Source organism: Pseudomonas capeferrum, from assembly GCF_000731675.1.
Classification (GTDB): Bacteria; Pseudomonadota; Gammaproteobacteria; order Pseudomonadales; family Pseudomonadaceae; genus Aquipseudomonas; species Aquipseudomonas capeferrum.
This window is the reverse complement of sequence record NZ_JMIT01000002.1, coordinates 55956-508787: the sequence shown is the minus strand read 5'-3', so window position 1 is coordinate 508787 and position 452832 is coordinate 55956. Positions and strand designations below refer to the sequence as shown.

The 452832-nt window shown below is 62.8% G+C and carries 390 protein-coding genes, 20 tRNA genes and 7 pseudogenes (2 of these 417 running past the window's edge); 238 read left to right on the top strand and 179 right to left on the bottom strand.

Annotated features, from left to right (window positions below):
* From PC358_RS14795 to PC358_RS14755, 10 genes are all read left to right on the top strand, one after another.
* Nucleotides 1–994, top strand: partial view of a cobyric acid synthase gene (locus tag PC358_RS14795; protein ID WP_033700797.1) — the 3' portion only. It extends 461 nt beyond the left edge of the window; 994 of the gene's 1455 nt are visible here — the last part of the coding sequence; its start codon lies off the left edge, out of view; the stop codon is at nucleotides 992–994.
* A gap of 1 nt (nucleotide 995) precedes the next feature.
* Nucleotides 996–1517 (top strand): bifunctional adenosylcobinamide kinase/adenosylcobinamide-phosphate guanylyltransferase, encoded by a 522-nt coding sequence (gene cobU, locus PC358_RS14790; RefSeq protein ID WP_033700796.1) that lies wholly within the window; start codon nucleotides 996–998, stop codon nucleotides 1515–1517.
* Nucleotides 1514–2569: a nicotinate-nucleotide--dimethylbenzimidazole phosphoribosyltransferase gene (gene cobT, locus PC358_RS14785; protein WP_033700795.1), complete on the top strand. Its 1056-nt coding sequence runs from the start codon at nucleotides 1514–1516 to the stop codon at nucleotides 2567–2569. Before cobU ends, cobT begins: the two co-directional genes overlap by 4 nt.
* The gene (locus PC358_RS14780) at nucleotides 2566–3132 is read left to right on the top strand and encodes a histidine phosphatase family protein (RefSeq protein ID WP_033700794.1); all 567 of its coding nucleotides are present in this window, start codon (nucleotides 2566–2568) and stop codon (nucleotides 3130–3132) included. Before cobT ends, PC358_RS14780 begins: the two co-directional genes overlap by 4 nt.
* Before the next feature lies 1 nt (nucleotide 3133).
* A complete protein-coding gene (locus PC358_RS14775) occupies nucleotides 3134–3868 on the top strand; it encodes an adenosylcobinamide-GDP ribazoletransferase (protein ID WP_033700793.1) in 735 nt (244 codons plus the stop codon).
* Nucleotides 3869–3976: 108 nt separating this feature from the next.
* A complete protein-coding gene (locus PC358_RS14770) occupies nucleotides 3977–5158 on the top strand; it encodes a glycoside hydrolase family 5 protein (RefSeq protein WP_050506129.1) in 1182 nt (393 codons plus the stop codon).
* A gap of 60 nt (nucleotides 5159–5218) precedes the next feature.
* Entirely contained in the window at nucleotides 5219–5623 is a 405-nt protein-coding gene (locus PC358_RS14765; protein WP_033700792.1) for a MarR family winged helix-turn-helix transcriptional regulator, read from the top strand.
* Nucleotides 5624–5685: 62 nt separating this feature from the next.
* Nucleotides 5686–6888, top strand: a complete 1203-nt coding sequence (locus tag PC358_RS14760; protein ID WP_033700791.1) for an MFS transporter — start codon at nucleotides 5686–5688, stop codon at nucleotides 6886–6888.
* Nucleotides 6885–7007 carry a hypothetical protein gene (locus tag PC358_RS28285; RefSeq protein WP_077068591.1) on the top strand — a complete coding sequence of 41 codons (123 nt, stop codon included), beginning with the start codon at nucleotides 6885–6887 and terminating at the stop codon, nucleotides 7005–7007. The genes PC358_RS14760 and PC358_RS28285 overlap by 4 nt, the downstream gene beginning before the upstream one ends.
* A gap of 46 nt (nucleotides 7008–7053) precedes the next feature.
* Entirely contained in the window at nucleotides 7054–7605 is a 552-nt protein-coding gene (locus PC358_RS14755; RefSeq protein WP_033700789.1) for a glutathione peroxidase, read from the top strand.
* A 15-nt stretch (nucleotides 7606–7620) separates the two neighbouring features.
* Here PC358_RS14755 and PC358_RS14750 read toward each other — a convergent pair whose 3' ends face one another.
* Nucleotides 7621–7881 carry a DUF2798 domain-containing protein gene (locus PC358_RS14750; RefSeq protein ID WP_033700788.1) on the bottom strand — a complete coding sequence of 87 codons (261 nt, stop codon included), beginning with the start codon at nucleotides 7879–7881 and terminating at the stop codon, nucleotides 7621–7623.
* A 115-nt stretch (nucleotides 7882–7996) separates the two neighbouring features.
* Here PC358_RS14750 and PC358_RS14745 point away from each other — a divergent pair, with 115 nt between their 5' ends.
* Nucleotides 7997–8926 carry a LysR family transcriptional regulator gene (locus tag PC358_RS14745; protein WP_033700787.1) on the top strand — a complete coding sequence of 310 codons (930 nt, stop codon included), beginning with the start codon at nucleotides 7997–7999 and terminating at the stop codon, nucleotides 8924–8926.
* A 41-nt stretch (nucleotides 8927–8967) separates the two neighbouring features.
* Here PC358_RS14745 and PC358_RS14740 read toward each other — a convergent pair whose 3' ends face one another.
* From PC358_RS14740 to PC358_RS14730, 3 genes are all read right to left on the bottom strand, one after another.
* Complete coding sequence (locus PC358_RS14740; RefSeq protein ID WP_033700786.1) at nucleotides 8968–10233, bottom strand: OmpP1/FadL family transporter; 1266 nt, start codon at nucleotides 10231–10233, stop codon at nucleotides 8968–8970.
* Nucleotides 10234–10379: 146 nt separating this feature from the next.
* Nucleotides 10380–10862, bottom strand: a complete 483-nt coding sequence (locus PC358_RS14735; RefSeq protein ID WP_033700785.1) for a hypothetical protein — start codon at nucleotides 10860–10862, stop codon at nucleotides 10380–10382.
* A 249-nt stretch (nucleotides 10863–11111) separates the two neighbouring features.
* Nucleotides 11112–11336 carry a hypothetical protein gene (locus PC358_RS14730; protein ID WP_033700783.1) on the bottom strand — a complete coding sequence of 75 codons (225 nt, stop codon included), beginning with the start codon at nucleotides 11334–11336 and terminating at the stop codon, nucleotides 11112–11114.
* A gap of 952 nt (nucleotides 11337–12288) precedes the next feature.
* Here PC358_RS14730 and PC358_RS14725 point away from each other — a divergent pair.
* Entirely contained in the window at nucleotides 12289–12708 is a 420-nt protein-coding gene (locus PC358_RS14725; RefSeq protein WP_033701508.1) for a tetratricopeptide repeat protein, read from the top strand.
* A gap of 213 nt (nucleotides 12709–12921) precedes the next feature.
* Nucleotides 12922–14295 (top strand): DNA recombination protein RmuC, encoded by a 1374-nt coding sequence (locus tag PC358_RS14720; RefSeq protein WP_162181154.1) that lies wholly within the window; start codon nucleotides 12922–12924, stop codon nucleotides 14293–14295.
* On the opposite strand, the gene PC358_RS14715 is transcribed toward PC358_RS14720, so the two are convergent.
* Both PC358_RS14715 and PC358_RS27775 read right to left on the bottom strand, forming a co-directional pair.
* A complete protein-coding gene (locus tag PC358_RS14715) occupies nucleotides 14267–17743 on the bottom strand; it encodes a hybrid sensor histidine kinase/response regulator (RefSeq protein ID WP_033700781.1) in 3477 nt (1158 codons plus the stop codon). The genes PC358_RS14720 and PC358_RS14715 overlap by 29 nt on opposite strands.
* A 67-nt stretch (nucleotides 17744–17810) precedes the next feature.
* The gene (locus PC358_RS27775) at nucleotides 17811–17963 is read right to left on the bottom strand and encodes a hypothetical protein (protein WP_156056792.1); all 153 of its coding nucleotides are present in this window, start codon (nucleotides 17961–17963) and stop codon (nucleotides 17811–17813) included.
* A gap of 143 nt (nucleotides 17964–18106) precedes the next feature.
* On the opposite strand from PC358_RS27775, the gene PC358_RS14710 reads away from it, so the two are divergent.
* Complete coding sequence (locus tag PC358_RS14710) at nucleotides 18107–19984, top strand: MFS transporter (RefSeq protein WP_033700780.1); 1878 nt, start codon at nucleotides 18107–18109, stop codon at nucleotides 19982–19984.
* 10 nt (nucleotides 19985–19994) lie between these two features.
* On the opposite strand, the gene sugE is transcribed toward PC358_RS14710, so the two are convergent.
* The 3 genes from sugE to rdgC form a co-directional block, all read right to left on the bottom strand.
* Entirely contained in the window at nucleotides 19995–20312 is a 318-nt protein-coding gene (sugE, locus tag PC358_RS14705) for a quaternary ammonium compound efflux SMR transporter SugE (RefSeq protein ID WP_033700779.1), read from the bottom strand.
* 114 nt (nucleotides 20313–20426) lie between these two features.
* Nucleotides 20427–21392, bottom strand: coding sequence for a bile acid:sodium symporter family protein (locus tag PC358_RS14700; protein WP_033700778.1), 966 nt, complete (start codon nucleotides 21390–21392; stop codon nucleotides 20427–20429).
* A gap of 184 nt (nucleotides 21393–21576) precedes the next feature.
* A complete protein-coding gene (gene rdgC, locus PC358_RS14695) occupies nucleotides 21577–22497 on the bottom strand; it encodes a recombination-associated protein RdgC (RefSeq protein ID WP_033700777.1) in 921 nt (306 codons plus the stop codon).
* Between the two features lie 217 nt (nucleotides 22498–22714).
* Between rdgC and PC358_RS14690 the strand changes: the two genes are divergently transcribed.
* Nucleotides 22715–22790: transfer RNA gene (locus PC358_RS14690), tRNA-Val, on the top strand.
* Between the two features lie 13 nt (nucleotides 22791–22803).
* Nucleotides 22804–22880, top strand: a tRNA-Asp gene (locus PC358_RS14685).
* A 147-nt stretch (nucleotides 22881–23027) separates the two neighbouring features.
* Here PC358_RS14685 and map read toward each other — a convergent pair.
* Nucleotides 23028–23804, bottom strand: coding sequence for a type I methionyl aminopeptidase (gene map, locus PC358_RS14680; RefSeq protein ID WP_033700776.1), 777 nt, complete (start codon nucleotides 23802–23804; stop codon nucleotides 23028–23030).
* 277 nt (nucleotides 23805–24081) lie between these two features.
* Between map and PC358_RS14675 the strand changes: the two genes are divergently transcribed.
* From PC358_RS14675 to pcaQ, 4 genes are all read left to right on the top strand, one after another.
* On the top strand, nucleotides 24082–28113 hold the full coding sequence (locus PC358_RS14675; protein ID WP_033700774.1) for a bifunctional nitrate reductase/sulfite reductase flavoprotein subunit alpha: 4032 nt from the start codon (nucleotides 24082–24084) through the stop codon (nucleotides 28111–28113).
* Between the two features lie 241 nt (nucleotides 28114–28354).
* Nucleotides 28355–30907 (top strand): nitrite reductase large subunit NirB, encoded by a 2553-nt coding sequence (gene nirB / locus PC358_RS14670; protein ID WP_033700772.1) that lies wholly within the window; start codon nucleotides 28355–28357, stop codon nucleotides 30905–30907.
* Nucleotides 30907–31269, top strand: a complete 363-nt coding sequence (gene nirD, locus PC358_RS14665; protein ID WP_033700771.1) for a nitrite reductase small subunit NirD — start codon at nucleotides 30907–30909, stop codon at nucleotides 31267–31269. Before nirB ends, nirD begins: the two co-directional genes overlap by 1 nt.
* A 379-nt stretch (nucleotides 31270–31648) precedes the next feature.
* Complete coding sequence (gene pcaQ / locus PC358_RS14660; protein WP_033700770.1) at nucleotides 31649–32581, top strand: pca operon transcription factor PcaQ; 933 nt, start codon at nucleotides 31649–31651, stop codon at nucleotides 32579–32581.
* On the opposite strand, the gene PC358_RS14655 is transcribed toward pcaQ, so the two are convergent.
* The 11 genes from PC358_RS14655 to PC358_RS14605 form a co-directional block, all read right to left on the bottom strand.
* The gene (locus PC358_RS14655; protein WP_033700769.1) at nucleotides 32572–33918 is read right to left on the bottom strand and encodes a TolC family outer membrane protein; all 1347 of its coding nucleotides are present in this window, start codon (nucleotides 33916–33918) and stop codon (nucleotides 32572–32574) included. The genes pcaQ and PC358_RS14655 overlap by 10 nt on opposite strands.
* Nucleotides 33888–35459, bottom strand: a complete 1572-nt coding sequence (locus tag PC358_RS14650; RefSeq protein WP_033700768.1) for a DHA2 family efflux MFS transporter permease subunit — start codon at nucleotides 35457–35459, stop codon at nucleotides 33888–33890. Before PC358_RS14650 ends, PC358_RS14655 begins: the two co-directional genes overlap by 31 nt.
* On the bottom strand, nucleotides 35456–36520 hold the full coding sequence (locus tag PC358_RS14645; RefSeq protein ID WP_033700766.1) for an HlyD family secretion protein: 1065 nt from the start codon (nucleotides 36518–36520) through the stop codon (nucleotides 35456–35458). The genes PC358_RS14650 and PC358_RS14645 overlap by 4 nt, the downstream gene beginning before the upstream one ends.
* Nucleotides 36521–36593: 73 nt before the next feature.
* On the bottom strand, nucleotides 36594–37394 hold the full coding sequence (locus PC358_RS14640) for a DUF3050 domain-containing protein (RefSeq protein ID WP_033700765.1): 801 nt from the start codon (nucleotides 37392–37394) through the stop codon (nucleotides 36594–36596).
* A gap of 41 nt (nucleotides 37395–37435) precedes the next feature.
* Nucleotides 37436–38407, bottom strand: coding sequence for a fatty acid desaturase (locus PC358_RS14635; RefSeq protein WP_033700764.1), 972 nt, complete (start codon nucleotides 38405–38407; stop codon nucleotides 37436–37438).
* 10 nt (nucleotides 38408–38417) lie between these two features.
* A complete protein-coding gene (locus PC358_RS14630) occupies nucleotides 38418–39245 on the bottom strand; it encodes an SDR family NAD(P)-dependent oxidoreductase (protein WP_033700762.1) in 828 nt (275 codons plus the stop codon).
* Nucleotides 39242–40387: an acyl-CoA dehydrogenase family protein gene (locus tag PC358_RS14625; RefSeq protein ID WP_033700760.1), complete on the bottom strand. Its 1146-nt coding sequence runs from the start codon at nucleotides 40385–40387 to the stop codon at nucleotides 39242–39244. The genes PC358_RS14630 and PC358_RS14625 overlap by 4 nt, the downstream gene beginning before the upstream one ends.
* Nucleotides 40388–40391: 4 nt before the next feature.
* The gene (locus PC358_RS14620) at nucleotides 40392–40835 is read right to left on the bottom strand and encodes a type II toxin-antitoxin system RatA family toxin (protein ID WP_033700759.1); all 444 of its coding nucleotides are present in this window, start codon (nucleotides 40833–40835) and stop codon (nucleotides 40392–40394) included.
* Between the two features lie 9 nt (nucleotides 40836–40844).
* Nucleotides 40845–42101, bottom strand: a complete 1257-nt coding sequence (locus PC358_RS14615; RefSeq protein WP_033700758.1) for an aspartate aminotransferase family protein — start codon at nucleotides 42099–42101, stop codon at nucleotides 40845–40847.
* 3 nt (nucleotides 42102–42104) lie between these two features.
* Entirely contained in the window at nucleotides 42105–43178 is a 1074-nt protein-coding gene (locus PC358_RS14610; protein WP_033700757.1) for an SDR family oxidoreductase, read from the bottom strand.
* Nucleotides 43179–43367: 189 nt separating this feature from the next.
* Nucleotides 43368–44105, bottom strand: a complete 738-nt coding sequence (locus tag PC358_RS14605) for an AraC family transcriptional regulator (RefSeq protein ID WP_033700755.1) — start codon at nucleotides 44103–44105, stop codon at nucleotides 43368–43370.
* 269 nt (nucleotides 44106–44374) lie between these two features.
* Between PC358_RS14605 and PC358_RS14600 the strand changes: the two genes are divergently transcribed.
* The 4 genes from PC358_RS14600 (at nucleotide 44375) to PC358_RS14585 (ending at nucleotide 46676) form a co-directional block, all read left to right on the top strand.
* On the top strand, nucleotides 44375–45151 hold the full coding sequence (locus PC358_RS14600) for a BamJ family beta-barrel-assembly machinery protein (protein WP_033700754.1): 777 nt from the start codon (nucleotides 44375–44377) through the stop codon (nucleotides 45149–45151).
* A 280-nt stretch (nucleotides 45152–45431) separates the two neighbouring features.
* Nucleotides 45432–45872 (top strand): YkvA family protein, encoded by a 441-nt coding sequence (locus PC358_RS14595; protein WP_033700753.1) that lies wholly within the window; start codon nucleotides 45432–45434, stop codon nucleotides 45870–45872.
* Nucleotides 45873–45972: 100 nt separating this feature from the next.
* Nucleotides 45973–46311 (top strand): helix-turn-helix domain-containing protein, encoded by a 339-nt coding sequence (locus PC358_RS14590; RefSeq protein ID WP_033700751.1) that lies wholly within the window; start codon nucleotides 45973–45975, stop codon nucleotides 46309–46311.
* Nucleotides 46308–46676: a hypothetical protein gene (locus PC358_RS14585; RefSeq protein WP_033700749.1), complete on the top strand. Its 369-nt coding sequence runs from the start codon at nucleotides 46308–46310 to the stop codon at nucleotides 46674–46676. The genes PC358_RS14590 and PC358_RS14585 overlap by 4 nt, the downstream gene beginning before the upstream one ends.
* A 69-nt stretch (nucleotides 46677–46745) precedes the next feature.
* Here the strand turns inward: PC358_RS14585 and PC358_RS14580 are convergent, their stop codons facing one another.
* Nucleotides 46746–48827 (bottom strand): carboxy terminal-processing peptidase, encoded by a 2082-nt coding sequence (locus tag PC358_RS14580; RefSeq protein WP_162181152.1) that lies wholly within the window; start codon nucleotides 48825–48827, stop codon nucleotides 46746–46748.
* A 139-nt stretch (nucleotides 48828–48966) separates the two neighbouring features.
* On the opposite strand from PC358_RS14580, the gene PC358_RS14575 reads away from it, so the two are divergent.
* Nucleotides 48967–49929, top strand: coding sequence for an NAD(P)H-quinone oxidoreductase (locus PC358_RS14575; protein WP_033700747.1), 963 nt, complete (start codon nucleotides 48967–48969; stop codon nucleotides 49927–49929).
* A 35-nt stretch (nucleotides 49930–49964) separates the two neighbouring features.
* On the opposite strand, the gene PC358_RS14570 is transcribed toward PC358_RS14575, so the two are convergent.
* The 6 genes from PC358_RS14570 to PC358_RS14545 all read right to left on the bottom strand — a co-directional run bounded on the left by PC358_RS14570 (nucleotide 49965) and on the right by PC358_RS14545 (nucleotide 55254).
* Nucleotides 49965–50618, bottom strand: coding sequence for an HAD family hydrolase (locus PC358_RS14570; RefSeq protein WP_033700745.1), 654 nt, complete (start codon nucleotides 50616–50618; stop codon nucleotides 49965–49967).
* A gap of 12 nt (nucleotides 50619–50630) precedes the next feature.
* Nucleotides 50631–51620, bottom strand: a complete 990-nt coding sequence (locus tag PC358_RS14565; protein WP_033700744.1) for an ABC transporter ATP-binding protein — start codon at nucleotides 51618–51620, stop codon at nucleotides 50631–50633.
* A gap of 1 nt (nucleotide 51621) precedes the next feature.
* Nucleotides 51622–52413 carry an ABC transporter permease gene (locus PC358_RS14560; protein WP_033700743.1) on the bottom strand — a complete coding sequence of 264 codons (792 nt, stop codon included), beginning with the start codon at nucleotides 52411–52413 and terminating at the stop codon, nucleotides 51622–51624.
* Nucleotides 52403–53242 carry an ABC transporter permease gene (locus PC358_RS14555; RefSeq protein WP_033700742.1) on the bottom strand — a complete coding sequence of 280 codons (840 nt, stop codon included), beginning with the start codon at nucleotides 53240–53242 and terminating at the stop codon, nucleotides 52403–52405. Before PC358_RS14555 ends, PC358_RS14560 begins: the two co-directional genes overlap by 11 nt.
* Complete coding sequence (locus PC358_RS14550; RefSeq protein WP_033700741.1) at nucleotides 53239–54045, bottom strand: alkaline phosphatase family protein; 807 nt, start codon at nucleotides 54043–54045, stop codon at nucleotides 53239–53241. The genes PC358_RS14555 and PC358_RS14550 overlap by 4 nt, the downstream gene beginning before the upstream one ends.
* Before the next feature lie 144 nt (nucleotides 54046–54189).
* The gene (locus tag PC358_RS14545) at nucleotides 54190–55254 is read right to left on the bottom strand and encodes an ABC transporter substrate-binding protein (protein WP_033700740.1); all 1065 of its coding nucleotides are present in this window, start codon (nucleotides 55252–55254) and stop codon (nucleotides 54190–54192) included.
* 328 nt (nucleotides 55255–55582) lie between these two features.
* On the opposite strand from PC358_RS14545, the gene PC358_RS14540 reads away from it, so the two are divergent.
* Entirely contained in the window at nucleotides 55583–56296 is a 714-nt protein-coding gene (locus tag PC358_RS14540) for a UTRA domain-containing protein (RefSeq protein ID WP_033700738.1), read from the top strand.
* A gap of 9 nt (nucleotides 56297–56305) precedes the next feature.
* Here PC358_RS14540 and PC358_RS14535 read toward each other — a convergent pair whose 3' ends face one another.
* From PC358_RS14535 to minC, 7 genes are all read right to left on the bottom strand, one after another.
* A complete protein-coding gene (locus PC358_RS14535; protein ID WP_033700737.1) occupies nucleotides 56306–58459 on the bottom strand; it encodes a mechanosensitive ion channel family protein in 2154 nt (717 codons plus the stop codon).
* 44 nt (nucleotides 58460–58503) lie between these two features.
* Complete coding sequence (locus tag PC358_RS27925; protein ID WP_167334464.1) at nucleotides 58504–58671, bottom strand: hypothetical protein; 168 nt, start codon at nucleotides 58669–58671, stop codon at nucleotides 58504–58506.
* A 144-nt stretch (nucleotides 58672–58815) separates the two neighbouring features.
* On the bottom strand, nucleotides 58816–60105 hold the full coding sequence (locus PC358_RS14530; RefSeq protein WP_033700736.1) for a M18 family aminopeptidase: 1290 nt from the start codon (nucleotides 60103–60105) through the stop codon (nucleotides 58816–58818).
* Nucleotides 60106–60193: 88 nt separating this feature from the next.
* Nucleotides 60194–60829, bottom strand: coding sequence for an RluA family pseudouridine synthase (locus tag PC358_RS14525; protein ID WP_033700735.1), 636 nt, complete (start codon nucleotides 60827–60829; stop codon nucleotides 60194–60196).
* A gap of 151 nt (nucleotides 60830–60980) precedes the next feature.
* The gene (minE, locus tag PC358_RS14520; RefSeq protein WP_003252572.1) at nucleotides 60981–61235 is read right to left on the bottom strand and encodes a cell division topological specificity factor MinE; all 255 of its coding nucleotides are present in this window, start codon (nucleotides 61233–61235) and stop codon (nucleotides 60981–60983) included.
* Between the two features lie 3 nt (nucleotides 61236–61238).
* A complete protein-coding gene (minD, locus tag PC358_RS14515; RefSeq protein WP_033700734.1) occupies nucleotides 61239–62051 on the bottom strand; it encodes a septum site-determining protein MinD in 813 nt (270 codons plus the stop codon).
* Between the two features lie 99 nt (nucleotides 62052–62150).
* Nucleotides 62151–62909 (bottom strand): septum site-determining protein MinC, encoded by a 759-nt coding sequence (gene minC / locus PC358_RS14510; protein WP_033700733.1) that lies wholly within the window; start codon nucleotides 62907–62909, stop codon nucleotides 62151–62153.
* A gap of 111 nt (nucleotides 62910–63020) precedes the next feature.
* Between minC and PC358_RS14505 the strand changes: the two genes are divergently transcribed.
* Nucleotides 63021–63956 (top strand): lipid A biosynthesis lauroyl acyltransferase, encoded by a 936-nt coding sequence (locus PC358_RS14505; protein WP_033700732.1) that lies wholly within the window; start codon nucleotides 63021–63023, stop codon nucleotides 63954–63956.
* Between the two features lie 25 nt (nucleotides 63957–63981).
* Nucleotides 63982–65124 carry a patatin-like phospholipase family protein gene (locus PC358_RS14500; protein WP_033700731.1) on the top strand — a complete coding sequence of 381 codons (1143 nt, stop codon included), beginning with the start codon at nucleotides 63982–63984 and terminating at the stop codon, nucleotides 65122–65124.
* Nucleotides 65125–65241: 117 nt separating this feature from the next.
* On the opposite strand, the gene PC358_RS14495 is transcribed toward PC358_RS14500, so the two are convergent.
* The gene (locus PC358_RS14495; RefSeq protein ID WP_050506139.1) at nucleotides 65242–65985 is read right to left on the bottom strand and encodes an MlaA family lipoprotein; all 744 of its coding nucleotides are present in this window, start codon (nucleotides 65983–65985) and stop codon (nucleotides 65242–65244) included.
* 73 nt (nucleotides 65986–66058) lie between these two features.
* Nucleotides 66059–67357, bottom strand: coding sequence for a serine/threonine protein kinase (locus PC358_RS14490; RefSeq protein ID WP_033700729.1), 1299 nt, complete (start codon nucleotides 67355–67357; stop codon nucleotides 66059–66061).
* 190 nt (nucleotides 67358–67547) lie between these two features.
* On the opposite strand from PC358_RS14490, the gene PC358_RS14485 reads away from it, so the two are divergent.
* Nucleotides 67548–67910, top strand: a complete 363-nt coding sequence (locus PC358_RS14485; RefSeq protein ID WP_033700728.1) for a hypothetical protein — start codon at nucleotides 67548–67550, stop codon at nucleotides 67908–67910.
* 13 nt (nucleotides 67911–67923) lie between these two features.
* Here the strand turns inward: PC358_RS14485 and PC358_RS14480 are convergent, their stop codons facing one another.
* Nucleotides 67924–69492, bottom strand: a complete 1569-nt coding sequence (locus PC358_RS14480) for a glycoside hydrolase family 17 protein (protein ID WP_033700727.1) — start codon at nucleotides 69490–69492, stop codon at nucleotides 67924–67926.
* 197 nt (nucleotides 69493–69689) lie between these two features.
* Between PC358_RS14480 and PC358_RS14475 the strand changes: the two genes are divergently transcribed.
* The 3 genes from PC358_RS14475 to PC358_RS14465 all read left to right on the top strand — a co-directional run bounded on the left by PC358_RS14475 (nucleotide 69690) and on the right by PC358_RS14465 (nucleotide 72685).
* Nucleotides 69690–70550, top strand: a complete 861-nt coding sequence (locus PC358_RS14475; protein ID WP_033700726.1) for a glycine betaine ABC transporter substrate-binding protein — start codon at nucleotides 69690–69692, stop codon at nucleotides 70548–70550.
* Nucleotides 70551–70712: 162 nt separating this feature from the next.
* Entirely contained in the window at nucleotides 70713–71024 is a 312-nt protein-coding gene (locus PC358_RS14470; protein ID WP_033700725.1) for a DUF485 domain-containing protein, read from the top strand.
* Entirely contained in the window at nucleotides 71021–72685 is a 1665-nt protein-coding gene (locus tag PC358_RS14465) for a cation acetate symporter (RefSeq protein ID WP_033700724.1), read from the top strand. Before PC358_RS14470 ends, PC358_RS14465 begins: the two co-directional genes overlap by 4 nt.
* A 67-nt stretch (nucleotides 72686–72752) precedes the next feature.
* On the opposite strand, the gene PC358_RS27220 is transcribed toward PC358_RS14465, so the two are convergent.
* On the bottom strand, nucleotides 72753–72905 hold the full coding sequence (locus PC358_RS27220) for a DUF3309 family protein (protein ID WP_012271016.1): 153 nt from the start codon (nucleotides 72903–72905) through the stop codon (nucleotides 72753–72755).
* Between the two features lie 206 nt (nucleotides 72906–73111).
* Between PC358_RS27220 and PC358_RS14455 the strand changes: the two genes are divergently transcribed.
* Both PC358_RS14455 and csrA read left to right on the top strand, forming a co-directional pair.
* Nucleotides 73112–73921, top strand: a complete 810-nt coding sequence (locus tag PC358_RS14455; protein ID WP_033700723.1) for an SDR family oxidoreductase — start codon at nucleotides 73112–73114, stop codon at nucleotides 73919–73921.
* 120 nt (nucleotides 73922–74041) lie between these two features.
* The gene (gene csrA, locus PC358_RS14450; protein WP_033700722.1) at nucleotides 74042–74230 is read left to right on the top strand and encodes a carbon storage regulator CsrA; all 189 of its coding nucleotides are present in this window, start codon (nucleotides 74042–74044) and stop codon (nucleotides 74228–74230) included.
* 3 nt (nucleotides 74231–74233) lie between these two features.
* Here csrA and PC358_RS14445 read toward each other — a convergent pair whose 3' ends face one another.
* The 5 genes from PC358_RS14445 to mnmC form a co-directional block, all read right to left on the bottom strand.
* Nucleotides 74234–74461 (bottom strand): YheU family protein, encoded by a 228-nt coding sequence (locus PC358_RS14445; RefSeq protein ID WP_016501031.1) that lies wholly within the window; start codon nucleotides 74459–74461, stop codon nucleotides 74234–74236.
* Nucleotides 74462–74548: 87 nt separating this feature from the next.
* Nucleotides 74549–75736 carry an osmoprotectant NAGGN system M42 family peptidase gene (locus PC358_RS14440; protein WP_033700721.1) on the bottom strand — a complete coding sequence of 396 codons (1188 nt, stop codon included), beginning with the start codon at nucleotides 75734–75736 and terminating at the stop codon, nucleotides 74549–74551.
* Nucleotides 75737–75822: 86 nt separating this feature from the next.
* Nucleotides 75823–77568 carry an N-acetylglutaminylglutamine synthetase gene (gene ngg, locus PC358_RS14435; protein ID WP_033700719.1) on the bottom strand — a complete coding sequence of 582 codons (1746 nt, stop codon included), beginning with the start codon at nucleotides 77566–77568 and terminating at the stop codon, nucleotides 75823–75825.
* Nucleotides 77569–77571: 3 nt separating this feature from the next.
* A complete protein-coding gene (locus PC358_RS14430; protein ID WP_033700718.1) occupies nucleotides 77572–79359 on the bottom strand; it encodes an N-acetylglutaminylglutamine amidotransferase in 1788 nt (595 codons plus the stop codon).
* A gap of 438 nt (nucleotides 79360–79797) precedes the next feature.
* Entirely contained in the window at nucleotides 79798–81765 is a 1968-nt protein-coding gene (mnmC, locus tag PC358_RS14425) for a bifunctional tRNA (5-methylaminomethyl-2-thiouridine)(34)-methyltransferase MnmC2/FAD-dependent 5-carboxymethylaminomethyl-2-thiouridine(34) oxidoreductase MnmC1 (protein WP_033700717.1), read from the bottom strand.
* 121 nt (nucleotides 81766–81886) lie between these two features.
* Here mnmC and pap point away from each other — a divergent pair, with 121 nt between their 5' ends.
* A complete protein-coding gene (pap, locus tag PC358_RS14420; RefSeq protein ID WP_033700715.1) occupies nucleotides 81887–83386 on the top strand; it encodes a polyphosphate:AMP phosphotransferase in 1500 nt (499 codons plus the stop codon).
* Nucleotides 83387–83516: 130 nt separating this feature from the next.
* Nucleotides 83517–84482, top strand: coding sequence for a DMT family transporter (locus PC358_RS14415; RefSeq protein WP_033700714.1), 966 nt, complete (start codon nucleotides 83517–83519; stop codon nucleotides 84480–84482).
* 37 nt (nucleotides 84483–84519) lie between these two features.
* On the opposite strand, the gene PC358_RS14410 is transcribed toward PC358_RS14415, so the two are convergent.
* On the bottom strand, nucleotides 84520–85914 hold the full coding sequence (locus tag PC358_RS14410) for a class II fumarate hydratase (RefSeq protein ID WP_033700713.1): 1395 nt from the start codon (nucleotides 85912–85914) through the stop codon (nucleotides 84520–84522).
* Between the two features lie 154 nt (nucleotides 85915–86068).
* Between PC358_RS14410 and PC358_RS14405 the strand changes: the two genes are divergently transcribed.
* The 7 genes from PC358_RS14405 (at nucleotide 86069) to PC358_RS14375 (ending at nucleotide 93840) form a co-directional block, all read left to right on the top strand.
* Nucleotides 86069–86593: a DUF2059 domain-containing protein gene (locus PC358_RS14405; protein WP_033700711.1), complete on the top strand. Its 525-nt coding sequence runs from the start codon at nucleotides 86069–86071 to the stop codon at nucleotides 86591–86593.
* Between the two features lie 10 nt (nucleotides 86594–86603).
* Entirely contained in the window at nucleotides 86604–86900 is a 297-nt protein-coding gene (locus tag PC358_RS14400; RefSeq protein ID WP_033700710.1) for a BolA family protein, read from the top strand.
* A 116-nt stretch (nucleotides 86901–87016) separates the two neighbouring features.
* Nucleotides 87017–87949, top strand: a complete 933-nt coding sequence (trhO, locus tag PC358_RS14395) for an oxygen-dependent tRNA uridine(34) hydroxylase TrhO (protein ID WP_033700709.1) — start codon at nucleotides 87017–87019, stop codon at nucleotides 87947–87949.
* A gap of 3 nt (nucleotides 87950–87952) precedes the next feature.
* A complete protein-coding gene (locus tag PC358_RS14390) occupies nucleotides 87953–88585 on the top strand; it encodes a DsbA family protein (RefSeq protein WP_033700707.1) in 633 nt (210 codons plus the stop codon).
* The gene (locus PC358_RS14385) at nucleotides 88578–90410 is read left to right on the top strand and encodes an ABC transporter ATP-binding protein (RefSeq protein WP_033700706.1); all 1833 of its coding nucleotides are present in this window, start codon (nucleotides 88578–88580) and stop codon (nucleotides 90408–90410) included. Before PC358_RS14390 ends, PC358_RS14385 begins: the two co-directional genes overlap by 8 nt.
* A 125-nt stretch (nucleotides 90411–90535) precedes the next feature.
* Nucleotides 90536–92992, top strand: coding sequence for an EAL domain-containing protein (locus PC358_RS14380; protein ID WP_033700705.1), 2457 nt, complete (start codon nucleotides 90536–90538; stop codon nucleotides 92990–92992).
* 62 nt (nucleotides 92993–93054) lie between these two features.
* The gene (locus PC358_RS14375; protein ID WP_033700704.1) at nucleotides 93055–93840 is read left to right on the top strand and encodes an iron-containing redox enzyme family protein; all 786 of its coding nucleotides are present in this window, start codon (nucleotides 93055–93057) and stop codon (nucleotides 93838–93840) included.
* Nucleotides 93841–93906: 66 nt separating this feature from the next.
* Here PC358_RS14375 and PC358_RS14370 read toward each other — a convergent pair whose 3' ends face one another.
* The 3 genes from PC358_RS14370 to ubiG are packed head-to-tail and all read right to left on the bottom strand — an operon-like array spanning nucleotide 93907 to nucleotide 96062.
* Nucleotides 93907–94647 (bottom strand): YciK family oxidoreductase, encoded by a 741-nt coding sequence (locus tag PC358_RS14370; protein WP_033700703.1) that lies wholly within the window; start codon nucleotides 94645–94647, stop codon nucleotides 93907–93909.
* 42 nt (nucleotides 94648–94689) lie between these two features.
* The gene (gene mupP / locus PC358_RS14365; protein WP_033700702.1) at nucleotides 94690–95361 is read right to left on the bottom strand and encodes an N-acetylmuramic acid 6-phosphate phosphatase MupP; all 672 of its coding nucleotides are present in this window, start codon (nucleotides 95359–95361) and stop codon (nucleotides 94690–94692) included.
* A gap of 2 nt (nucleotides 95362–95363) precedes the next feature.
* Nucleotides 95364–96062, bottom strand: a complete 699-nt coding sequence (ubiG, locus tag PC358_RS14360; protein WP_033700701.1) for a bifunctional 2-polyprenyl-6-hydroxyphenol methylase/3-demethylubiquinol 3-O-methyltransferase UbiG — start codon at nucleotides 96060–96062, stop codon at nucleotides 95364–95366.
* 110 nt (nucleotides 96063–96172) lie between these two features.
* Between ubiG and mtnA the strand changes: the two genes are divergently transcribed.
* The 16 genes from mtnA (at nucleotide 96173) to PC358_RS14280 (ending at nucleotide 116792) form a co-directional block, all read left to right on the top strand.
* Entirely contained in the window at nucleotides 96173–97249 is a 1077-nt protein-coding gene (mtnA, locus tag PC358_RS14355; RefSeq protein WP_033700699.1) for an S-methyl-5-thioribose-1-phosphate isomerase, read from the top strand.
* A 245-nt stretch (nucleotides 97250–97494) separates the two neighbouring features.
* Nucleotides 97495–100257, top strand: coding sequence for a DNA gyrase subunit A (gene gyrA / locus PC358_RS14350; RefSeq protein WP_033700698.1), 2763 nt, complete (start codon nucleotides 97495–97497; stop codon nucleotides 100255–100257).
* 124 nt (nucleotides 100258–100381) lie between these two features.
* Entirely contained in the window at nucleotides 100382–101467 is a 1086-nt protein-coding gene (gene serC, locus PC358_RS14345) for a 3-phosphoserine/phosphohydroxythreonine transaminase (protein ID WP_033701507.1), read from the top strand.
* On the top strand, nucleotides 101467–102561 hold the full coding sequence (gene pheA / locus PC358_RS14340; RefSeq protein ID WP_033700696.1) for a prephenate dehydratase: 1095 nt from the start codon (nucleotides 101467–101469) through the stop codon (nucleotides 102559–102561). Before serC ends, pheA begins: the two co-directional genes overlap by 1 nt.
* Before the next feature lie 108 nt (nucleotides 102562–102669).
* Complete coding sequence (locus PC358_RS14335) at nucleotides 102670–104877, top strand: bifunctional prephenate dehydrogenase/3-phosphoshikimate 1-carboxyvinyltransferase (protein WP_033701506.1); 2208 nt, start codon at nucleotides 102670–102672, stop codon at nucleotides 104875–104877.
* On the top strand, nucleotides 104874–105560 hold the full coding sequence (gene cmk, locus PC358_RS14330; RefSeq protein ID WP_033700694.1) for a (d)CMP kinase: 687 nt from the start codon (nucleotides 104874–104876) through the stop codon (nucleotides 105558–105560). The genes PC358_RS14335 and cmk overlap by 4 nt, the downstream gene beginning before the upstream one ends.
* A gap of 124 nt (nucleotides 105561–105684) precedes the next feature.
* On the top strand, nucleotides 105685–107361 hold the full coding sequence (rpsA, locus tag PC358_RS14325; protein ID WP_003252673.1) for a 30S ribosomal protein S1: 1677 nt from the start codon (nucleotides 105685–105687) through the stop codon (nucleotides 107359–107361).
* A gap of 287 nt (nucleotides 107362–107648) precedes the next feature.
* Complete coding sequence (gene ihfB / locus PC358_RS14320; RefSeq protein WP_003252675.1) at nucleotides 107649–107945, top strand: integration host factor subunit beta; 297 nt, start codon at nucleotides 107649–107651, stop codon at nucleotides 107943–107945.
* A gap of 19 nt (nucleotides 107946–107964) precedes the next feature.
* A complete protein-coding gene (locus PC358_RS14315; RefSeq protein WP_033700693.1) occupies nucleotides 107965–108228 on the top strand; it encodes a lipopolysaccharide assembly protein LapA domain-containing protein in 264 nt (87 codons plus the stop codon).
* A 102-nt stretch (nucleotides 108229–108330) separates the two neighbouring features.
* Nucleotides 108331–109758: an MBL fold metallo-hydrolase RNA specificity domain-containing protein gene (locus PC358_RS14310; protein ID WP_033700692.1), complete on the top strand. Its 1428-nt coding sequence runs from the start codon at nucleotides 108331–108333 to the stop codon at nucleotides 109756–109758.
* 516 nt (nucleotides 109759–110274) lie between these two features.
* On the top strand, nucleotides 110275–111534 hold the full coding sequence (locus PC358_RS14305) for a glycosyltransferase family 4 protein (RefSeq protein WP_236643890.1): 1260 nt from the start codon (nucleotides 110275–110277) through the stop codon (nucleotides 111532–111534).
* The gene (locus PC358_RS14300) at nucleotides 111531–112391 is read left to right on the top strand and encodes a dTDP-4-dehydrorhamnose reductase family protein (RefSeq protein ID WP_033700691.1); all 861 of its coding nucleotides are present in this window, start codon (nucleotides 111531–111533) and stop codon (nucleotides 112389–112391) included. The genes PC358_RS14305 and PC358_RS14300 overlap by 4 nt, the downstream gene beginning before the upstream one ends.
* A 21-nt stretch (nucleotides 112392–112412) precedes the next feature.
* A complete protein-coding gene (locus PC358_RS14295) occupies nucleotides 112413–113423 on the top strand; it encodes a polysaccharide biosynthesis protein (protein WP_033700690.1) in 1011 nt (336 codons plus the stop codon).
* Nucleotides 113416–114540: a non-hydrolyzing UDP-N-acetylglucosamine 2-epimerase gene (wecB, locus tag PC358_RS14290; RefSeq protein WP_033700689.1), complete on the top strand. Its 1125-nt coding sequence runs from the start codon at nucleotides 113416–113418 to the stop codon at nucleotides 114538–114540. Before PC358_RS14295 ends, wecB (PC358_RS14290) begins: the two co-directional genes overlap by 8 nt.
* 195 nt (nucleotides 114541–114735) lie before the next feature.
* A complete protein-coding gene (locus PC358_RS14285) occupies nucleotides 114736–115662 on the top strand; it encodes an NAD-dependent epimerase/dehydratase family protein (protein ID WP_033700687.1) in 927 nt (308 codons plus the stop codon).
* On the top strand, nucleotides 115659–116792 hold the full coding sequence (locus PC358_RS14280; protein ID WP_033700686.1) for a glycosyltransferase: 1134 nt from the start codon (nucleotides 115659–115661) through the stop codon (nucleotides 116790–116792). Before PC358_RS14285 ends, PC358_RS14280 begins: the two co-directional genes overlap by 4 nt.
* 48 nt (nucleotides 116793–116840) lie before the next feature.
* On the opposite strand, the gene PC358_RS14275 is transcribed toward PC358_RS14280, so the two are convergent.
* The 4 genes from PC358_RS14275 to PC358_RS14260 all read right to left on the bottom strand — a co-directional run bounded on the left by PC358_RS14275 (nucleotide 116841) and on the right by PC358_RS14260 (nucleotide 122344).
* On the bottom strand, nucleotides 116841–118145 hold the full coding sequence (locus PC358_RS14275; protein WP_152604573.1) for a hypothetical protein: 1305 nt from the start codon (nucleotides 118143–118145) through the stop codon (nucleotides 116841–116843).
* Between the two features lie 250 nt (nucleotides 118146–118395).
* The gene (locus PC358_RS14270) at nucleotides 118396–120015 is read right to left on the bottom strand and encodes a hypothetical protein (RefSeq protein WP_033700684.1); all 1620 of its coding nucleotides are present in this window, start codon (nucleotides 120013–120015) and stop codon (nucleotides 118396–118398) included.
* A gap of 60 nt (nucleotides 120016–120075) precedes the next feature.
* Nucleotides 120076–120981, bottom strand: a complete 906-nt coding sequence (locus tag PC358_RS14265) for a glycosyltransferase (protein ID WP_033700682.1) — start codon at nucleotides 120979–120981, stop codon at nucleotides 120076–120078.
* Nucleotides 120968–122344: a lipopolysaccharide biosynthesis protein gene (locus tag PC358_RS14260; RefSeq protein ID WP_033700681.1), complete on the bottom strand. Its 1377-nt coding sequence runs from the start codon at nucleotides 122342–122344 to the stop codon at nucleotides 120968–120970. The genes PC358_RS14265 and PC358_RS14260 overlap by 14 nt, the downstream gene beginning before the upstream one ends.
* A 300-nt stretch (nucleotides 122345–122644) precedes the next feature.
* Between PC358_RS14260 and PC358_RS14255 the strand changes: the two are divergent.
* The 3 genes and pseudogenes from PC358_RS14255 (at nucleotide 122645) to PC358_RS14245 (ending at nucleotide 126661) form a co-directional block, all read left to right on the top strand.
* Nucleotides 122645–123593: pseudogene (locus PC358_RS14255) on the top strand (NAD-dependent epimerase/dehydratase family protein).
* Nucleotides 123590–124603 carry an MraY family glycosyltransferase gene (locus tag PC358_RS14250; protein WP_033700680.1) on the top strand — a complete coding sequence of 338 codons (1014 nt, stop codon included), beginning with the start codon at nucleotides 123590–123592 and terminating at the stop codon, nucleotides 124601–124603. The pseudogene PC358_RS14255 and the gene PC358_RS14250 overlap by 4 nt, the downstream one beginning before the upstream one ends.
* 60 nt (nucleotides 124604–124663) lie before the next feature.
* The gene (locus PC358_RS14245) at nucleotides 124664–126661 is read left to right on the top strand and encodes a polysaccharide biosynthesis protein (protein WP_033700679.1); all 1998 of its coding nucleotides are present in this window, start codon (nucleotides 124664–124666) and stop codon (nucleotides 126659–126661) included.
* 139 nt (nucleotides 126662–126800) lie between these two features.
* On the opposite strand, the gene PC358_RS14240 is transcribed toward PC358_RS14245, so the two are convergent.
* The 11 genes from PC358_RS14240 to wecB (PC358_RS14190) all read right to left on the bottom strand — a co-directional run bounded on the left by PC358_RS14240 (nucleotide 126801) and on the right by wecB (PC358_RS14190) (nucleotide 145996).
* Complete coding sequence (locus tag PC358_RS14240) at nucleotides 126801–127880, bottom strand: DUF6270 domain-containing protein (RefSeq protein WP_033700678.1); 1080 nt, start codon at nucleotides 127878–127880, stop codon at nucleotides 126801–126803.
* Nucleotides 127881–128476: 596 nt separating this feature from the next.
* Nucleotides 128477–129451, bottom strand: coding sequence for a hypothetical protein (locus PC358_RS14235; protein WP_033700677.1), 975 nt, complete (start codon nucleotides 129449–129451; stop codon nucleotides 128477–128479).
* A 355-nt stretch (nucleotides 129452–129806) separates the two neighbouring features.
* Complete coding sequence (locus PC358_RS14230) at nucleotides 129807–130190, bottom strand: hypothetical protein (RefSeq protein ID WP_033700676.1); 384 nt, start codon at nucleotides 130188–130190, stop codon at nucleotides 129807–129809.
* 72 nt (nucleotides 130191–130262) lie between these two features.
* Nucleotides 130263–131489 carry a glycosyltransferase family 4 protein gene (locus tag PC358_RS14225; RefSeq protein ID WP_033700675.1) on the bottom strand — a complete coding sequence of 409 codons (1227 nt, stop codon included), beginning with the start codon at nucleotides 131487–131489 and terminating at the stop codon, nucleotides 130263–130265.
* A gap of 7 nt (nucleotides 131490–131496) precedes the next feature.
* Entirely contained in the window at nucleotides 131497–132732 is a 1236-nt protein-coding gene (locus tag PC358_RS14220; RefSeq protein WP_033700673.1) for a glycosyltransferase family 4 protein, read from the bottom strand.
* The gene (locus PC358_RS14215; protein WP_033700672.1) at nucleotides 132729–134504 is read right to left on the bottom strand and encodes a hypothetical protein; all 1776 of its coding nucleotides are present in this window, start codon (nucleotides 134502–134504) and stop codon (nucleotides 132729–132731) included. The genes PC358_RS14220 and PC358_RS14215 overlap by 4 nt, the downstream gene beginning before the upstream one ends.
* 3 nt (nucleotides 134505–134507) lie before the next feature.
* On the bottom strand, nucleotides 134508–134921 hold the full coding sequence (locus PC358_RS14210) for a hypothetical protein (protein ID WP_050506128.1): 414 nt from the start codon (nucleotides 134919–134921) through the stop codon (nucleotides 134508–134510).
* Nucleotides 134922–134933: 12 nt separating this feature from the next.
* Nucleotides 134934–136733, bottom strand: a complete 1800-nt coding sequence (locus tag PC358_RS14205; RefSeq protein WP_077068582.1) for a glycosyltransferase — start codon at nucleotides 136731–136733, stop codon at nucleotides 134934–134936.
* Nucleotides 136734–136741: 8 nt separating this feature from the next.
* A complete protein-coding gene (locus PC358_RS14200) occupies nucleotides 136742–143581 on the bottom strand; it encodes a methyltransferase domain-containing protein (protein WP_050506127.1) in 6840 nt (2279 codons plus the stop codon).
* Nucleotides 143582–143594: 13 nt separating this feature from the next.
* Nucleotides 143595–144857 carry a UDP-N-acetyl-D-mannosamine dehydrogenase gene (gene wecC, locus PC358_RS14195; protein ID WP_033700671.1) on the bottom strand — a complete coding sequence of 421 codons (1263 nt, stop codon included), beginning with the start codon at nucleotides 144855–144857 and terminating at the stop codon, nucleotides 143595–143597.
* A complete protein-coding gene (wecB, locus tag PC358_RS14190; protein WP_033700669.1) occupies nucleotides 144854–145996 on the bottom strand; it encodes a non-hydrolyzing UDP-N-acetylglucosamine 2-epimerase in 1143 nt (380 codons plus the stop codon). Before wecB (PC358_RS14190) ends, wecC begins: the two co-directional genes overlap by 4 nt.
* A gap of 687 nt (nucleotides 145997–146683) precedes the next feature.
* On the opposite strand from wecB (PC358_RS14190), the gene PC358_RS14185 reads away from it, so the two are divergent.
* On the top strand, nucleotides 146684–147016 hold the full coding sequence (locus tag PC358_RS14185; RefSeq protein ID WP_033701499.1) for a ComEA family DNA-binding protein: 333 nt from the start codon (nucleotides 146684–146686) through the stop codon (nucleotides 147014–147016).
* Between the two features lie 80 nt (nucleotides 147017–147096).
* Here PC358_RS14185 and PC358_RS27210 read toward each other — a convergent pair whose 3' ends face one another.
* Nucleotides 147097–147264, bottom strand: coding sequence for a DUF2897 family protein (locus PC358_RS27210; RefSeq protein ID WP_077068581.1), 168 nt, complete (start codon nucleotides 147262–147264; stop codon nucleotides 147097–147099).
* 182 nt (nucleotides 147265–147446) lie between these two features.
* Here PC358_RS27210 and pyrF point away from each other — a divergent pair, with 182 nt between their 5' ends.
* Complete coding sequence (gene pyrF, locus PC358_RS14180; RefSeq protein WP_033700668.1) at nucleotides 147447–148148, top strand: orotidine-5'-phosphate decarboxylase; 702 nt, start codon at nucleotides 147447–147449, stop codon at nucleotides 148146–148148.
* 135 nt (nucleotides 148149–148283) lie between these two features.
* On the opposite strand, the gene PC358_RS14175 is transcribed toward pyrF, so the two are convergent.
* Entirely contained in the window at nucleotides 148284–149285 is a 1002-nt protein-coding gene (locus PC358_RS14175) for an NADP-dependent oxidoreductase (protein WP_033700667.1), read from the bottom strand.
* A gap of 183 nt (nucleotides 149286–149468) precedes the next feature.
* On the opposite strand from PC358_RS14175, the gene PC358_RS14170 reads away from it, so the two are divergent.
* Entirely contained in the window at nucleotides 149469–150230 is a 762-nt protein-coding gene (locus PC358_RS14170; RefSeq protein ID WP_033700666.1) for an SDR family oxidoreductase, read from the top strand.
* 135 nt (nucleotides 150231–150365) lie between these two features.
* On the opposite strand, the gene PC358_RS14165 is transcribed toward PC358_RS14170, so the two are convergent.
* Nucleotides 150366–151535, bottom strand: a complete 1170-nt coding sequence (locus PC358_RS14165; RefSeq protein WP_033700665.1) for an MFS transporter — start codon at nucleotides 151533–151535, stop codon at nucleotides 150366–150368.
* A gap of 136 nt (nucleotides 151536–151671) precedes the next feature.
* Between PC358_RS14165 and PC358_RS14160 the strand changes: the two genes are divergently transcribed.
* The 3 genes and pseudogenes from PC358_RS14160 to PC358_RS28440 all read left to right on the top strand — a co-directional run bounded on the left by PC358_RS14160 (nucleotide 151672) and on the right by PC358_RS28440 (nucleotide 155126).
* The gene (locus tag PC358_RS14160) at nucleotides 151672–153069 is read left to right on the top strand and encodes an aminotransferase-like domain-containing protein (RefSeq protein WP_033700663.1); all 1398 of its coding nucleotides are present in this window, start codon (nucleotides 151672–151674) and stop codon (nucleotides 153067–153069) included.
* A gap of 116 nt (nucleotides 153070–153185) precedes the next feature.
* Nucleotides 153186–154265 (top strand): annotated as a pseudogene (locus PC358_RS28445) (HAMP domain-containing protein); the annotation flags it as partial.
* A complete protein-coding gene (locus tag PC358_RS28440) occupies nucleotides 154254–155126 on the top strand; it encodes a methyl-accepting chemotaxis protein (RefSeq protein WP_410011035.1) in 873 nt (290 codons plus the stop codon). The pseudogene PC358_RS28445 and the gene PC358_RS28440, both read left to right, overlap by 12 nt.
* Nucleotides 155127–155268: 142 nt before the next feature.
* On the opposite strand, the gene PC358_RS14150 is transcribed toward PC358_RS28440, so the two are convergent.
* On the bottom strand, nucleotides 155269–156459 hold the full coding sequence (locus PC358_RS14150) for a benzoate/H(+) symporter BenE family transporter (RefSeq protein WP_033700661.1): 1191 nt from the start codon (nucleotides 156457–156459) through the stop codon (nucleotides 155269–155271).
* Nucleotides 156460–156603: 144 nt separating this feature from the next.
* Between PC358_RS14150 and PC358_RS14145 the strand changes: the two genes are divergently transcribed.
* The gene (locus PC358_RS14145; RefSeq protein ID WP_033700660.1) at nucleotides 156604–157206 is read left to right on the top strand and encodes a glutathione S-transferase family protein; all 603 of its coding nucleotides are present in this window, start codon (nucleotides 156604–156606) and stop codon (nucleotides 157204–157206) included.
* Between the two features lie 19 nt (nucleotides 157207–157225).
* Here the strand turns inward: PC358_RS14145 and PC358_RS14140 are convergent, their stop codons facing one another.
* The 5 genes from PC358_RS14140 to PC358_RS14120 form a co-directional block, all read right to left on the bottom strand.
* Nucleotides 157226–157591 carry a glutaredoxin gene (locus tag PC358_RS14140; RefSeq protein WP_033700658.1) on the bottom strand — a complete coding sequence of 122 codons (366 nt, stop codon included), beginning with the start codon at nucleotides 157589–157591 and terminating at the stop codon, nucleotides 157226–157228.
* Between the two features lie 59 nt (nucleotides 157592–157650).
* On the bottom strand, nucleotides 157651–158196 hold the full coding sequence (folE, locus tag PC358_RS14135; protein ID WP_033700657.1) for a GTP cyclohydrolase I FolE: 546 nt from the start codon (nucleotides 158194–158196) through the stop codon (nucleotides 157651–157653).
* A gap of 69 nt (nucleotides 158197–158265) precedes the next feature.
* Nucleotides 158266–158826 (bottom strand): Smr/MutS family protein, encoded by a 561-nt coding sequence (locus PC358_RS14130; RefSeq protein ID WP_033700655.1) that lies wholly within the window; start codon nucleotides 158824–158826, stop codon nucleotides 158266–158268.
* A gap of 96 nt (nucleotides 158827–158922) precedes the next feature.
* Nucleotides 158923–159243: a hypothetical protein gene (locus PC358_RS14125; protein WP_033700654.1), complete on the bottom strand. Its 321-nt coding sequence runs from the start codon at nucleotides 159241–159243 to the stop codon at nucleotides 158923–158925.
* A 90-nt stretch (nucleotides 159244–159333) separates the two neighbouring features.
* Nucleotides 159334–159924, bottom strand: coding sequence for a cysteine hydrolase family protein (locus tag PC358_RS14120; protein WP_033700653.1), 591 nt, complete (start codon nucleotides 159922–159924; stop codon nucleotides 159334–159336).
* A gap of 179 nt (nucleotides 159925–160103) precedes the next feature.
* Between PC358_RS14120 and prmB the strand changes: the two genes are divergently transcribed.
* Nucleotides 160104–161012, top strand: coding sequence for a 50S ribosomal protein L3 N(5)-glutamine methyltransferase (prmB, locus tag PC358_RS14115; RefSeq protein ID WP_033700652.1), 909 nt, complete (start codon nucleotides 160104–160106; stop codon nucleotides 161010–161012).
* Between the two features lie 21 nt (nucleotides 161013–161033).
* Here the strand turns inward: prmB and PC358_RS14110 are convergent, their stop codons facing one another.
* Together PC358_RS14110 and PC358_RS14105 are read right to left on the bottom strand one after the other, a co-directional pair.
* On the bottom strand, nucleotides 161034–161822 hold the full coding sequence (locus tag PC358_RS14110) for a hypothetical protein (protein WP_033700651.1): 789 nt from the start codon (nucleotides 161820–161822) through the stop codon (nucleotides 161034–161036).
* A gap of 191 nt (nucleotides 161823–162013) precedes the next feature.
* Nucleotides 162014–162976: an alpha/beta hydrolase gene (locus PC358_RS14105; RefSeq protein WP_033700650.1), complete on the bottom strand. Its 963-nt coding sequence runs from the start codon at nucleotides 162974–162976 to the stop codon at nucleotides 162014–162016.
* A gap of 140 nt (nucleotides 162977–163116) precedes the next feature.
* Here PC358_RS14105 and aroC point away from each other — a divergent pair, with 140 nt between their 5' ends.
* From aroC to PC358_RS14090, 3 genes are all read left to right on the top strand, one after another.
* Nucleotides 163117–164208, top strand: a complete 1092-nt coding sequence (gene aroC / locus PC358_RS14100; RefSeq protein WP_033700649.1) for a chorismate synthase — start codon at nucleotides 163117–163119, stop codon at nucleotides 164206–164208.
* Nucleotides 164209–164285: 77 nt separating this feature from the next.
* Entirely contained in the window at nucleotides 164286–165440 is a 1155-nt protein-coding gene (locus tag PC358_RS14095) for an MFS transporter (RefSeq protein ID WP_033700648.1), read from the top strand.
* Entirely contained in the window at nucleotides 165440–165976 is a 537-nt protein-coding gene (locus PC358_RS14090) for an oxidase (RefSeq protein ID WP_033700647.1), read from the top strand. The genes PC358_RS14095 and PC358_RS14090 overlap by 1 nt, the downstream gene beginning before the upstream one ends.
* A 58-nt stretch (nucleotides 165977–166034) precedes the next feature.
* On the opposite strand, the gene PC358_RS14085 is transcribed toward PC358_RS14090, so the two are convergent.
* A complete protein-coding gene (locus tag PC358_RS14085) occupies nucleotides 166035–166307 on the bottom strand; it encodes a DUF3509 domain-containing protein (RefSeq protein WP_033700646.1) in 273 nt (90 codons plus the stop codon).
* A 266-nt stretch (nucleotides 166308–166573) separates the two neighbouring features.
* Here PC358_RS14085 and PC358_RS14080 point away from each other — a divergent pair, with 266 nt between their 5' ends.
* Nucleotides 166574–167098: an ankyrin repeat domain-containing protein gene (locus PC358_RS14080; RefSeq protein ID WP_033700645.1), complete on the top strand. Its 525-nt coding sequence runs from the start codon at nucleotides 166574–166576 to the stop codon at nucleotides 167096–167098.
* Between the two features lie 59 nt (nucleotides 167099–167157).
* The gene (locus PC358_RS14075; protein ID WP_033700644.1) at nucleotides 167158–167688 is read left to right on the top strand and encodes a hypothetical protein; all 531 of its coding nucleotides are present in this window, start codon (nucleotides 167158–167160) and stop codon (nucleotides 167686–167688) included.
* Between the two features lie 123 nt (nucleotides 167689–167811).
* Here PC358_RS14075 and PC358_RS14070 read toward each other — a convergent pair whose 3' ends face one another.
* Complete coding sequence (locus PC358_RS14070; RefSeq protein WP_033700643.1) at nucleotides 167812–168750, bottom strand: ZIP family metal transporter; 939 nt, start codon at nucleotides 168748–168750, stop codon at nucleotides 167812–167814.
* Nucleotides 168751–168877: 127 nt separating this feature from the next.
* On the opposite strand from PC358_RS14070, the gene PC358_RS14065 reads away from it, so the two are divergent.
* From PC358_RS14065 to PC358_RS14050, 4 genes are all read left to right on the top strand, one after another.
* Nucleotides 168878–169069, top strand: a complete 192-nt coding sequence (locus tag PC358_RS14065; protein WP_033700642.1) for a PLDc N-terminal domain-containing protein — start codon at nucleotides 168878–168880, stop codon at nucleotides 169067–169069.
* 276 nt (nucleotides 169070–169345) lie between these two features.
* Nucleotides 169346–171418: an LTA synthase family protein gene (locus tag PC358_RS14060; RefSeq protein WP_033700640.1), complete on the top strand. Its 2073-nt coding sequence runs from the start codon at nucleotides 169346–169348 to the stop codon at nucleotides 171416–171418.
* A 158-nt stretch (nucleotides 171419–171576) separates the two neighbouring features.
* Complete coding sequence (locus tag PC358_RS14055; RefSeq protein ID WP_033700639.1) at nucleotides 171577–171813, top strand: hypothetical protein; 237 nt, start codon at nucleotides 171577–171579, stop codon at nucleotides 171811–171813.
* Nucleotides 171814–171995: 182 nt separating this feature from the next.
* Nucleotides 171996–172328 carry a ribonuclease E inhibitor RraB gene (locus PC358_RS14050; protein WP_033700638.1) on the top strand — a complete coding sequence of 111 codons (333 nt, stop codon included), beginning with the start codon at nucleotides 171996–171998 and terminating at the stop codon, nucleotides 172326–172328.
* Nucleotides 172329–172366: 38 nt separating this feature from the next.
* Here the strand turns inward: PC358_RS14050 and PC358_RS14045 are convergent, their stop codons facing one another.
* Entirely contained in the window at nucleotides 172367–173167 is an 801-nt protein-coding gene (locus PC358_RS14045; protein WP_033700637.1) for a c-type cytochrome, read from the bottom strand.
* A gap of 528 nt (nucleotides 173168–173695) precedes the next feature.
* On the opposite strand from PC358_RS14045, the gene PC358_RS14040 reads away from it, so the two are divergent.
* The gene (locus tag PC358_RS14040) at nucleotides 173696–174427 is read left to right on the top strand and encodes an amidotransferase (protein ID WP_033700636.1); all 732 of its coding nucleotides are present in this window, start codon (nucleotides 173696–173698) and stop codon (nucleotides 174425–174427) included.
* Between the two features lie 33 nt (nucleotides 174428–174460).
* Here the strand turns inward: PC358_RS14040 and PC358_RS14035 are convergent, their stop codons facing one another.
* The 3 genes from PC358_RS14035 to PC358_RS14025 form a co-directional block, all read right to left on the bottom strand.
* Nucleotides 174461–175432, bottom strand: coding sequence for a magnesium and cobalt transport protein CorA (locus PC358_RS14035; protein WP_033700634.1), 972 nt, complete (start codon nucleotides 175430–175432; stop codon nucleotides 174461–174463).
* 63 nt (nucleotides 175433–175495) lie between these two features.
* Complete coding sequence (locus PC358_RS14030) at nucleotides 175496–176215, bottom strand: lysophospholipid acyltransferase family protein (RefSeq protein ID WP_033700632.1); 720 nt, start codon at nucleotides 176213–176215, stop codon at nucleotides 175496–175498.
* An 80-nt stretch (nucleotides 176216–176295) separates the two neighbouring features.
* Nucleotides 176296–176985 carry a crotonase/enoyl-CoA hydratase family protein gene (locus PC358_RS14025; RefSeq protein ID WP_033700631.1) on the bottom strand — a complete coding sequence of 230 codons (690 nt, stop codon included), beginning with the start codon at nucleotides 176983–176985 and terminating at the stop codon, nucleotides 176296–176298.
* Between the two features lie 289 nt (nucleotides 176986–177274).
* On the opposite strand from PC358_RS14025, the gene PC358_RS14020 reads away from it, so the two are divergent.
* Nucleotides 177275–177364 (top strand) — tRNA-Ser (locus tag PC358_RS14020).
* Nucleotides 177365–177490: 126 nt separating this feature from the next.
* Here PC358_RS14020 and PC358_RS14015 read toward each other — a convergent pair.
* The 4 genes from PC358_RS14015 to PC358_RS14000 all read right to left on the bottom strand — a co-directional run bounded on the left by PC358_RS14015 (nucleotide 177491) and on the right by PC358_RS14000 (nucleotide 182216).
* Nucleotides 177491–179632: a TonB-dependent siderophore receptor gene (locus tag PC358_RS14015; protein WP_033700630.1), complete on the bottom strand. Its 2142-nt coding sequence runs from the start codon at nucleotides 179630–179632 to the stop codon at nucleotides 177491–177493.
* Between the two features lie 89 nt (nucleotides 179633–179721).
* Nucleotides 179722–180102, bottom strand: coding sequence for a hypothetical protein (locus tag PC358_RS14010; RefSeq protein WP_033700629.1), 381 nt, complete (start codon nucleotides 180100–180102; stop codon nucleotides 179722–179724).
* Between the two features lie 61 nt (nucleotides 180103–180163).
* The gene (locus PC358_RS14005) at nucleotides 180164–181375 is read right to left on the bottom strand and encodes an MFS transporter (protein WP_033700628.1); all 1212 of its coding nucleotides are present in this window, start codon (nucleotides 181373–181375) and stop codon (nucleotides 180164–180166) included.
* Nucleotides 181376–181466: 91 nt separating this feature from the next.
* Nucleotides 181467–182216: a 3-oxoacyl-ACP reductase family protein gene (locus PC358_RS14000; RefSeq protein ID WP_033700627.1), complete on the bottom strand. Its 750-nt coding sequence runs from the start codon at nucleotides 182214–182216 to the stop codon at nucleotides 181467–181469.
* A 118-nt stretch (nucleotides 182217–182334) separates the two neighbouring features.
* On the opposite strand from PC358_RS14000, the gene PC358_RS13995 reads away from it, so the two are divergent.
* Nucleotides 182335–183273: a LysR family transcriptional regulator gene (locus PC358_RS13995; protein WP_033700626.1), complete on the top strand. Its 939-nt coding sequence runs from the start codon at nucleotides 182335–182337 to the stop codon at nucleotides 183271–183273.
* Between the two features lie 120 nt (nucleotides 183274–183393).
* Here PC358_RS13995 and PC358_RS13990 read toward each other — a convergent pair whose 3' ends face one another.
* Together PC358_RS13990 and PC358_RS13985 are read right to left on the bottom strand one after the other, a co-directional pair.
* Nucleotides 183394–183864: a GreA/GreB family elongation factor gene (locus PC358_RS13990; RefSeq protein ID WP_033700625.1), complete on the bottom strand. Its 471-nt coding sequence runs from the start codon at nucleotides 183862–183864 to the stop codon at nucleotides 183394–183396.
* Between the two features lie 2 nt (nucleotides 183865–183866).
* A complete protein-coding gene (locus PC358_RS13985; protein ID WP_033700624.1) occupies nucleotides 183867–184250 on the bottom strand; it encodes a hypothetical protein in 384 nt (127 codons plus the stop codon).
* Between the two features lie 131 nt (nucleotides 184251–184381).
* On the opposite strand from PC358_RS13985, the gene earP reads away from it, so the two are divergent.
* The gene (gene earP, locus PC358_RS13980) at nucleotides 184382–185515 is read left to right on the top strand and encodes an elongation factor P maturation arginine rhamnosyltransferase EarP (protein WP_033700623.1); all 1134 of its coding nucleotides are present in this window, start codon (nucleotides 184382–184384) and stop codon (nucleotides 185513–185515) included.
* Nucleotides 185516–185563: 48 nt separating this feature from the next.
* A complete protein-coding gene (locus tag PC358_RS13975) occupies nucleotides 185564–186136 on the top strand; it encodes an elongation factor P (RefSeq protein WP_033700622.1) in 573 nt (190 codons plus the stop codon).
* A 57-nt stretch (nucleotides 186137–186193) separates the two neighbouring features.
* On the opposite strand, the gene PC358_RS13970 is transcribed toward PC358_RS13975, so the two are convergent.
* The 3 genes from PC358_RS13970 to PC358_RS13960 form a co-directional block, all read right to left on the bottom strand.
* Nucleotides 186194–186622 (bottom strand): organic hydroperoxide resistance protein, encoded by a 429-nt coding sequence (locus PC358_RS13970; protein ID WP_033700621.1) that lies wholly within the window; start codon nucleotides 186620–186622, stop codon nucleotides 186194–186196.
* 141 nt (nucleotides 186623–186763) lie between these two features.
* Complete coding sequence (locus PC358_RS13965; protein ID WP_033700620.1) at nucleotides 186764–187219, bottom strand: MarR family winged helix-turn-helix transcriptional regulator; 456 nt, start codon at nucleotides 187217–187219, stop codon at nucleotides 186764–186766.
* Nucleotides 187220–187273: 54 nt separating this feature from the next.
* Nucleotides 187274–188230, bottom strand: coding sequence for a LysR family transcriptional regulator (locus tag PC358_RS13960; protein ID WP_033700619.1), 957 nt, complete (start codon nucleotides 188228–188230; stop codon nucleotides 187274–187276).
* A 113-nt stretch (nucleotides 188231–188343) separates the two neighbouring features.
* Between PC358_RS13960 and PC358_RS13955 the strand changes: the two genes are divergently transcribed.
* Nucleotides 188344–189093 (top strand): sulfite exporter TauE/SafE family protein, encoded by a 750-nt coding sequence (locus tag PC358_RS13955; RefSeq protein WP_033700618.1) that lies wholly within the window; start codon nucleotides 188344–188346, stop codon nucleotides 189091–189093.
* Between the two features lie 45 nt (nucleotides 189094–189138).
* Here the strand turns inward: PC358_RS13955 and PC358_RS13950 are convergent, their stop codons facing one another.
* Nucleotides 189139–189990, bottom strand: coding sequence for a LysR substrate-binding domain-containing protein (locus PC358_RS13950; protein ID WP_033701497.1), 852 nt, complete (start codon nucleotides 189988–189990; stop codon nucleotides 189139–189141).
* Between the two features lie 96 nt (nucleotides 189991–190086).
* Between PC358_RS13950 and PC358_RS13945 the strand changes: the two genes are divergently transcribed.
* The gene (locus PC358_RS13945; protein ID WP_033700617.1) at nucleotides 190087–190305 is read left to right on the top strand and encodes a DUF1127 domain-containing protein; all 219 of its coding nucleotides are present in this window, start codon (nucleotides 190087–190089) and stop codon (nucleotides 190303–190305) included.
* Nucleotides 190306–190318: 13 nt separating this feature from the next.
* On the opposite strand, the gene PC358_RS13940 is transcribed toward PC358_RS13945, so the two are convergent.
* Nucleotides 190319–191665, bottom strand: a complete 1347-nt coding sequence (locus PC358_RS13940; protein WP_033700615.1) for a class II 3-deoxy-7-phosphoheptulonate synthase — start codon at nucleotides 191663–191665, stop codon at nucleotides 190319–190321.
* Between the two features lie 116 nt (nucleotides 191666–191781).
* On the opposite strand from PC358_RS13940, the gene PC358_RS13935 reads away from it, so the two are divergent.
* Both PC358_RS13935 and PC358_RS13930 read left to right on the top strand, forming a co-directional pair.
* Nucleotides 191782–192537: a spermidine synthase gene (locus tag PC358_RS13935; protein ID WP_033700614.1), complete on the top strand. Its 756-nt coding sequence runs from the start codon at nucleotides 191782–191784 to the stop codon at nucleotides 192535–192537.
* Between the two features lie 332 nt (nucleotides 192538–192869).
* Nucleotides 192870–194552, top strand: a complete 1683-nt coding sequence (locus PC358_RS13930; RefSeq protein ID WP_033700613.1) for a DEAD/DEAH box helicase — start codon at nucleotides 192870–192872, stop codon at nucleotides 194550–194552.
* A 153-nt stretch (nucleotides 194553–194705) separates the two neighbouring features.
* On the opposite strand, the gene PC358_RS13925 is transcribed toward PC358_RS13930, so the two are convergent.
* On the bottom strand, nucleotides 194706–195473 hold the full coding sequence (locus tag PC358_RS13925) for a DODA-type extradiol aromatic ring-opening family dioxygenase (protein ID WP_033700611.1): 768 nt from the start codon (nucleotides 195471–195473) through the stop codon (nucleotides 194706–194708).
* A 111-nt stretch (nucleotides 195474–195584) separates the two neighbouring features.
* On the opposite strand from PC358_RS13925, the gene PC358_RS13920 reads away from it, so the two are divergent.
* Nucleotides 195585–196235: a thiopurine S-methyltransferase gene (locus PC358_RS13920; RefSeq protein ID WP_033700609.1), complete on the top strand. Its 651-nt coding sequence runs from the start codon at nucleotides 195585–195587 to the stop codon at nucleotides 196233–196235.
* Between the two features lie 58 nt (nucleotides 196236–196293).
* On the opposite strand, the gene htpX is transcribed toward PC358_RS13920, so the two are convergent.
* Both htpX and PC358_RS13910 read right to left on the bottom strand, forming a co-directional pair.
* A complete protein-coding gene (gene htpX, locus PC358_RS13915) occupies nucleotides 196294–197181 on the bottom strand; it encodes a protease HtpX (RefSeq protein ID WP_016715101.1) in 888 nt (295 codons plus the stop codon).
* 308 nt (nucleotides 197182–197489) lie between these two features.
* Nucleotides 197490–198701, bottom strand: a complete 1212-nt coding sequence (locus tag PC358_RS13910) for a pyridoxal phosphate-dependent aminotransferase (RefSeq protein WP_033700608.1) — start codon at nucleotides 198699–198701, stop codon at nucleotides 197490–197492.
* Between the two features lie 167 nt (nucleotides 198702–198868).
* Here PC358_RS13910 and msrB point away from each other — a divergent pair, with 167 nt between their 5' ends.
* On the top strand, nucleotides 198869–199264 hold the full coding sequence (gene msrB / locus PC358_RS13905; protein ID WP_033700607.1) for a peptide-methionine (R)-S-oxide reductase MsrB: 396 nt from the start codon (nucleotides 198869–198871) through the stop codon (nucleotides 199262–199264).
* Nucleotides 199265–199277: 13 nt separating this feature from the next.
* A complete protein-coding gene (locus PC358_RS13900) occupies nucleotides 199278–199766 on the top strand; it encodes a glutathione peroxidase (protein WP_033700606.1) in 489 nt (162 codons plus the stop codon).
* Here PC358_RS13900 and PC358_RS13895 read toward each other — a convergent pair.
* Nucleotides 199756–202113: a hybrid sensor histidine kinase/response regulator gene (locus PC358_RS13895; protein ID WP_033700605.1), complete on the bottom strand. Its 2358-nt coding sequence runs from the start codon at nucleotides 202111–202113 to the stop codon at nucleotides 199756–199758. The two genes, PC358_RS13900 and PC358_RS13895, sit on opposite strands and share 11 nt — an antisense overlap.
* A 63-nt stretch (nucleotides 202114–202176) precedes the next feature.
* Between PC358_RS13895 and PC358_RS13890 the strand changes: the two genes are divergently transcribed.
* Entirely contained in the window at nucleotides 202177–203064 is an 888-nt protein-coding gene (locus PC358_RS13890) for an ATP-binding protein (RefSeq protein ID WP_033700604.1), read from the top strand.
* Nucleotides 203065–203547: a GAF domain-containing protein gene (locus tag PC358_RS13885; RefSeq protein WP_033700602.1), complete on the top strand. Its 483-nt coding sequence runs from the start codon at nucleotides 203065–203067 to the stop codon at nucleotides 203545–203547. It abuts the gene before it with no gap.
* A gap of 49 nt (nucleotides 203548–203596) precedes the next feature.
* On the opposite strand, the gene PC358_RS13880 is transcribed toward PC358_RS13885, so the two are convergent.
* Complete coding sequence (locus PC358_RS13880) at nucleotides 203597–204364, bottom strand: hypothetical protein (protein WP_033700600.1); 768 nt, start codon at nucleotides 204362–204364, stop codon at nucleotides 203597–203599.
* Between the two features lie 354 nt (nucleotides 204365–204718).
* Here PC358_RS13880 and PC358_RS13875 point away from each other — a divergent pair.
* The 5 genes from PC358_RS13875 (at nucleotide 204719) to PC358_RS13855 (ending at nucleotide 205280) form a co-directional block, all read left to right on the top strand.
* Nucleotides 204719–204794: transfer RNA gene (locus tag PC358_RS13875), tRNA-Glu, on the top strand.
* A gap of 3 nt (nucleotides 204795–204797) precedes the next feature.
* A tRNA-Gly gene (locus PC358_RS13870) sits at nucleotides 204798–204873 on the top strand.
* Between the two features lie 92 nt (nucleotides 204874–204965).
* A tRNA-Glu gene (locus PC358_RS13865) sits at nucleotides 204966–205041 on the top strand.
* Between the two features lie 3 nt (nucleotides 205042–205044).
* Nucleotides 205045–205120: transfer RNA gene (locus tag PC358_RS13860), tRNA-Gly, on the top strand.
* An 84-nt stretch (nucleotides 205121–205204) separates the two neighbouring features.
* A tRNA-Gly gene (locus PC358_RS13855) sits at nucleotides 205205–205280 on the top strand.
* 103 nt (nucleotides 205281–205383) lie between these two features.
* Here the strand turns inward: PC358_RS13855 and PC358_RS13850 are convergent.
* The 4 genes from PC358_RS13850 to PC358_RS13835 form a co-directional block, all read right to left on the bottom strand.
* Complete coding sequence (locus tag PC358_RS13850; protein ID WP_033700598.1) at nucleotides 205384–206469, bottom strand: fimbrial protein; 1086 nt, start codon at nucleotides 206467–206469, stop codon at nucleotides 205384–205386.
* 28 nt (nucleotides 206470–206497) lie between these two features.
* Nucleotides 206498–209014 (bottom strand): fimbria/pilus outer membrane usher protein, encoded by a 2517-nt coding sequence (locus tag PC358_RS13845; RefSeq protein ID WP_033700597.1) that lies wholly within the window; start codon nucleotides 209012–209014, stop codon nucleotides 206498–206500.
* Between the two features lie 210 nt (nucleotides 209015–209224).
* Nucleotides 209225–214297, bottom strand: coding sequence for an RHS repeat-associated core domain-containing protein (locus PC358_RS28025; RefSeq protein WP_050506125.1), 5073 nt, complete (start codon nucleotides 214295–214297; stop codon nucleotides 209225–209227).
* A gap of 28 nt (nucleotides 214298–214325) precedes the next feature.
* Nucleotides 214326–214778 (bottom strand): hypothetical protein, encoded by a 453-nt coding sequence (locus PC358_RS13835; protein WP_152604623.1) that lies wholly within the window; start codon nucleotides 214776–214778, stop codon nucleotides 214326–214328.
* A 241-nt stretch (nucleotides 214779–215019) separates the two neighbouring features.
* Between PC358_RS13835 and PC358_RS13830 the strand changes: the two genes are divergently transcribed.
* The 3 genes and pseudogenes from PC358_RS13830 to PC358_RS28435 all read left to right on the top strand — a co-directional run bounded on the left by PC358_RS13830 (nucleotide 215020) and on the right by PC358_RS28435 (nucleotide 224874).
* Nucleotides 215020–216885, top strand: coding sequence for a hypothetical protein (locus PC358_RS13830; RefSeq protein WP_033700594.1), 1866 nt, complete (start codon nucleotides 215020–215022; stop codon nucleotides 216883–216885).
* A gap of 166 nt (nucleotides 216886–217051) precedes the next feature.
* Nucleotides 217052–223780 carry an RHS repeat domain-containing protein gene (locus tag PC358_RS28145; protein ID WP_244884619.1) on the top strand — a complete coding sequence of 2243 codons (6729 nt, stop codon included), beginning with the start codon at nucleotides 217052–217054 and terminating at the stop codon, nucleotides 223778–223780.
* A gap of 151 nt (nucleotides 223781–223931) precedes the next feature.
* A pseudogene (locus PC358_RS28435) lies at nucleotides 223932–224874 on the top strand (autotransporter outer membrane beta-barrel domain-containing protein).
* A 9-nt stretch (nucleotides 224875–224883) separates the two neighbouring features.
* Here the strand turns inward: PC358_RS28435 and PC358_RS13815 are convergent.
* The 4 genes from PC358_RS13815 to PC358_RS13800 all read right to left on the bottom strand — a co-directional run bounded on the left by PC358_RS13815 (nucleotide 224884) and on the right by PC358_RS13800 (nucleotide 229346).
* A complete protein-coding gene (locus tag PC358_RS13815) occupies nucleotides 224884–225609 on the bottom strand; it encodes a fimbrial biogenesis chaperone (protein ID WP_033700592.1) in 726 nt (241 codons plus the stop codon).
* A 66-nt stretch (nucleotides 225610–225675) separates the two neighbouring features.
* Nucleotides 225676–226263 (bottom strand): fimbrial protein, encoded by a 588-nt coding sequence (locus tag PC358_RS13810; protein ID WP_162181151.1) that lies wholly within the window; start codon nucleotides 226261–226263, stop codon nucleotides 225676–225678.
* A 156-nt stretch (nucleotides 226264–226419) separates the two neighbouring features.
* Entirely contained in the window at nucleotides 226420–226830 is a 411-nt protein-coding gene (locus PC358_RS13805) for a PA2817 family protein (protein ID WP_033700591.1), read from the bottom strand.
* Nucleotides 226831–226898: 68 nt separating this feature from the next.
* Entirely contained in the window at nucleotides 226899–229346 is a 2448-nt protein-coding gene (locus tag PC358_RS13800) for an acyl-CoA dehydrogenase (protein ID WP_033700590.1), read from the bottom strand.
* A gap of 188 nt (nucleotides 229347–229534) precedes the next feature.
* On the opposite strand from PC358_RS13800, the gene PC358_RS13795 reads away from it, so the two are divergent.
* From PC358_RS13795 to PC358_RS13785, 3 genes are all read left to right on the top strand, one after another.
* A complete protein-coding gene (locus PC358_RS13795) occupies nucleotides 229535–230158 on the top strand; it encodes a glutathione S-transferase (RefSeq protein WP_033700589.1) in 624 nt (207 codons plus the stop codon).
* A gap of 132 nt (nucleotides 230159–230290) precedes the next feature.
* A complete protein-coding gene (locus tag PC358_RS13790) occupies nucleotides 230291–231223 on the top strand; it encodes an ABC transporter ATP-binding protein (RefSeq protein ID WP_033700587.1) in 933 nt (310 codons plus the stop codon).
* The gene (locus PC358_RS13785) at nucleotides 231220–231999 is read left to right on the top strand and encodes an ABC transporter permease (protein WP_033700586.1); all 780 of its coding nucleotides are present in this window, start codon (nucleotides 231220–231222) and stop codon (nucleotides 231997–231999) included. The genes PC358_RS13790 and PC358_RS13785 overlap by 4 nt, the downstream gene beginning before the upstream one ends.
* A gap of 12 nt (nucleotides 232000–232011) precedes the next feature.
* Here the strand turns inward: PC358_RS13785 and PC358_RS27195 are convergent.
* Nucleotides 232012–232509, bottom strand: a pseudogene (locus PC358_RS27195) (DUF2062 domain-containing protein); the annotation flags it as partial.
* A 142-nt stretch (nucleotides 232510–232651) separates the two neighbouring features.
* Here PC358_RS27195 and PC358_RS13780 point away from each other — a divergent pair.
* From PC358_RS13780 to murB, 8 genes are all read left to right on the top strand, one after another.
* A complete protein-coding gene (locus PC358_RS13780) occupies nucleotides 232652–234862 on the top strand; it encodes a DNA internalization-related competence protein ComEC/Rec2 (RefSeq protein WP_033701492.1) in 2211 nt (736 codons plus the stop codon).
* Between the two features lie 113 nt (nucleotides 234863–234975).
* Complete coding sequence (locus PC358_RS13775; protein WP_033700585.1) at nucleotides 234976–235611, top strand: MotA/TolQ/ExbB proton channel family protein; 636 nt, start codon at nucleotides 234976–234978, stop codon at nucleotides 235609–235611.
* The gene (locus PC358_RS13770) at nucleotides 235608–236042 is read left to right on the top strand and encodes an ExbD/TolR family protein (protein ID WP_033700584.1); all 435 of its coding nucleotides are present in this window, start codon (nucleotides 235608–235610) and stop codon (nucleotides 236040–236042) included. Before PC358_RS13775 ends, PC358_RS13770 begins: the two co-directional genes overlap by 4 nt.
* Complete coding sequence (gene lpxK, locus PC358_RS13765) at nucleotides 236042–237052, top strand: tetraacyldisaccharide 4'-kinase (RefSeq protein ID WP_033700583.1); 1011 nt, start codon at nucleotides 236042–236044, stop codon at nucleotides 237050–237052. Before PC358_RS13770 ends, lpxK begins: the two co-directional genes overlap by 1 nt.
* A 43-nt stretch (nucleotides 237053–237095) precedes the next feature.
* Nucleotides 237096–237281, top strand: a complete 186-nt coding sequence (locus PC358_RS13760) for a Trm112 family protein (RefSeq protein WP_003247142.1) — start codon at nucleotides 237096–237098, stop codon at nucleotides 237279–237281.
* The gene (gene kdsB / locus PC358_RS13755; RefSeq protein WP_033700582.1) at nucleotides 237278–238042 is read left to right on the top strand and encodes a 3-deoxy-manno-octulosonate cytidylyltransferase; all 765 of its coding nucleotides are present in this window, start codon (nucleotides 237278–237280) and stop codon (nucleotides 238040–238042) included. Before PC358_RS13760 ends, kdsB begins: the two co-directional genes overlap by 4 nt.
* Nucleotides 238042–238506 (top strand): low molecular weight protein-tyrosine-phosphatase, encoded by a 465-nt coding sequence (locus PC358_RS13750; RefSeq protein WP_033700581.1) that lies wholly within the window; start codon nucleotides 238042–238044, stop codon nucleotides 238504–238506. The genes kdsB and PC358_RS13750 overlap by 1 nt, the downstream gene beginning before the upstream one ends.
* Nucleotides 238503–239522 (top strand): UDP-N-acetylmuramate dehydrogenase, encoded by a 1020-nt coding sequence (gene murB, locus PC358_RS13745; RefSeq protein ID WP_033700580.1) that lies wholly within the window; start codon nucleotides 238503–238505, stop codon nucleotides 239520–239522. The genes PC358_RS13750 and murB overlap by 4 nt, the downstream gene beginning before the upstream one ends.
* Nucleotides 239523–239628: 106 nt before the next feature.
* On the opposite strand, the gene rne is transcribed toward murB, so the two are convergent.
* Nucleotides 239629–242817: a ribonuclease E gene (gene rne, locus PC358_RS13740; RefSeq protein WP_033700579.1), complete on the bottom strand. Its 3189-nt coding sequence runs from the start codon at nucleotides 242815–242817 to the stop codon at nucleotides 239629–239631.
* Between the two features lie 799 nt (nucleotides 242818–243616).
* Here rne and rluC point away from each other — a divergent pair.
* From rluC to PC358_RS13725, 3 genes are read left to right on the top strand one after another with little or no spacing between them, the layout of a single operon-like run.
* A complete protein-coding gene (rluC, locus tag PC358_RS13735) occupies nucleotides 243617–244573 on the top strand; it encodes a 23S rRNA pseudouridine(955/2504/2580) synthase RluC (protein ID WP_033700578.1) in 957 nt (318 codons plus the stop codon).
* A 3-nt stretch (nucleotides 244574–244576) separates the two neighbouring features.
* Nucleotides 244577–245236 (top strand): HAD family hydrolase, encoded by a 660-nt coding sequence (locus PC358_RS13730; RefSeq protein WP_033700577.1) that lies wholly within the window; start codon nucleotides 244577–244579, stop codon nucleotides 245234–245236.
* A 23-nt stretch (nucleotides 245237–245259) separates the two neighbouring features.
* The gene (locus PC358_RS13725; protein WP_033700575.1) at nucleotides 245260–246249 is read left to right on the top strand and encodes a S49 family peptidase; all 990 of its coding nucleotides are present in this window, start codon (nucleotides 245260–245262) and stop codon (nucleotides 246247–246249) included.
* Between the two features lie 93 nt (nucleotides 246250–246342).
* Here the strand turns inward: PC358_RS13725 and PC358_RS13720 are convergent, their stop codons facing one another.
* Nucleotides 246343–246921 carry a Maf family protein gene (locus PC358_RS13720; protein ID WP_033700574.1) on the bottom strand — a complete coding sequence of 193 codons (579 nt, stop codon included), beginning with the start codon at nucleotides 246919–246921 and terminating at the stop codon, nucleotides 246343–246345.
* Between the two features lie 95 nt (nucleotides 246922–247016).
* On the opposite strand from PC358_RS13720, the gene PC358_RS27185 reads away from it, so the two are divergent.
* From PC358_RS27185 to PC358_RS13660, 12 genes are all read left to right on the top strand, one after another.
* Nucleotides 247017–247544, top strand: coding sequence for a YceD family protein (locus PC358_RS27185; RefSeq protein ID WP_077068576.1), 528 nt, complete (start codon nucleotides 247017–247019; stop codon nucleotides 247542–247544).
* Nucleotides 247545–247557: 13 nt separating this feature from the next.
* Entirely contained in the window at nucleotides 247558–247740 is a 183-nt protein-coding gene (gene rpmF, locus PC358_RS13710; protein WP_016485486.1) for a 50S ribosomal protein L32, read from the top strand.
* Between the two features lie 3 nt (nucleotides 247741–247743).
* Nucleotides 247744–248754 (top strand): phosphate acyltransferase PlsX, encoded by a 1011-nt coding sequence (gene plsX, locus PC358_RS13705; protein ID WP_077068575.1) that lies wholly within the window; start codon nucleotides 247744–247746, stop codon nucleotides 248752–248754.
* 126 nt (nucleotides 248755–248880) lie between these two features.
* The gene (gene fabD, locus PC358_RS13700) at nucleotides 248881–249819 is read left to right on the top strand and encodes an ACP S-malonyltransferase (protein WP_033700573.1); all 939 of its coding nucleotides are present in this window, start codon (nucleotides 248881–248883) and stop codon (nucleotides 249817–249819) included.
* 15 nt (nucleotides 249820–249834) lie between these two features.
* Complete coding sequence (fabG, locus tag PC358_RS13695) at nucleotides 249835–250575, top strand: 3-oxoacyl-ACP reductase FabG (RefSeq protein WP_033700572.1); 741 nt, start codon at nucleotides 249835–249837, stop codon at nucleotides 250573–250575.
* A 203-nt stretch (nucleotides 250576–250778) separates the two neighbouring features.
* A complete protein-coding gene (gene acpP / locus PC358_RS13690) occupies nucleotides 250779–251015 on the top strand; it encodes an acyl carrier protein (protein WP_008096410.1) in 237 nt (78 codons plus the stop codon).
* Nucleotides 251016–251199: 184 nt separating this feature from the next.
* Nucleotides 251200–252444 carry a beta-ketoacyl-ACP synthase II gene (gene fabF / locus PC358_RS13685; protein WP_033700571.1) on the top strand — a complete coding sequence of 415 codons (1245 nt, stop codon included), beginning with the start codon at nucleotides 251200–251202 and terminating at the stop codon, nucleotides 252442–252444.
* On the top strand, nucleotides 252444–253259 hold the full coding sequence (pabC, locus tag PC358_RS13680; RefSeq protein ID WP_033700570.1) for an aminodeoxychorismate lyase: 816 nt from the start codon (nucleotides 252444–252446) through the stop codon (nucleotides 253257–253259). Before fabF ends, pabC begins: the two co-directional genes overlap by 1 nt.
* A 4-nt stretch (nucleotides 253260–253263) precedes the next feature.
* Nucleotides 253264–254454 carry an endolytic transglycosylase MltG gene (gene mltG / locus PC358_RS13675; protein WP_033700569.1) on the top strand — a complete coding sequence of 397 codons (1191 nt, stop codon included), beginning with the start codon at nucleotides 253264–253266 and terminating at the stop codon, nucleotides 254452–254454.
* A gap of 9 nt (nucleotides 254455–254463) precedes the next feature.
* Entirely contained in the window at nucleotides 254464–255096 is a 633-nt protein-coding gene (gene tmk, locus PC358_RS13670; RefSeq protein ID WP_033700568.1) for a dTMP kinase, read from the top strand.
* On the top strand, nucleotides 255089–256075 hold the full coding sequence (locus PC358_RS13665) for a DNA polymerase III subunit delta' (protein ID WP_033700567.1): 987 nt from the start codon (nucleotides 255089–255091) through the stop codon (nucleotides 256073–256075). The genes tmk and PC358_RS13665 overlap by 8 nt, the downstream gene beginning before the upstream one ends.
* Before the next feature lie 32 nt (nucleotides 256076–256107).
* Complete coding sequence (locus tag PC358_RS13660) at nucleotides 256108–256890, top strand: TatD family hydrolase (protein WP_033700566.1); 783 nt, start codon at nucleotides 256108–256110, stop codon at nucleotides 256888–256890.
* 232 nt (nucleotides 256891–257122) lie between these two features.
* On the opposite strand, the gene PC358_RS13655 is transcribed toward PC358_RS13660, so the two are convergent.
* Nucleotides 257123–258256: an aminotransferase class V-fold PLP-dependent enzyme gene (locus PC358_RS13655; RefSeq protein ID WP_033700565.1), complete on the bottom strand. Its 1134-nt coding sequence runs from the start codon at nucleotides 258254–258256 to the stop codon at nucleotides 257123–257125.
* Between the two features lie 72 nt (nucleotides 258257–258328).
* On the opposite strand from PC358_RS13655, the gene PC358_RS13650 reads away from it, so the two are divergent.
* The 5 genes from PC358_RS13650 (at nucleotide 258329) to PC358_RS13630 (ending at nucleotide 261810) form a co-directional block, all read left to right on the top strand.
* Complete coding sequence (locus PC358_RS13650) at nucleotides 258329–258964, top strand: TetR/AcrR family transcriptional regulator (protein ID WP_019473685.1); 636 nt, start codon at nucleotides 258329–258331, stop codon at nucleotides 258962–258964.
* A gap of 117 nt (nucleotides 258965–259081) precedes the next feature.
* The gene (locus PC358_RS13645) at nucleotides 259082–260050 is read left to right on the top strand and encodes a GTP 3',8-cyclase MoaA (protein WP_033700564.1); all 969 of its coding nucleotides are present in this window, start codon (nucleotides 259082–259084) and stop codon (nucleotides 260048–260050) included.
* A gap of 66 nt (nucleotides 260051–260116) precedes the next feature.
* Complete coding sequence (locus PC358_RS13640) at nucleotides 260117–260722, top strand: DUF4823 domain-containing protein (protein ID WP_033700563.1); 606 nt, start codon at nucleotides 260117–260119, stop codon at nucleotides 260720–260722.
* Between the two features lie 10 nt (nucleotides 260723–260732).
* Nucleotides 260733–261290, top strand: coding sequence for a DUF1285 domain-containing protein (locus PC358_RS13635; RefSeq protein WP_033700562.1), 558 nt, complete (start codon nucleotides 260733–260735; stop codon nucleotides 261288–261290).
* Nucleotides 261291–261393: 103 nt separating this feature from the next.
* Complete coding sequence (locus PC358_RS13630; RefSeq protein WP_033700561.1) at nucleotides 261394–261810, top strand: cupin domain-containing protein; 417 nt, start codon at nucleotides 261394–261396, stop codon at nucleotides 261808–261810.
* Between the two features lie 56 nt (nucleotides 261811–261866).
* On the opposite strand, the gene PC358_RS13625 is transcribed toward PC358_RS13630, so the two are convergent.
* A tRNA-Asn gene (locus PC358_RS13625) sits at nucleotides 261867–261942 on the bottom strand.
* Nucleotides 261943–262015: 73 nt separating this feature from the next.
* Complete coding sequence (locus PC358_RS13620; RefSeq protein WP_033700560.1) at nucleotides 262016–263212, bottom strand: amino acid aminotransferase; 1197 nt, start codon at nucleotides 263210–263212, stop codon at nucleotides 262016–262018.
* A gap of 288 nt (nucleotides 263213–263500) precedes the next feature.
* On the opposite strand from PC358_RS13620, the gene uvrB reads away from it, so the two are divergent.
* On the top strand, nucleotides 263501–265516 hold the full coding sequence (gene uvrB / locus PC358_RS13615) for an excinuclease ABC subunit UvrB (RefSeq protein WP_033700558.1): 2016 nt from the start codon (nucleotides 263501–263503) through the stop codon (nucleotides 265514–265516).
* Nucleotides 265517–265584: 68 nt separating this feature from the next.
* Here the strand turns inward: uvrB and PC358_RS13610 are convergent, their stop codons facing one another.
* Nucleotides 265585–267135 carry an MDR family MFS transporter gene (locus PC358_RS13610; protein WP_033700557.1) on the bottom strand — a complete coding sequence of 517 codons (1551 nt, stop codon included), beginning with the start codon at nucleotides 267133–267135 and terminating at the stop codon, nucleotides 265585–265587.
* Complete coding sequence (locus tag PC358_RS13605) at nucleotides 267125–268180, bottom strand: HlyD family secretion protein (RefSeq protein WP_033700556.1); 1056 nt, start codon at nucleotides 268178–268180, stop codon at nucleotides 267125–267127. The genes PC358_RS13610 and PC358_RS13605 overlap by 11 nt, the downstream gene beginning before the upstream one ends.
* Nucleotides 268181–268322: 142 nt before the next feature.
* On the opposite strand from PC358_RS13605, the gene gltX reads away from it, so the two are divergent.
* The 12 genes from gltX (at nucleotide 268323) to PC358_RS13545 (ending at nucleotide 274467) form a co-directional block, all read left to right on the top strand.
* Complete coding sequence (gene gltX / locus PC358_RS13600) at nucleotides 268323–269804, top strand: glutamate--tRNA ligase (RefSeq protein WP_033700555.1); 1482 nt, start codon at nucleotides 268323–268325, stop codon at nucleotides 269802–269804.
* Between the two features lie 245 nt (nucleotides 269805–270049).
* A tRNA-Ala gene (locus tag PC358_RS13595) sits at nucleotides 270050–270125 on the top strand.
* Nucleotides 270126–270197: 72 nt separating this feature from the next.
* Nucleotides 270198–270273: transfer RNA gene (locus PC358_RS13590), tRNA-Glu, on the top strand.
* 53 nt (nucleotides 270274–270326) lie between these two features.
* A tRNA-Ala gene (locus tag PC358_RS13585) sits at nucleotides 270327–270402 on the top strand.
* A gap of 42 nt (nucleotides 270403–270444) precedes the next feature.
* Nucleotides 270445–270520, top strand: a tRNA-Glu gene (locus PC358_RS13580).
* 65 nt (nucleotides 270521–270585) lie between these two features.
* A tRNA-Ala gene (locus PC358_RS13575) sits at nucleotides 270586–270661 on the top strand.
* Nucleotides 270662–270703: 42 nt separating this feature from the next.
* Nucleotides 270704–270779 (top strand) — tRNA-Glu (locus PC358_RS13570).
* Nucleotides 270780–270942: 163 nt separating this feature from the next.
* Nucleotides 270943–271482, top strand: coding sequence for a TetR/AcrR family transcriptional regulator (locus tag PC358_RS13565; RefSeq protein ID WP_033700554.1), 540 nt, complete (start codon nucleotides 270943–270945; stop codon nucleotides 271480–271482).
* A gap of 25 nt (nucleotides 271483–271507) precedes the next feature.
* Nucleotides 271508–272341 (top strand): alpha/beta hydrolase, encoded by an 834-nt coding sequence (locus PC358_RS13560; protein WP_033700552.1) that lies wholly within the window; start codon nucleotides 271508–271510, stop codon nucleotides 272339–272341.
* A 76-nt stretch (nucleotides 272342–272417) separates the two neighbouring features.
* Entirely contained in the window at nucleotides 272418–272852 is a 435-nt protein-coding gene (locus PC358_RS13555; protein ID WP_033700551.1) for an acyl-CoA thioesterase, read from the top strand.
* Between the two features lie 51 nt (nucleotides 272853–272903).
* Nucleotides 272904–273875: a tRNA dihydrouridine synthase gene (locus tag PC358_RS13550; RefSeq protein WP_033700550.1), complete on the top strand. Its 972-nt coding sequence runs from the start codon at nucleotides 272904–272906 to the stop codon at nucleotides 273873–273875.
* 148 nt (nucleotides 273876–274023) lie between these two features.
* Complete coding sequence (locus PC358_RS13545) at nucleotides 274024–274467, top strand: Hsp20 family protein (RefSeq protein WP_033700549.1); 444 nt, start codon at nucleotides 274024–274026, stop codon at nucleotides 274465–274467.
* A gap of 58 nt (nucleotides 274468–274525) precedes the next feature.
* Here PC358_RS13545 and PC358_RS13540 read toward each other — a convergent pair whose 3' ends face one another.
* Nucleotides 274526–277822 (bottom strand): bifunctional diguanylate cyclase/phosphodiesterase, encoded by a 3297-nt coding sequence (locus PC358_RS13540; RefSeq protein ID WP_033700548.1) that lies wholly within the window; start codon nucleotides 277820–277822, stop codon nucleotides 274526–274528.
* Nucleotides 277823–277883: 61 nt separating this feature from the next.
* Entirely contained in the window at nucleotides 277884–278762 is an 879-nt protein-coding gene (locus PC358_RS13535; RefSeq protein ID WP_033700546.1) for a LysR family transcriptional regulator, read from the bottom strand.
* A 130-nt stretch (nucleotides 278763–278892) separates the two neighbouring features.
* On the opposite strand from PC358_RS13535, the gene leuC reads away from it, so the two are divergent.
* The 21 genes from leuC to PC358_RS13430 all read left to right on the top strand — a co-directional run bounded on the left by leuC (nucleotide 278893) and on the right by PC358_RS13430 (nucleotide 298958).
* Entirely contained in the window at nucleotides 278893–280326 is a 1434-nt protein-coding gene (gene leuC, locus PC358_RS13530; RefSeq protein WP_033700545.1) for a 3-isopropylmalate dehydratase large subunit, read from the top strand.
* The gene (leuD, locus tag PC358_RS13525; protein ID WP_033700544.1) at nucleotides 280323–280967 is read left to right on the top strand and encodes a 3-isopropylmalate dehydratase small subunit; all 645 of its coding nucleotides are present in this window, start codon (nucleotides 280323–280325) and stop codon (nucleotides 280965–280967) included. Before leuC ends, leuD begins: the two co-directional genes overlap by 4 nt.
* Nucleotides 280968–281060: 93 nt before the next feature.
* Entirely contained in the window at nucleotides 281061–281825 is a 765-nt protein-coding gene (locus PC358_RS13520) for a class I SAM-dependent methyltransferase (protein ID WP_033700543.1), read from the top strand.
* A gap of 54 nt (nucleotides 281826–281879) precedes the next feature.
* Nucleotides 281880–282962: a 3-isopropylmalate dehydrogenase gene (leuB, locus tag PC358_RS13515; protein WP_033700541.1), complete on the top strand. Its 1083-nt coding sequence runs from the start codon at nucleotides 281880–281882 to the stop codon at nucleotides 282960–282962.
* 63 nt (nucleotides 282963–283025) lie between these two features.
* Complete coding sequence (gene asd / locus PC358_RS13510) at nucleotides 283026–284138, top strand: aspartate-semialdehyde dehydrogenase (RefSeq protein ID WP_033700540.1); 1113 nt, start codon at nucleotides 283026–283028, stop codon at nucleotides 284136–284138.
* 151 nt (nucleotides 284139–284289) lie between these two features.
* Nucleotides 284290–285294, top strand: coding sequence for an aspartate-semialdehyde dehydrogenase (locus PC358_RS13505; protein WP_033700539.1), 1005 nt, complete (start codon nucleotides 284290–284292; stop codon nucleotides 285292–285294).
* Nucleotides 285295–285364: 70 nt separating this feature from the next.
* A complete protein-coding gene (locus tag PC358_RS13500) occupies nucleotides 285365–288130 on the top strand; it encodes a FimV/HubP family polar landmark protein (RefSeq protein ID WP_033700538.1) in 2766 nt (921 codons plus the stop codon).
* 128 nt (nucleotides 288131–288258) lie between these two features.
* Entirely contained in the window at nucleotides 288259–289116 is an 858-nt protein-coding gene (gene truA, locus PC358_RS13495) for a tRNA pseudouridine(38-40) synthase TruA (protein WP_033700536.1), read from the top strand.
* Between the two features lie 60 nt (nucleotides 289117–289176).
* A complete protein-coding gene (locus tag PC358_RS13490) occupies nucleotides 289177–289797 on the top strand; it encodes a phosphoribosylanthranilate isomerase (protein ID WP_033700535.1) in 621 nt (206 codons plus the stop codon).
* Nucleotides 289798–290015: 218 nt separating this feature from the next.
* A complete protein-coding gene (gene accD / locus PC358_RS13485; RefSeq protein WP_033700534.1) occupies nucleotides 290016–290909 on the top strand; it encodes an acetyl-CoA carboxylase, carboxyltransferase subunit beta in 894 nt (297 codons plus the stop codon).
* Nucleotides 290909–292195, top strand: coding sequence for a bifunctional tetrahydrofolate synthase/dihydrofolate synthase (gene folC / locus PC358_RS13480; RefSeq protein ID WP_033700532.1), 1287 nt, complete (start codon nucleotides 290909–290911; stop codon nucleotides 292193–292195). The genes accD and folC overlap by 1 nt, the downstream gene beginning before the upstream one ends.
* A gap of 4 nt (nucleotides 292196–292199) precedes the next feature.
* Nucleotides 292200–292859 (top strand): SPOR domain-containing protein, encoded by a 660-nt coding sequence (locus PC358_RS13475; protein ID WP_033700531.1) that lies wholly within the window; start codon nucleotides 292200–292202, stop codon nucleotides 292857–292859.
* Nucleotides 292860–292980: 121 nt separating this feature from the next.
* Nucleotides 292981–293538 carry a CvpA family protein gene (locus PC358_RS13470; RefSeq protein WP_033700530.1) on the top strand — a complete coding sequence of 186 codons (558 nt, stop codon included), beginning with the start codon at nucleotides 292981–292983 and terminating at the stop codon, nucleotides 293536–293538.
* A 42-nt stretch (nucleotides 293539–293580) separates the two neighbouring features.
* Nucleotides 293581–295086 (top strand): amidophosphoribosyltransferase, encoded by a 1506-nt coding sequence (gene purF / locus PC358_RS13465; RefSeq protein WP_033700529.1) that lies wholly within the window; start codon nucleotides 293581–293583, stop codon nucleotides 295084–295086.
* A gap of 15 nt (nucleotides 295087–295101) precedes the next feature.
* Nucleotides 295102–296313, top strand: coding sequence for an O-succinylhomoserine sulfhydrylase (locus PC358_RS13460; protein ID WP_033700528.1), 1212 nt, complete (start codon nucleotides 295102–295104; stop codon nucleotides 296311–296313).
* The gene (locus tag PC358_RS13455; RefSeq protein WP_033700527.1) at nucleotides 296310–297083 is read left to right on the top strand and encodes an SDR family oxidoreductase; all 774 of its coding nucleotides are present in this window, start codon (nucleotides 296310–296312) and stop codon (nucleotides 297081–297083) included. The genes PC358_RS13460 and PC358_RS13455 overlap by 4 nt, the downstream gene beginning before the upstream one ends.
* Nucleotides 297084–297344: 261 nt before the next feature.
* Nucleotides 297345–297420 (top strand) — tRNA-Val (locus PC358_RS13450).
* A gap of 80 nt (nucleotides 297421–297500) precedes the next feature.
* Nucleotides 297501–297577 (top strand) — tRNA-Asp (locus tag PC358_RS13445).
* Between the two features lie 101 nt (nucleotides 297578–297678).
* A tRNA-Asp gene (locus PC358_RS13440) sits at nucleotides 297679–297755 on the top strand.
* A gap of 141 nt (nucleotides 297756–297896) precedes the next feature.
* Nucleotides 297897–297973 (top strand) — tRNA-Asp (locus PC358_RS13435).
* Nucleotides 297974–298160: 187 nt separating this feature from the next.
* Complete coding sequence (locus PC358_RS13430) at nucleotides 298161–298958, top strand: DUF2242 domain-containing protein (protein WP_033700526.1); 798 nt, start codon at nucleotides 298161–298163, stop codon at nucleotides 298956–298958.
* A gap of 266 nt (nucleotides 298959–299224) precedes the next feature.
* Here PC358_RS13430 and PC358_RS13425 read toward each other — a convergent pair whose 3' ends face one another.
* Nucleotides 299225–300265 carry an AraC family transcriptional regulator gene (locus PC358_RS13425; protein ID WP_033700525.1) on the bottom strand — a complete coding sequence of 347 codons (1041 nt, stop codon included), beginning with the start codon at nucleotides 300263–300265 and terminating at the stop codon, nucleotides 299225–299227.
* Nucleotides 300266–300269: 4 nt separating this feature from the next.
* Nucleotides 300270–301388: a nitrilase-related carbon-nitrogen hydrolase gene (locus tag PC358_RS13420; protein WP_033700524.1), complete on the bottom strand. Its 1119-nt coding sequence runs from the start codon at nucleotides 301386–301388 to the stop codon at nucleotides 300270–300272.
* A gap of 189 nt (nucleotides 301389–301577) precedes the next feature.
* Here PC358_RS13420 and PC358_RS13415 point away from each other — a divergent pair, with 189 nt between their 5' ends.
* A complete protein-coding gene (locus PC358_RS13415) occupies nucleotides 301578–303614 on the top strand; it encodes an NADPH-dependent 2,4-dienoyl-CoA reductase (RefSeq protein ID WP_033700523.1) in 2037 nt (678 codons plus the stop codon).
* A gap of 74 nt (nucleotides 303615–303688) precedes the next feature.
* Nucleotides 303689–304588, top strand: coding sequence for a 1-aminocyclopropane-1-carboxylate deaminase/D-cysteine desulfhydrase (locus tag PC358_RS13410; RefSeq protein WP_033700522.1), 900 nt, complete (start codon nucleotides 303689–303691; stop codon nucleotides 304586–304588).
* Here the strand turns inward: PC358_RS13410 and PC358_RS13405 are convergent.
* Both PC358_RS13405 and PC358_RS13400 read right to left on the bottom strand, forming a co-directional pair.
* Entirely contained in the window at nucleotides 304579–305124 is a 546-nt protein-coding gene (locus tag PC358_RS13405) for a cytochrome b (RefSeq protein ID WP_033700521.1), read from the bottom strand. The two genes, PC358_RS13410 and PC358_RS13405, sit on opposite strands and share 10 nt — an antisense overlap.
* A 218-nt stretch (nucleotides 305125–305342) precedes the next feature.
* Nucleotides 305343–306320 carry a DUF1853 family protein gene (locus PC358_RS13400; RefSeq protein WP_077068645.1) on the bottom strand — a complete coding sequence of 326 codons (978 nt, stop codon included), beginning with the start codon at nucleotides 306318–306320 and terminating at the stop codon, nucleotides 305343–305345.
* Between the two features lie 43 nt (nucleotides 306321–306363).
* On the opposite strand from PC358_RS13400, the gene PC358_RS13395 reads away from it, so the two are divergent.
* From PC358_RS13395 to PC358_RS13345, 11 genes are all read left to right on the top strand, one after another.
* On the top strand, nucleotides 306364–307254 hold the full coding sequence (locus tag PC358_RS13395) for an NAD(+) kinase (protein ID WP_033700519.1): 891 nt from the start codon (nucleotides 306364–306366) through the stop codon (nucleotides 307252–307254).
* Nucleotides 307254–308225, top strand: coding sequence for a metallophosphoesterase (locus PC358_RS13390; RefSeq protein ID WP_033700518.1), 972 nt, complete (start codon nucleotides 307254–307256; stop codon nucleotides 308223–308225). The genes PC358_RS13395 and PC358_RS13390 overlap by 1 nt, the downstream gene beginning before the upstream one ends.
* On the top strand, nucleotides 308222–309109 hold the full coding sequence (locus PC358_RS13385; protein WP_033700517.1) for a rhomboid family intramembrane serine protease: 888 nt from the start codon (nucleotides 308222–308224) through the stop codon (nucleotides 309107–309109). Before PC358_RS13390 ends, PC358_RS13385 begins: the two co-directional genes overlap by 4 nt.
* Nucleotides 309110–309122: 13 nt before the next feature.
* Nucleotides 309123–309383: a YeaC family protein gene (locus PC358_RS13380; RefSeq protein WP_033700516.1), complete on the top strand. Its 261-nt coding sequence runs from the start codon at nucleotides 309123–309125 to the stop codon at nucleotides 309381–309383.
* Entirely contained in the window at nucleotides 309380–310210 is an 831-nt protein-coding gene (locus tag PC358_RS13375) for a DUF2797 domain-containing protein (protein ID WP_033700515.1), read from the top strand. Before PC358_RS13380 ends, PC358_RS13375 begins: the two co-directional genes overlap by 4 nt.
* A gap of 13 nt (nucleotides 310211–310223) precedes the next feature.
* On the top strand, nucleotides 310224–312881 hold the full coding sequence (gene pepN, locus PC358_RS13370; RefSeq protein WP_033700514.1) for an aminopeptidase N: 2658 nt from the start codon (nucleotides 310224–310226) through the stop codon (nucleotides 312879–312881).
* A 186-nt stretch (nucleotides 312882–313067) separates the two neighbouring features.
* A complete protein-coding gene (locus PC358_RS13365; protein ID WP_033700513.1) occupies nucleotides 313068–314108 on the top strand; it encodes a WD40/YVTN/BNR-like repeat-containing protein in 1041 nt (346 codons plus the stop codon).
* Between the two features lie 20 nt (nucleotides 314109–314128).
* Entirely contained in the window at nucleotides 314129–316504 is a 2376-nt protein-coding gene (locus PC358_RS13360; protein ID WP_033701489.1) for an efflux RND transporter permease subunit, read from the top strand.
* 69 nt (nucleotides 316505–316573) lie between these two features.
* Nucleotides 316574–316864: a DUF5629 family protein gene (locus tag PC358_RS13355; RefSeq protein ID WP_033700512.1), complete on the top strand. Its 291-nt coding sequence runs from the start codon at nucleotides 316574–316576 to the stop codon at nucleotides 316862–316864.
* The gene (locus tag PC358_RS13350; protein ID WP_077068570.1) at nucleotides 316830–317960 is read left to right on the top strand and encodes a lactonase family protein; all 1131 of its coding nucleotides are present in this window, start codon (nucleotides 316830–316832) and stop codon (nucleotides 317958–317960) included. Before PC358_RS13355 ends, PC358_RS13350 begins: the two co-directional genes overlap by 35 nt.
* Nucleotides 317961–318083: 123 nt before the next feature.
* Nucleotides 318084–318263 (top strand): hypothetical protein, encoded by a 180-nt coding sequence (locus PC358_RS13345; RefSeq protein ID WP_033700510.1) that lies wholly within the window; start codon nucleotides 318084–318086, stop codon nucleotides 318261–318263.
* Between the two features lie 101 nt (nucleotides 318264–318364).
* Here PC358_RS13345 and PC358_RS13340 read toward each other — a convergent pair whose 3' ends face one another.
* The 9 genes from PC358_RS13340 to PC358_RS13300 form a co-directional block, all read right to left on the bottom strand.
* The gene (locus tag PC358_RS13340) at nucleotides 318365–318958 is read right to left on the bottom strand and encodes a glutathione S-transferase (protein WP_033700509.1); all 594 of its coding nucleotides are present in this window, start codon (nucleotides 318956–318958) and stop codon (nucleotides 318365–318367) included.
* Complete coding sequence (locus PC358_RS13335) at nucleotides 318955–322599, bottom strand: AAA family ATPase (protein WP_033700508.1); 3645 nt, start codon at nucleotides 322597–322599, stop codon at nucleotides 318955–318957. Before PC358_RS13335 ends, PC358_RS13340 begins: the two co-directional genes overlap by 4 nt.
* Nucleotides 322596–323834 carry an exonuclease SbcCD subunit D C-terminal domain-containing protein gene (locus PC358_RS13330; RefSeq protein WP_033700507.1) on the bottom strand — a complete coding sequence of 413 codons (1239 nt, stop codon included), beginning with the start codon at nucleotides 323832–323834 and terminating at the stop codon, nucleotides 322596–322598. Before PC358_RS13330 ends, PC358_RS13335 begins: the two co-directional genes overlap by 4 nt.
* A 446-nt stretch (nucleotides 323835–324280) precedes the next feature.
* Nucleotides 324281–325915, bottom strand: a complete 1635-nt coding sequence (locus tag PC358_RS13325) for a BatD family protein (protein ID WP_033700506.1) — start codon at nucleotides 325913–325915, stop codon at nucleotides 324281–324283.
* Nucleotides 325912–327630 carry a tetratricopeptide repeat protein gene (locus tag PC358_RS13320; protein WP_033700505.1) on the bottom strand — a complete coding sequence of 573 codons (1719 nt, stop codon included), beginning with the start codon at nucleotides 327628–327630 and terminating at the stop codon, nucleotides 325912–325914. The genes PC358_RS13325 and PC358_RS13320 overlap by 4 nt, the downstream gene beginning before the upstream one ends.
* Complete coding sequence (locus tag PC358_RS13315; protein WP_033700503.1) at nucleotides 327627–328703, bottom strand: vWA domain-containing protein; 1077 nt, start codon at nucleotides 328701–328703, stop codon at nucleotides 327627–327629. The genes PC358_RS13320 and PC358_RS13315 overlap by 4 nt, the downstream gene beginning before the upstream one ends.
* Entirely contained in the window at nucleotides 328696–329190 is a 495-nt protein-coding gene (locus PC358_RS13310; RefSeq protein ID WP_033700502.1) for a DUF4381 domain-containing protein, read from the bottom strand. The genes PC358_RS13315 and PC358_RS13310 overlap by 8 nt, the downstream gene beginning before the upstream one ends.
* A complete protein-coding gene (locus PC358_RS13305) occupies nucleotides 329187–330131 on the bottom strand; it encodes a DUF58 domain-containing protein (protein WP_033700501.1) in 945 nt (314 codons plus the stop codon). The genes PC358_RS13310 and PC358_RS13305 overlap by 4 nt, the downstream gene beginning before the upstream one ends.
* A gap of 4 nt (nucleotides 330132–330135) precedes the next feature.
* Nucleotides 330136–331095, bottom strand: coding sequence for an AAA family ATPase (locus tag PC358_RS13300; RefSeq protein ID WP_033700499.1), 960 nt, complete (start codon nucleotides 331093–331095; stop codon nucleotides 330136–330138).
* 232 nt (nucleotides 331096–331327) lie between these two features.
* Here PC358_RS13300 and PC358_RS13295 point away from each other — a divergent pair.
* Nucleotides 331328–331672, top strand: a pseudogene (locus tag PC358_RS13295) (T6SS phospholipase effector Tle1-like catalytic domain-containing protein); the annotation flags it as partial.
* Nucleotides 331673–331800: 128 nt separating this feature from the next.
* On the opposite strand, the gene PC358_RS13290 reads toward PC358_RS13295, so the two are convergent.
* From PC358_RS13290 to PC358_RS13265, 6 genes are all read right to left on the bottom strand, one after another.
* Nucleotides 331801–332691, bottom strand: coding sequence for a dihydrodipicolinate synthase family protein (locus PC358_RS13290; RefSeq protein WP_033700497.1), 891 nt, complete (start codon nucleotides 332689–332691; stop codon nucleotides 331801–331803).
* Nucleotides 332692–332735: 44 nt separating this feature from the next.
* Complete coding sequence (locus tag PC358_RS13285; protein WP_033701487.1) at nucleotides 332736–333518, bottom strand: aldolase; 783 nt, start codon at nucleotides 333516–333518, stop codon at nucleotides 332736–332738.
* Between the two features lie 156 nt (nucleotides 333519–333674).
* Nucleotides 333675–334121: a redox-sensitive transcriptional activator SoxR gene (soxR, locus tag PC358_RS13280; protein WP_081874759.1), complete on the bottom strand. Its 447-nt coding sequence runs from the start codon at nucleotides 334119–334121 to the stop codon at nucleotides 333675–333677.
* 62 nt (nucleotides 334122–334183) lie between these two features.
* Nucleotides 334184–334654, bottom strand: coding sequence for an NUDIX hydrolase (locus PC358_RS13275; RefSeq protein WP_033701486.1), 471 nt, complete (start codon nucleotides 334652–334654; stop codon nucleotides 334184–334186).
* A gap of 92 nt (nucleotides 334655–334746) precedes the next feature.
* Nucleotides 334747–335835 (bottom strand): polyamine ABC transporter substrate-binding protein, encoded by a 1089-nt coding sequence (locus PC358_RS13270; RefSeq protein ID WP_050506122.1) that lies wholly within the window; start codon nucleotides 335833–335835, stop codon nucleotides 334747–334749.
* A gap of 43 nt (nucleotides 335836–335878) precedes the next feature.
* Entirely contained in the window at nucleotides 335879–337177 is a 1299-nt protein-coding gene (locus PC358_RS13265) for an NAD(P)/FAD-dependent oxidoreductase (RefSeq protein ID WP_033701483.1), read from the bottom strand.
* Nucleotides 337178–337310: 133 nt separating this feature from the next.
* Here PC358_RS13265 and PC358_RS13260 point away from each other — a divergent pair, with 133 nt between their 5' ends.
* Nucleotides 337311–338258 carry a LysR substrate-binding domain-containing protein gene (locus tag PC358_RS13260; RefSeq protein WP_050506121.1) on the top strand — a complete coding sequence of 316 codons (948 nt, stop codon included), beginning with the start codon at nucleotides 337311–337313 and terminating at the stop codon, nucleotides 338256–338258.
* A 52-nt stretch (nucleotides 338259–338310) separates the two neighbouring features.
* Here PC358_RS13260 and PC358_RS13255 read toward each other — a convergent pair whose 3' ends face one another.
* Nucleotides 338311–338664 (bottom strand): hypothetical protein, encoded by a 354-nt coding sequence (locus PC358_RS13255; protein ID WP_033700495.1) that lies wholly within the window; start codon nucleotides 338662–338664, stop codon nucleotides 338311–338313.
* 273 nt (nucleotides 338665–338937) lie between these two features.
* Between PC358_RS13255 and PC358_RS13250 the strand changes: the two genes are divergently transcribed.
* Nucleotides 338938–343803, top strand: coding sequence for an NAD-glutamate dehydrogenase (locus PC358_RS13250; protein ID WP_033700493.1), 4866 nt, complete (start codon nucleotides 338938–338940; stop codon nucleotides 343801–343803).
* Nucleotides 343804–343938: 135 nt separating this feature from the next.
* Here PC358_RS13250 and ppsR read toward each other — a convergent pair whose 3' ends face one another.
* Nucleotides 343939–344757, bottom strand: a complete 819-nt coding sequence (gene ppsR, locus PC358_RS13245; RefSeq protein ID WP_033700492.1) for a posphoenolpyruvate synthetase regulatory kinase/phosphorylase PpsR — start codon at nucleotides 344755–344757, stop codon at nucleotides 343939–343941.
* 177 nt (nucleotides 344758–344934) lie between these two features.
* Between ppsR and ppsA the strand changes: the two genes are divergently transcribed.
* The 8 genes from ppsA to PC358_RS13205 all read left to right on the top strand — a co-directional run bounded on the left by ppsA (nucleotide 344935) and on the right by PC358_RS13205 (nucleotide 353179).
* A complete protein-coding gene (gene ppsA / locus PC358_RS13240; protein WP_033700491.1) occupies nucleotides 344935–347310 on the top strand; it encodes a phosphoenolpyruvate synthase in 2376 nt (791 codons plus the stop codon).
* Nucleotides 347311–347414: 104 nt separating this feature from the next.
* Nucleotides 347415–348407: an alpha/beta fold hydrolase gene (locus PC358_RS13235; protein ID WP_077068566.1), complete on the top strand. Its 993-nt coding sequence runs from the start codon at nucleotides 347415–347417 to the stop codon at nucleotides 348405–348407.
* Nucleotides 348408–348627: 220 nt separating this feature from the next.
* Nucleotides 348628–349119, top strand: a complete 492-nt coding sequence (gene rraA, locus PC358_RS13230) for a ribonuclease E activity regulator RraA (protein WP_033700488.1) — start codon at nucleotides 348628–348630, stop codon at nucleotides 349117–349119.
* Between the two features lie 27 nt (nucleotides 349120–349146).
* Entirely contained in the window at nucleotides 349147–350142 is a 996-nt protein-coding gene (locus PC358_RS13225) for a zinc transporter ZntB (RefSeq protein WP_033700487.1), read from the top strand.
* A 121-nt stretch (nucleotides 350143–350263) separates the two neighbouring features.
* On the top strand, nucleotides 350264–350527 hold the full coding sequence (locus PC358_RS13220; protein WP_033700486.1) for a hypothetical protein: 264 nt from the start codon (nucleotides 350264–350266) through the stop codon (nucleotides 350525–350527).
* Nucleotides 350528–350529: 2 nt separating this feature from the next.
* Nucleotides 350530–351354 (top strand): mechanosensitive ion channel family protein, encoded by an 825-nt coding sequence (locus PC358_RS13215; RefSeq protein WP_033700485.1) that lies wholly within the window; start codon nucleotides 350530–350532, stop codon nucleotides 351352–351354.
* A 112-nt stretch (nucleotides 351355–351466) separates the two neighbouring features.
* A complete protein-coding gene (gene sigX, locus PC358_RS13210; protein WP_033700483.1) occupies nucleotides 351467–352033 on the top strand; it encodes an RNA polymerase sigma factor SigX in 567 nt (188 codons plus the stop codon).
* Nucleotides 352034–352144: 111 nt separating this feature from the next.
* Nucleotides 352145–353179 (top strand): OmpA family protein, encoded by a 1035-nt coding sequence (locus PC358_RS13205; RefSeq protein WP_033700482.1) that lies wholly within the window; start codon nucleotides 352145–352147, stop codon nucleotides 353177–353179.
* A gap of 87 nt (nucleotides 353180–353266) precedes the next feature.
* Here PC358_RS13205 and cobA read toward each other — a convergent pair whose 3' ends face one another.
* The 5 genes from cobA to PC358_RS13180 form a co-directional block, all read right to left on the bottom strand.
* Nucleotides 353267–354010, bottom strand: coding sequence for a uroporphyrinogen-III C-methyltransferase (gene cobA / locus PC358_RS13200; RefSeq protein WP_033700480.1), 744 nt, complete (start codon nucleotides 354008–354010; stop codon nucleotides 353267–353269).
* A 27-nt stretch (nucleotides 354011–354037) separates the two neighbouring features.
* Nucleotides 354038–355708, bottom strand: a complete 1671-nt coding sequence (locus tag PC358_RS13195; protein WP_033700479.1) for a bifunctional protein-serine/threonine kinase/phosphatase — start codon at nucleotides 355706–355708, stop codon at nucleotides 354038–354040.
* Nucleotides 355709–355717: 9 nt separating this feature from the next.
* On the bottom strand, nucleotides 355718–356929 hold the full coding sequence (locus tag PC358_RS13190) for a nitrate/nitrite transporter (protein WP_033700478.1): 1212 nt from the start codon (nucleotides 356927–356929) through the stop codon (nucleotides 355718–355720).
* Nucleotides 356930–357094: 165 nt separating this feature from the next.
* The gene (locus tag PC358_RS13185; RefSeq protein ID WP_033701481.1) at nucleotides 357095–357670 is read right to left on the bottom strand and encodes an ANTAR domain-containing response regulator; all 576 of its coding nucleotides are present in this window, start codon (nucleotides 357668–357670) and stop codon (nucleotides 357095–357097) included.
* A gap of 11 nt (nucleotides 357671–357681) precedes the next feature.
* Nucleotides 357682–358896: a CmpA/NrtA family ABC transporter substrate-binding protein gene (locus PC358_RS13180; RefSeq protein WP_033700477.1), complete on the bottom strand. Its 1215-nt coding sequence runs from the start codon at nucleotides 358894–358896 to the stop codon at nucleotides 357682–357684.
* 136 nt (nucleotides 358897–359032) lie between these two features.
* On the opposite strand from PC358_RS13180, the gene PC358_RS13175 reads away from it, so the two are divergent.
* A complete protein-coding gene (locus PC358_RS13175) occupies nucleotides 359033–360070 on the top strand; it encodes a quinone-dependent dihydroorotate dehydrogenase (RefSeq protein WP_033700476.1) in 1038 nt (345 codons plus the stop codon).
* Between the two features lie 93 nt (nucleotides 360071–360163).
* Here PC358_RS13175 and rmf read toward each other — a convergent pair whose 3' ends face one another.
* Complete coding sequence (gene rmf / locus PC358_RS27180) at nucleotides 360164–360379, bottom strand: ribosome modulation factor (protein ID WP_003248687.1); 216 nt, start codon at nucleotides 360377–360379, stop codon at nucleotides 360164–360166.
* A 559-nt stretch (nucleotides 360380–360938) separates the two neighbouring features.
* On the opposite strand from rmf, the gene rlmKL reads away from it, so the two are divergent.
* Both rlmKL and PC358_RS13165 read left to right on the top strand, forming a co-directional pair.
* Entirely contained in the window at nucleotides 360939–363131 is a 2193-nt protein-coding gene (rlmKL, locus tag PC358_RS13170; protein WP_033700475.1) for a bifunctional 23S rRNA (guanine(2069)-N(7))-methyltransferase RlmK/23S rRNA (guanine(2445)-N(2))-methyltransferase RlmL, read from the top strand.
* Nucleotides 363132–363225: 94 nt separating this feature from the next.
* Nucleotides 363226–365631: a sensor domain-containing diguanylate cyclase gene (locus tag PC358_RS13165; RefSeq protein ID WP_033700474.1), complete on the top strand. Its 2406-nt coding sequence runs from the start codon at nucleotides 363226–363228 to the stop codon at nucleotides 365629–365631.
* Between the two features lie 78 nt (nucleotides 365632–365709).
* On the opposite strand, the gene dacB is transcribed toward PC358_RS13165, so the two are convergent.
* The 8 genes from dacB to PC358_RS13125 form a co-directional block, all read right to left on the bottom strand.
* Nucleotides 365710–367167, bottom strand: a complete 1458-nt coding sequence (gene dacB, locus PC358_RS13160; protein WP_033700473.1) for a D-alanyl-D-alanine carboxypeptidase/D-alanyl-D-alanine endopeptidase — start codon at nucleotides 367165–367167, stop codon at nucleotides 365710–365712.
* 196 nt (nucleotides 367168–367363) lie between these two features.
* On the bottom strand, nucleotides 367364–367708 hold the full coding sequence (locus PC358_RS13155; protein WP_033700471.1) for a YggL family protein: 345 nt from the start codon (nucleotides 367706–367708) through the stop codon (nucleotides 367364–367366).
* Nucleotides 367709–367771: 63 nt separating this feature from the next.
* Nucleotides 367772–371380 (bottom strand): transporter substrate-binding domain-containing protein, encoded by a 3609-nt coding sequence (locus PC358_RS13150; RefSeq protein WP_033700470.1) that lies wholly within the window; start codon nucleotides 371378–371380, stop codon nucleotides 367772–367774.
* A gap of 8 nt (nucleotides 371381–371388) precedes the next feature.
* Entirely contained in the window at nucleotides 371389–372006 is a 618-nt protein-coding gene (locus PC358_RS13145) for a response regulator transcription factor (protein WP_033700468.1), read from the bottom strand.
* A 282-nt stretch (nucleotides 372007–372288) separates the two neighbouring features.
* A complete protein-coding gene (locus PC358_RS13140) occupies nucleotides 372289–373620 on the bottom strand; it encodes a deoxyguanosinetriphosphate triphosphohydrolase (RefSeq protein WP_033700467.1) in 1332 nt (443 codons plus the stop codon).
* Nucleotides 373621–373737: 117 nt separating this feature from the next.
* Nucleotides 373738–374067, bottom strand: coding sequence for a hypothetical protein (locus PC358_RS13135; protein WP_033700465.1), 330 nt, complete (start codon nucleotides 374065–374067; stop codon nucleotides 373738–373740).
* Nucleotides 374064–374438, bottom strand: a complete 375-nt coding sequence (locus PC358_RS13130; protein WP_033700463.1) for a phage holin family protein — start codon at nucleotides 374436–374438, stop codon at nucleotides 374064–374066. The genes PC358_RS13135 and PC358_RS13130 overlap by 4 nt, the downstream gene beginning before the upstream one ends.
* A 9-nt stretch (nucleotides 374439–374447) precedes the next feature.
* Complete coding sequence (locus PC358_RS13125; RefSeq protein ID WP_033700462.1) at nucleotides 374448–374762, bottom strand: ElaB/YgaM/YqjD family protein; 315 nt, start codon at nucleotides 374760–374762, stop codon at nucleotides 374448–374450.
* A gap of 323 nt (nucleotides 374763–375085) precedes the next feature.
* Here PC358_RS13125 and PC358_RS13120 point away from each other — a divergent pair, with 323 nt between their 5' ends.
* The 5 genes from PC358_RS13120 (at nucleotide 375086) to PC358_RS13100 (ending at nucleotide 378463) form a co-directional block, all read left to right on the top strand.
* Nucleotides 375086–376294, top strand: coding sequence for an ammonium transporter (locus PC358_RS13120; RefSeq protein ID WP_033700459.1), 1209 nt, complete (start codon nucleotides 375086–375088; stop codon nucleotides 376292–376294).
* 72 nt (nucleotides 376295–376366) lie between these two features.
* A complete protein-coding gene (locus tag PC358_RS13115; RefSeq protein ID WP_033700458.1) occupies nucleotides 376367–376606 on the top strand; it encodes a glutaredoxin family protein in 240 nt (79 codons plus the stop codon).
* Between the two features lie 107 nt (nucleotides 376607–376713).
* The gene (locus PC358_RS13110; protein ID WP_033700455.1) at nucleotides 376714–377145 is read left to right on the top strand and encodes a D-Ala-D-Ala carboxypeptidase family metallohydrolase; all 432 of its coding nucleotides are present in this window, start codon (nucleotides 376714–376716) and stop codon (nucleotides 377143–377145) included.
* A 73-nt stretch (nucleotides 377146–377218) separates the two neighbouring features.
* The gene (locus PC358_RS13105; protein ID WP_033701480.1) at nucleotides 377219–377527 is read left to right on the top strand and encodes a hypothetical protein; all 309 of its coding nucleotides are present in this window, start codon (nucleotides 377219–377221) and stop codon (nucleotides 377525–377527) included.
* Between the two features lie 51 nt (nucleotides 377528–377578).
* Complete coding sequence (locus tag PC358_RS13100) at nucleotides 377579–378463, top strand: pseudouridine synthase (RefSeq protein WP_033700454.1); 885 nt, start codon at nucleotides 377579–377581, stop codon at nucleotides 378461–378463.
* A 46-nt stretch (nucleotides 378464–378509) separates the two neighbouring features.
* Here PC358_RS13100 and PC358_RS13095 read toward each other — a convergent pair whose 3' ends face one another.
* Nucleotides 378510–380075 (bottom strand): methyl-accepting chemotaxis protein, encoded by a 1566-nt coding sequence (locus PC358_RS13095; RefSeq protein WP_033700452.1) that lies wholly within the window; start codon nucleotides 380073–380075, stop codon nucleotides 378510–378512.
* Nucleotides 380076–380401: 326 nt separating this feature from the next.
* Nucleotides 380402–383143: an aconitate hydratase AcnA gene (gene acnA / locus PC358_RS13090; RefSeq protein WP_033700451.1), complete on the bottom strand. Its 2742-nt coding sequence runs from the start codon at nucleotides 383141–383143 to the stop codon at nucleotides 380402–380404.
* A 223-nt stretch (nucleotides 383144–383366) separates the two neighbouring features.
* Between acnA and rlmM the strand changes: the two genes are divergently transcribed.
* The 3 genes from rlmM (at nucleotide 383367) to pdxB (ending at nucleotide 385950) form a co-directional block, all read left to right on the top strand.
* Nucleotides 383367–384431, top strand: a complete 1065-nt coding sequence (rlmM, locus tag PC358_RS13085) for a 23S rRNA (cytidine(2498)-2'-O)-methyltransferase RlmM (protein ID WP_033700450.1) — start codon at nucleotides 383367–383369, stop codon at nucleotides 384429–384431.
* Nucleotides 384432–384504: 73 nt separating this feature from the next.
* Nucleotides 384505–384747, top strand: coding sequence for a sulfurtransferase TusA (gene tusA / locus PC358_RS13080; protein WP_033700449.1), 243 nt, complete (start codon nucleotides 384505–384507; stop codon nucleotides 384745–384747).
* A 60-nt stretch (nucleotides 384748–384807) separates the two neighbouring features.
* Nucleotides 384808–385950, top strand: coding sequence for a 4-phosphoerythronate dehydrogenase PdxB (gene pdxB / locus PC358_RS13075; RefSeq protein WP_033700447.1), 1143 nt, complete (start codon nucleotides 384808–384810; stop codon nucleotides 385948–385950).
* A gap of 81 nt (nucleotides 385951–386031) precedes the next feature.
* Here the strand turns inward: pdxB and PC358_RS27915 are convergent, their stop codons facing one another.
* Nucleotides 386032–386205, bottom strand: coding sequence for a PA1571 family protein (locus PC358_RS27915; RefSeq protein WP_167334463.1), 174 nt, complete (start codon nucleotides 386203–386205; stop codon nucleotides 386032–386034).
* A gap of 212 nt (nucleotides 386206–386417) precedes the next feature.
* Between PC358_RS27915 and PC358_RS13070 the strand changes: the two genes are divergently transcribed.
* The 4 genes and pseudogenes from PC358_RS13070 (at nucleotide 386418) to mqo (ending at nucleotide 391727) form a co-directional block, all read left to right on the top strand.
* Nucleotides 386418–388181 carry an ABC transporter transmembrane domain-containing protein gene (locus PC358_RS13070; protein ID WP_033700445.1) on the top strand — a complete coding sequence of 588 codons (1764 nt, stop codon included), beginning with the start codon at nucleotides 386418–386420 and terminating at the stop codon, nucleotides 388179–388181.
* A gap of 129 nt (nucleotides 388182–388310) precedes the next feature.
* Nucleotides 388311–389057 (top strand): annotated as a pseudogene (locus PC358_RS28430) (methyl-accepting chemotaxis protein); the annotation flags it as partial.
* A gap of 165 nt (nucleotides 389058–389222) precedes the next feature.
* Entirely contained in the window at nucleotides 389223–389990 is a 768-nt protein-coding gene (locus PC358_RS28425) for a methyl-accepting chemotaxis protein (RefSeq protein WP_371925427.1), read from the top strand.
* Nucleotides 389991–390158: 168 nt separating this feature from the next.
* Nucleotides 390159–391727 carry a malate dehydrogenase (quinone) gene (mqo, locus tag PC358_RS13060; RefSeq protein WP_033700443.1) on the top strand — a complete coding sequence of 523 codons (1569 nt, stop codon included), beginning with the start codon at nucleotides 390159–390161 and terminating at the stop codon, nucleotides 391725–391727.
* Between the two features lie 87 nt (nucleotides 391728–391814).
* On the opposite strand, the gene PC358_RS13055 is transcribed toward mqo, so the two are convergent.
* A tRNA-Pro gene (locus PC358_RS13055) sits at nucleotides 391815–391891 on the bottom strand.
* 81 nt (nucleotides 391892–391972) lie between these two features.
* Nucleotides 391973–392194 (bottom strand): YgdI/YgdR family lipoprotein, encoded by a 222-nt coding sequence (locus tag PC358_RS13050; RefSeq protein WP_027596642.1) that lies wholly within the window; start codon nucleotides 392192–392194, stop codon nucleotides 391973–391975.
* A 194-nt stretch (nucleotides 392195–392388) separates the two neighbouring features.
* On the opposite strand from PC358_RS13050, the gene moaB reads away from it, so the two are divergent.
* Both moaB and PC358_RS13040 read left to right on the top strand, forming a co-directional pair.
* Nucleotides 392389–392928, top strand: coding sequence for a molybdenum cofactor biosynthesis protein B (moaB, locus tag PC358_RS13045; RefSeq protein ID WP_033700442.1), 540 nt, complete (start codon nucleotides 392389–392391; stop codon nucleotides 392926–392928).
* Nucleotides 392912–394138, top strand: a complete 1227-nt coding sequence (locus PC358_RS13040) for a molybdopterin molybdotransferase MoeA (RefSeq protein ID WP_077068561.1) — start codon at nucleotides 392912–392914, stop codon at nucleotides 394136–394138. The genes moaB and PC358_RS13040 overlap by 17 nt, the downstream gene beginning before the upstream one ends.
* On the opposite strand, the gene PC358_RS13035 is transcribed toward PC358_RS13040, so the two are convergent.
* Nucleotides 394127–395374 carry a glycosyltransferase family 4 protein gene (locus PC358_RS13035; protein WP_033700441.1) on the bottom strand — a complete coding sequence of 416 codons (1248 nt, stop codon included), beginning with the start codon at nucleotides 395372–395374 and terminating at the stop codon, nucleotides 394127–394129. The two genes, PC358_RS13040 and PC358_RS13035, sit on opposite strands and share 12 nt — an antisense overlap.
* Before the next feature lie 314 nt (nucleotides 395375–395688).
* Here PC358_RS13035 and yegS point away from each other — a divergent pair, with 314 nt between their 5' ends.
* Nucleotides 395689–396576 (top strand): lipid kinase YegS, encoded by an 888-nt coding sequence (gene yegS, locus PC358_RS13030; RefSeq protein WP_033700440.1) that lies wholly within the window; start codon nucleotides 395689–395691, stop codon nucleotides 396574–396576.
* On the opposite strand, the gene PC358_RS13025 is transcribed toward yegS, so the two are convergent.
* The 3 genes from PC358_RS13025 to PC358_RS13015 all read right to left on the bottom strand — a co-directional run bounded on the left by PC358_RS13025 (nucleotide 396560) and on the right by PC358_RS13015 (nucleotide 398992).
* Entirely contained in the window at nucleotides 396560–397219 is a 660-nt protein-coding gene (locus PC358_RS13025; RefSeq protein ID WP_033700438.1) for a response regulator, read from the bottom strand. The two genes, yegS and PC358_RS13025, sit on opposite strands and share 17 nt — an antisense overlap.
* Nucleotides 397209–398105, bottom strand: a complete 897-nt coding sequence (locus tag PC358_RS13020) for a sensor histidine kinase (protein WP_033700437.1) — start codon at nucleotides 398103–398105, stop codon at nucleotides 397209–397211. Before PC358_RS13020 ends, PC358_RS13025 begins: the two co-directional genes overlap by 11 nt.
* 386 nt (nucleotides 398106–398491) lie before the next feature.
* On the bottom strand, nucleotides 398492–398992 hold the full coding sequence (locus tag PC358_RS13015) for a hypothetical protein (protein ID WP_033700436.1): 501 nt from the start codon (nucleotides 398990–398992) through the stop codon (nucleotides 398492–398494).
* Between the two features lie 349 nt (nucleotides 398993–399341).
* On the opposite strand from PC358_RS13015, the gene PC358_RS13010 reads away from it, so the two are divergent.
* Together PC358_RS13010 and PC358_RS13005 are read left to right on the top strand one after the other, a co-directional pair.
* Nucleotides 399342–400277 carry a chemotaxis protein CheV gene (locus PC358_RS13010; RefSeq protein WP_033700434.1) on the top strand — a complete coding sequence of 312 codons (936 nt, stop codon included), beginning with the start codon at nucleotides 399342–399344 and terminating at the stop codon, nucleotides 400275–400277.
* A gap of 55 nt (nucleotides 400278–400332) precedes the next feature.
* A complete protein-coding gene (locus PC358_RS13005; protein WP_033700433.1) occupies nucleotides 400333–401133 on the top strand; it encodes an MOSC domain-containing protein in 801 nt (266 codons plus the stop codon).
* A 57-nt stretch (nucleotides 401134–401190) separates the two neighbouring features.
* Here the strand turns inward: PC358_RS13005 and PC358_RS13000 are convergent, their stop codons facing one another.
* The gene (locus PC358_RS13000; protein ID WP_033700431.1) at nucleotides 401191–403119 is read right to left on the bottom strand and encodes a transglycosylase SLT domain-containing protein; all 1929 of its coding nucleotides are present in this window, start codon (nucleotides 403117–403119) and stop codon (nucleotides 401191–401193) included.
* Nucleotides 403120–403340: 221 nt separating this feature from the next.
* On the opposite strand from PC358_RS13000, the gene PC358_RS12995 reads away from it, so the two are divergent.
* On the top strand, nucleotides 403341–405269 hold the full coding sequence (locus PC358_RS12995; protein ID WP_033700430.1) for an ATP-binding cassette domain-containing protein: 1929 nt from the start codon (nucleotides 403341–403343) through the stop codon (nucleotides 405267–405269).
* A gap of 64 nt (nucleotides 405270–405333) precedes the next feature.
* Here the strand turns inward: PC358_RS12995 and PC358_RS12990 are convergent, their stop codons facing one another.
* On the bottom strand, nucleotides 405334–405774 hold the full coding sequence (locus tag PC358_RS12990) for a universal stress protein (RefSeq protein ID WP_033700428.1): 441 nt from the start codon (nucleotides 405772–405774) through the stop codon (nucleotides 405334–405336).
* 110 nt (nucleotides 405775–405884) lie between these two features.
* Here PC358_RS12990 and PC358_RS12985 point away from each other — a divergent pair, with 110 nt between their 5' ends.
* From PC358_RS12985 to PC358_RS12955, 7 genes are all read left to right on the top strand, one after another.
* A complete protein-coding gene (locus PC358_RS12985; RefSeq protein WP_033700427.1) occupies nucleotides 405885–406322 on the top strand; it encodes a hypothetical protein in 438 nt (145 codons plus the stop codon).
* Nucleotides 406323–406818: 496 nt separating this feature from the next.
* Nucleotides 406819–408966: a fatty acid oxidation complex subunit alpha FadB gene (gene fadB / locus PC358_RS12980; RefSeq protein ID WP_033700426.1), complete on the top strand. Its 2148-nt coding sequence runs from the start codon at nucleotides 406819–406821 to the stop codon at nucleotides 408964–408966.
* Between the two features lie 34 nt (nucleotides 408967–409000).
* On the top strand, nucleotides 409001–410176 hold the full coding sequence (gene fadA, locus PC358_RS12975; protein ID WP_033700424.1) for an acetyl-CoA C-acyltransferase FadA: 1176 nt from the start codon (nucleotides 409001–409003) through the stop codon (nucleotides 410174–410176).
* A 78-nt stretch (nucleotides 410177–410254) separates the two neighbouring features.
* Nucleotides 410255–410506: a DUF1653 domain-containing protein gene (locus tag PC358_RS12970; protein ID WP_033700421.1), complete on the top strand. Its 252-nt coding sequence runs from the start codon at nucleotides 410255–410257 to the stop codon at nucleotides 410504–410506.
* Nucleotides 410507–410607: 101 nt separating this feature from the next.
* The gene (gene topA, locus PC358_RS12965; RefSeq protein ID WP_033700418.1) at nucleotides 410608–413217 is read left to right on the top strand and encodes a type I DNA topoisomerase; all 2610 of its coding nucleotides are present in this window, start codon (nucleotides 410608–410610) and stop codon (nucleotides 413215–413217) included.
* 123 nt (nucleotides 413218–413340) lie between these two features.
* Entirely contained in the window at nucleotides 413341–413856 is a 516-nt protein-coding gene (locus PC358_RS12960) for a DUF6586 family protein (RefSeq protein WP_033700416.1), read from the top strand.
* 50 nt (nucleotides 413857–413906) lie between these two features.
* Nucleotides 413907–414140, top strand: coding sequence for a hypothetical protein (locus tag PC358_RS12955; protein WP_028632474.1), 234 nt, complete (start codon nucleotides 413907–413909; stop codon nucleotides 414138–414140).
* A 50-nt stretch (nucleotides 414141–414190) separates the two neighbouring features.
* Here the strand turns inward: PC358_RS12955 and sulA are convergent, their stop codons facing one another.
* A complete protein-coding gene (gene sulA, locus PC358_RS12950) occupies nucleotides 414191–414667 on the bottom strand; it encodes an SOS-induced cell division inhibitor SulA (RefSeq protein ID WP_033700413.1) in 477 nt (158 codons plus the stop codon).
* A 13-nt stretch (nucleotides 414668–414680) separates the two neighbouring features.
* On the bottom strand, nucleotides 414681–415289 hold the full coding sequence (gene lexA, locus PC358_RS12945) for a transcriptional repressor LexA (RefSeq protein ID WP_033700412.1): 609 nt from the start codon (nucleotides 415287–415289) through the stop codon (nucleotides 414681–414683).
* 217 nt (nucleotides 415290–415506) lie between these two features.
* Here lexA and PC358_RS12940 point away from each other — a divergent pair, with 217 nt between their 5' ends.
* The 3 genes from PC358_RS12940 to nagZ are packed head-to-tail and all read left to right on the top strand — an operon-like array spanning nucleotide 415507 to nucleotide 417806.
* Nucleotides 415507–416220, top strand: coding sequence for a TetR/AcrR family transcriptional regulator (locus tag PC358_RS12940; RefSeq protein WP_033700410.1), 714 nt, complete (start codon nucleotides 415507–415509; stop codon nucleotides 416218–416220).
* 40 nt (nucleotides 416221–416260) lie between these two features.
* On the top strand, nucleotides 416261–416785 hold the full coding sequence (locus tag PC358_RS12935) for a L,D-transpeptidase (RefSeq protein ID WP_033700407.1): 525 nt from the start codon (nucleotides 416261–416263) through the stop codon (nucleotides 416783–416785).
* Between the two features lie 22 nt (nucleotides 416786–416807).
* Nucleotides 416808–417806, top strand: coding sequence for a beta-N-acetylhexosaminidase (gene nagZ, locus PC358_RS12930; protein WP_177326498.1), 999 nt, complete (start codon nucleotides 416808–416810; stop codon nucleotides 417804–417806).
* A 111-nt stretch (nucleotides 417807–417917) separates the two neighbouring features.
* Here the strand turns inward: nagZ and PC358_RS27170 are convergent, their stop codons facing one another.
* From PC358_RS27170 to mfd, 3 genes are read right to left on the bottom strand one after another with little or no spacing between them, the layout of a single operon-like run.
* On the bottom strand, nucleotides 417918–421265 hold the full coding sequence (locus PC358_RS27170) for a DEAD/DEAH box helicase (protein WP_077068557.1): 3348 nt from the start codon (nucleotides 421263–421265) through the stop codon (nucleotides 417918–417920).
* A gap of 1 nt (nucleotide 421266) precedes the next feature.
* Nucleotides 421267–421839 (bottom strand): CsiV family protein, encoded by a 573-nt coding sequence (locus tag PC358_RS12920; protein WP_033700403.1) that lies wholly within the window; start codon nucleotides 421837–421839, stop codon nucleotides 421267–421269.
* Between the two features lie 9 nt (nucleotides 421840–421848).
* Entirely contained in the window at nucleotides 421849–425298 is a 3450-nt protein-coding gene (mfd, locus tag PC358_RS12915) for a transcription-repair coupling factor (RefSeq protein WP_033700401.1), read from the bottom strand.
* Between the two features lie 167 nt (nucleotides 425299–425465).
* On the opposite strand from mfd, the gene PC358_RS12910 reads away from it, so the two are divergent.
* From PC358_RS12910 to sthA, 3 genes are all read left to right on the top strand, one after another.
* Nucleotides 425466–426929 carry a glyceraldehyde-3-phosphate dehydrogenase gene (locus PC358_RS12910; protein ID WP_033700399.1) on the top strand — a complete coding sequence of 488 codons (1464 nt, stop codon included), beginning with the start codon at nucleotides 425466–425468 and terminating at the stop codon, nucleotides 426927–426929.
* 197 nt (nucleotides 426930–427126) lie between these two features.
* The gene (locus PC358_RS12905) at nucleotides 427127–428125 is read left to right on the top strand and encodes an FAD:protein FMN transferase (protein ID WP_033700398.1); all 999 of its coding nucleotides are present in this window, start codon (nucleotides 427127–427129) and stop codon (nucleotides 428123–428125) included.
* Nucleotides 428126–428326: 201 nt separating this feature from the next.
* A complete protein-coding gene (gene sthA, locus PC358_RS12900; protein WP_033700396.1) occupies nucleotides 428327–429721 on the top strand; it encodes a Si-specific NAD(P)(+) transhydrogenase in 1395 nt (464 codons plus the stop codon).
* 48 nt (nucleotides 429722–429769) lie between these two features.
* Here sthA and PC358_RS12895 read toward each other — a convergent pair whose 3' ends face one another.
* Entirely contained in the window at nucleotides 429770–430486 is a 717-nt protein-coding gene (locus PC358_RS12895; RefSeq protein WP_033700395.1) for a glycerophosphodiester phosphodiesterase, read from the bottom strand.
* 29 nt (nucleotides 430487–430515) lie between these two features.
* On the bottom strand, nucleotides 430516–431100 hold the full coding sequence (locus PC358_RS12890; protein ID WP_033700393.1) for a PilZ domain-containing protein: 585 nt from the start codon (nucleotides 431098–431100) through the stop codon (nucleotides 430516–430518).
* A gap of 93 nt (nucleotides 431101–431193) precedes the next feature.
* Between PC358_RS12890 and PC358_RS12885 the strand changes: the two genes are divergently transcribed.
* The 3 genes from PC358_RS12885 to PC358_RS12875 are packed head-to-tail and all read left to right on the top strand — an operon-like array spanning nucleotide 431194 to nucleotide 434433.
* Nucleotides 431194–432444 (top strand): lipoprotein-releasing ABC transporter permease subunit, encoded by a 1251-nt coding sequence (locus tag PC358_RS12885; RefSeq protein WP_033700392.1) that lies wholly within the window; start codon nucleotides 431194–431196, stop codon nucleotides 432442–432444.
* A 7-nt stretch (nucleotides 432445–432451) separates the two neighbouring features.
* Complete coding sequence (lolD, locus tag PC358_RS12880) at nucleotides 432452–433135, top strand: lipoprotein-releasing ABC transporter ATP-binding protein LolD (protein WP_177326495.1); 684 nt, start codon at nucleotides 432452–432454, stop codon at nucleotides 433133–433135.
* 56 nt (nucleotides 433136–433191) lie between these two features.
* Nucleotides 433192–434433: a lipoprotein-releasing ABC transporter permease subunit gene (locus PC358_RS12875; RefSeq protein WP_033700388.1), complete on the top strand. Its 1242-nt coding sequence runs from the start codon at nucleotides 433192–433194 to the stop codon at nucleotides 434431–434433.
* Nucleotides 434434–434471: 38 nt separating this feature from the next.
* Here the strand turns inward: PC358_RS12875 and PC358_RS12870 are convergent, their stop codons facing one another.
* A complete protein-coding gene (locus PC358_RS12870) occupies nucleotides 434472–435824 on the bottom strand; it encodes a heavy metal sensor histidine kinase (RefSeq protein ID WP_033700387.1) in 1353 nt (450 codons plus the stop codon).
* Nucleotides 435821–436501, bottom strand: a complete 681-nt coding sequence (gene cinR, locus PC358_RS12865; protein ID WP_033700385.1) for a two-component system response regulator CinR — start codon at nucleotides 436499–436501, stop codon at nucleotides 435821–435823. The genes PC358_RS12870 and cinR overlap by 4 nt, the downstream gene beginning before the upstream one ends.
* 184 nt (nucleotides 436502–436685) lie before the next feature.
* Here cinR and PC358_RS12860 point away from each other — a divergent pair, with 184 nt between their 5' ends.
* Together PC358_RS12860 and queF are read left to right on the top strand one after the other, a co-directional pair.
* Complete coding sequence (locus tag PC358_RS12860; RefSeq protein WP_033700384.1) at nucleotides 436686–437189, top strand: cupredoxin domain-containing protein; 504 nt, start codon at nucleotides 436686–436688, stop codon at nucleotides 437187–437189.
* Nucleotides 437190–437256: 67 nt separating this feature from the next.
* Nucleotides 437257–438087, top strand: a complete 831-nt coding sequence (gene queF, locus PC358_RS12855; protein WP_033700383.1) for an NADPH-dependent 7-cyano-7-deazaguanine reductase QueF — start codon at nucleotides 437257–437259, stop codon at nucleotides 438085–438087.
* 142 nt (nucleotides 438088–438229) lie between these two features.
* Here the strand turns inward: queF and PC358_RS12850 are convergent, their stop codons facing one another.
* Together PC358_RS12850 and PC358_RS12845 are read right to left on the bottom strand one after the other, a co-directional pair.
* Nucleotides 438230–438493 (bottom strand): DUF4404 family protein, encoded by a 264-nt coding sequence (locus PC358_RS12850; protein WP_003248815.1) that lies wholly within the window; start codon nucleotides 438491–438493, stop codon nucleotides 438230–438232.
* 122 nt (nucleotides 438494–438615) lie between these two features.
* A complete protein-coding gene (locus PC358_RS12845) occupies nucleotides 438616–439179 on the bottom strand; it encodes an HAD superfamily inactivated hydrolase PcrP (protein WP_033700381.1) in 564 nt (187 codons plus the stop codon).
* Between the two features lie 191 nt (nucleotides 439180–439370).
* Here PC358_RS12845 and PC358_RS12840 point away from each other — a divergent pair, with 191 nt between their 5' ends.
* Nucleotides 439371–440078 carry an MlaA family lipoprotein gene (locus PC358_RS12840; protein WP_033700380.1) on the top strand — a complete coding sequence of 236 codons (708 nt, stop codon included), beginning with the start codon at nucleotides 439371–439373 and terminating at the stop codon, nucleotides 440076–440078.
* Nucleotides 440079–440112: 34 nt separating this feature from the next.
* Here the strand turns inward: PC358_RS12840 and PC358_RS12835 are convergent, their stop codons facing one another.
* Nucleotides 440113–440412, bottom strand: a complete 300-nt coding sequence (locus PC358_RS12835; protein ID WP_033700379.1) for a PilZ domain-containing protein — start codon at nucleotides 440410–440412, stop codon at nucleotides 440113–440115.
* A 270-nt stretch (nucleotides 440413–440682) separates the two neighbouring features.
* Here PC358_RS12835 and rssB point away from each other — a divergent pair, with 270 nt between their 5' ends.
* Nucleotides 440683–441867, top strand: a complete 1185-nt coding sequence (gene rssB, locus PC358_RS12830; protein WP_027596602.1) for a two-component system response regulator RssB — start codon at nucleotides 440683–440685, stop codon at nucleotides 441865–441867.
* Nucleotides 441864–442346, top strand: coding sequence for an anti-sigma factor antagonist RssC (rssC, locus tag PC358_RS12825; protein WP_016500715.1), 483 nt, complete (start codon nucleotides 441864–441866; stop codon nucleotides 442344–442346). Before rssB ends, rssC begins: the two co-directional genes overlap by 4 nt.
* 71 nt (nucleotides 442347–442417) lie before the next feature.
* Here rssC and PC358_RS12820 read toward each other — a convergent pair whose 3' ends face one another.
* The 4 genes from PC358_RS12820 to dusA form a co-directional block, all read right to left on the bottom strand.
* A complete protein-coding gene (locus PC358_RS12820; protein WP_033700378.1) occupies nucleotides 442418–444283 on the bottom strand; it encodes an alkaline phosphatase D family protein in 1866 nt (621 codons plus the stop codon).
* Between the two features lie 189 nt (nucleotides 444284–444472).
* Nucleotides 444473–445399 carry a transaldolase gene (gene tal / locus PC358_RS12815; protein ID WP_033700376.1) on the bottom strand — a complete coding sequence of 309 codons (927 nt, stop codon included), beginning with the start codon at nucleotides 445397–445399 and terminating at the stop codon, nucleotides 444473–444475.
* 176 nt (nucleotides 445400–445575) lie between these two features.
* A complete protein-coding gene (locus PC358_RS12810; RefSeq protein ID WP_227696913.1) occupies nucleotides 445576–445797 on the bottom strand; it encodes a hypothetical protein in 222 nt (73 codons plus the stop codon).
* 32 nt (nucleotides 445798–445829) lie between these two features.
* Nucleotides 445830–446840, bottom strand: coding sequence for a tRNA dihydrouridine(20/20a) synthase DusA (gene dusA, locus PC358_RS12805; RefSeq protein WP_050506119.1), 1011 nt, complete (start codon nucleotides 446838–446840; stop codon nucleotides 445830–445832).
* A 95-nt stretch (nucleotides 446841–446935) separates the two neighbouring features.
* Between dusA and PC358_RS12800 the strand changes: the two genes are divergently transcribed.
* Nucleotides 446936–447136 (top strand): hypothetical protein, encoded by a 201-nt coding sequence (locus PC358_RS12800; protein ID WP_033700373.1) that lies wholly within the window; start codon nucleotides 446936–446938, stop codon nucleotides 447134–447136.
* Nucleotides 447137–447215: 79 nt separating this feature from the next.
* On the opposite strand, the gene PC358_RS12795 is transcribed toward PC358_RS12800, so the two are convergent.
* From PC358_RS12795 to PC358_RS28420, 3 genes and pseudogenes are all read right to left on the bottom strand, one after another.
* On the bottom strand, nucleotides 447216–449123 hold the full coding sequence (locus PC358_RS12795) for an acyltransferase family protein (RefSeq protein ID WP_077068556.1): 1908 nt from the start codon (nucleotides 449121–449123) through the stop codon (nucleotides 447216–447218).
* A gap of 160 nt (nucleotides 449124–449283) precedes the next feature.
* On the bottom strand, nucleotides 449284–449721 hold the full coding sequence (locus PC358_RS12790; RefSeq protein WP_033700370.1) for an acetyltransferase: 438 nt from the start codon (nucleotides 449719–449721) through the stop codon (nucleotides 449284–449286).
* 279 nt (nucleotides 449722–450000) lie between these two features.
* A pseudogene (locus PC358_RS28420) lies at nucleotides 450001–450126 on the bottom strand (arsenical resistance protein ArsH); the annotation flags it as partial.
* 345 nt (nucleotides 450127–450471) lie between these two features.
* On the opposite strand from PC358_RS28420, the gene PC358_RS12780 reads away from it, so the two are divergent.
* The 5 genes from PC358_RS12780 to PC358_RS12760 all read left to right on the top strand — a co-directional run.
* Nucleotides 450472–450729 carry a hypothetical protein gene (locus PC358_RS12780; RefSeq protein WP_033700369.1) on the top strand — a complete coding sequence of 86 codons (258 nt, stop codon included), beginning with the start codon at nucleotides 450472–450474 and terminating at the stop codon, nucleotides 450727–450729.
* A gap of 113 nt (nucleotides 450730–450842) precedes the next feature.
* On the top strand, nucleotides 450843–451130 hold the full coding sequence (locus tag PC358_RS12775) for a DUF3077 domain-containing protein (RefSeq protein WP_033700367.1): 288 nt from the start codon (nucleotides 450843–450845) through the stop codon (nucleotides 451128–451130).
* Nucleotides 451131–451259: 129 nt separating this feature from the next.
* Entirely contained in the window at nucleotides 451260–451859 is a 600-nt protein-coding gene (locus PC358_RS12770) for a DUF2491 family protein (RefSeq protein WP_050506117.1), read from the top strand.
* Between the two features lie 12 nt (nucleotides 451860–451871).
* A complete protein-coding gene (locus PC358_RS12765; protein WP_033700365.1) occupies nucleotides 451872–452297 on the top strand; it encodes a DUF350 domain-containing protein in 426 nt (141 codons plus the stop codon).
* 28 nt (nucleotides 452298–452325) lie between these two features.
* On the top strand, nucleotides 452326–452832 hold the 5' portion of the coding sequence (locus tag PC358_RS12760) for a DUF1190 domain-containing protein (protein ID WP_033700364.1). The gene runs 213 nt beyond the window's last position; only the first 507 of its 720 coding nucleotides appear in the window; its start codon is at nucleotides 452326–452328; its stop codon lies beyond the right edge, outside the window.

Sequence of the window (452832 nt, the reverse complement as noted above, 5' to 3'; positions counted from 1 at the left end):
GGTGGACTGCCCAGTGATTCTGGTGGCCGATATCAATCGGGGCGGGGTCTTCGCGCACCTTGTCGGCACTCTAGAATTGCTGTCGCCGAGTGAGCAGGCACGGGTCAAGGGCTTTGTCATCAACCGCTTTCGCGGTGATATCGCCCTGCTTCAGCCGGGCCTGGACTGGCTGGAAGCGCGCACCGGCAAGCCGGTGCTGGGCGTGTTGCCGTATGTCACCGACCTGCACTTGGAGGCCGAGGACGGCATAGATGTACGCCAGGCAGCCAAGCATGAGCGTGTATTGAAGGTGATCGTGCCGGTGTTGCCGCGCATCAGCAACCACACCGACTTCGACCCGCTGCGCCTGCACCCACAGGTCGACCTGCAATTCATCGGGCCAGGCCAACCGATACCGCCTGCGGACCTGATCATCCTGCCCGGCTCGAAAAGCGTGCGTGGCGACCTGGCGCAACTGCGCGAGCGCGGCTGGGATACCGCCATTGCCCGCCACTTGCGCTACGGCGGCAAGCTGATTGGTATCTGCGGCGGTTTGCAGATGCTCGGGACGCAGGTGCACGACCCGCTGGGGCTGGAAGGGCCGGCGGGCTCCAGCCCAGGGCTGGGGCTGCTCGAATACGCCACGGTGCTGGAGGCCGACAAGCAACTGCGCAACGTCACCGGTACCTTGAACCTGGAACAGGCGCCGGTGTCCGGCTACGAAATCCATGCCGGCGTTACCCAAGGCGCGGCCTTGGAACAGCCTGCCGTGCAGCTTGATGAGGGGCGCTGCGACGGTGCCATCAGTGCCGACGGGCAGGTCCTCGCCACGTACCTGCATGGCCTGTTCGAAGGCAGCGAGTCGTGCGCCGCGCTGTTGCGCTGGGCCGGGCTGGCGGACGCACAGACCATCGACTACCAGGCCCTGCGCGAACGTGATATCGAGCGCCTGGCGGACCTGGTGGAAAAGCACCTGGACACCGCGCACCTGCGCACACTGTGTGGAGTCGCCTGAAATGCGCAACCTGATCCTTGGTGGCGCGCGCTCCGGCAAGAGCCGCCTGGCCGAACAGTTGGCCAGCGACAGCGGCCTGCCGGTGACCTACATCGCCACCAGCGAGCCGCTGGACGGCGAAATGAACGAACGCGTGCGCCTGCATCGCCAGCGCCGGCCTGCCGACTGGGGGCTGATTGAAGAGCCCCTGGCGCTGGCTGCCGTGCTGCGCCGCGAAGCAGCCGCAGGGCGTTGCCTGCTGGTGGATTGCCTGACCCTGTGGCTGACCAACCTGCTGATGCTCGACGACGACCAGCGCCTGGCCGAGGAGCGTGATGCGCTGCTCGACTGCCTTGAGCAGTTGCCGGGTACCCTCATTCTGGTCAGCAACGAAACCGGCCTGGGTGTGGTGCCCATGGGCGAACTGACCCGGCGCTATGTCGACCAGGCCGGCTGGTTGCACCAGGCCGTTGCCGAGCGCTGTCAGCGCGTGGTACTGACCGTGGCTGGCCTGCCCCTTATGCTCAAAGGACCTGCACTATGACTCAAGCCTGGTGGCGTGACGCCTGCCAACCCCTCGACAACGCCGCCATGGACCAGGCCCGCGCCCGTCAGCAGCAGCTGACCAAGCCTGCCGGTTCGCTCGGCCAGCTGGAAGGCTTGGCTGTGCACCTGGCGGGCCTGCAAGGCCGTGAGCGGCCCGCACTGGACCAGCTGGCCATCACCATTTTCGCCGGTGACCACGGCGTGGTCGAGGAAGGCATTTCAGCCTACCCGCAAGCGGTGACCGGGCAGATGCTGCGCAACTTCGTCGGCGGTGGCGCGGCGATCAGCGTGCTGGCCCGCCAGCTGCACGCCAGCCTGGACGTGGTCGACCTCGGTACCATCGACCCTACGCTGGAGCTGCCCGGCGTGAGGCATTTGCGCCTGGGCGCCGGCACCGCCAACTTCGCCCGCCAGCCCGCGATGACCGAGCGCCAGTTGCATGCCGCGCTTGAGGCGGGCCGTGACAGCGCCCTGCGGGCGGCCGAACAGGGTGCGCAGTTGTTCATCGGCGGCGAAATGGGCATCGGCAACACCACCGCCGCCGCCGCCCTGGCCAGCAACCTGCTGGGTTGCCCGGCCAGTGAGCTGAGCGGCCCAGGCACTGGCTTGGACACCGCCGGTGTGCGGCACAAGGCCGAAGTCATCGAGCGTGCGCTGATCCTGCATGGTCTGCGCGCTGACGACCCGCTGCAGGCGCTGGCATGCGTTGGCGGTTTCGAGATCGCCGCCTTGGCCGGCGCCTACATCGCCTGCGCGCAAGAGGGTATCGCGGTGCTGGTGGACGGCTTCATCTGCAGTGTCGCCGCATTGGTGGCGGTGCGCCTCAACCCGCAGTGCCGGGCATGGCTGCTGTTTGCCCACCAAGGCGCGGAGCCAGGGCACAAGGCCCTGCTCGAAGCACTGCAGGCCGAACCGCTGCTGGCGCTGGGCCTGCGCCTGGGTGAGGGCAGCGGTGCCGCCCTGGCGGTGCCTTTGTTGCGCCTGGCCTGCGCACTGCACGGGCAGATGGCGACGTTTGCCGAGGCCGCCGTGGCGGACCGCCCGGCATGATCCTCGACCTGCTGCGCCACGGCGAAACGGAGCAAGGTGGCCTGCGTGGCAGCCTTGACGATGCCCTGACCGAAAAGGGCTGGGCGCAGATGCGTGACGCCGTCGCCGAGGCTGGCCCATGGCAAGTGCTGGTCAGCTCGCCCTTGCAGCGTTGTGCACGGTTTGCCGACGAGTTGGGGGCACGGCTACACCTGCCGGTACAGCGCGAGGCGGGTCTGCAGGAGCTGCATTTCGGTGATTGGGAAGGGCGCAGCGCGGCGCAGATCATGGAAGACCAGGCCGACGCCCTGGGGCGTTTCTGGTCCGACCCTTACGCGTGTACGCCGCCCAACGGTGAGCCGGTCGAGGCGTTTGCCGAGCGCGTTCTGGCTGGCGTCGAGCGCCTGGGCCAGCAGCATGCCGGCAAGCGTGTGCTGCTGGTCACCCACGGCGGCGTGATGCGCCTTTTGCTGGCCCGGGCGCGTGGCATGCCCAGGGAGCACTTGCTGCAGGTGGAAGTTGCCCACGGCGCATTGGTCCGCCTGGTGCTGCGTGACGACGGCCAATGGGCCGAGGCGCACTGACATGCTGGCGTTCTGGATTGCCTTGCAGTTCCTCAGCAGCCTGCCGGTGCGCTTGCCCGGTATGCCCGAGCCACGCCAGGTGGGCCGCTCGCTGTTGTGCTACCCCCTGGTAGGGTTGCTGTTCGGCCTGCTGCTGTGGCTGGCCAGCGATCTTCTGCACGGCGCGCCCACGGCCCTGCAGGCAGCGCTGCTGCTGACGCTCTGGGTGTTGCTCAGTGGCGCACTGCACCTGGACGGCTTGGCCGACAGCGCCGATGCTTGGCTCGGTGGTTTCGGTGACCGTGAACGCACGCTGCAGATCATGAAGGACCCCCGCAGCGGACCGATTGCCGTGGTGACCCTGGTGCTGGTGCTGCTGTTGAAATTCTGCGCCTTGTGGGCATTGGTCGAGCATGGGGTGGGGGTGGACCTGATCCTGGCGCCGGTGGTTGGCCGGGCGGCGATGCTTGGCTTGTTCCTCTGCACGCCTTACGTAAGGCCCGGGGGGTTGGGGCAGGCGCTGGCCGAGCATTTGCGACGTGCTGCTGCCGGGTGGGTCTTGTTGGGTAGCGCCGTCTTGTGCCTTGCCGTTGGTGGTTGGCCCGTGATCTGGGTACTGGTGGCGGTGCTGGGCGTGTTCGCCTGGCTGCGGCACGTCATGTGCCGGCGTCTGGGTGGCACGACCGGCGATACCGCCGGGGCGATGCTGGAGTTGCTGGAGCTGACCGTGGTGGTGGGGCTGGCACTCGCTCTCTGAGCGACTGCAGCAGGGCGAAGAAACTTCCAGCAACGTAACCGCAGCCACGCCCATCATGGACTTGGGCTTATCATCGGCCTCCCATTCACGCGGCCAGGGAGGCCCCTTATGCGCCACTGGATCTTTGCCAGCCTGTTTGCTTTTCTCGCCTTGCCCGTCACCGCTGCTGATCTGATCAGCTTCTGGAATACGCCCCGCCACGGCGGCAACAGTTTCAATCGGCTGGCTCCCGACCAAGCCTACTTCAATGCCTTGCGTGCCTATGGCGCTACCTGGGTTCGGCTGTCTTATGACAAGTGGCAGCCGGCGCAGCGCGACTTCCTGCTGGGTAGCGCTGATGACTATCAAGGCCTGGCCGCAACCGATCTGGTGCAGCTGCGGGCTGTGCTCGACCGTGCTCATCGGGCCGGGCTCAAGGTCGTCATTGCCCCCCTTTCCCTGCCTGGCATGCGTTGGTCGCAGAACAACCAGGGCCAGTTCGACGACCGCCTCTGGCAAGACAAACGCTACTGGTCGCAGGCCGCTGCGTTCTGGCGGGACCTGGCGCGTGAATTGAAGGACCATCCCGCCATCGCGGCCTACAACCTGATCAATGAACCTGCGCCTGAAAAACAGGGCGGTCTGGCCGAACATGCTGCCCCTGAGCAGATGAAGCGCTGGTATGCACAAGCGCAGGGTAGCGCCCGCGACTTGCCAGCGCTGTATGAGCAATTGGTGGCGGCCATCCGTGAGCAGGACCCAGACACACCGATCATGGTCGATGCAGGCTGGTATGCCGCCGCCGATGCTTTTGGTTACTGGCCCGCGCCGCTGACAGACAGCCGGGTGCTGTACAGCGTACACATGTACGAACCCTATTCCGCCACCAGTGCGCCGAACATGACGCGCAAGCAACCCTTTGCCTACCCCGGCCCTGTACCGTTCGCCGGGCTGACGCAGCAGTGGGATGGCCAGCGTGTGCAGCAATACCTGCAACAACCGCTGGCCTGGAGCGAAGCGATGCACGTGCCACGCTCACGCCTGGTGGTGGGGGAGTTCGGTTGCATGCGCCGGTTGCCAGGCTGCCAGCGCTACCTGGAAGACGTGCTCACGGTGCTGGATAGCAACAAGTTGCATTGGGCGTTCTACAGCTTCCGTGAAGACAGTTGGGATGGCATGGACTACGAGCTGGGCAGTGCCAAGGTGCCGTGGCGCTACTGGCAAGCCATTGATCAGGGCGCGCGGGACCCTCTGGCACGCAAGGCTACGGCGGAATTCGAGCCGATCAGCAAACGCCTGAAGCCTGAATGACCTTTCGCTGATAGTTGAAATTTCTTGCAACACTCATGACGCGGGTATATACACGTATCCATGTTGACCAGTGAATGCATCTGCACCCATTTACGTCGAGCCGCCCGTGGGGTGAGCCGGCATTATGACGAGGCCCTTGCCGGCTTCGGCGTCAATGTCGCCCAGTTTTCCCTGTTGCGCCACTTGCAGCGCCTCGACCGCCCCAGCATTACCAGCTTGGCCGAGGCCATGGGCCTTGAGCGCAGCACCTTGGGGCGCAACCTGCGCGTGCTGGAAGCCGATGGCCTGGTGGCCTTGGCAGGCGGCGACGACCAGCGCAACCGTGTGGTGCTGCTGACCGAGCCAGGCAAGGCGCTGTTGCAGGCGGCTTACCCGGCCTGGGAGCAGGCTCAGGAGCTGCTGGTCCAGCGCCTGGGTGTTGGGCAGCGCGATGAGTTGGTACGTTTGCTGGAACAGCTGGCCTGAAGTGATACGACTATAAACGGGTATATACCCGTAAACCTTGCGATGTGCTGGAGATAACGACAATGACTTCGGTGTGGCGAACCAGCGGGTGGGTACTGATGGGGGCAGCGCTGATTCTGGCGCTGTCCTTGGGTGTGCGACACGGTTTTGGCCTGTTTCTGGGGCCGATGAGCGCCGACTTTGGCTGGGGGCGTGGGGTGTTCGCCTTCGCCATCGCCTTGCAGAACCTGGTGTGGGGGTTGGCGCAGCCGTTCGCCGGTGCCTTGGCCGACCGCCTGGGTGCGGCGCGGGTGGTGATCATCGGCGGCATCCTGTACGCCGTCGGGTTGATCCTGATGGGCATGGCCGATTCGCCCTGGTCGTTGTCGTTGAGTGCCGGGCTGCTGATCGGCATCGGCCTTTCCGGCACCTCATTCTCGGTCATCCTGGGTGTGGTCGGGCGCGCCGTGCCTGCCGAGAAACGCAGCATGGCGATGGGGATTGCCAGTGCTGCCGGTTCATTCGGCCAGTTCGCCATGTTGCCAGGCACGCTTGGCCTGATTGAGTGGCTGGGCTGGTCCACTGCGCTGCTGGTGTTGGGCCTGCTGGTGGCATTGATCGTGCCGCTGGTCGGCATGTTGCGCGACCGCCCGTTGCCTAGCCATGGCGCTGAGCAGACCCTGGGCCAGGCCTTGCGTGAGGCCTGCTCGCATTCGGGGTTCTGGTTGCTGGCGCTGGGTTTCTTCGTTTGCGGCTTCCAGGTGGTGTTCATCGGGGTGCACCTGCCGGCCTACCTGGTCGATCAGCACCTGGCAGCCACCACGGGCACAACGGTGCTGGCACTGGTTGGCTTGTTCAACATCGTCGGCACCTTCACCGCCGGCTGGCTGGGTGGGCGCATGTCCAAGCCGCGCTTGCTCACTGGGTTGTATCTGCTGCGCGCGGTGGTGATCGTGTTGTTCCTCTGGGCGCCCGTGACCCAGGTCAGTGCCTACCTGTTCGGCATCGCCATGGGCTTGCTCTGGTTGTCTACCGTACCGCTGACCAATGGCACGGTGGCGACGTTGTTCGGCGTGCGCAACCTGTCGATGCTGGGCGGTATCGTGTTCCTGTTCCACCAGTTGGGCGCCTTCCTGGGTGGCTGGCTGGGCGGGGTGGTGTATGACCGCACGGGCAACTACGACCTGGTCTGGCAGATTTCGGTACTGCTCAGCCTGCTGGCTGCGGCGCTCAGCTGGCCAGTACGTGAGCGCCCGGTCGCCCGCCTGCAGGCCCAGGCCGCATGAACCGCTACCTGGCCCAGGGGCTGCTGGCCGCTGCCGCTGTCGCTCTGCTGGCGCTGGTAGGGTGGGGCTGGCACAAGGGTGGGTTGGCGTTGATGCAACTGGGCATGAGCGTTTGTTAAGCGCTACCCTGCAAGTTCATGGATTGTCTTGCCGGAGAAACGAACGATGCGTGCACATTGGTTGATGGTGCCTGTGCTGGGCCTGCTTGCCGCCACGTCGAGCTGGGCTGCGGATTGCCCCGCCTTGTTGCAGGGCAGCCTGCCGGAGTTGCGTGGCAAGGGGCAGGTCGACCTGTGTCAGCGCTTTGCCGGCAAGCCGCTGGTGGTGGTCAATACGGCCAGCTATTGCGGGTTCGCGCCGCAGTTCGAGGGGTTGGAGGCAACGTACAAGGCGTACCACGAGCAGGGGCTGGAGATGCTCGGTGTACCCTCCAATGACTTCAAGCAGGAAGACCCCGATAGCGAAAAAATTGCCAACGTCTGCTACGCCAATTATGGCGTGACCTTCACCATGACCAAGGCCCAGGCGGTACGCGGCAAGGATGCGATACCGCTGTTCAGCGAGCTGGCAAACCAGAGCAGTGCGCCGAAGTGGAACTTCTACAAGTATGTGGTGGACCGCAAGGGCAAGGTGATCGGCAATTTTTCCAGCCTGACCAAGCCGGATGACCCCGCCTTCAGGGCTGCGATCGAGAAGGCCATCGCATCGCAGCCGTAGTGCTTTTCCTTCGATTCAATGAGGGTGAACAGTGATCGCCACCAGCCGCACCACCAGCGGCCTGACCATCAACACGCAGACAAACGCCACCGGCATGGCCAGTTGGTAAGCCTTCAGCACATTGCCCAGGTACTGCGGATTCACCCCAGCATTGGCGGCCGTGATCACAAAGCACATCAACAGCGCCATGATCGATGACATGTAGAACGCGAAAACGTAGGGTGTGGCGCTGGGGCGCAGTTTGCGCCGGCTGCGTGTCGGGGACAGGTCGTTCATGCGAACTCCAGAACAGTAAGTGAGGGCGCAGGTTAGCAATCACCTCTGCAGGGCTTGTAGACCACCGTGGTTGAGTTCTTTATAAAGAGATTCTTACGAATCCAAAGGGCGCAACATGGACCTGCTTAATGCCATTCGCAGCTTCATCAAGGTGGTCGAAGCCGGTAGCATCGCTGCAGGTGCACGCAACCTGGGGCTAAGCCCGGCGGCAGTGAGCCAGAACCTGGCACGGCTTGAAGCGCATCTGCAGGTACGCTTGCTCAGCCGTACCACGCGCAGCATGGCGCTGACGCCGGCGGGTACGCTCTATTACGAGCGGGTCAGGCAGGTAGAGCGTGATCTGGCCCAGGCCGAGCTGGCCGTCACCACGCCCGACAGTGAGCCCCAGGGCCGGCTGTGCATTGCGTCGACCTCGGCCTTCGGTCGCCATGTGCTGGCGCCGTTGATCCCGGCATTCAGCGCCCGTTATCCGCAGCTTTCGATAGAGTTGGTAACGACTGATCGGCGGGTCAACCATGCGCGCGAAGATGTGGATGTCAGCCTGCGCATCGCCCCGCAATTGGAAGACCAACTGCTGGCCAGGCACATCGCGCGTATCCCCTTCATTTGCTGCGCCTCGCCCGGTTACTTGGCCAGCGCCGGGGTACCTGCCACGCCCGAAGCCCTGCGCGAGCACCGCTGCCTGGTGTTCCGTTACCCGGTGGATGGCCGCTTCCTGCGGTGGGGCTTCATGCGCGACGGCATGCGTTTCGAGGCGGAGTTTGGCACCGTGCTGATCAGCGACGATATCGATGCCCTGACCCAGATGGCGCTTCACGACGGCGGGATCACCCGGCTGGCAGCCTTCATCGTTCAGCCTTACCTGGCCACGGGCGAACTGGTGCCTTTGTTCGAATACAGCGACAGCGGCCAGGCCTATGCCCAGACCGAGCCGATGGATATCTACCTGTGCCTGGCTGATCGTTTCGCCATGACCGCCAAGGTACGTGCCTTCACGGACTACCTGCGCGAATGCCTGGGTGACAGCTGGCAGGTCCAGGCATGAAAAAACCGCCACAAGGGCGGTTTCTCCATGCGCGGGATGACTCAGAAGCGGTAGGTAAGGGAGGCACCGACGCCGTGAGCGCTGTTCTCGTACTTGGCCTGGTAGCTGCCTTTGGTCGCGCTGACCTGGTTGACCTTGGTGTCTTCCTCCCACAGGTAGGAGTAGGCCACGTCGATGGTCATGTCTTCGTTCGGGCTCCAACCCGCACCCAGGCTGAACACCTTGCGATCGCCAGTCGGGATGCGCGGTGAACGGTCGTGGTTGTTGGTTGGCGACTGGTCGACGGTGAAGCCGGTACGCAGCACCCACTCCTTGTTGACCTTGTAGGACGCGCCGATGGCGTGTGCCCAGGTGTCGTGCCAGTTCTGCTCTTCGGTGATGGTCTGGAACGCGGAACCGGCCAGCGGCGCTGGCACATCGTTTTGCACGGTGATGTCTTTCAGGCGGCTCCAGCGGGTCCAGGTGCTGCCTGCGTACAGGGTCCACTGGTCGTCGAGTTCGTGGGTGACCGAAAGGTCGACGGACTCTGGCGTCTTGATCTTCAGGGTGGCGTCGAACTTGTTACCGTTGAACGGCCCGATCAGCGGGGTGCTGACGCGGGTCTTGCCTTCGAGCTTGTAGTCGACCATCGAGTGGTAGGTCAGGCCGATGCGGGTGCTGTCGGTGGCCTGGACCAGGATACCGATGTTGTAACCCACGGCGGTGTCGTCGCCCTTGATCTTCACTTCACCATCGTTGCGGCCAGGGGTGAACGGGTTGATCAGGCTCGAACCCAGTTCACCCTTGATGCGGTTGATGGTTGGGCCGAAACCGATCGAGACCTTGTCGTTGAAGGCGTAGCTGATGGTTGGCTGGAAGGTCACGACCTCGACGTGGCTCTTTTTGCCCCAGTAGCGGGCGGCATCGTCGCTGCCGTAGTCGGTCACCAGGCCGAAGGGCACGTACACGCCGAAACCGACGCTCCAGTGATCATCGATCGGCTTGACGTAGTACCCCATCGGTACGCCGACCAGCGGCACCATGTCACCGTCGGTTTCCCCCCCGAGGTTACTGCCACGGCCCGAGATATCGGACTTGGCGATGACGGCGGCGCCGCCCACGGTGATCTGTTCGCGTTTGAGGCGGGACATGCCGGCCGGGTTGCCAAACACGGTGCTGGCATCATCGGCAGAAGAAGAACGTCCCGCGAAACCTGTCCCCATGCTGCTGATGCTCTGTTCGTTCAGGGCAAAGCCGCTGGCGAGCAGTTGGCTGGAAGCAAGCGCAACGGCTACGCCGAGGGAGGTTTTGAGCATTACTTTTTTCATTATTAGAAACTCCTTGGGATCTCCGGGGCGAAAAGCTACCAACAAATCGCGCGCCGCGCTATAGCCTCAATCACAGGAGATAGAGCGGTTTTGTAGGACAATCCGACCAAAATTCCATTTTTTCCAGTAATGCTGTAGGGCGTTTCCTAAGATGCCTGAGGCAATCTCTGATCTATGCAGGTGTGCCAGGCTTGAGTGAAGTCGCGCAGGCGACCCTGGGGGTGGAAAACCTGCCGCCAGATACGCGCCAGGCCCAGCAGGTCGTCAGCCGCCGGCAGCGCCGTGGCTTGGGCTTCGACAAGCATCCAGGCAATGGCGGTGGAGTAGCGCAGGTTTACCGTGAGTTCCAGGTGGGGGCCGCCGAGAAAGGCGTGTTGGCTGGCCAGGCCACGGACCAGGCTGGCGAGTTCCGGATCGCGGGCGAGATACTCGTCCCAGAGCGCCTGGTGGCGGGTTTCGCCGATGCGGTAGAGGCCATGGCCACGTCGGTCGTGCAAGGCTGAGCCGAGTGCCGACTGGCTGGCGGCAATGCCCAGCAACAACGCTTCGGCGCTAGGGCAGTGACGGTTCAGGTAGACCAAGGTTGGCCGGATCACATACAGACACAATTCATTCGCAGCGATACCCATAATGCCCTCGAGCAAGTAAGGGCCGGACGGGCGCTGGAGCTTGGCAGCTGGTGAATGATCAGGCCCGCCGGAAGCGGTTAGCACCGCTCGAGTTGAAGTGTAGTGTGATAATCGTGGTGTAAAGAGCTGTTTTTAAATCGATTGCTGCCTGACGTCCTTGGCTATATGCCGTGCGGCAATTACGCCAAGAACGATCGGGCAGGGTGTCGAAACAGCGATTCAGCGCTTGAATACCGAGGTATTCGCCGCTCACGCAGTGAGCGACTGACGCGTCCGGGCGATTACCGCCTGCAGGGGTTCCTTGCGGCTGTACTGATCGGCGTACAGGCGTTCGGTGTGGCAGGCGACGCCGTGTTCGTCCACCAGGGTAAAGCTGAAGCTGCCCTTGCGAGGGGCAACGATAAGGCACTTCAACGGCGAGAAGGCCTGGGAGAGGGTGCCAATGGCAGCCTGAATGTGCGGATGAGTTTGCATATTATTGGAGGTTCCTGCTTTAAACACGGAGGATATGATCCGTGCATGATAGAAACGTTCCAGTGACGCCTTTATTAAGGGACGAACGAACCTGACTGGAACAAAGCAGCCAGAGGGAGCGCAATCAAATAGTGGGCGCTTGGGCTGACTGGTAGGTACTTCAGAGGGCAGGCAGCACACCGGGGCCAAGGTTCTAGGCCATCGGGGTGGGATCCTGATCAATCTGCTAGGTGATTCGAGCTTGGGCAGCGTATGGCTGGCGAAGGAATCATCGAGTGGGCCGGTCCTGGTTTCAGCAGGCTTCGCTGTTGGGGGAGCGATTCTGCAAGGACGCTTAAGGCCAATTGACTTTCAGCTTGGTACTAACGAGGCACACCTTACCGAGAATAGAACGGTTTGGCAAATGTTTCTGCAAGGGTGCAGGCTAGCCGAGCAGTATGGCGCTTCTTTCGCAGGCTGGGAAGAGGGGCAAATGGCTGGCATTGCCGTGGATGTACTCATTTTGTGCACTCGAATGAGGGCTTGTGGTGCACTTGTGCACATTTGGCGCGCAAGCTGTAACACGGCGGCAACAGGCGCCGAGAGCCTCGCCAATGACTTGACTGGGGGGCTAAGTCAATGAAAAAAAACACTAATTTTTGCTGGTGAAAAAATCGTCAGTTTGACTGGAGCCCCCAATTCACGGGGGTTTTGGGGCCACCGAAGGGGGTTGTCCACCGAGTTATCCACAGGAACTGTGGATTGTCCCGAGCGCTTGCTCTAGGACGGGCGTGCCAGCAAACCAGGGAACTGTCTGACAATCTTCGGGCGCCCGTAGACCGGTTGGTCATCCACTTGAAAACGTCAAGAAAAGATCATCGAAATTATTTTTCAATCCTCCATAAATCGACAGGCCACGCCAGGAAAAATGGAGTAGAGTGGCGCGCCTTTCGAGTTACCTTTCCTGTTGCTCATGAAGTTTCGCAGTAAACACCTCGCCAACCCGGCTGATGCGTCGTCAGTGCCCCCACCCAAACGCTTTTCCCTGAAAGTGGCCCTGTGGCTGCTCGACAGCCCGCGCCTGGGTGACAAGCCTCAGGTCAAGCACCTGGCTGGTCGCCTGCTGAAACAGCCGGCCCGCCAAGGCGTGGTGGTGGCCCAGAGCCGGTTGGGGCAGATGCTGTGCCGTGATTGTGGCAACGCCCGGGACCGGCGCATCGGCCACGAACTGCTGCGCCAGGCTGCCCGTGCCGGTGATCGGCGGGCGCAGCTGGAGTATGCAAGGTTATGCCAGGCCAACGCGCCTGAGCAGGCCCGCTACTGGCTGGAACTGGCGGCCGCGCAGGGCTCGCAGGAAGCGCGGCGGCTGCTGGGGCAGTGGTTTTCAGGCTGAGCGCTGCTTGGCTACTAGCGGCCCTTATGCGGGCGCAGGCAACCTGCCTCCCAGGCTGATAAGCTGCGCAGCATTCATCAAGGTTCGATCGGGGTAACCATGACAGTGGATCTGGCCAGCATTCTGCTGGGCTTGGTGGTGGGTGCAGTGCCCTGCCTGGGTTGGCTCATGCAGGTGCAGCGTCGCCAGGGGGCCCGGCAGGGTGAACAGGCCCTGCTCGAAGAGCGCCTCAACGCCGCCCAACTGTCCCTGGCCGGGCTGCAGGCGCAACTGGAGGCCGGTCGCGACGAGATCAGCGACCTCAGCGAAGCCAACACCGTCAAGCAAGCCCAGCTGGCAGCCCAGGGCCGTGAACTGGAACTGTTGCAGATCGACCGCGACAACGCCCGCGATGCCGCCCACGCCTGGAGCCTTGAACGCGCCAACCGTGAAGCCGAGCTACGGCGCCTGGAAGCCCAGACCGCACGGCTGGACGCCGAACTGCGCGAGCAGCAGGAGAGCCACCAACAGCGTCTCGAAGACCTGCAAGAGGCCCGCGACACCCTGCGCGCGCAGTTCTCCGACCTGGCCACGAAAATCTTCGACGAGCGCGAGCAACGCTTTGCCCAGACCAGCCAGCAGCACCTGGGGCAAATGCTCGACCCGCTCAAGGAGCGTATCCAGGCCTTTGAGAAGCGCGTCGAGGAAAGCTACCAGCAGGAAGCACGCGAGCGTTTCTCGCTGGGCAAAGAGTTGGAGCGCTTGCAGCAGCTCAACCAGCGCCTGTCCGATGAAGCCACCAACCTCACCCAGGCCCTGAAAGGCCAGAAAACCCAGGGCAACTGGGGCGAGATGATCCTTGAGCGGGTACTGGAGCACGCCGGCCTTGAGAAGGGCCGCGAATACCAGACCCAGGTCAGCCTCAAGAGCGCCGATGGCGAACGTTTTCAGCCCGATGTGCTGATCATGTTGCCTGGCGACAAGCAGGTGGTGGTGGACGCCAAGGTCAGCCTCACGGCGTACCAGCAGTTCGTCGGCAGCAATGACGAGGCCGCGCTCAAGCAGCACGTGCAGTCGTTGCGCAGCCACGTCAAAGGCCTTTCGAGCAAGGACTATAGCCGCCTCGAAGGCTTGCACAGCCTGGATTTCGTGCTGCTGTTCGTGCCCATTGAGGCCGCCTTCTCGGCAGCCCTGCAGGCCGAGCCCAACCTGTTCCAGGAAGCCTTCGACCGGCACATCGTGATTGTCAGCCCGACCACGCTGCTTGCCACCCTGCGGGTGATCGACAGCCTGTGGAAGCAGGAACGCCAAGGCCAGAACGCCCGCGAGATTGCCGAGCGCGCCGGTTGGCTGTACGACAAGTTCGTGCTGTTCATCCAGGACCTGGACGAACTGGGCAGCCGCTTGCAGCAGGTAGACAAGGCCTATGCCGCAGCGCGCAACAAACTGTGCGAGGGGCGTGGCAACCTGGTCAGCCGCTCCGAGCAGCTGAAGTTGCTTGGCGCCCGTGCCAGCAAGAGCCTGCCGGCAGACCTGCTGGAACGGGCGCTGTCTGATGAAACCCCGGCGGGCGAAGCGCTTACTGAACCAGGCTCAGATGCCGATTGAGCAGGGCGCGCAAGGCGGCCGGCTTGACCGGCTTGGCCAGGTAATCCAGGCCTGACGCATGCACCAGGGCGATGGTCTCTTTACTGCCGTCGGCGCTGATCACCACCCCAGGCACCGGCTCGCCCAGCCGTGCGCGTAGCCAGCCCATCAGTTCGGTGCCGGTCTCGCCGTCGTCCAGGTGGTAGTCCACCAGGGCCAGGTGCGGGCGCATGCCCTTGGTCAGCAAAGCCTCGCATTCGGCGCGGTTGCGCGCGGTCCAGACCTGGCAGCCCCAACGGCTGAGCAGGCTGTTCATGCCGATCAGGATGCTGTCTTCATTGTCGATGCACAGCACGTTCAGCCCGGCCAGCGGCTGGCCAGACTGTTCCACCGGCGCACTCGGTGCGGGTGCAGCCTGGCGGGCAATCGGCACGCTGACGCGGAACACCGTGCCTTTGCCGGGCCACGAGCGCACTTCGAGCGAATGGCCGAGCACCCGGCACAGGCCATCGGCGATCGCCAGGCCCAGGCCCAGGCCTTTCTCGGCGCGGGTCTGGTGGCTGTCCAGGCGTTTGAATTCCTGGAAAATCTCCTGCAGCTTGTTGTCGGCGATGCCGGGGCCACGATCCCAGACTTCCAGCCACAGGCGCTCACCCTGGCGACGGGCACCGAGCAGAATCGGGCTTTTGCCATAGCGCAGGGCGTTGGTCAGGAAGTTCTGCAGCACCCGGCGCAGCAGTTTGATGTCGCTGTCGACCCGCAGGCGGCTGCCGCGCAGGCGGAACTCCAACCCTTTTTCGGCGGCCAGTACCTTGAACTCGGCGCCCAGGGTGTCGAACAGCTCATTGAGGGCGAACGGCTTGGCGTCCGGGGTGATCTTGCCGTTCTCCAGGCGCGAGATGTCCAGCAGGTCACTGATCAGTTCTTCGGCCGAGCGTAGCGAGCTGTCCATGTGCTGCACCAGTTGCTGGGCCTCGTCATTCATGCCTTCGGCCTGCTGCGACAGGGCGGCCGAGAACAGCCGCGCGGCGTTCAGCGGTTGCATCAGGTCGTGGCTGACCGCGGCCAGGAAGCGGGTCTTGGACTTGCTCACGGCTTCGGCCTGGCTCTTGGCTTCGGACAACGCCTGGTTGAGCTGCGACAGCTCATGGGTGCGTTCCGCCACCCGTTGCTCCAGGCCCTCGTTGGCATCGCGAAGCGCCTGTTCGGCTTCGCGGAACGGGGTGATGTCGGTGAAGCTCATGACAAAGCCGCCGCCGGGCATCGGGTTGCCGATCAGTTCGATGACCCGGCCGTTGGGGAACAACCGCTCGGAAGAATGCGCGCGACCCTGGCGCATCCAGTGCAGGCGCCGGGCCACGTGCACCTGCGCCTCGCCTGGGCCGCACAGGCCGCGCTCGGCGTTGTAGCGGATGATGTCGGCAATCGGCCGGCCCACGCTGATCAGCCCGTCAGGGTAGTTGAACAGTTCCAGGTAACGGCGGTTCCAGGCCACCAAGTGCAGGTTCTGGTCGACCACGCTGATGCCCTGGTTGATGTTTTCGATAGCGCCTTGCAGCAGCGCGCGGTTGAACTGCAGCACCTCGCTGGCTTCGTCGGCGATGCGCACCACGTCTTCGAGCTGCATGTCGCGGCCTTCGATGGCGGCCTTGACCACGGCGCGGGTCGACGAGGTGCCAAGCACGCCGGCGAGCAGGCGTTCGGTGTGTTCGATCCAGTCGCCGTCGGCGTTCTGGTTGGGGTTGAAGCCTTTGCCCTGGCGGTAGGCGAAGCGGATGAAGCTCTGCCGGGCACGTTCTTCGCCGACGAAGCGCGAGGCCAGGGTCAGCAAGTCGTCGATCTGCACGGCCAGCAGCGGTTTGCTGCTGGGCCGGGCGCTGGTCTGCTGGCCGATGAAGCGCCCGGCCTGCCAGTGTTCCGACACCCGCGTGCGCGACAGCACCGAAACCCAGGCGAACAGCGTGAAGTTACCCGCCAGCGACAGCACCACGCCCTGGGTCAGCGGGCTGATCGGCAGGTTCAGCGGGTTGCCATGCAGCCACGCCAGGCCCGGGAACAGCGCCAGCGACCAGCCCACGCTGTGGGCGGCAATGGGCAGCACCAGGGTGTAGAACCACAGGAAGATGCCGGCGGCCAGGCCTGCGAACACGCCGCGCCGGTTGGCCTGCTTCCAGTACAGCGCGCCGAGCATGGCCGGGGTGAGCTGGGTCACCGCGGCGAAGGCGATCTGGCCGATGGTCGCCAGGCTTGCGGTGGAGCCCAGCAGGCGGTAGCTGACATACGCCAGCAGCAGGATGACCACGATGGTCACCCGGCGTACCGAGAGCATCCAGTGGCGGAAGGCTTCGAATGGCCGCTCGGCATTATTGCGGCGCAGCAGCCAGGGCAGCAGCATGTCGTTGGAAACCATGGTCGACAGGGCCACGGCCTCGACGATGACCATGCCGGTGGCGGCCGAGGCACCGCCGATGAAGGCCAGCAGGGCCAGGCTCGGGTGGGCTTCGGCCAGGGGCAGGCTGATCACGAACGAGTCGGACATCACCGTACCGGGCAACAGCATCTGCCCGGCCAGGGCGATCGGCACCACGAACAGCGCGGCCAGGGCCAGGTACATCGGGAACACCCAGCGGGCCAGGCGCATGTCCTGCGGTTCGATGTTCTCCACCACGGTGACATGGAACTGCCGCGGCAGGCAGATGATCGCCATCATGGCCACTGCGGTCTGCACCACCATCGAGGGCCAGTTGATGGTCTCCTGCCAATAGCTTTCCAGCTGGATCGACTGGCGTGCCTGGCTGAACAGGTCGTCGAAGCCGTCGTACAGGTTGAACACCACGAAGATGCCCACGGCGAGAAAGGCCAGCAGCTTGATCAGCGACTCGAAGGCGATCGCCAGCACCATGCCGCGGTGGTGCTCGGTCACATCCAGGCTGCGCGTGCCGAACACGATGGCGAACAGCGCCAGCACCAGCGACACCACCAGTGCGGTGTCTTGCACCCGGGTGCCGGTGGCATCGGCATTGGCACCGATCAGCAGGTTGACGCCCAGCACGATGCCTTTGAGCTGCAAGGCGATATAGGGCAGCACGCCGACCAGGCAGATCAGCGCCACCACCACCGCCAGGGTCTGCGATTTGCCGTAGCGCGCGGCGATGAAGTCGGCGATCGAGGTGATGTTCTGCTGCTTGCTGATCAGCACCATCTTCTGCAGTACCCAGGGTGCGAAGATCATCAGCAGCACTGGGCCCAGGTAGATCGGCAGAAATGCCCAAAGCTGTTCGGCGGCCTGGCCGACCGCGCCAAAGAAGGTCCAGCTGGTGCAGTACACGGCCAGCGACAGGCTGTACACCCAGGCACGCAGCTTCGGCGGCAACGGTGTGCTGCGGCGGTCGCCGTAAAAGGCGATGGCGAACATGATGGCCATATAGGCCAGGGCGACCACGGCGATCAGCCCGCTGGACAACGACATGAAAACTCCGGAGCAAAAAAGATAACGCGGTCCCGATCAACCAGTCTGGCACGCAGGCGGCGGTTCGTCAGCGCAGACGATGGTCGCAGTGGCGAGTCGTCGCAGGGCGTTGCTCAAGCGGCAGCGCCAACATCAATGCCTGCGGGTGCCCATCCAGTAGAACACTGCCGCCAGTATCACGGCGTACGGCCGCTGGGTAGTGCTTGACGGCGGCGAGCATTGCCATCTCCTTGTCGTGCGGGTTTGCCGGGTATCAGCATAAGGCAGCAGAGGGCTTGCCAGCAGCAGCTTTTACCCTGCAGATTTGTGGCTTTCCGCGCCCGGCGCGCCTCCAACGCTAAAAGCCCCTCAGGAACAAGGACGATGAGTCATCCCTCGCAATTCACCTTGCTCGGCAAGCGGCGCTTCTTGCCGTTTTTCATCACCCAGTCGCTGGGTGCGTTCAACGACAACCTGTTCAAGCAGTCGCTGATCCTGGCGATCCTGTTCAAGCTCAGCCTGGGCGACGGTGACCGTTCGATCTGGGTCAACCTGTGCGCCTTGCTGTTCATCCTGCCGTTCTTTCTGTTCTCGGCACTGGGTGGGCAGTTTGGCGAGAAGTTCGCCAAGGACGCGCTGATCCGTGCGATCAAGCTGGCCGAGATCGGCATCATGGCCATTGGCGCGCTGGGTTTTATCACCAACCACCTGGCGCTGATGCTGGTAGCCCTGTTTGGCATGGGCACCCATTCGGCGCTGTTCGGGCCGGTGAAGTACTCGATCTTGCCCCAGGCCCTGCGTGAAGAAGAGCTGGTGGGTGGCAACGGGCTGGTGGAGATGGGCACCTTCCTGGCCATCCTGGCCGGCACCATCGGCGCGGGTGTGATGATGTCGTCGGGCAGCTATGCCACGGTGGTGGCGGGTGGCGTGGTCGGCACGGCCGTGCTGGGCTACCTGGCCAGCCGCTGGATCCCACGGGCCGCCGCCGTGTCGCCGCAGATGCAACTGGACTGGAACATCTTCAAGCAGTCTTGGGTGATCCTGCGCATGGGCCTGGGGCAGACGCCTGCGGTGTCGCGCTCGATCGTCGGCAACTCCTGGTTCTGGTTCGTCGGCGCCATCTACCTGACCCAGATCCCGGCGTATGCCAAGGACTGGCTGCACGGCGACGGCACGGTGGTCACTCTGGTGCTGACCCTGTTCTCGGTGGGCATTGCTCTGGGTTCGCTGCTGTGCGAGCGGCTGAGCGGGCGCAAGGTGGAGATCGGCCTGGTGCCGTTCGGCTCGTTTGGCCTGACCCTGTTCGGCCTGCTCTGGTGGTGGCATTCCGGCGATGTGCCGGCTGCGCCTGTGCCGCACGACTGGCTGGCGCTGCTGGGCATGAGCCAGGCCTGGTGGATTCTGTTGTCGATCGTGGGGCTCGGGGTGTTCGGCGGCTTCTACATCGTGCCGCTGTATGCGCTGATCCAGGCGCGCACGGCCGAGGACCAGCGGGCCCGGGTAATCGCTGCCAACAACATCCTCAATGCCTTGTTCATGGTGGTGTCGGCGGTGCTCACCATCGTGCTGCTGGGGCTGGCCGAGCTGAGCATCCCGCAGCTGTTCCTGGTGGTGTCGTTGCTCAATATCGCGGTCAACGCCTACATCTTCAGCATCGTGCCCGAGTTCACCATGCGCTTTTTGATCTGGCTGCTCAGCCACTCGATGTACCGCGTGGAGCACCGCGACCTCGAACGCATCCCCGACGAAGGTGCGGCGCTGCTGGTGTGCAACCATGTCTCGTTCGTCGACGCCCTGCTGCTCGGCGGCGCGATCCGCCGGCCGATCCGCTTCGTCATGTACTACAAAATCTACAACCTGCCGGTGCTCAACTTCGTGTTTCGCACCGCAGGCGCCATCCCGATTGCCGGGCGCAGCGAGGATGAGGGCACGTACGAGCGCGCCTTTGCGCGCATCGCCGAATACCTGGCGGCGGGTGAGCTGGTGTGCATCTTCCCGGAGGGCAAGTTGACCGGCGACGGCGAGATCGATGCGTTCAAGGGTGGGGTCAGCCGGATTCTCGGTGAAACCCCGGTGCCGGTGATTCCCCTGGCGTTGCAGGGGCTGTGGGGCAGCTTTTTCAGCCGTGATCCGGGCAAGGGGTTTTTCAAGCGCTTGTGGTCGCGGGTGACCATCGTGGCCGGCGCTGCGGTTCCGGTGGAGGCTGCGCAGCCTGAGTTGTTGCGCGAGCAGGTCAGCCGCTTGCGCGGCGACCTGCGTTAAGCGGGCATGGTCAGCTGGCGCTGACTTTCAGGCCGATCAGGCCACAGATGATCAGCGCCACACTGACCAGCCGTACCAGGGCCATGGACTCGCCGAACAGGATGATCCCGGCGATCACCGTGCCCACGGCGCCAACGCCGGTCCAGATGGCGTAGGCGGTACCCAGCGGCAGTTCTTTCATGGCCAGGCCCAGCAAGCCCAGGCTGATGACCATGGCGCCGACGGTAAGCACGGTGGGGAGCGGGCGGCTGAAGCCGTCGGTGTACTTCAGGCCTACCGCCCAGCCGACTTCGAACAGGCCGGCGAAAAACAGGATGATCCAGGACATAGGTGCCTCCATTGTTGCCAACGATGGGGCCGTCCCCGGAATGGTCACGCGGTGCGTCGTGAGGCCGTCCCCACAGTGGGCAATAGGGTGCACATTTTCTGATGGCTGGGCAAGTCAGTGCCTGGCAGGTTCGCCACGTTCATCTACCGGCAAAGGCGCTTCCATACGGCGGAACCAGGTCGACAGCAGCGCCCCCGAAATATTGTGCCAAACGCTGAACAGCGCGCTCGGCACCGCCGCCAATGGCGAGAAATGCGCCGCCGCCAAGGCTGCCCCCAACCCTGAGTTCTGCATGCCCACCTCCAATGCCAGCGACTTGCGCTGGGCCAGTGGCAGTTTGCAGAGCTTGCCGGTGAGGTAACCCAGCAGGTAGCCGAAGCTGTTGTGCAGCATCACCACGGCCATGATCAGCAGGCCCGACTCGGCGATTTTCGCCTGGCTGGCCGCCACCACCGCACAGACGATCATGACGATGCTCACCACCGACACCAGTGGCAACACCTGCACCGCCGCCTGCACCCGCGCGCCCAGCAGGCGCTGGGCCAGCACGCCGAGCACGATCGGCAGCATGACCAGCTGCAGGATCGACCAGAACATGTCCATGAACGAGACCGGCAGCCAGGCCGAGGCCAGGAACCAGATCAACGCCGGGGTCAGCAGCGGGGCGAGCAGGGTGGTGACGGCGGCAATCGCCACCGCCAGCGCCAGGTCGCCCTTGGACAGCCAGACCATCACGTTCGAAGCCGTGCCGCTAGGGCAGCAGCCGACCAGGATCACGCCCACGGCAATCTCGGGCGGCAGGTGGAACAGCTGGCACAGTAGCCAGGCCATGCCTGGCATGATCACGAAGTGCGCCACCACCCCCAGCATCACCCGCCAGGGCTGGCGGGCGAGGGCGGCGAAGTCATCGAGCTTGAGGGTCAGGCCCATGCCGAACATCACCAGGCCCAGCAACGGTACGATGGCCACTTTCAGGGCGATGAACCATTGCGGTTGCAGGAAGGCCAGCACGGCGAATACCAGCACCCAGAGGGCAAAGGTATTGCCGACGAAGCGGCTGAGGGCGGCGAGGGCACGCATGGGCAGGTCCTTGTACTTATAGAGATGCAGTTTTCGAGGGCCTCTTCGCGGGGCGAGCCCGCTCCCACAGGTACCCCGATGAGCTTGAGATCAAGCGGGGTACCTGTGGGAGCGGGCTCGCCCCGCGAAGAGGCCGGTACTGGCTGAGAATACGTCCCAGCCCAGCCCCGACATTTCATGCCACTCAGACCCCTTGCGGAATCTCCTCCCCACCCAATGCCTCGAACAGCACCGGCAGGAATTCGGTAAAGGTCATCATCATCAGCAGGAAGCTGGCATCGAACTGCTGCTGGGCTTCATCGCCGCCATCCTGTTCTGCCTGCTCTTGCAGCAGCTCCTCGAACTTCAGGCGCTTGATGACCATCTTGTCGTCCAGCACGAACGACAGTTTGTCCTGCCAGGCCAGGGCCAGCTGGGTGACCACCTTGCCGGTGCTCAGGTGCAGCTGGATTTCTTCGCTGGTCAGGTCCTGGCGCTTGCAGCGCACGATGCCACCATCTTCGGCAGTGTCGCGCAGCTCACACTCGTCCAGTACATAGAAGCCTTCGGCGGCTTGCTGCGACTTGACCCAGTCGGTCATGGTGGCAACGGGTGCGATCTTCACGGTTGCCGGGCGTACCGGCAGCGAGCCCATCACTTCACGCAGGGTCGACAGCAGGTCTTCGGCACGCTTGGCGCTGGCCGAGTTGACCAGGATCATGCCCAGGCGCGGCGCGATGGCGGCGAAGATCATCGAGCGCCGAATGAAGGCACGCGGCAGGAAGGCCTGGATGATCTCGTCCTTGATCTGGTCGCGTTCCTTCTTGTAGACCTTGCGCATCTGCTCGGTCTCGATCTCTTCGACCTTTTCCTTGACGGCGTCATTGACCACGCTGCTTGGAAGGATACGTTCTTCCTTGCGCGCGGCGATCAGCAGGAACTCGCCGCTGACGTGCACCAGGGGAGCGTCTTCGCCCTTGCCGAACGGCGCGACGAAGCCATAGGTGTTCAGCTCCTGGCTGGCGCAGGGACGGGCCGGCTTGCTGGCCAGGGCGGTTTCCAGCGCTTCGGCGTCGAATGGAACATCCTGGGTCAGGCGGTAGGTCAGCAGGTTCTTGAACCACATGAGGGGCAATCTCTCCTTAATGCATAAGGCGGGCATTATTCTCCGAGCAGTGGTTCCCGTCCAACCCTGTCAGAGGGCCAGCACCTATATATAGAAGAAGAAAAGACCAGCGTTGCTAGGTCTTTGAAAGGCTTCGAAAAATTTTTTAAAAAAGTCGAAAAAAGTGCTTGCCAGGGTGGGGGCTCATCCGTAGAATGCGCGCCACACCGAGACGAAAGGGTGATTAGCTCAGCCGGGAGAGCATCTGCCTTACAAGCAGAGGGTCGGCGGTTCGATCCCGTCATCACCCACCACTCGATGTATAGCGCAGCGGTAGTTCAGTCGGTTAGAATACCGGCCTGTCACGCCGGGGGTCGCGGGTTCGAGTCCCGTCCGCTGCGCCATATTCAACTTCCAGGGCCCACTGAACACCCGGAAGTTACAGGAAAAGCGACCTTAGGGTCGCTTTTTTTGTTTCTGCTTTTTGAGGCGTTCTGCGGTTCAGCACGGCCCCTGTGGTAGCGGGCCGGCGTTGGTGGTGCAAGGCCGCATCAACGCATGCGTTCTTCCTTGCGCAACGTCAGCACTTCAACCCCTGCTTCGGTCACCGCCACCGTATGTTCCCACTGCGCCGACAGCGCATGGTCGCGGGTAATCACCGTCCAGCCATCCTTCAAGGTCCGAGTGCCACGCCCGCCCTGGTTGATCATCGGTTCGATGGTAAACACCATCCCGGGCTTGAGCTTCATGCCCATGCCGCGCTGGCCAAAATGCAGCACCTCGGGCCCTTCGTGCATCTGCTGGCCAATGCCATGGCCGCAATACTCGCGCACCACGCTAAAGCCGGCTGCCTCGGCATGTACCTGGATGGCATGGCCAATGTCGCCAAGCGTCGCCCCGGGGCGCACTTGCTCGATGCCTTTCCATAGCGCGTCGTAGGTCGTTTCGACCAACCGACGCGCCTCGTCGTTGATCGGGCCAATGCAGTACATCTTCGACGAATCGGCGATGTAGCCGCCTTGTTCAAGGGTGATGTCGACATTGATGATCGACCCCTCGTTGAGCACCTCATCCGCCTTCGGCATGCCGTGGCACACCACGTGGTCCACCGAGGTATTCAGGGCGTAAGGGAAACCGTACTGGCCCTTGCTTGCCGGCCGAGCCTTGAGCGTTTCGACGATATAGCGTTCGGCGTGGTCGTTGATCTGCATCGTGGTCACGCCGGGGCGTATGAAGCCATCGAGTTCAGCGAACACTTGGGCCAGCAACCGGCCGGCGTTGCGCATCAGGTCGAGTTGGGCGGGAGTTTTGAGGATCACCTGGGACATGGGGAGAAGGCAGTAACTCTGGCAAAAATGTGCCCCAGCATAGCGCCATGGGCCTTCGCGGTGCCACCGCATGGTGCGGCAAACCGGCCCCGCACGGGCGCGCGGGCCGCCAGCGAAGAGGCCCGCACAGCTGGCCCGCTAATTGCTGACTGACCCCTACCCAGGGCAATCAATGCCGATTGCCCGCACCTCTTCACGACAAAGGCGCCGTGTTGCCCCGCTTGCCATGCAAGCGGGGGCAGCCGGCGCCTTTTGCGTTTCCCAAGGAGACCGGCCCATGAGCAGCAGCGAAGTACGCAGTGTCTGCCCGTATTGCGGCGTCGGCTGTGGCATCGTCATGCGCGTTGCCGATGGCAAGGTCAGCAAGATCAGCGGCGACAAGCAGCACCCCAGCAACTTTGGCCGCTTGTGCACCAAGGGCCTGACCGCGCACGTGCCGCTGACCGCCGCCGGGCGCATGGAGGATGCCTACCTGCGTCAGCAGCGCAGCCAGCCGCCGGTGCGCGCCAGCATGGATCAGGCCATTGCGGCCACCGCCGCACGCCTGCGCGGCATCGTTGACCAGCACGGCCCGGATGCCGTGGCGCTGTATGTGTCCGGGCAGATGTCGCTGGAGGCCCAGTACCTGGCCAACAAACTGGCCAAGGGCTTTATCCGCAGCCGCCATATCGAGTCCAACTCGCGCCTGTGCATGGCCAGCGCCGGCAGTGGCTACAAACTGTCGCTCGGTGCCGATGGCCCACCTGGCAGTTACCAGGACTTCGAGCATGCCGACGTATTCCTGGTAATCGGCGCCAACATGGCCGACTGCCACCCGATTTTGTTCCTGCGTCTGCTGGACCGGGTCAAGGCCGGCGCCAAGCTGATCGTCGTCGACCCGCGGCGCAGCGCCACCGCCGACAAGGCCGACCTGTTCCTGCAGGTACGCCCCGGCAGCGACATGGCCTTGCTCAACGGCCTGTTGCATCTGCTACACCGCAACGGCCACACCCACCCCGACTTCATCGCTCGCCACACCGACGGCTGGGACGAACTGCCAGCCTTTCTCGACGACTACAGCCCCGAGCGCGTGGCCGCCATCACCGGGCTGGCCGAGGCCGACATCATCAAGGCCGCCGAATGGATCGGCCGTGCCAACAACTGGATGAGCTGCTGGACCATGGGCCTGAACCAGAGCATCCACGGTACTTGGCACTGTAACGCCCTGTGCAACCTGCACCTGGCCACCGGCGCTATCTGCCGCCCCGGTAGCGGGCCTTTCTCGCTGACCGGCCAACCCAACGCCATGGGCGGCCGCGAGATGGGCTACATGGGGCCCGGCCTGCCAGGCCAGCGCTCGGCGCTGGTGGAAGGCGACCGCGCGTTCGTCGAACAGCAGTGGCAACTGCCACCAGGTACCCTGCGCAGCGAAGGCGGCGAGGGTACGGTGGCGCTGTTCGAACAGCTGAAAGCAGGGGACGTGAAAGCCTGCTGGATCATCTGCAGCAACCCGGTGGCCAGCGTCGCCAACCGCCAGCAGGTGATCGACGGCCTGCGCCGGGCCGAGCTGGTGATCTCCCAGGATGCGTTTCTCGACACCGAGACCAACCGCTATGCCGATATCCTCCTGCCTGCGGCACTGTGGGCCGAAGGTGAGGGCGTGATGATCAACAGCGAGCGCAACCTCACCTTGATGCCACGCGCCGTGGCGCCTCCTGGCCAGAGCCTGCCGGACTGGCAGATCATCGCCCGGGTGGCCTGCGCGATGGGCTATGCCGATGCGTTCGATTACGCTGATGCCGAAGCGGTGTACGACGAGATTCGCCGCTTCCATAACCCCGCTACCGGCTACGACCTGCGCGGCATCGGCTACACCGACCTGCGTGCGCAGCCGCGCCAGTGGCCATGCGCACCAGGGCGTGACAGCGACCGCAGCCCATTGCGCTACCTGAACGATGGCAGCAGCCAGACGCTGCTGCACGACGCCCAGGGCCAGCGCCCGGCGCTGGCGTTCCCCACCGCCAGCGGCAAGGCCCGCTTTTTCGCTCGGCCCTGGTTGCCGGCAGCGGAGTTGCCGGATGACGCCTACCCCCTGGTGCTCAACACAGGCCGCGTGCAGCACCAGTGGCACACCCTGACCAAGACCGGCAAGGTGCCGGCGCTGAACAAGCTGGAGCCTGGCCCTTTCATCGAAATCCATCCCGAGGACGCCGCACGGCTTGGCATCGCCGAAAAGGACCAGGTGGCCATTCGCTCTCGCCGTGGTCAGGCCGTGCTGCCGGCGCGCATCAGCGACCGGGTCATGCCAGGTAACTGCTTCGCGCCGTTTCACTGGAACGACCTGATCGGCGAGCAGTTGGCCATCAATGCCGTCACCTGTGATGCGGTCGACCCACTGTCGCTGCAGCCCGCCTTCAAACACTGCGCCGTGGCCCTTGAGCGGGTTGCCGGCGAACGTATCGACGCCCTCGACCTGAGCGGCGCCACTGCCCACCCGGAGTCTGCCCACATGCCGACCGCCACCCTGTTTCGTCTGCTTGGCCTGGACAACCTGCCGGCCCCGGCGCTGGCCGAGCAAGAGCGCCATTACCTGCAGGGCTTCTTGCTTGGCCTGGAGCAGGCCCGCGCCGAGGGTGTGCCAAGCCTGCCGGCTAGCGCGCCACTGGCCGCTAACCGACGGTGGTTCGTTGATGGCCTGCTGGCGGGCGTGTTCGCGCAGCCTTCGGCGCTGCCCAGCCGGGTGCTGGAGGCGCCGCAGCACCAGGTGCTGTGGGCCTCGCAGACCGGTAACGGCGAGGCGCTGGCCGAGCGCTGTGCCGAGCGCCTGCGTGACGCCGGCTTGGCGGTGCGCCTGAATTGCATGGATACACTCAGCCCGCAGCAGTTGCGCGGTGCTGCCAGTGTGGTGCTGATCGCCAGTACCTTCGGCGATGGCGACGCGCCCGACAGTGCGGCGCTGTTCTGGCAGGCACTGCAAGGCGAGGAGGGCGGCCACTGCGCCGATGTGCCCTATGCCGTATTGGCCCTGGGCGATTCCAGTTACGGCCAGTTCTGCGGGTTTGGCCGCAAGCTCGATCAGCGCCTGGCCGAGCTGGGTGGGCGGCGACTGCTGCAACGGGTGGATTGCGAGCCGGATTACGATGAGGCATTCGCCACCTGGCTCGACGCCTTGTTGGCGCAGTTGGCTGACGCCGCCGCGCCCCAGGCCAGTGGCGCGCCTTCGCCTGAGCAGGCCTGCAGCAAGCAGCAGCCATGGTCGGCCACCTTGCTGGAGAACCGCGTGCTCAATGCCCCGGGTGCCAGCAAGGAGACGCGCCAGTTGGTGTTCGACCTGGCTGGCAGCACCTTCAGCTACCAGGCGGGCGACGCCTTGGGCGTATGGCCGCGCAACTGCCCGGCGCTGGTCGAAGAGCTGCTGGCGCTGATGCGGCTCGATGGCCAGACCCTGGTCGAGGTCAAAGGCCAGGCCTCACTGCCGCTGGCCGATGCCATGGAGGCGCACCTGGAAATCGCCAAGGTCACCCCGGCGCAGTTGCAGGTGTTCAGCCAGAGCGCCGAGGCCCTGCGCCGGTTGCTCCAGCCCGAGCACAAGGCCGAGCTGCAAAACTGGTTGTGGGGGCGGCAGTTGGCGGATGTGCTGCGCGAGTTCCCCCAGGACCTGCCCTTGGCCACCTGGCTCGACCTGTTAAAACCCTTGCAGCCACGCCTGTACTCGATCAGCTCCAGCCCGTTGGCGCACCCTGGCCAAGTTCACCTGACCGTCTCGACCGTGCGTTACGGGCAGCGCAAGGGCGCTTGCTCGACCTTCCTCGCCGACCGCGCGCACGGCATCAAGGTGGCGATCTTCCCGCAGGCCTCGAAGCATTTTCGCCTGCCCGAGGACGATAACGTGCCGGTGATCATGGTTGGGCCGGGCACCGGCATCGCGCCGTTTCGGGCGTTTCTCGAAGAACGAGAAGCGCGTGGGGCACGCGGGGGCAATTGGCTGTTTTTCGGCGAGCAGTATGCGGCCAGCGACTTCTATTACCAGGCACAGTTGCAGGCATGGCAAGCGACAGGCCACTTGCGTCTGGATACCGCGTTCTCCCGCGACCAGGTCGAGAAAATCTATGTGCAGCAGCGCCTGCACGAGCAAGGCGCCGACCTTTGGCGCTGGCTGGAGGCGGGTGCCTACTTTTATGTGTGCGGTGATGCCCAGCGCATGGCCAAGGATGTGGACAGCGCGCTGCGCAGGGTCGTCGCCGAGCACGGTGGCATGAGCGAGGCCGCGGCGGATGCGTATGTTGAAGGGTTAAGCAAGGCCAAGCGTTATCGGCGCGATGTGTATTGAGTGCACCGGGATGGGGATGGGTGCACCTTGGCTGTGCGGTTTTTTCTGGAATGTCCGATGACTTTTCTGGCCCTGTCGCGTTTGAACAGGCGATACAGCATTTGGCACATTCCCTGCTTTATCACGTTCACAACACGCCCCACTGATCAACGGCGATCAACCAGGGGCACACCCTGATGAGTACAGGCAAAGGCGCCTGGAGCTTCCGCTCCAGGCGTTTTTTTTTGATCGAGGATCGGCTATGACGGCAACAGCGAACGGCAGGCAACGAGAGCAACTGGTGATTGTCGGCAACGGCATGGTCGGCCACCACTGCGTCGAGCAATTGATCGAGCGTGGCGCCTTGCAGCATTTCGAGGTGCGGGTGTTCGGTGAAGAGCGCCAGCGTGCTTACGACCGTGTGCACCTCTCCGAATACTTCGGCGGCAGCTGCGCCGAGACCCTGGCGATGTGCGAGCAGGGTTTCTACCCCAGCCAAGGCGTGCACCTGCACCTGGGCGAAGCGGTGGTGGAGATCGACCGCACGCGCCGCGAGGTGGTTACCCCCCAAGGCCGCTACGCGTACGACCAGTTGATACTGGCCACCGGCTCCTACCCGTTCGTCCCGCCGATCGAAGGGGCCAGCGGCAACGCCCGCCTGGTCTACCGCACCCTCGACGACCTCGATGCAATCCGCGCCGCCGCCAGCAATGCCCAGCGTGGCGTGGTGGTGGGTGGCGGCCTGCTGGGCCTGGAGGCGGCCAATGCACTCAAGTCCCTGGGCCTGGAAGCGCATGTGGTGGAGTTCGCCCCACGCTTGATGCCCGTGCAGCTGGACAGCGAGGGCGGTGCGGCGCTCAAGGCACAGATCGAGGCCCTGGGCGTGGGCGTGCACCTGTCCCGCGCCACCCAGTCGATCAGTGCCGGTGAGGGCTATCGCTACCGCATGAACTTCGACGGCGGCGAACACCTGGAAACCGACCTGATCGTGTTCTCCGCCGGCATCCGCCCGCAGGACGCCCTGGCCCGCGCATGCGGGTTGGACACTGCCGCGCGGGGCGGGGTGGTGGTCGACAACCACTGTCGCACCAGCGATGCGCGCATCTTCGCCATCGGCGAGTGCGCGTCGTGGAACGGCAGCGTGTTCGGCCTGGTTGCGCCGGGCTACAGCATGGCCCGTAACCTGGCGGCGCTGCTGGTGGGGGATGCCGCGGTTGCCTTCACCGGTGCCGACATGTCGACCAAGCTCAAGCTGCTGGGCGTGGATGTCGGCTCGATCGGCGATGCCCATGGCGCCACGCCAGGCTCGCGCAGCTACCGCTTCATCGACGAAGCCAACGCCGCCTACCGCCGGCTGGTGGTGGATGCCAGCGGCAAGCATGTGCTGGGCGCGGTGCTGGTGGGTGACAACAGCTACTACGACACCCTGTTGCAGTACGCGCAGAACGGTATAGCCCTGCCTGCCGACCCGGCCGCGTTGATCCTGCCACAAACGGGCGGCGCTCCGGCCCTGGGTGCCGATGCCCTGCCCGACAGCGCGACCATCTGCTCGTGCCACAACGTCAGCAAGGGCGCGGTCTGCGCCGCCATCGACAGCGGCTGCAGCGACCTTGCCTCGGTCAAGGGCTGCACCAAGGCGGCCAGCGGTTGCGGCGGCTGCGCGGCCTTGCTCAAGCAGGTGTTCGAGCACGAACTCACGGCCCGCGGCGTGACGGTCGACAAGAGCCTGTGCGAACACTTTGCCTACACCCGCCAGGAGCTTTACGGGCTGGTACGAGTTGGCGGTATCCGCACTTTCCATGACCTGCTCGTGCGCCATGGCAAAGGCCATGTCGGCTGCGCTATCTGCAAGCCGGCGGTGGGCAATATCCTTGCTTCGTGCTGGAACCAGCCGATCATGGACCCGGCGCTGGTACCGCTGCAGGACACCAACGACACGTTCATGGCCAACATGCAGAAAAACGGCACTTACTCGGTGGTGCCGCGCATACCGGGCGGTGAAATCACCCCCGACAAGCTCATCGTCATTGGCCAGGTGGCCAAGAAGTACGACTTGTACACCAAGATCACCGGCGGCCAGCGCATCGACCTGTTTGGGGCCCAGTTGCACGAACTGCCGCTGATCTGGGGCGAGTTGATCGAGGCCGGCTTCGAGACGGGCCATGCCTACGGCAAGTCGACCCGCACGGTGAAGTCATGCGTGGGCAGCACCTGGTGCCGTTATGGCGTGCAGGACAGCGTGGCCATGGCCCTGCGCCTGGAGGACCGCTACAAGGGCCTGCGCAGCCCGCACAAGCTCAAGTTCGCGGTATCCGGCTGCACCCGCGAATGCGCCGAAGCGCAGAGCAAGGACATCGGCGTGATCGCCACCGACAAGGGCTGGAATCTCTACGTCTGCGGCAACGGCGGCATGCGCCCGCGCCACGCCGAGCTGTTCGCCACCGACCTGGACGACGACACCTTGGTACGCCTGATCGACCGCGTGCTGATGTTCTACATCCGCACCGCCGACAAGCTGCAACGCACCTCGGTATGGCGTGAAAACCTGGAGGGGGGGTTGGCCTACCTCAAGCAGGTGATCCTCGACGACAGCCTGGGCCTGGCAACCGAGCTGGAAGCACAGATGCAGCATGTGGTCGATCACTATGAATGCGAATGGGCCAACGCCCTCAACGACCCGGAAAAGCTCAAGCGCTTCCGCACCTTCGTCAACGACCACCGCGCCGACCCGGACGTGCACTTCGTCCGCGAGCGCGAACAACGCCGCCCTGCTGCAGCGTTGCACCTGATTCCCACTGTCGAGGAGGCTGTCTGATGAACCTGTCAAATACTGCTGTAGCGCACCAACCCAACTGGCAAACGGTCTGCCAGGCCCGCGACCTGGTTGCCGATTCCGGCGTGGTGGTGTGGCACGAGGGGGCCCAGGTGGCGCTGTTCTATCTGCCAGGGCAGGAGCAGGCGTTGTATGCGTTGGACAACCGTGACCCGCGCTCGGGGGCCAACATCATCGGCCGTGGGCTGGTGGGGAGTGTGCAGGGCCAGCTGGTGGTGGCGGCGCCGCTCTACAAGCAGCATTTCAGCCTGCACAGCGGGCATTGCCTGGAGGATGCCGCGCAGCGGCTGCGGGTGTGGCCGGTGCGGATCAATGGTGAAGCGGTGGAGCTGGCGGTGGCGTGATGAATTGTTGAAGCCCCGGACGCTGTTTGCCGTTGGATTTTCGCCGTATTGGAGATCGAGCGCCGCCCGCGCGGCGCTTCGCGGGGCAAGTCGGATCGCCGCACCGCCGCTCCCACATCTGTTTCGGGCCAGTGAGGCCTGTGGCATTTGCGCGCGACCGCCTTGTTTGTACGACGCGATATCGAGACAGGCACCAAGGGGCCGCGCGCAAATGGCACAGGCCTCACTGGCCCGAAACAGATGTGGGAGCGGCGGTGCGGCGATCCGACTTGCCCCGCGAAGCGCCGCGCGGGCGGCGCTCGATCTCCCAGGCGACAAAAACGCTGCGGCGAGCACTATAAAAGCTGCCCACTCCCCCCAATGCGGTAAGCTTCAGGCCATGAACCTCGACACCCGCATCAAGTACCGCCACCTGCTGTGCTTCCTGGAAATCGCCCGGCAGGGCAGCCTGGCCAGGGCTGCCGATAGCCTCGCCATCAGCCAGCCAGCGATTTCCAAGACCCTCAAGGAACTCGAAGAGCTGCTGGAAGCACGCCTGTTCGAACGCAGCCGGCACGGCGTCGAACTGACCCCGGCCGGCACCCGCTTCATGCGCTACGCCGGGCCCAGCGTACAGGCCCTGCGCGATGGCGTGAGCAGCCTGCGCGGCGAAGCACGGGCGCCGTCGCAAGTGCGCATTGGCGTGCTCTCTACCGTCGAGGGCTTGTTGATGCCCGAAGTGCTGTGCCGCCTGCATCAGCGTCATGAGGCGTTGCTGATCAGCGTGGTGACGGGGGCCAGTGCGCAGTTGCTCGGGCAGTTGCGCCTGGGTGAGCTGGAGCTGGTGGTCGGGCGCATGACCGATAGCCCGCAGATTCAAGGCCTGTCGTTCGAGCACCTGTACAGCGAGTCGATGAGCCTGGTCGTGCGGCCGGGGCACCCGCTGCTGGCCACCACGCCAGTGGAACGGGCGCAGGTGGGGCGCTATCCGCTGGTCTTGCCACCCCCTGGCACCACCATTCGCCAGCACGCCGACAGCCTGTTCGTTCAATGTGGTGTGCAGCTGCCGGCGCAGCGCTTGGAGACCTTGTCGTTGGCCTTGAGCCGCCGCTATCTGCTGGGCAGTGATGCCGTGTGGGTGGCACCGCGCGACGCCGTGCTGATCGACCTTGGCCGTGGCGAACTGGTCGAACTCGACCTGGGCGTGCGCGAGCCGGGCGGCTCGGTCGGCATCTGTCGCAATGCCGCCTTGCCGCAGAGCCTGCCGGGGCAGTGGGTGTGCGAGGTGCTGCGCGAGGTGGCGGGGCAGTACCGCGAGGGTAGCTACCCCTGAACCCGTGCTGTCAGCAGGGCACTGAGCGCCTTGAGGTTGTCATCGCTCAGGCTGCCGCTGGCCGCCATCAGGCGTAGCTGCGCCTGCAAGATGGCATAGCGCTGGCGGGCCAGTTGCAGGCGGGTGCGGGTTAGCTGCTGCTCGGCATCCAGCACGTCGCTGCTGATGCGCGCGCCTGCCTCGAAGGCGTGCGTGGTGATCCGCAGGTCACTCTGGCTGGAGCGCATGGCCTGTTGCAGGGCCTGGTACTGACTGATGCCGCCCGTCAGGTTGAGGTAGGCCTGGCGCGCCATGAAATCAGCTTCGCGCCGTGCATCTTCCAGCTCATCTTCGGCCGCGCCCTGCAGGGCACGCGCCTCGCGGGTACGGCTCTGAGTACCGCCACCGGCATACAGCGGCACGCTCAGTTGCACGCCAACCACCGTCTGGGTGTATTTCTCCTCGGGTACGGTGACGTCGTAAAGGCTGCCACCGACCGAGGCAAAACGGCCATGCGCGGCCACCAGGTCGAGGGTTGGCAGGTGGCCGGCTCGTTGTTTTTCCACTTCCTGCTCGGCGATCAGTTGGCGCACCTCGGCGGCCTGCACCTTCAGGTTGTGCTGGCGTGCCTGGTCGGTCCAGGCATCCAGCCGGGCCGGTTGCGGGCCACTGAACGCCACCTCGTCATCGAGCCTGGCCAACTCGCCCGGCGTGCTGCCGGTCAGCCTCGCCAATGCCTGCTGGTTGAGGCGCAAGGCATTGCCGGCGGCAATCTGTTCGGCCTGCGCCAGGTCGTAGCGGGCCTGGATGCGCTGCACTTCGTTTTCGGTCCCCGAGCCCTCGCGCCGAAAGCGCTGTGCCTTGTCCAGCTGCTGGCCAAGGGTCTGCATTTGCTGGCGGCTGGTGCCCAGTTGGTCTTCGGCAAGCAACAGCTCGAAGTAGGCGTCGGCCACGCGCAGTATCAGGTCCTGGCGCGCGGCCAGCAGGTCGATTTCGCCCGCCGTTGCCAGGGCCTTGCCCTGTTCATGGCCGATGACGTTCTGCCAGCGCAGCAGGGGCTGGATCAATACCAGCGCGTAGGCATTGGAGTTGTCGCGGTTGCGGCTGGCCGCCCCGCTGTGCTCGCGGTCGACCCAGGCTGCGCCGCTTTCCAGGGACAGGTGCGGCAGCAACGTGGCGAGCCCCTGCGGGGCCTTTTGCGCGGCCGCCAGCTGGCGTTGCTGGGCGGCGGCATAGGCCATGTCATGCCCCAGGGCCTGCTGGTAGGTCTGGTACAGGTCGCGGGCCTGTACGGGGCTGGCGCAGACCAGCGCCAGTATCAGCACCGCTAGGCGGATTCGTGTGCATTGTCCGAGCACGTCGCGGACTCCTTTGCAAGTGAGGGCTTGTGTTGGCGGGGGTTGCGCATCAGTAGCACCATCGGGACGCCGATCAGCATCACCGCACCGAGCAGGCCGAAGAGCATGCTGAAACCGAGCATCTGCGCCTGCTCCCGGGCCTGGACGAAGGCCAGCAGGGCGTTGGCCTGGTCAGCGCCGAGCAGCTCGGTGGAGAGCCGCCGCGGGTCGAGGCTGGCCAGGTCCCAGCCGCTGGTGACCAGGCGGTTTTCGTCGACATGCTCGGCGAGCTGCCGGTAGCGCGCCCAGGAAAAACGCGTGAGCAGGGTGGCGGCGATGGCGATACCGACGCTGCCTCCGAGCTGGCGCATCAGGTTGAGCACGCCCGAACCTACCGAGATCAGCTGTACCGGCAGTTGGCGCATGGCCAGGTTGGTCAGCGGCACGAAGATCATGCCCAGGCCGAACCCCCGGATGATCAGCGGCCAGTACAGTGTGTCGGGGTTGCTCTGCAGGGTGAACTGGGTATGCAGGTACATGGCGTAGCCGTAGACCAGGATGCCCACGCAGATGAAGTAGCGCTCATCGATGCGGTTTTCCTGCGACAGCTTGCCGATCACCAAGGTGCTGACCGCGCTGGCCAGGGCCCCAGGGAAGATCACCAGGCCGCTCTGGTAGGCACTTTGTTCGAGCAGCGTCTGTAGCAGCAGGGGCACCATGAACAGCGTGCTGTACAGGCCGAAACCGACGCAGAAGGCGCACACCGAACCCAGCAGGAACTCGCGGTTGTTGAACAGCGCCAGGTTGACGATCGGGTTGCTCACCCGCCGCTCCCAGTAGCAGAAGCCCACCAGGCCAAGCAGCGCCAGGGCCAGGCACAGCAGGCTGAGGTCCGACTCCAGCCAGTCCCAGTGCTCGCCGCGCTCCAGCAGGATCTGCAAGCTGCCGACACCGACGGCAAGCAACAGGAAGCCCAGGTAGTCGATGCTCTGCGGGCGCCGCTCGTTGGGCGAGTCGCCCACGCACAGCCAGGCCAGCAGCAGGGCCAGCGCACCAATGGGCAGGTTGATCAGGAAGATCCAGTGCCAGGAGAACTCATCGATCAGGTAGCCCCCCACCGACGGGCCGAGGGTCGGCCCCATCATCACCCCGACGCCATACAAGGCCATGCCTGAGCTGACCTTCTCCTTGGGGAACACGTCATAGATGATCGCCTGCGAGATGCCCAGCAGGCCGCCCCCGGCCAGGCCTTGTATCACGCGCCACAGCACCAGCTGCCAGAGCTCCTGGGACACGGCGCAACCGAGTGACGCCAGCACGAACAGCGCCGATGACACCAGGTAGTAGCGGCGCCGGCCAAACCAGGCAGACAGCCAGCCGCTGGCTGGCAGGATCACCACATTGGCCACGATGTAACCGGTAGAGATCCAGGAGATTTCGTCCACCGACGCGCCAAAGCTGCCCATCAGGCTTGGAATGGCGACGTTGACGATGGTCACGTCGAGCAGCTCCATCATCGAGATCAAGGTAACCGTCACGGCCACCAGCCAGGGCGACTTCATAGTGCCTGCCCGCTGTCGCGGGTATCGACCTCGACGAACACGCTCATGCCTTGGCTAAGTGCCTGTTGCATGGTCGTGGGCAGTTGCCGGAACTCGATCCGTGCCTGGATGCGCTGCACCACCTTGGTGAAGTTGCCGGTGGCGTTCTCCTGCGGCAGCAGCGAGAACCGCGCACCGGTGGCCGGTACCAGGCTGTGCACCACACCCTCGAACTGCTGCCCGGGAAAGGCGTCGACGCTGATGCGTGCCGGTTGGCCGACCCGTACTCGGCCGATCTGGGTTTCCTTGAAGTTGGCCACCACCCACATGCGCTCGGTGCTGACCAGGCTCAGCAGCTTTTGCCCGGCCACCACGAATTGCCCAGGCTGCACATCCTTGTGCACGATGACCCCGGCCCGTGGCGAGGCCTGCCGGGTATCCTGCAGCTCGATACGGGCCAGGGCCAAGGCCGATTCGGCTGCCTTGATCCGGTACTCTTCCACCTTCAGTGCCGCCTGGTTGGCCAAGGTGCCTTCACGGGCGGCAGTGGAGTTGTCCCGGGCAGCCTGCAATTGATGGTTCAGGGCATCGAAGCGGGCGCGCGCGGCTTCCAGGTCCTGGGTGCTGACCACACCCTGCTCGGCCAGCCGTTGCGTGCGCCGATAGTCGCTGCGGGCCTGCTCGGCGTTGGCCACCAGTTGTCCGATGGTGGCCTGTGCTGCCTGGCTGCGTGCGGCGGCACTGCGCACCTGGCTGTCCATCAGGCCAGGCATGCCGCCCTGGCCTGTGGCGACCAGCGCGCCCAGATAATTGGCTCGGGCCTGTTCGAGCCGCTGCTGGTATTCGTCCTCACGCACCTGGAACAGCAGGTCTCCCTGGTTCACCCGGGTGTTCTCGTGCACTGGCACTTGTACCACCACGCCGCTCAGCCTGGCCCGAATAGGGATGATCACGCCTTCCACTTCGGCGTTGTCGGTGCTGACGTACTGCTTTGCGTATTGCCAGCGTTGCAGCCCCAGTACGGCCAGGCCTGCGATGACCAGCACCGATACTGCCAACTTGGTGTACTTGCCTTTCACCATGTCACACGCTCTCGTCCTTGTCGTTTAAGGCCATTGCCCCTTGCCTGCGGCCTGCGCAGGCAAGGGGCAATGCTCAGCTGGCTGCCGCCACGCAAGTGGCTTGCGCAGTCGCGGTGGCGCGCTGGTTGAGCAGTTCGAACACGCCGTCCCACAGCACGGTACGGGCTACCAGCGCATCGGCTGCACTCTTGGCCAGCGCCTGTTGCTGTGCGGGTTCGCTGACGATCTCGGCGATGATGCGTTTGGCCGCCGGGCCGTGATCGTCACCGTCCATCTCGATGTGGCGCTTGAGGTAGTAGGTCAGCATCGGCACGCTGGCTTCCTCGATCGCCCAGCGCTGCAGCAGGCCGCCGAACATGTCGGGGATGATGTCCTCGCGGCCGAAGAAGAAGTACGCCAGTACCTGCTCGGTCGAGCCATGCAGGGCAACGTCGAGGGTCTTGCTGACGAATACCTTGGCCGGCAGCGGGATGTCGACGTTGGTCAACGCCTGGGCCAGTGGCACGCCTGCTTGCAGCAGGGCCTGGAATTGACGGAACGGGCCAGTGTCGGCGCCAATCTCGTCCATGGCGCTGAGGTACAGGTCCAGGTGGCTGATGAAGCCGCCGCCAGGGTGCTCGTCGGTTTCTTCGCCGGTGACGATCTCGTTGATCAGCCGCGCGGCAATGATGTGCCGCGGCGGCAGCCAGGGCAGGGTGACGCAGGTCAGGTCGCGCTGGATACGCTTGAGCAGCGTCATGAAATCCCACACGGCGAACACGTGGTTCTCCATCAGCAGGCGCACGTCATCCAGCGAGCTGATCCTGGCGAACAGGGGGTGTGCCAGCAGGGTGCGGCGTTCATTCTCGATCATTGCATCAACATCAAAAGACATACTCGGCTCCTTGAGTGTGGGGGCGGTGTACCGGGCGCTGGTTACTGCCCGGGGCGGCCTGGCGGTGGCATTGCTTGCCAGGCGCCGGCATAGGGGAAACGTGCCTTGCAGTAGCGCAAGGCGCCGAAGAAACGCGGTTCGAGCAGCGCCTGGCGGCCTTCGTACCAACCGCTGGCGAGCAATTGGCGGTGCAGCCGTGGCAGGCGCCAGCACGGCACCCGCGGGTACAGGTGGTGCTCCAGGTGATAGTTGGAGCCCAGGTGCAGCAGGGTGCTCAGCCAGGCGGTGCGCGAGCGTGCCACCGGCCGGTCGACGCAGGCCTCGAAGGCATGCTCCTGATAGGCGTTGAGCGCGGAAATCAACAAGGCCAGCAACAGGCACCCAGCCATCGCCGGCAGCAGCACCGGCCACTTCGTCGCCAGCGCCAGCCACAGCGCCGGCCACAGCAGTTGGCAGGCCAGATTGACCCTGGCCAGCAAGCGGATCTGCTTGTCCGGAAGCGGCAGCGTGCCTTCGACCTTGGCGCCGGGCAGGGCCAGGCGCACGGTCTGCAGCAGGTACCAGGCGGTGGCATGCAGGCGTGACACCAGCAGCCGGGTCACGGCCAGGCGATAGCGCCGCAGCAGGCGCCAGTCCGGGTCCTTGGGGCTGCCGTTATGGCGATGGTGCTGCCAGTGGTCGACGAAGTAGCCGGTGACGCAGAAGCCGGTCAGCATCGAGCTCAGCAACACCGCCAGCATGCAGCTGTACAGGCGGTTTTCGCTAAGGTTGAAGTGGAAGCCCTCGTGACCCAGGATGCCCTGCAGAAACAGGCCGTAACCCGCCGGCAGCAGCAGTGGAAGGGCCAGCGGCCATGCCTGCGGCAGCTGGCTGAGGGTCTCCACCAGTACTGCCAACGGGACGGCGAACAGCAGCAACGCATAGCCGACCACCCAGGTGGTTTCCAGCGCCGACGGCTTGAGCAGGCTGCGGTCCGGGCGTAGCGTGGGCTTGTCCAGTGCCAGTTGCGTCATCGGCCTGCCCTCAGTCGATCAGTTCGGGCTTGAGCGACAGCTGCCCGGCGTTGCTCAAGCGGCGCAGGCGCAGGCTGATGAACGCGTCGACCACGCTCGGCAGCCAGCGGGCGGTGTACATGGCCACGCTGCCGAGGAAGGTCAGGCCACGGTTGCGCAGGCCACGCTGGGTGCAGGCACGTACCAGGCCATTGCTGGCGTCATCGAGTTTTTCTTCCAGCGACAGCAGCACGCGCTCGCCGCGCTTGAAGCTGACCAGGCGCTTGACCGACAGGCCGACCCGTTCGGCCGGGTCGTGAATGGCCGTGTCGATGAACCCAGGGAACACCGTTACCACGTCCAGTTGCCCGGGGTACTGCATACGCAGTACATCCGAATAGGCACTCATGGCCCGTTTGCTGGTGGCATAGGCGGCGACGTAGGGCGCGTTCACCAGGGCAAACAGCGAAGACACGTTGACCACCTTGCCCTGCGTGCGCAGCAGCGCCGGCAAGAACCGCGAGGTCAACTGCCAGGGGGCCAGCAGGTTGATTTCCAGGGCGCGGCGCACGTCGTCGTTAACCCCCGTCTCGCCGCGCTCCAAGGTCAGCACCCCGGCATTGTTGACCAGGATGTCGATGTCGCCGAAGCGCTCCAGGATCGAGGCGGCGGCTTCGTCCAGGCGCTCGCGGTCGCACAGGTCGAGCAGGTAGTAGGCATCGAAGTTGAGGGCCGTGTGCGGTTCGAGCCGGTCGATGCCGATCACGGTTGCACCTTGCTGCTTGAGCTTGCGCGCGGTTTCCAGGCCTAGGCCGCGTGCCGCGCCGGTGATGACGACGATCTTGTTGAGCAGTTTCACAGGGTGACTCCATTGGCAATGCTGAAGGTGGCGCCATGCAGGTAGCGGTCGAGGTTGGCCGTCATGCTGAAACGCCCGGGAGGGTGGAACTGCAGGCCACGGGTGCTGGCCAGCCAGTCGCAACTCAGGTTCGAGCGGATGAAGGCCAGGCCACCGAGCATCTGGTGGGCCAGGTCGGAGGCGCTGGCCAGTTGCTGCTCGATGCCGTAGCGGGTCAGCAGCAGGCGCGCGAGCAAGTCATCGGCGTCGCCTTGCAGCTGATCGACCTCATGCGCCAAGCCCTCCAGGGCGCTCAGGCACAATTGCAGTTGGCAGGCCAGTTGCACCCGTTGCTGGTCGCTCCAGCGGCGCTCGTCGATCGCCCGCTCCACCAGGCCCATGCAGGCCCCCAGGTAACTGGCGCTGATCAGCAGCTCGAACCAGATGAAACCGATGGTCTGTACATCGCCCAGCTGCGACTTCAACCCGGCGGAGAAGATCATCTTCTCGCTGACGTACACATCCTCCAGGCGCAGTTCCAGGCTCTGTGCACCGGCCAGAGCGCTGTTGCCCCAGAACGGGTGGTGGCTGATGCCCGGTGCGGACGCGGGGATGAGGGCGATCATCAGCTCTTCGCCGTGCTCGCTGGCCCGGCTGAAGCTGGCAGTCAGCAGGTCCATCGAGCGGGTCAGGCTGCACGGTTGCTTGCTGCCGCTCAGGCGTACGCCGTCGGCCAGTTGCAAGGCTTCCATGCCGGCATCGAGGATGCCGCCACCGGGCACGCCCTCAGCGAAGCCGGACGCCAGCAGCAGGCGCTGCCGGGCGATGGCTGACAACAGCAGGCCTTCGGCGCCTGTGCCCTTGGCGGCAACCGCGACCAGGCTGGCCACGGAAAACTGATGCATGGTGCTGGCCACAGCCAGCGAGGGCGACAAGGCGCCGAGGGCAAGCTGCACATGCAGCGCTTGGCGCGCGCTGGCCCCCAGGCCACCGCCAGCCCCGGGCACCAGCAAGGCAACCGGCCCGTTCTGCTTGAACCAGTCCACCACCGGGCTGCCTGCCGCCTCGCGCTGCTCGAATGGCAGTTCTGTCAGCAGGTCGGCGAAGCCTGGGGCAAAGCGGTTCAGGGTTTGCCTGGCGTTTTGCAGGAGTGGCAACGGCATGGCATCAATCCTTGATCTGGCTGTTCGGGAACAGGCCACTGATGATGGCGCTGATGTTGTCGTGGATGGCTTGCCGCGCTACCGGGTCGAGCATGTCGGCAAGCATCGGCAGGCCCAGGTCGAAGCACGAGCGGAAGGCAATTCTGGCGCCCTCGGCGGTTTCGCTGACTTGCCAGGAGCCGGAGAAGTGGTCGATGTCGCCTGCGGTCTGGCGGAAGTGGATATGCAGGTTGTCGGGGTCGAAGACATCGCGTTCCTGCCACTTGAGAATGCCGCTGTGGAAGTTCACCTCCCAGTTGCTCAGCACCTCGTGCTCATGGATCGATTCGATCTCGATGTTGCGCACCGATTCGCACAGCTGGGGGTAGAGGCTGAAGTTGCTGATGGCGGCGTAGACCTGTTCGGCACTCTGGCTGGGAACATGGGCGGTCAGGCTGACTTCTTTCATTTCGGTGTCCTATTCGAAGGTGCGGGCAAGGGCGCGGGCGAAACCGCCAAGCAGCCATTCAACGTCGCTGTCGCTGTACAGGGCTGGCGGTGTCAGGCGGATTACCCGGTGATCGTTGAGCGAATGGTTGACCACGATGCGTTGGTCGATCAGGTGCATGACCATGTTTGCCGCCAGCCCGGCGTCGACGAACTCGAGGCCGAGCAGCAGGCCGGCGCAACGCAACTGCACCTGTGCGCCGCGCGGGTGTTGCCGCAGCACGCTCTGCAGGCCCAGCTGCAGGCGTTGGCCCAGGGCTGCGGCGCGCTCCACCAGCTGTTCGCGCTGCATCACGTCGAGGGTCGCCATCACTGCGGCCATGGCCAGCGGGTTGGCGCCGAAGGTGGAGGTGTGCATCAACGGGTTGCGATTGAGCGGCGCCTGCATGTCGGCGTTGCAGACCATGGCGCTGACCGGCACGCAGCCACCGGACAGGCTCTTGCCGACCAGCAGGATGTCGGGCACCACTGCCTCGTGGTCGCAGGCCCACCAGCGACCGGTGCGGCCCAGGCCAGACTGGATTTCATCGGCAATCAGGATTGCGCCGTACTGGTCGCACAGTTTGCGCACCTGCTGCAGGTAGCCGGCCGCAGGCACGATCACCCCGGCTTCGGCCTGTACCGGCTCAAGGATCACGCAGGTGCGTTCGGGTTGTGCCTGCAATTGCAGGCGTAGCGCCTCGGCATCGCCAAAGGGCACGAAATGGCTGTCGCCCAGGCGGTCGGCGAACGGTGTGCGATACAGAGCCCTGCCGGTGACCGCCAGTGCGCCAAGGGTCTTGCCGTGGTAACCACCCTGGGTAGAGATCACGTGCTGGCAGCCATTGAGCCAGGCCAGCTTGAGCGCCGCCTCGGTGGCTTCGGTGCCGGAGTTGCAGAAGTACACATACTGCAGCGGGTCTGGGCATACCGCAGCCAGGGCCGCAGCGGCCTGGGCCTGGAACGGGTTGAGCATCAGCTTGCTGGCCATCGGGTGGCTGTGCAGCTGGCGGCTGACCTGCTCGACGACCTGCGGGTGCGAATGCCCGAGCAGGAACACGCCATAGCCACCGGCATCCAGGTAGCGATTGCCGTCCATGTCGTACAGATAGACGCCTTCGGCACCCACCTCGATGGGCAGGTTCATCATCGAGGCCAGGCGGGCATAACCCGCATTGACATGGTCACGGTACTGCGCGCGCACGCGCTCGGCATCAAGCCCTTCGGGCAGGGGGGTGAAGCTGTTCATCGTTCAGGCCTCCATGGCCAGTTCGCCACGGCGCTCGCCCGCTGCCGGAATCTTCAGCATGCGTTGCATGGCCGAAAGCTTGGGCGCCAGGCATGCCAAGGTAAGCGCCAACTCCTGGCGCGGTGAGCGCTGGGCCAGGCGCTGGGCCGGCAACAGTTGCTCCAGGGAGCTGGGCAGCGGCTGCAGCAGGCTGGCGTAGCGGCACAGTTGGGTCGCCCGGCCGAGGGCTGCGCGGATGTTCTCTTCGAGGGCCGGCAGGAACACCGGGCGTACCAGGCGTTCGTAGATGTCCGGGTTCATGCAGCGCGGGCGCTGGAAGGGTGTGCTCTGGTCTTGCATTTGTTCGCACATGAGGTCGAGCAGGGTGCGGATATCCAGCGCCTGTGGGCCGTTGGTGAGGAAGTAGTCGTCACCGATCAGGCGCTGATCCAGCGCACTGGCGATGCCGGCAGCTGCCACGTCGCGGGCGATGACATCGACACGGCCGCCCTCAGGGCAGGGGATGATCGGCAGGTAGCCCGACATCATCAGCCCCATGGTCAGGTGAAAGCCCTGCAGCATGGGCATGTGGCCGCTGTGGCTGTCGCCGATGATGATCGACGGGCGAAAGATCGAAACCGGTACGCCGGCCTCACGCACCAGGGTCTCGGCTTGGCGCTTGACCACTTCGTACGGGGTCGAGGGCATCACCCCTGGGTGGTAGTCACAGGGGTGGGTGAAGGCAGTGCTGATGTGGTACAGCGGTACGTCGGCATCGCGGACAAACTGCAGCACCTGCTCGGTGCCTTGGTAATTGACCGAGAACACCGCTTCGGCATGGCCATCCAGGCGGGTAATAGCCGCGCAGTGGATGACCCAGTCGACCCGTTTGGTCAGCGCCAGGTAGTCCGCGTGGGACAGGCCCATGTGCGGTTGGCAGATGTCACCGCGCAGGGTTTCGACCCCAGGGTGGCGAATGCTGCTGCGCCGGGTCAGGCAGACCAGGTGATAGCGCTCGGCCAGTTGGTCGATCAGGGTATCGCCCAGTACACCGGCTCCGCCGGTAAGGAAAACGGTCAGCCGCGTTTGTCCAGACATGGACTAGCACTCCTTGCTCGCTAGGTTGATGAAGTGGCCCGTCTGCCTGGCAGCCGCAAGGGGGCCAAGGAACCGGAGCGATTAAAAAAGCCGACCTGTGTGCCTGTGTTTCAGTGGCAACGGCCGGCAAGCGGCCCTGCGCCTGGGTGGAGACCCCGATCGGCGCGGGCTGGAGGGGATGATGGCGATTTAGAACTGCTGATTCTTGAACGAATCGCTTGTATTGCGCAGTACCACGGCGACGCGGCTGGGCGACATGCCGACCATGCGCCGCATCATGCGGGTGAGGTGGGCTTGGTCGGCGAAGCCGCCGGCGATGGCGGCATCGCTGAGGCTGGCGTCGTGGGCGAGGGCATGGCAGGCACGTTCGAGCTTGCGCCAGATGATCCATTGCGACAGTGGCACGCCCATCTGGTGCGTGGCGAAAAAGCGCAGGCGTGGGCTGGACAGGCCTACCGCGCTGGCCGCGCGCGACACCGCGCCGATGCCCGCCCAGTCCTGGCGCAGCAGGTGCAGGGCATTGGACAGGCGTGGGTCGAAGCTGTCAGGGGGCACCAGCTTGAGTTCCAGGGCTGCGACTACCTCATCGAAGTTGGCCGCCTGGCGCACGCAATCGACGATGTCAGGGCTGACCGCTGCCTTGCCGCTCTCGTCGAGCAGGGCTTTCAATGCGCGGCCAAGCGGCGCGTCCGGGTAGAAGTAAAGGAAGGCAACGCGGTCGGCGTTGGGCAACGAGCGATGGTCGACGGAGGGCCCGATCAGTACCCCCGGTGCACTGAGGGTATGGTTACCGAACTCCACGGTGATGTCGTAGCGCAGGCCGATGCACAGCTGGATGGCGACGTGGGCGTGGGCTGCGGTTTGGTCGGTCTTGCCGGTGTAGCCCAGCCAGTAATCACCGAAAGTTACTGCTCCGTCCCATCTCATTGTGCATCCCTGAAGCCCGTTCTAGACAGCCTGGCCGCGCCCGGGCCAGCATCCTGAAAGCGGCAGATGATAGCGTTATGGTATATCTTGGTCGATACAAAGCGTAACGAATGATCTTTTGCACTAATTAAGGCTTTTCTGATGCATGCAAGGCTGTTGAACTAATCAGTGTTTACCCGCTCCTATGCCGGTAGCCATTGGTCACGGCCGCCTGCTAAGCTCGCGGCTTTACCCTGATTGCCCTTATGGCGCATGAACAAGGAAATAGCATGAAACAGCATCGTTTGGCGGCTGCGGTTGCCCTGGTAGGCCTCGTATTGGCTGGCTGCGACCAACAGGCCAGCAGCCCCGAGCTGAAGACTCCGGCACAGAAAGCCTCCTACGGTATCGGCCTGAATATGGGCAAAAGCCTGGCTCAGGAAGGCATGGAAGACCTTGACTCCAAAGCGGTCGCGCTGGGCATCGAAGACGCGGTCAGCAAGAAAGAGCAGCGCATCAAGGACGAAGAGCTGGTCGAGGCCTTCACCTCGCTGCAGAAGCGCGCCGAAGAGCGTCTGGCCAAGGCCAGCGAAGAAGCCGCTTCCGCCGGCAAGAAGTTCCTCGAAGACAACGCCAAGAAGCCAGGCGTGGTCACCACCACTTCGGGCCTGCAGTATGAAGTGATCAAGAAGGCCGACGGCCCGCAGCCCAAGCCGACTGACGTGGTCACCGTTCATTACGAAGGCAAGTTGACCGATGGCAAGGTGTTCGACAGCTCCGTCGAACGCGGCAGCCCGATCGACCTGCCGGTCAGCGGCGTCATTCCAGGTTGGGTCGAAGGCCTGCAACTGATGCACGTCGGCGAGAAGTACAAGCTGTTCATCCCGGCCGAACTGGCTTACGGCGCCCAGAGCCCGAGCCCGCTGATCCCAGCCAACTCGGTACTGGTATTCGACCTTGAGCTGATCGCCATCAAGGACCCGGCACAACTGCAAGGTGCAGAGCCGGAAGCCGAAGCACCGGCGCAAGCGCCTGCCGAAGCCCCAGCAGAAGAACCGGCCAAGTAATACTGGCTGCTTTTGCAGAAAACGCCCCGTCTTGACGGGGCGTTTTCGTTTCGGCGGTAGGCGCTTGGAAGAACCTCTGTCGGCTGATACTGTCCGAGCAATAGCAGCGTGATGAAGTAGGATGCTTCTGACGCAAATCGTTTGCGCAACTGAAACGACTGTGTAAAAAACGCCCGATCTGACCGGGACCCTTGCCTAGTGGGCACCTGACGTCAGAAACTTCGCCCTGTTCACAAGGTTATCCACAATAAATGTGGATAACCTCCCTCTCGGAGGCTCCATGAGCGCACCCTGGAATTTCGCCCGTTTCCTGCCGCTGGCCGAGCGCCTGCTCAGCCGCGGCCGGTTACCGGCCCTGTTGTTCGCTGTGGCCCGCAAAGGCCCACGGATCGGTCAGCTGCGCGAGGATGTAAAGCTGCTGCAGTCACTGTGCCTGGCCTGGTGGCGGGGCGAGTACCGCGCCATCAGCCCCAAGGCATTGGTGACCATCGTTGCCGGCCTGCTGTACTTCGTCAGCCCTATCGATGCCATCCCCGACTGGTTGCTGGGGGTCGGGTTCCTCGACGATATTGCCGTGCTGGGCTGGGTGCTGAAAACCGTCGCGGATGAGCTGGGGCGTTTCAAAGCCTGGCGCGACAGCCAGGCGCCAGAGCGGTTGCGGGTGGTCGAGCGCTTGCCGAACTCCCCCGAAGCCTTGCGCCTGGAACGTAATACGCAGTGAAATCAGCCTGAGCTGCACACACTCCCGTACTTGGTAATATAATTGGCATAAGGATTATGCCTATGGATTACATGCCGTAATCCCACGTAAGGGGGTTGTAATGGGTATTCAGGTTATTAGCCGGGACGGTCAGCCCGAGTACGCAGTCGTTCCCTGGGAGCAGTACCAGGCACTGTTGAAGGCAGCAGGGCAGGCGCCTGCCGAGGCAAGCGCCAGTGAAACGCCGGTCAGTGCCGCCAGTGCGCCCTTGCCGGCTTTCAGCGAGGTGGCGCAGATACGTGAGGCAAAGGGCATTGCCCCTGAGCTACTGGCGCGCAACGTCGGTGTCAGCCCGGCCTATCTGGCCATGATCGAATCAGGCGAGCGACAGCCGGACGCCGCCATCCGCCGCGCCCTGGCCTGGCACCTGGGCGTGGCGGGTTGGAGTGAGCCATCATGAGCCAGGTCAGGATCAGCCGCCAGCACTGGCAGAACCTGCTGGACGAGCTTGACCTGGCCCGTCGTCAACGTCATTTGCTGACGTATCGCGCGCTCATCGAGCGCTTGCAACTGCCCAGCCCGGCCATGCAGACGCTGACTGCCGCGTTGGAGTACCTGGCCGTGATCGATGCGCGCGCCGAGCAGCCGTTGCGCAGTTCGCTGGTTATCAGCCAGGGCGCCAGCCGCCTGCCGCGTACCGGGTTTTTCGAATGCGTCGAGCGGCTGGGCCGCTTTGCCGGGCCGGTTGATGGCATGGAGGCGGCGTCGTGGCATGCCTCGGAAGTCGTCAGGGTATTTGAGTACCCCTATCCGGAAACCGCCTGACAGCCACCGCTCCTACAAAAAGGGCCGGGTGTTTTCACACCCGGCCCTTTTGTTAAACAGCGCAGCACATCAGTGCTTGGCCACCTGCGAGCTGGCGCTCAGGTAGTCGAGCAGGATGCGCCCCGTCTCGGACAGGTAGGCGTCGTCTTCCGGCTTGGTGGTTTCATCCTCGGCCGGCAGCGCGTCCTCGTCTTCCTTCTTCAGCTCCTTGAGCGGCTCTTCGCCCTTGGCCTTGCGGCGGATGTTCTCCAGGGCCAGTTGCTTGCCCTCGATCTCATCGTGGCGGGCACGGCGGTCCTGTTCGTTGAGGCTGACGGTTTTCTCGCTCATCAGCTTCTGAGCCAGGGCCAAGCGGTCGCGGATGTAGGTGAACTCGGCATCCTTGACGCTGCGCGCTTCATGCTGCGCCTTGAGCTGGGCCAGGTACGGCTTGAACGGGTCGGCCGCAGGCTTGACCACCGGGCGGATGGTGTCCCACGGCATGGCCTCGGGCAGGGCGCTCTCGCCGATTTCCTTGGTGTCGATGATCGACGGGTAGTCGATGTCCGGCAGTACGCCCTGGTGCTGGGTGCTCTGCCCGGAAACCCGGTAGAACTTGGCCAGGGTCAGTTTCAGTTCACCATGGTTGAGTGGCTGAATGGTCTGCACGGTGCCTTTGCCGAAGGTCTGGCCACCGATGATCAGTGCGCGGTGGTAGTCCTGCATGGCGCCGGCGAAGATCTCCGAGGCCGAAGCCGAGAGGCGGTTGACCAGCAGTGCCAGCGGGCCTTTGTAGAAGGCGCCCGGGTTTTCGTCCTCGAGCACGTCGACGCGGCCGTCGCTGTTGCGAACCAGCACCGTCGGGCCCTTGTCGATGAACAGGCTGGTCAGCTCGGTGGCTTCCTGCAGGGAGCCGCCGCCGTTGTTGCGCAGGTCGATGACCACGCCGTCGACTTTCTCTTTCTGCAGTTCGGTGAGCAGTTTCTTCACGTCGCGCGTGGTGCTCTTGTACTCCGGATCCCCGGCACGGTAGGCCTTGAAGTCAAGGTAGAAGGCCGGGATCTCGATAATGCCCAGCTTGTAGTCACGGCCATCCTGCTTGAGCTTGAGCACCGACTTTTTCGCCGCCTGCTCTTCAAGCTTGACCGCCTCGCGGGTGATCGAAACGATCTTGCTGGTCTGGTCGCTCGGGGCATTGCTTGCCGGGATAACCTCCAGGCGTACCACCGAGCCCTTCGGGCCGCGGATCAGCTTGACCACTTCGTCCAGGCGCCAGCCGACCACGTCGACCATTTCCTTGTTGCCCTGGGCCACGCCGATGATCTTGTCGGCCGGGGCTACCTGCTTGGTCTTGGCCGCAGGGCCTGCTGGCACCAGGCGCACGATCTTGACCTGGTCGTTGTCGCTTTGCAGCACCGCGCCGATGCCTTCGAGCGACAGGCTCATGTTGATGTCGAAGTTTTCCGCGTTGTCTGGCGACAGGTAATTGGTGTGCGGGTCGTAGGACTGGGCGAAGGTGTTGATGTAAGCCTGGAAGATGTCTTCGGCACGGGTCTGGTCCAGGCGCGCAAGCTGGTTCTTGTAGCGCTTGGTCAGGGTTTCCTGGATCTGCTTGGGCTCTTTGCCGGCGATCTTCTGGCGCAGTACTTCGTCTTTCACGCGTTTGCGCCACAGGTCGTCAAGCTCGACCTGGTTCTTCATCCACGGGGCGTCCTTGCGGTCGATCAGCAAGGTTTCCTTGGCGGTGAAGTCAATCTTGTCGACGCCCTTGTTCAGCTCGGCCAGGGCAAAGTCCAGGCGCTGCTTGACGCGGTCGAGGTAGCGTTTGTAGATGGTGAAGCCAGGGTCGAGGTTGCCGCTTTTGAGGAAGTCGTCGAACTGCGTCTTCCACTTGTCGAATTCGGCGATGTCGGCTGCGGTGAAGTAGCTGCGCGCCGGGTCCAGCAGCTTGATGTAGCTGTCGTAGATGATCACCGAGCGGGCGTCATCGAGCGGTGGCTTGCTGTAGTGATGGCGCTTGAGCAGCTCAACCACGTTGAGGCTGGCGACGATTTCGTCGCGGTCCGGCTGCAGGCTGTCCCACTTGTTGGCGGCCGCCGCATTGCCGCCGAGCGTGAGGCTGCCCAGGCCGATCATCAGGGCCAGGGCGGTGCTGGGTAGGAAATGCTTCATGCTGATTCGACGTGGAGGCAATTGATCACGCATAGTAGGCCGTCTTTTCCGTTGCCGGTTCCATGGAGCCGGGCAAATACTGCAAAAAGCCTGGGGTAAGCGTCCCCAGGCCCAGTCATGATTCAACTATGGAGGCACTGTGAAGGCATTGCAAGGCGTTGACGGACATGTGGAGTGGGTCGAGGCCGAACGCCCGGCCCTTGACGCCGGCCAAGTACGCATTCGCGTGGCGGCTGCGGGGCTTAACCGCGCCGACCTGTTGCAGATGAAGGGCCTGTACCCGCCACCGCCTGGCGCCAGCCCGTACATGGGCCTGGAGTGCGCCGGGGTGATCGAGGAAGTGGGCCCGGGCGCCGACTGGCGCATAGGTGACCGGGTGTGTGCGCTGCTGGCCAGCGGCGCGATGGCCGAGGAAGTGGTGGTGGATGCCCGCCATGTGCTGCCGGTGCCCGAAGGCCTGAGCCTGCAGGAAGCGGCGGCGCTGCCCGAGGTGTACGCCACGGCATGGTTGAACATCTTCCAGTTGGGCGCCGTCAAGGCGGGCGAGAAGGTGCTGGTGCACGCCGGTGCCAGTGGCGTTGGCTCGGCGGCTATCCAGCTGTGCAAGGCGTTTGGCAACCCGGTGTATGTCAGCGTTGGCTCGCAGGACCGCTTGGCCTATTGCCAGGCCCTGGGCGCTGCCGGCGGTGTGGTGCGTAACGAGAACCTCGAAGCGCTGGAAGGTCTGGGGCCATTCGACGTGATTCTCGACCCGGTCGGCGCCAGTTACGGGCCGCTCAACCTAAAGTTGCTGGCGCGTGACGGGCGCTGGGTGATCATCGGCCTGATGGGCGGGCGCACGTTCGACCTCGACCTGGCGCTGGTGCTGGGCAAGCGCCTGGAGATCACCGGGTCGACGCTGCGTAACCGTGATGATGGCTTCAAGGCCGAGTTGCTGCGCGAGTTGCTGCAGCAGGTGTGGCCGTTGTTCGCCGAAGGGCGTTTGTCGCCGCAGTTGGTGGACACCTACCCGGTGGAATTTGCCCAGGCGGCCTATGCCGAACTTGAGAGCAACCAGGTGTCGGGCAAGCTGGTGATGGTGATCGATCCCAGTTTGGTTTGAGATTGCTGGGGGCTGCCAAGCAGCCCCCATGATCCTCAAGCCCAGCTCAAGATGGGCCACCCATTGATCTGGGCATGTTCGCGCAACACCGCATCCGGGTTCACCACATGCGGGTGGTCCACCTTCAACAACAGCGGCAAATCGTTGCGCGAATCAGAATAGAAACTCGCCCCCTCCAGGTTCTCCTGTTCCTGATCCAGCCATTCCAGCAAGCGGGTGATCTTGCCCTCACGGTAGGTCAGCACGCCGTGGGTCTTGCCGGTGTACACCCCGTTCACCGCCTCCAGCTCGATCGCCAGGTACTCGTCCACCCCCAGCCGCGCCGCAATCGGCCCAACCAGGTGCGTGCCCGAGGCGGAGATGATCAGGACACGGTCGCCACGCCTGCGATGCTCGGCAATGCAGCGGCAGGCGTCGCCGAAAATGATCGGTTCGATGACGTCTTCCACCCACGGCTGCACCAGGTGTTCAACCTCTTCCAGGGTGCGCCCGGCAATGGGCTCCAGGCTGAAGGCCATGTAGTCCTCCATCTGCAGGTGGCCCTTGCCATAGGCCTCCATCAGCTCATGGTCGCGACGCAGGAATGCCTTGCCGTCGACCCAGCCCAAGCGGGCCATCTGCTCGCTCCACAGCGAGGCGCAGTCACCGTGGATCAAGGTTTCATCCAGATCGAAAATTGCCAGTGCCATTGTTGCTGTCTCCTAGGCCACTTCACGTAGCGCCGTGGGGTCGATCGACAAGGATACCCGCTGGCCGTCCGCATGCAGGTCGGCGGACGAGCGGTTGAGCACGTCGACCACCAGTTCCACGTCGCGCACCCGCACGCGGTAACGGATGACGTTGCCCAGCAGGCTATGGCTGCGCACTTCACCGTCCAGCTCGCCATTCAGGCCCAACGTGATGGATTCCGGGCGGATGGCCAGGCGGTTGGCCACCGGGCGTTGCAGCAGGCGGCTGGCGCTGTCTGGGTCGAGCAGGTTGTAGTTGCCGATAAAACCCGCGGCGAACAGGTCCACGGGCGCGGTATAGAGGGTTTCGGCATCGCCGCTCTGAACGATGCGGCCCTGGTTCATCAGGAAGATGCGGTCAGACATGGTCAGCGCTTCTTCCTGGTCATGGGTGACGAAAATGGTGGTCAGCCCCAGTTCACGCTGGATGGCGCGGATTTGTTCGCGTAGGTGCTTGCGGATGCGCGCATCCAGCGCTGACAGCGGCTCGTCGAGCAGCAGCAGGCGCGGGCGGGTCACCAGCGAACGGGCCAGCGCCACGCGCTGGCACTGGCCACCGGACAACTGGTGCGGGTAGCGCCCGGCGAAGCTGCCCAGCTCCACCAGATCCAGCACCTCACGCACCCGGGCAAGGCTTTCGTCAGCCTTGACCTTTTGCATGCGCAGGCCAAAGGCGACGTTCTGCTCCACGGTCATGTTGGGGAACAGCGCGTAGCTCTGGAAGACCATGCCGATGCCGCGCTTTTGCGGGCTCAGGGGCACGATGTCCTGGCCATCGAGCAGTATGCGCCCGCTGTCCACCGGGGTCAGCCCGGCGATGCAGCGCAGCAGGGTGGATTTGCCGCACCCGGAGGGGCCGAGCAGGGTGACGAATTCGCCGCGTTCGATCTGGCAGTCGATATTCTCGAACACCGGGGTGCCGGCATAGCGTTTGTGCAGTTGCTGTACGCTGACGAAGCTCATGTCAGGTCTTGTCCTTGTTCAGGCGGTTGGCGACCCAGGTGAGTACCAGCACGAAGGCGAAGTACGAGATCACCAGCGCGCTGTTGAAGTGGCCGCTGCTGTTGCGCATGTTGTTCAGGTACACCTGCAAGGTCTCATAGCGGGTGCCGACCAGCAGGTTGGCGAAGACGAACTCGCCGAACAGAAACGAGAACGACAGCAACAGGGCAACCATCAGGCCTTTGCGCAGGTTCGGCAGCACCACCAGGAACGCCGCCTGCCAGGTGCTGGCCCCGAGCAGTTGGGCGGCGTCCATCAGGTCGCGCAGGTTGATCGCCTGCAGGTTGTTGGTGATCGCCCGGTACATGAATGGCAGGGCGATGGTGAAGTAGCAACCGATCAGGATCCACGGCGTGCCGACCATGGCCATCGGCCCGCTGCCGTACAACTGCAGCAGGCCCACCGATGACACCACCGGCGGCACCGCGAAGGGCAGCAGGATGAGGACGTTCATCAGCGCGTCGAGTTTGGGGAAATGGTAGTGCACCACGAACAACAGCGGCAGGATCAAAACCACCGACAGCAGCAGCGCCCCCACGCACACCAGCAGCGACTGGCCAAAGGCGGCCAGGAAGCGCGGCTCGCTCCACAACGCCACGTACCACTTCAGGGTCAGCCCGCTGGGCAGCAGGCTGGCCGACCAACTGGTGGCCAGGGAGTAAAGCAGGGTGCCGGCCAGTGGCAGCAGCATGATCATGAACAGCAGGTACACCACCATGCGGTGGTAGAGGTTGGAATGGCCATCAGCGCGCATGGTAGCTCCTTTTCAGCAGCCATTGATGAACCACCGTGACCAGCGTCATCAGCGCCACAAGCACCATGGCCAGGGCGCTGGCCAGGTTGGGGTCGAGGCTGATGTCACCGGCCACCAGGCCGGCGATGCGGATCGTCAGCACGTTGAAGTTGCCGGTGGTCAGCGCATAGACGGTAGCGTAGGCACCCAAGGCATTGGCCAGCAGGATGACGAAGGTGCCGAGCAGCGCCGGGGTCAGCACGGGTAGGCCGATATGCCGCCAGTATTGCCAGTGGTTGGCGCCAAGCAGCGCGGCCGATTCACGCCAGTCTTCACGCAAAGCGTCGAAAGCGGGGTACAGCAACAGCACGCCCAAGGGGATCTGGAAGTAGGTGTAGACCAGGATAAGCCCGGTCTTGGAGTAGATGCTGAAGTCTTCCAGCAGGCCGATCTGCTTGAGCAGCAAGGTCAGGGCGCCGTTGAAACCGAGCAGAATGATGAATGCAAACGCCAGCGGCACGCCGCTGAAGTTGCTGGTCATGTTGGCGAAGGCACTGACGAAGTCGCGCAGGCGTGAATCCACCTGGCGTAGCGAGTAGGCGCCGAGAGTGGCGATGACGATGCCGAACAGGCTCGACCAGAAGCTGATCTCAAGGCTGCGTTGCAGGGCCTGCAGGTAGAACTTCGAGGCGAACACCTTGCTGAAGTTCTCTACACCCCAGCCCGCTTCCGACTGCACGCTGTTGATTGCCACCCAGGCCAGCGGGGCAATCTGGAAGATGACGAAGAACACGGCGAACGGCAGCAGGCAGAGCAGGGCAAGGTAACGGCCGCGATGGCTGGCATTCACTTGAGCAGCTCCCGGCACACCGATTTGTCGTGGGCCACGCCGAGCAGTTCGCAGAGGGTCCCACACAACTCGGTTTGCAGCGGTTTGGCTGCAGGGTCGAGGCTGAACCCGTCGCCAAAGACGAACAGCGGGACCTCGCGTTCCTCGGCCAGCAGGCCGTTGTGCGAGCGGTCGTTGTTCATGCCGTGGTCGGCGGTGACCAGCACCTGGTAGCCCTCTTCGAGCCAGCGCGGCAGGTAGTCGGCCAAAAGGATATCGGCACTGCGCGCCGCGTTGCGGTACTGGCTGCTGTCCAGGCCATGGCGGTGGCCGACATCGTCGATGCTCATCGGGTGCACCAGCAGAAAATTCGGTGCGTGACGGCGGCGCAGGTATTCGGCGTCGGCCAGCAAGTGCGAATCGGGGTAACGGTCGTCCCAGTAGAACAGCCCATGCTGGATCGGCAGCTTGGGCGCATGGGTGTGGCGGTCGCGCTGGGCGTCGAAGGGCGAGCGGTTGTATAGCTCGCTCATCCAGTGATAGGCCGCCGCCGCCGTGCCCAGCCCCGCTTCGCGGGCGTAGTGGAACACGCTGCGCTGGTTGGACAAGCGGTTGACGTTGTTGTGCACGATACCGCTGTCGATCGGCGATACGCCGGTGAGAATGCACTCGTACAGCGGGCGCGACAGTGATGGCAGCTCGCATTCGACGCGGTACAGGGCGGCGCGATCGGCCTCGACGTAGGCATGCAGGTGGCCCATGGCATGGTGGGCGACCTGGTGGTTGAGGCCGTCGAGCAGGACCAGGATGACGTTGTGTTGCATGGTGGCTCCAGTCAATAACCGCGTTGCCTGCTTCGCGGGGCAAGCCCGCTCCCAGGTGCACCACAGTGCTCAAGGTTGTGGTGACTCTGTGGGAGCGGGCTTGCCCCGCGAAAGGGTCGGTAGAGGCGCTAGACAGCTACCCCCTTACTCCATCTCGATGATCACTTGCTCGTTCCACATCTGCGGCAGCTTCTTCGAGGTCGCTTCCCAGACTGCGGCATCCTTGATCGGCTGCGCAGCCCCGTACTGGTCGTTGGGCAGCAGCTTGGCCTGCACATCAGCCGGCAACTTCAGGTGCTCGGCGCGGATCGGCCGGGCGTGGCCGATGGCCAGGTTGGTCTGCCCTGCATCACTGAAGATGTACTCACGCGCAAGCTTGGCCGCGTTCGGGTGCTTGGCGTACTTGTTGATGATGGTGGTATAGCCCGACGTGACCGAGCCGTCCGAGGGGATCAGCACCTCGAAGCGTTTGGGATCGATCTGATCACGGTAGCTCAGGCCATTGAAGTCCCACACCACGCCGACCTCCACTTCGCCCTTCTCCAGGGTTTGGATGGTCGGGTTGGCCAGTGACAGGCGCTTCTGCTGGGCCAGTTTGGTGAACAGCTGCAGGCCCGGCGCGATATTGGCTTCGTCACCCTTGTAGGCGATGGCAGCGGCCAGTACGCCGTTGGCGGCCTGGGCAGCGGTGCCGACGTCGCCGATGGCGACCTTGTACTTGCCTTTTTCCAGGTCATGCCAGGTTTTCGGGCGCTCCTCTTCCTTCACCAGGTCTTTGTTGATGATGAACGCGATGGTGCCGGTATAGGCCAGCGCCCAGTGCCCGTCCTTGTCCTTGGCCCACTCCGGCACCTGGTCCCAGGTGCTCGGCTTGTACGGCTGGCTCACGCCCTGGGTCACCGCAATCGGCCCGAAGGCGGCGCCAACGTCGCCGATGTCGGCGCTGGCGTTGTCCTTCTCGGCAGCGAACTTGGCGAGCTCCTGGGCCGAGCTCATGTCGGTGTCGCTGTGCTTGAGGCCATACTTGCTGGCGAGGTCTTCCCAGGTGCCTTTCCAGTTGGCCCAGGCATCGGGCATGCCCACGCTGTTGACGGTGCCTTCCTTGCGGGCGGCGTCTTCCAGGGCCTTGAGGTCGGTGCCGGCGGCCATGGCCGTGGTACACAAGGCGATGGCCGAACCGAGCAGTGACGCCATGAAGAACTTTTTCATCCGAAGCTCCTTGGGTGGGTGCCGTTTGCGATTGTTGTCATGAATGAAGCTATTGCCGACGACCTTTGGTCTAGGTCAGCAAACCTTGAGCCAAGGTAGGTCGCTTGCGTGACAGTTTGATGTAGGGAGAGGCCTGAAGCGGTGGCTCCGGTTGCCTGAAAATACAGCGTAGACCAGATCCCAAGCCCTGATTTGCCTAGCTTGGCCCGAATCTGGCAAAGCCCTTGTGGCGCCTTTGTCACGGGATGTTCATCAGCCCTGCCTAGGCTTGCACTACGCTCCAGATGCCCTGTCATGGGGCTGGACTAGTCCAGATAGGTAACCTTTGATGCAGCCAACGCCACCGCGTGCGGTAACAGCCATCTGCCACGCCCTGCAAGAGCAGATCAAACACGGCCTGCTGGCGCCGGGGGGCAAGCTGCCGGCCGAACGCAAGCTCAGCGAGGTGTTCGACACCACCCGCATCACCCTGCGCGAGGCCTTGGCGCAGCTGGAAGCCCAGGGGCTGATCTATCGGGAAGAGCGCCGCGGCTGGTTCGTCGCGCCCCAGCGGCTGACCTATGACCTGATCGAGCGTAGCCACTTTCATGCCATGGTGCGTGATCAGGGGCGGGTACCGAGTACCGAGTTGCTGTCGGCGCGGCTGCAGCCTGCCTCGGCCATTGTCTGCGCACGGCTGCATATGCCGGCGTTGTCCAGTGTGGTGCGTATCTGCCGGTTGCGGCGTATCGATGGGCGGGCGGTGCTGTATGCCGAGCATTACCTCAACCCCGCGTACTTCCCCGGGATTCTCGAGCAGGACCTGGCCCAGTCACTGACCGAGATCTACGGTCGCGTCTATGGCATTGGTTACGGGCAGGTGTGTTTCGAGATCTTGCCCACGGCGTTACCGGTGGACGCGGCAGCGGCGCTGAAGGTGTCGGTTGGCAGCCCTGGGTTGCATATCACCCGGGTCAACAGCGACCAGCATGGGCATCTGATCGACTGTGACCTCGAGTATTGGCGGCATGATGCAATCCGCATTCGTGCCCAGGCCGGTTGAGGGGGGACGCTAGCTGGACGAACCGGCTTCGCTCATGCCGCCACCGCCCGCCGTCACCACCTGCACCGACAACCGCGGCGTTGCCAGGTCCAGCCCGGCCTCATCCAGCTGGCGCTTCAACGCCAGGTTGAACGCCCGTGACACTTCCCACTGCTTGATCGGCGCGGTCTTGAAGCGTGCCCGCAAGATCGCCGAGCCCGACTCGAAGCTCTCTACCCCCTGCAGCTCCAGCGGCGACCAGATATTGCGGCGCATCAACGGGTCGTTACGCAGCTTCTGCCCGACCTCGCGGATCAGTGTGATCGCCTGGTCGATGTTCATGCTGTGCGGAATCGCCACGCGGAATATCGCGTAGCCGAACTCCCGCGAGTAGTTCTTGATGCTCTTGATCTCGCTGAACGGGATGGTGTGCACGATGCCGTCGATGTCGCGCAGGCGCACGGTGCGAATGGTCAACCCCTCGACCGTGCCCAGGTGCCCGCCGACATCTACGTAGTCGTCGATGGCCAGCGAATCCTCGATGATGATGAACAACCCGGTGATCAGGTCGGCCACCAGTGACTGCGCGCCAAAACCGATGGCCAGGCCGATCACACCGGCACCGGCCAGCAGCGGGGTGACGTTCATGCCCATGTTGGCCAGGGCGACGATCACCGCGATGATGAAGATGGCCACGAACATCACGTTGCGGATCAGCGGCATCATGGTTTGCGCGCGGGCGTTGGCCAGGCCGCGGCGCGAGCGTACCAGCGCATGGTGCACGGCCGTGTCGGCCAAGATCCACACCAGCCAGGCGGCAATCAATGTGCCGGCCAGGCCCAGCAGGCGCAGGCTCACTTCATGGCCGTCGCCCTCGGCGAAGCTGATCATCGACAGGCCCCACACGCGCAGCCCCAGTTCGATGAACAGCAGCCAGATGAACAGGTGCACCAGGGCGTAGGCGAAGTTGCGCAGGCGCTCGGTGTACACCGCCTGGCGCTTGTTGGCGCGCTTGGGGTTGGCGGCGTGGCGGCGCACCAGGCCGTTGAGCACCATGCACACCACCACCAGTACCGTGCACATCAGCGACTGGCGCAGGGCGGTGCTGGTGTCGCCGGCCGAGATGAAGGTGGCGAACAGCGAAATGGCCACCAGGATCATCGCCGGTACGAACCAGAAGCTGCCCAGAATCTCAATGGTGTCGCTCAGGGTGCGCCGGGTCAGGCGCCGGTCCAACGGTTGGTTGCGGATCAGGTGGGCGATCGGGCGGCGGAACCGCAGAATGAACAGCCCGGTGCAGATCGCTGCGATGACATTGGCCAGGGTTGCCAGGGCGTGTGCCAGGTGGGTGCCGAGGGCGACGGTCATGCGTGGGTCGCTCATGGCTTCGCCGAAGGCGGCAAAGCTGCCGATCAGCCACAGCGGGCGGAAAGCCTGGTGCCGCAGGATGTGCAGGGCGCGGTGGCGATGGGGGCCGTCGAGCAGCGAGAAGGCGATCACGCAGATGGCCGAGAAGCAGGTGCCCACCACCAGCGCGTACGCCAGCACCATGGCCATGGACTTGCCCAGCGAGGAGGGCAGGGCAAAGCTCAAGTACACGGTGAACACCAGGGCCACCAGCCAAGGCCCGAGTTTGCGCAGGGCAAAGCGCACCAGGTCCCAGGTCCGGGGGTGCTGGGGCAATTCTTCGGTGAGGCCGAAGCGTAGCCGTACCCGGTGGCCGACCCAGTTGAAGGCATACGCCAGCAGGCTCCAGACGGCGATGATCGCGGCAAAACCGAACAGGATCGCCGGCCATTGGTGCACCGGCACCATCAGTTCGGTCAGTTCAGTCTGGGCCTGGTCGATTTCCATCGACCAGCGGTGGAAGGGGCTGGCGTCGCCGCTGAACTGCCGTTCGAAATCATGCAGCGCACCGCCGATCAGGCCTAATACGCCTTGTTCGACGGTGGGTTGCGATTGCTGCGTAGCGTCGCGCAGTTTTTTCAGGTCGGCCAGCAGCTTGGCACGCTGCTGGTCGTTTTCCAGGTTCTTGATCACCTCGTCCAGCGACTTGCCCAGCGGCTCGGTGGCCGCAGGCTGGGCAGGCGTACCGGCGCCGAGCAGGCTCGGCAGGCCAGCGGCCTGAACCGGGGAGATGAGCAGAAACAGCAGCAGGGACAGGTAACGCAGGAGGGCAGGCACCGGGAAATCTACCTCAGGTCAAACGATTGACCGAGTGTAGAGGTTTATGTGGGCAGTTTCTCCAGGATCTTCCAGCAGGTGAGGCCGAAGATGCCCAGCGTGCCGATCCACATCATCAGCACACCGATGTTGCGCTCGCGCAGGCTGAAGCCGATGGTCAGCAGCAGCAGGAACAGGAACACCGGCACGAACAGGGACAGGAAGGGGGACATGGACAGCAATCCTTTTGCAGTGGGGCCATGTAACAAGCATAGCGGTTAGCAGGCGAAGCGGGTTGATCCGAGGCAGTAGCAAGACCTGTTTCGGCTTCTTCGCAGGGGTGTGCTGTGAAGAAGCCGTCAGTTACACCCTTACACTCAGGGCAGCTCGCGGCTGCGATAGAACGCGGTCAGCACCTTCACCAGGTGCGCCAGGTCGTGGCTGCCGCACAACTCGCGGATCGAGTGCATGGCAAAGGTCGGCAAGCCGATATCGACCGTGCGCACGCCCAGGTGGCTGGCGGTGATCGGACCGATGGTCGAGCCGCAGCCCATGTCGCTGCGCACCACGAAGCTCTGCACCGGCACTTCCTCGGCCATGCACAGGTGGCGGAAGAACCCGGCGGTTTCGCTGTTGGTGGCGTAGCGCTGGTTGTTGTTGACCTTGATCACCGGCCCTGCGTTGAGCTTGGGCCCGTGGTTGCCGTCATGCCGGTCCGCGTAGTTGGGGTGCACGCCGTGGGCGTTGTCGGCCGAGACCATCAGCGAGCGCTGAATGGTGCGCACGTAGGTGTCGCCTTCGGGCAGCAGGCGTTGCAGGGTCTGCTCCAGCATCGGGCCGTCGGCGCCGCAGGCCGAGCACGAGCCGACTTCTTCGTGGTCGTTGCACACCAGCACGCAGGTCTCGTCGCTGTCGGCGGCCAGCAGTGCCTGCAGGCCGGCATAGCATGACAGCAGGTTGTCCAGGCGGGCACCGGCGATGAAGTCACGGTTGATGCCGATCAACGCGGCATCCTGGGTGTCGTAGAAACTCAGCTCGTAGTCCAGCACCACGTCGGCATTGAGCTCGTGCTCGCGGGCCAACTGCTCGGTGAGCAGGGCGCGGAAGTCGATGCGCTCATCGCCGGCGACCTGGGCCAGGATCGGTGGCAGTTCGTTCTGCGGGTTGATCTGCCAGCCTTCGTTGGCGGTGCGGTTGAGGTGGATCGCCAGGTTGGGGATGACCGCGATGGGCAGCTTGAAGTCGATGAGCTGGCTCTCGACCTTGCCGTCACGGCGGAACGTGACCCGCCCTGCCAGGGACAGGTCGCGGTCGAACCAGGGCGCCAACAGCGCACCGCCGTACACCTCTACGCCCAGCTGCAGGAAGCCTTGGCGCTGCAGTTCGGGTTGCGGCTTGACCCGCAGGCACGGGCTGTCGGTGTGGGCGCCGACCATGCGGATACCGCTCAGCAGGGGCGCTTGCTTGCCCAGTTTGATGGCGATGATCGAGGAGTCGTTGCGGGTGACGTAATACCGACCGCCAGGCACCGTGGCCCAGCTGTCGCGCTCGTCCAGGCGCTGGTAGCCGGCTGCCTCGAGGCGCAGGGCCAGGCTGGCAGTGGCGTGGAAGGGCGTGGGGGAGGCCTTGAGGAAATCGATCAGGCCAGTGTTCAGTGCTTCGCGCATAACTCACTCCAGACAGCAGTGGCGCGAGTTTAACGCAGATAGATCACAAATTGTGTCGGGCCAGTCGCGGGCAAGCCCGCGAAGGTCATCAGAAGGGTGCCGGGCACTCGAACTTCAACCGTTCCCCGGAAACCGGGTGGGTAAAGCTCAACATCGCGGCATGCAGGCACAAGCGCTCATGCGCTGCCAGGGCCTCAGGGTTGGCGTACAAGCGGTCGCCCAGCAGCGGGTGGCCGATCGACAGCATGTGCACGCGCAACTGGTGCGAACGCCCGGTAATCGGGGTCAGCTCGACCCGGCAGTAATCGCCGCAGCGTTCCAGGATGCGCCAGAAGGTCAGGGCATGCTTGCCCTGCTCGTGGTCCACTACATGCCGAGGCTTGGTCGGCGGGTCGTAGCGCAGGGGCAGGTCGATGCTGCCGCTGTCCAGCGCCGGCTGGCCCCAGCACAGGGCGGTATAGGCCTTCTCGGTCTCACGGTCGTGGAACTGGCGCGACAGCTCGCGGTGGCTGTCGGCATCGCGGGCCAGCAGGATGATGCCCGAGGTTTCCCAGTCCAGACGGTGCACGATCAGCGCATCGGGGTAGCCGTTTTGTTGCAGGCGGGTGATCAGGCAGTCCTTGTTGTCATCGGCACGGCCGGGTACCGACAGCAGCAGGGTTGGCTTGTTGACCACCAGGATGGCGGCGTCTTCGTGGAGGATCTGGACGTTTGACAGCGGCATTGCGTGGTCTCGGTTGAATCAGGGGAAAAAAGCGGGGCCGCTTTGCGGCCCATTCGCGGCACAAGGCCGCTCCTACAGGGGAACGGGAGCCCTTGTAGAAGCGGCCTTGTGCCGCGAATGGGTTGCAAAGCAGCCCCAGCTTTCAGCCAGATCAGCGATCCGGCAGGGTAATGTTCAGCTCCAGAATCGAGCAGCTGCCCTGGTTCTCCAGCTCGATGTGCACATCATCGTTGCCGATGTTCACATACTTGCGGATCACTTCGAGCAGTTCTTTCTGCAGGGCCGGCAGGTAGTCCGGTTCGCTGCGTTGGCCGCGCTCATGCGCCACGATGATCTGTAGACGCTCTTTCGCCACCGACGCGCTGGTCTGTTTCTGTCTGCCACGAAAGAAGTCAAAAAGGTTCATGGTTTACTTGCCTCCAAACAGGCGCGCGAAGAATCCTTGCTTCGGCACTTCGATGAACCGCAGGGGCTTTTCTTTGCCCAGCAAGCGGTCGACGGTGTCGCTATAGGCCTGGCCGGCATCGCTCTGGTCGTCGAGGATGACCGGAATGCCCTGGTTGGAAGCCTTGAGCACTGCCTGGGACTCGGGGATCACGCCCTTGAGTTTGATCGCCAGGATGTCGGTAACGTCGTCGATGCTCAGCATTTCGCCTTTTTCGACGCGCTCGGGGTGGTAGCGGGTGATCAGCAGGTGTTCCTTGATCGGCTCTTCGCCGTTTTCGGAGCGGCGCGACTTGCTCGACAGGATGCCCAGCATACGGTCCGAGTCACGTACCGAGGAAACCTCAGGGTTGGTCACGACAATGGCTTCGTCGGCGAAATACATCGCCAGGTGTGCGCCTTTTTCGATACCGGCCGGGGAGTCGCAGATGACGTACTCGAAGTCTTTCTTGAGCTCCATCAGCACTTTCTCGACGCCTTCCTGGGTCAGCGCGTCCTTGTCACGGGTCTGGCTGGCGGCCAGCACGTACAGATTCTCGAGGCGCTTGTCCTTGATCAGGGCCTGCTGCAGGTTGGCTTCGCCGTTGACCACGTTGACGAAGTCATACACCACGCGGCGCTCGCAGCCCATGATCAGGTCGAGGTTACGCAGGCCGACGTCGAAGTCGACGATGACCGTCTTGTGGCCGCGCAGTGCGAGGCCGGTGCCGATGGCGGCGCTGGTGGTGGTCTTGCCCACACCCCCCTTGCCGGAAGTAACGACGAGAATCTTGGCCAAGGTGTTTCACCCCTAAATAAGTTGGGACAGGTGTCCCAGCAATATGCAAAAAACGGCAACAGGTAAAAAAGTTGCTCTAAAAATGACGGCAAGTATCCGTTAAAGACGGGTGATGTTCAACACGTCACCGGACAGGCTGACTTGCACGCCGGAGCCCCACAGCGGGTCGCGGCGCAGGTCTTCGCAGACCTTGTACTGGCCAGCGATCGAGACCATTTCCGCAGTCATCTGCTGGCAGAAGATGCGCGCTTTGGTGTTGCCCTTGATGCCCGCCAGGGCGCGCCCGCGCATGGCGCCGTACACATGGATGTTGCCATCGGCCAGAAGTTCCGCACCCGGGCTGACCGAACCGGTCACCACCAGGTCGCCACCCTGAGCGTAGATCTGCTGGCCGCCACGCACGGGCGCAGTGATGATGCGCGTCGGGCGCACCTGTGGCTCGACCGCAGGCGCAGGCGCCGGGGCTGGCTCGGGCTGCTTCACCTCAGGCTCTGGCTCCAGCGGCCGCTCGCGGGCACCGGACGGCGGCAGTACCGGCAGGTCGATGGCGATCGCTGCGGCGATGTCTTCGATGCGGTTGGCGCGGATCGCCAGGGTACGCAGGCCATGATGGCGGCAGATACGCATCAGGCCGGGCAGGTCGATCGCGCCTTCGCTGGCCGGCAGTTTGTCCAGCGCCAGCACCAGCGGCGTGTTGCTGAAGAAGTTGGGCGCCTGGGCGACTTTGGCCGCCAGTTGGCGGTCAAGGGCTTCAAGGTCATTGCGCGCCAGTTCCAGCACTGTGATGGCGAGCATGCTGCCCTTGAGCTGGAACACGGAGGCGGTGTCGGGGGTCTGGTTTAGGCTCATGGTCTGCATAGACGGCTTGTTGCGAAAAAAGTGCCCTGACTTATAACGAGAACACCCGTTGCCCGCAACATGCGCTGATCCGTTGTAGAATGCGCGGCCTTTGTCTTTCCGGAAGCTTCAATGGAACGCCCGCGTTTTCGTCCCTATTTCCTCCACCCACGATTCTGGGGCCTGTGGCTGGGCCTGGGCCTGCTGTGGCTGGTGGTCCAGTTGCCGTACCGGGCCTTGCTGTGGCTCGGAAGCGCCCTGGGCGCGCTGATGTACCGGGTGGCCGGTGAGCGTCGACGCATTGCCGCGCGCAACCTGGAGCTGTGCTTCCCGGAGCTGTCTGTCGACGAACGGCAGCGTTTGTTGAAGGCCAATTTCGCCTCTACCGGTATCGCCTTCTTCGAAATGGCCATGAGTTGGTGGTGGCCCAAGGCCAGGCTTGCGCGCCTGGCCCATATCGAAGGCCTCGAGCACCTGCAGGCAGCCCAGCAGGCAGGGCAGGGCGCGATTCTGATGGCCGTGCATTTCACCACCCTGGAAATCGGCGCCGCGCTGTTGGGCCAGCAACACACCATCGATGGCATGTACCGTGAGCACGGTAACCCGCTGTTCGACTTCATCCAGCGCAGCGGCCGTGAGCGGCATAACCTCGACTCGCTGGCGGTGGAGCGTGAGGATGTGCGCGGCATGCTCAAGCTGCTGCGTTCCGGCCGGGCGATCTGGTACGCGCCAGACCAGGACTACGGTGCCAAGCAGAGCCTGTTCGTGCCGCTGTTCGGCATCCCGGCAGCGACCGTGACCGCCACGACCAAGTTCGCCCGTTTGGGCAAGGCGCAGGTCATCCCGTTTACCCAGAAGCGCCTCGAAGACGGCAGCGGCTATCGTTTGGTGATTCACCCGCCTCTGGCAGATTTCCCTGGGGAAAGCGAAGAGGCGGACTGCCTGCGCATCAACCAGTGGATCGAAGGTGTATTGCGCGAGTGCCCCGAGCAGTACCTGTGGGCGCACCGGCGCTTCAAGTCACGGCCCGAAGGGGCGCCCCGGCTGTACGACAAGAAAAAGCGTTGATCGTTGAGCGGTCAGTGAGGCATCGATGTCCCCAACCACCGGCCTGATCCTCTCAGGCGGCGGCGCCCGCGCCGCCTATCAGGTCGGCGTACTGGCCGGCATCGCCGAACTGCTGCCACCCGGCGCGCCCAATCCCTTCCCGGTCATCGTCGGCACTTCGGCCGGCGCCATCAATGCGGTCACCCTGGCCAGCGGCGCCACCCGCTTTACCGACACCGTGCAAAACCTCACCGCGTTCTGGCAGAACTTGCGCAGCCACCGGGTGCTGCGCAGCGACTGGCCGGGGGTGGTCCGCCAGGCCAGCCGCTTCGTCGGCCACAGCCTGCTGGGCCTGGGCGGCCAGGCGCCGGTGGCGCTGCTCGACAGCAGCCCACTGCGTGCCCTGTTGCAGGCGCAGCTGAACCTGGACGGCATCGGCCATGCCCTGGCCAGCGAACAGCTACGCGCCGTCGCGGTGACTGCATTCGGCTACGAGTCCGGCCAGGCGGTGACCTTCTACCAAGGGCGGGGCACCATTGATGCCTGGTTGCGCCACCGGCGTATCGGCGTACCGACAGCGTTGAGCATCGATCACCTGCTGGCCAGTGCGGCGATCCCGCTGTTGTTCGCGCCGGTCAGGCTGGGGGATGAGTATTACGGTGATGGCGCGGTTCGTCAGTCGGCGCCAATCAGCCCGGCCTTGCACTTGGGGGCCAGCCGGGTGCTGGTAGTCGGGGTCAGCGGCAACCCGCAGCGGCCGTCGCCGCCGCTGCCTACCCAGCGCGTGTTCAGGGGGCAGCAACCGAGCCTGGCGCAGATTGGCGGGCACATGCTCAACAGCACCTTCATCGACAGCCTGGAAGACGACATCGAACTGCTCCAGCGCCTCAATCACCTGAGCCACCTGCTGCCTGCCCACCTCGATGCACGGCGCCTGGGGCTGGCGCCGGTGGAGGTTCTGGTGGTGGCGCCCAGCCAGCCGCTGGACGAAATCGCGGCACGCCACCGGCGTGAACTGCCAGCGCCGTTGCGGCTGTTCCTGCGTGGGCCGGGGGCGACGCGTACCAGCGGTGCGGGGGTGTTGAGCTACCTGCTGTTCGAGGCCAGTTACTGCAGTGAGCTGATCGAGCTGGGGCGGCGCGATGCCTTGGTCAAGCGGCGGGAGCTGGAGCAGTTTCTGGGGATTTGATGGAGGCAGTGCTGGCCTCTTCGCGGGGCAAGCCCGCTTCCACAGGTTTGGATACAACCCCAAGGGAGTGAAGATCCTGTGGGAGCGGGCTTGCCCCGCGAAGGGGCCGACAACTACTTACTCGGCAATTTGCAACTTGCGCGCCTGGGTATACACATACCGAACCTTCTCATACTCGAACGGCGAGTTGAGCTGCCCATAGCGGAAGTTGGTGGTGTAACGCTTGTCCACCACGCGCAGGGCAAAGATTTCCGGGTGGTCGGTGCTGGCCTCGGCCACGTTCAGGTAATTCACCGCCTGCTCGCCGGCATAGTCCACCACCAGCCCGGTGGTATCGCGCAGGTTCGAAGGGCCCAGCACCGGCAGCATCAGGAACGGCCCGTCCGGCACGCCATAAAAGCCCAGCGTCTGGCCGAAGTCTTCACTCTGGCGGGGCAAGCCCATCTTGGTCGCCGGGTCCCACAGCCCACCCACCCCGATCAGGGTGTTGAACATCAGCCGTGCGGTAATTTCGGCCGAACGCTTGGCCTTGAGTTGCAGCACGCTGTTGAACAGGTTCGGCACATCGCCCAGGTTGTTGAAGAAGTTGCTCACCCCGGTGCGCACGAAGCGCGGGGTGACGTATTGATAGCCGCTCACTACCGGCAGCAGCACCCATTGGTCGAGGCGATAGTTGAAGTGATAGATGCGCCGGTTCATCGACTCCAGCGGGTCGTAGACGTTCAGCGCCTCCAGCGTGGAGCGCTCGAACTCGCGCTGGTCGAGCCCGGGGTTGAATTTGAGCTCGCGCAGCGGGTCGATAAAACCATCGGATTCAGGTGCCAGCGAGGCGCCGGTAATCTGCGGGTCGGCCTCGATCACGCTGGCCCGCGGTGCCGTCTCTGCGGCCAGGGCGTTGCCGGCGACAAGCAGGGCAGTGGCGAAGAGGAGTTTGTTAACCACGGAAGAACTCCAGCATGGCGTCGCTGTTGACGCGGTAGTTGAGGTTGCCGCAATGGCCGCCATGGGGGTAAAGGGTCAGGCGGTCGCCGAACACCTTGCGCAAGAAGCCGATATCGCCGGGGCCGAGGATGACGTCGTCGGCGTTGTGCATCACGGCAATCTTCGGGCTGTCGCGCAAGTAGTCTTCCAGCGCGTACAGGCTGACCTGGTTGACCAGCTGCAGGATGCTGTTGCCGTCGGTGCGGGCGCGCCACATGGGGATCACCTGCTCGGTCATGTAGCAGTCGAAATCGCACTGCAGGGCACGTTTGAAGAACGGCGTAAGGCTACTGCCCTCGGTGATCGGAAACTTCGGCGGAATGATCAGGCCGCGGCGGTTGATCAGGTCGGAGGTAAAGGCGATGTCCGCTGCCGAAAAACGGAACGAAGTGCCGATCAGCATCGCCATCTGCTCGTTGGACAGGTGCTGGCGTGACTGCTGGAAGTCGTATAGCAGGGCCTCGTTGAGGTCGATGTAGCCTTTGTCCTGGAAGTAACGGGTCAGCTTGGTCAGCATCAGTTCGTAGAAGGTGGTGCTGCGGTCGATGCCCTTGACCTGGGTCTGCACCAGTTTGTCGAGGTTGTTGATCGAGGTGTACAGGTTGACCGGCGGGTTGAGCAGCAGCACGCGCTTGAAGTTGAAGCTGCGCCGGGTTTCGTCCAGGTGGCTGACGAACGCCGCGTCCAGGGCACCGAGGCTGTAGCCGGTGAGGTAGAAGTCGCTGACCGGCAGGCGCGGATGCTGGGCCCGCACGGCCTGCATGACCCGGTACATGTCTTCGGCGTCTTCCTGGCTGATACCGGGGGTGGCGAAGCGCGAGGCCGCACTCATGAAGTCGTAGCTGGTGGGCGAGGACAGTTGCACCACGTGGAAGCCGGCCTGGTAGAACAGTTTTTTCAGGTATTCGTTGATGCTGCTCGAATAGGGCGCACCGGTGCCGGCGATGACGAAGATCAGCGGTGCTTCGCGGTCTTGACGGGCCAGGCGGTACTTGAGTTTTTTCACCGACCAGAAGTTGTCGGGCAAGGTGAATTCACGCTCGGGGCGCAGGTTGAGGCTGTAGTCGGCCTGGTCGATTTCATCGTCGCTGGGCAAGGTCGGGCGTTGCTCGGGCGGCGTGGTGGCGATGGTTGCCTCGAACGGGTTGGTCAAGGGGTAGCCATAGCTCGCGGCGTCGATGTCCCGCGCCGAAGCGGCCGCAGCCATGAGCAGGCCGCCGAGCAAGGCAGCGAGGCGCAAAGTTCGAAGCATGTAATCCCCCAAAAAGACGCAAGGTGGTGCAATGTGCAGGCTAGGACCACGGCGGCATGGGCAAAGTTGCCAAGTGCGGTGGCCTTTGGTGTGCTCGTTATCTGCAACATAGCTGCAGGATGGTGATTTTGCCTTACAACAGGGCTTGGGCGATCATGCACGATTTCGATTACTGCTATTGGAGAACTGGATGTCTCGTTCGTTGCCGATCGTTGCCCTGCTGCTGTTCCTGCCGTTGTGGCTGGCCGCCAGCTATGGCGTACGTTATGGGCTGATGGAAGATGCACAGTGGGTGGGGCTGTGTGCCGCGCCCGGTGCGTTCTGGCAGTGCCAGGTGCGTTCGCTGCTGGGGCTGGGCATCCATTTTCAGGTAATCGCCTGGAGTGGGCTCGGCCTGGCGCTGATCGCGCAGGTGGTCGCCGGGCGGGCCGGCAGGTGGCTGGCAGGCGCTGCGCTGGTGTTCGCGATCCCGGCGCTGGTGCTGTATACCGCGAGCATTGCGGTGTTTGCCGTGGTGCTGGCGGGGTTGCGGCTGGTGCGCCAACCCCGCTGACGGGGCGTTGTGGTCACTCGGCCCTGCGCAGTCGCAAACTGCGCCACAAGGCCGCTGTCATCAGCACGCTCACTACCGCCCAGCCCCAGGCCTGCTGGTTCTGCAGGCCTTCGAGGTACAACTGCGGCGCCACCCCCGCCCCTACGATAAACGCCAGCAACGCGGCCTCGGCCCGCCGCGCCAGCACCGGCCGCAGCAGGTAAACCACCGCCGGCAATGCCAATGCAGCGCTGGGGAAACTGCGATAACGCGGGTCGAACACCAGCGCCAGCATGCTCACCGCCGCCGCAAAGCCTGCGGCGAGCAACAGCCAGCCCGCACGGGCCTCGAACCAGGCGAACAGGCGCGCACGCCACCCTTCAGCACGCACCAACGCCAATGCCGCATGGGCCAGCACCAGCAGGTTGAGCCCCACCAGCAGCGCGGCCCACAGCCATTCCCCGGCAAAGCGCGCATGGCTGCGCATCAGCTCGCCCCACAACCCCAGGCAACCCGCGCCAAACGCTGCCAACAACGGCAACAGCACGGCCCCGGCGGTTGTCGCGGGGCGCCCGGCCAACAGCAGCACGGTCAACATCAACACCGCACTGGCCACCAGCCACTGCGGCCAGTAGGGCAGGTTGCTGACCGGCCCTTCGAGCACGCCCTTGTCCTGCCGGTCGGCATCGTAAAGCCCCCAATAGCCGCCCACGGCGCCTTCGCTGGCACGCTTCCACGGTTGGTCGAAGGCTTCGATCAGGTTGTACTGCCAGCCATGCTGTTCGGCCAGGCTGACGAAGCCGCGGATGAAGCGCGCCTCGTTGACCCGGCTGGGCACTGCGGTTTCGCGCTGGCGGCCTTCGCTGGGCCAGCCGGTCTCGCCGATCAGGATGCCCTTGGGCGCAAAGCGCGTGCCGAATACACGGCGCACCTCGGCGACATGGGCCAGGGCATCGTCGATGCCGCGCGGGTCGTCTTCCCAGTAGGGCAGCAGGTGAATGGTCAGAAAGTCCACGGCAGGGGCCACCTGCGGATGCTGCAGCCAGAATTCCCAGACATCGGCATAGGTCACCGGTACCGTGACCTGGCGCTTCACTTTGGCGATCAACTCGGCCAGGCGCGGGCCGGTGACCTCCTTGCGCAGCAGCGCCTCGTTGCCGACGATCACCGCGCTGACCACGTCAGGGTAGGCGTTGGCCGTGGCGATCAGCAGGTCCACTTCCTTTTCGGTGTCCACCGGGTTGGCGTTGACCCAGGCGCCGAGCATCACTTTCAGGCCATGTTTGCGCGCCAGCAGCGGGATTGCCTCCAGGCCGGTCATCGAGTACGTGCGGATGCACTGGAAACGCTCGGCCAGCAAGGCCAGGTCGGCGTCCATGCGCGCCGGACGAAGGCGAAACGGCTGGTCGAAGGGCGACTGATCCTTGTCGAACGGTGTGTACGAAGCACACTGCAGTTTATGCGTGGGGCTGGCCGCATCGGGCAGCTGTACCGGCTTGCCAAGCCCGTACCAGAGCGCCCCCAGCCCGATCAGGGCAAGCAGGCAGGCAAACAGGTAGAGCGGCAGGTGCAGGCGGGTAGGGCTGGGCATCGGGCGGTCCATCGTCAGGCGCAAAAGGGTAGATAGTAGCCCGGCGCCAAAGCTTTGGCATGCAAGGATCGCGCAGGCTGGCGTGAGTCAATGGCGCTAATGGCATAGTGCTGTCGCATATGGGGCGGTTGGATGTCGTACACGGAGCAGGTTGCTCTTTGTTGCAGGAAGATGATGCAATCTCCGAGACCTGACGAGGGGATGCTTTGATGGCGACTTTGAAGACAGTGCGACGTTTCCTGGGGGCGGGCACCGCCCTGGTATTGGCCATGAGCGCTGCGCAGGCAATGGCTAAAGAAGTAAGCATCGGTTACGTGGATGGTTGGGCCGACAGCGTGGCGACCACCAACGTTGCCGCCGTAGTGATCAAGCAGCAACTCGGCTACGACGTGAAGTTGCAGGCCGTGGCCACCGGCATCATGTGGCAGGGCGTGGCCACCGGCAAGCTCGATGCGATGTTGTCGGCCTGGCTGCCGGTGACCCACGGCGAGTACTGGGCCAAGAACAAGGACAACGTGGTCGACTACGGTGCCAACTTCAAGGATGCCAAGATCGGCCTGATCGTCCCTGAGTACGTGAAGGCGAAGAGTATCGCCGACCTCAAGACCGACGAAAGCTTCAAGCAGAAGATTGTCGGCATCGACGCCGGCTCCGGCGTGATGATCAAGACCGACCAAGCCATCAAGGACTACGACCTGACGGGTTACAAGCTGCAGGCAAGCTCTGGCGCTGCGATGACGGCTGAACTGGGCCGTGCCTACTCCAAGCAGCAGTCGATTGCAGTAACCGGTTGGGTGCCGCACTGGATGTTCGCCAAGTGGAAGCTCAAGTTCCTGGAAGACCCGAAGGGTGTTTATGGCGCTGCTGAAACCGTCAATAGCATCGGTAGCAAAGAACTGGCGACCAAGGCGCCGGAAGTGGCCGAGTTCCTCAAGAAGTTCAGCTGGCAGTCCAAGGACGAGATCGGCGAGGTGATGCTGGCGATTCAGGAAGGTGCCAAGCCTGAAGCGGCAGCCAAGGACTGGGTGGCCAAGCACCCGGATCGGGTCAAGGAGTGGACCGGTAAGTAAGCGCTAGGATTGGTGATCTTGGGGCCGCTGCGCGGCCCCAAGCTTTGTTACACATATCGCAAAACACTGTTGCATCTAAGACTAAGGTCGTCTGGTTGGCGTCCAACGGCAGCATAAAGTGAAGGTGGGTTCTCCCTGATCTGTGCTGCTAGGACAAAAACAATGAACGACAGCATTTACCTCTCGATACAAAACAGCCCGCGCTTCAAGGAGCTGGTCACCAAACGCGAACGGTTCGCCTGGATTCTCTCGGCGATCATGCTCGGACTCTACTGTGCCTTCATCCTCCTGATCGCCTATGGTCCTCAGATTCTGGGCGCCAAGCTCAGCCCTGAGTCGTCGATTACCTGGGGCATTCCCCTGGGCGTCGGCCTGATCCTTTCGGCATTCGTGCTGACCGCCATCTACGTACGCCGCGCCAACGGCGAGTTCGATGAGCTGAACAAGGCTATCCTGAAGGAGGCGCAACAATGATTCGCCACGCCAAAGCCCTGGCCGTTCTGGCCTGCGGCGTTTTCGCACCCGCCGTGTGGGCCGCCGATGCCCTGACCGGCGAGGTGCAGAAACAACCGCTGAACGTTTCCGCGATCGCCATGTTCGTGGCCTTCGTCGCCTTTACCCTTGGCATCACCTACTGGGCCTCCAAGCGCAACAAGTCGGCGGCGGACTACTATGCTGCCGGTGGCAAGATCACCGGTTTCCAGAACGGCCTGGCGATTGCCGGTGACTACATGTCGGCGGCCTCGTTCCTGGGTATTTCCGCCCTGGTGTTCACTTCTGGCTACGACGGCCTGATCTACTCGATCGGCTTCCTGGTCGGCTGGCCGATCATCCTCTTCCTGATCGCCGAACGCCTGCGCAACCTGGGCAAGTACACCTTCGCCGACGTGGCCTCGTACCGCCTCGGGCAGAAGGAAATCCGTACCTTGTCGGCCTCCGGCTCGCTGGTGGTGGTGGCGTTCTACCTGATCGCGCAGATGGTCGGCGCCGGCAAGCTGATCGAGCTGCTGTTCGGCCTCGACTACCACGTGGCGGTGATCCTGGTTGGCATCCTGATGTGCCTGTACGTACTGTTCGGCGGCATGCTGGCCACCACCTGGGTACAGATCATCAAGGCCGTGCTGCTGCTGTCCGGTGCCAGCTTCATGGCGCTGATGGTGATGAAGCACGTCAACTTCGACTTCAACACCCTGTTCTCCGAAGCGATCAAGGTGCACGCCAAAGGTGAGGCGATCATGAGCCCTGGCGGCCTGGTCAAGGACCCGATCTCGGCGTTCTCCCTGGGCCTTGCGCTGATGTTCGGTACCGCCGGCCTGCCGCATATCCTGATGCGCTTCTTCACCGTCAGCGACGCCAAGGAAGCGCGCAAGAGCGTGCTCTACGCCACAGGCTTCATCGGCTACTTCTACATCCTCACCTTCATCATCGGCTTCGGCGCGATCTTGCTGGTCAGCACCAACCCGGACTTCAAGGACGCCGCAGGCGCCCTGCTGGGTGGCAACAACATGGCAGCGGTGCACCTGGCCAATGCCGTGGGTGGCAGCGTGTTCCTCGGCTTCATCTCGGCGGTGGCCTTTGCCACCATCCTGGCGGTGGTAGCGGGCCTGACCCTGGCCGGTGCCTCGGCGGTGTCCCATGACCTGTACGCCAGCGTATGGCGCAAGGGCAAGGCCAACGACAAGGACGAGATCCGCGTGTCGAAGATCACCACCATCGCCCTGGGCGTGCTGGCGATCGGCCTGGGTATCCTGTTCGAGAAGCAGAACATCGCCTTCATGGTCGGCCTGGCGTTCTCGATTGCCGCCAGCTGCAACTTCCCGGTACTGCTGCTTTCGATGTACTGGAAGAAACTGACCACCCGCGGCGCCATGATCGGTGGCTGGCTGGGCCTGGTGAGTGCAGTGGGCCTGATGGTGCTTGGCCCGACCATCTGGGTGCAGATCCTCGGCCACGAGAAGGCGATCTACCCGTACGAGTACCCGGCGCTGTTCTCGATGCTGATTGCCTTCGTTGGTATCTGGTTCTTCTCGGTCACCGACAAGTCCAAGGCAGCTGAAAACGAACGTGCGCTGTTCTTCCCGCAGTTCGTGCGTTCGCAGACTGGCCTGGGCGCCTCCGGTGCTGTCTCGCACTGATCGTTGAGGTCATAAAAAACCGCGATACGGGTGATGCCCGTATCGCGGTTTTTTCATTCATGGCCGGCTAGATCATGCCTAACAACAACAGCACCAGCAGAATCACCAGCACTACGCCGACGATGCCGGATGGGCCGTAGCCCCAGCTGCGTGAGTGTGGGAAGACGGGTAAGCCACCGATCAGCAGCAGGATCAGGATGATGATGAGGATCGTGGTCATGGCGGAGTCCTTGCGTGGTTAGGGGTCAAGGGCCTCGGACTGCTGGCCTCTTGTTAATTCGGACCGGTGCCGCTTGTGAAAGATTCCATTTGCTCGGTACTGACCGCTTGGTCATGCCCGCCCATTCACTACCCTGATGGATCCTGCCTGATGCCAATGCCTTGATTAGACTCGCCTGACAACCCATCAGAACAAGGCCTGCCACCATGCAAAACCGCATCATGATTACCGGCGCCGGGTCCGGCCTGGGTCGCGAGATCGCCCTGCGCTGGGCACACGAGGGCTGGCGCCTGGCGTTGGCCGACGTCAATGAGGCAGGCCTGCGCGAAACACTGGAGCTGGCCCGTGAGGCCGGTGGCGAGGGCTTCGTGCAGCGCTGTGATGTGCGCGACTACAGCCAGCTCACCGCCCTGGCCCAGGCGTGCGAAGAGCGCTTTGGCGGCATCGATGTGATCGTCAACAATGCCGGCGTCGCCTCGGGCGGCTTTTTCGCGGAGCTGTCGCTGGAAGACTGGGACTGGCAGATCGCGGTCAACCTGATGGGCGTGGTCAAGGGCTGCAAGGCTTTCCTGCCGTTGCTGGAGCGCAGCAAGGGCCGAATCATCAACATCGCCTCGATGGCCGCGCTGATGCAGGGCCCGGGCATGAGCAACTACAACGTGGCCAAGGCTGGCGTGCTGGCGTTGTCGGAGAGCCTACTGGTCGAGTTGCGCCAGTTGCAGGTGGCGGTGCACGTGGTGTGCCCGTCGTTCTTCCAGACCAACCTGCTCGATTCGTTCCGTGGCCCGAACCCGGCCATGAAAGCCCAGGTCGGCAAATTGCTGGAAGGCTCACCGATCAGCGCGGTCGATATTGCCGCGTATATCCACCGGCAAGTCGCCGCCGGCGAGTTCCTGATCCTGCCGCACGAGGCCGGACGTCAAGCCTGGCAGCTCAAGTGCGAGGCGCCCGCGCGACTGTATGACGAGATGGCCGAAGTGGCGGTGAAAATGCGCGCCAAAGCCCCGGCGCGATGATCTGTCTGTAGGGGGTTTTACCTATGAATGTAGGTCTGTTCTGAATTGCCATGGAGCCATTGTGTAGCCATCTGTACCCGAGGCAGGCTCCGGTTTTCCCTGTCGCAGGAGGATCGGATCATGCTGGTAATAGGGCGCGAAGTGGGCGAGGTCATCACTATCGGCGATGACATCCGCATCATGGTGGTGGAGACGCGAGACGGGATGGTGCGTTTCGGGATCAGTGCGCCGCGCGAGGTGCCAGTGCACCGCGCTGAAGTGTACAAGCGCATCAAGGAGGGTGAGGCGCGCAAGGCTCGTATTGCCTGAAGGTCAGTCCAGCAGTTCGCGTGGCACATCGTGTTTGGCCAGTAACTGGCATTGCTGGCTTTCCGGGTCGAACAGGATGAACGCCTGGCCCTTGGCCAACGCCTGGCGCACGCGCAGCACGCGGGTTTCCAGGGGGGTATCGTCGCCATTGTCGGTGCCATCGCGGGTGACGAAGTCCTCGATCAGCAGGGTCAGGGTTTCGGCTTGCAGTTGGTCGTAGGGGATCAGCATGGGCAGGGGCGATTCTGGGGAATTAAGTGTGTGGGCATGCTACGCGAAAAGTTCGAGGGTTTGGGGCCGCTGTGCGGCCCCAGGGGCTCAGCCTTTATTACCAACCAGGCTGTCCACCGCCGGCACCCGGGTATCGCTCTCCATCTGCGCATCGTGCTCCAGCTGGTGGCTGAAGCGTTCGAGCGAGGCATTGGCCGGCTGCGAGTCGCTGGCGAATACCGGTGGGCTCAACAGGTACGCTGACAACAACCGGCTGAGCGCCGCCAGGCTGTCGATGTGGGTGCGCTCATAACCGTGGGTGGCATCGCAACCGAACGCCACCAGCGCGGTACGGATGTCATGCCCTGCCGTTACCGCCGAGTGGGCATCGCTGAAGTAGTAGCGGAACAGGTCACGCCTGACCGGCAGCTCATGGTCGCCCGCCAGTTTCAGCAGGTGGCGGGACAGGTGGTAGTCGTAAGGCCCTGAAGAGTCCTGCATGGCCACGCTCACCGCATGCTCGCTGGAGGCCTGCCCTGGCGCTACCGGGGCAATGTCGATACCGACGAATTCGCTGACGTCCCAGGGCAGGGCGCCTGCCGCGCCAGAGCCGGTTTCTTCGGTGATGGTGAACAGCGGGTGGCAGTCGATCAGCGGCTGCTGGCCACTTTCCACCACCGCCTTGAGCGCCGCCAGCAAGGCGGCTACCCCGGCCTTGTCGTCCAGGTGACGGGCACTGATGTGGCCGCTGTCGGTGAACTCGGGCAAGGGGTCGAACGCCACGAAGTCGCCAATCGATACCCCCAGGGCTTCACAGTCGGCGCGGGTGGCGCAATAGGCGTCCAGGCGCACTTCGACGTGGTCCCAGCTCACGGGCATCTGGTCGATGGCGGTGTTGAAGGCATGCCCGCTGGCCATCAGCGGCAACACGCTGCCGCGGAACACGCCAGTGTCGGTGAACACACTGACCCGGCTGCCCTCGGCAAAACGGCTCGACCAGCAGCCAACCGGGGCCAGGGCCAGGCGGCCGTTATCCTGCACCTGCCGCACGCTGGCACCGATGGTGTCCAGGTGGGCGGACACGGCCCGGTCGGGCGAGCTTTGCCGGCCTTTGAGGGTGGCGCGGATGGTGCCACGGCGGGTCAGCTCGAAGGGGATGCCCAGTTCGTCCAGGCGTTCGGCTACGTAGCGCACGATGGTGTCGGTGAAGCCGGTGGGGCTGGGGATGGCGAGCATCTCCAGCAGGACGCGTTTGAGGTAGTCCAGATCGGGTTCGGGGTGGTGATGTTCAGACATATGCACTCCTTACCGGCCTTTTCGCAGGCTCACCGCAGCGATAACCTGTGGGCGCGGGCTTGCCCCGCGAAGAGGCCGTCATTGATTCACGCCAACGCCCGGCTATGCGGGAACAGCAGGTCGACAAAGCGCTCGGCTGTTGGCTGCGGTTCATGGTTGGCCAACCCGGCCCGCTCGTTGGCTTCGATGATCACGTAATCCGGGTGTTCGGCATCACGCACCATCAGGTCCATGCCCACCACTGGAATATCCAGCGCCCGTGCAGCCCGCACGGCGGCATCCGCCAGCACCGGGTGCAAGCGCTCGGTCACGTCCTCCAGCGTGCCGCCGGTGTGCAGGTTGGCGGTACGGCGCACGGCCAGGCGCTGGCCGGCAGGCAGCACGCTGCCATAGTCGAGGCCGGCGGCACGTACGGTGCGTTCGGTCTCATCGTCCAGCGGTATGCGGCTTTCGCCACTGGTCGCGGCTTGCCGGCGACGGCTCTGGACTTCGATCAGCGCCTTGATGCTGTGCTTGCCGTCACCTATTACCTGCGCCGGGTGGCGAATGGCGGCCGCTACCACTTCGTGACCGATTACCAGGATGCGCAGGTCCTGGCCGGGGTGGAAGCTTTCCAGCAGCACGCGACTGTCGAAACGCCGGGCATGTTCGATGGCCTGGCTGACGTCGTCATAGGTGGTCAGGTTGACCGCCACGCCCTGGCCTTGTTCGCCATCCACCGGCTTGACCACCACAGCGCCGTGCTCGTCGAGAAACGCCAGGTTGTCGTCGGCATTGCCGGCCAGTTGCTGCACCGGCACGTGCAGGCCGGCGTTGTGCAGGGTCTGCTGGGTCAGCCGTTTGTCCTGGCAGAGGGTCATGCTAACCGCGCTGGTCAGGTCGCTCAGCGATTCGCGGCAACGCACCCGGCGCCCGCCGAGGCTGAGGGTGAACAGCCCGCCTGCGGCATCGTCCACCTGCACCTCGATGCCACGCCGATAGGCCTCGTCGACGATGATCCGCGCATAGGGGTTGAGCCCGGTTTCAGGGCCTGGGCCGAGGAACAATTGCTGGTTGATGCCGTTCTTGCGCTTGACCGCGAAGGTCGGCAGGTTGCGAAAGCCGAGCTTGTCGTACAGGCGCTTGGCCTGGCGGTTGTCATGCAGCACCGACAGGTCCAGGTAGGCCAGGCCTCGGCTCATGAAGTGCTCGATCAGGTGGCGCACCAGCACCTCACCCACGCCAGGGCGGGTGCAGTGCGGGTCGACGGCCAGGCACCACAGGCTGCTGCCGTGCTCGGGGTCGTCAAAGGCCTTGCTGTGGTTCAGGCCCATGACGCTGCCGATAACCGCGTGGGTGTCTTCGTCTTCGGCCAGCCAATACACCGGCCCGCCGAGGTGGCGTGGGGTCAGCAGTTCGGGCTGCACCGGCAGCATGCCACGGGCCTGGTACAGGCCGTTGATCGCCTGCCAGTCGGCGTCACTCTGTGCCCGGCGGATGCGAAAGCCGCGGAACACCCGTTGCGCCTGGCGGTAATCGGTGAACCACAGGCGCAGGGTGTCGGACGGGTCGAGAAACAGCTGTTGTGGCGCCTGGGCCAGCAGCTGCTGCGGCGCCGCCACGTACAGGGCGATGTCGCGCTCGCCGGGGCGCTCTGCCTGCAGCGCCTCGGCCAAGCTGGCCGGGTCCGGGTAGGTGTGACCGATCAGTAGCCGGCCCCAGCCGCAGTGCAAGGCACGTGGCTGGTCGTGGGGCTCGCTGCCATCGCCGGCCAGGCGCGCCTGCAAGCGCTCGTAGGACGGTGCCTGGCCGCGCAGCAGGCGCTGGCCGTAGGCGATTTCGTGGGCTTTCATCGATCAGATTCCTTGTTCGCTCAGCCACAGGTTGAGCGCTGCCAGCTGCCACAGCTTGGAGCCACGCAAAGGGGTCAACTGGCCGTGCGGGTTGCTCAGCAAGCGGTCGATCATGGCCGGGTTGAACAGCCCACGGTCCTGGCTGGGGTCGGTCAGCAGCTCGCGCACCCAACCCAGCGTTGCGCCTTCCAGGTGCTTGAGGCCAGGGACCGGGAAGTAACCCTTCTTGCGGTCGATCACTTCATGCGGGATCACCCGTCGGGCGGCCTGTTTGAGCACCTGCTTGCCGCCATCGGGCAGCTTGAAGCGCGCCGGGATGCGTGCCGACAGCTCCACCAGGCGGTAGTCGAGGAACGGCGTACGGGCTTCCAGGCCCCAGGCCATGGTCATGTTGTCGACCCGTTTGACCGGGTCATCGACCAGCATCACCGTGCTGTCCAGGCGCAGGGCCTTGTCTACCGGGTCGCGGGCGCCGGGGCGGGCGAAGTGTTCGCGGACAAAATCGCCTGCGGCGTCGCTTTCCAGCAGCCAGGGCGCTTGCACAGTGTCACGGTACTCGGCGTGGCTGCGGTCAAAGAATGCGTCGCGGTAGGCGCCGAAGGCATCCTCTGCGCCGTCGACTTGTGGGTACCAATGGTAACCGGCGAACAGCTCGTCCGCGCCCTGGCCGCTTTGCACGCCCTTGCAGTGCTTGGCCACTTCGCGCGACAGCAGGTAGAAGGCGATGCAGTCATGGCTGACCATCGGCTCGCTCATGGCGCGGAACGCGGCCGGCAACTGGTCGATGATCTCGTGTTCGGCGATGCGCAACTGGTGGTGGCGGGTGCCGTAGTGGCGGGCGATCAGGTCGGAATACTGGAACTCGTCGCCGCGTTCGCCGCCGGCATCTTCGAAGCCGATGGAGAAGGTCGACAGGTCGTCTACGCCGGCCTCGCGCAGCAGGCCGACCAGCAAGCTGGAGTCGACACCGCCGGACAGCAGCACCCCAACATCCACCGCAGCGCGCTGGCGGATCGCCACGGCATCACGCGTGGCGTCGAGCACGCGGGTGGTCCAGCCTTCCAGGTCGAGCTCACGCTCGTCGGGGTGGGCGCCGTATTGCAGTTGCCACCAGGTCTGGCGTTCGACTTCGCCGTGACGGTCGACGCGCATCCAGGTGCCCGGCTCGAGCTTTTGCACATTGGCCAGCAAGGTGCGCGGCGCCGGTACCACGGCGTGGAAGTTGAGGTAGTGGTTGAGCGCCACCGGGTCGATGACCGGGTCGATGTCGCCGCCCTTCAGCAGTGCAGGCAGCGTCGAGGCGAAACGCAGGCGCTCGCCGTTGCGCGACAGGTAGAGGGGTTTGACGCCGAGGCGGTCGCGGGCCAGGAACAGGCGTTGGTTGTCACGCTCCCAGATGGCCAGGGCGAACATGCCGTTGAGCTTGGGCAGCAGGGCTGCGCCCCAGGCGTGGTAGCCCTTGAGCAGCACTTCGGTGTCGCCGTCGGACCAGAAGGTGTAGCCCAGGTCCTGCAGCTCCTGGCGCAGCTCGGGGAAGTTGTAGATGGCACCGTTGAAGGCCAGCGACAGGCCCAGGGTATTGTCGACCATCGGCTGCGCCGAGCCGTCGGACAAATCCATGATTTTCAGCCGGCGGTGGCCGAGGGCGATCGGGCCTTGGCTATGAAAGCCCCAGGCGTCCGGGCCGCGAGGCGCCAGGTGGTGAGTGATGCGCTCCACAGCGGCCAAGTCGGCCGGGCGTGGGGCTTGGTCGATGGGGGTAAAACGTAACTCTCCTGCTAATCCGCACATAAGTCCTTACCGGTTTTTCCGTTGGGGAGGCGGCGCCCGGAAGCAGGCGCCTTAAGGAACTGACCGGGGAGGTTTGCAGGAGTTTTAGATCAATCTGTTATATGGGTGGGTGCTGGGGGTTTGGCTTGGGGGGTGTTGCGCCTGTGAGATCGAGCGCCGCCCGCGCGGCGCTTCGCGGGGCAAGTCGGATCGCCGCACCGCCGCTCCCACATCTGTTTCGGGCCAATTATTCCTGAGGCATTGGCGCGCGGCCCCTTGGTGCCCACCTCAATATCGCGTCGGACAAACAAGGCGGTCGCGCGCAAATGCCACAGACCTCACTGGCCCGAAACAGATGTGGGAGCGGCGGTGCGGCGATCCGACTTGCCCCGCGAAGCGCCGCGCGGGCGGCGCTCGATCTCACAGGCGCAACTGATCTCCAGCCATGCCCCAACCCTTTCACTTACCGCGAATCAACCTGCGCAACGCAAACCGGTTCGGATGGCACGCTTCAGCCACTGCACGAGGCACCGGCAAAGGCTCGCCACACACCCATGCAGCAATCAATTCGCCCGACAGCGGCGCCGTGATCAACCCCCGTGACCCGTGCCCACTGTTCACATACAGCCCGTCGAGCCAGGGGCAGTCCACTTCCGGCACCTGCCGCGCATCCCTGGCCAGCACGGCAAAGGTTTCGGCGAACACCAGCGGGTCGGCCATCGGCCCGACGATCGGCAGGTAATCGGGGCTGGTGCACCTGAACGCTGCACGGCCCTGCAACTGCTCGGCGTCGAGCGAGGCAATACCCAGTCGCTGTGCCAGGTCGGTGGAGATCTCATCCAGCAATGCCAGGTTGCCTGTATGTTCGGCAACGGTCGGCGCCAAGTCTTCACTGTGGAAGTCGAAGCTGGCGCCCAGCGTATGTTCGCCCTCCCGAGGGGGCGCTACATAGCCGTCTGCGCACACCACCGTGCGCAGGGCACGGCTGCCGTCGGTCGCCGGCAGGCGGGTGATCTGCCCGCGGATGCGCTTGAGCGGCAACTGTGCGCAGGGCTCGAAACGCCGTACATCGGCGGCACCTGCCAGCACCACCAGGGGGGCGCTGGCCAGCAGGCGCTCGCCATCCCAGGCCTGCCACAGGTCATCGACCTTGCGCAGCGCGACCGCCTCATGGTGCACCAGCAGCCGAACCCCGGGGTGCTGCAACTGCGCCAGGCACAGGGCCGGCGGGTGTACCCAGCCGCCTTCCGGGTAGAACAGGCCGCCTGCCGGCAGGGCCACCCCGGCAAGCGCCTCGGCTTCTTCACGGCCCAGCGCGCGCAACAGGTCAGGGTCGAAGGCTGCGGCCAGCTTGCCCTGGCGTTCGGCTTCCTTGTTGTCGAACGCCAGCTGCAGCACCCCACAGGCATCCCAATCGCGGCCACGCTGCAGGCTTTCGAGCTGGCGCCTGGTATAGCCGAAACCGGCCAGGATCATCTGCGAAAGGGCGGTGCCATGGGCGGACAGCTTGAGGTACAGCACCCCTTGCGGGTTGCCGGACGCTTCCCGGGCGGGGGCGTCGTGACGTTCCAGTACCGTAACCTGCCAGCCACGCCTGGCCAGGCTGGCGGCAGTGGCACTGCCCGCCAGCCCGGCCCCGATCACCAAGGCTTCGCGCGGCCCTTCGACACTGTGCGGGCGGCCATACCAGGGCACGTACTGACGGGTGGCTGTCGGCCCAGTGTAGGCGCCGCTCATCACCTCCCACTTTTTGCCGATCCCCGGCACTTTCTTCATGGCGAAGCCGGCTTCGACCAGGCTGCGCCGCACCCAGCCAGTGGTGGTGAAGGTGCCCAGTACGGTGCCCGCGTGTGACAGCCGCGCGAGTTGCGCGAACAGTTCAGGGGTCCACATGTCGGGGTTCTTGGCGGGGGCGAAGCCATCGAGGAACCACACATCGATGTGTGCATCGAGCTGCGGCAGTTGTTCGAGCACATCACCGATCAACAGCGTCAGGGTGACCCGACCGTTGTCGAAGGTGAACTGCTGGAACCCCGGGTGCACCGCCACGTACTGCTCAAGCAATGGCTCGGTAAAAGCAGCCAGCTCTGGCCACAGGCGTACTGCCCTGGCCATGTCGGCGTGGCCGAGCGGGTACTTTTCGACACTGACGAAATGCAGGCGGGCGTCGGCATGGGCGTGTTCGTCAAACAACTGCCAGGCGCAGAAAAAATTCATGCCGGTGCCAAACCCGGTTTCGCCGATCACCAGGCAGGCGTGCGGCGCCAGGTCGGCGAAGCGTTCGCCCAGGCGCGTCTGGCCGAGGAAGACATGTTTGGTTTCTTCGATGCCTTCGTTGACCGCGAAGTACACGTCGTCGTACTGCCGCGAATGGGGGCGGCCCTGGTCGTCCCAGTCGATCTGGGCATGCTGGAGGAGGGTGGACATGGTGGGCTCGGTTGCAGCGGATGCCGGGATTTTATGCCATCTACGCTCTTTGCGCAGGTTGCAGCGGCACAGCCACAGCACAAATCCGCTAGTCTTGTTTATCCATTGAAGGAGCCACTGCATGTTCGAATCCGCCGAAATCGGTCACAGCATCGACAAGGAAACCTACGACGCCGAAGTGCCTGCCCTGCGCGAAGCGCTGCTCGAAGCCCAGTACGAGCTCAAGCAGCAGGCGCGGTTCCCGGTGATTGTGCTGATCAACGGCATCGAAGGGGCTGGCAAGGGCGAGACGGTCAAGCTGCTCAACGAGTGGATGGACCCGCGCATGATCGATGTGCTCACCTTCGACCAGCAGACCGACGAGGAACTGGCCCGGCCACCGGCTTGGCGCTACTGGCGGGCGCTGCCACCGAAGGGGCGGATGCGGATGGGGGTGTTCTTTGGCAACTGGTACAGCCAGATGCTTCAGGGGCGTGTGCACGGGGTATTCAAGGACGCGGTACTCGACCAGGCCATCACTGGCGCCGAACGGCTGGAACAGATGCTGTGCGACGAAGGCGCGCTGATCATCAAGTTCTGGTTCCACCTCTCCAAGAAACAGATGAAAGCCCGCCTCAAGGCGCTCAAGGACGATCCACTGCACAGCTGGCGGATCAGCCCGCTGGACTGGCAGCAGTCCGAGACCTACGACCGCTTCGTGCGGTTTGGCGAGCGCGTACTGCGCCGTACCAGCCGTGACTACGCGCCCTGGCACGTGGTCGAGGGGGTCGACCCTTACTATCGCAGCCTGGCGGTGGGGCGCATTTTACTGGAGAGCCTGCAAGCCGCACTGGCCAACAACCCCAAGGGCAAGCACCACGGCAACGTCGCGCCGTTGGGCCGCAGCATCGACCAGCGCAGCCTGATCGGCGCCCTGGACATGACCCTGCGCCTGGACAAGCAGGATTACCAGGAGCAACTGGTGACCGAGCAGGCGCGCCTGGCCGGCCTGCTGCGCCACAAACACATGCGCCGGCATGCCTTGGTGGCGGTGTTCGAAGGTAACGATGCGGCCGGCAAGGGCGGCGCGATCCGCCGGGTGGCAGCCGCGCTGGACCCACGCCAGTACCGTATCGTGCCGATTGCCGCGCCCAGCGAAGACGAGCGGGCGCAGCCGTACCTGTGGCGGTTCTGGCGGCAGATACCGGCGCGGGGCAAGTTCACCATCTTCGACCGGTCCTGGTATGGCCGGGTGCTGGTGGAGCGGGTCGAGGGTTTCTGCACCCCGGCCGACTGGATGCGCGCCTACAGCGAGATCAATGATTTCGAAGAGCAGTTGGTGAATGCGGGCGTGGTGGTGGTCAAGTTCTGGCTGGCGATCGACCAGCAGACCCAGCTGGAGCGCTTCGAGGAACGCGAGCAGATACCGTTCAAGCGCTACAAGATCACCGAGGACGACTGGCGCAACCGCGAGAAGTGGGACCTGTATACCGAGGCGGTGGGCGACATGGTAGACCGCACCAGCAGTGAGATCGCACCGTGGACGCTAGTCGAAGCCAACGACAAACGCTGGGCACGGGTGAAGGTATTGCGCACTATCAATGAGGCGCTGGAAGCGGCATTTGCCAAAGACAAAAAATAGCCCCAGTGGGGGTTCAGCCATGCCGCGGCGGAATGACCTGATGAATTCTTTTCACGGCTGTTTGCCCCGCTGCCGCCCGTCAAGCCCGTAGAATCCAACCACCCCCACCACGGGCTTGAACGAGGGCTTTATGCACACCACTTCCGGACGCAGGGTCTATGGCCTGTTCCTGGCACTTCTGACCGCGCTGCTGTGGGGCATCCTGCCGATCAAGCTCAAGCAGGTGCTGCTGGTGATGGACCCGGTCACCGTCACCTGGTACCGCCTGCTGGTTTCCGGTGGGCTGTTGTTCGCCTGGCTGGGGGCCAATCGCCGGCTGCCAGCGTTCGGCAAGCTCGGGCGCAAGGGCAAAGGGCTGGTGGCTGTGGCCGTGCTCGGCCTGATGGGCAACTACGTGCTGTACCTGATCGGCCTCAAGCTGCTCAGCCCTGGCACCGCACAACTGGTTGTACAGGTCGGCCCGGTACTGTTGCTGGTGGCCAGCGTGTTCGTGTTCAAGGAGCGGTTCAGCCTGGGGCAGGGGGTGGGCCTGCTGATTCTGATCGGGGGGTTCGGCCTGTTCTTCAATCAGCGCCTGGAAGAACTGCTGACCTCGCTCGGCGCATACACCACAGGCGTGTTGACCATTTTGCTGGCGACCAGCATCTGGGTGTTTTACGCCCTGAGCCAGAAGCAGCTGCTGACGGTATGGCACTCACAGCAGGTGATGATGGTGATCTACCTGTGTTGCGCCGCGCTGCTCACGCCTTGGGTGCATCCGCTGGAAGCGTTGCAACTGTCGCCGCTGCAGGGCTGGCTGCTGCTGGCCTGCTGCCTGAATACCCTGGTGGCTTATGGTGCCTTCGCCGAAGCCCTGGCGCATTGGGAGGCTTCGCGGGTGAGTGCGACGTTGGCGTTGACGCCGCTGGTGACTTTTGTGGCAGTGGCTATTGCGGCCTGGATGTGGCCGGCGTATGTGCATGCCGAGGACATCAATGCCCTGGGGTATCTGGGTGCGGTGACGGTGGTGCTGGGGTCGGCGTTGGTGGCGCTGGGGCCTTCGTTGGTCGCTGGCTGGCGGGCGAGAAAGGCCCGCCTGGCGCAGGTGCATCTATAACCTGCGCCGCTAAGGGCCAGTAGCGGCAGCCGCTGAATCAGCCCTTGCCGCCCGGTGCCAGCATGTTCTCCGGCCGCACCCACTGATCGAACTGCTCATTGGTCAGGTACTTCAACTCCAGTGCCGCCTCGCGCAAGGTCTTGCCCTCGCCATACGCCTTCTTGGCAATCTCCGCTGCCTTGTCATAGCCGATATGCGGGTTCAGCGCCGTCACCAGCATCAAACCGCGCTCCAGGTGCGCCGCCATCTGCTCGGCGTCGGGCTCGATGCCGGCCACGCAGTGTTGCTGGAAGTTGCGGCAACCGTCGGCCAGCAGTTCCACCGACTGCAGCAGGTTGTGGATGATCACCGGTTTGAACACGTTCAGCTGCAAGTGGCCCTGGCTGGCGGCAAAACCGATCGCCGCGTCGTTGCCCAGCACCTGGCAGGCCAGCATCGACAGCGCCTCGCACTGGGTCGGGTTGACCTTGCCAGGCATGATCGAGCTGCCCGGTTCGTTGGCTGGCAGGCGCACTTCGGCAAGCCCCGCACGTGGGCCGGAGCCGAGCAGGCGCAGGTCGTTGGCGATTTTCATCAATGCCACGGCCAGGGTCTTCAAGGCCCCGGCCAGGCTGGTCAGCGGTTCATGGCCGGCCAGCGCCGCAAACTTGTTGGGCGCGGTGACGAACGGCAAGCCGGACAGCGCGGCCAGCTCTGCGGCGATGGCTTCGGCGAAGCCGTGTGGCGCGTTCAGGCCTGTTCCCACGGCCGTGCCGCCCTGGGCCAGCTCACAGACCGGGGGCAGGGTGGCGCGGATGGCGCGCTGGGCATAGTCGAGCTGGGCGACGAAGGCGGAAACCTCCTGGCCGAAGGTGATCGGCGTGGCGTCCATCATGTGCGTGCGGCCGGTCTTGACCAGCTTCTGGTGGCGCGCCGACAGCTCGGCCAGCCCTGCCGACAGCTCGGCGATCGCCGGCAGCAGCTGTTCATGCACCGCCTGGGCTGCGGCAATGTGCATGGCCGTGGGGAAGCAGTCGTTGGAACTCTGCGAGCGGTTGACGTGGTCGTTGGGGTGCACCGGCGTCTTGCCGCCGCGGCCCTTGCCGGCCAGTTCGTTGGCACGGCCGGCGATGACTTCGTTGACGTTCATGTTGCTCTGGGTGCCGCTGCCGGTCTGCCAGACCACCAGCGGGAACTGATCGTCATGCTGGCCGTCGAGCACTTCGTCGGCGGCTTGCTCGATCAGCCGGGCGATTTCGGCCGGCAGGTCACCGTTGCGATCGTTGACCCGTGCTGCAGCCTTCTTGATCAGCGCCAGGGCGTGCAGCACCGCGAGGGGCATGCGTTCCTTGCCAATGGCGAAGTTGATCAGCGAACGCTGGGTCTGCGCACCCCAGTAGGCGTCCTCAGGAACTTCGACCGGGCCCAGGCTGTCTGTCTCGATACGGCTCATTCTGCGCTCACTCCTTTGTGGTTCGAAATCGCAGTTTAGGCCCTGATTCGACAGAGCGGTTCCATCGCTCGTCGTCCCCACTTGAGCACATCGCCACCACAGCGCAGAATGCTCATCTCTGAGGTACCCGCCTCCCTCTCTTGAAGGAAATGCAATGACCCGTCTCCGTGTCCTCTGTGCCGCCGTCGCCCTGGCCTGTGCCAGCGGCCAGGTACTCGCTGCCACCGCCAGTCACAACGCTGCCGCCGAGAAATTCCTGACCCTGGCCAACGCCGACAAGCTGGGCACTCCGGTCTATATGCAGGTCCAACAGATGTTCGCCCAGCGCTTTGCCCAGACCAAAGCGCCTTCGTCGAAGCAGCCGGTACTGGAAAGCTACCAGGCCAAGGCCAATGCCGCCCTGGACAACGCCATCGGCTGGAACAAGCTGAAGCCGAAAATGGTCGACCTGTACACCGCGACCTTCACCGAGACCGAACTCAAGGACCTGGTCAAGTTCTACGAGTCGCCGCTGGGCAAGAAAGTGTTGCGCGAAATGCCAAAGGTTACCCAGCAGTCGGCGCAGCTGACCCAGCAGAGCCTGGAACCTGCAGTGCCGGTGGTCAACAAGCTGCTCGAAGACATGACCAAAGAGCTTGATCCGAACGCTGGCAAGGCTGCCGTCCCCGCCAAGAAGTGAGTAACGCGTGATGAGCATGCAGCACCGCATCGAGCAACAACTGGCAACGCTGGCGCCGCAACACCTGGAAGTGCTCAATGAAAGTCACATGCACAGTCGTGGTCAGGAGACCCACTACAAGGCAGTGATCGTCAGCGAGCAGTTTGCCGGGCTGAACAGCGTCAAGCGCCACCAGAAGGTCTACGCCACCATGGGTGAGCTGATGGGCGAGATTCATGCCCTGGCCATCCACACGTACACTGCCGAGGAGTGGGCCAAGGTGGGTGTTGCACCGGCCTCGCCGGTGTGTGCAGGCGGTGGGCACTGAATCCTTTTTGTTGATCTGGTAGAATCTGCACCATCCGGGGGCCGCTTTGCGGCCCCCTGCTTTTTGTCCAACCCGGTCCGCCCCTTACGAGGGCAACCACCAGGAGATTCAGTTTCATGTCACAACCGATCGTCGTCGCGGCGCTGTACAAGTTCGTCACCCTGCAAGACTACGTCGAACTGCGCGAGCCACTGCTCAAGGCCATGCTCGACAATGACGTCAAAGGCACCCTGCTGCTGGCCAACGAAGGCATCAACGGCACCGTGTCGGCCACCCGCGAAGGCATCGACGGCCTGCTCGCCTGGCTGCGCAGTGACCCGCGCCTGGTGGATGTCGACCACAAGGAATCGTACTGCGACGAGCAGCCGTTCTACCGCACCAAGGTCAAGCTCAAGAAAGAGATCGTCACCCTCGGCGTACCGGGCGTTGACCCCAACCAGAAGGTGGGGACCTACGTCGAGCCCAAGGACTGGAACGCCCTGATCAGCGACCCTGAAGTGCTGCTGATCGATACCCGCAACGACTACGAAGTGGCCATTGGCACGTTCAAGGGCGCCGTCGACCCCAAGACCGAAACCTTCCGCGAGTTCCCCGACTACATCAAGGCCAACTTCGACCCGAGCAAGCACAAGAAGGTGGCGATGTTCTGCACCGGTGGCATCCGTTGCGAAAAAGCCTCCAGCTACATGCTCGGTGAAGGCTTCGAGGCGGTCTATCATCTTAAAGGTGGCGTCCTGAAGTACTTCGAAGAAGTGCCTCAGGAAGAAAGCCTGTGGGACGGCGATTGCTTCGTCTTCGACAACCGCGTCACGGTGCGTCATGACCTGAGCGAGGGCGAATATGACCAGTGCCATGCCTGCCGCCATCCGATCAATGCAGAGGAACGCGCGTCCGAGCACTACTCGCCAGGTGTGAGCTGCCCGCACTGCTGGGACAGCCTGAGCGAGAAGACTCGCCGCAGCGCCATCGACCGGCAGAAGCAGATCGAGCTGGCCAAGGCGCGCAACCTACCGCACCCGATCGGTTACAACTACAAAGCCGAGGCCTGATGCATGTCTGCACGCCTGCTTTATGTGATGGACCCGATGTGCTCCTGGTGCTGGGGCTTCGCGCCGGTGGCTGCGGCCCTGATCGCCCAGGCACGTGATGCCGGCGTGCCGACCCGCGTGGTGCCAGGCGGCCTGCGCACGGGCGGCAGCGCCCTGGATGCCTCGACCCGCAAGTACATCCTCGAACATTGGCAGGCGGTGGCCGAAGCCACCGGTCAGCCGTTTCGTTTCGAGGGCGCCATGCCCGATGGGTTCGTCTACGACACCGAGCCTGCCTGCCGCGCCCTGGTCACTGCCCGCGAGCTGGACGCCGAGCGCGTCTGGCCACTGCTGGCGCTGATCCAGGGCTCGTTCTACGCGGCCGGCGTCGACGTCACCACCGCGCCGCAACTGGTCGAACTGGCCGAACAGGCAGGCTTTGACCGTGCGGCGTTCGCCGAGGCCTTCGCCCGCGCCGACACCCGTGTGGCCACAGCCGCTGATTTCACCTGGGCGCAGGACCTGGGTATTGCCGGTTTCCCCACCCTGCTGGCCGAGCGCAACGGCCAGCTGGCGTTGCTGACCAATGGCTACCAGCCTCTGGAGCGCCTGCAACCCTTGCTCGGCCGCTGGCTGCAGCAGGCTGCCTGTGCTTGATGTGCCTGGGTCACCCGACCCTGTGCCTGGGAAGCCTCACAGTGCGGCCGATCGCCTGAGCTGGGCGGAAATCCGCCGCTTGGCCCTGCATCACAAGAAAAACCTCTGGTCCGCCAATCTGATTGCCGTACTGGCGGCCTGTTGCAGCGTGCCGATCCCTTTGCTGCTACCGCTGCTGGTGGACGAAGTGCTGCTTGGCAACGGCGATGCTGCGCTGAAGTGGATGAACCAGGTGCTGCCGGCCAACTGGCAGGTGGCCGCTGGCTATATCGGCCTGATGCTGGCGCTGACGCTTTGCCTGCGCCTGGCGGCCCTGGCCTTCAACGTGGTGCAGGCCAAGCTGTTCGCCGGGTTGGCCAAGGACATCGTCTACCGCCTGCGCATCCGCCTGATCGAGCGGCTCAAGCGGATTTCCCTCAAGGAATACGAAAGCCTGGGCAGTGGCACCGTGACCACTCACCTGGTCACCGACCTGGACACCCTCGACAAGTTCGTCGGCGAGACCCTCAGCCGCTTCCTGGTGGCCATGCTGACCCTGACCGGTACGGCGGCGATACTGATCTGGATGCACTGGCAGCTGGCGCTGCTGATCCTGTTGTTCAACCCCCTGGTGATCTACTTCACCGTGCAGCTGGGCAAACGGGTCAAGCACCTGAAGAAGCTTGAAAACGACAGCACCGCGCGCTTTACCCAGGCGCTGTCGGAAACCCTCGACGCCATCCAGGAGATCCGTGCCGGCAACCGCCAGGGCTACTTCCTCGGTCGGCTTGGCCTGCGTGCGCGGGAAGTGCGCGACTACGCCGTGGACTCGCAATGGAAAAGCGACGCCAGTGGCCGCGCCAGTGGTTTGTTGTTCCAGTTCGGCATCGACATCTTCCGCGCTGCGGCGATGCTTACGGTGCTGTTTTCCGACCTGTCGATCGGCCAGATGCTGGCCGTGTTCAGCTACCTGTGGTTCATGATCGGCCCGGTGGAGCAACTGCTCAACCTGCAATACGCCTACTATGCCGCTGGCGGTGCCCTGAGCCGGCTCAACGAGTTGCTGGCGCGTGCCGACGAGCCGCAGTACCCGGCCGCCACTGACCCGTTTGCGGGGCGCGAAACGGTGGGCATCGAGGTTCGCGACCTGCGCTTTGCCTATGCCGAGGAGCCAGTGCTCGACCACCTCGACCTGTCCATTGCCCCGGGCGAGAAGGTGGCCATCGTGGGGGCCAGTGGCGGCGGCAAGAGCACCTTGGTGCAACTGCTGCTTGGCCTGTACAGCGCCCAGGCGGGGACCATCCGCTTTGGCGGTGCCAGCCTGCAGGAGATCGGCCTGGAGACCCTGCGCGAAAACGTCGCGGTGGTGCTGCAGCACCCTTCGTTGTTCAACGACAGCGTACGCGCCAACCTGACCATGGGTCGCGACTGCAGCGACGACGCCTGCTGGCAGGCGCTGCGCATTGCGCAGCTCGACGCCACCATCGCGGCTTTGCCGCAAGGCCTGGACAGTGTGGTCGGGCGCTCTGGCGTGCGCCTGTCCGGGGGGCAGCGGCAACGGCTGGCCATCGCCCGGATGGTGCTGGCCGAACCCAAGGTGGTGATCCTCGACGAAGCCACCTCGGCGCTGGATGCCGCCACCGAGTACAACCTGCACCAGGCCCTGGCACGTTTCCTCGATGGCCGTACCACGCTGATCATCGCCCACCGCCTGTCGGCAGTGAAGCAGGCTGATCGGGTGCTGGTGTTCGATGGCGGGCATGTGGCCGAAGATGGCGACCATCAGCAACTGATTGCCGACGGTGGGTTGTACGCCAAGCTATACGGGCACCTTCAGCAAACCTGAGCTCCCCAACAGGCTGAATAGGCTGCCAGGCTGTCATAAAAATCCCCTCCACGCAGATGGCAAATGGCCTACGCTGTGCTTGTCTGGGTTGATTCGAGCCTTATCTGCTCTGTGACAGGGACTCCATGAAGGGACATCGCACTCTAGAAGCGCCGAAGTTGCTCGGTATCATCTGGCCCTTCATCGCCGTCGTGGTTTTCCAGGCGGCGCTGGGCAGTATCAGCCTTTATACGCTCTCGGCGGTGCGGGCCTATGTAGCGGGCGAGAGCTTGTGGTCCAAGGCTCAGAAAGACGCCATCTATTACCTCAACCTGTACGCCGACAACCGTGATGAAGGCACGTACCAGCGTTACCGCCAGGCCATCACGGTGCCCCAAGGCGACCACCAGTTGCGTGAGGTACTCGATCAGCCCAACCCAGACCTGAACGCTGCGCGCCAAGCTGTGCTGCAGGGCGGCAACCACGCCAACGACGTCGAACGCATCATCTGGTTCTATCGCAACTTCCGCAACATCAGCTACATGCAGACGGCCATCGACTACTGGGACATCGGCGACCGCTACCTGGGCCAGCTGGATGTGCTTGCCAGCGAAATGCGCAAAGGGTTTGCCGAGGGCCCGGTCGATGCCCGCACCATCAGCGACTGGAAGGCCCGTATCGTCGCCATCAACGAAGGGGTCACCCCGGCCGCCAGAGCCTTCAGCGACGCGCTGGGGGAGGGGTCGCGCGTGCTGCTGCAAGTGTTGCTGATCACCAACCTGCTCACCGCGCTGGTCCTCATCACCATCGCCTGGCGCCGTTCCAGCAAGTTGCTGGCCCAGCGCCAGGCATTCGCCAGTGCCTTGCAAGCAGAAAAGGAGCGGGCGCAGATTACCCTGCAGGCCATTGGCGATGCAGTCATTACCACCGACGTCGAAGGCAGCATCGGCTACATGAACCCCGCCGCCGAACAGCTTACCCACTGGCAGGCCGGGCAGGCTCAGGGCTTGCCGCTTTCGGCGTTGTTCAGCCTGGTGGACGAACAGGCCGAGGAAGATGGCCGCAGCCTGGTCGAGCAGGTACTCAGCGGCAGCCTCAGGGGTGGCGCCGAGCATGCCAGGCTGATCCAGCGCCTGGATGGCAGCACCGTGTCGATAAACCTGGTGGGTTCGCCCATTGTCAGCGACGGGCAGGTCAGTGGCATCGTGCTGGTACTGCACGACATGACCCAGGAGCGCCAGTACATCGCCAACCTGTCCTGGCAGGCGACCCATGACGCCTTGACCGGCCTGGCCAACCGCCGCGAGTTCGAATACCGCCTGGAGCTGGCGCTCAACGGCCTGGCGCGCCAGGCGGGGCGGCATTCGCTGATGTTCCTCGACCTGGACCAGTTCAAGCTGGTCAACGATACCTGTGGCCATGCTGCGGGTGACGAGCTGTTGCGGCATATCTGCGCCGTGTTGCAGTCCGGCCTGCGTGAAGGCGACACCCTGGCCCGGCTGGGCGGTGACGAGTTCGGCGTGCTGCTGGAAAACTGCCCGCCGGACCAGGCCGAGCGCATTGCCGAGCAGTTGCGTCAGATGGTCCAGAGCCTGCATTTTGTGTGGAAGGGGCGGCCGTTCGTCACCACGGTGAGCATTGGCCTGGTGAACATGGCGCAGGCACCCGGCACCCTGGAAACCTTGCTGCGCGCCGCCGACATGGCCTGCTACATGGCTAAGGAAAAGGGTCGCAACCGGGTCCAGGTGTACCACGCCGACGACAGCGAGCTGTCCATGCGCTTTGGCGAGATGGCCTGGATACAGCGCTTGCACGTGGCCCTTGAAGAAAACCGCTTCTGCCTGTACGCCCAGGAAATCGCCGCGTTGAAGGCCATCGATGGCCCTGGGCATATCGAGATCCTGCTGCGCCTGCATGATGAGAGTGGCCGTACCATCCTGCCCAGCAGCTTCATCCCGGCGGCCGAACGTTACGGCCTGATGACCGCCCTTGACCGCTGGGTGGTGCGTAATGTGTTTCAGGTCATCCGCCAGTGCCTGGATGAAGGCCGCGAAGGGCCATTGTCCATCTGCGCGATCAACTTGTCGGGGTCGAGCATTGGTGACGACAAGTTTCTCGAGTACCTGCAGCGGTTGTTCGTCGAGTACGCCATCCCGCCGCGCATGATCTGCTTCGAGATCACCGAAACCAGTGCGATTGCCAACCTTGGCAGTGCTATTCGCTTCATCAACGAACTGAAAGGGCTAGGCTGCAGGTTCTCGCTCGACGACTTCTGTGCCGGGATGTCGTCGTTCGCCTATTTGAAGCATTTGCCCGTGGATTTTCTGAAGATAGACGGTAGTTTCGTCAAAGACATGCTCGACGACCCGGTCAATCGAGCCATGGTGGAGGTCATCAACCACATCGGTCATGTGATGGGCAAGCGGACCATTGCCGAGTTCGTCGAAACCCCCTTGATCGAGCAGGCCCTGCAGGAAATCGGCGTGGATTACGCCCAGGGCTACCTGATCGAACGCCCCCAGGTGTTCACCTGTGACAGTCTGCAACGCCAACGGATCGCCGCCAGGCCTCTGTTGCAGCGGGCACCTGGCACATTTCGCTAGTTAGACAGCGGCTTTCGCTGACACAAGACGTCCGAAAAATCACATGGATCAAGGAGCTGAAAGTGATTGATGCATTCGTTCGTATCGGGCCATTGATGGACCCCGCCAGTTACCCCCAATGGGCTCAGCAACTCATTGAAGAGTGCCGCGAAAGCAAGCGCCGGGTGGTCGAGCATGAACTGTACGAGCGCCTGCGCGATGGTCGGCTGAAGCCATCGACCATCCGTCAGTACCTGATCGGCGGCTGGCCGGTGGTCGAGCAGTTTTCGCTGTACATGGCCCATAACCTGACCAAGACCCGCTATGGCCGCCACCCTGGCGAAGACATGGCGCGGCGCTGGTTGATGCGCAACATCCGGGTCGAACTCAACCATGCCGACTATTGGGTGCACTGGTGCCATGCCCATGGCATTCACCTGCATGAGCTGCAGGCCCAGGAAGTACCGCCTGAATTGAACGGGCTAAACGACTGGTGCTGGCGGGTGTGTGCCACCGAAAACCTGGCGATTTCCATGGCGGCGACCAACTATGCCATCGAAGGCGCGACCGGGGAGTGGTCAGCGGTGGTGTGCGCCAATGACACCTATGCCATGGGCTTCCCCGAGGACCAGCGCAAGCGCGCCATGAAGTGGCTGAAGATGCATGCGCAGTACGACGATGCGCACCCGTGGGAAGCGCTGGAAATCATCTGCACCTTGGCGGGGGAGAACCCGACGTTGGGGTTGCGTACCGAATTGCGTCGGGCGATCTGCAAGAGCTACGACTGCATGTACCTGTTCCTGGAGCACTGCATGCAGCTGGAAGGGCGTCAGCAGGGGCGGGTGCGGCCGGCCTTGGCGGCAGGCTGATCGTCTGCCTGTGCTGGCCTCTTCGCGGGCTTACCGACAAAGAGGCCAGCACAGACAGCCCGCAAATCACTGGGCGTTGAACGCCTGCCCATTCACCCCGGTGCTGTCCGGCCCCATCAGGTACAGGTACACCGGCATGATCTCTTCCGGCAGCGGGTTGTTCTGCGGGTTCTCGCTCGGGTAGGCCTGGGCCCGCATCGCCGTGCGCGTGGCGCCTGGGTTGATGCTGTTGGAACGCACGGGTGCAACCCCTTCCAGTTCGTCGGCCAAGGTCTGCATCAGGCCTTCGGTGGCGAACTTCGACACCCCGTAAGCGCCCCAGTAAGCCCGGCCTTTGCGTCCGACGCTGCTGGAGGTGAACACCACCGAGGCGTCCTCCGACAGCTTGAGCAGCGGCAACAGGGTGCTGGTGAGCATGAAGGTGGCATTGACGTTGATGTGCATCACGCGCATGAAGTTGTCACCCGACAACTGCTCCAGTGGCGTGCGCGGGCCGATGATCGAGGCGTTGTTGAGCAGGCCGTCGAGGCGCCCGAACTGGTCTTCGATCATGACCGCCAGCTCGTCGTACTGGTGGGGCAGGGCGGTTTCCAGGTTGAACGGGATCACCACCGGTTGCGGGTGCCCGGCGGCCTCGATCTGGTCGTAGACCTCGTTGAGGTTGGCCTCGGTCTTGCCCAGCAGCAGCGTGGTGGCGCCCAGTGCGGCATAGGCCTTGGCGGCCGCGGCACCGATGCCGCGGCCGGCACCGGTCACCAGGATGACCCGGCCTTTGAGCAGGTCGGGGCGGGCGGTGTAGTCGAACATTGTCTATTCCCTATTTCTATGGGCGGTGCTGGCGCTTGACGCTCAGCAGCCGCACAGCGCGCTGTCGATCACCTTGCGCAGTTCCAGCGGGTGGTCCACCACCACGTCGGCACCCCAGTTGTTGGGGTTGTCTTCTGGATGAATATAGCCGTAGCGCACCGCCGCCGTGCGGGTGCCGGCATCGCGGCCAGACTCGATATCGCGCAGGTCATCGCCGACGAACAGAACGCTGGCCGGGTCCAGGTTCAGGGTCTTGCAGGCCAGGATCAGCGGCTCGGGGTCGGGCTTGCTGTTTTTCACGTGGTCCGGGCAGATCAGCAGCGCCGAGCGCTCGGCCAGGCCCAGGCGTTGCATGATCGGTTCGGCGAAGCGCATCGGTTTGTTGGTGACCACGCCCCACACCAGGTTGCCTTTTTCGATGTCGGCCAGCAGCTCGCTCATGCCGTCGAACAGCTTGCTGTGCACCGCGCAGTCGCGCTGGTAGCGCTCGAGGAATTCCAGGCGCAGGGCCTCGAAACCTTCGGCCTCCGGGTCCATGGCGAAGGTGGTGGCGACCATGGCGCGGGCGCCACCGGAAATCACCCCGCGAATCAGGTTGTCGTCCACCGCCGGCAAACCGCGTTCGGCGAGCATGGCCTGGCAGATGGCGATGAAGTCCGGCGCCGTGTCGAGCAGGGTGCCGTCCATGTCGAAGAGTACCGCTCGCAAACGCATGCTCATTCCTCGCGCAGGGTCTGGATCATGTAGTTGACGTCCACATCGCCGCACAGCTTGTAGTGCTTGGTCAGCGGGTTGTAGGTCAGCCCGATGATGTCCTTGACCTCAAGGCCGGCAGCGCGGCTCCAGGCGCCAAGCTCCGAGGGGCGGATGAACTTCTTGAAGTCGTGGGTACCGCGCGGCAGCATCTTCAGCACGTACTCGGCGCCGACGATGGCCAGTAGGTAGGCCTTGGGGTTGCGGTTGATGGTGGAGAAGAACACCTGGCCGCCGGGCTTGACCATGCGGTAGCAGGCGCGGATCACCGACGAAGGGTCGGGGACGTGCTCGAGCATCTCCAGGCAGGTGACCACGTCGAACTGCTCGGGCATCTCTTCGGCCAGCGCCTCGGCGGTGATCTGCCGATACTCCACCTCGACACCGGATTCCAGCTGGTGCAGTTGGGCCACCGCCAACGGTGCCTCGCCCATGTCGATGCCGGTTACCTTGGCGCCACGCAGGGCCATGGATTCGCTGAGAATGCCGCCACCGCAGCCCACGTCCAGCACCTTCTTGCCAGCCAGGCCGACCCGCTCGTCGATCCAGTTGACGCGCAACGGGTTGATTTCATGCAGCGGCTTGAACTCGCTTTCACGGTCCCACCAGCGGTGGGCCAAGGCTTCGAACTTGGCAATTTCGGCGTGGTCGACGTTGCTCATTTAAGAGTCCTCTGAAACTTCGCTAAATTGGGCCGGAGTATACCCGAGCGCTCAAGGCCGAGGGTCGCTATAATCGCCGGCTTTTGATATCCGAACGACGGGGAGAGGCGATGCGCGAGCGACTTTTGGCGGCGGAGAAGGTGACCGCGATCCGCTGGCAAGGCGGCGTTCTGCATCTGCTCGACCAGCGCTTGCTGCCGTCGCAGGAATGCTGGCTGGCCTGCGACAATGTCGCGCAGGTGGTGGCAGCGATCCGTGACATGGCCGTGCGCGGCGCATCGGCCATCGGTATTGCTGCGGCCTACGGCCTGGTCCTGGCCCTGGAAGAACGGCTGGCCGAGGGCGGCGACTGGGAGCTCGACCTGGAAGAGGACTTCCTCAGCCTGGCCGAGGCGCGCCCCACTGCTGCCAACCTGTTCTGGGCGCTGAACCGCATGCGCGAGCGCCTGCAGCGCCTGCGCCCGGAAGACGACGTGCTGGCGGTGCTGGAGGCCGAAGCGGTGGCGATCCATGAAAGCGATCGCGAAGCCAACCTGACCATGGCCCAACACGGCATCGAGCTGATTCGCCGTCATCAGGGCAATGCCCAGACCCTGCTCACCTACGGCAATGCCGGCGCCCTGGCCAGCGGTGGTTTCGGCACCGCGCTGGGGGTGATCCGCGCGGGGTACCTGGAAGGCATGGTCGAGCGGGTCTACGCCGGCGAGACCCGCCCCTGGCTGCAAGGCTCGCGCCTGACTGCCTGGGAGCTGGCCAACGAAGGCATCCCGGTCACGTTGTGCGCCGATTCGGCCCTGGCCCACCTGATGAAGACCAAGGGCATTACCTGGGTGGTGGTCGGTGCCGACTGCATTGCCGCCAATGGCGATGTGGCGAGCAAGATCGGCACCTATCAACTGGCGGTCAGTGCCATGCACCACGGTGTGCGCTTCATGGTGGTGGCGCCGAGCACCAGCATCGACCTCAACCTGGCCACGGGCGAGGATATCCCGCTCGAAGAGCGCGATGCCGACGAGTTGCTGGATTACGCTGGCACCCGCGTAGCACCGGATGTCGAGGTGTTCAACCCGGTATTCGATGTGACCCCGGCGGACCTGATCGACGTGATCGTGACCGAGCGTGGCATGGTCGAGCGCCCGGATACCGCCAAGCTGGCTCAATTGATGTGCCGCAAGCGCCTGCACTGAAGGGGTGTCCGGCGCGGCATCATTGGCGGCTGTGAGAAACCATGGCGTACACTTGCCGGCCGCCTTTGTGATAACATCCGGCAGTTTCCAAGACCGCCCATCACGGCGGCCAAATTTGCGCAGATCCATGGCACAACTCATTGATTTGTCGTAAGTCGTCGCACCACTGCGCGTCGCGGCGGCGAGCTTCGTTCGGCCCTTGATGGAGCTGCGAAGTTTCACCAGAAAAAGGAATCAGGCTTCTCATGGGCGAACTGGCCAAAGAAATCCTCCCGGTCAATATCGAAGACGAACTGAGACAGTCTTACCTCGACTACGCGATGAGCGTGATTGTCGGGCGAGCGCTGCCCGATGCACGTGACGGCTTGAAGCCCGTGCATCGTCGCGTTCTCTATGCGATGAGCGAACTGGGCAACGACTGGAACAAACCGTACAAGAAGTCCGCCCGTGTGGTCGGTGACGTGATCGGTAAGTACCACCCGCACGGCGACACTGCGGTCTACGACACCATCGTGCGTATGGCCCAGCCGTTCTCGCTGCGCTACCTGCTGGTCGACGGCCAGGGCAACTTCGGTTCGGTGGACGGCGACAACGCTGCAGCCATGCGATACACCGAAGTGCGCATGGCCAAGCTGGCCCACGAGCTGCTGGCCGACCTGCACAAAGAGACTGTCGACTGGGTGCCCAACTATGACGGCACCGAGCAGATCCCTGCGGTCATGCCGACCCGGATCCCCAACCTGCTGGTCAACGGTTCCAGCGGTATCGCCGTGGGCATGGCGACCAACATCCCGCCGCACAACCTCGGCGAGGTCATCGACGGCTGCCTGGCGCTGATCGACAACGCGGAAATCACCATCGATGAGCTGATGCAGTTCATCCCGGGGCCGGACTTCCCGACTGCCGGCATCATCAACGGCCGTCAGGGCATCATCGAGGCGTACCGCACCGGCCGTGGCCGCATCTACATGCGTGCCCGCTCCGAGGTCGAGGACATCGACAAGGTCGGTGGCCGCCAGCAGATCGTCGTCACCGAGCTGCCGTACCAGCTGAACAAGGCGCGCCTGATCGAGAAGATCGCCGAGCTGGTCAAAGAGAAGAAAATCGAAGGCATCACCGAGCTGCGCGACGAGTCCGACAAGGACGGCATGCGCATTGTCATCGAGCTGCGTCGCGGCGAGGTGCCGGAGGTAGTGCTCAACAACCTCTATCAGCAGACCCAGCTGCAGAGCGTGTTCGGCATCAACGTCGTGGCATTGATCGACGGTCGCCCGCGCCTGCTCAACCTCAAGGACCTGCTCGAAGCGTTCGTCCGTCACCGCCGTGAAGTGGTCACGCGCCGTACCGTGTTCGAGCTGCGCAAGGCCCGCGAGCGTGGCCACATCCTTGAAGGCCAGGCAGTTGCGCTGTCCAACATCGACCCGGTCATCGCCCTGATCAAGGCTTCGCCGACGCCGTCGGAAGCCAAGGAAGCGCTGATTGCCACTGCCTGGGAGTCCAGCGCTGTGCAGGTGATGGTCGAGCGCGCCGGCGCCGACTCCTGCCGCCCTGAAGACCTGCCAGAGCAATTCGGCCTGCGCGAAGGCAAGTATTACCTGTCGCCGGAACAGGCCCAGGCGATCCTCGACCTGCGCCTGCACCGCCTGACTGGCCTCGAGCACGAGAAGTTGCTGGCCGAGTACCAGGAAATCCTCGAGCAGATCGGCGAACTAATCCGCATCCTCAGCAGCGCCGAGCGCCTGATGGAAGTGATCCGCGAAGAGCTGGAAGCGATCCGTGCCGAATACGGCGATGCTCGCCGCACCGAAATTCTCAACGCCAGCCACGACCTCAACTACGGTGACATGATCCCGGAAGAAGAGCGCGTGGTGACCATCTCCCACGGTGGCTATGCCAAGACCCAGCCGCTGTCCGCCTACCAGGCCCAGCGCCGTGGCGGCAAAGGCAAGTCGGCGACCGGTGTGAAGGACGAGGACTACATCGAGCACCTGTTGGTCGCCAACAGCCATGCCACCCTGTTGCTGTTCTCCAGCAAGGGCAAGGTGTACTGGAAGAAGACCTACGAGATCCCGGAGGCCTCCCGCGCTGCCCGTGGCCGCCCGCTGGTCAACCTGCTGCCGTTGGAAGAAGGTGAGCGCATCACCGCCATGCTGCAGATCGACCTTGAAGCCCTGCAGCAAAGCGCCGATCCGGATGAAGAGCTGGAAGACGGCGACGAGAGCGTGATCGAAGGCGAAGTGGTAGAAGCCGAAGAAATCGACGAAGAAGATGGCGACACCCTTGAGTGGGTGGCTGAGCCGACTGGCGCGTACATCTTCATGGCAACCGCTTCGGGTACCGTCAAGAAAACCCCGCTGGTGCAGTTCGCCCGTCCGCGCTCCAACGGCCTGATCGCCCTGAAGCTTAAAGAAGGCGACACCCTGATTGCCGCGGCCATCACCGATGGTGCCAAGGAAGTCATGATGTTCTCCGACGCCGGCAAGGTGATCCGCTTCGCCGAGAGCGTGGTGCGCGAAATGGGCCGTACCGCCCGTGGTGTGCGCGGCATGAAGCTGGGCAAGGGGCAGCAGATCATTTCGATGCTGATCCCTGAGTCCGGCGCGCAGATCCTTACCGCCTCCGAGCGTGGCTTCGGCAAGCGTACGCCGTTGTCCAAGTTCCCGCGTCGCGGCCGTGGTGGCCAGGGCGTGATCGCCATGGGCACCAAGGGGCGCAACGGTCTGTTGATCGGTGCCATCCAGGTCCAGGAAGGCGAAGAGATCATGCTCATCTCCGACCAGGGCACCTTGGTGCGGACACGGGTTGGCGAGGTGTCCAGCCTGAGCCGTAACACCCAGGGCGTGACGCTGATCAAGCTGGCGGCGGACGAAACGCTGGTCGGCCTGGAGCGTATCCAGGAGCCATCCGAGGAAGAGCTCGACGAGTTGGTCGAGGCGGGCCCGGAGGGTGACGCGCCGGAGGCTGTCGATGATGACGGCGCGGGTGCCGAAGAGGCACCGCAAGAGTAAGCACACGCAACAACCCGAACGGGGCGACCAAGGTCGCCCCGTTTGACTGATTGAGCAGGCCGCTCCTACAGGGGCGGGGCCAGCAAGTGACGATTTGTTCTATTTTGGCAGAGCGAGAGTGGATGTGAGCAAACGAGCCTTTAACTTCTGCGCAGGCCCTGCTGCGCTTCCTGACGCTGTCCTGCAGCGCGCCCAGGCCGAAATGCTGGACTGGCATGGCAAGGGCTTGTCGGTGATGGAAATGAGCCATCGCAGCGACGATTACGTGGCCATCGCCGAGAAGGCCGAGCAGGACCTGCGTGACCTGCTGTCCGTCCCCTCCAACTACAAGGTCCTGTTCCTGCAGGGCGGTGCCAGCCAGCAGTTCGCCGAAATCCCACTGAACCTGCTGCCGGAAAACGGTACCGCCGACTACGTCGAAACCGGCATCTGGTCGAAGAAGGCCATCGAGGAAGGGCGCCGTTTCGGCAACATCAATGTCGCCGCCAGCGCCAAGCCCTACGATTACCTGGCTATCCCGGGCCAGAACGACTGGAACCTGACCAAGAACGCAGCTTACGTCCACTATGCGTCCAACGAGACCATCGGTGGCCTGCAGTTTGACTGGGTTCCCGAGACCGGCGACGTTCCGCTGGTGGTCGACATGTCGTCCGATATCCTCTCCCGCCCGATCGATGTGTCGCAGTTCGGCCTGATCTACGCCGGCGCGCAGAAAAACATCGGCCCAAGCGGCCTGGTGGTGGTGATCGTTCGCGAGGACCTGCTGGGCCGGGCCCGCAGCAGCTGCCCGACCATGCTCGACTACAAGGTCTCGGCCGACAACGGCTCGATGTACAACACCCCGGCCACGTATTCCTGGTACCTCTCGGGCCTGGTCTTCGAGTGGCTCAAGGAGCAGGGTGGTGTCGAAGCGATGGAGCAGCGCAACCGCGCCAAGAAAGACCGCCTGTACGGCTTCATCGACGCCAGCGACTTCTACACCAACCCGATCAGCATCAATGCCCGTTCGTGGATGAACGTGCCGTTCCGCCTGGCCGACGAGCGCCTGGATAAAGCGTTCCTGGCCGGTGCCGACGCCCGTGGCCTGCTCAACCTCAAGGGCCATCGTTCGGTCGGCGGCATGCGCGCCTCGATCTACAACGCCCTGGGCCTGGAAGCGGTTGAAGCGCTGGTTGGCTACATGGCCGAATTCGAGAAGGAGCACGGCTGATGTCCGAACACGAGTTGAAGGCGCTGCGTGTTCGCATCGACAGCCTCGACGAGAAGATCCTCGAGCTGATCAGTGAGCGCGCCCGTTGTGCCCAGGAAGTTGCCAGGGTCAAGACCGCCACGCTCGCCGAGGGCGAAAAGCCGGTGTTCTACCGCCCTGAGCGCGAAGCAGCTGTGCTCAAGCGGGTCATGGAACGCAACAAGGGGCCGCTGGGCAATGAAGAGATGGCGCGGCTGTTCCGCGAGATCATGTCGTCCTGCCTGGCCCTGGAAGAGCCGCTGAAAATCGCCTACCTGGGCCCTGAAGGCACCTTCACTCAGGCCGCGGCGATGAAGCACTTCGGCCATGCCGTGATCAGCCGCCCGATGGCGGCCATCGACGAAGTGTTCCGCGAAGTGGCGGCTGGCGCCGTCAACTTCGGCGTGGTGCCGGTGGAAAACTCCACCGAGGGTGCGGTCAGCCATACCCTGGACAGCTTCCTCGAGCACGACATGGTGATCTGTGGTGAGGTCGAGCTACGCATCCACCACCACTTGCTGGTGGGTGAGAGCACGAAGACCGACAGCATCACCCGCATCTACTCCCACGCCCAGTCCCTGGCCCAGTGCCGTAAGTGGCTGGATGCGCATTACCCGAACGTTGAACGCGTGGCGGTCTCGAGCAATGCCGAGGCAGCCAAGCGGGTCAAGGGTGAGTGGAATTCGGCAGCGATCGCCGGCGACATGGCGGCGAACCTGTATGGCCTGACCCGCCTGGCCGAGAAGATCGAAGACCGTCCGGACAACTCGACGCGCTTCCTGATGATCGGCAACCAGGAAGTGCCGCCGACCGGCGACGACAAGACCTCGATCATCGTTTCGATGAGCAACAAGCCAGGTGCCCTGCACGAGCTGCTGGTGCCGTTCCATCAGAACGGTATCGACCTGACCCGCATCGAGACTCGTCCGTCGCGCAGCGGCAAGTGGACCTACGTGTTCTTCATCGACTTCGTCGGCCACCACCGTGACCCGCTGATCAAGGCGGTGCTGGAGCAGATCAGCCAGGAGGCTGTGGGGCTGAAGGTGCTGGGGTCGTATCCGAAGGCGGTGCTTTGATTGATGGCCTTGGGGCTGCACAGCAGCCCCAGTGGCCCCGCAGACTGTCTTGATTTCTGAACAGGGTTCGCACTCGTGGTAGATGCCGTAACAAACAAACCCGCGCCAATCATCGGGCGCCTGGTCGTCGTAGGCCTGGGCCTGATCGGCGGCTCCTTCGCCAAGGGCCTGCGCGAAAGCGGCCTGTGTCGCGAAGTGGTCGGCGTCGACCTGGATGCCCCCTCGCGCAAGCAGGCCGTGGCCCTGGGCGTGGTCGACCGCTGCGAAGAAGACCTCGCCGCCGCTTGTGTCGGCGCCGACGTCATCCAGTTGGCAGTCCCCATCCTGGCCATGGAAAAGCTCCTCGCGCGCCTGGCCCCGCTCGACCTTGGCAACGCCGTGATCACTGACGTCGGCAGCGCCAAGGGCAATGTGGTTCGCGCCGCGCGCCAGGTGCTGGGCGGGCGGCTGTCGCGCTTCGTCCCCGGCCACCCGATCGCTGGGTCCGAGCAAAGCGGGGTAGAGGCCTCCAATGCCACCCTGTTCCGCCGCCACAAAGTCATCCTCACGCCGCTGCCGGAAACCGACCCGGACGCCCTGGCCAAGGTCGACCGCCTGTGGCGCGCACTGGATGCCGATGTCGAACACATGCCGGTCGAGCGCCATGACGAAGTGCTGGCTGCCACCAGCCATCTGCCGCACCTGCTGGCCTTCGGCCTGGTCGATTCGCTGGCCAAGCGCAATGAAAACCTCGAGATCTTCCGGTACGCTGCGGGGGGCTTTCGCGATTTCACGAGAATCGCTGGCAGCGACCCGACCATGTGGCACGACATCTTCCTCGCCAACCGCGAAGCTGTCCTGCGCACGCTTGATACATATCGCAGCGATCTCGACGCCTTGCGCGACGCGATCGATGCAGGGGACGGGCATCAGTTGCTGGGTGTATTCACCCGCGCACGTGTTGCCCGCGAGCATTTCAGTAAAATCCTGGCCCGCCGGGCCTATGTGGACGCTATGAACGCCAACGATCTGATTTTCCTGGCCCAACCGGGTGGCCGCCTGTCCGGGCGAATCCGCGTACCGGGCGACAAGTCGATTTCCCACCGCTCGATCATGCTCGGCTCGCTGGCCGAAGGCACGACCGAGGTCGAAGGCTTCCTCGAAGGTGAGGATGCGCTGGCGACCTTGCAGGCCTTCCGTGACATGGGTGTGGTCATCGAAGGCCCGAACCAGGGTCGCGTGACCATCCACGGCGTCGGCCTGCACGGCCTCAAGGCGCCACCCGGGCCAATCTACGTGGGCAACTCCGGCACCTCGATGCGCCTGTTGTCCGGCCTGCTGGCCGGCCAGGCGTTCGACGTGACCATGACCGGTGATGCCTCGCTGTCCAAGCGCCCGATGAACCGGGTGGCCAACCCCCTGCGTGAAATGGGCGCAGTGGTCGAGACCGGCCCCGAAGGCCGTCCACCGCTGACCATTCGTGGTGGCCACAAGCTCAAGGCGCTCACCTACACGCTGCCGATGGCCAGTGCGCAGGTTAAATCGTGCCTGCTGCTGGCCGGCTTGTACGCCGAAGGCAAGACCACCGTCACCGAGCCTGCGCCGACCCGTGACCACACCGAGCGCATGCTGCGTGGCTTTGGTTATGCGGTGCAGACCAATGGCCCGGTGGCGTCGCTGCAGTCCGGCGGCAAGCTCACTGCAACCCGCATCGAAGTGCCTGCCGATATCTCGTCGGCGGCGTTCTTCCTGGTCGCGGCCTCGATCGCCCAGGGCTCGGAGCTGGTGCTCGAGCATGTCGGCATCAACCCGACCCGTACCGGTGTAATCGACATCCTGCGCCTGATGGGCGGCGATATCACCCTGGAGAACCAGCGTGAAGTCGGCGGCGAGCCGGTGGCCGACCTGCGCGTGCGCGGCGCCCAGCTGAAAGGTATCGACATCCCTGAAAACCTGGTGCCATTGGCCATCGACGAGTTCCCGGTGTTGTTCGTTGCCGCTGCCTGCGCCGAAGGGCGCACTGTGCTGCGCGGTGCCGAAGAGCTGCGGGTCAAGGAATCCGACCGCATCCAAGTGATGGCCGACGGCCTGATCAGCCTGGGCGTGAAGTGCGAGCCGACCCCGGATGGCATCATCATCGACGGCGGCCAGATTGGCGGCGGTGAAGTGCACGGCCACGGTGACCACCGTATCGCCATGGCCTTCAGCGTTGCCTCGCTGCGCGCCAGTGCGCCGATCCGTATCCATGACTGCGCCAACGTCGCCACCTCGTTCCCCAACTTCCTGGCGCTGTGTGCCGAAGTCGGCATTCGTGTGGCTGAAGAGGGCAAGTCGTGAACACCCAGGCGCCAGTCATCACCATCGACGGGCCAAGCGGTTCGGGGAAAGGCACAGTTGCCGGGCTGCTGGCCCGCGAGCTGGGCTGGCGGCTGCTGGACTCCGGCGCGCTGTACCGTCTGCTGGCCTTCAACGCGAGCAACCACGGTGTCGACCTGACCAACGAAGAGCTGCTCAAGCAGCTTGCCGCCCATCTGGATGTGCAGTTCATCGCGGCCGAGCCCGGTAAGCTGCAACAGATCATCCTCGAGGGTGAGGACGTCAGTAACGTCATCCGCACCGAAACCGTCGGTGCGGGCGCCTCGATGGTGGCTTCGCTGCCCGCCGTGCGCGATGCCTTGCTGATGCGCCAGCGCGCATTCCAGGAGGCTCCGGGCCTGATTGCCGACGGGCGTGACATGGGCACCGTGGTGTTCCCGGATGCGCCATTGAAGGTCTTTCTCACCGCTAGCGCGGAGGAGAGGGCACGTCGCCGTTACCTGCAGTTGAAGGGCAAGGGCGAAGATGTTAGTCTGTCGAGTCTGCTGGATGAGATTCGTGCACGCGATGAGCGTGACACCCAACGTGCAGTGGCCCCGCTGAAACCAGCGGCCGATGCCATTCAGTTGGACTCCACCGAGTTGTCTATCGAGCAGGTGTTGCAACGTATCAGGAGTGAGATCGCACTGCGCGACCTTCACTGATAGCCAGGAGAGCAGGCAGGTGCACCAGTCAACGTCCTGCCCGCTTTCCTTTTAAATAACGAAACCCACATTGTCTGGAATGTGGCGATGGGCGTCTGTTTCGCCCGAATCTACAGGAATTAAAATGAGCGAAAGCTTTGCAGAACTCTTTGAAGAAAGCCTGAAAACCCTCAATCTTCAGCCGGGTGCGATCATCACCGGTATCGTTGTCGACATCGACGGCGACTGGGTTACCGTACACGCTGGCCTGAAGTCCGAGGGCGTCATCCCGCTCGAGCAGTTCTACAACGAAGCTGGCGAGCTGACCATCAAGGTCGGTGACGAAGTTCACGTTGCGCTGGACGCGGTCGAAGACGGCTTTGGCGAAACCAAACTGTCCCGTGAAAAAGCCAAGCGCGCCGAGTGCTGGATTGTTCTGGAAGCAGCTTTCGCCGCCGAAGAAGTGGTCAAGGGCGTTATCAACGGTAAGGTTAAGGGCGGCTTCACTGTCGACGTTAACGGCATCCGTGCGTTCCTGCCGGGCTCCCTGGTTGATGTCCGCCCTGTGCGCGACACCACCCACCTGGAAGGCAAAGAGCTGGAATTCAAGGTCATCAAGCTGGACCAGAAGCGCAACAACGTTGTCGTTTCCCGTCGCAGCGTGCTGGAAGCCGAGAACAGCGCCGAGCGCGAAGCCCTGCTGGAGACCCTGCAGGAAGGCCAACAAGTCAAAGGTATCGTCAAGAACCTCACCGACTACGGCGCCTTCGTGGACCTGGGCGGTATCGACGGCCTGCTGCACATCACCGACATGGCCTGGAAGCGCATCAAGCACCCTTCCGAAATCGTTAACGTTGGCGACGAAGTCGACGTTCGCGTTCTGAAGTTCGACCGTGAGCGCAATCGCGTTTCGCTGGGTCTGAAGCAGATGGGCGAAGATCCGTGGGTTGCTATCACTGCCCGCTACCCAGAAGGTACTCGCGTACAAGCTCGCGTTACCAACCTGACCGACTACGGCTGCTTCGCTGAGCTGGAAGAAGGCGTTGAAGGTCTGGTACACGTTTCCGAAATGGACTGGACCAACAAGAACATCCACCCGTCGAAAGTCGTTCAGGTTGGCGACGAAGTGGAAGTCATGGTTCTGGACATCGACGAAGAGCGTCGTCGTATCTCCCTGGGCATCAAGCAGTGCAAGTCCAACCCATGGGAAGACTTCTCCGGCCAGTTCAACAAGGGTGACAAGATCACCGGTACCATCAAGTCGATCACCGACTTCGGTATCTTCATTGGTCTGGACGGCGGCATCGACGGCCTGGTTCACCTGTCCGACATCTCCTGGAACGAAACCGGCGAAGAAGCCGTACGTCGTTTCAAGAAGGGCGACGAGCTGGAAACCGTCATCCTGTCGGTCGATCCAGAGCGCGAGCGCATCTCCCTGGGCATCAAGCAGCTGGAAGACGATCCGTTCTCCAACTTCGTTGCTGTCAATGACAAGGGCGCTATCGTCAAGGGCATCGTGAAAGAAGTTGACGCCAAAGGCGCCATCGTCACCCTGGCCGACGACATCGAAGCCACTCTGAAAGCTTCCGAAATCAGCCGTGACCGCGTTGAAGACGCGCGTAACGTTCTGAAAGAAGGCGAAGAGATCGAAGCCAAGATCATCAGCGTTGACCGCAAGTCCCGCGTTATCAGCCTGTCGATCAAATCGAAAGACGACGCTGAAGAGCGTGAAGCCATCCAGAGCCTGAAAAACGCTCCGGAAGCGGCTGCCGACACCACCATGGCTGCGCTGCTGCGCGAAGCAATGGCCAAGCAGAACTAAGTTCTGTTTGATCGGTAAAAAGGGCGACCCTCGGGTCGCCCTTTTTTTTGCGTTTGCGTGGGCTTTTTGGTGTTTGCCTTTAGTTTTGGGGCGCCTGGACGATCGAGCGCCGCGTCACCGTAAATCCACCGCAGAACACCCATAGGCCCTTGCCGGCTAGACCATTCTTGTAAAACTTCAATCTTGATTTTTTTTATTAAGTCAATAACCGCCCTGTTCAAATCCTTCCCGGCGTGCTACAAACTGGATAAGCAATGATCTAGCTGCTTGATAACGAAGGGAAAAATATGACGAAGTCGGAGCTGATCGAACGTATTGTCACCCATCAGGGGCTGCTCTCCTCGAAGGATGTGGAGCTAGCCATCAAGACCATGCTTGAGCAGATGTCACAATGCCTGGCCACAGGCGATCGCATCGAGATTCGCGGATTCGGCAGCTTCTCGCTGCACTATCGTGCGCCCCGTGTCGGCCGCAACCCCAAGACCGGCCAGTCGGTCAGCCTCGAAGGCAAATTCGTGCCGCACTTCAAGCCCGGCAAAGAGCTGCGTGATCGGGTCAATGAAGAAGACGAGGCTGAAGCCTGATCAACCAAGGAGCAATCTGATGCGGAACCTCAAGCGCGCCCTCGCGGCGGTGTTCGTGCTGTTGTTGGCGGCTGTGGTGCTGTTCTTCGTGCTGGAGAATCAGCAGGCGGTCTCGCTGGTCCTGTTCGGCTGGGCGGCACCGGCCGTGCCGGTTGCGGTGCTGGTGCTTGCGGCCCTTGTCATTGGTTTGGCGGTTGGGCCATTGCTGGGCGCCTACGGCGTACAGCGCAGCAAGCGCAAGATTCGCGCTTCTGCCCGTGAGGCGGCGCTAAGCGGTAACTAAGGAAATCTCTTACGCATACTTGGGGCGTTTCCTCTATGCCTGAAACGGCTGTCGTGAAGTAATAGCGGACTTCATTGTCGGCCCAGGCGAGTACGCGGCAGCATGGAATTCCCCGTCCTTTCTCATCATGGCGGCACCCGAGGTGTCACCGGGTCTTGTCACCAGCTTCACCTTGACCACGGTGTCAGCCTGCTGATCGATTGTGGTCTGGAGCAAGGTGCCGATGCATCGCCGGGCGCAGAGTCCGCACCCCTTGGTTTCGACGTGGGGATCGTTCAGGCGCTGATCCTCACCCACGTGCACATCGACCATGTCGGCCGTATTCCGGCGCTACTGGCAGCCGGCTACCGAGGCCCCATTCTCTGTAGCGAACCTTCTGCAAAGCTTCTTCCGCTGGTATTGGAGGATGCGTACAGGTTGAGCATCAGTCGTGAACCGGTACACGTGGCACATTATCTCGACATCCTCGATGAGCTGATCATATCGGTGCCGTTCGGGCATTGGCATGATGTTGCCGTTCGCGCTGGTGTCGAATGTCGCATCCGCTTGCAGCGTGCTGGCCACCTGCTGGGCTCTGCCTATGTAGAGTGCGATGTGCGCTTGGTTGAGGGTGATAGTCGTTGGGTGTTCTCGGGGGATCTGGGCAGCGGTCGTAATCCCATGTTGCGCCCTGTGCAGCCGCCAGAACGTGCCGACGTGCTCGTACTCGAAAGCACCTATGGTGACCGTCTGCACCCGCAGCGCAGCAATCGCCGGCGCCAGTTGGAAGCCGCCATCGATCATGCGCTGGCAGACCTCGGAACCCTGCTTATCCCCGCATTCAGTCTCGGCCGGACCCAGGAGTTGCTGTACGAGATCGAGGACATCCTGCATCACAAGTCATTGCTGTCTGATACGGCAGCATCCGCGCGCGATGGCCTCGATTGGTCACAGTTGCCCGTCATTCTCGACTCGCCCCTGGCGCAGCGCATCACCAGCGCCTACCGTGAGTTGCACGATTACTGGAGCGCCGAGGCCAGGGGGCGAGTGGGTGAGGGGCGCAATCCGCTGGGGTTCGACCAACTCGTTACCGTTGATACCCATGCCCGGCACCAACAGGTGGTCAATTACCTCAAAAGTACGCGCCGTCCAGCGATCGTGCTTGCGGGTAATGGCATGTGCTCGGGCGGCCGTATCGTCAACTACCTGAAGGCGATGCTGGAAGACCCGCGGCATGAGGTGCTTTTTGTTGGCTATCAGGCAAAAGGCACGCCTGGCGCCGCCATACAGGCAAGCGAAGACAAACAGGGCTTGGTGCAGATTGATCTGGACGGGCAGGGGTATGAGATACGTGCGAAGGTGATGACCGTCGAAGGCTACTCGGGGCATGCCGACCAGGCGGGGCTGGTGCGGTTCGCTTCCCAAGGCGCGCAGCCGGCCAGCCATGTGGTGCTGGTTCACGGTGAGCAGGCGGCAAAAAAAACCTTGGGCAAGGCTATTGAAGCGCAATTCAAACAGCAGGGATATACGGTAACGGTCAGCGTTCCTTGAGCGGCCGATCCATGCAGAGGCAGGTTGGCAATTTCGCCAAATGGGGATCTATCTCCACGCTATGCGATGAAATGCTACGTACTATCCGATGGATGGCGGCTTTTTTTCGCGTGTGTGTGGAACTTGCAATCGCAAATGAGAGACTTACCGTGGGTGTTGCGCCAAGGGGTTGAAGCCGCTGGCGCAGGGTAGTAGCTTGATGGCCGTGTGTTGGCATGGGTTGCAGCAAAACATTAGCAAGCTACAGTTTATTAATTGATGGCCAAAGGATGGCGATCCTTGGGTAACTACAATAACATGCGTCAACATCGGGAAGTGGCTAGGGCAATAGTAGTGGGTTGCTTGTCTTCTGGTATTCCGGCGGTCGTGGAATGGCAGTGGATTAGTGGTGATGGCGCAATGACTCTATTCCGCAGGCCAGCGCTTGCCATCTGGTAGCTTCCGCGCCCGCTACCGCGAGGGTTCAGGGCACTTCATGCAGCACCGATACCGCCACGCCCAGAAGGATAAGTCAGTGTGACGCAAGCCCCTTTGAAAATTGCTGTGGTCAGCCAGTATTTCTACCCTGAGAACTTCATCATCAATGATATCGTTCGGGAGTTGAGTGCGCTGGGCGTGCATGTCGAAGTGTTCACGGGCAAACCTAACTATCCAGGTGGAGAGGTTTTCCCAGGTTATACCGCCAATGATCCTGTCGAAGATCGCTTCGCCGACACGGTTACAGTTCACCGTGCGCCCCTGCGGCCGCGCAAGCACGGTGGCGCGAAAAACCTCATCCTTAATTACCTGTCGTTTGTTGCCAATGGTGTCAAGTATTTCAGGCGCCACGCAAAGCGCAGCAAGTTCGATATCTATTTCGTTTTTGCGCCGTCACCGATCATTTCCGTCATCCCTGCCCTAGCGATGAAGCGCGTACACCGCGCGCCGGTTTTTCTGTGGGTTCAGGATCTGTGGCCAGAAAGCCTGGAAGCTACCGGCTTCGTGCGTAACAAGTTCCTTCTGTCCATTGTCGGGCTGCTGGTGCGCGGGCTGTACTGGGCGGTCGATGTGTTATTAGTACAGTCGCGGGCGTTCATCGAGCCGGTCAAGCGCTATGCGCGGGCAGACAAGATCAACTATTACCCCAATTCTTACCTGCAGCAAGACGAGTCTGGCGAAGTCAGCCCCTTGCCCGAATCGCTGACGGCGCTGCTGCGAGCGCATTTCTGCGTCGTCTTTGCCGGCAACCTTGGCAGTGCCCAGGGGTTGTCAACCGTCATCGAAGCCGCACGTACCCTGCAGGCCGAGCAGTCGCAAGCCAGAATCGTGATGGTAGGCACGGGTAGCAAGGCCGTATGGCTGAGCGAAGAAAAACACAAGTGGGGGCTGGATAACCTGATCATCACCGGGGCCTACCCGCGGTCGGCAATGGCTGAACTCTTCGCGCTCAGTTCGGCGTTGCTGGTTACACTCAAGCGTGATGAGATTTTCAGTTTTACAATTCCAAGCAAGGTGCAGGCTTATCTGGCAGCCGGCCGGCCGATCATTGGTTGCCTGGACGGGGAGGGTGCCCGCGTGATCAACGACGCTGGCGCCGGTATAACCTGCCCGGCGCAAGACGGTGCCGGGCTCGCAGCCTGCATACAGTCGATGCAGACGATGCCCATGGAGCGGCGCGAGCAGATGGGCGCCAAGGCACGTGCCTACTTCTTGAAACATTTCGAACTCAGGGCGCAGTGCAAGACACTGGTGCGAATGTTCGAACAACGGATTGAACAGGACAAGACGACGCGATGAACATATTGGTATTGGGTGTCTCGGGCATGTTGGGGAGCGCCGTTTTCCGGTATTTCTCGGCGAATTCGCAACATCGTGTATTGGGCACCCTGCGGTCCTCGTCCGCGCTCAGGTATTTCACGCCGCAACAGTCAGAGTGCCTGTTGACCGGGGTCGACGTGCTCGATGCCGACGCGCTGATGGCGGCGTTTGCCAAAGCGCGCCCCGACGTGGTGATCAACTGCGTGGGCCTGATCAAGCAACTGGCCGATGCCAAGGACCCGCTGACCGCCTTGCCCATCAACGCCATGCTGCCTCATCGGCTGGCAACCTTGTGTCGGGTAGCGGGCGCGCGCCTGATCCATGTCAGCACCGACTGTGTGTTTTCAGGTACCAAGGGCATGTACCGTGAGCAGGATGAGTCTGATTGCACCGACCTGTACGGTAAATCCAAGTTCATCGGCGAACTGCATGACCTGGACGATGCGGTGACGCTGCGCACTTCGATCATTGGCCATGAATTGCAGAGCAACGCCTCGCTGGTTGACTGGTTCCTGTCCCAGCAAGGCAGCGTCAAAGGTTTCAACAAAGCGATCTTCTCTGGGCTGCCGACTGCCGAGCTGGCCCGGGTCATGCTGGAGTACGTGATTCCAAACCCCGCCTTGAAGGGGCTTTATCACGTCTCGGCCGAGCCTATCGACAAATATGAGCTGCTCAAGCAAGTGGCGCAGGTATACGGCAAGGACATCCAGATCGTGCCGGATGACAAGCTGGTGATCGACCGCTCGCTGGACTCCTCGCGCTTTCGCGCCGATGCCGGCTACCAGCCGCCAACCTGGCCGGCGCTCATAGAATTCATGCACGCACAGCGTCAATAACGTATTACAAGGAGCGCACACGTGTTCGATAACAAAATTCTAATGATCACCGGTGGTACCGGCTCTTTCGGCAATACGGTACTCAAGCGTTTTTTAAACACCAGGGTCAAGGAAATCCGCGTCTTCAGCCGTGACGAGAAGAAGCAGGAAGACATGCGTATCGCCCTGGGTAATGACAAGGTGAAGTTCTACATCGGCGACGTGCGCGACTATCAAAGTGTTGCCGAGGCGATGGTCGGGGTCGACTACATCTTCCATGCCGCAGCGCTCAAGCAAGTGCCGTCCTGCGAGTTCTACCCCATGGAAGCGGTCAAGACCAATGTCATCGGCACCGAGAACGTGTTGAACGCGGCCATTGCCAACGGCGTGAAGCGCGTGGTGGTACTCAGTACCGACAAGGCGGTGTACCCGATCAATGCAATGGGCATTTCCAAGGCCATGGCCGAAAAGCTCATGGTCGCCAAGTCGCGGATGATCCCTCAGCAAGGCCCGGTGATTTGTGCGACCCGTTACGGCAACGTGATGGCTTCGCGTGGCTCGGTGATTCCGCTGTTCGTCGACCAGCTCAAGGCCGGTAACGAGTTGACGGTGACCGACCCGAACATGACGCGCTTCCTCATGTCGCTGGAAGACTCCGTCGACCTGGTGCTGCACGCATTCGAAAATGCCGAGCAGGGCGACATCTTCGTGCAGAAAGCGCCAGCGTCGACCGTCGCAGACCTGGCAGAAGCACTCAAGCAGCTGTTCAAGCGGGAAAACCCGGTAAAAGTGATCGGCACCCGCCATGGCGAGAAGCTCTATGAGTCGCTGATTTCCAGAGAAGAGATGGCCAAGGCCGATGACATGGGCCGTTACTACCGTATCCCTGCTGATAACCGCGACCTGAACTACAAGAAGTACTTTGTCGAAGGCGAGCAGCATATCTCCGAGCTGGATGACTACACCTCTCACAATACCGAGCGGCTTGATATCGAGGGCATCAAGGCCCTGCTGCTGAAACTCGACTACATCCAGGAAGAACTCAATGCTTAAGGTCATGACCCTGGTCGGTACTCGGCCCGAACTGATCAAGATGAGCCGCGTCATCGCTGAACTCGATGAGCAGGCTAACCACATCCTGGTGCACTCCGGGCAGAACTACGATTACGAGCTCAACCAGGTGTTCTTCGACGACCTGGGTATTCGCAAGCCGGACCACTTCCTGGGCGCCGTGGGTACGACGGCGGCCGGTACGATCGCCGAAGTGATTGCCAAGTCGGATGAAATCTTCGAGCTGGAAAAGCCCGATGCGCTGCTGCTTTACGGCGATACCAATACCTGCCTGGCGGTGATCGCCGCCAAGCGTCGCAAGATTCCTGTTTTCCATATGGAAGCGGGTAACCGCTGTTTCGATCAGCGCGTGCCGGAGGAGCTCAACCGCAAGGTGCTCGACCACCTCAGCGACATCAACATGGTACTGACCGAGCATGCCCGGCGTTACCTGTTGGATGAAGGTATTCGCCCGGAAACCATCATCAAGACTGGCTCGCACATGCAGGAAGTGCTCGACTACTACCGGCCGCGAATCGATGCCTCGACGGTGCTGGAGCGTGAGGCGCTGGAGGAGGGCAAGTACTTCATCGTCAGCACGCACCGCGAAGAGAACGTCGATACGCCGCAGAACTTGCGCGACCTGCTTGCCTCGTTGCGCGCGCTTGCCGATGCCTATGGCCATCCGATCATCGTCTCGACCCACCCACGCACCCGCAAACGCCTCGAAGACCTGGGCGAGAGCCTCGATCACCCGCTGATCCGCTTCGTCAAACCTTACGGCCTGCTGGACTACATCCGCCTGCAAATGGGTGCGTTGTGCGTGCTCTCCGACAGCGGGACCATTACCGAAGAGGCTTCGCTGCTCAATCTTCCAGCAGTGACCATTCGTAATGCCCATGAGCGGCCCGAAGGCATGGACGAAGGTACGCTGATTATGTGCGGCCTCACGCCGGATCGCGTACTGGATGCCGTTCGCGTGGTGATCAGCCAGCATGACCGCACCCATCGGGTGATGCCGGTTGTGCAGGACTACCTCGGCGGCCCGGTGTCCAAGCAGGTCGTGCGTATCGTCTACAGCTACACGGACTACATCAACCGCACGGTCTGGTCCAAGTAAAGCAACTCGCCAAGGCTGCCCGTCGGTTGATCGCGGGCAGCCCTGCATCTCTGCCGTGCCCAGCACCGGCATGCCCAGGCGTGCCGCCCCCCGCCCCCCGCAATGCCTGCCCCTCTGTTACGCGAGGCCCGGTGGTGCGACCGAGTGGGGCAAAGGCGACTGCCGAAACAGGCCGCATGGAGGATTGAACAGCACATGAACAAGCTGGTGGTTATTGGGGGAAGCGGCTTTGTCGGCCGGCACTTCCTGGATTCATGCAGTGCACTTCGTGACACCGAAGTCGTCTATGCGATTCACCGTACCGAACCTGACTGGTTGCGCGCCGCCAACGTGCGCATCGAACGGTTCGATGTGAATGACCCCGAATCGCTGGCGGTCATCCTGGCGCCTGGTTGTACCGTGATCAACCTGCTCAGGCCAGATGGCAGCGGCTGGTTCGAACCTGCCATCGTCAATGTGCTGAAAGCCTGTGAGCAAGTGCCGGTGAAGCGCTATGTGCATGTATCCAGTATCGATGTCTTCGGCGCTGCCCCGGACCCGGTGGTCGATGCCGCTACCCCGATCCAGCCCCGAACCCCCTACGAGCGCGAGCATGCCGCTGCCGAGACCTTGGTGCGGGCGGTGGCTGCCAGCCGTTTTGAAGTACTGGTGCTGCGCCTGGGTGCGGTGTTTGGCGATGGTGGGTTGAACATCGTGTCGTTCGTGCGTGAAGTTTCCAGTGCCCCGGCCTGGAAGCTGGGCTTGCGCCGGGTGCTGTACGGGCCGCGGCGGATGCACCTGGTCAGTGTCGAAAAGGTGGTGCAGACGTTGGTGTTCGTGGCGCAAGTGCCCGAGATACGTCAAGGCGAGGTGGTGCTGGTGACCGATGATGCGGCGGCCGAGAACAACTTCGGCTACCTGCAGGATGCGCTGCTAAAGGCATTCGGGCGGCCATCGATCAGCTACCTGCCGCATGTGCCCCAGGCCTTGTTAGGGCTGCTGCTACGCCTGCGCAAGGTCAGCAATGCCAACCCCATGCGACGGTTCAGCGAAGCCCGGCTTGCCGAATGGCGGCAGCCCCCGACGGCAGACTTCAAGCAACAACTGCACCGCTACATTGCAGTGCTCAAGGAGTCGGCATGAAGGTACTGCTGGTCAACATTTCACTCGATGCCAAGCTGGGCGGTGGCACGGCCGAGCGTACCCGCCACCTGGCCACCCATCTGGCAAAGGCGGGGAGCGGTTGTGCAGCCATCGCCATGACCGGCAACTCTTGGCAGCGCGAGTTCGATGAGCACGGCGTGCAAAGCTACATCACCGGCCGTATCGGCCAGCACTTTCCCATCCCGTTGCTCAACCCCTGGCGTGCCTGGCGCCTGGTGCGCAATGCCGATGTGCTGCACATCATGGGTTACTGGAACCTGCTGAGCGTGGCCATGGGCCTGCTCGCGCTGTTCGCAAGGCGCCCCTACGTTTTGTGCCCGGCAGGGGAATTCGCTTCGGTGGGGGCGCCATCAACGATCAAGAAAGCCTTCCACTTGAGCGTCGGGCGCTGGCTGATCAAGGGCGCCTCGGGCTTCATCGCGATTACCGACCTGGAGCAGGGCGTGATTGCGCAGGTAGCTGACGTCCCTCAGGCCAGTGTGCCGGTGATCGGCAACGCCGTGGCCGAGCCAGGCGAGCAGCAGCAGCAGGCACCCAGCATCGCTGTTCCAGACGAACCCTTCATTCTGTTCATGGGGCGGCTAGCCCCGGTCAAGGGGCCGGATTATCTGATTCAGGCCTACCTCGATACGCCGGCCGCGCAGCGGTACCCGCTGGTGATGGCCGGGCCGGATTTTGGCATGCAACAAGCTTTGCAGGCACAGGTGAGCGCGTCAGGGTTGGCCGAGCGGATCCACTTCATCGGTTTTCTGAATGAGGCGCAACGCACCCAGGTCTATCGCCAGGCGATGCTGCTGGTCATCCCGTCGCGCTCGGAAGCCATGTCGCTGGTTGCACTGGAGGCAGGCGTGGTCGGGCTGCCGGTACTGCTGACCGACACCTGCGGGTTCAACCAGGTCGAGGATGTACAGGGCGGCATGGTGGTTCCAGCCAGCGCTGACGGCATCGCTTCGGGGCTGCAACGGATGCTGGAAGATGAGGCTGAGCTCAAGGCCAAGGGCGCGCGGCTCAAAGCCTTCATCCTTGGTCATTACACCTGGTCGGCGACGGTTCAGGTCATGCTGCGTCGCTTCACCCAACTGCTGCGCAGTGGGTCGATGAAGGATTGAGGTTGCGCCGTGCCCGTAGCACGGGCTACGTGCACGGCGCCAGCGGCTTCAGGTAGCTGGCTGCTGCAGGTTCGATGCAGACTTGCGGCGCCCGGCCAGCGTCGAGCTGCAGATGAACATGGTGAAGGCATAGGGCATCCAGACGATGGGCCGCTGGTAGATGCTCAGCGCGAACAACGCGAAGAACAGCAACACCCACAACCGGCGCTTGGCATTATGCGTAATGGCCAAGGTCAGGCTTATCATGCTCAGGGCGAACAACAGCGCCCCTATCAGGCCGAAGTCCGTGAGCAATCGCGTGACAACCTGGGACACCCCGCCATACACCACGCTGGAGTCAGCGCCCATGCCGAACAGCAGGGTTTTGGTGTCAGCATCGAAATAGCGCGCCAACAGTTTGTCCATTTCCGGCAGCGACCGGTTATTGAGGTACTGAGTCTGGCGAAGGTGCTGCTCTGGCTGCTGGGCTGCCGGCACTTGCGGCGTTGTCGCAGCATCACCGGCTGACCCGTTGGCGGAGTCGGCGGCGGGTGAAAACAGGAGATCCCCACTCTGAGTTACTGCTTTTTCATCGGGTGCCTGCGCGGCTGCCTGCGCGACGGGTGGCGGCGGTGCGCTGGGCTTGATGATGCCCAGCACCAGCAGGCCGAACAGGCCAAGCACGGCCAAGGGCAGCAACGTGATCGGTGAACGGGCCTGTACCAGGCGGAACAGGAAGCCCAGCGATGCCATGACGATAAAAGCCAGCGAGAACGACAGCACGCCGCCGACGAAGATGATCAGAAACGGGAAGGGCTTGAGGCGGAACCGGTTTCCTGCCAACAGGAAGGCGGCGAGGGTGCCGACCATGCCGGGTTCATCGTACATCGCGCACAGCCGATACAGTTCGCCTCCCCAGGGAAGCGACAGGTTGTTGCCCGACAACAGCAACGCACCCGGGGCATGCAGGTAGTACCCGCCTGCTTCGGCCATTGTCGGGTTGAGCAGGGGCACGCGGTCCAGCGTAATGGGGATGTTGGCGATGGCGCACAGGGATACAACGATGCCGGGGATCAGGCTGATAGCAAAGATCCAGCCAAACCACTGCAGCACCTTGCCGCGTCGCTGGTCGGAAAACACACACAATGCCATCAGCGTTGGGAGTACGAAATACCAGCGTGTGGTGGTGCCGTCGATCTTGGGCAGCATGCTGATATAGACCACGAACAGGCAGATCAGGATGAACCCTGGCAGCTCGCGCCGGCGTGGCCGATCACCGAGCAGGAATGCAACGACGGCCAGGCAACCTGAGAGCAGCCCTGCAACCGCCATATGGCGCAACGAATACCAGAGAAAATACGGGTTCAGCGTCACCCATGCACACAGCGCAAAAAGCGGCGCTACGCATGCATCGAGGGACGGGGTCGCGCTGTAAGTCCTGATAGCTGCTGTCATCGTAGGGGATCTGCCTGATCACACCTGGGCATGCCGCTTGCTGGGTTCAGCAGCGGCATGTGCCTGGTCTGTAATAATGAGGGTTGACCTAACTGTGACAAAAGTTGAGTGAAAGTGTGCGCTACAAAACACGACGTTCGTCGGAATTTTCTTACAACTGCGACAGCGGCTAAGGGGTCGGTATGAGGGATGCCTGACCTGGCCGTGGCGCAGTCACCAGGATGCGTGCCAGATATAACCCTGCGATGAAACCCACCAGTTCGATCAGGAAGAAGAACTGCACGCGAGGGAAGTTGGTTTGCACCACCAGATACGCCAACGCTACGCCTATGGTGGCTTGGGTGAAGATATTGCCGACCAGCTGGCTGGCCAGCCGTTCGGCCAGGGTGCCGACCAGGAACAACAACGCCAGGCCCCCTGCCAACAACGCAAGATTACCGCTGTAGAGCAGGATGGCAATCGGGCCCGGAATGGTCATGAAGGTGAAGTTTTCGAAGGTCTGGTACTGCGCATCCGACATCCGCTGGTAAATTGCCTGGGTGCCGCTTTCCGGGCGCTCGGCGAGGCTGCGGACAAACAGCGGCCAGCCGGTGTCCTCGTGGCTGACGACCGCCAGTACGCCTTCCAGGCCTACCCAACGATCCACCACCAGCTTGCTCAGTTCCATGAGCATGCCTTTCCAGCGTTCGCGCTTGATCTGGGCTGTTTCTTCGGGTGGCATCACAGGCAGCGGTACTGCCTGGGTGGCGATGCGCAACAACGGCATGGCGGGGGCGAGCATGGCCGTGACGGCTTGGGCGGCGTCGGCGGGGACCAGGGTCATGCCGCCGAGCGCGAGGTTCGGTTGAGCGCTGGTTTGGTTGGCGGCGCTGGCCAGTAGCTGGCTGCTGACGGCAACCGGCGCCCCGACCGGCCTGGCCTGGGCGAACGAATGCAGGCGATCGGCGGAAACCAGCAGCAGCGAGGCCACGAACAGCGCTGCGGTGACGGCCAGGATCCTGACCCACTGGACCACGCGTAACGCCGTGACCAGCTCACGGCTGTGGGTAAGGTAGACCACGAACGGAGCCGCAACGTGGAGGATCATTTGCGCCCGGCTACCCATGGAAACCGCCGTTATCGCGCCTTCCAGAATGAGGATGTAGAACAGCACCTCCAGCTTCATCCTGCGTGCCTGCACCAGCCAGTAACCCAGGGTGGCCAGAAGGATCAGGTTGCCCCAGGCGATCATGAACGATACCAGCACATAAACGACGCTGGGCAGCTTGAGGGCGGGTTCGGTGCCTACCTTGAGAATGGCGTACTTAAAGTTGAGTGCCAGCAGCAGGCCAGTCAGCGCCAACGCCAGCCACAGGGCAGGTACCAGCAGTGCCCGGGGCTTGTCGACAGAGATGGCCACCGGGGGCCGCTGGCGTGAGGCGATGGTTTGGCAGACCAGCAGTGTGGCGAAGGTGATGTTCAGCGCCATCAGCGCGGCGTCCCACAGCTGCGGCGAGTCGTCGAAGGCGCCTATCGGTTCGATGAACTGGGTATCCAGGATGAAGTGCAGCACCAGCTTTGCCCAGCAGCCAAGGATCAGAAAGGCCAGCAGGAAGAACGAAAAGAAGCTGGTGCGGTTGTTCAGCACGCTGCGCACCAGCAGCGCCGCCAGCGCGCCATTGAGCAACAGCGGCAGCAGCGAGGCAGGATAATTCAAGGCCGCCGCGACCGTGGCAATGGCCACGACCATCATCGCCGTCGCTTGCAGGTAGCGATTGCCCAGCAAGTGCCCTTGGACAGCTTGAATCATTGACGCACCCCGGTGTTGCTGTTCAGTTGAGTGTTGCGCTGACGCTGCCCTGGCCAAGGTTCAGGCTTTGGATTTAGGCCTGACGATAGTCAATACATAGCTGACCATCTTGCGCGACAGGAGCGAAGAGGGGTCGAGCAGGGCCGCCTTGCCCATGCGCGCCAGGAACAGCGTATAGCGGCCAGAGAAGCCGTGCATGAAGCCAGACAGCATCAGGGCATTGGCCAGCGCCTTGCGCTTCCAGCCCAGGATGGAGGGCGACAGCCCGCGCGTCTGGTACAGACTGTTGATGACCCGAAGCGGCTCGTCGGAGCGTTCGGCGTTGCAAGGGTTGTAAGTGGTCGAGCCGGAATGGATGCGAAAATCTGCAAGCGGTGTCGGCACGCGGGTAAAAGGCCCGTGTTGGCAAAGACGCAGGAAGAAGTCCATGTCGGGGATGTTGCGCAGGCCAGTGTTCCAGCCGCCCACTTGCTCCCATACCGAACGGCGGAACAACGCTCCCGGCCCAGGCAGGCATTGGAAGTTGGCGATCAGCAGGCGCTCTTCATAATCAGGGGTGTGCACGGTGCGTACAGGTTTGGAGTCTTCGTCGATGACGCAGAAGTCCGGGTAGGCCAGCACCGCCTCGGGCGCTTGGGCCATGGCGGCGACAATGGCCTCGACCGCGCCCGGATGCAGCCGATCATCAGCGCTGAGGTAGCCCAGCAGCTCACCGCTGCTCTGTTGCCAGCCAAAGTTCATCGCTGCGCTCTGCCCGGCGTTGGCCTGCCGATAGCGAATGAAATTGCCCGGGTGCTGCTCGAGCAGGGCAGGGGTCTCGTCGCTCGAACCGTCGTCGACGACGATCAGCTCGACATGCGGATAGGTCTGCGCAAGCACACTGTCGATCGCATCCAGCACATAACGCCCAGTATTGTAGGTAGGAATGACGATCGAAACCTTGGGCTGTATGTTACTGGCGACCATGAGAGACCTTTCGACGGTAATAAAGGCGCACGAAACGGCGCAATGAAGTGTAATCCGCAGTGGTGTTCAGATTGAATATCCGCTTGACGCAATAGATTTGCGCCAGTGACTGGCAGACCCCGCCGAGGCTGTATACCACGGCTAAACCGATGATTCCATACAGCCACATCGCCAGTAGCCCGACGGCGATCATGCACGCGCCACTGACTACCGAAATGCGCATGGCGACATGTTGCTTCTGCAGCATCATCAGTACGAATCCGGCAGTGCCTGCGTAGGTCTGCGCCAGTTGCGACATGCCCAATATGGCGAAAATATAGTAAGCATCGGCATAGTCGCTGGACCATACGTGGGTCAGCAAGAACTGGCCGCACGCAATGAACAGCAGATAACCCACCAGGCCGAGCAGCGTCGCAGCACCGGCACCGACCCCCAGCACGCGTTGCAGGTAGCGCTTCTTGCCACGCACCCAGATGCGCCCGATCGACGGTGCTACCACGGTGTTGATCACTGCCAGCGGTATCAGTACCAGCGCCGCCAGGCGCGTGGCCAGGCCATAGATGGCCAGCCCTTCGGCATCGCCAAACCAGGCGATGATCCACAAGTCGGCCTGCGACATCACGAACAGCACCACGGTGGTGGTGAGGTTGGGACGGGTTTCCCGTAGCAGGGTGGCATAACCGATGTCTGTCGCGGGCTTGCTGGCGGCTTGCGCCCGATACCAGCGCCTGAGGCTGTAGGCACCCAGCAGCGCGGTACAACTGGCCCCCACTGCGCCCGCCAGGACCAGCATGTCGAGGTTGAGTTGCAGTTCGCCCCGCCAGGCAAGGATGACGGTCGCCGCACTGGCCACACTAGCCCCGGTGGTGAGGAAGCTGGCCTGTACGAAATGGCCAAGCGCCCGGTGCTGCTCGGACAGGATGGTGGTCATCGCGGCCAGGACCATGCTGATCGAGACCAGGGGGGCAATGGCGTGAAGCAGACGCAGCAAGTCGGCGCCTTCATAGCGCGAAAACACCTGCATGAAGAGGTTGAAGCCGATCGCCAGTGCCAGGGTGGAGAGTACGGCAATCAGCAGTGTACGGCGGATTACCTGCTTCACCTGCCCGCTATCGCGGTGCCCTTGGGCTGCGGAAATACAGGCTGGTGCGGTGATGCTCAAGCCCAGTTGCCCCACGGTGGCGAGGGCAGCGATCAGCGATTGGGCCAGAAAAAACACGCCTACCGAAGCCTGCGGCATGGTCAGCGGAATGATGATGCCGGTCAGGGCTCCCGCCCCAAGAAGCAGAAAACGGCCAAATATAGCGGCAATACTCGCGGCAATCGGGGAGGAGAGCGCGTTGGTGACTTTCCCTTTGGACATGAGTTCTTATTGGCACTTGAATGGGAGCAGGGATTCTGTTTTGTTTTGCAAACCCTGTCCATGGTCTGCAAGCAGCGAGCTTAGGGCACTTTGATATCGATTAGCCGATTTGTAGTTTTCTTTCAGATTCTTTAGGGTCGTGTGCATTGAGTCAGTTTGATGACGCGCAATAGGCTATTGTGTCGTCGTTCAAGGCTGGTTTTTGTCGGAAATTTCATCGCGTGATGCAGATGCCTTCCGTTGTCATGCGATCTATCCGATAGTAATAGCCAATAAACCAAAAAAAGCGATCAGGTGAGAATGAGAGTACTTTTGACTGGCGCGTCCGGCTTTGTGGGCGCAGCGGTGCTGCAGGCGCTCAGTCGCAACGCAAATGTCGAAACCGTCGTACCTTTGCGTTCACCCCTGCGCCATGTGCCTGCCGGGGTCATCACTTACCCCATTGGCGATCTCACAGACGACCAGACAGCCGAATTGCAGGCGCACAAGCCCGAGGTTGTCGTGCATTGCGCATCGCGGGTGCATGTCATGTCGGATACCGCCGTCGACCCGCCGGATCAACGTCAACGGCACCCTGGCGTTAGCCCGTGCGGCGAGTGCTGCTGGTGCCCGACGTTTCGTCTTCGTCAGTTCGATCAAGGTCAATGGCGAGCAGACCGAACCCGGCAAAGCGTACACCGCAGACGACCTGCCACGCCCGGTCGACCCATATGGCGTCTCCAAGCACGAGGCAGAGCAGGGCTTGCTGGCGCTCGGCGCACAGACCGGCATGCAGATCGTCATCATTCGCCCTGTGCTGGTGTATGGCCCGGGCGTGAAGGCCAATTTCCTCAGCATGATGCGCTGGCTCGACCGTAGTGTGCCCTTGCCCTTTGGTGCCATCCACAACCGCCGCAGCCTGGTGGCGCTGGGCAACCTGGTCGACCTGGTGCTGACCTGCATCGACCACCCGGCAGCCGCTGACCAAGTGTTTCTGGTGAGCGACGGCGAAGACCTGTCCACCACCCAACTGCTCGGGCGCATGGCCCAGGCGTTGGGCAAGCCGGCACGTTTGCTGCCGGTGCCGGCCTGGGTGCTGAGCAGCGCTGCCAAAGCGTTGGGCAAGGCCGCGTTGTCGCAGCGCCTGTGTGGCTCATTGCAGGTGGACATCCGCAAGACCCGCGAATTACTCGGTTGGCAACCACCTGTGAGCGTGGATGCGGCACTTCTGGCAACTGCCAGGCACTATCAGGAAAACGACAAGAAATGATGCTTTTGTGGTCTCTTCCCGCTGTACTGGTGCTGTCCTTGTTGATGACCGCAGGCCTGCGCCGCTACGCCTTGGCACGCAGCGTCATCGACGTGCCCAATGCCCGCAGCTCGCATACCGTACCGACGCCCCGTGGCGGTGGTGTCGCCATTGTCCTGACCTTCCTGCTGGCCATCGTCGGGCTCATGCTGACCGGCGCCGAGGGCATCCACTCGCTCGTCGCGCTGGGCGGTGGGGGTGCCCTGATCGCGATCATCGGCTTCATGGATGACCACGGCCACATTGCCGCACGCTGGCGCCTGCTCGGGCATTTCGTCGCCGCAACCTGGATGCTGGCGTGGATGGGCGGGTTGCCACCGCTGACACTGTTCGGCTGGGTGCTGGACCTGGGGTGGCTGGGCGGTGTGCTCGCTGCCGTATACCTGGTCTGGTTGCTCAACCTCTACAATTTCATGGACGGCATCGACGGCATCGCCAGTATCGAGGCCATTACCGTGTGCCTGGGCGCGGCGTCGCTATACTCTCTGACGGGCCTGGGCAGCCATGCCGTTCTGCCCTTGTTGTTGGCCGCTGCTGTCGCCGGGTTCCTGTTCTGGAATTTTCCCCCAGCAAAAATTTTCATGGGCGACGCAGGCAGCGGTTTCCTCGGTATCGTCCTCGGCGGCCTGTCGCTGCAAGCTGCCTGGGTTTCACCGCCGATGCTCTGGTGCTGGCTGATTCTGCTCGGCGTGTTCATTGTCGATGCGACCTACACCCTCGTCAGGCGCTTGTTGCGCGGCGACAAGGTCTATGAGGCTCATCGCAGCCATGCCTATCAGTTTGCTTCCAGGGAATTCGGCAAGCATCTGCCGGTCACACTCGCGGTTGCCGTGCTGAACCTGTGCTGGCTGCTGCCGATCGCGTTCTGTGTTGCAAAGCTTGGCCTGGATGGCGCCGTGGGCGTGGTGCTGGCCTATATCCCATTGATTGTGTTGGCGGTCCGCTTCCACGCAGGCGAATGTGAAGATTGACACTAAGGTAATGTGAGCAACTCGATGTCAGGGAATTTCTGGAAACGTTTCAGAGGAGCGATGGATAAGGTGCGCGCTAAACTGCTTGCTCTACCTCGTAGGCATAAACGCTTGCTGCAGGTGTTAACCGACATCGTGCTGATCTGGGCCGCCCTGTGGCTGGCCTTTGTGGTTCGCCTTGGCATCGATGAGCTGGCCAACCCCATCATCGACCACGGCTGGCTGTTCCTCACCGCACCGGTGGTAGCCATCCCCCTGTTCATCCGCTTTGGCCTGTACCGCGCGGTGATGCGCTACTTCGGCAACGACGCGCTGATTGCCATCATCAAGGCCGTGACCCTGTCGTCGCTGATCCTGGGCTTTATCATCTACTGGGCCAGCAACCATCAGAACGTCGTACCCCGGTCCATCACCTTCAACTACTGGTGGCTGAGCCTGATCATGATCGGCGGGCTGCGCCTGGCCATGCGCCAGTACTTCCTCGGCGACTGGTTTGCAGCCGCCGTGCAGCACGTGCCCTTCGCCAGCCGTGACAACGGCCTGCCCAGGGTTGCCATCTATGGCGCTGGCGGTGCCGGCAACCAGCTGGTCGCCGCCTTGCGCACCGACAAGACATTACGCCCAGTAGCGTTCATCGACGATGACACCAGCATCACCGACCGGGTAATCGCCGGCCTGCAGGTTTACCGCCCCGAACAATTGCAGGAAATGATCGACGCCACCGGCGCCCAGGAAATCCTCCTGGCCATCCCGTCTTCCACCCGCACCCGACGTCGCGAAATCCTCAATTTCCTTGAAGGTTATCCGCTGCACGTGCGCAGTATTCCGAGCTTCGTCGACCTGGCCAGCGGCAAGGTCAAAGTCGACGACATCCAGGAAGTGGACATTGCCGACCTGCTGGGCCGTGACACCGTGCCGGCGCAGGCCGACCTGCTAGAACGCTGCATCGTCGAGCAGACTGTCATGGTCACCGGCGCCGGTGGTTCGATCGGCTCGGAGCTGTGCCGGCAGATTCTCGGCCAGTCGCCGAAAACCCTGCTGCTGTTCGACCACAGCGAGTTCAATCTCTACAGCATCCTCTCCGAGCTGGAGCAGCGCATTGCGCGCGAATCGTTGTCTGTGTGCCTGATCCCGATCCTCGGTTCGGTGCGCAACCAGGCGCAACTGCTCGACATCATGAAGACCTGGCGGGTCGAAACTGTCTACCACGCCGCGGCCTACAAGCACGTGCCGATGGTCGAGCACAATATTGCCGAAGGCTTGCTGAACAACGTCATCGGCACCTTGCACACAGCCCAGGCCGCCTTGCAGGCTGGGGTAGCCAACTTCGTGCTGATCTCCACCGACAAGGCGGTACGCCCGACCAATGTGATGGGCAGCACCAAACGCCTTGCCGAAATGACCCTGCAAGCCCTGAGCCGCGAAGTGGCACCGGTGCTGTTCGGTGATAGCGGCAAAGTCTCGCAGGTCAACAAGACCCGTTTCACCATGGTGCGTTTCGGCAATGTGCTGGGTTCTTCGGGCTCTGTAATCCCGCTGTTCCACAAACAGATCAAGGCCGGCGGCCCACTGACCGTTACCCACCCGAAAATCACCCGCTACTTCATGACCATCCCCGAAGCCGCGCAGCTGGTGATCCAGGCCGGCTCCATGGGCAAGGGCGGTGACGTGTTCGTCCTCGACATGGGCGAGCCGGTGCGGATTGTCGAGCTGGCAGAGAAGATGATTCACCTGTCCGGGTTCAGCGTCCGTTCCGAACGAAACCCGATGGGCGACATCGCCATTCAGTTCACCGGCCTGCGGCCAGGGGAGAAGCTCTACGAGGAGCTGCTGATTGGTGACAACGTGATTGCCACCCGGCATCCAATGATCATGAGTGCCAATGAAGATTTCATGTCGTGGGACGTGCTCAAGGATGCGTTGCGGGAGCTGTTGGCGGCGGTGGCGCATGACGACTTTGTGCGGGTTCGGCAACTGTTGCGGGAGACGGTGATCGGGTATGCGCCGGATGGCGAGATTGTGGACTGGATTTATCAGCAGCGGCGGTTGGAGCCGTGAGGTGAGGGCGGGTGTGCGATTGCCCGTCTGCATTTCGCTTTCGATTAAGTACTGGGTCCGTCGGTGTGATGAAACCTGCCAGCCTAAGTGATAGGCGCTTGCTGGCAGGTTTCGCACATGCCTTAACGCATTGCTTTATTCAGGGTAAAGTCAATGGCAATACATCGCATTTCAATGAGATTGTTTTGTCTTGGTGGTCTTTGTAGAACGCCGCAATAGTCAGTTCGCCAGGCTGGTTAGGGACAGGGAAGCGCGCGCTATCTGACGCGTCGTACCAGCGTATGTCATGACGATTGCCATCAATTAAAAGATAAAAAGCAAAGTTACCGCTGTCACAGATTTTGCCACCCAGTATCAACGAACAGTGCGTAAAAATTTCTCGTTCGGTGCGGTAAGCCGCCACAGAAAGCGTCACACCGGAAGAGACCGGAGGCGAGTGAGTGCCAACGTCCGTGTTCGGCATGTCCGTTTTATCTTCGGCTATTTGTTTGGCGTTAATCTGTGCCAAAGCTTCTTGATAATAGCGTTCGCAGTAGTGGAACGGAGAAGCTCCCCAGCGGTGAAAGGCATCAGCCGTTAGGAATTCGGGCTCGAAGTGCAGGAACTGGCTTTCATTCAGTTCGTTGCTGAGTTGTTCGTACATCCACTCAAGGTCGCGGTTAGCCTTGTCGACTGCCGCAGAAGCGACGGGGAAGCTTGTGTCGCTTTCTTGTTCGAACTTTGATGCCCAAAATACCTTGTTTACGATGACGCGGTCCAGTTTGTTGTGTTTCTTTAGCGCTTCGAAAAGCAGATGCATGCCGCGCAGCCATAGTGATCGATGTTCATCAGAGCCATGCGGGATGAGTCTAAATCCTTGAGTGCTTTTCTCTTCTAGCAGACCGCTTTCAGTGAGCTCGCTTGAGTGGGTGATGATGTGCCCTGTCGGCAACGCTATAAGGTCAAATCTTTCATCAATCAAATCAATTAAGACAATGTGAGCGTTGGCGATTTTATGGTCCGAAGTTATAAGCTCTTTGGAGAAATCGTAGGCCACCATGCGGCGCTGGAAGGCCGAGGGTATCCGATTTAAAGCGGCTGTGTTTTTATAGGGCTCACTGCATAATGAAGCCATCGAGGATCTTGCGAAATAGTCCGTTAACTTAAAGTTACGGCTCTCCTCAAGGTTGAAAATGTCTCTAGATACGCAGCTACCGTAGATCAGTAAGTTCTTGATCACTATTTATGCCAGCCTTTTGTACGGACGCTATGATCAACATTGCATAACAAGCATGGCCATAAGTTCAATAATTCCCCGCAAGAACGAATAGGCAGAGTGTGTGCGCAAGCTGCGCGGACTCCCGAACTGCCAGCACTCCTTGTAGGGGTGAACATAGATGCTCCAGCGAATGCCATGTGAATATAATTGAGAATTCATTATCCATAGCTGGCCGAGGAATGCAACGCGCTCGTCACTACAAAAACGCTGAGCGCTTGGTCGAGCTGAGAAAAAAGGACCTTTGGGTGTCGAAGCGTTCTACAATTCGGCAGGTGCCCACGCTATCCGCAGAGAGTGTCAGAGAGCCATGACAGTGGCAGAGAGCTATGTAGGCCTGGCATGTTGGTATTCGTCATTGCTCAGGGCTTCGCCGGCACCAAACGACGCATGATTGACTCTGCGGCATTGTATGCGGTTGCACCGTGGTCCAGATTGCCGCAGTAGAGTCGGTGTTAATACTAAGTGTGTACTAGGTGTATTGTTAGGTGAATTAAGCGCGCTTGGTAGTATGTCTTAAGGGCCCTCGCCGGTGCCATGAAAGCGTCGAATGCATAGACTTATGCTCTCAGTGGGGTGTAGAGGTCCAGTGCTGATTTTCTCCCCGCCAGATAGGTTTCCTGTTCGCACGTCTTCAGGGACTCGTTGTAAAAAGTATCAAACGCCTCATGAGTGAGTTTAAGGGTTTTATCATCTGTTGCTTCGGCGAGGTGTTTGGCCAGATGGACCGCTCTCTTCTGTCCGTAATCCGGTAACACAGCGGCCTCAATCGAGTAAGAAAAGTATTTTTGCTTGAAAAGTTGCAAGTTTAGATTCTTGGACATCGTTAGAATGGACTGCTCAATCGCTTCATCAACAAAGCTCATGCTGGTGTGCTTTCTGAATTTCATTAATGCGAAAATCGCGGCAATGTGGCCGTTGAAAACGCGAAAGCGCATCCTGCCGTCCTCTTGTATTTCAGTGCCGATGTCTTTTAGGTACTCGATTTCAGTATCTTGTGGGGTGAACACATATTCGTAGAGCCAAAAATCTCCATCGGAATCATAGTTGGAGAGTTGTATGTGTGCGTCTTTTGAGGTCAGGGTTGTTATTAGTCTGAGCGCCTTGTTGAAGTACTTTTCGTCATTGGTGGCTTCGTGCAGCTTGATGTAGCCGTATGCAGTATAGGCATTCATAAAGGCGCCATAAAAAGGCTTTTTCATGGTGGCCCAGTACATGGGGAAATCAAAGTTGTTTCTAATGTAGGTATGGTTCCCAATGGTTTCAGTATAACTGCTTGCCGCTAGGTCGAGATAGTCAATTTGGTCGAGTATAGTTTTAAGGGCGCCATGCGTTTTGCATGAGGTTGCCAGCGCGCACGCATTGATCGCAAATGCAAAAGGGTTAAATGGCTGATGATAGAGATTGACGTACTTTTCGGGCCACGGCCTAAAAAGATCAAGGTGGTGTTTCGGTATCCAGTTGGATTTGTGAGGCCCTGTGCTTAGGGCTTTGTCGAACCAGTCCTGTGTTAGTGTTTCATAATGTATTTTCATGTGCTGTGCTACCTGGCTTCCATGGGGGTAGTTTTTGGTGTTTGCGCTGGTGTAGCAGCAAGCTGCTAGCGCTTATTAGCGTGTTTTATAGGGCGGGCGCTTGCGCACGGTGAAGCGTTTGATCGTTGTATTAGATTGAGCTTCGGTAGTCTCAATAAGCGGAGTGAGTGACACTGATCATCTGCGTGAAGGTTCAAGCTGTTGAGGTTTCCATATTCGTGCCTGGAAAGTGCCCCGGATGCTCATTAAGTCGAAAGGGGTATTATTAAGGTCAAAAATATTCCCATTGAGATTGCATCTGCAATGGGAATATTGATACCTGCCACCTGCAGGATTTCATTTAATCTGCAGGCTATTATTGCTGCTTTTCCTGCCAGTAAATGCTGACCAGCGCGGGGTTTTTGTCGTTGATCAACACGCCAATGGTTGGAGAGTTTTTCTTCATGTAATGTACTTTAACTGCCGCGGATTCAGCGTTTGGCTGCTCGGCAGCAACATACCCCAGTGCGCGGAAGCGCTCATCAACTTTGGCCTTGGCTTCAGCCTGAGCCAGGTTGTACTGGATGTCGTAAGTTTTCAGCGTGCCGTTTTCGATAGGTTTGGCAACATTCTTGGTCATGTTCCCTTGCAGTGTCAGCTTTTCGCCGGAAGGAAGTTGGATGTCAGTCCCTTTTTCTTCATTGCAGCCGCCCAAAGCGAGCAGGCAGGACAAAACCGCGACGTAGGTGATTTTTTTCATGTTAAGCGTTAGACCTTGGGTTTGTTAATGTAAATTTAAACTCTGAATTCTAGCAAACTTGTCGACCCTTGACTATTCAGTTTGCTCGAACTCCGAATGCTTGGGTGATGTGGTCAGCAAGTCGAAGGCCATCCTCCTTTTGATAGCTGTTCGCGAGTATTTTTGTATGAAATCATTTCGAGCTGTGGGGCCCAGTTCCAGGCTCCTGAATGATCTGATAGCGGCTTCGAGATCACAGGGGCTGAATACGGCCGTATTGTGAATGCGTCTGCTTGCAAATCGACCTGGGTACCCGGACAAACCTGCCAAAATAGGTTTCTGAGTTGCTGCGTACTCGAACAGCTTGGAGGGCAATACTCGACGGAACGCCTTCATGTCATTCAAGTGCAAGAACAGTACATCGGCTTCACGATAAAGCTTCAATAAAGAGTCACGTTTCATCGGGGGCGCGAGATAGACGTTCGTCACCTGCTCGCGAGCCAGTGCTTTCTTCAAGCGCTCGATGGCCCCGCCAGATCCGATCAGATGAAAGTCGGCTTCATCCTCGAGGTGCTTGGCCAATTGCGGGACAATGAGGTGCAGGCCTTGCCCGGTACCAATGTTGCCTGCGTACACAATTTTCAATCGGCGCGGTAGCGCAGGCAGGTATTGCGTGACGACCGGTGCCGGCGGCAACGGCGGCGGCGTGAGGAAGAGCTCATCGATCCCGTTGGTATGCAAGGTGAATACCTTGTCGGGGTAGCGCTTGTTAAAATAGGGCGTAAACCCAGGTGAAATAAGATTAACTTTGTCAGCCTGTCGGATCGTGCTAGCTTCAATGGATGAAAAGACAACAGAAGCTAGTTTGCCGAGGGTAGGTGGCAGTACCCCTTGCAAGGTGTCGACAAAAATATCTCGAATGTCAAGATACAGCTTGGTACCTGTTTTTCGGGAGATGTAAGCGCCCAGCGAGGCTGTCATCAAGCGCGAAGAGGTGGCAAAGATCAGGTCGTACTGTTTGCTGTTGGCTACTTTGCATACTTGGTAGGCAAACGAGCCGAATGAAAACGCCTGGTCAATGAAACCACTTTTATGGGCAGGCACCGCCAGTCGCCGTACGGTCAGGCTCGGCGACTGCTCAAAGCTCGAGGCCGTGGTCTTGAAGGTATGGTACCGGTTGGGCTGTGTGGTAACGACATCGATTTCCACATGGTCGCCAACATTATCCAAGAGTGCTTTTACCAATGCCTCGGCACGGAAGGAGCCTGCCGACAGGTCCGGCGGGTAGTAAAAACTCAAAAAGAGAATGCGTGTCTTCACGGCCGGGTTACCTGGTGTGAGCGTGGGTGAGCAGCACCCGCTCGTAGAGATCAACTAAACACTTTTCCTGGCTTTCCCAATTCAAGTTTTGCGCCGTCTTCCTGGCGTTGCTGGCGAACCGTGCGCGCAGCGCGGGGTCTTCCAGCAATTGAATGATTGTGCGGCTGAGGGCTTGCTCGTTATTGGCCGGTACCAGCAGGCCGATGTCATTGCTTCTGACAATCCTGCGGATTTCAGGGAAGTCAGTGGCAATCACCGGTAGCCCGGCGATTACATACTCGAAGAGTTTGTTCGAATCCGTGGTGTAATGATTGAGGCAGGTGTTTTCAATAGGTTGCACACCCACGTCGGCAGAGGCCGTATAGCTTGGCAGTTCGGCCAGGGCCACCGTTGGAATGAAATGCACTTTGTGCTGCAGGTTCAGTTCTTGCGCCAACTGCGTGAGCGGTTGGGTCAACCGGCCTCCGCCGATCAGCACAAAGTAACAATCAGGCACGTGCTGCGCCGTGCGGACCAGTTTTTCCAGCCCGCGGCCTTGCTGTAAACCACCTTGATAAAGAACGATCGGCCACGGCTCGACCAGGCCGAGCTCTTCTCGAATGCGGTTCGAGGGTGGGCTTTCAATCAGCCTGGGTCGGTTTTGTAGAACCAATGGCCGCTCCACGCCATAGGCGCGAGCAAAGTACTTGGCCCGTGCGTCGGTTGTGGTGATCGTGCCATTTGCCGAGGGCATCAGCTGTTTTTCTACAAACCCGACGACCTTCCGCAGACTCTTGTAGCCTTCTCGGCTGGTACTGATTTCGTGTGCGTCGTACACCAGCCTGGCGCGTGACAATTTTGCTGCCAGCCAGGCGGTGGGCAGGGTATTGACGTCATGCGAGTGCACGACCATCGCCCGGTACTCAAGCATCTTGAACAGCAGCGCGAGGTGCGTCCACCCGCGTGATACAGCTCTTAGAACAAGCAATTTCAGGCTGGGCTTCACCGGCGCGGACTGCTGAGACTCGCCACCGGCTTTCACCGCAGGCTGCAGGTTCTTCTTACGCAGTTTCCAAAGCGGCGAGCGGGCCACTCGAACAACTTCTATGCCATCGTCGAGCACCGCCTGCTGTTGGGTGACGCCTGGCGTGTGCAGTGCGAACACGCGAACTTGATATCCGGCCCGTTGCAGCGTTTGAGCTTCCTTCATCACGCGCGCGTCGTTGAGGAATTCATTCCATACAATCATCGAGACTTTCGTCATTGCGTCGCGCCCTCTACAGCTGTGGGTGTATCAAAAATCTCGATGCAGCTGACGATGTCAGGTGTCAATGCAAGGGCTGCCGAATAGTCTTTACGCACAATATGTCTTTCCAGCATGTACATCAGTGCAGCCAGCCAAACCTTTTGCTGCTCGGCGTTAGCAAGTGCCGGGCGCTGGTCGCTAGAGCCGAGCGTTTCGAAAAGCGCATCTTTTTGCGCGATTGGCCAACTGCAGCCAATCGCTTCAATGCGCCAGTTACTCCAGTGGCTGAGGACAAAGCCGGAGGAGGGGGACGCCAGTAGTGTGTTGTTGGTGACATCCAGGGGCACGATCTGGCGAGGAAGCTCGGCCAGTTGCCGGGTAATGCACGGCAGGGTGTTGATGATGCGCTCGACACGTTGAGTGTCGTCATCATTGATACACGCCAGACGGAGCGAGCTGATCGTGGCTTCATCAAGACGTTGTTCGAGGTACAAGCGCGTGCGGGTGAATTGGGCAATCAGCTCTGCAGCGGGCTCCAGTAGTATCAGCCTCTTTGCCACGCCAAGTATGCCTTCGCCAATCTGCCGGCCGGCCAGCTTGTCAGACGCTTCAAATCGATAGACATGGCAATCTATATTGCTGACCTTGTAATGACCCACAAAGGGCAAGACTGGCAAGCCGCGTTGCGTCGTCAGCAGCGCCCGTTCCTGCAGCGCCGAGGATGAGATGTTGTTGCCAAACACTTTGACCAGCAGGCTGTGCTCAACGGCGTCATCGGCGAACTGCAGGGTGAAGGCGTAGATATCGGTAAAGCCCACCTGATGCCATTGCATCTGATAGCTGTCGACCGCCTCAGCATTCAGTTTTTGAAGCAGCTCGCGCACCCATTTGTCTCTGTTTTCTGCCTGCAGGATATAGTCCAAGCCATTGCTTTGCGGGCGCAGTTCGATGAGCGGCTGAGACTGATAAAACAGCGCATTGACCTGCCGATGCTGAATGCGCAGGCCGATAACGTCCAGCATCATGCTCGACAGTCGCTGCAAGCCCTGGCGCATGATCAGAACGGCGATGACGGCGTTGAAAATCTTGGTGTGCTGGAAATACAGGAAGTCAGTCACCAGGACGAAGAAACTCAGCAGGAACCCTGTTGCCGCCAAGGCATTCAGAATAGGGCTGTAGTGCTGGTGGAAGCTATCGCGAATGCGCTTGCTGTGGTTGTAGGCCAGCACGCAAACGGTCAATGCTACGGCCAGATACGCGAAAATCGCCAGCAGCAGGCTCGGGTATACAAAGGCAAGCGCCACCGTGCTCAAGCCGAAAAAAGCCCCCCCTGCCATCGCTCGGTTGAAGCGAGAGTAGGCGTTGGTGGCAATTTTTTCCTGGTTCTCGAACAAATTGAGCTTGGACGTGCGAGCGAGGAGGGTCTGGGTGCCTTTACGGCACAGCAGTGCGGTCGCCAGTTCCGCCAGCAGATAGGCGATATAGGAAAGGGCCGCCGCTGCCGTCAATGCATAGATCAAATGATCCTTCTCGAGCGTATGCAGGATCGAAGGAAAATAGGCAGGCGTTTTTTCTGAGCCCAGGAGAATGATGACTTTGAGGGGCAGGAAGAAAGCCAGTAAAAGAAATATCTGGCTCGCCAAAGTACTGATTTGCACCAGGCCGGTAATGATCGGCACCACCTTGACGAATTTCACGCCCAGGGAAATACACCAGCCGATGGTAGCTTTTATCTGCTGCTGGAGTTTCATACTAAACTGAAACCGTATGAGCAAAGGTGCTGCGAGCATTCATTATTTTTCCTGCCAATAGATACTGGCGAGGGTCTCGTGCCCATCATCCTTGGCACGAGTAATAAATATTGCCCCGATTGGCGGCACTGATTTTTTGTAATACTGCACTTTGAATTGGGTTGCGTCGTTGGTAATGATCTTGCGTGTATAGCCATTATTTTTCAGCACGGCGTAAACGTCATTTTCGGCAATCTTGTCAACGCCGGGATACACAAATTCGTGCATGCTCAGGAACCCAGCACTGTTCGGCTTTTTGTGCGACTTCTGATGTGTGCCCCGGAGGAGCACATAGGTAGCGTCACTCAGGCGCAGGGTGTTGGCCGATTTTTCCGCTGGCATCACCTCGCCTGTCGGTTGTTGATCGCAACCGGCCAACATCGTCAGGAGTGCAATAAGGAAGAGGTACGGTTTCATGATCTGATCACTTCAATTGATGATCCGCGCCAGCAATTGTTTGGCGAGGGTTCTGTAATAGGTGCCGTGGTAGTAATACGGGCAAAACGCCCATTTGTGCTCGTTTTTTGAGACGTGTTGCACCATCTTGGCAAATACTTGTTTGGCGATGGTTCTGTAGTACGGGCTGTCATAGTGATACGGGCAATAGGCCCAGCGAGGCGCCCCCCCTGCAATCAAGCCAGCGTCCTTGCCGCCGATTCTCTCGACTGGGATCGTCGAGTTCTCCAGGCCTTCCAGCATCGGGTCAATGATTGCATTGTTGAGGTCGATGAGGTTCTCGAAGGTGCTCCCGGCGAAGCTTGCAACGGTTTCCTTGCTCTTGTACTGGCTCGCCCAGTTGGCCTGGTGCACGAAAATGTTCGGGCACAGGCTAGCCAGGCGCTCAAGGAACATGGGCAGCGCCCAGGTGCGCAATTGCTTGGCCTCCTCACTCCAGGGGGCCTGCAACTTGAACTCGATACCGCAACGCGACAGGGTTTTGAGCATGAGCGGGCTGGCCGAAACGATGGAACTTCCAAACGTTGCGATGCCGATGCTTTCGTCAAAGAAATCGACAATGACGATGTCGGGCCGAGCTTGCTCAAGCTGTTTCCAGTGGTCTTTGGAGGCGTCCCACTGAACACGTTTAGCCTCGGCGTCTTCGGTATCGACCTTGAACCGGGCATCGAGGCAGGGCGGTGCCATGTAAGAGATGACCGACGATTGAGACATGTAAAAACACACCTCGAAGCGTTCGAGGGCTTCTTGTTGAAACGTGAACAAATTGTGCGAAGCACTTGAACCGAGAATGGCAACGCGAATCTTCCCTGCCTTCGCTTTCACGGGGTTCGGGCGCGAGGCCTTCACTTCAAGGCGAGCTCTTTGCGACAGGAGTTTGTTCAATACTTCTTGGTCGGCACCAAAGACGTTCTGTTGTTCAGCCTTGATTTGCTGACGGACCGTATTTAGCTTCTCAAGGTATTTGTGCGGCATGCCCAGCGGAGACTCTCGCAGCAGCTGGGTCAGGTATTCAAGCTGGGCAGTCTGTAGGCCGAACCGCGCAAACAGCGCCGGATCAAACCCTTTCACGCACTCGGGCGAGCTGAGTATGCGTGCGCGCGCGCCAAAGAAGTACGAATCGCTGAGCGGGTGCTTGGTATACAGATAAAGCGGTTCCGCTCTGCTCAGATGAATGTGCTCGGCGGAAATCCGATGCTGTTCCAGCGTCGAGACGACCAAGTGGTGCGCATACTGAGTAATGGAGTGCGACTTGGGGCCTGCTGTCTTGTCCACCAGGGTCAGTGCAAGTGCCAGCGTGTCGTATTCGACCGGGCGATAGCACTCATCCGAAGGCAGGAATTCGATACCGTTTTTCAGCGATATCAGCAGCACCTCCGAGATGTTGTGCTCGGAGGTGGCCTCGGCCTGGATCAGGTCGATGACGTGCTCATCAATGCAGTCGTCATCATCCATGCGCGAAGTTACCAGGACCGCCTCGTCAACGTCCTTGATCAGGCGCAGGATTTCGCGACTGACCATAGAATAGTCGCTGACCCGAAGCGTGCGCGCATTCAGGCCAGAACCACGCAGCAACGTCTCCAGTCGCGTCCGGTGCAGTGTCGGCAGTGCTTCATCAACGAAGATGATCCATTCGAAACCCTGATTGCTCTGGTTGGCCAAAGACGGGAGGGCAGTATTGCTAAAGACCTCCAGCCTGTAGGACAGCCACAGTTCATCCTTGATGCCGATACCAAAATTGGTAAAAACGAAATGCTTCAAAGCGGGTTTCATCATCGTCTTCAATGATTCTGTATCACAGCAACTTCCCGCTCGGCCATCTTGACGCTGGCGCTTTGCTCGCGAACACGCTTGGCTGCAGCTTTGGACTTCACGACGAAGGTGCTGCCATTGAGGTACATGTCCTCGATCGCTTTCGCCAGTTGCTCGTGGCTTTCGGGCTCGACCACGTAGCCGGATTGGTTGTCGACGAACTCGGGTACTGCCGCGACGGCGGTAGTCACAGGTACCAGGCCTGACGACATGGCCTCATCACGGGATACGCCTTGGGTGTCCATGCGGCTCGGGCACAGGAAAATGCCGTAGTCCTTATGGGTTTGAGCGATCTCCGTGTGGTTGAGGAAGCCCTGCTGGATTTTCACGTTGGCGTAGCTGCGTAGCGGAGCCAGCGTTTCTTCAAACAGAGGGCCATCACCGATCAGGCAGAACTCCATGTCATTGAACCAGGGCTTGCTCGTCAGGCTCTGGATTGCCTTGACAGTCAGGTCGTTGGCGTAGGTCTTCGAGGTGTAAGGACGAATCGAGAGCACCTTCTTGCGCTGCTCGGCCGACTTTTCCCGATGGTCGAACAAGTCGGTGTTGATCGGGTTGTGAATGATCTCGTACTGAGCTTCCGGCAGGCGGAACCCGAGGTCTTCCATGACTTCTTCGGCGAAGTAGCGAGACACGAACACCAGCTTGAGGTTCGGGTGCATGGGTTGCAGCAGCCCACGCCAGAAGGTCATGCGTTTTTCGCTGGCGAGCTTGCCCAGGTGCAGTTGTTCGTCGGTCGCGAAGTTGAACTCACGACGCCACCAAGGCTGAATATCCGCGCCGTGTACCCAGACAGTGATGCGTGTGCTGTTCAGGAACGGACGCAGCACATTCCACATCTGCTCGTCGAGGAAATGCACGAGGATCGATTTGTAGCGATTCTTCTCGAGCATCTTCGTCAAGGTCGATGTGCAACCTGTGACTACATCGATGTTCTGGAACTCGTGGTAGCTCACGGTCTCATTGGGGCGCAAACGGAACACGTCTACATCGATACCGTGTTCCTGGTAGGCCGTTACCCGGGTGTGCACGAACTTGTTGCGGTACAAGTCGGAGTAGGTCGGGTAGTGATTGGTCAGCAGCAGGTGCTCGCCACGGCCCATCATTTCAGAGGGCTGCAGGTTGCGATGCCCCAGCACCAGTGCTTTCAGGTCGGTGCTGCCCGCCGCGTAGGCGCGCAGGCCAAAACGCACGAACACAGCTTCTGGCGGAACATCGGCGGTCTGGTTGCGGTTCGGATACTGCATGACGTGGCTGATGCGCTGTTTGTCGGCATCCAGGAACAGCACGACCAACTGCAGGTTCAAGCCGGGTGTGCAGTCGAGGAACAGCTTCAGGCGGCCCTCTTCGCAACCCAGTTCATCCACACGGACTTCCTGTTGGGCGTAGATGTATTCGTGCTTGCCGTCTGCGAGCTTGGAGTGCACGCGCCAGTTATCGCCGTCGACGATCAGGTCCACGAACTTGTTGCGAATGACGCCAAACATCTCGGCCAAACCGCGGCCAGTGATCTCAGGCGCATCGTGGCTGACCTGCAGCGGCGCGATCGACTGTGCCCGGGCTTGCAGCTGATCGATGGTCATGCCCAGGTTCAGCTCGAGGTCGTTGACCTTGGTGCTGACAGCCTCGTGCTGTGCCGCGCCGTTCTCGCAGTAGTTGAACGGATCAATGGCCAACCCTTGAGCATGGGTGTACTGCAGTGATTGCAGGTTCTTCAGCCAGCTGCGCAGGGGTTGGGCGGCGACGATCTCGGTTGCCACCAGCGAACGGCGGGCGGCAAGTGTTTGCGTCGGGCGGTAGGCCTGTTCGTTGGACAGCAGTTCGGCTTGCTGGCCTTTGCAGGTGAAGTGTGCAGCTTTACCAATCACCTGAGCACGGCTGTAGCGGGTTGCCAGTGCCAGGTCGAGCAGGTAGTTGGGGCCGTAGTAGTCGCCAGGCACGAAGGCGGCAACCCAAGGGGTATTGCCAACCAGCTCACCGAGAGAAGTCTTCTTCAGTTGGGCAGGCTTGAGCACCAGGATTCGCGGGTCGTCAGTCACGATGCTGCTCTGGTAGGCATCGCTGATGATGACCATGCGCACCTGGCTGTAGGTCTGACGGTTCAGGTGAGCGCGCAGCATGTCGAATTGCTGGCGATCCTGAGCCTCACAGACAACCACGATCTCCGGCAGGCGCTGGGCCTTCGAGGTGCCGGTGACTTTGCTCATCACGTATTCCAGACGCTGGGTATAGGTGTGCTCCTGCATCACTTTACGCAGGGCGGCCAGCCTCAGCTTGTCGCTGTTCAGCGGGTCTTCTGCGAGCAGTTGCAGGCGACGGAGCATCTCTTCGCCATTGTCGGTGGTTACGACCAGGTCGCCGAACAGCAGGCGCACACCGCGCGAGAAGTTGCTCACGGTCAGGGTGTTGCAGCCGAGCAGTTCGAAGACACGTCGGGCAAACATCGATTGCGACTGTTTGATCGAGTTGAGGTTGATCGCGTAGCGGTAACCTTTGTATGCCGTGTCGATTTTCTCGAAGGGCAGGGTGCCGACGATGTACGGTTGGTATTCCTCGGGGAACTGATAGTTGACATCGTTCTTGCCGAAGTTACGGTCGAAGATTTCCAGTGGGCGGAACTTCGGCAGCTCGGTGACGAAGTTGCCCAGGTCGCGGGTGCGCTCAGGGTAACGGGCGTAGTAGGCACCGGCGAAGCAGAAGGCATCCTTGCGTTCGTACAGTTCGATCGGGTTGTGCAGCGCAGGCTGGCAAGCGAACGGCAGCAGGTAGACGCGGTCGTGACCGAGTGCGCCCTTGTAGCGGTGGATGCAGTCGATATCGGTGGTGAACACATGGTCGAACTGCTTGGCCGTGGTCAGGAAGGTCTCGAAGTGGACCGGGTCTTCCTTGTTCCAGAAGACGGTCGGCACTTTGTTCTGGCGGCACCAGGCGAGAATGTCTTGCAGCTCCTGGCCGTTGTGGCCAACCTTGCTGCCCCACAGGTCATCCTTGCCGCGCCAGGCGGACTCGATGAACAGCAGTTCTGGACCGAAGCCTTCGATTTCCACTTTCCAGTTGGCTGGCGTGAGTGGCATCAGGTCGCATTCGTAGCGGTACGAGCCGAAGGTGAACTCATCCATCACGCACGCTACTTTCAGGCGGCTGACGGGCTGGTCGGCCTGGCGCAGCAGGGTAGTGCGGCTCTGCTCGCTGGTTGCCAGGGCAGCTGGCAGCTTGAGGTAGTTCTCGTCCTGCACCACAGGTGGCGGCGGCAGCAGTGCCTTGAGCGGTTCGTTGGCCAGCAGTTTCTGCTCGTTTTGCTGGCGTTGCTGGTTGGCCTTGCGGTACAGCCGCAGCAGGCGCACCGGCAACTTGACCAGGCCGCCCAGGGAGCTGGCGCTGTTCTTGATCTGGTAGCCGAGCTGGTAGGTCATGCTGGAACGCGTCTTGACCAGGCGCTGTTCAGCCAGGTGACGCTGGGTGTTGGCTCGGCCCAGGTTTTCGTTGAGCTCGTCGATCTTGCGTTGCTGAGCTGAGCTGCGTTCCAGCAGCTGATTGAGGCTGGCCTTCAACTGCGGAATCTGTTCGCCGGTGAGGGCGCGGTACTTCATGTTTGCCGCGCCAAGACCTGCCTTGGACGAGTTGAGTTCGGCTTCCAGTTGCTGACGCAGGCCCTGCCATTCTTCGTTGGTGGCGGCGAGACTGGCTTCGGCAGCTTGGCGGCTGACGCTTTCCAGCTGGAGTTGCTCTTCGAGCATGTCCTTGGCTTGATTCAGCGACGCAATGGTCTCTGCCAGCGAGGCCCGGGCTTCTTCGGACTGGGTGTTGGCGAGGGTCAGCGCCTGCAAGCGGTCTTCCAGCACGGCACGTTGTTCAACCAAAGCATTGATGGAGTTGACTTGTGCTGCATGCTCGCGCTGGCTTTGTGCCTGAACGTCGTTCATCACCTGCAACTGGACTTCCAGCTCAGTCTGACGGTTCTGCAATGCGGTAATCGTGGTCGCGTGTACGGCATTGGCCTGCTGGCTCTGAACCTGCAGTTCGTTCATGGTCTGGCGCTGATCGGCCAGCTCTGTTTCCAGTTCAGCTTGACGGGCTTTCAACAGAGCGATGGTCTCAGCCTGAGCAGCGTCGGCCCTTTGGGTTTGGGCCTGCAATTCGTTCATATACTCCAACTCGCTTTCAAGTTCGGCTTCCAGTTCCGCTTGGCGCATGCGCAGCGTAGTGATCGTGTCGTCTTTCTCGGCAATATCCTGATTGCTTTGGGTTTGCAGACGGGTCATTGCCTGAATCTGGTTTTCCAGCTCGGCTTCCAGTGCTGCCTGGTGTGCTCGCAAGGCAGTAATGTCTTCCATGTGGGCTGTATTGGCCTGATGGGTTCTCTCCTGTAGCTCGGCAGCCTCCAGCAGCTGGTTTTCCAGCTGTTCATGGCTCGACTGCAACGCTGCAATGGTGTCGAGGTGCATTGCGTTGGCCTGATTGGCCAGGTCCTGCAATTCGGCGGCCTGTTGCAGTTGGCTTTCGAGGTCGGCATGGCCCGACTGCAATACTGCAATGGTCTCGAGATGAGCTGCGTTGGTCTGGTTGGCCTGGTCCTGCAGTTCGAAGGCCTGTTGCAGTTGGCTTTCAAGGTCGGCATGGCCCGACTGCAACGCTGCAATGGTGTCGAGGTGGGCAGCGTTGGCCAGGTCGGTCTGGCCCTGTAGCTCGGCTGCCTGCTGCAGCTGGGCTTGCAGGTCGGCATGGCCAGACTGCAATGCAGCGATGGTGTCGAGGTGGGCGGCTTCCTGCTCTTGAGCCTGAGTTTGGTACTCGCTCATGGCTTGCGCCTGGTCTTCAAGCTTGGCCTGGACTGCCGCTTGATGTGCGCGCAACGCCGTAATGGTGTCTATATGCTCGACATTGGTCTGTTGTGCCTGCGCCAACAGGTCGTTCGACTGTTGCCGTTGGTTTTCCAGCTCGGCTTCCAGTGCCGTCTGGTGGGCGCGCAAGTCGGTGATGGTGGCAACGTGGCCCTCGTTGACCTGTTGTGCCTCGGCCAGTTGTCCGGCTACCGAGCGGAACTGGTTTTCCAGGTCACTGTGCTGCTCACGAAGCGCGCTGATGCTATCGCCCAAGGCAGCGTTTTCTCGCTGGTCCTCGGCGCGCAGTGCAGACATCTGCTCGAGCTGGGCTGCGAGCGCATCGTGCTCCGCCCTCAATGTTTCGAGTCTTGCGGCCTTGTGCGCTGCCCGCTCTTCAGCGGCAGTTCGCTGCTGTGCGGTTGCCTGCAGTTGCTCTTCGATGGATTGATGCAACTGCTGCAAGGATTCCAGCGCTGCTTCCCGCTGGCTGAGTTCCGAGCTGAGCTGGCTGATGTGGCCGGCTTTTGCGTCGGTACTTTGCTGGGCTTCTTGCAACTGAGCCTGAGTGCTTTGCAGTTGCTCTTCCAAGGCCTGCTGCTGCCCTGCAGAGGTGGCCAGGTTGTCATGCAGTGCGCGATTGCTTTGAGCCAGCTGAGCAAGTTCGTCGCTTGTTTCGCTCAATTGCTTGCGCGCGTCTTCATGCTGGCTCAGCAGCGTGTCATATCGTTGCTCGGCGTCTGCAAGGCTCTGCACGCTGGCTTCTTCGAGCGCTGCAAACTGTTGCTCCAGAAGGGCGTACTGCTCCGCAGCCGTAATGCACTTCTGGTTTGCCTCGGTCAGTTGCGCTTTGACGGCGTCGAGTTCTTCGCTCAGTTGTTGAACGTTGCGAACGCTGGCTTCAAGGGACTCCCGGCTCGACTGTTCAAGCGAGGCGATATCCGCTTCACGTTCCTTGAGCTGACGGGAGAGGGCCTCGGCCTTCTGTGCTTCAGGTTTAAGCAGGGCTAGCTGCTCGGTCGCTACGCGATACTTCCTGTTGGCTTCTTCCAGCCGCTGTTTGATTTCCTCAAGCTCCTGGACCCGCTGGGCCTTGGCATCGAGGATTTCACGGTTGGATTTCTGCAGGGTTGCAATGTCCGCGTCGCGCGTTTGCAACTGCTTGGACAATGCCTCGGCCTTCTGGGCCTCAGGCTTGAGTTGGGCGATCTGCTCGGTGGCGCCGCGATACTTCTTGTTCGCCTCTTCCAGACGTTTGCTGATCGCGCCGATGTTCTCGCGCAGGGTGCGCTCGATGGACTCAAACGCCTTTTCCAGTTCACGTACGCGCTCGACCGTCAGCGAGTCGATGATGCCGGGTTTATGCGTTTCGCTTTTAACGGCGACAATGCCCAGCCACTTGCCCAGCATCTTGATCTCGATGATCTGCAAGTGCTCGGCCAGCAGCCGGAAAGGTTCCATCAGGTAGAACGTGTGCTTGTGGTCAATGAAGTCATTGACCCCGAACGGCACGGTGATCACCAGGCGGCCACCCTGCTTGAGCAGTTCGTTGGCCTTTTCGACGAACAGCTCCGGGCGGACCAGGTGTTCGAGTACTTCGCTGATGACGACGGTGTCGGGTTCGACCTCGAGCGTGTCCAGCGCGAGGAAGTCAGAATTGATATACGTGACGTTTTGCTGGATGTGGGCCGGCTCGGTCGACAGGTAACCCTTGGCCTCTTCGATGGCCTGCGGGCTGGTGTCCACACCGGTGACCTGGCAGCCTTCACGTGCCAGCAGCAGGGGCACGATGCCCTGCGAGCAGCCGACATCCAGGATCCGGCGCCCTTTGACCTGGGCGCAGATCCAGTGGATGCGGGCTTGGGTTTCCCGCATGAACTGATCACCCAGCTTGCCGTAATAGGCTTCCATCACACGGTCATGAATATCGGCCAAAGGTGACGGCAGCTCATTGTTCACGGTAGGTTTCTCAAGCGTGGTGTTGTTCATGCGGACTGTTCCATCAACCCTGGGTAACGCCTGCGGCGTCGATCACGAATGCAGCATCGCGGACGGTGAAGGTGCCGCGGAATTCACGGTGCTTGACCAGCAGCACGTGAATGTCGGCGCTGTCCTGGGCGAAGTCGAATTCCACGTGCTCGTGGCGCGACAGGCGCTGCGGCAGGGCTTCGATGTTCGGCTCGACCAGTTGCAGGGTGGCTTCCAGCTCGTTGCCCAGGCGCTCGGCAATGCTCAGGGCCGGGCTTTCGCGCAGGTCGTCGATGTCGGCTTTGAAGGCCAGGCCGTAGCAGGCGATCTTGACTTGCTGGGCCGATTTGCCCGGGTTCTTGATCAGGAAGTTGGCCAGGGCCATCTTGACCTTGTCGATCACCCACTCAGGCTTGCTGTCGTTGACCACACGGGCGGTACGGATCAGGCGCGCCTGCTCTGGGGTCTGGCTGACGATGAACCATGGGTCGACGGCGATGCAGTGGCCGCCTACGCCTGGGCCAGGCTGCAGGATGTTGACGCGCGGGTGGTGGTTGGCCAGGCGGATCAGTTCCCAGACGTCGATGTCCAGCTTGTCGCAGATGATCGACAGTTCGTTGGCGAACGCGATGTTCACGTCACGGAAGCTGTTTTCGGTCAGCTTGCACATTTCGGCGGTGCGGGCGTTGGTGACGATGCACTCGCCTTCGACGAAGGTGCGGTACAGGCGTACGGCAGCGTCCGAGCACTTCTTGGTCATGCCGCCGATGATCCGGTCGTTTTCGACCAGCTCACGCAGTACGTGGCCTGGCAGGACGCGCTCAGGGCAGTGAGCGATGCGGATGTCGGAGTCTTCACCGTGGGTCTGCGGGAAGCTCAGGTCCGGGCGCGCCTGGGCCAGCCAGAAGGCCATCTGCTCAGTGGCGCCGACCGGGGAGGTCGATTCCAGAATGACCAGGTCGCCCTTTTTCAGTACTGGAGCGATGGCTTTGCTGGCGGACTCGATGTAGCTCAGGTCCGGCTCGTGGTCGTCCATGAACGGGGTCGGCACGGCGATCAGGAAGGCGTCGGCAGCTTCCGGAACGGTGGAGGCACGCAGGAAACCTTCGGTCACGGCAGCGTGAACGACCATGTCCAGCTCAGGCTCGACGATGTGGATTTCGCCGCGGTTGATGGTGTCGACCGCGTGCTGGTTGACGTCGATGCCGATGACCTGCTTCTTGCGGGCGGCGAAAACGGCGGCAGTTGGCAGGCCGATATAGCCCAGACCTACGACAGAAATCTTGTTGAAGCTCATGCTGCGTCCTTGGAGTTAGAGAATACGGAAAGGGCATCGAGGATTCGCGCGCACGCTTTTCCGTCGCCGTAGGGGTTGTGGGCCACGCTCATCTCGCGATAGGTCGCTTCATCGGTGAGCAGTTGCACCAGGTGTTGCTGGATCGAGTCGACGTCGGTGCCAACCAGTTTGACGGTGCCAGCCGCGACCGCTTCCGGGCGCTCGGTGGTGTCACGCATGACCAGTACCGGCTTGCCGAGGGCTGGGGCTTCTTCCTGGATGCCACCGGAGTCGGTGAGGATCAGGTACGAGCGGCTCATCAGGTAGACGAACGGCAGGTAGTCGAGCGGCTCGATCAGGTGGATGTTGCTGACCCCGGCCAGCAGGCGGTTCACCGGCTCGCGCACGTTGGGGTTGAGGTGCACCGGGTACACCACGTCCACATCCGGGAACTGGCGAGCGGTCTGCACCAGGGCCTGGCAGATGCGCTCGAAGCCATCGCCGAAGTTTTCGCGGCGGTGGCCGGTGACCAGCACCATGCGGCGGTTGGCGTCGAGGAAGTCGAACTGGCTTTCGAAGTGGCTCTTCAGCGCTGGGCTTTCCAGCTTGCGAACCACTTCCAGCAGCGCGTCGATCACGGTGTTGCCGGTGGTGTAGATGGTCGCGGCGTCGGTGCCTTCCTTGAGCAGGTTGTCACGCGAGGTCGAAGTCGGCGCGAAGTGCAGCGCTGCAAGCGTGCCGGTCAGGCGACGGTTGCCCTCTTCAGGCCACGGCGAATACAGGTTGTTGGTGCGCAGGCCAGCTTCGACGTGGGCGATCGGGATTTGCTGGTAGTAGGCCGCCAGGCTGGTCGCCAGGGTCGTTGCGGTGTCGCCGTGGACCAGTACCACATCCGGCTTGAACTCGGCCAGTACGGGCTTGAGCCCCTGCAGAATGGCCGTGGTCACGTCTGTCAGGTCCTGGCCTGGCTTCATGATGTTCAGGTCGTAATCGGGCGTGATCTCGAACAGCTCCAGTACCTGGTCAAGCATCTGGCGGTGCTGGCCAGTAACGCAGACACGGGACTCGAAACGGTCGTCCTGGTCAAGGTTGAGGGCCAGAGGTGCCATTTTGATGGCTTCTGGGCGGGTGCCAAATACGATGAGGGTCTTGAGGGACACGGCGACGGTCTTCTTTGTGTTGAGTGAAGGCGGTTGTTACTGGGCTAGGGCTGTGAAACTCAGGGGTTGTGCAAGTCGGCCGGGGGGGTTGGCCTGGCTGGCACCGCGTACGAGGAAGCGAGCGGTTCCAGTGGGGGGTGTGAAAAAAAATTCATCTTGCTCGGATCCTTCAAGCACAGCGGTTGTCCAATGGCCGCAAATTTATCACTTAGTCATCAGAATGACATCCCGTCTGGCACGTTTTTTTCCCCTGATTCAGGGGAAATGCTTATTGACATCGAAATATCGGATCCGATTTTTCTCGGAGCAATCAACAAAAACGATTGTTTGATGTTATTCAGGCATCATGCCAATAGAGACGATGTGGCGAGAGTTCGCGACGAGCGGGTAGGGGCCATATCCAGCAAGGCTTGTAGGAAAAGCAACAGCGTTTGGTCTGAATGAAACGCAGGTTAAACGGGAATTCACCTAAACGCCATCGTCTATCTCAACTAGTTCATGAAGTTAGCGCGAAACATGGCATTGCGCCATTATTTCTGGGGGCGTGAAGTTGGTTTTCTTGCTGTTCGATTCGGTAACGATTCGCTGGGGTGAGTGCCTGTTGCGAAATCAGGCGAACCGCTAGGGTTGATTGCGCAGCCACAGGAAAACGGCTGTTCGATTAGACCAACCCAAGGAATATTCATGATGCGTAATACCGTACTGTCCTACCTGCTGCTGCCGCTGTTCGCCAGCCTGTCCTTTACCCTCAGCGCCGCTCCCGCGACTACCACTGCGGTACCAGACCCAGTGCCAGTGGTCAGCCATGTGGCGGCGCAGCCGTTGCGGGTGGATCTGAACAAGGCTGATGCCGCTACCCTGCAAAAAGAGCTCAACGGGATTGGCAAGGCCAAGGCTGAGGCCATCGTTGCCTACCGGGAGACCCATGGTCCGTTCGCCTCGGTGGATGAGCTTTTGGAGATCAGGGGTGTCGGTAGCGCGTTGTTGGAGCGTAATCGCGACAAGGTGATGGTGGAGTAAGCGAAGGGGGGCTTGCCCTGCTTAATTGCGGGGCAAGCAAGGTGCTCCCGCCAGGGGAGGACTGGGGCTGGCAACAGTGGCTAGCGGTCCTGCGAATCCTTGGCATCCGCCTCGGCATTGCGCTCGTGCACCTTGCGCAGCTGGTCGTCGGTCAGCGGCAGTTTTTTCGCTGTATCTCGCAGCATCATCAAGCCGCCGACAATCGAGCCGAGGGCTAAGATGAGTATCAGCCAGGCATACCAGGGCATTGTCGTTCTCCTTTGATCGTCAGTGGGCGGCGCTTGTACGCATGTTGAGCAATTGCCGGATCCTTTGGTTCAATTATAGGAGCCGTGCACCGCAGGGCCAATTCCATGACCCGCGGCCCCCAAAGCCTGCGCCACTTCGTTTACAATGCGCGCCGTTTTCGACTTGCCAAGAGACCCTGACCATGTCCGCCTGCCAGACGCCCCTGATCGTCGCCCTCGATTTCCCTACCCGTGAGGCCGCTCTGAAGCTGGCTGACCAGCTCGACCCTGCGCTGTGCCGGGTAAAGGTGGGCAAGGAACTGTTCACCAGCAGTGCCTCCGGCATCGTCGAGACCCTATGTGCCAAGGGCTTCGAAGTGTTTCTCGACCTCAAGTTCCACGATATCCCCAACACCACGGCAATGGCGGTCAAGGCCGCCGCCGAGATGGGGGTGTGGATGGTCAACGTACATTGCTCCGGTGGCCTGCGCATGATGTCGGCTTGCCGTGAAGAGTTGGCCAAGCGCAGTGGCCCCCAGCCATTGCTGATTGGCGTGACCGTGCTGACCAGCATGGAACGTGAAGACCTGGCCGGTATTGGCCTGGATGTCGACCCGCAGGAGCAGGTACTGCGCCTGGCGGCGCTGGCCGAGAAGGCGGGTATGGACGGCCTGGTGTGCTCCGCGCTGGAAGCACCGGCGCTGAAGGCTGCGCACCCGCTGCTGCAACTGGTGACCCCGGGTATCCGCCCGGCCGGCAGCGCCCAGGATGATCAGCGCCGTATCCTCACTCCGCGCCAGGCACTGGATGCAGGTTCGGACTATCTGGTGATTGGCCGGCCGATCAGCCAGGCCGCAGACCCGGCGCAGGCGCTGGCTGCGGTGGTGGCGGAGATTCGAGGGTAAACACCCGCGTTGATAAAAAAGGCCAACACGCGCGTGTTGGCCTTTTTCATATACGGCTGATGCCGAGAGTGCTGGGGCTGCTGCGCAGCCCTTTCCGACCGGTCCGGCGCCCCGGCAAGGCCGCGCCTACAGGGGTTAGACCTTCAACACCAGCTTGCCAAAATTCTCCCCGCTGAACAGCTTGAGCAGCGTCTCTGGGAAGGTATCCAACCCTTCCACCACATCTTCCTTGCTCTTCACCTTGCCACTGGCCAGCCAGCCGGCGATCTCCTGCGCGGCCTTGCCATAGTCCTTGGCATGGTCGAACACCACAAAGCCTTCCATGCGCGCACGGTTCACCAGCAGCGACAGGTAGTTGGCCGGGCCTTTGACGGCTTCCTTGTTGTTGTACTGGCTGATGGCGCCACAGATGACGATGCGGGCCTTGAGGTTGATGCGGGTGAGCACGGCGTCGAGGATCTCGCCACCGACGTTGTCGAAGTAAACGTCTACGCCTTTGGGGCATTCGCGCTTGAGGCCGGCGAGCACGTCTTCGTCCTTGTAGTCGATGACACCATCGAAGCCCAGCTCGTCCTTGAGGTATTGGCATTTTTCGGCGCCGCCGGCGATGCCGATTACGTGGCAGCCTTTGAGCTTGGCGATCTGCCCGACGATGCTGCCCACCGCACCGGCGGCGCCCGAGATGACCACGGTGTCACCAGCCTTGGGCTGGCCGACTTCGAGCAGGGCGAAGTAGGCGGTCATGCCGGTCATGCCCAAGGCCGAGAGGTAGCGGGGCAGGGGCGCGAGGCTGGGGTCAATCTTGTGCAGGCCTTGGGGCTCGCCGGTGAAGTAGTCCTGTACGCCGAGCGCGCCGCTGACGTGGTCGCCGGGCTTGTAGTCGGGGTGGTTCGAGACCACCACTTCGCCGACGCCGAGGGCGCGCATTACCTGGCCGAGGCCCACTGGGGGAATGTAGGACTTGCCTTCGTTCATCCAGCCGCGCATGGCGGGGTCGAGGGACAGGTACAGGTTGTGCACCAGGACCTGGCCTTCGCCGGGCTGTTCGGCGGGCACTTGCTCGAAGCTGAAGTCGTCACGGCGCACGGCGCCGACCGGGCGTTTGGCGAGCAGGAAGCGGCGGTTGGTCTGGGTCATGTCGGGTCCTTGTGGGCAGTGGAAGGTGAAGTGCATTCAATCTACCTTGCTGATGCAACCAGGTGGGTAACATCACTGGTAAGCATGGTAGACCAACCGTTGGCCTGATGATGCTGCCCAGCTTGGCTGGGCGCTGACTATGCTTGGCTGCGATATCACAAATGGCCGCGTCAGGAGCAAACGATGAGCATGACCTTTTCCGGCCAGGTAGCCCTGGTCACCGGCGGCGCTGCGGGTATTGGCCGGGCGACGGCGTTGGCTTTTGCCCGTGAAGGCTTGAAAGTGGTGGTGGCCGACCTCGACCCGGTCGGCGGCGAAGCCACGGTGGGCCTGATCCACGATGCGGGCGGCGATGCGATGTTCATCGCCTGCGACGTGACCCGGGAGGCCGATGTGCGCCAGCTGCATGAACGGCTGATAGCCGCCTATGGCCGGCTGGACTACGCCTACAACAATGCCGGCATCGAGATCGAGCAGGGCCGTTTGGCTGAGGGTAGCGAGGCGCAGTTCGACGCCATCATGGGCGTCAACGTCAAGGGTGTGTGGCTGTGCATGAAGTACCAGCTGCCGCTGCTGGTTGCCCAGGGCGGTGGGGCGATCGTCAATACCGCATCGGTGGCAGGGTTGGGCGCGGCGCCGAAGATGAGCATCTACAGTGCGTCAAAGCACGCGGTGATCGGCTTGACCAAGTCGGCGGCAATCGAATATGCCAAGAAAGGCATCCGGGTGAACGCGGTGTGCCCGGCGGTTATCGACACCGACATGTTCCGCCGTGCGTATGAGGCGGACCCGCGCAAGGCCGAGTTCGCAGCGGCGATGCACCCGGTGGGGCGCATCGGCAAGGTCGAGGAAGTTGCAGGTGCGGTGCTGTACCTGTGTAGCGATGGCGCGGCTTTCACCACCGGGCATAGCCTGACTGTGGACGGCGGAGCGACGGCGATCTGACTTGCGGCGTGTGTGGGTGTAGGAGCGGCCTTGCGTCGCGAAAGGGGCGCGTAGCGGCCCCAGCAATCTATGCGGCGAAGCTGAGACCGCGGGGCCGCTACGCAGCCCGTTCGCGACGCAAGGCCGCTCCTACAATCAGTGGCGTACCTGCACCAGCGGCTTTTCTGGCAAAGCTGCTCGGGCAGACACCACAAGTGCCAGGCCAACCAGCACACACCCCAGCACCAGCACCCCACCAAACACCAGCAAGGCCACCCGCGCGCCCAACCGGTCGCTGAGCAACCCGGTAAAGATCACCGGCAAGCTGAACCCCAGGTACGCCAGCAAGAAGAACCCGGCACTGGCTCGGGTTTTCTCGCTGCCGGCCAGTTGGTTCACCGCCGCCAGGCCGCCCAGGTAGATAAACCCATAACACGCACTGCTGGCCGCCACGGCGCCCAGCAAGACCGCAGCCAGTTGCCCGCTGTCGGCACCCCAGGCCAGCACCGCGTAGCTGCACGGCAAAATCACCAGCCCCAGCAGTGCGGCCTTGAGGCTCGAAAGGCGACGGGCCATCGGCTGGAACAACAAGCCGCAACTGATCACACAGAAGGTCGAGAACCCTGACCACGCGCTCAGGCCATGCTGGCGCAGGATCCCCGGCAGCAGGGCGATGACTAGGCCCACGCAGGCCCAGGCCAGCAGAATGGCCAGGCCATAGGCAACGCTGCCACGCGGGTAGTACGGCAGGCGCAGCATGGCGCTGCGTTGTGCCGGGCGTGGGTCGGGCAGGCGCCACACCAGCACCAGGGCAACGACGGCCAGCAGCAGTTGCAGGTGGAAGCTGCCAGGGCTCAGGCTTGGGCCGCGCAGCAGGAACAGGCTGGTAAGCGCCGCGCCCAGGCCAAAGCCCAGCGAGGTGCTGGCGGTAACCCAGTTGGCAGCGCGGCCGCTGCCGTCGCTGCCCATCAGCTCGCTCATGTAGGCGGTGGCCGTGGCCGAGGCCAGGCCGGTGCCCAGGCCCAGGAACAGCCGCGCCAGGCCGAGGGTTTGCAGGCTGGGGGCCAGCAGCATCAGCACGGTGGCGACCATCGACAGCAGCAGCGCGGCGATTATCATCGGCCGGCGCCCGACCCGGTCGGCCAGCCCGCCCAGGGCCAGCAGCACTGGCAGCACGCCCAGCACGTAGCCGGAGAAGGCCACTGCGGTGGCGGCGGCGCCTTGCCCGGAGAGGTCGGCGTAGGTGATATAGAGCGGGGCCTGGAGGTTGACCGCCAGAGTGATCAGGCACAGAGCGAAGGCTAATCGGGTGGAGGCGCAGGGCATGGGTGGGATCCTGAAGTTTATGTATCTGCCCCGCGAAGAGGCCCTGCCCACACTGACCTTTATCCGCCGCCGCAACCAGACACACCCACCGCTCATTTATGCTTAACTGTTCGCTCAAAATCCGCGAACACTTACCATGCACTTCTCCCTGAACCGCTCCAGCAGCACCCCCCTGGTGCAACAACTCACCGACCACCTGCAAACCTGGATCGACCAGCAGCGCCTGCGCCCCGGGGCGCGCCTGCCGTCGATCCGTGCACTGGCGCACAGCCAGGCGGTCAGCGCGTCTTGTGTGATCGAGGCCTATGATCGCCTGGTCGCCAGCGGCTGGCTGGAGGCGCGGCACGGCACCGGTTTCTTCGTCGCCGAGCGCAAACCAGGGGGCGGGGCCGATGATGGCCAGCCCTGGGGCGAGGCCGGCGATGGTCACTGGCGGCAATTTCGCGAGGGCCATGACGAACTGCTCAAGCTCGGTTGTGGCTGGTTGCCCAACAGCTGGCGTGCCACCACCGAGCTGGCCCAGGCCGTACGCCTGGTCAGCCGCGGCAACCCGCAAGACCTGCTCGACTACTGCCCACCCCTGGGCCTGGCCAGCTTGCGCCAGCAACTGCACAAGCGCCTGGCGCGCCTGGATATCGCCGCCGGCCCGGAGCGCATCCTCACTACCCAGGGCGCCAGCCATGGCCTCGACCTGTTGGTACGCACGCTGCTGCGCCCAGGCGATACGGTGCTGGTGGAAAACCCCGGTTACTACAACCTGTTCAACCTGCTGCGCCAGCACCACGTGCGCATGTTGCCCGTGCCGCGCCTGGCCGAGGGCCCAGACTTGGCTGCGCTGGAGCGCTTGCTTGCGGAGCATCGCCCACGATGCCTGTTCATCAACAGCCTGTACCACAACCCGACGGGCACCAGCCTCACCCCCAAAGTGGCCTACCGCCTGCTGGAACTGGCCCGCGAGCACGACCTGCGCATCATCGAAGACGATATCTACGCCGACTTCCAGGAGGGCCCGGCAACGCGCCTGGCCACGCTGGACAGCGAGCAGCGGGTGATCTACATGGCCAGCTTCTCCAAGACCCTGAGCAGCTCGTTGCGGGTCGGCTACCTGGTTGCCGAGCCCTTGTTGCTGGCGCGGCTGGCTGAACTGAAAATGGTCAGCGGCATCGGCACATCGCGGTTTGCCGAGCAGGTGGTCGGGCAGATGCTGGCCAACGGCAGTTACCGCAAAAGCGTGCAACGCCTGCGGTTGCGCCTGGGTCAGCACATGGCCAAGCTGCTTGGGCAACTGGAGCAAGCAGGCTGGGAGGTGTTCTGTGAACCCTATGGCGGCATGTTCGTCTGGGCCAGGGTACCGGGGCGTGACTTCGCCAGCCTCGAGCAACTGGCGCTGGAGCATTCGGTGCTGCTCACCCCTGGTAGCGCCTTCGATTACCAGGGCGCCGCCAGCGCCTGGCTGCGCATCAATGTCGCTTACGGGCAGGATTCTCGCGCCCAGGCCTTCTTGAAATACGCAGGGCGACCCCCAGCACACTGATAGCGACACGCTCATAGCTATTTGACACTATTCTGGCGTCAGGCCCTTGTGAGTGGACTGGCATCGTTGCCACGCTTGGCCTTCGGCAAACCTGACAAGGTGAAGGGGAATCGGCGATGGGTGCGACCAAGCACGGTGTTCTGGCCAACCTGGGCATGGCCCGCAAACTGGGCCTGGGCTTTACCCTGGTGCTGTTGCTGACCCTGGCGGTGGCGGCCATTGGCATCGCCGCGTTGCACAGTGTGGGCCAGCGCTTTGACGGCTTGCGCCAGCTGGCCCAGTTCAATACCGACCTGCTCAGGTTGCGCCAGCACGAACAAACCTTTGCCCTGAGCTCTGATATCAAGCAGGCCGAGGCGTTGCGCAGCGGTTTGCAGGGGTTGGCCGAGCGCGCCCGTGGCTTGCCGGCGCTGGCGGCGGCCGAGGCTGAGCTGGGCGCTTACGGGCAGGCGTTCGAGGCCTTTGTCGAGGCGGTGCAGGCCAAGGAGCTGGCGCTGGACATGGCCAGTTGGTCGGTGTCCAGCGTGGCCAACAACCTTGATGTGCTGCAGGCCGGGCTGGCCGATGACGGCACCTACACCCTCAAGCAATCCCAGGGCCAGCAGGGCGGTGAGTTTCTTGAGCAGGCTGGGCAAGTGGCGCAGGTTTCACGGCTGATGCTGCAGGCGATGGACGAAGCCCGCGTGCGCCTGGAAAAGAGCCGCAAGGGTGAAGAGGGCGTCGGCCAGGCGCGCATCGCCCAGACCCTCGAAGCCGCGAACCTGGTCGAACAGCTCAAGGGCGCCGTCAGCGATGCCGGCTACCAGAGTGTGCTGGGTGAAGTAGCCGGGCACATCGGCAGCTTCTCCGACAAGCTCAACGAATACACCGACCTGCTGGCCAAGGAGCAAGGCCTCAAGGCCGAGTTGCAGGCGCGGGCCGAGCAGGTCACCGGCCGGGTCGACCAGGCCTACCTGGGACAGGAGCAGGCCTTGCAGGGCGAATTGTCCCGCAATGCCCTGGCCATTGCCCTGGCCACGGGGCTTGCACTGTTGGCCGGCGTGCTGGCTGCCTGGCTGATCACTCGCGCGGTGGTTGGCCCGCTCAAGCGCGTCATCGCCCGCGCCCAGCGCATTGCTGCGGGCGAGTTAGGCCTGGAGGCAGAAGCGCCGCGCAGCGATGAGGTTGGGCAGTTGTTGCAGGCCATGCAGCAGATGGCGGCCGGCCTGTCGGGCATTGTCAGCGGGTTGCAGCAGGGCATCGAGCAACTGGCCGGCAGCGCCCAGGCGTTGTCAGCGGTGACCGAGCAGACCAACCGCGAGGTGGGCAGCCAGAAGGAGGAGACCGAGCAGGTGGCGACCGCCATGCAGCAGATGACTGCCACTGTGCACGATGTGGCGCGCAATGCCGAGGAGGCAGCGCAGGCGGCCCAGTCGGCCGACGACAAGGTCGAGTCCGGGCAGCAGGTGGTGCGTCAGAGCATGCAGCGTATCGAACAGTTGGCGACAGCCGCAGAGGCGGCCAGTGCCGGCATCGACAGCCTCAGCGCAGAGATCCATACCATTGGTGATGTGCTCGAAGTGATCAAGAGCGTCGCTGAGCAGACCAACCTGCTGGCGCTCAACGCCGCGATCGAGGCGGCTCGTGCCGGCGAGCAGGGGCGTGGGTTCGCGGTAGTGGCTGACGAGGTTCGGGCGCTGGCCCGACGTACCCGGCAATCGACCGAGCAGATCGAAAGCCTGGTCGCCAGCCTGCGCGGCAATGCCCAGCAGTCGGTGGCACAGATCCGCGGCAGCACCGAGCTGGTGCGCCTGGCGGTGGCCGATGCGTTGCAGACCGAAAGCGCGCTGGGCAGCATCGCCGTGGCGGTTTCATTGATTCAGCAGATGAACCAGCAGATTGCGGCGGCGGCCGAGCAGCAGAGCTCGGTAGCCGAAGAGATCAGCCGCAGCGTCACGCAGATCCGCGGCAGTGCCGATCAGGCGGCGTTGGCGATGCAGGACAACGCCAGGTCGAGTGTCGAGCTGGCGCAGTTGGGCACTGATTTGAAAGGGATGGTGGGGCATTTCAGGTTGTGAGCCTGGCCCCTATCTCTGTTGCCTGTACTGGCCTCTTCGCGGGGCAAGCCCGCTCCCACAGTAAGCACAGTCTCTGTGGGAGTGCAGTCTCTGTGGGAGCGGGCTTGCCCCGCGAAGAGGCCGACACAAGCTACAAAAACCGTCAGGCTCTACGTGGGTTGAGGATCAGCAAGGTCAACACCCCCGCCACGATCCCCCAGAACGCCGAGCCAATGGAGAACAGCGTCAACCCTGAAGCCGTGACCATGAAGGTGATCAACGCCGCCTCACGCTCACGCGCCTCACCCATGGCTACGGTCAACCCGTTCATGATCGAGCCGAACAACGCCAAGGCCGCAATTGACAGCACCAGCTCTTTCGGCAGCGCGGCAAACAATGCCGCCAAGGTCGCCCCGAATACCCCGGCAATGCCATAGAAAATCCCGCACCACACTGCCGCGGTATAACGCTTGCTCGGGTCTTCATGGGCGTGCGGCCCGGTGCAGATCGCCGCGCTGATCGCCGCCAGGTTGACCCCGTGCGAGCCGAACGGTGCCAGCAGCAACGAGGCAAACCCGGTAGCCGAGATCAGCGGCGAGGCGGGCACCTGGTAGCCGTCGGCACGCAGCACGGCCACGCCGGGCATGTTCTGCGAGGTCATGGCCACCACGAACAGCGGAATACCGATGCTGATGGTCGCCGCCAGCGAGAAGCTCGGCGTTGTCCATACCGGCGTTGCCACTTCCAGGCTGAACCCGCTGAAGTCCAGCAGGCCAAGGGCGCCGGACAGCGCGGTGCCGACCAGCAGCGCAGCCAGCACGCAGTAGCGCGGTGACAGACGTTTGACCAGCAGGTAGCTGAAGAACATGCCAAGCACCAGCAGCGTGCGGTGCTGGGCGGCGACGAAGATCTCGCTGCCGATCTTGAACAGGATGCCGGCCAGCAGCGCCGAGGCCAACGAGGCCGGAATACGCTTGACCAGTCGCTCGAAACTGCCAGTCAGGCCGCAGATCAGCACCAGCACGGCGCAGGTGATGTAGGCGCCGATGGCCTCACCATAACTCACCCCGCCCAGGCTTGTGATCAGCAGCGCGGCGCCGGGGGTCGACCAGGCCACGGTGATCGGCGTGCGATAGCGCAGCGACAGGCCAATGCTGCACACCGCCATGCCGATCGACAGCGCCCAGATCCAGGACGAAATCTGCGCGCTGGTCAGCCCTGCCGCCTGGCCGGCCTGGAACATCAGCACCAGTGAGCTGGTATAGCCGGTGAGCATGGCAATGAAGCCGGCGACAACCGCCGACGGGGAGCTGTCTGCCAGGGGCCGCAGGCGGGCGGAGGTGGCATCGGTCATGAAAAAAATCCTTGTAAAGGTGTAAGCAGTTTTTTCAGACTAACGCGAGCAAGGTTGATCCTTGCCATACAGCGGCCATTGCTTTTAGCCGTACAGTCGCCAACTATTGGGCACGAATGCACAACTGCATGGGAGGGGAGGGCGATGTACAAGGTTTATGGGGACTACCAGTCGGGCAACTGCTACAAGGTCAAGCTGATGTTGAGCCTGCTGGGTCGGCCGTATGAGTGGCACCCGGTGGATATTCTCAAGGGGGAGACCGAGACCCCCGAGTTCCTGGCGATGAACCCCAATGGCAAGGTGCCGGTGCTGGAGCTGGAAGACGGCACGTACCTGTGGGAGTCCAACGCCATCCTCAACTTCCTTGCCGACGGCAGTGACTTCCTGCCTACCGAGCCGCGCTTGCGCACGCAGGTGTTGCAGTGGCAGTTCTTCGAGCAGTACAGCCATGAGCCTTACATCGCCGTGGCGCGGTTCATTCAGTTCTACCTGGGGCTGCCGGATGACCGGCTGGAGGAATACCGCAAGCTGCACAAAGGTGGCTACAAGGCGCTCAAGGTCATGGAGCGGCAGTTGCAGATGACGCCGTACCTGGTCGGCGAGCGCTATTCGATTGCCGATGTGGCGCTGTATGCCTATACCCATGTGGCCCAGCAGGGTGGGTTCGACCTGGCGGACTACCCGGCGGTCAGGGCCTGGCTGGAGCGGGTGGCCAGCCACCCTCGGCATGTGCCGATGGTGGGCTGAGCCGGCCCGTGCCTAGAGGTCAGGCGAAGCGCTTGTCCAGGTAGGCAATGATCGCCTTGGACTCGTACATCCAGCTCACCTTGCCGTCTTCCTCGATGCGCAGGCACGGCACTTTGACCCGGCCTCCGCCTTCGAGCAGCGCCTGGCGATGCACCGGGTCGTTCTTGGCGTCACGCAACGCCATCGGCACATTCAGGCGGTGCAGGGTGCGGCGGGTCTTGACGCAGAATGGGCAGGCATGGAACTGGTACAGCGCGAGGCTACTGGCCGCTTGCTCGACGCGCGCCTGGGCGGCGGCATCGCGCTTGCGCTTGGCTGGGCGGCTGATCCAGTCGCCGAACACGATGAGCTGGCCGAGGCCAACCCGTAGGGCTTTGACGATCATGGGCAACTCCTGAAAAGAAAAAGCCGACCCCGCAGGGTCGGCTCGGGATCACCAGCCGATCACTTGATCAGGCTGAGGAACTCGCTGCGGGTGGCCGCGTTTTCGCGGAACTCGCCCAGCATCACCGAGGTGATCATGCTCGAGTTCTGCTTCTCGACACCGCGCATCATCATGCACATGTGCTTGGCTTCGATCACCACGGCCACGCCAGCGGCGCCGGTCACCTTCTCGACAGCTTCGGCGACCTGGCGGCTGAGGTTTTCCTGTATCTGCAGGCGACGGGCGTACATGTCGACGATGCGGGCAACTTTCGACAGGCCCAGAACCTTGCCCTTGGGCAGGTAGGCAACGTGAGCTTTGCCGATGAAAGGCAGCATGTGGTGCTCGCACATCGAGTACAGCTCGATGTCCCGGACCAGCACCATCTCGCTGTTATCGGAGGTGAACAGCGCGCCGTTGGTGACTTCTTCCAGCGTCTGCTCATAACCGCGGCAAAGGTACTTCATGGCCTTTGCAGCCCGCTTGGGCGTGTCGAGCAGGCCCTCACGGGAGACGTCCTCGCCGATCTGGCTGAGAATCTCGGTGTAGTTCTGTTCCAGGGACATGTATCTACCTGTGGGAAAAATCGCAAAAACGAAGGGTACGGCGGCAAGGGCGGCGCTGCAAGCGCGGCGTTACTCGTCGCGTCCTTCAAGCATGGTTCGTTTGAGCATCACGTAGACTGCGCCGGTGCCGCCATGGCGCGCATTGCACGAGGCAAAACCGAGCACTTGCGGGTGCTGACGCAGCCAGGTGTTGACGTGACTCTTGATCATCGGGCGCTTGCCGTCGAGGCGTGCGGCCTTGCCGTGGGTGACGCGCACGCAGCGCACTTCCAGCTTGGTGGCCTCGGCGATGAAGTCCCAGAGGGTCTCACGGGCTTTCTCGACGGTCATGCCGTGCAGGTCGAGGCTGCCCTCGAAGGCGATCTGGCCGAGTTTGAGTTTGCGCAGCTGGGTTTCTTGCACGCCGTCACGGCGCCACATCAACTCGTCTTCGGCGCCGACGTCGATGACGAACTGGTCGGACATGCCATCGATCACCAGTGCCTTGTCGCTGCGCACGGTGGCCGCCTGCCGCAGGCCGGCCAGTTGCTTGCGGTCGGCCTTGGGTTTGCCGACCTCGGCACGGTCGTGCTTGATCGGCTTGACGCCGCGCACTTCGGCATGGAACAGGGAAAAGTCGTTGTCTTGCATGATGCCTCCACGTGGGCGGCGTAGTTTACGCGACTGTGGGCGGCTGTGCAGCCATGTGTAGTCTGCGCGGGCTTCTTCGCGGCATCAGTGGAAACGTCAGTCGTGCTTTTTCATCAAATGCGGCGACAGGTTCAGCTCACGGCCACGGCGCAGGCGAATGCGGCTACGCCGCCAAAACCTCACGCCCAGCCACAGCAATAACAACCCCCCTGCCGTGAGGGTGGCCGACAGCGGCCGGTTGGCATTGAGTTCGGCCAGGGCCGGGTAATTGCCCAGCAGGCCGGCGATGCCGGCCATGGCCAGCAGCACACCCAGCGTTGCCAGCAGGGCCGACAGGCCGGCGGCCAGGCGAGCGCCCCAGTTGCGTGGTTCGCGCGGGCGCAGGCGCTTGGCGTCGAAACTGCCTTTGAGCTTCATTCCGATTTCCTCTGTGGATATCCGGAATTCGACCTGCGCTCGCCCGTTGGGTTCCGCCCGGCTGCCGGGCGGTAATTACCGGCCTTTGGATCAGATCAGGCTGGCGGTAGGGGCGACACAGGCGAAGTTGTCGGCCATCACGGCCATTTCACACTGGTGGATCTGCGCGGCCGGGATCACTCCGTCCTTGAACGCCAGGTCGCGGGTCGCCGAGGCGTCCTCCACCAGGGTGCACCGATAACCATAGTCCTTGGCGCGGCGCACGGTGGTGCTGACGCTGGAATGGCTCATGAAACCGCAGACGATCAGGTCCAGGTGGCCAAGCTCCTGCAAAGTGTCGTGCAGCTTGGTGTTCTTGAACGCGTTGGGCATGCGCTTTTCAATGACGATTTCGCCATCGTGCGGCTCCAGCCCGGGGATGAACTGGCCGCCGCTGCCTTGTGGGTCGAAGCGGCCACCGACAGTGCCCAGGTGGCGGACGTGGATGATCGGGCGGCCGCTCTTGCGCGCAGCGTCGAGCAACCGGGCGATGTTGGCCACGGCCTCGTCCATGCCCGACAGCGCCAGGGGACCACTCAGGTACTCCTTCTGCGCATCGATGATGATCAGGCTGGCGTGGCTCAACTTGGCCGGCGGGTAGTCGCGGCCAGTGAGGCGGAACATCGTGGTTGGAACGGACATCAAGGGCTCCTTGGAAGGGCTTTTGTATACCTATTGTCCCTTGCCTTGGCGTCAATGGGAATGGTTGACATCGCAAGCGGCGTAGTTACTGGCCTGTGGCTAGCCTTTGAGCGACCCGAAGGAACATTTGTGCGGGTTGGGCTGTTAGACTTTTGTACGGTCTGAATTAGGAGTACCCCGTGATCACATCCCGTCTGCGCACGCTGCGCGACTACATCCGCTGGGCGGTCAGCCGCTTCCACGAGCGCGAGCTGTTCTTCGGCCACGGTGCCGACAACGCCTGGGACGAAGCCCGCTTGCTGGTGCTGGGCGCCGTGCACCTGCCGTGGGAGGTGGCCGACAGCTACCTGGACTGCATGCTCGAGGACGACGAGCGCGTGCGCCTGCAGCACCTGTTGAAGCGGCGCATCGAAGAGCGTGTGCCAACCGCCTACTTGTTGGGCGAGGCGTGGTTTTGCGGCATGTCGTTCATCGTCGACGAGCGGGTGCTGGTGCCCCGTTCGCCCATTGGCGAGCTGATCGAAAAACGTTTCGAGCCGTGGCTGGCGTCAGAGCCTGCGCGCATTCTCGACCTGTGCACAGGCTCCGGTTGCATCGGCATCGTGGCGGCCGAAGTGTTCCCCGAGGCTGAAGTGGTGCTGGGTGACCTGTCGTTCGATGCCCTTGAGGTGGCGAACCAGAACATCGAACGGCATGGCCTGGACATGCGCGTCTACACCGTGCAGGGCGACGGCTTCGATGGCCTTCCAGGGCAGCGTTTCGACCTGATCCTGTCCAACCCGCCGTACGTCGACGCCGAAGACTTCGATGACATGCCGGCCGAGTACCACCACGAGCCCGAACTGGGCCTGGCCTGCGGTAACGATGGCCTGGACCTGGTGCGGCGCATGCTTGCCGAGGCGGCAGACCACCTCAACGACAAGGGTTTGCTGATCGTCGAAGTGGGCAACAGCCAGGTGCATGTCGAGTCGCTGTACCCCGAGGTGGATTTTGCCTGGCTGGAGTTCGAGCGTGGCGGGCATGGGGTGTTCATGCTGACGGCCGAGCAGTGCCGCCAGCATCAGGAGCTGTTCAAAGCCCGCGTTTGACTTGGGGCTGCAGCCACCCTTTCAGCGGGTTGCAATCCAGATCAGCAACCCGGCCTGAAACACCGCAAAGGCCACCAGGCAGGTGATGGTAAAGCGCAACCCGCCGTCTTCGCGCCGGTACTTGGCCACCCGCTCATCCCGCTCACGCAGTTGGCCTTCCTTCTCTTGCAACTGCTGGTCGGCCTGCTGCAGCAGGTTGGCCGCGTCGAGAATCTCGACCCGCTGCAGCCGCTCGTTGCTCCAGGCGGCCTTGAGCTGGCCCACCGTGATTTCCACGGTGCGGCCTTTCAGGTGCTGAGGGTCTTCATATTCGACCTTGATGCCAACCCCATGCAGGAACTGGTCGCGGCGCAGGCGTGAATCCTCGCTCAGGGCATCCTTGTTCGGCAGTGCCATGCCTTCGACCTGGTAATGCGACCACTTGCGCTGCAACCATTGCACGGCCTGGGCCAGCATGAAGCGGCCGATGCCGCGGTTCAGCGGCTCCAGTTGCAGGCCCTGGTCGCTGCCAATGCGCACCCGGCGCTCGGCGTGGTCGACGCGGATGTCCAGGTGGTTCTGCTCTTTGCGCACTTTTTGCCCAGGCAGCTGGATTTCCATACGCAGCAGGCTGTGCGCCTTGTCGTGGCGCTCGGCATAGCCGAACTGCACGAACCGCAGCGGGCGGGCGCCGGTGGCGCGGTCGGTGGGCAGGGGCGCCAGGCGCAACAGCTGGAAGTGTTCGACGGCAAGGTCTGCCCAAGGCAGCGTGGCGCCGTCCTCGGGTTGTGGCTGTTCGGCCGGGTCTACGGCGGTAGGGGCAATGGTCATCAGGGCTGTCCTTATGTACGTGCTGGCAGCCTGAGGGGGCACTGCGTGCCCCTTTCGCGACGCAAGGCCACCCCTACAGGGCATCGCGTGCTTTTTTGTAGGAGCGGCCTTGCGTCGCGAAAGGGCTGCGCAGCGGCCCCGGATTCTCGCCACCACCCACGTTATCGGCAGCGGCGTTCAAGACCTGAGGGTCAGGCCGATGGCAAATGCTGGATGAACGTCACGATTCGCTCCCCCAGTTCGCGAGCCAGAGGCAGCTCTGGGTTGAGGTAGCTGTCACGTTGCTGGCTCATGCCCTTGGGGCTGATGCGCAGCATGTGGTTCATGCCATCGATCAAGACCAGTTGCGCATCAGGTTTAGCTGCCTTCAGGCGTTCGGCATCGGTCACGTCGACCTGCACGTCATTACGGCCCTGGACAATCAGCGCCGGCATCGGCAGTTGCGCGAACGCCGCCGCCGGGTTCTGCCGGAACAGCGAAATCAGGTAGGGCTGCACGCTGGGGCGGAACACCTGGCGCAGCGGAGCGGGTACGTCCAGGCTGGTCTGCCCAGCCTGCAGGCGGTCGAGCAAGGCACTGCCACGGGCCAGTTGGGCGGGCGGCAGGCGCTGGGCCAGCTGTTCGCGCAGCACCTCAGCCAGCGGCCGGCCGCTGCCGGCCAGGGTGATCACCGCGCTGGCGCCGGCCTGCTCGGCAGCCAGGCTGGCGATCAGCGCGCCTTCGCTGTGGCCGACCAGAATCAGTGGGCCGAAACGCGGGTCGGCCTTGAGCTTGCGGCTCCAGGCCACCACATCGGCGACATAGCGCTCGACGCTGAGGTCACGTTCGTCGGGCGTCGCCGGTTGGCTGGCGGCCACGCCACGTTTGTCGAAGCGCACGCTGGCAATGTGGTCGCCGGCCAGCAACAGGGCCAGCCGCTTGAGGTTGTCGATACGCCCCGAGGCCGGGTTGTTGCCGTCGCGGTCCGTCGGGCCGGAACCAGCGATGATCAACACCACGGGGGGCGGGGTGGCCTGCTGCGGCAACAGCAGGCTGCCGTGCAGCACGCCCTGGCCGGTGTCCAGGTCGATGGGGCGTTGCAGGACGGTGGGGGAGGCGGCCTGGGCGAGGCTGGCACAGAGCATGAAAAGCAGGGCGACGAGGCGCGGCATCATGGGGTACTACGGTGGGGAGGTGATGAATATGACCTAATGTTTGCGTGAAGGTTCGCAAGGCCAGTACAGACGACCATTCCTGTTGAAATTTTCCGTATACTGCCGCTTTCGTTCATCTCAGGCAGACTCGCGGAGCGTCCATGTCCGGCAATACCTACGGCAAGCTGTTCACTGTCACCACCGCTGGCGAAAGCCATGGCCCGGCGTTGGTCGCCATTGTCGATGGATGCCCACCGGGCCTGGAGATCTCCCTGGCCGACCTGCAGCATGACCTCGACCGGCGCAAGCCCGGCACCAGCCGGCACACCACCCAGCGCCAGGAGCCGGACGAGGTGGAAATCCTCTCCGGTGTGTTCGAAGGCCGTACCACGGGCTGCTCGATCGGCCTGCTGATCCGCAACACCGACCAGAAGTCCAAGGACTATTCGGCGATCAAGGACCTGTTCCGCCCGGCGCACGCCGACTACACCTACCACCACAAGTACGGTGAGCGAGATTACCGCGGCGGCGGGCGCAGCTCGGCCCGCGAAACCGCCATGCGCGTGGCGGCGGGGGCCATCGCCAAGAAGTACCTGGCCACCCAGGGCATCACCGTGCGCGGCTACATGAGCCAGCTCGGCCCGATCGAGATCCCGTTCAAGACCTGGGCATCGGTAGAGCAGAACGCCTTCTTCAGCCCCGACCCGGACAAGGTGCCGGAGCTCGAGGCCTACATGGACCAGCTGCGCCGCGACCAGGATTCGGTTGGGGCCAAGATCACCGTGGTCGCCGAAGGGGTGATGCCGGGCCTGGGCGAGCCCATCTTCGACCGCCTCGACGCGGAACTTGCCCATGCGCTGATGAGCATCAACGCGGTCAAGGGTGTGGAAATCGGCGCGGGCTTTGCCAGTGTCGCCCAGCGTGGCACCGAGCACCGTGACGAAATGACCCCGGAAGGCTTCCTCAGCAACAACGCTGGCGGCATTCTTGGCGGTATTTCCTCGGGGCAGCCTATCGTTGCGCACCTGGCGCTGAAACCGACGTCGAGCATCACGGTGCCGGGCCGCTCGATCGATGTGAATGGTAATCCGGTCGAAGTGATCACCAAGGGGCGTCATGACCCGTGTGTCGGCATCCGCGCCACGCCGATCGCCGAGGCGATGATGGCCATTGCGCTGATGGACCACCTGCTGCGTCACCGTGCGCAGAATGCCGAGGTCAAGGTCAGTACCCCGGTGCTGGGCCAGCTCTGATTCGTCGGTACCAGCCTCTTCGCGGGTTTAGCCGCGAAGAGGCTGGTAAAGGCAACAACAAAACTGGCTGAGCCACCATGTCCCCGATTCCCTACTGGCGCCTGTCCAGCTTCTACCTTTTCTACTTCGCCCTGCTGGGCTCCACCGCCCCCTTCCTGGCGTTGTACTTCGACCACCTGGGTTTCTCCCCGGCGCGCATCGGCGAGCTGGTGGCCATCCCCATGCTGATGCGCTGCATCGCGCCCAACCTGTGGGGCTGGCTGGGCGACCGTACCGGCCAGCGCCTGCTGATCGTGCGCCTGGGGGCGTTGTCCACCTTGGCCAGCTTCGCCCTGATCTTCTTCGGCAAGAGCTACGCCTGGCTGGCGCTGGTCATGGCCTTGCATGCGTTTTTCTGGCACGCGGTGCTGCCGCAGTTCGAGGTCATCACCCTGGCCCACCTGCACGGGCAGACGTCCCGCTACAGCCAGGTACGCCTGTGGGGCTCGATCGGTTTCATCCTGACCGTGGTCGGCTTGGGCCGGTTGTTCGAGTGGCTGAGCCTGGACATTTACCCGGTAGCCCTCGTCACGATCATGGCCGGTATCGTCGCCGCCAGCCTGTGGGTGCCCAATGCCCAGCCGGTGGAGCAGGGCGAGCGCAGCGGCACGGGGGGCTTCGTGCAGCAGCTACGGGCGCCTGGGGTTATCGCGTTCTATGTGTGCGTGGCGCTGATGCAGCTCAGCCACGGGCCGTACTACACCTTCCTCACCCTGCACTTGGAGCACCTGGGCTACAGCCGTGGCGCCATCGGCCTGTTGTGGGCGCTGGGGGTGGTGGCCGAGGTGCTGGTGTTCATGGCCATGAGCCGGGTCTTCGCGCGGTTTTCCGTGCAGCGGGTGCTGCTGGCCAGCTTCCTGTTGGCCGCCGTGCGCTGGCTGTTGCTTGGCACCTTGGCGGATGACCCGGCAGTGCTCGTGCTGGCCCAGGTGATGCACGCGGCTACTTTCGGTTGCTTTCATGCCGCTTGCATTGCGTTCGTCCAGGCCAGCTTCGGCGCGCGCCAGCAAGGCCAGGGCCAGGCGTTGTACGCGGCACTGTCGGGCACCGGCGGTGCGCTTGGCGCCTTGTATTCGGGCTACAGCTGGAACCTGCTGGGGCCAGCCTTCACCTTTGGTATGGCCAGTGCCGCAGCCTTGGCCGCAGCCGTTATCATTGCCCTTTGTTCGCAATCGACCAGGACCCGCCACTGATGAGTATCCTCAGCGTTTTCCACCCGTCCAGCCCGGAGCTGCCGAACAAGCTGCTGACCCACCACGACGATATACAGGCCACGCTGGCCGAGCAGGGCGTGCGCTTCGTCCACCGCCCGCTTGAGCTAAGGGTTCGCCCCGGCAGCGCCACAGACGAGGTCATGGCCGCGTGCGGCGACTACCTCGATCAACTGATGACCGGCCATGGCAGTACGGTCTTCGCGGTACTCAACCGTGACGGCGCGGACCCGCTGCAGGCCGATGTGCGTGATGAACACGTGCATGACGCCGAAGAGGTGTTTGCGGTCGTCAGCGGGCGGGCGCAGGTGGGCTTGCGCCTGGGTGGGTTCGTGTATTCGGTGCTGTGCGAGAAGGGTGACCAGCTGGTGGTCCCGGCCGGCACGCGGCGCTGGGTAGAGCTGGGGGAGACGCCGTTCTGCGTGGCGTTGCGGTTGTTTGGCAGTGAGCAGGGGATGCAGGCGAGGCTTACCGGGGACGAGACTGCCCGAGCGTTCTTGGGCATCGACGAGCTGTGATACGTGTGCCGGTTTCTTCGCGGAGCAAGTCTGCCCCGCGAAGAAACCGGCAAAAGAATCAGCGATAGGTCGGCAATGCAAACCGTTGCTGGCTCTGCAGCATGGTAATGACGGGCAGTTCGCTCGCCTGTTCAGCCAGGTCACGGCGAATGGCGCTGATCGCCCAGGACAGCTGCTCGGCGCTGTGCAGTTGCCCGTAGGTCAACACGCGGCGGGTAACCTTGCCATCAGCGGCACGCAGGGTCAGCAAGACACCACCATCGGGGCGGGGCTGGGTAGCGACCTGGTAGGCCGAAAACACCGAGACGAACTTTTCCTGGATGAGGTCCATATCAACTCCTGACTGTTGTGTGGCAGACGTGAGTTGATGGTTGCAGCGACCGTGCCAAAAAACTTTCTAGCTAAAAGTCCTTTAAAATCAATGTCTTGAGCTTATTTCGCCAGGGCTGTCTCGTGCAACCTGCATGGTCGTGCATTTTGCACAGTGCATTTTGCACGAGCCCTGAGTTAACTATCGGCTCGATAGAATCTGAACCTTTGACCCGCCGGGCTTGCCTGACAAAAAATTAGGCAATCATTTCTGCCAGGAGGTTCAACATGTCCACCCAACCCGCGCCCGCCGCCATGACCGATGACGAAACAGCGGCCTTTGCCGAGCAGGTCTTCGAGCGTGCCCGCCAAGGCGATGCCGACATGCTCGGGCGCTTGCTTGCCAGCGGTCTGCCGGCCAACCTGCGCAATCACAAGGGTGACACCCTGCTGATGTTGGCCAGCTATCACGGCCACCACGACGCGGTTCGCGTGCTGCTGGAACACAGCGCCGACCCGCTGCTTGCCAATGACAATGGGCAACTGCCGATTGCCGGCGCTGCGTTCAAAGGCGACCTGGCGATGATCCGCCTGCTGCTGGAGCATGGCGTGCCGGTGGATGCCGCCGCCCAGGACGGGCGCACCGCGCTGATGCTGGCGGCCATGTTCAACCGCCGCGAGATCATCGACTACTTGCTGGCCCAAGGTGCCGACCCGGCGCGCCAGGATGCCCGTGGCGCCACCGCGCTGATGGCCGCGCAAACCATGGGCGCAGTCGATGCGGTAGCGCGCTTGCAAGCGCTGGCCGGCTAACCCTGAGGGGGCGTTTGCGGCTATCCTTGGCGACTTTTCACCCGCCGCAGGCCCCCTACATGAAAAACCAGTTGCTCGAACTCATCACCCTCATTGGCGCCGGCTGCATGCGCGAGGAAGACATCGAGCGCATCGCCGACGAGGCCGCACAGGCCTACGCCGACCCAGCCGCCTTCCTGGCGGCCAATCCGGACATCAACTACGACGACAGCTTCCCCATTGCCTTGGGTGAGTGGGTCGTGCTCGGCAGCCTGCCGGACACCGTGTTGTTCCAAGCAGACAGCTACCAAGAGCTGTTCCAGAACATCACCGATTCGTTCGACAAGAGCGTGCCATTCACCCTCAAAGCCAAGCAGCTGGCGCGCACCGAGCCGCTGACCGCACTCAATCGTATCCAGGTGCAGATGGGGGCCTTGAACAAGGAGGCTGGTGGTTATGTGCTGCTCAATTTCAGCCAGTTGCTGGATGATGAGTTGCAGATGGTGATGGTGGGCCAGCACGACTTGGCACGGGTGCAGGAGCTGGGGGCCGAAGTCGGGATCAAGGTCGAGCCGGCTTTGGAGGCTTTGAAGGTCGCGGTTCACGTTTGACCTGATCGCTTGCTGTACCGGCCTCTTCGCGGGACAAGCCCGCTCCCACAGGTTTAAGTGCACCTTCAGACTTGTGGGAGCGGGCTTGTCCCGCGAAGAGGCCGGCCCAGACAACCGAGCGCTTCAGCCCAGCGCGGTATCCAGGAACATCATCACCCCGAACCCGCCCATCAACCCCAGGGTCGCCGCCGTCTGGTGGCCGTTGCGGTGGGTTTCTGGAATCACCTCGTGGGACACCACGAAGATCATCGCCCCCGCCGCCAACCCCATGCTAATCGGGTAGGCCAAGGCGAAGCCGGTGGAAATGCCCAGGCCGATGACTGCGCCCAGCGGCTCCATCAAGCCCGAACCGATCGCCACCAGCGCCGCCTTCATGTTCGACAGCCCCGTGGCCCGCAGGGCCAAGGCCACGGCCAGGCCTTCAGGGATGTCCTGGATGGCGATTGCGCTGGTCAGCGGCAGGCCGATGTTCATGTCGCCATTGGCGAAGCTCACACCAATTGCCATGCCCTCGGGCAGGTTGTGCAAGGTAATTGCCAGCACGAACAGCCACACCCGGTTGATGCGTTCTGCCTCTGGGCCGCATCGGCCAGTGCTTTCATGTTCGTGCGGGGTGAAACGGTCCAGGCCCAGCATCAGCAGCACGCCCAGGCCCATGCCCAGCACCACGGTGAAGGCCGCCGCCGGGCCGTTGCCGGTGATCTCGCGGGCGGCGTCCAGGCCCGGCAGAATCAGCGAGAATGAACTGGCTGCCAGCATCATGCCCGCAGCAAAACCGAGCATCACATCCTGGGTGCGCGCGCTGACATCGCGCAGCACCACGGCCAGGACTGCCCCCAGGGCGGTGGCAGCAAAACCGGACAGGCCGCCCAGCAACGCCAGGTGCAGGTTGTCGGCATGGTCACCGCTGACCGCGTTCCACAGGCTCGCCGCCAGCAGCACGACGACCGCTAGCAGGCTCAAGCCCAGGCCGGCGCTGAGCCAGGGGGTGTTCACCACCTGTTGTCGCCAGGCGCTCAGCAACGAAGGGGAAGTGGCCGTTTCGGTATGGGCGGGTGGCATGCGAACCTCGAATCAGTGAATACAGGCAGTCTAAGCAAGGACCCGCGCAATCGGCCAAGGATTCCCTTCTATCGACGTGATAGCTGGCTATGCTGTGCTGCAACGTCTTTGCAGGGGAGTAACGGGCATGGGGTCCACATTCAATGGCCTGGTTGGGCTGATCATTCTGGCGCTCGATATCTGGGCGATCCTCAATGTGATCAAGAGCGGCAGCGAAGTGGGGGTCAAGGTGCTGTGGATTTTGCTGATCGCGCTGCTGCCGGTGATCGGGCTGGTGATCTGGGCGATTGCCGGGCCCAGGGGCAATATACGCATCTGACGCCCTGTGTGTAGGAGCGGCCTTGCGTCGCGAACGGGTCGCGCAGCGGCCCCTGATATGTGCGGCACCGCCGAAATCGAGGGGCCGCTGCGCAGCCCGTTCGCGACACAAGGCCGCTCCTACACACACACACAGGCAACGGTTGTGAAATAAGCAGAAATGCGGCCGTGACAAAATTTTCACATTGGTTTAAACAGAATCCGCACCCGCACAATGCTGCGTTGGTATAAGCCAGCGCCATCTCCGCAAACCCGCAATCCTAGGACCTTCCCATTCATGGCTAACACGGATGCCTTGAGACAGGGCGCGCGAGCGTCGTTCGCGCCGACCCTGAAATCCCACCTGGCCTACACGCTGCTCAGCGCCCTGGTCATCATGCTGATGCTCAGCCTCGTGCGCCTGGCGCTGTTGGTTTACAACAGCGACATGATCGGCGATACGCCCTATGCGACCGTCGCCGAAGGCTTCCTCAACGGGTTGCGCTTCGACCTGCGGGTGGTGGTGTACATCAGCATTCCGCTGCTGCTGGCCATTCTCAGCCCCTGGGCCATGGCCCGCCGTGGCGTGTTCCGGCTGTGGCTGACCATCGCCTCGAGCGTGGTGATGTTCCTCGGCCTGATGGAGCTGGACTTCTACCGCGAGTTCCACCAGCGCCTCAACGGGCTGGTGTTCCAGTACATCAAGGAAGACCCCAAGACCGTCATGAGCATGCTCTGGTACGGCTTCCCGGTGGTCCGCTACCTGCTGGCCTGGGTCGTTGGTACCTGGCTGCTGAGCCTGCTGTTCAAGGGCGTCGACCGCATGACCCGTGGCAGCCAGTCGGCCGGCGCTACCCTGCAGCGCCCTGCAGCAAAGTGGTACAACCGGCTGGCGGTGTTCATGGTGATCCTGCTGGTGGCCGTGGTTGCTGCCCGTGGCACCCTGCGCCAGGGCCCGCCGATGCGTTGGGGTGATGCCTTTACCACCGACTCCAACTTCGTCAACCAGCTTGGCCTGAACGGCACCCTGACCCTGATTGACGCAGCCAAGAGCCGCTTCGGCGAAGACCGCGCCAATATCTGGAAGCCTGTGCTGGACCAGCCGCTGGCCACGCAGACCGTGCGCGAGCAACTGCTGACCGCCCACGATACCCTGGTCGACGCCGACGAGGCTGCGATCCGCCGTGACTTCGTACCGCCAGCCGAGCGCACCCTGCCGATCAAAAACGTCGTGGTGATCCTCATGGAGAGCTTCGCCGGCCACTCGGTAGGCGCCCTGGGCAGCCCCAACAACATCACCCCGTACTTTGACAAGCTGGCCAAAGAAGGGTTGTTGTTCGACCGCTTCTTCTCCAACGGCACCCATACTCACCAGGGCATGTTCGCCACCATGGCTTGCTTCCCCAACCTGCCAGGCTTCGAATACCTGATGCAGACCCCGGAAGGCGGCCACAAGCTGTCTGGCCTGCCGGCACTGCTCAGCGCCCGCGACTACGACGATGTGTACGTCTACAACGGTGACTTCGCCTGGGACAACCAGTCCGGTTTCTTCGGCAACCAGGGCATGACCACCTTCATTGGCCGTAACGACTTCGTCAACCCGGTGTTCTCCGACCCGACCTGGGGTGTGTCCGACCAGGACATGTTCGACCGTGGCGCCGAGGAACTGGCCAAGCACGACGGCAAGAAGCCGATCTATGCGCTGCTGCAGACCCTGTCCAACCACACCCCGTACGCGCTGCCCAAGGACCTGCCGGTAGAGCCGGTCACCGGCCAGGGCCGCCTGGACGAGCACCTGACCGCCATGCGTTACTCCGACTGGGCCCTGGGCCAGTTCTTCGAGAAGGCGCGCAAACAGCCGTACTTCAAGGAGACGCTGTTCGTCATCGTCGGTGACCACGGCTTCGGCAACCACCAGCAGGTCACCGAACTGGACCTAGGCCGCTTCAACGTGCCGCTGCTGCTGATTGCCCCGGGCATCCAGGAGAAGTTCGGTGCGGTCGACCACACCGTCGGTACCCAGGTCGACATCGTACCGACCATCATGGGCCGCCTGGGTGGCCAGACCCGCCATCAGTGCTGGGGCCGCGACCTGCTCAACCTGCCTGAGGGCGACCAGGGCGTTGGCATGATCAAGCCGTCGGGCAGCGAGCAGATCGTTGGCCTGGTGCAGGGTGACCGCATCCTCATCGAGTCCAAGGACATGAGCCCGCGCATGTACCGCTACCAACTGGGCAGCGAGTTCAAGGCCGAGCTGATCGAAAGCCCGGACCAGCCGGAAATGCTGAAAAAGCTTGAAGCGTACATCCAGACCGCGACCAAGAGCCTGTTGGACAACACCGCAGGTGTCGTGCACGGCACACCGAAGTAACGCTGCAACAGGGGCCGCCGTGCGGCCCCTCGTCGGCAAGTGTGGAAGCGGCCCGAACGCCACCACAGAGTCCTGCCAACTGAACAATTGCCCCCGCCCAAGGTCAAGCTATACAGACGTCACACACCCGGCGTTGTTTGATTGAGAGGGCTCGTCCAATGAAAGAGTGGGAAGTCATCTTTGCCGACCAGAAAGGCGAACCGACGTCATTGAAGCTGCGGGCCGAGCAGTGCCCCAGCGAAGAAGACGCGGCCCGTGCTATTCGCTCGCAGCTGTTTCCGGTCATGGATGAGCTGGACCTCAACGACTTCCAGGACCGCACAGTATCCCCCACGGCACGCTGGCTCAAGGAGCAAACTGGCGTGACCATCACCGATATTCACGAAGCGCCCTGATCCGTGCGTTGACGTGGTGCCTGCCCAGGCACTACGCTGGAGCCAGGTGCCAGCCTTTTCTGCGGGCCGGCACCTTTCAATTCGCGTCTTGCATCAGCTCTATACAACTCGATCTGCCCGGCACCGCCGGCAGGTACGTAGTGCCCGGAAAGTCTATCCATTGCTTTGCAGGAGGACGATTCATGAGCAGCCAGAACGACGATATCAGCAGCAATGTCCTGCGCCAGATGAAAGCTGGCGGTTTCGATTTCACCCGTATCCATCCCATCGAGTTCTACGCAGTATTCCCAGACGAAGCCGGCGCACGTCGTGCAGCCGGGCAATTTCGTGGCGAGTCCCTCAACGCCCAGGTGCGCGAAATGAAAGACGGCGCCTGGTACCTTGAACTGAGCAAGGTCATGTATGCCACTTATGGAGGGATTGGCGACTTCGAAGATACGTTCGAGCAGCTCGTGTCACCCTACGGCGGCGAAGTCGAAGGGTGGGGTGTCAAGCACGAGCGGTTGTGCGCCTGACACTCATGGACCGGGGGCTGCCAAGCAGCCCCAGCATCTCAGCGCTTGCGCCCAGCCATATGCCCCAGATAAGCCAATAGCGCATCCAGCTCCTGGTCGCTCAGCACACCCTCTGTAAACCCCGGCATCTTCGCCTGTGGCCAGCGCCGCAGGCTCTGTGGGTCACGTATCAGCTGGCGCAGAAACGCCGGTTGGAAGTACTCGGTAGGGTTGTGCGGCAGGTTCAGGTCCGGCCCCAGCTGGGCGTCACCTGCACCATTGAGGCGGTGGCAGGCCAGGCAGTTCTGCTGGAACAGCGCAAAGCCCTGGCGCACCGGGTGCTCGGCCGGCAGCTTCGGGTCTGGCAATAGCGCGGGGAAACGCTGTTCGACCGAGGCCAGGCGGCGGATGGTGGCGATCTGAAACGGCCATTGTTCCGGGCGTATGCCACTGGCTTGCGGTGCCGTCCATACCAGATAGAACGGCCCGGCACTCGGTTTGCCTTTGCCCAGCCCTGGCCACGGTTTGGCGGGGTCTTCGATCGCCAGCCAGGCACGTGCCGGCCCTTCCTGCAGCAGTGGGGCGGCGGGCATTTCGGCAGCAAAACCATCCAGGGCCACGGCTTGCAGGTGGGCGCTGGCGCCTACCCCCTGCAGCAACGCAGCCAGGGGGACGGCCCGATAGTGCATGGGGCGCTTATAGGAAACGTCCTGCTCGATGCGGATGTCCTGGGCCTGCGGGTGGCCAAGCAGTTCAGCGCTGCTCCACTGGCGCGAGTGTGCACCCGCCTCCAGGTGCAGCTGCGCCGCCGACAGTGGCAGGCTCAGTAGCAAGGCGAGTAGGGCAAGGCATTGGCGCATGGTTAATCTCCGACCATCAAGGCCGGCAGGTTACCTGTGCGTTGCCTGTTGGCGCCACAGCCGCCGTCAGCCGAACAAACGTGTCAGGTTCGGCAGGATCAGCAGTAAAGTCGTGGCAAAGACAATGAGCCCCGCTTGGCGTATTTTTGATTGTCTGAACATGGCGGACCGCCTTCTTGTTGTTATTCCTGAATACCCGTTGGCTTCCTTGTCGCGTCTCGGGTCGATCGCAGTGGCGACTGTTGTCGCCTGGTCTGCTTGCCTCTTGAACGTGCATATACAACCAACAGTAGGGTGTGTGGCATCCATGTTTGAGAACCCTTTGTTCTAATTGTAAGGTCAGTTAATTTCATTGCGTTATGAGGCCAATTGCCAGCTGGCTGGCATGCTCTCACTAGACCGCTGCGTTGGCGCCAACGATACGCCGGCAAAATATGACCGTTCGTCAGTGCGGCCTACTTGCTTGTACGTGCCTTTCGCGGCAGTCTCTACAGCAGATTCCCACCCATGTCGTTCAGGACTATCCCTATGTCGTTACGCATCTGCATCCTGGAAACCGATGTCCTGCGACCGGAGTTGACGGCGCAGTACCACGGCTATGGCAGGATGTTCGAGCAGCTGTTCTCGCGTCAGTCGATCGCCGCCGAGTTTCGTGTGTACAACGTGATGAACGGCGACTACCCCGCCGACGATGAAGTGTTCGATGCCTATCTGGTGACTGGCAGCAAGGCCGATTCGTTCGGTTCCGATCCGTGGATCCAGCAACTCAAGGCCTACCTGTTGAAGCTTTACGCACGCGGCGAGAAGCTGCTGGGCGTCTGTTTCGGCCATCAACTGCTGGCCCTGACCCTGGGTGGCAAGGCTGAACGGGCGGAGCAGGGCTGGGGGGTGGGTATCCACCGTTACTCACTGGCGGCACATGCGCCGTGGATGGACCCGCAGGTGTCCGAGCTGACCTTGCTGATCAGCCACCAGGACCAGGTGACCGAGTTGCCGCAAGGCGCTACCGTAATTGCCTCCAGCGACTTCTGCCCAAACGCCGCCTACCACATTGGTGACCAGGTGCTGTGCTTCCAGGGGCATCCGGAGTTCGTGCACGACTACTCCAAAGCGTTACTGGATGCGCGCCAGGCGTATCTGGGCGATGAGGTTTACCACAAGGCCGTGGCCAGCCTGGCCACCGAGCATCAGGGCGACCTGGTGGGGGAGTGGATGTTGCGGTTTATTGAGCAGCCGGTGAACAAGGGTAATCTGGCGTGAGGGGTTTGGGGTCGCCAAGCGGCCCCGGCAATCTCACAACCAACCCGATTTCTTGAAGCTGGCATACAACCCCGTGCACCCCAGCCCAATCACCCCCAGCACGCCAAAATACCCGTACTGCCACCCCAGTTCGGGCATGTTCTGAAAGTTCATCCCATAAATCCCGGCAATCGCCGTAGGGAAGGCCAGTATCGCTGCCCAGGCCGCGAACTTGCGCTGCACGATGCTCTGGCGCGACGACTCCAGCAACATGCCGATCTCGATGGTCTGGCTGGCGATATCGCGAATGCCAGCCAGGTCCTCCATCTGCCGCGTAACGTGAATTTGCACGTCGCGAAAGTAAGGGCGCATGTTCTTGTCGATGAACGGGAAGCTCAAACGCTGCAGTTCCTCGCTCACCTCCACCATCGGCGCCACGTAGCGGCGTAAGCGCAGAATATCGCGGCGCAGGCTGTGCAGGCGGCGGATGTCATCTTCCTGCAGCGAGCCACCGAGCACGCTCTGCTCCAGCTCCTCGATCTCGCCATGAATGGCTTCGCTGACCGGTTGGTAGTTCTCGGTCACAAAATCCAATAGCGCGTACAGCACGAAGTCCTCGCCGTGTTCCAGCAGCAAAGGCCGCGCCTCGCAGCGTTGGCGCACCAGGGCATAGGATTTGGAGTGGCCGTTGCGACAGGTGATGATGTAGCCATTGCCGGCGAAGATGTGGGTTTCGATGAACTCCAGCTTGCCCTCATGACGCACCGGCGAATAGGTGACGATGAACAGCGCGTCGCCAAAAGTTTCAAGCTTGGGCCGGCTGTGTTTTTCCAGGGCATCTTCGATGGCCAGCTCGTGCAGGTTGAACTGGCGCTGCAGGGTGGCCAGCTCCTCGGCGTTGGGCTCCTCCAGGCCGATCCAGACGAAGTGGCCAGGCTTGCACGCCCATTCGCTGCCTTCGTCGATGCTGATATTGGTGACTTTTCTGCCGGCGCTGTACACCGCCGATGCCACGACTCGACCCATGGTTGTCCACTTATTCGGTTGAACACGGTTTACAGCTTGGGCTGTAAGGCGCTTGAGGGCAACCTAGTGGCTCGCCAGTTCAGCTTCCATGCGGTCGATGCACTGCTGCATCTGGCTGCGGCACTGCTCGATCAGTGCGGGGATGTCCCGCTGGCTCAAGCCTGCCGTGGCAATCGGCGGCAGCGAGCGCACGATCACCGTTCGCCGCCGCCAGCTGTTCAGGCTCAGGCGCCGGGCATAACGGCTGACGCACACTGGCACGATCGGCACGCCGGCTTCGATGGCCATGTGGAAGGCGCCTTTCTTGAAGGCCAGCAGGTGCTCGTCCGGGTTGCGGGTGCCCTCCGGGAAGATCCAGATCGAGGTGTCGTTATGCAGAACATGCGTGGTCTTTTGCAGTGCCTTGCGCGCCTGGTAGGGGTTCTTGCGGTCGACCAATACGTTGCCGCCCAGCCAGAACAGCTGGCCGAACAACGGGATCCAGCCCAGGCTCTTCTTGCCGATGGCCACAGTGCGCTTCGGCACCACCTGGCCAATGACGAACAGGTCGAAATTGGACTGGTGGTTGGCGACGATGACGCACCCGGGAGGGTGATCGAACAGCGGGCCGACTTCGGCCTTTAGCCGGATACGCATCAGCCAGGTGGCCGGCACGCTATAGAGCCGGGCGAAGAGCCGGCTGTTGTCGGGGTTGAAGGGGCGGCACAGGCCGATCACCAGGCCTATGCCGCCCACCAGCAGAAAATGCAGGCCTAACAGGAGCATGCGCAACGAATAAAGCATGACGAGACTCACACCAGACAGTCGAATTCCAGTGTACGACTGTACACTGGAAGAGGCAAATGTCGGGGTGGGTCTTTGGCTTAACCCATCGGGTTCTGGTCCAGCTCGATGGCTTTATCCAGGGCATCGAGCAGGCCCTTGCGCACCTTGAGCTTGGTGTTCTTGTGCGCGAGCATGTTCAGCTTCTTCAATTCACGGGCAGCGGCCAGCGCTGCTTCGTGCAGTTGCTCGGCCGGCACCACCTTGTCGAGGAAGCCGGCGTCCAGCGCCCCTTGCGGGTCGAAGATCTCGGCATTGATCACCGAGCGGTGGAAGGCCGAGCGGCGCAGGCGGTCACGGGCCAGCTCGATGCCGGCATGGTGCATGGTCATGCCGATCTGCACTTCGTTCAGGCACACCTTGTACGGCCCTTCGACGCCGATGCGGTAGTCGGCCGACAGCAGCAGGAAGGCACCTTTGGCCACGGCATTGCCAGGGCAGGCGACGATCACCGGGAACGGGTGCGACAACAGGCGGCGGGCGAGGGTGGAGCCGGCGGTGACCAGGCTGATCGCTTCTTTGGGGCCGGCGGTCATGACCTTGAGGTCGTAGCCGCCAGAGAGTATGCCCGGTTGCCCGGTGATGATGACCACTGCACGTTCCTGCTTGGCGCGGTCGAGGGCGGTGTTGAAGGCGATGATGACATCCGGCGAGATGGCGTTGACCTTGCCGTTGTTCAGGGTCAGGGTGGCGATGCCGTCTTCGGCGTGGTAGGTAATCAGCTCGCTCATGGCAGAGTCCTTTGGGTGGCGTGCTTGCGACGTTACCCAGCACTGCCTGCCAGGTAAAGCAGCAAGGCTGACTGGCCGGTCAGCGTTTGCCCGGCATGCCTTGGCGCGCCGGGGCAGGGCCTGTGCAGGCGGTAAAAGCGCAGGCGAGAATGGCAGCATTGCCCTGGCGACCTCGGGTTTTCAGTGAATTTGCATAAACGCATGAAATTTCTGAAAAAAATGCTTGCCAAAGAAAAGCTCTTCCACTAAATTAGCGCGCCTCGACAGGCTGAAAGGCTTGAAGAGAAACGGTGAAGTGTCCGAGTGGTCGAAGGAGCACGCCTGGAAAGTGTGTATACGAGAAATCGTATCAAGGGTTCAAATCCCTTCTTCACCGCCACATTCTACAAAAAGCCCCCGCGCTGAAAAGCTCGGGGGCTTTTTGTTTTCACAGCGCTAATGGCGCTGCTGCGTGGCCCCTTGCCATCCTGTGGGGGCGAGTAACCCCGCCCCCACAGGCGGTTGATCAGAAGCTCACGGATGCCGACAAGCGTGCCGTGCGCGGCGCGCCCTGGAACAGGTAGTTGTCCCCCAGGTAATCCCCCACATCGCGCCAGTAGCGTTTATCGAACACGTTATCCACGGTCAACCGCAGCACCGTGTCATACCCCCCGATGCGCGTGCGGTAACGGCTACCCACATCAAAGACGGTATAACCTCCCACCTCGACATTGCCCGCCTGGCTGGCATATTTGCTGGCGCTGTAGCGCGCACCTCCGAGTAACGCCAGGCCCGGTACCGGCAGGCTGTATTCGGCCTGCAGGGCCGCACGCAGCTTGGGCACGTTGATGGCCTGGTGGCCTTCGTAAGCATCGGTCCCGCTGTTTTTTACCCGCGCGCGGATGGCGGCGGCGCTGGCCTGAACCTGCAGGTTCGAGGTCACCCAGCCGCTGGCACCCACCTCCAGGCCGGTGTTCTTCTGTTGGCCTTGCTGGACGTAGGTGAAGTTACCCTCGCCATCCGGGCGTGCGTATTGGTACGCCTGGCGGATCTGGAACAGCGCGGCAGTGAAACTTAATCCCTGCCAGTCACGCTTGATGCCCAGCTCCAGTTGGCGAGACAAGGTCGGGGCGAGGATTTCGGCAGCGTTGCTGGCAAACCAGGGGGCGGTGCCACCGGCCGACAAGCCTTTTGAGTAGCTTGCGTACAGCGTGGTGTCCGGGCTTGGTTTGTAGATGAGCGCAGCGTTAGGAAGCAATTGATACTGTTGAGTATGTCGCCCGGCTTCACCGTCCTCCTTCCATGTTTTCTCGTCGAGGCGTACCTCACGGGCGCCAATCACGGTTTGCCAATGTTCGTTGAACGTGATGCGGTCGCTGATGAACAGGCCATACTGGCGACTGTCGAGGCGACGCTCGCTTGAGCCAATCGGTTTGTCTGATGGCGGTTGAGCTGGCGACCCGCTGTAGATATTTCCAGGATGTTCCAGCAACTCGTTGTAGTAACTGCGTTGATCGAGTGTCCGTCGTTGCGCGCTGGTTCCCAGTGTCAGCTCATTACTAACCCCCATGGTGTCGAAACGACCATTGAGCGTGGCCTGTGCCTCATCTATGCGGCGCGTATCGTCGGGGCTGCGGAAGTCGTAGATGTCGTAATCACCCTCTGGGCTGAAGTGTGACTGCCAGCCATCTTCGCTGCCCCACGCAAACGCGCTGTAATCGTCGATCACCACCTTGCTGCGCGATGCACTCAACGTCCCGGTCCATGTCTCGCTGAAGCGGTATTCGAAGCGCCCACCCAGGTTCAGCGAATCGTTCTGCACCGGCTTGGCCCACTGTTGGTAGGCCAGGCGATCATCCGGGTCGATACCGTGGGGCACCTGCGTGCCGCCGAGCAACTGGTAACCGGGAACCGAGCGCTGCTCGCGGTGCTGGTACTCGGCGTCCAGCTGCAAGGTAGCATCCGGGTTGATCTGCCAGTCAAAGGCCAGCGAGGCGAAGTCGCGCTTGCCGTCGGCATGGTCGACATAGCTGCGGATGTCCTCATGGGCCAGGTTGGCGCGCAGGCCGAACTGCCGCTCACTGCCGAACCAGCCGCCCAGGTCGGTGGCCAGGTAGCGCTCGCCCTGTTCGTTGGTCGACACCGTCACGCTATGCACGTCTTCGGCGCGTTTGGTCACGTAGTTGATCAGCCCGCCAGGCTCCGAAACGCCACTCTGCAGGCCGGACAAGCCCTTGAGCAGCTCCACTTGCTGCTTGTTTTCCAGGGCCACGTTCTGCTCGCCAGCGAGGGTCTGGCCATTGATCCGGTAGCTGCTGGCGGCATTGAGCGCGAAGCCGCGTACGTTGAAGTTTTCGTAATAGCCGATGGGCGCATAGCTTTCACCCACCGAGGCATCGCTTTGCAGCACTTCGCTGAGCTTGCGCACCTGGCGGTCCTCCAGCAGTTGCTGGCTGAACACGCTGACTGAGGCCGGGGTGTCCAGCAGTGGCGCGGCCTGCAAGCCTGCTACCGACGCCTCGCGTACCTGGTAGCCGTCGTCGCCATAGCGGTCGGAAACCCGCAGTGGCTCCAGCATGACGCTGTCTTCGGCAAGACCATGAGGGCAATGCAAGGCCAGGCCCAGGCTGAGCAAGCTCAGGGGCAGGCGGGGGCGAAGCGGGGGCATGCGGGGCTCCTGAAGGCCGGTACGGGCCGTGAAAAAGGCGGCATCTTAACAGTCGCCTTCACCCTGAAACGATCAGGGCCTCGCGATATTCAGTGGTTGCTGGCCGGGCGCTTGTGCTGGCGCCAACTGTCGTCGATCTTCGACCAGGTCTTGCCATCGGTGACGGCCAACAGTTTGCGCCCATCCTTGAAGGTGGCAAGGAAGGTGGCTTCTTGCTCCTTGCCGCCCAGCCAGAGCCCGGCCAGCAACCCCACCGGGCCGGCCACCAGGGCGCCCGCCACACCCCAGCCGAGGGCAGTGCCCAGGCTGCGGCTGGACTCCAGGCTGGCCAACCTGAGGTCGCTGATGCGCGTGAGGGAGATCCGCTCGCCCGGCGAAGGGCTGCGCGGGGTCTTGAGTGTGAGCGATCCGTTGCGATACTCGCCTTCACCTTGCAAGAAATCGCCGGATTGCACCGTGAGTCTTGTCATTGGGTCGTCCTGTCAGAAGGGCATTGTCCAGCGCCTACTGAGCGCTGCCTGCCCTGGCAAGTCAACGGCCAAGCGACGGAGGGTAGTGCGTTGCAGTGTCGCGGCTCAAGCGCTTGCGCTCGGCCAGCGCCCAGGCCAGCAGCGCCACTGTACCGATCACCAGCCCGGCAACGACGATGCCGATCCAGCCTTGGCGCTGGAACAGTTGCGTGCCCAGCAGCGACCCCAGCGCACCGCCGATGAAGTAACAGGTGATGTAGCCGGCATTGAGCCGCGTGCGTGCCTCTGGCCGCAGCGCGATCACCGCATTCTGGTTGCTGACGTGCACCAGTTGCACTGCCAGGTCGAGCATCAGCACCCCCAGCAGCAGGGCCGGCAGCGAGTATTCGGCAAAGCCCAGCGGCACCCACGACAGCAGCAGTACCACCAACCCCACCGTGGTGCCCAGCGAGCCCTTGCCGCGGTCAGCGAGGCGCCCGGCCCAGTTGGCCGACAGTGCCCCCGCCGCGCCGGCAAGGCCGAACAGGCCGATTACCGCATCCGAGTAAAAGTAAGGCTCTTGTGCCAGCAAAAATGCCAGCGGTGTCCAGAACAGCGCGAACAGGCTGAACGCCAACAGGCCGAGCAACGCCCGCAGGCGCAGCACCGGTTCTTCGTAGAACAGGCGGAATACCGAGCCGATCAGCGCCGGGTATTTCAGCCCGGCAGGGTTGTGATGCTGCGGCAAGCTGCGGTACAGGGCCAGGGCAGTGATGGCCATCAGCACGGCGGCCAGTACGTAGATACTGCGCCAGCCCCCCAGTTCAGCCATGAAGCCGGCCGCCGTGCGGGCCAGCAGGATACCCAGCAACAAGCCGCTCATCAGGGTGCCGATCGCGCGCCCGCGCTGATGCGGCTCACTCAGGGTTGCGGCCATGGGTACCAGGATCTGCGCCACCACCGAGAACAGGCCGGTCAGCGCGGTGCCCAGCAGCAACCACGGCAGGTTCGGCGCGCAGGCGCTGATGACCAGGCCGAGGGTGGCGATGGCGGTCATCACAGTGATCAGGCGGCGCTGTTCGAACAGGTCGCCCAGCGGTGCCAGCAACAGCAGGCCGGCGCCGTAGCTGAGCTGGGCGGCGATGACGATGCTGCCGGCGCTGGCGGTACTCAGCCCGAATTGCTGGGCGATGCTGTGCAGCAACGGCTGGGCATAGTAGTTGCTGGCCACGGCCAGGCCGGTGGCGGTGGCCATCAGCAGAATCAGGGCGCGACTGAGGGTTGGGGTGTTCATGGGGATCTCGAGGGCAGGGGGCTTTATTCTAGGGCCGGTAGGGGTAGGGCAGTTGAGTTTTACTGCCCTGCACCCCGCCGCCTTCACCACATCAAGCCGCAAAGCCACCATCGGCCGTCAAACTGGCCCCGGTGATATACCCCGCCTCCGGCCCCGCCAGGTAAGCCACAAAACTGGCAATCTCATCCACCTGCCCATAACGCCCGATCGCCATCAGCGGTATCAGGCTTTCGGCAAACTCGCCGCTGGCCGGGTTCATGTCGGTGTCCACCGGGCCGGGCTGCACGTTGTTGACGGTAATGCCCTGCGGGCCAAGGTCGCGGGCCATGCCCCGGGTCAGCCCCACCAGTGCCGACTTGCTCATGGCATAGGGTGCGCCACCGGCAAACGGCATCCGCTCGGCGTTGGTGCTGCCAATATTGATGATGCGCCCACCCTGGCCCATGTAGCGCACGGCTGCCTGGCTGGCGACGAACACACTGCGCACGTTCACGGCCAGCATGCGGTCGAAATCGGCCAGGTCGAACTCGGCAATCGGCGCCACGGTCAGCACGCCGGCGTTGTTGACCAGGATGTCGAGCCCGCCGAAGGCCTTGGCGGTGTCATCCACCGCCAACTGCACGGCTGCGGCGTCGGCGCTGTCGGCCCGCAGGGCCAGGGCCTGGCCGCCGTTGCCGATGATTTCCTGGGCCAGCTGTTCGGCCGGGCCGGCCGAGCTCACGTAGGTGAAGGCAACCCGTGCGCCTTCGCGGGCCAGGCGGCGGACGATGGCCGCGCCAATGCCACGGGAACCGCCTTGGACCAGGGCAACTTTACCGTCGAGTGGGAGTTGTTTGGACATGCTGATCTCCTGCTGGGAAGCAAGGCCGAATGCCTTGGATGGGCGCAGTATCGGTGGCTAATTACCTGCTGATAAGATGGCAATCACTATCAGCAGAGTAAACCTTTGGTTGTGAATCATGGCCATGGAGTCTTTCAACGCCCTCGAGTGCTTTATCCGTAGCGCCGAGGTTGGCAGTTTTGCCGAGGCTGCCCGCCGTCTGAGCCTCACGCCTGCCGCAGTCGGCAAGCATGTGGCCCAGCTGGAGGCCCGGTTGGGCGTGCGCCTGTTCCAGCGTAGTACCCGCAAGCTGACCCTGACCGAAGCGGGCCAGCGCTTTCTGGGGGAGGTGAGTGACAGCTTTCGCACCATCCAGTATGCCGTGGCCAACCTGGCCAGTGCCGAAGGCCAGCCGGCCGGGTTGCTGCGGGTGAGCATGGGCACGGTGTTCGGGCGGCTCTATGTGTTGCCGCTGCTGGGGGAGTTTTTGCGTCGTTACCCTGCTATCACCCCAGACTGGCATTTCGACAATCGCCAGGTCGATTTGATCGGCCAGGGTTTCGATGCGGCCATTGGGGGTGGTTTCGAGCTGCCATTGGGCGTGGTGGCGCGCAAGTTGACACCCGCCCATCGGGTGCTGGTGGCGGCGCCTGGCTATCTGGACCAGCGCCCACCCATCGATGGCCCGCAGGCGTTGCAGCGCCATGACGGAATCCTGATTCGCTCACCCCAGACCGGACGGGTGCGCTCCTGGCCGCTGACCAGCCGCTGGCAGGAGCAGCAGCCGTTGCTGCTGCGTCAGGCGATGACCATGAGTGATTCGGATGCGGCTTGTGCGGTTGCGCAGCAGGGTTTGGGCATCGCATTGGTCAGTCTGCCGTTTGCGGTACCTTACCTGCAGGCAGGGCGACTGCAGCGGGTGTTGCCGGACTGGTATGTGGACGATGGGCATATCAGCTTGTATTACACCGAGCACAAACTGTTGCCGAGGAAGACGCGGGCGTTCATCGATTTTGTCGTGGAGCAGTTTGCGCAGCAGGGGTTGGCGGGGCAATTCGATGCGTTGCAGCGCCTTTAGATGAATGTTGCCTAGCCCGGCCTTTTCGCGGGGCAAGCCCGCGCCCACAGGTACCGCACAAGTCTTGGGTTAAGTGAAGATGATCTTGTGGGAGCGGGCTTGCCCCGCGAAGAGGCCAGCTCAGACGACCTCACTAATGAACAGAACCAGTGCCCCCAGGCTCACCTCATCATCGACCCGCTTGCCCATCAGCTGTTGCCCCAGCGGCGAGCGTGGTGTAATCACCGTCACAAGCTCGTCCCCGTCGCCAATCTTCAACCCCGCCGCCTCGGGTCCGAGAAACAGCCGGCGCTGCTGGCCATCCTCATCCTCAAGGGTCACCAGATTGCTCACCTGTATACCCCGCAGCGGGTCGTAGTCGCGCAGCAGCAGTTGCTGGTAGATCTGCAGCGCCTGGCGGATCTCGGCCGTGCGGCGCGCCTGGCCGGTGGCGAGGTACGAGGCTTCCAGGCCTAGCGTGTCGTACTTGTTCTCGGCGATGTTCTCTTCGGCGGTGGCGGCTTCGTACGCGGTCTGCGCCGCGCGGCTCAGCACGTCCACGTCATGTTCGAGGGTCGCGACGATGCGCGTGAGAAGCAGGGGCTTGTCCATCTTCAGTAACAGAACTCCAGCACATTGGCCTGGCTTTTATCGGTAGGTGCGGTGCGGTTCTGTTGCAGCCAGAACTGGCACTTGGGGCTGTTGAGGTTGCGCGGGTTACCCTGGGCGGCCTCGGCGGCCTGTTGCCGTTCCTGTTGTTGCAGGATGCCCTTGTAGCGCTCGAACATCTCACCCTGCGCATCCACCGGGGGCGCGGCGGGTTGGCCGAGGGCAGGGGCCAGGGCCTGGGCAACCGGCTGCACCTGCTCGGGCCACAGTTGCACTGCCAGCCACAGGCTCACGGCGATGGCCACGGCGCCCAGCCACAGGCCAATGGCCACGCACAGGGTCAGCTGCAAAGGCTTGAGGGTGATCTTCAGTTCGCGGTGGCGGGGCATGGCGGCCTCCTGGCAGGGTGGGGCGGCGTGCATTGTCGCACGCTGCTGGCGAATTTTACCCGCAGGTGCTTTTGTCGACGACAATTTATCCGCAGAATCCGCGGTTTTCCGCACCATGAGGGGGAGGGCACATGAAGGCCACCTGGGACATCTTTTGCACCGTCGTCGACAATTATGGCGATATCGGCGTGACCTGGCGCCTGGCGCGGCAACTGGTGGACGAGCACGAAATCGCAGTGCGCCTGTGGGTGGACGACCTGAATGCCTTCGTGCCGATGTGCCCCGGGGCCGATGCCGCAGCGTTGCAGCAGTGGCAGCAGGGCGTCGATGTGCGCCAGTGGCCGGCCGAATGGGTGCCGATTGAGCCCGCAGATGTGGTGATCGGCGCCTTCGCCTGCCAGTTGCCGGCGCACTATGTCGAGGCCATGCGCGCCCGGGCGAAGCCGCCTCTGTGGCTGAACCTCGAATACCTCAGCGCCGAGCACTGGGTGGAAGGCTGCCACGGCTTGCCGTCCCCCCAGGCCAACGGCTTGCGCAAGGTGTTCTTCTTCCCCGGCTTTACCGAGAAGACCGGCGGCCTATTGCGCGAGGCCACGCTGCTGGCGCGGCGCCAGGCCTTCGAACAGTCCGCCGAGGCCCGCCAGGCGTTCTTGCAACGGCTTGGTGTGTACCCCGAGGTGCAGGCGCGGCTGATCTCGCTGTTCGCCTATGAAAACACCCAGCTGGGCAATTGGCTGGATGCGTTGGCGGCAGGTAGCCAGCCGACCCACCTGCTGGTGCCGCAAGGGCGCATTCTGGCTGACGTCGGCAGCTGGCTGGGCCAGGCCCGGCTGGAGGTGGGCGATGTGCGCGTACGTGGGGCGCTGACCGTGCAGATTTTGCCGTTCGTCAGCCAGGACGATTATGATCGGTTGCTGTGGAGCTGCGATTTCAATGCCGTGCGCGGCGAAGACTCGTTCGTGCGCGCGCAATGGGCCGGTCGCCCGATGCTGTGGCACATCTACGTGCAGGACGAGAACGCCCATTGGGAAAAGCTCGAAGCGTTCCTTGAGCATTATCGACACGGCCTGTCAGCCGATGCCTCTGCCGCCCTGGTGGCATTGTGGCGTGCCTGGAACATGGACCGTGACGTCGGCCAGGCGTGGCAAGCGGCCCAGCAACACTGGCCAGAACTGCAACAGCATGCCCGTGATTGGGCGGCCCGTCAGGCCACTCGGCCAGACCTTGCCATGGCGCTGGTACAGTTTTACCGAAATTGGCTATGATATGCGGCCTCGATTTTTATAAATCCATCCAGATTCGGATACTTCGCAATGAAAACTGGTAAAGAACTGAAACCCGGTACCGTACTGCGGATCGACAACGACCCGTGGCTGGTGCAAAAAGCTGAGTTCACCAAATCGGGCCGTAACAGCGCGATCATGAAGACCAAGCTGAAGAACCTGCTGACCGGCTACAAGACCGAAACCGTATACGGTGCGGACGACAAGCTGGACGATGTGATCCTGGATCGCAAAGAAGCGACCCTGTCGTTCATCAGCGGTGACACGTACACCTTCATGGACACCACCGACTATTCCATGTACGAGCTGAACGCCGAGGATATCGAAGCCGTTCTGCCGTTCATCGAAGAAGGCATGGAAGACATCTGCGAAGCCGTCTTCTTCGAAGGCCGCCTGGTGTCGGTAGAACTGCCGACCACCATCGTGCGCCAGGTTGACTACACCGAAGGTTCCGCTCGCGGCGACACTTCGGGCAAGGTCATGAAACCTGCCAAGCTGAAGAACGGTACTGAGCTCAGCGTTGCTGACTTCATCGAAATCGGCGACCTGATCGAGATCGATACCCGTGAAGGCGGTTCGTACAAAGGCCGCGCCAAGAAGTAAGTGTTCTTGAGATGCAGCAAAAAACCCGGCCTCGGCCGGGTTTTTTTATACCTGTGTTCAGACCGTTACATGCAGCCTTACATCCACATTGCCGCGGGTGGCATTGGAGTAAGGGCAGACCTTGTGCGCCTTCTCCACCAGCCCTTCGGCATCGGCTTGGGCCAGGCCTGGCAGGTTGATGTGCAGGTCGATGTCCAGGCCGAAACCACCCTCAATCTGGCCAATGCCCACCTTGGCAGTGATCGAGGCATCTGCTGGCAGGGCTTTCTTCTCTTGCCCGGCAACAAACTTCAGGGCACCGATGAAGCAGGCCGAGTAGCCGGCAGCGAACATCTGCTCTGGGTTGGTGCCTTCACCCCCCGCGCCGCCCAATTCCTTGGGGGTGCTCAGCTTGACCTCCAGCTTGCCGTCGCTGGAGCGGGATTTGCCGTCGCGCCCGCCGGTGGAGGTGGCTTCGGCGATGTACAGCGGAGTGACCTTTTGCATCTTGAGCCTCGCTAACGTGCTGTGCGCGACCTGGGGTGAGGTGGCGCTGGGTGGGTATGGGATTTAAATTAGCGCGCAATTAGTTTGCGCGCAAGATAAATAATCACCGCTCATCCGAACGGCCATCTCACAGCATAGCGCTCAGAGGTTTTTCTGCAGGTTTTCGCGCAGGTCCAGCAGGTCGGCTTGCAGCTGTTGCAGGCGCTGCAAGCTGCGCCCGCTGGCCTTGAGGATGCACGGTGGCACCTGTTTGGCCTGTTGCTGCAGGTCGCGGCCCTTGTCGGTCAACTGCACCAATACCACCCGTTCGTCCTCGCGGCTGCGGGTGCGCTTGAGCAGGCCTTCGCTTTCCAGGCGCTTGAGCAGCGGGGTCAGCGAGCCAGGGTCGGTGAGCAGGTGCTGGCTGATCTCGCCCACGGTCAGGCCGTCGCGCTCCCATAGCACCAGCATCGCCAAGTATTGCGGGTAGGTCAGGCCCAGCGCCTGCAGCAGCGGTTTGTAGACCTTGGTCATCAGCAACGAGGTTGAATGCAGGGCGAAGCAGACCTGGTTGTCCAGCAGCAGCTCGTCACAGGAGGCTTGGGTGTCGGCGTTCATGCAGGTCCTTGGAATCATCAATGGGAAAATCTAGCACGCTGATCATCAGTGCGTTCACTGCCAGCGCAGTTCACTGCGCAGCGCCAGGTCCCAGGGTGGAATGGGGCTGAAACGGCTCTTGAGAAATTCGAGCAGCAAACGGCTGCGAGAGTTCGTTTCATGTGCAAGGCGCAGCGCATAAATACCGCTGCTCTCGGCTGCCGGCAGGCCGCCGTCGCAGAACAGCGCAATCAGTTCGCCGCGCAGCAGGTATTCGCTGATCAGCCAGGTGGGCAGGTGGGCGACGCCTAAACCGGCCAGGGCGCCAAACAGCAGGGTTTCGGCGTTGTTGGCGGCCATGCGCATGCGTGTTGGCCGATACAGTCGGGCCTGGCCCGCCACGTTGAAGCGCCAGGCGAAAGGTGGTGCCAGGCCGTCCCAGTCCAGGCCGTCATGTTCAGGCAGTTCGCTGGGGCACGCCGGTACGCCACGGCTGGCCAAGTAGGCTGGGCTGGCGCAGGCGATGCGCACCATGTACGCCAGCGGCGTGGCCACCAGGCGGGTGTCGGCCAGGGGACCTGCGCGCAACACCAGGTCGACCTCGCCCAGGTGGCTGCCGTGCAGGTCGACGAAGCTGTCGATCAGGCGCAGGTGTACGTCCAGCCCCGGGTACGCCACCAGAAAGTCGGCGATGGCCGGGGCCAGGTGGCGGCGGCCGAACGCGGCGGGGGCGTCGATGCGGATCAAGCCTTCCGGGGCGCTGCTCAGTGACACGGCTTCGGCGCGGGCCAGGCGCAGTTCCTCGATGATACGCCGTGCGCGCTCGGCAAAGGCATTGCCGGCCGGTGTAGCACGCACCGCGTGAGTGCTGCGGGTGAACAGGCGGCTGCCCACCGCGTTTTCCAGGTTGTCGATGCGCCGGGCCACGGCCGAGGGCGTCAGCGGGTGGCGCCGAGCGGCGGCGGAAAAACTGCCGGTTTCCAGCACATCAAGGAACAGGCTGAGTTGGTCGGTAAGGATGTCAGGGCTCATGGCGGCTCGGCTTTGCAGAAAACGCACAGCCATTGTGCGCTGCTGTGCGTTTCCCCACCAGCCCCGACTCGGTAGCATGCGCCCATTGCTAAAGAACGGCACAAGAGGCCCTGATGATCGAGTGGTTGTTGTATATCGTGCTGGGCGCAGCCCTGGGCACCATGGGCGGTTTGTTCGGCATCGGCGGTGGGCTGATTGCCATCCCGGCGCTGGGCGTGTTGTTCGGGCTGGACCAACAGCTGGCGCAGGGCACTGCGTTGGTCATGGTGGTACCGAATGTGTTGCTGGCGCTGTGGCGCTACCACCAGCGCAATCGCATCGAACTGCGCCATGCGCTGCCGTTGGCGTTGTGCAGTTTGCTGTTCGCCTGGCTGGGTTCGATCTGGGCGGTGGGCATAGATGCCCAGGCCATGCGCCTGGGGTTTGTCGGCTTTCTGGTGGCGCTGGCCATCTGGAACGTGGCGCGGATGTTCTTGAGGGTTGCGCCGCCAAGCCCTGAAATGCGCTATGCCTGGCCATGGCTGGGGGTGCTGGGCAGCTTTGCCGGAACCCTGGGTGGGCTGTTCGGGGTGGGGGGCGCGGTGGTTGCGACGCCGATACTGACCAGTGTGTTCGGCACCACGCAGGTGGTGGCGCAAGGGCTCTCGCTGGCATTGGCGGCGCCCAGTACGGCGGTGACTCTGCTGACGTATGGCGTGCACCAGAGTGTCGATTGGGCGGTGGGGATACCCTTGGCGGTGGGTGGGTTGCTCAGCATCAGCTGGGGCGTGAGGTTGGCGCATGCCTTGCCAGAGAAAGTGCTGCGGGCGATGTTTTGTGTGTTTCTGGTGGTGTGTGCGGTGATGCTGGGGTTTGAGCTTTGAGCTTTGGGGGCCGCGGTGCGGCCCTTTCGCGACGCAAGGCCGCTCCTACTTGAAGCCTTCGACGATGTAGTCGGCCATGCAATCGGTGATCGGCGAAGGGTTCTGCGTACTGCGTACCAACATCACATTGGCAACCGGTAACTGCGGCAACCCATCGTTTTCGCCGAGAATCCGGATATTGCCGCCCACCAGGCTCTGCAACTGCGCCGTTACTGCCAGCCCCGCCGTGACGATGGCAAAGATCGCCGCCAGGCTGGGGCTGGTATAGGCAATGCGGTAGTCGATGCCCTGTGCCTCCAGCGCATTGCAGGTCCAGGCGCGGCAAAAACAGTCGGTATTGAACAGCGCCACCGGCATGGGCCGTTGCTCCTGTGGGCAAAAACCTTCGGCCGCAGCCCACACCAGGCGCTCCTGGCGCAGCAACTGGCCAACTTCGTTGCCCGGCTCGCGGGTGACGATGGTCAGGTCCAGGTCCTGGCGCAGCATCAACTGCTTTGACGAGTCGCAATGCACCTCCACCTGCACCAGCGGGTAGGCCTGGGCAAAACTCGACAGGATGGTCGGCAGAAAGCGCATGGCGTAGTCGTCCGGCGTGCCGATGCGCACTACCCCGACCATGTGCGGCATGCGCAAGGTATTGAACACTTCCCCGTGCAGCTTGAGGATGCGCCTGGCGTAGCCGAGCAGTACCTGCCCCTCGGCGGTAAGGCGTACCTGGCGGCCATCGCGCTCGAACAGCTGGCGCTGCAGGATATCTTCCTCCAGGCGTTTCATCTGCATGCTCACCGCCGACTGGGTGCGGTTGACCACCTCGCCGGCGCGCGTGAAGCCGCCTTGTTCGGCAATGGCGACGAAAGTGCGCAACACGTCGGCATCGAGACTTTGATACTGGGACATAGCATCAATCTCCGAGATGCATGGCATCAGAAACATTCGTTGGATTGATCTTAAGCCCGGCGTGAGACTGGAGCCATCAACACGGAGGGCTTCACGATGAAAGGTCATGTCAGCAGCATTCAGCAACCAGTCGTCTCACTGAACCACCTGTGGCATGCAGCGCTGCAGCGCCCGGCGCGCTGGCTCGAGCTGTACCGTCAGCGTCGGGAACTGGCCCGGCTCAGCGATGCGACATTGCACGATCTGGGGTTGAGCCGGGCGGATATCCAGCAAGAGGCCGAGCGGCATTTCTGGGATGATCCGCTGCGTAAATGACGGCGCCCGAACCTCAGCGCCGAACCTGCTTGAGGGTTTCGGCAATCAGAAACGCCAATTCCAACGACTGGTCGGCGTTCATCCGCGGGTCGCAATGGGTATGGTAGCGGTCCGACAAGCCATCCTCGGTAATCGGCCGGGCACCACCGATGCACTCGGTGACGTTCTGCCCGGTCATTTCGATATGGATACCGCCGGCATGGCTGCCTTCGGCCTGGTGCACCTGGAAGAACTGCTTCACCTCATCGAGAATCTGCGCAAAGTCGCGAGTCTTGTAGCCGCTGCTGGCCTTGATGGTGTTGCCGTGCATCGGGTCGGAGCTCCACAGCACCTTGCGGCCTTCGCGCTCGACGGTGCGGATCAGCCCTGGCAGATGGTCGCCAACCTTGTTGGCCCCCATGCGCACGATCAGGTTCAGGCGGCCAGGGTCATTGCTTGGGTTGAGGGTGTCGATCAGGCGGATCAACTCCTCGGGGTTCATGCTTGGGCCAACCTTGACCCCGATCGGGTTATGCACGCCACGCAGGAACTCCACATGGGCGCCATCGAGCTGGCGCGTGCGGTCGCCGATCCACAGCATGTGCGCCGAGCAGTCGTAGTAGTCGCCGGTCAGGCTGTCCTGACGCACGAACGCTTCCTCATAATTGAGCAGCAACGCTTCGTGGGCGGTGAAGAAGCTGGTCTCGCGCAGTTGCGGCGCGCTGTCCAGCCCGCAGGCCCGCATGAAGGCCAGGGTCTCGTCGATGCGGTTGGCCAGCTGATGGTACTTGTCGGCCAGCGCCGAGTTGGCGATGAAGTCCAGGTTCCATTTGTGCACCTGGTGCAGGTCGGCAAAGCCGCCCTGGGCAAAGGCGCGTAACAGGTTGAGGCTGGCGGTGGCCTGGTGGTAGGCCTGCAGCAGGCGGTCCGGGTCGGGGATGCGGCTTTTTTCGTCGAAACCGATGCCGTTGACGATGTCGCCACGGTAGGCGGGCAGGGTGACGTTGCCAATGGTTTCGTCGCCCGAGGAGCGTGGCTTGGCAAATTGCCCGGCCATGCGCCCGACCTTGACCACCGGGCAGCCGGCAGCAAAGGTCATGACAATGGCCATCTGCAGCAGCACCTTGAAGGTGTCGCGGATCTTCGCCGCCGAAAACTCGGCAAAGCTCTCGGCGCAGTCGCCGCCCTGCAGCAGGAAGGCGCGGCCTTCGGTCACCTCGGCGAACTGCCGGCGCAGCTCGCGCGCCTCGCCTGCGAACACCAGTGGCGGGTAGCTGGCCAGGGTCTGCTCGACCTTGAGCAAGTGCGCGGCGTCGGGGTAGGTCGGTTGCTGCTGGATCGGCAGGGCACGCCAGCTGTCAGGGCTCCACGGTGCGTTCATCTCGGGCTCGATGTTGTCGGTTATAGGCTTTTGGCCATGGTAACAGTTGCCGTCGTGCTTGTTGCATCGGGGGTGTTGGCGGACAATGCGCGTTTTTGCACGGGCGAGTGGCGAACATGACGGCGGAACGGGAAGAGCGGCTACTGGCACGGGTCGAAGATGCCTTTGGCGTCATCAGCGTGTACGAGGTGGACGACTACCGTTTTCTCGAATTCGGCGATGCCATCGAGCAGAGCTGCGTGTTCACCGCCGACCCGAGCTGGCTGGAATATGACTACACCCGCGCCATGCTGGTCGGTGCGCTGTGCCACGAGCAGCCAGAGAGTGCGCTGTTTCTGGGCCTTGGCGCGGGTACGCTGACGCAGGCGTGCATGAAGTTCCTGCCGCTGGAGGACATCGAGGCCATCGAGCTGCGCGCGGACGTGCCGCGCCTGGCCATGGAATACCTGGGCCTGGACGATGACCCGCGCCTTTACGTGCGGGTGGGAGATGCCCTCGAACTGCTGCCCAGCGCCGAAAAGGCCGACCTGGTTTTCGTCGACCTCTATACCGACCACGGCCCGGGTGTCGGGCACCTGGCCTGGACATTCCTGGAAAACTGCCAGAAGCAGCTCAACCCAGGCGGTTGGCTGGTGATCAACCAATGGGCCTGCGATGACGGCAAGCCGCTGGGCGCGGCGCTGCTGCGCGGGTTGTACCACCGCCATTACTGGGAGCTGCCGGTGAAGGAGGGTAATGTGATCCTGCTGGTGCCGGCGGACTTGGAACAGATGCTGGACCTGGACGGTTTGCGGGCGCGGGCCGAGGCGCTGACGCCGCAGTTGGGCTATAGCCTGGCCAGCCTGATCCGTGAGATCCGGCCGGCGACCTGAAGGCCGGTAGCGTAGGGTAGGCAGGAATCGATTCAGCCTGCGGTTGGCTGATGGCGCGATACTGGCCCTTGCCCCCGAAAATTTTCCTCACGTAACCCGTTAATTCGGGTATAGTACGCGCCGGTCTTTTAGCGGACCTCAAAATCAGGTGGTGCAAATCCTCCGAGTCCAGCTTCGGCTGTTCGTCCGCTAGGCGGACCTTCCCAAGTTTTTCTTTTTCAATCGTTTTCGCAAATCCCCGCCGCCAAAGCTGCCTGGGTGACCTTCTGGTCTTTCAAGGCATGTGCAGCTTTGGAGCATGGGTCTTTGCGGATGCACCTAGAGGCAGACCCATGACCCAGGAAACCGGCGGATTCGCCGCTCTCGAACTCAATCCGAATATTGTTGCTGCTGTGCTGGCTACCGGCTATGAAGAGCCGTCCGCCATCCAGCATCAGTCGATCCCGATCATCCTCGCCGGTCACGACATGATCGGCCAGGCGCAGACTGGCACCGGCAAGACCGCTGCCTTCGCCCTGCCGATCCTCAACAAGATCGACGTGAGCAAGCGCGAACCGCAAGCCCTGATCCTGGCGCCAACCCGTGAGTTGGCGCTGCAAGTTGCTACCGCTTTCGAAACCTACGCCAAGCAGATGCCGGGCGTTAACGTGGTCGCTGTTTACGGTGGCGCCCCGATGGGCCCACAGCTGCGTGCCATCCGTAACGGCGCACAAATCGTCGTTGCTACCCCGGGCCGTCTGTGCGACCACCTGCGTCGTGACGAAAAAGTCCTGTCGACCGTACAGTACCTGGTACTGGACGAAGCCGACGAGATGCTCAAGCTGGGCTTCATGGACGACCTCGAAGTGATCTTCGATGCCATCCCGGCCAGCCGTCAGACCGTACTGTTCTCCGCAACCCTGCCGTCGTCGATCCGTTCGATCGCCGAGCGTCACCTGCGTGAACCCAAGCACGTCAAGATCCAGAGCAAGACCCAGACCGTTACCGCGATCGACCAGGCTCACCTGATGGTGCATGCCGATCAGAAGATCCCGGCTGTGCTGCGTCTGCTGGAAGTCGAAGAGTTCGACGCGCTGATCGCCTTCGTGCGTACCAAGCAAGCCACCCTGGACCTGGCCGCCGCGCTGGAAGCCAAAGGCTACAAGGCTGCTGCGCTGAACGGTGACATCGCCCAGAACCAGCGTGAGCGCGTCATCGACTCGCTCAAGGATGGCCGCCTGGACATCGTCGTCGCTACCGACGTCGCTGCCCGTGGCCTGGACGTACCGCGCATCACTCACGTGTTCAACGTTGACATGCCGTACGACCCGGAGTCCTACGTACACCGTATCGGCCGTACTGGCCGTGCCGGTCGCGAAGGCCGTGCGCTGCTGCTGGTAACCCCGCGTGAGCGCCGCATGCTGCAGGTGATCGAGCGTGTTACCGGGCAGAAGGTTGCCGAAGCTCGCCTGCCCAATGGCCAGGCCGTTCTGGATGCACGCATCAAGAAGCTGACCTCGAGCCTGGCGCCGCTGGTGGCCGAATCGGAAGCCACTCATGGCGACCTGCTCGACCGTCTGACCGCCGACCTGGGTTGCAGCCCGCGTGCCCTGGCTTCGGCCTTGCTGCGCAAAGCAACCAATGGTCAGGCGTTGGACCTGGCTGCGGTAGAGCGTGAACAGCCGCTGGTACCGGGCGTTGGTGCTCCGCGTGAGCGTACCGGTGAGCGTGCCGAGCGCAGTGACCGTGGTGACCGCGGTGACCGTGAGCGTCGCGCGCCAATGCCGCTGGCCGAAGGCCGTGTGCGTTGCCGTACTGCCCTGGGTGCCCGTGACGGCATCGCTGCCAAGAACCTGTTGGGTGCGATCCTCAACGAAGGCGGCCTGGCCCGTGACGCTATCGGCCGTATCCAGGTACGCGACAGCTTCAGCCTGGTCGAGCTGCCGGAAGACGGCCTGGAGCGTTTGCTGACCAAGCTCAAGGATACCCGTGTGGCTGGCAAGCAGCTGAAGCTGCGTCGCTACCGCGAGGATTGATCCTGGCGTAATAAAAAAATCCCCGGCATGCGCTGGGGATTTTTTTTGCCTGTGCCGGCTGCTTCGCGGGGCAAGCCCGCTCCCACAGGTATGGCATTGGGCTTGAAAGCACTATCCATCTGTGGGAGCGGGCTTGTCCCGCGAAGAGGCTCGTCAGTCGAACCGATAGATATCCATTCCCAGTGCGCCCAAGGTGAACCCCTGGTGCACCACGCCGAACCCGCCCCCAGCCCCCAGCGCAAAAAACAGCGGCAACAAATGCTCATCGCTAGGGTGGTTACGCACTGCAAACGGCGCCTGGCGTCGGTAATCCAGCAACGCCGCGCGGTCATCCTCGGCCAACCGCTGCACTACCCAATCCCGAAACGCCAACGCCCAAGGCTCGATCGCGTCCGGCCCGGCATGCCAGTCCAGCTCGCCGAGGTTGTGAGTGATACTGCCCGACCCAATCAGCAGCACGCCCTGCTGGCGCAACTCGGCCAGCGCCTGGCCGACCTGTAACTGCAAGGCAGGCCCCTGTTGGCTGGGCAGCGAAACCTGAATCACTGGGATGTTGGCGCTCGGGTACATCAAGCTCAGCGGTACCCAGGCGCCATGGTCGAAGGGGCGGTGCGTATCGGTACGTGCCGGCAGGCCAGCAGCGCCCAGTAACGCACACACCTGTTCGGCCAGTGCAGGCTCGCCGGGTGCTGGGTACTGCACGGCGTACAGCGCCGGGGGGAAGCCGTGGAAGTCGTGCCAGGTCTCGGGCTGCTTGCTGCCGGTCACCACCAGCTCGCGGCTTTCCCAGTGCGCCGACACCACCACGATTGCCTTGGGCTGCGCCAAGGCATTGGCCAGCCCGGTCAACGCCGGCCCGCTGGCGCCCGGGTGCAGGGCCAGCATGGGGGAACCATGGGAAATGAAAAGGCTGGGCAGCATGGTGAGGTCCTGAGGGTTAAGATGCTGTCATCTTCGATCAGTTACCGATCGAAATCCAAACCAAGTTTTCTGCGCTTTCTATCGAAGCGCTCGATCAGTATAGGAGCAGTCATGGAGCCAGCGTTCTGGCACAAGCGGTGGGCCGACAACCAGATCGGCTTCCATCAAGCGCAGGTCAATCCCTACTTGCAGGCGCACTGGCCAGCGCTGGCGTTGGCGCCTGGCAGCCAAGTGCTGGTGCCGTTGTGCGGTAAGAGCCTGGACCTGGCCTGGTTGGCAGGGCAGGGCCATCGCGTGCTGGGCGTGGAGCTGTCGCGGCGGGCGGTAGAGGGCTTTTTCCGTGAGCACAGGCTTGAGCCCGAGGTGTTGCACAGGGGCGAATTCGAGGTTTGGCGCAGTGGCGGGGTAGAAGTGTGGTGCGGCGATTTCTTTGCCTTGCAGGCGCAGGACCTGGCCGATTGCGCGGGGTTCTATGACCGCGCGGCGTTGATTGCCTTGCCGCCCGAGATGCGCTTGCGGTACATGCAGTTACTGGCTGAGGGGTTGCCGTCGGGTAGCCAAGGGCTGTTGGTGACGCTGGGTTATGACCAGGCGCTGTTGCCCGGCCCGCCGTTTTCAGTGGCGGACGCTGAGGTTCGGCAGGGGTTTGCGGGTGGCGAGGTGCAGGCGCTGGAAGCCGTGGAAATTATCGAGCAGAGCGAAAAGTTTGTTCAGGCGGGTGCGACGAGCCTGCTTGAGCGGGTGTATCGCATACAGCTCTGATGGGGTAGCCGCGTAAAAAAAGGGCGACCGAAGTCGCCCTTTGTTTTTAGCGGGTGGCTCAACCGCGGCGACGCAGCGCCTCGATGCGGTCTTCCAGTGGCGGGTGGCTCATCAGCAGGCCTGCCAGGCCGTGCTTGAGGCCGCCATTGATGCCAAAGGCCTTCATGGTGTCCGGCATGTGCACCGGCAGGCCTTGCTCCACGCGCAGGCGCTGCAGGGCGCCGATCATCGCGGCCGTGCCGGCCAGTTGCGCACCGGCTTCGTCGGCGCGGTACTCGCGGCGTCGCGAGAACCACATGACGATCATGCTGGCCAGGATGCCCAGGATCAGTTCGGCAACGATGGTCGCCACGTAGTAGGCGATGCCCTGGCCTTCTTCGTTCTTGAAGATGACCTTGTCGACGAAGTTGCCGATGATGCGGGCGAAGAACATCACGAAGGTGTTCACCACGCCCTGCACCAGTGCCAGGGTGACCATGTCACCGTTGGCCACGTGGCCGATTTCGTGGGCCAGCACCGCACGCACCTCATCGGGCGAGAAGCGCTCGAGCAGGCCCTGGGATACGGCCACCAGGGCGTCGTTACGGTTCCAGCCGGTGGCAAAGGCATTGGCCTCGTACGCGGGGAAGATACCCACCTCGGGCATCTTGATGCCGGCCTCGCGCGACAGCTCTTCGACCGTTTGCAACAGCCACTGCTCGTGGCGGGTGCGCGGCTGGGAGATGATCTGGGTACCGGTGCTCATCTTCGCCATCCACTTGGAGATGAACAGCGAGACGAGGGAGCCGGCAAAACCGAACACGGCGCAGAACACCAGCAGGCTGCTGAGGTTGAGGTCGACCCCGTTGGCGGCCATGAACCCGTTGAAACCGAACAGGCTCAGGGTAATGCTTGCAACCAGCACCACCGCGAGGTTGGTGGCTACAAACAACAGAATGCGCATCATGGTTGTTACGTTCTCCTGACGGATGAGTGTGTTGCTTACTGCGGGGTATATAAGGGGCAAGCCGTGCCGATTCAATCGGGCGACTATTTCAAACTGTGTACGGCGGAGTATGGCAGAGGAAAAGGCTGGGGCTGTGAGGCAGAGCGTTGCAGGATGTAAGAGACATCACATGGGATTGCGGGGGCTGCTTTGCAGCCCATTCGCGGGGCAAGTCGGATCGCCGCACCGCCGCTCCCACAGTAATTCCACAACCCTCAGGTACGGGGTTGCATCTGTGGGAGCGTGCTTGCCCCGGAACGCGCCGGAATTTACTGCGAATAACCCTTGAGGAAGTTCCCGATCCGCCCGATTGCCTGCTCCAGGTCATCTACCCGCGGCAAGGTCACCACACGGAAGTGGTCCGGCCACGGCCAGTTGAACGCCGTGCCCTGTACGATCAGCAGCTTCTCTGACAGCAGCAGGTCGAGCACGAACTTCTCGTCGTTGTGAATCGGGCACACTTTCGGGTCGATCTTCGGGAACGCATACAGCGCGCCCATCGGCTTCACGCAGCTCACGCCGGGGATCGAATTGAGCAGCTCGTAAGTGCGGTTGCGCTGCTCCAGCAGGCGGCCTTGTGGCAGAACCAGGTCATTGATGCTCTGGTAGCCGCCCAGGGCGGTCTGGATGGCGTGCTGGGCCGGCACGTTGGCGCACAGGCGCATGTTGGCCAGCATGTCGATGCCTTCGATGTAGCTCTGGGCGTGGTGTTTGGGCCCGGAAATGATCAGCCAGCCTGAGCGGAAGCCCGCCACCCGGTACGACTTGGACAGACCGTTGAAGGTCAGGCACAGCAGGTCTGGCGCCAGCGAGGCGGTGCTGATGTGCACGGCTTCGTCGTAGAGGATCTTGTCGTAGATCTCGTCGGAGAACACCACCAGGTTGTGCTGGCGTGCCAGCTCCAGCATGCCCAGCAGCAGCTCTTTGGAGTAAACCGCGCCGGTCGGGTTGTTCGGGTTGATGATCACCAGGGCCTTGGTGTTCGGCGTGATCTTGGCCTTGATGTCCTCAAGGTCAGGGAACCAGTCGGCCTGCTCGTCGCACAGGTAGTGCACCGGCTTGCCGCCAGCCAGGCTCACCGCAGCGGTCCACAGTGGGTAGTCCGGGGCCGGAATCAGCACTTCGTCGCCGTTATTGAGCAGTGCCTGCATCGACATGACGATCAGCTCGGACACACCGTTGCCCAGGTAGATGTCCTCGATGGTGACGCCTTCGATCTCTTTTTGCTGGCAGTACTGCATCACCGCCTTGCGCGCGCTGAACAACCCCTTGGAGTCGCTGTAGCCCTGAGCGGTGGGCAGGTTGCGGATCACATCCTGAAGGATTTCGTCCGGCGCCTCGAAGCCAAACGGCGCCGGGTTGCCGATGTTCAGCTTGAGGATGCGGTGGCCTTCCTCCTCCAGGCGTTTGGCGTGCTTGAGCACTGGGCCGCGAATGTCGTAGCAGACATTGGCGAGCTTGTTCGATTTGCTGAACTGCATGATGGGGTCCCGGTTGAGAATACGCGCAACGCCCCGTCGAAAGGTTTGAAAGGGCAGGGCGCGGGTGCCAGACTGAACGCCTGGCACACGAAGCCACCTAATATACGTGCCACCCGCGTTACGGAAAAGACGGCGCGGGGTGAAATTAAGCCTGCCGAGGTCCCTACATGCAAAAGATCGACAAGACACTTGAACAATGGCAGTCGATGCTCGACCCCGAGCAGTACCAGGTGTGCCGCCTGAAAGGTACCGAGCGCCCGTTCAGTGGCAAGTACAACAGCGAGCGCCGCGACGGCATCTACCACTGCATCTGCTGCAACCTGCCGCTGTTCGATGCCCAGACCAAGTTCGATTCCGGCTGCGGCTGGCCGAGCTTCTACGCGCCGATCGAAGACCGCGCGATGATCGAAATCCGCGACACTACCCACGGCATGATCCGCACCGAAGTCACCTGCGCCCGCTGTGATGCCCACTTGGGCCACGTGTTCCCCGACGGCCCACCGCCGACCGGCCTGCGTTACTGCATCAACTCGGTGTGCATCGACCTGCAACCGCGCGACTGACCGGAGCCCGAACATGGCTGGATCGATGCTGGATATCCCCTGCGTGACATTGGGCGGCGAGCACAAGAAACTCGGTGACTTCCCAGGCAAGGCCCTGCTGGTGGTCAACACCGCCAGCCAGTGCGGCTTCACCCCTCAATACAAGGGCCTGGAGCAGCTGTGGCAGCACTATCGCGAGCGTGGCCTGGTGGTACTGGGCTTTCCCTGCAACCAGTTCGGCAAGCAGGAGCCGGGCGAAGCGAGGGAAATCGCGCAGTTCTGCGAGCGCAATTTCGGCGTGAGCTTCCCGTTGTTTCGCAAGGTCGAGGTCAACGGGCCCGGTGCGCACCCGCTGTTCGTCGAGCTCAAGCAACGTGCCCCGGGCCTGCTGGGCAGCCAGAAGATCAAGTGGAACTTCACCAAGTTCCTGCTCGACCCGGCCAGCGGCCAGGTCACGCGCTATGCGCCGACCACCAAGCCGCAGGCCCTGGAAGCGGATATCGAGCGCCTGCTCAGCCGCTGACGGGCACCCAGTGATCGACCAGTGCCAGTAGCTCTTCGCGGCGAAACGGCTTGGCCAGGTAGTCGTTCATGCCTGCGGCGCGGCAGCGCTCACGCTCCTCGGGCATGGCGTTGGCGGTCAGCGCGACGATCGGCAGCTCAGGCCAGCGCCCGCTCTGGCGAATGCGTCGGCTGGCTTCGTAGCCATCCATCACCGGCATGTTGCAGTCCATCAGCACCAGGTCGAACTCGTCCTGCTCCAGGCATTCCAAGGCCTCGGCACCCTGGCTGGCCACTTGCACCTGGCAGCCGAGCTTGGCCAGCATGCCCTTGGCCACCAGCTGGTTCACCGGGTTGTCCTCCACCAGCAAAATCCGCGCGCGGCCTTGTTCCGCAGCCGTGCTCGGGTTGGCCAGCGGGTGCTCGGGCTCATGGCCTTGAAGGGTGCGCCGCAGGGTCTGGTACAGGGCGTTGCGGGCCAGTGGCCGGGCCAGTTGATGCAAAGGCGCCAGGCTGACGGACTGCTCGCTGGAGAGGAAATTACCATAGGCGGTCACCAGCAGGAGGGGCGTTTTCATCGCTGGGCGCAGCTCGAACAGATGCTCCAGGTCATCGGTGATCAGCAGGTCGATCTGCGTGGCATCCAGGCCTGCGCTGCTGTCATGGCGCTGGTACGCCAGGCCCCAGGCGGGTAACAGGTCTTGCAACAGTTCATGCAGCCCGCTGCCGGCATTGCTCAAGGCCACCACACGCCCCTGCAGCAGCGCGGGCGGGATAGCCTCGGTGTGGACGGTCAGCGGCAACTCTGCGCTGAACCGGCTGCCAAAGCCCGGCTCGGACTGAATATGCAGATGGCCGTGCATGGCCTTGCACAGGTTGCGCGTCAGGGCCAGGCCCAGGCCGGTGCCGCCGTACTGGCGGGTAATGCCGGCGCCTGCCTGGGTGAACGGCTGAAAGATCCGCGCCTGGGCCTCTTCCGGGATACCTATGCCGGTATCGCGAACCTCCAGGCGCACACCGCCGACGATCTTTGCCAAACGTATGTCGACGCGGCCGAAACGGGTGAACTTGAGCGCGTTGGACAACAAGTTGCTGACCACCTGGCGCACCCGTGTCGGGTCGCCGAGCACGCTGCTGGGGAAGTCGCGGGCGATCAGGCAGGTCAGTTCGACGCTTTGTGCGGTGTTCTGTGACAGCAGGTTGGCGGTGTCCTCGACCATCGAGCCCATGTCGAAGGCGATATGCTCCAGTTCCAGCTGGCCGGCATCGAACTTGGACAGGTCGAGAATATCGTTGAGCAGCTCCACCAGCACCTTGCCCGAGTCGTGGGCGATGGTCATCTGCTGGCGCTGCTCGTTGGGCAGCGGGCTGTCCAGGGCCAGGGCGATCATGCCGAGCATGCCGTTGAGCGGGGTGCGGATCTCATGGCTCATGTTGGCTAGGAAGGCCGCCCGCGCCTGGGCCATGTCGAGGGCGCGACGGCGGGCTTCTTCGAGCTCTTGATTGGACTGGCTCAGGCTGCTGTTGCTGGCCTTGAGCTGGTCGGTGCGCGCCGAAACGATGTCTTCCAGCTCGTTGAGGTACTGGGTCAGGCGGTTCTCGGCGGTGCGCCGCTGCTCGATCTCGGTGGCCATGCTAACGAACTGCTGGTTGGCGACCTTGACCAGCACGCCGATTTCATCGTGCTCGTGGCCGTGGGGGCATTCCAGCCGGGTTTGCCGTGGCTTGCGCGGGTCGCTGGCGCTGAGCGCACCGATCACGTTCACCAGCGGCTTGGTCAGCATCATGTAGAACAGCGCCAGCAGAATGCCGGTCAGCACCAGGCTGCGGGCAAAACCGGTGAGCAGGGTGACGCCGGCGCGGTCGAGGAAGCGGCTGCCGAAGGCATAAGTGTCGACATCCAGGTACAGGGTGCCAAGGTATTCTTCGGGCATGTGGGCAAGGAACAGGCGGTCCTGCAGCTGGCGCTGTTCGCCGAACAGAAAGTCGCTCAGCGGCCGGTAGCGGTCTTCCAGGCGCGGGCGCTCGACGTCGGCCAGCACGGTGTCGTTGTTGTCGATCAGCCGCGCGCGGACCACCGCCGGCGATTGCAGCAGGCCGCGGGTCAGCTCCAGGGCCAGTTCCGCATCGATGTTGTAGGCGATGCGTGAAGCCGGGTTGTGGCTGATTTGCAGCAGTGCACGCACTTCGCGGTTGATGGACGCGTCTTCGCTGGCATAATCGATGCCGATCTGGATGAGACTGAGCAATGTTCCCAGGATGAAGCCGACCAGGACTGTCAACCGGGCTTGCTTGTATGACAGGCGATTGGTGAACTTTATATCCATGAGTCCCGAGCCGGTTTCTCGTCCCTTGCGCTGCGCAAGCATAGCCGATCAACCCCGGCTGCTGGCGGCTATTGCCGCCCCGAATCTGAATGTGTAGGAGTCGTCATGGACGCCCGCTTGATTGCTTTCCTGGACCGCGCCGAATCGGTATTGGCGCGCCTCGAACCCCTGTTGCCGGCACTGCGCCCGGACATCGACTGGCACACCACTCTGGCCGCCCGCTGGCAGCGCGATGGCCGCAGCGGTTACCTGATGCCGCTGGAAGTCAGCCTGGACATTCGCCTGTCCGACCTGATTGGCGTCGACCAGCAGCGTGACCAGTTGGGCCGTAACACCCACCAGTTCATCAACGGCCTGCCGGCCAACCACGCGCTGCTGTGGGGCTCGCGCGGCACCGGCAAGTCGTCGCTGGTGCGCGCCCTGCTGGCCGAGCACGCAGGTGCCGGCCTGCGCCTGATCGAAATCGAACGTGACCATTTGGCCGACCTGCCGCGGGTAGTCGAGCAACTGCAGAAACTGCCGCAACGCTTCATCCTGTTCTGCGACGACCTGTCGTTCGAAGCCGGCGAGGGCGACTACCGGGTGCTCAAGAGCGTGCTCGACGGCTCGCTGGAGCAGGCTCCGGACAATGTCCTGTTGTACGCCACCTCCAACCGCCGCCACCTGGTGCCCGAGAAAGAGAGCGACAACGAGAACTGGAAGCGGGTCGATGGCGAGCTCCACCCCAGCGAGGCGGTGGAAGACAAGATCGCCTTGTCTGACCGTTTTGGCCTGTGGCTGTCGTTCTACCCCTTCACCCAAGACCACTTCCTCAACGTGGTCGAACACTGGATCGGCCAGTTGGCGCGCCCTGCCGGGCTGAGTTGGCAGCGTGACGAAGCCCTGGACATCCTCGCCGTGCGTTGGGCCACCGGCCGCGGCAACCGTAATGGCCGTTGTGCCTATCAGTTCGCCCGCTACTGGGTCGGGCTGCAATTGCTGGAGCAGAAATAAATGATCGACCTCAATGCCAGTGGTACCGGCCTTGACGGCTACCGCCTGCTGGCTGCGCAAGTGCAGGCGCTGTTTGCCGACGAGCGTGACTTCATCGCCAACGCCGCGCAGTTTTCGGCGTTCTTGTATAACCAGGTGGATGACCTGAACTGGGCGGGGTTCTACCTCAACCGTAACGATGAGCTGGTGCTCGGGCCGTTCCAGGGGCAGGTGGCCTGTGTGCGGATTCCGTTCGGCAAGGGTGTGTGCGGTGCAGCGGCGGCTACGCGGCAAACCCAGCGGATCGAGGATGTGCACGCGTTCCCGGGGCACATTGCCTGTGACAGTGCGTCCAACAGCGAGCTGGTGATCCCGTTGGTGAAAGAGGGGCGGTTGATTGGCGTGCTGGACCTGGACAGCCCGAAGCTTGGGCGTTTCAGTGAGGATGATCAGCAAGGTATGGAGCGCCTGGTGGCGATCTTCCTGGAATTGACCGACTGCTGAGTGTGTTTGCCTGTACCGGCCCCTGTGGGAGCGGTACAGGATTACCGAATCAGTCGTACATTGCTTTTTTCTTCCAGGTCTCTTCCTCATCGGTCTTGAGACCTTCATTCAATTCATTCTGCTCGTTCTGTGCCGGCTCCATCTGGTCCAGCACCTGCGCATTGGCGCGGGCCAGCAGTTTCTCCAGGTAGGTCAACTGCTCTTCATACACTTTCGGCTCCGGCTGCTTGCGCAGGTACTGCACACCACGCTCGAAAGCCAGGCGCGCCTGGCCCGGCTGGCCCTTCTGCAGGGCCTGCTGGCCAAGGTTGTTGAAGAACTCGATGTGCAACAGCACCAGGATATGACGGACTTCCTTGACCCATTGCTTGGCCTCGCTGGCGGGCAGGAAGCCTTCCTGGGCGGCGCGGGCTACCTGGTTGTGCAGCGCTTCAAGCAGAAAACGCACGTCCTTGGCCTTGGCCTCGGCCTGGATCGGGTTGGGGGGGTTGTTCACCGGGATCTTTTCGCCCAGGGCAATCAGGCCTTCGAGTTCGGCAATCCGCGCCTTGAGCTCGGCGTTGTGCTTGTCCACCGCCAACTGCCGCTGGTTGAGGTTCAGCTCCAGGCGGGTCAGCAGCAGTTTGAGCGCCGGGGTCATGAACTGGCCGGGAAAGGTCTCGGTGATTTCGCCACAGCGACGCAAGCGATCGGCCAGCTCGACTTTCAGCCGCGCGCGTTCGAGCTTGCTGTTTTCGACCACATTGTTGAGGTAGCCGATCACGATCAGTAACGCGATACCCGCCACGATGAGCAGGGTGATCAGAAGTGGTGTCACCGTTAATGCCTCATGAAGAAGTTATGCATCAGTGTAGGAGCAGGCTTGCCCGCGAGAGGCCCTGGCAGGCAAATCTCTTTTTATATCGGCCACGTGCCCTATAACTACAATAGCGCTACCGGATGCCGGCACATTGATACCGAGCTTGCCGAGGTGCCGTCAGAAAATCAACGCCAAACCTCGGGTACTCCTTGGCAGGGGCACTCAGATGGACCGAAGTCATTGATTTAAATAAATTTCTACAAAGGGGTTGACGGCTCCCCGTCGCATCCATAGAATGCGCGCCACTTGCAGCGTAAAGCACACAGCGGAACGCGGCAGGAAGTGAAAGCAGCATGTAAATGCTTGCAGCGTGTCCCCTTCGTCTAGTGGCCTAGGACACCGCCCTTTCACGGCGGTAACAGGGGTTCGAGTCCCCTAGGGGACGCCATTTGCGGGAATAGCTCAGTTGGTAGAGCACGACCTTGCCAAGGTCGGGGTCGCGAGTTCGAGTCTCGTTTCCCGCTCCAGTTTCTCCGGCAACGCTTAACGGCGGGGCAGGAAAAGAAAGCCCAGGCTGAATCGTGAGGTTCAATACCTGGCGCACTGAAAAGTGTTGTGTGTCCCCTTCGTCTAGTGGCCTAGGACACCGCCCTTTCACGGCGGTAACAGGGGTTCGAGTCCCCTAGGGGACGCCATTTGCGGGAATAGCTCAGTTGGTAGAGCACGACCTTGCCAAGGTCGGGGTCGCGAGTTCGAGTCTCGTTTCCCGCTCCAGTTTAAATACTGTGGCGTCTATGCGGTACAGTGGTGGTGAAGGTCTTCAGTGCGTTCACGCCGGTAGCGGTAAAGCTTCACAATGCGGGAATAGCTCAGTTGGTAGAGCACGACCTTGCCAAGGTCGGGGTCGCGAGTTCGAGTCTCGTTTCCCGCTCCAAACACGTAAACGACAGAAGGGACGAAAGTCCCTTCTGTCGTTTTTGTCGTTTGGGTTTTTATCCTGTCCGGTGCTGCCTGGCAGCACTGGACAGGGGGCGCATTTACTTGTAGCTGATGGTGAAGTTCAGTGCGCCTTCAGCCAGGCCAGGCTCAACTTTCGAATCTGTTTGATAGTAGCGAGCCTGGAAGTCCAGGCGAGTCTCGCCGATTGCCAGCCTCTTCACTGGCACTTCCTCTTCCAGCAGCATGCTCGACCCGTCATCGCGTAGCAGCTGAATACCAATTCCCTTGGCTGTCGAGTTGCTGGTCAGGCTGAACAAGCCCTGGCTCCGGTCCAGGCTGCTCGATCCTCGGGCGCCGTCCAGGCGAATATGCGCCATGGCCACACTGCCTGAGCTGTCATCCTGGCAGTCGTTCAGGCGAATGTGAAAGGGCACTTTCACGGTGGTCGAGCCCGTCCCGGTGAAGTCGGCCAGCGTATGGTCACCGAGTTGCACGGGGTCGGCACTGACCGCATCGGGCCTGAGTGTGCACTGGGCATGATTGATCGTGGCCCTGAGCCTGAAATCCATGACATCGCCTCGCATATCGATGATGCCGCGGAACATTTCTTCGTCGATACGCTGTGGCCCGGGTGCGATGGGGCCAATCTTGATCAAGGTTACCGTTGGTTTGAACCAGTACATCTGCGCGGGGCTGGGCGTGCGTTTGCGCATGGCGCCGGAGTAAGGAATGGCGTTCGGCGTGCCTGGGTCGGCGCTGAATCGATTCGAGTAGCTCACCGCGTTGCCATCGAAAGGTTCACCTACCTCAATCGTTGCCCCAATACCGGGAATCTTGGTTTGCAGAATAGGGATCTGCCGGGCGCTATTGCCCGCCAACGGCGTGGACAGTACGGCGATAGGGGCAGTATTGGTCAATATGGCGAACACTTCTCTGCCACTTTCAAAGTGGCACATCAGGCGGGTGCGCGCCTCCAACAGTGGGCTTGCAGTGGCAATGACCGTGCCATTCGGTGCATCGCGGGGCATCCATACTGATCCCATGTCCACTTCATAGTTTATCGGGCCAGAATGGCCGGGATCATAGGTGCAGTCAGCCAGCGCAACCTGTGCGAACGGCCACAGCAGGAGCGCGTAAGCTGCCAGGGATACGGGGCGAAAACGTGGGCGTGAAGTAATGTGCATGGGAGTCTATCCGCAGAGCGTGATCGGGTCATTGAGGCTGGCACTGCACGGTTTGCAGGTAATAACCGCCATCCTGGTGCATGTCTTCGAGATTGATGTGTATCTGGCAGTGCGGCGTCTGCTGGTTGGTCCAGCTCACGTGCAGTGTCTGCTGCGGCGCCTCGATGGCGACCAGGGCCTGGCCTGCCTGGCCGACTACCGCCAATGTCTGGTCTTGCTCATCCTTGACCACCGAACCGAAGGGCATTGGGCGCCCATCGGGCTGTTGCAAGGTAAGCACCAGGCGGGTCACCCGCCGTGCCTCGAAGCGTGCCTTGACCAGCGCGCCGCGCTGCGGCACCACTTGCAGGGTCCCGGTTTCGATGATCGCGTCCGGGCCCAGATCATCGGTTTCGAGGATCAGCGTGTTGCTGCGGTAGGGCCGCAAGTGTGGGACCAACAGGTAGCCATCGCTATTGGTGCGCGCCTTGCCGGTGTTCTGCACGCCAACGCCGGCGATGTCCGGGACATGCACCAAGGCAGCCGTTTCGCCCAGATAGTTGCCCAGTGTCAGCCCTTGGCTATGGGCCAGCAGGGCGCCACTGGCATTCACCGATACGCTGCTGTAGTCGGCACCTTGCGTGTAACCGGCGCCAAGGCTGACTTGTTCGCCCAGGTAGCCGAGTGACAGTTCGGCGCTTTTGCGTTGCTGCTCGTCGTTGCTGGCCGAGAGGCGATAATCCAGGTTCTTGTCGTTGAGGCTGCCCCCCAGGCTTGCGCGCTGGTTATAGGCGCCATTGGAACGGCGCACGTCGAAGGTCGCGCTGCGATAGCGTGGTGAATCCAGCGGCAGTGAAAAACTCACGCCGAACAGCCTGTTTTCGGCGCGGTTGCTGCTTAAAGTCTGGGAGGCAAAAAAGTTGATGCCCAAGTTGCTGTACTGGGTGTTGTACTGCAGCTGGTACTGGCGTCGCTGGAAGTTACTGTTCCAGTAATCGTCCTGGGTCAGGGTCAGGCTCAACGAGCCACGCTTGCCCAGGTTCTGATAGACAGAGGCCTCGAGGCGGCTGCGGCGGTTGCCCAGGTAATCGGCGGCGGCGTAGCGTTGTTGCACGGCTTCGTCGAAGTCTCTGTACCCTTCGGTGGAATAGCGATACCCAGCGAAACGTAGGTTGGTGTTGGTCTGGAAGCTTTTGCCGTAGCGCATGGCGAAGCTGTTGCCGGTAACCTGGCCGAGGCTGCTGCCCAGGTCACTACGGGCATGGGTGACATCCAACGACAAGCCGCCTATCGAACCGAAATCGCGTGCCAGGCCGAAGGCTCCGGCGCGGTAATAGTCGCTGTTCATCGCGCCGCCGTACAGGGTGGTGTCCCAGGCACCGCCGCGGGCAAAGGTGCCTTGCCAGAATTTGGGGGAGTCGATGTGTTCGGCGCCGTTGTAGCGGCCGAGGCTGGCGGTATAGCGCCAGATGCCTTCGCGCAGCAGGTTGCCCAGTGACGAATAGGGTTGGGTGAAGCGGCTCACCTGGCCATCGCTTTCGGTGAGAACGATCTCTAGCTCACCGTGGCCGGCGCCGACGCTCAGGTCGTCGATTGCATAGGGGCCTGGCGCGACGTAGGTGGCGTAGATCGGGTACCCGTTGTGCAGCACTTCCAGCTTGGCGCGTGTTTGTGCCACGCCGCGGATGACCGGCGCATAGCTCTGCATGGCATCGGGGAGCATTTCGTGGTCCGAAGCCATCTGCGCGCCCTTGAACGGTAGGCTGCGGAATACTTCGCTGTTGGTGAAGGTTTCGCCGAGGGTCAGGCTGGCGCGCAAGGCCGGCAAGTCGCGGCGGGCATAAGTGCTGCTGCGGGTCCAGCTGTGTTGGCCAGTGTGGTCCTGGCGCAATGCCTGGTTGCTGCGCAACTGCCAGGCGCCCAGGTTCAGGCCGCTGCTCAGGTACAGGTCCTGGCTGCTGCGGCTGCCACCTCGACCTCGGCTGTGCTGGGCGGACGCCTGGTAGTTGACGAAGGCTGCGTTGATGCCAGGGTCCCAGCGCTCTACGGGCACCTGCCCGCTGATGTCGCGGCGCAGGGCGATTTGTGGAATCGATATGCTCAAGCGCAGCAGCGCGGGGTTGAAGTCCACCTCCGCTTGCGGCACCAGGCTTGGCAAGTCGATGCAACTCGCGTCGCTGGGCAGCGGCACCTCCAGGGCCTGCTCGCGCAGCCCTAGTTCACGCAATAGGTCGGCGCTCAGGCACGCTTGCAGGCCCTGGCCGTTAAGGGGGTCGTGGAAGTCCAGTTCGTGCTGGCCTGCCGAACTCAGGTTGACCAGCAGCTCGACCCGGTAGCGTCCTGCGGCTAGCGGGGTGTTCGCCTGCAACCCCTGCAGCGCCTGTTGACCGGCGTCCTGTGGCTGGCCGGGGGCCTGACGCATGAAGGCAGTGTGGAACTGCGCCGGGGCGGTTGTGGCCAGTGCCGGTGGTGCGAAGGCCAGCAGCAGTCCGCCACCGGCAATGGGCAAAAGCGAGGCAAAACGCGGACGCGACGGCAGTGGCCTGCGCCGTTCAAGCTGTGGCATGGAGCTTTCCTGGTCGATTCAACTGCTCAAGACGTTGGGCAGGGGGGTGAGCTGATGGCCAGAGGATATGAAGGATGGGGAGGCGGGGGATGTAGGAAAATTCTGTTCTGAGGAGCGGAACATCTGTACTGTCGCGGCTTGCAGGTTAAGACGGGGGAAATCCCCTGCCGCTAAAGGCGGCAGGGAATCAAGAGCGGATTAGAGTAAAAGTTAAAGGGAGGACAAGGCGTTTAGTAAAGAAAAACTCCAGGGTCTAGTGACGGGAGCCCAAGGTGCCCCAGATGCCCCGGAAGTGGGTAAGGTGAAGTAGAATTCTCCCGGTGTTCCAGGTGAATAAATTGCCCTGTTTTTGGTAGTGAGGCTCCGCCATTGCGTATTATTTTCCATGTTCTTGAACACCTGACTGGAGGTTGAGCGAACACTTGAATTGCCTGCTGTAGTCTGAGCACTCATGGGAGTACCCCTAGTAATGATGGGATCTCCTCCCGTTGTTGATAGCTTTATCGGCGAGCGCGGTGAACTAAATTTAGGGCGTGGTAGCTCAAATTTAGAGCCTGGCTGCATAAGTGGGTGTTTGGTCCAATGCTTTAGCTCCTTCGCTACCTTGAGAGCCATCCCTCGCCCAATCCCGAACATCAGCCCCCCCACGATCTGCAACGCGTTCGAGAGCATGTAGAACGTATTCGCCAGGTTTTCATCCTCGGTATATATCGCCGCGACCTGCAACCCGACACCCGCCGCCTGCATGCCGAGCCCGGCAATGGCGACGACATAGCCAATGCTCAAGGGCGCAGTCCAAGGCATCGTCACGGCGGAAATCACCAGGAACAATCCTGCGATACCTACGCCAAGCCATTGCGCCCAGCCTCCTTTCGGTCTCTCGATTGGATCGATGTAAGGCGGGTGGTAGCTGCGGTCGGTGGGGTTTTCCTTGCCATAGCCATAGGCGCTGCGATGGCCGGTGGGGTCACGCCAGTTCACCGGGTCGCCGAGGCAGTACAGGTAAGGGTTGATGCCTGACTCTTCGGGGGCGAGCGAATCGGGGCTGTGGAAACGCATGAGGCTGGGGTTGTAGGCGCGATAACCTCGGCCCAGCATGTACCAGCCGAACAGCTCGTCGCGCAACTCGCCGAGGAACCCAAGCAGTGTGCGCAGGCCGTTATCTTCCGGGCGTTCGCCATAGGCGCTGTACGTGGTCGGGTGCAGTTCGCCGGTAGCCTCCTGTTTCGGCCGCAAGCCGTCGGCGTCATATTCGGCGAGGACAGTACCTTGGGCATCGCTGAGCAGCAGACGGCTGTCCTGCAACTGGTCCCCTCGCCATTGGTTGAGGCCAAGCGCCATCTCGTTCTGGTACAGGTAGTGGGTCAGCAGGCCGTCCTGCACGGTGCGGTCGACCTGGTTGCCCTGGTAGCGACGCAGTACTTCGGCTGCGGTGCCGTAGCGCGCGGCATACAGCTGGTCATGGCCGTCATAGCGATAACTGGCCAGGACCTGGTCGTCGTCATCGGCGTCGCGTACTTCCTGCAAGCGCCCCACACTGTCATAGACCAGGCGCCGCCCCCATTCGTCATTGAGAGCATTGCCCAGTTCGTCATACCTGAAGGCTTGGCGGGCCGGGTAATCGGTAACCAGCGTGTGGGCCACTGCGGCGAGCTGGAAGCTGCCATCGGCCAGGTAGGTGAAGTCGGCGTCATCCACCTCGTCGTCGTCGAACCAGGTTCGGCAATGGGTCAAGTTATCTTGTTCGTCGAAATCGAACCGCTGGCTGATGATCGGCCGGCCTTTGGCGTTGCAAGGCAGCAGGGGGCCCTCGCTGTCATGGAAGGCCAGACGGTTGAGCGCGTCGTACTCGAAGTTCTCCTTGAGCAACACGGTGCCGTCTTTCTCCAGGCGGCGCTCAAGCAGCAGGTCGTCATCTCGCCACACCAGATGCAACTCATGGGCCACGCCGCCGTCAACGCTCAAGGTGCGTTTTACTTCGCGGCCGAGGGTGTCGTGTTGCAGCGAGCACAGCACGCGGCGGCCACTGGCCTCATCGACCGTTTCGGTGCTTTCAAGCAGCCCCTCTTCGTCGTAGCTGAATGCGGCTTTCAATGACTGCTGGCGAGTGTGGGCAATTCGCCCCTGGGCGTCATACGCATGCACGACTGCCTGGCCGTCACTGTCCTGGCGCGACAGCAGGCGACCTTGCGGCGAGTGCGCGTAGTCGACGTGATAGCCGGTGCTGTCCTTGCTGTCCCATTTTTCCTGGAGCAGATAGCCCAGTGGGGTGTACGTGTAGCTGCGCGTCCCTTGGGTATCTTCCTTGGCACTCGTGATCGCCGCACTTTCTTCGTAGTCGAAGCGTGCCAGGTTGGCTGCCGTCCCTTTGCCGCCCTGCTGGCGAGTCGTTTCGATCGTCTGCGGTTGGTCGGTCAGCTGAGGTTTGTAGCCATAGGTAATGACGCGCTTGTCCTGGCCGGGGTTGCCGTTTTCCATGCGGTAGGCGGTGCGCTGATGGACCAGGGTCTGAGAGCCTTGGTACGTGTAGTCTTCTACCCGTGGCCCTACGCTGATTTTCTCAAGACGTTCCAAGCCATCGAACTCACGTTTGCAGACAGGCCGAGCAACGCCGTTGGCAGGTTTGCGCACCTGGAACAGCGTGGTCAGCTCACTGAGGCTGTGCGCCGCGAATTGCCGCTCCAGCAGGCTGTCATCGGGGCGCTGGGTCTTGTGCATGCGGCCCCAGGCATCGTAATGGTAATGGGTCGAACGCAGGGTGGGCGCGTCGAGGTTGCCTTGGAGTGCGAGCGTCTCCTTCGTGCTGCGGCCAAGCCCGTCGTATTGGTAGTCGTGCCTGCCAACTTCGCGGTTGCCGTCCAGGCGATACTCATACACGGGCTTGTCAAACCGGTTGAACTCACTGACCTGCTGTCGGCGCTTCAGCTTCGGGTTTTTGGCGCTGGTGATCCATGTCTTGATACGGTTGCCGTTGGCACCAAAGGGTGAGAAGTCCCGGTGTTCGATTACACCATCGGGTCGCTCGACCTTGCAGCGCTGGCCCCAGCCGTCGTAGCTGAAGCTGAAGTCTACTGCTACTACCCGTTCTTCACCGTCTTGTGTGTAGTGGTCGTAAAGGGTCTCGCCGGCCTGGTTTCCTAGAGGGTCATAGCGTGCCTGGTAGTGCACAGGCAGTGTCTGCGGTTGCTTGTTTTCGTCGAGGGTTTGCAGTTCCTGGCGCAGTGTACGGCTAGCGCCGTCCAGATAAGTACGGGTGAGTACGCCTTTGACGTCGGTCGCTTCTTCGAAAGCCTGGCCACGATCGTTCTGGTTGAGCAGACGGTACGCGTAGTGGCGCGTTGCAGCCTCGGTGGTGTCTGCGCCCACTGTTTCTTCCAGCATCCGGTTGAGCTTGTCGTGGCGGTAGCGGGTGATGACGCCGTTGAGGTCCTGTTGCTGATACAAGCCACCGGTGGTGACATGCTGGATCTGTTCGATCTTGCGCTGTAGGGTGCCGCCTGGGGCTGTATAGGTATGCTCGGTCGACAGCAGCGTGGGCAGCCCGGCTTCGTCATCCAGCCGTTTGTATTTCCATTGACTGCGAGCGGTGGTGCCATTCAGGGTCGTTGACTGATGGTCCATGCGGCCATACAGGAACGCATTGCTGCTGTCCTCCAAATACCCGCATTCTGTCTTTTGCAGCGATTGCTCCTGCTCTTTGCTTTCACTGTCGATCAATACCTGGAAGATCTCTTCCTCGTTGCGTAGCAACCAGTCTTCCTGTGCTTTGTACCCCTGCGCAGGCGGTAGAGGTGCGAGCTGGCGGTATTGATAACGGACGCGAATAGTTTGTGCTGGCTCGTGGCCTGGCTCCACCGAGCAGTCGGCTGGATATACCGTCAGGCTTTCCAGAGTGCCGACGAAACCTTCCGGATTGGCCGGGTGGTAGGTATTGACCGTACGGATGCCGTTGGCTTGGGTCTCCTCGGTCAGGTTGCCGAACGCGTCGTAGTCGGTGGTGACGTTTTCTTCCCGGTACTCCCGCGGATCATTCGCCAGTCTCCAGACTTTTGTCATGACGTGGGGTAGCTGGAACTTTTCCGGCTGGTTTTCGAAACGCTGGCCGGCCACTTCGTGGTAGGTGGTGCTGACGGTTTCGACGCAGTCGTCCTGGCGCGTGACCTGTTCATTCAACAGATGGAAACGGTTGAACGTTCGGGTGATGGTGCGTGCGTCGACTTCGGTCGGGTTGCCGGCGTCATCCGGCTCGCCGGGCACTCTGTAGCGGGCGGTGGAGGTGTATTGGTAGCGGTTGCCGACGAGCTTGTACAGGTTGTCCAGGCCATCGTCCCTCCAGACGATGCCGGTGCCACCGTAGCCGAGGAAGTTCTCCGGGCTGTAGTCGTACTCGGTGACCATTTCTGGCTGGCCAGCACCGGGTTGCACCACATGCCGTTCGACGTTGGGCAGCCAGCGCGTCAGGCCATCGGCAGCCGGCGGGAAGCGATGCCCTTGGGTACGGTAGTAGACCCGCTCGGTTCCACCGAGGGGGTTGTCCACCCTGCTGACGCAGCGCAGGTTGCCGAAGCGCTGATACTCGAAGTGCCAACTGGCCTGCTCGTCGGTCGGCAGCACCACATCGGTCAACTCGTCGGCACCGTTACGCGACAGGGTGTAGCGGGCCCAGGGCTCGACCTCGGGGTCGTCGCTGGGGTGCAGGTCGAGCAGTACCTCGTGGTTGCTGCTGTAGTCGATGGCCAGCAGGTCGCGGCCACTGTCGTCGCTCACCCGAACCAGCCGTGGCCCGTCGACATCGCGCTCGTACTCCAGGGTCAAGCCGTGGCCCGAAGGCGCCAGCACGCGCACGGGCAAGGCAATATCCCGGTCGTTGTCCTGCGGCTCCAGCACCTCGACCAGGCCCGACTTGTGCACCAGGCGATAACGCACCCGCTGTTGGTCCGGTTCGCTTTCGTTATGGAAGTGGAAGCTCTCCAGTTTGCGCTCGGCGATCAACGGCTCCACACCCGGACCGTTGTCACTGACCTTGAAGCGCTCCCCGGAACCCAGGCTGAGCATGCTGGCGCGAATCTCGAACTGGCTGAGGTTCAATGCCCAGCCAATGCCAAAGCCTGAGTCCTGGTCGTTCATCGGGCTGAAGTTCAAGCGCAGGGGCAGGCGTGGGCCGCAGAGGTTGTTGCCGATCAGTTCGGGGAGTTCGATGCCCAGGTTGTATTGGCCCGTGCGCGGATCGACGTTGTTCTGGACGAAACTCATGAAATTGAACGCATTGGAATTCAAGAACATTATTGTCATCTCCCATTCAAGATGAGCATTAGCGCTGCAGACGCTCAGCGCGCGGCGGCGCGGCCGAGGTAACGACGCGCACACTGCGAAGTTCGTCGCGCTGGATGGTGCCATGCTTGGCAATCACCATGACCCCGATACCCTGTTCGATGAAACTGCCAACGTCATAGGTGTTCAGGTAAGTAATTTCTTCATTGTCCAATGCGGCATTGTTGCGTGTGGTCTTGAGTTCAATCCACCAACTGGCATCGTCCGGCGTGCCATTATCATTTCGGGTCAGGAGGATCTTTGTTGCCGACGGAAAACTGTTAAGTTCAATGAAGCGAGGGTCTTTGTCTTTACAGTCCCCTTGGTTCATTCTCAATACGACAGTTTGATTGCTGCCGGCGTCCGGAATATGCAGGGAGCAGAAGTCGTTACTTTCTATTGATTCCCTGATGATAATAACGCCCGTGGCCTGTGTGTCCTTCTTGCCTGTCATGAACACGCTCCTGAATATCTTGGATATCGTTGGATTCACGTACCCTTCCTGTCCTGAGCCTAGGGCAATGCGCAGTGCCGCGCACCTGTCAAAAATATCAGGTGTCACCCGTTTGTGTTTCGGTACGGGTGGGCGCCGTCGACCTGTTAATTATGCTAGTTGTCGCGCGTTGGCCGATTCGCTATTAATGCCTGCAACCGCTCCGCCACTAATCGTTTTTTGCATGATGGAGTAATGCGGCATGACGCTCATCCGTAACTTCGCCCACTGGTTTAAGCGTGCGTCTGCATCCACGACACTTCGTGATGCACGCCCACGCAACAATGACCTGCCCAAACCTGAAATAGAAGGATTGACGCGTTACGATGAAGTCGACTTGCTCGCGTTGGGCACCGACCCGTTGAGGACATACATCAACTATCCCGGCATCAAGGCGGGGGATAAGATTTTTCCACGCTGGGTGGGAGCTGCGCCCAGTGGGGAGAGCTTTGACTATTTCAGAGACCCTTTCCGTGTCCCTAGTGGTGTCGATCCAACCGTGGGTGTGCTGTACACCATTGGCAATGATGAAGTGCAAAGCGCTGCCGGTGGCTGGGCGTTTTACTCCTACGAGATCCATGAAGCACGGCTCGAGAGGGAGTCTATGCGGCGTTTTTGCTATGTGGGCGTGCGGCCACGGCCAAGTGCCGAAACCTTGTCGGTGGCCCTGGCCGCACCGTCGCATGACCTCGTCGTTGCCTGGCGGGCGCTGGGCGCCTCCATGGCGCTGGTAATACCGCCCTACCAGGCCATGCAACCCGGCGATAGGGTTGCGATAACGCTAACGGGTAAGGACGATCTCGGGAACCTGCACACCTGGACAAAAAACCTCAATGTCGAGGTTCCTGGCCAACATTTGCAAGCCGCCGTTGACTCAACCTGGGTGCGCCGGTTGGAGGGAGAGTACTTCGATGCCGAGTATGTCATTGACTTCAAAGATGGCCGTTCGGCCGTATCGCCCGTACAGCGGTTTCGCGTGGACTCGAAGATTACCCTACCAGATCGCCTGCCGGCGCCCAGCGTGGATGGCCACGTGCCCGGTGCCCCCTTGGACCCTACGCGTTTTCGCGATGGTTTGACGATCAGGATTCCACCTTACCTGGATCAGGGCATGGCTGTCTCGGACCGTCTGCTGCTGTATTGGCTGTCCAGTGACAATGTGTATCAGGTGTTGCGTGTTGACCCAAGTTCGATCGACAGCGGTGCCCTGGTGTTCACCCTCGAACCCCGTTGGCTGATGAGCAGCCAGGGGCAAGCGGCGACACTCGGTTACCAGTTCGCTCGCGAAGGCAGCAGCCTTGCCTCTGAGCTGCTGACCGTGCAAGTGCTGCGCTCGCGGGAGTTGCCAGCGCCGATAGTGCTTAATGCCGTGGCAGAAAAAGACGGTGGTCTGTTGGCAGCTTACCTTGTCACCTCTGGTGCACTAGTGGATGTGCCTGACGATGTCGACATTCTCAAAGATGAGCACATCGAAGTGCACTGGGAGGGGCATGCCGAGCGGGGACGGGAAATTGTTACCCAGCCGATCAATACCAACAAGCCACGCCGCTTTCACGTAAGTGCGGGCAGCATTGCGGCCAACATGGAGCGTAATGAAAACGCCGTGGCGAAGCGGTTCAAGGTGTTTTATCGCCTGGTGCGGGATGACGGCAGCTATGTCGAGTCAGAGCACTTCATGCTGCGCATACTGCCTATTGAACCCACCCAGTATCCGCAGCTTCAATGCCCGGTCGCGAGGGGAAGCGACTTGTATCTGGGGGACGTCCCAAGCGGGGCAAGCTGCACCCTCGCTCCCTGGGTGTTCATTGCCGAAAAGCAATGGGTGACGGTGTGGGTCACAGGCGTTTTTCGCGCTGAGGTGGAAGAGGTTATATGGGACGCTGAAGTGACCCCCCAGCAAGTCCGTAACGGCCTTGAACTGCTAATACCCAGGAATCTGCTTGAGCAGCAAATGCTCAATCAAAGTTTGACTGTACATGCACATGTCAGTTTCGACGACAAATACCATTATTTTGAAATGCGCTCACTGCGCTTGACGCTGCGCGGCGGACGTTCAAGTACGCGCTGAAGAGCAGCAGGGCGACAAACATTGGAGAAGGAACCATGGCCAGAATGACCCATTCGCAAAAGCTCGTTCATCTCGCACAAGCGCCACGCACTCTCGGCTGGGGCGAATTACGTTTGGCCAGTGCGATGGCGCATGACAAATCTTGCCACAGTAAAGGGGCATGATCATGATCAACAATTCCAAGGAAGCCCTGCTGGCTCGTCTGGAAGAGGGTGATGTCATGCATGGCTGGGGCGCGATCATGGCATTGGGCCGTGAGCCGCTCGAGCAATTGCTCATGCTGCGTTATCTCGAAGGCCTCAGCCAGTCGAATTTTCTTGAGCACATCACTGGCAGCTACTTTACCGACGGTCAGCGTAATGACCAGGCAGTGTTCGAAGGGCTGGTGCTGGGGCCACCACAGCTTTCCTTTGCAGGGGTCTCGGGGGCAGGAAATCGCTTGACGGTGATCATGCCGTTTATCTCTGGCGAATACGCGTCGTATTCACGGTTTGTCGCCCAGCCACCCAGGCTCAAGAGCAGCCATGGCCTGCGTGAAGAGATGGGCTACCACGTGCAGATGTCGGTTGCCTTGCTGACCGTCGATGATCCTGCAGCCAATCAGGCCCGGCTGGTGCTCGACCTGAGTCAAGCCGAAGAGTTTGTCACCAACCTGGGTGAAAGCGAGACGGCTCGGCGGGCCATGGGGCGCTTCATACAGGCTGAATTGGCGAAGCATGAGGTGTTCAACCATCAGTTCGTGCTCTTGACCTGTGAGCTTAGCGGGCAGGATGCGCTCGCCGTGCGTGGCCTCAATGTGCGCACCCAGGCTGCACCAGAGGGCACGGGGCGTGAAGGTGATGGTGCCGCGATTGTTCAACTGGACCTGCGTGGCCGCCGCTTTGGCGGGACATGGCCGGGGCCAGGCGTGTTTCCTTATCTGCTGCCCGATGGCAGTCAAGGCGTAACGCTGCTGACTGAGCAGTTGCGCGTTCCTTTGCTTGGGGAGCTTGCCGAGCGTTTGCTGCGGCACTTGAGCTTGCCGAAGGCGTGGCGGTTTGCCATGAAGGAGGAGCACACCCCACATGATCGGGTAGTGTTCGGGAGCATTGAGGCCAGTTCCGCAACGCGTCAGGTCGAGCCGATGCAGGCGCGCCTTGGCCGCGAACAGACCACGGATTTCAAGGTGCAAGGCCAGGCTGTGGCGCAATGGACGGCAAGGAACATCAGCCACCCTCGGTCGACCGGGCAAATCAATGCACAGGGGCAGTACCAGGCCTCGGATGTTGCGCACTTCGCACGGGAAAGTCAGGTCATCCTGGTCAGTGCGCAGCTGGGCGAAGAAGAACCCGGAAGCGTCAATGCCGCGCTGGTGGTCGAATCTATCGATTCTTTGGTGGTCACGCCACGGGTTGCGGTATGGCGTAGTAGGGAAAGAGCGATTGAGTTCAATGTTGCGGGTCATGCTGGCCTGACCTGGGAACCGACGCTATACGGTGAATTGACCCTCCAGAGCGATGGCTCGCTAAGCTATGTGCCCCGTGAGCCTGAGCGGAGTCCTGCCGTCCTGTTGGAGCGCATCCGTCTTACTGATGGGATTAGGGGCGATACAGCCGAGGTCACGGTGGTAATTCTCGCCTACCCGGCTGTGCTGAACGTCTTGCCATTCCACGTGCCTAAAGTGCCCCATGGCAGCTCGGTGCCCTTCGAGGTGCAGAACGACGAGGCCGATGCCTGGCTCTTGTTCGGCGAGGGGCACATCGACCCTGCCTCAGGCGTATACACGCCGCCGGTATCGCCTTCAACCTCGGTCGCCGTGGTCATGGCCAATATCCGTGACCGTCATGCGGGGTATGCCATCATCGAGCTGATGCGCGAGGACGCGCAGGTCTCGATGATCAGTGAACGCTACAAGAAAGTTTTGATCTTCACGGTGACGCCCGTGCCGATTAACGGCACCGTGGCCTATGCCAACGGGTTGCAGCAGATCGCCCTGGATATCGTCATCCAGACTGAGGACTTCCGCAACAGCGATGGTGACGTGGTCAAGGATCCGGTCAGTGACCTTGAGCTGTCCACATTGAAGGTGCTCGCGGAGAACGGCAACCCGATCGAGTATGTGCTGGAGGGGGTGGAGGGCTTGGACCCGGCGCAAGGGCTGCGCTGGGGGTGGAGCAAGTCACGCAATCGCTATGACTATTACCAAGGGGCTCGGCAGGTGACGGCCAAGCCCATGGCAGATGAAGGCAAGGTCTCCTTGCGCGTCTATGTGCAAAGTACCGAAGCGGAAATCAGGAAGTTCCATGCCGAGTTCAAGGGGTATGACAACCGTACGCAGAACTCCAGAACCATCAGCAAGGATGCAGGTGAAGTCGAGTTGACCGGGCGCCCAACGCCTTTCTGGGCACTGAACAACTACGAATTCAAACCCAGGCGGGTTGCTTCGGAGGGAGGCAAGATCGTCAGGCAGGACACCTTCAACTTTTACAAGTACACCACTGACTATTGGGAACTCTCCGGTGCCACCCAGGAATATGGCAATCTCAGGTTTTACCAGGTCAGTTTCGACCATGCGTCGATCGTTCGTTGGGAGAGCGAGCAGCTCGCCGAAACGTTCTGCAGTTACGTAGGGTATGCCTTCAGGCCGGTATTGCCACCCGGTTCACCTGGTGTGCCGTTGGGCGTGTCGTACGAGTCGGCCTTGGAACTGCTGACGCTAGAGCGCGCCGTGAACTACCACGGCAAGCTGGATTACAACCTCAAGCCAGGCGAGGACCTTGCTCAAGGTACCCTGCTGTTGACGCTGGACAGGGTCTGGGACATGCCGTACTGGTACGACGGCATGGCGCCCGGTGGGGACTATCGCTCGTCCCTCGAAGGGGTCATGCGTTTCACCTTGATCGACCATCAGGGCAATCGGCACCAGTTGAATGTCAACTTCCTTCCTGAGGGTCAACCTGACAGCCGCAACCAGCTCGAACTCAGGATGGGTAGCGCGAAGGCAGCAGCCATTGACTCGGCCGTGCATTCCAACGCCTTCAACTTCATGAGCTTCATCGAGAATGGCGTCGACCCACGCACGGGCCAGTACAGCCTGGGTATTCAACTGCCCGAACTGATCGGCAACAACCTCTGCGGCCCACGCCTGCCCCTGCGCTTGAACTTCAGCCCGATGAACGACCAGGACTCAGGCTTTGGCATTGGCTGGGCATTGAACCTCAGCCAGTTCGAGATTCGCGCCAGCATGCTCAGCCTGGGTTCCGGGGAGCGCTTCAAGGTCAGTGACAACGGTCCGGGTGTGGAGCCGTTGATCGCCGAGCGCAAACTGGAGAGCTTCCACTTCCATAACGAAAGCGAACCGGACCAACAACGGGTGCGTTATCGCCTGGTGCACAAGTCGGGCCTGGTCGAGGTGCTGGAGCCGCAGGACAACGACCGGGATATTGCCTTGCCCGTGCGCGTGCTGGCGCCTTCGGGCCACGGCTTGACCCTGGAGTACGAGCGCGATGTCGACGGGCCACGGCTGGTTCGGGTGAGCGACGACAGTGGCCGCGACCTGCTGGCCATCGACTACAGCAGCAACCACGAGGTACTGCTCGACCTGCACCCCAGCGACGACCCCGAGGTCGAGCCCTGGGCCCGCTACACCCTGTCGCGTAACGGTGCCGACGAGTTGACCGATGTGGTGCTGCCGACCGACGAGCAGGCCAGTTGGCACTTCGAGTATCAGCGCTTCGGCAACCTGCGCTGCGTCAGCAGGGTGGACAACCCCCTCGGTGGAACCGAGCGGGTCTACTACCGTACCCAAGGGCATCGCTTCCCGCCGGCTGCCGATGGCATGACGCGCTGGCTGCCCAACGTCGAACGGCATGTGGTGCAACCCGGTGCTGGCCAGCCAGAAATGGTCACCGAGTACGACTACAGCCCGGAGAACTTCCTCGGCTACGGTGGCACCGGCATCGTCTGGAGGGACGATGGCCTGGACAACCTGTACAAGCTCGTCGGCAACCGCTACCAATACACCTCCACCGCCCGCTACAGAGTGCCCGGCGAGCCGGATGACGCCGGCAACCCGACCGAAGTCGACGCACGCACCATCACCCGAACGTTCAACCGTTTCCATCTGTTGAACGAACAGGTCACGCGCCAGGACGACTGCGTCGAAACCGTCAGCACCACCTACCACGAAGTGGCCGGCCAGCGTTTCGAAAACCAGCCGGAAAAGTTCCAGCTACCCCACGTCATGACAAAGCATTGGAGCCTGGCGAATGATCCGCGGCAGTATCGGGAAGAAAACGTCACCACCGACTACGACGCGTTCGGCAACCTGACCGAGGAGACCCAAGCCAACGGTATTCGTACGGTGCATGAATACTACCCCGCCGATGCTGAAGGGTTCGTTCAACATCCGCAAAAAAACTGGGTGTATCCCGCCACTGACGGCGAAGCAGGCGCCGATGTTCTGCGGACCGATTATGCGTACTACGTGCTGGCGCCTCTGGACAACCTTGCTGGCGGTGAATGGTTGCCTGAGCGTGAAACGCTGGTACGCGATACCGATGGCGCGACGCTGCGCGAAACCACCATCAGGTACTACCAGGATGCGGCTGACCGCTTGAGTTACGGACGGCGACAGAGCGAAGAACGCCGCCATGGCGAGGCGGTGACCAAGGTGGGGTATGTCTATGTCGAAGACACTTTCCACTACGATAAAGACGATAAGGTCGGCCACCCGGTTGTCAGGACCACCGAGACCCTCGAAGGGTTCGATCATGGTCAGGATCATGGGGATGAGCAGGGTGTGCGTGATACGCGCAAGGAACTGACACTGCTGCAATCTGTGCTCATTGGCGAGCCCGTGCTCAATCGTGACGATAACGACGTGGAAATCAGCTACTTCTACGATCGGGTGGGCAGAGTGTTACGTGAGACCGTGTCACCGAACGATTCCAAGTACAAAGCGAGTCGTCATTACACCTACGCGCTGGCGGCTGCTCCAGGCCAACAGGCGGTGCAGACGCAAGAGGACGTCAAAGGGGTCGTCACCTGGAGTTATGTCGATGGCCTCGGCCGTGAGGTCCGGGAAGAGCGCCAGGATACTGACTTCGGCCTGACTCCGCTTGCTCGCAAGGCCCCGCGCATCAGTTTTACGGTGGCGTTCGATGCCTTGGGCAACAAGGTCGAGGAGGTCGAGTACGACTGGTTGGAGCGCAAGAACTTGAAGTTGATGACCCGGTATGAATACGACGGGTGGGGGCAGCCGTGCTGTGTCATCGGCCCGGACGGGGTGCGCGTTCACGAGCGAATCGATCAGCAGGGCAGTACCCAGTGGCGCAATGGGCCGGTGGTGACGCAGTATCGCGAGTCGGCTGACGGCGAGACGCTCACCGGCGAAACGGTAACCTGGTTGAACCGCTTCGGCGAGCCTGCTCGGGTGGCGCGTTTCTACACCGACGGCAAACCGTACAGTGTTGATCAATCCTTCCATGACGGCCTGGGCCGCCTGGCGCGTGAGGTCGACGCCCGTGGCGGGCAGGTGACGTTCACCCGTGATGCTTTTGACAGGTTGGTAGACCACACCCTGGCCGATGGTGCAGTGGTGCATCGCGACTATGCAGCACACAGTGGTGAGGACTTACCGACCCTGATCAAGGTTGTCCATCGGGATGGTGCAACCGAAAGCGTGCTGGGCCATCAACTGTTCGACGGCCTTGATCGGATGATCGTTTCGATCACCGGAGGGCGCCGCCGGGCCATGCAATATGAGCATGGTCAGCGTCAGCCCAGGTTCGTGAAGACGCCGAAACAGCACATGATCGAGTATGAGTATGCGCCACCATTGGGTGAAGAACCTTTGGGGCGGCGCCTTGTCGATGCGAACGTCAATGCGCGGTATGAATATGATGCGCAGAACGCCAGGTTAATATCCTGCCTCGAACAGCCCGAGGTGGAGGGGCGAGCGCTGAATCCGGCCCAGTTCCAAGGGCTGGCGCGTGAGTATTTCTCCAACGGCGAGCTTAAATCGGAAACGCGCACGCTGGGGCAGGAAGCACCTTTCGAGATGCACTATGTGCACAGCCTGCGCGGTCGTCTCGTGGCCTATACCGATGTGCTGGGGCAGTTGCAGTCCTATGAGTACGATGACAAGGGGCGGCTCGAGAAGACCTCTCTGGGGGCAACGTCCAGCGTATTTGAATATGACGAACTCGGGCGCACTCGGCGTTTCACCACGGTGGAGGGCGATGAGGTTGCAGGTCAGCGCCTGACGACCGAGTTGGAATATGATGATTTCGAGCGGGAGCATCTGCGGCGCTTTATTTTTACCGATGCCGTACAAGAACTGGAGCAGGAATACAGTGTGGTTGATGCCATCGTGCGCAAGGCACTGACGGACATTGGAAATAAGCCGGCGGAGAACGCGTTATTACGTGAGGAACACTTCGAATACGACGCGCGGGCCAGGCTCGTGTATTACACCAGTGAGGGGCCATTATCCCCCGTCGATCCTTATGGTGTGGTCATTGAATCTCAGGACTTCTACCTGGATGACCTTGATAATATCGAGGCAGTGCGCACCTGGCATGCCGATGGGCGTATCGATGTTATTTACGCATTCGACAACCCGGACGACCCGGCACAATTGACGGGCCTTGAGGTGACGAAATTGCGCGGCGAAAAGTATGTTAATGCCGCCGGGCGCTGGGAACTTTCAGAGGGGGCAGTTGAAACCCTGGCACGTCAGGACATTGTTCTTGAGTACGACCCCGATGGCAATCTTGTTCGGGATGAAGCCGGTCGAATCCTTGGCTACGACCCTTTGGGGCGTCTCGTCAGTGTTGAACTGCCTGAGGGAGGGGAAGTCGGCAGTTACGGTTACGATCCACTTGATCGGTTGGCAGATCAGTCGACCCTTTAGTACACCGTTATCTATAAGCGTGCCGTCGGCCAGTCGAGGGGGCGGCTGGCCTGCACGTGATCGTGGAGGTCAAACTCTCATATAGGTGAAGCCATGAAGATTATTTTCTACTCTGAAAAAGCCCGCTGACGCGGCTAATAGTTTGCAACTGGTGCACGCGGCTGCTGGCGATGCGCAATTTTCGTTGCGCGATGGGCCGGTCGACCTCGGCGCCTTTTCATACGACTTGGTACAGCGGGGGCAACGACTGGTTCCTAGACGGCGCCAGCAAAATGATCAGCCCGGGCACAGCGTCGGTGCTTGCCCTGTACAGTGCGGCCCCAACCATGTGGTACGGGGAGTTGAGTTCGTTGCGCAGCCGCATGGGTGAACTGCGCCTGGATGAGCGAAAGTCCGGCGGCTGGGTCAGGGCCTATGGCAACAAATACAACGTCGCACAGGCCAGCGGTATGGGCTACCAGCAGCTTGAGGTAAAAGCCAAGCCTGTGCCGCGCAGTTTCACTTGGCCATTGGTGCCCAAGGCCACGGGAACAGCAGAAACCGTCAGGCTGGCGCTGGACGGGATTGGCGCGCCGCTCGAATACCAAGGGCAGAGCAGGCGATACGAGATCCCCTTGGCCAAGGTGGTGGCCCATGCCGGCAAGATTGTCGAGGTGCGCTATCGGGTTGTAGCAAAGGAGGGCGAATTGCTTTCGGCTGTGCGTAAGGTGAACGTGCAGGCGCCACCTACCAGTGCTTATCGAAGCCCGTATGTGCAAGGCGCCGGCGTGTCGGGGACGCAAGTTTACCTCAGCAAGGTTGGCACCTGGACCGATGTGTTGATGGACCCCTGGTACCTGATGTTCCCTGAGCAAAAAGTAACAATCGAAGTATCAGGAGTCTTGCCGGGGAGCGGCGAGGTCAAGGAAACGCTGCTGGATGGGTATGAGGTTAAGGCGTCTGATTTGACCGCAGGCATCAAGACACGCCTTGGTAAGGCATTCTTGCAGAGGCTCGTGGTTCCCAGTTCGTTCACAATCACGTCGAAATTGAGCTTCGATGGCGGGGAGAGTTGGCGGATGACCAGGTCGATCAATCTAAGCCTGTTCAGTTGAGCGAGTGGCCTAATGGCGCGTCACGGTTTGGCTCGTGGGGGCGCTCAAACCACCGTAATCGTTGATGATGGTGAACGTGAGCGCTATGTCCTGATTACCTGTTTGCGCCGGTAATGGAAAGTGCTGCCGCCCCATGGGGATGGCCATTGCCTTGGCGTCGAGCTGTTCGCCGTTGACCTCGAGGCGGGCGAATGTGAAATGGAAGGGGGTCGGGTTGTCCACGACCAACTGCCAAGCACCATCGAGCTGTTGAGCAGACCACTGCAGTTCGTTGAGCCGGGTTTCAGGTTTTTCCTTGAGCTGGCTTGGGCGGTAGAACAGCTTGATGCGTGTGCGCAGGGCAATGTTCAGCACGTTGCGGGCATCAGGGTCGACCTGCGGTAACTCCTGGACATTGAAGTAGAACAGCGACTCGCGATCGGTTGGCAGGTCGTTCGGCAGGACATTGATCTGTACCAACTGCTCACGGCCAGAGTCCAGGCGGAACAGTGCCGGTGAGGCGAGCAGCGGGACACTCGTGGTGGTGTCATCACTTGCCGTGTTGACCCAGACTTGGGCTGCATAGGCAGCTTTGCTGGGGTTGGCGACTACCAGCGAAGCGCTGCGCTTGTTGCTGGGCAACACGATGCGTGTGCTGTCGATGGTCAGTGCTGCCTGGGCAATGGGGGCCAGCAAGCTCAGGCATGTGGCGGCCACTGTGGCACGAAGTGCGGAGAAAAGAGGAGGCATGGACATGCGGAAAACCTGGACAGATGTGGCTTGATAGCGGTCCAGGCGCCTGTAAGCGCCTGGATTGATCGTTTAGCGGATGTCGACTAGGAAATCGACGCTGGTGTCGATTCTCCCTTCAGGCACGCTACCCGCTGTGGTCTTCAGTCGGGCGGTAAAGTGCATATCGGTTGGAAGGTTTTCGTCCAGGTCATGGGCATTGGATTCGGTCTCTGGTGGCAGCGGGGTGCTGCTCCGGTCGAGGATCTCCAAGGCTAGGTTGCTGGTGTAGCCAACACCACTTTGCAGTGCGTACAGCTTGCCAGTCGGGTCGGCACCGAAGCGCGGAGAGAACTTCACGAAGGCCTTCTTGGTGGGGTCGATGCTACAGGAGGCGTCAGGCGTGATGCGCAGGGAGAACGGCACCATTGCGGTGTTTTGATCCTCAGCAGTGAAGTCCCGCGTGCGGAAGTGGCCCAGATGGATAGGCTGGCTTGGGCCGCCTGGGTGTACCACTTCGATAGGGCAAGTGCCGCCAGTGGTGACGGTGCCCTGGAAATTGATAATGCCTGTATTGGCCATGGCCGCGGTGCTGGATAAGCTGATGGCTAATGCCACAAAGTGTTTTTTCACAATGATGTCCAAATGACGTGTTAAGTAAGGCCTCAAGCTGAACAACAACGATGCTCCGCTCGATGGCACGGCTGCAGAGTAGGCTGAATCAAGCACCTGATCTGTAGGAAAGTTCGCGTTGCTTGCCTGAATTTTACGACACGTCATTCGGTTTTTTACGAGCCCTGCCCGCCGCTGAAGCGAGTGGATAACAGCGCTTGGCGGTCAGTGAGTACTGCCGTGCCCTGGCTTGCTCAACAACTGCTTTTCCTGATGCCAGTCAAAGGGCTCGCCATTCTGTTCGGCTTCAAATCGATGCTCTTCCAATTGCTGGTACAGCGCCAGTTCTTCGTCTGGCATGAAGTGCAGGCAATCGCCAGCAAAGAACCACAACAGGTCGCGCGGTACCAGGTGTGCGATTTGCGGGTAGCGCTGGATTACCTGGCAGATCAGGTCTTGGCCCAGGTATTGGCTCTCCAGTGGGTCTTGTGGCAACAGCGTCAGCAGTTCGTCGAAGCGTTCGAGGAACAGGGCGTGGCTTTCTTCCGGCACCTGCTCTGCGTCACCCAGTGCAACCAGGATGGTGCGCAGGTGCTGGAGCAGTTGCAGGTGGTATTCCAGGTTGGGGTTGGCCATGGAATGGGTCCTCGGTATGGCTGAAACGGGGGGCGGAGTATACGCCGCGCCCCCTTTCGAGCGAAGGGTCAGCGCACCTTGCCCGGTTCAGCCAGCAACTGCGCCTTGTCGAAGGCATCGACGTCGATCACTTTTCTGCGCGCGTTCTCGGCTTCGTGCAGACGCAGGCCTTCACCAGGCTGCAGCACTCCGGCCGCGAGGGCTGCGTCGATGGCGGACTGGCCGGCGGTTGATTGGACGTCCCCCTCCTTGATGGCTTGATGCAATGCCTTGCGCAGTGGCGCCGTGTCGTCCAGTAGATCGCTGGCTCGCTGCAGCGCTGCCACCGGGTCGCCTTCTGCCTGGGGCCTGTAGCAACCGGCCAGCAGCTCTTCCAGTGCAGGGTCACCCTTGCTGCGGCCGATCAGTTCGGCTACTTCGGCATCCAGTTCATCACTGGGGCCTGTATGACGACGGCCGAACGGAAACACCAGCACGCGCAGCGCGCAGCCCATGAAGCGGTTGGGGAAGTTGTCGAGCAGACGGTCCAGCGCATTTTCCGCCTGGCCGAGACTCTCCTCCATTGCCCAGCGCAACAGCGCTCGCATGTGCTCCGGGGAACCCAGATCGTGATAGCGCTTGAGCGCGGCAGAGGCCAGGTACAAGTAGCTCAGCACATCACCCAGGCGTGCGCTCAGGCGTTCGCGGCGCTTGAGTGCCCCGCCCAGCAGCATCATCGACAAGTCGGCCATCAGTGCAAAGGCTGCCGCCTGGCGGTTGAGGGCGCGGAAGTAGCCCTGGCTCAGGGCATCGCCCGGCACTTTTTCCAGGTGGCCCAACCCCAGTCCATACACCAAGGTGCTGGCCGCATTGCCGGCGGCGAACATGATGTGCTTCAACAGCAGTTCATCGAACTCGATCAGCGCCTGGTCACGGTCTTCGCGAGCGGCCAGTGCCATCTCCTTGAGTACGAACGGGTGGCAGCGGATGGCGCCCTGGCCAAAGATCATCAGGTTGCGCGAGAGGATATTGGCGCCTTCGACGGTGATGAAGATCGGCGCCCCTTGCCAGTTGCGCCCCAGGTAGTTGTTGGGGCCCATGATGATGCCCTTGCCGCCGTGTACGTCCATGGCATGCTGGATACATTCGCGGCCACGCTCGGTCAGGTGGTACTTGAGAATGGCCGACAACACCGAAGGTTTCTCGCCCAGGTCCACGGCCTTGGCCGTCAGCAAGCGGGCGCTGTCCATCAGCCAGGCGTTGCCGCCGATGCGGGCCAGCGATTCCTGGATACCTTCGAAGGCGGCCAGTGGCACGTTGAACTGTTCGCGAATGTTCGCGTACTGGCCGGTCACCAGGCTGGTGTACTTGGCCGCGCCTGTGCCTACGGCTGGCAGCGAGATGGAACGGCCCACCGACAGGCAGTTCATCAGCATCATCCAGCCCTTGCCGAGCATGTCCTTGCCGCCGATGAGGAAGTCCAGGGGCACGAACACGTCCTTGCCACTGTTAGGGCCATTCATGAAGGCCGCGCCCAGTGGCAGGTGGCGCTTGCCGATTTCAACGCCAGGGGTATCGGTCGGGATCAGCGCCAGGCTGATACCGAGCTCTTCTTCTTCGCCAAGCAGGTGGTCTGGGTCATAGGCCTTGAAGGCCAGGCCCAGCAGAGTAGCGACCGGGCCCAGGGTGATGTAGCGCTTCTCCCAGTTCAGACGCAGGCCGATGACCTCTTCGCCGTGCCATTGGCCTTTGCAGATGACACCCGTGTCAGGCATGGCGCCCGCATCGGAACCGGCCAGCGGGCCGGTGAGGGCGAAGCAAGGGATATCGTCACCGCGGGCCAGGCGCGGCAAGTAGTGGTTGCGCTGTTCGTCGGTACCATAATGCAGCAGGAGCTCGGCCGGGCCCAGTGAGTTGGGGACCATGACGGTGGAGGCCAGGTCGCCGCTGCGCGTGGCCAGTTTCATGGCCACCTGGGAATGGGCATGGGCAGAGAAGCCCTTGCCGCCGTACTCCTTGGGGATGATCAGGGCGAAGAAGCCATGCGTCTTGATGTGCTGCCAGGCCTCGGGCGGCAAGTCCATGTCCTGGCCGATTTGCCAGTCACTGACCATGGCGCAGAGCGCTTCGGTCGGGCCATCGATGAAGGCCTGTTCCTCTTCGGTGAGTTTCGGCGCCGGGTAGGCGAGCAGGGTGCGCCAGTCTGGGCGGCCGCTGAACAGCTCGCCATCCCACCACACGGTGCCAGCATCGATCGCTTCGCGTTCGGTTTGCGACATAGGCGGCAAGGTGCGCTGGAACCATTTGAACACAGGGCCCGTGAATACCTTGCGGCGCCAGTCAGGCAGCACCAGCAGCGCGGTTTTGGCTGCGAGTATCAGCCAGATCACCGCTAGCAGCCAGCCGGGGGCCTTGCTGAAGATACCCATCAGCAGCGTATAGATGGCGATGATGCCGAGTATCTGCAAGGGCGGCAGGCGCCGGTGCGTGAGGTACGCAGCGCCGATCACCAGAACCACCAACCACAACAGCAACATAATCACTCCTCCTTGGAACCAGGGGCTAGAGCTAACCCACAGAGCTTAGACGCAACGCTATGAACGGCATCGTCAGAACAGTGACAGGGTGTGGCAGCAGGAGTTTCAGGGCATCGTCTGTCTATGCTGGTACAGGCGGCGCAGGTCTGGAGTAGACTTCAGGCCTCTGCACTCATAAGGACGTTGCCATGCTGAAGATCTGGGGCCGCAAGAACTCGAGCAATGTGCGCAAGGCGCTGTGGATCGCCCACGAGCTGGGCCTCGACTTCGAATCCATCGATGCCGGCGGCGCTTTCGGCGTGGTCAACGAGCCGCACTACCGTGCACGCAACCCCAATGGCCTGGTGCCGATGCTCGAAGATGGCGACCTGACCCTGTGGGAGTCCAATACCATCGTGCGCTACCTCTGCGCCGAATATGGCCAAGAGCAGGGTTGGTACCTGGACGACCCGCGGCAGCGGGCCCTGGCAGACAAGTGGATGGACTGGACCACCTCGTCCTTCGCCACCCCGTTCCGCCCGTTGTTCTGGGGCCTGCTGCGCACGCCTGAAGACCAGCGCGACTGGGTGGCGATCAACGCCGCACACAAGCAGTGCGCGCAATTGCTGGCGATTGCCGATGAAACCCTGGCCAGGCAACCCTACCTTTCCGGTGACCAGATCGGCATGGGCGACATCCCACTGGGTAGCTTCATCTATGCCTGGTTCGAACTGCCCATCGAACGCCCGGCCATGTATCACCTGGAGGCCTGGTACGCGCGCCTCAAACAGCGCCCCGCCTATCAGGCAGCGGTGATGACAGCGCTGACTTGAACCTGCCTCGATAGTCACTATCAATACACATGACTGTACTTGTGCGGCCAGCCCTAGCACCATGGCCGCACTCACTGCGCCAGTGATTTGCCCTGGCGTGTCCTGACCTTTTCACTCGGTACGTGACCCGCTATGAGTTCTGCCCTGTCCATTCGACAGCTGACCAAAACCTACGGTAATGGCTTCCAGGCCCTCAAAGGCATCGATCTGGACGTCGCCGAAGGTGACTTTTTCGCCTTGCTCGGCCCCAACGGCGCCGGTAAATCCACCACCATCGGTATTCTTTCGACCCTGGTCAACAAGACCAGCGGCACGGTGAACGTGTTCGGCCACGACCTGGACCGCGAGCCTTCTGCGCTCAAGCGCTGCCTGGGCGTGGTGCCGCAGGAATTCAACTTCAACCAGTTCGAAAAGACCTTCGATATCGTCGTCACCCAGGCCGGCTATTACGGCATCCCACCCAAGCTTGCCAGGGAACGCGCCGAGCAGTACCTGACCCAGTTGGGCCTGTGGGACAAGCGCGACGTGCAGTCGCGTTCGCTGTCGGGTGGCATGAAGCGCCGGCTGATGATTGCCCGTGCGCTGATCCATGAACCGCGCCTGCTGATTCTCGATGAGCCCACCGCTGGTGTGGACATCGAGCTGCGCCGGTCGATGTGGAGCTTCCTCACCGAGCTCAACCAGAAGGGCATCACTATCATCCTCACCACGCATTACCTGGAAGAGGCTGAGCAGCTGTGCCGTAACATCGGCATCATCGACCACGGCACCATCGTCGAGAACACCAGCATGCGCCAGCTACTGGGCAAGCTGCATGTCGAAACCTTCGTCCTCGACCTCAAGCAGGACCTGCCCGCCGCCCCTGTGCTACAGGGCTACCCGTGCCGGTTGATCACCCCGCATACCCTGGAGGTGCAGGTGGACAAGGACATCGGCATCACGGCGCTGTTCGGCCAGCTGGCGCTGCAGAACATCGAAGTGCAGAGCTTGCGCAACAAGACCAACCGACTTGAGGAGCTGTTCGTGTCCCTGGTGGAAAAAAACCTGTCGAAGGTGGCCGTATGAGTGTGGAACTGCGCACCAACTGGGTCGCCCTCAACACCATCGTCTACCGTGAAGTGCGGCGCTTCCTGCGGATCTGGCCACAGACCTTGCTGCCGCCAGCGATCACCATGGTCCTGTACTTCGTCATCTTCGGTAACCTGATCGGCCGGCAGATCGGCGACATGGGTGGTTTTACCTACATGGAGTACATCGTGCCCGGGTTGATCATGATGTCGGTCATCACCAACTCTTATGGCAATGTGGTGTCGAGTTTCTTCGGCAGCAAGTTCCAGCGCTCGATCGAAGAACTGATGGTGTCGCCGGTATCGCCGCACACCATTCTCGTCGGCTATGTGCTGGGCGGCGTATTGCGTGGGCTGGCAGTGGGGGTGATCGTCACGATCCTGTCGATGTTCTTTACTCACCTGCAGGTGCATCACCTTGGCGTCACTGTCGTCGTGGTGCTGCTGACGGCCACGATTTTCTCGTTGCTCGGCTTCGTCAACGCGGTGTTCGCACGTAACTTCGATGACATCTCGATCATCCCCACTTTCGTGCTGACGCCGCTGACGTACCTGGGCGGGGTGTTCTATTCGATCAACCTGCTGCCGCCGTTCTGGCAGGCCGTGTCAATGGCCAACCCGGTGCTGCACATGGTCAACTCGTTCCGCTACGGCATCCTAGGGGTGTCGGATATCAGCATTGGCACGGCGATCACCTTCATGCTGGTCGCCACTGCGGTGCTCTACACCCTCTGCATTCGCCTGCTGGTCAGCGGCCGCGGCATGCGTGCATGAGCATTTGAGCTTGCGCCGGCGCCACTGCCGGCCAACCCACCAGCGCCAGTACAGCATGGTGGTGAAGTAGGCGAGGATGCCCAGCACCACGCCGCACACCACCGAGCCCAGCAGGAAGGGTTGCCACACGGTCGACAGCTGGTCGGTGATCCATTCGAAGGTCAGTTCGTCGGGCAGTGTGCGCGGCGGGATCTGCAACAGCCAGGCGCCGGTCATGTAGGTGATGAAGAACACCGGTGGCATGGTCAGCGGGTTGGTCAGCCATACCAGGCTGACGGCGATTGGCAGGTTGCCACGTACCGGGATCGCCAGCGCAGCGGCCAGCAGCATCTGCATGGGGATGGGGATCAGCGCTGCGAACAGCCCCACGCCCATGGCCCGAGCCACCGAGTGCCGGTTCAGGTGCCAGAGGTTCGGGTCGTGCAGCAATTTGCCGAAAAAGCGTAAGGACTTGTGTTCCCGAATGCTGGTCGGATCCGGCATGTAGCGTTTGAAAAGACGGCGCGGCATGTAGGCTCCCGGGGCGTTTATCGGGCCAGTATGCCTTGAATCCCTAACCGCCTCGTTTAGAGTTTGTGACAATTGTTGAGCAAGGTTTGCCAGCATTTGCGCTATGCCTCAGAAGGTCATTTCGCTTCTGGGGCTCTACCTTATGCGCACAGGGATGTTTGCGCTCGCACTCGGGCTGCTTTGCCTGGGTTTTCTTCCCGTATTGCCATCGGTCGGATGGCTGCTTGTGCTGTTGCTCGGCGCCGTCGCCAGCCTGTTCACCCGGTTGTGGCCATTGGGCTGCTTTGTGCTGGGGCTGTGCTGGGCGTGCTGGTCGGCCCAGCACGCGCTGGACGATCGGCTCGCGCCTGGGCTTGATGGCCGCACAGTGTGGCTGGAGGGCAGGGTAGCCGGCCTGCCGAGCCGCACCGCGCAAGGTGTGCGGTTCGAGCTGGAGCAGGCCGCTTCGCGGCGTGGCGCATTGCCACGGCGCTTGCAGCTGAGCTGGTACGACGGGCCGCCACTCAGGGCGGGCGAGCATTGGCGTTTGGCGGTGACCTTGCAGCGCCCTGCCGGGCTGCTGAACCCGCACGGGCCTGATCGCGAAGCGCAGTTGCTGGCCCGGCGGATTGGCGCCACTGGCACGGTCAAGGCTGGGCAGGTGTTGAGCGCTGTGGCCGGTGGCTGGCGGGACGAACTGCGCCAACGCCTGCTGGCGGTCGATGCCAACGGCCGGCAGGCGGCGCTGGTGGCGTTGGTGCTTGGGGATGGCGGGGGCCTGGCCCGCGAGGATTGGCAGACGTTGCAGGCCACGGGTACGGTCCACCTGCTGGTGATCTCTGGGCAGCATATCGGCCTGGTCGCGGGCCTGCTGTATGGCTTGGTCGCCGGGCTGGCGCGGTGGGGGCTTTGGCCCGCACGGCTGCCCTGGTTGCCCTGGGCGTGTGGCTTGGCCATGGCGGCAGCACTGGCCTATGGCTGGCTGGCCGGCGCTGGCGTACCGGTACAGCGCGCCTGCCTGATGCTGGCCGTGGTGCTGCTCTGGCGCCTGCGTTTTCGCCACCTCGGCGCCATGCTGCCGTTGCTGCTGGCGCTGGTCGCGGTGCTGCTGGTTGAACCGTTGGCGGGGCTGTTGCCTGGGCTCTGGCTGTCGTTTTCTGCTGTGGCCATTCTTATCTATTGCTTCGGCGCCCGGTTGGGCGGCTGGCGGCCCTGGCAGGCCTGGACGCGGGCGCAATGGGTGATCGCTATCGGTTTGCTGCCGGTGCTGCTGGCCACTGGTTTGCCGGTGAGCCTGAGCGCGCCGCTGGCCAACCTGCTGGCGGTGCCGTGGGTCAGCCTGGCGGTTTTGCCGTTGGCGTTGCTGGGTACGTTGCTTTTGCCCCTGCCGGGCTTCGGGGAGGCGCTGTTGTGGCTGGCTGGTGGCTTACTGGATGTGCTGTTCAGGGTGTTGGCCGTGGTAGCGGGCTGGCGGCCAGCCTGGGTGCCGCCGGCTCTGCCGCTGTGGGCCTGGGCGTTGGTTGGCGTGGCCGCGCTGTTGGTGTTGTTGCCCCGTGGCGTGCCCATGCGCGGGTTGGGTGGGGTCATGCTGCTGGCCCTGTGGGTACCCAGAGAGCCGGTGGCGGCAGGGCAGGTGGAAGTCTGGCAGTTGGATGTCGGCCAGGGGCTGGCGGTACTGCTGCGTACCCGTCATCACAGCCTGCTCTACGATGCCGGGCCGGCCACGGGTGAGTACGACCTGGGCGAGCGGGTGGTGCTGCCAACCCTGCGCAAGTTGGGGGTGGGCAGCCTTGACCTGATGTTGATCAGCCACGCCCACGCCGACCATGCGGGCGGTGCTGGGGCTATCCACCGTGGGCTGCCGGTCAGGCGGATGCTGGGTGGCGAGGCGCTGGAGGGCCTGGCGCTGCAACCATGTGTCAGTGGGGAGCAATGGGAATGGGATGGCGTGCGCTTTTCGCTATGGCGTTGGGCTGAAGGGCAGAGCAGCAATGACCGCTCTTGTGTGCTGCTGGTCGAGGCGCAGGGGGAGCGGCTGCTGTTGGCGGGGGATATGGAGGCGGGTGCCGAACGGTCATGGCTGGCGGCCCACGGGGCGACACGTATCGATTGGTTGCAGTCACCGCACCATGGCAGCCGTAGTTCGTCCACCGAGGCGTTTATCCGCGCTACGGCGCCGCGCGGGGTACTGATTTCGCGGGGGCGTAACAACAGTTTTGGTCATCCACATGCGCAAGTGGTCGAACGTTATCGGCGGCATGGGCTGGCGATTCATGATACGGCGGTGGAAGGCGCGTTGCGGTTGGTGTTGGGGGCGCAGGGGGCGGTGGAAGGTGTGCGCGGGCAGCGGCGGTTTTGGCGGGGTGGGGAATGAGTCCCTGAAGCGCTACCGCTGAAAACCCGGCAGCCAATTCCCTGACCTTCGGCAGATGAGCCCCCTGCGCTCCTATGATAGAGTGGCGGCCTTTTTCCGAAGGGGCGTTTACTGTGTGGGAATTGGTCAAGTCCGGTGGTTGGATGATGCTGCCGATCATTCTGAGTTCCATCGTTGCCATGGCTATCGTCGTCGAGCGCCTGTGGACCCTGCGCGCCAGCCGCGTGACCCCGCCACACCTGCTGGGCCAGGTCTGGATGTGGATCAAGGACAAGCAACTCACCAGTGACAAGCTCAAGGCCCTGCGCGCCGATTCGCCGTTGGGCGAAATCCTCGCTGCGGGCCTGGCCAACTCACGCCATGGTCGCGAGATCATGAAAGAGTGCATCGAGGAGGCCGCGTCGCGCGTCATCCACGACCTTGAGCGTTACATCAGCACCCTCGGCACCATTGCCGCGATGGCCCCGCTGCTGGGCTTGCTGGGCACCGTATTGGGCATGATCGACATCTTCAGCGCCTTCATGGGCTCGCAGATGACTGCCAATGCCGCTGTCCTGGCCGGCGGTATCTCCAAGGCACTGGTCACCACCGCAGCGGGCTTGATGATCGGTATCCCGGCGGTGTTCTTCCACCGCTTCCTGCTGCGCCGCATCGATGAGCTGGTAGTCGGCATGGAGCAAGAGGCGATCAAGCTGGTGGAAGTGATCCAGGGCGACCGCGAAGTCGAAGTGGCCGGAGGCAAGGCGTGAAGTTTCGGCGCAATCGCCAGCGGGAGAACGTCGACATCAACCTGGCGTCGTTGATCGACGTGGTGTTCGTCCTGCTGCTGTTCTTCGTGGTCACCACCACCTTCACCCGCGAGACCCAGCTGCGCGTCGAGCTGCCCGAGGCCGCCAGTGCCGAGCAGCCGCCGGCCGATGAGGGCAAGCGGGTGGAGATCACCATCAGCGCCGAGGGCGTGTATTCGGTGAACAACAACCTGCTGCCCAAGAGCGACCTGGCCACCTTGAGCGAGGCCATCGAGCAGGCGGCGGGCGGTGATCACAGCTTGCCACTGGCGATCAGCGCCGATGGCAAGACCCCGCACCAGGCCGTGGTTACCGCGATGGATGCGGCCGGCAAGCTCGGCTTCAGCCAGTTGCGCATGACCACCGTCGAGGCCGCCCAGGGGACGCCTTGATGGCCTTCGCCGACCGATTGCTCGCTGCCTGGTACGCCGGGCATCCGGCCCTGGCGCTGCTGCGCCCGCTCGAAGCCCTGTACCGCCGTGTGGTGATGCGAAAGCGTGCGCGTTTTCTCAGGGGTGAAAGCGCCAGCTACCGAGCCCCAGTGCCGGTCATCGTGGTGGGCAACATCACCGTGGGCGGTACTGGCAAGACACCGATGATCCTCTGGCTGATTGAGCATTGCCGAAAGCAGGGGCTCAAGGTCGGGGTGGTCAGCCGCGGTTATGGCGCCAAGCCCATGCATCTGCCCTGGCGCGTCGAGGCCGATCAGCGCGCCGAACAGGCCGGTGATGAACCGCTGTTGATCGTGCAGCGCACCGGCGTGCCGCTGATGATCGACCCTGATCGGTCCCGCGCCGTACAGGCGCTGCTGGCCAGCGAGCCGCTTGACCTAATCCTGTGCGATGACGGCATGCAGCACTACCGCCTGGCGCGCGACCTTGAGCTGGTGCTGATTGATGCCGCACGTGGCCTTGGCAATGGGCGTTGCCTGCCGGCCGGGCCACTGCGCGAACCGGTCGAACGCCTGCAAGAGGCCGATGCGGTGCTGTTCAACGGTGCCAGCGCTGATTCGCAGGCAGGTTTTTCCTTCCGCTTGCAGCCGTCTGCGCTGGTCAATGTGCGCAGCGGCGAACGTCTCGGCCTTGATCTGTTCCCGGCAGGCCAGCGCCTGCATGCGGTGGCGGGTATCGGTAACCCGCAACGTTTCTTCAATACCCTGCTGGGGCTAAACTGGCAGCCGGTGCCGCACCCTTTTGCCGACCACGCACAATTCAGCGCCGACCGCCTGTCGTTCACACCGCCATTGCCGCTGGTGATGACCGAGAAGGACGCGGTCAAATGCCGTGCCTTCGCTGCCAACGACTGGTGGTACCTGGCCGTCGAGGCGCAGCCGTCGCCGGCGTTCAGCGCCTGGTTCGACAGCCAGCTGCAACGCTTGCTGCCCGGGCACCATAAGCCCTGAGCCCCTATTCAATTGCCGGCCACCTGGCCTCAAGGAAGCTTCCATGGACACCAAACTGCTCGATATCCTGGCCTGCCCGATCACCAAAGGCCCGCTCAAGCTCAGCGCCGACAAGACCGAGCTGATCAGCAAGGGCGCGGGCCTGGCCTACCCGATCCGCGACGGCATCCCTGTGATGCTGGAAAGCGAAGCGCGTACCCTGACCGACGACGAGCGTCTGGACAAATGAGCCTGGACTACACCGTGGTGATTCCCGCCCGCCTGCGCTCCACGCGCCTGCCGGGCAAGCCGCTGTTAATGATCGCCGGCAAGCCGATGATCCAGCACGTGTGGGAACAGGCACGTAAAAGTGCTGCCAGCCGTGTAGTCATCGCCACCGACGATGCCAGTATCGTCGAGGCCTGCCAGGCGTTTGGCGCCGAAGTGCTGCTGACCCGCGCCGACCATGAGTCCGGCACCGATCGCCTGGCCGAAGTGGCGGCGCGTCTCGGCCTGCCTGCCGACGCCATCGTGGTCAACGTGCAGGGCGACGAGCCGCTGATCCCGCCGGTGATCATCGACCAGGTGGCGGCGAACCTCGCGGCCCACCCGGAAGCCGGCATCGCCACCCTGGCCGAGCCGATCCACGAGCCGCAGGCCGTGTTCAACCCCAATGCGGTCAAGGTCGTCAGCGACAAGAACGGCCTGGCCTTGAGTTTCAGCCGTGCGCCGCTGCCCTGGGCGCGTGATGCCTTCGCCAAGGGCCGCGACCAACTGCCCGAAGGTGTGCCCTACCGCCGTCACATCGGCATGTATGCCTACCGCGTGGGCTTTTTGCAGGACTTCGTCGGCTGGGGCCCGTGCTGGCTTGAGCAGACCGAGGCGCTGGAGCAGTTGCGCGCCCTGTGGCATGGCGTGCGCATTCATGTCGAAGACGCCATCGAGGCGCCCGCCGTGGGTGTCGACACCCCTGAAGACCTGGAGCGCGTAAGGCGCCTGCTGGAGGCTTGATGCGCGTCCTGTTCGTTTGCCTGGGCAACATCTGCCGCTCGCCCACCGCCGAGGGCGTGCTGCGTCATCAGTTGCAGGCCGCAGGGCTTGCCGAGCAGGTGCACGTGGCGTCGGCTGGTACCGGTGACTGGCACGTCGGCAAGGCCCCAGACGGCCGTACCTGCAAGGCCGCGCTGGCCCGCGGGTATGACCTTTCGCAGCAACGCGCCCAGCAGGTGAGCGTGGCGCACTTTGCCGAGTACGACCTGATCCTGGCCATGGACGAGAGCAACCTGAGCCACTTGCGTGCCCTGCGCCCGCATTCGGCGTCAGGTGAGCTCGACCTTTTCCTGCGCCGCTATGGCGCAGAGCTGGATGAGGTGCCAGACCCGTACTACGGTGGCGCCGCCGGTTTCGAGCAGGTGCTGGACCTGATCGAGGTGGCGTGCCAGGCATTGGTGGTGGAAATCAAGGGGCGGTTATGACAGCGCTGTGGCAGGAGCAGGTTTCGCTCAAGCCTTTCAATACCTTCGGCATTGACGTCAAGGCCCGGCATTTCAGCCAGGTGCATGATGATGACGAGGTGCGCGAAGCGCTGGCCCAGGCGCAGCAGCGCGGGCTGCCGGTGCTGGTCATCGGCGGTGGCAGCAACCTGCTGTTGACCGGTGATATCGATGCGCTGGTGCTGCACATGGCCAGCCGTGGCCGCCGCGTGCTGAGTGATGATGGCGAGCGCGTGGTGGTTGAAGCCGAGGCGGGTGAACCCTGGCATCCGTTCGTGCAGTGGACGCTGGCGCAAGGTTTTTGCGGGCTGGAAAACCTCAGCCTGATCCCGGGCACCGTGGGCGCAGCACCGATGCAGAACGTGGGCGCCTATGGCGTCGAGATCAAGCATGTGTTCGCCGGCTTGACCGCGCTGGATCGTCAGACCGGTGAGTTGCGTGACTTTGGTCTGGAGGAGTGCGCCTTTGGCTATCGTGACAGCCTGTTCAAGCGTAACCCTGGCCGCTGGTTGATCTTGCGGGTGCGCTTTGCACTGAGCCATACGCTGCAGGCTCACCTGGATTATGGGCCGGTGCGCCAGCGCTTGGTGGAGCAGGGCGTTGAGCAGCCCAGCGCGCAGGCGATCAGCGACGCTATCTGCAGCATTCGCCGGGAGAAGTTGCCGGACCCGGCCGAATTGGGCAATGCCGGGAGTTTTTTCAAGAACCCGGTGGTCTCTGCTGAGCTTGTCGAGGGTATTCGTGGGCGTTTCCCGGGCGTTGTGGCTTACCTTCAGGCTGATGGCCAGGTGAAGTTGGCGGCGGGGTGGCTGATCGAGCAGGCGGGCTGGAAGGGGTATCGCGATGGCGATGCGGGCGTCCATCGGCTGCAGTCGTTGGTGCTGGTCAACTATGGCCAGGCGAGCGGGGCGCAGTTGCATGACTTGGCGCGGCGCATCCAGGCGGACATCCGCGAGCGGTTCGGGGTTGAGCTCGAGATGGAGCCTAATCTGTACTGATTGTTTGGCGCGGGCCGTTCCTGCGGCCGCGCAACCACCAGGCCACTAGGCAAGAAAAAGCCCCGCCAGTTCGCACTGGCGGGGCTTTTTCATTCAGCCGTTGGCATCAACCGTGATGAGGCTTGTGCTCATCAGCGGTTTCCAGGGCCGGCTCTGCAGCTTCCTGCGCGGCCTTGGCAGCAGCTTCAGCTTCACGCTTGCGGCGACGCACTTCACGTGGGTCGTTCGGCGCGCGGCCGTTGGCCAGCATGACGGTAGCAGCTTCAACCACGGCAGGTGCTTCGACCGGTGCAGGCTCGACAACAACTGGCGCTGGCTCCACGACCACTTCGGGTTGCGCTTCGACAACCACGGCAGCCTGCTCGGCAACCACGGCTTCTTCAACGGCTACCGGCGCCTGCTCGATTTCGCCGGCTTCAACTGCTGGCGCTTCGACTGGGGCTTCGACAGGCGCTTCGGCAACGACCACCGCTTCAGCGGCAGGGGCCGCTTCGACGACTGGCTGCGGCGTCACTTCGACCACGGGCTCGGCGCTGGCCTCGACCACGGCGACAGGCTCGCTGAAAGGCTGCTCGACCACTGGGGCAACAGCAACTTCCTCGGCCTGTGTAACAGCTTCGGCCTGCTCGGACGGTTTTGCCGCTTCGCTGTTGTCGGTTTCGACGACTTCGGCGGTGGCGCGCTCGGCCTGCTGGTTGGCTTGCGCTTCGGCATCGGCGCTGATGTTGCTGCTGGCAACAGCTGCGGTGACGGCCAGGCCGGCAGCCAGTTCGGCACCCAGCTCGGTGGCCTGGTGCTGTTGTGGCTGCTCTTCGCTGCCTTCGTCTTCGCTGCCTTCGATCAGCTCACCGTTGGCATTGCGCTGACGCTCGCGACGGTTGCTGCGACGACGCTGGCCGCGGGAACGGCGACGTGGACGCTCGCCATCTGCGCCTTCCTGCTCGTCCTGCAGCAGTTCATCGTTCGGCAGTTGCTCTTCGGCAAGCTCAGCAGCCTGCTCGGCCGCTTCTTCGGTGGCACGTGGCTGGCGCTCTTCACGCGGCGGGCGTGGGGCACGCTCTTCGCGTGGGGCGCGTTCTTCACGAGGGGCACGCTCTTCACGCGGTGCACGTTCTTCGCGAGGGGCACGCTCTTCACGCGGTGCGCGTTCCTCACGAGGGGCACGTTCTTCACGCGGTGCACGTTCCTCACGTGGTGCACGTTCTTCACGGGCTACACGCTCTTCACGTGGCTGACGCTCTTCGCGTGCAACCGGTGCCGGCATGGCCTCCAGTGGCTCGCGCAGTTCGCGTACCGGGCGCTCTTCGCGGTTGCCACGACGGTCTTCGCGTGGCTGGCGTGGTTGGCGCTCTTCGCGAGGTGCGCGTTCTTCACGCGGGGCACGTTCTTCACGTGGCGCGCGTTCTTCGCGAGGCTGGCGCTCTTCGCGTGGTTTGCGCTCTTCGTCGCGGCGGCCATTGCGGTTGCGGCTCTGCTGGCGGCCGTTACGGCGTTCTTCGTTGCGTGGCGTGCGATCAGCGGCTGGCTTTTCGGCCGTGACGGCCGGTGCGGCGACCGGTTCGTCCTTGCCGGCGAACAGGCTGACCAGCGACTTGACCAGGCCTTTGAACAGGCTCGGCTCTGGGGCGCTTGGCGCTGGGGCTACCGGTGCGGCGGGCTGCTGAGGCTCTTCGACAGCGCTCGGCACCGGTGCACTGGTGCGGGCCGGGGCGGTCTTGACCGCAGCTTCCTGGCGAACCAGGGTGCGCGTGGCGGCGGGTACCGGCGTCGCTTCTTCGGTCTCGGTGGCGGCGATCTCGTAGCTGGACTGGTTGTTCAGCACTTCCGGGTTGTCATCGCGCAGGCGCTGGACTTCGAAGTGCGGGGTTTCCAGGTGATCGTTCGGCAGGATGATGATGCGTGCGCGGGTGCGCAGTTCGATCTTGGTGATCGAGTTGCGTTTCTCGTTGAGCAGGAACGCGGCGACCGGGATCGGCACCTGGGCGCGCACTTCGGCGGTGCGGTCTTTCAGGGCTTCTTCTTCGATCAGGCGCAGAATGGCCAGCGACAGCGATTCGACGTCACGGATGATGCCAGTGCCCGAGCAGCGTGGGCAGACGATGCCGCTGCTTTCGCCCAGCGATGGGCGCAGGCGCTGACGGGACATTTCCAGCAGGCCGAAGCGCGAGATGCGACCCACTTGCACGCGGGCACGGTCGGCTTCGAGGCATTCACGCACACGCTCTTCAACGGCGCGCTGGTTCTTGGCCGGGGTCATGTCGATGAAGTCGATGACGATCAGGCCGCCGATGTCGCGCAGACGCAGTTGGCGGGCGATTTCCTCGGCCGCTTCCAGGTTGGTCTGCAGGGCGGTTTCCTCGATGTCGCTGCCTTTGGTGGCGCGCGCCGAGTTGATGTCGATGGAGACCAGGGCTTCGGTCGGGTCGATCACGATCGAGCCGCCGGACGGCAGGTCGACGACACGCTGGAAGGCGGTTTCGATCTGGCTTTCGATCTGGAAGCGGTTGAACAGTGGCACGCTGTCTTCGTACAGCTTGACCTTGCTGGCGTACTGCGGCATCACCTGGCGGATGAAGGTCAGGGCTTCTTCCTGGGCGTCGATGCTGTCGATCAGCACTTCGCCGATGTCCTGACGCAGGTAGTCGCGGATGGCGCGGATGATGACGTTGCTTTCCTGGTAGATCAGGAACGGCGCAGCGCGGTCAAGGGAGGCTTCCTTGATGGCGGTCCACAGCTGCAGCAGGTAGTCGAGGTCCCACTGCATTTCTTCGCTGCTGCGGCCAAGGCCGGCAGTGCGCACGATCAGGCCCATGTCGCCCGGCACGGTCAGGCCGTTCAGGGCTTCGCGCAGTTCGTTGCGCTCTTCGCCTTCGATGCGGCGGGAGATGCCACCAGCGCGTGGGTTGTTGGGCATCAGCACCAGGTAGCGACCGGCCAGGCTGATGAAGGTGGTGAGGGCGGCGCCTTTGTTGCCGCGCTCTTCCTTCTCGACCTGGACGATGACTTCCTGGCCTTCGCTGAGGACGTCTTTGATGTTGACGCGGCCTTCGGGGGACTTCTTGAAGTACTCGCGGGAGATTTCTTTCAGCGGCAGGAAGCCGTGACGTTCGGAACCGAAGTCGACGAAGGCGGCTTCGAGGCTAGGTTCGATGCGGGTGATCTTGCCTTTGTAGATGTTGGCCTTTTTCTGCTCACGCGCGCCGGACTCGATGTCCAGGTCGTAGAGGCGTTGGCCGTCCACCAGGGCTACACGCAACTCTTCGGGTTGAGTTGCGTTAATCAGCATTCTTTTCATGTTGTACCGTCGGTTTCCGGGCTGCCGGAAACGGCGTTCGGCACACACGACGTCTCATGGTCGGTGCCAAGGTGCGCAAAGGGTGGCGGGCCACCCCGTGTCGAGCGACGTTCGGCACCAGCCGGTTGCCCAGCCTGCCGTTGTCACGACGACGCGTCCTGTTTGCTGCGGTGCCTACCAGGCCCTTGTGGCTTTCGAATAGGTATCCGAATCAACCCAGCGGGCCAAGTGCACTCAGTCAGGAGGAGGAATCAACCTTCAGCCGTGGACGCCCGGAGGCATCTGTTTCAGGACCTTATCCGCTCGCCGGCCATTTCAGTGGGCCGGTGGCCGGACGCGGTGCTACACGGTCCGAGGGCTGTGCATCTCCACCCTGCACGTATCCCTGATAATTCGGGTGCTGCCGCGCGCTGAATCCGCAACGGGTTGCATTTTTCGCCAGCGCAGGTTGAGCGCTGGCGCCATTCATGTCCAAGGCAGGTATTTCCGAAGCATTCGCCGTGCGTTGCGTGCAAACGTCGGGGCGGGCAGAGGTGCAGCGAAAAGAAGCGGGTAAGCAGGTGAAACACCGCACTTGTCGTTTTTTTTCAGTCTTCTCTACACAGCGCTGGTGGCGATTCCAGGCAATTCGGTAAACTGGCGAAAACCCCGTAGGACGGCCTCGCGTCCTGGAGAATTGCGAAGGTCAGGGACCGGCGAAGAGCCTGGTGCCGCTGGCCTGCCGCTTTTGGCGGCGTTCGCGACTATAGCAGCAATGATTAAGTGCTTCAATTCCATAAAAAATTGTTATGATCCCTTGATGACGACCAATACCCCTCCGACTTCCGGCGTTCAGCTGATCGAAGTCGCGCCGGAGCTTGCCGGCCAACGCATCGACAATTTCCTCATCACGGCGCTCAAGGGCGTGCCCAAGACCTTGGTTTACCGCATCCTGCGCAAGGGTGAGGTGCGGGTCAACAAAGGGCGCGTCAAGCCTGAATACAAAATTCAGGCTGGCGATATCGTACGGGTACCGCCCGTCCGCTTGCCTGAGCGTGATGCACCTGCGCCCGTAGCCCAGGGGCTGCTGCAGCGCCTTGAAGCGGCGATTGTCTACGAAGACAAGGCGCTCATCGTGATGAACAAGCCGGCGGGTATCGCCGTGCATGGCGGCAGTGGCCTGAGTTTCGGGGTGATCGAGGCGTTGCGTCAGCTGCGCCCGGATGCCAAGGAGCTTGAGCTGGTGCATCGCCTGGACCGCGACACGTCCGGCCTGCTTATGATCGCCAAGAAGCGCAGCATGCTGCGCCACCTGCATGCCGCCCTGCGCGGTGATGGTGTCGACAAGCGCTACATGGCGTTGGTGCGTGGCCACTGGCCGACCGCGAAGAAGCAGGTCAATGCGCCGTTGCTCAAAAGCAACCTGCGCTCTGGCGAGCGTATGGTCGAGGTCAACGAGGAGGGCAAGGAGGCGCTGACCCTGTTCCGCGTGCTGCGCCGTTTCGGTGAGTTCGCCACCATTGTCGAAGCGCGTCCGATCACCGGCCGTACCCATCAGATCCGCGTGCACACCTTGCATGCCGGGCACATGATCGCCGGCGACAGCAAGTACGGCGACGAAGACTTCAGTCGCGAGATTCGTGAGCTGGGTGGCAAGCGCCTGTTCCTGCATGCCTATGCCCTGACCGTGCCACTGCCTGACGGTGGCGAGCTCAAGCTGGAGGCGCCGGTGGATGAAGTGTGGGCCAAGACTGTAGAGCGTTTGAGTGCGTCCTGAGCGATGAAAAAGTCTTATGAGCTGCTGATCTTCGACTGGGACGGCACCTTGGCCGACTCCATCGGGCGCATCGTCGAGGCCATGAATGCTGCCGCCGAGCGCGCCGGTGAGGCGCCGAGTCACGATGACGCGGTCAAGGGCATCATCGGCCTGGCCCTGGGCGAGGCGATCCATACGCTGTATCCGCACCTGACACCCGTGCAGCTCGAGCGTTTTCGGCAGCACTATGCCGACATCTACACGGCGCTTGATCAAAAGCCGTCGCCGTTGTTCGAGGGTGTGGTCGAGTCGCTGGATGCCTTCCGTGCCGAGGGTTACCGCTTGGCGGTAGCAACTGGCAAGGCCCGTCGAGGCCTGGATCGGGTGCTCAGGGCCAATGGCTGGGAGCAGTTCTTCGATATCACCCGCGCCGCCGACGAGACCCGTGGCAAGCCACACCCGCTGATGCTCGAGGAGATTCTCAGCCATTGCGGTGTCGAACCTGGGCGCGCGTTGATGGTCGGTGATTCGGCGTTTGATCTGCAGATGGCCAGCAATGCGGGCATGCACTCGGTGGCTGTCGGCTATGGCGCGATGTCGCTGCAGGCACTGGCCGAGTTCGGCCCGCAGGTGTGCATTGATCATTTCTCCCAGTTGCGTGAGTGGCTGGTCGGTTCCGCGTAATTTCACTTCCAAGGCAGGTGAGCATGGCAGACGAATGGAAAGCCCCTGAGTCCGAACCCGAGGAGCGCGAAGAGCGCAAGAGCTGGAGGCTGTTGGAAAAAACCCTGCTGGCGAGTGTCCAGGAGCAGCGCCGCGCACGGCGCTGGGGGATTTTCTTCAAGCTGCTGACCTTCGTTTACCTGTTCGGCATGCTGGTCTTGTTCACGCCGTTGATGGACATGGACAAGGCCGCCTCGCGCAGCGCCAGCCATACGGCATTGATCGAGGTGCGCGGCGTGATTGCCGATCAGGAGGCCGCCAGTGCCGACAACCTCGTCAAGAGCCTGCGTGAGGCGTTCAAGGACGCCAAGACCAAGGCCGTGGTGCTGCGAATCAACAGCCCGGGTGGCAGCCCGGTGCAGGCGGGCTATGTCTATGACGAGATTCGCCGGCTGCGTGCCGAGTACCCGGCGATCAAGCTGTATGCAGTGATCACCGACCTGGGGGCTTCCGGTGCCTATTACATCGCCAGTGCGGCGGATGAGATCTATGCCGACAAGGCCAGCCTGGTTGGCTCCATTGGGGTGACGGCGGCGGGTTACGGGTTTGTCGGTTCGATGGAGAAGCTGGGGGTCGAGCGGCGCACCTATACCGCAGGTGAGCACAAGGCCTTCCTTGATCCGTTCTCGCCAGAGAAGCCTGATGAGCGGGCTTTCTGGCAGGGCGTGCTGAATACCACGCACCAGCAGTTCATCGCCATGGTCAAGCAGGGGCGGGGTGATCGGCTGAAGGATAAGGAGCACCCGGAGCTGTTCAGTGGGCTGATCTGGTCGGGCGAGCAGGCCAAGGCGCTTGGCTTGGTGGATGGCTTGGGCAGTGCCAGCTATGTGGCGCGGGAAATTGTCGGCGAGAAGGAATTGGTGGATTTCACGGTTCAGGAATCGCCGTTTGACCGGTTCTCCAAGCGGATCGGCGCCAGTGTGGCTGAGCACCTGGCCATGTACATGGGGTTCCAGGGGCCTTCTTTGCGCTGAGGGTTGGCCGTTGGTTGTACGGCACCCTTTTGCAGTACCCATGGAGGTCGAGCACCGCTCGATCTCCGTGGGTGCTAAAAATGCGGGATCGAACTACGGAATCACCCCCCCTTCCTTGGTCAGCATGTCTACCAGCCGAATCAGCGGCAACCCGACCAGGCTGGTCGCATCGCACCCATGCGTGCTTCGAAACAAACTCACCCCCAGCCCTTCGGCCTTGAAGCTCCCTGCGCAATCCAGCGGCTGTTCCGCCGCCACGTAGCGCTCCACGCGCTCTCGGCTCAGTTCCCGCATCGTCACCGTAAACGGCACGCAATCGACCTGGCATTGCCCTGTAGCGCTATTGAGCAGCGCCAGCCCGGTCAGGAAGGTGACCTGCTGCCCGCTGGCCTCCAGCAGTTGCTCGCAGGCCCGCTCGAAGCTCAAGGGCTTGCCAAGGATCTGTTCGCCCAGCACGGCCACCTGGTCCGAGCCGATGATCAGGTGCCCGGGGTGGCTGCCCGCCAGTGCCTCGGCCTTTTGCCTGGCCAGGCGCCGAACCAGCTCCACGGCAGGCTCGTCACCCAGGCGCTGCTCGTCTATATCGGGGCTTTCCCAGGTGAAGGGCAGGCGCAGGCGGGCGAGCAGTTCGCGTCTGTAAGGTGAGCTGGAAGCCAGTAATAAGGGCAGCATGGTAGACTCCTGATCTGTTGTACTCATCCTATCACGCGATTTGCCGCCGAATTTCCTTTGACAGGGGCGGGGGCCATCCCTAGAATGCTGCGCCTATGTTGAATGACCCGATTCCACCTCACGTTGACCCGCGCAAATTAGCCGATCGTGGCGTAACCCTTAACGGTTCGCTGCAACTCGCTGATTTGGAAAGACTCTGCGACCCGCTTTCCGACAATGTCGGTACGGTGCAGGCGAAATTAAATTTTGAACGAGATGAACAGCACGTGGTGGTTATCCACAGCGAGCTTGACGTCGAGGTCAAGATGGTTTGCCAGCGTTGTCTTGAGCTGGTCACCCTGCCGATCCACAGCGAATGTACTTACGCCGTGGTAAAGGAGGGTGCGAATACCCAGTCGTTGCCGAAAGGCTATGACGTGCTGGAACTGGGCGAAGATCCATTGGATCTGCAGGCGTTTATCGAGGAGGAGCTTCTGCTCGCCTTGCCAATCGTGCCTGCTCATCATCCGGAAGAATGCCAGCAGCCGGCGGGCGCAGACGAGCCCGATTCGAGCAAGGACGAGGTATCGCGGTCCAACCCGTTCAGTGTTTTGGCGCAGTTAAAGCGTGACCCAAACGTTTAGGAGTTAATCAATTATGGCTGTTCAGCAGAACAAAAAATCCCGCTCTGCCCGTGACATGCGCCGTTCGCACGACGCCCTGTCGGAAAACGCGCTGTCGGTAGAGAAAACCACCGGTGAAATTCACCTGCGCCACCACGTATCGCCAGAAGGCGTATACCGTGGTCGCAAAGTGATCGACAAGGGCGCTGACGAGTAATCCTTGTCCGCTCAGATCATCGCGATCGACGCAATGGGCGGGGACTTCGGTCCCCGCAGCATTGTCCAGGCTAGCATTGCCTGCCTTTCGGCTACCCCCTCGCTGCACCTGACCCTCGTCGGTCAACCCTCCCTCCTTGAAGATCTTGTCAGCGGCCTTGCAGCTGCGGATCGCGCGCGCCTGCAGATTGTCGCGGCAAGCGAGGTGATCGGTATGGACGAGCGGCCTTCACAGGCGTTGCGCGGCAAGCCGGACTCGTCGATGCGCATTGCGCTCGAACTGGTGCGTGACGGCAAGGCCCAGGCCTGCGTGAGTGCCGGAAATACCGGGGCGCTGATGGCGTTGTCGCGCTTCGTGCTTAAGACCCTGCCGGGTATCGATCGGCCCGCCATGGTGGCGGCGATCCCGACCCAGGCGGGGTACTGCCAGTTGCTCGACCTGGGCGCCAATGTCGATTGCAGTGCCGAGAACCTTTACCAGTTCGCCGTGATGGGCTCGGTGGCTGCCCAGGCCTTGGGCGTTCATCGCCCGCGCGTGGCGCTGCTGAACATCGGCACCGAGGACATCAAGGGCAACCAGCAGGTCAAGCTGGCGGCCACGTTGCTGCAGAACGCCCGCGGCCTTAACTATGTGGGTTTCGTCGAAGGCGATGGCCTGTACCGTGGCGAGGCGGATGTGGTGGTGTGCGACGGCTTTGTCGGCAACATCCTGCTCAAGTCCAGCGAAGGCCTGGCGACGATGATCGGTGCGCGCATCGAGGCGTTGTTCAAGGGCGGAGTGCTGGCCCGTGCTGCCGGCGCCTTGGCCATGCCATTGCTCAAGCGCCTGCAGGCCGACCTGGCGCCCGCGCGGCACAATGGTGCAAGCTTTCTGGGGTTGCAGGGTATCGTCATCAAAAGCCATGGCTCGGCGGGCGTGCAGGGGTTTCAGAGCGCCATTCAGCGTGCGTTGATCGAGATCCAGGAAAACCTGCCCCAGCGGCTGCATGGTCGCCTTGAAGACCTGTTGCCTTAGGCATTTCGCCGATGAAGTGCTTAAATGTGACCGCTTGGTCCGCGTATCCATCCAAGTTTTCAGATTCCGCGCCAGGCTAACGCCCGGCGTACCCTATCCGACGACAAGATCATAAGGGCTTGTTCAATGTCTGCATCCCTCGCATTCGTCTTTCCTGGTCAAGGTTCCCAGTCGCTGGGCATGCTCGCCGAACTCGGCGCCCAGAAGCCGGTGATCGTCGAAACCTTCAAGGAAGCTTCCGAAGCTTTGGGCTACGACCTGTGGAAGCTGGTCCAGGAAGGTCCGGAAGAGCAACTCAACCAAACCGACAAGACCCAGCCGGCCATCCTTACCGCCTCTATCGCCTTGTGGCGCCTGTGGCTGGAAGAGGGCGGCGCAAAGCCTGCGTTCGTTGCGGGCCATAGCTTGGGTGAATACAGCGCGCTGGTCGCCGCTGGCAGCCTGTCGCTGAAAGACGCAGTCAAGCTGGTCAAGCGCCGTGGTGAACTGATGCAGGAGGCTGTGCCGGCCGGTCACGGCGCCATGGCCGCAATTCTTGGCCTGGGCGACGATGAAGTGAAGGCCATTTGCGTCGAAGCGGCCGAAGATGAAGTGGTCAGTGCAGTGAACTTCAACTCTCCGGGCCAGGTAGTCATTGCCGGTAACGTTGCGGCGGTGAACCGTGCCATCGAGTTGTGCAAGGCCAAAGGCGCCAAGCGTGCCTTGCCGCTGCCGGTCAGCGTGCCATCGCACTGCGCCTTGATGAAGCCTGCCGCCGAGCGTTTTGCCGAGTCGGTCAACGCCATCGAGTGGAAGGCCCCGCAGATCCCGGTGGTGCAGAACGTCACCGCCGCCATCGCCGCCGACCTCGATGCGCTCAAGCACGACCTGCTGGCGCAGCTGTACCAGCCCGTGCGCTGGGTCGAATGCGTACAGACCCTGGCCGCCAATGGCGCCGTCAATCTTGTTGAATGCGGCCCAGGTAAAGTCCTTGCCGGCCTCAACAAGCGTTGCGCCGACGGCGTGACCACCTACAACCTCAATACCCCTGATGCCGTCGCCGCCACCCGCGCGGCGCTGGCCTGAATTGGAGAAGCTTGCATGAGCCTGCAAGGTAAAGTTGCACTGGTCACCGGCGCCAGCCGTGGCATTGGCCAGGCCATCGCCCTCGAACTGGGCCGCCAGGGCGCGACCGTGATCGGCACCGCCACGTCCGCCTCCGGTGCCGAGCGCATCGGCGCTACCCTGAAAGAGCACGGCATCACCGGTACCGGCATGGAGCTGAACGTGACCAGCGCCGAGTCCGTCGAAGCGGTGCTGGGCGCCATCACCGCGCAGTTCGGTGCACCGGCCATCCTGGTCAACAACGCAGGTATCACGCGCGACAACCTCATGCTGCGCATGAAGGACGACGAGTGGTTCGACGTGATCGACACCAACCTGAACAGCCTCTACCGTCTGTCCAAGGGCGTGCTGCGCGGCATGACCAAGGCGCGTTGGGGTCGTATCATCAGCATCGGCTCGGTCGTCGGTGCCATGGGTAACGCTGGTCAGGCCAACTATGCCGCCGCCAAGGCTGGCCTGGAAGGCTTCAGCCGCGCCCTGGCGCGTGAAGTGGGCTCGCGAGGCATCACCGTCAACTCGGTGACCCCAGGCTTCATCGACACCGACATGACCCGTGAGCTGCCAGAAGCGCAGCGCGAAGCCCTGCAGACCCAGATTCCGCTGGGCCGCCTGGGCCAGGCCGAGGAAATCGCCAAGGTGGTTTCCTTCCTGGCGTCCGACGGCGCAGCCTATGTGACCGGTGCTACCGTGCCGGTCAACGGCGGGATGTACATGTAAAACTGCAACTCAATGTGACGGATTTCGTAAAAAAAGAGTCATACTGCGAGCCTAAAATCCGTTATAAAGCTGCAACCAGATTCCAGGCAGAGGGTCGGGTGACTAATTCGAAGGTGCGTTTAGCTTGAAAAGCGAACGTCTTTCTATAAAATTGGTCACCGGCCAGCTGCCTGACATATGTCCATTAGGAGTGAAAACTAGGTATGAGCACCATCGAAGAACGCGTCAAGAAAATCGTCGCCGAGCAACTGGGCGTCAAGGAAGAGGAAGTGACCAACGAGAAGTCCTTCGTCGATGACCTGGGTGCCGATTCGCTTGACACCGTTGAGCTGGTGATGGCTCTGGAAGAGGAATTCGAGACCGAAATCCCAGACGAAGAAGCCGAGAAGATCACTACCGTTCAAGCCGCTATCGACTACGTCAACAGCCACAAGGCCTAAGACGTTTTAGTCGACGCTACTTGTCGGGAAAAACCGCACTGCCTTTGCTGGCGTGCGGTTTTTTCTTTGCGAGCCCCCCTTGGCTCAAGGGTATCGTTCACCGCGCACCGAGAGCCTGTTGTCATTTCATTCCATCGCATGAATGCAATGCCAAGAGACTCTGTTATTAGAAAAGGAGAGTACTGTGTCGCGTAGACGCGTCGTGGTCACCGGTATGGGTATGCTGTCACCACTGGGTACCGATGTACCGAGTACCTGGCAGGGCATTCTGGCTGGCCGCAGTGGCATCGGTCCGATCGAACATACGGATCTGGCTGCCTACTCCACCCGTTTCGGCGGCTCGGTGAAAGGCTTCGAGGTCGAGCAGTACCTGTCGGCCAAAGAGGCCCGCAAGCTTGACCTGTTCATCCAGTACGGCCTGGCGGCCGGTTTCCAGGCGGTGCGTAATGCCGGCCTGGAAGTGACCGACGCCAACCGCGAGCGTATTGGCGTGGCCATGGGCTCAGGCATCGGCGGCTTGACCAACATCGAAGAAACCAGCCGGACCTTGCATGAGCAAGGCCCGCGGCGCATTTCGCCGTTCTTCGTGCCGGGTTCGATCATCAACATGATCTCCGGCTTCCTGTCGATCCACCTGGGGCTGCAGGGGCCGAACTACGCCATTGCCACCGCCTGCACCACGGGCACCCACTGCATCGGCATGGCCGCGCGCAACATCGCCTACGGTGAAGCCGACGTGATGATCGCCGGTGGCGCCGAGATGGCCGCTTGCGGCCTGGGCATGGGCGGCTTCGGTGCCTCGCGCGCGCTGTCGACCCGTAACGATGAGCCAAGCCGTGCCAGCCGTCCTTGGGACAAAGGCCGTGACGGCTTTGTGCTGTCCGACGGTGCTGGTGCGCTGGTTCTCGAAGAGCTTGAGCACGCCAAGGCCCGTGGCGCGACCATCTATGCCGAGCTGGTTGGTTTCGGCATGAGCGGCGACGCCTACCACATGACCTCGCCACCCGATTCCGGTGAAGGTGCTGCCCGTTGCATGGCCAATGCCCTGCGCGACGCCGGCATCCAGCCTGAAGAGGTCAGCTACATCAACGCCCATGGCACCTCGACCCCGGCGGGCGATGTGGCCGAAGTGGCTGCGATCAAGCGTGTGTTCGGCGAGCATGCCTACAAGCTCGCGGTCAGCTCGACCAAGTCGATGACTGGCCACTTGCTGGGGGCTGCGGGCGCGGTGGAAGCGATCTTCAGCGTACTGGCAATCAACAGCCAGATGGCGCCGCCGACCATCAACCTGGATGAGCCGGACGAGGGCTGTGACCTCGACTTCGTGCCGCACCAGGCGCGCAGCATGCCGATCGACGTGGTGCTGTCCAATTCGTTTGGCTTTGGTGGCACCAACGGCTCGCTGGTGTTCCGCCGGTTCGCTGGTTGATGCACAGCTGGCTCGACGGCCAGCCGGCGGATGCAGTCAATCTGCAGAACCGCGGCCTGGCCTACGGCGATGGACTGTTCGAGACCATCGCCGTGCGAGGCGGCCGGCCGAGCTTGATGGCCGGCCACCTTGCACGCCTGGCGCTGGGTTGCGGGCGCCTGGCCATCGACGTCGACCTGGCGTTGGTCGAAGACGAGATCCGGCGTTACGCCAGCCAGCTAGGTGATGGCGTTGCCAAGCTCATCCTCACCCGTGGCGACAGCCAGCGAGGCTATGCCCCGGTTGCCGGTGCGGCGCCACGGCGCATCCTTCAGGGCGGCCCGCTGCCCAGCTATCCTGTCGAACATGCCGAACTCGGTGTGCAATTGTTCCCTTGCCAGACCCGGCTTGGGGAACAACCGCTGCTGGCCGGCCTCAAACACCTCAATCGCCTGGAGCAGGTGCTGGCGCGTGCCGAATGGCAGGGCGGCGAGCATGCCGAAGGCCTGATGCGTGATGGGCAGGGCAGGGTAGTCGAAGGGGTGTATAGCAATTTGTTTCTGGTGCGTGACGGTGTGCTGCTGACCGCAGACCTCAGCCGCTGCGGCGTCGCCGGCGTGATGCGTGCCGCGTTGCTGCAGCAGGCCCAGGCAATGGCCATCCCCGTACAGGTCCGCGACCTGGCATTCGATGAACTGGAGCAGGCGGATGAGGTATTCGTGTGCAACAGTGTCTATGGTGTCTGGCCTGTGCGGGGTTTTGCCGCGCTGAACTGGTCGCCGGGCCCACTCACCCGTAAACTGCAGGCCGTTGCCCGTACGTTACTGGATACCTGAATTCGTGAGACGCAAATTCCTGCTGCTGCTGGAAATGGGGTTGATCCTGGCCGGCCTGGCTTTGGGCTGGTCGGCCTGGAAGGTCAACTCGGTCCTGGAGCAGCCCTTGCACGTGACGCAGGAGCGCCTGCTCGACGTGCCCAATGGCACCAACCCCAACCGCATGTTTTACCGCATGCAGAACGATGGGCTGCTCGATGACGCCTTCTGGTTGCGGCTTTACTGGCGCTTCAATATGGCTGGCACGCCCTTGCACACTGGGGAGTACCGCCTGACCCCGGGGATGACGGTCGAGCAGCTGTTCGACGCGTGGCGCCGTGCCGATGTGGTGCAGTACAACCTCACCCTGGTCGAAGGCTGGACCTTCCGCCAAGTGCGCTCGGCCGTTGCCAAGCACGAAAAGATCAAGCACACGCTGGACGGCCTGACGGACGCCGAGGTGATGGACAAGCTTGGCCACACCGGCGTGTTCCCCGAGGGCCGCTTCTTCCCGGATACCTATCGCTTCGTGCGCGGCATGAGCGACATCGAGTTGTTGCAACAGGCCTACATGCGCCTGGACGAAGTGCTGGCCAAAGAGTGGTCGGAGCGCACCACCGACCTGCCGTATCGCGACCCTTACCAAGCGCTGATCATGGCCTCGCTGGTGGAGAAGGAAACCGGCATCCCACAAGAGCGTGGGCAGATTGCTGGCGTGTTCGTGCGGCGCCTGCGTCTGGGCATGATGCTGCAGACCGACCCGACCGTGATCTATGGCATGGGCGAGCGCTACAACGGCAGAATTACCCGTGCCGACCTGCGCGAGCCGACGCCCTACAACACCTACACCATGACTGGCTTGCCGCCGACGCCGATCGCGATGGTCGGGCGCGAGGCTATTCACGCTGCGCTCAATCCGGCCACTGGCACCAGCCTGTACTTCGTTGCCCGCGGCGATGGCAGCCATGTGTTCTCCGACGACCTGGACGACCACAATTCGGCGGTGCGCGAGTTCCAGCTCAAGCGGCGTGCGGATTACCGCTCGAGCCCGGCGCCGCAGGCCCAGCCGGGTGCCAGCGAGGCCACCGAGCCCGATGCGCCCGCAGCGGACCAGCCGTCTGCGCAGCCTGAGCCCGACGCGGCCCCCGCGCAGCAATCGGCCCCGGCCGGCGACCCCGCAGCGGCCGATGCACCGACGCCCGAAGAACAACCTTAAGGACTGCCTGTGAGCGGCTTGTTTATTACCCTGGAAGGCCCCGAAGGCGCGGGCAAGAGCACCAACCGCGAATACCTGGCGGCGCGCCTGCGCGAACATGGCCTGGATGTGCTGCTGACCCGCGAGCCGGGCGGTACACCGCTGGCCGAAAAGGTGCGCGAGTTGCTGCTGGCACCAAGCGATGAAAGCATGGCGGCGGATACCGAGCTGCTGCTGGTATTCGCTGCGCGCGCCCAGCACCTGGCGCAGGTGATCCGGCCTGCCCTGGCCCGGGGGGCGGTGGTGCTGTGTGACCGGTTTACCGATGCTACCTACGCTTATCAGGGCGGGGGGCGGGGATTGTCCGTCGAGCGCATCGCCACACTGGAGCAGTTCGTCCAAGGCGACCTGCGCCCAGACCTGACCCTGGTCTTCGACCTGCCGGTCGAAGTCGGCCTTGCCCGTGCTGCCGCACGTGGCCGCCTGGACCGTTTCGAGCAGGAAGGCCAGGCATTCTTCGAGGCGGTGCGCCAAGCCTACCTGCAGCGTGCCCATCGCGCGCCGCAGCGCTACAGCCTGCTGGATGCCGCGCAGCCCCTGGAGGCCGTGCAGCGTGCCATCGACGCACTGCTGCCGGGTATCCTGGAGCGTTGCCGTGGCTGAGGCCTACCCCTGGCAGCAAGCCATCTGGCAGCAGTTGGCCGGTCGCAGCCAGCACGCACACGCCTACTTGCTGCATGGGCCGCAGGGTATCGGCAAGCGAGCCCTGGCCGAGCGCCTGATGGCGCGTTTGTTGTGTCAGCACCCTCAGGGGCTGGATGCCTGCGGCACCTGCAAGTCCTGCCTGTTGCTCAAGGCCGGTAGCCACCCGGACAACTACGTACTGGAGCCGGAGGAGGCCGACAAGCCGATCAAGGTCGATCAGGTGCGCGACTTGGTGGCCTTCGTGGTGCAGACTGCGCAGTTGGGCGGGCGCAAGGTCGTGTTGATCGAGCCGGTCGAGGCGATGAACGTCAATGCGTCCAATGCGTTGCTCAAAAGCCTTGAAGAACCTTCGGGCGATACCGTGCTGCTGTTGGTTACCCATCAGCCCAGCCGCCTGCTGCCGACCATCAAGAGCCGCTGCCAGCAGGTCGTCTGCCCGCAGCCCAGCCTGGCCCAGAGCCAAGCCTGGCTTGCCAATGCGCTGGCCGACAGCGATGAAGCCGAGCGCGAAGAGCTGCTGACCCTGGCCGCAGGTTCGCCGTTGAGGGCGGTCAGCCTGCAGGCACAGGGCATACGTGAACAGCGCGCGCTGGTCACCGATGGAGTGAAGAAACTGCTCAAGCAGCAACAGTCCCCCAGCCAGCTGGCCGATGCCTGGAGTGGTGTGCCGCTGTTGCTGCTGTTCGACTGGTTCTGCGACTGGTCGCACCTGATCCTGCGCTATCAGTTGACCCAGGACGAAGAAGGGTTAGGCTTGGCCGATATGCGCAAGGTCGTGCAGTACCTGGCGCAAAAGAGCCGCCAGGCGAAGGTGCTGCAGGTTCAGGCGTGGGTCCTGGAGCAGCGCCAGAAGGTGCTGGGCAAAGCCAACCTCAATCGCGCCCTGCTGCTCGAAGCGCTGCTGGCTCACTGGCAGCAGTTGCCGGGCGCCCGCTGACTTTCCCTTTTATTCATGTGTGCCGTTATCCCATGCTCGTAGATTCCCATTGCCACCTTGACCGTCTTGACCTGAGTGCCCACCAGGGCTCGCTCGATGCTGCCCTGCAGGCTGCGCGTGAGCGCGGGGTCGGGCATTTTCTGTGCATTGGCGTCAGTGCCGACAACGCCGGGGCGGTCAAGGCCCTGAGTGAGCAGTACGCCGATGTCGACTGCTCGGTGGGGGTGCACCCACTGGACCTGGCGCCGGGCGAGACCCCAGCGCTGGAGTGGCTGTTGCGTGAGTTGGCGCACCCGCATGTTGTGGCGATCGGCGAAACCGGCCTGGACTACCACTACGAGCCGGAAGCGGCCGAGTTGCAGCAGGCATCGTTTCGCCTGCACCTGGAGGCATCGCGCCAGACCGGCAAACCGGTGATCGTGCATACCCGTGCAGCGCGGGCCGATACCCTCGCGCTGCTGCGCGAGGCGAACCTGCCTCAGGCCGGTGTGCTGCACTGCTTCACCGAAGACTGGGACATGGCCAAGGCGGCGCTGGACCTGGGCTATTACATTTCGTTGTCGGGCATCGTCACCTTCCGCAATGCTGACGCCTTGCGTGAGGTGGCACGCCAAGTGCCGGTCGACCGCCTGCTGGTGGAAACGGATTCGCCTTACCTGGCGCCGATTCCGTATCGGGGCAAGCCGAACCTGCCGCAGTACGTGCGCGAAGTGGCCGAGTATGTCGCCTCGTTGCGTGGGGCCAGTTATGAGCAGTTGGCGGAGCAGACCACGGCGAACTTCAAGCGCTTGTTCCCCTTGGCACGTGTGGTCTGAGGCACCCCTTCAAACAGGCAAAAAAAACCCGGGTTCTGGGGGAGGGAATCCGGGTTAAGACCATTAGGAGTAAAACAAAGGTACGCGGTCCCTGAGCACCTTTATCGGCGCGCCACTTGGGGGGGATGCGCCGCGCCAACAGTTCAAGTATTGGTCAGGTTTGGCGCAGTGCCAGTCCCTATTGGTCGTTTTTTAAACAGATTTGGAATACGCCCGGTATCCATCCCCGCTCTCAATGCATGGCCAGCCGGCGAACCTGCTGCACAGCTTCGTCAATTAGCTGCTCGCTGGTATAGAAATGCGGTGAAAATCGCACGCCAGCGCCCCGTAGAGCACAAATTGTGCGCTCAGCCATCAATGCCTTTTGAATCTGCACGCTATCCTGCCCTTTGATACTGAATGTGACGATGCCCGCCCGCCTGTCGGGATCAGCGGGTGTCTGCAGCAAAACGCCAGGCACCGCAGCCAAGCCTTGATAGAGCTGCGCCACGCGCTGCTGCAAACACTGCGCTACCGTGCTGATCCCGACCTCCTCCAGCAGCGAAAGGCTCGCCTCCAGGGCGCAGGCACCGAGCATGTTCGGGCTACCACATTCAAAACGCCGCGCGCTACGCGCCGGCTGCCATTGGCGCCGCTCGAAATCGCCCAGGTGCTCCAGCATGTGCCAGCCATACGCATTGAGCTCAAGCTGCGGGCGTATTTCGGCGCGGCAATAGAACAGCCCCAACCCCTCGGGGCCGAGCATCCACTTGTGGCCATCGGCCATGGCGAAATCGCATTGAAAGCGCTGCACGTCGAAGGGCAGGGCGCCGACCTGCTGGATGGCGTCGACGCAAAACAGCACATTGCGTACCCGGCAACCTTCACCAAGGCGGGCCAGGTCAAGGCGCAGGCCGCTGCCGAATTGCACGGCGCTGATCGCCAGCAAGCGGGTGCGTGGCCCGCAGGCCGCCAGCAACGTGGCCTCGGGGTCGGGCCCCGCCAGGCTGGCCTGGATCACCTGCACGCCACGGTCGGCCAGGGCTTCCCATACGACGCGGTTGGAGGGGAATTCCTCGTCGCTGATCACCACTTGGTCGCCGTGCGCCCAGTCCAGGCCAAAAGCGACCAGCGACAGCCCTTCGGAAGTGTTCTTCACCAGGGCGATGTCGCCGGGCGAGGGGGCGTGGATCAGCCGCGCCAGCCGCTCGCGCAGGCGCCGCTCGGTCGCCAGCCAGGTCGGGTACTCGCTGGCACCCAGGCAAACGTTGTCGCGGGCAAAGCGTGCCACCGCCTCGGCAGCCCGGCGTGGCCAGGGGGCGATGGCCGCGTGGTTCAGGTAGCGCAGCCCCGGGGTTTGATCGAACTCATCATGAAACATAGACATGGTTGGATGATCCGTGCAATTTCCCGCAAGTTAGGCATAATAAACCGCTTCGATCGTCAACCAGTCCTTCCTATGCAGAAAGAACCTCGTAAGGTCCGTGAGTTTCGCCGTCGCGAACAGGAAATCCTCGATACGGCGCTCAAGCTGTTTCTCGAACAGGGTGAAGACAGCGTCACCGTCGAGATGATCGCCGACGCCGTGGGTATCGGCAAAGGCACGATCTACAAGCACTTCAAGTCCAAGGCGGAGATCTACCTGCGCCTGATGCTCGACTACGAGCGCGATTTGAACGAGCTGTTGCATTCGGCCGACGTCGACCGTGACAAGGAAGCCCTGTCGCGCGCCTACTTTGAGTTCCGCATGCGCGATCCGCAGCGCTACCGGCTGTTCGACCGCCTGGAAGAAAAGGTGGTCAAGGGCAATCAAGTGCCAGAGATGGTCGAGCAGCTGCACAGCATCCGCGCCTCCAACTTCGATCGCCTGACCCAGCTGATCAAGGGCCGTATCAGCGAAGGCAAGCTCGAAGACGTACCGCCGTACTTCCACTACTGCGCGGCCTGGGCCTTGGTGCATGGCGCCGTGGCGCTGTACCACTCGCCGTTCTGGAGCAACGTGCTCGAAGATCAGGAAGGTTTCTTCCAGTTCCTCATGGACATCGGCGTGCGCATGGGCAACAAGCGCAAACGCGACCCAGAACCCGCCAACTGACAGAGCAGGGCCGCTGCGGGGCCCTTGCAGTTGACCCGGCATGAACAAGGGGCTTGCAAAAACCTGATTTATGAGTCAGGTTTTGCCAGCCCCGCTTCATCCATGCCGGAGTCATCCATGATTGTCGATCGTCAAGGCAGGCGCTTTCGTAACCTGCGTGTCAGCCTGACGGCTGCCTGTAATTATGCCTGTACCTACTGCGTGCCCGATGGCAAGCGCCTGGTGGCGGCGCAGCACGAGTTGCCTGCCGAGGCGTTGGCGCGGGGCGTTGCCTACCTGATTGAAACCGCTGGCATCGAGCGTTTGCGCATTACCGGCGGTGAGCCGTTGGTCAGCCCTAGGCTGGACGATTTTCTGGCTGCCGTGGCCAAGCTCCCCCTCGACGATATCTCGCTGACCACCAACGGCCAGTTGCTTGCGCGCAAGTTGCCACAGCTACGCGCAGCAGGCATCCGCCGTCTGAATGTTTCCCTCGATACCCTGGACCCACTGGCCTTTCGCCGCATCGCCCGCGGTGGCGACCTTGCCAGCGTGCTGGCGGGCATGCAGCAAGCCAGCGCGCAGGGTATGCAGATCAAGGTGAACATGGTGCCGATGCGCGGCCAGAACCTCGACCAGGTTCTGCCGATGCTCGATTACTGCCTGGCGCGGGGTTTTGAGCTGCGCTTCATCGAGCTCATGCGCATGGGCCATCTGGCCAATGACCGCAATGCTTTCCTGCAGCAGTTCGTTGGCCTTGACCACTTGCTCGGGCTGATCGGCGCCGAGCATGCCTACGAGCAGGTGGACGCGGCGGTGGATGCCACTGCCCTGCGCTACCAGGTCCCCGGTAAAGGCCATTTCGGTGTGATCGCCAACGAGAGCGTGCCGTTCTGCCGGAGTTGTTCGCGGCTGCGTTTGTCATCCACCGGTTGGCTGCATGGCTGCTTGTCGTCGAGCAATCGCCACTTTGTCGGCGACCTGTTGGAAAAGCCGCGTCATCAAGCGCTTCCCGCCTTGCAGCGGCTGCTGGTCAAGGCCTTGGCAGACAAGCAGGATGTGGCGTTTTCCGGGGGGGTGACAGTGATGAAGGTGATCGGCGGCTGAGTCTGGCGCAAAAGCTGCATCCGCCGGCTATTCGCCGGTTTTTCGTCGCCGGCCACTGGAGGAAAGATGCGTAGCCTGGTCTTGCTGCTGGCGCTGATGGCGTTGGGCGGCTGCATGAATGTCAGCGATATGGGCGAGGGCGTCCGTTACCACATGAGCGATGCCGGTCTGCTCGACCACAGCGATACCCGCCGGACCCTGTCGATCCGTCTGCAGCCCGACTCGTTCATCTTCATTGGCCAGGGCGCGTTCATGCCCCCCGGTAAAGGCCCGTTGCCGCGGCAAAATGTGGTGGCCGACGAGGCGTTCAAGAGTTTCGTCGAGTATTTCCCGCTGGTGCGCCGCGCCCAAGGCCCGCTTGGCCTGGAGGAAGCGATGGCCGAGGCGCGCTCGGTGGGCGCGGACTATGTGCTGTACACCCGTTTCGCGCGCACCGACGACCGTATCGGCAACGGTGACGAGTGGTATGACGAGCAGGCGGTCGACCGGCTGGGTTGGGATACCGGAGTGGTGCAGATGATGCTCATCGAAACCAATACCCGCTACCTGATCGACACGGCCCGCATCAAGAGCCGTGGCGGTTTGTTGACGTTCCACGACAACACGCCGGAAGATTTGCTTGCCGCGCCGATGCGCGAGTACGCTCGTAGCCTTCTGGGCATGAGCGAATGAGGCAAGTGTGATGAGCGATTCCGGCAAGGCCAGTGATCTTCTGGCACAAATCCCCAAAGCAAAGGGGCTGCCGCCGGTGCATCTGTGGAACCCGGACTTTTGCGGCGACATCGACATGCGCATCGCCCGCGATGGCACCTGGTATTACCTGGGTACGCCAATCGGTCGCAAGCCGATGGTGCGGCTGTTTTCCACGATCATCCGCCGCGATGGTGATGACTACTTCCTGATCACACCGGTGGAGAAGGTCGGTATCCGTGTCGATGATGCGCCCTTTGTCGCGATTGCCCTGGAGGTGCTGGGCAGTGGTGAGCAACAGGTGCTGCGCTTTACCAGCAATGTCGATGACCAGGTCGAGGCGGGCCCGGCTAATCCGTTGCGGGTCGAGATCGATCCTGTTACCCAGGAGCCTTCACCCTATGTGCTGATGCGCAGCAACCTCGAGGCGCTGATTCATCGCAATGTGTTCTATCAGCTGGTCGAGCTGGCGATGCCGCGCATCATCGACGACGAGGAGTGGTTAGGGGTCTGGAGCCAGGGTGAGTTCTATCTGATCGGGCGTACCTGAGATCATGGGCCGTAATAGGCCTCCTTGTTTTTCGCTGCATTGGCCATTTTCCCCAGGCACCACCGGGCCTAACCTGCTGGCAGTCGCCCATCAGGAGTAACCCATGAAACCCTCATCTTTTGCCATTTCCTCGCTCATCAGCATTGGCCTGCTCGCTGGCCATGCCCCCGCCTGGGCACATGGCGATGCCCCCGATCAGGTTCAGGTCCTGCAAGAAAAACTGCCCAGCAACGCCCCCGGTAAAAAGGCGGTGATGCTCACCGTCAGCTATGCCCCCGGCCAGGCGTCGCCCGCCCACCAGCACCCAGGGGCAGTCATGGCCTACGTAGTGGAAGGTGCGGTGGTATCAAAGCTCAATGATGAACAAGAAAAGACCTACAAGGCCGGCGAGTACTGGTACGAGGCGCCTGGGACCGTGCACAGCGTGTCGCGCAATGCCAGTAAAAGCCGGCCTGCCAAGCTGTTGGTGTGGAGCCTGGTGGATGAAGGCAAGCCTGTGACCGAGCCGCTGCAGCAGTAGCAGGCCCGGAAATGAAAAAACCTCCAGTGCTTGCGCAACTGGAGGTTTTCAGTGTTTGGCTCCGCGACCTGGACTCGAACCAGGGACCCAATGATTAACAGTCATTTGCTCTACCGACTGAGCTATCGCGGAATCTGCGTCCATCTTACTGATCACCAAGGGGAAGTCAAGCTTCCCCTCGGTAAACTAGAGCAGAATCAAACAGTTACAGTACTTCGACGATGGCCTTGGTGACCACGTGGATGTTGCTCTGGTTCAGTGCCGCTACCGCGATACGGCCAGTGTCCAGCGCGTAGATGCCGAACTCGTTCTTCAGGCGCGCGACCTGCTCAACGGTCAGGCCCGAGTACGAGAACATGCCAACCTGGCGGCCGACGAAGCTGAAGTCGCGCTTGGCACCGTAAGTCGCCAACAGCTCGACCATCTGCTTGCGCATGCCGTGGATGCGCTGGCGCATTTCACCCAGCTCGTCTTCCCACATCTGACGCAGCTCATCGTTGTTGAGCACGGTGGCGACGATGGTCGCGCCATGGGTCGGCGGGTTGGAGTAGGTGGTGCGGATCACGCGCTTGACCTGCGACAGCACGCGGGTGCTTTCGTCCTTGGAGTCGGTCACGATCGACAGTGCGCCCACGCGCTCGCCATACAGCGAGAACGATTTGGAGAACGAGCTGGAGACGAAGAAGTCCAGGCCCGACTCGGCGAACAGGCGTACGGCGAAGGCGTCTTCGGCGATGCCGTCACCGAAGCCCTGGTAGGCCATGTCGAGGAATGGCACGTGGCCTTTGGCCTTGACCACTTCAAGGACGTTTTTCCAGTCGTCCAGGGTCAGGTCGACGCCGGTCGGGTTATGGCAGCAGGCGTGCAGGACGATGATCGAGCCGGACGGCAGGCTGTTCAGGTCTTCGAGCATGCCGGCGCGGTTGACGTCGTGGCTCGGGGCGTCGTAGTAGCGGTAGTTCTGTACCGGGAAACCTGCGGTCTCGAACAGCGCGCGGTGGTTTTCCCAGCTTGGGTCGCTGATGGCCACCACGGCGTTGGGCGACAGGCGCTTGAGGAAATCGGCGCCAATCTTCAGAGCACCGGTGCCGCCAACGGCTTGCACAGTGACGACACGGCCGGCGGCCAGCAGCGGCGACTCGGCGCCGAACAGCAGCTTTTGCACGGCCTGGTCATAGGTGGCGATGCCGTCGATCGGCAAGTAGCCGCGCGAGGCATGCTGGGCAGCACGCTGGGTCTCGGCTTCGATCACGGCGCGCAGCAGCGGAATGCGGCCTTCCTCATTGCAGTAGACGCCCACGCCAAGGTTGACCTTGTCGGTACGTGGATCGGCGTTGAATGCTTCGTTGAGGCCCAGAATAGGGTCGCGGGGTGCCAGCTCGACAGCGGAAAACAGGCTCATTGTTACCTTGGCTCTGAATGGAGAGTGATAGGACGTACACGCTCCAGCCCGAATGCACTGAAGCGGTGCACAAACGGGGAGTCAGTATAGTGATACCGACCGGTCACTGCGACACTCTGGCACAGCTTTTCCAGGCATTTGCGCAAATATTTTTTGACCATTGGTCTATTTGCCGTGTCCACAGCAATAAGCGTTCACACCCGGGGCTTGAAACCGGCCCCGAATGGGCGCATTTGGGTATAGACTACTGGCTAAATTTACAGTTGCTGCAGCACCGCGAGGTCCCTCATGTCCGAGTTCCAGCTCGTCACCCGTTTCCAGCCGGCCGGCGATCAGCCCGAAGCCATTCGCCAGATGGTCGAAGGCATCGAGGCCGGGCTGTCGCACCAGACGCTGCTCGGGGTGACCGGCTCGGGCAAGACCTTCAGCATCGCCAACGTCATCCAGCAGGTGCAGCGCCCGACCCTGGTGCTGGCGCCTAACAAGACCCTGGCCGCGCAGTTGTATGGCGAGTTCAAGGCGTTTTTCCCGAACAACGCGGTCGAGTACTTCGTTTCCTACTACGACTACTACCAGCCCGAAGCCTATGTGCCGTCGTCCGACACCTTCATCGAGAAGGACGCGTCGATCAACGACCACATCGAGCAGATGCGCCTGTCGGCGACCAAGGCATTGCTCGAGCGGCGTGACGCGATCATCGTCACCACCGTGTCGTGCATCTATGGCCTGGGCAGCCCCGAAACCTACCTGAAAATGGTCCTGCACGTGGACCGCGGCGACAAGCTCGACCAGCGCGCCTTGCTGCGCCGCCTGGCCGACCTGCAGTACACCCGCAACGAGATGGATTTCGCCCGTGCCACCTTCCGCGTGCGGGGCGATGTGATCGACGTGTTCCCGGCCGAGTCCGACCTTGAAGCCATCCGTATCGAGTTGTTCGATGACGAGGTGGAGAACATCGCCGCTTTCGACCCGCTCACCGGTGAGGTCTTTCGCAAGCTGCCGCGTTTCACCTTCTACCCCAAGAGCCATTACGTCACCCCGCGCGAAACGCTGCTGGGTGCAGTCGAGGGCATCAAGGAGGAGCTCAAGGACCGCCTCGAATACCTGCACAAGGGCAATAAATTGGTCGAAGCGCAGCGGCTGGAGCAGCGCACTCGTTTCGACCTGGAGATGATCCTCGAGCTGGGCTACTGCAACGGCATCGAAAACTACTCCCGCTATCTGTCCGGCCGCCCCTCGGGCGCACCGCCACCCACCCTCTACGATTACCTGCCAGCGGATGCGCTGCTGGTGATCGACGAATCGCACGTCAGCGTTCCCCAGGTCGGCGCCATGTACAAGGGTGACCGCTCGCGCAAGGAAACCCTGGTTGAGTACGGTTTTCGCCTGCCCTCGGCGCTGGACAACCGGCCCATGCGTTTCGATGAATGGGAGGCGGTCAGCCCGCAGACCATTTTCGTTTCGGCAACCCCCGGCCCTTATGAAGCGGAACATGCCGGGCGGGTGGTCGAGCAGGTGGTGCGACCGACCGGTCTGGTCGACCCTCAGGTAGAAATCCGCCCGGCGCTGACCCAGGTCGATGACCTGTTGTCGGAGATCCGCAAGCGTGTCGATGCCGGCGAACGGGTGCTGGCGACCACGCTGACCAAACGCATGGCCGAAGACCTCGCCGATTACCTGGCCGATCACGACGTGCGGGTGCGCTACCTGCACTCGGACATCGACACTGTCGAACGGGTAGAAATCATCCGCGACCTGCGCCTGGGTACCTTCGATGTGCTGGTGGGCATCAACCTGCTACGTGAGGGGTTGGACATGCCGGAAGTGTCGCTGGTGGCGATCCTCGATGCCGACAAGGAAGGCTTCCTGCGTTCCGAGCGGTCACTGATCCAGACCATCGGCCGGGCTGCGCGTAACCTCAATGGCCGGGCCATCCTCTACGCCGACCAGATGACTGGCTCGATGCAGCGGGCCATCGACGAGACCGAGCGGCGTCGGGAGAAACAGATTGCCTTCAACCTGGCCAACGGTATCGTGCCCAAGGGGGTGGTGAAGGACATCACCGATATCATGGAAGGTGCCACGGTGCCTGGCTCGCGCAGCAAAAAGCGCAAAGGCATGGCCAAGGCCGCGGAGGAGAGCGCCCGCTACGAGGCAGAGCTGCGCACGCCGGGCGAAATCACCAAGCGTATCAAGCAGCTGGAAGAGAAGATGATGCAGTTCGCCCGCGACCTGGAGTTCGAGGCTGCGGCGCAGTTGCGCGACGAGATTACCCAGTTGCGCGAGCGGCTGATTACCAGCTGATGCTTCGCCACCTGCACTGGCTTTTTCGCGGCATTACCCGCGAAGAGGCCAGTGCAGCCAACGCCCATTCAATGCGCTTCGCCAGCCTTCAACCCCTCCGGCAGCTTGCGCGTCAGCAGCACTGCCACCATGCTCACCGCCAAGCCGATCCCGACAAAATGGAAGGCGTCGTTGTACGCCATGATCTGCGCCTGCTGATGGGTGATTTCACTGAGTTTGCCAAGCGCCGCCGTATCGCTGCCCAAGCGCTCCGCCAGTTGTGCCAGGCGCTCTGCCACCTGCGGATTGCTCGGCACCAGTGACTCGCGCAGGTAGTCGAAGTACACCTTGGTCCGCGCATCCAGCAAGGTGGCAAGTAGCGCGATGCCGATGGCGCCCCCCAGGTTGCGCAGGATGTTGAACAGGCTCGACGCCGACCCGGCATCCTGCTGCTGAATGTAAGCGGTGGCGATCAGCGAAATGGTCACCATGATCATCGGTTGCCCCAGCGCCCGAATGATCTGGACTTGATTGAACTGCGGCCCTGCAAAGTCCGGGTTGAGCACCCCCGAGCCAAAGCTGGCGGCGCCGAACAGGCAGAAGCCAATCGCGCAAAGTATCTTCGGCGAAATCACCTTCATCAGCAGGGGCACCAGCGGAATCAGAAATAGCTGCGGCACGCCCATCCACATGATCACTTCGCCGATCTGCAAGGCGTTGTAGCCCTGGATCTGCGCCAGGTACAGCGGCAACAAGTAGATCGAACCGTACAGCCCGACGCCCATGCCCAAGCTGGCGATGCTCGACAGGCCGAAATTGCGATTGCCCAGGATGCGCAGGTTGATCAAAGGGTGCGGCTTGGAAAACTGCAGGATCACAAAGGTAATCAGGCTGATCAGCGCGACCGTGCCCAGGCTGACGATCAGGTTCGATTCCAGCCAATCCTTGCGATGGCCCTCCTCGAGGAAAACCTGCAGGCAGCCCAGGCCCACGCCGAGCGTGACGATGCCGGCATAGTCAGTGCTTTTCAGCAGTTCCCAGTGTGCTTCTTTCTTTTCCAGCCCATACAGCAGGCCCGCGATCATCACCAGGCCTGGCGGGATGTTGATGTAGAAGATGTACTCCCAGCCCCAGTTCTCGGTCAGCCAGCCCCCCAAGGTCGGGCCGATCGAAGGCGCGAAGGTGGCGGTCATGGCGAACATGGCCATGCCCTTGGCACGGTGGTGTTCGGGCAGTTTGATCAGGGTCAGGGTGAACGCGAGCGGGATCAAGGCGCCGCCGGTAAAGCCCTGCAAGGCACGGAACATGATCATGCTCTCCAGGTTCCAGGCCATGGAGCAGAGCAGCGACGACAGCAGAAAACCGGCCGAAACCCACACCGCCAGGCGCCGGGCGGATAGCAGCTGCACCAGCCAGGCGGTCAGCGGGATCATGATGATCTCCGCAACCAGGTAGGAGGTGGAGATCCACGAGCCTTCTTCCAGGGTCGCGGAAAGCGCGCCCTGGATGTCCTTGAGCGAAGCGTTGGTGATCTGGATGTCGAGCACGGCCATGAAGGCGCCGAGCATCACGCTCATCACCGCAATCCAGTCGCGCCGGCTCGGCTCGGCAGTGGGCCTGAGCAGTTGATCACCGGCCATTGCGGCCATCGTCCTCGGCGCGGATATCGACGGTGGCGGTAACCGACATGCCGGGGCGGATGCGGCCGTGCAGCGGGTTGTCGGCACTGAAGGTCAGCTTCACCGGAATGCGCTGCACCACCTTGGTGAAGTTACCGGTGGCGTTGTCGGGTGGTAGCAGGCTGAACTGGGCGCCGGAGGCTGCGAACAGGCTGTTGACCCGACCCTCGACAGGCGTGTCCGGGTAGCTGTCGAACAGCAACTCGGCACGCTGGCCAGGTTGCATGTGGCCAATCTGGGTTTCCTTGAAGTTGGCCTGCACCCAGATGTCTTCGTCGGGCACGATAGACAGCAGGTAGGCGCCGGCCTGCACCACCTGGCCGTTGCGCGCGCTGCGCTGGCCGATGGTGCCGCTGATCGGGGCGCGGATCTCGCAGCGGGTCAGGTTCAGTTCGGCCTGGGCAAGGTCGGCGCGTGCATTGGCGATCTGCGCGTCGAGGCGTTTGAGCTCGGCAGCCAGGGCATTGACCTGCTGGCGCTGGCCTTGCAAATCGGCGCGTGCCTTGTCGACCTGGGAGCTGGCCACGTGGCGTTCTGCCGAGAGTGTGGTAACCCGCTCTTCGGACACGAAACCCGGCTTGCGCAGGGCCTCTGCGCGGTTGAGGTCCAGCCGTGAGCGGTCGAGCGTGGCCTGGTTGGCGGCGACCTGGGCCTGGCCAGCGGCGATCAGGCTGCCCTGTTGCGTCAGGCGGCTTTCGGCCTGTACGTGTTCCGCTTCACGGGTGGCCAAGGCCGCACGGGCGCGCTCGACGGCGAGCTGGAAGTCAGCGGCTTCCAGGCGTACCAGCAGTTCGCCTTGGACGACGTGCTGGTTGTCCTGCACGCGCACGTCATCGATGCGTGCGCCAAGTTGGCTGGAAATACGGGTGATCTCGCCTTGAACGTAAGCGTTGTCGGTACTTTCATAAAAGCGCCCCTTGAAATACCAGTGCGCCAGGAAGGCGAGGGCGATGGCCGCCACCACGACGAAGAAGATCAGCAGGCGGCGTTTGAGTTGTGCAGGCATGAGACGATGGTTCCAGAAATGTAAGCAAATTTAACAGTGAGCGACGGCCCTTCGACAAGTGTCGTTCGCGCCATTGCTGGAGCCCGGTGCCTGCTCCCTGCTAACATCCCGCCTTTGTTTCATCTTTCGTTCGAGACCTTCCATGACCACCGTACGCACGCGCATCGCGCCATCGCCCACGGGCGACCCCCATGTTGGCACCGCCTACATCGCCTTGTTCAACTACTGCTTTGCCAAGCAGCACGGCGGTGAGTTCATCCTGCGCATCGAAGATACCGACCAACTGCGCTCCACCCGCGAGTCGGAACAGCAGATCTTCGACGCCCTGCGCTGGCTCGGCATCGAATGGAACGAAGGCCCGGATGTTGGTGGCCCGCACGGCCCTTACCGGCAGAGCGAACGTGGCGAGATCTACGCCCAGTACGCCAAGCAACTGGTCGATGCCGGCCACGCGTTCTACTGCTTCTGCACCGCCGAAGAGCTGGAGCAGATGCGCGCCGAGCAGATGGCCCGTGGCGAGACCCCGCGCTACGACGGCCGTGCCCTGTTGCTGAGCGCCGAGGAAGTACAGCGCCGCCTGGACGCCGGCGAGCCCCACGTGATCCGCATGAAAGTGCCGAGCGAAGGCATCTGCGTGGTGCCGGACATGCTGCGCGGTGACGTCGAAATCCCGTGGGACCGCATGGACATGCAGGTGCTCATGAAGAACGACGGCCTGCCGACCTACTTCCTGGCCAACGTGGTCGACGACCACCTGATGGGCATCACCCACGTTCTGCGTGGCGAAGAGTGGCTGCCGTCGGCTCCGAAGCTGATCAAGCTGTACGAGTACTTTGGCTGGGAGCAGCCGAAGCTGTGCTACATGCCGCTGCTGCGTAACCCGGACAAGTCCAAGCTGTCCAAGCGCAAGAACCCGACCTCGGTGACCTTCTACGAGCGCATGGGCTTCATGCCCGAGGCGATGCTCAACTACCTCGGTCGCATGGGCTGGTCGATGCCGGATGAGCGCGAGAAGTTCTCCCTGGACGAGATGGTCGAGCACTTCGACCTGTCGCGAATCTCGCTCGGTGGGCCGATCTTCGACATCGAGAAACTGTCCTGGCTCAATGGCCAGTGGCTGCGTGAGCTGCCGGTCGAAGAATTCGCCACACGCCTGCAGAAATGGGCGTTCAACAGCGACTACATGATGAAGATCGCCCCGCACGTGCAGGGCCGGGTCGAAACCTTCAGCCAGGTTGCACCGCTGGGTGGTTTCTTCTTCGAAGGCGCGCTGAAGCTTGATGCCAAGCTGTTCGAGAGCAAAAAGCTGTCGGGCGACCAGGTGCGTCAGGTCATCCAGTTGATCCTGTGGAAGCTGGAAAGCCTGCGCCAGTGGGAGAAGGACCGCATTACCGGCTGCATCCAGGCGGTGGTCGAGGCGTTGGAGCTGAAGCTGCGGGACGCCATGCCGCTGATGTTTGCCGCCATTACTGGCCAGGCCAGCTCGGTGTCGGTGCTCGATGCCATGGAAATTCTCGGCCCGGACCTGACGCGCTACCGCTTGCGTCAGGCCCTGGACCTGCTCGGTGGCGTGTCGAAGAAAGAAAACAAAGAGTGGGAAAAGCTGCTGGCGACTATCGCCTGACGTGGCGTTAGCGCGAACCTGTGGGCGCAGGCTTGCCCGTTACCACAGGTTCAAATGCTTAGAAAACCATGGGAGAACAAAGGGCAGGGCGGTAAGTGATTGTTATCTGTGAAAAAACTTTTGGATAATTTCAAAAATTCGTTTGACAGCCGTGCAATCCGATCTTAATATGCGCCCCGTCCACAGCGATGAGCGAAACGAAACGCCAGCCACCCAGCCAGCGATTCTGCTCAGAGCGACATTGTGGGGCTATAGCTCAGCTGGGAGAGCGCCTGCATGGCATGCAGGAGGTCAGCGGTTCGATCCCGCTTAGCTCCACCAAATTCCGCTTAGCAGCCAAGGCTGATAAGCAAGACCGGGTCCAGCAACCGGGTCTTGAAGGTAAGAAGGTTCGTCCCCTTCGTCTAGTGGCCTAGGACACCGCCCTTTCACGGCGGTAACAGGGGTTCGAGTCCCCTAGGGGACGCCAGTTTTGCACAAGCGATGTTTCATTATGTCGCTGGGCCGAGAGGCTAGAAATCCGGGGCTATAGCTCAGCTGGGAGAGCGCCTGCATGGCATGCAGGAGGTCAGCGGTTCGATCCCGCTTAGCTCCACCAATTTTGCCGCGGTACGTGAAAACGGACCGGCACGAAGGTTACGTCCCCTTCGTCTAGTGGCCTAGGACACCGCCCTTTCACGGCGGTAACAGGGGTTCGAGTCCCCTAGGGGACGCCACTTTTACCCGCGTTTTGCGGGGCTTAAAGAGGCTCATTCGTATATTGGATGAGCCTTTTGTTTTCGGGGCTATAGCTCAGCTGGGAGAGCGCCTGCATGGCATGCAGGAGGTCAGCGGTTCGATCCCGCTTAGCTCCACCAATTTTGCCGCGGTTTGTGAAAATGAACCGGCACGAAGGTTACGTCCCCTTCGTCTAGTGGCCTAGGACACCGCCCTTTCACGGCGGTAACAGGGGTTCGAGTCCCCTAGGGGACGCCATGTTTACCCGCGTTTTGCGGGACTTTAAAGGCTCATTCGCTTATTGAATGGGCCTTTTGTTTTTTCCCCTCCAAATATTCCCGGTACCGACAGGTGGCTGAGAATTTCGCTTGCCAAAAAATATTATGCCTATCATATTATGAGCATAATATTTGAGGTGGCCATGAACGACAAAAAGAGCAAGACCCGCGAACGGATTCTCGAGGCAGCGCGCAGTGCCTTGATTCAATATGGCCCGGCAGAGCCGAGCGTCAGCCAAGTCATGGGCGCCGCCGGGCTTACCGTCGGGGGGTTCTATGCCCATTTCGACAGCAAGGACGAGCTGATGCTCGAAGCGTTCCGCCAGTTGCTGGGCGAGCGGCGGGCCTTGCTGGCCCAGGTCGACCCTAGCCTGGATGGCGAAGCACGCCGCGCCTTGGTGTCGGCCTTCTACCTCTCGCGCAAGCACCGCGACGCTGAAGTTCATGCCTGCCCGCTGCCCAACGCCCTGGGCGAGATGCAGCGGTTGCCAGAGGTGTTCCGCGAGGTGCTGGCCGAGCACATCGAGCTGATGACCGCGAAAATGGTCGATCGCCCCGAAGACAGCGACAAAGCCCTGGCCGACCTTGCACTGATGGTCGGTGGCCTGGCCCTGGCGCGTGCCCTGGGCACTGGCGAGCTGTCCGACCGTGTATTGCGTGCCGCCAAGTCGGCGGTGATCTGAATAACCACAAGGCGGGAGCAAGGCGATGACTACCCTGAGCTGGATTCGTGGCATCAATGGCACCCTGGGCCACCTGGCGCCGGAGCATGTGGCCGGCAAGATGCGCCGCGCCTTCATGACCCCGCGCACGCTGCCGCCAAGAGCGTGGGAACTGCCACTGCTGGCCAAGGCCGAGCGCATCACCCTGCGCTTCGGGCTTTCGGCGTTGCGCTGGGGCAAGGGCCCGACGGTATTGCTGATGCACGGCTGGGAAGGGCGCCCCACGCAGTTTGCCGCGTTGATCGAAACCCTGGTCCAGGCTGGGCACACGGTAGTTTCGTTGGAGGGGCCGGCGCATGGGCGTTCGCCTGGCCATCAGGCTCACGTGGTGTTGTTTGCCCGCGCGCTGCTGGAAGCGGCGGCCGAGCTGCCGCCGCTGCGTGCAGTGATCGGGCATTCCATGGGCGGTGCCAGTGTGCTGCTGGCGCTGCAGATGGGCTTGCGCGCCGAGGCGGCGGTGAGCATCGCGGCACCGGCGCGATTGCTCGGCGTGTTGCGCGGCTTCGCCCATCACCTGGGGCTGCCGGCGCGGGCGCGGGCAGCGTTCATTCGCCAGGTCGAGCGGGATGTCGGGATGCAGATCGCACGCCTGGATGTCAGTGGTTATCAACTGGAGCTGCCAGGCTTGGTGGTGCATGCCGCTGACGATGGCCTGGTGGCCGCCGAAGAGGCCCAGATCATCCACAAGGCCTGGTTCGACAGCCGCCTGATGCTGTTGGAGGAGGGCGGGCACCAACGGGTGCTGGTCGACCCGCGTTTGGGCGAGGCAGTGCTCGAGCTGTTGAGCCGTGCCAGTGCGCCGGCGCGGCAAAGCGCCTGAGCATCCGTTACACTCGCCAGGACCGTGGAGCGCAAAGCGCCGCAATCTCCCCCAAAGAAACCTCTCAGGAGCGCGCATGAGCTGGGACCTGGCAACACCCTTCATCATCGACCTGCGCGTCGGCAGCGAAGACATCGACGGCCTCGGCCACGCCAACAACGCCGCCTACGTCACTTGGCTCGAGCGCTGTGCCTGGCGCCATTCCCAGCGCCTGGGTCTGGACCTGGCCGAGTACCGGCGCCTGGACCGCGCCATGGCCGTGGTACGCCACGAAATTGACTACCTGGCCGCCGGCTACGAAGACGACGAGCTGCAACTGGCAACCTGGATCATCGAATGGGATCAGCGCTTGCGCATGACCCGCCGCTTCCAGCTCAAGCGCCCACGCGATGGTGTGACCCTGCTGCGTGCGCAGACCACCTTCGCCTGTATCGAGTTGTCCAGCGGCAAGCCCAAACGCATGCCGGTCGAATTTATCGAGGGTTACGGCCAAGCGCTGATCGGTGCCTGAAGGCGTACGGTTTTTTGCTAAACTGCCGCCTTTTCCCGCCGAGACCCACACATGCAAATTGCCCTGGCCCCCATGGAGGGGCTGGTCGACAACATCCTGCGCGACGTCCTGACCCGAGTGGGTGGCATCGATTGGTGCGTCACCGAGTTCATCCGCGTGTGCGACCGCCTGTTGCCGCCTTCCTCGTTCGACAAGCTGGCGCCTGAGTTGCGCCAGGGCGCAAGGACTGCGGCCGGCGTACCGATGCGTGTGCAACTGCTGGGCTCTGACCCGGTGTGCCTGGCCGAGAACGCTGCGCTGGCCTGTGAGCTGGGGGCGCCGGTAATCGACCTGAATTTCGGCTGCCCGGCCAAGACCGTGAACAAGTCGCGTGGCGGCGCGGTGCTGCTCAAGGAGCCTGAATTGCTGCATGCCATCGTCCGCGAGGTGCGCCGAGCGGTACCGGCGGACATCCCGGTCACTGCAAAGATGCGCCTGGGCTTCGACAGCCCCGACGGTGCACTGGAGTGCGCCACGGCCCTGGCCGAGGGCGGTTCGGCGCACCTGGTGGTGCATGCGCGGACCAAGGTCGAGGGCTACAAGCCGCCGGCTCATTGGGAATGGGTGGCGCGGGTGCAGGATGTGGTCAAGGTGCCGGTGTTCGCCAACGGCGAGATCTGGACCGTGGACGACTGGCGGCGCTGCCGCGAGGTCAGTGGTGCCGAGCACATCATGTTGGGGCGCGGGCTGGTGTCGCGGCCCGACCTGGGCCTGCAGATCGCCGCTGCCCGCGACGGCCGAGCGTACCAGCCCATGAGCTGGGATGACCTGCTGCCGCTGCTGCGCGAATTCTGGCGCCAGGCCCAGGCCAAGCTGTCCCCGCGCTATGCGCCGGGGCGGATGAAGCAGTGGCTGGCGATGCTGACCCGCAGCTACCCGGAAGCGGTGGTGCTGTTTGCCGAGCTGCGTCGGGAAGATGATTGCGCGCGCATCAGCCGCTTGCTGGGGGTTGAGGCGCAGGCCTTCGAGGCATGTGTGGCCTGATCTGCCGCTGTGCAGTAAAAGCGGGAAAACAGAAAATTTTTTTGTAGCCCCTCTTGAAAGCCGTTTCACCGGCCATATCTTTTGAGTACGCGATGCCGAAGTCGGGTCGCGTAGTGACTTACTTGCTGAATCTCAGGAGTTTATGACCATGACTACCGCTTTCTCTCTCGCTCCACTGTTCCGTCATTCCGTTGGTTTCGACCGTTTCAACGACCTGTTCGAATCCGCGGCACGTAACGAGGCCGGTAGCAGCTACCCGCCCTACAACGTGGAAAAACATGGCGAAGACCACTACCGCATCGTGGTTGCCGCTGCCGGTTTCCAGGAGCAGGACCTCGACCTGCAGGTCGAAAAAGGTGTCCTGACAGTCTCCGGTGGCAAGCGCGACAGCAGCGCCGCTGAAGTGACCTACCTGCACCAGGGCATCGCCCAGCGCGCCTTCAAGCTGTCGTTCCGCCTGGCCGACCACATCGAGGTCAAGGCCGCTGGCCTGGCCAATGGCTTGCTCAGCATCGACCTGCTGCGCATCGTGCCTGAAGAAGCCAAAGCCAAGCGCATCCCGATCAATGGCGATAAGCCAGCGCTGAACTAACAGTCAGCCGGTCGGTAACGAGAAGGGCACCTCAGGGTGCCCTTTTCGCATTCCGGCATCAGAAATCTGCCGGTGCCTCCAGCAACATTTGGCGGAACTCCGACAATGGCAGTGGCCGGCTGTGCAGATACCCTTGGTACAAGTGGCAGCCCAACTGCTCGAGAAACGCCAGTTGCTCGGTCAACTCCACGCCTTCGGCGATCACCGCCAGGTCCAGGCTGTGGGCCATGGCGACGATGGCGCGGACGATTTCGGCGTCATTGGGGTCGATCGGCGCATCGCGCACGAAGGTCTGGTCGATCTTCAGGGCATCCACCGGCAAACGCTTGAGGTAAGTCAGTGACGAATAGCCCGTGCCGAAGTCGTCCATGGCAAAGCTCACCCCGTGGCGCTTCAGTTCGCGCATCTTGCTGATGGTGTCTTCGAGGTTCTGGATGACGATGCCTTCGGTGATCTCGAGCTTGAGCATCTGCCGTGGCAGGCGGTAGTCGTCCAGGCTGCGCAGGACCCGCCCGACGAAATCGTTCTGGCGGAACTGCCGCGGGCTGATGTTCACGCACAGGCTGAAGTCATTGGCGTCGATCAACCCATCCATGAGCATGTGCGCGCACGCGTCGCAGGCTTCGTCGAGGATCCAACTGCCCACTTCCAGAATCAGCCCGCTTTCTTCCAGCACCTGGATGAACTGCGCCGGCGGCTGCTGGCCGAGTTGCGGGTGGTGCCAGCGCAGCAACACCTCGGCACCAACGATACGGTTGTCGCGGGCATCCACCTGGGGCTGGAAGTGCAGGGCCAGCTCACCCCGGGCCAGCGCCAGGCGAAGGTCGTTTTCCATGCGCAAGCGCTCGCTGGCGGCCTTTTGCATGGTGGTGTGGAACAGCTGGGTGGTGTTGCGCCCGGAGTCCTTGGCCCGATACAGCGCAATATCGGCGCGTTTGAGCAGGTCTGCCGGGGTGGTGCCGTGATCGGGTATCAGCGCCACGCCGATGCTGGGGGTCACCTGCAGGCGTTGGCCATCCAGCGACATCGGTTCGGCCAGCAGTTCACGCAGGGTATCGGCCAGATCGCGCACCTTGCTTTCGACCTGTTCGCGGCTGCCCTCCAGGCCGCTGAGCAGCACCACGAACTCGTCGCCGCCCAGCCGCGCCACGGTGTCTTCCAGACGCACGCTGGCCTCCAGGCGCGCGGTGATGATCTTCAACACGGCGTCGCCCACCGGGTGGCCGAGCGAATCGTTGATGTGCTTGAAGTGATCGAGGTCGAGAAACAGCAGCGCACCCCGCAGGTTGTGGCGTTTGAGCAGGGCGATCTGCTGGCTCAGGCGGTCCATCAGCAGGGCGCGGTTGGGCAGGTTGGTCAGCGGGTCGTGGTACGCCAGGTGGCGGATCTGCGCTTGGGCATTCTTCAGCTGGCTGACGTCGCGGGCGGTCAGCAGCAGGCAGTCGGTCTCGTTCAGGGTGATCGGTTCCACCGACACTTCGACGGTGAGGATATCGCCGCGCTTGTTGCGCCCGAGCATCTCCCGATGGTGCACCCGGCCCCGCTCCTTGAGCTCGGCGAGCAGGGCGCTGCGCTGCTTGTCGTCGGCCCAGATGCCCAGCTCGTAAACGCTGCGCCCGACCACTTCCGCCGCGCTGTAGCCGGTCAGCCGGCAGAACCCGTCGTTGATTTCCAGGTAGCGGCCGCTGTAGCGCTCGGTGATGGTGATGGCGTCGGGGCTGGAGTGGAAGGCCTTGGCGAACTTCTCTTCACTGGACTTGAGCGCCGCTTCGGCGCGTTGCTGCTGGGTGATGTCGCGCAGGGTGGTGACGCTGCAGGGCTGGTCATCGACACTGATCAGGCAGCTGGATATCACGCAGGTCAAGGGTGAGCCGTTGCGGTGGTTGACCACCACGGCCACGTTGCTCAGGGCCTGTTCGCGGATCACTCGCTCGATACGTTGCGCGCGTTCGATGGACTCTGCCCACAGGCCGATTTGCTCGGCGGTGTGGCCGATCACCTGGTCGGCGTTCCAGCCGAAGGTCTGGGTGAAGGCCGGGTTGATCTCGATGAACTGGCCGGTGTCCTGGCGGGTCACGCAGATCGGGTCTGGGCTGACCTGGAACAGGCTGGCGAACTTTTCTTCCGAGGCGCTCAGGCGCTGTTCGCGCTCTACCTGGTCGGTGATGTCCAGCAGCGTGCCAGCCATGCGCAGGGGGTTGCCCTGGTCGTCCCGGTACAGCCGCGCACGGCTTTCGATATAACGCGAAGTGCCGTTGTCCAACTGTACCCGGTAGGTGATCTGGTAATTGCCCGCAGGCCCTTCGCGCAGGCTGCGGTAGGCCTGGCGCATGACGTTGCGCTCTTGCTCCGGCACACCTTCGAAAAAGGCATCGAAGGACTCATGGAAGGGGATGGGGTCAAGGCCGTGCAGTTGCGCCGCGCGGGCCGAGCCATACAGCATGCCGCTGGGGATGTGCCAGTCCCAGGTGCCCAACTGCGCCGAATCCAGGGCCAGATCGAGTCGCTCCTGGCTGTCCTTGAGGGCCTGCTCGGCGCGCTTGCGCTCGGTGGTGTCGACGAAGGTGCTGAGCAGAAAGGTCACGCCCTCCAGTTCGATGCCCTGGGTGCAGAGGATGCCGTCATGCACCTTGTCGTTGCTGGCCCGGAACTGCACCTCGAGGATCAGCGGGCCGCTGCTGGCGCGGGTGGCGTCGAGCATCTGCTGGCGTTGCTCGGGGTGCACCCACAGGCCCAGCTCCAGGCTGGTCTTGCCGATTACCTGGCTGCCCGGCCAGCCGAACATGTCCTCGAAATGCTGGTTGACCTCGAAGATCATGCCGTCGTGGCGACGGGTCAGCAGGATGGCATTGGGGCTCAGGTGAAACAGCGTGGCGAAGCGCTTTTCCGAGTTGATCAGCGCCGTTTCCCGCTCGCGCTGGCGAGTGATCTCGCGGATCACCCCGATCATCTGCGGCCGGCCATGGCGGTCGTGGGTCAGGCTGCCGTTTATCTCCAGCCAGTGCAGGCTGCCATCCGGCCAGCGGATGCGGTGGCGCATGGCCTGCTCCACGGGCTCGCCGTTGACCACTGCCTGGAACAACTGGCGGGTGCGCGCGCGGTCTTCCTCGGGCAGCAGGTCGAGGTAATCGATGTCGTTGGGCAGCGGGCGTTGCGGGTCGAAGCCGAACAACGCCTGGGTGCCGCGTGACCAACTGACCCGACCGGTTTCGATGTCCCACAGCCAGGCTCCCAGGTGGGCACCGTTAAGCGCGGCCAGCAGCTGTGGGGCGTTTTGCCAGGCCTGCTCGGATTCCTGAGGGTCAGCCGCAGAGATACGCGGCAGGCGCGGAAAGCGGTTTGCTGATTTGGGCATTGGTACCAGACCTTTGGCGTTTGAGGCGTCCTTGAGTTGGAAATGCCGAACTGACGACCGGTCAGGCGGACCCTGCGTGACTGTCGAGCAGGGCCATGAAGGCCCTCGCCGCATTCGATAGCGTTCGCTCCGTGTGCAGTATGTAGCCTAGCTGGCGCGACAGCTGTATGCCGGGTAAAGCGATGGGTGCAACCTGATCGTCGAGCATGGTGCGGGGCAGCACGCTCCAGGCCAGGCCAATGGAAACCATCATCTTGATGGTTTCCAGGTAGTTGGTGCTCATGGCGATGTTCGGCGTCAGCCCCTGGCTTTCGAACAGGCGCTGGACGATGTGGTGGGTAAAGGTGTTGCCGCCCGGGAACACCGCCGGGTGGCGGGCGACATCGGCCAGGCTGACCGCGTGGTTGCTGGCCAGTGGGTGCTCCGGTGCCGCCACGAAGTCCAGGGCGTCGTTCCAGACCGGGATCGCCTTGATCAGGTGGTGGGGCTCGGGTGCCAGGGTGATGACGGCAATTTCAGCGCGGCCATGGAGTATCTCGTCGTAGGCCGCTTCTGAATCCAGGAACTGAATATCCAGTGCCACCGAGGGGTACTGCCGGGTAAAGGCCCGTAGAAGCGGAGGCAAGCGGTGCAAGCCGATATGGTGGCTGGTGGCCAGGGTCAGTCTACCGCTCACCTGTCCCGTCAAATTGGTCAGTGCGCGTCGAGTATCATCGAGCACATTGAGTATTTGATAGGCCCGTGGCAGCAACGCCCGGCCGGCTTCGGTCAGGGTCACTTCACGCCCCAGCCGGTCGAACAGGCGCACGTCCAATTGCTGTTCAAGGCCGGCGATGCGTTTGCTGATGGCAGGCTGGGTCAGGTGCAGGCGTTCGCCGGCCCCGGAGAAGCTGCCGGTTTCGGCAATGGCGATAAAAGCACTGAGGTTGGCCAGGTCCATCTCTCTGATTCCTGATGGTTATGCAAAGCATGAAAATTATGAATTTGAGTTATTCAATCTATCGCCATAGCATCGTCCGTACAAGCCAAGGGGTCTTTGGCATAGAAAGACGCTGATGAGGAACAGTCTGATGGCTGGCAAAACGCTCTACGACAAACTCTGGGAAGCCCATGAGGTCAAGCGCCGTGATGACGGCTCGTCCTTGATCTACATCGACCGACACATCATCCACGAAGTGACGTCGCCCCAGGCCTTCGAAGGCCTGCGCCTGGCGAACCGCAAGCCATGGCGCATCGACACCAACATCGCCACGCCCGACCACAACGTGCCGACCACGCCAGAGCGCAAGGGCGGTATCGAAGCCATCGTCGACCAGGTGTCGCGCCTGCAAGTGCAGACCCTCGACGAAAACTGTGACGAGTACGGCATCGTCGAATTCAAGATGAACGACGAGCGCCAGGGCATCGTCCACGTCATCAGCCCGGAGCAGGGCGCTACCTTGCCGGGCATGACCGTGGTCTGCGGCGACTCGCACACCTCCACCCACGGTGCATTTGGCGCCTTGGCCCACGGCATCGGCACCTCGGAGGTCGAGCACGTGCTCGCTACCCAGTGCCTGGTCGCCAAGAAGATGAAGAACATGCTGGTGCGCGTCGAAGGCCAATTGCCTGCCGGTGTCACCGCCAAGGACATCGTCCTCGCCATTATCGGCAAGATCGGCACCGCGGGTGGCAACGGCCACGCCATGGAATTTGCCGGCAGCGCTATCCGTGGTTTGTCCATGGAAGGCCGCATGACCATCTGCAACATGTCGATCGAGGCTGGTGCCCGTGTCGGCTTGGTGGCGACCGATGCCACCACCGTTGCCTATGTTGAAGGTCGCCCCTACGCGCCGAAGGGCGAGCAGTGGGAGCAAGCGGTAGCGTCTTGGCAAGACTTGGTTTCCGATGACGACGCGGTGTTCGACACCGTGGTCGAGCTGGACGCCGCGCAGATCAAGCCGCAGGTCAGCTGGGGCACTTCACCCGAGATGGTGCTGGCGGTTGACCAGCGTGTGCCGGACCCGGCCGCCGAGGCCGACTTGGTCAAACGTGGCTCGATCGAGCGTGCCTTGAAGTACATGGGCCTGACCGCCAACCAGGCGATCACCGATATCCAGCTCGACCGCGTATTCATCGGCTCCTGCACCAACTCGCGGATCGAAGACCTGCGCGCCGCAGCCGAAATCGCCAAGGGCCGCAAGGTCGCTGCCACCGTCAAGCAGGCCATTGTCGTTCCGGGCTCGGGCTTGGTTAAGGCGCAGGCCGAACGTGAAGGCCTCGACAAGATCTTCCTCGAAGCCGGTTTCGAGTGGCGTGAACCGGGTTGCTCGATGTGCCTGGCGATGAACCCGGACCGCCTGGAAAGTGGCGAGCACTGCGCCTCGACGTCCAACCGCAACTTCGAAGGCCGTCAGGGTGCCGGTGGCCGTACCCATCTGGTCAGCCCGGCCATGGCTGCCGCCGCCGCGGTGACGGGCCACTTCATCGATGTACGCGAGTTGATCCAAGGGAGCGCAGCATGAAAGCCTTTACCCAGCACACCGGCCTTGTCGCGCCATTGGACCGTGCCAACGTCGACACCGACCAGATCATTCCCAAGCAGTTTCTCAAGTCGATCAAACGCACCGGCTTCGGCCCCAACCTGTTCGACGAGTGGCGTTACCTGGATGTGGGCCAGCCCTACCAGGACAACAGCAAGCGCCCGCTGAACCAGGAGTTCGTGCTCAACCACGCACGCTACCAGGGTGCCAGCGTGTTGTTGGCGCGGGAGAACTTCGGTTGCGGCTCCAGCCGCGAGCACGCGCCCTGGGCGTTGGATGAATACGGCTTTCGCAGTGTCATCGCACCGAGCTTTGCCGACATCTTCTTCAACAACAGCTTCAAGAATGGTCTGTTGCCGATCATCTTGAGCGATGAGGAAGTCGACGAGCTGTTCAAGCAGGTGGAAGCCAACCCTGGCTATCAGTTGACCGTCGACCTGCAAGCCCAGGCCGTGACCCGTCCTGATGGCAAGGTGCTGCACTTCGAGATCGATGCCTTCCGCAAGCACTGCCTGCTCAATGGCCTCGACGACATCGGCTTGACCTTGCAGGACAGCGATTCGATCAAAGTCTTCGAAGGCAAGCACCGCGCCAGCCAGCCCTGGCTGTTCCGGGATGCCTGATCGACCGGCTCCCACATTGGCAACGCTGCCGATGTGGGAGCGGGTTCGCCGGCGAAGCCTGCATAGGCAACACAACACCAAAAGGATTGCCCCATGACCAGCACCACCCACACCGATGTGGTCCAACGCCAGTTCGGCGAACAGGCCAGCGCCTACCTCAGCAGCGCGGTACATGCCCAGGGCACTGAATTCGCCCTGCTGCAAGCCGAGCTGGCAGGCCATGCCGAGGCGCGTGTACTGGACTTGGGCTGTGGTGCCGGTCATGTCAGCTTCCACGTCGCGCCTCTGGTGGCGGAAGTGGTCGCCTACGACCTGTCGCAGTCGATGCTCGACGTGGTCGCCAGTGCCGCTGCCGAGCGTGGCCTGGGCAATATCACCACCGAATGCGGTGCCGCCGAGCGCCTGCCGTTCGCCGACGCCTCGTTCGACTTCGTCTTCAGCCGCTACTCGGCACACCACTGGAGCGACCTGGGCCTGGCCCTGCGCGAAGTGCGCCGCGTGCTGAAGTCGGGTGGGGTGGCGGCGTTCATCGATGTGCTGTCACCCGGCAGCCCGTTGCTCGACACCTACCTGCAAACGGTCGAAGTGCTGCGCGACACCAGCCACGTGCGCGATTATTCTGCCGCCGAGTGGCAGCGCCAGGTCAGCGAAGCCGGCCTGCACGCCCGTAGCCACACGCGTCAGCGCCTGCGCCTGGAGTGGAGCTCGTGGGTAGAGCGCATGCGCACGCCAGAGCCGCTGCGTGTGGCCATACGCCAATTGCAGCAAGCCATGGGTGAAGAAGTGCGGCAGTATTATCAGATTGAAGCCGACGGCTCGTTCAGCACCGATGTCATCGTGTTGTGGGCCGAGCGCTGAGTTTATTTCGCTGCGGCCGAGCTGGCCGCAGCGCTTGAATGGATAGAGGAAAGCATGAGCAAGCAGATTCTGATTCTCCCAGGTGATGGCATCGGCCCGGAAATCATGGCCGAGGCGGTCAAGGTGCTGGAGCTGGCCAACGACAAGTTCCAGCTGGGCCTGAGCCTGGCGCACGACGTGATCGGTGGCGCGGCCATCGACAAGCATGGCGTGCCGCTGGCTGACGAGACCCTGGAGCGTGCGCGCCAGGCCGATGCCGTGCTGCTGGGCGCCGTGGGCGGCCCGAAATGGGACAAGATCGAACGTGACATCCGCCCTGAGCGTGGCTTGCTGAAAATTCGCTCGCAACTGGGCCTGTTCGCCAACCTGCGCCCGGCCATCCTCTACCCGCAACTGGCCGATGCTTCATCGCTCAAGCCAGAAATCGTCTCGGGCCTGGATATCCTCATCGTCCGCGAGCTGACCGGTGGCATCTATTTCGGTGCGCCACGTGGTCAGCGTGAACTCGAAGGTGGCGAGCGCCAGGCCTACGACACACTGCCCTACAGCGAAAGCGAAGTGCGCCGCATTGCCCGCGTCGGTTTCGACATGGCCCGTGTGCGCGGCAAGAAGCTGTGTTCGGTGGACAAGGCCAACGTCCTGGCTTCGAGCCAGCTGTGGCGCGAAGTGGTCGAAGACGTGGCCAAGGACTACCCGGATGTCGAACTGAGCCACATGTACGTCGACAACGCTGCCATGCAGTTGGTCCGCGCGCCCAAGCAGTTCGACGTGGTAGTGACCGACAACATGTTCGGTGACATTCTGTCGGATGAAGCTTCCATGCTGACGGGTTCCATCGGCATGCTGCCTTCGGCGTCGCTGGATGCCGACAATAAAGGCATGTACGAGCCGTGCCACGGCTCGGCGCCAGACATCGCCGGCCAGGGCATCGCCAATCCGCTGGCGACCATCCTGTCGGTGTCGATGATGCTGCGTTACAGCTTCAACCAGCAGGCTGCAGCAGAGGCCATCGAGCAGGCCGTCAGCCTGGTGTTGGACCAAGGTTTGCGCACCGGTGACATCTGGTCGGCCGGCTGCGACAAAGTAGGCACGCAGGAAATGGGCGACGCAGTAGTCGCAGCGCTGCGGAATCTGTAATCTCTCTGGCCCGCCACCGTTTTAAGTCGGTGGCGGCCCACTTTTAGCAAAGGTGTAGTTGCGATGAAACGTGTAGGTCTGATCGGTTGGCGCGGTATGGTCGGTTCCGTGCTCATGCAGCGGATGCTGGAGGAGCAGGATTTCGACCTTATCGAGCCGGTGTTCTTCACCACCTCCAATGTCGGTGGCCAAGGCCCGAACGTGGGCAAGGATACAGCTCCGCTCAAGGACGCGTATTCGATTGAAGAACTCAAGACCCTCGACGTGATCCTGACTTGCCAGGGCGGCGACTACACCAACGAGGTCTTCCCCAAGCTGCGTGAAGCTGGCTGGCAGGGTTACTGGATCGATGCCGCCTCGTCCCTGCGCATGCAGGATGACGCGGTCATCATCCTCGACCCGGTCAACCGCAAGGTCATCGACCAGCAGCTCGATGCCGGCACCAAGAACTACATTGGCGGCAACTGCACGGTCAGCCTGATGCTGATGGGCCTGGGCGGCCTGTTCGAAGCCGGCCTGGTCGAGTGGATGAGCGCCATGACCTACCAGGCAGCTTCCGGTGCCGGCGCGCAGAACATGCGTGAGCTGATCAAGCAGATGGGCGCCACCCACGCGGCCGTGGCCGATGACCTGGCCAACCCGGCCAGCGCCATTCTGGACATCGACCGCAAGGTTGCCGAGACCATGCGCGGTGAAGCGTTCCCCACCGAGAACTTCGGTGTGCCGCTGGCCGGCAGCCTGATTCCGTGGATCGACAAGGAGCTGCCGAACGGGCAGAGCCGTGAAGAGTGGAAGGCCCAGGCTGAAACCAACAAGATCCTCGGTCGTTTCAAGAGCCCGATCCCGGTCGACGGTATCTGCGTGCGCATCGGCGCCATGCGATGCCACAGCCAGGCGCTGACCATCAAGCTGAACAAGGACGTGCCACTGGCCGACATCGAAGGCATGATCAGCCAGCACAACCCATGGGTGAAATTGGTGCCGAACCAGCGAGAGATCAGCATGCAAGAGCTGACCCCGACCAAGGTCACCGGTACCTTGAACATTCCGGTGGGTCGCCTGCGCAAGCTGAACATGGGTTCGCAGTACCTGGGTGCGTTCACCGTGGGTGACCAGCTGCTGTGGGGCGCCGCCGAACCGCTGCGCCGCATGCTGCGGATTCTGCTGGAGCGTTGATCGTTCTGGTTTGACCGAAAACCCGCGCTGGCGACAGCGCGGGTTTTTTTATGGTGGGTTACGCCTGGTAGCAAACGAATGGCTGTGTTGGCCTCGTCGGGGCAATGCGAGTAAAGTGCCGCTCCCCGTTTCGCCTGAGGCAGCCCGTAGCATGAACCCTTCTCTCGATATCGCCGTCGTCGGCGCCACCGGCAGCGTCGGTGAAACCCTGGTACAGATTCTCGAAGAACTGGCGTTCCCGGTCGCCACCTTGCACCTGCTGGCCAGCATGGAGTCCGCAGGCAGCAGCGTGATGTTCGCCGGCAAGAAGCTCAAAGTCCGCGAAGTGGACAGCTTCGATTTCGCCCAGGTCAAGCTGGCCTTCTTCGCCGCAGGCGCGGCGGTCAGCCGCAGCTTCGCCAGCAAGGCCCTGCAGGCAGGCTGCACGGTCATCGACCTGTCCGCCGGCCTGGACGATGCCCTTGCCGTGGTGCCTGAAGCCAATGCCGAACGCCTTGCCGGCCTGACGCTGCCTGCACGCATTGCCAGCCCTAGCAGCGCAGCCGTTGCCCTGGCCGTTGCGCTGGCACCGCTCAAAGGCTTGCTGGACATCGAACGGGTTCAGGTGATGGCCGCGCTGGCGGTGTCCGCGCAGGGGCGCGAAGCGGTCAGCGAACTGGCCCGGCAGACCGCCGAGCTGCTCAACGCCCGCCCCCTGGAGCCGCGCTTCTTCGACCGCCAGATGGCGTTCAACCTGCTGGCCCAGGTCGGCGCCGCCGACGAACAGGGCCACACCGCGCTGGAGCGGCGCCTGGTCAGCGAATTGCGCGTGCTGCTCGGGCAGCCTGAACTGAAGATTTCGGTGAGCTGCGTTCAAGTCCCGGTGTTTTTCGGCGATAGCTTCAGTGTGGCCGTGCAGAGCCGTCGCCCGGTCGACCTGGCTGCGGTCAACCAGGCCCTGGAGTCTGCCGACAGCGTCGAGTTGGTGGAACGCGACGATTATCCGACCCCGGTTGGTGACGCAGTGGGCCAAGACGTGGTCTATGTTGGTCGTGTACGCCATGGTGTCGATGAAGACCAGCAGCTCAACCTCTGGCTGACCACCGACAACCTGCGCAAGGGCGCGGCGCTCAATGCTGTGCAGGTGGCACAATTGTTGATTAAAGACAGGCTGTAAAAGATACTGCGAGCACTTTTGTCCTGCTCTGCATGCAGGTTTCGGGACGATTCATACAAGGGAAGAGGTCATGCTTCGAATTCGCAAACTGGTTCTGGCCATGGCGGCTGCCTCGGCGCTGTCGTCGGGTATGGCCAATGCCCTGGGCCTGGGGGAGCTGACTCTCAAGTCGGCACAGAATCAGCCGCTGGACGCCGAGATCGAATTGCTCGATGTGCGCGACCTCACTGCCGCCGAGGTGGCGCCGAGCCTGGCGCCGCCGGAAGAGTTCAGCAAGGCGGGGGTGGCCTTTCCGACTTACCTCGAAGACCTGACGTTCACACCGGTGATCAACCCCAACGGCAGGAGCGTGCTGCGCGTCACTTCCAGCCAGCCGCTGCCGGGCTCGGTGGTCAAGTTCCTGGTCCAGGTGATGTGGCCGCAGGGGCGACTGCTGCGCGACTACAGCGTCCTGCTCGACCAGGCCAAGGCGCAGGGCAAGCAACCGGCGGCGGCCAATGTGGCGCCGGCGGTGACGGGTGCGAGCAACTACACCACCCAGCGCCGCGACACCTTGTGGCAGATTGCCGCGCGCAACAGCCAGGGCGGTTCGATACAGCAGACCATGATCGCGATCCAGGCGCTGAACCCGGACGCCTTCATTGGCAACAACATCAACCAGTTGAAGGTTGGCCAGGTACTGCGCTTGCCCGATCAGCAACAGGTGCAGAACATCCCTCAGGGTGAAGCGGTTCGCGACGTGGCCGAGCAGTATGCGGCCTGGCGTGAAGGCCGGCGCCTGGGGCCGCGTGCCCGCCAGCTCGACGCCACCCGCCGTGGTGCTGCCGACGCGGCGCCGGAGCGCATTGCCCAAGGTGACAACCTGCGCCTGGTCAGCCCCGGCAACCAGGCTGGCGCAGGGCAGGCCAAGGCGCTCAATGACAAGCTGGCCGTGGCCCAGGAAAGCCTCGACACCAGCCGCCGTGACAACGATGAGCTCAAGAGCCGCATGGCAGACCTGCAGAGCCAGCTGGACAAGCTGCAGCGTCTGATCGAGTTGAAGAACAACCAACTGGCCCGTCTTGAGGCCCAGGGCGCGGCCGGTACGGCGCCGGTCGCCGCCGCGCTGCCAGGCGAGCCAGCACCCACGAAACCGGCGGCAAATGCCCAGCCAGTGGTCAAGCCTGCGCCGGCCGCTGTCGACACCGCGCCGAAAAACGTGCCTGCCGCCAATGCTGCGCCGGCTGCCCAGCCGCGCGGCGCCTTCGACGATGTGCTCGGCAACCCCTTGCTGCTGTGGCTGATTGCAGGGTCTGCGTTCCTCGTGCTGCTGCTTCTGCTGGTGCTCTTGATGCGCAAGCGCAAGGCTCAGGAAGAGGCAGAGAAACACCTGCGCATGGCGCGGGCCTTGGCTGAGGAAGAGCAGGGTGCGGGGCTGGACATGGCCTCCGACAGCTTTGAAGGCCTGGATGTTACGGCACCGAGCGTCACGCTGTCGCCAGCCGTGGTCGCGGCCTCTGCCGCAGCTGCTGCCGCCGCGGAAAAACCTGCGGTCCCGGTCACCGAGCCTGTGCTTGAGCCCGACGCCACTGCCGCGCTGCTGGCCGAGGTCGAGCAGAGCGTTGAAAGCGGCCGTCTGAATCATGCCGCCGAGCTGCTCGAAACCGCCCTCGCCGCAGAGCCCGGCCGTGATGAGCTGCGCTTGAAGCTGATGGAAGTGTATGCCCGCCAGGGTGATCACAGTGCGTTCGTCGAGCAGGAGTGTGTGCTGCCGGCCACCGAACAGAACGTGGCTCAGGTTCAGGAAATCAAAGGCCGCTTCCCAGCCATGCTGGGTGTGGCCGCCGCCGGTCTGGGCGCGGCAGCGCTGGCTGCTGAAATGGATGAGCAGTACGTGCAGGGCCTGCTGCAGGACCCGCCTGAGGCACCGGTGGTTGAAGACGTTGTTTCCGAGGGCATGGCAGAGCAAGCGCTTGAGCCTGAGCCGGAAGACGAGCCAGCGGTACTGGAGCAGCCCGATTCGGTCGCTGAGGCAGCGCTGGATGACATCGTCGAGCCTGAAACCGAGGCCTTTAGCGAGATGCCTTCGCTTGAGGAATCGGACCTGGACAGCGCCTTCGATCTGAGCCTTGACGAAGACCTGCCCGAGGAAGATCCACTGGCAGCGCCGCTGTTGGACGAGCCGGTACTGGACGAGACTGTACTGGATGAATCGGTGCCGGATGAGCCCGTACTGGACGAGGTGCAGGTAGAGCAACAGCCGGCCGTCGTGGACGCCGAGCTGCAAGCCGAAGCCGAAGCCGATGCTGATTTCGAAGCGATGCTGGCGCAGGCCGAGCCGCAGCCGGTTGCGGACCTGGACGACTTCGACCTTGATGTCAGCGAGCCGGTTGCCCCGGCTGTCGCCGATGAAACCCCGGTGGATGTCGCCGCCGAACTGGCCGCCTTCGACAGCGTGCCGGAGTTCGAGCCGATCACCGAGCTCGACCTGCCGTCCGATTTCGACCTGTCGCTGTCGCTGGACGACGATTCGCCGGCCGCCAAAAGCTTTGCTTCGGAGCTGGACGACGTCAACGCAGAGCTGGACAAGCTGTCGCAGAACCTCGAATCGCCTTCGCTGGAACCGCACTTCACCACTGAGGATGCAGTGGCGCAGCCGGAGCCCGAGCCGCTGGATGACCTGGACTTCGACTTCTTCTCTGGCAGTGACGAAGTAGCCACCAAGCTCGACTTGGCGCGTGCCTACATCGACATGGGCGACCACCAGGGGGCGCGTGACATCCTTGATGAAGTGGTCAAGGATGGCGACGGGACCCAGCGTCAGGAAGCCGAGGAGCTGTTGTCCCGGTTGGTCTGATTCTACTGCTGAAGCGTTGTCGCCGGCGTGTCGGCGACGGCGCCATGACAGGCGTTACCCCCAACGGCAGCCCAACAGGGCTGCCGTTGTCGTTATAATCCCGCCATTGCGTATTCACCACAGGTTTCATGCTCTTGGACATCATCGACACCGCCGCCGAATCCGCGGCCGAAGGCTACTCCCGTATCGCCCTGGGCGTGGAATACAAGGGCTCGCGCTATCGCGGCTGGCAGCGCCAGGCCAGTGGTGTGCCCAGCGTCCAGCAAGCCCTCGAGCAGGCCTTGTCGAAAGTGGCGAACGAGCCTATCTCGGTGATCTGTGCCGGGCGCACCGACGCCGGGGTACACGGCTGCGGGCAGATCGTGCATTTCGATACGCGCGCCATCCGCGACGAACGCGCCTGGACCCTGGGTACCAATTTCAACCTGCCCCACGACATCAGTGTGGTCTGGTCGCGCCCGATGCCGTCAGACTTCCACGCCCGGTTCAAGGCCACGGCGCGGCGTTACCGCTACGTCATCTACAACGACCCGATCCGCCCGGCACACCTGGCCGAGGAGGTGACCTGGAACCACCGCCCGCTGGATGTCGAACGCATGGCCGAAGCCGCCGCGTTCCTGCTGGGCACCCACGACTTCAGCGCCTTCCGCGCCAGCCAGTGCCAGGCCAAGTCGCCGATCAAGCACATCCATCACCTGCGCGTTACCCGCCATGGCCAGATGATCGTGCTGGACGTGCGTGCCACGGCGTTCCTGCACCACATGGTGCGTAACATCGCCGGTGTCTTGATGACCATTGGCGCGGGCGAGCGGCCAGCCACCTGGGCACGTGAGGTGCTGGAGGGGCGCAATCGCCGTGAAGGCGGGGTGACGGCGCATCCGTACGGCCTGTACCTGGTGCAAGTGGAATACCCCGAAGCCTTCCAATTGCCCAAGCGTTACATCGGCCCACACTTTCTGACCGGCTATGAGGCATTGGCTGACTGACGGACGAAAAGTCATTTGCTAACATCCAGCCTTTCACCGCAATAGCAGGGTTCGCAGTCCATGAGCAACGTTCGCAGCAAGATCTGTGGTATTACCCGCATCGAAGACGCGCTGGCTGCCGCCGAGGCGGGGGCTGATGCCATCGGCTTCGTGTTCTACGCCAAGAGCCCGCGCGCCGTGGACGTGCGCCAGGCGCGTGCGATCATTGCCGAGCTGCCGCCATTCGTGACCACGGTCGGGCTGTTCGTCAACGCCTCGCGCTGCGAGCTGAACGAGATCCTCGAAGTGGTTCCGCTGGACCTGCTACAGTTCCACGGCGACGAAACCCCGCAAGACTGTGAGGGTTACAACCGCCCCTGGATCAAGGCCCTGCGGGTGCGCCCAGGCGATGACCTGGAGGCGGCCTGTCGGCTTTACGCTGGCGCCCGGGGTGTGCTGCTGGACACCTACGTGCCCGGCATACCTGGGGGGACTGGCGAGGCCTTCGACTGGTCGCTGGTGCCGGCCCGCCTGAGCAAGCCGATCATCCTTGCCGGTGGGCTGTCTGCACAGAATGTCGGCCAGGCCATTGCCCAGGTGCGGCCTTATGCGGTGGATGTCAGCGGCGGGGTGGAAGAGGCCAAGGGCATCAAGGATGCGGCGAAGATCGAAGCCTTCATGCGCGCGGTGAAACAGGCGTGACAGTGGATGTGACGGTTGGCGGCGCACCATCGTCCATAGCTATCGCAGCCCCTGCGGGGCGGCCGTCGGTGCGACGGTCGAACAACACATTAACGGTGGAGCGGCGCGCAGGAAGCCCCGGCGGCCGGTCCATCATCGTTTCATAAAAGATATTGAGCTCAAGGGCAGGGCAGGCCGGTCACGCTGGCCCCCGCCCGCCGATACTGGAGAAAGAAAGCATGAGCAACTGGTTAGTCGACAAACTGATCCCTTCGATCATGCGTTCCGAGGTGAAAAAGAGCTCGGTGCCTGAAGGCCTGTGGCACAAGTGCCCGGCTTGCGAGGCCGTGCTGTATCGTCCGGAGCTGGAAAAGACCCTGGATGTCTGCCCCAAGTGCAACCACCACATGCGCATCGGCGCACGTGCGCGTATCGACATCTTCCTCGACGCCGAAGGCCGTGCCGAACTGGGCGCCGAGCTGGAGCCGGTCGACCGCCTGAAGTTCCGCGATGGCAAGAAGTACAAGGACCGCCTCACCGGTGCGCAGAAGCAGACCGGCGAGAAAGACGCCCTGATCTCCATGAGCGGCACCCTGATGGGCATGCCAATCGTGGTCAGTGCGTTCGAATTCTCCTTCATGGGCGGCTCCATGGGTGCCATCGTCGGTGAGCGTTTCGTGCGCGCCGCCAATTACGCCCTGGAAAACCGCTGCCCGATGGTCTGTTTCTCGGCCTCCGGCGGTGCGCGCATGCAAGAAGCGCTGATCTCGCTGATGCAGATGGCCAAGACCTCGGCCGTGCTGGCGCGCCTGCGTGAAGAAGGCATCCCGTTCATTTCGGTGTTGACCGACCCGGTCTACGGCGGCGTTTCCGCCAGCCTGGCGATGCTCGGCGACGTTATTGTCGGCGAGCCAAAGGCACTGATCGGTTTTGCCGGCCCCCGCGTGATCGAGCAGACCGTGCGCGAGAAGCTGCCAGAAGGCTTCCAGCGCAGCGAGTTCCTGTTGGAGCATGGCGCCATCGACCTGATCATCTCCCGTGGCGAGCTGCGCCCGCGTCTGGCCCGCCTGCTGGCGCAGATGACCGGCCAGCAAACCCCGGAGCAGGCACGTGAGGCGGCTGCGGTCGCGTGATGAAACAAAGATCCCTGGGCGAATGGCTCGCCTACCTCGAACAGTTGCATCCATCGGCCATCGACATGGGCCTGGAACGTTCGCAGAACGTGCTTGCCCGCCTTGCGCTGGGCAAGCTGGCGCCGCGCGTGGTAACCGTCACCGGTACCAATGGCAAAGGCTCCACCTGTGCCTTCGTCGCTGCGATGCTGCGTGCCCAGGGGCTCAAGGTTGGCGTGTACAGCTCGCCGCACCTGTTGCGTTACAACGAGCGGGTGCTCATCGATGGCCAGGAGGCCAGTGATGAGCGCCTGTGCGATGCCTTCGCCGCCGTCGAGGCGGCGCGGGGCGAAATTTCCCTGACCTATTTCGAGATGGGCACCCTGGCGGCGTTCTGGTTGTTCTACCAGTCGAAGCTGGATGCCGTGGTGCTCGAAGTGGGCCTCGGTGGCCGTCTGGACACCGTGAACGTGGTCGATGCCGACCTGGCGCTGGTAACCAGTATCGGCGTCGACCATGTCGACTACCTGGGTGATACCCGTGAGTGCGTCGCCTTCGAGAAGGCCGGTATCTTCCGCGCCGGCAAGCCGGCGCTGTGTGGCGACCTCGACCCGCCGCAGCCCTTGCTGGACAAGGCACAGGAGCTGGCAGCGCCGTTGTACCTGCGTGGCCGTGATTTCGACCTGGCAAGCAGCGACGCTGCCTGGCACTGGCGCGGGACCACGGCCGAAGGTGGCCGGGTAGAGCTGCGCGATCTGCCATTGCTCGACCTGCCCATGGAAAACGCCACCTTGGCCCTGCAGGCCTATTTGTTGATGGGCCTGCCATGGGATGCCGGGCAAATCCGCCAGGCATTGCTCGACACCCGCATCACCGGGCGCCTCGATCGCCGCCAACTGAACTGGCAGGGCAAGCCGGTGGAGTTGCTGCTGGATGTGGGGCATAACCCGCATGCCGCCGCCTACCTGGCGCGGCGCCTGGCCGCTCGACCGCCCAAGGGGCGCCGCCTGGCGGTGTTCGGCCTGCTCGCTGACAAGGACCTGCAGGGCGTTGTCGAACCCTTGCAGGGGCTGGTCGACGACTGGGCGGTGGCACCACTGGATACACCTCGCAGCCGTCCGGCCGCAGAACTGGCGAATGCCTTGACGAACCTCGGCGCCTCGGTGAAGTCTTATGCCAGCGTCGACGCCGCCCTCGAAGGGCAATGCGCGCAGGCGACGGCGGATGACCAGATCCTGCTGTTCGGTTCGTTTTTCTGTGTCGCCCAGGCCCTGGAGTGGTTGGCGCGGCAGGCCCCGGAGGGTTGAGTAGATGGCAGTGCTGGATAAAGGGATGAAACAGCGCATGGTCGGTGCGTTGGTGCTGGTAGCGCTGGCGGTGATCTTCCTGCCGATGCTGTTCACCCGCGAGGACGAGATGCGCCAGGTACGGGTTGAAGCCCCGCAGGCACCGGCCATGCCGAGCCTGCCCGAGGTGAAGGTGGAGCCGGTCGCCGTGCCGGAGCCTCAGGTCATTCCTGAGGAGCCACAGCAGCCCCCGGTAGTGATCGACGAGGCTACTGCGCCAGCGAGCACGCCAAGCCAGCCGATCACGCCGTCGCCACAGACCCAGGCCCAGGCCGCCAAGCCGTCAGTACCCGCACAGAAGGTGGAAACCAAGCCCGCCGCTGCGCCGGCGCCTGCCGTCGCAGCAGCCAAGCCCGCAGCGCCGTCCAAAATCGACGTCAACGGGTTACCGGTCAGTTGGTCCATCCAGCTGGCCAGCCTGTCCAACCGCGCGGGGGCAGAAAGCCTTCAGCAGACCTTGCGCAGCCAGGGCTACAACGCCTACATCCGCTCTGCAGGCGGTATGAACCGGGTGTATGTCGGGCCGCTGATCGAACGCGCCGAGGCCGAGCGTGTGCGTGATGCAATCAACCGCAAGCACAGCCTCAAAGGCTTCGTGGTGCGTTTCCAGCCTGAACGCGGTTGATGGTGCCAGCGCGGTCCGCTCCCACAGGTATCGCGCAGTTGCTGATCGGCCCGACATTCCGCTTACTCCCAGCCCGCTGCTCTGATAAAATGCGCCGCCTCAAACGTCTGTAGGCGGCACCGTGGCATTTACCTGGGTTGATTGGGCGATCATTGCGATCATCGCCGTCTCCACACTGATCAGTCTCAAGCGCGGCTTCGTCAAGGAAGCCTTGTCCTTGCTCATCTGGATCATTGCCGGTGCGGTTGCCTGGATGTTCGGTGGCTCGCTCTCGGTGTATCTTGAAAGCTATATCCAGACACCGTCGATGCGTACCATCGCCGGTTGCGCCATTCTATTTGTCGCCACCCTGCTGGTGGGGGCCATGATCAACTTCCTCATCGGCGAGCTGATCCGCGTGACCGGGCTGTCCGGCACCGATCGTTTCCTCGGCATGGCCTTCGGCGCCGCGCGGGGGGCTTTGCTGGTGGTGGTGGCCATCGGGCTGCTCAGCCTGGGGCCGGTTCAACAAGACACCTGGTGGCAGGAATCACGCCTGATACCACAATTTCTCTTGGTCGCTGACTGGTCGAAAAACCTGATTCTCGGTTTCACCAGCCAGTGGATGTCCAGTGGGGTGATCAGCACACCGGCTGATCTCCCGTTCAAGGAACAGTTGCTCGGGCCCGCAAAGCCCTGAGCGCTATTCACTCAAGTTTCGTCAAAGTAGGGGTTGCGTCGCATGTGTGGCATCGTCGGTATCGTCGGTAAGTCGAACGTCAATCAGGCGCTGTATGACGCGCTTACGGTCCTCCAGCACCGCGGCCAGGACGCTGCCGGTATCGTGACCAGCCATGACGGCCGGTTATTCCTGCGCAAGGATAATGGCTTGGTGCGCGACGTCTTCCAGCAGCGCCACATGCAGCGCCTGGTGGGCCACATGGGCATCGGCCACGTGCGCTACCCGACCGCGGGCAGCTCGACCTCGGCCGAGGCCCAGCCGTTCTACGTCAACTCGCCGTACGGCATTACCCTGGCGCACAACGGCAACCTGACCAACGTCGAGCAGTTGGCCAAGGAGATCTACGAGTCCGACCTGCGCCACGTCAACACCAACTCCGATTCGGAAGTGCTGCTGAACGTGTTCGCCCACGAGCTGGCCGTGCGCGGCAAGCTGCAGCCAACCGAAGAGGACGTGTTCGCTGCGGTTTCTCACGTGCACAGCCGTTGCGTCGGTGGCTACGCGGTGGTGGCGATGGTCACTGGCTACGGTATCGTCGGTTTCCGTGACCCGAACGGTATTCGCCCGGTGGTGTTCGGTCAGCGCCACACCGACGAAGGCGTGGAATACATGATCGCTTCCGAAAGCGTCGCCCTGGACGTGCTCGGCTTTACCCTGATTCGCGACCTGGCGCCGGGCGAAGCGGTGTACATCACCGAAGAAGGCCAGCTGTACACCAAACAGTGCGCGAAGAGCCCGAAACTGCAGCCGTGCATCTTCGAACACGTCTACCTGGCCCGCCCGGACTCGATCATGGACGGCGTCTCGGTGTACAAGGCGCGCCTGCGCATGGGTGAGAAGCTGGCCGAGAAGATCCAGCGCGAACGCCCAGAGCACGACATCGACGTGGTCATCCCGATCCCGGACACCAGCCGCACTGCGGCCCTGGAGCTGGCCAACCACCTGGGCGTCAAATTCCGCGAAGGCTTCGTCAAGAACCGCTACATCGGCCGTACCTTCATCATGCCCGGCCAAGCCGCACGCAAGAAGTCGGTGCGCCAGAAGCTCAATGCCATCGAGCTGGAATTCCGCGGCAAGAACGTGATGCTGGTGGACGACTCGATCGTGCGCGGCACCACCTGCAAGCAGATCATCCAGATGGCCCGCGAAGCGGGCGCCAAAAACGTCTACTTCTGCTCCGCAGCCCCTGCGGTACGCTACCCCAACGTCTACGGCATCGACATGCCGAGCGCTCACGAACTGATCGCCCACAACCGCACCACCGACCAGGTGGCCGAGTTGATCGGCGCCGACTGGCTGATCTATCAGGACCTGCCTGACCTGATCGAATCGGTCGGTGGCGGCAAGATCAAGATCGAGCACTTCGATTGCGCGGTGTTCAACGGTGAGTACGTCACCGGCGACATCGACGCGGCCTACCTCGAGCGTATCGAGCAGGCCCGTAACGACCTGGCCAAGGTGAAGACCCAGGCGGTCAGCGCGATCATCGACCTCTACAACAACTGATTAGGGAGCGACGGCATGACGGATCAATGGGATGCCGGGCGCCTGGACAGTGACCTCGAGGGTGTCGGTTTCGACACCCTGGCGGTGCGCGCCGGGCAACACCGTACACCGGAGGGCGAGCACAGCGAAGCGATGTTCCTGACCTCCAGCTATGTGTTTCGTACGGCCGCCGATGCGGCGGCACGCTTTGCTGGCGAAACGCCGGGTAACGTCTATTCGCGTTACACCAACCCGTCCGTGCGCGCCTTCGAGGAGCGCCTGGCGGCCATGGAAGGCGCCGAACAGGCCGTGGGCACCTCCACCGGCATGGCGGCAATCCTGGCGGTGGTGATGTCGCTGTGCAGCGCGGGCGACCATGTGCTGGTATCGCAGAGCGTGTTCGGCTCGACCATCAGCCTGTTTGAGAAGTACTTCAAACGCTTTGGTGTGCAGGTGGACTACGTGCCGCTGGTCGACCTTGGCGGTTGGGAAAAGGCCATCAAGGCCAATACCAAGCTGCTGATCGTCGAGTCGCCGTCCAACCCGTTGGCCGAGCTGGTCGATATCGCCGCCCTCAGTGAAATCGCCCACGCCGGTGGTGCCATGCTGGTGGTGGACAACTGCTTCAGCACCCCGGCCCTGCAGCAGCCGCTCAAGCTTGGCGCTGACATCGTGTTCCACTCGGCGACCAAGTTCATCGACGGCCAGGGCCGTTGCATGGGCGGCGTGGTGGCGGGGCGTAGCGAGCAGATGAAAGAAGTGGTGGGCTTCCTGCGTACCGCAGGCCCGACCCTCAGCCCGTTCAACGCCTGGATCTTCACCAAAGGCCTGGAAACCCTTCGTTTGCGCATGCGTGCGCACTGCGAGAGCGCCCAGGTACTGGCCGAATGGCTGGAGCAGCAGGACGGCATCGAGAAGGTGCATTACGCCGGCCTGCCAAGCCACCCACAGCACGCGCTGGCCAAGCGCCAGATGAGCGGCTTTGGCGCCGTGGTGAGCTTTGAGGTGAAGGGGGGCAAAGAGGGCGCCTGGCGCTTTATCGACGCCACGCGGATGATCTCTATCACCACCAACCTGGGCGACAGCAAGACCACCATCGCCCACCCGGCCACCACTTCCCACGGCCGTCTGTCGCCGCAGGAGCGTGAAGCGGCGGGTATCCGCGACAGCCTGATCCGCGTTGCCGTGGGCCTGGAAGATGTCGCTGACCTGCAGGCTGACCTTGCACGTGGGTTGGCGGCACTGTGATTGAAATCAGAGGCGGTGCACCGGGCCATAACGGTCGGGTAGCCCTGGTGACCGGTGCCGCTCGCGGTATCGGCTTGGGGATTGCCGCCTGGTTGATCTGTGAAGGCTGGCAGGTGGTGCTAAGCGACCTGGACCGCCCGCGTGGGGCCAAGGTAGCCAAGGCGTTGGGTGACAACGCCTGGTTCATCACCATGGACGTTGCCGACGAGGCGCAGGTCAGTGCCGGGGTGTCCGAGGTACTGGGGCAGTTCGGGCGGTTGGACGCGCTGGTGTGCAATGCAGCGATCGCCAACCCGCATAACCAGACGCTGGAAAGCCTGAGCCTGGCGCAATGGAACCGGGTGCTGGCGGTCAACCTCAATGGCCCGATGCTGCTGGCCAAGCATTGTGCGCCGTACCTGCGTGCGCACAATGGGGCGATCGTCAACCTGACTTCGACCCGTGCGCGGCAATCCGAGCCTGACACCGAGGCCTACGCGGCGAGCAAGGGCGGCCTGGTGGCTTTGACCCATGCCTTGGCCATGAGTCTGGGCCCGGAGATCCGCGTGAATGCGGTGAGCCCGGGCTGGATCGATGCGCGTGACCCTTCCCAGCGCCGTGCCGAGCCGTTGACCGAAGCCGACCATGCCCAGCACCCGACGGGCAGGGTAGGGACGGTGGAAGACGTTGCGGCGATGGTGGCCTGGCTGCTGTCGCGCCAAGCGGCGTTCGTCACCGGCCAGGAGTTTGTGGTCGATGGCGGCATGACCCGCAAGATGATCTACACCTGAGCTGTAACACTATGAGTTGTAAAGGAAAGGGGCCGAGAAGGCCCCTTTTTTGTTTTTTCGGCGGCGCATATGCCAGTGGTGTAGCGATGGCAGCAGGCTTGCCCTTGAACAAGCCAACAGGAACAACCCAAATGGCACAGGGTGTGGAAACCGCTTTTTTGCCTTTTTTGAAAAAAAATTCAATGGGGGTATTGACTTAGCATCGGTACCTGCGTAAATTTCGCGGCCTCAGCGAAGCAAACGCAACAAGCAACATCGCGGGGGTGATTAGCTCAGCCGGGAGAGCATCTGCCTTACAAGCAGAGGGTCGGCGGTTCGATCCCGTCATCACCCACCACTTCCTGAGCGTTCCTGACGCAAGACGCTTCGAAAGAAGCCGATCGCCAGAGAGGAACAAGGCCTGATAAGCCATTATGCGCAGCGGTAGTTCAGTCGGTTAGAATACCGGCCTGTCACGCCGGGGGTCGCGGGTTCGAGTCCCGTCCGCTGCGCCACTTTTTAGTAACAGATGGGTGCCTTGCACCGGTCTGAGACCGAAAGGCAAATATGCCTGAGGTCGATCCCAGTTTCAATCGGGCGCAAGCCTGAATGATACGCAGCGGTAGTTCAGTCGGTTAGAATACCGGCCTGTCACGCCGGGGGTCGCGGGTTCGAGTCCCGTCCGCTGCGCCATCTTCGTTTCGAGGCCCCTTGAACGCCTCGAAGCAACAAAAAGAGCGATCAACGTGTCGCTTTTTTTGTGCCTGATAAAACTGTTCCTCTGGCCAGTAAGCAGGCAAAGCAGGTTTCACAGGGCGCAAGCCCAAGCGATACGCAGCGGTAGTTCAGTCGGTTAGAATACCGGCCTGTCACGCCGGGGGTCGCGGGTTCGAGTCCCGTCCGCTGCGCCATCTTCGCCTCGAGGCCCTGAACACCTCGAAGCAACGTGAAAAGCGACCTTAGGGTCGCTTTTTTCGTTTTCACGGCCAGCTCGGCCACCTTTACACGAAGCTGACAGACTCTTCACGGATGAACGGTTTCAGTGTCTGTGCGCGCTGATGCACAATAGGCACCTTCTCGACTTACCCGGAATTCGCAATGACCAGATCATCCGTCTTTGGTGCGCTCGGGCTGGCCCTGGTGCTGGCGGGCGTGACCGGTTGTTCCTCGAAAAAAACGGCCATCTACGAGCACGAGAACTTCGACGACTCGGGGACGTTCTCGCGCAGCTTTCCGGTGACCGATGCCGGCTCCTGCGAGGCCGCTCGCCGTGCCTTGCTCAGCCAGGGCTATATCATCACCAGCAGCGGTGCCAACCAGGTTACCGGCAACAAGAGCTTCCAGCAGAACAGCGAAAACCACCTGCAGATCAGTTTCAACGTCACCTGCGCGCCAGACGTGAGCGACGAACAGCGTTCGACCATGTTCGCCAACGCCCTGCAGGATCGCTACAGCCTGAAGAAGTCCAATACCTCCGCCAGCCTGGGTGTGGGCGTGCTGGGTTCGGTGTCGATGCCGATCGGTTCGAGTGACGACTCGATGGTCAAGGTGGCCAGCGAGACGGTGACTGCGGCGCAGTTCTACGACCGGTATTTCGCACTGGTGGAGAGCTATCTGCCCAAGCCCAAGAAGGTCAGCAAGGTCAAGGTCGAGCCTGAGGCGCCTGCGCCGAAGGTAGAAAAGCCCGCAGTTGACCTGGGGCTGCCAGAGCAGGCGGCTGCCGCCCCAGCAGCGGTTCCCGCAGCCGCCCCAGCGCCTGCCGCCGTTGCCCCGGCCGCCGAGGTGCCAGCGGCGCCTGTGGTCAATGACAGCCAGGGCTCGCAACCTGTAGCACCGCCGGCAGAGCCGGCACCGATCCAGGCGCAACCTGCTGAAGCCCCGCCGGCCACCCTCTGAGCCTCTTTGCGCCTGCGGCTACGCGCGGGCACAGCACACATTCCCTGTTACAGACGGGCGCCGATAGCGCGTTCGATACCTGCTACGTTTACTTCTCATGAGCTTGTCATCATTCCTTCACCCAACCTGCTTAGGTTGAAGGCGTCACCTACGAAGACAGATGAGAAAAGAGGACGCAGGGCAATGGACGAATATCAGGAAGAGCTGCTCGAGTTCCAGGCATACGAACTGGATACCCCGGAACCTGCCGAGGACGCCACCGAGCTTTAGCCGGCCTGCCGCTGACTGCGGCGAAACTCCCCCGGCGTGAGGCCGGTCCAGCGCTTGAATGCGCGCTGGAAAGCCTCTGCCGAAGCAAACCCCAGCAGATAAGCGATTTCGCCGAAAGCCAGCGCCGTGTCACGGATGTAGGTTTCGGCCAGGTCGCGCCGTGTCTCGTTCAGCACGTCGCGAAAGCGCGTGCCTTCCTCAGCCAGCTTGCGCCGCAATGTCCAGGTGGGCAGTTGCAGGCTCTGGGCCACTTCGTCCAGGTCCGGTTCGCGGCCGCCATTGAGTAACGGGCCGAGCAGGTGCGTGATGCGTTCACCCAGGCTGCGTACCCGTGTGCGCTGGAGCAACTCGGCTTCGCAGAGTTGCAGCAGGTGCTGCCAGGTGCTCGGGCAATGCTGCGGGTTGGCTATCTGTAGCGTGGCGCGGCTCAGGCGCAGTTGATTGCCAGCGGCTGCGAACTGCACCGGGGTACAGCACAGCGGCTGATACTGAGTGGCATAGTCGGGCGCTGCAAATTCAATATCCAGCCGTTCGGCCTGCAGCACGGTGCCTGTCAGGTCGCCCAGTTGTGCCAGCCAGCCGGCGAGCAACGAATCGACCACGAAACGGTTGTACGTGTTGTACGGGCTGATGGAGTAGAAGCGCAGCCAGGCGCCCTGGGCATCTTCCTGAAAGCTTGAGTGGCCCCGGTAGTTGGCAGCGTACAGCGGCTCGAAGCGCAGCAAGGTGCGCGCCGCTTCGCCCAGGGTTGGCGCCTGGGCCGCCGTGATGCCCGCCAGGCCGGCATGGGCCAGGCGGCTGAGGCGCCCCATGTGCAGGCCCAGGGCCGGCTCTGAGCAGAGCGTGATGGCGGCATGCCCAAGGTGCATGTAGCGGGGGATCGACAAGCGTGCGCCCGCTTCGGCCAGGCGCGCAGCATCGAGGCCATAGCGCCGCAGCAGGGGCGCTGGGTCATGGCCCAGCGCGCGCACAGCCTCGGCCAATGGCTGGACGAAGCCTACCGACAGGTCACCCAGGCGCACGCGGGGGCGGGCCACGGGGTCACAACCACAGGTTCAGCAGGCGGGCGCCATGGCTAGGGTTGCCCGCCAGCAGTTCGCCCGATTGATGGGCAAAGCCCTGGCCGTCGCCGGCCTGCTCCCAGAACTGCCCGCGCATGAACACGCTCATGCTGCTGACACCTGCGCCAGCCGCCTGGGTCAGGCGCTGCCAGGCGGTTTGCTCGCTTACCTCGCCACGCTGCAAGGCAAGCTCGGCCGCCGCTTGCTGGTGGCGGTTGCCGCGCCAGGGCGCCTGCCAGCTACCTTTGCCGCTGAGGAACACCGGGTTGGCGATCAGTTGGACCGACTGTTGCTCCAGTTGCTGGTGGTTTTCCGGGTACCAGCTGTCACTGCCGATCAGTACACCGAGGCGCCCGGCGGGGGTTTGCAGGACCTGCAGCGGGTGCTGGCGGCCATCATGGATGTAGCGGCGCATTTCGCTGTCTGGGTACTGCTGGCGCTGGGGCTGGCCCAGCAGCGAGCCGTCGCCGGCAAACACCACGCTGCTGTTGTACAGCGGGCCACTGCCGGCGTGCAGCACGCCCTGTTTGACATAAGGGGCAGGGAGCACGATAGAGCCAGCCACCAGGGTTACCCCAAACTCCTTGGCCAGGCCACCGAACAGCTGCTGATAGTCGGCGGCCATCTGCTCGGCCTTCATGCGCAAGTGCGCGTCGGTGCGCCAGTCGTCGGCGTTGGCGCGCAGCATCGCCAGGCCATAGCGCAGCGGGTTGCTCAGCTCCAGCCATTGCAAGGCCTCGCGGCTCTGCGTGACCTGGTACAGCTCGTTCTTTTCGCCGCGCGCCCACAGCCAGGTGCCGATGTGCTCCGGCAACACCACCACCGTGCGTGGGCCAACCAGCCCCTGCATTCGGGCCTGCTGCAGATAGGCCGAGAGCTTGCGGTGCAGGCGCTGCAGGTTCTGGTAGTCACTTGGGTAAAGCAGCGGCTCGACGCCCAGCAGGTTGCCGTGTTCGCCCGGCACGCCATGGTTGAGCGCGAGCTCGATGCGCAGGTCGGACAGGTAATGGCCTTCCGGGCGCTGCTGGGTCCAGAAGCCGTAGCCGCACACGGCGGCGATCATCACCAGCGCCAGGGCGCTTGCCAGGAGTTTTCGCATGAAGCGGTACTGCGCCTTGGAAGTCAGAGTTGTCTAGGGTAGCCGTGCTGTGAGGGAGGATCAATAAGTTGTCAGTTTCGATCATTGAGCCTGTTCAAACGCCTGTTTAATGTCATCGGCAGATAAACGACGGGCCCGCCGGCTGGCGAGGTACCCGCATTCCGTGATCACGCCACATGGGGACCTTCCATGGCTGCCGACCTTTATCCGCACCTGCTCGCACCGCTCGACCTCGGCTTCACCACCTTGCGCAATCGCACCCTGATGGGCTCGATGCACACCGGCCTTGAAGAGCGGCCCGGTGGTTTCGAGCGCATGGCGGCCTATTTTGCCGAGCGCGCCCGGGGTGGCGTCGGCCTGATGGTCACCGGCGGCATCGCGCCTAATGATGAAGGTGGGGTCTATTCTGGCGCCGCCAAGCTCAGCACCGAAGAAGAAGCCGACAAGCACCGCATCGTGACTGACGCGGTACACGCCGCGGGCGGCAAGATCTGCCTGCAGATCCTGCATGCCGGGCGCTACGCCTACAGCCCGCGCCAGGTCGCGCCGAGTGCGATCCAGGCGCCAATCAACCCGTTCAAGCCCAAGGAGCTGGACGAAGCGGGCATCGAGAAGCAGATCGCCGACTTCGTCAATTGCGCCGTACTGGCCCAGCGTGCGGGCTACGATGGCGTCGAGGTAATGGGTTCGGAAGGCTATTTCATCAACCAGTTCCTCGCTGCCCACACCAACCACCGCACCGACCGCTGGGGTGGCAGCTACGCCAACCGCATGCGCTTGGCCGTGGAAATCGTCAGCCGCGTACGTGAGGCCGTGGGCCCGAACTTCATCATCATCTTCCGCCTGTCGATGCTCGATCTGGTCGAGGGTGGCAGCACCTGGGATGAAATCGAGCTGTTGGCCAAAGCCATCGAGCAGGCCGGTGCGACCCTGATCAACACCGGCATCGGTTGGCACGAGGCGCGCATCCCGACCATCGCCACCAAGGTGCCGCGTGCGGCGTTCAGCAAGGTCACCGCCAAGCTGCGGGGGGCGGTGAACATTCCGCTGATCACCACCAACCGCATCAACACCCCGGAAGTGGCCGAGGCGGTGCTCGCCGAAGGCGACGCCGACATGGTCTCCATGGCGAGGCCGTTCCTGGCCGACCCGGACTTCGTCAACAAAGCCGCCGCCGGGCACGCTGATCAAATCAACACCTGCATCGGCTGCAACCAGGCCTGCCTGGACCACACCTTTGGCGGCAAGCTGACCAGTTGTCTGGTCAACCCGCGCGCCTGCCACGAGACTGAGCTCAACTACCTGCCTGTGCGCGCGGTGAAGCGTATTGCCGTGGTCGGTGCAGGCCCAGCCGGCCTGGCGGCCGCCACTGTGGCCGCTGAGCGTGGCCACCAGGTGACGCTGTTCGATGCCGCTGGCGAGATCGGTGGGCAGTTCAACGTGGCCAAGCGGGTGCCGGGCAAGGAAGAGTTCTTCGAGACCCTGCGCTACTTTGCCAACAAGCTCAGCAGCACAGGCGTGGACGTGCGCCTGAACACCCGCGTCGATGTACAGGCGCTGGTGGACGGCGGCTTCGACGAGGTCATCCTGGCCACCGGTATCGCGCCACGCACCCCAGCGATCCCGGGGGTGGAGCACGCCAAGGTGCTCAGCTACCTGGATGTGCTGCTCGAACGCAAGCCGGTCGGCGCGGCCGTCGCGGTGATTGGGGCCGGCGGTATCGGTTTCGATGTGTCCGAATACTTGGTGCATCAGGGTGTGGCCAGCAGCCAGGACCGTGACGCGTTCTGGAAAGAGTGGGGCATCGACACCCAGCTTGAGGCCCGCGGTGGCGTGGCCGGAATCAAGGCCGCGCCGCACGCGCCGGCACGCCAGGTGTTCCTGCTGCAGCGCAAGGCGTCCAAGGTAGGTGACGGTCTGGGCAAGACCACCGGCTGGATCCATCGCGCGGGGCTGAAGAACAAACAGGTGCAGATGCTCAATGGCGTTGAATACCTGAATATCGACGACGCCGGTTTGCACATTCGTGTCGGCGGCGGTGAGCCGCAACTGCTGGCGGTGGACAACGTGGTGATCTGCGCCGGGCAAGAGCCGCTGCGTGAGTTGTACGACGGGCTGGTGACCGCAGGGCAGTCGGTGCATTTGATCGGCGGCGCGGACGTGGCAGCGGAGCTAGATGCCAAGCGGGCGATCAACCAAGGCTCGCGCCTGGCTGCCGAGCTTTGATAGGGCCGGGGGCTGCTTTGCGGCCCCCCGCTGTTTCACTGATAGACTGATGAATCCGCCTCAGGCCCCGATCCATGTCCATCGATTTCTTGAACCTCCCCCTGGCCCCTCTGCACCCCCTGACCCTGCCTTGGCTACAAAGCGCCAACGTCGAAGCTGCCATCTTGCGCCTGGACCTGATCGACCCCCTGATCAGCGGCAACAAGTGGTTCAAGCTGCGCCACCACCTTGCACAAGCCCATGAAGCAGGCGCCCCCGGTCTGATCAGCCTGGGCGGTAGCCACTCCAACCACTTGCACGCCCTGGCCGCCGCCGGCAAACGGTTTGGCTTCGCCACCGCCGGCTTGCTGCGTGGCCATGCCCAGGACACCCCGACGGTGCGTGATCTGCAGACGCTGGGCATGCACGTGCACTGGCTGGGCTATGGTGGCTACCGTGCGCGCCATGAAGCGGGGTTCTGGCAACCCTGGCAGGCACGTTACCCCGGCTGGCACTGCATCCCCGAAGGCGGTGGCGGCATGGCGGGCGCGCAAGGCTGCGGGTTGATCGTCGCGCAGGCGCGTACACAGCTGGCCGGCATCGGTTGGGACGATTACAGCGCCTGGTGGCTGGCCGTGGGTACCGGTACCACGCTGGCTGGCCTGGTGCTGGAAGAGGCCGGCGCGCATGACGTGCACGGCGCGCTGGCGGTGCCAGGCGATCATGGCGTGGCGGAGAATGTGAGCCAACTGGTAGGCGACAGTGGTTATAGGCTGCACGATGCCTGCCGGGGCGGCTTTGCCCGGGTCGACGACGAACTGCTGGGGTTCATCGACGCCTGCGAGCGCAGCACCGGCGTGCCGCTCGAAGCGCTCTACACCGGTAAGGCCTTGCTGGCGCTGCGTGAGCAGGTCGAGGCCGGCGTATTCCCGCCCGGCACCCGCCTGATCGTGCTGCACACCGGTGGCCTGCAAGGCCGACGCGGTTACTTGTAGGGCAGCATGCGCAGCAGCGTGTTGTCGCGTTGCACGTAGTGGTGATACAGCCCGGCCAGCGCATGCAGGCCGATCAGCCAGTAACCCCAGCTGCCGACGCGCTCATGCCAGCCTTTGATGAACTTGGCTTGGTCCGGGTCTGCGCCGATCAGGTGGGGCAGCTCGAGGCCATAGAAGGGTACCGGCTTGTCGGCGGCGCTGAGAATCAGCCAGCCGGCCAGGGGCAGGCCGATCATCAACAGGTACAGTGCCAGGTGCATCAGGTGGGCAAGGCCGGTCTGCCATGCAGGGGGCTTGGGCAGAATGGGCGGGGTGGGGCGGCTCAGGCGTACCGCCAGGCGCAGCCAGACCAGCACGAACACCGTCAGGCCCAGCATGAAGTGCAGGTCCTTCATTAGGTTGCGCTCAGCGCTGTCCTTGGGGAACAGGCCGCGAAACTCGATGCAGGCGTAGACGGCGGCCAGCAGCACCAGCATCAGCCAGTGCAGGGCGATGGACAGGCGCGCGTAATGAGGCGTCGGGGTGAGTGAAACCATGCTTGATCCTCGTCATCAGGTTTAAGGTGGCGCTCTTGCTGGCGCTCACGGGTAACTGTAACTGCTGATTTGAGGGGATGCTTTGCGCTGGGTCGGTGAAAGGTGTTTGGCCGGTGGGGCAGGGCTTGAGGTTTTTAGCGCCTATGAGATCGAGCGCCGCCAGCGCGGCGCTCGATCTTCTGGGCGCCACAAACCTCAAGCCCTGCGCACAAACCCACCTACTCGCTCAGCGCCGGCCAGCCATCGGCCACCAAAAATACCCGCTCTACTTCATGCCAGGCCCCATCGGCCTGCATGTGCAACCTGACCAGCATCTGCGCCGGCGCCTGCTCATCCAACCCCGCCAGCCAAGCCTCGAACTGCTGCACTGTCCAGCACGCCTCGGCCGTGACCCGCGCTGGCGCCAACCAGGCATTGCGCGGCAGGGGCTGCCAACGTTCAGCTGTGGCCCTTGGCCAATCCCGCCGGCGTAACCAACGCCCGCGCAGATGCAGCGGGTTGGCCCCCTCAGGCGGTTCTGCATGCCCAGGCCATGGGTAGAACAGATAACCCGCAAGCCACAGATGCGCTTGCACCTGCTGCACGCCAAGCCCGGCCAGCGCCACACGGCTGTGCGCACCACTAGACATGGGCAACTGATGCCCGGCCAGGTGCGCCAGCTTGCTGCCCAATCGGTCGTAACACCCCGGCCCGAGCCACTGCGCGGGGTCGCGGCCACCGCTGTGGTCCGGCCCCAGGTAAAGCTTGATCGCCAGCTCCAGGTGGTGGGTGCCTTCAGCGTCGCGCAGCAAGATATCCAGCTCGCCCAGCGTGCGCCCACCTTCGCGGATCGCCAGGTTGGCCGCCAGCAGCTCGATACCCGGCGCCTGGCCCAGGGCGAACTGCCACAGGCTTTCGTAGTAAAGCCCCAGGCGCCGGCTGGTCAGCCTCGCCAGCCCGTCACGCAGCGGCTGGTCATCGGCATCCAAGGCCAACAACCAGGCTTTCAGGCGCTGCGGCTCATCGGCCCAGGCACTGCCTGCCAGCGGGTGGCGCTGGGGGCAGGGCGGGGCGCTGAGCAGCGGTGGGGACAGCAGTGTCCAGGCCAGGTCGCGCACGGCAGGGCGGCGCAACTGGCGGGGCAAGTCGTGGAGTTCGGCGAAGGGCATCATCCAGCGAGCATAGCCGGTTTGCCGCTGCCCGGTCGTTTCGCCCATAATCGGCGCATAGTCACCCGCCGCAGAGCCTCGCAGGAGCCCCATGGAGCAATTTCGCAATATCGGTATCATCGGACGCCTTGGCAGCTCACAGGTGCTCGACACCATTCGCCGACTGAAAAAATTCCTCATCGAGCGCCACCTGCATGTGATCCTCGAGGACACCATCGCCGAAGTGCTGCCCGGCCACGGCCTGCAGACGTCCACGCGCAAGCTGCTGGGCGAGGTCTGCGACCTGGTCATCGTCGTTGGTGGTGATGGCAGCCTGCTCGGCGCCGCCCGCGCCTTGGCCCGGCACAACATTCCGGTGCTGGGCATCAACCGCGGCAACCTGGGCTTTCTTACCGATATCCGCCCCGACGAGTTGGAAGAAAAGGTCGCCGAAGTGCTCGACGGTCACTACCTGGTAGAAAACCGCTTCCTGTTGCAGGCTGAAGTGCGCCGGCACCACGAGGCCATCGGCCAAGGCGATGCGCTCAACGATGTGGTCCTGCACCCCGGCAAATCGACGCGGATGATCGAGTTCGAGATCTACATCGATGGCCAGTTCGTCTGCAGCCAGAAGGCCGACGGCCTGATCGTCGCCACCCCGACCGGCTCGACCGCCTATGCGTTGTCGGCGGGCGGCCCGATCATGCACCCCAAGCTCGACGCCATCGTCATCGTGCCGATGTACCCGCATACCCTGTCGGGCCGGCCGATCGTGGTGGACGGCAACAGCGAACTGAAGATCGTCGTGGCCAAGGACCTGCAGATCTATCCGCAGGTCTCCTGTGACGGCCAGAACCACTTCACCTGCGCCCCCGGCGACACCATCACGGTGAGCAAGAAGCCGCAGAAACTGCGCCTGATCCATCCGCTGGACCACAATTACTACGAAGTCTGCCGTACCAAACTCGGCTGGGGCAGCCGCCTTGGCAGCAGGGACGACTGATGCTCGATCCGGCGCGAAGTTTCGACATCATCGGTGACGTGCATGGTTGTGCGCTGACCCTTGAACGCCTGCTCGACGCCCTGGGTTACAAGCGTGTGGCGGGCGTCTGGCGCCACCCACGGCGCCAGGCACTGTTCCTCGGTGACATCGTCGACCGTGGGCCGCGTATCCGCGAGGCCTTGCACATCGTGCACGACATGGTCGAGGCCGGTCAGGCGTTCTGCATCATGGGCAACCATGAGTACAACGCCCTGGGCTGGGTTACCCCGGCCCTGCCCGGCAGCGGCAAGGCCCATGTGCGCGAGCACACGCCACGCCACGCCCGGCTGATCGACGAGACCCTGACCCAGTTCGCCCACCACCCCGGCGACTGGCATGACTTCGTCAACTGGTTCTATGAATTGCCGCTGTTCGTCGACGCCGGGCGCTTCCGCCTGGTGCACGCCTGCTGGGACCCCCGGTTGATCGAGCCGCTACGCCAGCAATACCCGAATGGGCGCATCGACCAACACTTCATCCAGGCCTCGGCCGTGCCCGGCAGTTTCGCCGCCACGGTGTGCAATCGCCTGCTGCGGGGCACCGACATGCGCCTGCCGGACGGGCTGACCCTGACCGGTGGCGATGGCCTGACCCGCGCCTTCTTCCGCACCAAATTCTGGGAAGAAGACCCGCAAACCTATGGCGACATCGTGTTCCAGCCCGATGCCCTGCCCGAGGCAGTCGCCAGCACGCCGCTCAGCCATACCCAGAAGAACGCCTTGCTGCGCTACGCCGAGGACGAACCCTTGCTGTTCGTCGGCCATTACTGGCGCAGCGGCCGCCCGGCGCCGATACGCGACAACCTGGCCTGCCTGGACTACAGCGCCGTGCTCTATGGCAAGCTGGCAGCCTATCGGCTGGATGATGAAACCCGTATCGACCCGCACAAGTTCGTCTGGGTCGACGTCGATCGCCCACAGGCCAATCAATGAACATAATCGAAGTGATGCGCCTGCCGCTGTCGGTCGACCTCAGCGGCTTCGTCCATCTGCTGCAGCGCTTGCAGGTGCCGCACCGGGTCAGCGAAGAAGGCGATGCCCAGGTGCTCTGGGCGCCCGATACCCTGGCCGAAGACGTGCTGCAACTCTACCAGCGCTTCCCGGACGGCAACGCCGACCTTGAGCTTGCCCAGGCGCCAATGGCAGCGGGTTCAACCGCGACTGCCGCCACCCAGCCCTCCCTGAAGGACCAGGCAAAAGCCTGCAAGGTCACCACCGTGATCCTGCTGCTGTGCTTCATCGTCGCGGGCCTCACCAGCCTTGGCGAAAACTTCTCGACCATCGGTTGGTTCACCTTCCTCGATTTCCGCGTACAAGGCGACTACCTGTACTTCACCCCACTGGCCCAAGGCCTCGCCGAGGGCCAATGGTGGCGCCTGGTGTCACCGATGCTGCTGCACTTCGGCGTGCTGCACCTGGCGATGAACAGCCTGTGGTACTGGGAGCTGGGCAAGCGCATCGAACTGCGCCAGGGCCCGTGGCTGTTGCTGGGCCTGACCCTGTTGTTCAGCCTGGTGTCCAACCTGGCCCAGCACTACACCAGCGGCCCGAGCCTGTTCGGCGGCCTGTCTGGCGTGCTCTACGGCTTGCTTGGGCATATCTGGCTGTACCAGTGGCTGGCGCCCAACCCGCACTTCAACCTGCCCAAGGGCGTGCTGGTGATGATGCTCATCTGGCTGGTGGTGTGCCTGACCGGGGTGGTCGGCCAGCTCGGCTTTGGCCAGATCGCCAATGCCGCCCACGTCGGCGGGTTGCTCATCGGATGCCTGACAGGGCTCTTGGGTGGCGGGATGGCCCGGCGTAAACTGTCGGCTTGAATTAGGAGACGCTATGTCCACTTTCGCGCAAATGATCGAAAACATTACCCCCGAAATCTACGAGAGCCTGAAAACGGCCGTGGAGATCGGTAAATGGTCCGATGGCCGCAAGCTCACTGTCGAACAGAAAGAGCTGTCGTTGCAGGCCGTGATCGCCTGGGAGATGCAAAACCTCCCCGAAGATCAGCGCACCGGTTACATGGGCCCGCAGGAATGCGCGTCGAAGTCGGCGCCGATCGCTAACATTCTGTTCAAGTCGGACTCGGTACATTGATCGAACTCGCTCGTGGCTCTTTGAGCAAGATGGCGGTGCGCCTGGAAGCACCGGTCGTGCAATACAGCTTTCGCCTGGGTGAGGAGCAGGTACCGGTCAACCCGTTGATCGGCCAGCGCCTGCGCCTGGAGTACCTCGGCGCCATTCATTGCAGCCATTGCGGCAAGCGCACCAAGACCAGCTTCAGCCAGGGTTACTGCTACCCGTGCATGACCAAGCTGGCCCAGTGCGACATTTGCATCATGGCCCCGGAACGCTGCCACTACGACGCCGGCACCTGCCGCGAGCCGTCCTGGGGCGAGCAGTTCTGCATGACCGACCACGTGGTCTACCTGGCCAACTCGTCGGGGGTCAAGGTCGGCATCACCCGCGCCACCCAACTGCCCACCCGCTGGCTCGACCAGGGTGCCAGCCAGGCCCTGCCGATCATGCGCGTGGCCACCCGCCAGCAATCAGGTCTGGTCGAAGACGTGCTGCGCAGCCAGGTACCCGACCGCACCAACTGGCGTGCACTGCTCAAGGGCGACGCCGAAGTGCTGGACCTGGTCGCCATCCGCGAACAGATCTTCGATGCCTGCGCCGACGGCCTGCGCGAGCTGCAGGCACGCTTTGGCCTGCAGGCGCTGCAGCTGCTGCCGGATGCCGAGGTGGTGCAGATGCGTTACCCGGTCGAGGCCTACCCGACGAAGATCGTCAGCTTCAACCTGGACAAGAACCCGGTGGTGGAAGGCACGCTGCTGGGCATCAAGGGCCAGTACCTGATTTTCGACACCGGCGTGATCAACATTCGCAAGTACACGGCCTACCAGTTGGCCGTGCTCCAGTAAAAAGGACCTGCACATGCGTACCGAACAACCGCAAGTGATCTACCTCAAGGACTACCAGGCGCCCGAGTACCTGATCGACGAGACGCACCTGACCTTCGAGCTGTTCGAGGACCACACCCTGGTCCATGCGCAACTGGTCATGCGCCGCAACCCGGCACGCGGTGCCGGCCTGCCGCCACTGGTGCTCGACGGCCAGCAGCTCGAACTGCTGCGCGCCTCGCTGGACGATCAGGAGTTGCAGCCAAGCGACTACCAGCTTGAAGCCGACAGCCTGACGGTCCACCCCAAGGCCGAGCGCTTCACCCTCGACACCAGCGTGAAGATCCACCCCGAGAGCAACACCGCGCTGGAAGGCCTTTACAAGTCCGGCAAGATGTTCTGCACCCAGTGCGAGGCCGAGGGTTTCCGCAAGATCACCTATTACCTCGACCGCCCGGATGTGATGAGCACCTTCACCACCACGGTGATCGCCGAGCAGCATCGCTACCCGGTGCTGCTGTCCAACGGCAACCCGATCGGCAGCGGGCCGGCTGAAGAGGGCCGGCACTGGGCGACCTGGGAAGACCCGTTCATGAAACCGGCCTACCTGTTCGCCCTGGTGGCCGGTGACCTGTGGTGCGTCGAGGACAGCTTCACGCGCCAGTCGGGCCGCGACGTGACCCTGCGTATCTACGTCGAACCCGAGAACATCGACAAGTGCGACCACGCCATGGTCAGCCTGAAGAAGTCCATGCGCTGGGACGAGGAAGTCTACGGTCGTGAGTATGACCTGGACATCTTCATGATCGTCGCGGTCAATGACTTCAACATGGGCGCCATGGAAAACAAGGGCCTGAACATCTTCAACTCGAGCTGCGTGCTGGCCCGCGCCGAAACCGCCACCGACGCCGCCCACCAGCGGGTCGAAGGCGTGGTCGCCCACGAGTACTTCCACAACTGGTCGGGCAACCGCGTAACTTGCCGCGACTGGTTCCAACTGTCGCTCAAGGAAGGCTTCACGGTGTTCCGCGACGCCGAGTTCAGCGCCGACATGAACTCGCGCACGGTCAAGCGCATCGAGGACGTCGCCTACCTGCGTACCCACCAGTTCGCGGAAGATGCCGGCCCAATGGCCCACCCGGTACGCCCGGACAGTTTCATCGAAATCTCCAACTTCTACACCCTGACCGTGTACGAGAAGGGTGCCGAAGTGGTGCGCATGGTCCGCACCCTGCTGGGCGCCGAGGGCTTCCGCAAGGGCAGCGACCTGTACTTCGAACGCCACGATGGCCAGGCGGTGACCACCGACGACTTCATCAAGGCCATGGAAGATGCCAACGGCGTCGACCTGACACAGTTCAAGCGCTGGTACAGCCAGGCCGGCACGCCGCGCCTTGAGGTGAGCGAAGCCTATGACGCGGGTGCCCAGACCTACAGCCTGACGTTCCGCCAGAGCTGCCCGCAGACGCCGGACAAGGCCGACAAGTTGCCGTTTGTGATCCCGGTCGAACTGGGCCTGCTGGATGCCGAAGGCAACGACCTGCCACTGCGCCTGGCCGGCGAAGCCGCCGCTGCCGGCAGCAGCCGCGTGCTGTCGGTGACCGAGGCCGAGCAGACCTTCACCTTCGAAGGCATCACGGCCAAGCCGCTGCCCTCGCTGCTGCGTGGTTTCAGCGCGCCGGTGAAGCTGAGCTTCCCGTATGACCGCGACCAGCTGATGTTCCTCATGCAGCATGACAGCGACGGCTTCAACCGCTGGGAAGCGGGCCAGCAACTGTCGGTGCAGGTGCTGCAGGAGCTGATTGGCCAGCATCAGCGCGGCGAAGCGCTGAAGCTCGACCAGCGCCTGATCACTGCGCTTGGCACCGTGCTGGGCAACACGTCGCTGGACGCTGCCATGGTCGCCGAGATGCTGTCGCTGCCGGGCGAGGCCTACCTCACCGAGATCAGCCAGGTGGCCGACGTCGATGCCATCCACGCCGCCCGCGAGTTCGCTCGCCAGCAGATCGCCGAGCAGTTGTTCGATGGCCTGTGGGCGCGCTATCAGGCGCACCGCGAGGCCTCGCGCAGCACGGCCTACGTCGCTTCGGCCGAGCACTTCGCCCGCCGCAGCCTGCAGAACATCGCCCTGTCGTACCTGATGCTGAGCGGCAAGCCGCAGGTGCTGGAAGCGACCCTGGAGCAGTTCGACCAGTGCGACAACATGACCGAACGCCTGACGGCCCTGGCGGTACTGGTCAACTCGCCGTTCGAGGCTGAGCGGGCCAAGGCGCTGGCAACCTTCGCCGAGCACTTCAAGGACAACCCGCTGGTCATGGACCAGTGGTTCAGCGTGCAGGCCGCCAGCTCACTGCCGGGCGGGCTGGCGCGGGTCAAGGCACTGATGCAGCACCCGGCGTTCACCCTGAAAAACCCGAACAAGGTGCGCGCGCTGGTTGGTGCCTTTGCCGGGCAGAACCTGGTCAACTTCCATGCGGCGGATGGCTCGGGCTATCGCTTCCTGGCAGACCTGGTGATCGAGCTGAATGCGCTGAACCCGCAGATTGCTTCGCGTCAACTGGCACCGCTGACCCGCTGGCGCAAGTATGACGCTGCGCGTCAGGCGTTGATGAAGGGCGAACTGGAGCGGATCCTCGCTTCTGGGGCGCTGTCCAGTGATGTGTATGAAGTGGTGAGCAAGAGCCTGGCTTGATTGCCAGTGGGGCCGCAAAGCGGCCCCAGCCTTTTATGTGCTTAACAAAACATAACGTCCCGCTCGTTGTATCCGCGCAACGTTCCCCGCTACGATCCCCCCAAGCTATTGCAGGCCTCTACCACAGGCTTTTCGCAGTACCTGCAAGGCATTGACCCACTAAGAAGAACACAACAGGGGACAGTCATGAGGGAGCAGCTGATGGCGCAGCCCAGGCGTGGTGCCTGGCCGCTGGCCGCCGGTGCGATGCTGGCGCTGGCATTGGGAATGTGGACGGGCAGCGTCGAAGCCGCTGCCGCCGACGAATACTCGACCGAATCGGCCAAGGCCAGCCAGAGCCTGCTGATCGACGCCGCCCACGCCGGCAAGCGCCTGGTAGTGGTGGGCGATCGCGGTCATATCCTGTTCTCCGACGACCAGGGCAAGACCTGGACCCAGGCGCGGGTGCCCACCCGGCAACTGCTCACCGCCGTGTTTTTTCTCGACGACAAGCGTGGCTGGGCAGTCGGCCATGATGCGCAGATCCTCGCCAGCACCGACGGCGGCGCGACCTGGAGCAAGCAGTTCGAAGACCTTACCCGTGAAGCCCCGTTGCTCGATGTCACCTTCCTCGACGCCCAGCACGGGTTTGCCGTAGGTGCCTATGGCGCCTTGCTGGAAACCCGCGACGGCGGCCAGCACTGGCAGGACGTCGCCGAGCGGCTGGACAACCCCGACCAGTTTCACCTCAACGGCATCGCCGTGATCAAGGGTGCCGGCCTATTCATTGTCGGCGAGCAGGGCAGCATGTTCCGCTCCAGCGACAACGGCCAGGCCTGGGCCAAGGTCGACGGCCCTTACGAGGGCTCGTTGTTCGGTGTGATCGGCACCGCCCAGCCGCAGACCCTGCTGGCCTACGGCCTGCGCGGCAACCTGTTCCGTTCAACGGACTTCGGTGACAGCTGGCAGCCGATCGCGCTCAAGGCCGCGCGCGGCGCCCTCGAATTCGGCCTGGCAAGCGCTACGCTTGTCGAGGATGGCAGCGTGGTGCTGGTCGGTAACGGCGGCAGTGTGTTGCGCAGCCATGACGACGGGCAAACTTTCAGCGTCTACAACCGCGCCGACCGCATCGCCCTGGCCGGCGTCACTGGCCTGTCCACGGGCGGCTTGCTGCTGGTGGGGCAGGGTGGTGTGCACCTGGCCACCGCCGAAGGTGCCGACCAGGCTGCCGAGGAGCCGCGCCCATGACCAGCAGGGAGAGCATCACCATGCACCCGCATCATCAGGACAAGGCCACGCTGCTCGAACGCCTGATCTTCAATAATCGCCCCGTGGTCATCGCCCTGTGCGTGTTGGTCAGCATTTTCCTGTTCTGGCAGGCCACGCAGATTCGCCCCTCGACCAGCTTCGAAAAAATGATCCCGCTCGAACACCCGTTCATCGAGCAGATGATGGAGCACCGCAACGACCTGGCCAACCTCGGCAATACCGTGCGTATTTCCGTGGAGGCGGTCAACGGCGACATCTTCGACAAGGACTACATGGAGACCCTGCGCCAGATCCATGACGAGGTGTTCTACATCCCCGGTGTCGACCGCGCCGGGCTGAAGTCGCTGTGGAGCCCCAGCGTGCGCTGGACCGAAGTGACCGAAGAAGGCTTCTCGGGTGGCGAGGTGATCCCCAATACCTACAACGGCTCGGCCGAAAGCCTCGACGCGTTGCGCGACAACGTGCTCAAGTCCGGCCAGGTCGGGCGCCTGGTGGGTAACAACTTCAAGTCCACTATCGTTGACGTGCCGCTGCTGGAGAGCTACCCCGACCCGCAGGACCAGGGCAAGCAGGTCAAACTCGACTACCAGCAGTTCTCGCATCAGCTGGAAGAAAAGATCCGCGACAAGTTCCAGGCACAGAACCCCAACGTGAAGATCCATATCGTCGGCTTCGCCAAGAAGGTCGGCGACCTGATTGACGGCCTGGTGATGGTGGTGATGTTCTTCGGTGTGGCCCTGGCCATCACCTGTGTGCTGCTGTACTGGTTTACTTGGTGCATCCGCAGCACCATCGCCGTGCTCATCACCACCCTGGTGGCGGTGGTCTGGCAACTGGGGTTGATGCATGCGGTGGGCTTCGGCCTGGATCCGTATTCGATGCTGGTGCCCTTCCTGATCTTCGCCATCGGCATTTCCCATGGGGTGCAGAAGATCAACGGCATCGCCCTGCAGTCCAGCGACGCCGACAACGCCCTGACTGCGGCCCGGCGCACCTTCCGCCAGCTGTTCCTGCCCGGGATGATCGCCATCCTCGCCGATGCCGTGGGCTTCATCACCTTGCTGATCATCGACATCGGGGTCATCCGCGAGCTGGCCATCGGCGCTTCGATCGGTGTCGCGGTCATCGTCTTTACCAACCTGATCCTGCTGCCGGTGGCGATCTCCTATGTGGGCATCAGCAACAAGGCCGTCGAGCGCAGCAAGAAGGATGCGACCCGTGAACACCCGTTCTGGCGCCTGCTGGCCAACTTCGCCAGTGCCAAGGTGGCGCCGGTGTCGATTGGCCTGGCCTTGGTGATGTTCGCCGGTGGCCTGTGGTACAGCCAGAACCTGAAGATCGGCGACCTCGACCAGGGCGCTCCGGAACTGCGCCCGGACTCACGCTACAACCAGGACAACAACTTCATCATCAGCAACTATTCGACCAGCTCGGACGTGCTGGTGATCATGGTCAAGACGCCGTCGGAAAGCTGCTCGATCCACTCGACAATGGCGCCGATCGACGAGCTGATGTGGACCATGGAGAACACCCCGGGCGTGCAGTCGGCGATCTCGCTGGTGACCGTGTCCAAGCAGGTGATCAAGGGCATGAACGAGGGCAGCCTGAAATGGGAGACCCTGTCGCGCAACCCGGACGTTCTCAACAACTCCATCGCCCGCGCCGACGGCCTGTACAACGCCGACTGCTCGCTGGCGCCGGTGCTGGTGTTCCTCAACGACCACAAGGCCGAGACCCTAGAACGGGTTACCGCCGCCGCCAAGGCCTTTGCCGACAGCCACAACAAGGAAGGCCTGCAGTTTTTGCTGGCAGCCGGCAACGCCGGGATCGAGGCGGCCACCAACGAGGTCATCAAGTCGGCCGAACTGACCATTCTGGTGCTGGTGTACATCTGCGTGGCGGTGATGTGCCTGATCACCTTCCGCTCGTTCGCCGCGACCTTGTGCATCGTCCTGCCGCTGGTGCTGACATCGGTGCTGGGTAATGCACTGATGGCCTACATGGGCATTGGCGTGAAGGTCGCCACCTTGCCGGTAGTGGCCTTGGGCGTGGGCATTGGCGTGGACTACGGCATCTACATCTACAGCCGCCTGGAAAGCTTCCTGCGCGCAGGCCTGCCGTTGCAGGAGGCCTACTACGAAACCCTGCGTTCGACTGGCAAGGCCGTGTTGTTCACGGGGTTGTGCCTGGCCATTGGCGTGTGCACCTGGATCTTCTCGGCGATCAAGTTCCAGGCCGACATGGGCCTGATGCTGACCTTCATGCTGCTGTGGAACATGTTCGGTGCGCTGTGGCTGCTGCCGGCGCTGGCGCGGTTCCTGATCAAGCCCGAGAAGATGGTGGGCAAGGAGGGTGGGTCGATTTTCGCCCACTGATTGCTGTATCTGGGGGCCGCATTGCGGCCCCAGGGTTATAATGCCGGCACTTCTCTAACTGGTATCCCCATGTCCCCCCTTGCCACCGCCCTCGCAGCCTGCGACATGCTGCTGATCGACGGCCTACACGCCTTCGACTTCACCGCCAACGAAACCGGCCTCACCGTCGAATGCATGGACGGCCGCCAGCTGCGCCGCTGGGCCTTCACCGCCGAACAGGTCGCCGCCGCCATCGCCACGGGTGACGAGTGGCAGCTCAGCGATGCCCAGGGCGAGCATCGTCTAGTCTGTATGAGTGCCTTTCGTGCCCCGGATGAAGACGACGATGAAGCGAATCTGGACGAGCCTGCTGACCGCTAGCCTGATGACCCTGACCCTCAATGCCCAGGCTGCCACACTGCTGGTGGGCAGCTACACCGATGGCGCCAGCCAAGGTATCTACCGCTACCGGTTCGACAGCACGACAGGCCATATCGACCCCACCCCGCAACAGGTGGTCAAGAGCGTGAGCCCCTCCTGGCTGGTGCTCTCGGCCGACCAGCGGCAACTGTTCGCCGTCAACGAAACCGTTCAGGGCCACGTCAGCAGTTTCAGCGTGAGCAGCAAAGGCGAGATCAAACCCCTCAACCAGGTGGCCAGCCGGGGCGACGAGCCAACCCACGCCAGCCTCAGCCGCGACCAGCGCTACCTGTTCGTTGCCAATTACGCGGTCAAGCCAGACCCCGGTGGCAGCCTGGTGGTGATCCCGGTGGCCAAGGACGGCAAGCTCAAGGCGGTGGTGCAGCAGGCCCGGCACAAACCAAGTGGCGCCAACCCCGAACGCCAGGCCGGCGCCCATGTGCATTCGCTGGTGCTGTCGCCGGATGGGCAGCACCTGTATGCCAGCGACCTGGGCGCCGACAAGGTGTTCATCTATCGCTACGATGGCGCCAGCGCGGACCACCCACTGACCCCGGCGATTCCTGCTTCAGTGGCCTTGCCGCCGGGCAGCGGCCCGCGCCACCTGCTGTTCGACGGCAAGGGGCGACACGCTTACCTGACCCTGGAAATGAGCGCCGAGGTGGTGATGTTCGATGTTCAGGAAGGCAACCTTGTCGAACGCCAGCGCCTGCCCCTGACCGAGCGCCAGGATGCCGCGGCGAAAGCAAGTGGTGGCTTGCACCTGTCGGCGGACGGGCGCTTCCTGTATGTCAGCAATCGGGGCACGGCCAACGAGATCGTGGCGTTCAGCGTAGGTAAGGATGATGGCCAACTGGCGTTCTTGCAGCGCCGTTCGGTCGAAGGTGATCACCCTCGGGAATTTGCCCTGGACCCCAGCGACAACTTCCTGCTCGTGGCCAACCAGAAGAGTAACCAGATTGTGGTCATGCGCCGCGATCCGCGTAGCGGCAAACTGGGGGACACGGTGCAGACGCTGCCACAGAATGCGCCGTCGGACCTGAAATTCATCGAGTGACTATCGATCAGCGTGATAATGGTTACTGCCGCAATGAATTTCTAGCGGCGACCTTGGCGGCGTAAGTTTGACCCAAGGCCCAAACGGGCCAACGTCAAACCACCGCCGTCGAGGTAAGCCCAGATGAACTTCAATCTCTTCCCGGTCATCGCCGCATCCGCCATCTCCGCTTCGGTCGTGCTGCCGGCACAGGCCCATGCCGACACCAGCAGCAAGGCGTCCAGTACCCACAGCTATACCGAGCAGTACCTGCGCCAGAGCGCGCATTTTCATGCAGCCTTGAGTGGCAAGCACGGCCACTGAGCACTACCCGGCTTTTGTGTAATCGATGGACTCGCCCCCGCCGAGGCATCACAGTGCCACGGCGGGGGCGAGTCCATCGATTACACAAGGGCCGCGTCAGGTCACTTGGCCATGACGGCCTTGAACAGGTCCGACGCCAGCCACCCCTCCAGCCAGCTCCGCACCCGCGGATAAGCCGCCTCGGCGAACCGCTGCGGTTCGACCCCGGCAAACTGGCGCATCAGGGGCAGCAACGCGGCATCGGCCAGGCTCGGATGATCGGCCAGCAGGTAAGTCCGGCCTTCAAGCAGTACTTCAAGCGCTGCCAGCCAGGTTTCGGCCTGCTGGCGGTAGTGCTCGCGGGAATGCTCAGGGTATCGCTCGGCGTACTTGTACAGGTTCACCTGCGCCTTGAACGTGGAGTCGTTACGGGCGATCAGCGCCTCGGCCTGTTGCGCCGCCGCCGGGTCCGCCCGTAGCCGCCAGTCCTGCGGGTCGTTGCGTTCCAGCGCCCAGCGCATGATATCCAGGCTTTCCTCCAGCACGCCGGTACCGGTGTCCAGCACCGGCACCGTACCCTTGGGCGACAACGCCAGCAGCGCGGCCGGTTTGTTCTTCATCGCCACTTCCTCGACCCGTATCTCGCACCCGGCATAGCGCAGGGCCAGGCGCGCGCGCATGGCCCAGGGGCAGCGGCGGAACGAGTAGAGGATCACCCGCACACCTCGACGTCACTCAGGCCGTTGCCCTGGCGGCGCACCTGGATCTGCACCGGGATGCGTTCATGCATCTCCTGCACGTGGGAGATCACCGCGACCTTGCGGCCCTGAGCCTGCAAGCCGTCGAGGGCATCCATGGCCAGTTGCAGTGATTCTGGGTCGAGGCTGCCGAAGCCTTCGTCGATGAACAACGATTCGATGCGCAGGGTGCTCGAGGCCATCGACGCCAGGCCCAGTGCCAGGGCCAGCGATACCAGGAAGGTTTCACCGCCCGACAGCGAATGCACCGAGCGCAGCTCGTCGCCCATCTCGGTGTCCAGCACCAGCAGGCCCAGGGCACTGCCGCCGCGCTTGAGGCGGTAGCGACGCGCCAGCTGGCGCAACTGGCTGTTGGCATGGTGCAGCAGCAGGTCGAGGTTGTAACCCTGGGCGATCTTGCGGAACACATCGCCAGAGGCCGAACCGATCAACGCATTCAGGCGCGCCCAGCGCTGCCATTGCTGATGGGCCTGTTCGATGTCCTCGGCCAGCGCCTGATACGCCAGTTGGCGACGCTGGTCTTCGGCCTGGGCGGCGCGTAGCTCGGCGCACTGCTGTTCATGGTTGGCCAGCAACGCGCGCAGTGCTGCGAGGGACTGCTCAAGGTCTTCGGCCGTGGCCTCGACGCTGGCTTGCGCGGTATGTTGCTGCAGGCGCTGTTCACGCTCCTGCAACAGCACGCGGCCTTGTTCGATGGCCTTTTGTGCAACTTGCAGGCGCTGGCGCAGTTCGCCCACTTGTGCGTCGTCCATGGCCAGCAGGCGGTCGAGGCCGCTATCGTCGAGCTCGGGGTGTGCGGCGCGCCACTGAGCGATTTCACCCTGCAACTGCTGGTGTTCGTGGTCCAAAGCCTGCTGGCGGGCGCTATTGGCCTTGAGTTCGCCGGCCAGCTGCAGGGCATGGGTGCGGGCCTGTTGCAACTGCTCGGCAGTCTCGGCTTCGCCTGTGCGGGCGTGCTCTACCTGTTGCTCCAGATGGCGTTGCCAGTCCTCGGCACGCGGGTGTTCACCCAGCAGCTCGGCCAGGGCGGCGCGGGCCTTGTCCATCTGTTCGGCCAGCCCGCTGACCTGCAGTTGCAGTTCTTGCTGGCGCTGCACGCGGGTTTGCTGCTGGTCGTGCAGGCGCTCCAGCTGTTGCAGGCGCTGCTGATGTTCTTGCAGTTCGTCCTTTTGCTGGTCCAGCTGTTGCTGGCGCTGGGCGATCTGCTGGTCGAGGCTAAGGAAGGCCTGCGCCGGCTCATCGCGCAGGGCCTGCAGCACAGGGGGCGGCAGCAGGTTGGCGAAATCGGCCAAGGCCTGCTCAAGGCGTTCCTGGTCGGCGGCCAGAGCTTGGTGCTGCTGGTCCAGGCGGCGTTGTGCCTGCTGTTGGGCTTCGCTCGCGGCTTGCAACTGCTGATTGAGGCGGGTGGCATCCCTTTGCAGGGTCAGCAGCGTGGCTTGGCGCTGTTCGTCACGGCCGATTTCCTGGTCGAGGCGGCGCAGTTGGCTGTCCAGCCAGGCACTGCGGGCCTTGTCTTCATGGGCACTGAGTGCGGGCCACAGGGCATGGGCCGCCAGTTGCTCGGCCAGCGGCTGCAACTGCTCACTCAGTTGCGCCTGTTGATGCTGATACTCCTTGATCTGGCCATTGACCACACCCACCTGGGTGCGCAACTCGATCAGGCGGGAATTGAAGTGCTCGACCTGTGCCAGGGCCGTCGCTTCTTCGGCCTGGTCATGCCGGCCCAGGCTTTGCAGCAGCGCTTCGGGCTGATGGAAGGGATGCTCGGCGCTGCCACAGACCGGGCAGGGTTCGCCCTCGTGCAATTGCGCACGCAGTTCTTCGACGCTGGTGCTGCGCGCCAGGCGCTGACGTTCCAGCAGTTGCCGGGTGAGCGCCAGCGCCTGCTCGGCAGCTTCAAGCTCGGCCTTGGCGGCGGTGCCTTCGCCAATCAGTTGCTGGCGTTGCTGCAGGGCCAGTTGCTGGCGTTCGCGCAACGACTGGATACCCTGTTGCAGCTCCTGCTCGCGGGCATGCAGGCGCGACAGTTGTTCCACGGCACGTTGCTGTTTGCGGTTTTCCTGCAGCATGCCGCCCAACAGGTCGAGCTGTTCGGCCAAGGCCTGGGGCTCTGCTGCGGCTTCGCGGAACAGCACTTCGAGGGCGTCGCGCTGGGTTTGCAACTGCGCATTGGCCTGGCTGGCCTGGGCCTGCAGGCCCGGCAGCTCTTCGCCGCCCTGGTTCAGGCGGTTGCCGATCTGCAGCAACTGTTGCAGCTGTGGGCGATAAGCCTGCCAGGCGCTGGTGAGGGCAGCCAGGGGGGCACTCTCGGCCAGAGCAGTGTCGATCTGCGCCAGTTGCTGCTGGCCGCGCTGCTGGTGCTCGGCCAACTGCTGCAGTTGTTGCTCGAGCTCGGCGGCGGCCAGGTCGGCCTGCTGGCCGGCCTCGCGGGCCTTGGCCAGTTCTTGCTCCAGGCGGGTGAGGGTGTCTTGCTCGGCGAAGGCCTGGCGCAGGCGCGGGGCGTTTTCGCCCTGGCTGGCCTGGGCCTGGCTCAGCGCCTGACGGGCTGATTCGAGGGCCCGTTCAAGTTCGCCGATGCGGCCTTGCAGGTCGCTCTGCTGGCGGTGTTGTTCGCTGAGCTCGCTGGCCAACGGCGCGAGCTGCGCCGCCAGGGCCTGCTGACGGTGGAACTGGTGGCGCTGGGGCGCCAGGCGCTCCAGGCGCTCCAGGTCCAGGCGCTGATCGGTGAGGTGCTGCCAAGCCTGCTCGGCGGCCTGCAATGCTGAGCTGGCTTCGCCCTGCTGTACCTGCAGCTGGCGCTGTTCATCGAGCCAGGTACGTTGCTGCTCGAGCTGGCGCTCTTGCGCCTGGTCGGCCTTGAACTGCTGCTGTGCCTGCACCAGGCGCTGGTCGAGTTCGGCACGGGCATCGCTCGGCATGGGCAACAGGTGGCTGGCGCGGTCCTTCAGGGCACTGTGCGCCTCGCCGGCCTCGCGGGCCTTGCTGAAGGCACGCTGGCCAAGGCGGGTGTAAATCGCCGTGTTGGTGAGCTTTTCCAGCAGTTCGCTGCGTTCCTTGTCGTCGGCCTTGAGGAAGGCGCCGAACTCGCTCTGGGCCAGCATCACCGCGCGGGTGAACTGCTCGAAGTTCAGGCCCAGGCGCGCTTCGACCAGTTGCTTGTATTCCTGCTTGCCACTGGCCAGTACCTGCTCGCTGTCCAGGTCATAAAAGCTCTGGCGGCTGTGTTGCAGCTTGCCGTTGGCCTTGTCGCGGGCGCGGTTGGCTTCCCAGCGGGCACGGTAGCGACGGCCGTCGATGCCGACGAAGTCGACTTCGGCGAAACCGCTGCCGGTGCCTCGGCGCACCAGGTTGCGTGGGTCAGAGGTCGGGATCTCGCCGTCGGCGTCCGGCACCTTGGCTTCGCGGCCAATGTCGTTGAGCCGGGGGACAGTGCCGAACAGGGCCAGGCACAGGGCATCGAGCAGCGTGCTCTTGCCGGCGCCGGTCGGGCCGGTGATGGCGAACAGGCCGGCGCTGGCCAGCGGCTCGGCGGTGAAATCGATGTCGATCGGGCCGGCCAGGGATGCCAGGTTCTTCAGGCGGATGGCGAGAATCTTCATGGCTGTTCCTCTTCCAGCTGTGCGTCCTGCAACAGCAGGGCGAAGTCGGCCAAGGCCTGTTCATCGGCGGGGTTGCCGTAGGCTTGCTCCCAGGCGCGGCTGAACAGGTCTTGCGGGGTCATCTGGGACAGTTCGACGAAGGCCAGGTCGTCGTCCTCGGCGCTGGCGCGCCCGGCATATTCGGCGCCAATGCGGATCAGCCGCACGGCTTTGCCTTGCAGGGCGCCTTCGATTTGCTGGCGCAGGTCGGGCTGCGGTTCGTCCAGCACGACGCGCACTTCGAGCCAGGGCTGGCGGTTAGGGTCTTCGAGCAGGTCGATCACCGGCAGTTCGGCGAGCTGTGCCAGCAGCTCGCCAAGCGGTGCCGGGCCGATGCGTTGCAGGGCCACGGCGCGAGGCACCGGGCGCGCTTCGACGCTGACCAGCTCGGCACCGTCCAGCTCTACCTCCAGCACCTGGTGCGGGTAGTTGATCTCGGCGAACGACAGCGGGATCGGCGAGCCGCTGTAGCGAATGCGGTCTTCGCGGTTGACCTTCTGCGGCTTGTGCAGGTGGCCCAGGGCGACATAGCTGATGGCCTTGTCGAACAGCTTGGCCGGCAAGGCCTCGGCGTTGCCGATGATCAGGCTGCGCTCGGAGTCTTCCGACACGGCGCCGCCGGCCATGTGGGCATGGCTGATGGCGACCAGTGCCTGGTCCTTCTTGCGTTTTTGCAGGGCGGCGGCAATCAGTTGCTGGTGCACCTGGGTGATGCCTTGCAGGTAGTCGTCACCCAACTGCGGGCCGGTCACTTCCGCGGGGCGCAGGAAGGGCAGCGCCAGGCACCAGGCGCTGATTTTGCCGCGGGCGTTGGTCAGTGGGATCAGCAGGCGCTCGGCATCCAGCTGGCCTTCGTCGAGCCAGTGCACACGGCCCAGGGCGTGAGTGCGCAGGCGGCGCATCAATGCTGCGGGCAGTTCGATGCGCGAGCCGGAGTCGTGGTTACCGGCGATCATCACGATGTCCAGCTTGGGCTGTTGCTCGTGGGCCTGGACGATGAAGTCGTAGAGGCGCTCCTGGGCTTTGACCGGTGGGTTGACCGTGTCGAAGATGTCGCCGGCGATCAGCAGCGCATCCGGCTGGCGCAGGTGCAGTTGGCCGAGCAGCCAGTGGAGGAAGCAAGCGTGTTCGAAATCGCGTTCCTGGCCGTGCAGGCTTTGGCCCAGGTGCCAGTCGGAGGTATGAAACAGACGCATGGATGACCTGTTGGTGTCGAGTCGAGCAAGCGGGGGGCTTGGCTTGGATGATGGGCGTTGCGCAGGGGGGTATGGTAACTCAATGGTGGGGGAGAGGGGCATGCCTGGGGGGATTGCATGTGGGGGAATGGATGTGGGCGTACAGGTGCATTTCATGAGTCTTTCAGCGCCTATCAGATCGAGCGCCGCCCGCGCGGCGCTTCGCGGGGCAAGCCCGCTCCCACATCTGTTTCGGGCCAGTTATGCCTGATGCATTGGCGCGCGGCCCTTTGGTGCCCGCCACAATATCGCGTCGGACAAACAAGGCGGTCGCGCGCAAATGGCACAGGCCTCACTGGCCCGAAACAGATGTGGGAGCGGGCTTGCCCCGCGAAGCGCCGCGCGGGCGGCGCTCGATCTCACAGGCGCTGAAAATGCCAAGCCCTGCACCCGCTGCACCCCACATGTCACTTCGGATACAACGGCGGCAACCCCCCCGTATCCCCGGAAGGCAGCAGCACCTGCTCGGCCGGCGGAATGGTACCGATCGCCCGCCACAAATCCTCACCCTGCCAATACTGCCCACTCTCGCTATACAACGCCCCATTCAGCCCATCCAGCGCATCGGACAACGGCACGAAACGCGCCGCCATCTCCGCCAGCGTCTGCGGTTGCTGGCGTGCCCAGGCGTCGAGCGCCTGGCGCGTGGCCTGCGGGTCGTTGGCCTGGCAGGCGCGCTTGAGGTCGTCCAGCAGGGTGCGTGGGCTGGGGCCTTGTTGCGCGGCGCGCAGCACCGCCGGTTGCGAGCGCGCCCGCCACCACAAGGTGAAGCCCAGCAGCGTGGTCAGGGCCAACACCAGCGTGGCAAGCTGCCAAGGCCACAGCAAGCCGCTGCCAGAACGGCTGTCGCCGACCGGGGTGTCGGCGCTCAGCGCCGGGTTGTCCTGCACGTTCAGGGTTCGCGCCGGCAGGCTGGTGTGCTCGAGGTGATCTTCACGGGTGTTCCACCACGATACTTCCAGCGCTGGCAGAGCCAACTCGCCACTGTGGGTAGGCACCAGGGCCTCACGCTCCTCGCGGTTGGCGGTCATGCCGCGGTCGTTGATTTCGTTGCGCAGCAGCGGCTGGTCGGGGTAGCGGCGCAGGCCGGTGATCTCGGTGGCCGGCAGCGGCGGCAGCTGAGTGCTGGACAAACCGTCAGCGCGCAGGGTGATGTTGCGGGTGAGGGAATCGCCAATCTGCGTCTGCTGGCTGCCTGGGTCGGGGTTCCAGTGCTCTTCAAGGGTCAGGCTGCGTGCGGGCAGCCACGGCGCACCGGCCGGCCAGGCCGCCGGAATCGGGCGCACGGCGAGGCGCAGCGGCAGCGAGCTGACCTGCACCTGGCGGCCGGCACGCGGCGCGGCGGCGGGCGATTGTTCGTCGTCGACGCTGGCGGCGGCGGTGGCGGTAAAGGTCAGGGGGGGGATCTCCAGGCCGCCGCTCTGCTGCGGATAGACGGCATAGCGGGTTTCAATCACCCCGTGGCGCACGCCGTTGATTTCCTTTTCGTAAGTGCGCGACTCGCCCAGAGGCTCGACCTTGGCGTTGTCCAGCTGCAGCGGGCTGAGGCTGCTGTCGTCATACAGCGCCACCGAATGGTAGATGCGCAGGGTCAGCACCGCCTGGGCCTGGACATACACATCGGTGCTGTCCAGGGTCGCTTCGATGAACACTTGGGAGGCGCTTTCCTGGCGGCTGGCATCGGCCTGCAGCACTTGCAGGTCGATGGCCTGGCTGCGTGACTGGCCCAGTTGCAGTTCCGGGATGCGCAGGCTGCCGCTGCGCCGTGGCAGCAGGGTGATGATCCAGCGGGTGCTGGCGCGGGTTTCGCCGTCGAGGGTGTGCAGGCTGTTCAGCTGACGAGTGCCGCGCACCTCGAAGTCGCCCTCCAAGGCACGCAGGTCGGGCTTGCCAAACTGGGTCACGTCCTGGCTTTCGAGGGTCAGTTCCAGGCTTTCGCCGGCGCCCAGGCGGGTACGGTCGACGCTGGCTTGCAGCATCGGTTCGGCCTGGGCCAGCAAGGCCCATAAGAAACCGAGAAGAAAGACGCCGAAGCGACTCATTGTGGGTTGTCCTGATGCAATTGCTGTTCATACCAGAATTTGCGCCGCAGCAGTTCCGCCGGGTTATCGGGGATCTCCCGCAGCCACTGTTCAAGGGCTTGACGCTGTTCGGCGTCGAGGCTGGTGGACACCGGGCGCTGGGGTGGCTGGATGATATCGTCGTCGGCGCCGCCCTGATTGCCCGGTGTGGCCTGGCTGTTGTTGCTGCCTTCGCCGGGTTGTTCGGCGTTGGCGTGTTCGTCACTGCCGGGCGTGCCCTGTGCCGGGTTGCTAGCCGAGCTGCTGTTGCCTTCGGTTTCGCTGCCGGGTGTGCCTTGGGCTTCGCTGCTGGCGGCTTGCTGTTCGGCCTTGGCCTCACGCTGTTGCAGCATTTGCTGGACCAGCGCCTGGTTGTCCAGTGCCGGTTGCAGGTCGGGTTGGCGCTCCAGGGCCTGGTCATAGGCGTCCAGCGCGGCTTCCAGCTCACCACTGCGGGCCAGGGCATTGCCTCGATTGTAGTGCGCTGCCGCCGTATTGCCTTCGGAGAAGGCCTGGGCGGCACCGGCGTAATCGCCGGCCTGATACAGCGCCATGCCGCGCCATTGCGCGTCCTGGAAATGGCGCGCGGCGCTGGCCGGGCGGTTCTGTTCGAGCAGGCGCTGGCCTTGCTGGTCGGGGCGCAGCCACAGGTCATTGAACTCGAACGCCTGGCTGGGCTGCGGCAGCGCCAGCAATAGCGGCAGGCAGAACAGCCAGCCGCGACGGCCGGCGCAGGCCGCCAGCAGCAGCAGTGGAATCAGCAACCAGTAGCCCTGGTCTGCCCAGCTATCCAGTTGCAAGGTCTGGCCGTCGTTACGTAAGGCGCGCGGGTTGTCGAACAGGCCCAGGCCGCGCAGGTCGAGGTCGTCGACCCGGGCATTGCGGTAGCGCCCGCCGGTGCTGCTGACAAATGCCTTGAGGCTGGCGCTGTCCAGGCGTGGCAGCAGGATGCCGCCCTGGTCATCCTTGAGGAATTCGCCGTTGGCCTGCCGCACCGGGGCGCCGTCGCGGCTGCCGATGCCCAGCATCAGCAGGCTTGGGCCCTGGCGGCCGAGGGCCTGGACGATGCCTTGGCGTTCTGCTGCGCTGAGCGAGGAGCCAATCAACAGCAGGCGGCCTTGCCCCAGGCCGCTCTGGGCCAGCAAGGCCAGGCCTTTTTGCACCGCCAGGTCTGCGCGCTGGCCGGGTTTGGGCATGATCGACGGGTCGATCGCCTCCAGCAGGTTGCGGGTGGTGCCCAGGTCGTCGGACAGCGGCACCAGGGTGTGGGCGGACCCTGCGTAGACGATCAGTGCGGTCTGGCTATCGTGGCGGTGTTCGAGCAGGTCGAGGACCTTGCGCCGGGCCTGCTCCAGGCGGTTGGGTGGGCTGTCCTCGGCGAGCATCTGTGGGGTCAGTTCAAGCAGGATCACCAGCGGGTCGGCCGGGCGTTGGCGGTTTTCTTCCACGCGTTGCCAGCTCGGCCCGAGCAGCGCCATGACCACCAGTGCCCAGGCCAGGCCCAGCACGACCCAGGGCAGTTTGCTGGTGCTGCCGCTGCCGCCCCCAAGCAGCACGGCATGGAAGGCCGGCGGCAAGATCATCTGCCAGCGCCCGGCGCGTTTGCGCCGGTGCCAAAGCTTGAACAGCAGCCAGCCGAGCAGCGGCACGACCAGCAGCCAGAGGGGGCGCAACCATTGTGGCCAGAGCTCGATCATCGCCGCCTCCTCAGCCGCAGGCGTTTGAGGCGCTGGCGCCATTCCGGATGCGGCTGCAGAAAGCGCGGTTTGCGCAGCAGGCGCTGCAGCCGGTTGTCGGGCCATTGCACGGCCACTACCAGCAGCACGCTGAGCAACAGCGCCAGGGCCAGTGGCCAGGCATACAGGGCCTTGGCGGTGCGCGCCTGGGTCGGCTGCTGGGCCACCGGCTCCAACTGGTCGAGGGCGTCGCCGATGGCGTCCAGTTCGGCGCCGTCGTGGGCGCGGAAGTAGGCGCCGTGGGTCATGTCGGCGATTTCCTTGAGCGAGGCTTCGTCCAGGTCAAGGCTTGGGTTGAGGCCCAGCAGGCCTGGGGTGCCGCTGGCCTCTGGGTTGGCACCGATGCCGATGGTATAGATGCGCACGCCTTCCTGGGCGGCCAGGCGGGCGGCGGTCAGCGGGTGGATCTGCCCGCCGTTGTTGGCGCCGTCGGTGATCAGCACCAGCACCCGGCTCTGTGCCGGGCGCTGGCGCAGGCGCTTGACCGCCAGGCCGATGGCGTCACCGATGGCGGTGTTCTTGCCGGCGATGCCGATCTGCGCTTCGTCGAGGAAGGTACGCACGGTACGCCGGTCGAAGGTCAGCGGGGCCTGCAGGTAGGCCTGGCTGCCAAACAGGATCAGGCCGACCCGGTCGCCTTCGCGGTCCTGAAGAAAGTCGCCCAGCAGCGCCTTGACCAGGTCGAGGCGGCTGATCTCGTCGTCCTTCCACTGCATGTCGGGGAAGTCCATCGAGCCCGACACATCCACCGCCACCAGCAGGTCGCGACCGCTGGCCGCCACCGGTACTGGGTCGCCGAGCCATTGCGGGCGGGCTGCGGCCAACAGCAGCAACAGCCAGATGATGACGAAGGGCGCCTGTTGGCGCCAGGTCGGCAGGTTGAGCCGCGCCCGGCGCCCGGCAAGGCCTTCCAGCTCGTTCAGGAAGCCCACCTTGAGCACCGGCTCGCCACTGTCGGCGGCGGGCAGCATCATGCGTGCCAGCCACGGCAGCGGCAGCAGGGCGAACATCCACGGCCAGGCCAGTTCAAACATGCTTGCGGATCCAGGTTTCGACAGCCTGGCTGAGGCCGACGATGGCTTTGTCGTCGAGTTTGCACTCAGGCTTGTAGGCGCCTTCGACCAGCACCATCCAGCGGGTCAGGCCGGCGGCCGGGCAGCGGTTGTCGAGAAATGCCAGCCACTGGCGACCGTTGAGCGTGTGGCTGTTGGCACCGGGGTAGTGGCTGCGGCACAGGCGCTTGAGCAAGCCGTTGATCTGCTGCAGCCAGGCGCCGGCCGGGGCTCCGTCATAGGGGCGCGGCAGGCGAGCAAGTTCGGCCAGGGCGGCCACGCGCACTGGGTCGAGCGGTTGCTCGGCACGCACGATGCGGCGTTTGCCGGGGCGCCAACGGCGCATACGCCACAGGCCCCAGGCAAGCAGCGGCAGCAAGGCCAGCAACACCCACCAACCCGGTGCCGGTGGCCACAGGCCGATTGCCTCTGGGGTGATCAGCGGGTGCAACTGGTCCAGCGGGTTCATTTGCTGCTCCCCGCGCGCTGGGCGTTAAGGTACTCGCGCAACTGCTCGATCATCTCGCTTTGGGTGCTCAGCGGCATCAGCACCACGCGCAGCTTCTGTGCCATCAGTTCCCAGCGCTCGATACGCGACTCGGCTTGCTGGCGGTAAGCCTGGCGCAGGCTGGCGTCCAGGGTGTCGAGCTCCAGTTGCGCGCTGCGCTGGGCGAAGCGCAACAGGCCGGCAGCGGGCAAGGCGTGGTCGAGCGGGTCGGAGACGGGCAGCAGCAACAGGTCGCAGTGGCGTGAGAGCATGGCCAGGTGTTGCTCGACCTGGTCGGTCAGCGCGCGTTCGTCGCAGATGATGATCGCCAGGCTGCCAGGGCGCAGCACTTCGCGCGCCCGGCGCAAGGCCAGGCCAAGGCTGTCGGCCTGGGGCGTGGCTTCGGTGTGCAGCGACTGGTTGACCTTGGCCAGGCGGTTGAGCAACTGCAGCAGGCTCTGCTTGCTGCGCCGCGGCTTGATTTCGTGGTGTTCGTTGTCGCCGAACACCAGCCCGCCAATGCGGTCGTTGTGCCCCAGCGCTGCCCAGCCGAACAGTGCTGCGGCCTGGGCTGCCAGTACCGACTTGAACATCAGCCCCGAGCCGAAGAACAGCCGCTGGCTCTGCTCGACCAGAATGAAGATCGGCCGCTCGCGCTCTTCATGGAACAGCTTTGTGTGTGGCTCCTGCGTGCGCGCGGTGACGCGCCAGTCGATGTTGCGCACATCGTCGCCGGCCTGGTAGACGCGCACCTGGTCGAAGTCCACGCCGCGTCCGCGCAGCTTGGAGTGGTGCAGGCCCACCAGCGGGCTGCGCTGGCCGGGCCGGGAAAACAGCTGGATTTCGCGCACGCGGTGGCGCATGTCGATCAGCTCGGCAAGGCCGATACGGATGCCGGGCTCGGCCAGCTGCGCGGTGGGCATGGGCTCAGGCAACGGCGACGACGTCGAGGATACGCTGGACCACCCGGTCCTGGTCGATCCCCGCAGCCTCGGCCTCGAACGACAGGATGATGCGGTGGCGCAGCACGTCGAACAGCACCGCCTGGATATCCTCGGGGCTGACGAAGTCGCGCCCGGCCAGCCAGGCATGGGCACGTGAGCAGCGGTCCAGCGAAATCGAGCCGCGGGGGCTGGCGCCGTAGGCGATCCAGTCGGCCAGTTCGGTATCGAACTTGGCCGGGGTACGTGTGGCCATCACCAGTTGCACCAGGTATTCCTCGACGGCGTCGGCCATGTACAGGCCGAGGATTTCCTTGCGCGCGGCGAAGATCGCCTGCTGGCTGACCCGGCGCTCGGGCTTGGTCTCGCCGCCCAGTGCTTCGCCGCGGGCCTGCAGCAGGATGCGCCGCTCCACCGCAGCGTCCGGGAAGCCGATTTTCACGTGCATCAGGAAGCGGTCGAGCTGAGCCTCGGGCAGCGGGTAGGTGCCCTCTTGCTCGATGGGGTTCTGGGTGGCCATGACCAGAAACAGCGGTGACAGGTCGTAGGTACTGCGGCCCACGCTGACCTGGCGCTCGGCCATGGCTTCGAGCAGCGCCGACTGGACCTTGGCCGGGGCGCGGTTGATTTCGTCGGCCAGCACCAGGTTGTGGAAGATCGGCCCCTGCTGGAACACGAAACTGCCGGTTTCCGGGCGGTAGATTTCGGTGCCGGTAATGTCGGCAGGGAGCAGGTCGGGGGTGAACTGGATGCGGTGGAACTGCGCTTCGATACCCTCGGCGAGCTCCTTGATGGCCTTGGTCTTGGCCAGGCCCGGGGCGCCCTCGACCAGCATGTGGCCGTCGGCCAGGAGCACGATCAGCAGCCGCTCGACCAGCTTCTCCTGGCCTAGGATCTGGGAGGAAAGAAAGGTGCGCAGCGCGATCAGCGCTTCACGGTGTTCCATCGGCGACGGTTCCTGGTATTGGGCCGCAGGCGCGCTGGGGGCAGCTGCCTCGGCAAGGGGTGATACTTTAATCTATCCGGGGGGGTGGCGACTAATGGCGGCTGGCAAATTTATCCAGGCCGTTGCCTGCGGCGTCATCGAAAAGTCCCGTGCAAGGTTCGGAGTCGGCTGATGGTTTGCCGCTGCGTCCTGACGCCTGCCGGTGCTCTTTGGGCAAGCAGGATGCACCTCGCAGCGGGTGCCGGGGCATTTGTCGCGGGTCTACCTGAGCATCATGCGTGAGTTGGTGCTGCGCGCGGGCGTGCCGTTTGCCGAGTTGGGCAACGATGAGGCCTATGCAGTGCCGGATGAGTTGGGCGAAATCAGCCGCAAGCTGCATGATTTTGCCTTGGGGCGTAGTGACCACGCGCATTTGACCGAGCAGGAGCAACGGCTGTTGCGCGAGCGCTACATTCATACATCGGCGAACTGGAACCCTGTTAAAGGGCTGCGCAATAGCACGCTTGACTTGCTGTTCGTCAACCGGCCCGGTGAGGCGGGGCGGGTGGTGCATTCGGATGGCAGTGTCCGTGGCTGAGGGTAGGAGCGGCCTTGCGTCGCGAAAGGGGTGCGAAGCAGCCCCAGGATCTCAGCTTCGCCGCATAGATTGCTGGGGCTGCTTCGCACCCCTTTCGCGACGCAAGGCCGCTCCTACAGGGGCGTGCGTTACTGGGGCGCGAGCGCGTCCAGCAGCCCTTTGAGGTAGGCACGGCCTTGTGGGTCCAGCGGCTGCAGGGGCAGTCGCGGTGCGCCCACATCCTGGCCCCGCATTTTCAGCCCAGCCTTGATGGTGGTGGGCAGGCCACGGCGGGTGATGTACGCCAACAATTCGTATTGGCGGTAGAACAGCGCACGCGCCTCTGCCAGCTCGCCGTTCTGCACGGCGTCCCACAAGGCCAGGTTCAACGCGGGGATCAGGTTTGGCGCTGCGGTGCACCAGCCCGTGGCGCCGGCAACCAGGGCTTCCAGGGTGAGCGGGTTGCAACCGTTGTAGAACGCCACCTTGCCTTCGGTCGCGGTGTACAGGCGGTGCATGCGCTGAATATCACCGGTGCTCTCCTTGACCATGGTGACATTGGCGACTTCGCCCAGAATACGCAGGATCAGCTCAACCGACAGGTCGGTGCCGCTGGTGCCCGGGTTGTTGTAGAGCATGATCGGGATGTCGATCGCCGCGCCGACCGCTCTGTAGTGGTCGACCACCTCGGCCTCGGTCAACTTCCAATAGGAGACGGGCAACACCATCACCGCCGTGGCGCCGCACGCCTGGGCCAGGCGGGCACGTTGCACGGTACGCGCGGTGGTCAGGTCCGAGACGCTGACCACGCTGGGTACGCGGCCGGCGATCTTCTCCAGGCTGAAGCGAACCACAGATTCCCACTCGCTATCGGACAGGTAGGCGCCTTCGCCGGTACTGCCCAGCGGGGCGATAGCGTGCACGCCGGCCTGGATCAGGCTGTCGATGGATCTACCCAGTGCGTTCAGATCGACGGAGCCGTCTGCCGCGAAGGGGGTGATGGTGTAGCCGATGACGCCGCGAATTACAGGTGTAGACATGACCAGGTACCTTTGCCGTTGTTCAGGAAGGGGGACAACTTCGATCAGCCCAGGCAGTCGCCATGGGCACGCAAGGCACGACGCGCGTAATAGCTGAACGCGGCGCCATGGCGTTTTGGCGTGGAAATCCAGTCATGGGCTTCTTTGCCAAGTGCTTCGGGGATCGGGCGGATCTCACCGGCGCCCATGGCCAGCAGCTGCATCCTGGCGGCGCGTTCGAACAGTAGAGCAAGCACACAGGCTTCCTCGATCGAGCGGCCGGCGATCAACAGGCCATGGTGTGAAAGCAGGATCGCCCGCTTGTCGCCGATGGCCCCGGCGATGATCTCGCCTTCTTCATTGCCCACCGGCACACCCGGCCATTCCTTGAGGAAGGCGCAATCGTCGAACAGCGGGCAAAGGTCCATGTGCGAGATGGCCAGCGGCACTTCGAGCATCGACAGGGCGGCGCTGTGCAACGGGTGGGTATGGATGATGCAGTTCACGTCGGGGCGTGCGCGATACAGCCAGCTGTGAAAGCGATTCGCTGGGTTGGCCATGCCGTGGCCGTGCAGCACGTTCAGGTCTTCGTCGACGACCAGCAGGTTGGAGGCCGAAATCTCGTCGAAGCCCAGGCCAAGCTGTTGGGTGTAGTAGGTGCCAGGCTCCGGCGCCCGTGCGGTGATCTGCCCAGCCAGGCCGGAGTCGTGGCCGCCGTCGAACAGGATTCGGCAGGTCAGGGCGAGTTTCTGCCGCGGGGTGTAAGTGTTGTCGGCCAGCGCAGTCAGCATCTGCTGCTGGGCATGTTTGACGAGCTGGTCCTTGGGGGTCTGCATGGTCGTGGTCACGGAGAGTACCTGCATGAGAAGGCGGTAATGACTACCTGGCTGGCACAGCGTGCAAGCTAGGACACACATCGATACTAATGACACTTTGTGTCATAAGCAAGCAATGTGTCATCGCTTCTCGATGATCAGATACAGGTCGCCATGAAAGGCCGGCGCTTACCGTCCCCCGGCAGCGCCGCCATTTTCCAGGATCCTGGCCCCCGATCCCTCCTTGCCCAGCACGTCCTCGGGGTTGCGCAGCGGGCAGTCTTGCAACGACAGGCAACCGCAGCCGATGCAGTTGTCCAGGCTGTCTCTCAGGGCCTCCAGCGTGCGAATGCGGGCGTTCAGGTCTTCTCGCCAGGCCGATGACATCTCGCCCCACTGGGCGGCCGTGAGTTTGCTGTTCGGCGGGTAGCGGCCCAGGGCGCGTTTGATTTCTTCGAGGGGGATGCCGGTGCGCTGGGCCACCTTGATGATGGCGATGGTGCGCAGCACCAATGCGGGGTAACGCCGCTGGTTGCCGGCGGTACGGGTGCCGGCGATCAGCCCTTTGGATTCGTAGAAGTGCAGGGCGGAGACCGCCACGCCACTGCGTTTGGCGACCTCGCCGACGGTGAGCAGCCGCGAGCTGTCGGTGGATGATTTAACTGTCACGCCGGTTGACCTCAAGTTAGCTTGAGCTCTTATAGTCCCGCCCGATCGTTCCTGCAACCACCCAGCAGGTGCGCATCTGGCCAATGGCCGCCTAGTTTCAGCGAATTGCTCAAGTAGCCCAGTGCTCGCTGAAAGACCGGGTGGCACTCGGCATAGGGCAAATGGTCGAGCGCAGCCCAGAAGAACTCGAACGTATGGCCATGGTCATCCAGTGTCTGGTGAAGCCATCGCTCAGGTAGAACACCCTCTGCCCGGCACAGGTGAAACGACCAGGTCTGCCCAAGATGGCCGGAATCCCAGCACCCCAAATCGTCCCCGATCGTGGCGTTGTGGATACCAGACTCTTCATGCAATTCACGCAGGGCGGCTTCCCGCGGCGTTTCGCCGTTTTCAATGGAACCCTTCACCAGCTGTACGCCCGCCAGGGGATGACGGAACAACAGAATACAGGGCGGCGACGAGGGAGAGAGGACGACTGCGCACGCCTTGTCCGGGAGCATGTTGATTTCCGTATCGATAAACAGGGGGGCAGCATCATACGCGCTCATGCGCTCGCAGGTGTCGACAGCGCTTGCAGGCAGCACGCAGCCGCTCACTTGCCGCTGATCACCCGGGTCCACAGCCGGGTGCTCAAGCGCATGCCCGCCGGTGACAAGGTCTGGATCGGGAACAGCGTATCCAGCACGGCCTGGGGCGGGTACACCGCCGGGTTGTCGCGCAGCGCCGGGGCCACATACGGTAATGACGCCGCATTGCCGTTCGGGTACTTCACCGCATTGCTGATATGCGCCATGACCTGGGGGTCGAGCAGGTAGTTGAGGTAGGCGTAGGCTGCATCCAGGTGTGGCGCAGCTTTTGGAATCACCACCATGTCCACCGCCACCGTCGAGCCTTCACGGGGAATGCTGTAGCCCAGGTGCACGCCGTTGTTGGCCTGCTGCGCGCTGTTCATCGCCTGCAGCACATCGCCGCTGAAGCCGATCGCTACGCAGATGTTGCCGTTGGCCAGGTCGCTGACGTACTTGGACTGGTGGAAGTAGCTGATCGACGGGCGAATCGCCATCAGCGCCGCCTCGGCATGCTTCAGGTCTTCAGGGCGCTCGCTGTGCGGGTCGAGCCCCAGGACCTTGAGGGTGATTGGCAACACCTGCGTCGGGTTGTCGAGGAACGCCACGCCACAGGCACTGAGCTTGCGGATGTTTTCTGGGTTGAACAGCAATTGCCAGGACTGGGTGACATCGGTGTCGCCGAAGATCGCCTTGATCTTGTCGACGTTGTAGCCGATGCCGGTGGTCACCCACATGTAGGGGATGGCATGGCGGTTGCCGGGGTCGCTGGCCTGCAGCAGTTGCATCAGCTTGGGGTCGAGATTGTTCCAGTTGGGCAGCTTGCTGCGGTCGAGCGCCTGGATGGCGCCGGCCTTGATCAGCCTGGGCAGGAAGTGGTTGGACGGGCTGACCAGGTCGTAGCCGCTGCCGCCGGTCATCAGCTTGGCCTCGGTCGTCTCGTTGCTGTCGATAAGGTCGTAGGTGGGCTGGATGCCGGTGCGGCGGGCGAACTCGGCCAAGGTGTCATCGGCAATGTAGCCGCTCCAGTTGGCGATGTTGACCGATTCGGCGGCCTGGGCCGTCAGGCTGAACAGCGCCGCGGACAGCACGGCCATGCAGGTACGTTTCATCATCTTGCCCTCTGTTGTTGTAAGTGTTCGCAAGTGCTCATGGCAGTCAACGTTCGCGCCGCGCGCGGCGTACTTCCCAGGCCATGCGCAGGGAGGCGCCGATATCGAAGAACGGGCGTGGCGGCAGGTAGCCGGGTTGGGCCTGTCCGAGCACGTCGGTGAGCAGCGCCGAGGTCGATGTGCTGGCCATGTCGACCAGCAGCCTGCCCCACAGGGTGCCGCGGGCGACGCCCGAACCGTTGCAGCCGGCCACGGCATGCAGCCCTTCATCGATCCGTGCGAAGCACGGCTCGCCGGAGCGGGTGCCGCTCAGGTGGCCGGTCCAGGTGTATTCGAGGTCCGTGGCGGCCAGCCCGGGGAAGCGTTTTTCCAGCCCTTGCAGATGTTGCTGGCGACGGGCCTGCAACTGCGTGCCATTGAGGTCGCGCTGGCGGTACTCCACCGTGTTGCGAATCAACAGCCGTCGGCCCGGCAGCAGGCGCAGGGTCGCGCCGCCCGGCAGGGTCGACAGCACGCCCCAGGTGCGCTCGCCGAACTGGCTTTGCCAGCGAGCCTCGGTCAAGGGGCGGGTGATGCTGGCGCTCAGTTCCAGCGCGAAGGTGCCGCTATGGTGCACGCCGACCCGGGGCAAGAACGCCCCGACGCAGGCCAGCACTTGGGGCGCGTTTATAACGCCGGCTTCGGTCTGGGCCTGCCAGCCACGCCCGGCGCGGCGAAGGCTCAGCACCGCGCTGTGCTCGTATACCTCCACCGCCTTGGGCAGGCTGTCGGCAAGGCCGCGCACATACTTCGCCGGCTGCAGCAGTGCGTTGCCACCGGCGCAATGGATGGCGCGGGTGTAGAAACTGCTGCCAAGGCGCTGCTGCAACGCTTCGCCTTCCAGGTAGCGAGCGTTGGCGCCAACGGCCTCCAGTGTGTGGATCACGGCGTCGGCCTGCTGCAGGTGCGCGGGTCGATGCACGGCAAAGTGATAGCCCGCGTCATCGTATTCGCAGGCGATACCCAGCTCGCCGATACGCTGGCGCACCTCCTGTGCGGCCGCCACACCAATGCGCGAAGCCACGGCAAAGCCGGCAAAGCCTGGGTTGCCGAGCAATTCATTGGGCGAGGGTAGTTCATGGCTGACGGCAAAACCCGAGTTGCGTGCCGAGGCACCCTGGGCCACTCGCTGCCGGTCAAGCACGACAATGCGTTGCCCTGGGAAACGTGCGGCCAGCGTGTGGGCTGCGGCAAGGCCGGTGATGCCGCCGCCAATGATCAGCCAGTCGCAGGCGTGCTGGCCTGAAAGGCGCGGGTGCGGGGCAGACTCGCCCGCCAAGGTGATCCATCCACAGCGGTTGTCGATTGCCATCAGCTCCTCCACAATCAATGCGCACCGGTTATCGGTGTTGGTCTTGGGTGCGCCTTCAAGGCTTAATCTACGAGGGCTGTGGCCTTGTTTCTAACGCTAAAATTTCATTCAGCTATTCTTGAAACGCATGGATAAAATCTTTCGTGTGCCCTCGCTTCAAGCCCTTCAGGCGCTTATCCACGTAGCGGACAGCAGCAGCTTTACCGAGGCCGCCAGGCAGCTGCACTTGACCCAGAGTGCGATCAGCCGCCAGGTTCAGCAGCTGGAGGAGCATTACGGTGTGGCGCTGTTCGACCGCACCAGCCGCAAGGTGGCGCTGACCGAGCAGGGCCGTGATGTGTATGCGGTGGCTTGCGAAGCGCTGAACGGTCTGCGGGCCCTGGCGCAACGGCTTTCCCCGGCACCGGTGGATCGGCCGTTTCGTATTCGTATCTTCGTGTCACTGGCGGTGCGCTGGCTGCTGCCCAGGCTAAGCAGCTTCTACGCACTCAACCCGGCGTTATGCCTGTCCATCGAAACCGTGAGCGGGGAGGTGGTGGACACCAGCGGGGATTGCGATGCCTACGTGCTGTATTTGCGTGACGGCCTGGATGGTCGACCCTTGACGGTCTTGTTCGATGAGTACCTGGTGCCGGTCTGTGCGCCAAAGCTGGGCGACGGGCAGTTGCCGCCACGCTCGCTGAAGGCGCTGGGTGAGCATGCGCTGATCCATGGCTCGACCGCGCGTCACGAGTGGAACCTGTGGCTGCAGGCGCACCAGGAGGGCCCCGAACGCAGTTACAAACACCTGATGTTCAACCTTGACGACCTTGCCCTGGATGCTGCCGCCCGCGGCCTGGGCGTGGCCATGAGCGACCAGGTGCTGGCGCACGACGCACTGGCCCGGGGCGACCTGATCGTGCCGTTCGGCGCACCGCTGAAGACCGGTGGCGTGTACGCGCTGTGGTTACGCGACAGCGGCGTCGCGCACCCGGCCTGCAAGGCGGTATTGCAGTGGTTTGAGGCGCAGCTGGAGCGCACGCGCCAGGCGAATAGCGAATGGCATGATCTGGGCGTGACCAGGTCAGCGCCCTGATGTAGTCCATTGCCGAAACAAACTTCTGCCTTCGCGGCCCTTCAGGCTTGCATCAGACCTCGCAGACGAACGTCCCGGTCCCCTGCAGAATGTTCTGCAGCGTTTCCTTCACCTCGTCCATATCGCTCAGTTCGCTGGTCAGGATGATCTCCAGCGTTTCATCCCCCTTCAAGGCATCGCGATCCCCGGCCGCCACTTCGATCAGCAGGCGCTGGGCAGTCAAGGTCACCTTCAAGCCATCCAGCGTCGAGGGCTCGTCATCGAGCGTCAGGTCGACCGTGTCTTCATCCGGGTAACGGGTGAGCAGGACCATCTGACCCTTGTCGCCGTGGCAGCAGAGGGTCGCCATGTTGTCTTCCTCGTCATCGCAAGGGTTGGCGAAGAGCAGGGCGGTCTTGATTTGCATGAACAGGCTCGGGTCAAAGGAAACGGAAGGGAATTCTGACAGTCTTGTGTACATCCATAAACGTAAAGTTACCGCCCCTTGACCGAAATTGTCGCAGCGCTGCAAGCGCTGGTGACTACTCAGTCGTTAAGCTTCGGCGAGCCCTGAGCGTGCCACGCACGTTCAACGCCTGGTTTAACCGTCCGCCTTGCCACGGGTTGGCTATCGTTGATTCGTACACGGCGCACGCGAGCGACGCTTCAATTATTACAAAGCCCAAGCGGAGTACCACAGATGGCGTTTTTCACCGCAGCCAGCAAGGCCGACTTCCAGCATCAACTGCAAGCGGCTCTGGCGCAGCACATCAGCGAACAGGCACTGCCACAAGTGGCCCTGTTCGCCGAACAGTTCTTCGGCATCATCTCAATGGACGAACTCACCCAGCGCAGGCTTTCCGACCTGGCTGGCTGTACCCTTTCTGCCTGGCGCATCATCGAGCGCTTCGACGCCGAACAACCCCAAGTGCGGGTGTACAACCCTGATTACGAACGCAACGGCTGGCAGTCGACCCACACCGTGGTCGAGGTGTTGCACCACGACCTGCCGTTTCTGGTGGACTCGGTGCGCACCGAGCTCAACCGCCGCGGCTACAGCATCCACACCCTGCAGACCACCGTACTGAGCGTGCGCCGCGGTGCCAAAGGCGAGCTGCTCGAGCTGCTGCCCAAGGGCACCCACGGCGAGGGTGTGCGCCATGAGTCGCTGATGTACCTGGAGATCGACCGTTGCGCCAACGCCGCCGAACTAACGGTGCTGACCCGCGAGATCGAACAGGTGCTGGCTGAAGTGCGTGTGGCGGTCGCCGACTTCGAACCGATGAAGGTCAAGCTGCGCGAAGTGGTGGCGCAGGTCGAGCAGACTGCGTTTGGCCCGGCGCAGCACGAGAAGGGCGAGGTGAAGGCGTTTCTCGAGTGGTTGCTGGACAACCATTTCACCTTCCTGGGCTACGAGGAGTTCACCGTCCAGGGCGGCAGCGATGGCGGCCAGATGGTCTACGACGAGCAGTCCTTCCTCGGCCTGCCGCGGCGCTTGCGCGTGGGGCTGACGTCTGAAGAGCTGCGCATCGAAGACTACGCCGTGGCCTACCTCAACGAGCCACTGTTGTTGTCCTTCGCCAAGGCCGCGCTGCCCAGCCGTGTGCACCGCCCGGCCTACCCGGACTACGTGTCGATTCGCCAGCTGGACGCCGAGGGCAAGGTGGTCAAGGAATGCCGCTTCATGGGCCTGTACACCTCTTCGGTGTACGGCGAGAGCGTGCATGCCATCCCTTACATTCGAGTCAAGGTTGCCGAAGTCGAGCGCCGTTCGGGCTTCGACCCCAAGGCTCACCTGGGCAAGGAGCTGGCCCAGGTGCTCGAGGTGCTGCCGCGCGACGACCTGTTCCAGACGCCGATCGACGAGCTGTTCAGCACCGTCATGGCCATCGTGCAGATCCAGGAGCGCAACAAGATCCGCGTGTTCCTGCGCAAGGACCCGTACGGCCGCTTCTGCTACTGCCTGGCCTACGTACCGCGTGAGATCTACTCCACCGAAGTGCGGCAGAAGATCCAGCAGGTGCTGATGGAGCGCCTGAAAGCCAGCGACTGCGAGTTCTGGACCTTCTTCTCCGAGTCGGTACTGGCGCGGGTGCAACTGATTCTGCGGGTCGATCCGAAAAACCGCATCGACATCGACCCGCAACAGCTGGAAAACGAAGTGATCCAGGCGTGCCGCTCGTGGCACGACGACTACTCGACCCTGGTGGTGGAGAACTTCGGCGAAGCCCAGGGCACCAACATCCTGGCCGACTTCCCCAAAGGCTTCCCGGCGGGCTACCGCGAGCGCTTCGCTGCGCATTCGGCAGTGGTCGACCTGCAGCACGTGCTGGGGCTGTCCGAAAGCAAGCCGCTGGCCATGAGCTTCTATCAGCCATTGACCCAGGTCGGCGAGCGTACCCTGCATTGTAAGCTGTACCACGCCGACACCCCGTTGGCGCTGTCCGATGTGCTGCCGATCCTGGAGAACCTCGGCTTGCGCGTGCTGGGCGAGTTCCCGTACCGCCTGCGTCACGCCAATGGCCGTGAATACTGGATCCACGACTTCGCCTTTACCTACAGCGAAGGCCTGAGCCTGGACATCCAGCAGCTCAACGACACCTTGCAGGACGCGTTCATCCACATTGTCGGCGGCGACGCCGAGAACGACGCCTTCAACCGCCTGGTGCTGACCGCCGGCCTGCCTTGGCGCGATGTGGCACTGCTGCGTGCTTATGCCCGCTACCTCAAGCAGATCCGCCTGGGCTTCGACCTGGGTTACATCGCCAGCACCCTGAACAACCACACCGACATCGCCCGCGAGCTGACCCGGTTGTTCAAGACCCGCTTCTATTTGGCGCGCAAGCTTACCCAGGACGACCTGGACGACAAGCAGCAACGCCTGGAACAGGCGATCCTGAGCGCCCTGGACGATGTTCAGGTACTCAACGAAGACCGCATCCTGCGTCGCTACCTGGACCTGATCAAGGCCACCCTGCGGACCAACTTCTACCAGCCGGACGGCAACGGCCAGAACAAGTCGTACTTCAGCTTCAAGTTCAACCCCAAGCTGATCCCCGAGCTGCCAAAGCCGGTACCCAAGTTCGAGATCTTCGTCTATTCGCCACGGGTCGAGGGTGTGCACCTGCGCTTTGGCAACGTCGCCCGCGGCGGCCTGCGCTGGTCGGACCGCGAGGAAGATTTCCGCACCGAGGTGCTCGGCCTGGTCAAGGCCCAGCAGGTGAAGAACTCGGTGATCGTGCCGGTCGGCGCCAAGGGCGGCTTCCTGCCGCGCCGCCTGCCACTGGGTGGCAGCCGTGACGAAATCGCCGCTGAAGGCATTGCCTGCTACCGCATCTTCATTTCCGGCCTGCTCGACATCACCGACAACCTCAAGGACGGTGGCGTGGTGCCGCCGGCCAATGTGGTGCGCCACGACGATGACGACCCGTACCTGGTGGTGGCCGCCGACAAAGGCACCGCGACGTTCTCCGACATCGCCAACGGCATTGCCATCGACTACGGCTTCTGGCTGGGCGATGCCTTCGCCTCGGGCGGCTCGGCCGGCTATGACCACAAGAAAATGGGCATCACCGCCCGGGGCGCGTGGGTTGGCGTACAACGCCACTTCCGTGAGCGCGGCATCAATGTGCAAGAAGACCCGATCACCGTGATCGGCGTCGGCGACATGGCCGGCGACGTGTTCGGCAATGGCTTGCTGATGTCCGACAAGCTCAAGCTGGTGGCGGCGTTCAACCACCTGCACATCTTCATCGACCCGAACCCGGAGCCGGCCAACAGCTTCGCCGAGCGCAAGCGCCTGTTCGACTTGCCGCGTTCGGCCTGGAGCGACTACGACACCAGCATCATGTCCGAAGGCGGCGGGATCTTCCCGCGCAGTGCCAAGAGCATCGCCATCAGCCCACAGATGAAAGAACGCTTCGCCATCGAAGCCGACCGCCTGACCCCGACCGAGCTGCTCAATGCACTGCTCAAGGCGCCGGTCGACCTGCTGTGGAACGGCGGCATCGGCACTTACGTCAAGGCCAGCACAGAAAGCCACGCCGATGTCGGCGACAAGGCCAACGACGCCCTGCGCGTCAACGGCAACGAGCTGCGCTGCAAGGTGGTGGGCGAGGGCGGCAACCTCGGCATGACCCAGCTCGGCCGGGTCGAGTTCGGCCTCAATGGCGGTGCGACCAACACCGACTTCATCGACAACGCTGGTGGCGTCGACTGCTCGGACCACGAGGTCAATATCAAGATCCTGCTCAACGAAGTGGTGCAGGGTGGCGACATGACCGAGAAGCAGCGTAACCAGCTGCTCGGCAGCATGACCGAAGAGGTCGGCGCGCTGGTGCTGGGCAACAACTACAAGCAGACCCAGGCGCTGTCCCTGGCAGCCCGTCGCGCCCGCGAGCGGATCGCCGAATACAAGCGCCTGATGGCGGACCTGGAAGGGCGTGGCAAGCTGGACCGTGCCATCGAATTTCTGCCGTCCGAAGAGCAACTGGCCGAGCGCCTGGCCGCAGGCCAAGGCCTGACTCGCGCCGAGCTGTCGGTGCTGATCTCGTACAGCAAGATCGACCTCAAAGAGCAACTGCTCAAGTCGCGGGTGCCGGACGACGACTACCTGACCCGCGACATGGAAACTGCGTTCCCGCCCTCGCTGGTCAGCAAGTTCGCCGATTCCATGCGTCGCCACCGCCTGAAGCGCGAGATCGTCAGCACCCAGATCGCCAACGACCTGGTCAACAACATGGGCATCACCTTCGTCCAGCGCCTGAAGGAGTCGACGGGCATGAGCCCGGCCAACGTGGCGGGTGCGTATGTGATCGTGCGCGACATCTTCCACCTGCCGCACTGGTTCCGTCAGATCGAAGCCCTGGACTACCAGGTGCCGGCCGAGGTCCAGCTGACCTTGATGGACGAACTGATGCGCCTGGGCCGCCGCGCCACCCGCTGGTTCCTGCGCAGCCGTCGCAACGAGCAGGACGCCGGGCGCGACACCGCGCACTTCGGGCCGAAGATCGCGCAACTGGGGCTCAAGCTGGACGAGTTGCTGGAAGGGCCGACCCGCGAGCGCTGGATGGTGCGTTACCAGGGCTTTGTCGAAGCCGGTGTGCCTGAACTGCTCGCGCGCATGGTGGCCGGTACCAGCCACCTGTACACGCTGTTGCCGATCATCGAGGCGGCTGATGTCACCGGCCATGACCCGGCGCAGGTGGCCAAGGCGTTCTTCGCGGTGGGCAGTTCGCTGGACCTGACCTGGTACTTGCAGGAAATCAGCAACCTGCCGGTGGAAAACAACTGGCAGGCCCTGGCCCGCGAGGCATTCCGCGACGACATCGACCTGCAGCAGCGGGCGATCACCATCTCTGTGTTGCAGATGGCCGATGCGCCGCAAGACATGGATGCCCGCGTGGCGCTGTGGGCCGAGCAGCACCGGGTGATGGTCGAGCGCTGGCGTGCGATGCTGGACGACCTGCGCAATGCCACCGGCACGGACTATGCGATGTATGCGGTGGCCAACCGCGAGCTGGTCGACCTGGCAATGAGCGGGCAGGCGGCGGTGGTGCCTTCATAAGTCGCAGGCTGTAAGCTACAAGCTGCAAGCAGACCTTCGCAGGTTTCGCTTGCAGCTTTTGTCTCCGCCACCATTGGCTGTCTTGGCGCAGTCCCGCTTTTTCTTGTAGCTTGAAGCTTACAGCTTGAAGCTTTCTTACTTGAACCGACGCTCCACGCCTTTTTCCACCAGAATCTTCGCCGAAATCTCCTCCACCGAAAAATGCGTGGAATTGATATTGGGAATGTTCTCCCGGCGGAACAGGCTCTCTACCTCGCGGACTTCGAACTCGCACTGGGCAAAGCTTGAGTAGCGGCTGTTGGGCTTGCGCTCGTGGCGAATGGCGGTCAGGCGGTCGGGGTCGATGGTCAGGCCGAACAGCTTGTTGTGGTGCTTTTTCAGCACCGCTGGCAATTGCAGGCGCTCCATGTCGTCTTCGGTCAGCGGGTAGTTGGCCGCACGGATACCGAACTGCATGGCCATGTACAGGCAGGTTGGCGTCTTGCCGCAACGCGAGACCCCGACCAGAATCAGGTCGGCCTTGTCGTAGTAGTGCGTGCGCGCGCCATCATCATTGTCCAGGGCGAAGTTGACCGCTTCGATGCGCTCCATGTAGTTGGAATTACCGCCGATCGAGTGCGATTTGCCGACGGAATACGACGAATGGGCGGTCAATTCCTGCTCAAGCGGGGATAAAAACGACGAAAAGATGTCGATCATGAAGCCGTTCGAGGTGGCCAGGATCTCACGAATGTCCTGATTGACGATGGTGTCGAAGATGATCGGCCGCACGCCATCACGCTCGGCAGCAGCGTTGATTTGCTGCACCATGGTTCGCGCTTTGTCCGGCGAATCGATGTAGGGACGGGTGAATTTGCTGAACGGAATGCTTTCGAATTGAGCGAGCAGGCTTTGCCCCAGGGTCTCGGCAGTGATGCCGGTGCCGTCGGAGATGAAGAACGCGGTTCTTTTCATTTGCACCCTGGGCCTTAAGCTGATGACGTTTCTTGGATATGATAAGTTCGGTTTGCCGAATGCGGCTGTCGGCATTCTCACTTATTTTCCAGGTACAGGCCACAAACGCCCGGCCAAGTCAAAGAAGACAGGCGGGCGCCTTTGAGCTTTTCCAACACAGTTAGTGGAGAGATCACCTTGGTAGAGTACGTAGTTTCCCTCGAAAAGCTCGGCGTCCATGATGTGGAGCATGTGGGGGGCAAGAACGCATCCCTGGGCGAGATGATCAGCAACCTTGCGGGTGCTGGTGTATCGGTGCCGGGCGGCTTTGCCACTACGGCGCAGGCGTACCGCGATTTTCTCGAACAGAGTGGTCTCAACGAGCGTATCCATGCCGCGCTCGATGCGCTGGATGTCGATGACATCAATGCCCTGACCAAAACCGGCGCGCAGATTCGCCAGTGGGTCATGGAAGCCGAATTCCCGGCGCGTCTGGATTCGGAAATCCGTACGGCCTTCGCTGAAATGGCCGCAGGCAACGACAACATGGCCGTAGCCGTGCGCTCGTCTGCCACCGCCGAAGACTTGCCGGACGCCTCGTTCGCCGGCCAGCAGGAAACCTTCCTCAACATCCGTGGCGTCGACAACGTGATCCGCGCGGCCAAGGAAGTGTTCGCCTCGCTGTTCAACGACCGCGCCATCGCCTACCGCGTGCACCAGGGCTTCGACCACAAGCTGGTGGCCCTGTCTGCCGGTGTGCAGCGCATGGTCCGTTCGGAAACCGGCACCGCCGGTGTGATGTTTACCCTCGACACCGAGTCGGGTTTCCGCGACGTGGTGTTCATCACCGGCGCCTATGGCCTGGGTGAAACCGTGGTGCAGGGTGCGGTCAACCCAGACGAATTCTACGTACACAAGAACACCTTGCAGGCTGGCCGCCCGGCGATCCTGCGCCGCAACCTGGGCAGCAAGGCGATCAAGATGGTCTACGGCGACGAAGCCAAGGCCGGTCGTTCGGTCAAGACCGTCGAGGTCGACCGTGCCGAGCGCGCCCGCTTCTGCCTGAGCGATGCCGAAGTCAACGAGCTGGCCAAACAGGCCATGATCATCGAACAGCACTACCAGCGCCCGATGGACATCGAGTGGGCCAAGGACGGTGACGACGGCAAGCTGTACATCGTTCAGGCCCGCCCTGAAACGGTGAAAAGCCGCTCCAGCGCCAATGTCATGGAACGCTACCTGCTGAAAGAAAAGGGCACCGTACTGGTCGAAGGCCGTGCGATCGGCCAGCGCATCGGCGCCGGCAAGGTCCGCGTGATCAACGATGTGTCCGAGATGGACAAGGTGCAGCCCGGTGACGTACTGGTCTCCGACATGACCGACCCGGACTGGGAGCCGGTCATGAAGCGCGCCAGCGCCATTGTCACCAACCGCGGCGGGCGTACCTGCCACGCGGCGATCATTGCCCGTGAGCTGGGTATCCCTGCAGTCGTCGGTTGCGGTAACGCCACTCAGTTGCTCAAGGACGGCCAGGGCGTGACAGTGTCCTGCGCCGAGGGCGACACCGGCTTCATCTTCGAAGGTGAGCTGGGCTTCGACATCAAGCAGAACTCGGTCGACGCCATGCCGGACCTGCCGTTCAAGATCATGATGAACGTCGGCAACCCGGACCGTGCCTTTGACTTCGCCCAACTGCCCAACGCCGGTGTCGGCCTGGCGCGCCTGGAGTTCATCATCAACCGCATGATCGGCGTGCACCCCAAGGCGCTGCTCAACTACGCCGGCCTGCCGGCAGAGTTGAAGGACAGCGTCGACAAGCGCATCGCCGGCTACGACGACCCGGTCGGCTTCTATGTCGAGAAGCTGGTCGAAGGCATCAGCACCCTGGCGGCAGCCTTCTACCCGAAAAAGGTCATCGTGCGCCTGTCGGACTTCAAGTCCAACGAGTACGCCAACCTGATCGGCGGCAAGCTGTACGAGCCGGAAGAAGAAAACCCGATGCTGGGCTTCCGCGGTGCTTCGCGTTACATCAGCGAATCGTTCCGTGACTGCTTCGAGCTCGAGTGCCGTGCCCTGAAGCGCGTGCGCAACGAGATGGGCCTGACCAACGTCGAGATCATGGTGCCGTTCGTGCGCACCCTGGGCGAAGCCAGCCAGGTCATCGACCTGTTGGCCGAAAACGGCCTGGCCCGTGGCGACAATGGCCTGCGCGTGATCATGATGTGCGAGTTGCCGTCCAACGCGATTCTGGCCGAAGAGTTCCTCGAGTACTTCGACGGCTTCTCGATCGGCTCCAACGACCTGACCCAGCTGACCCTGGGCCTGGACCGTGATTCGGGTATCATCGCGCACCTGTTCGACGAGCGTAACCCGGCCGTGAAGAAGCTGCTGGCCAACGCCATCCAGGCGTGCAACAAGGCCGGCAAGTACATCGGCATCTGCGGCCAGGGCCCATCGGACCACCCGGACCTGGCCAAATGGCTGATGGAGCAGGGCATCGAAAGCGTGTCGCTGAACCCGGACTCGGTGCTCGAGACCTGGTTCTTCCTGGCCGAGGGCCAGGGCGCAGCCTGATACAGTGGATTGCGGGGGCGCGNGTCTGGCGCGCCCCCGCCTGGTTTGATCCAGGGCGAGTTCCAGTAATGGTTCCCGCCCTTTTTTGTGCACCAAGCAACCTTATGCAAAGCAGCAGCACTTTATTTCCCGTGGCCTTGCTCAGCGCTGAGCGGCGAGGCGACTTGAGCGAAGACGTGTACCGGATCAAGGCCGGCAACAGCCCTGACCCGAGCGTCGAGCTGGCCGTGACCCGCCTTGGCCTGGCCGATCAGGGTCAGGCTCAAGGCGTACCGGTCATTCTTTTGCACGGCAGTTTTTCCAATCGGCGCTTCTGGTATTCGCCCAAAGGGGTCGGCCTGGGCGCGTTTCTGGCCCGCGCGGGTTTCGATGTGTGGATCCCGGAGATGCGCGGCCATGGCCTGTCGCCGCGCAATCGCCAGTGGCAGCACAACCGTGTCGCCGACTATGCCCGCGATGACTTGCCGTTGATTGGCGCTTTCGTGCTGGAACAAACCGGCCAGGCGCCGCACTGGCTTGGCCATTCCCTGGGCGGGACAACCTTGGCCGCTGCACTGGGTGGCGGCTACCTGCCAACCGAGCAGGTGGCCAGCGCCGCGTTCTTCGGTACCCAGGTCAGCCGCGTGTACTGGCCGTTGAAAGTGCCGCCGGTGGTGTGGGGGGCGAAGCTGCTGCTCAAGCGCTGGCGGCAGATTCCCGGGCAGCGCCTTAAGCGTGGCCCCGAGGACGAACCGATCGGCTTGGCACTTGAAAGCATGCGCTGGCATGGCCTGTTCGGGCGCTTTGGCGACAAGGACAACGACTGGTGGGCGGGCCTTGCGCAGGTGGATGTGCCGGTGCTGGCCGTGGCCGGTACGGGCGATTACCAGGACCCGGTCTGGGCTTGCCGCAAGCTGTTCGACCAGTTGGGCGGGGAGCGCAAGCAGTTTCTGCGCTTGGGCCGCGAGGAAGGCTTCGATGCGTTCGGGCATGTCGACATGCTGGTCAGCAAGGCCGCGCAGGCGCAGGTCTGGCCGTTGGTGGAACGCTGGTTGAGGAACCCGTCTATGCCGGTGCATGCATCGACTGTTGTGGCGCAGGCTGTGCCAGCCAGCTGATTCCATGCTGCCTGCGCTGGCCCCTTCGCGGGGCAAGCCCGCTCCCACAGGTACCCCACTGTTCTTAAGGCAGTGAAATACCTGTGGGAGCGGGCTTGCCCCGCGAAGAGGCCAGTGCCGAAGGAATGCAACTGACTGCTCGGTCCCGGATGACGTCAACAGCTTCCTCGGTGTAGCCTTGGCCCATACCCGCTTTCGTTGTGACTGACAGGAGCTTCCCATGCAGCATTACGTAACGCCCGACCTGTGTGACACCTACCCTGACCTGGTCCAGGTGCTCGAACCTATGTTCAGCAACTTCGGCGGCCGCGATTCGTTCGGTGGCCAGATCGTCACCCTCAAGTGCTTCGAAGACAACTCGCTGGTCAAGGAGCAGGTCGAGCTCGACGGCAAGGGCAAGGTTCTGGTGGTTGACGGTGGCGGTTCGCTGCGCTGTGCGCTGCTGGGCGACATGCTGGCCGAGAAAGCGGCCAAGAACGGCTGGGAAGGCCTGGTGATCTACGGCTGCGTGCGTGACGTAGACATCTTGATCCAGACCGACGTCGGCGTGCAGGCCTTGGCCAGCCACCCGAAAAAAAGCAACAAGCGTGGCGTCGGCGAGCTCGACGTGCCGGTGACTTTCGCCGGGGTGACCTTCCGCTCGGGCGAATATGTGTATGCCGACAACAATGGCGTGCTGGTTTCGCCAAGCCCGCTGAAAATGCCGGAGTGATGCGCCGCACGCGCTGATGGAGCTTTGATGTTCGAGGAAGACAACGCGCAGTGGGGGCTGGTGCATGCCCTGGTGCTCGATGGCAAAGGCGGCGCGCGCTCGATTGCCCGTACCGAACTGGACGACCTGCAACTGCACCCCCAGGAAAGCCTCTGGTTGCACTGGGACCGCAGCCATCCACAAACCCGCACCTGGCTGCTGCGCGACAGCGGCCTGAGCGAGTTCGCCTGCGAACTGCTGCTGGAAGAAAACACCCGGCCGCGCTTGCTGCCGCTGGTGGACGAACAGTTGTTGCTGTTCTTGCGCGGGGTCAACCTCAACCCGGGCGCCGAACCTGAAGACATGGTCTCGGTGCGCATCTTCGCCGAAGCGCAACGGGTCATCTCGCTGCGCTTGCGGCCGCTTCGGGCCAGTGACGAGATGCTCCAGTTGCTCGGCGAGGGCAGGGGGCCGAAGTCAGCTTCGGCGTTATTGCTGCTGATGGGTGAGCTGCTGACCGAGAAGGTCCAGGGCCTGGTCAGCGACCTGTCCGAGCTGGTCGACCTCGAGGAAGAAAAGGTCGAATCCGACGAGCGGTACACTCCCGAGCAGGGTAGCCTGCAGCAGATCCGCCGCCGTGCGGCCGGCTTGCGACGTTTTCTGGCGCCGCAGCGGGAAATCTACGCACAGCTGTCACGCAGCAAGTGGAGCTGGTTCGCTGATGCCGATGCCGACTACTGGAACGAGTTGAACAACAGCCTGATCCGTTACCTCGAAGAGCTGGAGCTGACCCGCGAGCGGGCCGCATTGGTGCTTGAAAGCGAGGACCGGCGGCGCAGCGAGCGCATGAACCGCACCATGTACCGCTTCGGCATCATCACCTGCATCTTCCTGCCCATGAGCTTCATCACCGGCTTGCTGGGCATCAATGTCGGCGGCATTCCGGGGGCGGAAAACCCCTACGGCTTCTTGTTTGCCTGCATCATCGTGCTGGGGCTGGCGGTAGGGCAGTGGTGGCTGTTCCGTCGGCTGCGGTGGGTCTAGATGTTGAATTCCTTGCCCGCGAAGCAGGCGACAGCGGTTCATTTTGCACCACACGCCCCCAGGCGATGTGTGACCCATGCCCCGGCGCTCTCGTCTCTGACAGATACTGCGCGAGGTGCCCATGCACGATCCGTTTGAAGAATCCCTGCGCGACCTGCTCAAGGCGTCGCCGTCCGGCCAGGACCGAGACGACGCCGCCTGCCTGGGTCGTGTGCTGAAAACCGCCAACCGCCAGGTCGGTGCGGGTGATCTGTTCAGCCTGCTTGGCCGTTGGAGCCAGGCGCTGCTGATCGCCGTCAACAATGGCTCGGCGCATGTAGCGCCGGTGCGCAGAAACTCTACCCGCAACGCTGCCACCGGCAGCAAAGCAGATAAGGCCGATTGAATATGGAACTGGATCTCTGGACCCAAAGCCTGGTCACCGCCATGACTGCCCTTTGGACCAAGGTGGCGAACTTCATCCCTAACCTGTTCGGCGCCCTGGTCGTGGTGCTGCTCGGTTTCGTAGTGGCCAAGCTGCTCGATACGCTGCTGTCCAAGCTGCTGGCCAAGCTCGGCCTGGACCGCCTGATGGCAGGTACCGGGCTGACCAAGATGCTGAGCCGCGGTGGCATCCAGGTGCCGATTTCGACCCTCATCGGCAAGATCGTCTACTGGTTCGTACTGCTGATCTTCCTCGTCTCGGCCGCGGAATCGCTGGGCCTTGAGCGGGTTTCGGCGACCCTCGACATGCTCGCCCTGTACCTGCCGAAAGTATTCGGCGCGGCGCTGGTGCTGCTGGCCGGTGTGCTGCTGGCGCAGGTGGCCAATGGCCTGGTGCGCGGCGCTGCCGAAGGCATTGGCCTTGAGTACTCCGCAGGCCTTGGGCGTATCACCCAAGGCCTGGTGATCATCATCAGCATCTCGGTGGCCATCAGCCAGCTCGAGGTCAAGACCGACCTGCTCAACCACGTGATCGTCATCGGGCTGATTACCGTTGGTCTGGCCGTTGCCTTGGCCATGGGCCTCGGCAGCCGCGAAATCGCCGGGCAGATATTGGCCGGTATTTACGTGCGTGAGCTGTATCAAGTCGGCCAGCAGGTGCGGATTGGAGAGGTCGAAGGGCATATCGAGGAAATCGGCACGGTCAAGACGACGCTGTTGACCGATGATGGCGAACTGGTGTCGCTGTCGAACCGTGTGCTGCTTGAGCAGCGCGTCAATAGCCGCTAACCGCACAAAAGCTGTTAATGTATGCCGCCGCGAAATCGACCCCCGGGGTCGCGCGGCGACATTGACCTGACTGTCGGCCAGATTCGTTTTGAATAAAGTTCATTCGCCGCCCATGCGTTATGACCCCCGCGAGCTCACCGACGAAGAGTTGGTGGCGCGTTCGCATGAGGAGCTGTACCACGTTACCCGCGCCTATGAGGAGCTCATGCGGCGCTACCAGCGGACCCTGTTCAACGTCTGTGCGCGTTATTTGGGGAACGACCGGGATGCCGACGATGTCTGTCAGGAGGTGATGCTCAAAGTGCTGTACGGGCTGAAGAACTTCGAGGGCAAATCGAAGTTCAAGACCTGGCTCTACAGCATCACCTACAACGAGTGCATTACCCAGTACCGCAAGGAGCGCCGCAAACGTCGGCTGATGGATGCCTTGAGCCTGGACCCTGTTGAAGAGGCGTCCGAGGACAAGGCTCCGAAACCCGAAGAAAAGGGCGGGCTGGACAAGTGGCTGGTGCATGTGAACCCGATCGACCGGGAAATCCTGGTGCTGCGATTTGTCGCAGAGCTGGAATTTCAGGAGATCGCCGACATCATGCACATGGGCCTGAGCGCGACGAAAATGCGTTACAAGCGCGCGCTAGACAAGCTTCGGGAGAAATTTCACGGGCTCGATGAAACTTAAGCGTGTGCAAATATCTCTAACGAATCGGCGAGTTCTGCTAGACTTGCCGTCGAGTTGTCCCCCTTGTTGTTGGTGGGACTGCTTAACTATCACCAGATGGGGATTTAACGGATGAAATTGAAAAACACCTTGGGCTTGGCCATTGGTTCGCTTGTAGCCGCCACTTCGATTGGCGCTATGGCACAAGGTCAAGGCGCCGTCGAAACTGAAATCTTTTACAAAAAAGAATTCTTCGACAGCCAGCGCGACTTCAAGAACGACGGCAACCTGTTCGGCGGCTCGATCGGTTACTTCCTGACCGACGACGTTGAACTGCGTCTGGGCTACGACGAAGTTCACAACGCTCGTGGCGAAGACGGCAAGAACATCAAGGGCTCGAACACCGCCCTGGACGCCGTTTACCACTTCAACAACCCGTACGACGCCATCCGTCCGTACGTTTCCGCTGGTTTCTCGCACCAGTCGCTGGGCCAGACCGGCCGTGGCGGTCGTGACCACTCCACCTTCGCCAACGTTGGCGCTGGCGCCAAGTGGTACATCACCGACATGTTCTACGCCCGTGCCGGCGTTGAAGCTCAGTACAACATCGACCAGGGCGACACCGAGTGGGCCCCGAGCGTTGGCGTTGGTCTGAACTTCGGCGGTAGCCCGAAGCAAGCTGAAGTTGCTCCGGCCCCAGTTGCCGAAGTCTGCTCCGACAGCGACAACGATGGCGTCTGCGACAACGTCGACAAGTGCCCAGACACCCCGGCCAACGTCACCGTTGACGCCGACGGCTGCCCGGCTGTTGCCGAAGTCGTTCGCGTTGAGCTGGACGTCAAGTTCGACTTCGACAAGTCGGTCGTCAAGCCTAACAGCTACGGCGACATCAAGAACCTGGCTGACTTCATGAAGCAGTACCCATCGACCACCACCACCGTGGAAGGTCACACTGACTCCGTGGGTCCAGACGCTTACAACCAGAAGCTGTCCGAGCGTCGTGCCAACGCTGTCAAGCAAGTACTGACCAATCAGTACGGCGTAGAATCCAACCGTGTTGAATCGGTTGGCTACGGCGAGACCCGTCCGGTTGCCGACAACGCCACCGAAGATGGTCGCGCTGTTAACCGTCGCGTTGAAGCGCAAGTAGAAGCCCAGGCCAAGTAATTGGTTTGATGCTTCATGAAAAACCCGGCCTCGGCCGGGTTTTTCTTTACCTGTGATTTAGGGGGTGACACTGAGATTCTGGGGCTGCTACGCAACCCTTTCGCAACGCAAGGCTGCGCTTACAGCGCCGGTGACGACCTCGCCGATCACCAGAATTGCCGGGCTGCTTAGCCCGAACGCCCGCGCATCCTCAACCATCCCCTGTACATCACTGCGGCATTCGCGCTGCTGCGCCAATGACGCATTCTCGATCATCGCCACCGGCATATGCGCAGCCATCCCGCCGGCCAGCAGGCCTTGGCGAATCTGCTCCAGCCGCGCAACGCCCATGTACACCACCAGCGTCGTACCGCCCTGGGCCAGCGCCGCCCAGTTCAGCTCGCTGTCATCCTGGGTGTGTGCCGTTACCAGCGTCACGCCGCGGCTCACCCCGCGCGAAGTCAGCGATATACCGCATTGCGTCGCGCCTGCCAGGCCCGCCGTGATGCCGTTGACCAGCTCCACTTCGATGCCATGCCCTTGCAGCCAGGCAGCCTCTTCGCCGCCACGGCCGAAGATGCACGGATCGCCCCCTTTGAGCCTGACCACGCAGCGCCCCTGGCGCGCATGGCGCAACATCAGGCGCTGGATAAAGGCTTGAGGCGTGGACCGGCAGCCGCCGCGCTTGCCCACGGCCATCACCCGTGCCTGGGGGCAATGCTCCAGCACTGCGGGGTTGACCAGGTCGTCGATCATCACTACCTGGGCTTGCTGCAATGCGCGCACGGCCTTGAGGGTAAGCAGTTCGGGATCACCAGGGCCGGCGCCGACCAGCCAGACTTTCGCATTCATCGTTGTTTCCTCTTCGGCAAGGTGTACTCAGCCCTTGAGCAGGACGAGCAGCACTATCAGGTTGCACAGCAGGGACAGCAGGGCCAGGGTGCGCCAAACTTTCAGCGGTTCGCGCTCCAGCAAGGGCCGGGGGCGGTGGGCCAGCTCCTGGCGGTCGCCGCGTTCGAGCAGCAACAACCAGTGCTCGGCGGTTTCAAAGCGTTGCGCCGGGTCGGCCGCCACCGCTTGCAGCAGGTTGTGCTGCAACCATTCCGGCAGGTCGGGGCGATAGCGCGAAGCGTTGACCGGCTGGCTGAAGCGTGGCCGCTGGAACGGCTCCACTTCGCCATAGGGGTAGTGCCCCGTCAGCAGCTGGTAAAGCGTCACGCCGACGGCATAAAGGTCTTGCCGCGGGCTGGGTGGTTGGCCGTCGAAGGCTTCCGGGGCGATATAGGATGGCGTGCCAGGCAGCTCGTGCTGCGGGTCTTCAGACAAGCCGGGGCAATACGCCAGGCCGAAGTCCAGCAACCGCAACTGTCCATCGGCGCCCAGGTGCAGGTTGTCTGGCTTGATGTCGCGGTGCAGCAAGTTGCGCCGATGCAGCACGCCGACCGCTTGCAGCAGTTGACGGGCGATCTCCAGCCACTGCGCCAAGGGCAGCGGCCCGTGCTCGGCGAGCAGTGCCGAAAGGCTCTGGCCGGGGTGTTCGCGCATCACGTAATACAGGTGCTGGCGCTGGCTGGCGACGTGGAGTTCGGGGAAGTGTCGCCCTGCGACCCGGCGCAGAAACCACTCTTCCATCAGCAACCCTTGGGCGGCCCCTGGCTCCTGTTCGCGCGCGCTGGGCAGGGTCTTGAGCAGCCAGGGCTGGCCGTGGCCGTCACGTACCCGGTACAGCAGCGATTGACGGCTGTGCGAGAGCAGGGTGTCGACCTGCCAACCATCGAGCGCCTGGCCTTCACGCAGGGGGCCGGGTACAGGCCACTGTTGCAACTGCGCCAGGGTATCGCCCAGGCTGGCCGTACCCAGCTGTTGCACCTGCACCAGCAGGGCGCTGGCGTTGTCCTGGCTGCCATTGAGGTGAGCGCTGGCGACCAGCGTGTCAGCGGCCAACTGCAGGTCGGGTTGCTCGCGCAATACCGCCTGGATGTGCTGGTCCCCCAGGCTGGCCCAGACGCCGTCGCTCACCAACACATAGCACTCGCCCGCCTGCAGTTCACCTTCCAGGTAATCGACCAGCAGTTGTTGGTCCAGGCCCAGCGCGCGCTTGAGCACATGCTGCATGCCCGGTTGGTCCCAGACGTGGTCTTCGCTCAGGCACCGCAGGTGCCCTTGGTGCCAGCGGTAGACCCGGCAGTCGCCAACATGCGCCAAGGTAAAACGCCGCCCGCGTAGCACCAGGGCGCTGAGCGTGGTCAGCAGCGGTTGGCCGCTACCCTGGGCACGCAGCCAACGGTTCTGCGCCAGCAGCAGGCGGTCCAGCGCCTGCGCCACGCTCCAGGTGGCGGGGGTGGCGTAGTAGTCCAGGGCCAGGGCCTGCAAGCTGGCGCGTGCTGCCAGGCCGCCATCGGCGCATTGGCTGACACCGTCGGCGAGGGCGAACAGGTAGCCTTTGCTGGCGGCCAGTTCCGGCGCCGGCGTGACCAGGCGCAGGGCATCCTGGTTTTCCGCGCGCGGCCCGGTGGCACTGGCGTGGGCAAAGCTCAGTTGCAGGCTCATCGGCGTGCCTCAGACCCGCGCCGCAGTCACGGCGGCCGAGCCCCAGGTGGTGCGCCAGCGCTGTTTGACGCCATGCAGGCCGAACCAGGCCAGCAGGCCGAGGCTGGCGAACAGCCACAGCCCCAACTGGTAGTCACCGGTGTGCTGCTTGATGGTGCCAAGCCCCGCAGCCAGCAGGAAGCCGCCAATACCACCGGCCATGCCGATCAGCCCGGTCATCACGCCGATCTCCTGGCGAAAGCGTTGCGGCACCAGCTGGAATACCGCGCCATTGCCGGCGCCCAGGCCGAGCATGGCGCTGACGAACAGCGCCAGGGCAGCGGTTGCGCTGGGCAGGTTGAAGCCGACTGCGGCGATGCAGATGGCGGCCACGCTGTACATGCCCAGCAAGGTGCGGATGCCACCGAAGCGATCGGCCAGGGCGCCGCCGAGTGGGCGCATCAGGCTGCCGGCAAAGACGCAGGCAGCCGTGTAGTAGCCGGCGGTGACCGGGCTCAGGCCATATTGGTCACTGAAGTAGCCGGGCAGGGCGCTAGCCAGGCCGATGAAGCCGCCGAAGGTGACGCTGTAGAAGAACATGAACCACCAGCTGTCGCGGTCACCGAGGGCCTTGAGGTAGTCGGCCATGGCCTTGCGCTTGGGCCGCTCAGGTGCGTTGCGCGCCAGCAGGGCAAATACCACCAGGGTCAGCGACAGCGGGATCAGGGCGAAGCCGAACACGTTGTTCCAGCCAAAGCCTGCGGCCAGGGCGGGCGCCAGCAACGCCGCGAACACCGTGCCCGAGTTGCCGGCACCGGCGATCCCCATGGCCTTGCCCTGGTGCTGAGGCGGGTACCACTGCGAGGCCAGTGGCAGCGAAACGGCGAACGAGGCCCCGGCAAAACCCAGGAAGACGCCCAGCAGCAGGGCGTGCTCGTAGCTGTGCACGCCCAGGTACCAGGCGCCGGCCAGGGCAATGATGACCACGACCTGGCCGATCAGGCCGGCGGTCTTGGGCGACAGGCGATCGACCAGCAGGCCCATGGCGAAGCGCAATATCGCACCGGCCAGAATGGGTGTGGCCACCATCAGGCCACGTTGCTGTGCACTCAGCTGCAAGTCGGCGGCAATTTGCACCGCCAGCGGGCCGAGCAGGTACCAGACCATGAAGCTCAGGTCGAAATACAGGAACGCAGCGAACAGCGTGGGCACATGCCCGGATTTCCAGAAGCTGGTACTCATTGAACACCTCACTCGGCAAAACAACGGAACGAAAAAGACGCCGCTACCCGGCCCACGGCTGTGGAGGGGTGAGCGACGTCTTTGTCGGGATCAAGTGGGGCAACCGCCGTTGGCTACCGGTGTGGTTTCTTCAGCAAGAGCTGGGCCAACTCGCTCCTTCGGGGTTCAGCCCAACATTTCGTGCATGGCGATGATCTGCTCGGCCACCTGGATCAGCTTTTGTTGCCGGCTCATGGCCTGGCGGCGCATCAGGGTGTAGGCCTGCTCTTCGTTGCAGTCCTTCATCTTCATCAGCAAGCCTTTGGCCTGTTCGATGCGCTTGCGCTCGGCCAACTGCAGGTCGCGCGCCACCAACTGCGCCTTGAGCGCCTGGTCGCTCTCGAAGCGGGCCATGGCCACATCCAGGATTGGCTGCAGCCGCGCAGCGTGGATGCCCTCGACGATGTAGGCGCTGACCCCCGCCTGGATAGCCTGGCGCATCACGCCCGGGTCATGCTCGTCGGTGAACAGCACGATGGGCCTTGGGCGGTCGCGGCTGACCAGCACCACTTGTTCCATCACGTCGCGATCCGGTGAGTCGGTATCGATCAACACGACGTCCGGGTGCACCGTTTCGACGCAGGCGGGCAGGTCGATGGTCAGGCCCGGGGCTTCGATGACGTCGAAACCGGCCTCGCTCAGGGCCGCCTTGAGCCTGCCCAGCTTGTTTTGAGTGTCGTCGATCAGCAGGATACGCAGCATGTTCATCCCCCTCACAGGCCAGCGCAGGCTTCGGGTGTGTCGCCCAGGGCATGCAAGCGGAAGCTGCGGGCATAGCCGTAGGGGTCGCTGCCGTCCCAACGTGTACCGTCGATCAGCAGGCTGCTGCGCATCGGCAGGCCGTGGCAAGGGATGCCGAGGGTGTCTGCGGCTTCGCGATAGAGCCCCAGTTGCTGGACCTGGCTGGCCACGCCGAGGTAGTCGGGGTCGTCGCGCAGCAGGCCCCAGCGGCGGAACTGGGTCATGAACCACATGCCGTCGGACAGGTACGGCAGGTTGGCTTGGCCCTGGTCGAACAGGCGCAGGGCGTGGGGGTCTTGCCAGTGGTTGCCCAACCCGTCCTGGTAGTCGCCAAGCAGGCGTGGCTCGATGTTGCCCACCGGGGTGTCCAGGTAGGCATTGGCGCTGAGTAGCTGTGCGGTGCTGCGGCGGTTCTCAGGGCTTTGCTCGATGAAGCGGCTGGCCGCGAGGATCGCCTTGATCAAGGCGCGGGCACTGTTGGGGTACTGCTCGGCGAAGGTGCGGGCGCACGCGAGGACCTTCTCCGGGTGGTCCGGCCAGATCGACTGGCTGGTTGCCAAGGTAAAACCCTGGCCCTTGCCGACGGCATCGGCTGACCAGGGCTCGCCGACACAGAAACCGTCGATGCGGCCTGCCTGGATATGCGCGGCCATCTGTGCCGGCGGTACCACCACGCTGTCGACATCGCGCAGCGGGTGGATGCCTTGGCTCGCCAGCCAGTAGTACAACCACATGGCGTGGGTGCCCGTGGGGAAGGTCTGGGCAAAGGTCAGGCGTGCGCCATGCTGGTGCACCAGGCGCGCCAATGCCTCAGGGCTGGTCACACCCTTGCGTTGCAGGGCAGGGGAAAGGTTGATGGCCTGGGCATTCTGGTTCAGCCCCATGAGCACGGCCATGTCACTGGCTGGCACACCACCGATGCCCAGGTGCACGGCATAGGCCAGGCCGTACAGGCAGTGCGCGGCATCCAGTTCGCCGCTGACCAGTTTGTCGCGCAGCCCCGCCCAGGAACCCTGGCGCTTGAGGTTGAGGGCCAGGCCGTGCTGCTGGGCAAAACCCTGGGTGGCGGCGACCACCACCGAGGCGCAATCGGTCAGGGCCATGAAGCCAATGTTCAGGCTGGGTTTTTCCGGCGCGTCGCTGCCGTTGACCCAGGCCAGGGGCGTTGCTCGGGGTGCTGTGTTCACAAGGTTCCTCGCCCGTACTGAAAAGGCAGTGCGGTGTGCGAAGCAACGCATGTGCCAAGCGGCCGAGGATTTACTGTCATGCCAGCCGTGCGCTGGCTATAATCGCCCCCTCATTCACCCCGAGCCTTGCCCGCCCATGTATACCCTGGCCCGCCAGCTGCTGTTCAAGCTTTCCCCGGAAACCTCCCACGACCTGTCCCTGGACCTGATCGGTGCCGGTGGCCGTCTTGGCCTCAATGGCATGCTGTGCAAGCAGCCGGCGGCTTTGCCGGTGTCGGTCATGGGCTTGAACTTCGCCAACCCGGTGGGCCTTGCCGCTGGCCTGGACAAGAACGGCGCGGCCATCGATGGCTTTGCTCAGCTGGGCTTCGGCTTCGTCGAGATCGGTACCGTCACACCGCGCCCGCAGCCGGGCAATCCGAAGCCGCGGATTTTCCGCCTGCCGGAAGCCACGGCGATCATCAACCGCATGGGTTTCAACAACCTGGGCGTCGATCACCTGCTCAAGCGCGTGCGAGCTTCGCGTTACAAAGGCGTGCTGGGCATCAACATCGGCAAGAACTTCGACACCCCGGTCGAGCGTGCGGTCGATGACTACCTGATCTGCCTGGACAAGGTCTATGCCGACGCCACCTACATCACCGTCAACGTCAGTTCGCCGAACACGCCGGGGCTGCGCAGCCTGCAGTTTGGCGACTCGCTGAAGCAGTTGCTCGATGCCTTGGCCGAGCGCCGCGAGCAGTTGGCGGTTACGCAGGGCAAGCGCGTGCCGTTGGCGATCAAGATCGCCCCGGACATGAGTGATGAAGAAACCGCACTGGTGGCTGCTGCGTTGATGGAATCGGGCATGGACGCGGTGATCGCCACCAACACCACGCTGAGCCGTGAAGGCGTCGAAAGCTTGCCTTATGGGGGCGAAGCCGGTGGTTTGTCGGGTGCTCCGGTACTGGCGAAGAGTACTCACACGGTGAAGGTGCTGGCAGGTGAGCTGGGCGGCAAGCTGCCGATCATTGCTGCGGGTGGCATCACCGAGGGGCGTCACGCCGCCGAGAAAATCGCCGCCGGGGCCAGCCTGGTGCAGATCTACTCGGGCTTCATCTATAAAGGCCCTGCGCTGATCCGCGAGGCAGTGGATGCTATCGCCGCGATGCCACGACAACCTTCAGGTTTTTAACCGGCCATAAAAAGGGCCCCATCAAGGGGCCCCTGGGCCTTCGCCCGCCGCCCGGATGGGGCGTGCATGGTAAATCGAATTCAGTGTCCTCGATCAGCCAACGGCGTGATTTTCGTTGAGTCTATGGATGCCAGCGGTGCCAGTCATGCCGTCCCAGTTATCACCGCGACCTTCACGCCAGCCGTTGATCCAGGCTTGGCGAACAGAAGGAAGATTGAACGGGCAAAGTTCGCGGGATTTGCCGGTGACCCCGTATTGGTAGCCACGTGAATATGCTCTTTCCAACGGATCACGCTTAAGTCTTCTCATAGGGTGTTGCCCTCACTTGTTGACTGTAATGTCCCGTCGGCCTCTCCGAGGCCGGGCAGAGTCTTTCTGCCGGTTTGCGCTCGCTGCCGGCGTGGCGAGCTGAAGGTGCCGCCTCGTTGCGAAGCGGCCTAAGACCAGTTCTAACGAATGCGAGTCACGGTGTGAATGATCGATTTGTCATAAGCACGTAACCTTTCCAAGGGTGAAGTGATAAGTAAATAAATGCGACTCAACCTTATTTGCCGTTGAGCCCGCTATGATCGGGGTTTGCCGATCATTGACGTCATTTCGCCAGCGTTGCTGGGCCATGACAGAATTATTTTGAAATGCGACGAAGGGTCACATCGGTCCCTGAATCGCTCGAATTTTTCAAACTGCCTGATGATCTAAGCTGTCTTTGCCCCTGGCGAAGTGCTGATCGGTCAGGCGGCCCGGTCGTTCTGCTGCGCAGTTGTGCAGGGGAGGGCCACTCGGATGCCTGCTGGAAGGGTGTTCGGGCAAACATCGCGGGGCGATGCGTCGCCTCGTCAGTCAAATAGCCAAAGGCTCTGGAATCCTCATGTCGGACCGTTTCGAACTCTATCTCACCTGCCCCAAAGGCCTGGAAGGCCTGCTCGCCGAAGAGGCCAAGGGCCTCGGCCTCGATGAGGTGCGCGAGCACACCTCGGCCATTCGCGGCGCCGCCGACATGGAAACCGCCTACCGCCTGTGCGTCTGGTCGCGCCTGGCCAACCGGGTGTTGCTGGTGCTCAAGCGCTTCAACATGAAGAACGCCGACGACCTCTACGATGGCGTCAACGCGGTTGACTGGGCTGACCACCTGGCCGCCGACGGTACGCTTGCGGTGGAATTCAGCGGCCATGGCTCGGGCATCGACAACACCCATTTCGGTGCGCTCAAGGTCAAGGACGCCATCGTCGACAAGCTGCGCAACCGTGAAGGCCTGCGCCCGTCGGTGGAAAAGATCGACCCCGATGTGCGTGTGCACCTGCGCCTGGACCGCGGCGAGGCGATTCTCTCGCTCGACCTGTCCGGCCACAGCCTGCACCAGCGCGGATACCGCTTGCAGCAAGGCGCCGCGCCGCTCAAGGAAAACCTGGCGGCGGCTGTGCTGATCCGCGCCGGTTGGCCGCGCATCGCTGCCGAAGGCGGCGCCCTGGCTGACCCGATGTGCGGTGTGGGTACCTTCCTGGTCGAAGCCGCAATGATTGCCGCCGATATGGCACCTAACCTCAAGCGCGAGCGTTGGGGCTTCAGCGCCTGGCTTGGCCATGTGCCGGCACTGTGGCGCAAGGTCCATGACGAGGCGCAAGCGCGCGCGCAGGCCGGCCTGGCCAAGCCACCGCTGTGGATCCGTGGCTACGAGGCCGACCCGCGGCTGATCCAGCCTGGGCGCAACAACGTCGAACGTGCCGGCCTGAGCGACTGGGTAAAGATCTACCAGGGCGAGGTCAGCACCTTCGAGCCGCGGCCAGACCAGAACCAGAAAGGCCTGGTCATCAGCAACCCGCCTTACGGCGAGCGCCTGGGCGACGAAGCCAGCCTGTTGTATCTCTATCAGAACCTGGGCGAACGTTTGCGCCAGGCCTGCATGGGCTGGGAAGCGGCGGTGTTCACCGGGGCGCCGGAGCTGGGCAAGCGCATGGGCATCCGTAGCCACAAGCAATACGCATTCTGGAACGGTGCGCTGCCGTGCAAGCTGCTGTTGTTCAAGGTGCAGCCTGACCAGTTCGTCACCGGCGAGCGTCGCGACCCTCAGGCTGAAAACGGCGAGGCCCGGCGCGAGGAGCCACAGGCAAGCGAGCCTGCGCGCCTGTCGGAAGGTGCGCAGATGTTCGCCAATCGTCTGCAAAAAAACCTCAAGCAATTGGGCAAGTGGGCCCGTCGCGAGCAGGTCGACTGCTACCGCCTGTACGATGCCGACATGCCCGAGTACGCCCTGGCAGTAGACCTCTACCACGACTGGGTGCACGTGCAGGAATACGCGGCACCCCGCACGATCGACCCAGAGAAGGCCCAGGCGCGTCTGCTCGATGCCCTGGCCGCGATTCCGCAGGCACTGGGTATCTCGCCCCAGCGTGTGGTGCTCAAGCGCCGCGAGCGCCAGAGCGGCACCCGCCAGTACGAGCGCCAGGCCACCGAAGGGCGCTTCCAGGAAGTCAACGAAGGCGGCGTCAAGCTGCTGGTCAACCTCACCGACTACTTGGATACCGGCCTGTTCCTCGACCATCGCCCGATGCGCATGCGCATCCAGCGCGAGGCTGCCGGCAAGCGCTTCCTCAACCTGTTCTGCTACACCGCCACGGCAACCGTGCATGCGGCCAAGGGCGGCGCGCGCAGCACCACCAGCGTCGACTTGTCGAAAACCTACCTGGACTGGGCGCGGCGCAACCTGTCGCTCAATGGTTTCTCCGAGCGCAACCGCCTGGAGCAGGGCGATGTGATGGCCTGGCTGGAAGCCAACCGCGACACCTATGACCTGATCTTCATCGACCCGCCGACCTTCTCCAACTCCAAGCGCATGGAAGGTGTGTTCGACGTACAGCGTGACCATGTGCAACTGCTGGACCTGGCGATGGCGCGGCTGGAGCCAGGTGGCGTGCTGTACTTCTCCAACAACTTCCGCAAGTTCCAGCTTGATGAGCACCTGATGGCGCGTTACGCGGTAGAGGAGATCACCGCCCAGACGCTGGACCCGGACTTCGCCCGCAACAACCGTATCCACCGCGCGTGGCGCCTGCAATTGCGCTGAAGCGACGAGGTGCATTGCGCCGCTAATGGCCAATAGCTATAACTGACGGCAGGGCAAGATAATCCGCAGGACGCTGACGTGACGAGATGGGTTTATGTCCAAGTTTGGCGTACGTGCGAGGTTTCTTGGCCTGTGCAGCGAAGGGGTGTCCGCCTGGGCCGTGGCGCTGGTGGCCTTGGTGGCTGGCGGCCTGCTGTCGGCCACCCTGGCGCTTGCCGCGCACACCTTTTACAAGCAGCAACTGCGCCAGCGCTTCGAGTTGCTGGCCAGCGAGCGCTACAGCCGCATCGCCGAGCGTTTTGATGATCAGCAGCAGCGCCTGGACGGGCTGCGGCGGTTTTTCAGCTTCTCCAATGAAATCACCCCCCGCGAATTCGATGGTTACGCACGGCCCTTGCTGCAGCGCACTTTGGCTTACGCCTGGGCGCCGCGCGTAGAGGCGGCGCAGCGTGCCGATTTCGAACAGCGCACCGCGGCCTGGCTGGGCCAGGGTTATGTGATCCGCGATCAGGATGCGCAGGGCAACTGGCAGCCGGCGCCACTGCGTGACCACTACTTTCCGGTGCTCTACACCCAGTCAGCTGATCAGCCGGCACTCCCTTACGGGCTCGACCTTGCTGGCCAGGGCGCGCGCCAGGCAACCCTGGCGCGTGCGCTGGAGCCTGGCAGCATGGCGGTGTCCGAGCCCCTGCAGATCATGGATGCCGAGGCTGGGCGGCCGGCAGCACAGGCACGTGGCCTGCTGATGGTGGCGCCGGTGTTCTCCGACGCAGCGCCGCATGGCGCGGCGGCGGGGTATGTGATGGCGTTGCTCAACCTGCGCGAGCTCATCAGCGATGGGTTGCCGGCCCTGGCTGATGACAATCTGGTCGTGCGCATCGAAGACCCTTCCGGGCTGCAAGGGCCTGAAGTGGTGTTCGACTCCCAGAACGAGGCAGCACCCCTGGCGTTGGCGAGCAGCCAGTTGCTGCACCTGGCTGACCACCCATTCCAGCTGCTTGTGCGGCCGAGTGTGGCGTTTCTGAAGGCCAACCGTTCATCGGCTGCGCTGACGGTCGGGCTATTGGGCGGGCTGTTGAGCTTACTGCTCAGTGCCTTGCTCTACAGCCTGTTCAGCCAGCGCCAGCGCGCCTTGACCCTGGTCGAGCAGCGCACTGCAGAGCTTCGAGTCAGCGAGCAATCCCTGCGCGGCACTCACAACCAGTTGCGCAGCGTGCTGGATGCCGCGACCCAGGTGGCGATCATCGCTACCAACCTCAAGGGGGTGGTCAGCACCTTCAATGCCGGAGCCGAGCGCATGCTCGGCTATTCGGCCAGCGAGGCGATCGGCCAACTGCGCCTGGAGGACCTGGTGCTGCCTGAAGAACTCAGCCAGCGCGCCCATGCCTTGAGCCAGCGCTACGGGCGGTGTATTGCCGGTGGCCAGGCGATGTTTGCCGAAACGGTGCAGGAGAGCGGTGCCGAGCCTGGCGAGTGGACCTTGCTGCGCGCCGATAACAGCCATCTGCTGGCCAACATGCTGGTCACGGCCATGCTCGATGAACAAGGCCTATGGGTCGGCTACCTGGCGATCTGCATCGATGTCACGGAACGACGCCGGGTGCATGAGGCGCTGGCGGCGCGTGACCGGCTGCTGGAAAAACTCAGTGCCGAGGTACCCGGCGGCATCTATCAGTACCGCCTGGATGCCGATGGCAGCTCGTGCTTCCCGTATGCCAGCAAAGGCCTGTACGACATCTACGAGGTCGACCTGCAGCAGCTGCACGAGGACGCCACGCTGGTGTTCGAGCGTATCCACCCCGATGACCTGGACCGCGTACGCCGGTCGGTGCGCTACTCGGCCGACCACCTCACGCCGTGGCGCGAGGAGTACCGGGTCTGCCTGCCGCGTGCGGGCTTGCGCTGGGTGCGCGGCGAAGCGACACCAGAGGTCGGCGATGCGGGGTGTACCCTTTGGCATGGCTACCTGACCGACATCTCCGACCTCAAGGGGGTGGAGGAGGAGTTGCGTGCGCTGTCGGTGACCGACGCGCTGACCGGTATTCATAACCGGCGCTATTTCCAGGAGCGGCTCAAGGTCGAGCTGGATCGCGCTCAGCGTGATGGCTTGGCGTTGGCGGTGATCATGCTCGATATCGATCACTTCAAGCGCATCAACGACCAGTTCGGCCACGCGGTGGGTGACCTGGTGCTGCGCAGCCTGTGCCAGCGCATCGCCTTGCGCTTGCGACGAACCGACGTGTTCTGCCGGCTGGGCGGGGAGGAGTTCATGGTGCTGTGCCCGGGTAGCGATGCCGAGCAGGCGCGGCTACTGGCGATAGAGCTGTGGCAGGGTGTGCGCAACGTACCGATCGAAGGGGTAGGCGAGGTGACCGCGAGCTTCGGTGTGGCGGGTTGGCGGCCAGGCGAGGGCGCCGATGCCTTGCTGTGGCGCGCGGATGCCGGGGTGTATGCCGCCAAGCAAGCGGGGCGGGACCGGGTGGAAGGGGAATTGACCTGAGCCCTGCACGGGCTAGGTGGCCGGCAGACGCGGGGGGCCGTTCCTGCGGCCCCCACCGGTGTTTAGGCCGAGACTTGGTCAGTTGGCCGCAGTACTGGTGCCCAGTTTCGGCTGGCGATAGAGGTCCAGCAGCACCTGGTCAAGCACCTGCGATGCGCCCCACGGCTTCGGGTCATTGAGAATGGCCGCGACCGCCCAGGTATGCCCGTTGCTGTCGCGGCTGAAGCCCGCGATGGCCCGCACGGTATTCAGGGTGCCGGTCTTGATGTGCCCCTCACCGGTCATGGCCGTGCGTTTCAGGCGCTTGCGCATGGTACCGTCCATGCCCACCAGCGGCATGGAGCTGATGAACTCGGCCGAGTAGGGGCTCTTCCAGGCAGCCTGCAGCAGCGCGGCCATCTCGCGGGTACTGACGCGTTCGGCGCGCGACAGGCCGGAGCCGTTCTCCATCACCAGGTGAGGTGCAGTAATGCCTTTTTTCGCCAACCACTGGCGAACGACGCGTTGCGCCGCACGGGCATCATCGCCATCGGCATCGGTACGGAACTGTGCACCCAGGCTGAGGAACAGCTGCTGGGCCATGGTGTTGTTGCTGTACTTGTTGATGTCGCGGATCACTTCCACCAGGTCGGGCGAGAAGGCCCGTGCCAGCAGGCGTGCGCTCTTGGGCACGTTCTCGATGCGATCGCGGCCCTGGATGCTGCCACCGAGCTCGTTCCAGATCGCCCGCACGGCGCCGGCGGCGTAGGTCGGGTGATCGAGCAGCGACAGGTAGGTCTGCGAGTTGCAGCCATCGCCGAGTTGGCCGCTGACCACCACGCTGACGCCATCGGCCTGGGGCACAGGGTTGTAGCGCACGTCACCCTTGCACTGCTTGGACGCCACGGGCTTGACCTGGTTATCGATGCGGATGTTGGCAATCGGCGGTTCGACGGCGATGGTCACCTTGCCACCATCGTTGCGGGCGACAAAGCGCAGTGCCTTGAGGTTGACCAGCAACGAGTCAGGCTTGACCAGGAACGGCTTGTTGACGTCGCCGCCATCATCGTTGAACTGCGGCAGGTTGGGCTGCACGAAGTGGCTGCGGTCCAGTACCAGGTCACCGCTGATGGTGCGCACGCCGTTGGCCCGTAGGTCACGCATCAGCAGCCACAGTTTTTCCATGTTCAGCTTCGGGTCGCCGCCACCTTTGAGGTACAGGTTGCCGTTGAGCACACCGTTGCTCAAGGTGCCGTCGGTGTAGAATTCGGTCTTCCACTGGAATGTAGGGCCGAGCAGTTCAAGCGCTGCGTAGGTGGTGACCAGCTTCATGGTCGAGGCCGGGTTCACCGAGACATCGGCGTTGAACACGGTCGCGGCGCCTGGCCCATCCAGCGGCAGCATCACCAAAGACAGCGCAGTGTCTTGCAGCTTGTTGGCTTTAAGCGCCTGCTGCACCTTGGGTGGCAGGCTGGTATTGACGGCGGCGGCCTGGCTGGGCAGGGCGAAGGGCAGGAGCAGGCCGGCGAGAACGAGGGGACGGAGCGTTTTGATCATATTCAGTAAATACCCTGCGGCGAGGGAGAAGGACATTGGGGCTGTAAGAGATGATGGCCCCAGGACGAAATAGAACGCGCATTATGCCCCAAGCTTAGCCACGATGGGCCACGTTCGACACAAAAGCGACGCCAACAAAAAAGGCCACCCCGAAGGGTGGCCTTTTCAGCGTGCAAGCCGCTGGGTAGCGCAGGTATCACTCGGCCGGGTTGATCGCGTTGCCCGGATACCATGCGTCGAGCAGCGGGCTGACTTCGATCTTGGTCAGTTCGCTGCGGCCCTTGAGCCAGGCTTCGACGGCAGCACGCTGCTCTTCGGTGACCGAACCGCGTTTGGCCGAGCACACCAGACCGAAATCGTCACCGCCTACGTAGTCGAGGCCGTTGGCGTCCATGGCTTCTTCCAGGAAGGCATCGAGGAATGCGTCGATCGCCTGATCATCCAAGTCTTCCTTGAAGTCCAGGTTCAGCTCGAAGCCCAATTCCTGAAACTCGTCGACACACAGCTTTTTGCGCAGGCGGCGGGAGCGGTTAGTGGCCATGAAACAATCCTCTTAGGTAATATCGCCGCGCAGTCTACCAGCTTCGGCGTGTGGCTGCCTTGCTCATTCAAGCCCGCCGGTAGCCTTGATGTCAGCGGCCAACGCCTTCTCCACCCGGCGCATGTGCCGGGCCAGTGCCTGGCGCCGTAGGCGCAGTTGCGGTGTCGGCAACGTGGTGTTCTGCAGCGCTTCGCACGCCGCCATCAGCTCGGGCGCCTCCAGCATGCGGGCGGCGCTGAGGATCTTGTGCGCCTGGTCGGCAACGGCGTCGGCGTCTTGTGCGGGCAGGCTCATCAGAATCACCAGGTCCGTTTGCAGGCTCTCGTGCAGGGCGGCCAGAAAGCGCTGGCGGTCGTTCGGGGCTTGGCCGACGATCGTGCCCAGGCCCTCCAGGTCGAACAGTTTGCGCCGCCATGGCTGTCGGCCCCGTGGGCTGATGCCGGCCAGGCGCTGGCTCAGGGTGGTCAGGCTGATGGGTTTGAGCAGGCAGTCATCCATGCCGGCATCCAGGCACTTGCGCATGACCTCGGGCTGGGCGTTGGCGGTATAGCCGAGGATGGTGCAGCGCGATCGCCCGTATTGCCGTTCTTCGGCACGTACGGTACTGGCCAGCTGGTAGCCGTTCATGTGCGGCATGTTGCAGTCGAGCACCAACACATCGAAGGCGCCTGCGCGCCACAGGCCCAAGCCTTCACGGCCATCCCTGGCGCAGGTGTGGCCCAGGCCCAGGTAACCCAGCTGCTGCGCCATCAACTGCAGGTTGGCGGGATGGTCGTCGATCACCAGCACGTTCAGGCGTGGATCGGGTACGTCGACAGGTTCGATCACCGGCCTCTCGACAGCGTCGGCGCTGACAACTTGCAACGGCATTTTCAAGCGAACCTGGGTGCCGACATCTTCGAGGCTCTTGATGGTCAGCGTGCCTCCCATCATTTCGCACAGGCTCCGGCAGATCGCGAGGCCAAGGCCAGTGCCTGCGCGGGCACCCTGGCTGTGCGGGTTGGCCTGGATGAATGGGTTGAACAGGCGTTGCAAGTCATCGGCGTGAATGCCGATGCCGCTGTCACGTACTTCCAGCTCTAGGGTCGGGTAAGGGGAGGCTTCTGCTTCCTGCAGGCAAACGCAGATGCGTACCTGGCCATGCTCGGTGAACTTGATGGCGTTGCTGACCAGGTTGGACAGCACCTGCTTGAAGCGCAGCGGGTCGAGCAATGCATGGCAGCGGGCCGCCGGTTCGATCATCACCTCCAGGGCCAGGCCCTTCTGCCGCGCCTGGCCATCGAAGATACGGCCCACCGACTCGACCAGTGCGGCCAGGTCGACCGGCTCCGGAGTGAGTGACAGATGCCCGGATTCGATGCGCACGATATCGAGGATATCGCCGATCAGCCCCAGCAGGTCCTTGGCCGAATGGTGGGCCAGTTCCAGGGCTGAACGGTCCACCCGACCCTGGTCGGCACGTTTGACGGCAAGTTCGAGCATGCCGATGACGGCGTTCATCGGCGTTCGGATTTCATGGCTGATGGTGGCCAGGAACGTGCTTTTGGCGCGGTTGGCATCTTCGGCTTGCTGCTTGGCCTGGCGCAGTTCCTGAACCAGCTGGCGCCGTTCGCTGATATCGATCCAGCCGCCGATGATGCCTTGTACTTCGCCCAGCGAGTCGCGGTATGGCAGGATCCAGTGGTAGATGGTCATTTCGCGGCCTTTGACCCGCAGCGGCCGATCGATGATCAGTGGGGTCCCGGCGGCCATGACCTTCAGGTAATCGGCCTGGATCTGGTGAGTATGTTCGCCGTCAGCGAACAGGCTTTGCTCCAGGCGCTTGCCCATGACCTCTTCGCTGCAGGCCTGAACGGCTTCCAGGTAGCTGTCGTTGCAACTTTGCAGGCACCCCTCGCGATCACGCACGTACATGGGGTGCGGTGTGCCGTTGAGCAGCGCACGCATGAATGCCAGCTGGTCGTTCAACGCCCGCTCGGCGCTTTGACGCTGCTTGATCTGCAGGCGCAGGCGGGCATTCCAGATCATTGCCAGCAGCAGCAACAGCCCGGTACCCAGCAGCACCTGCCAGGCGAGCCGGCGAAAGCTCTGCCAGGTGCTGTCGTCATGCAGGCCGTAACCACGCCAGCGGTTGTTGATCACCCCCAGTTCTTCCGGCGGAATGCTCAACAACGCTTTGTCGAGGATCGATACCAGCGTCTGTGAATGGCTGGCGGCTGCCATGGCGTAGCTGGCCGGCTCGCTGCCGACGGTGGCGCGTATGACCAGGTCGGGGTGGGTGGCCACCGCATGGTTGGCGTCTATCAAGGTGGTGATCACGGCATCTACAGCACCGCTTTTGAGCAGCGCCGTGGAATAGAAGGAGCTCTCGGTCTCGATCCAGCCAATGTGCGGATAGCGCGTGGAAAGGTCATCCATCGCGCTGTAGCGGGTAATCGCGATGCGTCGGTCCTTCAGTTGTTCCAGAGAGGTGTATTGCCCGTTGCTCGCTCGGCTGACCAATACATAGACACTTTCAAGGTAAGGGCGGCTGATTTGCAGGGTCTGCTCGGCCTCACCGTCGGTAGTGAGCGCCGCAATCACATCCACCCGGCCGTCCTTGAGGCGGGCGATCATGTCGGCAATGCCGCTGGCGCGCTGCACCTCGAAACGCAGGCCGGTGCGCAGGCGGATGAGCTCCAGCAGGTCGGCGGTGATGCCCCTGAAATATCCCGAACCATCGAAGAAGGACAAGGGCGCCGCACTATCGTCGATGGCCACGCGCATGACCGGGTGGTGTTGCAACCAGAATTCCTCAGCCTCTGTCAGTTGCAGCTTGCGGTCGGTCAGGAGCAGGTCGCTGCCGGCACTCCAGCGCTTGAAGATACTGGCGCGCACGGCTGCAGGCTGATTGTCGAGAATGGCGTTGACCAGTTCCAGCAGCAACGCATCCGCCTTGCGCATGGCAAAGCTGAAGCCGATCGCTTCGTGCTTGCTGAAATTGGCGATGCGCAGGCCAGGCAGGTGGCCGCGATTGAGCTGGTAATGGGTGGAGATGGTGTCGCCGATGAACACGTCGGCCTGGCCAAATGCAACGGCATTCAAGGCTTGGGAAGACGAGCCGAAGGCCAGCACCTGGGCCTTGGGGTAGGCACTGCCTATCTCCTGCCTCGGCAGGTAGTGGTAGAGCATGCCCAGCCGCATGTTCTCCAGGCCCAGGTCCAAAGGGCGGCGTTCGTCCTCACGGGTGACCAGCACCGGCTGGTCAATGGCATAGGGGTGCGACAGTGCCAGACCGTCCGTTGTCGCTTCATAGCCGTTGGCACTGCCGAGCAGGTCGATATCGCCGCGTTTGAGTGCCTCTACCGCTGCCTGTCGGCTGTTGAAGCGCAGCACGCGTACAGGCAGCTGCAGGGCAAGGCCGATCAGGTTTGCATACTCGGCGGTGAGGCCTTGATAGTCGCGGCCGCCACTGGTGATGTCGAAGGGCGGATAGTCGGGCGCAGAGGTACCCAGCACCAGTTCGTGTCGGCTTTCGAGCCATTGGCGTTGCGGGGCCGTAAGAGAAGGCTGTGCTGGCATTACCGGTGAGCGTGCCAGCAGGGCATACGCGGTAACCCCGTGGTGGTTGGCGTGTATCGCGCCGCTGACCAGTGCCAGGGCGAGTAACAGCCGGGCGATATGGCGCGCCATGAAAACCCTCAGACCAGTGCGTTGCGTTTGGCCATTTCGATCAGGTCCACCAAGGTCTCGACCTGGAGTTTGTGCATCAGGCGCTTCTTGTAGGTACTCACCGTCTTGTTGCTGAGGAACATGCCTTTGGCGATTTCCTTGTTGCTTCGCCCTTGGGCAAATAATTGCAGGACCATAAGTTCACGGTCATTGACCTGGCGGAAGAGTTGCAGGTCGGCGTCTACCGTTTGATTGTGTTTGATTGCCTGGCTGGGGAAATAGTTGTAACCGGCAAGTACTGCCTTGATCGCGCTGAGCAGTTCGCTGAGGTCTTCCTGCTTGCACACATAGCCCGCAGCGCCCGAGTGCATGCAGCGTACGGCGAACAGCGCCGGGGATTGGGCGGTCAGCACCAGAACCTTCAACGGCAGGGACATGGCCTGGAAGCGGGAAAGCACCTCTAGGCCGTCTAGCTTGGGGATGCTGATGTCGAGGATGACCAGGTCAGGGGCGGTTTCTCGAATCATCTGCATGGCGTCAACGCCATTGTCCGATTCGCCGACGATCTTGTAGTTCTGATTTTCCAGCAACATACGAACGGCCAGGCGGATAACGGGATGGTCGTCGACAATAAATACGGAGTGCATGTTCAACTTCCCTGCGGGCGAGTGAGGGTGACGGGTGGCACCTTATCCCAGTTGGAAGTCGTCGGGCATGTGAGGAAGGGCTATTCGCTGTATATGGGAAATGGCTTACAGGATAAAACAAATCGGGCTACGAATTTGGCCTGCCGAGCTTGATGTCAAACCTTGTTTGGTAACTTTTCATTGACTGCTATTCGTGGTGTTTAATCGGCACCTACACAAGTAGGAAGTTTCCTTCAAGAAAGGGTGCAGCCAGAGGCTGTGCTCGGGCTGCACCTGACGGGCTCAGGTCGGGCTGGAGCGCCCCGTCATTTCGCGGGCCATTTCACTGGCATAGCTGTCGGTCATACCGGCGATGAAGTCGATCATGCGCAGAAAGGCGCTGTGCAATGAGCCATGCGGGTCCGGTGCATTGTTGCCGATCAGGTCGAGCACACGCCGGCTCTTGAACGACGGGGTGCGGCCGCCATGCTGTTCGAGGGCCGCGCCGCAGAAGGTGTTCAAGAGGATCTCGAGTGTGGTGTAGGCGCCGATCTCGTGCAGGGTCTTGCGTTTGTCCTGGAAGATCTTGTTGCGCGCCATGTCCTTGGCTTGCAGCACGCAGTGCTTGGCCGGGCCATGCATGTGTTCGACCAGGTCACCGGGCAGATGCCCGGCGAGCAATGCCTGTTGCTGTTCGACGAAGGCGTGGGCGGCGGCGTTGGTCAGGTGTTCGATGGCCTTGCCGCGCAGGATCGCCAGCTTGCGCCGTCGCGAGTCGCGCGGGCCGAGTTGGCGATAGGTCTCCGGCAGGTCGTCGCCCACCAGGCCGAGTAGCAGCGCCTCGACTTCGGCATACTCCAGCAACTCCATCTCCACGCCGTCTTCCAAGTCGATCAGCGCATAGCAGATGTCATCCGCGGCCTCCATCAGGTAGACCAGCGGGTGGCGCGCCCAGCGTTGATCTTCCAGTTGCGGCAAGCCGAGTTTGCGGGCGATCTGTTCGAGCAACGGCAGTTCGCTCTGGTAGCTGCCGAACTTGTGTTTCTTGTAACCCAGGGCATCGGCATGGCGGGCGCTCCAGGGGTACTTGAGGTAAGTACCGAGGGTGGCGTACGTCAGCCGGGTGCCGCCGTCGAACTGGTGATACTCCAGTTGGGTGAGTACGCGAAAGCCTTGGGCATTGCCTTCGAAGTTGAGGAAGTCGGCGCGCTCGTCATCGCTCATGTCGTCCAGCCAGCCACGCCCTGCTGCCTGCTGGAACCAGTGGCGGATGGCGTCTTCGCCGGAGTGGCCGAACGGCGGGTTGCCGATGTCGTGGGCCAGGCAGGCCGATTGCACGATCATCCCGAGGTCACTCGGTTCGCACCAGTCTGGCAGGCTGTCACGCAGGGTTTCGCCCACCCGCATGCCGAGCGAGCGGCCGACGCAACTGACTTCCAGGGAATGGGTCAGGCGCGTATGGATATGGTCGTTGCTGGTAACCGGGTGTACTTGGGTCTTGCGCCCAAGCCGGCGGAAGGCGCCGGAGAAGATGATGCGGTCGTGGTCCTTGTGGAAAGGGCTGCGCCCCAGTTCTTCGGGGCTGTACAGGGCTTTGCCCAGGCGTTCGCGGGTCAGCAAGGTATGCCAGTCCAAGGCTCGATCTCCTGTCGGTCGATGGGCGTAGCTTCCTGTGTCGTGAGTCACCATGCAAGCTGAAGGTTTACGCGATCACCGGCGGGTGATCGCGTCTGTTCAGGTGATGCGAAAACGTCAGTGCCGGCGGCTGCCCTGCAGATACAGTCGAATCAGCGGCAACAAGCTGCCGCCCAAGCGCACCAGCCGTGTCAGGTTGCCACTGCGCACGCCCTTGCCGGTGAGAAAGCCCAAGGCAACCACCGCGCCAATCCCCCACAGCGGCGCATGCTTGATGCCAAGCCCCTCGTGCAGCGAACTGCCCATGCCGCGCACGCGCTGCAGTGGCTCGAGCAGTTGCCCCGACTCGTGGCGGATTTCCTGGCGGTGCATCTCCAGACGCAGGCGCAACAGGGCCTTGCGCAGTTCGCGAGGGTTACGAGTATTGGGTAGTTCAGGCAGGCTCATGGCAACAGGCGCTCCCGGTCCTTGGCAAGTTCCTCGAGGGTCGCGCCGAACGGCGATGACTCGTCGAACACCGCAGCCTTCAAACGCAAACCGCAATACAACGCGGCCACACCGTAGAACACGCACAGGCCGATGATGCCCGCCAGGCGATAGCTGTCCCACAGCAGCACCAGCAGCAGCCCGGACAGCGCCGTCAGCAGCAGCAGGGCGAACACCAGTGCCAAACCTGCGAACAACAGCAGGCTCAAGGTGCGGCCCTTCTGCTCCTGCAGCTCGATACCAAACAGCTCGATGTGGCTGTGCAGCAGCCCGAGCATCGCCGCGCCCAGGCGTTTGCCCGAAGCGCCGGCGCCGATGGCGTCATTCTCCATGGGAACCCCTCAGCGCCGATTGGCCAGCAGGCCGATCAACAGCCCCACGCCCGCCGCAATACCGATGGCCTGCCAGGGGTTTTCCTGCACGTACTGCTCGGCGGTGCCAAGGGCTGCCTGGCCGCGGTCGCGCACCGATTCCTGGGTCAGTTGCAGGGTTTCACGGGCCTGGGTCAGGCGGTCATGGATCTGTCCACGCAATTCGTCAGCCTGATCGCCTGCCAAGTTGGCGGTGTCGGCGAGCAGCTTCTCGGTGTCGCGGACCAAGGCCTGAAAGTCAGCCATCAATATCTCTTGAGCAGTCTTTGCCGATTTGCTGGCCATGGGTCTCTCCCTGTCGATGAGTGTTGGTAGTTCGAGTGATAGCACATGCCGAAGGTTCAAGTGGCTGTGCGGGTAACTGGGCTGGTATGGGCCTTGCTAAGGCTTTGCCACGTAGCGGGGCGCCGCTGGCGTGCACTGCGCCGATTCGGGGCGCCCTGCGTGACGAACTAACGTAAACCTTAACCCAATCCTCGACAAACCCAAGAATAAACCATGCAGGCCTCGCCCCATTCAGCAAACGGGGCAGGGGGCTGGCACCGATTCGGTGCAGGGATGCAGGTTCTTGAACTGTCCTGGTGCCTTTTCAGCAGGTCTGCCTATTCATGGAACACATGCACAGCGCGATGGACTCCCTGGTCCACGGTTCGAATACCCTGTTCATTCTCATGGGCGCCATTCTGGTGCTGGCCATGCATGCTGGCTTCGCCTTTCTCGAAGTGGGCACTGTACGGCACAAAAATCAAGTCAATGCCTTGTCGAAGATTCTCAGCGACTTCGCCATTTCGGCGCTGGTGTACTTCTTTATCGGCTATTGGATCGCCTACGGCGTGAGTTTCTTCCAGCCGGCGGCGCAACTGGCCGTCGACCATGGCTATGCGCTGGTCAAGTGCTTCTTCCTGCTCACGTTCGCAGCTGCCATCCCGGCGATCATCTCCGGGGGCATTGCCGAGCGTGCGCGTTTTGTTCCGCAGCTGTGTGCCACCGCGTTGATCGTGGCGTTTGTCTATCCGTTTTTCGAAGGCGTGGTGTGGAACGGCAACTTCGGTGTGCAGGCCTGGCTGCACGCACGCTTCGGGGCGCCGTTCCATGACTTTGCCGGCTCTGTCGTGGTGCATGCCATGGGCGGCTGGCTGGCGCTGGCGGCAGTGGTGTTGCTGGGGCCACGGCGCGGGCGCTACCGCGACGGCCGCCTGGTGGCTTTTGCACCTTCGAGCATTCCGTTTCTGGCGCTGGGTTCGTGGATCCTGATCATTGGCTGGTTCGGCTTCAACGTGATGAGCGCCCAGACCTTGCAGGGCGTAAGCGGCCTGGTGGCGATCAATTCGCTGATGGCCATGGTCGGCGGCACCCTGGCGGCCTTGCTGGCCGGGCGCAACGACCCGGGCTTCCTGCACAATGGGCCGCTGGCCGGGCTGGTGGCGATCTGTGCCGGTTCCGACCTGATGCACCCGATTGGCGCGCTGGCCACCGGCCTGGTGGCTGGGGTGCTGTTTGTCTGGAGTTTCACAGCGGCGCAGAACCGCTGGAAAATCGACGACGTGCTGGGCGTGTGGCCGTTGCACGGCCTGTGCGGTGTGTGGGGTGGCATTGCCTGTGGCGTGTTCGGCCAGGCCGCCCTTGGTGGCATGGGCGGTGTCAGCCTGGCCAGCCAGTTGCTGGGCAGTGTTATGGGGGTGCTGGTGGCATTGCTCGGTGGCTTTGTCGTCTATGGGGTGATCCGAGCGCTGCATGGCTTGCGCTTGAGCCACGAGCAGGAGTTTCAGGGCGCGGACCTGTCGCTGCACCGCATTGGTGCAACCAGCCAGGATTGAGCGAGGCCAGGTGCGCAGTGGGCGGGACGGACCTAGAATAGGCTTTTCCAAAGCCAAACCGAGAACTGCCCCATGCTGCCTGAATGCCAATTGTTCGGCACCCTCGGCTGCCACCTGTGCGAAGTGGCCGAGGCTGTGCTGATGCCTTTCGTCGATCATGGCCTGTTGGTGGAGCTGGTCGACATTGCCGATAACGAGGCCATGTTCGAACGCTATGGCCTGATCATTCCCGTGCTGCGTCGCTGTGACAATGGCGGCGAGCTGCATTGGCCGTTCGATGCCGAGCAAGTGGTGGCGTTTCTCGCGCAATGATCGCCCAATGGGCACGCATTCCTCACGCCATGGTTGGGATTACAAGTCGATGATCGGGTGCCGGCCACTGCTGCCGGTGTCCTTGAACTGTCATCGAGAATCTAACCATGTTCATCACGCCTCATTTCACCCTGGATGAAATGACCGCTTCGAAAATCGCCGCAAGGGAAGGGTTTGACAACACCCCTACACCTGAGGTACTGGCCAATCTAACTGTCCTGTGTGGCGTGCTTGAAAAGGTACGTGCGCTGCTCGGCATGCCGATCATCATCAGTAGCGGCTACCGCTGCAGTGCGCTTAATCAGCGTGTCGGTGGGGCACCGTCAAGCCAGCATGTGCTGGGGTTGGCAGCCGACTTCACGGTGATCGACGTCAGCCCGCGTGAGGTGATACGCAGAATCAGCGACAGCGACGTACCCTTCGATCAACTGATCCTGGAGTTTGACCGGTGGGTGCATTTGTCCGTGACCACTGGCACTCCGCGGGGCCAGGTGCTGACCATTCGCAGAGGCACCGGTTACCTGCAGGGGTTGCAATGACGCGCTGGCGAATTGACGTGGAGGAGGGGAGGTCCGTATGCTGTATATAAATACAGTGTTCGAGGGGAAGGCCATGCTCAACGTCGAGCAACTCAAGTACAGCGTCAACCACATGCCCGTCGAGCGGGTGTGCGACGCGGTTCTGGAACTGCGCCTCGAAGGCCTGGTGACTGAAGACCGAACGCCGTTCGGCAAGGTTCACTTCAATACCTGTTTTGCCGAGATCGAGGCATTGTTCCAGCGTGCCGGTTACCACCGTGGGCTGGACGTCGTAGGTTACCAGGGTTTGTTATATGCCCTGTACGACCCCAACCGCTGGGAGGCCGTGCAAGTACTGCGCTGGTTGAAGGCGCGCAGCGAGGCGACGCTACAGGCTGGTTGAGGTGGAAGGCTTGGAGGATAATGCGCGGCCTCCAACCTTTTGAGCGCTGCCATGACCACGCCTTTCGACCCTGCCCGCCAGCAAGCCAGCACGGTGTGCCTGCCCCCCGGCAACTGGGCGACGGTGCTCGATTGCCTGTGTGACCATTTCAAGGCCATCGAACGGGCGCAGTGGCTTGACCGCTTTGCCCGCGGCCGCGTGCTCGATGCGCAGGGGCAGGCAATCTCTGCTGGGCTGGCTTATAAACGCGGCATGCGCTTGCACTACTTCCGGGAAGTGCCAAATGAGCGGCCGATCCCTGTGCAGGAAACCCTGTTGCACGTGGACGAGCATTTGGTGGTTGCCGACAAACCGCACTTTCTGCCGGTGACCCCGACCGGTGAGTATGTCGAGCAGACTTTGCTGCGCCGGCTGATTCGGCGTCTGGACAACCCGCATCTGGTGCCTTTGCACCGCATCGACCGGCATACCGCAGGGCTTGTGCTGTTCTCCGCCAACCCCCAGACGCGCAGTGCCTACCAGCGCTTGTTCCCCGAGCGGCGGATCGACAAACGCTACCAGGCCATCGCCGCAGCCATGCCCCAGCACAACTTCCCGCTGGTGCACAAAAGCCGCCTGGTGCATGGCGAGCCGTTCTTCCGCATGCAGGAGGTGGAGGGCGTTGACAACAGCGAAACCTTGGCCCAGGTGCTGGAGACGCGTGGCGAGTTATGGCGCTACGGTCTGTCGCCGGTGACCGGCAAGACCCACCAATTGCGTGTACACATGGCGGCATTGGGCGCGGCAATCTGCAACGATCCGTTCTACCCCGAACTGCTGCAGACCGATGACGATTATCAGCGGCCTTTGAAACTGTTGGCGCAGAGCCTGCGTTTCGAAGATCCGTTGACGGGTGAGGAGCGGTATTTCGAGAGCCGGTTGCAATTGGACTGGTAGGAGCGGCCCGCCAAGGCCGCCCCAATATCACACAAGGCTCGGTGTCTTAGCGGTTGAAACGCTCCACCAGCGAATACTGGCTACCGGCAGTGCTGGTCAGTTCCTCGCTGAGCAGCGCCGAATGCTGGGCCTGTTCAGCTGTCTGGTCGGCAAGGTCGGCAATGGTGCTGATGTTGCGGCTGATCTCGTCGGCGACGGCAGTCTGCTCTTCGGTAGCGGCTGCGATCTGGGTCGCCATGTCGGTGATATTGGCCACCGCTTCGCTGATACCGACCAACGCTTCATCGGCCTGCATGACCCGGTCGACCCCTTCCTGTGCCTGGCGGTGGCCGGTTTCCATGGTCAGTACGGCGTTGCTGGCTGTCTGCTGCAGCTTGGCGATCAGGCCGTGGATCTGCCCGGTGGATTCGGCAGTGCGCTGGGCCAACTGGCGTACCTCGTCGGCCACGACCGCAAAACCACGGCCCATCTCTCCGGCGCGGGCGGCTTCGATGGCGGCGTTCAGCGCCAGCAGGTTGGTCTGGTCGGCGATGCCCTTGATCACATCGACCACACCGCCGATTTCGTCGCTGTCCTTGGCCAGTTGCGTCACCGTTGCACCGGTTTCACCCACTGCCGCCGACAGGCGCTCGATGGCCTCACGGGTTTCACCGGCAATCTGCCGGCCCTGGCTGGTCAGGCGATTGGCTTCCTGGGTGGCGTCGGCAGTGCGTTGCACATGGTTGGCCACTTCCTGGGTGGTGGCAGCCATCTGGTTGACGGCGGCCGCCACTTGCTCGGTTTCCACCCGCTGGCGCTCCAGCCCCGAAGAGCTCTTGTGGGCCAGGGCATCGGATTGCCGCGCCTGTTCGCTGAGGTGTTCTGCACTGTCCTGCAGGCGTGTCAGGCAGGTTTTCATGCGTGCATCCTGGCTGAGCATGGCCATTTCCAGGCGGGCCTGAACGCCGCGGCTATCGGTGTACATCTGCGCGATGAGGGGGTCGGACGTGGTTTGTTCCGCCAGGCGCAGCAGGCGCTTGAGGCCACGTTGCTGCCAGCTCAGGCCGAGCAGGCCAAGGGGCACCGACAGGGCCGCCGCCAGGCCGAAGCCCCAGGAGTGGCCAAGCCAGTTGCCAATCAGGAAGCCCACCTGGCTTACCAGAATGAACGGCAGCCAGTCCTGCAGAATCGGCAGCCATTGATCACGTCGCGGCACCGCCGACTTGCCCTGGTTCAGGCGCTGGTAGAGGCCTTCGGCTCGGCGGATCTGTTCGGCGGTGGGTTTGACCCGCACCGATTCGAAACCGACCACCTGGTTATTGTCGAAGATCGGCGTGACATAGGCGTTGACCCAGTAGTGGTCACCGTTCTTGCAGCGGTTCTTGACGATGCCCATCCAAGGCTGGCCCTGTTTGAGGGTTTGCCACATGTGGGCGAACACGGCCGCGGGCACATCCGGGTGACGCACCAGGTTGTGCGGCGCGCCGGTCAACTCTTCGCGGGTGAACCCACTGATTTCGATAAACGCGTCATTGCAGTAGCTGATCACGCCCTTGGCGTTGGTGGTGGAGATCAACCGCTGCTGGGCAGGGAAAGTCCGTTCTCTCTGGGTAATCGGCTGGTTGTTACGCATGGGTGGGTAATCCGCAAAGAATCCGCAAGGCTTTCGTGAGGTATCGGCAAGCCGCTGGTTTTATTGAATGGATATTTAATGGGCTTGATTTGTGGCAATAAGCCATTATTCGGAATGAGCTAGGGAACAGGCACGTTTGATCAAAATGGCGTCATTTTTGCGTTTTTAAGGCTGTTTGGTGACGTGTGAGTCTGATGATGACTCAATGGCTGGCCAAGAGCCAGTAGCCGATAGCGGAATGAGGCCGCCGAGAGAGGGTGGAGGGGGGTGGTGGCGTTGGCTGGGGATTTGCGGTGCCTGTGAAATCCCCAGCCAAGCCTTGCATCTCAACCAGCAATCAACTGGCGCAATACATAATGCAGAATCCCCCCCGACTTGAAGTACTCCACCTCATTCAAGGTATCGATGCGGCACAGCACCTCGATCTGCTCCTGCTGCCCGTCCTCGCGGGTGATACGCAGCGTCAGGCTCATGCCTGGCCGTAGATGAGCACCGCTCAACCCCAGCACATCGATGCGCTCCCTGCCGGTCAGCGCCAGTTGCTTGCGATCGTGCCCGGCCTTGAACTGCAGGGGCAGCACGCCCATGCCCACCAGGTTCGACCGGTGGATGCGTTCAAAGCTTTCTGCCAGCACCGCCTTGACCCCCAACAGATTGGTGCCCTTGGCGGCCCAGTCACGGCTGGACCCTGTGCCGTATTCCTGGCCGGCGATCACCACCAGCGGCGTACCCTGGGCCTGGTACTGCATGGCGGCATCGTAGATCGACAGCTTTTCGCCCGTTGGCACGAATAGGGTATTGCCCCCTTCCTCACCCCCAAGCATCTCGTTGCGAATACGGATGTTGGCGAACGTGCCGCGCATCATCACCTCGTGGTTACCCCGGCGCGATCCGTAGGAGTTGAAGTCCCGCGGTTCCACACCCTTGCTGCGCAGGTAGCGCCCGGCGGGGCTGTCGGCCTTGATGTTGCCGGCCGGGGAGATGTGGTCGGTGGTGACCGAGTCGCCGAGCAGGGCCAGCACGCGTGCACCCTCGATGTCCTCGACCTGCGGCGGCGGCCCGCCGATGTCGTCGAAGAACGGTGGATGCTGAATGTAGGTCGATGCCTCCTGCCAGACATACGTGGCCGCTTGCGGCACCTCGATGGCCTGCCACTGCGCGTCGCCTTCGAAGACTTCGGCGTACTCCTTGTGGAACATCGCGGTGTCGACCTTGGCAACGGCGGCGGCAATCTCCTGCTGGCTGGGCCAGATGTCGCGCAGGTACACTGGCTGGCCGTCCTTGCCAGTGCCCAACGGGTCGCGGGTCAGGTCCAGGCGCACGCTGCCGGCCAGGGCGTAAGCCACTACCAGCGGCGGCGAGGCCAGCCAGTTGGTCTTGACCAGCGGATGCACGCGGCCCTCGAAGTTGCGGTTGCCCGAGAGCACCGAGGCAACGGTCAGGTCGGCGCTGCCGATGGCTTGCTCGATCGCTTCATCCAGTGGGCCGGAGTTGCCGATGCAGGTGGTGCAGCCGTAACCCACCAGGTCAAAACCCAACTCATCCAGATACGGCGTCAGCCCGGCAGCCTTGAAGTAGTCGGTGACCACCTTGGAGCCAGGGGCCAGCGAGCTCTTGACCCAGGGTTTGCGCTGCAGGCCCTTCTCCAGGGCCTTTTTCGCCACCAGCCCGGCGGCCATCATCACGCTGGGGTTCGAGGTGTTGGTGCAGGAGGTGATCGCGGCGATGACCACTGCACCGTCGCGCAGGGTGTGGGTCTGGCCTGCATGGCTGTAGTCGATTTCGCCCGCCTGATCGGCGTTGCCCACCGCCACACCGCCGCCGCCTTCGCTTTCCAGGCGGCCGACTTCCTTGGCCAGTGGCTTGGGTTGCAGTTCGATGAAGTGGTCAAACGCCTGGCTGACCTGGCCCAGGGCGACCCGGTCCTGCGGGCGTTTGGGCCCGGCCAGGCTGGCCTCGACGTCGGTCATGTCGAGGGCCAGGGCATCGCTGAACACCGGGTCCTGGCCAGGCAGGCGCCACAGGCCTTGGGCCTTGCAGTACTGTTCGACCAGTTGCACTGTCTGCTCGGGGCGCCCGGTCAGGCGCAGGTAGTCAAGGGTCACCTGGTCGACCGGGAAGAAGCCGCACGTGGCGCCATACTCGGGGGCCATGTTGGCGATGGTGGCACGGTCGGCCAGGGGCAGCTCGGCCAGCCCATCGCCGTAGAACTCGACGAACTTGCCCACCACCCCTTTCTTGCGCAGCATCTGCGTCACGGTCAACACCAGGTCGGTGGCGGTGATGCCCTCGCGCAGCTTGCCGGTCAATTTGAAGCCGATCACTTCCGGGATCAGCATCGACACGGGTTGGCCGAGCATCGCGGCTTCGGCCTCGATGCCGCCAACACCCCAGCCCAGCACTCCCAGGCCGTTGATCATGGTGGTGTGCGAATCGGTGCCGACCAGGGTGTCGGGGAAGGCATAGGTGCGGCCGTCTTCTTCACGGGTCCAGACGGTGCGGCCAAGGTATTCCAGGTTGACCTGGTGGCAGATGCCGGTGCCCGGCGGTACTACCCGGAAGTTGTCGAAGGCGCTCTGGCCCCAACGCAGGAAGGCATAGCGCTCGCCATTACGCTGCATTTCGATGTCGACGTTCTCGCTGAACGACTGGGGCGTGCCATAGCGGTCGACCATCACCGAGTGGTCGATTACCAGGTCGACCGGCGACAGCGGGTTGATCCGCTGCGGGTCGCCACCGGCCTTGGCCATGGCGGCGCGCATGGCTGCCAGGTCGACCACGGCGGGTACGCCGGTGAAGTCCTGCATCAGCACCCGGGCAGGGCGGTACTGGATTTCCCGGTCGGAGCGGCGCGCCTCCAGCCATTGGGCAATGGCGCGCAGGTCGTCACCGGTGACGGTCTTGCCGTCCTCCCAGCGCAGCAGGTTTTCCAGCAGCACCTTGAGCGACATGGGCAGGCGTTGCAGGTCGCCCAACTGGCGGGCGGCCTCGGTAAGGCTGTAATAGTGGTACGTCTGGTCGGCGACCTTGAGGGTCTTGAGGGTGTTCAGGCTATCGAGCGAGGGCATTGCCAACTCCTTCTGCGCCGGTGCCCGGCAAATCTGGGTGTTTGCCGGTGTCACCGCTCTGTTTCGATCCGCACGGTACGGACCTGGCTGAATGGTCAGGTTAGACCGGTTTGGCCTGCCTGACCCTTTTCTGGACCGGCGGGACGTGTCGCAGGTTCCGAACTTCCTTTATCATCGCCGCCCTGCCGGCGCCTGTGGTGCGCCCGCCGTAGTGGAGTGAGAGATGAGTACCCTGTTCATGCATTGCCGGCCCGGTTTCGAGGGCGAGGTCTGCGCCGAGATCAGCGAACATGCCGCCCGCCTGGGGGTTGTCGGCTATGCCAAAGGCAAAGCGCAGAGCGCCAGTGCCGAGTTTGTCTGCACCGAGGACAATGGCGCCGAGCGCCTGATGGGGGAACTGCGCTTCGCTGAGCTGATCTTCCCGCGGCAGTGGGCCCGTGGCAGTTTCGTCGAGTTGCCGGAGAGCGATCGCATCAGCGTATTGCTCGAGCACCTGGCCAGCCTGCCTGTGTTCGGCAGCCTGTGGCTGGAAGTGCTCGACAGCAACGAAGGCAAGGAGCTGTCGACGTTCTGCCGCAAGTTCGAGGTGCCGTTGCGCAAGGCCCTGGAAAAAGCCGGTCGCCTGGTTGAAGACGCCAGCCGTCCACGCCTTCTGCTGAGCTTCATCACTGGCCGGCGGGTATTTGTCGGCCAGGCTGCGGCCAACAACAGCGCGCTCTGGCCAATGGGCATCCCGCGCCTGAAGTTTCCCCGTGAAGCGCCCAGCCGCTCGACCCTCAAGCTGGAAGAAGCCTGGCATCAGTTCATCCCCCGCGAGCAGTGGGACCAGCGCCTGGGTGATGACATGACCGGTGTCGACCTGGGCGCCTCGCCTGGCGGCTGGACCTATCAGCTGGTGCGCCGCGGGATGTTGGTCACCGCCATCGACAATGGCCCGATGGCCGAGAGCTTGATGGACACCGGGCTGGTCCAGCACCTGATGGCGGATGGTTTCACCTGGCAGCCGAAGCAGCCGGTGGACTGGATGGTCTGCGACATCGTCGAGAAGCCGGCGCGGACCACCGCATTGATCGAAACTTGGCTGGGGGAAGGGCTGTGCCGCGAGGCGGTGGTCAACCTCAAGCTGCCGATGAAGCAACGTTACACCGAGGTGCGGCGCCTGCTCGACCGCATGCAGGCCACGTTCAAGGCGCGCAAGATCAGGGTTTCGATCGCCTGCAAGCAGCTGTATCACGACCGTGAGGAAGTGACCTGCCATCTGCGCAGGCTGGACCTGAAGCCGCGTTGAGTGCGTGGGCGGCGCGCGGCCCTTGGTGCGCGCCGCACGATGCGCGACAATGATGAATATTTTGGAGCCGCCCATGACTGATTTCACCCCCGACGCCGTCCTCGATGCCACCGGCCTGAACTGCCCCGAGCCTGTGATGATGTTGCACCAGCACGTGCGTGGCCTGGCTGCAGGTGGCTTGCTCAAGGTCATTGCCACCGACCCGTCGACCCGCCGCGACATCCCCAAGTTCTGCAACTTCCTCGGCCATGAACTGCTGCAGCAGCAAGAGGACGCGGGCACCTTCCTGTACTGGATCCGCAAGAAAGCCGACTGAGCCGCTCTGGAACACGCCGCGCGTAGCGCCTACACTGCGTTCCCCTGACAGGAGAGCGCCATGCTGATAGTTGCCGACGAGAACATTCCGCTGCTCGATGCCTTCTTCGAAGGTTTCGGCGAGATCCGCCGCTATCCGGGCCGAAGCCTCGATGCCGCCAGCGTCAAGGACGCCGATGTGCTGCTGGTGCGCTCGGTGACCAAGGTCGACCGCCAACTGCTTGAAGGCAGCCGTGTGCGTTTTGTCGGCACGTGCACCATCGGCACCGACCACCTCGACCTGGACTACTTTGCCGAGGCTGGCATCCACTGGAGCAGCGCGCCGGGCTGCAATGCCCGCGGCGTGGTGGACTATGTGCTGGGCAGCCTGCTGACCCTGGCCGAGCTGGATGGTGTCGCGCTACCCAAGCGCACGTACGGCGTGGTGGGCGCGGGGGAGGTCGGTGGCCGCCTGGTGCGTGTGCTGCATGGCCTGGGCTGGAAAGTGCTGGTGTGCGACCCGCTGCGTCAGGCCGCCGAAGGGGGCGATTACGTCAGCCTCGAGGCGGTACTGGAACAGTGCGATGTGATCAGCCTGCACACCCCCTTGCAGCGGGGCGGCGAGTACCCCACCTGGCACCTGCTGGGCCAGGCGCAACTGGCACGGTTGCGCCCAGGGGCGTGGCTGATCAATGCCAGCCGTGGCCCAGTGGTGGACAACGATGCCTTGCGTGAGCTGCTGTTGGACCGTGAAGACGTGCATGCCGTGCTCGATGTGTGGGAAGGCGAACCGCAGGTCGACTTGCAACTGGCCGACCTGTGCACGCTGGCTTCGCCGCACATCGCCGGCTACAGCCTCGATGGCCGGCAGCGGGGCACTGCGCAGATCTACCAGGCGTTGTGCCGTCACCTGGGCGAAGCGGAGCAGGTGCGCCTGGCCGATTTGCTGCCCAAGCCGCCGCTGGCGCAAGTTGAACTCGATGCCACTACAGACCCGGCCTGGGCCTTGGCCACCTTGTGCCGCGCCGTGTACGACCCGCGCCGTGACGATGCAGACTTCCGCCGTAGCTTGAGCGACGACCCGGCCGAGCAGCGGGTGGCATTCGATCAATTGCGCAAGCAGTATCCACCTCGGCGTGAAATCGAAGGGCTGGCGGTGCGGATTCGTGGCGAGTCGCCGCAATTGGCGCAGTTGGTCAGTGCGCTGGGTGGGGTGTTGGTCTGAGTGATGTGCCTGCGTCGGCCTTTTCGCCGGCCGAGGCAATAAAAACCCGGCGCAGGCGCCGGGTTGCAATGAATTAGCCGATCAGCCTTTACGGGCTTTAGTGCCCCGGCTTTGTTCCAGTTCCTGGCAGGCTTTCTGGATCATCTGCTCGGTGATCGGAACCTCGCGCCCTTGGGCGTCGATGATCGAGCCGCACACCTGGGGTTGCGGGTTGTTCTGGGGTTTCGGGGTATCGCTGCTGTGCTGCAAGCTCATGTCCTGTCTCCTCATCAGGTTCAAGCTCAGGGTAGTCCTGCGCCGTGACTGGCCTGTGACAGATCCTCGACTGTCACGGCCCTGACAGTCCAACAGAAACGGCGGTAAAGCTCCAGAGCCCTTTTAGATCGAAAGGCTATAGTCACCCCCAAGCGTTCCTCGCGCTCCGATGAGTGGTAGTCTGCTGCTTCCTTGCCGCTTTGGTTGCCGCCATGCCCGAATCCGTCTCCCCTGGCCAACGTCGCGCCCTGCGCCTGGGTTGGCAGTTCGTTCGCCCGTATCGCCGGCAAATGCTCCTGGCATTGCTGGCACTGGTGGTCACGGCGGCAATCACTCTGTCCATGGGGCAGGGCATCCGCCTGCTGGTTGACCAGGGTTTCATGACCCGCTCCGCGCACCAGCTCAACCAGACCATTGGCCTGTTCCTGCTGTTGGTGCTGGCACTGGCGGTGGGTACCTTCAGCCGCTTCTACCTGGTGTCGTGGATCGGCGAGCGCTGCGTGGCTGATATCCGCCGTGCGGTGTTCGATCACCTGGTCGGGCTGCACCCTGGGTTCTTCGAAGACAACCGCAGCTCCGAGATCCAGTCGCGGCTGACGGCTGACACAACCTTGCTGCAATCGGTGATCGGCTCTTCGCTGTCGATGTTCCTGCGCAATGCCTTGATGGTGGTAGGGGGCGTGGTGCTGCTGTTCATCACCAACCCCAAGCTCACCAGCATCGTGGTGGTGGCCTTGCCGCTGGTGCTGGCGCCGATCCTGCTGTTCGGCCGGCGCGTGCGCAGCCTGTCGCGGCAGAGCCTGGACCGGGTGGCGGATGTCGGCAGCTACGTCGCCGAAACCCTGGGGCAGATCAAGACCGTGCAGGCCTATAACCATGAGCCGCTCGATCGCGAACTGTTCGCCAGCACCGTCGAGGCGGCCTTCAGCGTGGCCCGGCAGCGTATTGCCCAGCGTGCGTGGCTGATCACCCTGGTCATCGTGCTGGTGCTCGGCGCGGTGGGGGTCATGCTCTGGGTCGGGGGCATGGACGTGATTGCCGGGCGTATCTCGGCAGGCGAGCTGGCTGCCTTCGTGTTCTATAGCCTGATCGTCGGCAGTGCGTTCGGCACGCTCAGCGAGGTGATCGGTGAGCTGCAGCGCGCCGCCGGTGCGGCCGAGCGCATTGCCGAGCTGTTGGCGGCACGCAGTGCAATCCTGCCGCCGCGCGTAGCCGCCTCACTGCCTCAGCGGCGTGCTGTCGGGCGTATTGCGTTGCAAGACGTGCATTTCGCCTACCCGTCGAGGCCTGCGGTTGCGGCCATTGACGGCCTGAGCCTGGCGATCGAGCCGGGGCAGACCGTGGCCCTGGTCGGGCCTTCGGGCGCCGGCAAATCCACCCTGTTCGACCTGCTGCTGCGCTTCTACGACCCTCAGCAGGGGCGCATCTTGCTCGATGGCCAGGCCATCACTGAACTCGACCCGGCCGAGCTGCGCCAGCAGTTCGCGTTGGTGGCGCAGAACCCGTCGCTGTTTCGCGGTACGGTCGAGGCCAACATTCGCTATGGCCGCCCAGGGGCGACGCTGGCCGAGGTCGAGGCAGCGGCGCGCGGTGCGCATGCCGACGAATTCATCCAGCAACTGCCGCTGGGCTACCAGACGCCGCTGGGGGAGGGTGGCATCGGCTTGTCGGGCGGGCAACGGCAGCGCTTGGCGATTGCCCGGGCGCTGCTGGTCGATGCGCCGATCCTGTTGCTGGATGAGGCTACCAGCGCCCTTGATGCGCAAAGCGAACACCTGATTCAGCAGGCGCTGCCCAGTGTGATGGCCGGTCGCACCACCTTGGTGATCGCCCATCGTCTGGCCACGGTGCAGCACGCCGATCGCATCGCGGTGATCGACAAGGGGCGCCTGGTGGCAATAGGCACGCACCGCCAGTTGATCGAAGAAAGCCCGCTGTATGCCCGATTAGCCTCGCTGCAGTTCACCACGGGCTAGCCTGTCGTGGTTCTGTAACAATTCTGTAGGAATTGCCTGACACTATTTGTCTCAATTGTTGTGCAAGTGCTCAAGCCGGCTGCTATCGAACGATGGCAGCCTTTTTTTTGCGAGTGAGCCTACGGGGACATGGAATGTCTTACCCGGCGCCGCAAGCGTGCGCCGTTCCTTTCCTTTGGTCTTGAGATCGCGATGTTGCGTAAATCCCTCAGAGTGCAAATTCTCGCCCTGCTCGGCGGCAGCTTGGTAGCGATGTTGCTGATCGCGCTGGTGTGTTTCCAGTTTCTGTCTTCCAGCGTGCGCGGCTACGCCGAGCTGGTGGATGGGCCCTTGCGGGCTTCGCAATTGATCGATGAGGCCAACCTGCAGTTCAAGATCCAGGTGCAGGAATGGAAGAACGTGCTGCTGCGCGGTCGTCAGCCCGCCGAGCTGGACAAGTACTGGCAGCAGTTCCAGGCCCGCGAGCAGCAGGTGCAGCAGGTGCTTGGGCAACTGATCGACAGCAGCGATGCCAAGCTCAAGGCGCCGCTGCAACAGCTGCGTGCCAGCCATCTGCAACTGGGCCAGGCTTACGCGCAGGGCCGCCAGGCGTTTGTCGCCGCAGGTGGTGACCCGGTTGCAGGCGACCTTGCGGTCAAGGGCGTGGACCGTGCCGCCAGCGAACAGATGAGCGAGCTGGTCGAACAACTGCGCGCCGATGCGCGCGAGCGTGCATCGAGCATCAACGCCAGCGCAGAGCGTACGGTGTGGCTGGGCTTGCTGGTGATGCTGGGCTCGGCGGTGCTGGTCGGCCTGTTCAGCCTGTGGCTGGTCAATCGCAGCCTGATCGAGCCGATTCGCCAGTTGATCGAGTATGTCGCGCAGTTGAGCCAGGGGCGCTTCGTTGCGCGTGTGGACAGCCGCCGTGAAGATGAACTGGGGCGCTTGGCTCGTGCGGCCAATACCCTGCGTGATTTTCTTGCCGAGACAGTCGGCCGGCTCAAGGACAATGCCCAGGAGCTGGAAGGCGCCAGTGGCCAGCTGCGCAGCATCGCGGCTGACATGGCCCAGGGCACGCATGACCAGTTCCAGCGCACCGATCAGGTGGCGACGGCCATGCATGAGATGTCCGCCACCGCTCAGGAGGTGGCTCGCCACGCCGCCGACGCCGCCCGCGCGGCCGATGATGCCGATCACAGTGCCCAGGCTGGCGAGCAGGTGATGCAGCAGACCATCGACATCATTGGCGTGGTCAACCGCGAAATCGCCGGTACCGCCGCGGTGATCCGTGACCTGGAGCATGACAGCACGCGGATTGGCAAGGTGCTCGAAGTCATCCGCGGCATTGCCGAGCAGACCAACCTGCTGGCGCTCAATGCAGCCATCGAGGCGGCCCGTGCGGGCGAGGCCGGGCGCGGCTTTGCGGTGGTCGCCGACGAGGTGCGCAGTTTGGCCCAGCGCACCGCTGCATCGATCGCCGAAATTCACCAGATCATCGAAGCGGTGCAGTCGGGTGCGGTAGAGGCGGTCAAGGCCATCGAAAGTGGCCAGCAGCGCAGCGAGGAGGGTGCCGAGCAGGTGCAGCAGGCGGGGCAGATGCTGCAGCGCATCACCTCGGCGGTGGAGGCGATCCGTGACATGAACCGGCAGATCGCCACGGCGGCCGAAGAGCAGACCAGCGTGGCCGAGGACATCTCGCGCAACCTGATCGAAATTACCCGCATCGCTACCACCAACCAGGCAGCTGTGCAGCAGACCGAGCAGGCCGGGCAGCGTTTGCATGGGTTGTCCGGGCAGTTGGGGGAAGTGACTTCGCGGCTGACGGCCTGACCCTCCGGCGCGGGGAAATCCGCCACTGTTGCGCTGAACCTGGCGCAACTGTGGCGGATTGTCGCCATGCGACCGGGTGTCTCACCCCTTAGCCATTGGTCTAATGCCAGTTGGCACACTCTCTGCTTTAGGGCGCCAATCCTTCACTTCAATCGGATTGCGCTACTAATGAAAAAAATCCTGCTGACGCTCCTTTGCCTGAGCGTCATCGGCTGCTCCAAACCCGCAGAGCCGGACAAGACCGTCGACGTCCTGCTGATCGGCGGCGGCATCATGAGTGCCAGCTTGGGCACCTACCTTACCGAGCTGGAGCCGAACTGGAAGGTCGACGTCTACGAGCGCATGGACCAGGTGGGCGAAGAAAGCTCCAACGCCTGGAACAACGCCGGTACCGGCCACTCCGCGTTTTGCGAACTGAACTACACCAGTGTCGGCACGGATGGCAGCATCGACATCAGCAAGGCCGTGGGCGTCAACGAGCAATTCGAAGTCTCCAAGCAGTTCTGGGCCTACCAGGTCGAGCAAGGCGTGCTGAACAACCCGAAAACGTTCATCAACAACGTGCCGCACATGAGCTTTGTGTGGGGCGACGACAACATTGCCTTCCTCCACAAGCGCGTCGCTGCCCTGCAGCACAGCTCGCTGTTCCGTGGCATGCAGATCAGCGAAGACCACGAGCAGATCCGCCAATGGGCGCCGTTGGTGATGGAAGGCCGTGACCCTCAACAGAAGGTCGCAGCCACGCGCATGGCGATCGGCACCGACGTGAACTTTGGCGAGATCACCCGTCAGCTGTTCGCCTCGATGACCCGCAACCCTAACGTCAGCGTGAACCTTAGCCATGAAGTGCGTGACATCGTGCGCAACGATGACGGCACCTGGCGGGTGGTGGTGGCCGACCTGGCCAATGGCGGCAACGAAGTGGCGGTCAACGCCAAGTTCGTCTTCATCGGTGCCGGTGGTGGCGCGCTCAAGCTGTTGCAGAAGTCGGGCATCCCCGAAGCCGAAGGCTATGCCGGGTTCCCGGTGGGTGGCCAGTTTCTGATGACCGACAACCCGGACGTGGTTGCGCGCCACCAGGCCAAGCTGTACGGCAAGGCGTCGGTCGGTGCACCGCCTATGTCGGTCCCGCACCTGGACACACGTATGATCGACGGCAAGCAGGTGCTGCTGTTCGGCCCGTTCGCGACCTTCTCCACCAAGTACCTCAAGCACGGCTCGCTGCTGGACATGTTCGCGTCGCTGAACAGCCACAACATCCTGCCGATGGTGAACGCCGGCATCGACAACATCGACCTCAGCACCTACCTGATGGGGCAATTGATGCTGAGCTTCGACGACCGCATGAATGCCCTGCGCGAGTACTTCCCCAATGCCAAGAACCAGGACTGGAAGCTGCTGCAGGCCGGCCAGCGCGTGCAGGTGATCAAGAAGGACCCGGTGCTCGGTGGCGTGCTGCAGTTCGGCACTGAAGTGGTCGCTGCCCAGGACGGCACTATCGCCGCGCTGCTGGGGGCCTCGCCAGGCGCTTCGACTGCCGCGCCGATCATGCTGACGGTGCTGGAGAAGACCTTCAAGGACCGCCTCAAGAGCCCTGAATGGCAGGCCAGGCTCAAGCAGATCGTACCTAGCTACGGGCAGAAGCTGAACAACAACCTTGAGCTGACCAACCAGACTCGGGCATGGAGCAGCGAGCGTTTGCAACTGCTGTACGTGCCCGTGCAGGCCGAGCAGTAAGCCGCGCCTGCCGCCCCCTGTGCATGCAGGGGGCATTTTTGGCGCACAACAAAAAGCCCGCGCAAGGCGGGCTTCTTGAATAGGATGTGGTCGGAGAGACAGGATTCGAACCTGCGGCCTTCTCGTCCCGAACGAGACGCGCTACCTGGCTGCGCTACACTCCGATGAACGAAATCCTACTGCATCCCTTTTTTGCACGCAAGCCCTTGTTGTTAAAAGGGCGTTTGCCAAAAAGGGAAGCCAGATCACAGCTCTTTGACGGTACGGATCTGGTCTTTGTTCAGGCGCGTACGCTTGCCATCAAGTTGCTCGAATTCGTAGAAGCCCGAGTCCTCGTCGAACGAAGGGGTGTCCACTGCCTGGATCTCGCGACCATCGTTCAGGGTAATGACGGTTGGCGATGCGCAGCCAGCGAGGGCGCCCAGGCCCAGGGCAAGCAGAAAGGCGGGAAGGGTCCGTTGAATCATCGTGTTTCTCCAGTGCGATGGTGCTAGATGACAGTTATGACGCAGGGCGTCCGCGCAAGTTCCTTTACAGTGCAGCATAGCGGCAAAACCTGAGTATTGACCAAGGGCAAGGGCAAGGGCACAGGGGCGCGCCGCTGTGTCGGGGGTGTGCTGTGTTATAAATGCGCCATCCCATCTTCTTGTGACGGACACCCATGAAAGCCAAGGCAGATACCCCCTTCGTGCCGCTGAACATCGCCGTGCTGACGGTCAGCGACACGCGTACCTTCGACACCGACACCTCCGGCCAACTGTTCGTCGACCGCCTGACTGCGGCTGGTCATCAACTGGCGGCGCGGGTGTTGCTCAAGGATGACCTGTACAAGATTCGCGCCCAGGTCGCGACCTGGATCGCCGAGGAAGGCGTGCAGGTGGTATTGGTTACTGGCGGCACCGGTTTCACCGGCCGCGACAGCACGCCCGAGGCCGTGGCCTGCCTGCTGGACAAGCAGGTGGACGGTTTCGGTGAGCTGTTCCGGCAGATCTCCGTGGCCGATATCGGCACCTCTACCGTACAGTCGCGCGCGCTGGCAGGCCTGGCCAATGGCACGCTGGTGTGCTGCCTGCCGGGCTCGACCAATGCAGTGCGCACCGGCTGGGACGGCATCCTCGCCGAGCAGCTCGATGCCCGCCATCGCCCCTGCAATTTCGTGCCACACCTGAAGCAGGCAGCGGCCTGTGAAAGCCGTGGCTGAGGTCAATCAGGCCCGGCCGCTGATGCCGGTGGAAGACGCCTTGGCGCGGTTGCTTGCGCTGGCAGAGGCCGCACCGATCCGGGAAACCGAAAACGTGCCGTTGGCCGAAGCCGAGGGGCGCGTGCTGGCCAGCGACCTGGTGGCGTCTCTCGACCTGCCGCCTTGGCCGAACAGCGCCATGGATGGCTACGCCCTGCGCCTGGCGGACTGGCAGGGCGAGCCCTTGCCGGTCAGTCAGCGTATCTTTGCCGGCCATGCCCCGCAGCCCCTGCAGCCAGGTACGTGTGCGCGCATCTTCACCGGCGCACCGGTGCCGGCCGGCGCTGACTGTGTCGAGATGCAGGAAAACGCCGACGTGACTGACGACGGTCGGGTACGCTTCCTCGAACCATTGAAAACCGACCAGAACATCCGCCCACAAGGCCAGGAAACGCGTCAGGGCGAGCAGGTGATGAGCGCCGGTACGCGCCTGGGGCCGATCGAGCTGGGCTTGGCTGCAACCCTCGGCCAGGCCCGCCTGGACGTGGTGCGCAAGGTGCGCGTGGCCGTGCTGTCTACCGGTGACGAGCTGATCGAGCCTGGCCAGCCCTTGGGACCAGGGCAGATCTACAACAGCAACCGTCGCCTGTTGGTCAGCTGGTTGCAGCGTTTGGGGTGCGAGGTTCGGGATGCGGGTATTCTGCCTGATGACCTGGCGCGTACCCGTGAATGCCTGGGGGCACTGGGCGATGTTGACCTGATCCTGTCCACCGGCGGTGTCTCTGTTGGCGAGGCCGATTACCTGGGGGCCGCTTTGCGTGAGGCCGGCGAACTGGCCTTGTGGAAGCTGGCTATCAAGCCGGGCAAGCCACTGACCTTCGGCCATTTTCGCGGTGTGCCGGTGATCGGCCTGCCGGGTAACCCGGCTTCCACGCTGGTCACCTTTGGCCTGCTGACGCGGCCGTACCTGTTGCGGCGCCAGGGTGTGGCCGATGTCACGCCGCTGCGCTTCGACATGCCGGCAGGCTTCGACTGGCCCAAGCCAGGCATGCGGCGCGAGTACCTGCGCGCCCGCATCGAGCATGGCCAGGTGCACATCTACAAGAACCAGAGCTCTGGGGTGCTGCGCAGTGCGGCCTGGGCCGAAGGCTTGGTGGAGGTGCGCGAAGGCAGCACGCCCAAGCTGGGTGACAGCGTGCCGTTTATCCCGTTCAGCGAGCTACTTGGCTGAACGACCGAGCCAGCCTCCCACCAATTGCGTAGCGTCGGTGGGCTGTGCCTGGTGCAGGCGCATGTGCACGTTTTCCAGTTGCTGCGCCGCGACACTCCAGTCGTGACGCTGGCGGGCGAATTGCCGGCCGGCTTCGCTCAACTGCGCCATGCGCCACGGCTGGTTGAGCAACTGGGTGATCAGCAGCGCCAGTTGGTCGCCATCGTCGCTGCCCAGGTAATGTTCAGCGTTGTTCACGGTCAGCCCTGAAACACCCTTGCTGGTGGTGATCACCGGCAGCCCGGCAGCCATCGCTTCGAGCACCTTGGCCTTGGAGCCCCCGGCATAAAGCAGGGGGGCGAAGAACAGTGCCGAGCGGCGCTGCAGCTCGCGCAGGTCGGGGCGATAACCGACCCATTCGATGCGTGGGTCGTTCCAGTGCAGCCTCCAGCTGGCGGGCAGGGCATGGCCGGCAATGGCCAGGCGCACTGCTGGGTTGCTCATCCATACCTGCGGCATGATCTCTTCCAGCGCCCATTCGATGGCCTCCAGGTTGGAGCCATATTCGAAGTTGCCGACAAACAGCAGGCGCTGGCTGTGCAGCGAGGGTTGCACCTGCTGATAGAAGTCGCAGTCCACGCCACTGACCACCACGTTCACCGGGCGGCCGCTGATCTGGGCGATCAGCTCGGCGTCATGGCTGCTGACGGCCACCACTTCAGTGGGTTGGCGCAGTACCCGTTGCTCCCAGCGCCGATAGCGCCAGCGATCAAATGCGTTGAGTGGGCGCAGCCACAGCGGCAGGCGGTCATGGCGAGCGCCGCCCATGACCGATTCCAAGGTGTGTTCGCTGAGCATGTAGGGCAGGCCGCGGGCCTGCAGGGCCTTCTCGAACGGTTGGAAGCTGTAGCTGTGCTCGATCTGGATGACGTCCCAGGGCTCGTCCAGCAATTGCTCGAAGCGGTGCCTGAGGCAGGGCGCCAGGCCATTGATGATCGCCCGCATGGGGTAGTCGATGATCGGTGATGCCAGCAGGTTGAGCGGGCTGTGCAGGGCACGCCTGGGCATTACGATCAAGCGTTCGAGCAAGGGCTCGAGGGCTTCGCGGGCAGCGTCGCTCAAGGGGATCTTGGACTGCACCAGCAGGGTGATCCGGTGGCCACGCTGGGCGAGTGCGCGCATCAGGTGGTATTGCCGGGTCTTGCTGCCGCTGGTGGTCGGCCAAGGCAGGTAGGGCAGTGTCCAGAGAATGCGCATGTCCCGGAATCCTCGCAACAGATCGCGGATGAAAAGACGCGCCCATCGGCAGTCAGCTGATCACTGCTGCCGGGGCGCGTCCATGGCTATCGGAAATAGGGGCCCAAGGTTGACCGAGTCAATATGCTGACTCGCGGGGTGATTTTCAGCGCTTGGGTCAAATACTTGTCAACTGTGCGTTTTCTGAGCATAGCCGGGCATTGGCGGGTGTGTGGAAAATGGCTGAAATCCATTGTTTATTGTGTTCGGTATGCAACGATCAGTGTGCGTCAGTGGTCGAGATCAGGGTTGGTCATTTTTCTCGGAGAAGCGCGATGCAAGGGCGCAAGGCAATGATGATCCTGCACGGCAAGCAGGCGATGAACGAAGCGCTGCGCAGTGCCGTTCTGGCGATGCGCGAGACCGGCTGGGTGCTGGATGTGCGGGTAACCTGGGAGGCCGGGGATGCCCAGCGCCTGGTGGCCGAGGCACTGGCAGCCGGCTACAGCCATATCGTCGCCGGGGGCGGTGACGGCACCTTGCGCGATGTGGCAGAGGCCATGGGCCTGGCGGCGACCGACGCCAGCCTGGCGCTGATGCCGCTGGGCACCGCCAATGATTTTGCCAAGGCTGCGGGGGTGCCCTTGGAGCCGGCAGAGGCGCTGGCGCTGCTGAACAACCCGGCGCAACCAATCGACCTGGGGCAGGTCGGTGATCAGTTGTTTCTCAATATGGCCACCGGTGGCTTCGGCAGCCAGGTCACGGCGAACACCTCCGAGGACCTGAAAAAGGTCCTGGGCGCTGCTGCCTATCTGTTCACGGGGTTGTCGCGTTTCAGCGAGTTGCAGGCGGCGTCGGTAGAGCTGCAGGGCCCGGATTTTCACTGGCAAGGTGACGTGCTGGCACTGGGTATCGGCAATGGCCGGCAGGCCGGCGGTGGCCAGGTACTGTGCCCGGATGCGCTGGCTGACGATGGCCTGCTCGACATCGCCATCTTGCCGGCGCCGCAGGAGGTGGTGGGGGCATTGCGCGACCTGGTGGCCGGCGATGGGTTGTTTGTGCGGGCCAGGTTGCCGTGGGTTGAAATCAAGAGCTCGCAGGGCCTGGACATCAACCTCGATGGCGAGCCGTTGCAGGCCGACAGCCTGCGCTTCGAGGCAAGGCCAGCGGCGCTGCGCCTGCACTTGCCGGCCGGGTCGCCGTTGCTCAGTCGTCCAGGCTGATGATTTTTTCGCGCACCGCGTATAGCACCAGGCCTGCCACATCGTGAATCTGCAGGCGTTTCATGATCTGCGAGCGGTGGGTTTCCACGGTTTTTATCGAAAGCCCCAGGCCGCTGGCGATCTCCCGGGTCGATTTGCCCCGCACGATCAGGCGCAGGATTTCCAGTTGGCGGGCAGTCAGGGTGTGGCGCTCGCCGCTCGGTTGCTTGCGATGCTGAGTGTGCAGCAATGCCTGGTTGATGACCGTGTGCGCGATTGCCGGGCTGAGGTAGCGCTCGCCGTTGCGCAGGGCGCACAGGGCCTGCTCCAGTTCGGTGGCGCTGGTGTCCTTGAGCAGGTAGCCATGGGCGCCGCTTTCCAGGGCGCGCATGATCAGGTCCGGGTCGGTGTGCATCGACAGGATCAGCACCTTGCAGGTGCTGCCGCTGGCGCTGAGTTGGGTCAGGGCATCCAGGCCGCTGGTCGAGCGCATGGAGATGTCCAGCAAAACGATATCGGGTGCCAGCGTGCGCACCTGCTCAAGTAACAGATTGCCGTCGTCGGCCTCACCGACCACGCAGTAGCCAGGGATGTCGGAGACCAGCGCGCGCACCCCGGCGCGTATCAGTGAGTGGTCGTCGACCAGCAGCAATTTACAGGTCATGGGCGGTCAAGGTCCTGGCGCGTTCCCGGGTGCGCGGCGGCCACGGGAACAGGGCTTCGATCTGCGTGCCAAGGCCCGGCTGGCTGGTGATCTGCAGGCGGCCTTGCAAGGCTGTCACGCGTTCCTGCATGCCAGCCAGGCCACGCTGGCCCGACGCGGCCGGGTGCCTGGCGGGGAGAAAACCGCGACCATCGTCCTCGATCTTCAAGGCAAGCCCGCCGGGGCTGCGTTGCAGGCGGATCGACAGGTTGCGCGCCTGGGCATGGCGCAGCATGTTGGTCACGGCCTCCTGGGTGATGCGAAACACTGCCATCGCGACGGCTTCGTCAATGCCCCTGAGGCGCTGGTTGCATGCCAGGCTCCAGTGCACGTCGGTGTTTTCCAGCGTGCGCAGCAGGTGCGCGCGAAGGCTGGCTTCGAGCCCAAGGCTGGCCAGTTGCCGCGGGTTGAGCAAGGCGGAAACATCGCGCACGTTGCCAAGGGCGTCGTCGAGCGTGGTGCGCAGGGTATCGCAGTGGCTGTGCAGTTCATCGGGCACCCGCCGTTGCAGCCATTGCAACTGAAGCTTGGCGGCGGTGAGCAGTTGGCCGATGTCGTCATGCAGTTCGCGGCTCAGCTGCTGGCGCTCGCCTTCTTGAACCTTGAGCATGCGCTTGGCCAGTTCTGCCGGGTGCAGGCGGATCGACCCTGCCCCCAGGCTTACCTGCAGGCCCACGCCGAGCATCGCCGCAGCGTGCAGCAGCAACAGGCTGGCTGGCATCGGTTTGCCGGCCATGTACAGCAGCAGGTTGGCGACCACCGAGGCCACGCACAATACTATCGTCGTCCAGCGCAGCAGCGCAGTACGGGAGCAGCAGCGCAGGGGAGTCTTCAAGCGTGGGAACATAAATAGAGAAGCCACTGAAGTGTTGCTGATGGAGGCCTTGCACACGTCTTGCTAGAGGCTCTGGCGCATTACTTTCGAAGTTTTGCCGGGTCACGTCCTCAATCAGCCTTGTTACAGACTGCAGGCATTCGCTGGCGAGCATGGTAACACTTCGCGTGGCGTTGGTCGCTGCTGGGCAACGCTTTGAAACCTCATGGTTTACGGGGTATTCCGGGACGTCCGTCCGATTAGCGCAAGTAGCAAAATGCCATCCGTTATTCGGCTGGCAATCACTTTCAGAGCAACTAGCGGGTTAATGCCAGCGGTATTGCGGCCGACACTTGGGGGAACTTCCAAGTTAGACCATCGTGGGCTTGAACAAGGCCCTTAGTTGCTCTTCGGGTGAGTTAATGCGCAGCGCGAGGGCGCGTGTCGGGGGTAGCGTCTGCGTGGGGGTGAAGGCAGTGGCTGCCCTGTTCTTCGCACGAGGCACACGTTTGCGGTAGCGGTTGTTCCAAAACACTGGCCAATTCAGTAAGCAGCGTGACCTGTTCACCGCTATCAAGGTTCAGCTGCCCGGTGCTGGGGTCTGTCAGCTCCAGTTGCCAGGCCAGCAGAGTCAGGCAGGCATCCGTCGCCGGCAAGGCCCCACGCACCAGGCGTTGCTGCTCGCAGGCGGGTGCCAGCAGTTGCTGCAATACGGTGGTGTAGTGGGCAACCTCAACCAATTGCAGGCGGCTGGCACGGCGGGCCAGGGTGTCGAGGGCGGTGTTCAGGCACTTGCAGGCATCTGCATCGTTGTCGATCAGCTCCAGGTGCTGCAGGCACTCCTGGGACTGAGTCAGCAAGACATGCGCATCCAGCAGAAACTCCTGCAGGGCAGCTTCAAACGATAAGGCACTGTCCATCAGGACGCTCCAGCGCTTGGAGCTGCAGCAAGGGGCGGACACGGCGATACGATAGCGAGCAAAAGCCTGACTCCATTCATGCAATGAGAATGGTGTCACATTAATGGCTAATGGATATCGCGAACATCAGGTTGCACCCGATTGCCACTAAGGGTTTCCCTGATGTGCGGCTAGGGTGCAACAAGGTGCAAAGCGGCAGACAACCACCGTGAAGTGCCCGCAGTAAAGCATGATGGTAAAGTGATATCAATTGCCTCGGCGGCATTTTCCAGCAAGGGTCAAGGTGTGCGTGAATCCGCCGATACAGGGTGAAGAACTCAACTTTTCGACTCAAGCCTGGGGGCTTCCAATGGCTGGCATTCTCGACACGGTAGACCAACGCACGCAATTGGTGGGTGAGAACCGCCTGGAAATTCTGATGTTTCGCCTGGCAGGTCGGCAGCTGTTTGCGATCAACGTGTTCAAGGTGCAGGAGGTGCTGCAACTGCCCAAGCTGACGCTGATGCCGCAGCGCCATGCCTTCGTCTGCGGGGTGGTCAACCTGCGTGGGCAGACCTTGCCGGTGATCGACCTGTCCCAGGCGATTGGCATGCGCCCACTGCAGCCTGGGCCGGACAGCACCATCATCGTGACGGAATACAACCGCTCGGTGCAGGCCTTCCTGGTGGGTGGCGTGGACCGCATCGTCAACATGAACTGGGAAGCGATCATGCCGCCGCCTACCAGTGCCGGGCGCCAGCATTACCTCACCGCCATCACCAAAGTCGACGAGCAACTGGTCGAAGTGATTGATGTGGAGAAGGTGCTGGCTGAGATCGTGCCCTACAACGCCAAGGTCTCCGGCGAACGCCTCGCCGACCCGGTGCTGGCCCGCGCCAGAGGGCGTGAAGTGCTGCTGGTGGACGACTCCAGCGTAGCCCTGGCGCAGTTGCGCGACACCCTGTCGCAACTGGGCATGAAGTTGCACGTGGCCAGCGATGGTCTGAAAGCCTTGCGCCTGCTCAAGAGCTGGGCCGATGCCGGTGAGGATGTTTGCGAGAAGCTGCTCATGGTGTTCACCGATGCCGAAATGCCGGAGATGGACGGCTACCGGTTGACCACCGAGATCCGCAGCGATGCCCGCCTGCGTCAGCTCTACGTGGTGCTGCACACCTCGTTGTCGGGCAGTTTCAACGAGTCCATGGTCAAGAAGGTTGGCTGTGACAACTTCTTGTCCAAGTTCCAGCCGGATCGTCTGGTCGAGGTGGTCAAGCAGCGGCTGCTGCTGGATTCCGCTACTGCGTGATACCGGGCCCTGCGGGGTATAAGCTTGGCGTTTTGAATGACGCGAGGCGGCAGGGATGTTTCTGAGTGAGTTGTATCGGTACCCGGTGAAGTCGGGGCGGGCGCAAAGCCTGCAGGCGTCACCGGTTGGCCAATTGGGGTTGTTGGGTGACCGTCGCTGGATGGTGGTGGAGGCAGACAATGGCCGCTTTCTCACCCAACGTGCCTGGCCACAGCTCGGCCAGCTCAGGGCGAGCTACGATGCTGCCGGGCAGTTGTTGCTGGAGGCCCCAGGGCAGGCGCCACTTCGCGTGCCCGTACCGCTTGCAGACGACGACCTGCGGGGGGTGACCCTCTGGCGTGACACCCTGCGGGTACCGGATGCCGGCGATGCGGCAGCGCTGTGGCTGTCGGCGCTGCTTGGCAAGGACGTGCGGCTCGTCTATTGCCCGGAACAGCGGGCGCGTTATCTGCCCAATGGTTATGGCCTCAACAGTGACCGTGCGGCGTTTCCGGATGGTTTTCCGCTGCTGTTGATCGGCCAGGGTTCGTTGGACGAATTGAACCGGCGCATTGGCCGGCCGATGGAGATGCTGCGGTTCAGGCCGAATCTGGTGGTGCAGGGTGCAGAGCCGTTTGCCGAGGATGGCTGGAAGCGGATTCGCATCGGCGCGCTGGAGTTTCGAGTGCTCAAGCCCAGTGTGCGTTGCATTTTCACCACGATCGACCCGTTGACCGGCGAGCGCAGCGCAGACCGCGAGCCGATGACTACGCTCAAGACGTTCCGCGAGAAGGAGGGGGATGTGTTGTTCGGCCAGAACCTGGCCGTGGATGGCAGTGGCGTACTTGAAGTAGGTATGGAAGTCGAGGTCTTGTAGGCGCGGCCTTCCGTTGCGAAAGGGCCGCGCAGCGGCCCCTACACGACCCCGACGCAGCTACATATCGTCGAAGTACCGCTCGTGCCAATCCACCAGCGGCTGCGGCGAGTTGAGCTTCTGCCCGTAGATCACCGAATACGACAGCACGTTCTGCACATACTGACGTGTCTCATCGAAGGGTATCGATTCGACCCAGACATCGAAGCTCAAATGCTTGGCGCCCTTGAGCCACTGGCGTACTCGTCCGGGGCCTGCGTTATAGGCCGCAGAAGCCAGTACCCGGTTGCCATTGAACTGGCTGTGTACCTGGCTCAGGTACGCGGCCCCCAACTGGATGTTCTTGTCCGGGTTGAACACCTGCGCAGGCGAGGCCAGCGGGATGCTGAACTTGCGCGCGGTTTCCTTGGCGGTGGCCGGCATCAGTTGCATGAGGCCGCTGGCGCCCACGCTGGAGCGTGCATCTTCCATGAAGGCGCTTTCCTGGCGGGTGATGGCAAACACCCAGCTCGAATGCAGCCCACGGACCTTGGCCTCGCGCACCAGGGTGTCGCGGTGGGCCATCGGGAAGCGGATATCCAGGTCATCCCAGTACTTCGCCTGGCTGATGGTGCGGATGGCCGGGAAGTACCAGCGCAGGTCGTAGGCCAGGCGTGCCTGGGCGACCATCTCGTCGCGGTTGAAGTGGCGGCTGACGTGGTACCACTCGCGGCGCCCATCGACGATCTGCCCGCGGGCATGGAATTCCAGCGCGCGCTGGATGCCCGGGGTGTTGCGCACCTTGCTGACCAGTTGCGGGCTCAGTACCAGTGGCTTGTTGTTCAACTGGTAGGGGGTCTGCGCCCGGTCGGCTGCAAGGAACCCATAGAAATCACGCTCGCGCGCCACGGTCTTGTACAGCAGGGTGACCTGCGGGTTGTTCGGCTGGGCCAGCTCAAGGCTGCGGGCTTGCCAGTACTTCCAGCGGCTACTGCTGGCCAGGTCCTGGGGCAGGCGTTTGGTCAGCTCGTAGGCATCCTCCCAGCGGCCCAGGCGCAGCAGCAGGCGCAGGCGCCATTCGCTGACGGTGTTGTCACGCAGCTCGGGGTCGTAGCGGGTCATCAGGTCGAGCGCGCGAGGGTCGTAACGGCGCGCCAGGGTCAGGCCGATTTCGCGGGCGATGGCGACTTTTTCATCGCGCGAGAAGTGCATGCGCTGGGCGTAGTCGTCGAGCAGCCCCATGGCCCGCTCCGGGTCCTGCCGGGCCAGGCGTCGCAGGCCGAGGCTTACCACGTCGGACATGGCTTCGTTGACCGGGCTGAAGCGCGATGGCTGGTTGAGCAGCTCGGGTTTTTGCGCCACGTCGATCAGCAGACGCCCTTGTGGGCCGAGCGTGGTCAAGGTCTTGACCAGGTTGTTGGCCAGGCCGTAGTTGCGTGCCTGTGCCGCCAGTTTGGCGCGGTTCCAGCGCTTGGCCTCGGTCAGTTGGCCTTCGGCGGCCCACATGCCGAACAGGGTGTCACAGGCCGCCGGTTGCGACTTGCCGACGTTCCACAGCTTGTCGGCCGTGGCATACCCTTCGGCGCGCAGGCCGTGGCTCAACTGGTACTGGCCGTTGAGGCAGTCCAGTTCGGTGAAATTGAGTTTGGGGTCGTAGTACTTGACGAAAGTATTCCATTCGCCGCGCTCGGCCAGCCAGCGCAACCAGCGCAGTTTCATCCAGTTGGACTGGGGCAGGTCGCCATGCTTGGCCAGGAACCCTTCGATCTCCTCGTTGCTGGCGTTTTTCAGGCGCGCGGTCAGCTCGTCGTACGTGAGGTAAGGCGTCAGCGGGTAGTCGCGCAACTGTTGGGCATAGCGCAGGTAAGGGCCTTTGTCGCCCTTGGCCAGGGCGCGCTTGGCCTCGTCGTAGTACTGGCGTTGTTGAGTGAGGTCGAGGGCCTGCGCCGCGCTGGCGGTGGCGGCGGTAAGCAGCAGGCAGGATGCAATCTGTAACAGGCGGCTGCGCATGATACGTCCGGGCAGTTGAACCATGGGGAAGTGACGGCGAAGCCAGCACTGTTGGAAGCTATGGCCTTAGCTTAGCCGTTTGCCGGCGGCAGATGAAAGCACAGTGCTTGTATCAAGACATTAAGTTCGACCAGATGTCGTAAAGCCCTCGCAGGGTGGTCAACTTAATGCCCTCGGGCCCCAAGTCAGGTAGAATGCGCGCCCGATTTCTGGAGACCAATATGACCCTGCTCAAATTCAGCGATGTGTCCCTCGCATTCGGCGCCATGCCGCTGCTGGACAAAGTGTCCTGGCAGATCGCTCGTGGTGAGCGGGTGTGCATCATCGGCCGCAACGGCACCGGCAAGTCGAGCATGATGCGCCTGGTCAAGGGCGAACAGAAGGGCGACGACGGTGAGATCTGGCGCGCCCCGGGCCTGAAAATCGGCGAGCTGCCGCAAGAGTTGCCGCTGGCCGACGAGCGCAGCGTGTTCGATGTGGTGGCCGAGGGCCTTGACGGCGTGGGTGCGCTGCTGGCCGAGTTCCACCACCTGAGCCAGAACATCCAGGGCGACGAAGACCTGGAAAAACTCATGCACGTTCAGCACGAACTCGAAGCCCGTGACGGCTGGCGCCTGCAGCAAGTGGTGGATAGCACCCTGAGCCGCCTGCAACTGCCCGCCGACAAGACCCTGGCCGAGCTGTCCGGTGGCTGGCGCCGCCGTGTGCTGCTGGCCCAGGCGCTGGTGTCCGAGCCTGACCTGCTGCTGCTCGATGAACCGACCAACCACCTGGACATCGGTGCGATCGCCTGGCTTGAAGAGGCGCTGCGCGGGTTCAATGGTGCGGTGCTGTTCATTACCCACGACCGCTCCTTCCTGCAAAACCTCGCGACCCGCATCCTCGAACTGGACCGCGGTGGCCTGATCGACTGGAACGGCGACTACGCCAGCTTCCTGGTGCACAAGGAAGCCGCGCTGGCCGCGGAAGAAACCGCCAACGCGCTGTTCGACAAGCGCCTGGCCCAGGAAGAAGTGTGGATCCGCCAGGGCATCAAGGCCCGCCGTACCCGCAACGAAGGGCGTGTGCGTGCCCTCAAGGCCTTGCGCGTCGAACGCGGCGAGCGCCGTGAGCGTCAGGGCAAGGCGAACATCCAGATCGAAGCGGCCGACAAGTCCGGCAAGCAGGTCATGGTGCTGGAGAACGTCAGCTTCGCCCATGCCGAAGGCCCGATGCTGGTCAAGGACTTCTCCATGGTCCTGCAGCGCCAGGATCGCATTGGCCTGCTGGGTGCCAACGGTACCGGCAAGACCACCTTGCTCAAGCTGATGCTCGGCGACCTGGAGCCTACCTCGGGCAAGGTCGAGCGTGGCACCAAGCTGGAAGTGGCGTATTTCGACCAGATGCGTCATCAGCTCGATCTGGAAAAAACCGTGATCGACAACCTGGCCGAAGGCCGTGACTTCATCGAGATCGATGGCCAGAACCGCCACGTGCTGAGCTACCTGGGCGACTTCCTGTTCAGCCCCCAGCGTGCCCGGACCCCGGTCAAGGCGCTGTCGGGTGGCGAGCGTGCACGTTTGCTGCTGGCCAAGCTGTTCAGCAAGCCGGCCAACCTGCTGGTGCTCGACGAACCGACCAACGACCTGGACGTGGAAACCCTCGAACTGCTGGAAGAGGTGCTGGCCAACTACAAGGGCACGGTGCTGATGGTCAGCCACGACCGGGCCTTCCTCGACAACGTCGTCACCAGCACCCTGGTGTTCGAAGGTGGGGGCAAGGTACGCGAGTATGTCGGCGGCTATGAGGACTGGATCCGTCAGGGCGGTTCGCCCAAGCTGCTGGGGGTAACCGAGAGCAAAGGCGGCAAGTCCGAACTCAACAGCGCAGTGGTTGAGAAGCAGGAAGTGCAAGCGGCACCGGCGCCGGTGGCGGCTGCTGCCGATGCCTCGAAGAAGAAGCTCAGCTACAAGCTGCAGCGTGAGCTGGAGATGCTGCCTGGGCAAATCGACGAGGTCGAACAGCGCATGGCGGCGGCCCAGGAAGAGGTCAATGCACCAGGTTTCTATCAGCGGTCGATCGAAGAGACCACCGCGGTGCTGGCCAAGATCGAGCAGTTGCAGGCAGAGCTGGATGTGCTGGTAGAGCGCTGGGCCGAGCTGGAAGGGTGATCAGCTTTTGGTCTGCACTGGCTTCTTCGCGGGTAAACCCGCGAAGAAGCTGGCACAGGTCAACTCATTCCTTCTTCAGCAAGCGCACTGCCAGCACATCGCAGGGTGCGCCGTGCAGTACATCGTTGGCGGTGGAGCCCAGCAGCAACGCCAGGCCATGCCGGCCGTGGCTGCCCACGACGATCAGGTCGCACTTCTGGTCCTTGGCCAGTTGGTGGATTTCCTGGCGTGGCTGGCCGTAGGTCAGGTGCGAATCGCCGCGCTGGATGTCCGGGTACTTGTTGAACAGGCGGTCCATGCGCTCTTTGGCCTGGTCGAACTGCTGTTGCTGCAGTTGCGACAGGTCCATGGGGACGTCACCGCCAAAAGCCATGGCCATGGGTTCGACGATGTGCACCAGCGAGACCTTGGCGTTGTACGGCGCTGCCAGCGCCATGGCACGCTTGATCACCGGGTCGCATTCCTCGGTCAGGTCGACGGCAACCAGAAGATGTTCGTAGGACATGAGCGGTACTCCTGACAATCGCGATAGAAGAAGTATGGTCGCTTTCGGGCGGGTCTTCCGTGAAAAATGGCTAACCAGCTCATTTGCAACGCTTTATGGGGTCTACTGATATGACGGTATTGCTGGTGGTGTCAATCCTTGCGCTGATTCTCAGCCCGCTTTCCTGGTTGCGCACGTCGCGCAAGCAGAGCGAGCAGATGAACCTGCGCCTGGAAGCGCGGCGCATGGGGCTGGCCATGCAGCTGGCGCCCCAGCAGTGGCCGCACTGGCTGGAAAAGGAGCCGCCAAGCCCCTGCCCGCAGTACCATCGCGCACGGCGCCGGGGGCGTGAGGACAGCTTCTGTTACTGGCAGGTCACGCCGGGCGTGTGGTGGAACCAGTGGCGCGAGCCGTGTGAGGACCCGCGCCTTGCCGAGGCCTTTGCGCGCTTGCCCGCCAGCGTCTACAAGGTCGAAGCCGACCCGCGCATGATCGCCTTGTACTGGACCGAACGGGGCGATAAATCTGTATTGCAGGATATTGCCCAGGTCTTCGAAACACTCGCCTGACACATGGCTTAACGACAAAGCGGCGGCTTGGCAGAGCCCCTGAAGGGGTGGGGTGCCAAGTCGCCGCTTTGCGTTCTGCTGCGCAGAAAAGGCCAGGCAGGCCGGGAATGCTTGAAGCCATTGGCAGTGTAGTCGGCTGCCAGTGAAATGCCGGAAAAATCTTCCCCTCGCAGGGTCACTCCCTCCTCCTCGTGGTCAATCGCTGACATGAATGCCCCGTGATCACTGACGTCATGCTTTGTACCCAGACGCTACAAAATGACCGGAAAGTCGTGTTTTCGCTCTGTGCGTGAGCATTTGACAACGCTGATCTTTTCGGAGAATGTGTGCACACCCAAATCAAACGGGCGTATGAATTGAGCGTTTGTATGTCACACGGCTCGTTCATAGTCCCGACTAGCGCGCTGACGGGTGTGCCTGGGGCAGGGCCACATGGCCTGCCTGGGCAGCAGCGACCGGCGTGTACAGTTAGCTTCCATATCGTGGAGATCAGTTGATGATTTACGAAGGTAAAGCCATCACGGTTAAGGCTCTTGAAAGTGGCATCGTCGAACTCAAGTTCGACCTCAAGGGTGAGTCCGTCAACAAATTCAACCGCCTGACCCTGAACGAGCTTCGCCAAGCCGTCGATGCCATCAAGGCCGACGCTTCGGTCAAAGGCGTAATCGTCAGCAGTGGCAAGGACGTGTTCATCGTCGGCGCCGACATCACCGAGTTCGTCGACAACTTCAAGCTGCCCGAGGCCGAACTGGTCGCTGGCAACCTGGAAGCCAACCGCATCTTCAACGCCTTCGAAGACCTCGAAGTGCCGACCGTAGCCGCCATCAACGGCATCGCCCTGGGCGGCGGCCTGGAAATGTGCCTGGCGGCCGACTACCGGATCATGTCCAGCAGCGCCAAGATTGGCCTGCCTGAAGTCAAACTGGGTATCTACCCAGGCTTTGGCGGTACTGTGCGCCTGCCACGCCTGATCGGCTCGGACAACGCTGTCGAGTGGATTGCGGCCGGCAAGGAAAACCGCGCCGAAGACGCCCTGAAAGTAGGCGCCGTCGATGCCGTGGTCGCCCCGGAGCTGCTGCAGGCTGGTGCCCTTGACCTGATCAAGCGCGCCATCAGTGGCGAGCTGGACTACAAGGCCAAGCGCCAGCCGAAACTGGAAAAACTCAAGCTCAATGCCATCGAGCAGATGATGGCGTTCGAGACGGCCAAGGGCTTCGTCGCCGGCCAGGCTGGGCCGAACTACCCAGCGCCGGTCGAAGCGATCAAGAGCATTCAGAAAGCCGCCAACTTCGGCCGTGACAAGGCCCTGGAAATCGAGGCCGCTGGCTTTGCCAAGCTGGCCAAGACCTCGGTTGCCGAGAGCCTGATCGGCCTGTTCCTGAATGACCAGGAGCTCAAGCGCAAGGCCAAGGCCCATGACGAAATCGCCCATGACGTGAAGCAGGCTGCCGTGCTCGGCGCCGGCATCATGGGTGGCGGTATCGCCTACCAGTCGGCGGTCAAGGGCACGCCGATTCTGATGAAGGACATCCGCGAGGACGCCATCCAGCTGGGCTTGAATGAAGCCTCCAAGCTGCTGGGCAATCGCGTCGAGAAGGGCCGCCTGACCCCGGCGAAGATGGCTGAAGCACTCAATGCCATCCGTCCGACCCTGTCCTACGGTGATTTCGCCAACGTCGATATCGTCGTCGAGGCCGTGGTCGAGAACCCTAAGGTCAAGCAAGCTGTGCTGGCAGAAGTCGAAGGCCAGGTGAAAGAGGATGCCATCCTCGCGTCCAACACCTCGACCATCTCCATCAACCTGCTGGCCCAGGCGCTCAAGCGCCCCGAGAACTTCGTCGGCATGCACTTCTTCAACCCGGTGCACATGATGCCGCTGGTCGAAGTGATTCGTGGCGAGAAGTCCAGTGATGTGGCGGTTGCCACCACCGTGGCCTACGCCAAGAAGATGGGCAAGAACCCGATCGTGGTCAACGACTGCCCGGGCTTTTTGGTCAACCGCGTGCTGTTCCCGTACTTCGGCGGCTTCGCCAAGCTGGTCAGTGCAGGGGTCGACTTCGTGCGCATCGACAAGGTCATGGAGCGCTTCGGCTGGCCCATGGGCCCTGCATACCTGATGGACGTGGTCGGCATCGACACCGGCCACCATGGCCGCGACGTCATGGCCGAGGGCTTCCCGGACCGCATGAAAGACGAGCGCCGCTCGGCGGTAGACGCCCTGTACGAGGCCAACCGCCTGGGCCAGAAGAACGGCAAAGGCTTCTACGCCTACGAGACCGACAAACGCGGCAAGCCGAAGAAGGTGTTCGATGCCGCCGTGCTCGACGTGCTCAAGCCGATCGTGTTCGAGCAACGTGAAGTCAGCGACGACGACATCATCAACTGGATGATGGTCCCGCTGTGCCTGGAGACCGTGCGCTGCCTGGAAGACGGCATTGTCGAGACCGCCGCCGAAGCTGACATGGGTCTGGTCTACGGCATCGGCTTCCCTCCGTTCCGCGGTGGTGCGCTGCGCTACATCGACTCGATTGGTGTCGCCGAATTCGTCGCCCTGGCCGATCAGTACGCCGACCTGGGGCCGCTGTACCACCCGACCGCGAAGCTGCGCGAAATGGCCAAGAGCGGCCAGCGTTTCTTCAACTGAGCGGCCAACGCAAGAGTAGAGCGAGAGATTTGATATGAGCCTCAATCCAAGAGACGTGGTGATTGTCGACTTCGGTCGCACACCAATGGGCCGCTCCAAGGGTGGCATGCACCGCAACACGCGCGCCGAAGACATGTCCGCGCACCTGATCACCAAGCTGCTGGAACGCAACGGCAAGGTCGACCCTAAAGAGGTCGAGGATGTGATCTGGGGCTGCGTCAACCAGACCCTGGAGCAGGGCTGGAACGTCGCCCGCATGGCCTCGCTGATGACCCCGATCCCGCATACGTCGGCGGCGCAGACCGTCAGCCGTCTGTGCGGGTCATCGATGAGTGCGTTGCACACCGCCGCCCAGGCAATCATGACTGGCAATGGCGATGTGTTCGTGGTCGGGGGTGTCGAGCACATGGGCCACGTCAGCATGATGCATGGCGTCGACCCCAACCCGCACCTGTCCTTGCATGCCGCCAAGGCTTCCGGAATGATGGGCCTGACGGCAGAGATGCTCGGCAAAATGCATGGCATCAGCCGCGAACAGCAAGATCTGTTCGGCCTGCGTTCGCACCAGCTCGCCCACAAGGCGACGGTCGAAGGCAAGTTCAAGGACGAGATCATCCCGATGCAGGGCTATGACGAGAACGGCTTCCTGAAGGTCTTCGATTTCGACGAGACCATTCGCCCGGAAACCACGCTCGAAGGGCTGGCGTCGCTCAAGCCTGCGTTCAACCCCAAAGGTGGCACCGTTACCGCCGGTACTTCGTCGCAGATTACCGACGGCGCTTCGTGCATGATCGTCATGTCTGGCCAGCGTGCCATGGACCTGGGTATCCAGCCATTGGCGGTGCTTCGCTCGATGGCCGTGGCCGGTGTCGACCCGGCGATCATGGGCTACGGCCCGGTGCCGGCGACCCAGAAAGCCCTCAAGCGCGCCGGCCTGACCATGGCCGATATCGACTTCATCGAGCTCAACGAAGCCTTCGCTGCACAGGCCCTGCCAGTGCTCAAAGATTTGAAAGTGCTCGACAAGATGGATGAGAAGGTTAACCTGCACGGCGGCGCCATTGCTTTGGGCCACCCGTTCGGTTGCTCTGGGGCACGGATTTCCGGCACCCTGCTCAACGTCATGAAGCAGAATGGCGGTACTCTGGGGGTCGCTACCATGTGCGTCGGCCTCGGCCAGGGCATCACCACTGTCTTCGAACGCGTCTGATCGCGTTGCGGGACAGCAGCCGGGGCCATGTGCCCCGGTTTTTGTTTTTTACAAGATTTGTTCAAGAGGGTGAGTAGCATGCAGATACAGCCAGGCGTATACCGGCACTACAAGGGGCCTGAGTACCGTGTCTTCAGTGTTGCGCAGCACTCCGAGAGCGAAGAGTGGATGGTGTTCTACCAATGCCTGTATGGTGATTACGGGTTCTGGGTACGCCCCCTTTCGATGTTCCAGGAGTCCGTCGAGGTTGACGGCGAGCAGGTGCCACGCTTTGCTTTGGTCAAGGCCGAAGAGGGGCTGCCAGGGTTGCTTGGCAAGTCGCACGTGTGAACGACCGCGCTTGACCTCACTCTTTTGCCACTATATATAGCGGTGCCGCGTCTGGCACCTGACGCGTTTTTCATCTTTCAGATTCAGGAATACTCCGATCCATGGGCAAATCGCTGGTCATTGTGGAATCCCCGGCCAAGGCCAAGACCATCAACAAGTACCTGGGCAACCAGTACGTGGTGAAGTCGAGTATCGGCCATATCCGAGACCTCCCCACCAGCGGTTCGGCCAGCGCTAGCAAAGAGCCGGCCGCCAAGCGTGGCAAGGCTGCGGGTGAGGCGCCGGCCCTTTCGCCGAAAGAAAAGGCACGCCGCCAACTGGTGGCGCGCATGGGTGTCGACCCCGATCACGGCTGGAAGGCCAAGTACGAGATCCTGCCTGGCAAGGAAAAGGTGATCGAAGAACTGCGCCGCCTGGCCAAGGACGCCGACACCATCTATCTCGCAACCGACTTGGACCGCGAAGGGGAGGCCATCGCATGGCACCTGCGCGAAGCCATCGGTGGTGACGACAGCCGCTACAAGCGCGTGGTGTTCAACGAAATTACCAAGAAGGCCATCCAGGAGGCCTTCTCGCAACCGGGCGAGCTGGACATCGACCGCGTCAATGCCCAGCAGGCGCGACGCTTCCTCGATCGCGTGGTGGGCTACATGGTTTCGCCGCTGTTGTGGGCCAAGATTGCCCGTGGCTTGTCGGCCGGCCGGGTCCAGTCGGTAGCGGTGAAGCTGGTGGTCGAGCGCGAACGCGAGATCCGCGCCTTCATCCCCGAAGAGTACTGGGAGATCCACGCCGACCTCGGCACCGCCAAGAACGCCAAGGTGCGTTTCGAAGTGGCGCGCGAGAAGGGCGAGGCTTTCAAGCCGCTGAATGAAGCACAGACCATGGCTGCACTGGAGAAGCTCAAGGCTTCCAGCTACAGCGTGGTCAAGCGTGAAGACCGCCCGACCAGCAGCAAGCCGTCGGCGCCGTTCATTACCTCCACCTTGCAGCAGGCGGCGAGCAACCGCCTGGGCTTCGGGGTGAAGAAAACCATGATGATGGCCCAGCGTCTGTACGAAGCCGGCTACATCACTTACATGCGTACCGACTCGACCAACCTGTCGGCTGATGCCCTGGACATGGCGCGTGGCTACATCGAGCGCGAGTTCGGCAAGCAGTACCTGCCGGAAAACCCGCTGGTGTATAGCAGCAAGGAAGGGGCTCAGGAGGCGCACGAAGCGATTCGTCCTTCCGACGTCAACACCCACCCGACCAAGCTCAGTGGCATGGAGCGCGACGCAGAGCGCCTGTACGAGTTGATCTGGCGCCAGTTCCTGGCCTGCCAGATGCCGCCGGCGCAGTACCTGTCCACCAGCGTCACTGTAGCCGCTGGCGACTTCGAGCTGCGTGCCAAGGGCCGTATCCTCAAGTTCGACGGTTACACCCGTGTGCTGCCGCAACAGAGCAAGCCTGGCGAAGACGACGTACTGCCGGAGATGGTCCAGGGTGAAGCGCTCAAGCTGATCCAGATCGACCCGAGCCAGCACTTCACCAAGCCACCGGCGCGGTTCACCGAAGCGAGCCTGGTCAAGGAAATGGAAAAGCGCGGCATCGGCCGCCCGTCGACCTACGCCGCGATCATCTCGACCATCCAGGACCGTGGCTATGTGACCCTGCACAACCGCCGCTTCTACTCCGAGAAGATGGGCGACATCGTCACCGAGCGCCTGTCCGAGAGCTTCGCCAACCTGATGGACTACGGCTTCACCGCCGGCATGGAAGAAAACCTCGACGACGTGGCCCAGGGCGAGCGTGACTGGAAGAACGTGCTCGACGAGTTCTACGGCGACTTCAGCAAAAAACTGCAGACAGCCGAGTCGGCCGAAAACGGCATGCGTGCCAACCAGCCGACCATGACCAACATTGCCTGTAAGGAATGTGGTCGCCCAATGATGATTCGCACCGCCTCGACGGGCGTGTTCCTTGGCTGCTCGGGCTACACCCTGCCGCCCAAGGAGCGTTGCAAGGCAACCGTCAACCTGGTGCCGGGTGACGAAATTGCAGCGGACGATGAAGGCGAGTCGGAATCCCGTGTTCTCTTGGGCAAGCACCGCTGCCCGATCTGCGCCACGGCGATGGACGCTTACCTGCTGGACGAGAAGCACAAGCTGCACATCTGCGGTAACAACCCGGACTGTGTGGGCTACGAGATCGAAGAGGGTAGCTACCGCATCAAGGGCTATGAAGGGCCGAGCCTGGAGTGCGACAAGTGTGGCAGCGAGATGCAGCTCAAGACCGGCCGCTTCGGCAAGTTCTTCGGTTGCACCAACCCTGCGTGCAAGAACACCCGTAAGCTGCTCAAGAGCGGTGAGGCGGCGCCACCGAAGATGGACAAGGTGGACATGCCGGAGCTCAAGTGCGAGAAGGTCGATGACACCTACGTGTTGCGTGACGGTGCTTCGGGGTTGTTCCTGGCGGCCAGTCAGTTCCCGAAAAACCGCGAGACACGTGCACCACTGGTGTTGGAGATCGTCCCGCACAAGCATGAGATCGATCCGAAGTACCACTTCCTCTGCGATGCACCGCAGAAAGACCCGGAAGGGCGTCCAGCGGTAATTCGCTACAGCCGCAAGACCAAGGAGCAGTATGTGCAGTCCGAGGTCGATGGCAAGCCGACCGGCTGGAAGGCGTTCTACGACGGTAATGCGTGGAAGGTTGAAGACAAACGCTGATTGGCGTTGAACTGGGGGCCGCTTTGCGGCCCCCAGTCATTTCAGGGACATTCAGCTTGCGGCCGGGCAGGGCTTGCCGGAAACTGGCTGCAATCGTTCTGCATCTCAGGGGAGGGCATTAAAATGGCCCAGGAACTCTACACCCGCACCAATCAGAAGCTGTTCTTCGCAGGCCTCGCACTCGAGTCCATGGCCAAGGCCGAACAGGGCCAGGCAATGAACGCCCAGGGCCTGGTCCAGGCCGAACGCGAATCGGCACTGTTCCACCTGTACGGTGCTCTGCTGGGGCTGTGCCATGAGATCGGCGGTTTCTACCGCTTGCCGGCAGGGGCTAATGTCGAGCAGCTGCTGGCTGGCGATGCTTTTAATGAGATTGCTATCCCGGAGGTGGCCGAGCTGCTGGAATTGTCCCGCCAGCGGGAAACCTGGCTGGCGCAAATGCTCAGTGCTTATGCCGATCTGTTCCGACCACCGGTCGCGAAAAAAACGCCTAAAACCGATGTCACCCAGCCGTTGATCCAGGCCGTCAATCTCGATGAGCCCGAGCAACCCGCGCTGTCGCGTGAAGAATTGGAAAGCTGGCGCAGCAACCTCAAAAGCTTGGTGAGACGTTTCCGTGACGCGTTGAGTGAGTGCTGATAGCCGCTGCGGCTGGTACAATACTGGCCTTTCGTGGAGAACAGCCTTTTATGTCTACGTCTTTTCTGGAAATTGTCGAGTTGCCTGATGGCCGGATCGAACTGCGTCGTGCGGAGGATGAGGGCTCTCTGGTAACCCTGGATTTCTCGGAAGACGCCAAGGTGTTCCTGCAGGGTCAGCATGTGGAAGTGGCCAAGGCCATGCTCAGTGTGGGCGTGCAGATGGCAGGTCGCCTGATGGACGGCGAGCTCGAACGCGAAGAAGGCCCTCGCGTTCTGCATTGATCGGCGTGCAGGGTATCAGCGGTTTCTGAGTGACAGGCAAAGCCTGAACATCAGCCGAGGCGGATGTTCAGGCTTTGTGCGTTTCCGGCACTGGCTGAGCGAAGCAGCAGTTGACGCGCGCTGGCATTGACGCTGCCAAGCCAGCTGACCACGGTGTGGCTGCGGCCCAGGCGCAGCGCTTCGCAAGTGAGTTGCAGTGGGCTCTGATTGCCACGAGGGTGCAGCAGCAGGATGCGTTCGCGGTTGAGGCCGGCATCGCGCAACCAGGCCTGGGTCAGGCTTGCGGGTGGGGCGATCAGGGTCAACCAGCGGGCATCGTCCTCTTCGCTCAGTTCGCGCAGCACCGGGGCCAACAGGCTCTGGCAGTGCCCGGCAGCGCCGCGCAGCGACAGCTCGCTGAACAGATCGGGCTGGCTGATCTTGCGCGCCTGCTCACTGGCTTTCAGGCCGGGCAGGATGGGCTGGGCTAGAAATGCTTCGAACAGTGGCAACTGGGCTTGCTCGGGTGCGTGAATGAACTGCTGCATGGCGCCTCCTGGATCAGCGGCGTATGACGCCGACGCTCAAGCCCTCGATCACCAGTTCCTGTTCTTTCAGGTCGACTTCGATGGGGGCGAATTCGGGGTTTTCGGCAAGCAGCCAGACCTTGGTGCCTTCTCGCTTGAAGCGCTTGACGGTCACCTCGTCACCGATGCGGGCGACGACGATCTGGCCATTGCGGGCTTCGCGGCAGGTGTGCACTGCCAGCAGGTCGCCGTCGAAGATGCCGACATCCTTCATGCTCATGCCGTGTACGCGAAGCAGATAGTCGGCGTGAGGGTGGAAGAAGCTCGGGTTGATGTTGCAAGATTGCTCGATGTGCTGCTCGGCGAGGATCGGTGCGCCGGCTGCGACCCGGCCAATGATCGGCAGGCCGTTCTCTTCGGCCTTGGTTTCAAGGCCCGGGATACGGATGCCGCGGGATGCGCCCGGGGTCATCTCGATGGCGCCTTTGCGGGCAAGGGCCTTGAGGTGCTCTTCGGCGGCGTTGGGCGATTTGAAGCCCAGCTCCTGAGCGATTTCAGCGCGCGTCGGAGGGAAACCGTTGTCTTCAAGGCAACGTTTGATGAACGCGAGAATTTCGGCTTGGCGTGGCGTCAGTTTCAACATGGTGAGCGCTCTGTCTTTTTATACAGTGACTGGGATTATATACAGTACTGGATGAGCTGCAAGCGCCAAGCAGCAACAAAAAGTGCCGCGCGGGCCAACTTGTCGCTTGCAGCGTGTAATGGGGCGCTTTTAAATGGCGACCGCCCGGTCACCGAGCCTTGACAGAAGCAGGGCTGAAACGTATGTTTCAAACACCTGTTTGTCTGGCGGAATAATCATGGCCCAATCGGAAACCGTTGAACGCATTCTCGATGCTGCCGAGCAGTTGTTCGCGGAAAGAGGGTTTGCAGAAACGTCGTTGCGGCTGATTACCAGCAAGGCCGGGGTGAACCTGGCAGCGGTCAACTATCACTTCGGTTCCAAGAAGGCCCTGATCCAGGCGGTGTTCTCGCGCTTCCTTGGGCCGTTCTGTGCCAGCCTCGAGCGTGAGCTGGAGCGTCGTCAGGCGCGCCCGGAGCAAAAGCCCAGCCTCGAAGAGCTGTTGGAAATGCTCGTCGAGCAGGCCCTGGCCGTGCAGCCGCGCAGCAATAACGACCTGTCCATCTTCATGCGCCTGTTGGGGCTGGCTTTCAGTCAGAGCCAGGGCCACTTGCGCCGCTACCTGGAAGACATGTACGGCAAGGTGTTCCGCCGCTACATGCTGCTGGTCAACGAGGCTGCACCACGGGTGCCGCCGCTGGAGCTGTTCTGGCGCGTGCATTTCATGCTCGGCGCCGCCGCGTTCAGCATGTCCGGCATCAAGGCCCTGCGTGCCATCGCCGAGACCGATTTCGGCATCAATACCTCGATCGAACAGGTCATGCGCCTGATGGTGCCATTCCTGGCTGCGGGCATGCGCGCCGACAGCGGGGTTACCGACGAAGCGATGGCAGCGGCCCAGCTGCGCCCACGCAGCAAGACCAGCACCAGCGCCACCACCGCCAAGGCCTGAAGGCTGGGCGGGGCAGGGCGCTTCGGCTAAGCTAGCGCCCATGCCCGATCTCGATTTTTTGCACATATCCCTTGCCGACCAGTGCCTCTATGGGTTCACCCAGGGGCGGCTGTGCGTGCGCATGGTGGTTTCTACGGCGCGCAACGGCGCTGGCGAGCGCAACGGTTCGGGCTGCACCCCGCGCGGGCTGCATCAGGTGCGGGCAAAAATTGGCGCGGGCCTGCCGCTGAACGCAGTGTTGCGCGGGCGGCGTTGGACCGGCGAAGTCTGGTCGCCCGAGCTGCAGGCGCAGTTCCCCGGGCGTGACTGGGTGCTCACCCGCATACTTTGGCTCAGTGGCTGCGAGCCGGGCGTCAACCGCCTGGGTGCGGTCGACACGTTCCGGCGCTATATCTACCTGCATGGCACCCCGCTGAGCGAACCTTTGGGCGTGCCGCTGTCCCATGGCTGCATTCGCCTGCACAACACCGATTTGCTTGCCCTGTTCGACCGGGTGCCGGCCCATTGCCGCGTGCGCATCGAACAGGCGGCTTGCCCCCAGTGGGCTTCTTTAAGTCTTCAATGAAGGATTTCCCATGACCGTCAGCCTGCAAGGCTCCCTGATGGTGGACATCGCCGGTAAATGGCTGACCGCCGAAGACCGTCACCTGCTGCGCCAGCCTGAAGTGGCCGGCTTGATCATTTTTGCCCGCAACATCGACAGCCCGCGCCAGGTGCGCGAACTGTGTGCGTCGATCCGCGCGATTCGCCCTGAGTTGATCCTGGCGGTCGACCAGGAGGGTGGTCGGGTACAGCGGCTGCGCCAAGGTTTCGTGCGCCTGCCGGCCATGCGTGCGCTGGCCGACAACGACAACGCCGAGTACCTGGCGGAACAATGCGGCTGGTTGATGGCCACCGAGGTGTTGGCTGTAGGCCTGGACCTGAGCTTTGCGCCGGTGCTGGACCTGGATCACCAGCGCAGCGCCGTGGTCGGCAGCCGCGCCTTCGAAGGTAACCCGCAGCGTGCCACGCAGTTGGCGGCGGCCTTTATCCGTGGCATGAACGCTGCGGGCATGGCGGCCTGTGGCAAGCATTTCCCGGGGCATGGTTGGGCCGAGGCCGATTCCCATGTGGCCATCCCCACTGACGAGCGCAGCCTTGAGCAGTTGCGCCAGGCGGACCTGGTGCCGTTCACCCGGCTCAGCGGGCAACTGGCGGCGGTAATGCCGGCGCACGTGATCTATCCGCAGGTCGACAACCAGCCGGCGGGCTTCTCGCGGCGTTGGTTGCAGGACATCCTGCGGGGCGAGTTGGGCTTTGACGGGGTGATCTTCAGTGACGACCTGTCCATGGCCGGTGCGCACGTGGTCGGGGATGCCGCCAACCGGATCGAGGCGGCCTTGAGCGCCGGTTGCGACATGGGCCTGGTGTGCAATGACCGGGCGGCGGCGGAGCTGGCATTGAGTGCGGCGCAGCGGCTCAAGGTCAAGCCTTCGCCGCGCATTGCGCGGATGCAGGGGCAGGGCTTTGCGCGTACCGATTATCGCCAGCAGCCGCGTTGGCTGGAGGCGTTGGGGGCCTTGAAAGAGGCGCAGTTGATCGACTGAGTTTGGCCAAGAGGCGCATGTCTTGAGGCTTGAGGTGTATTGGAGATCGAGCGCCGCCCGCGCGGCGCTCGATTCTGAAGGCGCCGTAAACCCCAAGCGGACGCCGTAAGCTCAGCGCCCGCGCTTGCCAGGCAGCGGCGCGAACAGCGCTTCGATCTCCTCATCCCCCAGCCGCCACTGCCCTGCCTGCCCACCATCGAGCAGGCTCGCGGCCAGTGCCGCCTTCTCCTGTTGCAACAACTGGATTTTCTCTTCCACGGTGCCGCGGGTGATCAGTTTGAATACGAACACCGGCTTGTCCTGGCCAATGCGGTAAGCGCGGTCGGTGGCCTGGTTCTCGCTTGCCGGGTTCCACCAAGGGTCGAAGTGGATCACCGTGTCTGCAGCCGTCAGGTTCAGCCCGGTGCCACCTGCCTTGAGGCTGATCAGAAACACCTCGCTGTCCCCCTGCTGGAATGCCTGCACCGGTGTGCGGCGGTCACGGGTGTCGCCGGTCAGCAGGCTGTAACGGACTTTGCGCTTCTGCAGTTCCTGCTCGATCAGTGCCAGCATCGAGGTGAACTGGGAGAACAACAATACCCGGCGGCCTTCACTGAGCAGCTCTTCGAGCATTTCCAGAAGCGCCCCGAGCTTGCCCTTGTCGGCCTGGTTGCCCTTGGTTTCAACGCCCTTCACCAGGCGCAGGTCGCAGCACACCTGGCGCAATTTGAGCAGGGCGTCGAGGATGATGATCTGGCTACGCGAGGCGCCATTGCGGGCGATCTCGTCGCGGACCTTCTTGTCCATGGCTACGCGCACGGCTTCGTAGGTGTCGCGCTGGGCATCGCTGAGCTCGACCCAGTGGACCATTTCGGTCTTGGCAGGCAGCTCGGTGGCTACCTGCTCCTTGGTTCGGCGCAGCAGGAACGGGCGGATGCGGCTGGCCAGGTGGGCCAGGCGCTCGGTATCGCCATGGCGTTCGATCGGGGTCCGGTAGGCCTGGTTGAAGTGCTTGAGGCCGCCCAGCCAGCCAGGCATCAGGAAGTGGAAGATCGACCACAACTCGCCGAGGTTGTTTTCCATGGGCGTGCCGGTCAGGCACAGGCGTTGTTCGGCCTGCAATTCGCAGACGGCGAGGGCCGCCTTGCTGGTGCTGCTTTTGATGTTTTGCGCCTCGTCGAGCACCAGCAGGTGCCAAGGCTGCGCGCGCAGGTGTTCGAGGTCGCGGGGTACCAGGGCGTAGGTGGTCAGGACCAGGTCGTAGTCGTGCAGCGCGGCAAAATGCTTGCTGCGCCCCGGGCCGTGTAACGCCAGCACGCGCAGGTCGGGGGCGAAGCGTTGGGCTTCGTCGAGCCAGTTCGGTACCAGGCTGGTCGGCATCACAGCCAGGGCCGGGGCGGTCAGGCGCCCGGACTGTTTTTCCAGCAGCAGGTGCGCCAGGGCCTGCAGGGTCTTGCCCAGGCCCATGTCATCGCCGAGGATGCCGCCGGTACCCATTTCGCGCAGGGCCTGCAACCAGTTCAGGCCTTGTTGCTGATAGGGGCGCAGGGTGGCGTTCAGCTGCGTGGGCGGCGCGACCTGCAGGTCGCGCGCATCGCGCAGGCGCTTGCCCAAATCGCGCACATGCGCACCACCTTCCCAGTGCAACGGCAGGTGATCGAGTTCGTTCAGGCGCGCGGCATCTGCACGGTCCAGGCGCAGCGAGGGGCCTGCGGCGTGTTCATGCAGGTACAGTTCGCCAAGGGTGCCCATGACGGCCTTGATGCGGCCGTAGGGCAGGGCGACGCGCAACGCAGGGCTGTCGAGGCGGCCGCGGTTGAGGTCGATCAGCAGGTGTTCGTCATCGCTGCGCCGGGCCAGTTCGGTGGCGCGCAGCAGCTCCGGGTTGCTGCGCAGCAACTGCAGCACGATCGGCAGCAGGCTGTGGCGCTGGCCATCGACCACGATGCCCAGCTCCAGGTCGAACCATTCATGGCCGGGGGCTTCGTCGATGTTGGCGTACCAGTCGTCCACCTCTTGCAGGTTGAAGGCAAAATCACGGTGGATATCGATCACCCAGCCGTCTTCACGCAGGCGTGCCAAGTCGTTGCGGGCAAAGTGCAGCCAGGCCTCGTCATCCGGCAACTGGTGCATCTCACCGGCGCTGTCGGGCAGGGCTTTGCTCTGCCGGGTGGCGGCCTTGAAGCCCAGGTCGCGCAAGGCTTTGCGCAGTGCCTGCTCGGCTTTGGGCTGGCGGCGAATGCGCTGGCTGGTGGCGTCGACCAGGCGGGTCAGTGGCTTGTCGTCGTTGCCACTGGTGCGCAGGCCATCGTAGTCGAACGACAGCGCGGCGCGGTGCTGCATCTGGCGCTGCATGCGGCCGGTCTTGGGCATGTAGGCGCTGAATTCGAGGCTGCCCAAGGTCAGGTGAGGGCGCGGCTGGATGTCATCGATCTGTTCGCTGCGCACGGTTGTGGGGGTCGGCACCTGCCGGTTCAGCGCATTCAAGCGATGGCTCAACGGAATGATCAGGTGCTCGGGAACCGTGGGTGCACTCGCCAACTGACTGGCAATGAACGGGTCAAGGTCATGCAGCAGCTTGCCGGTCTGCCCGTTCTGGGTGTCCACGTAATAGAGTGGGTCGAGCGGCAGTGCCAACCGGTGGGCATGTTCATCATGGTGCCAGGCGCCGCGATAGCTACCGTTGTCCAGTCGCACCCAGCGAAATTCGGCAGGCAGGTCCGGGCCTTGGGCCAGTGGAGCCTGTTGTTCGTCGTACAGCAAGCGGCCGGTGGCCAGCGCATACTCATAGAGTTCGGCGCCCTTTTTGCCTTCCAGTCGCGCAATCGGCAGGCTGTAATCCTTGCCGAGGGCATCGATCAGCCGGAGTGCGCGCAAGTCCTCATCGGTCACGTATTTGGGCGTGTAGTAGATGAGCTCGGGCATCGAACTGGGGCGGCCCAGCTTCAAGGTGCCATCGGCCTGCCGGGTGCCTTTGAAAACGCTGAGCATGCATTGGCCATGGTTGTTGCTCACCACGTAGTAGAGTGCGGGGCCTTTTCGCTTGGCAGGCTCCGCAGTGGGTGCTGCTGGTAGTTCCAGCGCCTCCACCCAGTGCGCGAGTTCGGGGGGCAGTTCAAGGGATTGCTGCGCTGACTGCGTGGCAGCAAGGGGCTGGTCTGGCGCGCCTTCGATAAAGTCCGGGCCACGTTCCAGCACATAGAGCGCCGCCGCGCAGTGTTTGCAATTGTCACCGACCGGGCACGAGCACGTTCCCTCGCATTCAAGGCCGTCCTCGGTCATGTCCAGTTCGATGCGTTGGTGGTATTCGCGGCCGCCGGAACCCGCACATTGAGCGCGGATGGTCAGGTCGAGGATCGATACGATCTTGCTCCTGCCATCCTCGGCATAATCCAGGCCGCGCTGCAGGGTTTTGCGGTCAAACGTGAACGTCCACCCGTCATGCTCGCGGACGAAGAACTGCGCATCGCTCTCGCTCACATCACTGCTCCATCATCTCCGGGTCAAGCGCCGGCAGTTTGCGCATCCCGGCCGGGGTCACCTTCAGCAGCACCGCCAGGTGCCCGCCGTCGAGGAAGGTCAGCTGGCCGGCCTTGACGTTGCTGTTGCTCTGCTTGAATTGCTCGCTGCGCAGCACGCTACCGTTGCTGTCGAGCTGGTTGACCCAGAAGTTGGCCTGCACGGCAATGAAGCGGCCTTCGGCGATGCTCAGGTTGCCTTCGATGGGGAAGTGGCCGAACTGCTCTTCACCCTCGCTCAGGGCGATGCGGCTGGGCTCGCTGCCGGCCTGCTGCTGCCAGGCCTTGTGCATGAGCACGGTGTAGTCGGCGGTGGCCTGCAGGCGGGTGACCTCGTCCTCCAGGCCCAGCGGGCGCTCGGCCGCCTTGTCCAGGGGGTTGCCGTCGGCGCGCCAGTTTTCGGGCGCGAACGGGCTGGTGAAGGCGGGCACGCTGTTTTGCCGCACCAGGATCATTTCTACCTGATACACCCCTTCGGCGAAGGCTGTTGGCGCGAACAGCGCCAGCAGCAGGGTCAGGCAACGGATGGCACGCATGGATCTTCCTTAGGCAGGCTGTGGGGTCAGGCGCTCGAACAGCGCCTCAAGGGTGTTGAAACGTTCGTCGGGGCGCTCCATCGGGACCAGGAAGCGGAACTGGGTGGCGCCTTCGAATTTGTAGCGTTTGGGCTGGCCCTGGATCAGCTTGATCAAGGTCAGCGGGTCGACCGGTGTTTCGGCCTCGAACTCGAGTTTGCCGCCGTTGGGGCCGGCATCGACTTTCTTGATGCCGAGCTTTTCCGCCTGCAGTTTGAGTGAGGTCAGGCGCATCAGGTTCTTGGTCGGCTCGGGCAGCAGGCCGAAGCGGTCGATCATCTCGACCTGCAGGTCCTTGAGGCCCTCTTCGTCGGCCGCCGAGGCGATGCGCTTGTAGAGGATCAGCCGTGCATGCACATCGGGCAGGTAGTCTTCGGGGATCAGCGCTGGCAGGCGCAGGTTGATCTCTGGGCCGCCACCGAGCGGTTGCTCCAGGTTCGGCTGGTTGCCCTTGCGGATCGCCTTGACGGCGCGTTCGAGCATTTCCATGTAGAGGGTGAAGCCCACGGCCTGGATCTGCCCGCTCTGGCCTTCGCCAAGCAGTTCGCCGGCGCCGCGGATTTCCAGGTCGTTGGTGGCCAGAACAAAACCGGCCCCCAGGTCCTGGGTATTGGCGATGGCTTCCAGGCGTTTCTCGGCGTCGCTGCTGACCTTCTGCCGTGCCGGGGTCAGCAGGTAGGCGTAGGCCTGGTGGTGGCTGCGCCCGACCCGGCCGCGCAACTGGTGCAGCTGGGCCAGGCCGAACTTGTCGGCACGCTCGATGACGATGGTGTTGGCGCTGGGCACGTCGATGCCGGTCTCGATGATGGTCGAGGCGATCAGCACGTTGAAGCGCTTGTGGTAGAAGTCGCTCATCACCTGTTCCAGCTCGCGCTCGCGCATCTGCCCGTGGCCGATGCCGATGCGTGCTTCCGGCACCAGTTCGGCGAGGTCTGCGGCGCATTTTTCGATGGTTTTCACATCGTTGTGCAGGTAATACACCTGGCCGCCGCGCAGCAGTTCACGCAGCAGTGCTTCTTTGACCGTGCTGTTGTTGTGCTCCATGACGAAGGTGCGCACCGACAGGCGTCGCGCCGGCGGCGTGGCGATAATCGACAGATCGCGCATGCCGGCCACGGCCATGTTCAGGGTGCGTGGAATCGGCGTGGCGGTCAGGGTGAGGATGTCCACCTCGCTGCGCAGCGCCTTGAGCTGTTCCTTCTGGCGTACGCCAAAGCGGTGCTCTTCGTCGATCACCACCAGGCCCAGGTCCTTGAAGCGGACATCGTCCTGCAGCAGCTTGTGGGTGCCGATGAGGATGTCGATCTTGCCCTCGGCAAGGTCTGCCGCAGCGCTGGCCACTTCCTTGGCCGACTTGAAGCGGCTCATCACTTCGACGGTTACCGGCCAGTCGGCGAAGCGGTCGCGGAAGCTGTTGTAGTGCTGTTGGGCGAGCAGGGTAGTAGGCACCAGTACCGCCACCTGGCGGCCGCTGTGCACGGCGATGAAGGCCGCACGCATGGCCACTTCGGTCTTGCCGAAGCCCACGTCGCCACACACCAGGCGGTCCATCGGCTTGGCCGCGAGCATGTCGGCGCGCACGGCTTCGATGGCGTTTTGCTGGTCGGGGGTTTCCTCGAAGGGGAAGCCGGCACTGAAGGTGGCGTAGTCGGCGGCCGGGTCGGCGAAGGCATAGCCTTTGCGGGCGGCGCGGCGGGCGTAGATGTCGAGCAGTTCGGCAGCGACATCGCGCACCTGTTCGGCGGCCTTGCGCTTGGCCTTCTGCCAGGCCTCGGAGCCGAGCCGGTGCAGCGGCGCCAAGGCGTCGTCGCTGCCGGTGTAACGGGCAATCAGGTGCAGGTTGGCCACCGGCACGTAAAGCTTGGCGTTCTCGGCGTATTCCAGGGTGAGGAACTCAGCGGCTTGGCCGTCGATCTCCAGGGTCGCCAGGCCCAGGTAGCGGCCCACGCCATGGTCGATGTGCACCACCGGCGCGCCTTCGCGCAGCTCGGTGAGGTTCTTGATCACGGCATCGTTGGCGGCTTCGCCACGTTTGTCGCGGCGCCGGCGCTGCATCACGCGCTGGCCGAACAACGGGCTCTCGGCCACCAGGGCGATGGCCGGGTCGTCCAGCACCAGGCCCTCGTCAAGCGGCGCGACGGTGATCGCCAGGCGCTCGGAGCCGGTGATGAAGTCGGTCCAGCCTTCGACGGTGTGTGGGCGTAGCTTGAGGCGCTCGAGCAGTTCCAGCAGTACTTCGCGACGGCCCGCCGATTCTGCGGTGAACAGTACCCGCCCGGGGAACTGGTCGAGGAACCCGGCCAGCGCGGCCAGCGGCTGATTGGCCTTGGCCTCGATGGCAAGGTCCGGCAGGGCGCGTGCCGGGAAGCGCTCACGGCCGACGCCAGGGTCGACGTCTTCGGCGCTGACCACCACCCGCGGCCATTGCTTGAGCTGGGCGAAACAGTCTTCGACCGGCAGGAACAGTTCGGCAGGCGGCAGCAATGGCCGGCTCAGGTCGCCACGGCGGTCTTCGTAGCGCCCGCGCACGTCGTTCCAGAAGTGCTCGGCCGCCTGCTCGACACCGGGCAGGGAAAACACCTGGGTATCGCTGGGCAGGTAGTCGAACAGGGTCGAGGTTTCTTCGAAGAACAGCGGCAAGTAGTACTCGATGCCGGCCGGGATGATGCCGCTGGCCAGGTCCTGGAAGATCGCGCTGCGCCGGAAGTCGACGTCGAAGCGCTCCCGGAAGCGGGCCTTGAAGCGGGTCACTTCCTCTTTCTGCATCGGGAACTCGCGCGCCGGCAGCAGGCGCACCGAGTCGACCTTGTCGATCGAGCGCTGGGTCTCGGGGTCGAAGGTGCGCAGCGTTTCGATCTCGTCATCGAACAGGTCGATGCGGTAGGGCAATTTGCTGCCCATGGGGTACAGGTCGATGAGGGCGCCGCGCACGGCGAACTCGCCATGCTCGTACACCGTGTCGACGCAGCGGTAGCCGCTGGCTTCGAGGCGCGTGCGCATCTGCTCGACGTCGATGGTCTGGCCGATGTCCAGCACCAGGCTGCTGCCCAGCAGGAAGCGGGTCGGCGCGAGGCGATGCAGGGCGGTGGTGATCGGCACCACCAGGATGCCGTGGCTCAGCTCCGGCAGCCGGTACAGGCTGGCAATACGCTGGGAGATGATGTCCTGGTGTGGCGAGAACAGGTCGTAGGGCAGGGTTTCCCAATCGGGGAAGGGCAGCACCGGCAGGTCTGGGGCAAAGAAGCGCAGCTCCTGTTCCAGACGGTCGGCGGCCTGGCTGTCTGCCGTCAGCAGCAGGGTAAAGCGGCCAGCGCTGCTGGCGGCTTCGGCAATGGCAAGGCTGAGGGCGGCACCGGGCAGGTTGCCCCAGGTTTGTTTGCCGGCCGTGGCCGACAGTTGCGGTAGGCGCAGAACTGACACGGGAGATTGCACTCCAAGCGTTGCGGCAAAGAGACCGATTGTACCGGTGCCGGTGCCCGCTGTCAGGCTCCAAAGGCCATGAACACTGGCTCTGGCTGCCGCGACAGGCGCTCATTGCCCGTTCCGCGTTGGGGCGTCATAATGTAGCCCCTTTTTTCTGTCCCTACATGTGGAAGGTTCCCGTGACTCAGAAGCCCGACCAGTGTCTTGGTGAGTGGATTGATCGTGAAGCGTTGGCTGAAGCGATGATCCCGCTTATCGGTCAGCTCTACCGCAACAACAACGTGGTGAGCTCGATTTATGGCCGCAGCCTGATCAACCGTTCGGTTATCTCGATCCTCAAAGCACACCGCTTTGCGCGTCATCGTCAGGCCGACGAGACCGAACTGTCTGTCCACGAGACGTTCCCCCTGCTCAAGGCCATGAGCGAGCTGAAACTGGGCGCCGCTTCGGTCGACCTGGGCAAGCTGGCCAACAAGTTCAAGCTAGAAGGCAACGGCCGCAGCGCCGAGCAGTTCGTGCGTGAAGAACTGGCCGACGTGGTTGGCCAGCAGAACGCTTCGGCGCGTAAAGGCACCGACGTCGTGCTGTACGGTTTCGGCCGTATCGGCCGCCTGCTGGCGCGCATCCTGATCGAGAAGACCGGTGGTGGCGACGGCCTGCGTCTGCGTGCCATCGTCGTGCGCAAAGGCGCCGAGAACGACCTGGTCAAGCGTGCCAGCCTGCTGCGCCGTGACTCGGTGCACGGCCCGTTCGATGGCACCATCACCATCGACGAAGCCAACAACACCATCACCGCCAACGGCAACCTGATCCAGGTTATCTACGCCAAGAGCCCGAGCGAAGTCGACTACACCCAGTACGGTATCGACAACGCGCTGATCGTCGACAACACCGGCGTATGGCGTGATGCCGACGGCCTGGGCCAGCACCTGGCCTGCCCGGGCGCTGCCCGCGTGATCCTCACCGCACCTGGCAAGGGCGCGCTGAAGAACATCGTGCACGGCATCAACCACGGCGAAATCGCTGCTGATGACAAGATCATCTCGGCCGCCTCCTGCACCACCAACGCCATCGTGCCGGTGCTGAAGGCTGTCAACGACCAGTACGGCATCATCAATGGTCACGTCGAAACCGTTCACTCGTTCACCAACGACCAGAACCTGATCGACAACTTCCACAAGGGCAGCCGCCGTGGCCGCGCCGCGCCGCTGAACATGGTCATCACCGAGACCGGTGCCGCCACTGCTGCCGCCAAGGCGCTGCCAGTGCTCAAAGGCAAGCTGACCGGCAACGCCATTCGCGTGCCGACGCCGAACGTCTCGATGGCCATCCTGAACCTGAACCTGGAAAAGGCCACCACCCGCGAAGAGATCAACGAGTACCTGCGCCAGACGGCCATGCACTCGGACCTGCACAAGCAGATCGACTACGTCAGCTCGCAGGAAGTGGTTTCCACCGACTTCGTCGGTTCGCGCCACGCCGGTGTGGTTGATGCCGAAGCCACCATCTGCAACGACAACCGCGTTGTGCTGTACGTCTGGTACGACAACGAATTCGGTTACAGCTGCCAGGTGGTTCGCGTGATGGAAGACATGGCCGGTGTGAACCCGCCAGCGTTTCCGCGCTGATTCGCTTGTAAGGCAATGAAAAAACGGGAACCTTCGGGTTCCCGTTTTTTTGTCCTGACTATTGTGTTGTCCGGGCTGCCTCTTCGCGGGGCAAGCCCGCTCCTACAGGATGAGTGACATCCTCAAGGTTGAGGGTTTTTCTGTGGGAGCGGGCTTGCCCCGCGAAGAGGCCGGCCCGGATAGTCGAGTAAGCGAATGTGCGTACAGTTCTTCTCCTGGCATTGATGCTCCTCACCGCCTGCAACCAAGGCCCGACCCTGGAGCGCCTGGGCGGCCCTACCATGGGCAGCAGCTACAGCATCCAGTACGTGCGCGAGCCCGCAGGCCCGCCCCCGGCCCAGGTGCAGGCGGCAGTCGAGGCAATCCTGCAGGAGATCGACCTGCACTACTCGACCTATCGCAGCGATTCCACCGTCAGCCAGTTCAACCAGCTTGCGGCCAACCAGTGCCTGGCGCTGCCGCGCGACATGCTCGACCTGGTCCGTTTCGGCCAGCACCTGGCTGTGCAAAGTGCCGGCGCCTTCGACCTCACTGTCGAGCCCTTGCTCGACCTCTGGGGCTTCGGCCCCCAGGCCCGTCACGAACAGGTGCCCGACCCGCAGGCCCTGGCCCAGGTGCGCCTTCGCGTGGGCTACCAGCACCTGCGCATCGAAGGCCAGGCGCTGTGCAAGGACGCCCCCGTCGAGCTGGATTTCAACAGCATCGCCGCCGGCCACGCCGTCGACCTGATCGCCGAGCGCCTGCGCGCCATGGGTATTACCAGCTTCATCGCCGAAGCCACTGGCGAGCTCAAGGCCGTTGGCCGCAAGCCTGATGGCAGCGCCTGGCGCATCGCCCTGGAGCTGCCCCGTGAAGACCGCCAGATCGCCCGCCAGGTCATCCCGGTGGATGGCCTTTCGGTATCGACCTCGGGTGACTATCGCCATTATTTCGAGGAGAATGGCCGGCGCTATTCGCACACCTTCGATGCCCGCCTCGGGCGCCCGGTCGCGCACGACCTGGCCGCCGTCACCGTGCTCGATGCCTCGGCGCTGCAGGCCGATGGCTACTCGACCCTGCTGCTGATCCTCGGGCCGGAGCGCGGCTGGGATTTCGCCATCAGCCATGACCTTGCCGCTGTGCTGGTGACTCGGGCCGAGGGTGGCTTCGTCTCCCGAACCACCCCTGCGTTCGAGCGGGCAATGAAAGGCGAGTGAAAGCGCAAGGATGGATGATCGCCAGGGAATCGGTGAACCACATGTAGTGCAGGCAAAATTGGCCTACGACGCGACCAAGGGTTAATGTGCGCGGCGTTCACGCTTGATTAGACTGCAACCGAATTTTCTCATGGCGCCCCGGCGACATGATCGCGCCCCGCGAGCCACCGTGACTCGCGGGCCAGTTCTGAAGGAGTACGCATGGCTGTCTACAACTACGACGTAGTGGTGCTGGGTTCCGGCCCGGCCGGAGAAGGCGCGGCAATGAACGCCGCCAAAGCAGGGCGCAAGGTGGCGATGGTCGACAGCCGTCGCCAGGTCGGCGGCAACTGCACCCACTTGGGCACCATCCCGTCCAAGGCACTGCGTCACTCGGTGCGGCAGATCATGCAGTTCAACACCAACCCGATGTTCCGTGCCATCGGCGAGCCCCGCTGGTTCTCCTTCCCGGACGTGCTCAAGAGCGCCGAGAAGGTCATTTCCAAGCAGGTCGCCTCGCGCACCGGCTACTACGCGCGCAACCGTGTCGACCTGTTCTTCGGCACCGGCAGCTTCGCCGACGAGCAGACCGTCGAAGTGGTCTGCCCCAACGGTGTGGTGGAAAAACTAAACGCCAAGCACATCATCATCGCCACCGGCTCGCGCCCTTATCGCCCGGCCGACATCGACTTCCATCACCCACGCGTCTACGACAGCGACACCATCCTCAGCCTCAGCCACACCCCGCGCAAACTGATCGTCTACGGCGCCGGCGTGATCGGCTGCGAGTACGCCTCGATCTTCAGCGGCTTGGGCGTGCTGGTCGAGCTGGTCGATAACCGTGGCCAGTTGCTGAGCTTCCTGGATTCGGAAATTTCCCAGGCGTTGAGCTACCACTTCAGCAACAACAACATCACCGTACGCCATAACGAGGAGTACGAGCGGGTCGAAGGCCTGGACAATGGTGTGGTCCTGCACCTGAAGTCGGGCAAGAAGATCAAGGCCGACGCCTTGCTGTGGTGCAACGGCCGTACCGGCAACACCGACAAGCTGGGCCTGGAAAACATCGGCATCAAGGTCAACAGCCGTGGCCAGATCGAGGTCGACGAGGCCTACCGCACGACCGTGCCGAACATCTACGGCGCCGGTGATGTGATCGGCTGGCCGAGCCTGGCCAGTGCCGCCCACGACCAGGGCCGTTCGGCTGCCGGCAGCATCGTCGACAATGGCAGCTGGCGCTTCGTCAATGACGTGCCGACCGGCATCTACACCATTCCGGAGATCAGCTCGATCGGCAAGAACGAGCAAGAGCTGACCCAGGCCAAGGTGCCGTACGAAGTGGGCAAGGCCTTCTTCAAAGGCATGGCGCGTGCGCAGATCGCTGGCGAGCCGCAGGGCATGCTGAAGATTCTGTTCCACCGTGAAACCCTGGAGATCCTCGGCGTGCACTGCTTCGGCTACCAGGCTTCGGAAATCGTCCACATCGGCCAGGCCATCATGAACCAGCCGGGTGAGCTGAATAACCTGAAGTACTTCGTCAACACCACCTTCAACTACCCGACCATGGCCGAAGCTTATCGGGTAGCTGCCTACGACGGCCTGAACCGGCTTTTTTAAGCGGCTCCGGCCGGTGGCCTGAGCCGGTCGGGGAGACCGATTTCAGCCCTACCCGAGGGTGGTCTTGGCCAAACCGGGAAAGTCTGTAATCAGGCTGTCCACGCCAAAATCAGCGAGCCGGCGCATCAGTGCCGGTTCGTTGACTGTCCACACCGACACGTGCAACCCCTGGCCCTGTGCCTTGAGCAAGCGCTCGGGGGTGCACAGTGTCCAGTTCAATGCCAGCAGCTCGCAGCCGTAGTTCTGCGCGACCTTCAGTGGGTCGAGCCAGGCGTATTCGGCCACCAGCCCGCGCGCCACGTCCGGCACCAGCTCCAGGGCAGCACCCAGCACTTCGCGTGAGCTCGAGGTGATGGTGACTTTGTCCAGCAGGCCGTATTGCTGGGCCAGTTCACGAATCGCCAGCACCGTGCTGGCGGCGCGGGTGCGCGAGGCGCTCTTGACCTCCAGCTGCCAATGCTCGAAAGCGCATTTTTCGAACAGTTCTTCCAGTTTCGGGATGGGGCAGGGCTGCACCCAGCCCGGGCCGCCCTTGCGCGCGTCGATCTTGGTGAGGTCGGCCGCCGGCTGCTCGACCACCTTGCCGCGACGGCCGGTGGTGCGTTTGAGGGTCGGGTCGTGGATCACCATCAGTTCGTTGTCGGCCGACAGGTGCAGGTCCAGCTCGCAGCGATTGACGCCGTGGGACAGGCATTGGCGGAAGCTGTTCAGGGTGTTTTCGGGGGCTTCGCCCTTGGCGCCGCGATGGCCGTAGATCAGGGTCACGTTCGTTCCTTCAATTCAAAGGGAAAGGCTCAGGAAGCAGGGTCGTTCTGTTCCAGTTGCTGGCGCCGTTGCTGTTGCTGGCGCTGCAGGATGTAACGGGCCAGCAGTTGGCGCTGGGCGTCGGTCATGTCGATGAATTCGGTGCCGAGCTCGAAGCTGCCGTCCGGGCGCGGGTCGCAGTGGCTGACCTTGCCGCGCAGCAGCAGGCCGTGGGCGCGGGGCATCAGCACCATCTTCACCTTGACCCGGGTGCCAGGGGTGATGGGCTGGGCCTGGCTGGACTCGATGCCGCCTTCGGAGATGACCACTGCCTGCGGCTGGCCGATTTCGCCGATGAGGGTCTGCGCGACCACGGCGCTGAGCAGGTCGAGGCGTTTGCTCTGCGCCCGCAGAAACGCCGCGAGGGTGCGGTCCTTGTCACTCAACTGGCGCAGCAGGTGCTGGGCTTCGAAGTCGGACAGGTGCAGCTCGCTAAGCAGGTTGAACAGCGGTGAATCATCCTGCAACACTTCTGGCTCAAGGGCTTCGGCCGCACTCAAGGGGCTGATTTGAAGTGCGATCTGATCTTCGATGCGGTAGTATTCGCGGCGATCTTCTTCGTCTAATGTCGTCATGGCGAACCCATGGTAGCGGCGGTGGTCCGAGTGTAAAGCCGCCGTAAGCGCCTCGCCACAAGGACGTTCCCTTTCATCCGAACAAGCCCCGACATGTTCAGACCTCTTTTCGCATTTATCGGCACGCGTTATACCCGTGCCAAACGTCGCAATCACTTCGTCTCGTTCATTTCCCTGACCTCGATGATCGGCCTCGCCCTGGGCGTGGTAGTGATGATCGTGGTGCTCTCGGTCATGAACGGCTTCGACCACGAGATGCGTACCCGCGTGCTGGGCATGATTCCCCATGCCACGCTCGAGAGCGGCCAGCCGCTTGACGACTGGCCTGCGCTTGCCCAACAAGTAAAGCAGAATCCGCAGGTGGTGGCGGTTGCGCCCTTCACCCAGATGCAGGGCCTGCTGACCCATGACGGCAAGGTGCAGAAGGTGCTGCTCAATGGCATCGACCCGGCGCGCGAACGCGAGGTGTCGATCATTGACAACTTCGTCCAGCAAGGCCGTCTCGACCAGCTGGCGCCGGGCGAGTGGGGCATCATGATCGGCGACAAGGCTGCGGCCAAGCTGGGTGTCGCCATCGGCGACAAGCTGACCTTCGTCGCCCCCGAGGTCAGTGTGACCCCGGCCGGCATGTTCCCGCGCATGAAGCGCTTCACCGTGGTCGGTACCTTCCACGTGGGCGCCGGCGAGATCGACGGTTACCTGGGCCTGACCAACATCAACGACCTGTCCCGCCTGCACCGCTGGAAGCCGAACCAGGTGCAGGGCCTGCGCCTGAAGTTCGACGACCTGTTCCAGGCACCGCGCGTGGCCTGGGACATCGCCCAGCACTTGGGTGACCAGGAGTTCTACAGCCGTGACTGGACTCGCACCCATGGCAACCTGTACCAGGCGATCCGCATGGAGAAGGCCATGATCGGCCTGCTGTTGCTGCTGATCGTGGCGGTGGCGGCATTCAACATCATTTCCACCCTGGTAATGGTGGTCAACGACAAGCGCGGCGACATCGCGATCTTGCGCACCCTTGGCGCCACGCCTGGGCAGATCATGGCCATCTTCATGGTGCAGGGTACGGTGATCGGGGTGATCGGCACCTTGATCGGCGCCGTGGTCGGCATCCTGGCAGCGCTCAACGTGAGCGCGGCGATTGCCGGCATTGAGACGCTGATCGGGCACAAGTTCCTCAACGCCGACGTCTATTTCATCGATTACCTGCCGTCGCAGATCATGGCCAATGACGTGTACATGGTCTGCGCCGCGGCGCTGGTCCTGAGTTTCTTCGCCACCCTGTACCCGGCCTGGCGTGCGGCCCGCACCCAGCCTGCAGAGGCGCTACGTTATGAGTGAGTCGCGCATGAGTGATAAAGCCGTTCTGAGTTGCCGCAACCTGGGCAAGTCCTACGACGAAGGCCCGGAGTCGGTACAGGTGCTGTCGGGCCTGCAGCTGGAGCTGCACCCGGGTGAGCGCGTGGCCATCGTCGGCAGCTCGGGCTCTGGCAAGAGCACCTTGCTCAACCTGCTTGGCGGCCTCGACACGCCCACCCAGGGCAGCGTCTGGCTGGCGGGTGAGGAACTGTCGGCCCTGGGTGAGCGTGCGCGTGGCCTGTTGCGCAACCGGGCACTGGGTTTCGTTTATCAATTCCACCACCTGCTGCCGGAATTCACCGCGCTGGAAAACGTCTGCATGCCGCTGCTGATCGGCCGCACGCCAATCCCGGAAGCCCGTGAGCGCGCTGAGGCGCTGCTCAAGCGGGTCGGCCTGAGCCACCGGCTCACGCACAAGCCAGCCGAGCTGTCCGGCGGCGAGCGCCAGCGTGTGGCGATCGCCCGTGCACTGGTCAACCGCCCGGGCCTGGTGATGCTCGACGAGCCTACCGGCAACCTCGACCACCACACCGCCCAGGGTATTCAGGAATTGATGCAAGAGCTGTCCAGCGCCTCGCGCACGGCGTTCCTGGTGGTAACCCACGACCTCAACCTGGCGCGCCAGATGGACCGCGTGCTTAAACTCGACGACGGTCACCTGGTGGCGATCTGAGCCGCCTGCACGGGGTGGCCTGAGCCGCCCCGCAACTCTTTCATTGGGTGTTTTACATGTTCAGACCCTTGCCCTTGTTCATTGGTGCTCGCTACACCCGTGCCAAGCGCCGCAACCATTTCATCTCGTTCATCTCGATGACTTCGATGATCGGCCTGTCCCTGGGCGTGCTGGCGATGATCGTGGTGCTGTCGGTAATGAACGGCTTCCAGCGTGAAATGAGCTCGCGCATCCTTGGCCTGGTGCCGCATGCCAGCATCCTGGGCGTGCAGCCGCTGGACGACTGGCGCACGGTCGCCGATGCCGCGCTGAAAGACCCGGCAGTGATGGCCGCCGCGCCGATCACCGAGATGGAAGGCATGCTCTCGTACAAGGGCGCGATGCAGCCGATCCAGGTCAGCGGCATCGACCCGGCAGAGGAAGGCAAGGTCTCCATTGTCGGCCAGCATATTGTCCAGGGCCGTTTGCAAGACCTGCAGCCGGGTGAGTTCGGCGTGGTGATCGGTGAGCTGAGTGCGCGCCGTTTCCGCCTGAACACCGGCGACAAGCTGACCCTGATCGTGCCGGAAATCAGCAAGGCACCGGGTGGCATCACCCCGCGCATGCAGCGCCTGACGGTGGTCGGCATCTTCAAGGTTGGCGCCGAGTTGGATGGTTCGCAAGCCTACATTCACGTCGCCGATGCGGGCGAAATGCAGCGCTGGGCGCCGGGCCAGGTGCAGGGCGTGCGGCTGAAGCTGCATGACCTGTATGCGGCGCCGCAGGTGTCCAAGGCCATCGTCGCGGGCCTGGGTGATGCCTACCGCGCCGATGACTGGTCGCATACCCAGGGCAGCCTGTTCAGCGCCATGAAGATGGAAAAAACCATGATCGGCCTGTTGCTGATGATGATCATCGCGGTCGCGGCGTTCAACATCATTGCCACGCTGGTGATGGTGGTGAACGACAAGGGGCCGGATATCGCCATCCTGCGTACCTTGGGCGCCACGCCTGCGCAGATCATGGGCACGTTCATGGTGCAGGGTAGCTTGATCGGTGTGGTGGGGACGTTGATCGGGGGTGTGCTGGGGGTGATTGCCGCGTTCAATGTCAGCCAGATCGTGGGCTGGCTGGAGCGAGTCAGCGGCCAGCACATCTTCACTTCGGATGTGTACTTCATCAGCAGCCTGCCTTCGCAGCTGCAGTGGGGGGATGTGGCGATGATCTGTGCGGCGGGGTTGGTGATGAGCTTTTTGGCGACTATTTACCCGGCTTATCGGGCATCGCAGGTGCAGCCGGCGATTGGCTTGGCGGTTTGAGGGCTGTTTGAGCGTTTGGGGGCGCATTGCGCCCTCGGTCACCGACCTTCAGGCAGCTCGATCACAAAGCGCGTCCAGCCGTTTTCACTCGTCGCAGAAATGCTGCCGCCATGCGCTTGCACGATCGAGCGGGTAATCGCCAACCCTAATCCGGCATGCTCGCTACTGCCTTCCCGTCGCGCCGGGTCCACCCGGTAGAACCGATCGAACAAGCGTGGCAATGCAGCCGGTTCGATCGCAGCCCCGGTATTGGCCACGCATATCCGTGACCCCGGCCCCAACGTCACCTGTACCTGCCCACCCGGCGGGGTAAAGCGCAAGGCGTTGTCGAGCAGGTTGGACAGTGCCCGGCGCAGCATATGGCGGTCCCCCTGCAGCAGCAATTGGCCTTCGCGCAACAGCCTTACATCAGAGTCTTCGGCCAGCGGGGCATAGAACTCCAGCAACGCATCCACATCCTCGTGCAAGGCCAGCGCAGCCTGCCCGGGCACCAGCAAGCCGTGGTCGGCTTTGGCCAGGTACAGCATGTCGTTGATCATCTGTGCCATCCATTGCAGTTCCTCCAGGTTGCCATGCAGCGCCTCGCGGTACTCTTCGAGGCTGCGCGGACGGGTGAGGGTGACCTGGGTGTGGGTCAGCAGGTTGGACAGCGGCGTGCGCAGTTCGTGGGCGATATCGGCCGAGAACGCCGACAGGCGCTGGAAGGCATCGTCCAGGCGTTGCAGCATGGCATTCACGGTGGTGGCCAGTTCGGCCAGTTCTTCCGGCATCTGCGCCACTGGCAAACGGGTGGTCAGCGAGCGTGCCGACACGCTGGCGGCGACCTGGCCCATCTGCCGCAGGGGCCGCAGCCCGCGGCGTACGGCCCAGGCGCCGAGCAGCGCCGTAGCCAGGGCCGAGAGGCCGACGGTGAGCCAGATCAAGCGCTGCATGCCCTGCAGAAAATGTTGATGGTGGGTGATGTCGAGGTACAGCGTCAGCTGCGCGGATTGCGGGTCGGCCGGCTTCAGGGGCATGGCCAGGCTGCGGTAGTCGGTGCCGTCCGTGTGCAAGGTCGCAAGCCCGGAGGGCGGCGTGGTGTCGGGCAACTGCGTGCGGCTGTCGAACCACGGTGTGCCGTCTTTACCGCTGATGCGCAGGGCCAGGTCAGCCTGGTGGCTGAGCTCATCGCGCAGGGCCGGGAGCCGGGCCGCAAGCTCGGCGGGTGTGGCGACACCGGCGAGTTGCGTGCGAAACAGCGACAGGCGTGATTCGAGCAGTTGTTGGTCCAGCTCGATGAAGTGCTGTTCGCTGGCACGGTTGAACAGGATGCCGGCACCCAGCGAAACAGCAGCCGTGCAGGCCGCGAACAGCAGCGCCAGGCGGCTGCCGAGGGAAAGCCTGCGCATCAATCTTGACGCTCCTCCAGTACATAACCCATGCCGCGCACCGTGTGGATCAGCTTGTTGGCATGCGGGTCGTCGATCTTCAGGCGCAGGCGGCGAATCGCCACTTCGATGACATTGGTGTCGCTGTCGAAATTCATGTCCCAGACTTGCGAGGCAATCAGTGACTTGGGCAACACCTCACCCTGGCGCCGCAGCAGCAGTTCGAGCAGGGCGAACTCTTTGGCGGTGAGGTCGATGCGCTGGCCGGCACGCTCGGCACGGCGGCGGATCAGGTCCAGGCGCAGGTCGGCCAGGCTCAAGGTGGTGTCCAGGCTGGGGCTGGCGCCGCGGCGCAGCAGGCTGCGTACCCGTGCCAGCAGTTCGGAGAAGGCGAACGGCTTGACCAGGTAATCATCCGCGCCCAGCTCCAGGCCGTGCACGCGGTCCTCGACGGCATCGCGGGCGGTGAGGAACAGCACAGGTGTGTCCAGGCCGGCCTGGCGCACGGCTTGCAGAATCTGCCAGCCGTTGCGGCCTGGCAGCATGACATCGAGGATCAACAAGTCGTGATCGCCGCTTAGCGCCAGGTGCTGGCCGGTTTCGCCATCGGCCGCCAGTTCGGTGGCAAAGCCTGCTTCGCTCAGGCCTTGGCTGAGGTACTGGCCGGTGCGGGCCTGGTCTTCGACGATCAACAGTTTCATGCGGTGTCCACACTATCGGGAGGCAGCCCTGTGCGGGCGGTGTGATGACTGAAATGATACGTGACTATATCAAGGGCCGCCCAAGCGCCGCCCAAGCTGACAAAGTTGTAATCTTCCTGTCAGGTAGTTGCCAGCCGGCCTTTTCTAAAGTGGCCTTATCCCCGCTGTAAGCTTTGGAGTCATCATGAAACACCTGTTCATCGCCGCCGCCTTTGCCCTGGTAAGCCTGTCCGCCCTGGCTGACGGTGGCAAAAGCTTCGCCTTCGGCGAGCCGGCCCCGGCGGCCAAGGCTACCCGCACGGTCGAGGTCGTGCTCAAGGACATCGCGTTCGAGCCCAAGCGCCTGCACGCCAAAGCTGGCGAAACTGTGCGTTTTGTCTTGATCAACGAAGGCAAGTTGCCCCACGAGTTCAACCTGGGCGACAAGGCCATGCACGCGGAGCACCAGAAGCAGATGATCGCCATGCAGGGCAAGCTGTTTACCGCAGGCATGCACCACGAGGGCATGGACCACGGCCAGATGGGCCACGCAGACCATGGCCATGACGCGGGCAACACCGTGCTGGTGCAACCGGGCCAGCGTGCCGAGCTGACCTGGACCTTCCGCCAGTCGGCGCCCATCGAGTTCGCCTGCAACGTGCCGGGGCACTACCAGGCCGGCATGGTCGGGCCGCTGACCATCGAGTGACTTGCCCTGCAAGGCGGGCGGTAAAAACGGTAGACTAGGGGTATTTCGAACCTTCAGGTCAGTTTCCATGCATCCCGCCGCCGAACACTCCCCGCTGGGCAAGTCCAGCGAATACATCGCTACCTACTCCCCTGAGCTGCTGTTCCCGATCCCGCGTACTGCCAAGTGGGCCGAGTTGGGCGTCACTGCCCAGACCCTGCCATGGCAGGGCGTGGACTACTGGAACTGCTTCGAGTTGTCGTGGCTGTTGCCCTCGGGCAAGCCGGTGGTAGCGATCGGTGAGTTCGCCATCCCTGCCGATTCGCCGAACATCATCGAGTCCAAGTCGTTCAAGTTGTACCTGAACTCGCTGAACCAGACGGTGTTCGCCGCGATTGGCGAGCTGCAGGCTTGCCTGGAGAAGGACTTGTCGGCAGCCGCTGGCAAGCCGGTCAGCGTCAAGGTTCGCACCTTGGCTGAAGTCGAGGCCCAGGGCGTGGTGGCGTTGCCGGGGCAGTGCATCGATGCACTGGATGTGGCCATCAGCAACTATGAACAGCCGCAACCGGAGCTGCTGCGCTGCAACCCGGAGCGTGTGGTGGAAGAGACCGTACACAGCCATTTGCTCAAATCCAACTGCCCGGTCACCGGTCAACCGGACTGGGGGAGCGTCGTGGTCGAGTACAAGGGCAGGGCGCTGGACCATGCCAGCCTGCTGACTTACCTGATCAGCTTCCGTCAGCATGCCGACTTCCATGAGCAGTGCGTGGAGCGGATCTACCTGGACTTGAAGAACCTGCTGCAGCCTGAGCATTTGACGGTGTATGCGCGGTATGTGCGACGAGGGGGGCTGGATATCAACCCGTATCGTAGCACCGGGGCGATCAGCCCGAATAACGTGCGCCTGGTGCGTCAGTAATTCTGACATGACGGGGGCCGTTTCTCGGCCCATTCGCGGGGCAAGCCCGCTCCCACAGGTACCGCGCTGCCCTCAAGTACAGCCAATAGCCTGTGGGAGCGGGCTTGCCCCGCGAATGGGCCGAGAAACGGCCCTTGCTATTTCAGATCCCCATGCTGTGCAGCGAGTTGGCAATGCTGCGCAGGGTGGCGGTCAGGTCGGGGTGATCAGCCTCGAAGCGTTCAATCGCCAGGTTCACGCCATCCACCAGGTTGTTGTCCGGCGTGGCTTCTTCAAGCTTCAGTTGCGCTTCTATCTGTCTGGCTTCCTCATGCAGGGCGGCCAGCTCTTCTTCCGAAAGCGGTACGTTCCGGTCCAGTTGCTCGCGCAAGCTGTTCAGACGCTCTTGCAATTCGCGGGCAGGCATTGGCTTTTCTCCATCAATGGCTTGGCAAGGCATGGACCTCAGCGAAGCGGCAAAGGTTCTGGCCTGCTTTCAATGTAATCCACTCGCAGCCGCTTTGCATGATCCGCATCAAAGGTGCTGTATCAGGGTTTTTCACCCTTGCGGCGCCGTTGGGCAATGTCCTGCAGGCAGGTGTCCAGCGCTTCGAGGTGATCGATCACCGAGTGCACGCCCAGGCTGAACAGTTCGAGGGTGGCCTTGCCGCGGGCCAGGTCCCGTTCCTGTTGGCTCATGGCTTGCCAATGGCGGGAACTGAGGTCGCAATAAGGGCTGCAGGCGGCCAGGCCCACGGTCCACAAGCCGGCGTTCAGGCCCGATTGCAATAGCGCCGGTTCGCCACTGACCAGTACGCAGCCATCCAGGCGCGCGCTGTCCAGCGCCATCAGTGCCTGCCAGCAGGCGTTCGGTGCCGGCCAGCGCACACCATTAACCGAATGCCCCGGCAACCAGTCGGGCAGCACGTTGGCCAGGCGTTTGCCTTGCGTGGCACTCAGGTCGTCCAGCCAGATGCAGGGCACCTGGCGCTGGCGCAGGCTGGCGAGTGTTGCCAGGGCGCCGGGCGCGGGCAGCGGGTTGCCGTTCGCCCCCTGGACCAGGCAGCCACGCAGGCCGAACAGCACAGCAGTGAAGGCGGATGCATCGTGCATGGCAACTTCCCTGAAATAGTCCGCAGGCTATGCCGCCATTGTTACTGGGCGATGACGGTGCAACATGCGCTCACAAAATCTTGAGCAAAAATGTGTAATGCTGGTGATCAGCCCGTAAGCCCTTATACTTGCGCCTTACCAGCAGCGCGCCCGGTGCGGCTGCGGCCAAGAAATTCGATGGAGAGACATCTATGCGTAGGATCGGTGCCGGTGTGATCGAGCGAGTCACCCAGGCCTGTGTCTGCGCCAGCTTGCTGCTGGCGCCCGTGGCGGCTACCCAGGCGGCCACCGAGGACGACCCGTGGGAGGCGGTCAACCGACCGATCTTCAGGTTCAACGATACCGTCGACACCTATGCCCTCAAGCCATTGGCCAAGGGCTACGAGGCGGTGACGCCGCAATTCCTCGAAGACGGCATCCACAATGTCTTCCGCAACCTGGGCGACGTGACCAACCTGGTCAACAACGTGCTGCAGCTCAAGCCGCATGCGGCAGGGGTGGACACCGCACGCTTGATCGTCAACACCACGTTCGGCATCGGTGGCTTCTTCGACGTCGGCACCAAGATGGGCCTGCAGCGTAGCGACGAGGACTTTGGCCAGACCCTAGGTTACTGGGGTGTGGGCAGCGGCCCCTACGTGGTCATCCCGTTGCTGGGCCCAAGCACCGTGCGTGATGGCCTGGCCAAGTACCCTGACAGCTACACCAAGCCCTACCGCTATATCGACCATGTGCCGACGCGCAACTCGATCTTTGCACTGGACGTGATCGATACCCGCGCCAGCCTGCTGCCGGCGGAAAAACTGATTCAGGGCGACAAGTACATCTTCATTCGCAACGCCTACCTGCAGAACCGCGAGTTCAAGGTCAAGGACGGCGAAGTCGAAGACGACTTCTGATTCTTGAACAAGGGGCTGCCCTGCAGCCCCCGCGTCAATGCATGGCCAGGATGCGCAGGCCGAACTTCTGCTGCCCATCGGGCTGATCGGCGATCCACACCACCTCGGTGCTGGCGTGCAAGCCCTTGAGCGCCGGGTGATCAGAATCGATCCGCACCTCAAGCGTATCCCCCACCTGAAAGCGCTGCGGCGCCTGCACCTGCATGCCCCCGCTGGACAGGTCCAGGCACACCGCCGCAATCACCTGGCCTTCGTGCAGCAGGCTCACCTCGGTATCGATGCGCATGCGGATGAAATCGCGTTTTTCGCTGTGGTTGGAGGGCGTCTGAGGCATGCTGCATCCTTCCCTTTGGGTTGCACGGGTCGGCTTTCTTATAACTCCCGGTGATTTGGCCTGTAAAGAGCAGCGAGGTCGACCCTCGTACGCTTGAAACGCCTGGCGGATGGGAGTACCGTCTGCGCCTTACAGGGTAGCGCTGATAGTTGCCGGGCGGGTCTTCTTGTCCTACAACTCAAGTAGAGTGTTACCACAGAGTATTCCCGTAGCTGGCCGTCAGCTTTGCCGACACCGCTGCACCAACCCAAATCGGCGCCGTTCGCCCACATGCAGAAAACCAGTGCAACGCTGTTGATCATCGATGACGACGACGTGGTCCGTGCGAGCCTCGCCGCCTATCTTGAAGACAGTGGTTTCAGCGTCCTCCAGGCCGGTAATGGCCAGCAGGGGCTTCAGGTCTTCGAAGAACACCAGCCCGACCTCGTGATCTGCGATCTGCGCATGCCGCAGATGGGCGGGCTCGAACTGATCCGCCAGATCAGCGAGCGCGCGCCGCAATTGCCGGTGATCGTGGTGTCCGGTGCCGGCGTCATGAGCGATGCGGTTGAGGCCTTGCGCCTGGGCGCTGCCGACTACCTGATCAAGCCGCTGGAAGACCTTGCCGTGCTCGAGCATTCGGTGCGCCGGGCGCTCGACCGTTCGCGCCTGGTGCTGGAAAACCAGCGCTACCGCGACAAGCTCGAAGCGGCCAACCGTGAGCTTGAAGCCAGCCTGCACCTGCTGCAGGAGGACCAGACCGCCGGTCGGCAGGTGCAGATGAACATGCTGCCGGAAAGCCCCTGGGTAGCCGGCGAGTTCGCGTTCGAGCACCAGATCATCCCGTCGCTGTACCTGTCGGGTGACTTCGCCGACTACTTCCGTGTGGATGACCGCCGCATCGCCTTCTACCTCGCCGATGTCTCCGGGCATGGCGCGTCGTCGGCCTTCGTCACGGTGCTGCTCAAGTTCATGACCACGCGCCTGTTGTTCGAATTCAAGCGCGGCAGCAAGATGCGCGAGTTCAAGCCTTCGCAAGTGCTCAGCCACATCAACCGCGGGCTGATCAACTGCAAGCTGGGCAAGCATGTGACCATGGTCGGCGGTGTCATCGACGAAGACACCGGCCTGTTGACCTATGCCGTGGGCGGCCACTTGCCGCTGCCGGTGCTGTACACCCCGGGCAATACCCGCTACCTGGAAGGCCGCGGCCTGCCGGTGGGGTTGTTCGACGAGGCCAGTTACCAGGACCTGGTGGTGGAGCTGCCGCCTGTGTTCAGCCTCAGCTTGATGTCCGATGGCATTCTGGACCTTTTGCCGGGTGACACGCTCAAAGATAAAGAAGCCGCCTTGCCAGAAATCGTCAAGGCAGCGGGTGGCAGCCTGGATGGGCTGCGCCAACGATTTGGATTGGCTACGCTTGGGGAGATGCCGGATGATATCGCCCTATTGGTGTTGAGCAGGAACCTTCAATGAGTACCGGTAGAATTCAGTTCGCCGAGCAAAGCGGTACCTTTGTACTGAAATTCGTCGGTGAAGTGCGCCTGACCTTGTGTTCGGCGCTGGATGCGACGATCGAGAAAATCTTCACTGCGCTGAATTTCTCGGCCATCGTCATCGACTTGACTGAAACCGAGAGCATCGACAGCACCACCTTGGGCTTGCTGGCCAAGTTGTCGATCCTGTCGCGCCAGAAGGTTGGGCTGCTGCCGACCGTGGTTACCACCAACCCGGATATTTCCCGGTTGCTGCAGTCGATGGGCTTCGATCAGGTGTTCAACATCGTCGATCGTCCGATACCGTGCCCGGAGTGCCTGACCGACCTGCCGTCGCAGGACCAGAACGAAGAGGTGGTGCGGTCAAAGGTGCTGGAGGCGCACAAGATCCTGATGGGCTTGAATGACTCCAACCGTGAAGCCTTCCATGACCTGGTGAATGCGCTAGAGCGCACCTGATTCATTGCCTTTACCGGCCCGTGGCAGCGGGCTTACCCCGCCAAGAGGTCGGTAAAGGTTAAAACCATCGCTTATTCCGGCTCAACGAACTCTGTCACTTCCCGCCCACCGGCATCCAGCTGAAACACCCGCGCCGGCCGCCCTTGCTCATCAAAGAACACCTGCCCCAACCCCGCACCATTCCACAGCCGTTCCCCCGCCTTGCTATGGTTGGGCGTACGCGGCACCACCTCCATCTCCCGCCGCTTGGTAAACCAGTTGAGCGGCGAGCGTGGTGAATACAGCCAACGGTTCAGCCGGTCGAGCACATCGAGCAGGCGCCTGGGGAACTCGTTCTTGATGCCGCTGCTGGTGATCTGCCACAAGTGCGGGCTGCGCTGGCGATGGCGAATCAGTACTTCATACACGAATGAATAATGCACGTCGCCGGAGAGCACCACGTAATGCCCCGGCGTGCGCGAGTGGCGGAAGATATTCAAAATTACCTGCGCCGCGCCGCGGTGTGCCATCCAGTTCTCGGCATCCACCAGCAACGGGTAGCCCAGCCAACTGAACACCTTCTGCACGGTTTCGATCAGTTTTACCCCGAAGATCGGCGCGGGTGACACGATAATCGCCGAGGGATGATCGAGCAGCGCCTGCTGCAGCTCGCTCAACGCTTCCCAGTCGAGCAGACCGGATGGCTTGGCCAGGCTGCTTTCGCTGCGCCAGCGGCGGGTGCGGGTGTCGAGCACCAGCAACGGCGGGTTGCTGGGCAAGCTGTACTGCCAGCCCTGGAACTGCAACGCTTCGCCGATCAGTTCGTCCTGTGCCTGGCTGTCTAGCGTTTTACCTGTCAGCACCTGGCAGCGCTCGACCAGCCCCGCGCAGCCATCCGGGTCGTTGCCCCAGCCCTGGCACAGCAAGTAGCCAAGCAACGCGTTGCCGATGATGCGCCGCGAGAAGGGGTGGCCATAGGCGGTTTCTTCCCACTGTGCCGAGAGGTTCCAGTCGTCGGTGATGTCGTGGTCATCGAAGATCATCAGGCACGGCAGGTGGGCCATTACCCGTGCCACCTGGCCCAGGTTGCTGGCGAAGGCCTCGATCAGTGGCAGCTCTTGCCGATACCGCGCCTGGCGCTCATCAGTGAGCCCGGCGGGCATGTCCAGGTTCACCAGGCGCCAAGGCTCGGGTGACCATACCAGCAGGTACATGGCCATGACTTCAGCGAAGGTGACCAGGTGGTTGTCGGCATTGCTGGACGAGAAGATCGGCTTGCGTTTGCCGCCGAAAAAGCGCTCGCGCAGGCTTTCGTTCTGTTCTTGGGCCGGCAGCAAGTCTGCACGGTGGTAATAGCTGGCCGGGTGCTGGTACAGCGCTGTGCTGTCGGCCACCACCGCACCGTCGAGCTGTTCGTCGAACAGCCCCAGGCGCTCGATCAGGCTATGGATGGCCCGCAGCATGGGGCCGGCAACATCGTCGGCATACACCTGGTCACCGCTCATCAGCAGCACGGCAGGGCGCTGTTCGGGCTGTTCGCACTGTGCCAGCAAACGGTCGGCGCAGAGCAGGCCATCCGCGGCAGGGTGGTGCGGCTTGCGACAAGAACCATGCAATAAATGGTCGAGGCGGTCCCGCAGCACAAAGCTTGGGCGCTGGCAGCCTGGGTAGAGCAGGTGGGGTGCCCACTCGGCGATGCCCTGGCCATCGATGCGCAAGTCATAGCCCAGCGCCTGGTTGCAAGGGAGGGGCTGGGCGAAGTGGATATCCAGCAAGTGGATAAACGCGTGCTGGCCTATCGGGATAACCTGGCAAGTGGCGTTGGCTGTACGCGCTGCGCCGTCCAGGGTGAATTCGGGTTGCAAGGGTTGCGTGGCGACCAGCCAGATGGCCAGGCGCTGGGGCTCTAGCCGGCGCAGTACCGGGCCGGCAAGAACGAGGGGTAGGGATGAGGTCATCAACAGCTCTGTTGGCTAGGCAGCCCATCCACCGGTGCAGCGACAGCACTGCACCGGTGGCAGCGGGCTTGCCCGCGAATAGGCCATCGAATTCAAAATACCTCTGAAGCCTGGCGCTATTCAGCGCCAAACCAAAAACGGGCGGAAAATGCTGAGCATTTCCCGCCCGTCAGGCAAACCTAATATGTATCAGGCTTTTTCAGCCATCAGTTTCTCCAGCTTCTCCTGATCGCGGGCAAACTGACGTATACCCTCGGCCAGCTTCTCGGTGCCCATGGCATCTTCGTTCATCGCCCAGCGGAACTGGCTCTCGCTCAACACCTGCTTGGCCTCGCCAGCGTTGCCCGGTTTGAGCACCCGTGGCAGCTCGCCCTGATCATCGCTCAGTTGCTGCAGCAGCTCGGGGCTGATGGTCAGGCGATCGCAGCCTGCCAACTGCTCGATCTGGCTGATGTTGCGGAAGCTGGCGCCCATGACCACGGTGTCGTAGCCATTGGTCTTGTAGTAGTCGTAGATGCGCGTGACCGATTGCACGCCCGGGTCCTCGGCGCCCACGTACTCCTTGCCGGTGTTTTTCTTGTACCAGTCGTAGATACGGCCCACGAACGGTGAAATCAGGAACACCCCGGCATCGGCGCAGGCCTGAGCCTGGGCGAAGGAGAACAGCAGGGTGAGGTTGGTCTGGATGCCTTCCTTCTCCAGCTTCTCGGCGGCGCGGATGCCTTCCCAGGTGGAGGCCAGCTTGATCAGCACGCGGTCTTTGCCGACCCCGGCTTTGTCGTACAGCGCGATCAACTGACGGGCCTTGGCCAGCAGGGCCGGTTCATCGAACGACAGGCGGGCATCCACTTCGGTGGAGATTCGCCCAGGGATGGCCTTCAGAATGCCCGAACCCACCGCCACCGCGAACTTGTCGCAGGCCAGGTCCACATCGCCGTTGGCATCGCCCTTCACCTGCTTGAGCAGTTCCGCATAGCCGGGCATGGCAGCCGCCTTGAGCAGCAGCGACGGGTTGGTGGTGGCATCGACCGGTTTCAGGCGGGTGATGGCGTCCAGGTCCCCGGTGTCGGCGACCACGGTGGTGAACTGTTTGAGTTGTTCCAGCTTGGAGGTCATGGGCGTGCTCTGTCCTGTGCAATGACTCGACATTACCCGAGCCCCGGCGGCCGCTCAAGGCCCGTCGAAGCCGGGCGTGCAAAGCGGCCTTGCCGGGGCATCGGGCCGGTCGGAAAGGGCTGCGAAAGGTGATGATTCGAGTCCCCTCCCGCCGCGAGGTTCCCAAGTCTGCTGGACTATCTGCTTTTCAGCGCTTCGCCCAAGGTGCCGGATTCCCCTTCCTGGAGCCGTTTGCCGTCGGGCATGATGATTTCCAGCGTGGTCCCCGCAGGCCGAGGTGCTGGTTGTGCCGCCCGCGCCTGCGCCTTCCTCGCTTCAACCCTGCGCTCGATCATGGTCGGGTACTGCGAGGCCACCAACAGGATGATGGCGACCGGAGCAAAAATCGCCAGTGCCACACCCCAAGTGCCCTGGGAACGCGTGCGCCTTTTCAACGCCCCTCCATCAGTTCCGCCGCTTGATCAAACACCGCCAACGGCTCCGCTGCCTTGTGAATATCCGCCGACAGCAACTGCCGGAACCGCCGCGCGCCCTTGAACCCCTGGGCCAGCCCCAGAATATGCCGGGTGATGTGGTGCATTGCCCCACCACTGTCCATATGCGCCACGATATAAGGCCGCAGCAGCGCCAACGCCTCGCTGCGGCTGACCACCGGCGCCTCGCTGCCAAACAGTTGCTGGTCCACGTCGGCCAGCAGGTAAGGGTTGTGGTACGCCTCACGCCCCAGCATCACCCCGTCGAACGTTTCAAGGTGCGCCTGGCATTGCGCCAAGGTCTTGATCCCCCCGTTGAGCACAAACTCCAAGTCCGGGAAGTCCGCCTTCAACTGTGCCGCCACGTCATAGCGCAACGGCGGCACCTCACGGTTCTCCTTGGGCGACAGCCCCTCAAGAATCGCGATCCGCGCATGCACGGTAAAACTCCGGCACCCGGCCTCACGCACCTGGCCGACGAAGTCGCACAGCTCGGCATAGCTGTCACGGCCATTGATGCCGATGCGGTGCTTCACCGTCACCGGCGTCGAAACCGCATCCCGCATGGCCTTCACGCAATCGGCCACCAGCGCCGGGTGGGCCATCAGGCAGGCGCCGATCATGTTGTTCTGCACCCGGTCGCTCGGGCAGCCGACGTTGAGGTTGACCTCGTCGTAACCGGCCTCTTCGGCCAAGCGCGCGCAGGCCGCCAGGTCAGCCGGCACGCTGCCACCCAGTTGCAGGGCCAGCGGGTGCTCGGACGCGTCGTGACGCAGGAAACGGTGGGCGTCGTTGTGCAGCAGGGCGCCGGTGGTGACCATTTCGGTGTAGAGCAGGGTGTGCTTGGAGAGCAGGCGCAGGAAGAAGCGGCAGTGGCGGTCTGTCCAGTCCATCATGGGTGCGACAGAAAACCTCCTAACTACCGTATCGCCTGGGTTTGCTGGGGTTTCTGCTTGTTTCTGGAGCATTTAGGGGTCTCTGTTTGTTGCCGCTTTTTTCCGGCTCTTGCTGGTTTTGCTACAGCCGTTGCTACTATTTAGCAAATCAGCCATGGCGCAAATCCATGGGAACCATCACGCAGCGCAGGCGCAAGGACGGGGCATCTGGCTTCACAGCCCAGATCCGAATCATGAAGAAAGTGGAGGCAGTTTATCAGGAAAGCCAGACCTTCGATCGCAAGAGCCCGGCCCAGGCCGGGAAGCGGACGCGAGAGGCCAAGCTGTACGAACCTGGTGCGATAGCGAAGTCGAAACTAAGGCGATGATCGAGCGGGCGAGCTGAAATCACTGCGGCGCCCGTCGATCAGGCCAGGCGCCGCATGCAATCTAACCTACCTCCTGCCGTTAGCTATTGCTGTTGATGCCGGCAAGGATGTTAGGCATTTTCTGGTACAGCTTCACAGAACCGGTATTGCTCAGGTGGCCTGGATCTCGGTAGATCGGCACGCCATCGATGATGGTTTTGCACGACTTGGCATCGCAGAGTGCGTCGGACAGGTAGATCACCTTGGCACCGAGGCTAGTCTCGGCGTACTTCATCAGGTTGAGCACATTTTTGTGGGAGCGCTCGAACAGCTTCCTGTCGAGCAGGCATTTGCTGGATTGATTGGTGAGCGATGGACTGGCCATTTCGGCCTGAATGCAGCTCACGATGGTGGTGTTGATGGGGGGTGGCGGAGAAATGATGACTACCTGTTTACCCAGTGCCTTCAGCTTCTCGACGACCACCTGCATATCCTTCATGGCGCGCTCTGGGGTCGACTTTTCAATCTGCATTACCCCGCTGGTGTCGAAGGAAATCGACTCGAAGGTGTCTTGCATGTATTGGCCATAGGAGCCGGCCAGGATAACGGTCTTGATCGACGGGGTGTCGCTGATGAACTTGAAGGTGCTGTCATTGAAGCCAACGCACTGACGCGCTTGCGCTTCGAAGTCGCTGCGCTTGGTATTGGGCGCTGTGTTCAGGAAGGGCGCACAGGCACTGCGGGTGGCTTGGCGGATGTCAATCTTCTGCGCTTGCGACAGTCCAGGGATGTTGTGCATTGCATAGGAATCGCCCCACACGATGATCTTCGGATCTTGCGAGGTCCGGCACTTCTCGGTGTCTTTGTAGATGTTGGTGCCGCAGGACCGGTCAAGGCCGTAGTTCGGTGCGAACAGCTTCTCGATCTTCTCCGCCGACTGGACCTTGAGGAATGAATGCGAAAGGCCGAACAGTGCCAGGGTAAGGGCAGGGAAGACGACCAGCGATGGCTTGAAGTCGTACTGCATAACCCGGAAAGGCTTTTCCACCAGGTTGTACAGTGCGATGGCCGTGACCAACGAAGCGGCTAGCAGGGTCGCTTTCACCGTCATGCTCTCGGTGCCGATTGAGGCGTTCGCGATCGCGATGATTGGCCAGTGAACCAGGTACAGGGAGTAGGAAATGTCGCCCGCTTTCTCGATGGGTGACCAAACCTTGCTATTGATCAGTCGGTGGTTCGCCAGAAGAACGATGGCAGTAGCGAAGCAAACCACCACTGCGTCAAGGCCAGGGTGCGACAGGCCAGAGTTGAAGAAGGGCGATGCCAGCAGTACGGCGAATGCCGGAATTGCCAGCTTCGACGTGACGTTCTTGACGGAGGCGCTGTGCACGAGCATGGACGCGATGCTGCCGATCAGCAGTTCCCAGGCTCGGGTCGGGAGCAGATAGAACGCTGCCGACTGGTTGCTCAAGGACAGGTACAGGCAGCCCACGAAGCTGGCGATGGCGAGCACCACCAGGATCTTGCGCCAATGCCTGGCCGGGGTGAAGGCCAGCAGCGCTGGGACAAAGAAGTAGAACTGTTCTTCAACCGCGAGCGACCACATGTGCAGCAGGGGCTTGGTCGCAGACTCGAGGTCGAAGTAACCCGCCTGGCTCAGCAATACAAAGTTTGTGGAGAAGGTCAGCGCACCGATGATCTGTTGCTTCAGCGATTCAATCTGCATGGGTGGCAGGAAGAGTTTCGCCGCAATGATAGTTGCAAGGATCGTTACGAACGAAGCAGGCAGCAGGCGTTTGGCGCGGCGAAGATAGAATTCTTTGAAGGAGAACTTATCGCGCGCTAGTCCTCTTGAAACTATGGATGTAATCAAGAAGCCAGAGATGACAAAGAATATGTCTACGCCCAGATATCCATAGTGGAATCCCGGGATAGCCAAGTGTTCTAGAACGACGAATAAGACGGCAAGCCCGCGTAAGACTTGTATATCAACCCTGATAGTAGACATCGAGATCCCGGTTTGTTTTTCTGCGACAGCCGGAAATTGTATCCACAAATCCCCCCGGAACCAATGACTATCGGAGTTGTCAGGGCTGCCTTTTGGTGCTCGGACCGCGATGCCGGAAATCGTCCCTGCGTCCTGGCGCAGGAACGATTTTGCCAGTTGCCTAGCCAGGCAAGCTCATATGCAACAACGGAAATGGCCGCCCCTCGCCATCCAGCGCAGAGCGCCCCGTTTGCACAAACCCGTAATGCAGATAAAACCCCACGGCCTCGGGGTTCTGCTCGTTCACATCAACGCTCAATGCGCTGCGCGAACTGCGGGCGTAATCCAGGAGCGCGCGGCCAATGCCTTGCCCACGCAAATCGGGATCGATAAAGAGCATTTCCACATGGTGCTGATTCAGCCCGATAAAGCCCTGCGGGCAGTCGTCAGCATCGACTGCAACCCACAGCTCGACCGCGGGTAGGTAAACGTCGCGCAGCTGCGGTAGCAGCGCGTCTATGTCGGATGCCTGCAAAAAATGGTGAGTGGCGCGAACGGCGCGCAGCCAGATGTCGAGCAGCAGCGAGTGGTCGGCGGCGTTGGCCTGACGAATGATCATGGAAGCAACCTTTTGCACTTGATGACGGATAGCGGCACGCCATTGAGTGGCGACCGTATAAGTGTCGGCATCATGAATGCCCGCTTCGCGATTTAACGCCTGGGCGGTGCACAGCAGAGGTAGCCGAAAAGGAAGGGGCTGAAAAAATACTGGGCGCCGCAGGGGGCGTCAAGGCCAGAGCCCCTGCAAACACCAGGTGCTCAGATCGAACACTGGTTCACCCGCGCGGTAAGCTGTTCGGCGCTATACGGCGATGGCTTCATGCGGCCGCTGTCGTTTGAACGACTGCGAGCCGCCGCATACCTGCATCACGGCCAGGGTTTTGCCTTGGGTGGGGCGCACGGCGCCAAGGGCCAGGGGTATCCAATCGATCGGTGCCTTGAACACGGCCGATAGGGAACCATGTGCGCATGAACAGGACTTGCACATATGAATAATCAGATTTTGGCTCTTCCTTGTAGGACGCTTCTGAATAACCCTTTGCAGGCCATTGCGTCATTGCGATGGAAAGCTGAGCCCCCTAGTCTCGCTGGGTCGTTGCATATTCAACGACCGGGTCTGCAAGCCCGTAGCTTGGATTGGTCTCAGTGGCTGTTGGCTTTGCTCAATGGTGGCTGCGTGTGGGTGGCCCTCGGGCCAGCCGGGCAATTGACCTCCAAGTCCGGTCTTGCAGGCCCGCACGTAGCCGCCACCCATTCATCTGCAAGTGATTTGGCGACGGTCCGACTTTAATGTTGTCTGGAGGTTGTCATGCTCAAGATCGTCCCCGACCCACCTTGCTCCCCCGATGCCACTCATTACCTCGAAGACACCCTGATCCAGGCCACGGAGTACGTACTCTGCGCCTTGGCAGTCGCCCATCACGCCGTCTCCACGCTGCCCAAGTCGCCCGCCTCGATCATGACCCTGGCAGTCATGCACGAGATGGAGGCCGTGCGCTCATTGCTGGAATCGGCGGTTGCGCAGGTGCAACTGACGCAACGGCCGCAGATGCATACGTTGCATTGACGTTCACCCGTGCCGGGGCTGCCTTGCAGCCCTTCGCGGGTAACCCGCGCCCACTGGGTCGTCAACTCGAATGCAAAGGTTGTTTTCTGCGCGACAGCGCAAGGGGATTTGAAATGGACAAGACAATACCAGAAGGCACCGGCACGCTCGTTTTGACCGTAGGTTCAGCGTCGTGCATGGACGGCGTGATAAAGGGAAAGCGCCTGTTTCGCGTTGAAGCCGGCAACTGCTGCAACCATGCCATCGAGCAGGCCTCGCTGCTGCTGGATTGCTCACGACGGGCATCGTTCATCGGTGTGATGGACGACGAACCTGTGCTGGTCTGGGCTTCGCACTTTCTTTGCGAAATGGCCAAGGCGCTGATGGATGATGCGCACATGGGTATGCGTAAACAACGCTGATGCGTCTCGGGGCTGTTGGCTGTTGCCCCCGCAACAGTGTCTCGCAAACAGTGCTTGAATTGGCTCGGGCGGCCAAACCCGTTAAGGTGTCGCCCCTCGCAAGGACTGCCCCGCTTCAGGACGTTTACGATGCCACTTTCGCCTAGTGCCACGCCGCCATTTGGCTTGCTCAGCGGTCGCCGGTTCACACCCGCTGCGTCACTCGAACCATTGCTTGAGGGGCATTCGCAACTGCTGGTTCCCGGCCCGGAAACGGTCTGGGCCATCGGCGAGGTCGACCTCGGTGCTTCGATGCACCTGCTGCGTTTCTATCTGGACGATGAAGACTATTGGCTGCAAGTGCTGATGAACGGTAGCGAAGTGGGTGATACCGTATTGTTCGGTTATCACAGCGCTGTACCGATCCGCGACACGTCGCACCTTCAGCGCCTTGTCGGCAGCCAGTCCAAGGTCGGCCTGCCGATCTACGAACACGACGACTACCTGTATTCCCGCCAGTGGGGCCAGGAGGCAGGCCAGGCCAAACTGGTTCCGTTGCACGAGCGCGTGACCAGCCCTGATGCGCGCTATGGCATCCAGCACCTGTCGATGCTCTACGCCCGCGATACCGGCCTGCCAGAGCGTCGCGAATTCCTGCTGCTGTCAGCGGAGGAGGACGAGCAGGGCAACGCCACTTTCACCACTTCGTTGGGCGTCACCCTGCACCCCACGGACTTTCACGTAACCTGACAAGGACTCACCATGCTCGACGCTCTGCGCCTGTCGCTCAATGCCACTGCAGTGACTGGCTTCATCCTTTATATCAGCGTGGCACTGTTGCTGTTCTGGCTGTTCCAGTTCATCTATACCCGCCTTACTCCGCACCGCGAGTTCGCGCTCATTCGTGAGAACAACCCGGCCGCGGCCATTGCCCTGGGCGGCTCGCTGATCGGCTTTTCGCTGCCGGCCAGCAATATCATTGCCTACAGCGTCGGCATCCTCGACGTAGTGGCTTGGGTAGTGATTGCGGCAGTGGTGCAGTTGCTTGCCTTCGGCCTTACCAGCCTGGTGCTGCGCGGCCTGTCCAGGCGTATCGCCGCAGGCGAACTGGCCGCTGCCATCTACGCTGCCAGCGTGGCGATCAGCGTCGGCTTACTCAATTCGGCTTGCATGACCCCGTCGGCCTGATGCACTAGGAGCCCCCATGAAATCCCCAATGAGACGAAGCTCCGTCAAGCTGGTGCTGGCCAGCTCGCTGCCTTTGGCGTTGACCGCGTGCAGCCCGCAAGAAGAAACCTACACCGTCAGCCAGCAGGTGAACTACGGCAGTGTCGAAGCCTGCGTCAACGACAAGGTGCCGGAGAAGGCGTGCAACGATGCCTACAAGCAGGCGCTGGCCGAGTACCGGCGCACCGCCCCGACCTATGTATCGAAGCCCGACTGCGAAGCCGAATTCGCCTCTGACGGTTGTCAGATAGGCGCCGGTGGCCGTTACATGCCCCGCATGAGCGGGTTCGAGCTGGACACCGCAGGCGAAGTCACCCAGTCCCAGGTCGATGCGGCCCACGCTCAGGGCGGCGGCTATGGCCACGTCGCCACCGCCGTGGTCGCTGGCATGCTGCTGGGGCAGATGACCAACAGCGCCGACCGCCGTTATCGCGCGCAGCCGCTGTATACCTATCGCGACGGCGCCGGGCAGCGCAGTGGCCTGCTTGGGCAGCGT

What these genes read in the sequence shown, in the direction of transcription:
- PC358_RS13560 (WP_033700552.1), top strand. Translation starts at nt 271,508, where the DNA reads ATGACTACCCTGAGCTGGATTCGTGGCATCAATGGCACCCTGGGCCAC.
- PC358_RS28425 (WP_371925427.1), top strand. Translation starts at nt 389,223, where the DNA reads ATGGCCCAGGGCACGCATGACCAGTTCCAGCGCACCGATCAGGTGGCG.
- PC358_RS14415 (WP_033700714.1), top strand. Translation starts at nt 83,517, where the DNA reads ATGCACACCACTTCCGGACGCAGGGTCTATGGCCTGTTCCTGGCACTT.
- PC358_RS13505 (WP_033700539.1), top strand. Translation starts at nt 284,290, where the DNA reads ATGAACCCTTCTCTCGATATCGCCGTCGTCGGCGCCACCGGCAGCGTC.
- rne (WP_033700579.1), bottom strand. Translation starts at nt 242,817, where the DNA reads ATGAAAAGAATGCTGATTAACGCAACTCAACCCGAAGAGTTGCGTGTA.
- PC358_RS13325 (WP_033700506.1), bottom strand. Translation starts at nt 325,915, where the DNA reads ATGAGTCGCTTCGGCGTCTTTCTTCTCGGTTTCTTATGGGCCTTGCTG.
- PC358_RS13835 (WP_152604623.1), bottom strand. Translation starts at nt 214,778, where the DNA reads ATGACAGGCAAGAAGGACACACAGGCCACGGGCGTTATTATCATCAGG.
- PC358_RS14095 (WP_033700648.1), top strand. Translation starts at nt 164,286, where the DNA reads ATGTCCCCGATTCCCTACTGGCGCCTGTCCAGCTTCTACCTTTTCTAC.
- PC358_RS13050 (WP_027596642.1), bottom strand. Translation starts at nt 392,194, where the DNA reads ATGATTCAACGGACCCTTCCCGCCTTTCTGCTTGCCCTGGGCCTGGGC.
- PC358_RS13205 (WP_033700482.1), top strand. Translation starts at nt 352,145, where the DNA reads ATGAAATTGAAAAACACCTTGGGCTTGGCCATTGGTTCGCTTGTAGCC.
- PC358_RS13935 (WP_033700614.1), top strand. Translation starts at nt 191,782, where the DNA reads ATGACGGCGGAACGGGAAGAGCGGCTACTGGCACGGGTCGAAGATGCC.
- PC358_RS12910 (WP_033700399.1), top strand. Translation starts at nt 425,466, where the DNA reads ATGTGGAAGGTTCCCGTGACTCAGAAGCCCGACCAGTGTCTTGGTGAG.
- PC358_RS27220 (WP_012271016.1), bottom strand. Translation starts at nt 72,905, where the DNA reads ATGACCACGATCCTCATCATCATCCTGATCCTGCTGCTGATCGGTGGC.
- PC358_RS14150 (WP_033700661.1), bottom strand. Translation starts at nt 156,459, where the DNA reads ATGACCGATGCCACCTCCGCCCGCCTGCGGCCCCTGGCAGACAGCTCC.
- PC358_RS13620 (WP_033700560.1), bottom strand. Translation starts at nt 263,212, where the DNA reads ATGAGCCTGTTTTCCGCTGTCGAGCTGGCACCCCGCGACCCTATTCTG.
- PC358_RS13395 (WP_033700519.1), top strand. Translation starts at nt 306,364, where the DNA reads ATGGAGCAATTTCGCAATATCGGTATCATCGGACGCCTTGGCAGCTCA.
- PC358_RS13950 (WP_033701497.1), bottom strand. Translation starts at nt 189,990, where the DNA reads ATGTCCCAGTATCAAAGTCTCGATGCCGACGTGTTGCGCACTTTCGTC.
- mupP (WP_033700702.1), bottom strand. Translation starts at nt 95,361, where the DNA reads ATGCGTTTGCGAGCGGTACTCTTCGACATGGACGGCACCCTGCTCGAC.
- PC358_RS14045 (WP_033700637.1), bottom strand. Translation starts at nt 173,167, where the DNA reads ATGCGCCAATGCCTTGCCCTACTCGCCTTGCTACTGAGCCTGCCACTG.
- PC358_RS13145 (WP_033700468.1), bottom strand. Translation starts at nt 372,006, where the DNA reads ATGCACTCCGTATTTATTGTCGACGACCATCCCGTTATCCGCCTGGCC.
- cobU (WP_033700796.1), top strand. Translation starts at nt 996, where the DNA reads ATGCGCAACCTGATCCTTGGTGGCGCGCGCTCCGGCAAGAGCCGCCTG.
- PC358_RS14625 (WP_033700760.1), bottom strand. Translation starts at nt 40,387, where the DNA reads ATGCCGTTGCCACTCCTGCAAAACGCCAGGCAAACCCTGAACCGCTTT.
- PC358_RS13990 (WP_033700625.1), bottom strand. Translation starts at nt 183,864, where the DNA reads ATGGACAAGCCCCTGCTTCTCACGCGCATCGTCGCGACCCTCGAACAT.
- PC358_RS14740 (WP_033700786.1), bottom strand. Translation starts at nt 10,233, where the DNA reads ATGAAAAAAGTAATGCTCAAAACCTCCCTCGGCGTAGCCGTTGCGCTT.
- PC358_RS12780 (WP_033700369.1), top strand. Translation starts at nt 450,472, where the DNA reads ATGCTCAAGATCGTCCCCGACCCACCTTGCTCCCCCGATGCCACTCAT.
- PC358_RS27925 (WP_167334464.1), bottom strand. Translation starts at nt 58,671, where the DNA reads ATGTCCCCCTTCCTGTCCCTGTTCGTGCCGGTGTTCCTGTTCCTGCTG.
- rluC (WP_033700578.1), top strand. Translation starts at nt 243,617, where the DNA reads ATGACGACCAATACCCCTCCGACTTCCGGCGTTCAGCTGATCGAAGTC.
- PC358_RS14005 (WP_033700628.1), bottom strand. Translation starts at nt 181,375, where the DNA reads ATGAACACCCCAACCCTCAGTCGCGCCCTGATTCTGCTGATGGCCACC.
- PC358_RS13190 (WP_033700478.1), bottom strand. Translation starts at nt 356,929, where the DNA reads ATGAGTACCAGCTTCTGGAAATCCGGGCATGTGCCCACGCTGTTCGCT.
- PC358_RS14125 (WP_033700654.1), bottom strand. Translation starts at nt 159,243, where the DNA reads ATGAAGCTCAAAGGCAGTTTCGACGCCAAGCGCCTGCGCCCGCGCGAA.
- rpmF (WP_016485486.1), top strand. Translation starts at nt 247,558, where the DNA reads ATGGCTGTTCAGCAGAACAAAAAATCCCGCTCTGCCCGTGACATGCGC.
- PC358_RS13410 (WP_033700522.1), top strand. Translation starts at nt 303,689, where the DNA reads ATGTCCATCGATTTCTTGAACCTCCCCCTGGCCCCTCTGCACCCCCTG.
- PC358_RS13815 (WP_033700592.1), bottom strand. Translation starts at nt 225,609, where the DNA reads ATGTCCATGCCTCCTCTTTTCTCCGCACTTCGTGCCACAGTGGCCGCC.
- ubiG (WP_033700701.1), bottom strand. Translation starts at nt 96,062, where the DNA reads ATGAGCAACGTCGACCACGCCGAAATTGCCAAGTTCGAAGCCTTGGCC.
- PC358_RS14590 (WP_033700751.1), top strand. Translation starts at nt 45,973, where the DNA reads ATGGGTATTCAGGTTATTAGCCGGGACGGTCAGCCCGAGTACGCAGTC.
- PC358_RS13830 (WP_033700594.1), top strand. Translation starts at nt 215,020, where the DNA reads ATGACGCTCATCCGTAACTTCGCCCACTGGTTTAAGCGTGCGTCTGCA.
- PC358_RS12770 (WP_050506117.1), top strand. Translation starts at nt 451,260, where the DNA reads ATGCCACTTTCGCCTAGTGCCACGCCGCCATTTGGCTTGCTCAGCGGT.
- PC358_RS14270 (WP_033700684.1), bottom strand. Translation starts at nt 120,015, where the DNA reads ATGATTCAAGCTGTCCAAGGGCACTTGCTGGGCAATCGCTACCTGCAA.
- PC358_RS14055 (WP_033700639.1), top strand. Translation starts at nt 171,577, where the DNA reads ATGAAAGAGTGGGAAGTCATCTTTGCCGACCAGAAAGGCGAACCGACG.
- PC358_RS13305 (WP_033700501.1), bottom strand. Translation starts at nt 330,131, where the DNA reads ATGCCCACCGCGCAGCTGGCCGAGCCCGGCATCCGTATCGGCCTTGCC.
- PC358_RS12800 (WP_033700373.1), top strand. Translation starts at nt 446,936, where the DNA reads ATGGGAACCATCACGCAGCGCAGGCGCAAGGACGGGGCATCTGGCTTC.
- PC358_RS13895 (WP_033700605.1), bottom strand. Translation starts at nt 202,113, where the DNA reads ATGCTTGCGCAGCGCAAGGGACGAGAAACCGGCTCGGGACTCATGGAT.
- mnmC (WP_033700717.1), bottom strand. Translation starts at nt 81,765, where the DNA reads ATGTCCACCCTCCTCCAGCATGCCCAGATCGACTGGGACGACCAGGGC.
- earP (WP_033700623.1), top strand. Translation starts at nt 184,382, where the DNA reads ATGAAGGCCACCTGGGACATCTTTTGCACCGTCGTCGACAATTATGGC.
- PC358_RS14445 (WP_016501031.1), bottom strand. Translation starts at nt 74,461, where the DNA reads ATGCTGATCCCCTACGACCAACTGCAAGCCGAAACCCTGACCCTGCTG.
- purF (WP_033700529.1), top strand. Translation starts at nt 293,581, where the DNA reads ATGTGTGGCATCGTCGGTATCGTCGGTAAGTCGAACGTCAATCAGGCG.
- PC358_RS14235 (WP_033700677.1), bottom strand. Translation starts at nt 129,451, where the DNA reads ATGAAAATACATTATGAAACACTAACACAGGACTGGTTCGACAAAGCC.
- PC358_RS14730 (WP_033700783.1), bottom strand. Translation starts at nt 11,336, where the DNA reads ATGCAAACTCATCCGCACATTCAGGCTGCCATTGGCACCCTCTCCCAG.
- uvrB (WP_033700558.1), top strand. Translation starts at nt 263,501, where the DNA reads ATGTCCGAGTTCCAGCTCGTCACCCGTTTCCAGCCGGCCGGCGATCAG.
- PC358_RS13785 (WP_033700586.1), top strand. Translation starts at nt 231,220, where the DNA reads ATGAGTGTGGAACTGCGCACCAACTGGGTCGCCCTCAACACCATCGTC.
- PC358_RS14300 (WP_033700691.1), top strand. Translation starts at nt 111,531, where the DNA reads ATGAACATATTGGTATTGGGTGTCTCGGGCATGTTGGGGAGCGCCGTT.
- PC358_RS28025 (WP_050506125.1), bottom strand. Translation starts at nt 214,297, where the DNA reads ATGTTCTTGAATTCCAATGCGTTCAATTTCATGAGTTTCGTCCAGAAC.
- PC358_RS14120 (WP_033700653.1), bottom strand. Translation starts at nt 159,924, where the DNA reads ATGTCCGTTCCAACCACGATGTTCCGCCTCACTGGCCGCGACTACCCG.
- PC358_RS13545 (WP_033700549.1), top strand. Translation starts at nt 274,024, where the DNA reads ATGACTACCGCTTTCTCTCTCGCTCCACTGTTCCGTCATTCCGTTGGT.
- PC358_RS13350 (WP_077068570.1), top strand. Translation starts at nt 316,830, where the DNA reads ATGAAGCGAATCTGGACGAGCCTGCTGACCGCTAGCCTGATGACCCTG.
- PC358_RS14480 (WP_033700727.1), bottom strand. Translation starts at nt 69,492, where the DNA reads ATGGACCGCCCGATGCCCAGCCCTACCCGCCTGCACCTGCCGCTCTAC.
- PC358_RS28285 (WP_077068591.1), top strand. Translation starts at nt 6,885, where the DNA reads ATGAACCGCTACCTGGCCCAGGGGCTGCTGGCCGCTGCCGCTGTCGCT.
- PC358_RS14595 (WP_033700753.1), top strand. Translation starts at nt 45,432, where the DNA reads ATGAGCGCACCCTGGAATTTCGCCCGTTTCCTGCCGCTGGCCGAGCGC.
- PC358_RS13195 (WP_033700479.1), bottom strand. Translation starts at nt 355,708, where the DNA reads ATGAGCCTGCAACTGAGCTTTGCCCACGCCAGTGCCACCGGGCCGCGC.
- PC358_RS13220 (WP_033700486.1), top strand. Translation starts at nt 350,264, where the DNA reads ATGCACGATCCGTTTGAAGAATCCCTGCGCGACCTGCTCAAGGCGTCG.
- PC358_RS27915 (WP_167334463.1), bottom strand. Translation starts at nt 386,205, where the DNA reads ATGAGCTTGCAGCACAGCAGCGATACCCCGAAACCCCAGAACAACCCG.
- PC358_RS14735 (WP_033700785.1), bottom strand. Translation starts at nt 10,862, where the DNA reads ATGGGTATCGCTGCGAATGAATTGTGTCTGTATGTGATCCGGCCAACC.
- dacB (WP_033700473.1), bottom strand. Translation starts at nt 367,167, where the DNA reads ATGATCAAAACGCTCCGTCCCCTCGTTCTCGCCGGCCTGCTCCTGCCC.
- PC358_RS14475 (WP_033700726.1), top strand. Translation starts at nt 69,690, where the DNA reads ATGGCGACTTTGAAGACAGTGCGACGTTTCCTGGGGGCGGGCACCGCC.
- PC358_RS14715 (WP_033700781.1), bottom strand. Translation starts at nt 17,743, where the DNA reads ATGTCGTTGTCCAGCGGGCTGATCGCCGTGGTCGCCCTGGCCTATATG.
- PC358_RS12970 (WP_033700421.1), top strand. Translation starts at nt 410,255, where the DNA reads ATGCAGATACAGCCAGGCGTATACCGGCACTACAAGGGGCCTGAGTAC.
- PC358_RS12835 (WP_033700379.1), bottom strand. Translation starts at nt 440,412, where the DNA reads ATGCCTCAGACGCCCTCCAACCACAGCGAAAAACGCGATTTCATCCGC.
- PC358_RS14725 (WP_033701508.1), top strand. Translation starts at nt 12,289, where the DNA reads ATGAAGTTTCGCAGTAAACACCTCGCCAACCCGGCTGATGCGTCGTCA.
- PC358_RS14085 (WP_033700646.1), bottom strand. Translation starts at nt 166,307, where the DNA reads ATGGACCTCATCCAGGAAAAGTTCGTCTCGGTGTTTTCGGCCTACCAG.
- PC358_RS14380 (WP_033700705.1), top strand. Translation starts at nt 90,536, where the DNA reads ATGAAGGGACATCGCACTCTAGAAGCGCCGAAGTTGCTCGGTATCATC.
- PC358_RS13035 (WP_033700441.1), bottom strand. Translation starts at nt 395,374, where the DNA reads ATGCGCATTCTCTGGACACTGCCCTACCTGCCTTGGCCGACCACCAGC.
- fabD (WP_033700573.1), top strand. Translation starts at nt 248,881, where the DNA reads ATGTCTGCATCCCTCGCATTCGTCTTTCCTGGTCAAGGTTCCCAGTCG.
- PC358_RS13070 (WP_033700445.1), top strand. Translation starts at nt 386,418, where the DNA reads ATGCCCGAATCCGTCTCCCCTGGCCAACGTCGCGCCCTGCGCCTGGGT.
- csrA (WP_033700722.1), top strand. Translation starts at nt 74,042, where the DNA reads ATGCTGGTAATAGGGCGCGAAGTGGGCGAGGTCATCACTATCGGCGAT.
- PC358_RS13365 (WP_033700513.1), top strand. Translation starts at nt 313,068, where the DNA reads ATGAGGGAGCAGCTGATGGCGCAGCCCAGGCGTGGTGCCTGGCCGCTG.
- PC358_RS13970 (WP_033700621.1), bottom strand. Translation starts at nt 186,622, where the DNA reads ATGCAAAAGGTCACTCCGCTGTACATCGCCGAAGCCACCTCCACCGGC.
- folE (WP_033700657.1), bottom strand. Translation starts at nt 158,196, where the DNA reads ATGTCCCTGGAACAGAACTACACCGAGATTCTCAGCCAGATCGGCGAG.
- topA (WP_033700418.1), top strand. Translation starts at nt 410,608, where the DNA reads ATGGGCAAATCGCTGGTCATTGTGGAATCCCCGGCCAAGGCCAAGACC.
- PC358_RS14035 (WP_033700634.1), bottom strand. Translation starts at nt 175,432, where the DNA reads ATGGGTCGAGTCGTGGCATCGGCGGTGTACAGCGCCGGCAGAAAAGTC.
- pyrF (WP_033700668.1), top strand. Translation starts at nt 147,447, where the DNA reads ATGTCCGCCTGCCAGACGCCCCTGATCGTCGCCCTCGATTTCCCTACC.
- PC358_RS14600 (WP_033700754.1), top strand. Translation starts at nt 44,375, where the DNA reads ATGAAACAGCATCGTTTGGCGGCTGCGGTTGCCCTGGTAGGCCTCGTA.
- pdxB (WP_033700447.1), top strand. Translation starts at nt 384,808, where the DNA reads ATGCTGATAGTTGCCGACGAGAACATTCCGCTGCTCGATGCCTTCTTC.
- PC358_RS13535 (WP_033700546.1), bottom strand. Translation starts at nt 278,762, where the DNA reads ATGGACCTGGCCAACCTCAGTGCTTTTATCGCCATTGCCGAAACCGGC.
- PC358_RS14185 (WP_033701499.1), top strand. Translation starts at nt 146,684, where the DNA reads ATGCGTAATACCGTACTGTCCTACCTGCTGCTGCCGCTGTTCGCCAGC.
- PC358_RS14525 (WP_033700735.1), bottom strand. Translation starts at nt 60,829, where the DNA reads ATGCCGCTGTCAAACGTCCAGATCCTCCACGAAGACGCCGCCATCCTG.
- PC358_RS14230 (WP_033700676.1), bottom strand. Translation starts at nt 130,190, where the DNA reads ATGAAAAAAATCACCTACGTCGCGGTTTTGTCCTGCCTGCTCGCTTTG.
- PC358_RS13995 (WP_033700626.1), top strand. Translation starts at nt 182,335, where the DNA reads ATGGCCATGGAGTCTTTCAACGCCCTCGAGTGCTTTATCCGTAGCGCC.
- PC358_RS14760 (WP_033700791.1), top strand. Translation starts at nt 5,686, where the DNA reads ATGACTTCGGTGTGGCGAACCAGCGGGTGGGTACTGATGGGGGCAGCG.
- cobT (WP_033700795.1), top strand. Translation starts at nt 1,514, where the DNA reads ATGACTCAAGCCTGGTGGCGTGACGCCTGCCAACCCCTCGACAACGCC.
- PC358_RS14470 (WP_033700725.1), top strand. Translation starts at nt 70,713, where the DNA reads ATGAACGACAGCATTTACCTCTCGATACAAAACAGCCCGCGCTTCAAG.
- trhO (WP_033700709.1), top strand. Translation starts at nt 87,017, where the DNA reads ATGTCACAACCGATCGTCGTCGCGGCGCTGTACAAGTTCGTCACCCTG.
- lolD (WP_177326495.1), top strand. Translation starts at nt 432,452, where the DNA reads ATGAGTGATAAAGCCGTTCTGAGTTGCCGCAACCTGGGCAAGTCCTAC.
- gltX (WP_033700555.1), top strand. Translation starts at nt 268,323, where the DNA reads ATGACCACCGTACGCACGCGCATCGCGCCATCGCCCACGGGCGACCCC.
- PC358_RS13115 (WP_033700458.1), top strand. Translation starts at nt 376,367, where the DNA reads ATGCTGCCTGAATGCCAATTGTTCGGCACCCTCGGCTGCCACCTGTGC.
- PC358_RS13965 (WP_033700620.1), bottom strand. Translation starts at nt 187,219, where the DNA reads ATGAACGCCGACACCCAAGCCTCCTGTGACGAGCTGCTGCTGGACAAC.
- PC358_RS14620 (WP_033700759.1), bottom strand. Translation starts at nt 40,835, where the DNA reads ATGAAAGAAGTCAGCCTGACCGCCCATGTTCCCAGCCAGAGTGCCGAA.
- rmf (WP_003248687.1), bottom strand. Translation starts at nt 360,379, where the DNA reads ATGAGAAGACTTAAGCGTGATCCGTTGGAAAGAGCATATTCACGTGGC.
- PC358_RS13540 (WP_033700548.1), bottom strand. Translation starts at nt 277,822, where the DNA reads ATGCCCAAATCAGCAAACCGCTTTCCGCGCCTGCCGCGTATCTCTGCG.
- wecC (WP_033700671.1), bottom strand. Translation starts at nt 144,857, where the DNA reads ATGAGCTTCAACAAGATTTCTGTCGTAGGTCTGGGCTATATCGGCCTG.
- PC358_RS13330 (WP_033700507.1), bottom strand. Translation starts at nt 323,834, where the DNA reads ATGCGTCTGTTTCATACCTCCGACTGGCACCTGGGCCAAAGCCTGCAC.
- PC358_RS12845 (WP_033700381.1), bottom strand. Translation starts at nt 439,179, where the DNA reads ATGCACGATGCATCCGCCTTCACTGCTGTGCTGTTCGGCCTGCGTGGC.
- PC358_RS14040 (WP_033700636.1), top strand. Translation starts at nt 173,696, where the DNA reads ATGTCGTTACGCATCTGCATCCTGGAAACCGATGTCCTGCGACCGGAG.
- PC358_RS14645 (WP_033700766.1), bottom strand. Translation starts at nt 36,520, where the DNA reads ATGGTGAAAGGCAAGTACACCAAGTTGGCAGTATCGGTGCTGGTCATC.
- PC358_RS13500 (WP_033700538.1), top strand. Translation starts at nt 285,365, where the DNA reads ATGCTTCGAATTCGCAAACTGGTTCTGGCCATGGCGGCTGCCTCGGCG.
- PC358_RS14170 (WP_033700666.1), top strand. Translation starts at nt 149,469, where the DNA reads ATGAGCATGACCTTTTCCGGCCAGGTAGCCCTGGTCACCGGCGGCGCT.
- PC358_RS14700 (WP_033700778.1), bottom strand. Translation starts at nt 21,392, where the DNA reads ATGCGTGCCCTCGCCGCCCTCAGCCGCTTCGTCGGCAATACCTTTGCC.
- fabG (WP_033700572.1), top strand. Translation starts at nt 249,835, where the DNA reads ATGAGCCTGCAAGGTAAAGTTGCACTGGTCACCGGCGCCAGCCGTGGC.
- PC358_RS14780 (WP_033700794.1), top strand. Translation starts at nt 2,566, where the DNA reads ATGATCCTCGACCTGCTGCGCCACGGCGAAACGGAGCAAGGTGGCCTG.
- PC358_RS14025 (WP_033700631.1), bottom strand. Translation starts at nt 176,985, where the DNA reads ATGAGCGAGCTGATTACCTACCACGCCGAAGACGGCATCGCCACCCTG.
- gyrA (WP_033700698.1), top strand. Translation starts at nt 97,495, where the DNA reads ATGGGCGAACTGGCCAAAGAAATCCTCCCGGTCAATATCGAAGACGAA.
- PC358_RS13390 (WP_033700518.1), top strand. Translation starts at nt 307,254, where the DNA reads ATGCTCGATCCGGCGCGAAGTTTCGACATCATCGGTGACGTGCATGGT.
- PC358_RS12840 (WP_033700380.1), top strand. Translation starts at nt 439,371, where the DNA reads ATGCGTAGGATCGGTGCCGGTGTGATCGAGCGAGTCACCCAGGCCTGT.
- rlmKL (WP_033700475.1), top strand. Translation starts at nt 360,939, where the DNA reads ATGTCGGACCGTTTCGAACTCTATCTCACCTGCCCCAAAGGCCTGGAA.
- PC358_RS13655 (WP_033700565.1), bottom strand. Translation starts at nt 258,256, where the DNA reads ATGTCTATGTTTCATGATGAGTTCGATCAAACCCCGGGGCTGCGCTAC.
- PC358_RS14545 (WP_033700740.1), bottom strand. Translation starts at nt 55,254, where the DNA reads ATGAAAAAGTTCTTCATGGCGTCACTGCTCGGTTCGGCCATCGCCTTG.
- PC358_RS14165 (WP_033700665.1), bottom strand. Translation starts at nt 151,535, where the DNA reads ATGCCCTGCGCCTCCACCCGATTAGCCTTCGCTCTGTGCCTGATCACT.
- PC358_RS13850 (WP_033700598.1), bottom strand. Translation starts at nt 206,469, where the DNA reads ATGCACATTACTTCACGCCCACGTTTTCGCCCCGTATCCCTGGCAGCT.
- tusA (WP_033700449.1), top strand. Translation starts at nt 384,505, where the DNA reads ATGACTGATTTCACCCCCGACGCCGTCCTCGATGCCACCGGCCTGAAC.
- PC358_RS14580 (WP_162181152.1), bottom strand. Translation starts at nt 48,827, where the DNA reads ATGAAGCATTTCCTACCCAGCACCGCCCTGGCCCTGATGATCGGCCTG.
- PC358_RS13385 (WP_033700517.1), top strand. Translation starts at nt 308,222, where the DNA reads ATGAACATAATCGAAGTGATGCGCCTGCCGCTGTCGGTCGACCTCAGC.
- PC358_RS14540 (WP_033700738.1), top strand. Translation starts at nt 55,583, where the DNA reads ATGCAGCCAACGCCACCGCGTGCGGTAACAGCCATCTGCCACGCCCTG.
- acpP (WP_008096410.1), top strand. Translation starts at nt 250,779, where the DNA reads ATGAGCACCATCGAAGAACGCGTCAAGAAAATCGTCGCCGAGCAACTG.
- PC358_RS14200 (WP_050506127.1), bottom strand. Translation starts at nt 143,581, where the DNA reads ATGAACAACACCACGCTTGAGAAACCTACCGTGAACAATGAGCTGCCG.
- kdsB (WP_033700582.1), top strand. Translation starts at nt 237,278, where the DNA reads ATGAGCCTGGACTACACCGTGGTGATTCCCGCCCGCCTGCGCTCCACG.
- PC358_RS13890 (WP_033700604.1), top strand. Translation starts at nt 202,177, where the DNA reads ATGGACGCCCGCTTGATTGCTTTCCTGGACCGCGCCGAATCGGTATTG.
- tal (WP_033700376.1), bottom strand. Translation starts at nt 445,399, where the DNA reads ATGACCTCCAAGCTGGAACAACTCAAACAGTTCACCACCGTGGTCGCC.
- PC358_RS14060 (WP_033700640.1), top strand. Translation starts at nt 169,346, where the DNA reads ATGGCTAACACGGATGCCTTGAGACAGGGCGCGCGAGCGTCGTTCGCG.
- PC358_RS13345 (WP_033700510.1), top strand. Translation starts at nt 318,084, where the DNA reads ATGAACTTCAATCTCTTCCCGGTCATCGCCGCATCCGCCATCTCCGCT.
- pheA (WP_033700696.1), top strand. Translation starts at nt 101,467, where the DNA reads ATGTCCGAACACGAGTTGAAGGCGCTGCGTGTTCGCATCGACAGCCTC.
- rpsA (WP_003252673.1), top strand. Translation starts at nt 105,685, where the DNA reads ATGAGCGAAAGCTTTGCAGAACTCTTTGAAGAAAGCCTGAAAACCCTC.
- PC358_RS14310 (WP_033700692.1), top strand. Translation starts at nt 108,331, where the DNA reads ATGGAATTCCCCGTCCTTTCTCATCATGGCGGCACCCGAGGTGTCACC.
- PC358_RS13175 (WP_033700476.1), top strand. Translation starts at nt 359,033, where the DNA reads ATGTATACCCTGGCCCGCCAGCTGCTGTTCAAGCTTTCCCCGGAAACC.
- PC358_RS13930 (WP_033700613.1), top strand. Translation starts at nt 192,870, where the DNA reads ATGACCCAGGAAACCGGCGGATTCGCCGCTCTCGAACTCAATCCGAAT.
- ihfB (WP_003252675.1), top strand. Translation starts at nt 107,649, where the DNA reads ATGACGAAGTCGGAGCTGATCGAACGTATTGTCACCCATCAGGGGCTG.
- aroC (WP_033700649.1), top strand. Translation starts at nt 163,117, where the DNA reads ATGTCCGGCAATACCTACGGCAAGCTGTTCACTGTCACCACCGCTGGC.
- PC358_RS14755 (WP_033700789.1), top strand. Translation starts at nt 7,054, where the DNA reads ATGCGTGCACATTGGTTGATGGTGCCTGTGCTGGGCCTGCTTGCCGCC.
- PC358_RS14105 (WP_033700650.1), bottom strand. Translation starts at nt 162,976, where the DNA reads ATGATGCCGCGCCTCGTCGCCCTGCTTTTCATGCTCTGTGCCAGCCTC.
- PC358_RS14650 (WP_033700768.1), bottom strand. Translation starts at nt 35,459, where the DNA reads ATGAAGTCGCCCTGGCTGGTGGCCGTGACGGTTACCTTGATCTCGATG.
- PC358_RS14565 (WP_033700744.1), bottom strand. Translation starts at nt 51,620, where the DNA reads ATGAGCTTCGTCAGCGTACAGCAACTGCACAAACGCTATGCCGGCACC.
- PC358_RS13910 (WP_033700608.1), bottom strand. Translation starts at nt 198,701, where the DNA reads ATGCAGTTCAGCAAATCGAACAAGCTCGCCAATGTCTGCTACGACATT.
- PC358_RS14635 (WP_033700764.1), bottom strand. Translation starts at nt 38,407, where the DNA reads ATGACGCAACTGGCACTGGACAAGCCCACGCTACGCCCGGACCGCAGC.
- map (WP_033700776.1), bottom strand. Translation starts at nt 23,804, where the DNA reads ATGTCCCAGGTGATCCTCAAAACTCCCGCCCAACTCGACCTGATGCGC.
- PC358_RS13490 (WP_033700535.1), top strand. Translation starts at nt 289,177, where the DNA reads ATGAGCAACGTTCGCAGCAAGATCTGTGGTATTACCCGCATCGAAGAC.
- acnA (WP_033700451.1), bottom strand. Translation starts at nt 383,143, where the DNA reads ATGCCCTCGCTCGATAGCCTGAACACCCTCAAGACCCTCAAGGTCGCC.
- PC358_RS14455 (WP_033700723.1), top strand. Translation starts at nt 73,112, where the DNA reads ATGCAAAACCGCATCATGATTACCGGCGCCGGGTCCGGCCTGGGTCGC.
- rdgC (WP_033700777.1), bottom strand. Translation starts at nt 22,497, where the DNA reads ATGTGGTTCAAGAACCTGCTGACCTACCGCCTGACCCAGGATGTTCCA.
- PC358_RS13635 (WP_033700562.1), top strand. Translation starts at nt 260,733, where the DNA reads ATGAGCGATTCCGGCAAGGCCAGTGATCTTCTGGCACAAATCCCCAAA.
- PC358_RS14640 (WP_033700765.1), bottom strand. Translation starts at nt 37,394, where the DNA reads ATGTCTTTTGATGTTGATGCAATGATCGAGAATGAACGCCGCACCCTG.
- PC358_RS14430 (WP_033700718.1), bottom strand. Translation starts at nt 79,359, where the DNA reads ATGTGCGGATTAGCAGGAGAGTTACGTTTTACCCCCATCGACCAAGCC.
- PC358_RS12985 (WP_033700427.1), top strand. Translation starts at nt 405,885, where the DNA reads ATGACGGTATTGCTGGTGGTGTCAATCCTTGCGCTGATTCTCAGCCCG.
- PC358_RS14765 (WP_033700792.1), top strand. Translation starts at nt 5,219, where the DNA reads ATGTTGACCAGTGAATGCATCTGCACCCATTTACGTCGAGCCGCCCGT.
- htpX (WP_016715101.1), bottom strand. Translation starts at nt 197,181, where the DNA reads ATGATGCGCATTCTGTTGTTTGTAGCCACCAACCTCGCGGTGGTGCTG.
- leuD (WP_033700544.1), top strand. Translation starts at nt 280,323, where the DNA reads ATGAAAGCCTTTACCCAGCACACCGGCCTTGTCGCGCCATTGGACCGT.
- PC358_RS14745 (WP_033700787.1), top strand. Translation starts at nt 7,997, where the DNA reads ATGGACCTGCTTAATGCCATTCGCAGCTTCATCAAGGTGGTCGAAGCC.
- PC358_RS13185 (WP_033701481.1), bottom strand. Translation starts at nt 357,670, where the DNA reads ATGCTGCGTATCCTGCTGATCGACGACACTCAAAACAAGCTGGGCAGG.
- PC358_RS14500 (WP_033700731.1), top strand. Translation starts at nt 63,982, where the DNA reads ATGTCCCCAACCACCGGCCTGATCCTCTCAGGCGGCGGCGCCCGCGCC.
- PC358_RS14075 (WP_033700644.1), top strand. Translation starts at nt 167,158, where the DNA reads ATGAAAAACCAGTTGCTCGAACTCATCACCCTCATTGGCGCCGGCTGC.
- PC358_RS13940 (WP_033700615.1), bottom strand. Translation starts at nt 191,665, where the DNA reads ATGAACGCACCGTGGAGCCCTGACAGCTGGCGTGCCCTGCCGATCCAG.
- wecB (WP_033700689.1), top strand. Translation starts at nt 113,416, where the DNA reads ATGCTTAAGGTCATGACCCTGGTCGGTACTCGGCCCGAACTGATCAAG.
- PC358_RS13215 (WP_033700485.1), top strand. Translation starts at nt 350,530, where the DNA reads ATGGAACTGGATCTCTGGACCCAAAGCCTGGTCACCGCCATGACTGCC.
- PC358_RS13270 (WP_050506122.1), bottom strand. Translation starts at nt 335,835, where the DNA reads ATGATGAAACGTACCTGCATGGCCGTGCTGTCCGCGGCGCTGTTCAGC.
- PC358_RS13000 (WP_033700431.1), bottom strand. Translation starts at nt 403,119, where the DNA reads ATGCGCAGCCGCCTGTTACAGATTGCATCCTGCCTGCTGCTTACCGCC.
- PC358_RS13975 (WP_033700622.1), top strand. Translation starts at nt 185,564, where the DNA reads ATGAAAACTGGTAAAGAACTGAAACCCGGTACCGTACTGCGGATCGAC.
- PC358_RS27185 (WP_077068576.1), top strand. Translation starts at nt 247,017, where the DNA reads ATGTTGAATGACCCGATTCCACCTCACGTTGACCCGCGCAAATTAGCC.
- PC358_RS13430 (WP_033700526.1), top strand. Translation starts at nt 298,161, where the DNA reads ATGACCAGATCATCCGTCTTTGGTGCGCTCGGGCTGGCCCTGGTGCTG.
- PC358_RS13105 (WP_033701480.1), top strand. Translation starts at nt 377,219, where the DNA reads ATGCTCAACGTCGAGCAACTCAAGTACAGCGTCAACCACATGCCCGTC.
- PC358_RS27210 (WP_077068581.1), bottom strand. Translation starts at nt 147,264, where the DNA reads ATGCCCTGGTATGCCTGGCTGATACTCATCTTAGCCCTCGGCTCGATT.
- PC358_RS13630 (WP_033700561.1), top strand. Translation starts at nt 261,394, where the DNA reads ATGAAACCCTCATCTTTTGCCATTTCCTCGCTCATCAGCATTGGCCTG.
- PC358_RS13845 (WP_033700597.1), bottom strand. Translation starts at nt 209,014, where the DNA reads ATGCCACAGCTTGAACGGCGCAGGCCACTGCCGTCGCGTCCGCGTTTT.
- pap (WP_033700715.1), top strand. Translation starts at nt 81,887, where the DNA reads ATGTTCGAATCCGCCGAAATCGGTCACAGCATCGACAAGGAAACCTAC.
- PC358_RS14505 (WP_033700732.1), top strand. Translation starts at nt 63,021, where the DNA reads ATGGAACGCCCGCGTTTTCGTCCCTATTTCCTCCACCCACGATTCTGG.
- PC358_RS12920 (WP_033700403.1), bottom strand. Translation starts at nt 421,839, where the DNA reads ATGCGTGCCATCCGTTGCCTGACCCTGCTGCTGGCGCTGTTCGCGCCA.
- PC358_RS14250 (WP_033700680.1), top strand. Translation starts at nt 123,590, where the DNA reads ATGATGCTTTTGTGGTCTCTTCCCGCTGTACTGGTGCTGTCCTTGTTG.
- PC358_RS28145 (WP_244884619.1), top strand. Translation starts at nt 217,052, where the DNA reads ATGATCAACAATTCCAAGGAAGCCCTGCTGGCTCGTCTGGAAGAGGGT.
- PC358_RS14390 (WP_033700707.1), top strand. Translation starts at nt 87,953, where the DNA reads ATGTCTGCACGCCTGCTTTATGTGATGGACCCGATGTGCTCCTGGTGC.
- PC358_RS14440 (WP_033700721.1), bottom strand. Translation starts at nt 75,736, where the DNA reads ATGTCTGAACATCACCACCCCGAACCCGATCTGGACTACCTCAAACGC.
- PC358_RS13795 (WP_033700589.1), top strand. Translation starts at nt 229,535, where the DNA reads ATGCTGAAGATCTGGGGCCGCAAGAACTCGAGCAATGTGCGCAAGGCG.
- PC358_RS14245 (WP_033700679.1), top strand. Translation starts at nt 124,664, where the DNA reads ATGGATAAGGTGCGCGCTAAACTGCTTGCTCTACCTCGTAGGCATAAA.
- PC358_RS12935 (WP_033700407.1), top strand. Translation starts at nt 416,261, where the DNA reads ATGCCCGATCTCGATTTTTTGCACATATCCCTTGCCGACCAGTGCCTC.
- PC358_RS13405 (WP_033700521.1), bottom strand. Translation starts at nt 305,124, where the DNA reads ATGGTTTCACTCACCCCGACGCCTCATTACGCGCGCCTGTCCATCGCC.
- PC358_RS13150 (WP_033700470.1), bottom strand. Translation starts at nt 371,380, where the DNA reads ATGGCGCGCCATATCGCCCGGCTGTTACTCGCCCTGGCACTGGTCAGC.
- PC358_RS13565 (WP_033700554.1), top strand. Translation starts at nt 270,943, where the DNA reads ATGAACGACAAAAAGAGCAAGACCCGCGAACGGATTCTCGAGGCAGCG.
- PC358_RS28440 (WP_410011035.1), top strand. Translation starts at nt 154,254, where the DNA reads ATGCAGCAGATGGCGGCCGGCCTGTCGGGCATTGTCAGCGGGTTGCAG.
- PC358_RS13320 (WP_033700505.1), bottom strand. Translation starts at nt 327,630, where the DNA reads ATGATCGAGCTCTGGCCACAATGGTTGCGCCCCCTCTGGCTGCTGGTC.
- PC358_RS14110 (WP_033700651.1), bottom strand. Translation starts at nt 161,822, where the DNA reads ATGACCATTGCCCCTACCGCCGTAGACCCGGCCGAACAGCCACAACCC.
- PC358_RS13025 (WP_033700438.1), bottom strand. Translation starts at nt 397,219, where the DNA reads ATGACCTGTAAATTGCTGCTGGTCGACGACCACTCACTGATACGCGCC.
- PC358_RS12955 (WP_028632474.1), top strand. Translation starts at nt 413,907, where the DNA reads ATGTCTACGTCTTTTCTGGAAATTGTCGAGTTGCCTGATGGCCGGATC.
- PC358_RS14000 (WP_033700627.1), bottom strand. Translation starts at nt 182,216, where the DNA reads ATGTCCAAACAACTCCCACTCGACGGTAAAGTTGCCCTGGTCCAAGGC.
- PC358_RS13960 (WP_033700619.1), bottom strand. Translation starts at nt 188,230, where the DNA reads ATGAGCCCTGACATCCTTACCGACCAACTCAGCCTGTTCCTTGATGTG.
- cobA (WP_033700480.1), bottom strand. Translation starts at nt 354,010, where the DNA reads ATGAATGCGAAAGTCTGGCTGGTCGGCGCCGGCCCTGGTGATCCCGAA.
- PC358_RS13095 (WP_033700452.1), bottom strand. Translation starts at nt 380,075, where the DNA reads ATGCGTAACAACCAGCCGATTACCCAGAGAGAACGGACTTTCCCTGCC.
- pcaQ (WP_033700770.1), top strand. Translation starts at nt 31,649, where the DNA reads ATGAACCTCGACACCCGCATCAAGTACCGCCACCTGCTGTGCTTCCTG.
- msrB (WP_033700607.1), top strand. Translation starts at nt 198,869, where the DNA reads ATGCAAAAGATCGACAAGACACTTGAACAATGGCAGTCGATGCTCGAC.
- pabC (WP_033700570.1), top strand. Translation starts at nt 252,444, where the DNA reads ATGCACAGCTGGCTCGACGGCCAGCCGGCGGATGCAGTCAATCTGCAG.
- PC358_RS13015 (WP_033700436.1), bottom strand. Translation starts at nt 398,992, where the DNA reads ATGGACAGTGCCTTATCGTTTGAAGCTGCCCTGCAGGAGTTTCTGCTG.
- PC358_RS14465 (WP_033700724.1), top strand. Translation starts at nt 71,021, where the DNA reads ATGATTCGCCACGCCAAAGCCCTGGCCGTTCTGGCCTGCGGCGTTTTC.
- PC358_RS13955 (WP_033700618.1), top strand. Translation starts at nt 188,344, where the DNA reads ATGATCGAGTGGTTGTTGTATATCGTGCTGGGCGCAGCCCTGGGCACC.
- PC358_RS14615 (WP_033700758.1), bottom strand. Translation starts at nt 42,101, where the DNA reads ATGAACAGCTTCACCCCCCTGCCCGAAGGGCTTGATGCCGAGCGCGTG.
- PC358_RS13605 (WP_033700556.1), bottom strand. Translation starts at nt 268,180, where the DNA reads ATGCCTGCACAACTCAAACGCCGCCTGCTGATCTTCTTCGTCGTGGTG.
- PC358_RS14370 (WP_033700703.1), bottom strand. Translation starts at nt 94,647, where the DNA reads ATGTTCGACTACACCGCCCGCCCCGACCTGCTCAAAGGCCGGGTCATC.
- leuB (WP_033700541.1), top strand. Translation starts at nt 281,880, where the DNA reads ATGAGCAAGCAGATTCTGATTCTCCCAGGTGATGGCATCGGCCCGGAA.
- PC358_RS13760 (WP_003247142.1), top strand. Translation starts at nt 237,096, where the DNA reads ATGGACACCAAACTGCTCGATATCCTGGCCTGCCCGATCACCAAAGGC.
- PC358_RS14585 (WP_033700749.1), top strand. Translation starts at nt 46,308, where the DNA reads ATGAGCCAGGTCAGGATCAGCCGCCAGCACTGGCAGAACCTGCTGGAC.
- PC358_RS13460 (WP_033700528.1), top strand. Translation starts at nt 295,102, where the DNA reads ATGACGGATCAATGGGATGCCGGGCGCCTGGACAGTGACCTCGAGGGT.
- PC358_RS12995 (WP_033700430.1), top strand. Translation starts at nt 403,341, where the DNA reads ATGACCCTGCTCAAATTCAGCGATGTGTCCCTCGCATTCGGCGCCATG.
- PC358_RS13730 (WP_033700577.1), top strand. Translation starts at nt 244,577, where the DNA reads ATGAAAAAGTCTTATGAGCTGCTGATCTTCGACTGGGACGGCACCTTG.
- PC358_RS13300 (WP_033700499.1), bottom strand. Translation starts at nt 331,095, where the DNA reads ATGGAACACCGTGAAGCGCTGATCGCGCTGCGCACCTTTCTTTCCTCC.
- mtnA (WP_033700699.1), top strand. Translation starts at nt 96,173, where the DNA reads ATGCGCGAGCGACTTTTGGCGGCGGAGAAGGTGACCGCGATCCGCTGG.
- PC358_RS14160 (WP_033700663.1), top strand. Translation starts at nt 151,672, where the DNA reads ATGCACTTCTCCCTGAACCGCTCCAGCAGCACCCCCCTGGTGCAACAA.
- PC358_RS14265 (WP_033700682.1), bottom strand. Translation starts at nt 120,981, where the DNA reads ATGGTCGCCAGTAACATACAGCCCAAGGTTTCGATCGTCATTCCTACC.
- lexA (WP_033700412.1), bottom strand. Translation starts at nt 415,289, where the DNA reads ATGTTGAAACTGACGCCACGCCAAGCCGAAATTCTCGCGTTCATCAAA.
- PC358_RS14675 (WP_033700774.1), top strand. Translation starts at nt 24,082, where the DNA reads ATGAGCAGCAGCGAAGTACGCAGTGTCTGCCCGTATTGCGGCGTCGGC.
- PC358_RS13475 (WP_033700531.1), top strand. Translation starts at nt 292,200, where the DNA reads ATGGCAGTGCTGGATAAAGGGATGAAACAGCGCATGGTCGGTGCGTTG.
- PC358_RS13130 (WP_033700463.1), bottom strand. Translation starts at nt 374,438, where the DNA reads ATGGAGAATGACGCCATCGGCGCCGGCGCTTCGGGCAAACGCCTGGGC.
- PC358_RS12795 (WP_077068556.1), bottom strand. Translation starts at nt 449,123, where the DNA reads ATGTCTACTATCAGGGTTGATATACAAGTCTTACGCGGGCTTGCCGTC.
- PC358_RS12875 (WP_033700388.1), top strand. Translation starts at nt 433,192, where the DNA reads ATGTTCAGACCCTTGCCCTTGTTCATTGGTGCTCGCTACACCCGTGCC.
- PC358_RS14485 (WP_033700728.1), top strand. Translation starts at nt 67,548, where the DNA reads ATGTCTCGTTCGTTGCCGATCGTTGCCCTGCTGCTGTTCCTGCCGTTG.
- fadA (WP_033700424.1), top strand. Translation starts at nt 409,001, where the DNA reads ATGAGCCTCAATCCAAGAGACGTGGTGATTGTCGACTTCGGTCGCACA.
- PC358_RS14400 (WP_033700710.1), top strand. Translation starts at nt 86,604, where the DNA reads ATGAGCATGCAGCACCGCATCGAGCAACAACTGGCAACGCTGGCGCCG.
- PC358_RS14065 (WP_033700642.1), top strand. Translation starts at nt 168,878, where the DNA reads ATGGGGTCCACATTCAATGGCCTGGTTGGGCTGATCATTCTGGCGCTC.
- PC358_RS13650 (WP_019473685.1), top strand. Translation starts at nt 258,329, where the DNA reads ATGCAGAAAGAACCTCGTAAGGTCCGTGAGTTTCGCCGTCGCGAACAG.
- PC358_RS14280 (WP_033700686.1), top strand. Translation starts at nt 115,659, where the DNA reads ATGAAGGTACTGCTGGTCAACATTTCACTCGATGCCAAGCTGGGCGGT.
- PC358_RS12885 (WP_033700392.1), top strand. Translation starts at nt 431,194, where the DNA reads ATGTTCAGACCTCTTTTCGCATTTATCGGCACGCGTTATACCCGTGCC.
- asd (WP_033700540.1), top strand. Translation starts at nt 283,026, where the DNA reads ATGAAACGTGTAGGTCTGATCGGTTGGCGCGGTATGGTCGGTTCCGTG.
- PC358_RS14015 (WP_033700630.1), bottom strand. Translation starts at nt 179,632, where the DNA reads ATGCCCCCGCTTCGCCCCCGCCTGCCCCTGAGCTTGCTCAGCCTGGGC.
- PC358_RS14750 (WP_033700788.1), bottom strand. Translation starts at nt 7,881, where the DNA reads ATGAACGACCTGTCCCCGACACGCAGCCGGCGCAAACTGCGCCCCAGC.
- PC358_RS13660 (WP_033700566.1), top strand. Translation starts at nt 256,108, where the DNA reads ATGCTCGTAGATTCCCATTGCCACCTTGACCGTCTTGACCTGAGTGCC.
- ppsR (WP_033700492.1), bottom strand. Translation starts at nt 344,757, where the DNA reads ATGAAAAGAACCGCGTTCTTCATCTCCGACGGCACCGGCATCACTGCC.
- PC358_RS12850 (WP_003248815.1), bottom strand. Translation starts at nt 438,493, where the DNA reads ATGCCTGCCCGCGAATTGCAAGAGCGTCTGAACAGCTTGCGCGAGCAA.
- PC358_RS14080 (WP_033700645.1), top strand. Translation starts at nt 166,574, where the DNA reads ATGTCCACCCAACCCGCGCCCGCCGCCATGACCGATGACGAAACAGCG.
- yegS (WP_033700440.1), top strand. Translation starts at nt 395,689, where the DNA reads ATGCAAGGGCGCAAGGCAATGATGATCCTGCACGGCAAGCAGGCGATG.
- PC358_RS13420 (WP_033700524.1), bottom strand. Translation starts at nt 301,388, where the DNA reads ATGCGAAAACTCCTGGCAAGCGCCCTGGCGCTGGTGATGATCGCCGCC.
- queF (WP_033700383.1), top strand. Translation starts at nt 437,257, where the DNA reads ATGCATCCCGCCGCCGAACACTCCCCGCTGGGCAAGTCCAGCGAATAC.
- PC358_RS13225 (WP_033700487.1), top strand. Translation starts at nt 349,147, where the DNA reads ATGTTCGAGGAAGACAACGCGCAGTGGGGGCTGGTGCATGCCCTGGTG.
- PC358_RS12775 (WP_033700367.1), top strand. Translation starts at nt 450,843, where the DNA reads ATGGACAAGACAATACCAGAAGGCACCGGCACGCTCGTTTTGACCGTA.
- PC358_RS13920 (WP_033700609.1), top strand. Translation starts at nt 195,585, where the DNA reads ATGGAGCCAGCGTTCTGGCACAAGCGGTGGGCCGACAACCAGATCGGC.
- PC358_RS12890 (WP_033700393.1), bottom strand. Translation starts at nt 431,100, where the DNA reads ATGACGACATTAGACGAAGAAGATCGCCGCGAATACTACCGCATCGAA.
- PC358_RS12860 (WP_033700384.1), top strand. Translation starts at nt 436,686, where the DNA reads ATGAAACACCTGTTCATCGCCGCCGCCTTTGCCCTGGTAAGCCTGTCC.
- PC358_RS14490 (WP_033700729.1), bottom strand. Translation starts at nt 67,357, where the DNA reads ATGCTTCGAACTTTGCGCCTCGCTGCCTTGCTCGGCGGCCTGCTCATG.
- minE (WP_003252572.1), bottom strand. Translation starts at nt 61,235, where the DNA reads ATGAACCTTTTTGACTTCTTTCGTGGCAGACAGAAACAGACCAGCGCG.
- sigX (WP_033700483.1), top strand. Translation starts at nt 351,467, where the DNA reads ATGCGTTATGACCCCCGCGAGCTCACCGACGAAGAGTTGGTGGCGCGT.
- PC358_RS14560 (WP_033700743.1), bottom strand. Translation starts at nt 52,413, where the DNA reads ATGCGCGCTGATGGCCATTCCAACCTCTACCACCGCATGGTGGTGTAC.
- PC358_RS13100 (WP_033700454.1), top strand. Translation starts at nt 377,579, where the DNA reads ATGACCACGCCTTTCGACCCTGCCCGCCAGCAAGCCAGCACGGTGTGC.
- PC358_RS14605 (WP_033700755.1), bottom strand. Translation starts at nt 44,105, where the DNA reads ATGAGATGGGACGGAGCAGTAACTTTCGGTGATTACTGGCTGGGCTAC.
- PC358_RS12940 (WP_033700410.1), top strand. Translation starts at nt 415,507, where the DNA reads ATGGCCCAATCGGAAACCGTTGAACGCATTCTCGATGCTGCCGAGCAG.
- PC358_RS13020 (WP_033700437.1), bottom strand. Translation starts at nt 398,105, where the DNA reads ATGTTCCCACGCTTGAAGACTCCCCTGCGCTGCTGCTCCCGTACTGCG.
- PC358_RS14550 (WP_033700741.1), bottom strand. Translation starts at nt 54,045, where the DNA reads ATGCAACACAACGTCATCCTGGTCCTGCTCGACGGCCTCAACCACCAG.
- PC358_RS13725 (WP_033700575.1), top strand. Translation starts at nt 245,260, where the DNA reads ATGGCAGACGAATGGAAAGCCCCTGAGTCCGAACCCGAGGAGCGCGAA.
- rssB (WP_027596602.1), top strand. Translation starts at nt 440,683, where the DNA reads ATGCAGAAAACCAGTGCAACGCTGTTGATCATCGATGACGACGACGTG.
- PC358_RS13900 (WP_033700606.1), top strand. Translation starts at nt 199,278, where the DNA reads ATGGCTGGATCGATGCTGGATATCCCCTGCGTGACATTGGGCGGCGAG.
- PC358_RS13250 (WP_033700493.1), top strand. Translation starts at nt 338,938, where the DNA reads ATGGCGTTTTTCACCGCAGCCAGCAAGGCCGACTTCCAGCATCAACTG.
- PC358_RS14050 (WP_033700638.1), top strand. Translation starts at nt 171,996, where the DNA reads ATGAGCAGCCAGAACGACGATATCAGCAGCAATGTCCTGCGCCAGATG.
- PC358_RS13005 (WP_033700433.1), top strand. Translation starts at nt 400,333, where the DNA reads ATGTTTCTGAGTGAGTTGTATCGGTACCCGGTGAAGTCGGGGCGGGCG.
- PC358_RS13135 (WP_033700465.1), bottom strand. Translation starts at nt 374,067, where the DNA reads ATGAGCCTGCCTGAACTACCCAATACTCGTAACCCTCGCGAACTGCGC.
- PC358_RS14070 (WP_033700643.1), bottom strand. Translation starts at nt 168,750, where the DNA reads ATGCCACCCGCCCATACCGAAACGGCCACTTCCCCTTCGTTGCTGAGC.
- lpxK (WP_033700583.1), top strand. Translation starts at nt 236,042, where the DNA reads ATGGCCTTCGCCGACCGATTGCTCGCTGCCTGGTACGCCGGGCATCCG.
- PC358_RS13945 (WP_033700617.1), top strand. Translation starts at nt 190,087, where the DNA reads ATGAAAGGTCATGTCAGCAGCATTCAGCAACCAGTCGTCTCACTGAAC.
- sugE (WP_033700779.1), bottom strand. Translation starts at nt 20,312, where the DNA reads ATGTCCTGGATCATCCTGTTTTTCGCCGGCCTGTTCGAAGTCGGCTGG.
- PC358_RS14215 (WP_033700672.1), bottom strand. Translation starts at nt 134,504, where the DNA reads ATGCTCGCAGCACCTTTGCTCATACGGTTTCAGTTTAGTATGAAACTC.
- nirD (WP_033700771.1), top strand. Translation starts at nt 30,907, where the DNA reads ATGAACCTGTCAAATACTGCTGTAGCGCACCAACCCAACTGGCAAACG.
- PC358_RS13255 (WP_033700495.1), bottom strand. Translation starts at nt 338,664, where the DNA reads ATGCAAATCAAGACCGCCCTGCTCTTCGCCAACCCTTGCGATGACGAG.
- accD (WP_033700534.1), top strand. Translation starts at nt 290,016, where the DNA reads ATGAGCAACTGGTTAGTCGACAAACTGATCCCTTCGATCATGCGTTCC.
- PC358_RS14090 (WP_033700647.1), top strand. Translation starts at nt 165,440, where the DNA reads ATGAGTATCCTCAGCGTTTTCCACCCGTCCAGCCCGGAGCTGCCGAAC.
- PC358_RS14220 (WP_033700673.1), bottom strand. Translation starts at nt 132,732, where the DNA reads ATGACGAAAGTCTCGATGATTGTATGGAATGAATTCCTCAACGACGCG.
- PC358_RS14775 (WP_033700793.1), top strand. Translation starts at nt 3,134, where the DNA reads ATGCTGGCGTTCTGGATTGCCTTGCAGTTCCTCAGCAGCCTGCCGGTG.
- minC (WP_033700733.1), bottom strand. Translation starts at nt 62,909, where the DNA reads ATGCAGACCATGAGCCTAAACCAGACCCCCGACACCGCCTCCGTGTTC.
- PC358_RS12820 (WP_033700378.1), bottom strand. Translation starts at nt 444,283, where the DNA reads ATGACCTCATCCCTACCCCTCGTTCTTGCCGGCCCGGTACTGCGCCGG.
- PC358_RS13780 (WP_033701492.1), top strand. Translation starts at nt 232,652, where the DNA reads ATGCGCACAGGGATGTTTGCGCTCGCACTCGGGCTGCTTTGCCTGGGT.
- PC358_RS13800 (WP_033700590.1), bottom strand. Translation starts at nt 229,346, where the DNA reads ATGTTGCTGTTGTGGTTGGTGGTTCTGGTGATCGGCGCTGCGTACCTC.
- sthA (WP_033700396.1), top strand. Translation starts at nt 428,327, where the DNA reads ATGGCTGTCTACAACTACGACGTAGTGGTGCTGGGTTCCGGCCCGGCC.
- PC358_RS27775 (WP_156056792.1), bottom strand. Translation starts at nt 17,963, where the DNA reads ATGCTCGCCGCCGTCAAGCACTACCCAGCGGCCGTACGCCGTGATACT.
- PC358_RS13165 (WP_033700474.1), top strand. Translation starts at nt 363,226, where the DNA reads ATGTCCAAGTTTGGCGTACGTGCGAGGTTTCTTGGCCTGTGCAGCGAA.
- PC358_RS14770 (WP_050506129.1), top strand. Translation starts at nt 3,977, where the DNA reads ATGCGCCACTGGATCTTTGCCAGCCTGTTTGCTTTTCTCGCCTTGCCC.
- PC358_RS14010 (WP_033700629.1), bottom strand. Translation starts at nt 180,102, where the DNA reads ATGACAAGACTCACGGTGCAATCCGGCGATTTCTTGCAAGGTGAAGGC.
- PC358_RS14130 (WP_033700655.1), bottom strand. Translation starts at nt 158,826, where the DNA reads ATGCAAGACAACGACTTTTCCCTGTTCCATGCCGAAGTGCGCGGCGTC.
- PC358_RS13550 (WP_033700550.1), top strand. Translation starts at nt 272,904, where the DNA reads ATGCAAATTGCCCTGGCCCCCATGGAGGGGCTGGTCGACAACATCCTG.
- PC358_RS13355 (WP_033700512.1), top strand. Translation starts at nt 316,574, where the DNA reads ATGTCCCCCCTTGCCACCGCCCTCGCAGCCTGCGACATGCTGCTGATC.
- PC358_RS14610 (WP_033700757.1), bottom strand. Translation starts at nt 43,178, where the DNA reads ATGTCTGGACAAACGCGGCTGACCGTTTTCCTTACCGGCGGAGCCGGT.
- PC358_RS14145 (WP_033700660.1), top strand. Translation starts at nt 156,604, where the DNA reads ATGTACAAGGTTTATGGGGACTACCAGTCGGGCAACTGCTACAAGGTC.
- PC358_RS13640 (WP_033700563.1), top strand. Translation starts at nt 260,117, where the DNA reads ATGCGTAGCCTGGTCTTGCTGCTGGCGCTGATGGCGTTGGGCGGCTGC.
- PC358_RS13260 (WP_050506121.1), top strand. Translation starts at nt 337,311, where the DNA reads ATGGATAAAATCTTTCGTGTGCCCTCGCTTCAAGCCCTTCAGGCGCTT.
- PC358_RS13400 (WP_077068645.1), bottom strand. Translation starts at nt 306,320, where the DNA reads ATGGGCGAAACGACCGGGCAGCGGCAAACCGGCTATGCTCGCTGGATG.
- PC358_RS14210 (WP_050506128.1), bottom strand. Translation starts at nt 134,921, where the DNA reads ATGAAACCGTACCTCTTCCTTATTGCACTCCTGACGATGTTGGCCGGT.
- moaB (WP_033700442.1), top strand. Translation starts at nt 392,389, where the DNA reads ATGAAAGCCAAGGCAGATACCCCCTTCGTGCCGCTGAACATCGCCGTG.
- PC358_RS13720 (WP_033700574.1), bottom strand. Translation starts at nt 246,921, where the DNA reads ATGCTGCCCTTATTACTGGCTTCCAGCTCACCTTACAGACGCGAACTG.
- PC358_RS13155 (WP_033700471.1), bottom strand. Translation starts at nt 367,708, where the DNA reads ATGGCCACTAACCGCTCCCGCCGCCTGCGCAAAAAGCTGTGTGTCGAC.
- mqo (WP_033700443.1), top strand. Translation starts at nt 390,159, where the DNA reads ATGAAAAAAATCCTGCTGACGCTCCTTTGCCTGAGCGTCATCGGCTGC.
- PC358_RS12990 (WP_033700428.1), bottom strand. Translation starts at nt 405,774, where the DNA reads ATGTCCTACGAACATCTTCTGGTTGCCGTCGACCTGACCGAGGAATGC.
- PC358_RS13925 (WP_033700611.1), bottom strand. Translation starts at nt 195,473, where the DNA reads ATGCTGCCCAGCCTTTTCATTTCCCATGGTTCCCCCATGCTGGCCCTG.
- truA (WP_033700536.1), top strand. Translation starts at nt 288,259, where the DNA reads ATGCTCTTGGACATCATCGACACCGCCGCCGAATCCGCGGCCGAAGGC.
- PC358_RS12790 (WP_033700370.1), bottom strand. Translation starts at nt 449,721, where the DNA reads ATGATCATTCGTCAGGCCAACGCCGCCGACCACTCGCTGCTGCTCGAC.
- PC358_RS13645 (WP_033700564.1), top strand. Translation starts at nt 259,082, where the DNA reads ATGATTGTCGATCGTCAAGGCAGGCGCTTTCGTAACCTGCGTGTCAGC.
- folC (WP_033700532.1), top strand. Translation starts at nt 290,909, where the DNA reads ATGAAACAAAGATCCCTGGGCGAATGGCTCGCCTACCTCGAACAGTTG.
- PC358_RS14175 (WP_033700667.1), bottom strand. Translation starts at nt 149,285, where the DNA reads ATGACCCAGACCAACCGCCGCTTCCTGCTCGCCAAACGCCCGGTCGGC.
- ngg (WP_033700719.1), bottom strand. Translation starts at nt 77,568, where the DNA reads ATGAAAGCCCACGAAATCGCCTACGGCCAGCGCCTGCTGCGCGGCCAG.
- PC358_RS13360 (WP_033701489.1), top strand. Translation starts at nt 314,129, where the DNA reads ATGCACCCGCATCATCAGGACAAGGCCACGCTGCTCGAACGCCTGATC.
- PC358_RS14285 (WP_033700687.1), top strand. Translation starts at nt 114,736, where the DNA reads ATGAACAAGCTGGTGGTTATTGGGGGAAGCGGCTTTGTCGGCCGGCAC.
- PC358_RS14710 (WP_033700780.1), top strand. Translation starts at nt 18,107, where the DNA reads ATGAGTCATCCCTCGCAATTCACCTTGCTCGGCAAGCGGCGCTTCTTG.
- PC358_RS13010 (WP_033700434.1), top strand. Translation starts at nt 399,342, where the DNA reads ATGGCTGGCATTCTCGACACGGTAGACCAACGCACGCAATTGGTGGGT.
- nirB (WP_033700772.1), top strand. Translation starts at nt 28,355, where the DNA reads ATGACGGCAACAGCGAACGGCAGGCAACGAGAGCAACTGGTGATTGTC.
- PC358_RS13610 (WP_033700557.1), bottom strand. Translation starts at nt 267,135, where the DNA reads ATGGCCGGTGATCAACTGCTCAGGCCCACTGCCGAGCCGAGCCGGCGC.
- PC358_RS14260 (WP_033700681.1), bottom strand. Translation starts at nt 122,344, where the DNA reads ATGTCCAAAGGGAAAGTCACCAACGCGCTCTCCTCCCCGATTGCCGCG.
- PC358_RS13750 (WP_033700581.1), top strand. Translation starts at nt 238,042, where the DNA reads ATGCGCGTCCTGTTCGTTTGCCTGGGCAACATCTGCCGCTCGCCCACC.
- PC358_RS14405 (WP_033700711.1), top strand. Translation starts at nt 86,069, where the DNA reads ATGACCCGTCTCCGTGTCCTCTGTGCCGCCGTCGCCCTGGCCTGTGCC.
- PC358_RS13790 (WP_033700587.1), top strand. Translation starts at nt 230,291, where the DNA reads ATGAGTTCTGCCCTGTCCATTCGACAGCTGACCAAAACCTACGGTAAT.
- PC358_RS13290 (WP_033700497.1), bottom strand. Translation starts at nt 332,691, where the DNA reads ATGTCTACACCTGTAATTCGCGGCGTCATCGGCTACACCATCACCCCC.
- PC358_RS13125 (WP_033700462.1), bottom strand. Translation starts at nt 374,762, where the DNA reads ATGGCCAGCAAATCGGCAAAGACTGCTCAAGAGATATTGATGGCTGAC.
- PC358_RS13335 (WP_033700508.1), bottom strand. Translation starts at nt 322,599, where the DNA reads ATGAAGATTCTCGCCATCCGCCTGAAGAACCTGGCATCCCTGGCCGGC.
- rlmM (WP_033700450.1), top strand. Translation starts at nt 383,367, where the DNA reads ATGAGTACCCTGTTCATGCATTGCCGGCCCGGTTTCGAGGGCGAGGTC.
- PC358_RS13520 (WP_033700543.1), top strand. Translation starts at nt 281,061, where the DNA reads ATGACCAGCACCACCCACACCGATGTGGTCCAACGCCAGTTCGGCGAA.
- sulA (WP_033700413.1), bottom strand. Translation starts at nt 414,667, where the DNA reads ATGCAGCAGTTCATTCACGCACCCGAGCAAGCCCAGTTGCCACTGTTC.
- fadB (WP_033700426.1), top strand. Translation starts at nt 406,819, where the DNA reads ATGATTTACGAAGGTAAAGCCATCACGGTTAAGGCTCTTGAAAGTGGC.
- murB (WP_033700580.1), top strand. Translation starts at nt 238,503, where the DNA reads ATGACAGCGCTGTGGCAGGAGCAGGTTTCGCTCAAGCCTTTCAATACC.
- PC358_RS13315 (WP_033700503.1), bottom strand. Translation starts at nt 328,703, where the DNA reads ATGTTTGAACTGGCCTGGCCGTGGATGTTCGCCCTGCTGCCGCTGCCG.
- PC358_RS12960 (WP_033700416.1), top strand. Translation starts at nt 413,341, where the DNA reads ATGGCCCAGGAACTCTACACCCGCACCAATCAGAAGCTGTTCTTCGCA.
- PC358_RS14205 (WP_077068582.1), bottom strand. Translation starts at nt 136,733, where the DNA reads ATGAAACCCGCTTTGAAGCATTTCGTTTTTACCAATTTTGGTATCGGC.
- PC358_RS14570 (WP_033700745.1), bottom strand. Translation starts at nt 50,618, where the DNA reads ATGGCACTGGCAATTTTCGATCTGGATGAAACCTTGATCCACGGTGAC.
- PC358_RS13985 (WP_033700624.1), bottom strand. Translation starts at nt 184,250, where the DNA reads ATGCCCCGCCACCGCGAACTGAAGATCACCCTCAAGCCTTTGCAGCTG.
- PC358_RS13805 (WP_033700591.1), bottom strand. Translation starts at nt 226,830, where the DNA reads ATGGCCAACCCCAACCTGGAATACCACCTGCAACTGCTCCAGCACCTG.
- PC358_RS14530 (WP_033700736.1), bottom strand. Translation starts at nt 60,105, where the DNA reads ATGCGCGAAGCACTGAACACTGGCCTGATCGATTTCCTCAAGGCCTCC.
- PC358_RS13380 (WP_033700516.1), top strand. Translation starts at nt 309,123, where the DNA reads ATGTCCACTTTCGCGCAAATGATCGAAAACATTACCCCCGAAATCTAC.
- PC358_RS14315 (WP_033700693.1), top strand. Translation starts at nt 107,965, where the DNA reads ATGCGGAACCTCAAGCGCGCCCTCGCGGCGGTGTTCGTGCTGTTGTTG.
- leuC (WP_033700545.1), top strand. Translation starts at nt 278,893, where the DNA reads ATGGCTGGCAAAACGCTCTACGACAAACTCTGGGAAGCCCATGAGGTC.
- PC358_RS14140 (WP_033700658.1), bottom strand. Translation starts at nt 157,591, where the DNA reads ATGATCGTCAAAGCCCTACGGGTTGGCCTCGGCCAGCTCATCGTGTTC.
- rssC (WP_016500715.1), top strand. Translation starts at nt 441,864, where the DNA reads ATGAGTACCGGTAGAATTCAGTTCGCCGAGCAAAGCGGTACCTTTGTA.
- cinR (WP_033700385.1), bottom strand. Translation starts at nt 436,501, where the DNA reads ATGAAACTGTTGATCGTCGAAGACCAGGCCCGCACCGGCCAGTACCTC.
- PC358_RS13275 (WP_033701486.1), bottom strand. Translation starts at nt 334,654, where the DNA reads ATGCTCCCGGACAAGGCGTGCGCAGTCGTCCTCTCTCCCTCGTCGCCG.
- PC358_RS14030 (WP_033700632.1), bottom strand. Translation starts at nt 176,215, where the DNA reads ATGCTTTATTCGTTGCGCATGCTCCTGTTAGGCCTGCATTTTCTGCTG.
- rraA (WP_033700488.1), top strand. Translation starts at nt 348,628, where the DNA reads ATGCAGCATTACGTAACGCCCGACCTGTGTGACACCTACCCTGACCTG.
- PC358_RS13110 (WP_033700455.1), top strand. Translation starts at nt 376,714, where the DNA reads ATGTTCATCACGCCTCATTTCACCCTGGATGAAATGACCGCTTCGAAA.
- PC358_RS14410 (WP_033700713.1), bottom strand. Translation starts at nt 85,914, where the DNA reads ATGAGCCGTATCGAGACAGACAGCCTGGGCCCGGTCGAAGTTCCTGAG.
- PC358_RS13885 (WP_033700602.1), top strand. Translation starts at nt 203,065, where the DNA reads ATGATCGACCTCAATGCCAGTGGTACCGGCCTTGACGGCTACCGCCTG.
- PC358_RS13120 (WP_033700459.1), top strand. Translation starts at nt 375,086, where the DNA reads ATGGAACACATGCACAGCGCGATGGACTCCCTGGTCCACGGTTCGAAT.
- PC358_RS13415 (WP_033700523.1), top strand. Translation starts at nt 301,578, where the DNA reads ATGGCTGCCGACCTTTATCCGCACCTGCTCGCACCGCTCGACCTCGGC.
- PC358_RS13555 (WP_033700551.1), top strand. Translation starts at nt 272,418, where the DNA reads ATGAGCTGGGACCTGGCAACACCCTTCATCATCGACCTGCGCGTCGGC.
- PC358_RS13310 (WP_033700502.1), bottom strand. Translation starts at nt 329,190, where the DNA reads ATGAACCCGCTGGACCAGTTGCACCCGCTGATCACCCCAGAGGCAATC.
- dusA (WP_050506119.1), bottom strand. Translation starts at nt 446,840, where the DNA reads ATGCTCCAGAAACAAGCAGAAACCCCAGCAAACCCAGGCGATACGGTA.
- PC358_RS13235 (WP_077068566.1), top strand. Translation starts at nt 347,415, where the DNA reads ATGCAAAGCAGCAGCACTTTATTTCCCGTGGCCTTGCTCAGCGCTGAG.
- pepN (WP_033700514.1), top strand. Translation starts at nt 310,224, where the DNA reads ATGCGTACCGAACAACCGCAAGTGATCTACCTCAAGGACTACCAGGCG.
- PC358_RS12765 (WP_033700365.1), top strand. Translation starts at nt 451,872, where the DNA reads ATGCTCGACGCTCTGCGCCTGTCGCTCAATGCCACTGCAGTGACTGGC.